General features: G+C 74.6%; 368 protein-coding genes, 4 pseudogenes and 4 riboswitches (1 of these 376 running past the window's edge). Of the genes and pseudogenes, 174 read left to right on the forward strand and 198 right to left on the reverse strand.

The window, feature by feature from the left end:
- The 9 genes from ACGBYP_RS12460 to ACGBYP_RS12500 form a co-directional block, all read left to right on the forward strand.
- A protein-coding gene (locus ACGBYP_RS12460) for an NAD-dependent succinate-semialdehyde dehydrogenase (protein WP_411584479.1) crosses the window boundary here: on the forward strand, positions 1-438 show its end. 1,041 nt of this gene lie to the left of the window's left edge; the window shows 438 of its 1,479 coding nt (coding positions 1,042-1,479); the start codon falls outside the window, past its left edge; its stop codon occupies positions 436-438.
- 25 nt (positions 439-463) lie between these two features.
- Positions 464-1,177 (forward strand): CoA transferase subunit A, encoded by a 714-nt coding sequence (locus tag ACGBYP_RS12465; protein ID WP_411584481.1) that lies wholly within the window; start codon positions 464-466, stop codon positions 1,175-1,177.
- Positions 1,177-1,821, forward strand: a complete 645-nt coding sequence (locus ACGBYP_RS12470; protein ID WP_411584483.1) for a 3-oxoacid CoA-transferase subunit B — start codon at positions 1,177-1,179, stop codon at positions 1,819-1,821. Before ACGBYP_RS12465 ends, ACGBYP_RS12470 begins: the two co-directional genes overlap by 1 nt.
- A 76-nt stretch (positions 1,822-1,897) precedes the next feature.
- A complete protein-coding gene (locus tag ACGBYP_RS12475; protein ID WP_411584485.1) occupies positions 1,898-2,485 on the forward strand; it encodes a TetR/AcrR family transcriptional regulator in 588 nt (195 codons plus the stop codon).
- Positions 2,486-2,488: 3 nt separating this feature from the next.
- A complete protein-coding gene (locus tag ACGBYP_RS12480; protein ID WP_411584487.1) occupies positions 2,489-4,669 on the forward strand; it encodes an MMPL family transporter in 2,181 nt (726 codons plus the stop codon).
- Between the two features lie 145 nt (positions 4,670-4,814).
- Entirely contained in the window at positions 4,815-5,324 is a 510-nt protein-coding gene (locus tag ACGBYP_RS12485) for a sigma-70 family RNA polymerase sigma factor (protein ID WP_411584489.1), read from the forward strand.
- The gene (locus ACGBYP_RS12490) at positions 5,308-6,381 is read left to right on the forward strand and encodes a hypothetical protein (RefSeq protein WP_411584491.1); all 1,074 of its coding nucleotides are present in this window, start codon (positions 5,308-5,310) and stop codon (positions 6,379-6,381) included. The genes ACGBYP_RS12485 and ACGBYP_RS12490 overlap by 17 nt, the downstream gene beginning before the upstream one ends.
- Complete coding sequence (locus ACGBYP_RS12495; protein ID WP_411584493.1) at positions 6,378-7,346, forward strand: ABC transporter ATP-binding protein; 969 nt, start codon at positions 6,378-6,380, stop codon at positions 7,344-7,346. The genes ACGBYP_RS12490 and ACGBYP_RS12495 overlap by 4 nt, the downstream gene beginning before the upstream one ends.
- Positions 7,343-8,194, forward strand: a complete 852-nt coding sequence (locus ACGBYP_RS12500; RefSeq protein ID WP_411584495.1) for an ABC transporter permease — start codon at positions 7,343-7,345, stop codon at positions 8,192-8,194. Before ACGBYP_RS12495 ends, ACGBYP_RS12500 begins: the two co-directional genes overlap by 4 nt.
- Before the next feature lie 46 nt (positions 8,195-8,240).
- Here ACGBYP_RS12500 and ACGBYP_RS12505 read toward each other — a convergent pair whose 3' ends face one another.
- Positions 8,241-9,512 carry an aldose epimerase family protein gene (locus ACGBYP_RS12505; RefSeq protein ID WP_411584497.1) on the reverse strand — a complete coding sequence of 424 codons (1,272 nt, stop codon included), beginning with the start codon at positions 9,510-9,512 and terminating at the stop codon, positions 8,241-8,243.
- 190 nt (positions 9,513-9,702) lie between these two features.
- Here ACGBYP_RS12505 and ACGBYP_RS12510 point away from each other — a divergent pair, with 190 nt between their 5' ends.
- Together ACGBYP_RS12510 and ACGBYP_RS12515 are read left to right on the forward strand one after the other, a co-directional pair.
- The gene (locus ACGBYP_RS12510) at positions 9,703-11,166 is read left to right on the forward strand and encodes a protein adenylyltransferase SelO (protein ID WP_411584499.1); all 1,464 of its coding nucleotides are present in this window, start codon (positions 9,703-9,705) and stop codon (positions 11,164-11,166) included.
- Between the two features lie 40 nt (positions 11,167-11,206).
- Complete coding sequence (locus tag ACGBYP_RS12515) at positions 11,207-11,776, forward strand: hypothetical protein (RefSeq protein ID WP_411584501.1); 570 nt, start codon at positions 11,207-11,209, stop codon at positions 11,774-11,776.
- A 37-nt stretch (positions 11,777-11,813) separates the two neighbouring features.
- Here the strand turns inward: ACGBYP_RS12515 and ACGBYP_RS12520 are convergent, their stop codons facing one another.
- The gene (locus tag ACGBYP_RS12520) at positions 11,814-12,083 is read right to left on the reverse strand and encodes a hypothetical protein (protein ID WP_411584503.1); all 270 of its coding nucleotides are present in this window, start codon (positions 12,081-12,083) and stop codon (positions 11,814-11,816) included.
- 130 nt (positions 12,084-12,213) lie between these two features.
- Between ACGBYP_RS12520 and ACGBYP_RS12525 the strand changes: the two genes are divergently transcribed.
- Together ACGBYP_RS12525 and ACGBYP_RS12530 are read left to right on the forward strand one after the other, a co-directional pair.
- Positions 12,214-12,627, forward strand: a complete 414-nt coding sequence (locus tag ACGBYP_RS12525) for a TIGR03618 family F420-dependent PPOX class oxidoreductase (protein WP_411584505.1) — start codon at positions 12,214-12,216, stop codon at positions 12,625-12,627.
- A 303-nt stretch (positions 12,628-12,930) separates the two neighbouring features.
- Positions 12,931-14,517 carry a DUF222 domain-containing protein gene (locus ACGBYP_RS12530; RefSeq protein WP_411584507.1) on the forward strand — a complete coding sequence of 529 codons (1,587 nt, stop codon included), beginning with the start codon at positions 12,931-12,933 and terminating at the stop codon, positions 14,515-14,517.
- A 315-nt stretch (positions 14,518-14,832) separates the two neighbouring features.
- On the opposite strand, the gene ACGBYP_RS12535 is transcribed toward ACGBYP_RS12530, so the two are convergent.
- From ACGBYP_RS12535 to ACGBYP_RS12560, 6 genes are all read right to left on the reverse strand, one after another.
- Positions 14,833-15,201 carry a hypothetical protein gene (locus tag ACGBYP_RS12535; RefSeq protein ID WP_411584509.1) on the reverse strand — a complete coding sequence of 123 codons (369 nt, stop codon included), beginning with the start codon at positions 15,199-15,201 and terminating at the stop codon, positions 14,833-14,835.
- Between the two features lie 143 nt (positions 15,202-15,344).
- The gene (locus tag ACGBYP_RS12540) at positions 15,345-16,844 is read right to left on the reverse strand and encodes an MFS transporter (RefSeq protein WP_411584511.1); all 1,500 of its coding nucleotides are present in this window, start codon (positions 16,842-16,844) and stop codon (positions 15,345-15,347) included.
- An 81-nt stretch (positions 16,845-16,925) separates the two neighbouring features.
- Complete coding sequence (locus ACGBYP_RS12545; protein ID WP_411584513.1) at positions 16,926-18,494, reverse strand: alpha/beta hydrolase fold domain-containing protein; 1,569 nt, start codon at positions 18,492-18,494, stop codon at positions 16,926-16,928.
- Positions 18,495-18,592: 98 nt separating this feature from the next.
- Positions 18,593-20,677 (reverse strand): xanthine dehydrogenase family protein molybdopterin-binding subunit, encoded by a 2,085-nt coding sequence (locus tag ACGBYP_RS12550; RefSeq protein WP_411584515.1) that lies wholly within the window; start codon positions 20,675-20,677, stop codon positions 18,593-18,595.
- Positions 20,674-21,690 (reverse strand): FAD binding domain-containing protein, encoded by a 1,017-nt coding sequence (locus tag ACGBYP_RS12555; protein WP_411584517.1) that lies wholly within the window; start codon positions 21,688-21,690, stop codon positions 20,674-20,676. The genes ACGBYP_RS12550 and ACGBYP_RS12555 overlap by 4 nt, the downstream gene beginning before the upstream one ends.
- Positions 21,687-22,199 (reverse strand): 2Fe-2S iron-sulfur cluster-binding protein, encoded by a 513-nt coding sequence (locus ACGBYP_RS12560; RefSeq protein ID WP_411584519.1) that lies wholly within the window; start codon positions 22,197-22,199, stop codon positions 21,687-21,689. Before ACGBYP_RS12560 ends, ACGBYP_RS12555 begins: the two co-directional genes overlap by 4 nt.
- Before the next feature lie 78 nt (positions 22,200-22,277).
- On the opposite strand from ACGBYP_RS12560, the gene ACGBYP_RS12565 reads away from it, so the two are divergent.
- Both ACGBYP_RS12565 and ACGBYP_RS12570 read left to right on the forward strand, forming a co-directional pair.
- Positions 22,278-22,853, forward strand: coding sequence for a DUF664 domain-containing protein (locus tag ACGBYP_RS12565; RefSeq protein ID WP_411584521.1), 576 nt, complete (start codon positions 22,278-22,280; stop codon positions 22,851-22,853).
- A gap of 128 nt (positions 22,854-22,981) precedes the next feature.
- A complete protein-coding gene (locus tag ACGBYP_RS12570; protein WP_411584523.1) occupies positions 22,982-23,389 on the forward strand; it encodes a four-helix bundle copper-binding protein in 408 nt (135 codons plus the stop codon).
- Positions 23,390-23,398: 9 nt separating this feature from the next.
- Here ACGBYP_RS12570 and ACGBYP_RS12575 read toward each other — a convergent pair whose 3' ends face one another.
- A complete protein-coding gene (locus ACGBYP_RS12575; protein WP_411584524.1) occupies positions 23,399-23,671 on the reverse strand; it encodes a hypothetical protein in 273 nt (90 codons plus the stop codon).
- Positions 23,672-23,879: 208 nt separating this feature from the next.
- Here ACGBYP_RS12575 and ACGBYP_RS12580 point away from each other — a divergent pair, with 208 nt between their 5' ends.
- Positions 23,880-24,158 (forward strand): STAS domain-containing protein, encoded by a 279-nt coding sequence (locus ACGBYP_RS12580; protein WP_411584526.1) that lies wholly within the window; start codon positions 23,880-23,882, stop codon positions 24,156-24,158.
- A gap of 4 nt (positions 24,159-24,162) precedes the next feature.
- Here ACGBYP_RS12580 and ACGBYP_RS12585 read toward each other — a convergent pair whose 3' ends face one another.
- Positions 24,163-24,504 (reverse strand): STAS domain-containing protein, encoded by a 342-nt coding sequence (locus ACGBYP_RS12585; protein WP_411584528.1) that lies wholly within the window; start codon positions 24,502-24,504, stop codon positions 24,163-24,165.
- Positions 24,505-24,644: 140 nt separating this feature from the next.
- Between ACGBYP_RS12585 and ACGBYP_RS12590 the strand changes: the two genes are divergently transcribed.
- The 3 genes from ACGBYP_RS12590 to ACGBYP_RS12600 are packed head-to-tail and all read left to right on the forward strand — an operon-like array spanning position 24,645 to position 27,327.
- Positions 24,645-25,349: a response regulator gene (locus ACGBYP_RS12590; protein WP_411584530.1), complete on the forward strand. Its 705-nt coding sequence runs from the start codon at positions 24,645-24,647 to the stop codon at positions 25,347-25,349.
- Entirely contained in the window at positions 25,346-26,719 is a 1,374-nt protein-coding gene (locus ACGBYP_RS12595; protein WP_411584532.1) for an ATP-binding protein, read from the forward strand. The genes ACGBYP_RS12590 and ACGBYP_RS12595 overlap by 4 nt, the downstream gene beginning before the upstream one ends.
- Positions 26,716-27,327, forward strand: coding sequence for a GerMN domain-containing protein (locus tag ACGBYP_RS12600; RefSeq protein ID WP_411584533.1), 612 nt, complete (start codon positions 26,716-26,718; stop codon positions 27,325-27,327). Before ACGBYP_RS12595 ends, ACGBYP_RS12600 begins: the two co-directional genes overlap by 4 nt.
- 27 nt (positions 27,328-27,354) lie before the next feature.
- Here ACGBYP_RS12600 and ACGBYP_RS12605 read toward each other — a convergent pair whose 3' ends face one another.
- From ACGBYP_RS12605 to ACGBYP_RS12620, 4 genes are read right to left on the reverse strand one after another with little or no spacing between them, the layout of a single operon-like run.
- Positions 27,355-27,498: a hypothetical protein gene (locus ACGBYP_RS12605; protein WP_411584535.1), complete on the reverse strand. Its 144-nt coding sequence runs from the start codon at positions 27,496-27,498 to the stop codon at positions 27,355-27,357.
- A 38-nt stretch (positions 27,499-27,536) separates the two neighbouring features.
- The gene (locus ACGBYP_RS12610; RefSeq protein WP_411584537.1) at positions 27,537-27,914 is read right to left on the reverse strand and encodes a DUF4267 domain-containing protein; all 378 of its coding nucleotides are present in this window, start codon (positions 27,912-27,914) and stop codon (positions 27,537-27,539) included.
- A 6-nt stretch (positions 27,915-27,920) separates the two neighbouring features.
- Entirely contained in the window at positions 27,921-28,469 is a 549-nt protein-coding gene (locus ACGBYP_RS12615; RefSeq protein ID WP_411584539.1) for a hypothetical protein, read from the reverse strand.
- Positions 28,466-29,104: a class I SAM-dependent methyltransferase gene (locus ACGBYP_RS12620; protein WP_411584541.1), complete on the reverse strand. Its 639-nt coding sequence runs from the start codon at positions 29,102-29,104 to the stop codon at positions 28,466-28,468. Before ACGBYP_RS12620 ends, ACGBYP_RS12615 begins: the two co-directional genes overlap by 4 nt.
- Positions 29,105-29,159: 55 nt before the next feature.
- Here ACGBYP_RS12620 and pabB (ACGBYP_RS12625) point away from each other — a divergent pair, with 55 nt between their 5' ends.
- Positions 29,160-30,920, forward strand: coding sequence for an aminodeoxychorismate synthase component I (gene pabB, locus ACGBYP_RS12625; RefSeq protein ID WP_411584543.1), 1,761 nt, complete (start codon positions 29,160-29,162; stop codon positions 30,918-30,920).
- Here pabB (ACGBYP_RS12625) and ACGBYP_RS12630 read toward each other — a convergent pair.
- The 3 genes from ACGBYP_RS12630 to ACGBYP_RS12640 form a co-directional block, all read right to left on the reverse strand.
- Positions 30,917-32,008 (reverse strand): RNA polymerase sigma factor, encoded by a 1,092-nt coding sequence (locus ACGBYP_RS12630; RefSeq protein ID WP_411584545.1) that lies wholly within the window; start codon positions 32,006-32,008, stop codon positions 30,917-30,919. The two genes, pabB (ACGBYP_RS12625) and ACGBYP_RS12630, sit on opposite strands and share 4 nt — an antisense overlap.
- Positions 32,009-32,218: 210 nt before the next feature.
- Positions 32,219-34,333 (reverse strand): SpoIIE family protein phosphatase, encoded by a 2,115-nt coding sequence (locus tag ACGBYP_RS12635; protein WP_411584547.1) that lies wholly within the window; start codon positions 34,331-34,333, stop codon positions 32,219-32,221.
- Between the two features lie 145 nt (positions 34,334-34,478).
- Positions 34,479-35,357, reverse strand: coding sequence for an LLM class flavin-dependent oxidoreductase (locus tag ACGBYP_RS12640; protein ID WP_411584548.1), 879 nt, complete (start codon positions 35,355-35,357; stop codon positions 34,479-34,481).
- Positions 35,358-35,486: 129 nt separating this feature from the next.
- Here ACGBYP_RS12640 and ACGBYP_RS12645 point away from each other — a divergent pair, with 129 nt between their 5' ends.
- From ACGBYP_RS12645 to ACGBYP_RS12655, 3 genes are all read left to right on the forward strand, one after another.
- Positions 35,487-35,639: a hypothetical protein gene (locus ACGBYP_RS12645; protein ID WP_411584549.1), complete on the forward strand. Its 153-nt coding sequence runs from the start codon at positions 35,487-35,489 to the stop codon at positions 35,637-35,639.
- 138 nt (positions 35,640-35,777) lie between these two features.
- Positions 35,778-35,999 (forward strand): hypothetical protein, encoded by a 222-nt coding sequence (locus tag ACGBYP_RS12650; protein ID WP_411584551.1) that lies wholly within the window; start codon positions 35,778-35,780, stop codon positions 35,997-35,999.
- 45 nt (positions 36,000-36,044) lie between these two features.
- A complete protein-coding gene (locus tag ACGBYP_RS12655) occupies positions 36,045-37,577 on the forward strand; it encodes an ATP-dependent DNA ligase (protein ID WP_411584553.1) in 1,533 nt (510 codons plus the stop codon).
- A gap of 147 nt (positions 37,578-37,724) precedes the next feature.
- Here ACGBYP_RS12655 and ACGBYP_RS12660 read toward each other — a convergent pair whose 3' ends face one another.
- Positions 37,725-39,335, reverse strand: a complete 1,611-nt coding sequence (locus tag ACGBYP_RS12660; protein ID WP_411584555.1) for an HNH endonuclease signature motif containing protein — start codon at positions 39,333-39,335, stop codon at positions 37,725-37,727.
- An 82-nt stretch (positions 39,336-39,417) separates the two neighbouring features.
- On the opposite strand from ACGBYP_RS12660, the gene ACGBYP_RS12665 reads away from it, so the two are divergent.
- Positions 39,418-39,918 carry a hypothetical protein gene (locus ACGBYP_RS12665; RefSeq protein ID WP_411584556.1) on the forward strand — a complete coding sequence of 167 codons (501 nt, stop codon included), beginning with the start codon at positions 39,418-39,420 and terminating at the stop codon, positions 39,916-39,918.
- Between the two features lie 4 nt (positions 39,919-39,922).
- Here ACGBYP_RS12665 and ACGBYP_RS12670 read toward each other — a convergent pair whose 3' ends face one another.
- Both ACGBYP_RS12670 and ACGBYP_RS12675 read right to left on the reverse strand, forming a co-directional pair.
- Positions 39,923-41,701 carry an FAD-dependent oxidoreductase gene (locus ACGBYP_RS12670; RefSeq protein WP_411584558.1) on the reverse strand — a complete coding sequence of 593 codons (1,779 nt, stop codon included), beginning with the start codon at positions 41,699-41,701 and terminating at the stop codon, positions 39,923-39,925.
- Between the two features lie 89 nt (positions 41,702-41,790).
- Positions 41,791-42,819, reverse strand: a complete 1,029-nt coding sequence (locus tag ACGBYP_RS12675; RefSeq protein WP_411584560.1) for an Atu2307/SP_0267 family LLM class monooxygenase — start codon at positions 42,817-42,819, stop codon at positions 41,791-41,793.
- A gap of 108 nt (positions 42,820-42,927) precedes the next feature.
- On the opposite strand from ACGBYP_RS12675, the gene ACGBYP_RS12680 reads away from it, so the two are divergent.
- Together ACGBYP_RS12680 and ACGBYP_RS12685 are read left to right on the forward strand one after the other, a co-directional pair.
- Positions 42,928-44,193: an FAD-binding protein gene (locus ACGBYP_RS12680; RefSeq protein ID WP_411584562.1), complete on the forward strand. Its 1,266-nt coding sequence runs from the start codon at positions 42,928-42,930 to the stop codon at positions 44,191-44,193.
- Positions 44,194-44,273: 80 nt separating this feature from the next.
- The gene (locus tag ACGBYP_RS12685) at positions 44,274-45,653 is read left to right on the forward strand and encodes an FAD-binding oxidoreductase (protein ID WP_411584564.1); all 1,380 of its coding nucleotides are present in this window, start codon (positions 44,274-44,276) and stop codon (positions 45,651-45,653) included.
- A 121-nt stretch (positions 45,654-45,774) separates the two neighbouring features.
- Here the strand turns inward: ACGBYP_RS12685 and ACGBYP_RS12690 are convergent, their stop codons facing one another.
- On the reverse strand, positions 45,775-46,557 hold the full coding sequence (locus ACGBYP_RS12690) for a creatininase family protein (RefSeq protein ID WP_411584566.1): 783 nt from the start codon (positions 46,555-46,557) through the stop codon (positions 45,775-45,777).
- A gap of 93 nt (positions 46,558-46,650) precedes the next feature.
- Here ACGBYP_RS12690 and ACGBYP_RS12695 point away from each other — a divergent pair, with 93 nt between their 5' ends.
- From ACGBYP_RS12695 to ACGBYP_RS12705, 3 genes are read left to right on the forward strand one after another with little or no spacing between them, the layout of a single operon-like run.
- Positions 46,651-47,949: an amidohydrolase family protein gene (locus ACGBYP_RS12695; protein WP_411584568.1), complete on the forward strand. Its 1,299-nt coding sequence runs from the start codon at positions 46,651-46,653 to the stop codon at positions 47,947-47,949.
- Positions 47,946-48,353, forward strand: coding sequence for a VOC family protein (locus tag ACGBYP_RS12700; RefSeq protein ID WP_411584570.1), 408 nt, complete (start codon positions 47,946-47,948; stop codon positions 48,351-48,353). Before ACGBYP_RS12695 ends, ACGBYP_RS12700 begins: the two co-directional genes overlap by 4 nt.
- A 40-nt stretch (positions 48,354-48,393) precedes the next feature.
- Entirely contained in the window at positions 48,394-49,761 is a 1,368-nt protein-coding gene (locus ACGBYP_RS12705; protein ID WP_411584572.1) for an amidohydrolase family protein, read from the forward strand.
- Positions 49,762-49,814: 53 nt separating this feature from the next.
- Here ACGBYP_RS12705 and ACGBYP_RS12710 read toward each other — a convergent pair whose 3' ends face one another.
- The 5 genes from ACGBYP_RS12710 to ACGBYP_RS12730 all read right to left on the reverse strand — a co-directional run bounded on the left by ACGBYP_RS12710 (position 49,815) and on the right by ACGBYP_RS12730 (position 55,112).
- Positions 49,815-50,984 carry an ABC transporter substrate-binding protein gene (locus ACGBYP_RS12710; RefSeq protein WP_411584574.1) on the reverse strand — a complete coding sequence of 390 codons (1,170 nt, stop codon included), beginning with the start codon at positions 50,982-50,984 and terminating at the stop codon, positions 49,815-49,817.
- 148 nt (positions 50,985-51,132) lie between these two features.
- Positions 51,133-52,005 (reverse strand): ABC transporter permease, encoded by an 873-nt coding sequence (locus ACGBYP_RS12715; RefSeq protein ID WP_411584576.1) that lies wholly within the window; start codon positions 52,003-52,005, stop codon positions 51,133-51,135.
- 38 nt (positions 52,006-52,043) lie between these two features.
- Complete coding sequence (locus tag ACGBYP_RS12720) at positions 52,044-52,817, reverse strand: ABC transporter ATP-binding protein (protein ID WP_411584578.1); 774 nt, start codon at positions 52,815-52,817, stop codon at positions 52,044-52,046.
- Positions 52,818-52,926: 109 nt separating this feature from the next.
- Positions 52,927-54,150 carry an amidohydrolase family protein gene (locus ACGBYP_RS12725; protein WP_411584580.1) on the reverse strand — a complete coding sequence of 408 codons (1,224 nt, stop codon included), beginning with the start codon at positions 54,148-54,150 and terminating at the stop codon, positions 52,927-52,929.
- Positions 54,147-55,112 (reverse strand): PDR/VanB family oxidoreductase, encoded by a 966-nt coding sequence (locus ACGBYP_RS12730; RefSeq protein WP_411584582.1) that lies wholly within the window; start codon positions 55,110-55,112, stop codon positions 54,147-54,149. The genes ACGBYP_RS12725 and ACGBYP_RS12730 overlap by 4 nt, the downstream gene beginning before the upstream one ends.
- Before the next feature lie 89 nt (positions 55,113-55,201).
- Between ACGBYP_RS12730 and ACGBYP_RS12735 the strand changes: the two genes are divergently transcribed.
- Both ACGBYP_RS12735 and ACGBYP_RS12740 read left to right on the forward strand, forming a co-directional pair.
- Positions 55,202-56,545, forward strand: coding sequence for an FAD-binding oxidoreductase (locus ACGBYP_RS12735; RefSeq protein ID WP_411584584.1), 1,344 nt, complete (start codon positions 55,202-55,204; stop codon positions 56,543-56,545).
- Positions 56,542-57,132 carry a pyridoxamine 5'-phosphate oxidase family protein gene (locus ACGBYP_RS12740; protein ID WP_411584586.1) on the forward strand — a complete coding sequence of 197 codons (591 nt, stop codon included), beginning with the start codon at positions 56,542-56,544 and terminating at the stop codon, positions 57,130-57,132. The genes ACGBYP_RS12735 and ACGBYP_RS12740 overlap by 4 nt, the downstream gene beginning before the upstream one ends.
- 83 nt (positions 57,133-57,215) lie before the next feature.
- On the opposite strand, the gene ACGBYP_RS12745 is transcribed toward ACGBYP_RS12740, so the two are convergent.
- Entirely contained in the window at positions 57,216-58,181 is a 966-nt protein-coding gene (locus ACGBYP_RS12745; RefSeq protein ID WP_411584588.1) for a threonine/serine dehydratase, read from the reverse strand.
- 56 nt (positions 58,182-58,237) lie between these two features.
- On the opposite strand from ACGBYP_RS12745, the gene ACGBYP_RS12750 reads away from it, so the two are divergent.
- The gene (locus ACGBYP_RS12750) at positions 58,238-58,396 is read left to right on the forward strand and encodes a hypothetical protein (RefSeq protein ID WP_411584590.1); all 159 of its coding nucleotides are present in this window, start codon (positions 58,238-58,240) and stop codon (positions 58,394-58,396) included.
- Positions 58,397-58,496: 100 nt separating this feature from the next.
- Positions 58,497-59,195: a nicotinamide riboside transporter PnuC gene (gene pnuC, locus ACGBYP_RS12755; RefSeq protein WP_411584592.1), complete on the forward strand. Its 699-nt coding sequence runs from the start codon at positions 58,497-58,499 to the stop codon at positions 59,193-59,195.
- A gap of 40 nt (positions 59,196-59,235) precedes the next feature.
- Here pnuC and ACGBYP_RS12760 read toward each other — a convergent pair whose 3' ends face one another.
- From ACGBYP_RS12760 to ACGBYP_RS12785, 6 genes are all read right to left on the reverse strand, one after another.
- Entirely contained in the window at positions 59,236-60,243 is a 1,008-nt protein-coding gene (locus tag ACGBYP_RS12760; protein ID WP_411584594.1) for a sugar phosphate isomerase/epimerase family protein, read from the reverse strand.
- A complete protein-coding gene (locus ACGBYP_RS12765) occupies positions 60,243-61,430 on the reverse strand; it encodes a Gfo/Idh/MocA family protein (protein ID WP_411584596.1) in 1,188 nt (395 codons plus the stop codon). The genes ACGBYP_RS12760 and ACGBYP_RS12765 overlap by 1 nt, the downstream gene beginning before the upstream one ends.
- Positions 61,431-61,494: 64 nt before the next feature.
- Positions 61,495-62,553, reverse strand: coding sequence for a substrate-binding domain-containing protein (locus ACGBYP_RS12770; RefSeq protein WP_411584597.1), 1,059 nt, complete (start codon positions 62,551-62,553; stop codon positions 61,495-61,497).
- A 67-nt stretch (positions 62,554-62,620) separates the two neighbouring features.
- On the reverse strand, positions 62,621-63,775 hold the full coding sequence (locus tag ACGBYP_RS12775) for an ABC transporter permease (protein WP_411584598.1): 1,155 nt from the start codon (positions 63,773-63,775) through the stop codon (positions 62,621-62,623).
- Entirely contained in the window at positions 63,772-65,319 is a 1,548-nt protein-coding gene (locus ACGBYP_RS12780) for a sugar ABC transporter ATP-binding protein (protein ID WP_411584600.1), read from the reverse strand. Before ACGBYP_RS12780 ends, ACGBYP_RS12775 begins: the two co-directional genes overlap by 4 nt.
- Before the next feature lie 182 nt (positions 65,320-65,501).
- Positions 65,502-66,692: an ROK family protein gene (locus ACGBYP_RS12785; protein ID WP_411584602.1), complete on the reverse strand. Its 1,191-nt coding sequence runs from the start codon at positions 66,690-66,692 to the stop codon at positions 65,502-65,504.
- A 135-nt stretch (positions 66,693-66,827) separates the two neighbouring features.
- Here ACGBYP_RS12785 and ACGBYP_RS12790 point away from each other — a divergent pair, with 135 nt between their 5' ends.
- Complete coding sequence (locus ACGBYP_RS12790) at positions 66,828-67,220, forward strand: GntR family transcriptional regulator (protein ID WP_411584604.1); 393 nt, start codon at positions 66,828-66,830, stop codon at positions 67,218-67,220.
- A gap of 32 nt (positions 67,221-67,252) precedes the next feature.
- Here the strand turns inward: ACGBYP_RS12790 and ACGBYP_RS12795 are convergent, their stop codons facing one another.
- Entirely contained in the window at positions 67,253-68,323 is a 1,071-nt protein-coding gene (locus ACGBYP_RS12795; protein ID WP_411584606.1) for a lysylphosphatidylglycerol synthase transmembrane domain-containing protein, read from the reverse strand.
- Positions 68,324-68,390: 67 nt separating this feature from the next.
- Positions 68,391-68,903 carry a G/U mismatch-specific DNA glycosylase gene (mug, locus tag ACGBYP_RS12800; protein ID WP_411584608.1) on the reverse strand — a complete coding sequence of 171 codons (513 nt, stop codon included), beginning with the start codon at positions 68,901-68,903 and terminating at the stop codon, positions 68,391-68,393.
- Between the two features lie 48 nt (positions 68,904-68,951).
- On the opposite strand from mug, the gene ACGBYP_RS12805 reads away from it, so the two are divergent.
- Positions 68,952-70,283 carry an amidohydrolase gene (locus tag ACGBYP_RS12805; RefSeq protein ID WP_411584610.1) on the forward strand — a complete coding sequence of 444 codons (1,332 nt, stop codon included), beginning with the start codon at positions 68,952-68,954 and terminating at the stop codon, positions 70,281-70,283.
- Positions 70,284-70,287: 4 nt separating this feature from the next.
- On the opposite strand, the gene ACGBYP_RS12810 is transcribed toward ACGBYP_RS12805, so the two are convergent.
- Positions 70,288-71,754 carry a helix-turn-helix domain-containing protein gene (locus tag ACGBYP_RS12810; RefSeq protein WP_411584612.1) on the reverse strand — a complete coding sequence of 489 codons (1,467 nt, stop codon included), beginning with the start codon at positions 71,752-71,754 and terminating at the stop codon, positions 70,288-70,290.
- Between the two features lie 206 nt (positions 71,755-71,960).
- Here ACGBYP_RS12810 and ACGBYP_RS12815 point away from each other — a divergent pair, with 206 nt between their 5' ends.
- From ACGBYP_RS12815 to ACGBYP_RS12850, 8 genes are all read left to right on the forward strand, one after another.
- Complete coding sequence (locus tag ACGBYP_RS12815; RefSeq protein WP_411584614.1) at positions 71,961-73,004, forward strand: amidohydrolase family protein; 1,044 nt, start codon at positions 71,961-71,963, stop codon at positions 73,002-73,004.
- Positions 73,004-73,759 carry an iron-sulfur cluster assembly protein gene (locus tag ACGBYP_RS12820; RefSeq protein ID WP_411584616.1) on the forward strand — a complete coding sequence of 252 codons (756 nt, stop codon included), beginning with the start codon at positions 73,004-73,006 and terminating at the stop codon, positions 73,757-73,759. Before ACGBYP_RS12815 ends, ACGBYP_RS12820 begins: the two co-directional genes overlap by 1 nt.
- The gene (locus ACGBYP_RS12825; protein WP_411584618.1) at positions 73,756-74,781 is read left to right on the forward strand and encodes an NAD(P)-dependent alcohol dehydrogenase; all 1,026 of its coding nucleotides are present in this window, start codon (positions 73,756-73,758) and stop codon (positions 74,779-74,781) included. The genes ACGBYP_RS12820 and ACGBYP_RS12825 overlap by 4 nt, the downstream gene beginning before the upstream one ends.
- 108 nt (positions 74,782-74,889) lie before the next feature.
- Positions 74,890-76,461, forward strand: a complete 1,572-nt coding sequence (locus ACGBYP_RS12830; RefSeq protein WP_411584619.1) for an AbgT family transporter — start codon at positions 74,890-74,892, stop codon at positions 76,459-76,461.
- Positions 76,462-76,530: 69 nt separating this feature from the next.
- Positions 76,531-77,385 carry an NAD-dependent epimerase/dehydratase family protein gene (locus tag ACGBYP_RS12835; protein ID WP_411584621.1) on the forward strand — a complete coding sequence of 285 codons (855 nt, stop codon included), beginning with the start codon at positions 76,531-76,533 and terminating at the stop codon, positions 77,383-77,385.
- Entirely contained in the window at positions 77,382-78,698 is a 1,317-nt protein-coding gene (locus tag ACGBYP_RS12840) for a glucose-6-phosphate dehydrogenase (protein WP_411584623.1), read from the forward strand. The genes ACGBYP_RS12835 and ACGBYP_RS12840 overlap by 4 nt, the downstream gene beginning before the upstream one ends.
- Positions 78,699-78,700: 2 nt before the next feature.
- Positions 78,701-79,081 carry a DUF6394 family protein gene (locus tag ACGBYP_RS12845; protein ID WP_411585228.1) on the forward strand — a complete coding sequence of 127 codons (381 nt, stop codon included), beginning with the start codon at positions 78,701-78,703 and terminating at the stop codon, positions 79,079-79,081.
- A gap of 7 nt (positions 79,082-79,088) precedes the next feature.
- Positions 79,089-80,894: a potassium channel family protein gene (locus tag ACGBYP_RS12850; RefSeq protein WP_411584625.1), complete on the forward strand. Its 1,806-nt coding sequence runs from the start codon at positions 79,089-79,091 to the stop codon at positions 80,892-80,894.
- Position 80,895: 1 nt separating this feature from the next.
- On the opposite strand, the gene ACGBYP_RS12855 is transcribed toward ACGBYP_RS12850, so the two are convergent.
- The 4 genes from ACGBYP_RS12855 to ACGBYP_RS12870 form a co-directional block, all read right to left on the reverse strand.
- Entirely contained in the window at positions 80,896-81,165 is a 270-nt protein-coding gene (locus tag ACGBYP_RS12855; RefSeq protein WP_411584627.1) for a hypothetical protein, read from the reverse strand.
- A 19-nt stretch (positions 81,166-81,184) separates the two neighbouring features.
- Complete coding sequence (locus tag ACGBYP_RS12860; RefSeq protein WP_411584629.1) at positions 81,185-81,340, reverse strand: hypothetical protein; 156 nt, start codon at positions 81,338-81,340, stop codon at positions 81,185-81,187.
- A gap of 244 nt (positions 81,341-81,584) precedes the next feature.
- Entirely contained in the window at positions 81,585-82,172 is a 588-nt protein-coding gene (locus ACGBYP_RS12865) for a hypothetical protein (RefSeq protein WP_411584631.1), read from the reverse strand.
- 11 nt (positions 82,173-82,183) lie between these two features.
- Entirely contained in the window at positions 82,184-83,332 is a 1,149-nt protein-coding gene (locus tag ACGBYP_RS12870) for a zinc-dependent alcohol dehydrogenase (RefSeq protein WP_411584632.1), read from the reverse strand.
- A gap of 171 nt (positions 83,333-83,503) precedes the next feature.
- Here ACGBYP_RS12870 and ACGBYP_RS12875 point away from each other — a divergent pair, with 171 nt between their 5' ends.
- Positions 83,504-84,742, forward strand: coding sequence for an esterase-like activity of phytase family protein (locus ACGBYP_RS12875; RefSeq protein ID WP_411584634.1), 1,239 nt, complete (start codon positions 83,504-83,506; stop codon positions 84,740-84,742).
- A gap of 71 nt (positions 84,743-84,813) precedes the next feature.
- Here the strand turns inward: ACGBYP_RS12875 and ACGBYP_RS12880 are convergent, their stop codons facing one another.
- The 3 genes from ACGBYP_RS12880 to ACGBYP_RS12890 are packed head-to-tail and all read right to left on the reverse strand — an operon-like array spanning position 84,814 to position 87,898.
- Positions 84,814-85,419 (reverse strand): hypothetical protein, encoded by a 606-nt coding sequence (locus ACGBYP_RS12880; RefSeq protein ID WP_411584636.1) that lies wholly within the window; start codon positions 85,417-85,419, stop codon positions 84,814-84,816.
- Positions 85,420-85,478: 59 nt separating this feature from the next.
- Positions 85,479-86,498: a hemolysin family protein gene (locus ACGBYP_RS12885; protein WP_411584638.1), complete on the reverse strand. Its 1,020-nt coding sequence runs from the start codon at positions 86,496-86,498 to the stop codon at positions 85,479-85,481.
- Complete coding sequence (locus ACGBYP_RS12890; protein WP_411584640.1) at positions 86,495-87,898, reverse strand: hemolysin family protein; 1,404 nt, start codon at positions 87,896-87,898, stop codon at positions 86,495-86,497. The genes ACGBYP_RS12885 and ACGBYP_RS12890 overlap by 4 nt, the downstream gene beginning before the upstream one ends.
- Before the next feature lie 277 nt (positions 87,899-88,175).
- Between ACGBYP_RS12890 and ACGBYP_RS12895 the strand changes: the two genes are divergently transcribed.
- Both ACGBYP_RS12895 and ACGBYP_RS12900 read left to right on the forward strand, forming a co-directional pair.
- Entirely contained in the window at positions 88,176-90,446 is a 2,271-nt protein-coding gene (locus ACGBYP_RS12895; RefSeq protein WP_411584642.1) for a beta-glucosidase, read from the forward strand.
- Positions 90,447-90,600: 154 nt separating this feature from the next.
- Positions 90,601-91,176, forward strand: a complete 576-nt coding sequence (locus ACGBYP_RS12900) for a hypothetical protein (RefSeq protein ID WP_411584643.1) — start codon at positions 90,601-90,603, stop codon at positions 91,174-91,176.
- 115 nt (positions 91,177-91,291) lie between these two features.
- Here the strand turns inward: ACGBYP_RS12900 and ACGBYP_RS12905 are convergent, their stop codons facing one another.
- Positions 91,292-92,524: a PucR family transcriptional regulator gene (locus ACGBYP_RS12905; RefSeq protein WP_411584645.1), complete on the reverse strand. Its 1,233-nt coding sequence runs from the start codon at positions 92,522-92,524 to the stop codon at positions 91,292-91,294.
- A gap of 84 nt (positions 92,525-92,608) precedes the next feature.
- Between ACGBYP_RS12905 and ACGBYP_RS12910 the strand changes: the two genes are divergently transcribed.
- The 3 genes from ACGBYP_RS12910 to ACGBYP_RS12920 are packed head-to-tail and all read left to right on the forward strand — an operon-like array spanning position 92,609 to position 95,873.
- Complete coding sequence (locus tag ACGBYP_RS12910; protein WP_411584647.1) at positions 92,609-94,093, forward strand: flavin-containing monooxygenase; 1,485 nt, start codon at positions 92,609-92,611, stop codon at positions 94,091-94,093.
- A complete protein-coding gene (locus ACGBYP_RS12915) occupies positions 94,090-95,019 on the forward strand; it encodes an alpha/beta fold hydrolase (protein WP_411584649.1) in 930 nt (309 codons plus the stop codon). The genes ACGBYP_RS12910 and ACGBYP_RS12915 overlap by 4 nt, the downstream gene beginning before the upstream one ends.
- A complete protein-coding gene (locus ACGBYP_RS12920; protein ID WP_411584650.1) occupies positions 95,016-95,873 on the forward strand; it encodes an SDR family NAD(P)-dependent oxidoreductase in 858 nt (285 codons plus the stop codon). The genes ACGBYP_RS12915 and ACGBYP_RS12920 overlap by 4 nt, the downstream gene beginning before the upstream one ends.
- Positions 95,874-95,875: 2 nt before the next feature.
- Here the strand turns inward: ACGBYP_RS12920 and ACGBYP_RS12925 are convergent, their stop codons facing one another.
- The gene (locus tag ACGBYP_RS12925; RefSeq protein WP_411584652.1) at positions 95,876-97,105 is read right to left on the reverse strand and encodes a 3-deoxy-7-phosphoheptulonate synthase; all 1,230 of its coding nucleotides are present in this window, start codon (positions 97,103-97,105) and stop codon (positions 95,876-95,878) included.
- Positions 97,106-97,530: 425 nt separating this feature from the next.
- Here ACGBYP_RS12925 and ACGBYP_RS12930 point away from each other — a divergent pair, with 425 nt between their 5' ends.
- The 3 genes from ACGBYP_RS12930 (at position 97,531) to ACGBYP_RS12940 (ending at position 99,479) form a co-directional block, all read left to right on the forward strand.
- Entirely contained in the window at positions 97,531-97,734 is a 204-nt protein-coding gene (locus tag ACGBYP_RS12930) for a helix-turn-helix domain-containing protein (protein WP_411585229.1), read from the forward strand.
- A 31-nt stretch (positions 97,735-97,765) separates the two neighbouring features.
- Positions 97,766-98,815 (forward strand): DUF2332 domain-containing protein, encoded by a 1,050-nt coding sequence (locus ACGBYP_RS12935; protein WP_411584654.1) that lies wholly within the window; start codon positions 97,766-97,768, stop codon positions 98,813-98,815.
- Positions 98,816-98,885: 70 nt separating this feature from the next.
- Positions 98,886-99,479, forward strand: a complete 594-nt coding sequence (locus ACGBYP_RS12940; RefSeq protein ID WP_411584655.1) for a nitroreductase family protein — start codon at positions 98,886-98,888, stop codon at positions 99,477-99,479.
- Positions 99,480-99,483: 4 nt separating this feature from the next.
- On the opposite strand, the gene ACGBYP_RS12945 is transcribed toward ACGBYP_RS12940, so the two are convergent.
- From ACGBYP_RS12945 to ACGBYP_RS12955, 3 genes are read right to left on the reverse strand one after another with little or no spacing between them, the layout of a single operon-like run.
- The gene (locus ACGBYP_RS12945; RefSeq protein WP_411584657.1) at positions 99,484-100,644 is read right to left on the reverse strand and encodes an MFS transporter; all 1,161 of its coding nucleotides are present in this window, start codon (positions 100,642-100,644) and stop codon (positions 99,484-99,486) included.
- Positions 100,645-100,691: 47 nt separating this feature from the next.
- Entirely contained in the window at positions 100,692-101,732 is a 1,041-nt protein-coding gene (locus tag ACGBYP_RS12950; RefSeq protein WP_411584658.1) for an NAD(P)-dependent alcohol dehydrogenase, read from the reverse strand.
- A 24-nt stretch (positions 101,733-101,756) separates the two neighbouring features.
- Positions 101,757-102,167 (reverse strand): cupin domain-containing protein, encoded by a 411-nt coding sequence (locus ACGBYP_RS12955; protein ID WP_411584660.1) that lies wholly within the window; start codon positions 102,165-102,167, stop codon positions 101,757-101,759.
- Positions 102,168-102,300: 133 nt separating this feature from the next.
- Between ACGBYP_RS12955 and ACGBYP_RS12960 the strand changes: the two genes are divergently transcribed.
- Positions 102,301-103,194, forward strand: coding sequence for a helix-turn-helix transcriptional regulator (locus ACGBYP_RS12960; protein ID WP_411584662.1), 894 nt, complete (start codon positions 102,301-102,303; stop codon positions 103,192-103,194).
- A gap of 12 nt (positions 103,195-103,206) precedes the next feature.
- Here ACGBYP_RS12960 and ACGBYP_RS12965 read toward each other — a convergent pair whose 3' ends face one another.
- From ACGBYP_RS12965 to ACGBYP_RS12975, 3 genes are all read right to left on the reverse strand, one after another.
- Positions 103,207-104,439: an EAL domain-containing protein gene (locus tag ACGBYP_RS12965; protein WP_411584664.1), complete on the reverse strand. Its 1,233-nt coding sequence runs from the start codon at positions 104,437-104,439 to the stop codon at positions 103,207-103,209.
- 75 nt (positions 104,440-104,514) lie between these two features.
- Positions 104,515-105,159, reverse strand: coding sequence for a dihydrofolate reductase family protein (locus tag ACGBYP_RS12970; protein ID WP_411584666.1), 645 nt, complete (start codon positions 105,157-105,159; stop codon positions 104,515-104,517).
- A 106-nt stretch (positions 105,160-105,265) separates the two neighbouring features.
- Positions 105,266-105,949, reverse strand: a complete 684-nt coding sequence (locus ACGBYP_RS12975; RefSeq protein ID WP_411584668.1) for an SDR family NAD(P)-dependent oxidoreductase — start codon at positions 105,947-105,949, stop codon at positions 105,266-105,268.
- A gap of 137 nt (positions 105,950-106,086) precedes the next feature.
- On the opposite strand from ACGBYP_RS12975, the gene ACGBYP_RS12980 reads away from it, so the two are divergent.
- Positions 106,087-106,938: a helix-turn-helix transcriptional regulator gene (locus tag ACGBYP_RS12980; protein ID WP_411584670.1), complete on the forward strand. Its 852-nt coding sequence runs from the start codon at positions 106,087-106,089 to the stop codon at positions 106,936-106,938.
- Here ACGBYP_RS12980 and ACGBYP_RS12985 read toward each other — a convergent pair.
- From ACGBYP_RS12985 to ACGBYP_RS13005, 5 genes are all read right to left on the reverse strand, one after another.
- Positions 106,935-107,690, reverse strand: a complete 756-nt coding sequence (locus ACGBYP_RS12985) for an amino acid ABC transporter ATP-binding protein (protein ID WP_411584672.1) — start codon at positions 107,688-107,690, stop codon at positions 106,935-106,937. The two genes, ACGBYP_RS12980 and ACGBYP_RS12985, sit on opposite strands and share 4 nt — an antisense overlap.
- The gene (locus ACGBYP_RS12990; protein ID WP_411584674.1) at positions 107,687-108,355 is read right to left on the reverse strand and encodes an amino acid ABC transporter permease; all 669 of its coding nucleotides are present in this window, start codon (positions 108,353-108,355) and stop codon (positions 107,687-107,689) included. Before ACGBYP_RS12990 ends, ACGBYP_RS12985 begins: the two co-directional genes overlap by 4 nt.
- Positions 108,352-109,167 carry an amino acid ABC transporter substrate-binding protein gene (locus tag ACGBYP_RS12995; RefSeq protein ID WP_411584676.1) on the reverse strand — a complete coding sequence of 272 codons (816 nt, stop codon included), beginning with the start codon at positions 109,165-109,167 and terminating at the stop codon, positions 108,352-108,354. Before ACGBYP_RS12995 ends, ACGBYP_RS12990 begins: the two co-directional genes overlap by 4 nt.
- A 217-nt stretch (positions 109,168-109,384) precedes the next feature.
- The gene (locus ACGBYP_RS13000; protein ID WP_411584677.1) at positions 109,385-110,407 is read right to left on the reverse strand and encodes a competence protein CoiA family protein; all 1,023 of its coding nucleotides are present in this window, start codon (positions 110,405-110,407) and stop codon (positions 109,385-109,387) included.
- A gap of 244 nt (positions 110,408-110,651) precedes the next feature.
- Complete coding sequence (locus tag ACGBYP_RS13005) at positions 110,652-112,070, reverse strand: aminotransferase class V-fold PLP-dependent enzyme (RefSeq protein ID WP_411584679.1); 1,419 nt, start codon at positions 112,068-112,070, stop codon at positions 110,652-110,654.
- A gap of 166 nt (positions 112,071-112,236) precedes the next feature.
- Here ACGBYP_RS13005 and ACGBYP_RS13010 point away from each other — a divergent pair, with 166 nt between their 5' ends.
- The gene (locus tag ACGBYP_RS13010) at positions 112,237-112,440 is read left to right on the forward strand and encodes a zinc-ribbon domain-containing protein (protein ID WP_411584681.1); all 204 of its coding nucleotides are present in this window, start codon (positions 112,237-112,239) and stop codon (positions 112,438-112,440) included.
- Between the two features lie 24 nt (positions 112,441-112,464).
- Here the strand turns inward: ACGBYP_RS13010 and ACGBYP_RS13015 are convergent, their stop codons facing one another.
- The gene (locus ACGBYP_RS13015; protein ID WP_411584683.1) at positions 112,465-113,229 is read right to left on the reverse strand and encodes an SDR family oxidoreductase; all 765 of its coding nucleotides are present in this window, start codon (positions 113,227-113,229) and stop codon (positions 112,465-112,467) included.
- 101 nt (positions 113,230-113,330) lie between these two features.
- On the opposite strand from ACGBYP_RS13015, the gene ACGBYP_RS13020 reads away from it, so the two are divergent.
- The 4 genes from ACGBYP_RS13020 to ACGBYP_RS13035 all read left to right on the forward strand — a co-directional run bounded on the left by ACGBYP_RS13020 (position 113,331) and on the right by ACGBYP_RS13035 (position 116,478).
- The gene (locus tag ACGBYP_RS13020; RefSeq protein ID WP_411584685.1) at positions 113,331-114,179 is read left to right on the forward strand and encodes a helix-turn-helix transcriptional regulator; all 849 of its coding nucleotides are present in this window, start codon (positions 113,331-113,333) and stop codon (positions 114,177-114,179) included.
- A gap of 75 nt (positions 114,180-114,254) precedes the next feature.
- On the forward strand, positions 114,255-114,770 hold the full coding sequence (msrA, locus tag ACGBYP_RS13025; protein WP_411584687.1) for a peptide-methionine (S)-S-oxide reductase MsrA: 516 nt from the start codon (positions 114,255-114,257) through the stop codon (positions 114,768-114,770).
- Positions 114,771-114,936: 166 nt separating this feature from the next.
- Complete coding sequence (locus tag ACGBYP_RS13030) at positions 114,937-115,851, forward strand: hypothetical protein (RefSeq protein WP_411584689.1); 915 nt, start codon at positions 114,937-114,939, stop codon at positions 115,849-115,851.
- Between the two features lie 84 nt (positions 115,852-115,935).
- Entirely contained in the window at positions 115,936-116,478 is a 543-nt protein-coding gene (locus ACGBYP_RS13035; RefSeq protein WP_411584691.1) for a dihydrofolate reductase family protein, read from the forward strand.
- A gap of 42 nt (positions 116,479-116,520) precedes the next feature.
- On the opposite strand, the gene ACGBYP_RS13040 is transcribed toward ACGBYP_RS13035, so the two are convergent.
- Both ACGBYP_RS13040 and ACGBYP_RS13045 read right to left on the reverse strand, forming a co-directional pair.
- Positions 116,521-116,898 (reverse strand): SHOCT domain-containing protein, encoded by a 378-nt coding sequence (locus ACGBYP_RS13040; protein ID WP_411584693.1) that lies wholly within the window; start codon positions 116,896-116,898, stop codon positions 116,521-116,523.
- Positions 116,899-116,967: 69 nt separating this feature from the next.
- Positions 116,968-118,794 (reverse strand): LuxR C-terminal-related transcriptional regulator, encoded by a 1,827-nt coding sequence (locus tag ACGBYP_RS13045; protein ID WP_411584695.1) that lies wholly within the window; start codon positions 118,792-118,794, stop codon positions 116,968-116,970.
- A 282-nt stretch (positions 118,795-119,076) separates the two neighbouring features.
- On the opposite strand from ACGBYP_RS13045, the gene ACGBYP_RS13050 reads away from it, so the two are divergent.
- Together ACGBYP_RS13050 and ACGBYP_RS13055 are read left to right on the forward strand one after the other, a co-directional pair.
- A complete protein-coding gene (locus tag ACGBYP_RS13050) occupies positions 119,077-119,628 on the forward strand; it encodes a DUF308 domain-containing protein (protein ID WP_411584697.1) in 552 nt (183 codons plus the stop codon).
- An 11-nt stretch (positions 119,629-119,639) separates the two neighbouring features.
- The gene (locus tag ACGBYP_RS13055; protein ID WP_411584698.1) at positions 119,640-119,888 is read left to right on the forward strand and encodes a lipopolysaccharide assembly protein LapA domain-containing protein; all 249 of its coding nucleotides are present in this window, start codon (positions 119,640-119,642) and stop codon (positions 119,886-119,888) included.
- A 45-nt stretch (positions 119,889-119,933) separates the two neighbouring features.
- Here ACGBYP_RS13055 and ACGBYP_RS13060 read toward each other — a convergent pair whose 3' ends face one another.
- Positions 119,934-120,461: a potassium channel family protein gene (locus ACGBYP_RS13060; protein ID WP_411584699.1), complete on the reverse strand. Its 528-nt coding sequence runs from the start codon at positions 120,459-120,461 to the stop codon at positions 119,934-119,936.
- A 395-nt stretch (positions 120,462-120,856) separates the two neighbouring features.
- Between ACGBYP_RS13060 and ACGBYP_RS13065 the strand changes: the two genes are divergently transcribed.
- Positions 120,857-121,390, forward strand: a complete 534-nt coding sequence (locus tag ACGBYP_RS13065; RefSeq protein ID WP_411584701.1) for a flavodoxin family protein — start codon at positions 120,857-120,859, stop codon at positions 121,388-121,390.
- Between the two features lie 100 nt (positions 121,391-121,490).
- On the opposite strand, the gene ACGBYP_RS13070 is transcribed toward ACGBYP_RS13065, so the two are convergent.
- Positions 121,491-122,681: a fatty acid desaturase family protein gene (locus tag ACGBYP_RS13070; protein ID WP_411584703.1), complete on the reverse strand. Its 1,191-nt coding sequence runs from the start codon at positions 122,679-122,681 to the stop codon at positions 121,491-121,493.
- A 41-nt stretch (positions 122,682-122,722) separates the two neighbouring features.
- On the reverse strand, positions 122,723-123,823 hold the full coding sequence (locus ACGBYP_RS13075; protein ID WP_411584705.1) for a ferredoxin reductase: 1,101 nt from the start codon (positions 123,821-123,823) through the stop codon (positions 122,723-122,725).
- Between the two features lie 108 nt (positions 123,824-123,931).
- Between ACGBYP_RS13075 and ACGBYP_RS13080 the strand changes: the two genes are divergently transcribed.
- The 3 genes from ACGBYP_RS13080 to ACGBYP_RS13090 all read left to right on the forward strand — a co-directional run bounded on the left by ACGBYP_RS13080 (position 123,932) and on the right by ACGBYP_RS13090 (position 127,403).
- Entirely contained in the window at positions 123,932-125,128 is a 1,197-nt protein-coding gene (locus ACGBYP_RS13080; protein WP_411584707.1) for a PucR family transcriptional regulator, read from the forward strand.
- Entirely contained in the window at positions 125,125-125,877 is a 753-nt protein-coding gene (locus tag ACGBYP_RS13085; RefSeq protein ID WP_411584709.1) for an SDR family oxidoreductase, read from the forward strand. Before ACGBYP_RS13080 ends, ACGBYP_RS13085 begins: the two co-directional genes overlap by 4 nt.
- Positions 125,878-125,957: 80 nt before the next feature.
- Positions 125,958-127,403: a cytochrome P450 gene (locus ACGBYP_RS13090; protein WP_411584711.1), complete on the forward strand. Its 1,446-nt coding sequence runs from the start codon at positions 125,958-125,960 to the stop codon at positions 127,401-127,403.
- A 10-nt stretch (positions 127,404-127,413) separates the two neighbouring features.
- Here the strand turns inward: ACGBYP_RS13090 and ACGBYP_RS13095 are convergent, their stop codons facing one another.
- Positions 127,414-128,529 (reverse strand): NAD(+)/NADH kinase, encoded by a 1,116-nt coding sequence (locus ACGBYP_RS13095; RefSeq protein ID WP_411584713.1) that lies wholly within the window; start codon positions 128,527-128,529, stop codon positions 127,414-127,416.
- 193 nt (positions 128,530-128,722) lie between these two features.
- Here ACGBYP_RS13095 and ACGBYP_RS13100 point away from each other — a divergent pair, with 193 nt between their 5' ends.
- From ACGBYP_RS13100 to ACGBYP_RS13115, 4 genes are read left to right on the forward strand one after another with little or no spacing between them, the layout of a single operon-like run.
- The gene (locus ACGBYP_RS13100) at positions 128,723-129,748 is read left to right on the forward strand and encodes a 3-oxoacyl-ACP synthase III (RefSeq protein ID WP_411584715.1); all 1,026 of its coding nucleotides are present in this window, start codon (positions 128,723-128,725) and stop codon (positions 129,746-129,748) included.
- Complete coding sequence (locus tag ACGBYP_RS13105) at positions 129,745-132,336, forward strand: alpha/beta fold hydrolase (RefSeq protein WP_411584717.1); 2,592 nt, start codon at positions 129,745-129,747, stop codon at positions 132,334-132,336. Before ACGBYP_RS13100 ends, ACGBYP_RS13105 begins: the two co-directional genes overlap by 4 nt.
- Positions 132,333-133,295, forward strand: coding sequence for an NAD-dependent epimerase/dehydratase family protein (locus ACGBYP_RS13110; protein WP_411584719.1), 963 nt, complete (start codon positions 132,333-132,335; stop codon positions 133,293-133,295). The genes ACGBYP_RS13105 and ACGBYP_RS13110 overlap by 4 nt, the downstream gene beginning before the upstream one ends.
- 50 nt (positions 133,296-133,345) lie before the next feature.
- Positions 133,346-135,238, forward strand: coding sequence for a hypothetical protein (locus ACGBYP_RS13115; RefSeq protein ID WP_411584721.1), 1,893 nt, complete (start codon positions 133,346-133,348; stop codon positions 135,236-135,238).
- A gap of 37 nt (positions 135,239-135,275) precedes the next feature.
- Here ACGBYP_RS13115 and ACGBYP_RS13120 read toward each other — a convergent pair whose 3' ends face one another.
- The 8 genes and pseudogenes from ACGBYP_RS13120 to ACGBYP_RS13155 all read right to left on the reverse strand — a co-directional run bounded on the left by ACGBYP_RS13120 (position 135,276) and on the right by ACGBYP_RS13155 (position 139,392).
- A complete protein-coding gene (locus tag ACGBYP_RS13120; RefSeq protein ID WP_110554421.1) occupies positions 135,276-135,467 on the reverse strand; it encodes a cold-shock protein in 192 nt (63 codons plus the stop codon).
- 138 nt (positions 135,468-135,605) lie between these two features.
- Positions 135,606-135,791: pseudogene (locus ACGBYP_RS13125) on the reverse strand (cold-shock protein); the annotation flags it as partial.
- Positions 135,792-135,884: 93 nt separating this feature from the next.
- Positions 135,885-136,073, reverse strand: a pseudogene (locus tag ACGBYP_RS13130) (cold-shock protein); the annotation flags it as partial.
- Between the two features lie 99 nt (positions 136,074-136,172).
- Positions 136,173-136,376, reverse strand: a pseudogene (locus ACGBYP_RS13135) (cold-shock protein); the annotation flags it as partial.
- 95 nt (positions 136,377-136,471) lie between these two features.
- A complete protein-coding gene (locus ACGBYP_RS13140; protein ID WP_411584722.1) occupies positions 136,472-137,227 on the reverse strand; it encodes a nitrilase-related carbon-nitrogen hydrolase in 756 nt (251 codons plus the stop codon).
- Positions 137,224-138,426 (reverse strand): pyridoxal phosphate-dependent aminotransferase, encoded by a 1,203-nt coding sequence (locus tag ACGBYP_RS13145; RefSeq protein WP_411584724.1) that lies wholly within the window; start codon positions 138,424-138,426, stop codon positions 137,224-137,226. The genes ACGBYP_RS13140 and ACGBYP_RS13145 overlap by 4 nt, the downstream gene beginning before the upstream one ends.
- A 90-nt stretch (positions 138,427-138,516) precedes the next feature.
- Complete coding sequence (locus ACGBYP_RS13150) at positions 138,517-138,720, reverse strand: DUF4287 domain-containing protein (RefSeq protein ID WP_411584726.1); 204 nt, start codon at positions 138,718-138,720, stop codon at positions 138,517-138,519.
- A 66-nt stretch (positions 138,721-138,786) separates the two neighbouring features.
- Complete coding sequence (locus tag ACGBYP_RS13155; protein WP_411584727.1) at positions 138,787-139,392, reverse strand: DUF1349 domain-containing protein; 606 nt, start codon at positions 139,390-139,392, stop codon at positions 138,787-138,789.
- A 43-nt stretch (positions 139,393-139,435) separates the two neighbouring features.
- On the opposite strand from ACGBYP_RS13155, the gene ACGBYP_RS13160 reads away from it, so the two are divergent.
- From ACGBYP_RS13160 to ACGBYP_RS13175, 4 genes are all read left to right on the forward strand, one after another.
- Complete coding sequence (locus ACGBYP_RS13160; RefSeq protein ID WP_411584729.1) at positions 139,436-140,500, forward strand: Gfo/Idh/MocA family protein; 1,065 nt, start codon at positions 139,436-139,438, stop codon at positions 140,498-140,500.
- A 69-nt stretch (positions 140,501-140,569) separates the two neighbouring features.
- Positions 140,570-141,526 carry a PfkB family carbohydrate kinase gene (locus tag ACGBYP_RS13165; RefSeq protein WP_411584731.1) on the forward strand — a complete coding sequence of 319 codons (957 nt, stop codon included), beginning with the start codon at positions 140,570-140,572 and terminating at the stop codon, positions 141,524-141,526.
- Between the two features lie 106 nt (positions 141,527-141,632).
- Positions 141,633-143,267: a Na+/H+ antiporter gene (locus ACGBYP_RS13170; protein ID WP_411584733.1), complete on the forward strand. Its 1,635-nt coding sequence runs from the start codon at positions 141,633-141,635 to the stop codon at positions 143,265-143,267.
- 41 nt (positions 143,268-143,308) lie between these two features.
- Positions 143,309-144,052, forward strand: a complete 744-nt coding sequence (locus ACGBYP_RS13175) for a GAF and ANTAR domain-containing protein (protein WP_411584734.1) — start codon at positions 143,309-143,311, stop codon at positions 144,050-144,052.
- A gap of 9 nt (positions 144,053-144,061) precedes the next feature.
- On the opposite strand, the gene chrA is transcribed toward ACGBYP_RS13175, so the two are convergent.
- The 6 genes from chrA to ACGBYP_RS13205 are packed head-to-tail and all read right to left on the reverse strand — an operon-like array spanning position 144,062 to position 150,537.
- Entirely contained in the window at positions 144,062-145,447 is a 1,386-nt protein-coding gene (gene chrA, locus ACGBYP_RS13180; protein ID WP_411584736.1) for a chromate efflux transporter, read from the reverse strand.
- Positions 145,448-145,459: 12 nt separating this feature from the next.
- On the reverse strand, positions 145,460-145,939 hold the full coding sequence (locus ACGBYP_RS13185) for a flavin reductase family protein (protein WP_411584738.1): 480 nt from the start codon (positions 145,937-145,939) through the stop codon (positions 145,460-145,462).
- Positions 145,936-147,282, reverse strand: coding sequence for an NtaA/DmoA family FMN-dependent monooxygenase (locus ACGBYP_RS13190; protein ID WP_411584740.1), 1,347 nt, complete (start codon positions 147,280-147,282; stop codon positions 145,936-145,938). Before ACGBYP_RS13190 ends, ACGBYP_RS13185 begins: the two co-directional genes overlap by 4 nt.
- Before the next feature lie 10 nt (positions 147,283-147,292).
- A complete protein-coding gene (locus tag ACGBYP_RS13195; protein WP_411584741.1) occupies positions 147,293-148,489 on the reverse strand; it encodes an LLM class flavin-dependent oxidoreductase in 1,197 nt (398 codons plus the stop codon).
- Between the two features lie 16 nt (positions 148,490-148,505).
- Positions 148,506-150,419 carry an FAD/NAD(P)-binding protein gene (locus tag ACGBYP_RS13200; RefSeq protein WP_411584742.1) on the reverse strand — a complete coding sequence of 638 codons (1,914 nt, stop codon included), beginning with the start codon at positions 150,417-150,419 and terminating at the stop codon, positions 148,506-148,508.
- Between the two features lie 22 nt (positions 150,420-150,441).
- Positions 150,442-150,537, reverse strand: a complete 96-nt coding sequence (locus ACGBYP_RS13205) for a putative leader peptide (protein ID WP_411584744.1) — start codon at positions 150,535-150,537, stop codon at positions 150,442-150,444.
- A gap of 145 nt (positions 150,538-150,682) precedes the next feature.
- A riboswitch (SAM riboswitch) is annotated at positions 150,683-150,796 on the forward strand.
- 36 nt (positions 150,797-150,832) lie between these two features.
- Between ACGBYP_RS13205 and ACGBYP_RS13210 the strand changes: the two genes are divergently transcribed.
- From ACGBYP_RS13210 to ACGBYP_RS13240, 7 genes are all read left to right on the forward strand, one after another.
- Positions 150,833-150,955 (forward strand): hypothetical protein, encoded by a 123-nt coding sequence (locus tag ACGBYP_RS13210; RefSeq protein ID WP_411584746.1) that lies wholly within the window; start codon positions 150,833-150,835, stop codon positions 150,953-150,955.
- Between the two features lie 95 nt (positions 150,956-151,050).
- A complete protein-coding gene (locus ACGBYP_RS13215) occupies positions 151,051-151,593 on the forward strand; it encodes a GNAT family N-acetyltransferase (RefSeq protein WP_411584748.1) in 543 nt (180 codons plus the stop codon).
- On the forward strand, positions 151,590-152,558 hold the full coding sequence (locus ACGBYP_RS13220; RefSeq protein ID WP_411584751.1) for an amino acid ABC transporter permease: 969 nt from the start codon (positions 151,590-151,592) through the stop codon (positions 152,556-152,558). The genes ACGBYP_RS13215 and ACGBYP_RS13220 overlap by 4 nt, the downstream gene beginning before the upstream one ends.
- On the forward strand, positions 152,555-153,346 hold the full coding sequence (locus ACGBYP_RS13225; protein ID WP_411584752.1) for an amino acid ABC transporter ATP-binding protein: 792 nt from the start codon (positions 152,555-152,557) through the stop codon (positions 153,344-153,346). The genes ACGBYP_RS13220 and ACGBYP_RS13225 overlap by 4 nt, the downstream gene beginning before the upstream one ends.
- A 115-nt stretch (positions 153,347-153,461) precedes the next feature.
- Complete coding sequence (locus ACGBYP_RS13230) at positions 153,462-154,439, forward strand: ABC transporter substrate-binding protein (protein WP_411584754.1); 978 nt, start codon at positions 153,462-153,464, stop codon at positions 154,437-154,439.
- A gap of 47 nt (positions 154,440-154,486) precedes the next feature.
- Positions 154,487-155,482, forward strand: coding sequence for a transporter substrate-binding domain-containing protein (locus ACGBYP_RS13235; protein WP_411584757.1), 996 nt, complete (start codon positions 154,487-154,489; stop codon positions 155,480-155,482).
- Between the two features lie 85 nt (positions 155,483-155,567).
- On the forward strand, positions 155,568-155,897 hold the full coding sequence (locus ACGBYP_RS13240; protein WP_411584759.1) for a putative quinol monooxygenase: 330 nt from the start codon (positions 155,568-155,570) through the stop codon (positions 155,895-155,897).
- 71 nt (positions 155,898-155,968) lie between these two features.
- Here ACGBYP_RS13240 and ACGBYP_RS13245 read toward each other — a convergent pair whose 3' ends face one another.
- A complete protein-coding gene (locus ACGBYP_RS13245; RefSeq protein WP_411584762.1) occupies positions 155,969-156,769 on the reverse strand; it encodes a DUF1684 domain-containing protein in 801 nt (266 codons plus the stop codon).
- Positions 156,770-156,806: 37 nt separating this feature from the next.
- A complete protein-coding gene (locus ACGBYP_RS13250) occupies positions 156,807-158,183 on the reverse strand; it encodes an aminotransferase class V-fold PLP-dependent enzyme (protein WP_411584764.1) in 1,377 nt (458 codons plus the stop codon).
- Between the two features lie 33 nt (positions 158,184-158,216).
- Positions 158,217-158,329: riboswitch (SAM riboswitch) on the reverse strand.
- 65 nt (positions 158,330-158,394) lie between these two features.
- On the opposite strand from ACGBYP_RS13250, the gene ACGBYP_RS13255 reads away from it, so the two are divergent.
- Entirely contained in the window at positions 158,395-158,895 is a 501-nt protein-coding gene (locus ACGBYP_RS13255) for an NADPH-dependent FMN reductase (protein WP_411584767.1), read from the forward strand.
- Positions 158,896-158,985: 90 nt separating this feature from the next.
- Here ACGBYP_RS13255 and ACGBYP_RS13260 read toward each other — a convergent pair whose 3' ends face one another.
- The gene (locus ACGBYP_RS13260) at positions 158,986-161,727 is read right to left on the reverse strand and encodes an endo-1,4-beta-xylanase (RefSeq protein WP_411584770.1); all 2,742 of its coding nucleotides are present in this window, start codon (positions 161,725-161,727) and stop codon (positions 158,986-158,988) included.
- A 343-nt stretch (positions 161,728-162,070) separates the two neighbouring features.
- On the opposite strand from ACGBYP_RS13260, the gene pdxY reads away from it, so the two are divergent.
- From pdxY to ACGBYP_RS13275, 3 genes are all read left to right on the forward strand, one after another.
- Positions 162,071-162,928, forward strand: coding sequence for a pyridoxal kinase PdxY (gene pdxY, locus ACGBYP_RS13265; protein ID WP_411584773.1), 858 nt, complete (start codon positions 162,071-162,073; stop codon positions 162,926-162,928).
- Positions 162,925-163,398 (forward strand): heme-degrading domain-containing protein, encoded by a 474-nt coding sequence (locus ACGBYP_RS13270; RefSeq protein WP_411584775.1) that lies wholly within the window; start codon positions 162,925-162,927, stop codon positions 163,396-163,398. The genes pdxY and ACGBYP_RS13270 overlap by 4 nt, the downstream gene beginning before the upstream one ends.
- A gap of 110 nt (positions 163,399-163,508) precedes the next feature.
- Positions 163,509-163,706 carry an RGCVC family protein gene (locus ACGBYP_RS13275; RefSeq protein WP_411584778.1) on the forward strand — a complete coding sequence of 66 codons (198 nt, stop codon included), beginning with the start codon at positions 163,509-163,511 and terminating at the stop codon, positions 163,704-163,706.
- Positions 163,707-163,727: 21 nt separating this feature from the next.
- Here the strand turns inward: ACGBYP_RS13275 and ACGBYP_RS13280 are convergent, their stop codons facing one another.
- Positions 163,728-164,840 carry a ScyD/ScyE family protein gene (locus ACGBYP_RS13280; protein WP_411584779.1) on the reverse strand — a complete coding sequence of 371 codons (1,113 nt, stop codon included), beginning with the start codon at positions 164,838-164,840 and terminating at the stop codon, positions 163,728-163,730.
- A gap of 188 nt (positions 164,841-165,028) precedes the next feature.
- On the opposite strand from ACGBYP_RS13280, the gene ACGBYP_RS13285 reads away from it, so the two are divergent.
- Together ACGBYP_RS13285 and ACGBYP_RS13290 are read left to right on the forward strand one after the other, a co-directional pair.
- Complete coding sequence (locus ACGBYP_RS13285; RefSeq protein ID WP_411584781.1) at positions 165,029-165,907, forward strand: pentapeptide repeat-containing protein; 879 nt, start codon at positions 165,029-165,031, stop codon at positions 165,905-165,907.
- Positions 165,904-166,494, forward strand: a complete 591-nt coding sequence (locus ACGBYP_RS13290; RefSeq protein WP_411584783.1) for an HXXEE domain-containing protein — start codon at positions 165,904-165,906, stop codon at positions 166,492-166,494. The genes ACGBYP_RS13285 and ACGBYP_RS13290 overlap by 4 nt, the downstream gene beginning before the upstream one ends.
- Before the next feature lie 13 nt (positions 166,495-166,507).
- On the opposite strand, the gene ACGBYP_RS13295 is transcribed toward ACGBYP_RS13290, so the two are convergent.
- Genes ACGBYP_RS13295 through ACGBYP_RS13315 form a run of 5 tightly spaced genes read right to left on the reverse strand, consistent with a single transcriptional unit; the run spans position 166,508 to position 170,035 of the window.
- Positions 166,508-166,924: a Fur family transcriptional regulator gene (locus tag ACGBYP_RS13295; protein ID WP_411584786.1), complete on the reverse strand. Its 417-nt coding sequence runs from the start codon at positions 166,922-166,924 to the stop codon at positions 166,508-166,510.
- Positions 166,921-167,331 carry an ArsR/SmtB family transcription factor gene (locus tag ACGBYP_RS13300; RefSeq protein WP_411584789.1) on the reverse strand — a complete coding sequence of 137 codons (411 nt, stop codon included), beginning with the start codon at positions 167,329-167,331 and terminating at the stop codon, positions 166,921-166,923. Before ACGBYP_RS13300 ends, ACGBYP_RS13295 begins: the two co-directional genes overlap by 4 nt.
- 4 nt (positions 167,332-167,335) lie before the next feature.
- A complete protein-coding gene (locus tag ACGBYP_RS13305) occupies positions 167,336-168,235 on the reverse strand; it encodes a metal ABC transporter permease (RefSeq protein WP_411584791.1) in 900 nt (299 codons plus the stop codon).
- Entirely contained in the window at positions 168,232-169,092 is an 861-nt protein-coding gene (locus tag ACGBYP_RS13310; protein WP_411584793.1) for a metal ABC transporter ATP-binding protein, read from the reverse strand. Before ACGBYP_RS13310 ends, ACGBYP_RS13305 begins: the two co-directional genes overlap by 4 nt.
- 7 nt (positions 169,093-169,099) lie before the next feature.
- Positions 169,100-170,035 (reverse strand): metal ABC transporter solute-binding protein, Zn/Mn family, encoded by a 936-nt coding sequence (locus ACGBYP_RS13315; protein ID WP_411584796.1) that lies wholly within the window; start codon positions 170,033-170,035, stop codon positions 169,100-169,102.
- 201 nt (positions 170,036-170,236) lie between these two features.
- Between ACGBYP_RS13315 and ACGBYP_RS13320 the strand changes: the two genes are divergently transcribed.
- From ACGBYP_RS13320 to ACGBYP_RS13350, 7 genes are all read left to right on the forward strand, one after another.
- Positions 170,237-170,551, forward strand: a complete 315-nt coding sequence (locus tag ACGBYP_RS13320; RefSeq protein ID WP_411584798.1) for a DUF1490 family protein — start codon at positions 170,237-170,239, stop codon at positions 170,549-170,551.
- Positions 170,551-172,767: a heavy metal translocating P-type ATPase gene (locus tag ACGBYP_RS13325; RefSeq protein WP_411584800.1), complete on the forward strand. Its 2,217-nt coding sequence runs from the start codon at positions 170,551-170,553 to the stop codon at positions 172,765-172,767. Before ACGBYP_RS13320 ends, ACGBYP_RS13325 begins: the two co-directional genes overlap by 1 nt.
- 60 nt (positions 172,768-172,827) lie before the next feature.
- Positions 172,828-173,028 carry a hypothetical protein gene (locus ACGBYP_RS13330; protein ID WP_411584802.1) on the forward strand — a complete coding sequence of 67 codons (201 nt, stop codon included), beginning with the start codon at positions 172,828-172,830 and terminating at the stop codon, positions 173,026-173,028.
- A gap of 31 nt (positions 173,029-173,059) precedes the next feature.
- Positions 173,060-174,028 carry a metal ABC transporter substrate-binding protein gene (locus ACGBYP_RS13335; RefSeq protein WP_411584804.1) on the forward strand — a complete coding sequence of 323 codons (969 nt, stop codon included), beginning with the start codon at positions 173,060-173,062 and terminating at the stop codon, positions 174,026-174,028.
- Positions 174,028-174,735 (forward strand): metal ABC transporter ATP-binding protein, encoded by a 708-nt coding sequence (locus tag ACGBYP_RS13340; RefSeq protein ID WP_411584806.1) that lies wholly within the window; start codon positions 174,028-174,030, stop codon positions 174,733-174,735. Before ACGBYP_RS13335 ends, ACGBYP_RS13340 begins: the two co-directional genes overlap by 1 nt.
- Positions 174,729-175,601: a metal ABC transporter permease gene (locus ACGBYP_RS13345; protein ID WP_411584809.1), complete on the forward strand. Its 873-nt coding sequence runs from the start codon at positions 174,729-174,731 to the stop codon at positions 175,599-175,601. The genes ACGBYP_RS13340 and ACGBYP_RS13345 overlap by 7 nt, the downstream gene beginning before the upstream one ends.
- Positions 175,602-175,694: 93 nt before the next feature.
- Positions 175,695-176,414 (forward strand): YcnI family protein, encoded by a 720-nt coding sequence (locus ACGBYP_RS13350; protein WP_411584811.1) that lies wholly within the window; start codon positions 175,695-175,697, stop codon positions 176,412-176,414.
- A gap of 43 nt (positions 176,415-176,457) precedes the next feature.
- On the opposite strand, the gene ACGBYP_RS13355 is transcribed toward ACGBYP_RS13350, so the two are convergent.
- The 7 genes from ACGBYP_RS13355 to ACGBYP_RS13385 all read right to left on the reverse strand — a co-directional run bounded on the left by ACGBYP_RS13355 (position 176,458) and on the right by ACGBYP_RS13385 (position 184,970).
- Positions 176,458-178,179 (reverse strand): ABC transporter permease subunit, encoded by a 1,722-nt coding sequence (locus ACGBYP_RS13355; protein WP_411584813.1) that lies wholly within the window; start codon positions 178,177-178,179, stop codon positions 176,458-176,460.
- On the reverse strand, positions 178,176-179,666 hold the full coding sequence (locus tag ACGBYP_RS13360) for an ABC transporter substrate-binding protein (RefSeq protein ID WP_411584815.1): 1,491 nt from the start codon (positions 179,664-179,666) through the stop codon (positions 178,176-178,178). Before ACGBYP_RS13360 ends, ACGBYP_RS13355 begins: the two co-directional genes overlap by 4 nt.
- A 25-nt stretch (positions 179,667-179,691) precedes the next feature.
- The gene (locus ACGBYP_RS13365) at positions 179,692-180,969 is read right to left on the reverse strand and encodes an MFS transporter (RefSeq protein ID WP_411584816.1); all 1,278 of its coding nucleotides are present in this window, start codon (positions 180,967-180,969) and stop codon (positions 179,692-179,694) included.
- The gene (locus tag ACGBYP_RS13370; protein WP_411584818.1) at positions 180,966-181,727 is read right to left on the reverse strand and encodes an ABC transporter ATP-binding protein; all 762 of its coding nucleotides are present in this window, start codon (positions 181,725-181,727) and stop codon (positions 180,966-180,968) included. Before ACGBYP_RS13370 ends, ACGBYP_RS13365 begins: the two co-directional genes overlap by 4 nt.
- On the reverse strand, positions 181,724-182,506 hold the full coding sequence (locus ACGBYP_RS13375) for an ATP-binding cassette domain-containing protein (RefSeq protein WP_411584821.1): 783 nt from the start codon (positions 182,504-182,506) through the stop codon (positions 181,724-181,726). Before ACGBYP_RS13375 ends, ACGBYP_RS13370 begins: the two co-directional genes overlap by 4 nt.
- Positions 182,503-183,312: a TauD/TfdA family dioxygenase gene (locus ACGBYP_RS13380; RefSeq protein WP_411584823.1), complete on the reverse strand. Its 810-nt coding sequence runs from the start codon at positions 183,310-183,312 to the stop codon at positions 182,503-182,505. The genes ACGBYP_RS13375 and ACGBYP_RS13380 overlap by 4 nt, the downstream gene beginning before the upstream one ends.
- Before the next feature lie 233 nt (positions 183,313-183,545).
- Positions 183,546-184,970: an NADP-dependent succinic semialdehyde dehydrogenase gene (locus ACGBYP_RS13385; RefSeq protein WP_411584826.1), complete on the reverse strand. Its 1,425-nt coding sequence runs from the start codon at positions 184,968-184,970 to the stop codon at positions 183,546-183,548.
- Between the two features lie 184 nt (positions 184,971-185,154).
- Between ACGBYP_RS13385 and ACGBYP_RS13390 the strand changes: the two genes are divergently transcribed.
- On the forward strand, positions 185,155-186,957 hold the full coding sequence (locus ACGBYP_RS13390; RefSeq protein WP_411584829.1) for an alkaline phosphatase D family protein: 1,803 nt from the start codon (positions 185,155-185,157) through the stop codon (positions 186,955-186,957).
- A 110-nt stretch (positions 186,958-187,067) separates the two neighbouring features.
- Positions 187,068-188,588: an acetyl-CoA hydrolase/transferase family protein gene (locus ACGBYP_RS13395; RefSeq protein WP_411584832.1), complete on the forward strand. Its 1,521-nt coding sequence runs from the start codon at positions 187,068-187,070 to the stop codon at positions 188,586-188,588.
- A gap of 8 nt (positions 188,589-188,596) precedes the next feature.
- Here the strand turns inward: ACGBYP_RS13395 and ACGBYP_RS13400 are convergent, their stop codons facing one another.
- The 3 genes from ACGBYP_RS13400 to ACGBYP_RS13410 form a co-directional block, all read right to left on the reverse strand.
- Positions 188,597-189,202 (reverse strand): hypothetical protein, encoded by a 606-nt coding sequence (locus tag ACGBYP_RS13400; protein ID WP_411584833.1) that lies wholly within the window; start codon positions 189,200-189,202, stop codon positions 188,597-188,599.
- 29 nt (positions 189,203-189,231) lie between these two features.
- On the reverse strand, positions 189,232-190,338 hold the full coding sequence (locus ACGBYP_RS13405) for an NAD(P)-dependent alcohol dehydrogenase (protein ID WP_411584835.1): 1,107 nt from the start codon (positions 190,336-190,338) through the stop codon (positions 189,232-189,234).
- 144 nt (positions 190,339-190,482) lie between these two features.
- Positions 190,483-191,541, reverse strand: coding sequence for an SDR family oxidoreductase (locus ACGBYP_RS13410; RefSeq protein ID WP_411584837.1), 1,059 nt, complete (start codon positions 191,539-191,541; stop codon positions 190,483-190,485).
- Between the two features lie 86 nt (positions 191,542-191,627).
- Here ACGBYP_RS13410 and ACGBYP_RS13415 point away from each other — a divergent pair, with 86 nt between their 5' ends.
- On the forward strand, positions 191,628-192,686 hold the full coding sequence (locus ACGBYP_RS13415; protein ID WP_411584840.1) for a DUF3616 domain-containing protein: 1,059 nt from the start codon (positions 191,628-191,630) through the stop codon (positions 192,684-192,686).
- Positions 192,687-192,694: 8 nt separating this feature from the next.
- On the opposite strand, the gene ACGBYP_RS13420 is transcribed toward ACGBYP_RS13415, so the two are convergent.
- Entirely contained in the window at positions 192,695-193,537 is an 843-nt protein-coding gene (locus ACGBYP_RS13420) for a hypothetical protein (protein WP_411584843.1), read from the reverse strand.
- Positions 193,538-193,661: 124 nt separating this feature from the next.
- Between ACGBYP_RS13420 and ACGBYP_RS13425 the strand changes: the two genes are divergently transcribed.
- On the forward strand, positions 193,662-195,392 hold the full coding sequence (locus tag ACGBYP_RS13425; RefSeq protein ID WP_411584846.1) for an amidase: 1,731 nt from the start codon (positions 193,662-193,664) through the stop codon (positions 195,390-195,392).
- 34 nt (positions 195,393-195,426) lie between these two features.
- Here the strand turns inward: ACGBYP_RS13425 and ACGBYP_RS13430 are convergent, their stop codons facing one another.
- The 4 genes from ACGBYP_RS13430 to ACGBYP_RS13445 form a co-directional block, all read right to left on the reverse strand.
- Positions 195,427-196,902, reverse strand: a complete 1,476-nt coding sequence (locus tag ACGBYP_RS13430) for a mannitol dehydrogenase family protein (protein WP_411584849.1) — start codon at positions 196,900-196,902, stop codon at positions 195,427-195,429.
- A gap of 83 nt (positions 196,903-196,985) precedes the next feature.
- The gene (locus tag ACGBYP_RS13435; RefSeq protein WP_411584851.1) at positions 196,986-197,831 is read right to left on the reverse strand and encodes an HDOD domain-containing protein; all 846 of its coding nucleotides are present in this window, start codon (positions 197,829-197,831) and stop codon (positions 196,986-196,988) included.
- Positions 197,832-197,889: 58 nt separating this feature from the next.
- Positions 197,890-199,962 carry a putative bifunctional diguanylate cyclase/phosphodiesterase gene (locus tag ACGBYP_RS13440; RefSeq protein WP_411584854.1) on the reverse strand — a complete coding sequence of 691 codons (2,073 nt, stop codon included), beginning with the start codon at positions 199,960-199,962 and terminating at the stop codon, positions 197,890-197,892.
- Between the two features lie 156 nt (positions 199,963-200,118).
- On the reverse strand, positions 200,119-200,769 hold the full coding sequence (locus tag ACGBYP_RS13445; protein ID WP_411584856.1) for a TIGR04222 domain-containing membrane protein: 651 nt from the start codon (positions 200,767-200,769) through the stop codon (positions 200,119-200,121).
- A gap of 118 nt (positions 200,770-200,887) precedes the next feature.
- On the opposite strand from ACGBYP_RS13445, the gene ACGBYP_RS13450 reads away from it, so the two are divergent.
- From ACGBYP_RS13450 to ACGBYP_RS13460, 3 genes are all read left to right on the forward strand, one after another.
- Positions 200,888-201,775, forward strand: coding sequence for a helix-turn-helix domain-containing protein (locus tag ACGBYP_RS13450; RefSeq protein WP_411584859.1), 888 nt, complete (start codon positions 200,888-200,890; stop codon positions 201,773-201,775).
- A gap of 77 nt (positions 201,776-201,852) precedes the next feature.
- A complete protein-coding gene (locus ACGBYP_RS13455) occupies positions 201,853-202,995 on the forward strand; it encodes an LLM class flavin-dependent oxidoreductase (protein ID WP_411584862.1) in 1,143 nt (380 codons plus the stop codon).
- Positions 202,995-203,615, forward strand: coding sequence for an FMN reductase (locus ACGBYP_RS13460; protein ID WP_411584865.1), 621 nt, complete (start codon positions 202,995-202,997; stop codon positions 203,613-203,615). Before ACGBYP_RS13455 ends, ACGBYP_RS13460 begins: the two co-directional genes overlap by 1 nt.
- Here the strand turns inward: ACGBYP_RS13460 and ACGBYP_RS13465 are convergent.
- The 5 genes from ACGBYP_RS13465 to ACGBYP_RS13485 all read right to left on the reverse strand — a co-directional run bounded on the left by ACGBYP_RS13465 (position 203,602) and on the right by ACGBYP_RS13485 (position 207,371).
- Positions 203,602-204,087, reverse strand: coding sequence for a VOC family protein (locus tag ACGBYP_RS13465; RefSeq protein WP_411584868.1), 486 nt, complete (start codon positions 204,085-204,087; stop codon positions 203,602-203,604). The genes ACGBYP_RS13460 and ACGBYP_RS13465 overlap by 14 nt on opposite strands.
- A gap of 76 nt (positions 204,088-204,163) precedes the next feature.
- Positions 204,164-204,763: a YceI family protein gene (locus ACGBYP_RS13470; protein WP_411584871.1), complete on the reverse strand. Its 600-nt coding sequence runs from the start codon at positions 204,761-204,763 to the stop codon at positions 204,164-204,166.
- A gap of 89 nt (positions 204,764-204,852) precedes the next feature.
- The gene (locus tag ACGBYP_RS13475) at positions 204,853-205,839 is read right to left on the reverse strand and encodes a transglycosylase SLT domain-containing protein (RefSeq protein WP_411584874.1); all 987 of its coding nucleotides are present in this window, start codon (positions 205,837-205,839) and stop codon (positions 204,853-204,855) included.
- A 16-nt stretch (positions 205,840-205,855) separates the two neighbouring features.
- A riboswitch (cyclic di-AMP (ydaO/yuaA leader) is annotated at positions 205,856-206,007 on the reverse strand.
- 153 nt (positions 206,008-206,160) lie between these two features.
- Positions 206,161-206,808, reverse strand: a complete 648-nt coding sequence (locus ACGBYP_RS13480; RefSeq protein ID WP_411584877.1) for a class I SAM-dependent methyltransferase — start codon at positions 206,806-206,808, stop codon at positions 206,161-206,163.
- A 5-nt stretch (positions 206,809-206,813) separates the two neighbouring features.
- Complete coding sequence (locus tag ACGBYP_RS13485) at positions 206,814-207,371, reverse strand: universal stress protein (RefSeq protein WP_411584880.1); 558 nt, start codon at positions 207,369-207,371, stop codon at positions 206,814-206,816.
- A gap of 216 nt (positions 207,372-207,587) precedes the next feature.
- Between ACGBYP_RS13485 and ACGBYP_RS13490 the strand changes: the two genes are divergently transcribed.
- The 3 genes from ACGBYP_RS13490 to ACGBYP_RS13500 all read left to right on the forward strand — a co-directional run bounded on the left by ACGBYP_RS13490 (position 207,588) and on the right by ACGBYP_RS13500 (position 210,890).
- Positions 207,588-207,980 (forward strand): cupin domain-containing protein, encoded by a 393-nt coding sequence (locus tag ACGBYP_RS13490; protein WP_411584882.1) that lies wholly within the window; start codon positions 207,588-207,590, stop codon positions 207,978-207,980.
- 36 nt (positions 207,981-208,016) lie between these two features.
- Positions 208,017-208,928 carry a Dyp-type peroxidase gene (locus tag ACGBYP_RS13495; RefSeq protein WP_411584885.1) on the forward strand — a complete coding sequence of 304 codons (912 nt, stop codon included), beginning with the start codon at positions 208,017-208,019 and terminating at the stop codon, positions 208,926-208,928.
- A gap of 225 nt (positions 208,929-209,153) precedes the next feature.
- A complete protein-coding gene (locus ACGBYP_RS13500) occupies positions 209,154-210,890 on the forward strand; it encodes a pyruvate dehydrogenase (RefSeq protein WP_411584888.1) in 1,737 nt (578 codons plus the stop codon).
- Between the two features lie 93 nt (positions 210,891-210,983).
- Here ACGBYP_RS13500 and ACGBYP_RS13505 read toward each other — a convergent pair whose 3' ends face one another.
- From ACGBYP_RS13505 to ACGBYP_RS13515, 3 genes are all read right to left on the reverse strand, one after another.
- Complete coding sequence (locus ACGBYP_RS13505) at positions 210,984-211,274, reverse strand: hypothetical protein (RefSeq protein WP_411584891.1); 291 nt, start codon at positions 211,272-211,274, stop codon at positions 210,984-210,986.
- A gap of 167 nt (positions 211,275-211,441) precedes the next feature.
- Positions 211,442-212,995, reverse strand: coding sequence for an HNH endonuclease signature motif containing protein (locus tag ACGBYP_RS13510; protein ID WP_411585230.1), 1,554 nt, complete (start codon positions 212,993-212,995; stop codon positions 211,442-211,444).
- Between the two features lie 456 nt (positions 212,996-213,451).
- Positions 213,452-214,207 carry an SDR family oxidoreductase gene (locus ACGBYP_RS13515; RefSeq protein ID WP_411584894.1) on the reverse strand — a complete coding sequence of 252 codons (756 nt, stop codon included), beginning with the start codon at positions 214,205-214,207 and terminating at the stop codon, positions 213,452-213,454.
- Between the two features lie 50 nt (positions 214,208-214,257).
- Between ACGBYP_RS13515 and ACGBYP_RS13520 the strand changes: the two genes are divergently transcribed.
- The gene (locus ACGBYP_RS13520; protein ID WP_411584896.1) at positions 214,258-214,857 is read left to right on the forward strand and encodes a hypothetical protein; all 600 of its coding nucleotides are present in this window, start codon (positions 214,258-214,260) and stop codon (positions 214,855-214,857) included.
- A 53-nt stretch (positions 214,858-214,910) separates the two neighbouring features.
- Complete coding sequence (locus ACGBYP_RS13525) at positions 214,911-215,747, forward strand: HpcH/HpaI aldolase/citrate lyase family protein (RefSeq protein WP_411584897.1); 837 nt, start codon at positions 214,911-214,913, stop codon at positions 215,745-215,747.
- A gap of 66 nt (positions 215,748-215,813) precedes the next feature.
- Here ACGBYP_RS13525 and ACGBYP_RS13530 read toward each other — a convergent pair whose 3' ends face one another.
- Positions 215,814-216,587 (reverse strand): putative protein N(5)-glutamine methyltransferase, encoded by a 774-nt coding sequence (locus ACGBYP_RS13530; protein ID WP_411584900.1) that lies wholly within the window; start codon positions 216,585-216,587, stop codon positions 215,814-215,816.
- Between the two features lie 75 nt (positions 216,588-216,662).
- Here ACGBYP_RS13530 and ACGBYP_RS13535 point away from each other — a divergent pair, with 75 nt between their 5' ends.
- The 4 genes from ACGBYP_RS13535 (at position 216,663) to ACGBYP_RS13550 (ending at position 220,691) form a co-directional block, all read left to right on the forward strand.
- Positions 216,663-217,496 carry a hypothetical protein gene (locus tag ACGBYP_RS13535; protein ID WP_411584902.1) on the forward strand — a complete coding sequence of 278 codons (834 nt, stop codon included), beginning with the start codon at positions 216,663-216,665 and terminating at the stop codon, positions 217,494-217,496.
- Complete coding sequence (locus tag ACGBYP_RS13540; protein ID WP_411584904.1) at positions 217,493-218,536, forward strand: hypothetical protein; 1,044 nt, start codon at positions 217,493-217,495, stop codon at positions 218,534-218,536. Before ACGBYP_RS13535 ends, ACGBYP_RS13540 begins: the two co-directional genes overlap by 4 nt.
- Positions 218,537-218,559: 23 nt before the next feature.
- The gene (locus tag ACGBYP_RS13545) at positions 218,560-219,582 is read left to right on the forward strand and encodes a hypothetical protein (RefSeq protein ID WP_411584906.1); all 1,023 of its coding nucleotides are present in this window, start codon (positions 218,560-218,562) and stop codon (positions 219,580-219,582) included.
- Positions 219,583-219,647: 65 nt separating this feature from the next.
- Positions 219,648-220,691 (forward strand): hypothetical protein, encoded by a 1,044-nt coding sequence (locus tag ACGBYP_RS13550; protein WP_411584909.1) that lies wholly within the window; start codon positions 219,648-219,650, stop codon positions 220,689-220,691.
- A 6-nt stretch (positions 220,692-220,697) separates the two neighbouring features.
- On the opposite strand, the gene ACGBYP_RS13555 is transcribed toward ACGBYP_RS13550, so the two are convergent.
- Together ACGBYP_RS13555 and ACGBYP_RS13560 are read right to left on the reverse strand one after the other, a co-directional pair.
- Positions 220,698-221,486, reverse strand: a complete 789-nt coding sequence (locus tag ACGBYP_RS13555; RefSeq protein ID WP_411584911.1) for a putative hydro-lyase — start codon at positions 221,484-221,486, stop codon at positions 220,698-220,700.
- On the reverse strand, positions 221,483-222,199 hold the full coding sequence (locus ACGBYP_RS13560) for a GntR family transcriptional regulator (protein WP_411584914.1): 717 nt from the start codon (positions 222,197-222,199) through the stop codon (positions 221,483-221,485). Before ACGBYP_RS13560 ends, ACGBYP_RS13555 begins: the two co-directional genes overlap by 4 nt.
- Before the next feature lie 158 nt (positions 222,200-222,357).
- On the opposite strand from ACGBYP_RS13560, the gene ACGBYP_RS13565 reads away from it, so the two are divergent.
- Genes ACGBYP_RS13565 through ACGBYP_RS13585 form a run of 5 tightly spaced genes read left to right on the forward strand, consistent with a single transcriptional unit; the run spans position 222,358 to position 226,538 of the window.
- Positions 222,358-223,596, forward strand: coding sequence for an NRAMP family divalent metal transporter (locus tag ACGBYP_RS13565; protein ID WP_411584915.1), 1,239 nt, complete (start codon positions 222,358-222,360; stop codon positions 223,594-223,596).
- 26 nt (positions 223,597-223,622) lie between these two features.
- A complete protein-coding gene (locus ACGBYP_RS13570) occupies positions 223,623-224,378 on the forward strand; it encodes a LamB/YcsF family protein (RefSeq protein ID WP_411584916.1) in 756 nt (251 codons plus the stop codon).
- Positions 224,378-224,989 carry a 5-oxoprolinase subunit B family protein gene (locus tag ACGBYP_RS13575; RefSeq protein WP_411584917.1) on the forward strand — a complete coding sequence of 204 codons (612 nt, stop codon included), beginning with the start codon at positions 224,378-224,380 and terminating at the stop codon, positions 224,987-224,989. The genes ACGBYP_RS13570 and ACGBYP_RS13575 overlap by 1 nt, the downstream gene beginning before the upstream one ends.
- On the forward strand, positions 224,986-225,822 hold the full coding sequence (locus tag ACGBYP_RS13580) for a biotin-dependent carboxyltransferase family protein (protein ID WP_411584920.1): 837 nt from the start codon (positions 224,986-224,988) through the stop codon (positions 225,820-225,822). The genes ACGBYP_RS13575 and ACGBYP_RS13580 overlap by 4 nt, the downstream gene beginning before the upstream one ends.
- A gap of 20 nt (positions 225,823-225,842) precedes the next feature.
- Positions 225,843-226,538: a hypothetical protein gene (locus ACGBYP_RS13585; protein WP_411584922.1), complete on the forward strand. Its 696-nt coding sequence runs from the start codon at positions 225,843-225,845 to the stop codon at positions 226,536-226,538.
- Here ACGBYP_RS13585 and ACGBYP_RS13590 read toward each other — a convergent pair.
- The 9 genes from ACGBYP_RS13590 to ACGBYP_RS13630 all read right to left on the reverse strand — a co-directional run bounded on the left by ACGBYP_RS13590 (position 226,514) and on the right by ACGBYP_RS13630 (position 235,665).
- Positions 226,514-227,866, reverse strand: a complete 1,353-nt coding sequence (locus tag ACGBYP_RS13590; RefSeq protein ID WP_411584923.1) for an MFS transporter — start codon at positions 227,864-227,866, stop codon at positions 226,514-226,516. The two genes, ACGBYP_RS13585 and ACGBYP_RS13590, sit on opposite strands and share 25 nt — an antisense overlap.
- Positions 227,867-227,944: 78 nt before the next feature.
- Positions 227,945-228,817, reverse strand: coding sequence for a formyltetrahydrofolate deformylase (gene purU / locus ACGBYP_RS13595; RefSeq protein WP_411584925.1), 873 nt, complete (start codon positions 228,815-228,817; stop codon positions 227,945-227,947).
- Between the two features lie 162 nt (positions 228,818-228,979).
- On the reverse strand, positions 228,980-229,999 hold the full coding sequence (locus ACGBYP_RS13600) for an amidohydrolase family protein (protein ID WP_411584927.1): 1,020 nt from the start codon (positions 229,997-229,999) through the stop codon (positions 228,980-228,982).
- On the reverse strand, positions 229,996-230,784 hold the full coding sequence (locus tag ACGBYP_RS13605) for a DUF1932 domain-containing protein (RefSeq protein WP_411584929.1): 789 nt from the start codon (positions 230,782-230,784) through the stop codon (positions 229,996-229,998). The genes ACGBYP_RS13600 and ACGBYP_RS13605 overlap by 4 nt, the downstream gene beginning before the upstream one ends.
- Positions 230,781-231,737, reverse strand: a complete 957-nt coding sequence (locus tag ACGBYP_RS13610) for a VOC family protein (RefSeq protein WP_411584932.1) — start codon at positions 231,735-231,737, stop codon at positions 230,781-230,783. The genes ACGBYP_RS13605 and ACGBYP_RS13610 overlap by 4 nt, the downstream gene beginning before the upstream one ends.
- Before the next feature lie 40 nt (positions 231,738-231,777).
- Entirely contained in the window at positions 231,778-232,857 is a 1,080-nt protein-coding gene (locus tag ACGBYP_RS13615; RefSeq protein WP_411584934.1) for a 4-oxalomesaconate tautomerase, read from the reverse strand.
- Positions 232,854-233,555, reverse strand: a complete 702-nt coding sequence (locus tag ACGBYP_RS13620; protein WP_411584936.1) for a 4-carboxy-4-hydroxy-2-oxoadipate aldolase/oxaloacetate decarboxylase — start codon at positions 233,553-233,555, stop codon at positions 232,854-232,856. Before ACGBYP_RS13620 ends, ACGBYP_RS13615 begins: the two co-directional genes overlap by 4 nt.
- The gene (locus ACGBYP_RS13625; protein WP_411584938.1) at positions 233,552-234,205 is read right to left on the reverse strand and encodes a GntR family transcriptional regulator; all 654 of its coding nucleotides are present in this window, start codon (positions 234,203-234,205) and stop codon (positions 233,552-233,554) included. The genes ACGBYP_RS13620 and ACGBYP_RS13625 overlap by 4 nt, the downstream gene beginning before the upstream one ends.
- 92 nt (positions 234,206-234,297) lie before the next feature.
- Positions 234,298-235,665, reverse strand: a complete 1,368-nt coding sequence (locus ACGBYP_RS13630; protein ID WP_411584939.1) for an FAD-binding oxidoreductase — start codon at positions 235,663-235,665, stop codon at positions 234,298-234,300.
- An 89-nt stretch (positions 235,666-235,754) separates the two neighbouring features.
- On the opposite strand from ACGBYP_RS13630, the gene ACGBYP_RS13635 reads away from it, so the two are divergent.
- Positions 235,755-236,984 carry an alpha-hydroxy acid oxidase gene (locus tag ACGBYP_RS13635; RefSeq protein WP_411584942.1) on the forward strand — a complete coding sequence of 410 codons (1,230 nt, stop codon included), beginning with the start codon at positions 235,755-235,757 and terminating at the stop codon, positions 236,982-236,984.
- On the opposite strand, the gene ACGBYP_RS13640 is transcribed toward ACGBYP_RS13635, so the two are convergent.
- A complete protein-coding gene (locus ACGBYP_RS13640) occupies positions 236,923-238,191 on the reverse strand; it encodes an MFS transporter (RefSeq protein ID WP_411584944.1) in 1,269 nt (422 codons plus the stop codon). The two genes, ACGBYP_RS13635 and ACGBYP_RS13640, sit on opposite strands and share 62 nt — an antisense overlap.
- A gap of 265 nt (positions 238,192-238,456) precedes the next feature.
- On the opposite strand from ACGBYP_RS13640, the gene ACGBYP_RS13645 reads away from it, so the two are divergent.
- The 6 genes from ACGBYP_RS13645 (at position 238,457) to ligM (ending at position 245,273) form a co-directional block, all read left to right on the forward strand.
- On the forward strand, positions 238,457-239,362 hold the full coding sequence (locus ACGBYP_RS13645; protein ID WP_411584947.1) for an ABC transporter permease: 906 nt from the start codon (positions 238,457-238,459) through the stop codon (positions 239,360-239,362).
- Positions 239,359-240,141: an ABC transporter permease gene (locus ACGBYP_RS13650; protein ID WP_411584950.1), complete on the forward strand. Its 783-nt coding sequence runs from the start codon at positions 239,359-239,361 to the stop codon at positions 240,139-240,141. The genes ACGBYP_RS13645 and ACGBYP_RS13650 overlap by 4 nt, the downstream gene beginning before the upstream one ends.
- A 17-nt stretch (positions 240,142-240,158) precedes the next feature.
- Entirely contained in the window at positions 240,159-240,941 is a 783-nt protein-coding gene (locus ACGBYP_RS13655) for an ABC transporter ATP-binding protein (RefSeq protein WP_411584953.1), read from the forward strand.
- A 51-nt stretch (positions 240,942-240,992) separates the two neighbouring features.
- On the forward strand, positions 240,993-241,988 hold the full coding sequence (locus tag ACGBYP_RS13660; protein WP_411584956.1) for an ABC transporter substrate-binding protein: 996 nt from the start codon (positions 240,993-240,995) through the stop codon (positions 241,986-241,988).
- 82 nt (positions 241,989-242,070) lie between these two features.
- A complete protein-coding gene (locus ACGBYP_RS13665) occupies positions 242,071-243,759 on the forward strand; it encodes a thiamine pyrophosphate-binding protein (RefSeq protein ID WP_411584959.1) in 1,689 nt (562 codons plus the stop codon).
- A gap of 113 nt (positions 243,760-243,872) precedes the next feature.
- Positions 243,873-245,273, forward strand: a complete 1,401-nt coding sequence (ligM, locus tag ACGBYP_RS13670) for a vanillate/3-O-methylgallate O-demethylase (protein ID WP_411584960.1) — start codon at positions 243,873-243,875, stop codon at positions 245,271-245,273.
- 78 nt (positions 245,274-245,351) lie between these two features.
- Here the strand turns inward: ligM and ACGBYP_RS13675 are convergent, their stop codons facing one another.
- The 7 genes from ACGBYP_RS13675 to ACGBYP_RS13705 all read right to left on the reverse strand — a co-directional run bounded on the left by ACGBYP_RS13675 (position 245,352) and on the right by ACGBYP_RS13705 (position 250,467).
- A complete protein-coding gene (locus ACGBYP_RS13675; RefSeq protein ID WP_411584962.1) occupies positions 245,352-246,206 on the reverse strand; it encodes a class III extradiol dioxygenase subunit beta in 855 nt (284 codons plus the stop codon).
- Positions 246,199-246,561, reverse strand: coding sequence for a protocatechuate 4,5-dioxygenase subunit alpha (ligA, locus tag ACGBYP_RS13680; protein ID WP_411584964.1), 363 nt, complete (start codon positions 246,559-246,561; stop codon positions 246,199-246,201). The genes ACGBYP_RS13675 and ligA overlap by 8 nt, the downstream gene beginning before the upstream one ends.
- A gap of 34 nt (positions 246,562-246,595) precedes the next feature.
- A complete protein-coding gene (locus ACGBYP_RS13685; protein WP_411584966.1) occupies positions 246,596-246,874 on the reverse strand; it encodes a muconolactone Delta-isomerase family protein in 279 nt (92 codons plus the stop codon).
- The gene (locus tag ACGBYP_RS13690; RefSeq protein ID WP_411584968.1) at positions 246,875-247,600 is read right to left on the reverse strand and encodes an alpha/beta fold hydrolase; all 726 of its coding nucleotides are present in this window, start codon (positions 247,598-247,600) and stop codon (positions 246,875-246,877) included.
- A 166-nt stretch (positions 247,601-247,766) separates the two neighbouring features.
- Positions 247,767-248,066 (reverse strand): 2Fe-2S iron-sulfur cluster-binding protein, encoded by a 300-nt coding sequence (locus ACGBYP_RS13695; protein ID WP_411584970.1) that lies wholly within the window; start codon positions 248,064-248,066, stop codon positions 247,767-247,769.
- Between the two features lie 137 nt (positions 248,067-248,203).
- Entirely contained in the window at positions 248,204-248,866 is a 663-nt protein-coding gene (locus tag ACGBYP_RS13700; RefSeq protein WP_411584973.1) for a response regulator, read from the reverse strand.
- Entirely contained in the window at positions 248,863-250,467 is a 1,605-nt protein-coding gene (locus ACGBYP_RS13705; protein WP_411584975.1) for a histidine kinase, read from the reverse strand. The genes ACGBYP_RS13700 and ACGBYP_RS13705 overlap by 4 nt, the downstream gene beginning before the upstream one ends.
- Positions 250,468-250,766: 299 nt before the next feature.
- Here ACGBYP_RS13705 and ACGBYP_RS13710 point away from each other — a divergent pair, with 299 nt between their 5' ends.
- The 5 genes from ACGBYP_RS13710 to ACGBYP_RS13730 are packed head-to-tail and all read left to right on the forward strand — an operon-like array spanning position 250,767 to position 256,122.
- Positions 250,767-251,630 (forward strand): methylenetetrahydrofolate reductase, encoded by an 864-nt coding sequence (locus ACGBYP_RS13710; RefSeq protein WP_411584977.1) that lies wholly within the window; start codon positions 250,767-250,769, stop codon positions 251,628-251,630.
- Complete coding sequence (gene folD / locus ACGBYP_RS13715) at positions 251,623-252,516, forward strand: bifunctional methylenetetrahydrofolate dehydrogenase/methenyltetrahydrofolate cyclohydrolase FolD (RefSeq protein ID WP_411584980.1); 894 nt, start codon at positions 251,623-251,625, stop codon at positions 252,514-252,516. Before ACGBYP_RS13710 ends, folD begins: the two co-directional genes overlap by 8 nt.
- On the forward strand, positions 252,513-253,679 hold the full coding sequence (gene pabB, locus ACGBYP_RS13720; protein ID WP_411584982.1) for an aminodeoxychorismate synthase component I: 1,167 nt from the start codon (positions 252,513-252,515) through the stop codon (positions 253,677-253,679). The genes folD and pabB (ACGBYP_RS13720) overlap by 4 nt, the downstream gene beginning before the upstream one ends.
- Positions 253,676-254,641 (forward strand): dihydropteroate synthase, encoded by a 966-nt coding sequence (gene folP, locus ACGBYP_RS13725; protein ID WP_411584984.1) that lies wholly within the window; start codon positions 253,676-253,678, stop codon positions 254,639-254,641. The genes pabB (ACGBYP_RS13720) and folP overlap by 4 nt, the downstream gene beginning before the upstream one ends.
- Positions 254,638-256,122, forward strand: coding sequence for an aldehyde dehydrogenase family protein (locus ACGBYP_RS13730; protein ID WP_411584985.1), 1,485 nt, complete (start codon positions 254,638-254,640; stop codon positions 256,120-256,122). The genes folP and ACGBYP_RS13730 overlap by 4 nt, the downstream gene beginning before the upstream one ends.
- Before the next feature lie 39 nt (positions 256,123-256,161).
- Here ACGBYP_RS13730 and ACGBYP_RS13735 read toward each other — a convergent pair whose 3' ends face one another.
- Positions 256,162-257,487 (reverse strand): alpha-amylase family glycosyl hydrolase, encoded by a 1,326-nt coding sequence (locus tag ACGBYP_RS13735; RefSeq protein WP_411584988.1) that lies wholly within the window; start codon positions 257,485-257,487, stop codon positions 256,162-256,164.
- A gap of 64 nt (positions 257,488-257,551) precedes the next feature.
- On the opposite strand from ACGBYP_RS13735, the gene ACGBYP_RS13740 reads away from it, so the two are divergent.
- Together ACGBYP_RS13740 and ACGBYP_RS13745 are read left to right on the forward strand one after the other, a co-directional pair.
- On the forward strand, positions 257,552-258,178 hold the full coding sequence (locus ACGBYP_RS13740; protein WP_411584990.1) for a TetR/AcrR family transcriptional regulator: 627 nt from the start codon (positions 257,552-257,554) through the stop codon (positions 258,176-258,178).
- Between the two features lie 161 nt (positions 258,179-258,339).
- Positions 258,340-259,812 carry an MFS transporter gene (locus ACGBYP_RS13745; RefSeq protein ID WP_411584993.1) on the forward strand — a complete coding sequence of 491 codons (1,473 nt, stop codon included), beginning with the start codon at positions 258,340-258,342 and terminating at the stop codon, positions 259,810-259,812.
- Positions 259,813-259,818: 6 nt separating this feature from the next.
- On the opposite strand, the gene ACGBYP_RS13750 is transcribed toward ACGBYP_RS13745, so the two are convergent.
- From ACGBYP_RS13750 to ACGBYP_RS13765, 4 genes are all read right to left on the reverse strand, one after another.
- Entirely contained in the window at positions 259,819-260,232 is a 414-nt protein-coding gene (locus ACGBYP_RS13750) for an ankyrin repeat domain-containing protein (RefSeq protein WP_411584996.1), read from the reverse strand.
- A gap of 66 nt (positions 260,233-260,298) precedes the next feature.
- Positions 260,299-261,051, reverse strand: a complete 753-nt coding sequence (locus tag ACGBYP_RS13755) for a dienelactone hydrolase family protein (protein ID WP_411584998.1) — start codon at positions 261,049-261,051, stop codon at positions 260,299-260,301.
- A gap of 149 nt (positions 261,052-261,200) precedes the next feature.
- A complete protein-coding gene (locus ACGBYP_RS13760; protein ID WP_411585001.1) occupies positions 261,201-261,749 on the reverse strand; it encodes a hypothetical protein in 549 nt (182 codons plus the stop codon).
- Positions 261,750-261,825: 76 nt separating this feature from the next.
- Positions 261,826-262,041, reverse strand: coding sequence for a hypothetical protein (locus tag ACGBYP_RS13765; protein WP_411585003.1), 216 nt, complete (start codon positions 262,039-262,041; stop codon positions 261,826-261,828).
- A gap of 74 nt (positions 262,042-262,115) precedes the next feature.
- Here ACGBYP_RS13765 and ACGBYP_RS13770 point away from each other — a divergent pair, with 74 nt between their 5' ends.
- Positions 262,116-263,660 carry a helix-turn-helix domain-containing protein gene (locus tag ACGBYP_RS13770; protein ID WP_411585005.1) on the forward strand — a complete coding sequence of 515 codons (1,545 nt, stop codon included), beginning with the start codon at positions 262,116-262,118 and terminating at the stop codon, positions 263,658-263,660.
- Positions 263,661-263,707: 47 nt separating this feature from the next.
- Here the strand turns inward: ACGBYP_RS13770 and ACGBYP_RS13775 are convergent, their stop codons facing one another.
- Genes ACGBYP_RS13775 through ACGBYP_RS13785 form a run of 3 tightly spaced genes read right to left on the reverse strand, consistent with a single transcriptional unit; the run spans position 263,708 to position 265,344 of the window.
- The gene (locus ACGBYP_RS13775; RefSeq protein WP_411585008.1) at positions 263,708-264,229 is read right to left on the reverse strand and encodes a hypothetical protein; all 522 of its coding nucleotides are present in this window, start codon (positions 264,227-264,229) and stop codon (positions 263,708-263,710) included.
- A 7-nt stretch (positions 264,230-264,236) separates the two neighbouring features.
- A complete protein-coding gene (locus ACGBYP_RS13780; RefSeq protein ID WP_411585011.1) occupies positions 264,237-264,821 on the reverse strand; it encodes a hypothetical protein in 585 nt (194 codons plus the stop codon).
- A 58-nt stretch (positions 264,822-264,879) separates the two neighbouring features.
- The gene (locus ACGBYP_RS13785; protein WP_411585014.1) at positions 264,880-265,344 is read right to left on the reverse strand and encodes a PPOX class F420-dependent oxidoreductase; all 465 of its coding nucleotides are present in this window, start codon (positions 265,342-265,344) and stop codon (positions 264,880-264,882) included.
- 98 nt (positions 265,345-265,442) lie between these two features.
- On the opposite strand from ACGBYP_RS13785, the gene ACGBYP_RS13790 reads away from it, so the two are divergent.
- Positions 265,443-266,828 carry an AI-2E family transporter gene (locus ACGBYP_RS13790; protein ID WP_411585017.1) on the forward strand — a complete coding sequence of 462 codons (1,386 nt, stop codon included), beginning with the start codon at positions 265,443-265,445 and terminating at the stop codon, positions 266,826-266,828.
- A 46-nt stretch (positions 266,829-266,874) separates the two neighbouring features.
- Positions 266,875-267,825, forward strand: a complete 951-nt coding sequence (locus ACGBYP_RS13795; RefSeq protein ID WP_411585020.1) for a proteasome assembly chaperone family protein — start codon at positions 266,875-266,877, stop codon at positions 267,823-267,825.
- A gap of 8 nt (positions 267,826-267,833) precedes the next feature.
- Here ACGBYP_RS13795 and ACGBYP_RS13800 read toward each other — a convergent pair whose 3' ends face one another.
- From ACGBYP_RS13800 to ACGBYP_RS13835, 8 genes are all read right to left on the reverse strand, one after another.
- Entirely contained in the window at positions 267,834-268,736 is a 903-nt protein-coding gene (locus ACGBYP_RS13800; RefSeq protein WP_411585023.1) for a nuclear transport factor 2 family protein, read from the reverse strand.
- 145 nt (positions 268,737-268,881) lie between these two features.
- The gene (locus tag ACGBYP_RS13805; protein WP_411585025.1) at positions 268,882-270,546 is read right to left on the reverse strand and encodes a catalase; all 1,665 of its coding nucleotides are present in this window, start codon (positions 270,544-270,546) and stop codon (positions 268,882-268,884) included.
- The gene (locus tag ACGBYP_RS13810; RefSeq protein WP_411585027.1) at positions 270,543-271,013 is read right to left on the reverse strand and encodes a Fur family transcriptional regulator; all 471 of its coding nucleotides are present in this window, start codon (positions 271,011-271,013) and stop codon (positions 270,543-270,545) included. The genes ACGBYP_RS13805 and ACGBYP_RS13810 overlap by 4 nt, the downstream gene beginning before the upstream one ends.
- Before the next feature lie 61 nt (positions 271,014-271,074).
- Positions 271,075-271,950 (reverse strand): formyltetrahydrofolate deformylase, encoded by an 876-nt coding sequence (purU, locus tag ACGBYP_RS13815; protein WP_411585029.1) that lies wholly within the window; start codon positions 271,948-271,950, stop codon positions 271,075-271,077.
- Between the two features lie 55 nt (positions 271,951-272,005).
- Positions 272,006-272,926, reverse strand: coding sequence for a non-homologous end-joining DNA ligase (ligD, locus tag ACGBYP_RS13820; protein ID WP_411585032.1), 921 nt, complete (start codon positions 272,924-272,926; stop codon positions 272,006-272,008).
- Positions 272,923-274,389: a non-homologous end-joining DNA ligase gene (gene ligD / locus ACGBYP_RS13825; RefSeq protein ID WP_411585035.1), complete on the reverse strand. Its 1,467-nt coding sequence runs from the start codon at positions 274,387-274,389 to the stop codon at positions 272,923-272,925. Before ligD (ACGBYP_RS13825) ends, ligD (ACGBYP_RS13820) begins: the two co-directional genes overlap by 4 nt.
- Positions 274,390-274,393: 4 nt before the next feature.
- Positions 274,394-275,368 carry a Ku protein gene (locus ACGBYP_RS13830; RefSeq protein ID WP_411585037.1) on the reverse strand — a complete coding sequence of 325 codons (975 nt, stop codon included), beginning with the start codon at positions 275,366-275,368 and terminating at the stop codon, positions 274,394-274,396.
- A gap of 184 nt (positions 275,369-275,552) precedes the next feature.
- Positions 275,553-276,056: a DUF1360 domain-containing protein gene (locus ACGBYP_RS13835; protein ID WP_411585040.1), complete on the reverse strand. Its 504-nt coding sequence runs from the start codon at positions 276,054-276,056 to the stop codon at positions 275,553-275,555.
- A 237-nt stretch (positions 276,057-276,293) separates the two neighbouring features.
- Here ACGBYP_RS13835 and ACGBYP_RS13840 point away from each other — a divergent pair, with 237 nt between their 5' ends.
- Together ACGBYP_RS13840 and ACGBYP_RS13845 are read left to right on the forward strand one after the other, a co-directional pair.
- Positions 276,294-276,842, forward strand: coding sequence for a hypothetical protein (locus ACGBYP_RS13840; protein ID WP_411585042.1), 549 nt, complete (start codon positions 276,294-276,296; stop codon positions 276,840-276,842).
- Between the two features lie 242 nt (positions 276,843-277,084).
- A complete protein-coding gene (locus ACGBYP_RS13845) occupies positions 277,085-277,483 on the forward strand; it encodes an STAS domain-containing protein (protein ID WP_014740101.1) in 399 nt (132 codons plus the stop codon).
- Between the two features lie 94 nt (positions 277,484-277,577).
- On the opposite strand, the gene ACGBYP_RS13850 is transcribed toward ACGBYP_RS13845, so the two are convergent.
- Positions 277,578-278,585 (reverse strand): DNA topoisomerase IB, encoded by a 1,008-nt coding sequence (locus tag ACGBYP_RS13850; protein ID WP_411585044.1) that lies wholly within the window; start codon positions 278,583-278,585, stop codon positions 277,578-277,580.
- A 279-nt stretch (positions 278,586-278,864) separates the two neighbouring features.
- Here ACGBYP_RS13850 and ACGBYP_RS13855 point away from each other — a divergent pair, with 279 nt between their 5' ends.
- Positions 278,865-279,323, forward strand: coding sequence for an ATP-binding protein (locus tag ACGBYP_RS13855; protein WP_411585046.1), 459 nt, complete (start codon positions 278,865-278,867; stop codon positions 279,321-279,323).
- A 143-nt stretch (positions 279,324-279,466) separates the two neighbouring features.
- Positions 279,467-280,366 (forward strand): RNA polymerase sigma factor SigF, encoded by a 900-nt coding sequence (locus ACGBYP_RS13860; protein ID WP_411585048.1) that lies wholly within the window; start codon positions 279,467-279,469, stop codon positions 280,364-280,366.
- Between the two features lie 17 nt (positions 280,367-280,383).
- Here the strand turns inward: ACGBYP_RS13860 and ACGBYP_RS13865 are convergent, their stop codons facing one another.
- Together ACGBYP_RS13865 and ACGBYP_RS13870 are read right to left on the reverse strand one after the other, a co-directional pair.
- On the reverse strand, positions 280,384-281,604 hold the full coding sequence (locus ACGBYP_RS13865) for an SPFH domain-containing protein (RefSeq protein WP_411585051.1): 1,221 nt from the start codon (positions 281,602-281,604) through the stop codon (positions 280,384-280,386).
- A 98-nt stretch (positions 281,605-281,702) separates the two neighbouring features.
- Positions 281,703-282,134: an NfeD family protein gene (locus ACGBYP_RS13870; RefSeq protein ID WP_411585053.1), complete on the reverse strand. Its 432-nt coding sequence runs from the start codon at positions 282,132-282,134 to the stop codon at positions 281,703-281,705.
- A 111-nt stretch (positions 282,135-282,245) separates the two neighbouring features.
- Between ACGBYP_RS13870 and ACGBYP_RS13875 the strand changes: the two genes are divergently transcribed.
- Positions 282,246-282,986 (forward strand): hypothetical protein, encoded by a 741-nt coding sequence (locus ACGBYP_RS13875; protein ID WP_411585055.1) that lies wholly within the window; start codon positions 282,246-282,248, stop codon positions 282,984-282,986.
- A 66-nt stretch (positions 282,987-283,052) separates the two neighbouring features.
- Here ACGBYP_RS13875 and ACGBYP_RS13880 read toward each other — a convergent pair whose 3' ends face one another.
- The 3 genes from ACGBYP_RS13880 to fabG are packed head-to-tail and all read right to left on the reverse strand — an operon-like array spanning position 283,053 to position 285,719.
- Positions 283,053-284,240: a ferrochelatase gene (locus ACGBYP_RS13880; RefSeq protein WP_411585057.1), complete on the reverse strand. Its 1,188-nt coding sequence runs from the start codon at positions 284,238-284,240 to the stop codon at positions 283,053-283,055.
- Positions 284,237-285,013, reverse strand: a complete 777-nt coding sequence (gene fabI, locus ACGBYP_RS13885) for an enoyl-ACP reductase FabI (RefSeq protein WP_411585059.1) — start codon at positions 285,011-285,013, stop codon at positions 284,237-284,239. Before fabI ends, ACGBYP_RS13880 begins: the two co-directional genes overlap by 4 nt.
- Before the next feature lies 1 nt (position 285,014).
- A complete protein-coding gene (fabG, locus tag ACGBYP_RS13890; protein WP_411585061.1) occupies positions 285,015-285,719 on the reverse strand; it encodes a 3-oxoacyl-ACP reductase FabG in 705 nt (234 codons plus the stop codon).
- Positions 285,720-285,825: 106 nt separating this feature from the next.
- On the opposite strand from fabG, the gene ACGBYP_RS13895 reads away from it, so the two are divergent.
- From ACGBYP_RS13895 to ACGBYP_RS13905, 3 genes are all read left to right on the forward strand, one after another.
- The gene (locus ACGBYP_RS13895) at positions 285,826-286,116 is read left to right on the forward strand and encodes a hypothetical protein (RefSeq protein WP_411585064.1); all 291 of its coding nucleotides are present in this window, start codon (positions 285,826-285,828) and stop codon (positions 286,114-286,116) included.
- Between the two features lie 240 nt (positions 286,117-286,356).
- Positions 286,357-286,995 carry a hypothetical protein gene (locus ACGBYP_RS13900; protein WP_411585066.1) on the forward strand — a complete coding sequence of 213 codons (639 nt, stop codon included), beginning with the start codon at positions 286,357-286,359 and terminating at the stop codon, positions 286,993-286,995.
- Complete coding sequence (locus ACGBYP_RS13905; RefSeq protein WP_411585069.1) at positions 286,992-288,473, forward strand: glycosyltransferase family 2 protein; 1,482 nt, start codon at positions 286,992-286,994, stop codon at positions 288,471-288,473. Before ACGBYP_RS13900 ends, ACGBYP_RS13905 begins: the two co-directional genes overlap by 4 nt.
- Before the next feature lie 57 nt (positions 288,474-288,530).
- Here the strand turns inward: ACGBYP_RS13905 and ACGBYP_RS13910 are convergent, their stop codons facing one another.
- The 4 genes and pseudogenes from ACGBYP_RS13910 to ACGBYP_RS13925 all read right to left on the reverse strand — a co-directional run bounded on the left by ACGBYP_RS13910 (position 288,531) and on the right by ACGBYP_RS13925 (position 293,323).
- Positions 288,531-289,487, reverse strand: a complete 957-nt coding sequence (locus tag ACGBYP_RS13910; protein ID WP_411585071.1) for a VWA domain-containing protein — start codon at positions 289,485-289,487, stop codon at positions 288,531-288,533.
- Positions 289,484-290,446: a DUF58 domain-containing protein gene (locus ACGBYP_RS13915; protein WP_411585074.1), complete on the reverse strand. Its 963-nt coding sequence runs from the start codon at positions 290,444-290,446 to the stop codon at positions 289,484-289,486. The genes ACGBYP_RS13910 and ACGBYP_RS13915 overlap by 4 nt, the downstream gene beginning before the upstream one ends.
- Before the next feature lie 254 nt (positions 290,447-290,700).
- A pseudogene (locus tag ACGBYP_RS13920) lies at positions 290,701-291,645 on the reverse strand (AAA family ATPase); the annotation flags it as partial.
- Positions 291,646-291,859: 214 nt separating this feature from the next.
- Positions 291,860-293,323, reverse strand: a complete 1,464-nt coding sequence (locus ACGBYP_RS13925; protein ID WP_411585077.1) for an NlpC/P60 family protein — start codon at positions 293,321-293,323, stop codon at positions 291,860-291,862.
- Between the two features lie 304 nt (positions 293,324-293,627).
- Between ACGBYP_RS13925 and ACGBYP_RS13930 the strand changes: the two genes are divergently transcribed.
- The 4 genes from ACGBYP_RS13930 to ACGBYP_RS13945 all read left to right on the forward strand — a co-directional run bounded on the left by ACGBYP_RS13930 (position 293,628) and on the right by ACGBYP_RS13945 (position 298,732).
- Positions 293,628-296,456: an aconitate hydratase gene (locus ACGBYP_RS13930; protein ID WP_411585080.1), complete on the forward strand. Its 2,829-nt coding sequence runs from the start codon at positions 293,628-293,630 to the stop codon at positions 296,454-296,456.
- Positions 296,456-297,211, forward strand: coding sequence for an SDR family oxidoreductase (locus tag ACGBYP_RS13935; protein ID WP_411585083.1), 756 nt, complete (start codon positions 296,456-296,458; stop codon positions 297,209-297,211). The genes ACGBYP_RS13930 and ACGBYP_RS13935 overlap by 1 nt, the downstream gene beginning before the upstream one ends.
- A gap of 38 nt (positions 297,212-297,249) precedes the next feature.
- Positions 297,250-297,936, forward strand: coding sequence for a sirohydrochlorin chelatase (locus tag ACGBYP_RS13940; protein WP_411585086.1), 687 nt, complete (start codon positions 297,250-297,252; stop codon positions 297,934-297,936).
- Positions 297,937-298,225: 289 nt separating this feature from the next.
- Positions 298,226-298,732 carry an FBP domain-containing protein gene (locus ACGBYP_RS13945; protein WP_411585089.1) on the forward strand — a complete coding sequence of 169 codons (507 nt, stop codon included), beginning with the start codon at positions 298,226-298,228 and terminating at the stop codon, positions 298,730-298,732.
- Between the two features lie 64 nt (positions 298,733-298,796).
- Here the strand turns inward: ACGBYP_RS13945 and ACGBYP_RS13950 are convergent, their stop codons facing one another.
- The 7 genes from ACGBYP_RS13950 to ACGBYP_RS13980 form a co-directional block, all read right to left on the reverse strand.
- The gene (locus ACGBYP_RS13950) at positions 298,797-299,621 is read right to left on the reverse strand and encodes a sulfurtransferase (protein WP_411585091.1); all 825 of its coding nucleotides are present in this window, start codon (positions 299,619-299,621) and stop codon (positions 298,797-298,799) included.
- Positions 299,618-300,070 carry an SgcJ/EcaC family oxidoreductase gene (locus ACGBYP_RS13955; protein ID WP_411585093.1) on the reverse strand — a complete coding sequence of 151 codons (453 nt, stop codon included), beginning with the start codon at positions 300,068-300,070 and terminating at the stop codon, positions 299,618-299,620. The genes ACGBYP_RS13950 and ACGBYP_RS13955 overlap by 4 nt, the downstream gene beginning before the upstream one ends.
- Positions 300,071-300,209: 139 nt before the next feature.
- Positions 300,210-300,488 carry a hypothetical protein gene (locus ACGBYP_RS13960; protein WP_411585095.1) on the reverse strand — a complete coding sequence of 93 codons (279 nt, stop codon included), beginning with the start codon at positions 300,486-300,488 and terminating at the stop codon, positions 300,210-300,212.
- A 118-nt stretch (positions 300,489-300,606) separates the two neighbouring features.
- On the reverse strand, positions 300,607-302,493 hold the full coding sequence (locus ACGBYP_RS13965) for an ABC transporter ATP-binding protein (RefSeq protein WP_411585097.1): 1,887 nt from the start codon (positions 302,491-302,493) through the stop codon (positions 300,607-300,609).
- Between the two features lie 67 nt (positions 302,494-302,560).
- Complete coding sequence (locus tag ACGBYP_RS13970; RefSeq protein ID WP_411585100.1) at positions 302,561-303,313, reverse strand: enoyl-CoA hydratase/isomerase family protein; 753 nt, start codon at positions 303,311-303,313, stop codon at positions 302,561-302,563.
- Positions 303,310-303,540, reverse strand: coding sequence for a helix-turn-helix domain-containing protein (locus ACGBYP_RS13975; protein WP_411585103.1), 231 nt, complete (start codon positions 303,538-303,540; stop codon positions 303,310-303,312). Before ACGBYP_RS13975 ends, ACGBYP_RS13970 begins: the two co-directional genes overlap by 4 nt.
- A gap of 219 nt (positions 303,541-303,759) precedes the next feature.
- A complete protein-coding gene (locus ACGBYP_RS13980) occupies positions 303,760-305,361 on the reverse strand; it encodes an ABC-F family ATP-binding cassette domain-containing protein (protein WP_411585106.1) in 1,602 nt (533 codons plus the stop codon).
- Positions 305,362-305,488: 127 nt separating this feature from the next.
- Between ACGBYP_RS13980 and ACGBYP_RS13985 the strand changes: the two genes are divergently transcribed.
- Positions 305,489-307,666: a DUF2157 domain-containing protein gene (locus ACGBYP_RS13985; protein ID WP_411585107.1), complete on the forward strand. Its 2,178-nt coding sequence runs from the start codon at positions 305,489-305,491 to the stop codon at positions 307,664-307,666.
- Between the two features lie 66 nt (positions 307,667-307,732).
- Positions 307,733-309,538: an SCO7613 C-terminal domain-containing membrane protein gene (locus ACGBYP_RS13990; RefSeq protein ID WP_411585110.1), complete on the forward strand. Its 1,806-nt coding sequence runs from the start codon at positions 307,733-307,735 to the stop codon at positions 309,536-309,538.
- 25 nt (positions 309,539-309,563) lie between these two features.
- On the opposite strand, the gene ACGBYP_RS13995 is transcribed toward ACGBYP_RS13990, so the two are convergent.
- The 10 genes from ACGBYP_RS13995 to ACGBYP_RS14040 all read right to left on the reverse strand — a co-directional run bounded on the left by ACGBYP_RS13995 (position 309,564) and on the right by ACGBYP_RS14040 (position 319,887).
- Positions 309,564-310,136 carry a GNAT family N-acetyltransferase gene (locus tag ACGBYP_RS13995; protein WP_411585113.1) on the reverse strand — a complete coding sequence of 191 codons (573 nt, stop codon included), beginning with the start codon at positions 310,134-310,136 and terminating at the stop codon, positions 309,564-309,566.
- A gap of 130 nt (positions 310,137-310,266) precedes the next feature.
- Positions 310,267-310,629: a metal-sulfur cluster assembly factor gene (locus ACGBYP_RS14000; RefSeq protein WP_411585116.1), complete on the reverse strand. Its 363-nt coding sequence runs from the start codon at positions 310,627-310,629 to the stop codon at positions 310,267-310,269.
- A gap of 1 nt (position 310,630) precedes the next feature.
- Positions 310,631-311,092, reverse strand: a complete 462-nt coding sequence (gene sufU / locus ACGBYP_RS14005; RefSeq protein ID WP_411585118.1) for a Fe-S cluster assembly sulfur transfer protein SufU — start codon at positions 311,090-311,092, stop codon at positions 310,631-310,633.
- Positions 311,092-312,429: a cysteine desulfurase gene (locus ACGBYP_RS14010; RefSeq protein ID WP_411585120.1), complete on the reverse strand. Its 1,338-nt coding sequence runs from the start codon at positions 312,427-312,429 to the stop codon at positions 311,092-311,094. The genes sufU and ACGBYP_RS14010 overlap by 1 nt, the downstream gene beginning before the upstream one ends.
- The gene (gene sufC, locus ACGBYP_RS14015; RefSeq protein WP_411585123.1) at positions 312,426-313,274 is read right to left on the reverse strand and encodes a Fe-S cluster assembly ATPase SufC; all 849 of its coding nucleotides are present in this window, start codon (positions 313,272-313,274) and stop codon (positions 312,426-312,428) included. The genes ACGBYP_RS14010 and sufC overlap by 4 nt, the downstream gene beginning before the upstream one ends.
- A gap of 12 nt (positions 313,275-313,286) precedes the next feature.
- On the reverse strand, positions 313,287-313,631 hold the full coding sequence (locus ACGBYP_RS14020; RefSeq protein ID WP_411585125.1) for a non-heme iron oxygenase ferredoxin subunit: 345 nt from the start codon (positions 313,629-313,631) through the stop codon (positions 313,287-313,289).
- Complete coding sequence (sufD, locus tag ACGBYP_RS14025; protein ID WP_411585126.1) at positions 313,631-314,986, reverse strand: Fe-S cluster assembly protein SufD; 1,356 nt, start codon at positions 314,984-314,986, stop codon at positions 313,631-313,633. The genes ACGBYP_RS14020 and sufD overlap by 1 nt, the downstream gene beginning before the upstream one ends.
- Positions 314,986-316,425 carry a Fe-S cluster assembly protein SufB gene (sufB, locus tag ACGBYP_RS14030; RefSeq protein ID WP_411585129.1) on the reverse strand — a complete coding sequence of 480 codons (1,440 nt, stop codon included), beginning with the start codon at positions 316,423-316,425 and terminating at the stop codon, positions 314,986-314,988. The genes sufD and sufB overlap by 1 nt, the downstream gene beginning before the upstream one ends.
- A complete protein-coding gene (locus ACGBYP_RS14035) occupies positions 316,422-317,243 on the reverse strand; it encodes a helix-turn-helix transcriptional regulator (RefSeq protein WP_411585131.1) in 822 nt (273 codons plus the stop codon). Before ACGBYP_RS14035 ends, sufB begins: the two co-directional genes overlap by 4 nt.
- A gap of 73 nt (positions 317,244-317,316) precedes the next feature.
- Entirely contained in the window at positions 317,317-319,887 is a 2,571-nt protein-coding gene (locus tag ACGBYP_RS14040) for an ATP-dependent Clp protease ATP-binding subunit (RefSeq protein ID WP_411585133.1), read from the reverse strand.
- A gap of 231 nt (positions 319,888-320,118) precedes the next feature.
- Here ACGBYP_RS14040 and ACGBYP_RS14045 point away from each other — a divergent pair, with 231 nt between their 5' ends.
- A complete protein-coding gene (locus ACGBYP_RS14045; protein ID WP_411585136.1) occupies positions 320,119-321,012 on the forward strand; it encodes a COX15/CtaA family protein in 894 nt (297 codons plus the stop codon).
- 91 nt (positions 321,013-321,103) lie between these two features.
- Entirely contained in the window at positions 321,104-321,604 is a 501-nt protein-coding gene (locus ACGBYP_RS14050; RefSeq protein WP_411585139.1) for a VanZ family protein, read from the forward strand.
- 2 nt (positions 321,605-321,606) lie between these two features.
- Here the strand turns inward: ACGBYP_RS14050 and ACGBYP_RS14055 are convergent, their stop codons facing one another.
- The gene (locus tag ACGBYP_RS14055; RefSeq protein WP_411585141.1) at positions 321,607-322,530 is read right to left on the reverse strand and encodes a heme o synthase; all 924 of its coding nucleotides are present in this window, start codon (positions 322,528-322,530) and stop codon (positions 321,607-321,609) included.
- A gap of 319 nt (positions 322,531-322,849) precedes the next feature.
- Between ACGBYP_RS14055 and tkt the strand changes: the two genes are divergently transcribed.
- The 5 genes from tkt to pgl all read left to right on the forward strand — a co-directional run bounded on the left by tkt (position 322,850) and on the right by pgl (position 330,041).
- Positions 322,850-325,087 carry a transketolase gene (gene tkt / locus ACGBYP_RS14060; RefSeq protein ID WP_411585143.1) on the forward strand — a complete coding sequence of 746 codons (2,238 nt, stop codon included), beginning with the start codon at positions 322,850-322,852 and terminating at the stop codon, positions 325,085-325,087.
- A gap of 92 nt (positions 325,088-325,179) precedes the next feature.
- Positions 325,180-326,286: a transaldolase gene (gene tal, locus ACGBYP_RS14065; RefSeq protein WP_411585146.1), complete on the forward strand. Its 1,107-nt coding sequence runs from the start codon at positions 325,180-325,182 to the stop codon at positions 326,284-326,286.
- Between the two features lie 125 nt (positions 326,287-326,411).
- Complete coding sequence (gene zwf, locus ACGBYP_RS14070) at positions 326,412-327,935, forward strand: glucose-6-phosphate dehydrogenase (RefSeq protein WP_411585148.1); 1,524 nt, start codon at positions 326,412-326,414, stop codon at positions 327,933-327,935.
- Positions 327,936-328,005: 70 nt separating this feature from the next.
- Positions 328,006-329,223, forward strand: a complete 1,218-nt coding sequence (locus tag ACGBYP_RS14075) for a glucose-6-phosphate dehydrogenase assembly protein OpcA (protein ID WP_411585150.1) — start codon at positions 328,006-328,008, stop codon at positions 329,221-329,223.
- Positions 329,220-330,041, forward strand: coding sequence for a 6-phosphogluconolactonase (gene pgl / locus ACGBYP_RS14080; protein WP_411585151.1), 822 nt, complete (start codon positions 329,220-329,222; stop codon positions 330,039-330,041). Before ACGBYP_RS14075 ends, pgl begins: the two co-directional genes overlap by 4 nt.
- Before the next feature lie 101 nt (positions 330,042-330,142).
- Here pgl and ACGBYP_RS14085 read toward each other — a convergent pair whose 3' ends face one another.
- The 13 genes from ACGBYP_RS14085 to ACGBYP_RS14145 form a co-directional block, all read right to left on the reverse strand.
- Positions 330,143-330,484, reverse strand: coding sequence for an RNA polymerase-binding protein RbpA (locus ACGBYP_RS14085; protein ID WP_411585152.1), 342 nt, complete (start codon positions 330,482-330,484; stop codon positions 330,143-330,145).
- Between the two features lie 172 nt (positions 330,485-330,656).
- Entirely contained in the window at positions 330,657-330,887 is a 231-nt protein-coding gene (gene secG, locus ACGBYP_RS14090) for a preprotein translocase subunit SecG (RefSeq protein WP_411585154.1), read from the reverse strand.
- Positions 330,888-331,012: 125 nt separating this feature from the next.
- A complete protein-coding gene (locus tag ACGBYP_RS14095; protein WP_411585156.1) occupies positions 331,013-332,713 on the reverse strand; it encodes an ABC transporter substrate-binding protein in 1,701 nt (566 codons plus the stop codon).
- A 106-nt stretch (positions 332,714-332,819) separates the two neighbouring features.
- On the reverse strand, positions 332,820-333,650 hold the full coding sequence (tpiA, locus tag ACGBYP_RS14100) for a triose-phosphate isomerase (protein ID WP_411585158.1): 831 nt from the start codon (positions 333,648-333,650) through the stop codon (positions 332,820-332,822).
- Positions 333,651-333,661: 11 nt separating this feature from the next.
- Positions 333,662-334,855 carry a phosphoglycerate kinase gene (locus ACGBYP_RS14105; RefSeq protein ID WP_411585159.1) on the reverse strand — a complete coding sequence of 398 codons (1,194 nt, stop codon included), beginning with the start codon at positions 334,853-334,855 and terminating at the stop codon, positions 333,662-333,664.
- On the reverse strand, positions 334,855-335,862 hold the full coding sequence (gene gap, locus ACGBYP_RS14110; RefSeq protein ID WP_411585161.1) for a type I glyceraldehyde-3-phosphate dehydrogenase: 1,008 nt from the start codon (positions 335,860-335,862) through the stop codon (positions 334,855-334,857). The genes ACGBYP_RS14105 and gap overlap by 1 nt, the downstream gene beginning before the upstream one ends.
- 179 nt (positions 335,863-336,041) lie before the next feature.
- The gene (locus ACGBYP_RS14115) at positions 336,042-337,700 is read right to left on the reverse strand and encodes a diguanylate cyclase domain-containing protein (protein WP_411585163.1); all 1,659 of its coding nucleotides are present in this window, start codon (positions 337,698-337,700) and stop codon (positions 336,042-336,044) included.
- A gap of 125 nt (positions 337,701-337,825) precedes the next feature.
- Complete coding sequence (gene whiA / locus ACGBYP_RS14120) at positions 337,826-338,806, reverse strand: DNA-binding protein WhiA (protein ID WP_237494784.1); 981 nt, start codon at positions 338,804-338,806, stop codon at positions 337,826-337,828.
- Between the two features lie 73 nt (positions 338,807-338,879).
- Positions 338,880-339,836 carry a gluconeogenesis factor YvcK family protein gene (locus ACGBYP_RS14125; RefSeq protein WP_411585164.1) on the reverse strand — a complete coding sequence of 319 codons (957 nt, stop codon included), beginning with the start codon at positions 339,834-339,836 and terminating at the stop codon, positions 338,880-338,882.
- Positions 339,833-340,771: an RNase adapter RapZ gene (rapZ, locus tag ACGBYP_RS14130; RefSeq protein ID WP_411585166.1), complete on the reverse strand. Its 939-nt coding sequence runs from the start codon at positions 340,769-340,771 to the stop codon at positions 339,833-339,835. The genes ACGBYP_RS14125 and rapZ overlap by 4 nt, the downstream gene beginning before the upstream one ends.
- Positions 340,768-342,849, reverse strand: coding sequence for an excinuclease ABC subunit UvrC (gene uvrC / locus ACGBYP_RS14135; protein ID WP_411585168.1), 2,082 nt, complete (start codon positions 342,847-342,849; stop codon positions 340,768-340,770). Before uvrC ends, rapZ begins: the two co-directional genes overlap by 4 nt.
- Before the next feature lie 163 nt (positions 342,850-343,012).
- Positions 343,013-345,940: an excinuclease ABC subunit UvrA gene (gene uvrA / locus ACGBYP_RS14140; RefSeq protein WP_411585169.1), complete on the reverse strand. Its 2,928-nt coding sequence runs from the start codon at positions 345,938-345,940 to the stop codon at positions 343,013-343,015.
- A 268-nt stretch (positions 345,941-346,208) separates the two neighbouring features.
- Entirely contained in the window at positions 346,209-347,627 is a 1,419-nt protein-coding gene (locus ACGBYP_RS14145; protein WP_411585170.1) for an amidase, read from the reverse strand.
- Positions 347,628-347,675: 48 nt separating this feature from the next.
- Here ACGBYP_RS14145 and ACGBYP_RS14150 point away from each other — a divergent pair, with 48 nt between their 5' ends.
- From ACGBYP_RS14150 to ACGBYP_RS14170, 5 genes are all read left to right on the forward strand, one after another.
- Positions 347,676-348,338: an MBL fold metallo-hydrolase gene (locus ACGBYP_RS14150; RefSeq protein ID WP_411585171.1), complete on the forward strand. Its 663-nt coding sequence runs from the start codon at positions 347,676-347,678 to the stop codon at positions 348,336-348,338.
- A 126-nt stretch (positions 348,339-348,464) separates the two neighbouring features.
- Positions 348,465-348,713: a hypothetical protein gene (locus tag ACGBYP_RS14155; RefSeq protein ID WP_411585172.1), complete on the forward strand. Its 249-nt coding sequence runs from the start codon at positions 348,465-348,467 to the stop codon at positions 348,711-348,713.
- Entirely contained in the window at positions 348,710-349,156 is a 447-nt protein-coding gene (locus ACGBYP_RS14160; protein WP_411585173.1) for a hypothetical protein, read from the forward strand. The genes ACGBYP_RS14155 and ACGBYP_RS14160 overlap by 4 nt, the downstream gene beginning before the upstream one ends.
- Positions 349,157-349,323: 167 nt before the next feature.
- The gene (locus ACGBYP_RS14165; RefSeq protein ID WP_411585174.1) at positions 349,324-349,929 is read left to right on the forward strand and encodes a hypothetical protein; all 606 of its coding nucleotides are present in this window, start codon (positions 349,324-349,326) and stop codon (positions 349,927-349,929) included.
- A 38-nt stretch (positions 349,930-349,967) separates the two neighbouring features.
- Positions 349,968-351,440 carry a LamG-like jellyroll fold domain-containing protein gene (locus tag ACGBYP_RS14170; protein ID WP_411585176.1) on the forward strand — a complete coding sequence of 491 codons (1,473 nt, stop codon included), beginning with the start codon at positions 349,968-349,970 and terminating at the stop codon, positions 351,438-351,440.
- Between the two features lie 21 nt (positions 351,441-351,461).
- On the opposite strand, the gene ACGBYP_RS14175 is transcribed toward ACGBYP_RS14170, so the two are convergent.
- Together ACGBYP_RS14175 and ACGBYP_RS14180 are read right to left on the reverse strand one after the other, a co-directional pair.
- Complete coding sequence (locus tag ACGBYP_RS14175; RefSeq protein WP_411585177.1) at positions 351,462-351,755, reverse strand: hypothetical protein; 294 nt, start codon at positions 351,753-351,755, stop codon at positions 351,462-351,464.
- A 53-nt stretch (positions 351,756-351,808) separates the two neighbouring features.
- Positions 351,809-353,863: a S9 family peptidase gene (locus tag ACGBYP_RS14180; protein WP_411585178.1), complete on the reverse strand. Its 2,055-nt coding sequence runs from the start codon at positions 353,861-353,863 to the stop codon at positions 351,809-351,811.
- A gap of 74 nt (positions 353,864-353,937) precedes the next feature.
- Here ACGBYP_RS14180 and ACGBYP_RS14185 point away from each other — a divergent pair, with 74 nt between their 5' ends.
- On the forward strand, positions 353,938-355,182 hold the full coding sequence (locus ACGBYP_RS14185; protein ID WP_411585179.1) for an amidohydrolase family protein: 1,245 nt from the start codon (positions 353,938-353,940) through the stop codon (positions 355,180-355,182).
- Positions 355,183-355,200: 18 nt separating this feature from the next.
- Here the strand turns inward: ACGBYP_RS14185 and ACGBYP_RS14190 are convergent, their stop codons facing one another.
- The 4 genes from ACGBYP_RS14190 to uvrB form a co-directional block, all read right to left on the reverse strand.
- Positions 355,201-355,959 carry an MIP/aquaporin family protein gene (locus tag ACGBYP_RS14190; protein WP_411585180.1) on the reverse strand — a complete coding sequence of 253 codons (759 nt, stop codon included), beginning with the start codon at positions 355,957-355,959 and terminating at the stop codon, positions 355,201-355,203.
- A 57-nt stretch (positions 355,960-356,016) separates the two neighbouring features.
- Complete coding sequence (locus ACGBYP_RS14195; protein ID WP_411585181.1) at positions 356,017-357,105, reverse strand: TerC family protein; 1,089 nt, start codon at positions 357,103-357,105, stop codon at positions 356,017-356,019.
- A 141-nt stretch (positions 357,106-357,246) separates the two neighbouring features.
- Positions 357,247-358,374 carry a TerC family protein gene (locus ACGBYP_RS14200; RefSeq protein WP_411585182.1) on the reverse strand — a complete coding sequence of 376 codons (1,128 nt, stop codon included), beginning with the start codon at positions 358,372-358,374 and terminating at the stop codon, positions 357,247-357,249.
- Positions 358,375-358,712: 338 nt separating this feature from the next.
- A complete protein-coding gene (uvrB, locus tag ACGBYP_RS14205) occupies positions 358,713-360,830 on the reverse strand; it encodes an excinuclease ABC subunit UvrB (protein WP_411585183.1) in 2,118 nt (705 codons plus the stop codon).
- A gap of 421 nt (positions 360,831-361,251) precedes the next feature.
- Here uvrB and glgX point away from each other — a divergent pair, with 421 nt between their 5' ends.
- The 6 genes from glgX (at position 361,252) to ACGBYP_RS14235 (ending at position 371,588) form a co-directional block, all read left to right on the forward strand.
- Positions 361,252-363,360: a glycogen debranching protein GlgX gene (gene glgX, locus ACGBYP_RS14210; protein WP_411585184.1), complete on the forward strand. Its 2,109-nt coding sequence runs from the start codon at positions 361,252-361,254 to the stop codon at positions 363,358-363,360.
- Positions 363,357-365,684, forward strand: a complete 2,328-nt coding sequence (gene treY, locus ACGBYP_RS14215; RefSeq protein WP_411585185.1) for a malto-oligosyltrehalose synthase — start codon at positions 363,357-363,359, stop codon at positions 365,682-365,684. The genes glgX and treY overlap by 4 nt, the downstream gene beginning before the upstream one ends.
- Positions 365,685-366,066: 382 nt before the next feature.
- Positions 366,067-366,228: riboswitch (cyclic di-AMP (ydaO/yuaA leader) on the forward strand.
- Positions 366,229-366,231: 3 nt separating this feature from the next.
- Positions 366,232-366,948: a transglycosylase family protein gene (locus ACGBYP_RS14220; RefSeq protein WP_411585186.1), complete on the forward strand. Its 717-nt coding sequence runs from the start codon at positions 366,232-366,234 to the stop codon at positions 366,946-366,948.
- A 181-nt stretch (positions 366,949-367,129) separates the two neighbouring features.
- Positions 367,130-368,884 carry a malto-oligosyltrehalose trehalohydrolase gene (gene treZ / locus ACGBYP_RS14225; RefSeq protein WP_411585187.1) on the forward strand — a complete coding sequence of 585 codons (1,755 nt, stop codon included), beginning with the start codon at positions 367,130-367,132 and terminating at the stop codon, positions 368,882-368,884.
- A gap of 3 nt (positions 368,885-368,887) precedes the next feature.
- Positions 368,888-369,616, forward strand: coding sequence for a dihydrofolate reductase family protein (locus ACGBYP_RS14230; RefSeq protein ID WP_411585188.1), 729 nt, complete (start codon positions 368,888-368,890; stop codon positions 369,614-369,616).
- A 232-nt stretch (positions 369,617-369,848) separates the two neighbouring features.
- Positions 369,849-371,588, forward strand: coding sequence for a DUF222 domain-containing protein (locus ACGBYP_RS14235; RefSeq protein ID WP_411585189.1), 1,740 nt, complete (start codon positions 369,849-369,851; stop codon positions 371,586-371,588).
- A gap of 332 nt (positions 371,589-371,920) precedes the next feature.
- On the opposite strand, the gene ACGBYP_RS14240 is transcribed toward ACGBYP_RS14235, so the two are convergent.
- A complete protein-coding gene (locus ACGBYP_RS14240) occupies positions 371,921-372,286 on the reverse strand; it encodes a DsrE family protein (protein WP_411585190.1) in 366 nt (121 codons plus the stop codon).
- A 111-nt stretch (positions 372,287-372,397) separates the two neighbouring features.
- Between ACGBYP_RS14240 and ACGBYP_RS14245 the strand changes: the two genes are divergently transcribed.
- The 5 genes from ACGBYP_RS14245 to ACGBYP_RS14265 are packed head-to-tail and all read left to right on the forward strand — an operon-like array spanning position 372,398 to position 377,888.
- Positions 372,398-373,087, forward strand: a complete 690-nt coding sequence (locus ACGBYP_RS14245) for a winged helix-turn-helix transcriptional regulator (RefSeq protein ID WP_411585191.1) — start codon at positions 372,398-372,400, stop codon at positions 373,085-373,087.
- A gap of 51 nt (positions 373,088-373,138) precedes the next feature.
- Entirely contained in the window at positions 373,139-374,212 is a 1,074-nt protein-coding gene (locus ACGBYP_RS14250) for an ATP-dependent DNA ligase (protein ID WP_411585192.1), read from the forward strand.
- 54 nt (positions 374,213-374,266) lie between these two features.
- Positions 374,267-375,814 carry an alpha/beta hydrolase gene (locus tag ACGBYP_RS14255; RefSeq protein ID WP_411585194.1) on the forward strand — a complete coding sequence of 516 codons (1,548 nt, stop codon included), beginning with the start codon at positions 374,267-374,269 and terminating at the stop codon, positions 375,812-375,814.
- A gap of 27 nt (positions 375,815-375,841) precedes the next feature.
- Entirely contained in the window at positions 375,842-376,909 is a 1,068-nt protein-coding gene (locus tag ACGBYP_RS14260; RefSeq protein WP_411585195.1) for a DNA polymerase domain-containing protein, read from the forward strand.
- A 55-nt stretch (positions 376,910-376,964) separates the two neighbouring features.
- Positions 376,965-377,888 carry a tyrosine-type recombinase/integrase gene (locus tag ACGBYP_RS14265; protein WP_411585196.1) on the forward strand — a complete coding sequence of 308 codons (924 nt, stop codon included), beginning with the start codon at positions 376,965-376,967 and terminating at the stop codon, positions 377,886-377,888.
- Positions 377,889-378,350: 462 nt separating this feature from the next.
- Here the strand turns inward: ACGBYP_RS14265 and ACGBYP_RS14270 are convergent, their stop codons facing one another.
- Positions 378,351-379,439 (reverse strand): M48 family metalloprotease, encoded by a 1,089-nt coding sequence (locus tag ACGBYP_RS14270; RefSeq protein WP_411585198.1) that lies wholly within the window; start codon positions 379,437-379,439, stop codon positions 378,351-378,353.
- Between the two features lie 96 nt (positions 379,440-379,535).
- On the opposite strand from ACGBYP_RS14270, the gene ACGBYP_RS14275 reads away from it, so the two are divergent.
- Positions 379,536-380,030 (forward strand): hypothetical protein, encoded by a 495-nt coding sequence (locus tag ACGBYP_RS14275; RefSeq protein WP_411585200.1) that lies wholly within the window; start codon positions 379,536-379,538, stop codon positions 380,028-380,030.
- The gene (locus ACGBYP_RS14280; RefSeq protein WP_411585201.1) at positions 380,027-381,091 is read left to right on the forward strand and encodes a helix-turn-helix domain containing protein; all 1,065 of its coding nucleotides are present in this window, start codon (positions 380,027-380,029) and stop codon (positions 381,089-381,091) included. The genes ACGBYP_RS14275 and ACGBYP_RS14280 overlap by 4 nt, the downstream gene beginning before the upstream one ends.
- A 428-nt stretch (positions 381,092-381,519) precedes the next feature.
- Here the strand turns inward: ACGBYP_RS14280 and ACGBYP_RS14285 are convergent, their stop codons facing one another.
- The 4 genes from ACGBYP_RS14285 to ACGBYP_RS14300 all read right to left on the reverse strand — a co-directional run bounded on the left by ACGBYP_RS14285 (position 381,520) and on the right by ACGBYP_RS14300 (position 389,299).
- A complete protein-coding gene (locus tag ACGBYP_RS14285; RefSeq protein ID WP_411585203.1) occupies positions 381,520-386,301 on the reverse strand; it encodes a DEAD/DEAH box helicase in 4,782 nt (1,593 codons plus the stop codon).
- A 194-nt stretch (positions 386,302-386,495) separates the two neighbouring features.
- Positions 386,496-387,017, reverse strand: coding sequence for a Mov34/MPN/PAD-1 family protein (locus ACGBYP_RS14290; protein WP_176523077.1), 522 nt, complete (start codon positions 387,015-387,017; stop codon positions 386,496-386,498).
- Positions 386,999-388,831, reverse strand: coding sequence for a ThiF family adenylyltransferase (locus tag ACGBYP_RS14295; RefSeq protein ID WP_411585204.1), 1,833 nt, complete (start codon positions 388,829-388,831; stop codon positions 386,999-387,001). Before ACGBYP_RS14295 ends, ACGBYP_RS14290 begins: the two co-directional genes overlap by 19 nt.
- 303 nt (positions 388,832-389,134) lie before the next feature.
- Positions 389,135-389,299 (reverse strand): hypothetical protein, encoded by a 165-nt coding sequence (locus tag ACGBYP_RS14300; protein ID WP_411585205.1) that lies wholly within the window; start codon positions 389,297-389,299, stop codon positions 389,135-389,137.
- 110 nt (positions 389,300-389,409) lie between these two features.
- On the opposite strand from ACGBYP_RS14300, the gene ACGBYP_RS14305 reads away from it, so the two are divergent.
- The 3 genes from ACGBYP_RS14305 to ACGBYP_RS14315 all read left to right on the forward strand — a co-directional run.
- Entirely contained in the window at positions 389,410-389,760 is a 351-nt protein-coding gene (locus tag ACGBYP_RS14305) for a helix-turn-helix domain-containing protein (protein ID WP_411585206.1), read from the forward strand.
- Positions 389,761-389,779: 19 nt separating this feature from the next.
- Positions 389,780-390,736 carry an ImmA/IrrE family metallo-endopeptidase gene (locus ACGBYP_RS14310; RefSeq protein WP_411585207.1) on the forward strand — a complete coding sequence of 319 codons (957 nt, stop codon included), beginning with the start codon at positions 389,780-389,782 and terminating at the stop codon, positions 390,734-390,736.
- A gap of 864 nt (positions 390,737-391,600) precedes the next feature.
- Positions 391,601-391,946 (forward strand): hypothetical protein (locus ACGBYP_RS14315; protein WP_411585208.1); only part of this gene is annotated, 346 nt, incomplete at its 3' end.

Consider the following 391,946-nt stretch of genomic DNA (forward strand, 5'->3'; position numbering starts at 1 on the left):
GAGCGGGACAAGGTGGCCGACCTGGTCGCCGGCGCGGTGGCCGAGGGGGCGACCGTCGTCCGCGGCGGGCGGTCGTCGGCCGAGGGCGCGTTCTACGACGCCACCCTGGTCACCGGCGTCCGGCACGGGTCGGCGATCAACGCCACCGAGATCTTCGGCCCGGTCACCGCGGTGGTCCGCTACGACGACGTGGACGACGCCGTCCGCATGGCCAACGACACGATCTACGGCCTGATGGCCTACGTGTTCGGCGAGGAGCGGGAGGCCATGGCGGTCGCCTCTCGCCTCGAGGCCGGGATGGTCGCGGTCAACCGCGGCGTCGTCAGCGACCCGGCCGCGCCCTTCGGCGGCGTCAAGCAGAGCGGCCTGGGTCGCGAGGGGAGCTCCGAGGGGATCCTGGAGTTCCTCGAGGAGAAGTACATCGCGCTCACCGCCTGACCGGCCCGACCTCGAGGAGCACATCGTGAGCAAGCTGCGCAGCAGCACCGCGGCGGTGGTCGCGGACACCGTGCGCGACGGCATGACCGTCGCGGTCGGCGGCTTCGGCCTGTCCGGCAACCCGTTCGACCTGATCGAGGCCCTGCGCGACAGCGGCGCCGGTGACCTCACCGTGGTCTCCAACAACATGGGGATCGACGGCACGGGCCTGGGCCTGCTGCTGGAGACCGGGCAGGTGCGCCGGGTGATCGCCTCCTACGTCGGGGAGAACAAGCTGTTCGCCGCCCGCTACCTGGCCGGTGAGCTGGACGTCGAGTTCGTCCCGCAGGGCACGCTGGCCGAGCGGCTGCGGGCCGGCGGCGCGGGCATCCCGGCGTTCTACACCCCCACCGGGGTGGGCACGCCGGTCGCCGAGGGCAAGCCGCACGCGGACTTCGACGGCCGCACCTGCGTGCTCGAGCGCGCCATCGTCGCCGACGTCGCGCTCGTGCACGCCGCGGCCGCCGACCTCGAGGGGAACCTGGTGTTCCGGAAGACGGCGCGGAACTTCAACCCGGTGGTCGCCACCGCCGGTCGGGTGACGATCGCCGAGGCCGAGGCGGTGTCGGCGGTCCACCTCGACCCCGACCAGGTGCACACCCCCGGCGTCTTCGTGCACCACCTGGTGCAGGCCGCGCCGCGGGTCAAGCCCATCGAGCAGCGCACGGTCCGCCCGGCGCCGGAGGAGGTGGCGGTCTGATGTGGACCCGGCACGAGATGGCGGCCCGGGCGGCCGCCGAGCTGGCCGACGGCGCCTACGTCAACCTGGGCATCGGCATCCCGACGCTGGTGGTCGACCACGTCCCGCCCGGCGTCCGGGTGACGCTGCACAGCGAGAACGGTCTGCTGGGCATCGGCCCGTTCCCCTTCGCCGGCGAGGAGGACGCCGACCTGGTCAACGCCGGCAAGCAGACGGTGACCGCGGCGCCCGGGGCCAGCTACTTCGACTCGGCGACGTCCTTCGCGATGATCCGCGGCGGGCACATCGACGTCGCGGTGCTCGGCGCGATGCAGGTCTCCGCCCGCGGCGACCTGGCCAACTGGGCCATCCCCGGCGCCCTGGTCAAGGGCATGGGCGGGGCGATGGACCTGGTGGCCGGGGCCCGGCGGGTCGTGGTGCTCACCGACCACGTCGCCAAGGACGGCTCGCCGAAGGTGGTCGCCACCTGCACCCTGCCGCTGACCGGCGCCGGGGTCGTCGACCGGATCGTCACCGACCGGGCCGACTTCGACGTCACCCCCGGCGGCCTGGTGCTCACCGCCACCGCGCCCGGCGTGGACGTCGAGGAGCTGCGCCGGCTGACCGGCGCGGAGTTCACCGTGGAGCGCGCGCCCGCGGCCTGACCCGTGTGAGCGAACCCACCGACCGATCTGGTCGGTCAGCCGACCAGATCGGTCGGGAGGCGGTTACGGTCGTCCCGTGACCCGAGCGTTCCGGCAGCAGGCCGACGACCAGATCCTCGACCGGGCCGCCGCGCTGTTCGCCCAGCACGGGTACGCGCACACCTCGGTGCAGGCCGTCGCCGACGCCGTCGGGCTGTCCAAGGCCGGGCTGCTGCACCACTTCCCCACCAAGGACGCGCTGCACGCCGCGGTGCTGGCCCAGGCCGACGCCCTGGGGCGGCAGGTCCTCGACCTGGTCGAGGACCTGCCGCCGGGGCCCGAGCGCGACCGCCGGGCGGTGGAGGCGCTGACCGACGTCGCCCTGGCCCACCCCGGCCTCATCGCGCTCATGCTCAGCCCCGTCACCCAGGGGGTCGACGCGGCGCCGACCAGCGCCGGGGAGGCCGCCCTGCGCGCCTTCGGCGTCGAGCCCGGGGCCGCCGTCACCGAGCGGGTGGTCCGTGTGGTGGGCGCGCTCGCCGCCCTCGCCGTGCTGTCCCTCGCGGCCAACCAGCACTCCCAGACCACCCAGTGGCGGCCGTTCGTGGTCGCCACCTGCACCGACGCGCTCGGCCACCGCCGTCCCAGCGCCACCACGCCCAGCTCCGACCAGGTGGAGGCCTGACCCATGGCTCTGTTGTTGTCCCGACTCGGGGCGTTCTCGCACCGGCACCGGCTGGCCGTCGTGCTGGTCTGGCTGCTGGTGCTCGTCGGGGGCGGCGTGGGTGCGGCCACCCTCGCCGGCACCACCTCCAGCACCTTCTCCATCCCCGGCCAGGAGTCCACGACCGCGCTGGACCTGATCGAGGAGGACTTCGGCGCCGGCGGCAACGGCGCCACCGCCCGCGTGGTGGTGCAGTCCCCCGACGGCACCCCGCTCACCGCCGGCGCCCAGGCCGCGGCCGTGACCGACCTGGTCGCCGACCTCGGTCAGCTGCCGGGCGTGCTCTCGGCGAGCAACCCCCTGGACCCCGCCGCGCCGGCGGTCAACGCCGATCAGACCGTCGCCTACAGCACCGTCGCCTACAGCGAGCCCGTCGGCGGGGTCACCGTCGAGGAGCAGGACGCCCTCGTGGCCGCCGTCGACCAGGCGCGCGCCGCCGGGCTGACCGTCGAGATCGGCGGCGAGGCGCTGACCGAGACCCCGCACATCGGTGGGGTGGGCGAGGTCGTCGGCGTCGTGCTCGCGCTGGTCGTGCTGGCCATCACCTACGGCACCCTGGTCACCGCCGGGATGAACCTGGTGACCGCGGTGGTCGGGGTCGGCGTCGGCGTCATGGGCATCACCATCGCCACCGGGTTCCTGGACCTGACCTCGACCACCTCGGCGCTGGCCGGCATGCTGGGCCTGGCCGTCGGCATCGACTACGCCCTGTTCATCATCAGCCGCTACCGGCAGGAGCTGCGCCGCGGCGCGAGCGTCGGCACGGCCGTCGCCACCGCCGTGGGCACCGCCGGGTCCGCCGTCGTCACTGCGGGGCTGACCGTGGTCATCGCGCTGGTCGGGCTGGCCGTCGTCGGCATCCCCTTCCTGACCCAGATGGGCATCGCCGCGGCCGGCACGATCGTCGTCGCCGTGCTGGTCGCGCTCACCCTGGTGCCCGCCGGGCTGGCGCTGCTCGGCCGCCGCGCGCTGCCCCGCGCACTGCGCGACGCACCCCCCGAGACCAGCGAGGTCCCGGCCCGCGGGCGCGGCTTCCTCGCCGGCTGGGTCGCCGCGGTCACCCGGCACCGCCTGGTCGCGCTGCTGACCGCGGTGGTCGCCCTGGGGGTCGTCGCGATCCCGTTCTTCTCGATGCAGACCACGCTGGTGCAGGCCATGCCCGAGGACAGCACCCAGGCCCGCGCCGAGCAGCTGCTGGCCGCCGGGTTCGGCGAGGGCTTCAACGGCCCGCTCACCGTGCTCATCGAGGGCACCGGGGCCGCCGGGGCCGCCGCCGCGGCGAGCCCGGGCATCGCCGCCCTGCCCGACGTGGTCACCCTGACCCCGCCGGTCCCGAACGCCGACGACAGCGCGGCGCTGCTCACCGTCGTCCCGGCGTCCGGCCCGGCCACCCAGGCCACCGAGCAGCTGGTCTCCGACCTGCGCGGCCAGCTGGCCGACCTCGACGGCGTGCAGGCCTACGTCACCGGCTCCACCGCGGTCAGCGTCGACGTCTCGGAGTCCCTGGACGCCGCCCTGCCGGTCTACCTGGTGCTGGTGGTCGGCCTGGCGCTCGTCCTGCTGGTCCTGGTCTTCCGGTCGCTGCTCGTGCCGCTGGTCGGGGTGCTGGGCTTCCTGCTCACCATCGGCGCCTCGCTCGGTGCCACCGTGGCGGTGTTCCAGTGGGGCTGGCTGGCCGACGCCATCGGCGTGCCGAGCACCGGGCCGCTGCTGAGCCTGGCCCCGATCCTGGTGATCGGCATCCTGTTCGGGCTGGCCATGGACTACCAGATCTTCCTGGTCTCCCGGATGCACGAGGCGCACAGCCACGGCGTCGCCCCGCTGGACGCCGTGCGCACGGGCTTCCGGCAGGCCGCCCCGGTCGTGGTCGCCGCCGCGCTGATCATGTTCGCGGTGTTCGCCGGGTTCTTCACCGGCGACGAGGCCACGATCAAGACGATCGCCTTCGCGCTGGCGACCGGCATCCTCGTCGACGCGTTCGTCGTCCGGATGGTGGTCGTGCCCGCCGCGCTGGCGCTGCTCGGCGAGCGGGCCTGGTGGTTGCCCCGCTGGCTGGGCTGGCTCCCCCGGCTCGACGTCGAGGGCGCCGCGCTGGAGCGCCGGACCGACCCCACCCCCGAGCCGGTGGGCGCCGGCGCCCGCTGAGCCCGACCGACCGCCGCGGCCGGGGATGTCACATCCCCGGCCGCGGCGGTGCTCTCTGGGCATGGACCTCGTCGGGCACGGGCGACCGGGCGTCGTGGTGGACCTCGCGGTCCGCGCACGGGGCCCGGCGCGAGAGGGTGGCGCGGTGACGGACGGCGCGGTGCGGGGTGACCTGGCCGAGGTGTTCCGCCGCGACTACCAGCGGGTCGTCGGCGTCGCCGCCCGGGTGCTCGGCTCGCGCGACGAGGCCGAGGACGTCGCCCAGGAGACGTTCCTGGCCTTCGGCCGGTCCACCGTGCCCGCCGGTGAGGCGACCGGCTGGCTGGCCGTGGCCGCCGCGCACACCGCGCTGAACCTGATCCGCTCGGGCCGCCGCCGCGCGTCCCGGGAGGAAGCGGTGGCCGCGGCCACCGAGACCGTGGCCCCCGACGTCGCCGAGGCGGTGCTCACCCGTGAGGACCGCAGCCGCGTGCGCGCCGGTCTCGCCCGGCTGCCGCAGAAGCAGGCCGTGGCCCTGGTGCTGCGGCACAGCGGCCTGTCCTACGCCGAGGTGGCCGCGGCCCTCGACATGTCCCCCGGCAGCGTCGGCACCACCGTCCGCCGCGCCGAGTCCGCCCTGCGCAAGGAGCTGATCCGTCATGCGTCATCCGAATGAGGGCGTGCTGCGCCGGCTCGTCGACGAGCCCGCCGGCGTCTCCGACGCCGACCGCACCCACGTCGCCGGCTGCGCCACCTGCCTCACCGCGCTGGCCACCGTCCGCGACGACGCCGCCGTCGTGGGCTCGGCCCTGCACGCCGGGGGTCCCGACGCCGACCGGTCCGCCGCCTGGCAGCGGCTGACCACCGGCCTCGCCGGCACCCCCCGCCCGGCCCGGGCCCGCAGCCGCCGCTCCCGCGCGCTGCTGCGCCGCCCGGTCGTGGCCGGCGTCGCCGTCGGCGTCGTCCTGGCCGGTGCCGGCACCGCGGCCGCCAACGACTGGCTGCCGGTCTTCCGCACCGAGGCCGTCCAGCCGGTGGCCTTCGACACCGCCGACCTCGTGTCGCTGCCCGACCTCTCCGGGTTCGGCGACCTCGCCGTCGCCGGCGAGCCGGACGTGCACGCCGTCGCCGACGCCGCCGCCGCGGCCGCGGAGAGCGGGCTCATGGTGCCGGAGGTGACCGAGCTGCCCGACGGCATCTCCGGCGCCCCGACGTACCAGGTGGGCGACCAGGTCACCGCCACGTTCACCTACTCCGCCGCCCGGGCCGCCGCGACGGCCGCGGCCGCCGGTGAGCAGCTGCCCCCGACCTCCGACGAGCTCGACGGCAGCGCGGTGCAGCTGGTCGCCGGGCCCGGCGTCGCGCAGGTCTTCTCCTCCGGCACCGGCGTTCCCGGGCTGGTCGTCGGCCGCGCCGTGGCACCCACGGCGTCGTCCACCGGCGTCCCGTTCGAGACGCTGCGCGACCACCTGCTGTCGCTGCCCGGCCTGCCCGACGACGTCGCGGCGCAGCTGGCCACCTTCACCGCCGACGGCGGCACGCTGCCGCTGCCGGTGCCCAGCGACCGGGTGACCACCTCCGCGACCGACGTCGACGGCGTGCCGGCCACGGTGCTCGAGACCCGCGACGGGCTGCTGTCGGCCGTGGTCTGGGTGTCCGAGGGCACGGTGACCGTCGTGGCCGGTTCGCTCGACTCCGACGAGGTGCTCGAGGTCGCCCGGGAGCTGCGGTGACGGCAGCAGGACCGGCCGGCGCCGCTGCGGCGCTGGCCGACCTGCCGCCGGGCCCGGCCGTCTGGTGCTCCGGGCTGCGCAAGCGGTACGGGAGGCAGCAGGCGGTGAGCGACGTGTCGCTGGAGGTCGGCCGCGGCGAGGTCGTCGGGCTGCTCGGTCCCAACGGCGCCGGCAAGACGTCGGTGATCAAGATGCTGCTGGGCCTGGTGCGGCCCGACGCCGGTGAGGTGCTGCTGCTCGGGCAGGACGCCCGGCAGCCGTCGTCCCGGGCGCGGGTGGGCTACCTGCCCGAGCTGTTCCGCTACCAGCCCTGGCTGACCCCCACCGAGGTGCTCGCCCTGCACGTGCGGCTCTCCGGCCTCGACGTCGGCGCGGCGCAGCAGCGCGAGTGCCTGGCGCTGGTGGGCCTGGCCGACCGGGCGCACGACCGGCTGGGCGGTTTCTCCAAGGGCATGCAGCAGCGGCTGGGGCTGGCGGTCGCGCTGGTCGCCGACCCCGAGCTGGTGGTGCTCGACGAGCCGACCAGCGCCCTGGACCCCCTCGGCCGGGTCGACGTCCGCGACATCGTGCTGGCGCTGCGCGAGCGCGGCGTCGCGGTGCTGCTCAACTCGCACCTGATCGGCGAGGTCGAGCGGGTCTGCGACCGGGTGGTCATCCTCGACCGCGGCCGGGTCGCCGCCGCCGGCACCCTCGCCGAGCTGCTCGGCCAGCGCGAGGTGCGGCTGCACCTGACCGACCTGCCGCCCGGCGCGACCGGGCGGCTGGCCGCGGCCGGCCCGGTCGAGCGCGAGGGCGAGTGGTTCACCGTGGCGCTGCCCGCCGACGACGCCGGGACGGCGGTGCCCGACCTGGTCGGCGACCTGGTCGCGCTCGGCGTGCGGGTGCACGCGGTCGAGCCGGTGCGGATCAGCCTCGAGGAGCGCCTGCTGGGCATCCTGCGGTCGGCCCACGAGGAGACGGCGTGAGCGCGGCCCGCACCGTCGTCACCATCGCCGCGCTCACCCTGCGCGAGGCGACCCGCCGCCGGGTGCTGCTGGCCCTGGCGGTGCTCACCGTGCTGCTGCTGGCGCTGTCCGCCTGGGGCTTCTCCCGACTGGCCGCCGAGGGGCTCACCAGCGGCGAGGCCGAGCTCACCGCCTCGGTGGTGCTCAACCTGGTGATGTTCGGCTTCAGCCTCATCGCCGCGCTGGGCACCGCGTTCCTGGCCGGGCCGACGCTGGCCGGTGAGACCGAGTCCGGGGTCGCGCTCGCGGTGCTGGCCCGGCCGGTGCAGCGCTGGGCGTTCCTGCTGGGCAAGCTCGCCGGGCTGGTGGCCTTCGGCGCCGGGTTCGTCGTGGTCGCCGGGTTCGCCGAGCTGCTCGTCGTGCAGGCGACCGTGGGCTACTGGCCGCCCGACCCGGCGGTCGCGCTCGGCCTGCTCGCCGCCCAGACGGTCGTGCTGCTCACCCTCACCGTGCTGCTGTCGACCGCCATCTCGCCGATGGCCTCGGGCGTGGTCGCCGTCGGGCTGTTCTGCACGACCTGGGTGGCCGGGGTGGTCGGCGGCATCGGCGCCGGGCTGGGCAACGACGCCGTCGAGCGGGTGGGCACCGTGTCGCGGGTGCTGCTGCCCACCGACGGGCTGTGGCGCGGCGCGATGCACGCCTTCCAGGACCCCTCGGCGCTGGTGCAGTTCGGCGGCGGCGCGGAGGCCGGGGCCTTCCCGTTCCTCAGCCAGACGGCGCTGAGCCCGGCGTACCTGGCCTGGGCCGCGCTGTGGGTGCTGATGGTCGGTGGCCTGGCCGCGCTGGCGTTCTCCCGCCGCGACCTCTGACCGCCCCCGCGTGCCCGGCCGGTCGGGCCGGGCACGCGGGTGCGCGTCAGTCGTCGAACTCGAAGACGGTGGTGCTGTCGTACACCTCGCCCGGACGCAGCTCCGTGGACGGGAAGTCCGGCTGGTTGGGCGAGTCCGGGAAGTGCTGGGTCTCCAGGGCCAGGCCGTCGCCCTGCCGGTAGGTGCCCCCGCCGGTGCCCACGAGGGTGCCGTCGAGGAAGTTGCCCGAGTAGAACTGCAGCCCCGGCTCGGTGGTCGAGATGGTCAGCGTGCGGCCGCTGTCGGGGTCGTGGAGCACCGCCGCCCTCTCCAGCCCGTCCGCGGCGTCCGAGCCCTCGCGGTCGCCGTCGTCCGCCCGGTCGAGGACCCAGTTGTGGTCGTACCCCTGGCCGTACAGCAGCTGCTGGTCGGCCTGCCGGATGCGCTCGCCGATCGCCACCGGCGTCCGGAAGTCGAACGGCGTGCCCTCGACCGGCGCCACCTCGCCGGTGGGGATCAGCGTCTCGTCGACCGGGGTGTAGCCGCTGGCGGCGATCTGCAGCTCGTGGTCGTTGATGGTGCCCGAGCCCTCGCCGGCGAGGTTCCAGTACGAGTGCTGGGTCAGGTTGACCACGGTCGGTGCGTCGGTGGTCGCCCGGTACTGCACGGTCAGCGCGCCCTCGGCGTCGAGCCGGTAGGTCACGGTGGTGGCCAGGGTGCCGGGGAACCCCTGGTCGCCGGCGGGGCTCACCAGGTCCAGCTGGAGGGCCGCGGTGTGCTCGTCGCCGACCGACCGTGCCGCCCACACCCGGTCGTCGAACCCGTCGGGCCCGCCGTGCAGGGTGTTCGGGCCGTCGTTGAGCGGCAGCTGGTACCGGGCGCCGTCAAGCTCGAACGTGCCGGCGGCGATGCGGTTGCCGTACCGGCCGATGATCGAGCCGAAGTAGGGGTCGGTGTCCGCCGCGTAGCCGGCCACGTCCGGGAAGCCGAGGACGACGTTCTCCGCCTCGCCCCACCGGTCGGGCACCTCCAGGGTCTGGATGACGCCGCCGTAGGTGAGCACCTGCATGGTCACGCCGCCGTTGCTGAGCGTCCAGCGCTCCACGGGCGTGCCGTCGGGGGCGGCGCCGAACGGCTCGACGGTGGCCTCGGCTCCGACTCCCCCGCCACCGCCGTCGCCGTCGCCGTCGCCGTTGCCGGTGGCGCCGGCGGGAGAGGCGGCGGCGCTGAGCAGCACGCCGGCGCTGACCACGGCCACCGCGGGCGCGGCGACGGCGGGCCAGCGGCGCCGGCGGGGGCGGCCGGCCGGGAGGTCAGGGGTGATCGTGCGTTCGGGCATGGGGGACTCCGTTGTCCGTTGCGTGGTTCCACCGGCGTTCTCGCGCGGTGGCCGGGCACGACGGACCCCGTACCAGGAGCTGTGCCGGGGATCGTGCCCACGTGCAGTCCTCGAACGGCACCGACCGTAGGGAGGCCGCCGGAGAGCTGTCAACCGGCCCGGTGGCAGCCGGGCTCGTAGCCTGGGGAGGGTGACCGTCGCACCGCACTCACCGCTCGTCCTGGACAGCTCCTTCGCCCGGGAGCTGCCGGAGATGGCCGTCCCGTGGCAGGCCGAGGCCGCCCCCGACCCGCGGCTGCTCGTGCTCGACGAGCCGCTGGCCGCCGAACTGGGGCTGGACGCCGCGTGGCTGCGCAGCCCGGACGGCGTCGCGCTGCTCACGGGCTCGGGCGTCCCGGCCGGGGCCACCCCGGTGGCGATGGCCTACGCCGGCCACCAGTTCGGCGGGTACAGCCCGCGGCTGGGCGACGGTCGCGCCCTGCTGCTGGGCGAGCTCACCGACCCAGCGGGCCGGGTGCACGACCTGCACCTCAAGGGCTCCGGGCGCACGCCGTTCGCCCGCGGCGGCGACGGCCTGGCCGCGGTCGGCCCGATGCTGCGCGAGTACGTCGTCAGTGCCGCGATGGCCGCCCTGGGCATCCCCACCACCCGCTCGCTGGCGGTGGTGGCCACCGGGCGCACGGTGCGGCGGGAGACCCCGCTGCCCGGCGCCGTCCTGGCCCGGCTCGCCGGCAGCCACCTGCGGGTGGGCAGCTTCCAGTACGCCGCGGCCTCCGGTGACGTCGCGCTGCTGCGCCGGCTCGCCGACGTCGCGATCGCCCGGCACCACCCGGCGGCCGCGGACGCCGAGCAGCCGTACCTCGCGCTGTACGAGGCGGTGGTGACCGCGCAGGCGCAGCTGGTGGCGCGGTGGATGCAGGTGGGCTTCGTGCACGGGGTGCTCAACACCGACAACGTGACGATCTCCGGGGAGACCATCGACTACGGCCCGTGCGCCTTCCTCGACGCGTACGACCCGGCGACGGTCTACAGCTCGATCGACACCGGCGGTCGCTACGCCTTCGGCAACCAGCCCGTGGTCACCGAGTGGAACCTGGCCCGGCTGGCCGAGGCGCTGCTGCCGCTGTTCGCCGACGACCAGGAGGCGGCGGTCGCCTTGGCCGTGCCCGCGCTCGAGCGTTTCCGGCCGCAGTACGGCGCCGCGATGATCGCCGGCTGGGCAGCCAAGCTGGGCCTGCCCGACGGGCTGGACGACGCCGTGGCCGCCCAGCTGGTCGAGGACCTGCTCGCCCTGCTGCAGGCCGACCACGTCGACCTCACCTCGTTCTGCCGGGCCCTGGCCGGCGCCGGCCGCGGCGACGTCGAGGGAGTGCGGAACCTGTTCCTGGACCTGGCCGGGTTCGACGCGTGGCTGGCCTCCTGGCGCGCGTCGGGTCCGGACGCCGACGCGATGGACCGGGTCAACCCGGTCTACATCCCGCGCAACCACCTGGTCGAGGAGGCGCTGACCGCCGCGACCGACGGCGACCTGGACCCGCTGCACCGGCTGCTGGCCGTGCTGGCCGACCCGTTCACCCCGCGCCCGGGCCTGGAGCGGTACGCCGCACCGGCGCCGGTCGACTTCGGTGCGTACCGCACGTTCTGCGGCACCTGATCCGGCGTGACCGGCCGCGGCCCGGGGTACCGCGGCGTCCATGAGCGGGAAGAGCGCGGAGGACTACGCGGCCGACTACACCGAGCCCGAGCTGCGAGCGCGGCTCAAGGAGGAGATCAAGGCCGGTGACCGGGGCGGCCGGCCGGGCCAGTGGAGCGCCCGCAAGAGCCAGCTGCTGGCCACCGAGTACGAGGAGCAGGGCGGCGGTTACGTGCACGACGGCGAGCGCACCCCCGCCCAGCAGCACCTGTCGGAGTGGACGGCGCAGGACTGGCACACCGCCGACACGGGCACCGCCGAGCGCGGCGAGCACGAGACGGCCCGCTACCTGCCCGACGCCGCCTGGGCGCTGCTCAGCGACGAGGAGAAGAAGGCCACCGACTCGGCGAAGCGGCACGGCGAGCACCAGCACGTGCCCAACACCGACGCCGCCAAGGAGGCCCGCAAGGCCGCCGAGCTGATCGACGCCTCGGCGCCCGAGGCGCGGGAGAAGGTGCGGGAGATGCACGGGGACGCCCAGCTCGACCGCGCCGAGAGGGCCGAGGAGGAGCTCGGGAAGCACCGGAAGACGGTGCTCGCCGAGATCGAGCGCCAGCGCTCGGCGGAGTAGACCGGCACCCGGGGCGCCCGCCCCGGGTGCCGCCGATTCAGCTCTCGTCCTGCTCGTTCTCGTCGGGCTCGTTCTCGTCCTGCTCGTTCTCGTCGGGCTCGTTCTCGTTGCCGCCCTGCTCGTTCTCGTCCTGCTCGTTCTCGTCCCCGCCGGTGCCGTCGTCACCTCCCTGGCCGCCGTCCGCGGGCTGGCTCGAGGCCGGGGCGTCGTCGGTGGGCTGCTGGGCATCGCCGTCACCGCCGCAGGCGGTGAGCAGAGGACTGGCGACGAGGGCGAGGCCCACGACGGCGTGGCGCCAACGACGCACAGGACGGGACGAGGACACGGGCACTCCTGGCATTCACGGAACGGGACCACGAGGAGGTGCCCGGCTCCCCCGCCGTCCACGCACCGGACCGTCCAGGGTGACGGGCCGCACACGTGGGTGAGCCGGGGCCATGGCCGACACCCAGGACGGACCCGACCTGCACCCGGTGACCCGCGAGCTCGCGAGTGGCCCCGACCACGCGGCCATCAGCAGCCTGCTCCCCGACGGGAGGATCCAGACGCACCACATCTGGGGCGGGGTCGAGGGCGACCGGCTCTACGTCAACACCGAGCCGCACCGGCAGGAGTCCAAGGACCTCGAGCGCGACCCCCGGGTCACCCTCGCCCTCCGCGATGCGGGCAACCCCTACCGGTACGCCGAAGTGCGCGGCCGGGTGGTGGGCACCGAGCGCGGACAGTCCGCGCGGGACCAGATCGACCAACTGTCGCAGGAGCACGACGGCAAGCCGTACCCGCCCGAGCAGATCAAGACCGAGCGGGTCACCGTGTGGATCGAGCCGGAGCGCCAGACGATCGCCGGCTGAGCCGCGCGACCGGGCGTGCACCGCCCGCCGGACTTGCCGCGTCGGTGGCCGCGCTGTGCAACGCCGGGAGCCGGACTCGCCGCTGATCGAGGGGCCCGGCCCTCGAGGTCGTCGTGAGCACCTGACGCGCCGGCTCGCATGGCCCGTCGCGGTCGTCGACTGCTGCCTCACGAGGCCCCTGCTGAGCAGTGCCGGTCGTCGGTCGGCGTCGGGTCCCGGCTCGGCTGTTGGACGTCGGACCGCGGACGCCGGACGCCTGCAGGACGTCCCGGAACTGTCGTACCCCGAACGTACGTTCGACCCATGACGTCGACCGCCTACCCGCCCCGCCCCCGCGGGCCGGTGGTCGAGGACTGGTCGGAGCTGCCCGATCGGTCGGTGTGGCCACACGAGTGGCTGGCTGATGAGTTGCAGGCCTTGCAGCGGCGGCGGGCCGTGGACGCCGCGGAGGAGGCCGAGCTGATCCTGGGCCTGGCCGCCCAACGACCCGCGTCGGCCGATCCCGACGGGCCGGGGGCGCGGCGGCCGGGCTGGACGGCCGATGGCGAGCCGGGGGTCAGTGAGTTCTTCCTGGCCGAGCTGTCGGTGATCCTCAACCTCGGGCGCGGCACCGCCGCGCACCGGCTGAAGCGGGCGCTGACCTGGCGGCACAAGCTCCCGCGCACCCTCGCCGCGCTCAAGGCCGGGTTGATCGACGAACGGCGGGCCGACGCACTGGCCGACGTGCTCGCCCACACCTGCGCCGACGTCGCCGGGCAGGTGGAGGCTGCGCTGCTGTCCGAGGCCCGGGACCTGTCGGTGTACCGGCTGCGTGACCGGGCCGGTGCGCTGATGCTGCAGCTGGACTCCGCCGCCGCCGAAGAGCGCCGCCAGGAGGCCGAGCGCACCGCCGACGTGCACCTCCACCCCTCGGGTGTGGCGGGCCGGGCGACGCTGGCGGTGGACCTGCCCACCGACGAGGCCGCCGAGTGCCTGGACCTGATCGACCAGCTGGCCCGCATGCTCAAAGCCGACGGCGACCCCCGCCCCATCGGGCAGCTGCGCGCCTGTGTGCACTCCGCGCTGATCCGCCGCCCCGCCGACAACGGCCTGCCGCTGGTCGCCGCGAACCTGCGGATCACCGCCAGCCTGGACTCCCTCACCGGCGCCAGCAGCGCCCCCGGTGAGGTCAACGGGCTACCCATCACCGCCGCCCACCTACGCGAACTGCTCGCCCGCGTCGCCGCCCTCGGGCTCACCACCCCCGACGGCGGCACCCTCACCTACGCCATCACCGGCCCCGACGGCCGCCTGCTGGCCACGATGACCCCCGTCGATCTGGCCCGCCGCGGCTGCCCCGACCACCCCGACGACGCCACCGCTGCGGGCGATGGCGACCGCAGCGGTGCTCACAAGCGCGACGATGCCGGCACCGAGGTCGAGGCGGTCGAGGGCGAGGCGGTCGACGACGAGGTGGCAGAAGCGTGCAGCTGCCCGGTCCTCGGACCACCGCCGCCGACCCACGCCTACGCCCCCACCGACCGGCAACGCGCCTTCGTCACCACCCGCGACCAGCGCTGCCGCTTCCCCAACTGCGGCCAACGCACCGGCCAGGCAGACCTCGACCACGTCACCGCCCACGCCGACGGCGGAGCCACCGACTGCACCAACCTGTGCTGCCTGTGCCGCTCCCACCACCGACTCAAGACCCTCGCCCGCGGCTGGCACTTCCGCCTCACCGACGACGGCACCCTCCACGTCAACACACCGACCGGCGTCACCCGCACCACCCGACCACCCGAACTCCGACCACCCGGACTCCGACCACCCGAACCGGCCCCCGGCAGTCCACCGACCGACACGCACCCGCCCGAGCAGCCACCTCCGACCGACGACCCGCCGCCCTTCTGAGCACCGGTCATGCCCTCCATCGGGCACGTCCACGAACCGCCGACGCCCGTGCGAACGTGGCCGACGGGGCGCTGGAGCCGGCACAGCGCACCGTCGGTGACGGGCAGCTCCTACCTCGGGGCTCACCTGCTGATGCGCTGTGCCGGTTCCCGCTGCGCACCGCGTGGCCGTCCTGCTCCGAGGCACCGGTGATCGTCCCTCGGCGCCGGCGACTCACAGCGCTCCCGCACCTCGCGGACAGCGCGAGCGCTGTGGGTCTGCATCGTCGTCCGCGGCGGAATCCCCCGGGCGCCGGCCCGCGCCTTGCGCGCCGGTTCAGCGCCCGGCGGTCAGCGCCCCCACCACGGCCGAACCGAGCGAGGTCGTGCCGCTCACCCAGATGGGCCGGGCGTGGTCGGGCCAGCGCACCCGGGCCACCACCATGCTGGCGGCGTGCAGGAGGTCGGTGCCGGCGCCGGCCAGCACCACCGCCCGGGTCGGGCGCACCAGCGTGAGCACGTGCTGGGCCACCAACCGGGCGCCGAGCACCCGGACGATCCAGGCGTCCGGTTCCGGCCCACCGCCGCAGACCAGCCGCGTCACGTCGCCCGGCCGCAGCAGCATCGCCGCCCCCCACAGCCCCCACGGAACGGCGACCAGCCGGGTGACCCGGCGGCTCGTGGTGCTGGTGCGACGTGCGCTCATGCCCTGTCCCTGCTCTCGAGTGACCCCGGTACGACCCACCGGGTCGAGGTCGGCGGACGGCGGTCCCCTGCGGATACCCGGGCCGCCCCCGCCGAACCGAACGGGCGGGTCACTCGCCGGTCATCGCCCACCGGGCAGCCGGGTCACGGGTGCGCCGTCTCGTGCTGGCGGTGCTCCTCCGACCGCCGGCGGCGCTCGGCCGCCTCCTCGTCCCGGCGGTCGTGTCGCCAGTCCAGCAGGCCGATGACCAGCGCGGCCAGCGCGCCGACGACGGCGACCGCGAGCGCGGCCGCGGCGGCCAGCGGGTAGCGCTGGTCGGTCGAGCTCAGCACCAGGTAGAACAACCCCGGCAGCGCGGCCGTGCCGATCGCCCCGCCGAACCGCTGGAAGGTCTGCAGCGCGCCACCGGCCGAGCCCGCCATCTCCACCGGGACGTCGCGCAGGGTCAGCGTCACGTTGGGCGAGATGACGAAGCCGCCGCCGATGCCGGCCAGCAGCAGCGTGGGCGCGATCGCCCAGCCGGTGACCCCGGCCGGCACGGTGGCGATGACGATCGCCGTCGCGGTCAGGCCGACGGCCACGCCGGTCAGGCCCATGACGGTCAGCGCGCGCCCGTACCGCTCGACCAGCCGGCCGGCGATCACCGCCGCCGACGCCGAGCCCACCGCGAACGGCGTGACCGCAAGCCCGGACTGCAGCGGCGTCCAGCCCAACCCGGTCTGGAAGAACAGCGCGAAGGTCAGCCAGATGCCGCTGAACCCGACGAAGTAGACGGTGCCCAGCGCCACCCCGGGCGCGTAACCGCGGGTGCGGGTCACCAGCCGCGGATCGAAGACCGGGTCCTTGCCGCGCGCGACCACCCGCTGCTCCCAGCGGACGAAGGCCACGAGCAGGACGACGCCGACCGGGAAGCACCACCAGTAGCGGGTCAGCCCGCCGGACTCGGCCTGTACCAGCGGGAAGAGCAGGGCCAGCGCGCCGGTGCCCAGCAGCAGCACCCCGGGGACGTCGATCCGCCCGTGGCCGCGGGAGTCGCGCGCGGGGATGAGCCGGAGGGCGAGCACGAGAGCGATGACGCCGATCGGCACGTTGACGTAGAAGATCCACCGCCAGCCGTCCGGCCCCGACGCCAGCGCGAGCAGCGTGCCACCGACCACCGGGCCGACGGCGGTGGAGATGCCGACCGTGGCACCGAAGAAGCCGAAGGCCCGGCCGCGCTCGGGGCCACGGAACAGCTGCTGGATCAGCGCGGAGTTCTGCGGGGCCAGGCAGCCGGCCGCCACGCCCTGGGCGAGCCGGGCGGCGATCAGCCACCCCGCCGACGGTGCAGCCCCGGCAGCAGCGCTGCACGCGACGAAGGCGACCAGGCCGATGAGGAACATGCGGCGGCGGCCGAAGGCGTCGCCGAGCCGGCCGGCCGGGACCAGCGCGATGCCGAAGGTCAGCGCGTACCCCGACACCACCCACTGCACGGTCGCCGGCGAGGCGCCCAGGCTCTCCTGCAGGGAGGGCAGGGCGACGGAGACGATGCTGACGTCGAGCAGGGTCATGAACCCGACGACGAGGGTCACCCACAGCGCCTTCCAGCGCTTGGGATCGGCGCCGGCGGGCGCGTCCTGCCGGTCCTGCGTCGTCTCGCTCATCGGTGCCCTCTCGGGGTCGTGCCCGGGAGGGCCTGTCTGTCGGGGCGCCGGCCCCCGCACGCAGCGGGGGCCGGCGCGGGGTCACACCGCTGCGGGCGCGGGGCGGTCGAAGGCCGCGAGGAAGTGCGCGGCCGCGTCCTGCTGGGCCCGCTCGGCGTCGTCGAGCACCGCGGAGGCGCCGAAGAACTCGTGCATCACGCCCGGGAAGTAGCGGTGGGTGGTCTCCACCCCGGCCGCCTCGAGGTCGGTGGCGAACTGCTGGCCCTGGCTGCGCAGCACGTCGCGCTCGTCGGTGATGACGAGCGTGGGCGGCATGACCGCCCGCTGCTCCGGCGTCCAGTCCAGCAGCGCGATGCGCGGGTCGCTGGCGGCCTCCGGCTTGCCCTGGAAGGCGTGCAGCGCCATCCAGGACAGCAGCGGCCGGTTGAGCGGACGCCCGTCGGCGGCGTCCTCCATCGACTCGCCGAACTGCTCGCCGGTGGTGAGCGGGTAGACCAGCACCTGCGCGCGCGGCATCGGCTCGTGCGCCTGGGCCAGCTGCAGGCTGGTGGCTGCGGCCATGTTCCCGCCGACCGACTCCCCGCCGATCGCCATCCGCGCGGGGTCGCCGCCCATCTCGGCGGCGTTGAGGACCAGCCAGCGCCACGCGGTGATCACGTCGTCGTGCGAGGCCGGGAACACCGCCTCGGGGGCGCGCCGGTAGTCGGGCGAGACGATGATCGCGCCGGTCTTGTTCGACAGCGCCCGGCACGAGGCGTCGTAGGTGTCGATGTCGAACAGCACCCACCCGCCGCCGTGGATCCACATGATGACCGGCAGCCGGCCGACTGCCGGGTTGGCCGGGGTGTAGACGCGCAGCGTCTGGGTGCCGCCCGCACCGTCGGGGATCGACAGGTCCTGCACGGAGCCGACGGGCTCGGGGCCCTCCAGGCCGCGGTCGGCCATGACCTTCTTGACCGCGTCGTCGGGGCCGGGCTGCTTGCGGGCCTCCTTCGGCGTCAGCGTCTCGAAGGGCAGCGGCCGCAGCGAGGCGTGCGCGTCGACGATGGCCTGCGCCTGCGGGTTGAGCAGCCCGCTGGCGTCGGTGGCCGCCTCGGCGTCCGCGCCGGAAACCCGGTCGCGGATCAGGTCGACCGGCGCGGCCAGGGCGCCGGCGATCTTCTCCTTGATGCCGCCGTTCGGGGCGGCGGGGTGCGGGTTCGTGGGGCCGCGGCGCTTCGCGGTGAGGAAGTCCTCGCCCAGGGCGGCCATCCGCTCGGCCCCGACCTTGGACCGGAACTCGGGGAGCTCTTGGCCCTCCTCGTCGGCCACGTGGTGCCGGACGACGCCCATCAGCCGGGTCAGCGCCTCCTCGAACGCCGGCTCGCCGGGCTGGGTGTCGCCCAGGACGACCAGCAGGTCCTTGATCTCCTGGTGCTCGCCGGTGGCGTCGTGGTTCTCCTCCTCCATCCCGATCTCCTTCCAGATCGGGTAGAGGACGGTCTCCTCGGCGAAGGCGTGCATCGACAGCTCGGTGGAGACCTGGTCGACCAGTACGCGGCGGTTGCCGCGGCCGGCCTCCAGGTGCTGGAACTGCCGCTCGACGACGGCGTGGTCGTCGGCGATGAGATGGTCGATGTCGCCGGGCAGGGTGGGGTAGCTCAGGGCCACGGGTTCTCCTCGGTGGTGGTCGTCCGGCGGGCGGCGGGAGCGCCCGGCAGGTCTGGTCGTGGCCTACCCGGTGGTCCGCGACCACACACCGGCCGCGCTCAGTCCAGCCCGGCCAGCACCTTGTCCAGCGTCACCGGCAGGTCACGCACCCGGACGCCGGTGGCGTGGTGGACGGCGTTGACCACCGCGGCCGCCGTCCCGGTGATGCCGATCTCGCCGATGCCCTTGGCACCCATGACGTTGACGTACGGGTCTTGCTCGTCGAGCCAGTGGGCCTCGATCTGCTGCACGTCGGCGTTGACCGTGATGTGGTACTCGGCCAGGTCGTGGTTGGCGACCTGGCCGACCCGGGTGTCGAAGACGCTGTCCTCGTGCAGGGCCATCGACAGCCCCATGGTCATCCCGCCGATCAGCTGCGAGCGGGCGGTGCGCGGGTTGATGATCCGGCCCGCGGCGAAGACGCCGATCAGCCGCGGCACCCGGATCTCGCCGGTGTCGGCGTTCACCCGCGCCTCGACGAACTGGGCGCCGAAGGCGTAGGCGGCGTGCGCGTCGTCCATCGACGCCTGGTCGACGTCGCCGGAGGCCTCGTCGCCGTCGTCAGGATCCGTGCCGAACGTGCCGCGGAACTCCCGGGCCGCCTGCACGATCGCCGAGCCCCAGGTGTTGGTGCCCGAGGAGCCGCCGGCGACCGAGGCGATCGGGTACCGGGTGTCGCCGATCGCGACGTCCACGTCGGCGACGTCGACCCCGAGCCCGTCGGCGGCGATCTGCGGCAGCACGGTCCAGGCGCCGGTACCGAGGTCCGCGGCACCGATCTCGGCGACGTAGCGGCCGCCGGCGAACCGGATGGTCGCCGTGGACGTCGCCTGCCGCATGGTCGGGTAGACCGAGGAGGCGACGCCGTAGCCGACCAGCCAGTCGCCCTCGCGGCGGCGGCCCGGTCCGCGGGAGTCCCAGCCGAAGCGCTGCGCGCCCTCGCGCAGGCACTCGACCAGGTGCCGGCTCGACCACGGCTTCTTGGTGTCGGGGTCGAACGCGGGCTCGTTGACGATGCGCAGCTGCACCGGGTCCATGTCCAGCGCCTCGGCCAGCTCGTCCATCGCCACCTCGGGGCCGAACATGCCCGGGCACTCCCCCGGCGCCCGCATCCACGACGGGATCGGCACGTCCAGCGGCGCGACCCGGTGGGTGGAGCGGCGGTTGGGCGCGGCGTACATCATCCGGGCCGGGACGCCGGTCTGCTCCGCGAACTCCTTGATGCGCGAGGTCTGCTCGACCACGTCGATGGCGATCGCCGACAGCCTGCCGCGGGCGTCGGCGGCCAGCTGCATCCGCTGGATCGTCGGGGTGCGGTAGCCGGTGAGGAAGAACATCTGCTGCCGGGTCAGCGCCAGCTTGACCGGCCGGCCGGGCACCGCGCGGGCGGCCATGGCGGCGAGCATGACGTTGGCGTGCGGGTTGCCCTTGGAGCCGAAGCCACCGCCGACGTAGGGGCAGACGACGCGCACCCGCTCCTGGTCCAGGCCGAACACCTTGCTGACCGCGGCCCGGTCGGGGTGGACGCCCTGGGTGGAGTCCCACAGCGTCAGCGACCCGTCGTCCCAGAGTGCGGTGGTGGCGTGCGGCTCGATCGGGTTGTTGTGCAGCATCTGCGTCGCGTAGGTGTGCTCGATGCGCACCGCGGCCGCGGCCATCGCGGCGGCGACCTCGCCCTCGCCGGTGTCGGTCGGGTGCCCGGCGTTCACCTGCTCCGGCGCGTACAGCTCCGGGTGGTCGGTGCGCAGCTCGCTGTCGTGCGGCTGCTCGGCGTAGGTGACGGTGATGCCGTCGGCCACCTCGCGGGCCAGCTCGGAGGTCTCAGCGACCACCACCCCGATCAGCTGCCCGCGGAAGGCGACCTCGGGCGACTGCAGGACGGCGTACTCGGCGTCCTCGGTCGAGGCCAGCCGCTCGGCGTTGAACGGGGTGAGCACCGCGAGCACCCCGTCGAGCGCCTCGGCCGCGGCGGTGTCCATCGCGGTGACCCGGCCGCGGGCGATGGTGGCCTGCACCGGATGGCAGAAAGCCGGGTGCTCGACGTCGGTCTCGTAGGCGTAGGTGGCGGTGCCGCGCACCTTGTCCACCCCGTCCCGGCGGACCAGCGACTGCCCGATGGCGCGGGGCTCGAGGAGCTCGGTCATGACTGCCCTTCCGAGGTGAGCGCGCGCAGGGTGGCCACCACCGTGCGGTTGACCAGGGGGATTTTGAAACCGTTGCCGCCGCCCTCGCCGGGCTGCGGCTGGGCGGCGGCGAGCTCGGCCTCCATCGCGGTGCGGACGGCGGCGTCGGTGAGCTCGGCCCCGCGCAGCAGCTCCTCGGCCCGGGTCGCCCGCCACGGCTTGTGCGCGACGCCGCCCAGGGCGATGCGGACGTCCTCGCCGCTGATCACCGCGGCCACGCTCACCAGCGCGAACGCGTACGAGGCCCGGTCGCGGACCTTGCGGTAGGCCGACCGGGTGCCCGCGGGCAGCGGCGGGAGGTCGATCGCGGTGATCAGCTCGCCGTGCTCGAGGGTGGTGTCGCGCGACGGGTCGTCGCCGGGCAGCCGGTGCAGCTCGGTGAACGGGACGGTGCGCTCACCGCGCGGCCCGAGCACCTGCACCTGCGCGTCGAGCGCGGCCAGCGCCACGGCCATGTCCGAGGGGTGCGTGGCGATGCAGGTCTCCGCGGCCGTGGGGTCCGGCAGCGCGGACGTCGTCCCGAGGACGGCGTGGTAGCGGGTGTAGCCGCCGACGGCGGTGCAGCCGCTGCCCGGCTCGCGCTTGTTGCACGGGGTGGTGACGTCCTGGAAGTACACGCAGCGGGTGCGCTGCAGCGGGTTGCCGCCGGTGGTGGCGGTGTTGCGCAGCTGCCCGGTCGCCCCGGCCAGCAGCGCCTGGGCGAGCACCGGGTACCGCTCGAGCACCCGGCGGTCGGCGGCGACCTCGCTGTTGGTCGACGCGGCACCCAGCCGCAGGCCGCCGTCCGGGAGGTCGGTGACCTCCCGAGAGGTCAGCGTGCGGACGTCGACGACCAGGTCGGGCCGGGCCACGCCCAGCTTGAGGTGGTCGACGAGGTTGGTGCCACCGGCCAGGAAGACGGCGTTGGGCTCGGCGGCGACGTCCCGCACGGCCTCGGCGACGTCGGCCGGGCGGGCGTAGGCGAACGGCTTCATGCCTGCACCCCGCCGGCCTGCTGGACGGCGGGCACGATGTTGACGTAGGCGGCGCACCGGCAGAGGTTGCCGCTCATCCGCTCGGCGACCTCGTCGTGGGACAGCTCGACCTCGCCGGTGAGGTCGGTGGTGGCGTGGCTGGGCCAGCCGCGGGACACCTCGTCGATCACCCCGACCGCGGAGCAGATCTGCCCCGGCGTGCAGTACCCGCACTGGAAGGCGTCGTTGTCCAGGAACGCCTGCTGGACCGGGTGCAGCTCGCCGGCCGGGGCGAGCCCGTCGGCGGTGGTGATCTCCGCGCCGTCGTGGGCGACGGCCAGGGCCAGGCAGGACAGCTGCCGCTGGCCGTCCAGCAGCACCGTGCAGGCGCCGCACTGGCCGTGGTCGCAGCCCTTCTTCGGGCTCGTGACCCCCAGCCGCTCGCGCATCAGGTCCAGCAGCGTGGTGCGGGTGTCGACGGTGCGCTGATGCCGCGTCCCGTCGACGGTCAGGGTCACCTCGGCGTCCATGGTCGGCGCGGTGCCCGCGCCGAGGGGGACGGCAAACCAACCGCCCCGGATGTCGGTGCCGGGCCCTACGGTGCCGGCATGACCGAGCTGCCTCCCTGGGAACCCCCGTTCGCCGGCTCCGACGCCGAGCACCTGCTCGGGATGCTGGGCCGGCTGCGCACCACCTTCCGCTGGAAGACCGCCGACCTCGACGCCGCCGGGCTGCAGACCCGGGTCGGCGCCTCCGCGCTCACCCTCGGCGGCCTGCTCAAGCACCTGGCCAGCGTCGAGGACGACGTGTCCACCCGCCGGCTGAGCGGGGCCCGGATCGGTGAGCCGTGGGAGTCGGTGTGGGCCGGCGGTGACGACTGGGCGTTCACCTCCGCCGCCGACGACTCCCCCGAGCAGCTCTACGCGTACTGGGACGACGCGGTCGCCCGCTCCCGCGCCCGGCTGGACGCCGCGCTCGCCGCCGGTGGGCTGGACCAGCCGATCGACCTGACCGGCCCGGACGGCGGGCACGCCAGCCTGCGCCGGCTGGTGTGCGACCTGGTCGAGGAGTACGGCCGGCACACCGGTCACGCCGACCTGCTGCGCGAGGCGGTCGACGGGCTGGTCGGCGAGGACCCACCATCCGGGTGGCGTCCCCGGGTCGGCCGGCTGCCGGTCGGCTGACGGGCGGGGCGATCGTGACGAGTCGATGACGCAGCCGTGACCGGCGGCCCTCCGGGGTAGGGGCAGGTCGCCGGCGGACGACGAGGACGGCAGCAGGCCTCCCCGCGCCGGAGGAGGACGGAGCCCCCATGACCGTGGCAGCCGACATGCTCAGGACCTACCCGAAGGACCTCGGTGGCATCGACCGCGAGGCGCTGGTCGCCTGCATCGACGCCTGCCTGGAGTGCGCGCAGACCTGCACCGCCTGCGCCGACGCCTGCCTGGCCGAGGACATGGTGGCCGAGCTGACCACCTGCATCCGCACCGACCTCGACTGCGCCGACGTGTGCGCCACGACCGGCCGGGTGCTGTCCCGGCACACCGGCTACGACGCGGGCGTCACCCGCGCGGTGCTCGAAGCGTGCGCCGCGGCGTGCAAGGCGTGCGGCGACGAGTGCGAGGGCCATGCCGGCATGCACGAGCACTGCCGCATCTGCGCCGAGGCCTGCCGCCGCTGCGAGCAGGCCTGCCGGACGCTGCTGGCCTCGCTCGGCTGAGCCCGGCGCTCAGCAGCGGGCCGCGCCGGCCGGGGCGGCGTCCGGTGGCGCGACCTCCCACACCGCGGCGGTCCGCGGCCGGCCCTGCTCGTCGCGGTGGGCGTAGAGCTCCTCGCGGCTGGGCAGCGGGTGCCCGGCGCGGCAGCGCAGGGTGCCGACCTCGCCGACGTGCACCGGCCGGGGCCGGCCCGGGACGGCGAACCGGCCCGCCCGCTCGATGAGCCGGGTCTCGCAGCCGGGGCAGTACAGGTTGTGCGGGGACAGGATCCAGACGGAGGCCATGTGCCGACCCTGTGCCATGGCTGAGCCGATCGGGCCGGTCGCGCGCCCGTGTCCGGCAACCGTCACTACATCGCAAAGCGGCCCGGCGTCCGCATGACGAGGCCGTGACGATCGGGCCGGGGACCTGCCGGGAACGCGCGGGAGCTGTCAGGCTCGGGACCGAGGACGGCGCTCCCGTGCCGCTGCGACCCGCTCCCCGGAGGACGAGATGACCACCCCACGCGTGCTGACCGAGGTCGTCGACGGCCGCGCCGGTCGGGTCCGCGCCGGCGGTCACCTCACACCCCAGGGCGCCGACCTGCTCCGGGGCACCGTGGAGGGCCTGCTGCGGCAGGGGCACTCGACGGTCGTCCTCGACCTGGCCGACGTGCAGGCCGCCGACGACGTCGGTCTGCACGTCCTCTCCGAGCTGCGGCGCGCGATGGCCGCCGACGGCGACCTGCTGCTGGTCCGCAACGCGCCCCGGGAGCTCGCCCGCCTCGGCTGACCGCTCAGCGACCCTCCACCTGCAGCACCCGCCACAGGCCGGTCCGCCGCAGCAGGTCCTCGGTGCGGCGGTTGACCCCGCGCAGCACCACGGCGCCGCCCCGGGCCCGGCAGGTGCGGTGCGCCCACAGGAAGCTGGCCACCGCGGTGCTCGACAGCTGCCGGACCCCGGTCAGGTCCACCACCAGGCGGCGGGCGCCGGCCAGCAGCGCGCCGTGCAGGAGCCAGCGCAGGTCCGCCACGCCGTCGGCCAGCAGCTCGTCGGTGAGCCGCACCAGCACCTCGCCGTCCGGCCCGGGCGACGGTGCGCCGCCCACCTCGGGACGCCGGGCAGCGGCAGCGGTCATCGACGTCGCTCCCTGCGGCCGGTGGTCGGGTGGGCCCCGCCCACGGTGCCCGTCGCGTCTTGCGATCACCCCGCCCGACGCTTTGCGATCCTGTGACGGCTGCGCCGCGGACCGGGGACCACGACCCGGGCGGTGGCAGCATGGGGCGGGTGCCGCCCCGCCTGCTCCTGGTCGAGGACGACGACCACATCCGTCTCCCGCTGCGCTGGGCGCTGGAGGACGAGGGCTACGACGTCGCCGAGGCCGCCAGCGGCGAGGACGCCTGCGCGCAGGTGGCCGCCGGGCCGCCCGACCTCATGCTGGTCGACCTGATGCTCGGGGCGATGGACGGCTTCCAGGTCATCCGAGAGGTGCGGCGGTCGCACGACCTGCCCATCGTCGTGGTCAGCGCCCGCGCCGACACCCACGACATCGTCGCGGCGCTGGAGGCCGGCGCCGACGACTACGTGACCAAGCCGTTCCAGGTCAAGGAGGTCACCGCCCGGCTGCGCGCGCTGCGCCGCCGGGCCGGCGCCGGTGACCGGCCCACCGAGCTGGTGCTCGACCCCGACCCCGCCGCCCCGCTGGTGCTGCGCCCGGAGCGCGGCACGGTGCACCGCGGCGAGGAGCTGCTGCCGCTGACCCTCACCGAGTTCCGGCTGCTGTGCGAGCTGGCCGCCTCCGCCGGCCGGGTGCTGAGCCGGCAGGTGCTGCTGGAGCGCGTCTGGGAGCACGGCTTCTTCGGCGACGAGCGGCTGGTCGACGTGCACGTGCGCCGGCTGCGCACCAAGGTCGAGCGCGACCCCGGCGCCCCCACCCTCGTGGTCACCGTCCGCGGGCTGGGCTACCGGCTGGACCCGCAGTGAGGCTCGCGCTCGGGCCCCGGGGGCTGCGGGCGCGGATCGTGCTGGCGTTCTCCGTCGGCGCCCTGCTGGTCTCCGCCGTCCTGGTCGCGACCACCTTCGGCCTGGCCCGCAGCTACCTGCTCGACCAGCGCGAGGACGCCGCGACCCGGCAGGCCTTCACCGACGCCGAGGTGCTGGCCAGCCGGCTGTCCACCGCCGGCACCGAGGTCGGCGACGAGCTGGCCGACCTGGTGCCCTCCGGAGGCGCGGACGTGGTCGTCTCCCGCGACGGCGCCTGGTACTCCTCCCAGCTGGACCTGGGCCCGCGCGACGTCCCGGCCGCCCTCCAGGAGCTCGTCGCCGCGGGCTCCGCCGGCACCGTCCGGGTCCGGCTGCCGTCGGGTCCGCACCTGGTGGTCGGCGTCCCGGTGGTCGCGGCCGGGGTCCAGTTCTACGAGGTGGCGCCGCTGGTGGAGCTGCAGGGGGCGCTGCGCACGCTGGCCGCCGTCCTCGGGGCGGGGGCGCTGACCGCCACCGCCGCCGGTGCCGGCTTCGGGGTCTGGGCCAGCCGGCGCGTGGTGCAGCCGCTGGAGCAGGTCGCCGGCGCGGCGACCCGGATCGCCGGCGGGGAGCTGGGCATCCGGCTGCCGCCCAGCGAGGACCCGGACCTGCTGGCCATCGTCGCCAGCTTCAACAGCATGGTCGACGCCCTGGAGTCGCGGATCGCGCGCGACGCCCGGTTCGTCGGCGACGTCAGCCACGAGCTGCGCAGCCCGCTCACCAGCCTGACCACCAGCGTCGAGGTGCTCGGCGCCCGCCGCGAGGAGCTGAGCGGGCGCGGCCGGCAGGCCCTCACCCTCGTCGAGGAGGAGCTCGGCCGCTTCCGGCGCACGCTCGACGACCTGCTCGAGCTCGCCCGGGTCGACGGCGCCCCGGTCCAGGAGTCCGCCGAGCCGGTGTCGCTGGCCGCGCTCGTGCGGGAGGTGCTCGCCCGCCGCGGGTGCCCGGCGGACCTGGTGCAGGCCGACGCCGACGGGACGACCACGGTGCGCGGCGACAAGACCCGGCTGGAGCGGGCCGTGACCAACCTGCTCGACAACGCCGACCGGCACGGCGGCGGCGTCGTCGGCGTCCGGGTGCGCCGGACCGACGGCGCCGTCCAGGTGGTCGTGGACGACGCCGGACCGGGCGTGCCGCCGGCCGAGCGGGAGCGGGTGTTCGAACGCTTCGCCCGGGGGCCGCGGGCGGCCCGCGGGTCGCTGCCCGGCGCCGGGCTCGGCCTGGCGATCGTCGGGGAGACCGCCGGCGGCCACGGCGGCGCCGCCTGGATCTCCGACAGCCCCGCCGGCGGCGCCCGGCTGACCCTGTCGCTGCCCGGGGCCGACGCGTGACCGCCCGCCGCACCGCGGCCCGGGCCGGGGCCCTGCTGGTGCTGCTGGCGACCGCGGCGTGCGGGGTGCCCACCGGCGGGGACCCCGAGGCGATCCCGGCCACGGAGGTCCCCTACGGCCTCGCCCTCCCCTCGCCGGGCGCGACCGCGGCGCCGACCTCGCCCGCGGGGCTCGGCGAGCCCCGCGTCTACCTGGTCGCCGGGGACGGCGCGCTGGTGCCGCAGGGCCGGGCGGCGTCGGCGGGGACGCTGGCCGAGCGGCTGGCCACGCTTCTGGCCGACCTCGCGACCGGGCCGACGCCGGCCGAGCTGACCGAGCGGCTGTCCACGGCGCTGCGGCCGGAGACCTCGCTGTCGGTGGCCGGCGTCTCGGGCAGCACAGCCACCATCGACCTCGGCGGGTCCGCGGAGGCCCCTTCGGGCCGGGAGAGCAAGACCGCGGTCGCCCAGATCGTGCTGACCGCGACCAGCCTGCCCGGCGTGGACCAGGTCCTGGTCACCCGGGACGGCGAGCAGGTCGAGGCACCGCTGCCCTCCGGCGAGCTCACCGCGCGTCCGCTGACCGCCGCGGACTACGCCCCGCTCACGGTCGCCGCACCGCCGTCCTGACCGCAGCGCCGGTGCGGCGGCCGCGGGTCACATGTTCGTGCCGACCAGGATCATGAACAGGAAGATGACGGCGATGATCAGCACGAACGTGCCGATGATCAGCACGCGCGCCCGGTTCTTCGGGATGCGGCCGGGACCGTCGTCGTTGCCGCCGGTGCTCGGGCTTGCCATGGGGTGCCTCCTGCTGGGGTGGGTTGCGTGCGGGGCCGTCAGCGGCGGTGCCAGCGCAGCGCGCCGGCGGCCGACGTCGACAGGACGGTCAGCGACAGCCCGGCGCTGCGGCGGGCCACGTCGCCGCCGCCCCGGGCCACGAGCACCGCGGCCGCGTCGAGCGCGGTGAGCAGCAGCGTCACCTCGGTGGTGCGCCGCGCCTGCGGCGCAGGGGTGACCAGCAGCGCGGCCCCCATCGCGATGTTGCGGGCGGCGATCAGCCGCACCAGCAGCGGCAGGGCCACGTCGGTGCGCGTCGCGCCCGGGTCCAGACCGAGCAACCTGGGGAGCGCGCGCGGTACGAACAGCGCCGCCGTCCCCAGCCAGATCGACACGGTCCCGACTGTCTTGCGGGTGATGTCCCATTCCTCGGCCATGGGTGATCACTGCCCGGCCGCTGGAGTGGTCAACCGGCTGTGACCGGCGACGAGGACCACCACGAGGGCCAGGAACGGGAGGGTGACGGCGGTGGCCACCACGTCGCTGACCGTGGCCACCGTGAACGCCCCGGCGCCCGGGGACTGCAGCGGGCCGAGCACCCGGTCGAACCCGAGCGCGGCCACCGACGCCGGGACGGTCAGCAGCGCCGACACGGCACCACCGGCCACGACCCCGGCGAGCACCGTGCCCGGCGCCCGGCGGACGGCGCGCACGGCCAGCTGCGCGCCCCGGCCCAGGGCACCGGACCGGTCCGGCCGCTCACCCGCCGGCAGGCCGGCCAGCGCACCGGTGACCCACAGCTGGGCCAGCAGCCCGGTGCCGAAGCCGACGACGTCGACGGCGAGCGCGGTGGCGACCCGCGGGTCGTCCCACACCAGCACCTGCCGGAGCACGTCGGGCACGAGGTTGACCAGCGCCGCGGTCAGCGCGACCAGGTAGGCCGCGCGCCAGTGCCGGCGCAGCAGGGAGAACGCCTCCCCGAGCGTGCTCACGGCTTGCGGGCGACGACGCCGGTCCAGCAGCCCAGCAGCCGGGTCTCCTGCCCCACCACGGTGAGTCCCGCGGCCCGGCAGGCGGAGGCGACGGAGGCGGGGGTGGGCCGGTCGCCGTCGGCGGGGTGGAAGGCGACCGCCCGCAGCGGCCGGCTGTCGACGAACCGGGCGGTCATCTCGCAGTTGTAGAGGCGGCCGCCGGGGCGCAGCACGCGCGCGGCCTCGGCGACGACGTCGCGCCAGGCGACCGCGTGGTGCAGCACGTGGTAGGCGAAGACCGCGTCGTAGGTGCCGTCGGCGGCCGCCAGCGCGGTCGCGTCGCCGGCCTGCACGTCCACGGCGTCCCCGAGGTCGCGCACCGCCTCGCGGGTGGCCCGGACGCTGGGCCCGTAGAGCTCTACCCCGTCGGCGTGCGCGGCCCCGAACAGCCCGACCGCCAGCCGCAGCCCGGTGCCGCGGCGTCCGGTGCCCACCTCCAGCACCCGCCCGCCGGCCACGTCCCCGCCCAGGCGCAGCAGGATCGGCGCCTCCGCGTTCCGCTGGACACGGGCACGCAGGCGGGAGTCGACCCACACGCGGGTGCCGTCGACGTAGGTGGGCGGGACGCCGGAGCCGGACGCAGGTCGGTTGGACACGACGCATGCCTTCCCCGCGCAGGCCGCGCGGAACCGTCGGGCAGGCTGGTGACCGATGAACGACGCGACAGCGGGCGGTCCGCCGGTGGCGGCGCGCTTCGACGACCTCACCCGCGGCAGCGCCCTGCGCTGCCCCCCGCCGCGCGCGGTGCTGGCCGCGTACCGGCCCGAGGACGTCGTGCCGGTGCTGGCCGAGGTCGAGCGCGCCACCGCGGCCGGCGAGTGGGCGTTCGGCTTCCTCGCCTACGAGGCCGCTCCCGGCCTGGACCCCGGCCTGGTCACCGCCGAGCCCGACGGCAGCCCGCTGGTCTGGTTCGGCGTCGGCGGCCCACCCGAGCCGACCGCACCGCTCACGCCGTCCGGGCGCGCCCCGGGCGCTGCGTGGACGCCGGACTGGTCCGACGCCGGGCACGCCGCCGCGGTGGACGTCGTCCGCGCGCACATCGCCGCTGGCGAGACCTACCAGTGCAACCTCACCGACCGGCTGCGCACCACCGGCGTGACCGACCCCGCCGCGCTGTACGCCGACCTGGCGCTCGCCCAGCGCGGCGCGTTCAACGCGTACGTGGACCTGGGCGGCACGGTGGTCGCCAGTGCCAGCCCCGAGCTGTTCCTCGAGTGGTCCGGCGATGTCGTCCGCACCCGGCCGATGAAGGGCACCGCCCCGCGCGGGGCGACCACGACCGCCGACGCCGAGCAGGCCGCCGCCCTGCGGGCCTCGGTCAAGGAGCGCGCCGAGAACCTGATGATCGTCGACCTGCTGCGCAACGACCTGGGCCGCGTCGCCGTCCCGGGCACCGTCGCGGTGCCCGAGCTGTTCACCCTCGAGCGCTACCCGACGGTGTGGCAGCTGACCAGCGAGGTCACCGCCCGGCTGCGCGAGGACGTCGGCCTGGTCGACCTGCTGCGGGCGCTGTTCCCCTGCGGCTCGGTCACCGGCGCCCCCAAGGCCCGCACGATGCGGCTGATCCGCGACCTCGAGCCGACCCCGCGCGGGGTGTACTGCGGGGCGATCGGGCTGGTCGCGCCGCCCGGCGAGGAGTTCCGGGCGCGGTTCAGCGTGGCCATCCGCACCGCCGTCGTCGAGCGGGCGACCGGCGACGCCGTCTACGGCGCCGGCGGCGGCATCACCTGGGACTCCCGGGCGGCGGCCGAGCGGGCCGAGCTGCTGGCCAAGGCCGCCGTCCTGCGCGCGGGGGCGGGTGACCACGAGCTGCTCGAGACGCTGTACTGGTCCCCGGAGGAGGGCTCGCGCGACCTGGACCGGCACCTGGCCCGGCTCACCGACTCCGCGGCGTACTTCGGCTCGGCCCTGGACGCCAGGGTGGTGCGGGCGGCGGTCGGCTCCGCGGTGGCGGGGCGGACGACGCCGACGCGGGTGCGGGTCACCGTCGACCGGGCCGGGGCCGTGCGGGTCACCGTGACCGACGCGCCCGCCGCCCCGGCCGGCCCGGTACGGCTGGCGGTCGACGACGACCCGGTCGACCCCGGTGACGTGTGGCTGCACCACAAGACCACCCGGCGCGAGGTCTACGACCGGCGCGCGGCCCGGCACCCGCACGCCGACGACGTGGTGCTGGTCAACGACCGCGGCGAGGTCACCGAGACGACGATCGCCACCCTCGCCGTCCGGCTGGCGGGCCGCTGGTGGACCCCGCCGACGTCGTCGGGCTGCCTGCCCGGCGTCGCGCGCGCCCGGCTGCTCGACGAGGGCGTGCTCGCCGAGCGCGCGCTGACCGTCGCCGACCTGCACGCCGCCGAGGCGATCGCCCTCGTCAGCTCACTGCGTGGCTGGCGCCCCGCGGAACTCTGCTAGTCGAGGTAGTCGCGGAGGACCTGCGAGCGGCTGGGGTGGCGCAGCTTGGACATGGTCTTGGACTCGATCTGGCGGATCCGCTCACGGGTCACGCCGTAGACCTGGCCGATCTCGTCGAGGGTGCGCGGCTGGCCGTCGGTGAGCCCGAAGCGCAGCCGGACGACGCCGGCCTCCCGCTCGGAGAGGGTCTCGAGGACGCTCTTGAGCTGGTCCTGCAGGAAGGCGAAGCTGACCGCGTCGACGGCGACGACCGCCTCGGAGTCCTCGATGAAGTCACCGAGCTGGCTGTCGCCCTCGTCGCCGATGGTCTGGTCGAGGCTGATCGGCTCCCGGGCGTAGCGCTGGATCTCCAGCACCTTCTCCGGGGTCAGGTCCATCTCCTTGGCGAGCTCCTCGGGGGTGGGCTCGCGGCCCAGCTCCTGGAGCATCTCGCGCTGGATGCGGCCGAGCTTGTTGATGACCTCGACCATGTGCACCGGGATGCGGATGGTGCGCGCCTGGTCGGCCATCGCGCGGGTGATGGCCTGGCGGATCCACCACGTCGCGTAGGTCGAGAACTTGAAGCCCTTGGTGTAGTCGAACTTCTCCACCGACCGGATCAGGCCCAGGTTGCCCTCCTGGATCAGGTCCAGGAACGACATGCCGCGGCCGGTGTAGCGCTTGGCCAGCGACACCACCAGACGCAGGTTGGCCTCCAGCAGGTGGTTCTTGGCCCGCTCGCCGTCCCGCAGGATCCAGGTGAGGTCGCGGCGCAGCTGCACCGGCATCTTCTCGCCGTTCTCGGCGGCGGCCTCGAGCTTGCTCCCGGCGTAGAGGCCGGCCTCGATCCGCTTGGCGAGGTCGACCTCCTCCTCGGCGGTGAGCAGCTTCACGCGGCCGATGAGCTTGAGGTAGGCACGGACGGAGTCGGTGGAGGCGGTGAGCTCGGCCTCCTTGCGCGCCTGGCGCAGCGCGACCGCGTCGGCGGCGTCGTCCCACTCGTGGTCGACCTCGTCGGCGGCCGGGGCGCCCTCGGCGGGGGTGGTGGAGCTGGGCTCGGGGAGCTCGTCACCGGTGCTGGTGGGGACCTCGAGGTCGGTGGCGCTCATGGGGGTCGCTCCTCCGATGCCGTGCGGCGTCGCCGCACCGTCAGGTGCTGGCGGAGAGGCCGGGTGGAACGTGCGCGGCGGGCGCCGGCACGGCGAGCGGCAGCGGGGCTTCAGCTGCCGCGGTCGACCTGCAACCTTAGGCCGCCTCAGCGCAAGATCAAGCCAGCCGGTGGTTGACCTTCCCTCGAAGGTGTGTTCGCGGCCGCCGGCTCAGTCGCCGGGCTCGTCCGGGACGGAGCCCGGGAGCCGCCGCGGACCGGCCTCGGCGGGACGCGGCCGGTCCTGCCGGTGCAGCCGCACGGCGACCAGCGCGACGTCGTCGTCGGGCCGCCCGTCGACCAGCCGCTCGATGACCAGGTCGCACACCTCCTGCAGCGGTCGGTCGCCGATGTCGGCCAGCGCCGCCTGCAGCCGGGCCACGCCCTGGTCGAGGTCGGAGTCGCGGCGCTCGACGAGCCCGTCGGTGAACAGCAGCACGGTGACCCCGCGGTCGAGGGTGACCACCGTCTCGGTGCGCGCGGCCCGCGGGTCGACCCCCAGCAGCAGGTCGGCGTGGTCCCACCGCCCCAGCACGGTCACCGTGCCGTCGGGGTCGACGATGACCGGCGGCAGGTGGCCGGCGCTCGACCAGCGCATCCGGGTGACGGCGCGCTCGCGCTCGTCGGCGTCCTGCTCGAACCGGGCCAGCGCCGCGGTGGCCAGGGTGTCGAGCTGGAGCAGCTCCATCGAGACGTCGAGCATGCGCAGGACGTCGGCGGGGCCGGCGTCGTCGTGGGAGGTGGCGATGCCGCGCAGCAGGCTGCGGAGCTGGCCCATGGTGGCCGCGGCCGCGATGTCGTGGCCGACGACGTCACCGATGACCAGGGTGGTGGCGCCGTCGGACTGGAGGAAGGCGTCGTACCAGTCGCCGCCGATGGCCGCGGCCTCGGTGGCCGGCAGGTAGCGCACCACGATCTCGGCGTGGTCGGGCTCGGGCGGCGCGGTGAGGAAGCTGCGCTGCAGCTGCTCGGCCAGCGCCACCTGCTGCCCGTAGAGCCGGGCGTTGTCCAGCGCGAGCCCGGCGCGGGAGGCCACCTCCCCGGCCGTGGCGAGGTCCGCGGCGCTGATCGCACCGCGCTCGGACCCGTTGAAGAGGGTGAGCAGGCCGACCGTGCGGCCGCGGCCCCGCAGCGGCAGCACCACGATCGACTCCGGGGCGAGCCGGCCGATCAGCTCGTGCGCCTTCCCGGGCGTCAGCACGCCCTGGACGGCGGTGGCCGCGCCGTGCCCGATCACGACGGGCCGCCCGGTGGCCAGCGCGCGGTGCACGAACGCGGAGTCGCGCAGCGCCGGGATGCGCAGCCGCGCGTAGTCGGCGACCAGCGGCCGCTGCCCCTCGTCGCGGTGCCACCAGCCGACGTCCCGGATGCCGCGCCGGCCGTCGGGGTCGACGAGGGTCACGATGCACCAGTCGGCGAGGGTGGGCACGACCAGCTGGGCCAGCAGCGCGACCGCCTGCTCGGCCTCCATGGTGCCGGTCAGCTGCTCGGTGACCGCGCCGAGCAGCTGCAGCCGGGCCGCGGCCTGCTCGGCCAGCTCCTGCTCCCGTCGCCGGGCGGTGACGTCGAGGAAGTAGACCGACAGCCCGTCGGGGCTGGGCGCGGCGCGGATCTCGTACCAGCCGTCCAGCGGCGGCGGGTAGTAGGCCTCGAACATCACCGGCTCCCCGGTGTCCACGGCGCGCCGGTAGCCCTCCTCGAACACCGAGTCCGCGGCGGCCGGGAACTCGTCCCAGATGACCCGGCCGAGCAGCTCGTCGCGCCCGCGCTGCAGGACCTGCTCGCCGGCCGCGTTGACGTGGGTGAAGCGCCACTCCCGGTCCAGGGAGTAGAAGCCGGCGGGCATCGCCTCCAGGACCCGGGTCACCGCCTGCTCGGCGTCCCGCTGCTCGGTGACGTCGTAGGCGACGCCGAGCAGCCGCACCGCCGTCCCGTCGGCGTCGCACAGCGGGCGCCCGCGGGCGGACACCCAGCGGGTCTCCCCGCCGGGCAGGACGACGCGGTAGAGGGCGGCGAAGTCACCGCAGGTGTCGACCGCCGTCCGCAGGGCCGCGGTGACCCGCTCGAGGTCGTCGGGGTGCAACCGGTCGTTGAAGCCGGTGATGGCGTGGTCGAAGGTGTCGACCGAGTACCCGAACAGCTCGATCAGCCGGTCGTCCCAGTCGAGCCGGCCGGTGACCAGGTCCCAGTCGAAGGTGCCGATGCCGGCCGCGGCGACGGCCAGCTCGCCGCGGAGGCGCTCGGCCTCGCGGTCGTCGAGGGGCCGCGGTTCTCCGGGGTCGATCACGTCCGCCTCTCCCACCGGCGCACCCGGCCACTCGGTCCAGCCGTGCACCGGTGCACGGTCCGGCAGCCGCAACATCCTGCCCGCTCGGACCGGCCGCGCACAACGACGCCCGGGCGTGACGGGTGCTACGTGGCGCCGGTCACCCTCACAGCCCGTGCGCCGCGGCGACCACCGGCAGCGCCGCGGGCGGCAGACCGCGGCCGTCGGGCCGGGGCCAGTGCACGCTGACCTCGGTGACCCCGGCCTCGGCCAGCCGGCCGAGGGTGTCGGCGTAGCGCCCGGCGCTCTCGAACGGCCAGTACATCTCCAGGCCGAACTGCACGGTGCGCCGGACGTCGCCGGCCGCGCGCCCCTCCTCGGCCAGCGCCTCGGTCAGCCGCGCGGACTGGTCGGCCACCGCGGTGAACCACTCCTCGGGCTCGACGGCGGCGCCGAACGGGCCGTAGGTGACCCACCCCTGACCGTGCCGGGCGGCCAGCCGCAGCGCCTTGGGCCCGGTGGCGGCGACGGTGAACGGCAGCCGCGGCCGCTGCACGCAGCCGGGCAGCTGGTGGGCGTCGACGGCGTCGTAGAACTGCCCGTGCGCGGTGGTCACCGGCTCGCGCAGCAGCCGGTCGAGCAGCCCGAGCCACTCGCCGAAGCGGTCGGCCCGCTCACGGCGGCTGCGCGGGGGCTCGCCGAGCACGAGAGCGTCCGGGCCCTCGGTGCCCACGCCGACGCCGACCTCGATCCGGCCGCCGCTGAGCTGGTCGAGGGTCATCAGCTCCTTGGCGAAGGGCACCGGGTGGCGGAAGTTCGGCGAGGCGACCTGGGTGCCCAGCCGGACCCGCTCGGTGACCACCGCGGCCGCGGCCAGCAGCGGCACCGCGCCGTACCAGGGGTTGTCGGCCAGCAGCGGCCAGGTGAGGTGGTCGTAGGTCCACACCGCGCGGACCCCGGCCCGCTCGGCCTCCTGCACGTCGGCGAGGAAGGTCGACACCGGGTGGCGGTCGGGCAGCACCACCGCCGACAGCGCGGGGGTCATCGGCCGGCCTGCGCAGCGGCGCGGTCGCGGGCGGGGCGGCGGGCGTCGGAGCGGTCCACGGGCACAGTGTCGCCCACCGGCCCGGCGGCGTCCGGGGTTCCCCGGCACGCGCCCGGGTAGGCCAGGCGGATGCCCGAGATGGACCCGAAGGACCCCAGCACCCTGTACGCCGCCGGTCCGGTCGCGGCCGAGCCGCCGCCGGACGACGTCCCCGAGGAGTCCCCGCTGGTCGACAAGGGCGGCACGGGCCCCGGCCCCGACGACCTCGACCGGCTGCTCTGAGGCGTCACGAGGAGGACGCCGGCCGTCGGGAGAAACGCGAGTAGAACGCCGCCCGGCCGGGAACCCCCCGGACCACCCGCGTGAGCACAGCCGGGTGCTCGACCACCCCGACCGGGGCTCGACCTCCTGGAGCACGACATGGCCACCGTGCACGACCACCTCCCCGGCGTCCGGGGCGACGACGACCGCTCCCCCGCCGTCCGCGACCGGGGCGACGGCAAGCAGCACGAACTGGGCTTCCGGCAGCAGATCGCCGACGGCCGCTGGCAGCTGTACGCGCTGGAGGTGCTCGTCCTGCTGGTGGTCTTCGGCTGGATGGCGGTCACCAACGTCGTCGCCGGCGGTCACGGTCCGCTCTGACGCCGGCCGGCGGCGCCGCCGGCCGGCGGCTGGGAACATGGCCGCGTGCTGCTCGCCGAGGTCGTCGCCGCGTCGGCCGCCGTCGCCGCCACCCGCTCCCGGACGGCGAAGGCAGGGCTGATCGGCGACCTGCTGCGCCGCGCGGAGCCCGGGGAGGTCGAGCCGGTCACCGGCTGGCTGGTCGGTGAGCTCCGGCAGGGCCGCCTCGGCGTCGGCTGGCGCAGCCTCACCGCGACCTCGCACCCGGCGGCCGAGGCGCCCGGGCTCACCGCCGCCGCGGTCGACGCGGCGCTGACCGAGCTGGCCGGCACCTCCGGGCCCGGCTCCGCCGCACGGCGGGAGGCCGCGGTCGCGGCGCTGATGTCGGCGGCCACGGCCGACGAGCAGCGCTTCCTGGGGCGGCTGCTCACCGGCGAGCTGCGGCAGGGCGCGCTCGAGGGCGTGGTGCTCGACGCGGTGGCGCTGGCGGCCGACGTGCCGGCGGCGGTGGTGCGCCGGGCGTTCATGCTCTCCGGCCGGTTGCCGGTGACCGCGGCGACCGCGCTGACCGGCGGGGTGGCCGCGTTGGAGGCGGTGCGTCTCGAGGTCGGCCGCCCGGTGCGGCCGATGCTCGCCAGCCCGGGCTCGTCGCTGGACGCCGCACTGGCCGACCTGGGCGACGACGTCACGGTGGAGGCCAAGCTCGACGGTGCGCGGATCCAGGTGCACAAGGACGGCGACGTCGTCCGGGTGTGGACGCGCACGCTGCGCGAGGTCACCGACGGCGTCCCGGAGCTGGCCGAGCGGGTGCGGGCGCTGCCGTGCGCCACGGCCGTGCTCGACGGGGAGACCCTCGCCCTGGACGACGACGGCCGCCCGCGGGCCTTCCAGGACACGATGAGCCGCTTCGGCAGCGATGCCGCGGACGCCGGCGTGCTGCTGAGCCCGTTCTTCTTCGACCTGCTGCACCTCGACGGCCGCGACCTGCTCGACGAGCCGCTGGCGACCCGGCTGGACGCGCTCGCCGGGCTGCTGGCCGGCGACGAGCAGGCGCCGCTGCGGATGCCCGGCGTCCGCTCCCCCACCCCCGAGCAGGCCGCGCAGCTGCTGGACGACGCCCTGTCGGCCGGGCACGAGGGCGTGGTGGTCAAGGCGCTGGATGCGCCGTACGCCGCCGGCCGGCGCGGGAAGTCCTGGCAGAAGGTCAAGCCGGTGCACACCCTGGACCTCGTCGTGCTGGGTGCGGAGTGGGGCTACGGGCGCCGGTCGGGGCGGCTGTCGAACATCCACCTGGGCGCCCGCGACCCCGACGGCGGCGCGCCGGTGATGGTCGGCAAGACGTTCAAGGGCATGACCGACGAGCTGCTGGAGTGGCAGACCGCGACCTTCCCCGGGTTGGCGCGGGAGAGCCACGAGTGGGGCGTGCTGCTGCGCCCGGAGCTGGTCGTGGAGATCGCGCTGGACGGCGCCCAGCGGAGCAGCCGCTACCCGGGCGGGGTGGCGCTGCGGTTCGCGCGGGTGCTGCGCTACCGCCCGGACAAGGACGCCGCCTCGGCGGACGACCTCACCGCGGTCAGGGCCCTGCTCGTCGGCAGCTGAGCCGGGTGGGTCCGACGGGGTCGGGGCCCGACTGACGACTTGTGGACGTGTCGACTCGTCACCTCAGCGACGGGTCGACTCCTCGCCGCACCGACATCCGTCGAGTGACGTCGGGACATGGCGACATGTCGACGTGTCGGGGGGTCCTCAGAAGGGCGGGAGGTCGTCCACGTCAGGTGGGGCCCCGCTCAAGACCAGGTGCGAGCTCGTCCGCCGCTCCCGACCGAGCACCTGCAGACCCGGGGGCCGGGTGGTGCGGGTGACCCCGCTCGGGGTGGTCACCGACAGGACTCCGTCGGCGGTCATGGTGAACCGCCAGCCGGGGGCGTGGGTCTTGAGCCGGTGGTGCCGACGGCACAGGCAGCAGAGATTGGCGCAGTCGGTGGCTCCGCCGTCGGCGTGGGATTGGACGTGGTCGAGGTCGGTGCGCGCGGCGGGGCGGCGGCAGCCGGGATGGCGGCAGGTGCGGTCCCGGGCGTGCAGGAACCGGCGCTGCGCGGGTGTCGGGGTGTACCGGTCGACCGGTGGTGGCCGGTCCGCCAGCGGGCAGCTGCACGCGCCGTCCGGGTGGTCGGGGCAGCCGCGGCGGACCAGGCGCTCCAGCTCCGGTCGGGTGACGGTCGCCCGCAGGGCGCCGGTGACCGGGTCGACCAGCGAGATGTCCAGCGACCCGCCCGTGGGTGCCTGCAGACCGCCGGGGCAGAGGGAGTCGAGCTGTGCGAGCAGGTCGCGGAGCTGCTGGTGGGTGATCGGCGCCCCGTCGACCGACGCGGCGTCCTCGTCGGTCGGCACCCGCGCCGACTCCGCCTCATCAGGCTCGGCCGGGCGCCCACCCAGGACCGGGAGGGGCGCGATGACCTGCAGGTGCGCGGTCACCGTCGGGCGGGTGGCGTCCCATGGCCGCAGGACCAGGTCGGCAGTGACGCAGGTGCGCAGCTGCCCGATCGGCCGCTCGTCACCGTCGTCCTTGGCCATCCGCGCGTACGTGTCGACGGTCTCCCGGCACGCGGCCGCGACCGGGGTGGGCAGCTCGACGATCAACTCCGACATGCCGTTGCCGACCGAGCGCACCCGCACGTCCGCCACCCGCTCGGCCCTCTTCCGCCGCCGGTCCGCCGCCGCGGCATCCAGCGCGATCAGCGCCGCCGCCGTCCGCTCGCGCAGGCGGACCGGGGTCTCCCCCGCCCGCGCCCACGCCAGCGCCTGCGCCTCCACCTCGGCCACCACCGCCGGCTCCACCGGGCCACCGGCGGACTGCGACTGACCGGCCAGCGCCCGCACGATCGCGTTCGCCCGCGGCTGGTCGACCAGCCCGTCGGCCAGCGCCGCCCACGTCGCAGGCAGCTCCCGCACCAGCGCCAGCGACCGCTCCGCCAACCCCGTCGCCGCGCCCAGTGAGATGCCCTTCAGCAACGCCAGCTCGTCGACGAGGAACTCGCTCACTCCTACTGCCACGCGGGCCGGGCCCCAACCCTCGACGCTGTGCCCGGGCTGGTCGTCGGTCAGGTCGGTCTGCGCCGGGCGGCGGGCAGCGAGCTCGGCCACCAGCACCGCCTCGTACGCGGCCAGCTGCGCCCGGCCGTCGGCGACCGCACGCATCTCCCGCACCAGCTCCTCCTCGGAACACGACTCCGGCGCCAGCACCTCCGACAAGCGCGTACGGCGCCGCGTCACCCCCGGCGGAGGTGGCGCCCAGGCGGGCAGGGACTCGGCGCGGTCGACGACCGTCAGCCCCACCCCGTACCCGCCTCCGAACATGCCCCCACGCTAGCCAGGGGGTACGACAGTTCTGGCGACGGGAAAGGCTCCCTGAGCAGCGACTTCGGAGCAGGATGCGGTCATGCCCCGGCTCCGCTGGCCACCGGCGATGATCCCCCGCGACGAGCTCGGGGTCGTCGTCCACGGACCCGTCGTCCTGGCCCGTTCGCCCGGCATCATCGCGGCGCTGCGGCACGTCGTCGCCCACCCCGACGCCCTGTACCTGTCGATGGTGGTGCACGCCGACGGTGTGCAGGCCGAGGCGGCCGCCCGCGACCGGCAGCGCTGGCGCTCCGCCGACCGGCCGGCAGCGGGGACTGCGGGCAGCGACCCCTGGTCGGGGCCGCTGGTGACCGTCGCCGTCGACGGCGAGGAGCGCACGGTCGACCCGGGGACCTCGCGTTCGTCGGGCGGGCCGGACTCCTACGACTCCGACACCCTCTACCGGGTCGGGCGGCTGCCGCCCGACGGCCGTCTCCAGCTCACCGTCGCCTGGCCGCAGGCGGGACTGGCCGAGGCCACGACCGTGCTGCAGCTCGACGACCTGCGCGACCTCGCCGCCCGCGTCGTCCGGCTCGGCTGAGACCTCAGCGGCCGAGCACCGCGCCCAGGCTCGCCCGCACCCACTCGCGCGCCTGCTCGGCCGAGGCCGGAGGACCGGCGTGCCGGGCGGCGACGTAGCAGTCGGGCCGCACGAGCAGCACCCCGGCGTCGCCGATCTCGCGCAGCTCCGCCCAGGTGCCGTACGGGTCGTCGTAGGGCAGCCCGGGCCCGATCGGCACCTCGGTGAGGGTGAGCCCCAGCTCCTCCCCCACCGACCGCGCCGCGGCCGACCAGTCCTCACCGCCCACGCCGGTGACCACGCTGAACGCGCCGTGCCCGACCAGGTCCAGCGTCGACACCCGGTGCCCGGCCCGCGTGACCCAGGTGTGCGGCAGCTTCGCCCCGGGCCAGGTGGTGGGCTGGGCGTAGAGCTCGGGGTCGCGGCGGTACTCGGGCATCGGCGTCCCGTCCGGGACGACGGCGCCCGAGGCGTACCGCTGGTTGTGCTCCACGCCGTGCGCGTCGAACTCGTGCGCCTTGTAGGCGATCGCCTCGCGCAGCGCGGCGCGCACCTCCTCCCCCGCCGGTCCGGGCGCCTTGCGCAGCGCGAGCTGCCGGTCGAGGGCAGCGACGTCGGTGGTGTCGGTGAGGTCGAGCGCGCTGAGGATGCGGCCGGTGTCGGCGATGCTCTGGTTGGCCCGCTCGACCACCTGCCGGGCGATCGGTGCGCGCTCGGCGTCGTAGCTGTCCAGCAGCGACGGGGCGGCGGTGCCGGCGACGACGGCGGCGATCTTCCAGGCCAGGTTGTAGGCGTCCTGGATCGAGGTGTTCGAGCCCAGGCCGTTGGTCGGCGGGTGCCGGTGCACGGCGTCGCCGGCGCAGAACACCCGGCCGCGGGCGATCGTCGTCGCGAAGTGGTGGTTGACCGTCCACGGGGACGCGGACCTCACCGTCATCTCGAAGTCCTCGGTGCCGACCAGCGCGACGGCCAGCTCGCGCACCGCGGCGTCGGTGAACTCCGGCGGGCCGGCGGCGACCTCGTAGCCCCACATGAGCATCCACTCGGTCCAGGGCTTGATCATCCGCAGGACGCCGAGCCCGACACCCTCCTTCTCCGCACCGGGCTGGAGCATCCAGTAGAGGACCGAGGGCCGGTGCGCGACCAGGTGGGTGAGGTCGGCCTCGAAGACGATGCTCATCGCCCCGGCCACCGCGCCGGGCCCCTCGAAGGGCAGGTCGAGGTCGGCGGCCACCCGGCTGCGGGCACCGTCGGCGCCGACCAGGTACCGCGACCGGACGAGGTACTCGACGCCGGTCAGCCGGTCGCGCAGCGTGGTGGTGACGCCCTGGTCGTCCTGGGTGTGCCGCAGGTACTCGGTGTCGAAGCGGACCTTGGCGCCGCGGTCCTGGGCGGCCTTCACCAGGACCGGCTCGGTGATCGTCTGCGGGGCGTCGAGCATCGTGCAGGGGCTGGCCAGCTCGTAGTCGGCGTGCCGCACCGTGTCGGTGCCCCAGGAGGGGATCCGCCCGAGCTCCTCACCCACCAGGCTCGTGCAGAACGTGGTGTTGCCCATCAGCTCCCACGGCGTGGCCAGCGCCAGCAGCGTCTCCTCGACGCCCATGTCCCGCAGCGCCTCCATCGTGCGCTGGTTGGTGATGTGCGCCCGCGGGGTGTCCGACAGCCGGCCGTACCGGGTGACCACGAGGACGCCGGTGCCGTAGCTGGCCAGGAACAGCGCGGCCGCCGCCCCGGCCGGTCCGGAGCCGACGACGAGGACGTCGACCTCCACGGTGGACGGCTGCTGGCTGCCTGCTGCGGTCATCTGCTCCCCGATCCCGTGGCGGTGTCGGGGCGAGGCTCGCGGCCGGCCGGTGCTGTGTCAAGGGTCACAGCACCGGCCGGCCGAGCGGGTCAGGCGCCGGCGACGCGGGGGGCGACCTCGGTGCCGAGCAGCTCGATGCCGCGCAGCAGGTCGGCGTGCGCCAGCCGCGGGTTGGTCATCTGCAGCGAGATCCGGTCGACCCCGCCCAGCTGACCGGAGATGCGCACCAGCTTCTCGGCCACCGAGTCCGGGTCGCCCATGAAGAAGGCGCCGTTCGGCCCGCTGGTGGCGTCGAACTGCGCCCGCGACGGGGCGGCGAACCCGCGCTCCCGGCTGACCTTGGTGAACATCTCGTGCCAGCCCGGGTAGATGGTGTCGGCCGCGGCCTGGCTGCTGTCGGCGACGAAGCCGAACACGTGCAGCCCGACCTGCAGCTCCTCCGGCGCGTGCCCGGCCTGGGCACCGGCCCGGCGGTAGAGGTCGATCAGCGGGGCGAACTGGCGGGGCTCGCCGCCGATGATCGCCACCATCAGCGGCAGGCCGAGCAGCCCGGCGCGGGCGAAGGACTCGGGGCTGCCTCCGACACCGACCCAGATGGGCAGCGGGTCCTGCAGCGGGCGCGGGTAGACGCCCTGGCCGGTCAGCGTCGGGCGGTGCCGGCCGGACCAGGTGACCCGCTCGGAGTCACGGATCTTCAGCAGCAGGTCCAGCTTCTCGGTGAAGAGGGTGTCGTAGTCGCCGAGCGACAGCCCGAAGAGCGGGAAGGCCTCGGTGAACGACCCGCGCCCGACCACCAGGTCGATGCGGCCCTTGCTGATCAGGTCCAGGGTGGCGAACTCCTGGAACACCCGCACCGGGTCCGCGGCGGACAGCACGGTGACCGCGCTGCCCAGCCGGATCCGCGACGTCCGGGCCGCCGCGGCAGCGAGGATGACCGCGGGCGCGGAGTCGTAGTACTCGGGACGGTGGTGCTCACCGATGCCGAAGGAGTAGAGCCCGGACTCGTCGGCCAGGGCGATCTCCTCGAGCAGGTGCTCCATCCGCTCCTCGGGCCCGATGAGCCGCTCGGTGGCCGGGTCGGTCACGGCCGAGACGAAGCTGTCGACGCCGATGTGCACGGGTTCCTCCAGGTGGGCGCGCGGTCGATTCCGTCAAACGTTCAACCAGTCAACCAGGTCGACACGCCATCCATGCCCCGCGTCCCGGAGACGGAGGACACTGGCGTGGTGACCGAACTGGCAGTGCACTGGGCAGGCATCAACTGGGCGGGCAACTACCGCTACGGCGCGACGGAGCTGCACCGGCCGGAGTCGCTGGCCCAGCTCCAGGAGCTGGTGGCGCGCACCCCGCGGGTGCACGTGCTCGGTTCCCGGCACTCCTTCAACGGCGTCTCCGACTCGGCCGAGCTCATCTCGCTCGAGGACATGACCGACCCGGCCACCGTCGTCGTCTCCCCCGACCGCCGCACGGTCACCCTCGACGCCGGCATGCGCTACGGCGAGCTCACCGAGGTGCTGCACCGGGAGGGCCTGGCCCTGCACAACCTCGCGTCGCTGCCGCACATCTCCGTCGCCGGCGCCGTGGCCACCGCCACGCACGGCTCGGGGGTGGGCAACCGCAACCTCGCCGGCGCCGTCAGCGGGCTGGAGCTGGTGACCTCCGACGGCGAGGTCGTGCGCGCCACCCGCGGGGACGCCGACTTCGCCGGCATGGTCGTCGGCATGGGCGCCCTCGGCGTGCTCACCCGGGTCGCCCTCGACGTCGAGCCCGAGTTCTCCGTCGCCCAGCGGGTGTTCGACCACCTGCCCTGGGACGCGCTGTTCGACAACTTCGAGGAGATCGTCTCGGCCGGGTACAGCGTCAGCCTGTTCACCCTCTTCGGCGGCGACGTCGACATGGTCTGGGTCAAGTCGCGCACCGACGGCCCCGCCGCTCCGGAGGAGATGTTCGGCGCCCGTCCCGCCGACGGCGAGCGGCATCCCATCCCGGGCATCGACCCGACGCCGGCCACCCCGCAGCTGGGCGCCGAGGGCCTGTGGTCGGACCGGCTGCCGCACTTCCGGATGGGCTTCACCCCCAGCAACGGCGACGAGATCCAGACCGAGTACCTGCTCCCCCGCAGCCAGGCCGTCGCCGGGCTGCAGGCGCTGCTGCGGCTCGGCCCGGCCATCCGGCCGCTGCTGCAGACCTGCGAGATCCGCACCATCGCCGCCGACGACCTCTGGATGAGCACCGCGCAGGGCGTGGACTCGGTGGCCTTCCACTTCACCTGGGTGCAGGACCAGCCCGCCGTCGAGCACCTGCTGGTCGACCTGGAGGGTGCGCTGCTGCCGCTGGGCGCCCGTCCGCACTGGGGCAAGGTCTTCCTGGCCGACGCCGCCACCCTCGCCCCGCGCTACGCCCACCACGGCGACTTCGTCTCCCTGGTCCAGCGGATGGACCCCCGCGGCGCCTTCCGCAACACCTGGCTGGAGCGCAACGTCCTGGGCTGAGGCACGGGAGGGGACGGCGGTAACACGACCAGAACGCCGCCGTCCCCTCGCTGAGACGTCCCGCGGGCAGGCTGCCGGCCATGAGCGTCACGGACCTGACCCCACCCGCCGTCTTCTCCGGGATCCTGGGCGCCGAGCGGGTGATCCCCGGCGGCCCGGCGGCCAGCGCCTGGCTGCGCGACTTCTCCTGGTACTCCCCGGTCCTGGAGAACGCGCTGGCCGACACCACCGTCGACGCGGTGCTGCGCCCGGGGTCCGTCGACCAGCTGCGCGCGTGCGTGGCCGCCGCGGCCGGGCTGCGCGTCCCGGTGACCCTGCGCGGAGCCGGCACCGGCAACTACGGGCAGTCGCTGCCGCTGCAGTCCGGCGTCGTCATCGACGTCCGGGACGTCGCCGGGGTGCTGGCCGTCACCGAGGGGCGGATCGCCGTCCTGCCCGGCACGGTCATGAAGGACGCCGAGGCCGCGGCGCGGGCGACCGGCCAGGAGCTGGCCGTCATGCCGAGCACCTACCGCATCTCCACCGCCTCGGGGTTCGTCTCCGGCGGCTCGGGCGGGATCGGGGGGGCTGCGCACGGCGACCTGTGGGACGACAACGTGCTGGCCGTCGAGCTGCTCACCGTCGAGGAGACCCCGCGCACCGTCCGGCTCGAGGGCGACGACGTCCGACCCGTGCTGCACACCTACGGCACCATCGGCGTCCTGACCCGGATCGAGTTCCGCCTCGTGCCGGCGCGCGACTACACGCCGGTGGTGGTGGCCTTCCCCGACCTCGCCGCCCTGGCCGGTTTCGCCCACGACCTGGTGTCGGGGGACCTGCACGTGCGGCTGTGCTCGGTGCACGAGGCGGCCGGCGCGGCGATGCTCACCCCGATCACCTCGCTCTACGGGCCGGGCGAGGACGTCGCCCTGCTGTGGGCCGACACCGCCCAGCTGCCCGCGCTGACCGCCGCGGCGACCGCCGCCGGTGGCCGGGTGATCGAGTGGACGGTGAAGCCGCACATCAGCCAGTTCCCGTTCAGCCACTCCATCCTGTGGTCGCGCAAGGCCGAGCCCGCGTCGTCCTGGCTGCAGTGCGAGTACGCCAGCGACCGGACGGCGTTCCTGGACCAGGTCGCCGCGCTGCGGGACCGCTACCCGGGTGTGTTCCTGCAGCACATCGAGGTGATCACCTCCGCCGGCCGCACCCGCCCGATGGGCATCACGCCGTTGGTGGGGCTGCCCGACCACGAGCAGGCGCTGGAGGAGCTCATCGCGTTCTGCCGCGCGCTGGGCATGACGGTGCTCAACCCGCACAGCTACGTCGTCGAGGAGGGCGGCTTCGTCGGCGACACCGCGCAGGTCGTGGCGCTCAAGACCAGCAGCGACCCGTACGGACTGCTCAACCCCGGCAAGCTCGGCGACAGCTTCTTCACCTCCCGCGGTCTCACCCCGCCCAGCGCCCGCGCCGCCACCCGCTGACCGCGGCCGTCGTCCGCGCCGGGTCAACCCCGTCCGACCCGGGTCAACCCGCCTGAGCCGACGTCGAGCCGTGCCATGGCGCGGCTCGACGTCAGCCGGCGCGGGTCGACCCGCGCCAGCGTCAGGCCGTCGGCGGGCGCGGGTCGAAGCGGGCGACCTCGGCCAGCGCCTCGCCGAGGTAGGTGACCATGCCGGCGGCCCGCTGCTCGCCGTACTCGGCGGTCGCCCCCGACGCGTCGCCGATCACGCCGGCCGGGCCGAAGTCGTCGGACGACCAGCCGAAGCTCACCGAGCCGCCGAAGCGCACGTGCCGGTAGGCGTCCAGGTGCTCGGGAACCCAGCGGTCGGCCTGGCTCATGTCGACCAGCTCGGGGCGCAGGTGCAGCATCAGCGACGTCTCGTCCATGCCGCCGTGCACGCCCATGCCCAGCTCCCCCGCCGGGCTCTGCCCGCCCTGGTCGGCCGGCGGGCGCGGGTGCACGGTGAAGGTCCGCAGCCCGGTCTCCAGCCGGATGTCGCGGGCGGCGACCTGCAGCAGCGCGGAGTTGCCGCCGTGGCCGTTGAGGAACACCAGCCGCCGGGCCGGGGTGCGCGCGAGGCTGCGGCCCAGGTCGTGCAGCACCGCGGTGAGCGTGGCCGCCGACAGCCAGAAGGTGCCCGCCGACCAGGCGTGCTCGTTGGACTTCGTGTAGGCCAGCGGAGGCAGCAGCCACAGGTCCAGCTCGTCGCCGAACTGCGCGACCGCCCGCTCGGCGATCGAGGCCGCGGTGATCAGGTCGGTGGCCACCGGCAGGTGCGGGCCGTGCTGCTCGATGGCGCCGACCGGCAACACGACCACGCTGTCCGGGCCGAGGGCCTCGACCAGGGCCGGTGCGGACAGGTCGGTGAGGAGTCGGGTGGTCACGGTCGCCGACGCTAGGCAGCCGGCGTTGCGCCCACGTGACGGCCGCGTGCCGGGCGACACCTGCCCGGAACACAGCACTGCCAGGCTCGCGGCGTGCTGATCGTGCGCAGTGCCCGGGTGGTCGTGACCGGCGAGGCGGAGCTGCCCGACGCGGACGTCGTCTGCGGCGACGACGGCCTGGTCACGACGACCGCCGGCCCGGACGTCGAGGTGCTGGACGCCACCGGTTGCGTGGTCACCCCGGGCCTGGTCAACGCGCACCACCACCTGCTGCAGACCGCCTTCCGCACGCTGCCGGGCACCCGCGGCGTCCCGATGGCGCAGTGGCTGCCGACCATGGCCGCCGCCTACGCCGCCGTCGGGGTGGACGCCGAGCTGGCGCACGCCGCGGCGTCGGCGGGGCTCGCCGAGGCGCTGCTGTGCGGGGTCACCACGGTGGCCGACCACCACCTCACCTGGCCCACCGACCTCCCGGACGACGGCGTCGGCATCGCCACCGCCACCGCCACCGCGGCCCGCGAGCTGGGCGCCCGGCTGGTGTTCGTGCGCGGCTCTGCCCGCGACGACCCGCAGTCCGCGGCTGCCTCCGCCGACGCGATCGCCGCCGCGCTGGTCCCGCACGGCGGGGTCACCGGCGACGGCGCGCTGCAGGTCGCCGTCGGCCCGGCCGGGGTGCACAGCGACGCCCCGGAGACCTTCGCGCTGCTGGGCGAGGTGGCCACCCGCCGCGGGCTGCGGCGGCGCACCCAGGCCAACGAGCAGGTCGACGTGGTCATCGCCGCCGAGCGGTACGGCCGCCGGCCGCTGGAGCTGCTCGACGAGTGGGGCTGGCTCGCCCCCGACGTCACGCTGGCCCACCTGTGCGCGGTCACCCCCGCCGAGGTCGCCCGGCTGGCCGCCGCCGGGGTCACCGCCACCCACGCGCCGGGCTGCGACCTGCCGATGGGCTGGGGCGTGGCGCCGATGGCCGCGCTGGCCGACGCCGGCGTCCCGGTCGGGCTCGGCACGTCCGGCGGCGGCTCCAACGACGCCGGGCACCTGCTCGCCGACGCCCGGCTCGCGCTGCAGGTCGCCCCGCTGGCCGGGCGCCCGGTCGCCGCCCGCGAGGTGCTCGGCTGGGCGACCCGCGGCTCGGCCGACGGGCTGGGCCGCGCCGACCTGGGCCGGCTGACCATGGGCGCGCGGGCCGACCTGGTCTGCTGGGACGTCACCGGCGTCGCCGACACGGGCGTGGCCGACCCGGTGGCCGGGCTGCTGTGGGCATCGCCGGGCCGGCGTCCCCGGCACGTCGTCGTCGGCGGCCGCGTCGTCGTCCGCGACGGGGTGCTGCAGACCGTGCCCGAGGGCGACGTCGTCGCCCGGCTCACCGGCCTGCTGGGGCGGCGGCGGTGAACGGGCCGCTGGCCGGCGCCGTGCTCGACCACGTCGGCACCGAGGAGGCCGACGTCGACGCCCGGGTGACCTTCCTCGTCGACGTGCTCGGCTTCCGGGTCCTGCGCTGGGGCACCCACGTGGTGACCGGCCGGCGCATCGTGATGCTCGCCGACCCGGCCGGCACCAAGCTCGAGCTGATGGAGGTCGCCGAGCGCACCGGCGCGCTGGACCACGTCGGCTACCGGGTGACCGACGTCGACGCCGCGCACGCCGCGCTGCTGGCCGCCGGCTGCACCGAGGTGCGCCCGCCCTTCGAGATCCCGGCGGCGCGGGCCCGGTCGTCGCTGGTGCGCGAGGCGGCCGGGCACCAGCTGCAGCTGATCAGCTACGCCCCCGGCTCCCCGGACATGCCGGGAACCTGACCGCAACCGAGCGGCAACGTCGTCCCGGCACCGTCGGGCCGTGACCCGCCTCCTCGTGCGCAACGCCGTCCTGCTGACCTGCGACCCTGCCCGCCCCGAGCCGTTCAGCGGCTGGTTCACCGTGGACCACACCGGCCGGATCGCCGCGGTCGAGGCCGGCGACCCGCCGGCCGGGACGGACGCCGACGAGGTGCTCGACGTGGACGGCGCGCTGGTGGGGCCCGGCTTCGTGTCGGCGCACAGCCACCTGTTCACCTCCGGGTTCCGCGGCATCGCCAAGGACGAGTCGCTGTACGGGTGGCTGGAGGTGATGCTCGGCTACACCGCCGCCGCGAGGGCCGAGGACGTCTACTGGATGACCCGGCACGGGGCGCAGGACTTCCTCCGCAACGGCGTCACCACCGCCTACGACTTCACCGACACCGGGCTGACGTTCGAGAAGGAGTCCGCCGGGGTCTCCCGCTACGGCGCGACGCTGCCCGAGACCGCCTACCAGCACGCCCAGCTGCGGGCCAAGGTCGACGCCGGGCTGCGGCACGTGCACAGCGTGATGCTCGCCCAGGGCAACGTCCCCCAGGCCGACACCCTGGCCCAGCTGGACGAGGTGGTCGCCGCGGCGGCGACCGCCGACCCGGACCTGCACCTGGGGCTGGCGCTCAGCGGCACCGTGCAGTGGGCCGACAGCCGGGACGCCGCGGCGCTGGAGGTGACCGCGATGCGCCGGCACGGGCTGCTCAACCAGCCGCACTTCCTGGAGACGCCGCACGAGGTGGAGCTGCAGCGGTCGAAGTTCGACTGGTACGCCGACGCCGGTGCGCTCGGCCCGGACCTGGTGTTCGGGCACTTCATCCAGACCACCGACGAGATCATCGGCCGGGCCGCCGCGGCCGGCTGCGGCATGAGCTGGCAGCCGATGAGCAACGGCCGGCTGGCGTCCGGGGTGGCCGCCGTCCCCCGGATGCGCGAGCTGGGCATGCGGGTGGGGATGGGGCTGGACGACCAGTCCTGCACCGACGTGAGCGACCCGTTCAGCAACATGCGGACCGGCCTGGCGCTGCAGCGGGCCACCCACCGCGACCCCGCCGCGCTGCCGGTGCGCGACGTGCTGGAGCTGCACACCCGCGGGTCGGCGGAGGTGCTCGGCATCGACGACCGGGTGGGCAGCCTGCGGGTCGGGCGCTACGCCGACTTCCTGGTGGTCGACCCGCGCGAGCCCGACACCGGACCGGTCTGGGACGCGGTCGGCACCTACGTGCTGGCCTGCTCGCTGCGCAACCTGGCGCAGGTGCGGGTCGGTGGCCGGCTGGTCGCGGCCGGCTCCCGCCTGACCGACCCGGCCGCCGGCGAGGTCTCCGGCCAGCTGCACGAGCGGATGGCCCGCCTCCGCCGGGACGTCGACGGCCGCTGACAGCACTGCGCCGGCGACCCGTGCGGGTCGCCGGCGCAGCGGACGGTCGAGCGTCAGTTGAGGGCGATGGAGGTGTCGAGGAACTCGTTGGTGGCGATGTCCTCGGGGGTCAGGCCCGCCTTGGGTGCGGTGCCCTGCTCGGTGAAGATCGGCGTCGTCTGCTCGATGAGCGTCTGCAGCCGGGCGGTGTCGAAGGACCCGTGCGTGCCGTCGGTGCCGTTGCCGACGATCTCCAGCTCCGACATGGTCTGCGCCGAGTAGTCGGCGACGGCCTCGGAGTACTGCCAGCCGGTGTCGTACTCGGTCACCAGCTCGACGATCAGCGCGTTGGCGGCGGCGGGGTCGGCCACGTAGTCGAGGTCGGCCTGCTGCATGACCGGGACGAGCGCCTCGAGGCAGCCCGACAGCTCCTCGACCTTGTCCCCGCGCACCGACAGCGACGAGGCGTAGACCTGGAAGCCGGCGTCGTGGATGAGCTGGTACTCCACCGGCTTGCCCCAGGCGTCGACCTCGTTCTCGTAGATGAACGGCTCGGCGCTGGCATAGCCCTGCTGGGCGTCGGCGCCACCGGAGGCGACGAAGGCCGCCGGGGTGCCGTCGTAGCCGCCGTCGAGCTGGCTCTCCTTGAGCACCCCCGCACCGACCAGGTAGTCCATGTACGCCGAGCCCTCGAAGTACCGGACGATCGTGTCGGTCTTGCCGAGGTCGGCGATCGTCTTCACGTCGGGGTGCGTGGCCGGGTCCCACATGATCATCTGCGGCGACTTGTCGAGCTGGGCCAGCACGCCGACGGTCGGCTGGGTGGCTGAGAGCTGGATCGCCTCGTCGGTGTCGACGTACCCCAGGGTGATCGCGTCGTCGGTGTACATCTGCGCGGTCACGGCCTGGAAGCCGATGGCCGGCCCGCCCGAGCGGATCTCGACCTGGACGCCGGTGCTCGCACCTTCGCTGTCGACCAGGTTGCCGCGCACCGACTTCGAGCCGGCGTCGATCTCCGGGTCGGGGCCGAGCAGCTGGTAGATGCCGCCGTGCTCGGCCTCGGGGTTCCAGTCGGTCTGGATGACCACGGTCGAGGGGCAGCCGGCCGCCGCCAGGTCGGTGCCGCCGGCCTCGGCTGCCGGGGCCGCGACGGCGGCGGGAGCCTCCTCGCCGCCGCAGGCGGCCAGGCTGAGGACGGACATGCTCACGGCCGCGAGGCCGATCGTGGTGCGGATCCTGCGCACTCGGTCTCCTTGGGTGGGGCGGTGGGTGGTGCGGGGGTGTGCGGCACCGGCCGCGCTGCCGGGCGGCAGTCGGCTGGTGCAGATCGGGGACGGCCGCCCTGCAGGGGCCCGCCGCGAGCGTGCGAGTGGTGGGGGGCAGGGAGGTCCTTCAGGCGGCGTCGCGGCTCTGGTCGTACCAGCGGCCGACGGCGAGCCTGCCCAGCCAGCCGAAGAGCGCGAAGACGGCGAACCCGAGGGCGGCGGCGACGAGGATGGTGGCGAAGAGCTCCGCGCCCTGGATGCGGTTGCGGAAGTTGTCCAGCACGATCCCGAGCCCGGCCTGGCCCTGCTTGAAGAAGACGTCGCCGACGATCGCGCCGACCACCGACAGCCCGGCGGAGATGCGGAAGCCGGCGAAGACGGCCGGCATGGCGGCGGGCAGCTGCAGCTTCACCAGCCGGGTCAGCCGGCTCGCGCCGTGCAGGTCGAACAGCTCGTGCATGCCCCGGTCGACCGACTGCAGCCCGAACAGCGTGTTCGACACGATCGGGAACAGCGAGATGAGCACGCAGACGATGACCCGGGCGCCGAAGCCGTAGCCGAACCAGAAGGCGATCAGCGGCACCAGCGCGAGGATCGGGATGCACTGCAGCGCCACCGCGTAGGGGAACAGCGAGCGCTCGGCGACCTTGGCCTGGCTCATCAGGACCGCCCAGGCCAGCCCGATGACGATGGCGATCGCCAGGCCGGTGAAGGTGACCTTGACGGTCTGGGCCAGCGCCTCGCCGATCCGCTCCACGGTGGGGCCGTCGGTGAAGGCGGCGAGGACGTCCTGCGGCGGCGGCATGAGGAACCGGCGCGCGGGGTCCAGGACCAGGTAGGTGATCGCGTACCAGGCGCCGATCAGCGCGGCGAACACCGCGAGCGGAGCGGCCCACCGGGTGACGCCGGCGCCGCGGCGGCGACGCACCAGCGGCGCCGTCCCGCCGGTGCCGGCGGCCGGTGCGGCGGCGGGCGGGGCGTCGGGCAGGGTGGTGGTCACGGGCGGCTCCTCGGTGGCGCGGGTGCGGGCCGGGGCGCTCACGAGTGGCCTGCCCGCAGCGCGTGGGAGACCTGGCCGGACAGTGCCGCGAACTCCGGGGTGAACCGCAGCTCCGGCGTCCGGTCGGCGCCGAAGGGGACCTCGAAGGTGTCGACGACGTGACCGGGGCGGCCGCTCATCACCAGCACCTTCGTGGACAGGTAGACGGCCTCGCTGACCGAGTGGGTGATGAACAGCGCGCCGAAGCCCTTGGCGTGGAAGAGCCGGATGAGCTCGTCGTTGAGGCGCTCGCGGGTGATCTCGTCGAGCGCGCCGAACGGCTCGTCGAAGAGGAAGAGGTCGGGATCGAGGGTGAGCGAGCGGGCCAGGGAGGCGCGCATCCGCATGCCGCCGGACAGCGCCCGGGGCAGCTTCTTCTCCTGCCCCTTCAGGCCGACCAGCTCCAGGGCGTCGCGGGCGGCCTGGTTGGTGGCGGTCTTGCTCATCCCGTGCAGCTCGGCGAGCAGCTGCACGTTCTTGAGCACCGTGCGCCAGGGCAGCAGGGTGGCGTCCTGGAACACGTAGCCGATGCGCTGCGCGTCCATCTCGGCGGTGCCGAAGGTGGCCGGCGACAGCCCCGAGGCGATCCGCAGCAGGGTGCTCTTGCCGCAGCCCGAGGGGCCGACCACGGTGACGAACTCACCGCGGTGGACGTCGAGGTCGACGCCCTCGAGGGCGACGGTGCCGTCGGGGAAGGCCTTGGCGACGTCCCGGAAGTGCAGGACGCGGGTGCCGGTGCCGGCCGCGGGGACGCTGGGCGCTGGTGCGCTCACGGGCAGCTCCGAGGGTGGGATCGGTTGCGGTCAGGTGCCACCCTGGGTGGCCGTTGTTTCGGTTGCGTGTGCCGACGGTGAACGCCGCGCACCGGCCATCACGAGTTCGTCACGCCCGTGCCACGAGCGTCCGCGAGACCGCACTGCGTGCCACCACCCGCCCCCGGGACACGACCACCCGCGAGGTGCCGGCGCCGGCCACGGCGGCGTCCAGGCTCTCCGCTCCGATCGCCAGGAACTCCGCCACCGAGCCCACGGCGACGGCCGGCACCGGCAGGCCGAGGCACGCCCGAGCGCCGGCGCTCACCGCGTGCCAGGCCTCCCGGGTGGACAGGTGCCCGGCAGTGACCAGCAGCGAGGCGGCCTCGCAGGCGTCGGCCCGGCCCATCGGGTTGAACGGGTCGCGCAGGTTGTCGCCACCGGCGCCGACGGTGGCCCCCGCGTCGAGCAGGGTGCGCACCGCGGTCAGCCCGCGCGGCGGGGCGACGGCGGCGTCGCGGCCCTGCAGGTAGAGGTTGGTCTGGGGCAGCGCGATCACCCCGACCCCGGCCCGGGCGACCTCCGCGGCGGTCGCCCGCGCCACCTCCAGCGGGTGCACGCCCAGGCTGACGCAGTGCCCGGCGGTCACGCCGAGGTCGAAGCCGGTGGCGGTGACCCGGCGGGCCAGGTCGCGCAGCCCCTGGGCGGTGGGGTCGAGCGTCTCGTCGGTGTGCAGGTCCAGCGGCAGCCCGGCGGCGGCCGCGGCGTCGAAGGAGGTGGTCAGCCCCGCGGCCCGGTCGCCCCACAGGTGCGGCACACCGCCCACGACGTCGGCGCCGGCGGCGATCGCCTCGGCCAGCAGCCGCGGGGTGGCGGCCGCCTCCAGCTCCGTCCACGGCGCGCTCAGCAGCGCCACCACCTGGATCTCCACCAGCCCGGCGAGCGCGTCGCGGACCTGGACCAGCGCGCGCAGGTGCCGGGTGCCGGCGTGCGCCCCGACGTCGGCGTGGGTGCGGATCGCGGTGGTGCCGTTGGCCAGGTACTCGTACGCCGCCCGGGTGGCCCGCTCGACCAGGTCCTCGTGGGTGAAGTCGGCGGCGATGGCGCGGATCGCGGTGATCGCCCCGGCCAGGTCACCGGTGGGGTTGGGCACCCGGTGGCTGGTCAGCGCCTTGTCCAGGTGGGCATGCGGCTCGGCCGGCGCGGGCAGCAGCCAGTGCCCGGCGAGGTCGACCACCTCGTCGTCCGGCTGCGGCGGCAGCAGCGGGGCGACGGCGACCACGAGTCCTCCGGCGATGCGCACGTCGGACCGGACGCCGTCGAGGTCGGTCGCCCCCTGCAGCAGGAGGCTCACAGGTCGAGCACCAGGCGCGGGCCGGCGGCGCGGGAGACGCAGACCATCATCACCACGTCCTCGGCCTGCTCGGCGGGGGTGAGCACCGAGTCGCGGTGCTCGACCGCGCCCTCCAGCACCGGCGTCTCGCAGGTGCCGCAGGTGCCGACCCGGCAGGAGGACAGGACGACGACGCCCTCGGCGGCCACGGCGTCGAGCACCGACTGCCCCGGCTCGACCGTCACCGTCGCACCCGAGAGCGCGAGTTCCACCTCGAACGGGTCGGGCCACACCGGCTCGCCGAACTCCCGGGCCTCGAACCGCTCGGCGTGCAGCGCCGTGGGCGGCCAGCCGGCCAGGGTCTCCTCGACGGCGTCGATGAGCCGGGTCGGCCCGCAGACGTAGACGGCGGTGTCGGTGCGCGGCTGCGCCAGCAGCGCACGGACGTCGAGCCGGGCACCCTCGTCGGCGGCGTGCACGGTGACCCGGCCGGGGTGCGCGGCGGTCAGCTCGGCGACGAAGGCCATGGTGGCTCGGGAGCGGCCGGCGTAGTCCAGCGTCCACTCCGCGCCGGCGGCCTCGGCGGTGGCGACCATCGCCCGCAGCGCGGTGATGCCGATGCCGCCGGCGACGAAGCGGTACCGGGTGCCGGGGGTGACCTCGAAGGCGAAGTGGTTGCGCGGCCCGCGCACCCGTAGCCGCTGGCCGGGCTCGACGGTGTCGTGCAGCCGCACCGAACCACCGCGGCCGGCGTCCTCGCGCAGCACCGCGACCCGCCAGCGGGAGCGGTCGTCGAGGTCGCCGCACAGCGAGTACTGCCGCTCGACGCCGGGGGCCAGCAGCACGTCGACGTGCGAGCCGGGGGTCCAGGCGGGCAGGTCGCGGCCGTTGTGGGAGACCAGGTCCAGGGCGACCACGCCGTCGGCCAGCGGGGTCCGGGCGGCGACGACGAGGTCGCGTTCGACGTCGGAGAAGAAGCTCACGGCAGCGATCCTGACCTGCCGATCGGCGCTGCGAACGAGCGACGCAGAGAGGTCACACGGACGTAACCGGCCGCGGTTACCAACGCATCGTGACCCTCTCCGTCTCCCCGCCCAGTGCCGCCACCGTCGCCGAGCTCGCCGCCGAGCTCGCCGTCCTGCTGGGCGAGCGCAACGTCTCGACCGAGCTGCGCGCGCGGGAACGGGCCTCGGTCGACGGGGCGTGGATGAGCCCGATCATCAGCGAGCAGCTGCCGCTGGGGCTGGCCGACCTGGTCGCGTACCCGACCACCGCGGAGCAGATCGGCGCGGTCGTCGCGGCCGCTGTCCGGCACGGCGTGCCGGTCACCCCGCGCGGCAAGGGCACCGGCAACTACGGCCAGGCCATCCCGATGTCCGGCGGGCTGGTGCTCGACACGTCGCGTGCGCGCGCGGTGGTCGAGGTCGGCGAGGGCTTCGTGACCGCCGAGGCCGGGACGCCGATGGTCGCCCTGGAGCGCGCGGCCGCCGCGACCGGCCAGCAGCTGTGGATGTACCCCTCGACCGCGCAGTCCTCGATCGGCGGGTTCCTGGCCGGCGGGTCCGGGGGCACCGGCACGATCGCGCACGGCAGCAACGACGCCGGCTTCGTGCTGGCCCTGGACGTCGTCCACGCCACCGGGTCACCCGACCTGGTGCACGTCGAGGGCGAGGAGGCGGCCCGCTTCGTGCACAACTACGGCACCGCCGGGGTCATCGCCCGGGCCACCGTGCGGCTGGAGCCGCTGCAGGACTGGCGCGGGGTCTGGGCCAGCTTCCCCGACTTCACCGGCGCGCTGTCGGTGCTGCGCGAGATCGGCAGGCTGCAGCCGCTCCCCCGGCTGGTGTCGGCCGACACCCCGGAGATCACCGCGACCCTGCCCGAGGACCCGGCGCTGCCGGCGGGCCGGGCCAGCCTGCGGGTGATCGCCGACGCCTCGACCGTCGAGGCCGTCCGGGGGCTGGTCGAGGGCGCCGGCGGCCGGGTCGAGGACGTGCGCGAGGGCCCGCAGGTGCCGCTGGCGCTGAGCGTGCTGAGCTACAACCACCCGATCGAGTGGCTGCAGAAGAGCGCCCCCGGCGTGTACTTCCACGTGGAGGTGTCCGGCGACGCACTGGTCGAGCGGATCGACGAGGTGCACGCGGTCTACGAGGGCGGGCTGCTGCACATCGAGGCCGGCCACACCGTGCCGATCGGGATGCTGGCCGGGGTCTACCGCAGCCCCGAGCAGGTCTACGCCGGCATCGCGGCGTTGAACGCGATCGGGGTGGGGGTGCACGACCCGCACCAGTGGAACGTCGACTTCCAGCTCGGCCGCACCCTGGAGACCGCCGCGACCACCGACCCGCACGGCCTGCTCAACCCCGGCAAGCTCAACGCCGACTACGACGGCCCCACCAAGGGCGCCATCCGGTGACCGCTCCCGGCTGGGGCGTGCACGACGACGCCGGCCCGCCCGCCGACCCGCTCGAGCTGGCCCGCGCCTGGCTGCCCGACGACGCCGACCCCGACCGGCCGCGGGTCACCCTGTCGACGGTCGGCACCGACGGCTACCCCGACGCCCGCACCGTGCTGCTGTCGGCGTTCGACCAGACCGGGTTCGCCTTCCACACTTCGGCGACCAGCCGCAAGGTCGCCGAGCTGGCCGCCGTGCCCCGGGCGACGCTGACGGTGCTGTGGCCGGACTGGACCCGGCAGCTGGTGGTGCGCGGGGACGTCGTCCCCGACGGCCCCGAGCAGTCGTCGGCGGCGTGGGCGGCCCGGTCGGCGTACCTGCGGCAGCTGGCCTGGCACAACACCGACGAGCTGGCCGGGCTCGACCTGGCCGGGCGGCTGCGCCGCTGGGGAGCCGGCACCCCGGAGGGCCAGGCCGACTCGTGGGTCGGCTACCGGGTGCAGCCGCGGGAGCTCACGTTCTGGGCGGCGCACCCCGAGGCGGCCAGCCGGCGGGTGCAGTACACCCGCACCCCCGACGGCTGGACCTGGCGGTACCGCGCCGGCTGACCCGGGTCCCCCACCGGGGCGGAGGTCCCGGTCAGGCTCCTCCTCCCCGCCACCCACATGGCCGTTCCGGTGGCGGGGACGGGTCAGACGCCGGTGCCCAGGTCGGCCGGGTCGGCGTTGGCGCCGCAGACCACGACCCCGACCCGCTCCCCCGCCGCCGGCACGTAGGCCCCCGACAGCAGCGCCGCCAGCGCCGTCGCCCCACCGGGCTCCGCGGCGACGTGCAGGTCCTGCCACAGCAGGTGCCGGGCGGCCCGGACGGCGTCGGTGTCCACGAGCACCGCCTCGACGCCGGTGGCCCGCGCGGTGGCGAGACCGTGGCCGCCGATCCGCCGGGCACCGAGCGCGTCGGACGCCAGCCCCGCGACCTCGACGTCCACCGGGTGGCCGGCGACCAGCGCGGCCGACAGGGTCGCCGTCCCGTGCGTCTCGACCGAGACCACCCGCACCGTGCCGGCGTAGTGCGCGGCGATGCCGCCGATCAGCCCGCCGCCGCCGGTGGCCACCAGCACGGTGTCGAGCTCCGGCGCCTGCGCGGCCAGCTCGCGGCCGACGGTGCCCTGGCCGGCGACGACGTCCCGGTCGTCGTAGGCGTGCACGTACAGCGCGCCCGGGGACGCGGCGCGGGCGCCGCTGGCCGCGGCCGCCTCGGCGTAGGAGGAGCCGGCCAGGACGACGGTGGCGCCGCGCTGGCGGATGCCGGCGATCTTCACCGGCGGAGCGGTCTCGGGCACGTAGACCTCGGCCGGGACGCCGAGCTCACGGGCGGCGTGGGCCACCGCCAGGCCGTGGTTGCCGCCCGAGGCGGTGACCACCAGGTCGGGCAGCTCCGGGGCGGCGAGCAGCCGGTTGAGCGCGCCACGGGCCTTGAACGACCCGGTGTGCTGCAGCTGCTCGAGCTTGAGCACCACCGGGAACCGGCCCCCGGCCAGCGGCACCTCCCAGCCGACCGTGGGGGTGCGCCGCACCCGCCCGCCGAGCCGGACGGCGGCCGCCTCGACCTCGTCCCGGGTGACCGGTGCGGGCAGGGTCGTGTCCTCGGTTGTCACGCCGGCGAGGCTAGCCAGGTGCGTGGACGCACCACCTCCTGGGCACAGCGGCCACCATGTACGACGCCAAGAACCCCGCAGACGGCCCCTACGAGGACGACCCCGAGCTCGGCGGCTCCCCGTTCAGCGACCGCTCCCCCGACGCCGTCGACGACCCCGAGGCAGACGCCGAGGCCGACCTCGAGGCCGACATGGAGGACGGTCACGCCACCTGAGCACCACGCCACCCGAGCCCACCCCGGGAAGATCCTGACCGCCCCGTGCGCTCACCGGGCCGGACGGGCCACGCGACCGGCGTGCCCGTCCGGTCCGGCCGTGCCGGGGACAGCGGAGGAACTGACGATGGGCTGGCTGCTCGACGCACACGTGCACGTCCTGGGTGCCGACATCCTGTGGCGGGAGATCATCGGCAACGGGATCGGGCTGGCCAGCGCGGTGCTGGGGATGAACCGGCGGACGGCGGCCTGGCCGGTCGGCATGGCCGCCAACGTGCTGCTGTTCACCGTCTTCCTCGGCGGGGTGTTCGCCACCCCGCAGGACACCGACCTCTACGGCCAGGCCGGCCGGCAGGTGCTGTTCTTCGCCGTCAGCGCCTACGGCTGGTGGCGCTGGCACGCCAACCGCGCCGCCGGTTCCGGCGCCCCCGCGGTCGAGCCGCGCTGGGCGACCGGCCGGGAGCGGCTGACCCTGCTGGCCGCCACCGCCGCCGGGGTCGCGGTGGCCTGGTGGGCGCTGACCCTGCTGGGCAGCTTCGGCCCGCTCGCCGACGCCTGGATCTTCGTGGGCAGCATGCTCGCCACCTACGGCATGGCCCGCGGGTACGTGGAGTTCTGGCTGGTCTGGGTGGCCGTCGACGTCGTCGGCGTGCCGCTGCTGCTGCGCGCCGGCTACTACCCCTCGGCGCTGCTCTACGTCGTCTACGGCGCCTTCTGCGTGGTGGGCTTCCGCGCCTGGCTGCAGCTGCGGCGCGCCCCGCAGCCGGCCACCGACCCCCAGCTGGAGGCGATCGGCTGACCGGTGGCCGGGCGGGGGGCACCCGCCCGGCCACCGGCCGTCAGTTGCCGCTGGCGAAGGCCGAGTCGAAGGACGCCGCCGGCGGGTCGAACGCCAGCCGGCGCACGAACTCCAGCGCCTCGGGCGCCCCCACGAGCCGGTCCATCCCGGCGTCCTCCCACTCCACCGAGATCGGCCCGGCGTAGCCGATGGTGTTGAGCATCCGGAAGCAGGCCTCCCACGGGACGTCGCCGTGCCCGGTGGAGACGAAGTCCCAGCCGCGCCGCGGGTCGGCCCAGGGCAGGTGCGAGCCCATCCGGCCGTTGCGCCCGTTGCCGACCTGCTTCTTCGCGTCCTTGCAGTCGACGTGGTAGATCCGGTCCTTGAAGTCCCAGAGGAACCCGACCGGGTCGAGGTCCTGCCACACGAAGTGACTGGGGTCCCAGTTGAGCCCGAAGGCCTCCCGGTGGCCGATGGCCTCCAGCGTGCGCACCGTCGTCCAGTAGTCGTAGGCGATCTCCGACGGGTGCACCTCGTGGGCGAACTTGACCCCGACCTCGTCGAAGACGTCCAGGACCGGGTTCCAGCGGGCCGCGAAGTCCGCGTAGCCGTCCTCGACCATCGACTCGGGCACCGGCGGGAACATCGCCACGGTCTTCCAGATCTTGGACCCGGTGAAGCCGACGACGACGTCGACGCCCAGCGCGCGGGCGGCGCGGGCCGTCGCCTTCATCTCCTCCGCGGCCCGCTGCCGGACGCCCTCGGGGTCGCCGTCGCCCCACACCCGCGGGTGCACCATGCCGCGGTGCCGCTCGTCGATCGGGTCGTCGCAGACGGCCTGGCCGTTGAGGTGGTTGGAGATGGCGAACACCTGCAGGCCGTGCCGCTCCAGCAGGTCGAGGCGCTCCTTGACGTACCCCTCGTCCTCGGCGGCCCGGACGACGTCGAGGTGGTCGCCCCAGCAGGCGATCTCCAGGCCGTCGTAGCCCCAGCCCGACGCGAGCCGGCACACCTCCTCGAACGGCAGGTCGGCCCACTGGCCGGTGAACAGGGTGACGGGGCGGGGCATCAGTTCTCCCTCGTGATGTCGGTCCAGGTGGAGCGGTCGGCGGCGCTGCGCTCGACGGCGTCCAGCACGCGCTGCACGGCCAGCCCGTCGGCGAAGGACGGCGTCGGCTGCTCGCCGGCGGCCAGCGCGGTCACCAGGTCCACGACCTGGTGGGTGAAGCCGTGCTCGTAGCCCAGCCCGTGCCCGGCCGGCCACCACGCGCCGACGTAGGGGTGCTCGGGCTCGGTGACCACGATCCGCCGGAAACCCGCGGTCTCGGCGGGCTCGCTGCCGTCGAAGAGGTGCAGGACGTTCATGTCCTCGAAGTCGAAGGCCAGGCTGCCGGCCGAGCCGTTGACCTCGATCCGGATCGCGTTCTTGCGGCCGAGCGCGAACCGGGTGGCCTCGAAGGTGGCCAGTGCCCCGCCGGAGAGCCGGCCGAGGAACACCGCGGCGTCGTCGACGGTGACCTCGCCCATGCCCTCCCCGCCGACGCCGCCGAGGGCACCGGTGCTGGCCGGCAGCGGGCGCTTGCGGACGAAGGTCTCCAGGACGGCGCTGACCCCGGTGACCGACTCACCGGTGATGAACTGGGTCAGGTCGACGATGTGCGCGCCGATGTCGCCCAGCGCGCCGGAACCGGCCCGCTCCTTCTCCAGCCGCCAGGACATCGGGGCGGCCGGGTCGGCGATCCAGTCCTGCAGGTACTGCGCGCGGACGTGCCGCACCTGCCCGATCCGGCCCTCGGCGACGAGCCGCGCGGCCAGCGCGATCGCCGGCACCCGCCGGTAGGTGAACCCGACCATGGCGAGCACCCCGGACGCCGCGGCCTCCGCGGCCGCGGCGGTCATCGCCTCGGCCTCGGCGACCGAGTTGGCCAGTGGCTTCTCGCAGAGCACGTGCTTGCCGGCCCGCAGCGCGGCGATCGCGATCTCGGCGTGGGTGTCGCCGGGGGTGCAGATGTCGACCAGGTCGACGTCGTCGCGCTCGACGAGCCGGCGCCAGTCGGTCTCGGTGTCGGCCCAGCCCAGCCGCTCGGCGGCGGCGGAGACGGAGTCGGCGTTCCGGCCGCCCAGCACGGTGAGCTCGGGGCGGAGCGGGAGGTCGAAGAAGCGGGGCGCGGTGCGCCACGCGTGGGAGTGCGCCACGCCCATGAAGGCGTGGCCGATCATGCCGACGCGGAGCGGCGGCCGGGAAGCTGAGGTCATCGAGGAGCTCCAGGGAGAGGGGCCGAGTACCGCGGGATGCCCCCCGCGGTACCCGGCCGGCCGGTCAGGACTCGAACGCGCTGTCGATGTACTGGTCGACGTTGTCCTTGGTGACGACCGGGGCGTTGAGCACGATCTGCCGCGGGATCTCCACCTCGACCAGGTCCGACAGTCGCTTGTCCTGGGCGATCAGCCGGGCCAGGCGCACGCCGTCGGCGGCCTGGGTGGAGGGGTAGATGACCGTGGCCTTGAGCACCGAGTCGTCGGCCTGGATGCTGCGCATGGCGTTCGCCGAGCCGGCGCCGCCGACCATGAAGAACTCGCTGCGGCCGGCGTTGTTGATCGCGGCCAGGACGCCGACGCCCTGGTCGTCGTCGTGGTTCCAGATGGCGTCGATCTGCGGGGCGGCCTGCAGCAGGTTGGCCGCGACCTCCTCGCCGGACTCCACGGTGAACTCCGCGGCGACCCGGTTGTCGACGTCCAGGCCACAGTCGGCCAGCGCGTCGGCGAAGCCCTGGCTGCGGTCCTGGGTCAGCGGCAGGGAGTCGATGCCGGCGATCTCGGCGACCACGGCGTCGGGCTTGTCGGCCAGCTGCGAGCAGACGTAGGTGCCGGCCGAGACGCCCATGCCGTAGTTGTCGCCCAGCACGGTGGCGCGGGCCGCGAAGGGGCTGCTGAACTCGCGGTCGACGTTGATGACCGGGATGCCGGCCTCCATGGCCTTGAGCGCGACCGGGGTCAGCGCGGCGCCGTCGAAGGGCAGCAGCACGATCGCGTCCACGCCGTCGTTGATGAAGGTCTCGACCTGGCTGATCTGGGCGCTCACGTCGTTGGTGCCCTCGGCGACGACCAGCTCGACGTCGTCGTACCGCTCGTCCTCGGCGCGGGCGGCCTCGGTGATGCCGGCCATCCAGCCGTGGTCGGCGGCCGGCGCGGAGAACCCGATCCGGACGGTCTCGCCCGGGTCGTCGTTGGCGCTGGCGGCCTGGCCGCCGCCGGACTCGGCCGCGGCCTGCGGCTCGGGGGTGTTGCCGGTGCACCCGCTGACCAGGGCCACGGCCCCGACCGCGCAGACGGCGGTGGTCATGGAACGGCGGAACCGGCGCTGCTTCGTTGCAGACATCGTCTCTCCTCGGGAGTTCGCCTGGCGCCGAACGGCCAGGTGGTCGGTGGGGGTGGTGGTGGGACGGTCAGGTGGTGGGACCGGCGGCCGCACCGGGCGTGGGGCTGCCCGACGGGCTGCCCGGGATGGAGGTGCCGGTGGACGCCGGGGTGCCCCCGCCTCGCAGGCCGCGCTGGCGGGAGGTGCCCGCGGCCACCCGCTGCTGCAGCAGGACGGCGGCGACGATGATCACGCCCTTGGCCACCGCCTGCGCCGAGCTGGACAGGTCGTTGAGGGTGAAGACGTTGCTCAGCGTGGTGAAGATCAGCACGCCGATGACGGTGCCGACGATCGTGCCGCGGCCACCGATGAGCAGCGTCCCGCCGATGACCACCGCGGCGATGGCGTCCAGCTCGAGCAGCGTGCCGTGCGTCGAGCTGCCGGTCGTCGTCCGGGCCATGAGCATGACCGCGGCGATCCCGCAGGTGACACCGGAGAGCACGTAGAGCAGCACGGTGTGCCGCTGCACCCGGATGCCGGCCAGCCGGGCGGCCTCGGCGTTGCCGCCGACGGCGAAGGTGCGCCGGCCGAAGGTGGTCCGGTTGAGCAGCACCCAGCCGGCGACGGCGACCAGCGCGAACACGATGACCAGCGTCGGGATGCCGAGCACGTCGCCGCCGAAGAACCCGATGAAGTCGGTGTCCTGGACGATCTGGGTGCGCCGGTTGGCGATGATCTCGGCGAGCCCGCGGGCGGCGGCCAGCATGGCGAGGGTGGCGATGAAGGCGACGAGCTTGCCGTAGGCGATGACGACGCCGTTGACCAGCCCGCACACCGCCCCGACCAGCAGCGCGGTGCCGACCATGACGATCCAGTGCACGTCGGCGGCGATCGCCTGGGTGGCCAGGGTGGTCGCCCAGACCGAGCTGAGCGCGACGATGGCCCCGACCGACAGGTCGATGCCGCCGCCGATGATCACGAACGTCATGCCCACGCTGACGACGCCGGTGACCGCGGCCGCCCGCAGGATGGTCACCACGTTGTCCACGTCGGCGAACCGGTCGCCGGCGCTGACCAGCCCGGCGACGCAGAGCAGGACGAGGCCGACGACCAGGCCCAGGTTGCGGCCGAGCGGGCCGGCGAGCAGGCCCGGCCCCCCGCCGCGGTCGGGGCGCACGGTGGTCGCGCCGCCGGTCGCGCCGCCCGCGGCCTTGCTGCTGCTGGTGGTGGTGGTCTGGCTCATGCCGCGTCCCCTTCTCGTACCGCGCCCGCCGTGGGCGCGGCTCCCTGCATGACGAGGTCGAGCACCCGGTGCTCGTCGAGCTCCTCGGCCGGGCTGCTGGCCACGACCGCGCCGTCGGCGACGACCAGCACGTGGTCGGCCAGCCCCAGGACCTCCGGGATCTCGCTGGAGACGACGACCACGGCCACGCCGCGGTCGGCCAGCGCCCGGATCAGCGCGTAGATCTCCGAGCGGGCGCCGACGTCGACACCGCGGGTCGGCTCGTCCAGGAGCAGGACCTTGCAGTCGCGCAGCAGCCACCGGGCCAGCACGACCTTCTGCTGGTTGCCGCCCGAGAGCGTGCGCACCTCGCGGCTGACGTCGACCGGGCGCAGGTCCAGGGACTCGGCCTGGTCGCGGGCCGCCTGCTTCTCCGCGCTCCCGGACAGGAACCCACCGCGGGCGAAGCGGCCCAGCGAGGACATCGTGATGTTGCGGTAGATCGGCTCGCCGAGCAGCAGCCCCTGGCTCTTGCGCTCCTCGGGGGCCAGCCCGACCCCGGCGCCGACGGCCCCGGACACGTCCCCGGCCCGCAGCCGGCGCCCGGCCACCCGGACCGTGCCGGCGGTGGCCCGCCGGGCCCCGTAGACGGTCTCCAGGATCTCCGAGCGGCCCGACCCGACCAGCCCGGCCAGGCCGAGCACCTCACCGGGGCGGACGGTGAAGGAGACGTCGTCGAAGCTGCCGGCCAGCGCCAGGCCCTCGACCTCCAGCAGCGGTGCCACCGACGGGTCGGGCAGCGCGCGGCGGGGCGGGAAGACGTACTCGATGGTGCGGCCGGTCATCAGCGTGATGACCTCGCGGGTGGAGGTGCTGCGCGCCGGCAGCCCGGTGGCGACGGTGCGGCCGTCCTTGAGGACGGTGATCCGGTCGCCGACCTCGCGGATCTCCTCGAGCCGGTGGGAGATGTAGACGACGGCGACGCCGCCGGCGGTGAGGTCGCGGATGACCTGGAAGAGGTGGTCGACCTCCTCGCTGTCGAGCACCGCGGAGGGCTCGTCCATGACGATCAGCCGGGCGTCCTGGGACAGCGCCCGCGCCATGCTGACCATCTGCTGCGAGGCCGCCGACAGCGACCCGACCTCGGCGGTGGGCCGGATCTCGGGGTGCCCGAGCCGGGCGAGCAGCTCCCCGGCCGCGCGGTTGGCCGCGGCCGGTCGGGTCAGACCCAGCCGCGAGCGCTCCCGGCCGAGGAAGACGTTGTCGGCGACGGTGAGCCCGGCGACCAGGTCCAGCTCCTGGTAGATGGTCGCGATGCCCAGCGACATCGCCGCCTGAGGATCGCCCAGGGTGACCGGGGCGCCGTCCCAGGTGATCTGGCCCTCGTCGGGCTGGTGGGCCCCGGCCAGCACCTTGATCAGCGTCGACTTGCCGGCGCCGTTCTGGCCGAGCAGGCAGTGCACCTCGCCGGGCCGGACGTCGAGGTCCACGCCGTCGAGCGCGCGGACGCCCGGGAACTGCTTGACGATGCCGCGCATCTCCAACAGCGGTACAGCGGTCTCCACAGGACCAGCTCCTGACTTTTGCTCAGCGTTGAACAGAAGTGCGTCAGGCGGGACCATATGTCCCAGCTCACAGCCGGGTCAAGGAGGTTCGGCGGCGTTGCCGGATCGTGATGCGAGCGCGCGGTACCGCCGCACCGGCCGAGCGGGCGCGACGCGGGGTGGGCGGTGCGGGGAGCGGGCGGTCAGTGCCCGGCGGCGGCGGGGCCGTCGGCGCGGCCGGCCGGCACGACGGCGTCCTCGTCGAGGTAGCCCTCGATGGCCATCAGCGCGGCCCCCAGCCGCCCGGACAGCGCCGGGGCGTCGCTCACCGTGATCTCCAGCGCGCGGGCCGCCAGCGGCAGCGACCGGCCGTAGACCGCCTCGCGGATGCCGGCCAGCAGCGGCGCACCGGCCTGGGCCACGCCACCGGTCATCACGATCCGGTGCGGGTTGAAGAAGTTGACCAGCGCCGCCAGCACGGTGCCGATGGTGCGCCCGGCGTCGCGCACCAGCTCCAGCGTCGGGCCGTCGCCGTGCCGGGCCAGCTCCAGCAGCTCGCGGGTGCTGGTGACCGGCAGCCCGGCCGCGGTCGCCGCGCGCAGCAGCGCCCCACCGCCGGCGATGGCCTCCAGGCAGTTCTCGTTGCCGCAGCGGCAGACGACCGGCTGCCCGTGCGGCGGCGGCACCGAGATGTGCCCGATGTCGCCGGCGCTGCCCTGCGCACCCCGGTAGACCTGGCCGTCGACGATGATCCCGCAGCCGATGCCGGTGCCGACCTTGACCACGAGCACGTCCTCGTCGGACCCGGCGATCCCCATCTCGCCCAGCGCCATGACGTTGACGTCGTTGTCGGCGTAGACCGGGCAGTCGTAGCGGGCGAAGGCGCTGGGGATCGGGAAGTCGTGCCAGCCCGGCATGATCGGTGGGTGCACCGGCCGGCCGGTCGAGAACTCCACCGGCCCGGGCACGCCGATGCCCACCGCGCACACGTCCGCGGGGGTCAGGCCGGCCTCGGCGAGCACCTGCTGGGCCAGCCGGTCGACCTCGGCCAGCACCGCGACCGGCCCGTCGGCGATGTCGATCGGGTGGCCCACGGTGGCCAGCACCTGCGCCGACAGGTCGGTGACGGCGACGTCGACGCTGGTGACGCCCAGGTCGACGGCGAGCACGCACCCGGCCCGGCCGTTGAACTCCAGCAGCGTCGGCGGGCGGCCGCCGGTGCTCCCGCCGCGCCCGCCCTCGGCGAGCAGGTTCGCCGCGATCAGCTGGTCGACCCGGGCGGTGACGGTGTTGCGCGAGGCGCCGGTGAGGGCCACCAGCTCGGCCCGGCTGCGCGCGCGGCCGGTGCGCACGTGCCGCAGCAGCGCGCTCGCGGAGGCAGAGGGGTGCGCCACACCGCCATGGTCGCACGCACCGGCAGCCCGGCGGCGGTCCGTGGAGCGGACGGTCGGCGCCGGGGACGTCGTGCGGTCGATCACCCCGGGCACCACCGCCGACGGCGAGGAACCGGATCGGGCAGGCTGCCCGGCATGACGCAGCCGCAGGCGCTGGACGTCGGGATCGACCCGGCGAGCACCACCCCGCCGTACGAGCAGATCCGGGCCCAGGTGGCCGCACTGGTGCACCGCGGGGCCCTGGCCCACGGTGACCGGTTGCCCAGCGTGCGGGCGCTGGCCACCGAGCTGGGGGTGGCCGCGGGCACCGTCGCCCGCGCCTACACCGAGCTGGAGACCGACGGGCTGGTGGCCGGCCGGGGCCGGCTCGGCACCCTCGTCACCGGCGTCCCCGGTGACGCCGCGACGCTGCAGTTGCAGGCAGCGGCGAACCGGCTGGTCGCCGGGGCCCGCGCCGACGGCCTCGACGACCGGGCGGTGCGCGCCGCCGTCGAGACGGCGCTCGGGGGACCTCCCGCGACCGGGTGACCGGCCGGCCCCCCGCGTGCCGATCACCCGGCTCAGCCGGGCTGCTGCTCGGCGACCGCCGGCCGCGGGCTGATGACCAGGCACAGCGCGCCCATCGCGGCCGGCAGCCACAGGCTGACCAGCCGGTAGACCACCACCGCCGGCACCGCCTGGCTGGCCGGCATCCCGGCGGCCACGAGCGCCGACGCGAGCGTCGCCTCGACCACGCCGATGCCACCGGGCGTGAGCCGCACCGAGGTGGCCAGCGCGCCCGCGGCCCAGGCCAGCAGCAGGCCCTGCCACGGGACCGGCGCCCCGACGGCGACCACGGCCAGCGCCAGGCTGCCGGCGTCGAGGACCCAGTTGCCCAGGGAGAACAGGCCCGCACCGATGCTGCGGCCGGTGCTGAGCCGGTAGGAGCCCAGCGAGGCGAGCAGGTCGATGATCCGGGCGGCCACGTTCGTGCCGCGCAGCGCCGGCACCCAGCGGCCCAGCACCCGCGCGCCGCGGCCGAGCACGCGGCCGACCAGCTCCCGGGTGGGCTCGTGCCGGATCGCGAGCACCGCGGCCAGGACCGGGACGGCGCCGGCGGCGGTGGCCGCGAACGCCCCCAGCGCGCCCAGTGTCGAGCCGGTCACCGCCAGGCCCACGGCGATCACGAGCGCCAGCGTCACCGTCGAGGAGATGCCGGTCATCGCCAGCGCCCAGCCGACCAGCGCGGTGCTGTTGCCCAGGTCGTGCCAGCGGCGGTAGGTGTAGGCGGCGCTGGCCGCGGCCCCGGCGACCGGCAGCCCGAGGGAGATCGCGTTGGCCGCGTAGTTGGTGCCGCTCACCGCCCGCAGGTCGCCGTTCCCCCCACCGGCGCGCAGCAGCAGCCGCTGCAGGTGGGCCACGCACTGGAAGGACACCAGCTGCACCACGGCGCTGGCCAGCACCCAGTCCCAGCGGACACCGACCAGCTCGGACACCCAGCCGGCGACCCGCTCGTGGTTGACCACGCCCGCGGTGACCAGCGCGGCCAGGACCAGCACGGTGAGGACCGGCCGCAGCCACCGGCGGCGGCCGTGGGACCGCCCGGCGGGGTCGACCGCGCCGGTGGTCTCCGCCGGCACGGGTGACTCCACCCGCTCATCCTCCCCGACGGGAACGCGATCGACCGTCGCGCGGACGGGTGAACCGGTGTCGCACCGGTCACGCACCGTCGGGCCGCAGCTCCGCGTACAGCCGGGCCAGGTCGGGCAGCTGGTGGTGCGCGTTGAGCCCGCTGGGGTTGGGCGCCACCCAGGTGTCGACGCCGCCGATCCGCTCCGGCTGCCGTCCCAGCACCGCCCTGGGCCGCTCGAACGCCCAGCGCCAGGCGGTCACCCCGAGGACGGCGAGCACCCGCGGGCGGTACCGCTGCACGAGCGCGGCCAGCTCCTCGCCGCCGTCCCGGAGCTCCTCGCGGGACAGCTCGGCCGCCGTCCGGGTGGGGCGGGAGACGAGGTTGGTCACGCCCAGGCCGAAGGTGACCAGCTCGGCGTCCTCGTCCGGGGTGAGCCGGCGCGGGGTGAGCCCGGCCAGGTGCAGCGCGGGCCAGAAGCGGTTGCCCGGCCGGGCGAAGTGGTGGCCGGTCTCCGCCGAGCGCAGGGAGGGGTTGATGCCGCAGAACAGCACGTCGAGGTCCGGGCCGACCACGTCGGGCACGGGCTTGGCACCGGTCACGCCTCCCAGTGTGCTGCGCGGCCCGGGCGGCACCGGTAGACACGTCCCATGACGGACACCCGCACCCCGGCCCCGGCGGACGCGCACTTCCTCGACCAGCTGCGCGCTGCCACCGACCGGGCCGCCGCGACCGCCGCGCCGCTGTCCTCGCCGCACGCCGGGGCGCCCGAGGCGCTGCTGGCCCGCGCCGAGCAGGCGATCGAGGCCGCCCGCGACGAGCTGCTGGCACTCAGCCACGACCTGCACGCCCACCCCGAGGAGGGCTACGCCGAGCACCGGTCGGTCCGCGCGGTCGCCGACCTGCTGGCCCGGCACGGCATCGAGGCGCAGGTCGGCGTGCACGGGCTGGACACCGCGCTGCGGGCCACGGTCGGCTCCGGCGCGGGCCCGACGGTCGCCGTCCTGGCCGAGTACGACGCGCTGCCGGGCATCGGGCACGGCTGCGGGCACAACATCATCTGCTCCTCCGCCGTCGGCGCGTTCCTCGGCCTGGCCGCGGCGCTGGCCTCCGGCGAGGTCGGAGGGACGGCGGTGCTGCTGGGCACCCCGGCCGAGGAGGGCGGCGGCGGCAAGGAGCTGATGGCCCGCGACGGCGCCTTCGACGGCGTCGACGCGGTGGTGATGCTGCACCCGTTCTCCTACGACTCGGCCGTGCAGCCCTTCCTCGGCCGCCGCCAGCTGCGGGCGACCTACACCGGCATCGCCGCGCACGCCTCGGCCCAGCCGTTCATGGGCCGCAACGCCCTGGACGCCGTAGTCGCCGGCTACAACGGCATCGCGATGCTCCGCCAGCACATCCCGGACACCGACCGGGTGCACGGGGTGATCACCGACGGCGGGCAGCGGCCCAACGTCGTCCCGGCCACGGCGGAGGCGCTGTACTACGTGCGCTCGGCGACCCCGGAGACGCTGGCCGACCTCTGCCGCCGGGTCGAGGCGATCGCGGTGGCCGCCGCGGCGATGACCGGCTGCGGGTACGAGCTGCAGTGGGACCAGCTGCCGGCCTACCTGCCGATCCGCGCCAACCTCGAGCTCGCCGCCCGCTGGACCACGCACCAGGCCCGCCGCGGGCGCACCGCGCTGCCCCCGGGGGTCACGCCGGCGTCGCTGGCCGGGTCGACCGACCTGGGCAACGTCAGCGTCCGGGTGCCCTCGATCCACCCGATGATCGCCATCGCCGGGCCGGAGACGTCGATGCACACGACCGACTTCGCCGCCGCGGCCGCCTCGCCCGCCGGGGACGCCGCGGTGCTCGACGGCGCGGTCGGCCTGGCGCTCACCGCGCTGGACGCCCTGGCCGACCCGGCGGTGCTGGCCGCGGCGCGGGCGGAGTTCGATGACGCCGGCGGGGTGCTGGACGTGGCCGCCTTCCTGGGCTGACCGATCACTCCCGGCCGGGCACCCGCAGCCCGTACTGGGCGATCTTCCGGTACAGCGTCGCCCGGGAGAGCCCCAGCTCGGTGGCCGCCTGCACGGCGGTGGTGCCCGGGCGGGTCAGGCAGCGCAGGATCTCGTCGCGCTCCAGCCGCTCGAGCCGCCCCAGTGGCCGGGAGCCGGCGCTGAGCACCGAGGGCGGCAGGTGCTGCACGTCGACGACGTCGGTGCGGGCCGCCGCCTCACGGACGGCGGCCCGCAGCTCCCGCACGTTCTCCGGCCACGGGTGGGCGGCCAGCGCGCGCAGCGCCCGCGGGGTGAAGTCGACGTCGCGGTGGCGGCGCTCCCGGGCGAAGGACCGGGCCAGCGGCTCGACGTCCTCCCCGCGGTGGCGCAGCGGGGGCACCTCGACCACCGCACCGACGAGGGCGGCGAGCGAGGCGGGGACGGCGTCCACCGACGGTGCGGTGAGCACCATCGGCCGCAGCGGCGCCGACGCCGTGGCGCCCAGGAGCGCGGCCAGCTCGTCGGCCGCCCAGGCCGGCAGGCTGTCGGCGCCGGAGACCACCACGCAGGTGTCGCGGGCGGTGAGCTCCGGCGCCCACAGCGCCAGCCACGCCTCGACGTCGGCGGCCTGGGGCGGGCGGGCGACCAGCACCCGCTCGCGCCGCCGTCCGCCGTGCCGGGCGAGCGTGGCCACCGCGGACTTGCCCGCGCCGGGCTCGCCCACCACGGCCAGGAGGTGACCGGCGGCCACCGCCGCGCGGGCCGCCGCCACGGTGTCGCGCCAGGCGCGGGACGGGCAGGCGTCCGGGCCGGCGGCGGCGAGCCGGTCGGCGAAGACGTGGAAGACCTCGCCCCGTGGCGCGGGCCGCGCCGGGTGCCCGCCGGCCCGCACGTGCATCAGCGCGCTGGTGTTGCCGGCCGCGGACTGGGCCAGGGCGAGCAGCAGGTCGGAGGAGGCGTCGGACCAGGTGGTCATGTTGATGCTGCCGACCAGGTCGCCCGAGCGTGGGTCGAGCACCGGCACCGCCGCGCAGGTGTAACGGCGCAGCGGGGCGACGAAGTGCTCGTCGGCGCGCACCAGGGCCGGCACCCGGTCGGCCAGCGCGAGCCCCAGCCCGTTGGTACCGGCGGTGCGCTCGCCGAAGTAGAAGCCCGGCGCCAGGTGCACCCGGTCCAGCGAGCGGTTGATGTCGGCGTCGTCGGACCAGCGGGCCAGCACGAGCCCCTCGGCGTCGGTGATCATCAGCCCCAGGGGCTCGTTCGCCAGCGTGCCGTGCAGCCGGCCGAGCACCTCGGCGCCGCACTCGTAGAACAGTGAGTCGGTCTCCAGCGCACCGGCGAAGACCGGCTCGACCTCCTCCGGGGAGACCCCGTAGCGCTGGCTGCGCGCCCACGAGGCGCGGACCCGGGGCCGCGCGCCGGAGGGCACCGGCTCCCCCGTCGCCCCCCGGACCAGCGGCAGCTCGGTCACCTGCGACCACCTCCTGACGCGCCGTTGCGTCGCGGCGGACCCGGCCCGCCGTCGGGCTCCATCATCGCCGCGCGGCGGGCCCCGGCGGGCGGTGGCGGTGTCTCAAAGTGAGACACCGCCACCCCTGGCATGCCGCGGTCGCCGCCCTAGCGTCCGGTGTGACCCAGCTCGCACTCGACGAGCCCGGCACTGGTCAAGGAGGACCCGTGTACACCAAGGACGGCGAGAAGTACTTCATCGTGGACGCGCACATCGCGCTGTGGGACGCCCGCCCGGACAACCAGCTCAACGTGCACGGCAAGCAGTTCATCGACTGCTTCTACGACTACCACCGCAACCTCAGCCCCGAGTCCGAGGTCTGGCCCTACGAGGAGTACCTCTACCAGGGCGGCGAGCGGCTGATGCGCGACCTGTTCACCGACGGCTACGTCGACCACGCGATCTTCCAGCCGGCCCGGCTCGCCGAGTTCTACGCGCACGACTTCGGGCAGACCGAGGAGGCGTTCGCGCTCAGCCAGGCCCACCCCGACCAGCTCACGTACAACCACTGGTTCGACCCGCGGGACGGCGAGCGCGGCCTGGACCAGCTGCGCGCCGACGCCGAGCGGATGCACCTCAAGGGCGTGAAGCTCTACACCGCCGACTGGCACGGGGACTCCCGCGGCTGGAAGCTCACCGACCCGATGGCCTTCCGCTACTTCGAGCTGTGCCAGGAGCTCGGCATCACCAACATCCACGTGCACAAGGGCCCCACGATCCGGCCGCTGGACCGGGACGCCTTCGACGTCGCTGACGTCGACCACGTGGCGACCGACTTCACCGACCTGAACTTCGTCGTCGAGCACTGCGGGCTCCCGCGGCTGGAGGACTTCTGCTGGATCGCCACCCAGGAGCCCAACGTCCACGCCGGCCTGGCCGTGGCCATGCCGTTCATCCACACCCGCCCGCGCTACTTCGCCCAGATCATGGGCGAGCTCATGTACTGGGTCGGCGAGGACCGGGTCCAGTTCTCCAGCGACTACGCGCTGTGGACGCCCAAGTGGCTGGTCGAGGCGTTCGTGGACTTCCAGATCCCTGCGGACATGACCGAGTACGGGCCGCTGACGACCGTCCAGAAGAAGAAGGTGCTCGGCCTCAACGCGGCCAAGATGTACGACATCCCGGTGCCGGCGGAGCTGCGGCTGCCCGACGCCGACGAGACCGCCACCGGGCCGCGCCAGCCCGACAGCGCCGACCTGGCGATGGCCTGATGACGGCGACCCTGACGTTGACCGAGGACGACGTCCGGGCCGCCCTCGGCTCCGTCGTCGACCCCGAGCTCGACGAGCCGATCACCGACCTGGGCTTCGTCCGCTCGGTGGCCGTCGCCGCGGACGCCGTCGAGGTGCACCTGCGGCTGCCGACGTCGTTCTGCGCGCCGAACTTCGCCTGGCTCATGGTCTCCGACGCCCGGGACGCGGTGGCCGCGCTGCCCGGCGCCGGCCGGGTCGTGGTCGAGCTCGACGACCACTCCGACTCCGACCTGATCAACGCCGGGCTGGCCGCCGACGCCGGCTACCGCGGCACGTTCGGGCACGAGGCGGAGGACTCCCTCGACGAGCTGCGGGCCACCTTCCAGCGCAAGGCGCACACCGCGGCGATGGAGCGGGCGCTCACCGCGTGGCTGCGGGCCGACCCGGCCCGTCCCGAGGACGCGGTCGGCGACCTGCTGCTCGGCGACCTGCCCGCAGGGCCGAGCACCGACGCGCTGCTGAGCCGGCGGGCCGCCCTCGGGCTGCCGGTCGACCCGGGCTCGCCGGTGCTGCTGGCCCCCGACGGCTCCCGGCCACCGGCGGACGCGGTGACCGCGACGCTGCGCCGGGCCCGCTCGGTGCGCATCTCCGTCGACGGCAACGCGCACTTCTGCCGCGGCCTGCTCACCACCCGCTACCCCGGCGCGGAGGCCGACCAGACCCCGCGCCCCTCGGTCGACCGCCCCCTTCTCCCCCTGGAGGTCCTGTCATGAGAGCCGTCCGCGTCACCGGCTACCACCAGCCCCTGCGCATGGACGACGTCCCGAAGCCCGAGCCCACCGGCCCGCACGACGTCGTCGTCCGGATCGGCGGGGCCGGGGTGTGCCGCACCGACCTGCACGTGCTCGAGGGGCAGTGGGCAGAGAAGTCGCAGGTCGCGCTGCCGTACACGATCGGCCACGAGAACGCCGGCTGGGTCGACGCGGTGGGCTCGGCGGTCACCAACGTCGCGCCCGGGGACAAGGTGATCCTGCACCCGCTGCTCACCTGCGGGCTGTGCCGCGCCTGCCGGGCCGGGGACGACGTGCACTGCGAGAACTCGCAGTTCCCCGGGATCGACACCGACGGCGGGTACGCCGAGTACCTGCTCACCTCCGCGCGCAGCTGCGTCAAGATCGACGAGTCACTGGAGCCGGCGGACGTCGCCGCGCTGGCCGACGCCGGGCTGACGGCCTACCACGCAGCCGCCAAGGCGGCCCGCCGGCTGCGGGCCGGTGACCGGTGCGTGGTGATCGGCGCCGGGGGGCTCGGGCACATCGGCATCCAGGTCATGCACGCCCTCTCCCCGGCCGAGCTGATCGTCATCGACCGCAACCCCGACGCGGTGAAGCTGGCCCTGGAGATCGGCGCCGACCACGCGGTCGTCGCCGACGGCACCCACGCCGAGCAGGTGCGGGAGCTGACCGGCGGGCACGGCGCGGAGGTGGTCATCGACTTCGTCGGCGAGGGCGGGTCGACCAAGGAGGGGCTGGCGATGACGCGCCGGGCCGGGGACTACCTGGTGGTCGGCTACGGCGAGAACGTCGACGTGCCGACCATCGACCTGATCTCCGCGGAGATCAACATCATCGGCAACCTGGTCGGCAGCTACAACGACCTGGTCGAGCTGATGGCGCTGGCCGCGCAGCAGAAGGTGCGGCTGCACACCGCCCGCTACGCCCTGGACGACTTCCAGTCCGCGATCGACGACCTGGACGGCGGCCGGGTGCGCGGCCGGGCGATCCTCGTGCCGTGAGCTGACCGGGGCCCCGTCCGGCAGGCGGGGCCCCGGCCGGCGCGCCGCCGGGGCCGATCCGTTGCAGGATGCTCCCCACCGCGCCTGCCACGTCGAGGAGCTGCTGCGATGAGCACACCGGCTGCACCGACCACCCGCACCGACCGGCTGCTCGGCGGCATCGAGCGGGCCGGCAACAAGATCCCCGAGCCCTTCGTGCTCTTCGTGGGGCTGTTCACGGTCCTGGCCGTGGTCTCCACCGGGCTGGCGTTGGGCGGGGTCCAGGCCCAGGTCGAGGGCGCCGACTCCCCCACCGTCGTCCGCGGCTTCTTCACCGGCGAGGGCATCCGCTGGTTCACCACGACGCTGGTCGACAACTTCGTCGGCTTTCCGCCGCTGGGCACCGTGGTGGTGATCCTGCTGGCCGTCGGCATCGCCCAGCGCAGCGGTCTGCTGTCCTCGGTGATCAAGCGCAGCTTCTCCGGGTGGCCGTCGTGGGCGCTGCCCTACGCCGTCGCGCTGGTCGGCACCGTGGGCAGCGTCATGGCCGACTCGGTGATGATCGTGCTGCCGCCGCTGGCCGCGATGGTGTTCGCCACCGCCGGCCGGCACCCGGTGGCCGGGCTGCTCGGCGCGTTCGCCGCGGCCGGCGCCGGCTACTCGACGTCCCTGGTGGTCACCAGCCTCGACGCGCTGTTCGCCGGGATCACCTCCGCGGTCACCGGCTCGCTGCCCGACCCCGGCACCCCGGTCACCCCGGTGTCCAACTGGTTCTTCAACATCGCCAGCTCGCTGGTGCTCACCGTGGTCTGCGGCCTGCTGATCACCAAGGTCCTCGAGCCGCGACTCGAGCGGCTGCGCGTGCCGCGCACGCAGGTCGAGAGCGAGGACGGCGACTCGCTCGGCGCGGTCGAGGACGTCGCGGACCTGACCCTCGACGACCGGGCCCGCCGGGGCATGCGGCTGGCCGGCCTGGCCTTCCTGGTCACCGCCGCGGCGATCGTGCTGCTGACGGTGCTGCCCGGCGCCCCGCTGCGCAACGAGACCGGCGGCTACCTGCCCGAGTCACCGCTGCTGGACTCCGTGGTCTTCATCGTCTCCGCGCTGCTGGCCGTCCCCGGGATCGTCTACGGCTACGCCACCGGCGCGTTCCGGAAGGCCGCCGACGTGCCGGTCGCGATGGCGGAGGCGGTCAAGGACATGGCCTCCTTCATCGTGCTGGCCTTCGTCCTCGGCCAGTTCATCGCGCTGTTCAACTGGTCCGGCGTCGGCACCGTGCTCGCGGTGACCGGGGCCGACGCGCTGGCCTCACTGGGCTTCACCGGGTTCGGCGCGGTGCTCGCGTTCGTGCTGCTGTGCAGCCTGCTCAACCTGTTCATCGTGTCGGGGTCGTCGATGTGGACGATCATGGGCGCGGTCTTCGTGCCGCTGTTCGCGCTGCTGGGCTACGAGCCCGGGTTCACCCAGGCGGCGTTCCGGATCGGTGACTCGGCCACCCAGATCCTCACCCCGCTCAACCCCTACCTGGTGATCATCCTGGCCATGCTGCGGCGGTACGAGCCGCAGGCCGGTTTCGGCACGCTCATCTCCCGGTTCCTGCCGTTCACGGTCTTCTTCTGGCTCGCCTGGGCGGCCGTGCTGGCGGTGTTCTTCTTCCTCGGCCTGCCCTTCGGCCCGGGGCAGTACGCCCAGCTCCGCTGAGCCGGTGTGTGCCCGGGACGTGCGTCGGGAAGAGTGGCCCGGGCACCACCGACACGAGGAGAGCACCAGATGGCACGGGTAGCAGTCACCGGCAGCAGCGGGAAGCTGGGCAGGGCGGTGGTCACCCACCTGCTCGAGACCGGCTGGGACGTGCTCGCCTTGGACCGGGTGCCGAGCGCGCGCACCGACGTGGAGTCCTCGGTCGTCGACCTCACCGACGCCGGCCAGGCGTTCGAGGCGCTCGCCGGCTTCGACGAGCACGCCCCCGTCGACGCGCTGGTGCACCTGGCCGCCGTCCCCGCGCCCGGCCTGATGCCGAACTCGGCGGTCTTCGCCAACAACGCGACCACCTCGTACAACGTCTACGGCGCGGCGCTGCGGGCCGGCATCCGCAACATCGTCTGGGCCTCCAGCGAGACGGTGCTCGGCCTGCCCTTCGACGAGGCCCCGCCCTACGTGCCGGTCGACGAGGAGTACACCCCGCGCCCGACCACCACCTACTCCCTGGTCAAGACGCTGGAGGAGGAGATGGCCCGGCAGCTGTGCCGCTGGCACCCCGACCTGTCGATGACCGGGCTGCGGTTCAGCAACGTCATGTACCCCGAGGACTACGCGGCCTTCCCCGGCTACGACGAGTCGACCGCGGCCCGCCGCTGGAACCTGTGGGGCTACATCGACGCCCGGGACGGCGCCCAGGCGGTGCGCCTCGGGCTGGAGCACACCGAGCCCGGCGCCGACGTGTTCATCGTCGCCAACGCCGACACCGTGAGCACCCGGCCGAACACCGAGCTGCTGGCCGCGGAGTTCCCCGGCGTGCCCGTGAACCGCGAGCTGGGCGCGCACGAGTCGCTGCTGTCGATCGAGAAGGCCCGCCGCGTGCTGGGCTTCGAGCCCGCGCACTCGTGGCGGGACCAGCGCGCGTGATCACCCGCCTGCTGCTGCTGGGCGCCACCGGCGACATGGCCGGCCGGCACCTGCTGCCGGCGCTGGCCGAGTCCGCCGCGGCCGGCACGCTGCCCGCCGGCCTGCAGGTGGTCGGCGCCGCGCCCCAGGACTGGGACGACGCCGCCTTCCGCGCGCACGTGAGCGCCCGGCTCGCCGCGCACGCCGCCGACGTCCCGGCCGGGGTGCGCGCGGCGCTGGTCGCCGGGCTGCGCTACCGGCAGGTCGACCTCGCGGACCCGGCCACGGTGGCCGCTGCCGTCGCGGCGTTCGACGAGGGGCCGGTGGCCGCCTACCTGGCGCTGCCGCCCACCGCGTTCCCCGCCGCCCTGACCGCGCTCGGCGAGGCCGGCCTGCCCGACGGCAGCCGGATCGCGGTGGAGAAGCCCTTCGGCGCCGACCTGGCCGGCGCCGCGGAGCTCGACGCGCTGCTCACGAAGGTCACCGGCGGGGTCGAGGAGGCGGCCTACCGGGTCGACCACTTCCTCGGCATGCCCGGCGTGCAGGCGCTGCTCGCGCTGCACGCCCCCGGCAGCCCCCTGGTGCCCGGCTGGGGCAGCGACAGCATCGCGTCGGTCGAGGTGCTGTGGGAGGAGAGCCTGGGCCTGGCCGGTCGCTCGGGCTTCTACGACCGCAACGGCGCGATCCGCGACGTGCTGCAGAACCACCTGCTCCAGTCGCTGACGCTGCTGGTGATGGAGCAGCCGGCCACCGACTCCGAGGCCGACCTGCACGCGGCCAAGCTCGCGGCGCTGCGCGCGGTCCGGGTGACCGACCCCGCGGCCACCCGCCGGGCCCGGTACGCGGCCGGCACGCTGGCCTCCGGCGACCCGGTGCCCGACTACGCCGACGACCCCGAGGTCGACCCGGCCCGCGGCACCGAGACCTTCGTCGAGCTGCAGCTGGCCGTCGACACCCCGCGCTGGGCCGGTACCCGCTTCCTGGTGCGCACCGGCAAGGCGCTGGCCCGCGACCACAAGGGCGTGGCGCTGCACTTCCGGGGCAGCGCCCCGCAGGTCGACCCGGCGCTGGCCGAGCGGGTCGCCGACGACCAGCTGTGGGTCACCCTCGACGGCGCCGTGCAGGCCGACGGGGACGTCGACGTGCACGCCCCGGGCGAGCGCACCGCCTACCGGCAGGTGCTCGCCGACGTGCTGTCCGGTGGGTCGCGCACCTCGGTCAGCAGCGCGGAGACCGAGCAGGCCTGGCGCGTGGTCGACCCGGTGCTGCGCGCCTGGTCCGCCGGCGCGGTGCCGCTGGCGGAGTACCCGGCCGGATCGGGGGGCCCGTCGTGAACATGGAGAAGGTGGTCTTCGGCTTCTTCGTGGTGCTCGCCGCGACGCTGAACTTCGGGTTCTTCATCGGCGACATCAGCCGGCCGGAGCTGCACAACCAGTACGAGCTCTACGCCGCGGTGGTGGTCAACCTGATCGCCACCGTGCTCAAGTTCGGTGACCGCACCCAGATCGGCGCCGTGCACCTGGCCACCAGCCTGGTCGCCGACCTGCAGCTGATCGGCGCGTCGTTCATGTGGGTCTACGCCGAGCACATCTCCTCCGCCGGGCTGACCGCGGGCTGGACGGCGAGCATCGTGTCGCTGGCCGGCGGCGCGCTCGTGGCCAACATGATCTCGGTGGTGCTGCTCGTCGTGGAGACGACGTCCTCCCACCGCGGCTGAGCCGGCCGTGACCACCCACCTGCGCGCGCTCTGGCACGATCTGGTCCCCCGCGAGGAGCGGCGGGGGCGCCGGGCCGTGGTCCGGCTCTCCCGGTCGTCCACCGCGCGGTCGGCGGAGGCGATCTTCCTGGTGCTGCGCCGGATGCGCACGCCGCTGATCGCACTGATCGTCGTCTTCGCCGTCAGCACGCTGGGGCTGACGCTGATCCCCGGCCAGGACGCCGACGGCGCCCCGGTCCGGATGTCGTTCTTCGACGCCTTCTACGTCGTCAGCTACACCGCGACGACCATCGGCTTCGGCGAGATCCCCAACGCCTTCACCTACGGCCAGCGCCTGTGGGTGACCTTCACGATCTACCTGAGCGTGATCGGGTGGGCCTACGCGATCGGCTCGCTGCTGGCGTTGCTGCGCGACCGGGCGTTCCGGGCGGCGCTGGCCCGGCAGCACTTCACCCGCAAGGTGGCCCGGCTGCGCGAGCCGTTCCTGCTGATCGCCGGCTACGGTCGCACCGGCGAGCTGCTGGGCCGCTCGATCGACCGGCTGGGCCGCCGCTTCGTCGTCCTGGACCTGTCGGCCGAGCGGATCGACGACCTGGAGCTCGACTCCTACACCGCCGACGTCCCGGGGCTGATCGGTGACGCCCGGGACCCGGGCAACCTGGCCGTCGCCGGACTGGACCACCCCGCGTGCGCGGCGGTGGTGGCGCTGACCGACGACGAGGAGGCGAACCTGGCGGTGGTGATGGCGGCGGCCCTGCTGCGCCCGGACCTGCCGGTGATCGCCCGGGTCACCTCCCCGGTGATCACCGAGCGGATGCGGGCCTTCGGCGACCCCACCACCGTCAACCCGCTGGACCGGTTCGGGGACCACCTGCGGCTGGCGCTGCGGGCCCCGGCGGCCTACCAGCTGCTCACCTGGCTGGAGGCCGGACCGGGCGCCGCGCTCCCCGACCGCGGGTCGCCCCCGCGCGACGGGCACTGGGTGGTGGTCGGCTACGGGCGGCTGGGCCGCGAGCTGACCCGCGACCTGCGCGCCGAGGGGCTGGCGGTGACCGTCATCGACCCGGGCCCCGACGACCCGGAGGCGGCCGGCGACAGCGACCTGGTGGTCGGCGACGGGTCCGACCCCGCGGTGCTCGCCGACGTCGACCTCGAGCACGCCGTCGGGCTGCTGGCCGGGACCGACAACGACACCACCAACCTCTCGCTGGTCGCCGCGGCCCGGCGGATCAACCCCACGCTGTTCGTGGGGGCGCGGCAGAACTCCGCCGCCAACGCCCCGCTGTTCGCCGCGATGGAGCTCGACGCGCTGCTCGTGCCGGCCGAGGTGATCGCGCACGAGGTGTACGCGCAGCTGTCGACCCCGCTGCTGTGGCGGTTCCTGCGCGACCTGCCCTCCCGGGACGACGCCTGGGCCGCCGAGGTGCTGGACCGGCTCGTCGCGCTGTGCGGCACCCGGCTGCAGACGCTGTGGAAGGTGCGGCTGACCCCGGCCGAGGCCCCAGCGGTACAGGGCTGGCTGTCCACGGGGCAGGCCCGGCTGGGCGACCTGCTGCGCAACCCCGAGGACCGCGAGGTCGCGCTGCACGCCGTCCCGCTGCTGGTGCTGCGCGGCGACGAGGCGACCGCCGCCCCGGACGGCGACTTCGTGCTGGCCCCCGGTGACGAGCTGCTGCTGGCCGGCTGGACGGCCGCCGAGCGCGCGCTGACCACCATGCTGGAGGTCGACGCGGTGCACGAGTACGTGCTCACCGGGCGGCGGGTGCCGGCCGGCTGGATCTGGCGGAAGCTGAGCCCGACGGTCCGGAGCTGACTCAGGCCCGCTCGGCCCGGCGCTGCTCGATCACCCGGCCCACCAGGACCCGGCGGCGGGCACGCACGGCCTCGGCCGGCCGGCGGGCGGAGTGCGGGAACGACCCGGCCTCAGCGGACAGCTGCTGCGCGGCGAGCAGCGTGGCCGAGGGCCGCGCGGGGACCGCGGGCTGGGTCACGACGACCAGCCGGTCGCCCCCGCTCCCGTCGGGGACGGGATCGGGGGCGGCCGGCAGCAGGCCCTCGGCCTCGGGGTGCAGCTCGGTCAGCACGAGGGCCGACCGCGGTGGGTCACGACTCGGGCACCGGGCTCTCGGCCGGGGCGGCGTCGGCGTCGGGCCGGTCGGCGCCGACGGGACGGGCGACGAGGACCGACTTCCGCGGCATGAGGCGGGGGTCGGGCCGGCGGGGGCTGTCGGGGACCTGGGACGTTCCTTCGGTGCTCACGAGCGACCTCCCTGCATCTGGACTCCCGGCCGGGGCCGGGTCGCCGGCTGGCGGCCCTCGGACGGCGAGCCGGCCCCGGCGGGAGCCGAGGAGGTGCCGGTGTGCCGTCGTGCGGAGGTGGACCCCATCGGGACCGCCGATGTCCCCTCCGCCGTGGGAGGGGCCTGAACGCCGGACGACGTCGAGCTGAACGCTACCCGCCCGGCGCGGCGGCCCCCACCGCCTCGCCGGTCGCGCGGGCGGATCAGCCCCGCAGCGCCCGCACCAGCCGCCGCCCGCCGAGCACGGCCGCGCCCGCCCCCGCCACCCACGGACCGGCCACCAGCAGCGGGTCGAGCAGCTGGTGCCGGGCGTCGCTGCGGCCCTTCCGGGACGCGGCGCCGCCGTGGGTGAGCTCGGCGCGCACGCCGGTCTCGGTCACCGGGTTGTCGGGGTGCCTCGAGGCGAAGGAGCGCAGGTGGGCACCCCACGCGTCGACCCGGTCGCCGGCGATGAGCAGCAGCCAGTGCGCGTTGCGCCCCTCGCTGAACCGGTCGTAGGCGTACCGGCGGATGCGCCCCGAGAGCCCGTGCAGCGGCTGGGCGGTGCCGAACACCGGGGTGACGAAGGCGTGCTCGATCGAACGCTCCCGCCCCTCGGCGCCGGGCTGCCGCTCGGGGAACTCCCAGTGCGCACCGGTCTGCGCCGGGTACTGCTCCTTGGGGTACGAGGGCCGGTCGGCCGGGTCGAGGTCGGCGCCCCACCCGGGGATGCGGGCGCGCAGCTCCTCCCGGCTCGGCGGCGGGGTGCGCTTGTCCCGGACGTAGGCGCTGGGGATCTGCGGGTCGGTCATGACTGTCTCCCTCAGGACGCGCTGGGCAGGATCAGCGGCTTGATGCAGCCGTCGAGCTTGGCCGAGAACACGTGGTAGGCCTCGGCGATGTCCTCGAGCGGGAAGCGGTGGGTGACCATCTCCCGCGGGGTGAGGTGGCCGTTGCGCACGTGCTCGAACATCCGCGGCCACTGCCGCTTGACCGGCGTCTGGTTCATCCGCAGCGTGAGCCCCTTGTTCAGCGCGTCGCCGAACTTCACCGCGTTGGGGACCGGCCCGTAGGCGCCCACGACGCCGATGTTGCCGCCCTTGCGCACCGCGTCGATCGCCCAGTTGAGCGCCACCGGCGAGCCGCCCTGCAGCTTGAGCTTGGTGCCGGCGATGTGCTGCAGCGCGTTGCCGTCGGCCTCCGCGCCCACCGCCTCGATGACGACGTCGGCGCCGATGTGGTCGGTCTGCTTCTTCAGCTCCACCACGATGTCGTCGTGCTCGTCGTAGTTGAGCGTCTCGGCGTGCGCCATGCTCGCGGCCTTCTCCAGCCGCTCGGTGAGGTGGTCGACGACGATCACCCGGCCGGCGCCCATCAGCCACGCACTCTGCGCGGCGATCAGCCCGACCGGGCCCGCGCCCAGGACGACGACCGTGTCGCCCTCGGCGATCTCGCCGAGCTGGGCGCCGAAGTAGCCGGTCGCCGAGGCGTCGGTGAGCAGGACGGCGTCCTCGTCGTGCATCCAGTCGGGGATCTTCACCGGGCCGACGTCGGCGAAGGGCACCCGCACGTACTCCGCCTGGCCGCCGTCGTAGCCGCCGGTGGTGTGCGAGTAGCCGTAGATGCCGCCCACCGCCGTGGCGTTGGGGTTCACGTTGTGGCAGTTGGAGAACAGGCCGCGGGCGCAGAAGAAGCAGGACCCGCAGTAGATGTTGAACGGCACCATCACCCGGTCACCGACGGCCAGGTGCTCGACCGAGGGCCCGACCTCGTCGACGACGCCGATGAACTCGTGGCCGAAGGTGTGCCCGACCCGGGTGTCCGGCATCAGCCCGTGGTAGAGGTGCAGGTCGGAGCCGCAGATCGCCGCCAGCGTGACGCGGATGATCGCGTCGTTGGGGTGCTCGATCCGGGGCCTGTCCTTCTCCTCGACGCGCAGCTTGTACGGGCCGCGGTAGGTCATCGCGCGCATGGTGCCTCCTGGGGACGTTGTCCGCCCGCCAGTGCCCCGTCCCCGCTCGGCGCACACACCCGCCCCGTTCACGGGGTGCTCACAGCGACGACACGGGGCCGCTGGGTGACGTCTGCCTCGCCGCGACACGGTCAGCCGTCCGCACTCCCCGACCGTCCCTGGAGGACCTCCGTGCGCCGTCCGTCCCGCCGTGCCGCCCTCACCCTCACCACCGCCGGGCTGCTGGCCGCCGTCGCCGTCCCCGCCGTGGCCGCGGGCCTGTCCCCCGTGCCCCAGGGCAACGGAACCCAGCAGGCCGAGGTCGTCGGCCGCTCGGTCCTGCCCTCGGCCACCTTCGGCGAGGAGATCCCCTCCGGCGCGCTGGCCAGCCCGGCCAACGGCGTCGCGACCCCCTTCGACGCCCAGCCCGTCCAGGGCTTCTCCGGCCTGCTGAAGGACGGCGACGACTGGCTGGTGCTCGAGGACAACGGCTACGGCACCAAGGCCAACAGCGCCGACTTCCTGCTGCGCGCGATCCGCCTGCACATCGACCCCGTCACGCAGCAGAGCACCGTCGTCGAGGGCGGCTTCAGCCTGTCCGACCCCGACCGCAAGCTGCCCTTCACGCCGGTGCGCGCCGACCGCCGGCTCACCGGCGCCGACCTGGACCCCGAGTCCTTCCAGCGGATGCCCGACGGCACCTTCTGGATCGGCGAGGAGTTCGGCCCCAGCGTCGTGCACGTCGACGCGACCGGGAAGGTGCTGTCGGCACCGGTGCAGCCCGAGGGCGTCCGCTCCCCCGACGCGTGGGACCTGAAGGGCGCCACCCCGACGCTGGGCAGCAGCAAGGGCTTCGAGGGCATGGCGCTCGGCGTCGATGGCCACACCATCTACCCGATGCTCGAGGGCGCGGTCGCCGGCGACGACGCGGCCACCCGCCGCATCTACCGCTTCGACACCAACACCGGCAGGTACACCGGCCTCAAGGGCAAGGTGAGGTTCGAGGTCGCCTCCGACGCCCTCGGCGACATGGTCGCCCTGGACGAGAACCGCTTCCTGATCCTGGAGCGCGACAACGCCCAGGGCCCGGCCTCGCAGCTCAAGGCCGTGTACCTGATCGACACCCGGGACAAGGACCGGGACGGCTACGCCGACAAGCGGCTGCTGGTGAACCTGATGGCGATGCCCGACCCGCAGGGCGTGGCCGGCACGAAGGGCGCCTTCTCCACCTTCCCCTTCGTCACCATCGAGCAGATCGCCGTCCTCGACGACCACCACATCATCGTCGGCAACGACAACAACTACCCCGGCTCCAACGGGCGCACCGCCGGCGTGCCGGACGACAACGAGCACGTCGTCATCCAGCTCGACGAGGACCTGCAGCTCGACCCGGCGCTGGCCTCGATCAACGCCCGCGGCGCCCGCCGCTGACACCCCGCCGTCCGGCCCCGCCCCGCGGGGCCGGACGGCCCCCCGCACCACCCCTCGGTGCAGGTGCCCGCTCAGGGCACCTGCACCGTCGTCGTCACGCGCACGACCGAGGGGTCCGGCGGCACCGACCCGAAGCCGAACGTCACCGGCGGCCGCACCGGCGCGAGCGCGCCCAGCGGGTCGCCGTCCCAGCTCGCGGTGACCGACGCCAGCGCGTGCAGGTCCTGCACGCCGTACCACTCGGTGCGGCCACCTCCTGCCGAGCCCTTCGTGCGCAGGCCCGTCAGCAGCCGGGCGGGCGCGTCGAGCAGCCCGACCCACGCCGGACGGCGGGCCAGCGGCGCCGGCACCGCGCGCAGCAGCAGCCCCAGCACAGGACGGCGGCCGACCGTGACCTGCAGGTGCAGCGGCCCGGCGGTGAGCGTCCAGCTCCGCGGGTCGGACCGGTCGACCACGACGTCGACCAGGCGCACCTCGTCGAAGGAGTAGGTGGCGCCGACGAACTCCGCGACCTCGGCGCTGGGCGCGAGCAGCAGCCGGTGCCCGTCGGGGCGCTGCACCATCACGTCGGAGAACGCCCCCAGCGGCGAGCGCTGCCAGTGCCCGAGCACCACCCGGGTGCCCGACGTCGTCCCGGTGCCGAGGATCCAGCCGTCGAAGCGCATCCGTGTGCTCACCGCGTCCCGGTGTCCAGGACGGCGCCCGGTCAACCGCCCCGGACGCCGCCCTGGCCCGCTCAGGCGTCGGCCGGCTGGGGGAAGAGCCGGTGCAGCACGTCGGACAGGGTGACCACGCCCAGGACGGCGCCGCCCTCGGTCACCAGCGCCAGGTGGTTGCGGGTCTCCCGCATCGCCCGCAGCGCCGCGTGCACCGTCGTCCCGGCGTCGAGGGTGAAGACCGAGCGGGCGAAGGGGGCCGCGGGCCCGTCGTCGGGCTCGGTGAGGGTGTCCCGCACGTGCACGACGCCGGTCACCCGCTCGCCGTCGACCGCGCCGAGCAGGATCCGCAGGTGACCGGAGCGCCGGGTGGCGTCTCGCACCTCGCCCACCGTGGCGGCCGCGCGGACGCCGGTGGGCGGCGAGCCGGTGCCCAGCAGCTCGCGGACGGTGAGCCGCTCGAGCTCCAGCGCCCCGGAGATCTGCTCGGAGAACCCGGCGTCCAGGGCGCCGACGTTGGCCGAGTGCTCGACCAGGTGGCGCAGCGCGGCGGGGCTGTGCCCGACGGCGACCTCGTCGACCGGCTCCACGCCGACCCGGCGCAGCAGCGCGTTGGCGGTCCGGTTGAGCAGCCGCAGCAACGGCCGGAACAGCGCCATGAACGCCCGCATGGGGGCGGCCAGCAGCGTGGCCGACCGTTCCGGGTGGGCGATCGCCCAGGACTTGGGCGCCATCTCGCCGACCACGAGGTGGATGAAGGTGACGACGAGCAGCGCGAGGGCGAACCCGGTCACGTCCGCGGCCACCAGCGGCAGGCCCCAGCTCTCGAACAGCGGGGTCAGCCAGTGGTGCACCGCCGGCTTGCTGATCGCACCCAGCGCCAGGGTGGCGGCGGTGATGCCCAGCTGCGAGCCGGCCAGCAGCACGGTGAGCTCGGCCGAGTTGCGCAGCGCGGCGCGCGCCGCGCGGCTGCTGGGCGCGGCCTCCTCGAGCCGGTGCCGCTTGGCGGCCAGCGCGGCGAACTCCACGGCCACGAAGAAGGCGCTCAGCGCGACGATCACGACGGTCAGCGCGACGACCACCCGCGGGTCCTCGGTCATCGGGTCCGCACCTCGGTGGTCTCGGCGGCGCCGGCGCCGGCGGCGTCGCGGTCGGGGAGCTCGAGCCGGACGCGGGAGGGCACGTGCCGCTCGACGGCCAGCACCTCGACCCGCAGCGCACGCGCCACCGGGACGTCGGTGTCCACCAGGTCGCCGGGGTCCAGCGGCAGGGCGATCTCCAGCACGGTGCCGGGCCCGGGCAGCCCGCCGGCCGCGGCGATGACCAGCCCGGCGATCGTCTCGTAGGGGCCGCGCGGCAGGTCCAGGGCCAGCGCCCGCTCCACCTCGTCGACGTGCACGTCCCCGGCCATCTCCCAGACGCCGTCGCCCTCGACCGGCACGTACTCGCGGTCGTCGGCGTCGTCGTGCTCGTCGGTGATCTCCCCGACCAGCTCCTCGGCGAGGTCCTCGAGGGTGATGACCCCGGCGAAGCCGCCGTACTCGTCGACCGCGCAGGCGAGCTGGTCGCCGGACTCGGTGAGCTGGCGCAGGACGTCGGGCAGCGACGCCAGCGTCGAGACCAGCAGGCAGGGGCGGGCGATCGCGGTCACCGGCGCGGTGTCGGGCGCCGTGGTGGTGAGCACGTCGACCAGGTGCACCACGCCGACGACGTCGCCGGAGCCGGTGTCCAGCACCGGGTAGCGGGAGTGCCCGGTGGCCATGAGCTCCCGGAGGTGACCCAGGGTGTCGGCCGCGGTCACCGTGCCGACCCGGGGCCGCGGGATCATCGCGTGCTCCACGTCGCGGGCCGGGAAGTCGAGGATGCGGTCGAGCATCATCGACAGCTCCGCGGGCAGGTCACCGGTCTCGCGGGACTCCTCGACGATGTGCTCGAGGTCGCGGGCGGTCGCGGCGTGGTCGACGTCGTGCACCGGCTCGATGCGCAGCGCCCGCAGCAGCAGGTTCGACGCCTGGTCGAAGACCCAGATCAGCCAGCCGAACACCTTCAGGTAGATCACGGTGGAGGCGGCCAGCCAGCGGGCCACCGGCTCCGGGCGGGCGATGGCCAGGTTCTTGGGGAACAGCTCACCGAAGAGCATCTGCACCAGGGTGGAGAACAGCAGGGCCAGCACGGCCCCGATGCCGACGCCGACCCCGGTCGGGACGCCGACGCCACCGAGCATCGCACCCAGCGACTCGCCGATCAGCGGCTCGGCCACGTAGCCGACCAGCAGGCCGGTGACGGTGATGCCGAGCTGGGCGCCGGAGAGCATGAACGAGGTGCGGCGGGTGACGCCCAGGGCGCGCGCGGCGGCGGGGTCACCGCCTTGCGCCCGGGCGGCGAGGCCGGCCCGGTCGACCGCCATGTAGGCGAACTCCTGGGCCACGAAGTACCCGGTGACCAGCGTGATCGCCAGGACGACGACCACGCCCAGCAGCAGGGAGAGCAGGTCCGTCATCGGCCGCACACCTCCTCAGCGGGACGGAGGGGTACGGCCGGGGGTTGGTGCTCGGGGCTGCTCATGTCTCTCTTCGTGAGGGGCGGTCGGGGTCCGGCGCCCGCGCGGGCGCGGGCGCCGCCGTCCCAGTGTCACCCGGGCGGGGCCCGGTCCCCCCGTCCGGGCACTTTGCGATCCCGTGACGATCTGCGGCCACCCCCCTGCCTGGCCGGGGCGGGGCGGCTCCGCGAGGATCGACCCGGCGCGCCGCCGCGCCGTCCCGACCCCGAGGAGCACCGTGCCCGACCAGACCGCGCAGGGGCTCGACGTCCCGGCGCTGCTCGCCCAGCTGACGCTCGAGGAGAAGGCAGAGCTGCTCGACGGCTCGGACTTCTGGCACACCACGCCGGTCCCCCGGCTGGGCGTCCCGGGGCTGCTGCTGGCCGACGGGCCGCACGGGCTGCGCCGGCAGGCCGAGGGCGGGGACCACCTGGGGCTCACCGGCAGCGTGCCGGCGACCTGCTTCCCGCCCGCCGCGGGCCTGGCCTCCAGCTGGGACGTCGACCTGCTGGCCCGGGTCGGCGAGGCGCTGGGCCGGGAGTGCCGCGACCAGGGCGTCTCGGTGCTGCTCGGTCCCGGGGTGAACATGAAGCGGTCGCCGCTGTGCGGGCGCAACTTCGAGTACCTCTCCGAGGACCCGCTGCTGGCCGGGCAGCTGGCCGCCGCGCTGGTCGACGGGGTGCAGCGGCAGGGCGTGGGCACCTCGCTCAAGCACTTCGCGGCCAACAACCAGGAGACCGACCGGATGACGGTCTCCGCCGACGTCGACGAGCGCACGCTGCGCGAGGTCTACCTGCCGGCGTTCGAGACCGTGGTGACCCGGGCCCAGCCCTGGACGGTCATGTGCAGCTACAACCGCATCAACGGCGTCTACGCCTCCGAGGACCCCTGGCTGCTCACCGACGTGCTGCGCGGCGACTGGGGCTCCACCGGGCTGGTCGTGTCCGACTGGGGCGCGGTCGACCGCCGCGACGTCGGGCTGGCCGCGGGGCTGGACCTGGAGATGCCCTCCTCGGACGGCGGCGGCACCGCCACCGTCCTCGAGGGCCTGCGCGCCGGCCGGATCACCGAGGCCGACCTCGACCGCGGCGCCGCCCGCGTGCTCACCCTGGTCGACCGGGCGCTGCGCGGGCAGGCCGTCGCCGTCCCGCCGGTGGACGCCGACGACCACCACGCGCTGGCCCGCGAGGCCGCCGCCGCCAGCGCGGTGCTGCTGACCAACGACGGCGTCCTGCCGCTGGCCGCCGAGGGCGGGCCGGTGGCGGTGATCGGCGAGTTCGCCCGCACGCCGCGGTTCCAGGGCGCGGGCTCCTCGCAGGTGAACCCGACCCGGCTGGACACCGCCCTGGACGCGCTGCGCGAGGCGCTGGCCGGACGGCGCGAGGTGGTCTTCGCCCCCGGCTACGAGGTCGAGGCCGACGCCGGCGACCCCGCGCTGGTCGCCGAGGCCGTCGAGGCGGCGGCCGCCGCGGAGGTCGCCGTGCTGTTCCTGGGGCTGCCGCCGTCGTGGGAGTCCGAGGGCTACGACCGCGACACCATCGACCTGCCCGCGGCCCAGGTCGACCTGCTGCACGCCGTCGCCGACGCCAACCCGCGGGTGGTCGTCGTGCTGAGCAACGGGTCGGTGGTGGACGTCGCCCCGTGGCAGGACCGCGCGGCCGCCGTGCTGGAGGGCTGGCTGCTGGGCCAGGCCGGGGGCGCGGCGACCGCCGACCTGCTGCTGGGCGTGGTGAGCCCCTCCGGCCGGCTGGCCGAGACCGTCCCCGCCCGGTTCGCCGACAACCCGACCGTCGGGGCGTTCCCCGGCGAGCACGGGCACGTGCGCTACGGCGAGGGCCTGCTGATCGGCTACCGGTGGTACGACGCGCACGAACTCCCCGTCGCCCACCCGTTCGGGCACGGGCTGAGCTACACGACGTTCGCGTGGTCGGACCTCTCGGTCGACGTCCGGTCCGGGGACGAACTGTCCGTCGACGTGCGACTCACCGTGACCAACACCGGCGACCTGGCCGCCACGGAGACCGTGCAGCTCTACGTCACCGACCCGCAGGCGTCGGTGTACCGGCCCCAGCAGGAGCTGCGGGCCTTCGCCCGGGTGCACCTGCAGCCGGGCAAGAGCGCGCAGGTCGAGCTGACCCTCGACCGTCGCGCGTTCGCCTACTGGCACGTGGGGCTGGGCGACTGGGTGGTCGAGGGCGGTGCGTTCGGCCTCCGGCTGGGCGCCTCCTCGCGTGACCTGCGCCTGTCGGCCGAGGTCGAGCTGCCCGGCGACGACCTCACCTCGCCGCTGGCCGCCGACTCCACCGCCGAGGCGTGGCTGGCCCACCCCGAGGCCGGCCCGTGGCTGCGCGAGCAGCTCGCCGACGCCGAGTTCGGCCGGTTGCTGGCCGACCCGCGCAACGGGCAGATGCTGCGCGCCGTCCCGCTGGTGCGGCTGTCCCGGATGCCGGGGTTCCCGCTGCGCGAGCCGGAGGTGACCGCCGCCGTCGGCCGGTTCGCGGCGACCTGAGGCCCCGCTGCCACCGCCCCGCCGGGGCGGGGTGGGCACTCGTCACAGGACCGTCATGCGGCTCCCCGGCGTCACCGGGTACCGACCCGGAGGACACCCGGCAGGGGCGGTGCGGCCACCGGACCCACCCGTCCCCCGACGAGAGGAGCTGCTCGTGGACACCCCCCATCGCCCCGTCACCCACCGCCGACGGTGGCTGGTCACCGGTGCCGTCCTCGCCGCGCTCGGTACGAGCGCGTGCGGTGAGGAAGGTCCCCTGGCCACCCCTCAGGCGGAGGTGCCCGGCGGCGCCGTCGGCCCCGACGCCCCGGTCGGTGCGGACCTGGACCTGCTGCAGGTCCAGCTCGAGTACCCCCTCGACGGGCTCTACGAAGTCGGAGAGGACGCGCGCCTGTTCCTCGGCATCGCCAACGTCGGCACCACAGCGGCCACGCTCGTGGACGTCAGCGGCCCCGACTTCGCCGACGCCCGAGCCGGCAGCGGCGAGGACGTCACCCTGACCGTGGAGCCGGACGACAACGTCTACGTGGGCGCGGAGGGCATGCCGTCGATCGTGCTCGAGGACCTGCGGACCGAGCTCCGGTCCTCGCAGTCCATCCCGGTCACCTTCACCTTCGCCGACGCCGGCGAGGTGACGGTCCAGGCGATGGTGGCCGCCGAGGGGCAGGACCCCGTGCCCACCTACGACTTCCCCGATCCGGCGGAGGACCCGACGCCCGAGGAGGGCTGACCCGGGGTGCTGGTCCGCAGCGCGGGTGCTGCGCCGGTGCGTGCCCCGGGTGGGCGGTGGTCCGCCGCACCGGCGCCCGGGCGCGACAGGGACCACGCCCGCCCCGGCGGCTGGCTCAGCTGCCGCCACCCCGCCAGCGGAGGACGTCGAGCGCCGCGGCGACGGCGACGGCGTCCTCGGCCAGCGGGCGCGGCAGCAGCTCCTCGGCGCGGGCCAGCCGGCGCAGCACGGTGTTGCGGTGGGTGTAGAGCCGCTCGGCCGTCCGGGCGGCGCTGCCCAGCTCGCGCACGTAGGTGAGCACGGTGTCGCGGGTGGCGGCGTCGGCGCCGAGCAGGCCGCCCAGGGTGGCGGTGAGGAACTCCTCGACCCGGGTCGGGTCGGTGGTCAGCAGCGCGACCAGCTGGACGTCGGCGTAACGGGCGACCTGCTGGGGCGAGGTGAGCCGGGCGAGCATCTGCTGGGTGGTCGCGGCGTCCAGGTGGCTGCGCCGGAAGCCGTCGACGTCGCTGCCCGGCCGGCCGATCGCCACCCGCACGCCGGGGGCGCCGGCCAGACCGGCGGTCACCGCGGCCGGCTCGGGCGCCCGGTCCACCGGCAGCCACACCCACAGCGCCGCGGCCCCGGCGACGACGGTCAGCCGCCGGCCGGCCCCGGCGGCCCGCATGGTCGCCTCGGCCGCCGCCTCCAGCTGGTCGGACCCCACCTCCCCCGACCCGCTCCACACGATGACGGCGGTGTGCGGTCCGGTGAGCCCGTAGCCCAGCTGCGCCTCGGCGCGGGCGCGGGCCAGCGGCGCGCCCTCCAGCAGCAGCGAGACGGTGGCCCGGCGCTCGGCGTGCGCGCCGCGGGTGAGCTCGCTGCGCTCGGCGGCCATCCGCTGGGAGACCGTGGCGACGGTGTCGTCGACGAAGGTGCTGATCGACCGGGCCGAGACGTCGAGCAGCTCGCGCAGCTGGGCGGTGTCGGCGGTGAGCGCGAAGCAGATCTGCATCCAGTGGCGCCAGGCCACCGCCTGGGCGGTGCGGTAGGCGTCCAGGCCCAGGTGGTCGAGCCCGCGGCGGACGAGGTCGCGGGCGCCGTCGAGCACCTCGGGCCCGACGTACACCGGCACCCGCTCGCCGGGGCGCTGCACGTTGGCCGCGGCCCAGTGCAGCAGGTTGGCCAGGTTCGCCCGTCGGACGCTCTCGGCGAGCACCGGGTCCTCGGCGACCGGGCGCATGCCCGCCCCGCTCAGCGCCGCGGTGTGCACCTCGGCGACCCAGTCGGCGCTCGGGTCGAGCGCGACCTCCGCGCCGCGCCGGAACAGCTCGCGGACCGCCGGTGAGGGCAGGGGCCAGTCGGCGGTCATGCCGGGCATGGTGCACCACCGGACGAAGAGCGTGGTGCACGGTGAACTGGCAGACCGTGGCCCGGGTCACGCAGAGTCGGGAGCATGACCACCGACACCGCCGTCGAGCACCTCGACGTCCTGATCGTCGGCGCCGGCCTGTCCGGCATCGGCGCGGCGTACCACCTGCGCCGCGACCACCCGCAGCGCAGCATCGCGCTGCTGGAGGCCCGCGACGCGACCGGCGGCACCTGGGACCTGTTCCGCTACCCCGGCGTCCGGTCGGACTCCGACCTGCACACCTTCGGCTACGACTTCAAGCCGTGGCGCGAGGAGCAGTCGATCGCCGGCGCCGACCGGATCCTGGCCTACCTGCGCGAGACCGCCGCCGAGAACGGCATCGACGCCCTGGTGCGCTTCTCCACGAAGGTCGTGGCCGCCTCCTGGTCGTCGGAGCAGGCGCGCTGGACGGTCGACGTCGAGCGCACCGACACCGGTGAGCGGACGACGCTGACCTGCGGCTGGCTGTTCTGCGCCGGCGGCTACTACCGCTACGACGAGGGCTTCACCCCGGTCTTCCCCGGCCGCGAGCGGTTCGCCGGCCCGGTCGTGCACCCGCAGCACTGGCCCGAGGACCTCGACACCACCGGCCGGCGGGTCGTGGTCATCGGCAGCGGCGCCACCGCGGTGACCCTCGTGCCGGCGCTGGCGCGGACCGCCGCGCACGTGACCATGCTGCAGCGCACGCCCACCTACGTGCTGCCGGTGCCCGCCGAGGACGCGCTGGCCAACCGGCTGCGCCGGCTGCTCGGCGAGGAGCGCGCCCACCCGCTGATCCGCCGCAAGAACATCGCCAAGAGCCAGCTCGTCTGGCGGTTCTGCCAGCGGCACCCCGAGCGGGCCCGGGCGCTCATCCGCTGGGTCAACACCAAGCAGCTGCCCGCGGGCTATCCGGTCGACGAGCACTTCAACCCGCCCTACGGCCCGTGGGACCAGCGGCTGTGCGCCGTCCCGAACGGCGACCTGTTCCGGTCGATCCGCGAGGGGACGGCGGAGGTGGTCACCGACCGCATCGCCACGTTCACCGAGACCGGCGTGCTGCTGGAGTCCGGCCGCGAGCTGCCCGCCGACGTGATCGTGACCGCCACCGGGCTGAACGTGCAGGCCTTCGGCGGCATCCGGCTGACCGTCGACGGGGCCGAGGTGCGGCTGCCGGAGACGGTCGCGTTCAAGGGGATGATGCTGTCCGGCGTGCCCAACTTCGCCTACGCCATCGGCTACACCAACAGCTCCTGGACGCTGAAGATCGGGCTGCTGTGCGAGCACTTCACCCGGCTGCTCACGCACATGGACGCACACGGGTTCGACAGCGTCCGCCCGGTGCCGCGCGACCCGGACATGCCCACCCGGCCCTTCCTGGACTTCGGCGCCGGCTACCTCAAGCGGTCGATGGACCAGTTGCCGCGGCAGGGTGAGCGGGTGCCCTGGTCGACCTCCACCGACTACCGCGCGGACGTGAAGCTGCTGCGGGACGGCAGCGTCGCCGACCCCGAGCTGCAGTTCGCAGCCCGGGTCCCGGTGCCGGCATGACCGGCCCGGACGCCGACCGGTTCGTCGACCTGCCCGCCGGCCCGCGGATCTGCTTCCGGGTCGACGGGCCGGACGACGGCGTCCCGCTGCTGCTGATCGCGGGGCTGGGCATCGACCTGACCTCGTGGCCGCAGCGGATGGTCGACGGGTTCACCGCCCGCGGGTTCCGGGTCGTCCGGCTCGACAACCGCGACATCGGCCGCTCCAGCACGATCGGCACGCCCGCGCCCGGCCGGCTGCGCCAGCTGCTGGCCCGGCCGCGCCGCGACGCCTACGACCTCGGCGACATGGCCGCCGACGCCTTCGGGCTGCTGGAGCACCTGGAGATCGACCGGGTGCACCTGGTGGGCATGTCGATGGGCGGGATGATCGCCCAGACGCTGACCGCGCGGCACCCCGACCGGGTCGCCAGCCTGACCTCGATCTTCTCGACCACCGGCGACCGCCGGGTGGGCCAGCCCGCCCGGTCGACCCTGCTGCGGCTGGCGAAGGGCCCCGCGCGCACGGTCGGGGCCTCGGTCGAGCGGCACCTGGGCATGCTGGCGCACATCGGCTCGCCGACCCTGCTGCCCGACGCCGACCTCGAGCGTGCCTGGGCCACCGGGTTCTGGGAACGCGGCGGCGGCGTGCGCGCCCGGGCGGGCGTCCCCCGGCAGATCGGCGCCATCCAGGCCTCCGGCGACCGGACGGCGGAGCTGCGGGCGATCACCGCACCCACGCTGGTCGTGCACGGGTCGGCCGACCGGATGGTCCACCCCACCGGCGGCCGGGCCACCGCCGCCGCCGTCCCCGGGGCCCGCCACGTCGAGATCGCCGGCATGGGCCACCACCTGGCCCCCGGGGTCGTCGACCGGCTGGTCGACCTCACCACCGAGCTGGTGCGCGGCACCGGCGTCCCGCTCGAGACCGCAGGAGACCACCGATGAGCAGGTCCGCGAAGCACAGCGTCCGGAGCAAGGTCGCCGTCGTCACCGGCGCCGGGTCCGGCATCGGGCGGGAGCTGGCCTTCCAGCTCGCCCGCCGGGGCGCCCGGCTGGCGCTGTCCGACGTCGCCGAGGTCGGGCTGGCCGAGACGGCGGCCCGGGCGCGGGCGCTGGGCGCGCAGGTGCACACAGCCCGGCTCGACGTCACCGACCGGGCGGCGGTGCTGGCGTACGCCGACACCGTGGCCGGTCACTTCGGCGTCGTCCACCAGGTCTACAACAACGCCGGGGTGGCCGGGGGGACGTCGGTCGAGGACAGCGACTGGGCCGACTACGACCGCATCCTGGGCGTCAACCTCTTCGGCGTCCTGCACGGCACCAAGGCGTTCCTGCCGCACCTGATCGCCTCCGGTGACGGGCACGTGGTCAACGTGTCCAGCCTCAACGGGCTGATGGCCCAGGCCGGGATCAACGCCTACAGCGCGAGCAAGTTCGCCGTCCGCGGGTTCACCGAGGCGCTGCGGCAGGAGATGCTGCTGGCCGGGCACCCGGTGCAGGTGACCGTCGTCCACCCCGGAGGCGTGCGCACCAACATCGCCACCGCGGCGCTGGAGGTGTCCCGGCAGCGCGGGGACGCGATCACCGCCGAGGACGAGGCGCGCACCCGCTTCTACAACGAGAAGCTGCTGCGGATGCCGGCCGAGCAGGCTGCGCGGATCGTGGTCGACGGCGTGGAGGCCGGGCGGGCGCGGGTGCTGGTCGGCAACGACGCGAAGGTGGTCGACCTGCTGGTGCGGCTGGCGCCGGCCACCTACCCGCGGATCGCCGCCCGGCTGCAGCGGGGCCGCCGCCCCTGACCTCAGACCTCCCGGCGGGCGCGCACGGCCGCGGCCAGCTCGGCCAGCAGGCGCTCGGTGGTGGGGAGGTCGACGCAGGCGTCGGTGACGCTCTTGCCGTACTCCAGCGTCGGGTCCCGGCGGTCGAGGTCCTGCCGGCCCTCGACGAGGTTGCTCTCCAGCATCACGCCGCGGATCGCCCGCTCCCCGCCGGCGACCTGCCCGGCCAGGTCGGCGACGACGCCGGCCTGGCGGCGGTGGTCCTTCTGGCTGTTGCCGTGCGAGGCGTCGACGACGATGACCTGCGGCAGATCCCGGGCGGCCAGCGCCGCCTTCGTCGCGGCGATGTGCGCGGCGGAGTGGTTGGGGCCGTCCTTGTCACCGCGCAGGATCACGTGGGCGGTGTCGTTGCCGGTGGTCGACAGCTGCGCGGTCACCCCGGAGCCGTCGACGCCGAGGAACTCGTGCGGCGCCCGGGCGGTGAGCACTGCGGAGACGGCGGCGCCGATGCTGCCCTCGGGCGAGTTCTTGAACCCGATGACCGAGGAGAAGCCCGACGCCCGCTCCCGCGCGGTCTGGTCGGTGACGTTGCGCGCGCCCACGCCGTTGTAGGTGACCAGCCCGTTGACGTACTGCGGGGTGAGCGCGTTCAGCGGCTCGGCCGCGACCGGGACGCCCAGCGCGGTGATGGCGCGCATCAGCATGCGGGTGGCGACGAGGCCGACGCTGATCCGGCTGGAGCCGTCGAGGAAGGGGTCGTAGGCGAAGCCCTTCCAGTCGACCTCGGTGCGCGGCTTCTCGGTGTAGGTGCGCATGAGCACCTCGAGGTCGGCGCCGTGGCGCTCGCGCATTGCGGCGATGAACCCGGCGTACTCGACGGCTGCGGCCGGGTCGTGGATCGAGCACGGGCCGGCGATCACGGTCAGCCGGTCGTCCTCGCCCCGGACGATGCCGGTCACCGCGCGGCGCGCGGCCCGGGTCGTCGCCGTCGACGCCGCCGGCAGCGGGACGACGGTCGCGACCGCGGCCGGGGTCACGACGACGCTCAGGCCGGTGATCCGGGCGTTGACCAGGTCGGCGACGTCGGCGTCACCGACCGGCGCGGTGCCCAGGCGCTCGACGACGCCGGGCAGCAGCTCGGCCAGCGTGGCGTCGATGCGCCGGTTCACCTCGGTCTGCAGCTCGAGGAGCTGGTCGGCGACCCGGGTGGCCGCGGTCAGGATCTGGTCGGCGGGGATCGGGGCCTGGTCCATGCCGCGAGTGTTCCTGCCGCCGCCGCGGACCCGCGACCGGGGTGCTGTGAGCCGGCCGTCCCGCCCCATCGATCACGCCTGTCACCTCACGACTCGCACGCACCCCGGTCGGCGCACGGGCAACAAGTGACGAAGCGGACCGGTTCGTCTCGTCTTGGTCAAACCTGTTCCTGGTCACGATTTCGCATACGGTCAGTTGCAGCACAGCAGCGCAGGGTCGCCGACTCCCCTCAGACCCCGCGTCCCGCGAACCGTTCCCGAGAGGCACGACGATGACCCTGGCCCAGCGCTCCCCCGCTACCGCCCTCCCCCGTCAGGCCACCTACGGCCGCGTCCCGGCCCCCCGGCCCGCCGTCCCCGGTGCCCGCGTCCAGCCCGGCTTCGCCCCCGTCGGCCAGCGCAACGTGACCGCCCCCGTGCAGCCGATGACCGAGCGGCCCGCCCCGCGCCCGGCGGTCCGGTTCATGACCGTCGCCGAGGTCGCCGCGATGATGCGCGTGTCGAAGATGACCGTCTACCGCCTCGTGCACAACGGCGAGATGGCCGCCGTCCGCGTCGGCCGCTCCTTCCGCGTCCCGGCCCCGGCCGTCCGCGCGTACCTCGACGGCGCCCGCACCGACGCCGCCTGACCCGCTCGCGCCCCGGGTGCAGACTGCCGGGGTGACCGACCCGGCCGCGCCCTACCGCGCGTTCGCGCAGGCCGCCGGCACGTCCCCGCTGGACGCCCACGTCGCCACGGCCCTGGGCCGGTCGGCCGCGGCGCTGCGGGTCCTGCAGGTGGTGCCGGCCCGCAGGCGAGGACCGGTACCGGTCCTCGCGGCGCTGCACGACCTCACCCTCGCCGGACGGGCGCCCGGCCTGGCCGCCGCCCACGCCGCCGCCGACGGTGAGGCGACCGCCGCCGCGGCGGTCGACACGCTCCTGCGGTCGGCTCCCGAGGTCGCCGCGCTCCTGGCGCGCCGCAGACCGGCCTCCCTCGTGACGGGACACTGCGCGGTGCTGCAGCCGGCCGTCGCCGAGGCGGCCTCCCGGGCCGGAGCCGGTGCCGTGGGCCTGATCGGCCTCGATCTCTCCCCCGGGCTCGACCTGCACGTCGACCGCGTCGGCACCCACCTCGACACCGGGCAGCACCTCGGCGACCCGGCCTCTCCCGTCCAGCTGCGCGCCTCCGTCGTGGGGCCCGGGCGGGTCCCGGAGCGGGCGGTGCCCGCGGTGGTCGCCCGGATCGGCGTCGGCCGCGACCCGCTGGACCTCACCGACCCGGACGACGCCCGCTGGCTGCACGCCTGCCTGGCCCCGGACCGCCCGGCGGAGTCCGCACGGCTGGCGGAGGCGCTGGCCGTCGCGGCCGCTGCTCCCCCACACCTGCTGCGCGGCGACCCGCTCGACCTGCTGCCCGCGGCCGTCGCCCGGGTGCCCGCGGGCGCGCTGCCCGTCGTCCTCACCACCTGGGCGGTCGCGCGGCTGACCCCCGACCGGCGGCTGCGCCTCCGCCGCACGCTCGAGGAGGTCGCGGCCGGACGCGCCGTCGCGTGGGTGTCGGTGGAGGGCGTCGGCGTCGCTCCGGGCGTCCCGACCCTCGGCGACCGCCCGGCGTCGGGCCACAGCACCATCGGGCTGACCCTGCCGGACGGCCCGGTGCTGCGCGGCGAGGCGCTCGGCCGCTGCTGGTCGCGCGGCCGGTTGCTGTCCTGGCTCGCGGCCGGCTGAGCGCGTCGCAGCCTCGCTTCGTGAGCAGCGCCACGAAATGCTTGACGGTTCAACCGGCGCTGACGGTGTCATGACCGTCCGCAAGACCGCCGTCACCGCCGTCCCCCTGCACCCGCTGCTCGCCGAGCGGTGGAGCCCCCGTGGCCTGGACGCCGCGCACGAGCTCACCGAGGAGCAGCTGACCGCGCTGCTCGAGGCCGCCCGCTGGTCGCCGAGCGCGAGCAACACCCAGCCGTGGCGCTTCGCCGTGGCCCGCCGCGGCACGCGCACCTTCGACGACGTGCGCGACGCGCTGGCGCGCGGCAACCGGCTGTGGGCGCACGCGGCGTCCGCGCTGGTCGTGGTGGCCGCCGAGACCACCGGCCCGGACGGTGCCCCGCGGCCGTGGGCGGTGTACGACACCGGCCAGGCGGTCGCCCACCTGTCGGTCCAGGCCCAGCACGAGGGGCTGGTGCTGCACCAGCTCGGCGGGTTCGACCGCGACCGGGTCGCCGCGCTGCTGGCGCTGCCCGAGCAGGTGCAGCCGCTCGTCGTCCTGGCCCTGGGCAGCCACTCCGCGGGCGCCGAGCTGCCCGAGGCGCTGGCCGCCCGCGAGGTGGCACCGCGCGAGCGGCTGCCGCTGGACGCCCTGCTCCTGCCGCTGCCCGAGGACCCCGCCGCCTGACCGGTCAGGCCGACGCGGCCCCGCGGCGGGAACGGAGGGCGAGAACGGTGGTGGGCACCAGGGTGAGCACGGCGATGCCGGTGCCCACCACCGCCGGGCCGGCGGCCGCGAGCCCGGACTCCAGCGCGGAGCCGGCGGCCAGCGAGCCGACCGCCGTCCCGAGGTTGTAGGCCGAGACCGACAGCGCCACGCCCAACGTCGGCGCGGCCGCGGAGAAGCGGACCGCCAGCGCCGAGAGCACCGGGTTCGCGCTGAGCCCGAGCAGCCCGAGCAGGACCAGCAGCACCACCGTGGGCACGGCCGAACCCGACAGCAGGCAGATCGCCAGCAGGACGACGGTGGTCGAGGCGGCCACCCCGATCGTCGTCGCGTGCGGGTGGTCGTCGCCGAGCCGCCCGCCCACGATCGTGCCGACGAGGGAGCCGACACCGAACCCGACGAGCACCAGCGGCACCCAGCTCGCCGCGACGCCCGCCCGGTCGGTGAGCAGCGGGGACACGTAGGAGTAGACCGACAGCACGCCGCCGGTGGTGGTCGCGCACGCCGCCAGCACCAGCCACAGCCGGCCCGACCGCAGCACGCCCAGCTCCGAGCGCAGCGACGTCGGCGCCCGGTCGGCGTCCTCGGGCGGCACGCTGCGGGCGATGAGCGGGACGGCGGCCAGGGCCAGCAGCGCGAGCGCCCAGAACGGCCCGCGCCAGCCCGACAGCTGCCCGGCGAACGCGCCCAGCGGGACGCCGGCGACGTTGGCCAGCATGCCGCCGGCCCCGACCAGGCCCAGCGCCCGCGCACCGGCGCCCGGGCCGGCCGCGCGGGTGGCGACCACCGAGGCGACGGCCCAGAACGCGCCGGTGGCCCAGGCGGTGACGAACCGGGCGGCCAGCAGCAGCGGGAAGCTGTCGCCCACGGCGACCACCACGTGCCCGACGGCGAACACCGCCAGGGCCAGCACCAGCGTCACCCGGGCCGACATGCGTCGGGTGAGCAGCGCCATCGTCGGCGAGCCGACGATCATGCCGACCGCGAACACGGTGATCAGCAGCCCGGCCTGGGCGACGCTCACCTGCAGGTCGCCGGCGATCTCCGGCAGCAGGCCGGCGACGACGAACTCGGTGGTGAGCATCAGGAACGTGCCGACGGCGAGCACGTAGACGACGAACGGCATGCGCCCTGGCCGGGTGGCCGGAGCCGAGCGCGTGGTGGAGCTCGCGGTCACCGCAGGGTGGCCGCGTCGATGACGAACCGGTAGCGGACGTCGGAGGCCAGCACCCGCTCGTAGGCCTCGTTGACCTGGGCCGCGTCGATGACCTCGACCTCGGCGCCGATGCGCTGCTCGGCGCAGAAGTCGAGCATCTCCTGGGTCTCGGCCAGACCGCCGATCATCGACCCGGCGAAGGACCGGCGGCCGCCGATCAGCGACATCACGCCGACGTCCAGCGGCTCGGCGGGGGCGCCGACGTTGACCAGCGCACCGCCCACGGCCAGCAGCGACAGGTACGCGTCGACGTCGATCGGCGCGCTCACGGTGTTGAGCACCAGGTCGAAGGACCCGGCCAGCGCGGTGAAGGTGTCCGGGTCGCTGGTGGCGGCGTAGGCGTCCGCGCCCAGCCGCAGCCCGTCCTCCTGCTTCTTCAGCGACTGCGACAGCACCGTCACGTGCGCGCCCATCGCGTGCGCCAGCTGCACGCCCATGTGCCCGAGCCCGCCGAGGCCGACGACGGCGACCCGCTTGCCGGGGCCGGCGCCCCAGTGGCGCAGCGGGGAGTAGGTGGTGATGCCCGCACACAGCAGCGGCGCGGCGGCCGCCGAGTCGATGCCCGCGGGCACCCGGAGGGCGAAGTCGGCATCGACCACGACGTGGGTGGAGTAGCCGCCCTGGGTCGTCGTGCCGTCGCGGTCGGTGGCGGCGTAGGTGCCGATCATGCCCTTGAGGCAGTACTGCTCGTCGCCGGCCAGGCAGTTGGCGCACTCCCGGCAGGAGTTCACCATGCAGCCGACGCCGACCCGGTCGCCGACCCGGTGGGTGGTGACGTCGGCGCCGACCTCGGTGACCAGGCCGACGATCTCGTGGCCGGGCACGACCGGGAACGGCTGGGGGCCCCAGTCGCCGTTGACGGTGTGGATGTCGGAGTGGCAGATGCCGGCGTGCGTGATCTCGATCAGCACGTCGCGCGGGCCGACGTCCCGGCGCTCGATCGTGGCGGGGGCCAGGGGCTGGCCGGCGGCGGGGGCGGCGTAGGCATTGACGCGCACGGGGGTCTCCTCGGTTCGGGTGGATCAGTGGGTGGCGGGGGCGGCGGTGTACTCGGCGTCGGTCACCGGCGTCAGCCAGTGCACGACCGCGTGGTCGTCGTCGCCCTCGTTGATCGCCAGGTGGACCATCAGCCGGTTCGGGGCGGCACCGTGCCAGTGCTCCTCGTCGGCCTCGAACAGCACGCGGTCACCGGGGCGGATGACCTCGACCTGCCCACCGCGGCGCTGGCACAACCCCACGCCCTCGGTGACGAAGACGGTCTGGCCCAGCGGGTGGCGGTGCCAGTGGGTGCGCGCACCGGGCATGAAGTGCACCAGGTTGGCGGTGACCCGGGACGGCGCAGGGGCCGCGGCGACGACGTCGATGAACACGTCGCCGGTGAACCAGTCGGCCGGGCCCTGCACGGTGTCGGCGGAGCTGCGGGTGATCTGCACGGTGGGTCCTCCGGCGTCGGGACGGTCTGTCGGGGTCCACGGAACGCCTCCTCGCGCCTGCGTGGGAGGGCGGGCCTGTGGGGGGTGGGAGCTCGACCTCCCTCGTGGCGCCGGCCGACGTAGCGTCGAGGGGGTGGACAACCGCGCCGACATCCGCGACTTCCTGACCAGCCGCCGCGCCCGGATCACCCCGCAGCAGGCCGGGCTCCTGGCCGGGGGCGGACGGCGTCGCGTGCCGGGGCTGCGGCGGGAGGAGGTCGCCGTCCTCGCCGGGGTGAGCACCGACTGGTACACCCGGCTGGAGAAGGGCCACATCACCGGCGTCTCCGAGGACGTGCTGGAGGCCGTCGCCCGGGCCCTGCAGCTCGACGAGGCCGAGCGCACCTACCTGTTCGACCTGGCCCGCGCGGCCCGGCCCGGCCGCGCACCGCAGCGCCGGGCCAGGGGCGGCATCGCACCGCGGGTGCAGTGGATGCTGGACACGATGACCGGCTCGGCCGCGTTCGTCGCCAACGGCCGGCTCGACGTCCTGGCCACCAACACGCTGGGCTGGGCGCTGCACGCGCCGATGTTCGCCGGCCCCCGGCGACCGGCGAACTTCGCCCGGTTCCAGTTCCTCGACCCGGCCGCGCAGGGCTACTATTTCGACTGGGGCGCCGCGGCCGACGTCACCGTGGCGCTGCTGCGCGCCGAGGCCGGCCGCCGTCCGCACGACACCGCACTGCGCGAGCTCGTCGGGGAGCTGTCCACGGTCAGCGAGGAGTTCCGCACCCGGTGGGCCGCGCACGACGTCCGCATCCACCACAACGGCAGCAAGCAGTTCCACCACCCGGTGGTCGGTGACCTCGAGCTGGGCTACTGCACCCTCGACCTGCCCGCCGAGGAGCCCCCCGGCCTGCGGCTGACCATCTACACCGCCCAGCCGGGCACCCCGTCCGAGGACGCGCTCAAGCTGCTGTCGAGCTGGGCGGCGACCCAGGCGCCCACCGGCGCCGCACCGCCCACCCCGGCCGCCGACCGGCCCTGACGGGGCCGGCGCTCAGCCCGCCGAGGCGAGCGGCCGGACGTCGTCCAGCGGGGTGCGGGCCACCGGGACCGCGGCTCCGGTCGCCGAGGTGCCCGGGTGCGCCGGGCGCCCGAAGAGCCAGCCCTGCCCGAAGTCGACCTGCAGCTCCTGCAGCGCCGCCGCCTCGGCCGCCGTCTCCACGCCCTCGGCGACCACGGTCGCGCCGCAGCCGTGGCCGAACTCGACCAGGGAGGCGACGAGCTTGGCCAGCACCGGGTCGCCGTCGACCCCGGAGACGACGCTGCGGTCCATCTTCAGCACGTCCGGGGCGGTGAGGACGATGTGCCGCAGCGAGGAGTACCCGGCGCCCACGTCGTCGATGGCCAGCCGCATCCCGCCGGCCCGCAGCGGAGCCAGGACGGCGGCGAGGTCGGCGTAGTCGGCGACCTGGTCGTGCTCGGAGAGCTCCAGCAGCACCCGGTCCAGCGGCAGCTGCCGCAGGAGCGCGGTGAACTCCGGCAGCAGCAGGGTGGCCGGGGAGATGTTCATCGCGACGTACCCCTCGACCACGGTGAGGTGGTCGGCGGCCCGGCGCAGCGCCAGCAGCTCCAGCTGGTGACCGAGGCCGACGCTGTGCGCCTCCTCGAAGACGACGTCCGGCGCCTTGGCCCACGCCGCCGGGAACCGGCTGAGCGCCTCGGACCCGACCTGGCGCCCGGTGGCGAGGTCCACGATCGGCTGCAGGACGACGACGGGTCCGCCGTCGGCGACCACCGGCTCGAGCCGGGACAGCACCTCCCGCCGGCGCGCCTCCTCCCGCACGCCCGGCTCGATGACGACGGCCGCGGCCGAGGCGAGCACGGTCATCAGCGACCGGTCCCGCTGGGTGAGGCCCTTGTCGGTGGTGAGGCCGGCGGCGCAGAAGGTGCCGTACAGCTCGCCGTCGCTGAGCACGACCGGGACCGAGACGTAGCTGCGGATCCGCGGCAGCCGCGCGGCCGGCAGCTCCATCGCCGCGGGGTGCCGGCGCACGTCGGGGATGACCGCGGGCAGCTTCCCGTCCAGGATCGCCTGGCAGAAGGTGGTCTCCTGCTGCTGCCGGTTGCCCTCCTGGAACAGGAAGGGCACCGAGGACTCGACGACCTCCAGGTGCTGGGTGGTGCCGTCCATCCGGGTCAGGAAGGCCACCGACAGCTGCAGCGACTCCTTGGCCGTGCGCAGCAGCTCCGCGACCTGCTGCTCGGCGTCCGAACGCCTCTTCCTCACATCACCCTCCCGGTGGCCGTCCCCGGGTACATCGACCACCGGGCCGTCCGACCGGAGGACCCGAACGGGTGGTCTTCAGCCCTCGCGCGGGACCCCGCGGTCGGGCGCGCTCATGTCGCCGGTGGCCGGCGTGCCGCCGGTGACCGCGTAGCGGAGGTGGACGGTGCCCCGGGGCGAGGCCACCGGCGGGCCGAGCAGCTCCAGCCCCGCCGGGACGACGCCGCGGTCGAACACCTTCTTGCCCACCCCCAGCAGGACCGGGTGCACCCAGAGGTCGAGCCGGTCGACGAGCCGCTCGCGCAGCAGCGACTGCAGCAGGTCCAGGCTGCCGACCACCGCGACGTGCTCGTGCCGGTCCCGGACGCCCCGCACCGCGTCGGCGAGGTCCGGGCCCAGCTGGGTGGACCCGGCCCAGGACAGGTCGGGCCGGCCGCGGGAGGCCACGTACTTGGGCACGCCGTTGAACAGCCGGGCGATCTCGCCGTCCTCACCGCCCTGCTGGTGCGGCCAGTACGCAGCGAAGACGTCGTAGGTGCGCCGGCCGAGCAGCAGCGCGTCGACGCCCTGGTAGGCCGCGCCCACCTGCGCGCCGGAGACCTCGTCGAGCAGCGGCGCCTGCCAGCCGCCGAACGGGAAGCCCTCCGGGTCCTCGTCCGGGCCGCCGGGTGCCTGCCCCACCAGGTCGAGGGTGGCGAACAGCTCCGCCTGCACCAGTCCCATGTCGCGCTCCGCTCGGTCGGTCGTCCCCGTCAGGGGGTGGGACCGCCGCACGCCGGCGAACTCATCGCCCGCGCGGCACCTCGGCCCCAGCCCTGGTCGCGGCTGCTCACCAGGCCAGCACCCCGGCCTCGTCCTGCAACGTGCCGGAGGGGCCGTCGGGTCCCTGGGTCGCCAGTCGGACGACGACCCGCGCGCTGTCCGCGACCGGCCGGCCGATGCCGAAGGCGGCGGTCATGTCAGTCGCGGTGGCGCCCGGCTCGACGGCGACGAACCGGATGCCGGGGTGGGCCTTGGCGTACTGCAGCGTGAGCATGGTGGCCGCGGCCTTGGACGCCGCGTACAGCGCCAGCGGCAGCTGCGACTCCGGCCGCTCGGGGTTGGTCACCGCCCAGAACGACCCCATGCTGCTGGACACGGTGACCACGGCGGCCTCCGGCGACCGGCGCAGCAGCGGCAGCGCGGCCTCCGTGACGCGGACGATCCCGATCGCGTTGACGTCGAAGGACCGCACCGCGGCGGCGCTGTCGAGCGTGGTCTCCAGGACGCCGGCGTTGTGCACCAGCAGGTCCAGGCGGCCCTCCGCGGCGTCGACCTCGGCCAGGGCCCGGGTCACCGACGCGGCGTCGGTGACGTCGAGCTGGACGAACCGCGCGCCGAGCTCGGCGGCCGCCTTCGCCCCGCGCTCGGCGTCCCGGGCGCCCACGTGGACGACGTGCCCCAGCTCCAGCAGCTGGCGGGCGGTCTCGTACCCGATGCCCTTGTTGGCGCCGGTGATGAGCGTGACGGTCATGTCTCCCCCTCGATGTGCTCGGCCCGGTCGGGCCGTCCGCCATCGTGGGCAGCGCGGACGCCGGCACCCAGAGCCCTGCTCAGCCTAGGGAGTGACAGGACCCCCGCTGAGCGCCCGCGCCGCCCTACGCTCGCTGCGTGGGTGAGTCGACGAACCCGCTGGGCACGTTCCTGCGGGCCCGGCGCGAGCTGGTGACCCCGCAGCAGGCCGGCATCCCCGACGTCGGCGTGCGGCGCGTGCCCGGGCTGCGGCGCGAGGAGGTCGCGATGCTCGCCGGCATCAGCGCCGACTACTACCTGCGCCTGGAGCGCGGCCGCGACCGCCACCCCTCGCTGCAGGTGCTGGAGTCCATCGCCCGCGTGCTGCAGTTCGACGACGACCACTTCGCCCACCTGATGACCCTCGTCGCCGAGGTGCCCCGGCACCGCCGGCGCCCGACGCGGCGGCAGACCCCGCCGCCCGGCGTCCTCAAGCTGCTGGACTCCCTCGCCCAGCCCGCGGTCGTCGAGGACCGCTACTTCGACGTCCTGGCCGTCAACCAGATGGCCACCGTGCTCTCCCCCGCCTTCGCGGTGGGCAGGAACCAGCTGCGCGACCCCTTCCTCGACCCGGCGGTGCAGGGCATGCACCTGGACTGGGAGCAGGTCACCGAGTGCTTCGTGGCCAACCTGCGCCAGGCGGTGGGCACCGACGTCGACGACCCGCGGTTCATCGAGCTCACCGGCGAGCTGAGCCTGGCCAGCGAGCGGTTCCGCCGGCTGTGGGCGCGGCACGAGGTACGCGGCCAGCGCGGGACGCCGATCCTGCTGGACCACCCGCAGGTCGGGCAGCTGACGCTCAACCGCGAGCGGCTGGCCGTCGACGGCGCCGACGACCTGCACCTGGTCGTCTACCACCCCGACGCCGGCTCCAGCGACGCCGACAAGCTGGCCCTGCTGGCCTCGGCCGCCGTCCCGGTGTCCGGGACGACGGCGGTGCGACCGGCCTAGAGCGGGTCGAGCAGGCGCTGCAGGAACTGGCGGGTGCGGGCCTCGCGCGGCTCGACGAGCACCTCCGACGGCGGGCCCGACTCGACGACGACGCCGCCGTCGAGGAAGAGGACCTGGTCGGCCACCTGCCGGGCGAAGCGCATCTCGTGGGTGACCACGACCATCGTCCAGCCCTCGGCGGCCAGCGACTGCATCACCTGCAGCACCTCACCGACCAGCTCGGGGTCCAGGGCGCTGGTGGGCTCGTCGAAGAGCACCACCTCCGGCCGGGTGGCCAGCGCGCGTGCGATGCCGACCCGCTGCTGCTGCCCGCCCGACAGCTGCACCGGGTAGGCGTCGGCCTTGTCGGCCAGCCCCACCCGGGCCAGCAGCTCGCGCGCCTCCTCCTGCGCCTGCGCCTTCGGGCGCCCCTGGGCGAATACCGGCCCGGAGGTGACGTTGTCGAGCACGCTGAGGTGCGGGAAGAGGTTGTGGGCCTGGAACACCATCCCGCTCTGGCCACGCAGCCGGGACACCGCGCGGGCGTCGGGGCGCGTCGACCAGTCGAGCTCGACCTCGCCGACCCGCACGGTGCCGGACTCCGGCCGCTCCAGCCCGTTGAGGCTGCGCAGCACCGTGGTCTTGCCCGAGCCCGACGGCCCGATGAGGCAGGTGACCGAGCCGGCCGGGACGTGGACGTCGACGCCGCGCAGCACCCGGTTGTCGCCGAAGGACTTGACCAGCCCGCGGGCCTCCAGCAGCGGGGCGGTCATGCGGCCACGTGCCGGGAGAGCCTGGTCTCCAGCCGGGTCTGGCCGAAGGAGAGCACGAGGCACACCACCCAGTAGTAGACGGCGGCGACGCCGTAGAGCGTGAAGAACGCGAAGGTCGGCGCCGCGATCTCCTGGGCCCGGCGCAGCAGCTCGGTCACCAGGATCGTCGAGACGAGCGAGGTGTCCTTGACCAGCGAGATGAGCGTGTTGCTCAGCGGCGGCACCGCGATGCGGGCGGCCTGGGGCAGCACCACCCGCCGCAGCGTCGTGACCCGCCCCATCCCGACGGTCATCGCCGCCTCCCACTGCCCGCGCGGGACGGCGAGGATCGCTCCGCGCACCGCCTCGGAGGCGTAGGCCCCGACGTTGAGCGACAGCGCGATGACCGCGCTGGGCCACGGGTCGATCGTGAGCCCGAGCGAGGGCAGCCCGAAGAAGACGATGAACAGCTGCAGCAGCAGCGGGGTGCCGCGGATGACCGAGACGTAGAACCGCGCCGGCGCCGCGATCAGCCACGTGCCCGACAGCCGCATCAGCGCGACCAGCAGGGCGATGGCCAGACCCAGCGCGAAGGTCACCACGGTGAGCGGCAGCGTGCCGCGCACCAGCCCCTCGAAGAGCGGGCCCAGGCTGCTGCGGACCAGGTCCCAGTCGATCGCGTTCACTCCGCGCTGACGTCCTCGCCGAAGTACTTCTCCGAGATCTGGGCCAGCGTGCCGTCGGTGCGCAGCTGCTCGAGGGCACCGTCGACCTGGGTCTGCAGCTCGGCGCTGTCCTGGCGGAAGGCGAACGCCGACTCGCTCGGGTCGTCGATCTCGGCGGCGACCTTCACGTCCTGGTCACCGGTGGTCTTCTGGTACTCCAGGAAGGCCAGGCTGTCGTTGATCGTGACGTCGACGCGGGACTGCTTGAGCAGCGTGATGGCCTGGGTGAAGCCCTCGACCGCCTCGATCTGCGCGCCGGCGCCGGTGGCGACCTCGGCGAAGTTGCTGGTGGTCGACTGCGCGCTGCGCTTGCCGGCGACGTCGGCCAGCGAGCTGACGCTGGTGTCGTCGGCGCGGGTGATCACGACGCCGTTCGAGTAGGTGTACGGGGTGGAGAACAGGTACTTGGCCTGCCGCTCGGGGTTGACGCCGATCTGGTTGGCGATGAGGTCGAACCGGCCGGCGTCGAGGCCGGCGAAGATCGAGTCGAACGGCGTCTCGGCGAACTCGACCTCACGGCCGAGCTTCTCGCCGACCGCGCGGGCCACCTCGACGTCGTAGCCGGTGAGCTCGTTGCCGTTGGCCGGGTCGTGGAAGGAGAAGGGCGCGTAGGTGCCCTCGGTGGCGACGGTGATCGCGTCGCCCGAGCCGCCGCCGCTGGCGCTGCCGGCGTCGTCGGAGTCGCCGCCGCCGCAGGAGGTCAGCAGCAGGGCGGTGGCGAGGGCGGCGGTCAGGGTCAGGCGGGTGCGCACGGTGGTGGTCTCCGGGTTCATGGGGGGCGTCCGACGTGGGGGCAGGGTCGGTGCCCCTGCCGCCAGGGGGAACCGCTGCCGGGCACGAGCATTCCGCCGCGTGGCCGGTCCCACAACCCGATCGATCTGGTGGGGTGGTCGACGAGACCGTTCCGGAACGGGAGGGCTGTACGACGTCGCTGCCGATCATGAGCGCGTCCTGTGTCGACGGCGCGTGACGGATGGGCGGAGCCCCGTCTCACGACCAGCCAATGCGCTTGAGCAGGCGACGTCCCCAGAAGGTCTCCTGCAGCAACTCCCGGCATCGGGCCGACTCCCGCGCCCGCTGCTCCGTGGCGGCGCGCTCCGCGTCCAGTCGGCTGGTGCTGTCGCTCAGCTGGCGTCGAACGTCCTCCGCCGCGGCCTTCTCGACCGCCAGCGCGTCCCGGGTCCGGTCCAGTTCGCGGACCCTCGACTCGACCAGGGCATCGAGTCGCTGACGGTCGGACTCGGCCGCACGAAGGCGGCTCTCGAGGTCGTGCAGGCGCCGCGCCTGCCATGCGGTGTGCTGCCGCCAGCTGTCCATGGTCGCCCATCCCGAGTGCTCGCCGTGACGATCGGCGCCCGCCACCGCCCACTGCACCCGCCCGGCGACGAAGTGCCGCAGGAAGGTCTCCAGGGCTGGGCGCTTGCCTGGTGCGATGCGGCCGTGGGAGTCCGCGGTGAGGAAGCCCTCCCGGACGGAGTAGAAGCGACCGTGCACCTCGGTGGTCGCATACCGCGGTTGCTCCTCCTCGACGTGCAGACCCACTGCCGGCAACTGGTCCACCCAGTCCCGGTTCCGGGTCAGCCAGAGGACCTCGTGTCCGCCGGCTGCCAGCAGTCCGGTCCGCCGCACGGCCTCGTCCAGCGAGAGCGGTGAGAGCTGCACCTCCAGCGCGATGCGGCGACCGGACACCAGGGCTCGGACGTCCGGTCTCGACGTCCCCACCTGACGCTCGTAGTCGGCTTGATGCCCCTGCGACTGCAGCCAGCCACACAGCCAGTGCTTCAGCGACAGGTGTTCGTAGCTCTCCCCCCGCGAGCCCAGGGCCAGCGCGTGACGGTCCGCCTCGGAGCCTGGGTTGTGGCGCAGCCACGTGTTGCCGTTGCCCAGTCGGTAGGGGTGGACCTTGTCCCCACAGACGACACACAGCAGCCCGCCCCCGCCGTGCCAGTGCTCGTACTGCCCCGGCTCGTGGATGTCCACGATCTCTCGGTTGGGACCGAGCGCGATGGCCATGGGGCCCACGCCACTCCCGTCCCTGGCCGGAGACCGTCTGGAGCTCACCGTCTCAGCGTGCACCCCGGGTACGACAGGACGTGCGTGAGCAGCCCGCCCTCCTCGGACCCTGCCGCCGAGGGAAGACCTCCGTCCCCGAACGGCGAACTCGACTCGCGGGTCGCTCCGGAGGCCGGGACCAGGGCCACCGGCGTGCGTCGTGACCGCCGGACGGTCCTCTTCGGCTCACCCCCCCCCCGTCGACTCAGCTGGTCGTGAGCACCTGCGGGGTCGCCTGCCCGTGGCGGGGTGAGGCGACGACCTGCCCGCCATGTGCCACCGGCGCGCGGTGACCGGCCGTCGTCGCGGGGACGGTGAGGTCGAGGTCCCCGACCTCCGGGGTGGCGGTGAGCGCGCGCAGGGCCCGGCCCAGCGTGGCGACGTCGGCGAGCGGGGTGGCCGAGCTGCAGCTCACGCGCACCGCGCCGGGCAGCCGGTCGGAGCGGCCGACGCGGGCGTCGTCGTGGAACTGCTGCACCTCGTCGGGGGTGAGCCCGAACAGCCGGCCGAGGTACGGGTGGGCGCAGAAGCACCCGTTGCGGACCCCGATGCCGTGCTCCCGGGACAGCCGCTCGGCGACCTCCCCGTGCGGCATCCCGTCGACGACGAAGGTGGCCACGGGGAGCCGGTCGCCGGACGTCGGCCCGAGCCGGCGCAGCCCGGGGACGGTGGCGAGCTCGTCGTCCAAGGCCCGGACGAGCAGGTCCTCGTGCCGGCGGTTCCGCGCTGCGGCGGCGAGCAGCTCCTCCGCCGCGGCGGCGAGCGCGACGGCGCCGAGGACGTTGGGCGTGCCGGCGTCGTCCCGGTCGGGGGCGTCGGCCCAGACGACCTCGTCGTGGGAGACCGCCTTCACCGCGCCGCCGCCGACGAGGAACGGCTCGCCGTCGGCGAGCAGCCGCCGGTCGACGACCAGGCCGCTCGCGCCGAAGGGCGCGAACATCTTGTGCCCGGACCAGGCCAGCGCGTCGATGCCGAGGGCGGTCATGTCGACCGGGCGGTGCGGGACCAGCTGCGCCCCGTCGACCACCACGAGCACCCCCCGGTCGCGGGCCGCCGCGGCGATCCGGGCCAGGTCGGGCAGCCAGCCGGTCACGTTGGACGCCCCGGACACCGCGAGCACCCGCGGTGTGGGCCGCTCGTCGAGCGCGGCGACCACGGCGTCGACGTCGTAGGTCCCCGAGCCGTCGACGTCGACGACCCGCAGCTGCGCGTGGCGCTGCCAGGGCAGCAGGTTGGCGTGGTGCTCGACCGCGGTGGTGACGACGACGTCGTCCCGGGTCAGCCGCAGCCGGAAGGCGATCTGGTTGAGCGCCTCGGTGGTGTTGCGCGGGAACAGGCCCACGTGCGTCGCCGGGTCGCCGCCCACGAACCGGACGATCGTCTCGCGGGCCTGCTCGTAGCGGGCGCTGGTGACCTGGGACTTCGCCCCGGCTCCCCGGTGGACGCTGGAGTACCAGGGCAGGAACTCCTGCACGGCCCGGACGACGCCCGCCGAGGCCGAGGTGGTGGCCGCGGCGTCGAGGTCGACGTAGCGGCGCAGCTCGCCGCCGACCGGGACGTGCAGGTCGGCACCGACGAGGGGGTCCCGCGGGGAGAGCTCCCCCGTCCCGAACAAGGACGTCATCGCCACCGAGCTCCTGTCGTCACCGGCCACCACCCCGGTGACCGGTCGGCAGCTTCTCACCGCGCAGGCCCGGGGACGGGCGACGACACCGCGCCGTCGGCGCATCCGTCCGGTCGCACCCCGATCACGGGGGGCGGTGACCGGGGCCGCTGCCTACGCTGGCGGCGTGTTCTTCCTCTTCGGCTTCGGCACCAAGCAGACCGACCTCGGTCCCGGAGAGGTCCGCACCTGCCCCGACTGCGGCAACACGACGCAGTGGGCGCGGGTCCGGCAGTCCCGGCAGCTCACGGTCTTCTTCGTCCCGGTGGCCCGGTGGCGGCGCGAGGAGCTCGAGGTCTGCCCCGTCTGTGGCGTCGTCGTCCCGGTCTGACCACCGCCCACCGGGCCCGGGACGTCAGTCGCCGTGCGGGTCCAGCTGGTTGATGGTGGCGACGACCCGGTCGTAGTCGCCGCGCGCCTCCCCGTACCGGAGGAACTTCACGTTCTCGACCTGGATCTCGGTGGCGTCCGGCTGGGTGCGGATCAGCTCGACCACCTCGTCGACGAAGTCGGCCAGCGGCATGGCGTGCTCGTTCTCCTCGTGGCCCGGCAGCAGCGCGGTGCGCACCGACGGCGGCTCCAGCTCGACCACCGCGACGCTCGTGCCCGCCAGCTGCAGCCGCAGCGACTCGCTGAGCATGTGGACGGCGGCCTTGGTGGCGTTGTAGCTGGGCGTGACCTTCAGCGGGGCGAACGCCAGCCCCGAGGAGACGGTCATGATCGTCGCGGCGGGCCGGGAGCGCAGGTGCTCGACGAAGGCGGCGATCAGCCGGATCGGGCCGAGCAGGTTGGTGGTGACGGTCTCCTCGGCCGAGGCCAGGAAGCCGTCCGGGGTGGTCCAGTCCTCCACGCGCATGATCCCGGCCATGGTGACCAGGACGTCCAGCTCCGGGTGCTCGGCGACGACCTGGGCGGCGGCGCGCTGGATGCTCGCCGGGTCGGCGGTGTCGATCTCGACGGCGTGCAGGCCGGGGTGCTCGGCGGTGAGCTGGTCCAGCAGCGCGGTGCGCCGCCCGCCGACGACGACGGTGTTGCCCTCCTGGTGCAGCCGCAGCGCCAGGGCCAGGCCGATGCCGCTCGTCGCGCCGGGGATGAAGACGGTGTTCCCTGCGATGTCCATGGACCCAGCGTCAGCCGGGTCGGCAGCCCGTGGCAGAGCGCGGTGATCGGGGGACCGCGGGTCCCTGGCTGCGGAGGGCGCGGCGTGGGGACACTGGCCGGGTGAACCGGGACGACCTGGCCGACTTCCTCGTCCGCCGCCGCAGCGGCCTCCAGCCCGCGGACGTCGGTCTCGGCGCGGGTCAGCGCCGGCGCACCCCGGGGCTGCGGCGGGAGGAGGTCGCGCAGCTGGCGGCGATGTCCACCGACTACTACACGCGGCTGGAGCAGCGGCGCGGGCCGCAGCCGAGCACGCAGATGCTGGCCTCGCTGTCCCGGGCGCTGCGGCTGACCGCCGACGAGCAGGCCTACCTCTACCGGCTCGCCGGTCACGACGCCCCCGACCGCGTGGGCGGCAGCGACCACGTGGCGCCGGCGCTCCTGCGGGTGCTGGACCGGCTGACCGACACCCCGGCGCTCATCCTGTCCGCGCTGGGCGAGACGCTGGTGCAGAACGACCCGGCCCGCGCCCTGTTCGGCGACGTGGCCCACCTGACCGGGCTGGAGCGCAGCGGCATCTACCGCTGGTTCGCCCACCCCGGCACCGAGCGGGCGCACTACCCCGACAGCGACCACGACCGGCAGAGCCGCGCGCAGGTGGCCTCGCTGCGCGCCGCGTACGGGTCGCTGGGGCCCAGCTCCCGGGCCGGCGAGCTGGTCCGGGAGCTCACCCGGACCAGCCCGGAGTTCGCGCGGCTGTGGGCCGCGCACGAGGTGGGCCGGCGGTTCGAGGACCACAAGGTCCTCCTGCACCCGGAGATCGGCCCGATCGAGGTCGACTGCCAGGCGCTGTTCACCGAGGACGAGTCCCAGGTGCTGCTCGTGCTCACCGCTCCCCCGGGCACCGACGCCGCGAGCCGGCTCGCGCTCCTCGCCGTCCTCGGCACCCAGGCCCTCACCCCGGAGCGGTAGGACGCCGTCGGCAGTGGGAACTCCTGCGGGGGTCGCGGTGTTCACCGGTCGTGCTGGACACAGAGGGAGGCACACATGACCACTGAGACCGCGATCCTCGCCGGGGGCTGCTTCTGGGGCGCCCAGGAGCTGCTGCGCAAGCGCCCGGGGGTGCTCACCACCCGGGTCGGCTACTCCGGCGGCGACACCCCGAACGCGACCTACCGCAACCACGGCGACCACGCCGAGGCGGTCGAGATCGTCTTCGACCCCGAGGTGATCTCCTACCGGGAGCTGCTGGAGTTCTTCTTCCAGATCCACGACCCGTCCACCAAGGACCGGCAGGGCAACGACCTGGGTCGCAGCTACCGCTCGGCGATCTACTTCACGGACGAGGAGCAGCAGCGGGTCGCGCTCGACACCATCGCCGACGTCGACGCCTCGGGCATCTGGCCCGGCCCGGTCGTCACCGAGGTTGAGCCGGCCGGCGCGTTCTGGGAGGCCGAGGAGGAGCACCAGGACTACCTGCAGAAGATCCCGTTCGGCTACACGTGCCACTACGTACGGCCCGACTGGGTGCTGCCGCGCCGCGAGGCGCAGACCACCCGCTGACCCGGGGCCCGGACCGGGCCGCGAGCAGCAACGCGAGGGGGACGTCCCGTCCGGGGCGTCCCCCTCCGCCGTCCCCGCCACCGGACCGTGCCGTGACGGGTGGGACACCCGGGGGCCGTGGGGCGTGGCGCCACCACCGGCGCCCGGAACGTGCGCACAGTGGGGCGTGCCCACCCGCCCGGACGCCGTCGCCGCGCTGCCGGCCGCCCCGGGCGTCTACCGCTTCCGGGACGCCGGCGGGCGCGTGCTCTACGTCGGGCGGGCCGGTGAGCTGCGCCGCCGGGTCAGCTCCTACTGGGGCGACCTGCGCGACCGCCGCCACCTGCGGCGGATGATGACCCGGGTCGCCCGGATCGAGGCGCTGGTCTGCGACTCCGTGCACGAGGCGGCCTGGGCCGAGCGCAACCTGCTCGAGCGGTCGATGCCCCCGTGGAACCGCGTCGTCGGCGGCCTCGAGGTGCCGGTCAGCATCCGCCTGGACGTCTCGCCGACGGCGCCCCGCCTCGGCCTGACCTCGGCGCACCGGCCGGGGCCGGACGTCCGCTGCTTCGGGCCCTACCTGGGCGCGGGGAAGGCGAAGCTGGCGCTGTCGGGCCTGGAGCGGCTGTACCCGATCGGCCACGCCGGCCCGGCGCGCAGCACCGGTGAGCGGGAGCTCGCGCGGCTGCGCGGCGGGCAGGACGTCCCCGTCGCGGAGCTGGCCCGCGCCGTGGAGGCGGTGCTCGACCGCGAGCCGGCCGCGGTCGCCGCCGCGCTGGCGGCGCTGACCGCCCGACGGGACGCCGCAGCCGCCGCGCAGGCCTACGAGGCCGCCGCCCGGCTCCAGCAGGAGATCGAGGCGCTCGCGTGGGTGGTCGCGCCCCAGCGGGTCACCGCGGCCAACGAGGAGGGTGCCCAGGACGTCACCGCGTGGGGCGGCGACGTCCTGCTGCGGCTGCGGATCCAGGACGGCAAGCTGCGCTCCTGGGAACAGGAGACCTGCACCCGCCCGACGCCCGGCGCGCGGGCGCCGGAGGGGTGGCTGCCCTTCCTGCGCCGCAACGCCGACCTGGCCGCCCGGCTGGCGGCCCTGCCGGTCTGACCGATGAGTCGTCCGCGCCGGGCCGGTCCGTACGTCGAGCACCCCCCGACGAGAGGCTCGGCCATGCGGAGACTGACCTACGGCATGAACGTGAGCCTGGACGGCTACACCGCCGCACCCGGCGACGACCTCGGCTGGAGCGCGCCGAGCGACGAGCTGTTCCAGTTCTGGTCCGACCGGGTGGCCGCCACGGGCCTGGCGCTGTACGGGCGCCGGCTGTGGGAAGGGATGAACGCCCACTGGCCGACCGCCGACCAGCAGCCCGGCGTCAGCCCCGCACACGCCGAGTACGCCCGCCGCTGGCGGGCCGTGCCGAAGGTCGTGTTCTCGTCCACGGAGCGGCCGGTCGACGGGAACACCCGCCTGGTCACCGGCGACGCGGTCGCCGAGATCACCCGGCTCAAGGCCGAGGACGGCGGTGACATGGACGTCGCCGGCGCGACCCTGGCCGCAGCGGCCGTGCGGGCCGGGCTGGTCGACGAGTTCGTGCTCGTCACCCACCCGGTCCTGGTGGGCGGCGGCACGCCCTTCTTCACCGCCCTCGACGACTGGGTCGACCTCGCCCTGGTGGAGACCCGGGCCTTCCCCGACGGGGTGCTGCTGACCAGGTACGAGACCAGGCGGTGACGAGCCGGCCCTCGACCGGGGCCTCCTCGGACCAGGGGCTCCTCAGACCAGCGCCTTGCCCTTCAGCGCCTCGTACTCGGCCCGGGAGATCACCCCGTCGTCGAGCAGTGCCCGGGCCCGGGTGATCTGGTCGGTCGGGGTGGCGTGGCCGTTCGACGCGGTGGCGACGGTCCCGGCGGAGGGCCGCGACACGTGGTCCGCGCGGGCGGCGCGCTCGGCCATGCCGTTGCCGCGGGTGACCAGGTACACCAGCGACGTGAGCACCGGCAGCAGGATCAGGGCCAGGACCCACAGCGCCTTGGCGAACCCCGAGGTGCTCCGGTCCCGGACCAGGTCCGCGACGATGGTGAACATGACCATCAGGTACGCCACGAAGGCGAAGCTGATGACGATGAACCAGACGACGTCCCAGAACGACATGACGGACTCCTCGGCGGGCAGACGCAACGGTCGGTGACCGAGCTTCGGCCTCCCGGCGGCCGCCCGGGATCATCCGGAGCGGGTGAGCTCTCCGGCGGCCGGCCGTGCCCGCTCGTCACCGTGGCCGGCGCCGGCGACCGTGGCCGCGTAGGTCCGGCAGGCTGCGGCGAGCGCCAGCCGCGCCTCCGCCTCGGCCGCCGGCCCGCCGCCGGCGGCGAGCGCCAGCCGCTGCTCGAGCCGGCGCAGCTGCTCGGCGAGCAGCTGCGCCGAGCAGGCCGGCGCCCCGAGGACCTCGGGCTCCAGCGGTCGGACGAGGCCCAGCCCGCGCGCTGCGCGGACCGCGTCGTTGCGCCGGCACACCGACAGCTTGCGGTAGATGCCCCGCTGGTGGGTCTTCACGGTGTTGACCGACAGGTGCAGGTCGGCCGCGATGTCCGCGACCGACATGGCGCCGGCCATCCTGGCGAGCACCATGCGCTCGCGCTCGGTGAGCGGCTCGACGAGGCGGTCCGGGCGGGGGCCCCCGTCCCGCGGCGCGACCGGCAGCACCGCCGGCACGCCGAGCCACGGGTGCGCCGCGAGCAGACCGGGGAAGGCGGCCAGCAGGTCCGCTCCCGCCGGACCGGTGGGCCGGAAGGGACGGCGCCGCCGCTCGGCGCGCGCCAGCACCAGGGCCCGCCCCAGGGCCGCACGCGCCGCCGCCGGTTCGCCCAGCGCGAGGCGCGCCCGCGCCATCAGCACCCACGCCTCGACGCGCAGGCCGTCGTCCGGCCGCTCGTCGAGGGCCGTCCCCAGCACGCTGACGGCCTGCACCGGGTCGGACCCGGCCAGGGCCAGCCGGGCCCGGCCGACGGCCCACGGGGCGCCGCGCGTGGTCAGCCCGGCGAGTGCCTGCGCCGCCCCGTCGGGGTCCCCGACACCGAGCTGGACGTCGACGACGCCGAGGCCGACCGCAGCGGCCAGCCACTCCGGAAGGGGGTGGCCGCCCAGGGCGGCCGGCACGCGCGCGAGCGCGGCCTCCGCGCCCGCGCGGTCGCCGGCGTCGGCCAGCGCCCGCGCGAGCGTCAGCGGGACCAGGGTCGCGACGAGGGGGTCGTGCCGGGCGCCCGCCGTGCGCGCGGCGTCGTCCAGGTGCCGCCGGGCACAGGCGTCGTCACCCTGCTCCAGCGCCACCTGGGCGAGGACCAGGTGCCCGGTCCCGGTACGCCGTGCCACGGGGAAGCCGGCGGCCTCCGCGAAGGCGACCTCCTCCGCAGCTTGCCGCGCCGCCTGCTCCAGGCGGCCGCGCAGCAGTTCGACCTCGGCCAGCCGGCCCATCACGTTGAGCCGCGGGTACGCGCACCCCGGGGCCGTCGAGGCGGCCAGCGCGCGCACCAGGGTCTCCTCCGCCGCCGCGTGGTCACCCGCCCACAGCGCAGCGGTGCCCGCGCTGGACAGCAGCAGGGCGCCCACCTCGGGGCGGCGCGCCGCCAGCTCCGGGATCCGGGCCAGGTGGCGCTCGCCGTCGGCCAGGGCGGCCGCTGCCGCCGCCGCATCACCGGCGGCGCGCGCCAGCACCGTGCGCAGCAGCGCCGTCGACGCGCGCATCGACGCCTCGTCCGCCGATGACACCGCCGGCGCCAGCCGCTCGGCGACGGCGAGGTGCTCCCGGGCGTGGGCGAGCTCGAACGTGCGCAGGGCCAGGGCGGCCCGGACGACGGCAGCCATCCCACCGGGCTCGGCCTGCGGGATCGCGGCCGCGGCGGCAGCCAGCGGCGTCCACCCCTGGTCCACGAGGAGCAGGCCGATGCCCAGGCTGCCGACCACGCGGGCAGCCGCTCCTGCGCCGTCCCCTGCCGCCAGCGCGGCGCGCACGTCCGCGGCCAGGCACTCGGCAGGACCAGCAGGCTCCTCCATCACCAGGCCCCCGGCTCGTCCCGAGACGTACGACGGTGCCCCCCGTGCCCGTGCGCGGCTGCGGCCGGCACCTCCCCAGGATCGCCGCCGGCGCGGTCGAGCACACGGTCTCCTCGGTCCCTGCCGGCCGGGACCATCGCCCCGGCCCCACCGGCTGGGACCAGGCGGCCCACCCGGTGAGGACACCCGCGGTCGGGCTCACCCGGTGCGGGTGAGGCTCCGGCCGGCCGGCCGACGATCGGCGCCGCAGGCCGGGACCGCCCCGGCCGGGAGGGACCGACCATGAGCGAGCTGACCCTGGAGAGACGGCGGACCGTGGGTGACCTGCTCGCCGGCGCCGTGCTCGTGCTGCTCGGACTCGGGGTGCTCGGGCACGCTGCCCTGGCGACCACCGTCTCCGTGGTGTTCGTGGGCTGGGTGCTGGTCGTCGCCGGCGTGTGCGCCCTGGGCGCGGCCCTGGTCCGGCTGCGCGACGACGGCTCGTGGTCGGCCGTGCTCACCGGTGGACTGCTCACCGTGCTGGGCGTCGTCGTGCTGCGGAACACCGGCGCGACGGCGGTGACGCTCACCCTCGTCGCGGGCGCGCTCTTCCTCGCCGACGGCGTGATCAGGCTGGTCGCCGCGGCCCAGGCGCCGGACCACCGGGCTGCGATGCTGCTCGCCGGCGTCGTCTCCGCGGGCCTGGGTCTGCTGGTGCTCCTCGACCTCGTCGACGCGTCCGAGACCCTGCTCGGGGTGATCATCGGCGTGCAGACCCTGGTCGACGGCGTGGCGATCCTGCTGTCGGGTCGGCTCCAGCTGGGCCGCATGCGCGAGCCGGTGGGCGCACCGTGAGCCGGCCGGCGGTGGACACCGGCAGGGGCCGGCCCGCCACCCGCGTCCGCGGGCGCACGGTCCTGGCCACCGTGGTCGCCGTCCTCCTGGTGCTCTGGATCGCGGTCAACCGTGACCGGGTCGAGGTCGCGTTCCTGGTCGGCTCGGTCACCCTGCCCCTCTGGGTGGCGCTCGCCCTCGCCGGGGCGCTGGGTGCGCTCATCGGCTCCCTGCTGACCCGGCGGCACGCCGCGGGCTCCCGGGGGTCCCGCCGGCCGTGAACCCGCCGGGGCCGCCGCCGACCCCGGCGGCACCCGGCGGGCCGGCTACCGCGACCCGCCGTCCCCGCGCAGACCGCGACCGATGACCTGGATGGCCGAGGCGAGCACCGCGACGTCGAACACCATCTGCAGGCTGACCAGCGCACGGGCTAACTGCCCCGCGGCGTGGACGTCGCCGAACCCGACGGTGCACAGGGTGGCCAGCGAGAAGTAGAGCGCGTCGGTGCGGGTCTGCAGGCCGACGAACTGCCCGTCGCCGCTGGTGGCCACCACGAAGTCGGCCAGGGCGAACACCAGCACCCCGAGCACCAGCGCCAGCACCAGGCGGTCGACCTGGACCCGCTCGGCGGGCGCGCCGCCGCCCGCCACGCGCGCCTCCCGCACCACCTCGCGGGCGATGAACCACACCCCCGCCCCGAGCAGGACGGCCGTGCCCCCGGCCCGCAGCAGGGTCCCCGGCTCGGCGACCGGTTCGGCGACCGGCACCACGTAGAAGGCGGCGACGAGCAGGACGACCGCGCCGGACATCCGGCGCCGGCGCGCCCTGCGGTGGGGCGGCGGGTCCTCACCCATCAGGTCGCCCGGCCCCGCGGTCCGGCAGCACGCGCCGGCTCGGCCGACCGGTGGCGGCCGGTGTGCGCCCGGCGGCCTGCCGGGCGCCGGCGACGGTCGAGGGCAGCGGTGGTCGGTCGTCCACGACGTCCCTCCTGCGACAGCGGTCCGGCCCGCCCAGCCTGGTGGCGGTGCGGCGATCCGGGACGGGGTCGGGCGGCACGCCGGGCAGGGACCTCCGCCCCGAGTCGGCCCGCCCGTCGGATCCGCCGGCCAGTACCGGCGTCCGACCGGGAGCGGTCGGGCCGGGCAAGCAGCAGGACCCTGCGACGCGGGTCGTTGGGCCATGGTGGGCGGACGGGCGCGTTCCTACGGTCGAGAGGACGTTGCTCCGAGTGCAGAGGTGGTGAGCGCACGTGACCCGCGCCCTGGTGGTCTACGAGTCCATGTTCGGCAACGCCCGGGCGGTCGCCCAGGCGATCGCCGACGGCCTGTCGGCGACGGTGCCGACCGACGTCGTCGCGGCCGCCGAGGCCCCGGCGGAGATCCCGGCCGACGTCGGGCTGCTGGTCGTCGGCGGCCCGAACCACGCCTTCAGCATGCCGCGCCCGGCCACCCGGCAGAGCGCGGTGACCCAGCACGGGGCCGACGTGGCCGACACCTCGCGTGGCCTCCGCGAGTGGCTCGCGGCCGTCCACGCCCCGACGCGCGGGCTGCCGGCCGCTGCCTTCGACACCCGCGTCGCCGGCCATCCGGCGCTGACCCGGATGGACCACGCCGCGCGGGCCACGGAGAAGCTCCTCGGCAAGCTGGGCACGCGGGTCGCTGCACCGGCCGAGCACTTCGCCGTCGCCGACACCCGGGGTCCGCTGGTCGCGGGCGAGCAGGACCGCGCCCGTCGGTGGGGACGTGAACTCGCCGAACGGGTGCACACGACCGCGGCCTCCTGAGCCGCCACCCGTTGCGCCCGTCCCCCGCCGTCGGGGCCGGACGCACCGCGACCCCGCCGGGCGGGTGCCCGGCGGGGTCGCGGTCGTGCAGGAGGAGAGGTCAGGCGGCCTGGAGCGCGCGGCGCACCTTCGCCCCGCCCGTCGTCATCTTGTAGAGCTTGACGACCTGGGCCGGCGCGTTGGACCGGTTGGTCTGGGCCAGCCAGCCGTTGGGCAGCGAGAGCCGGATGACCTTGTGCCAGGCCGAGCCGACCTGACGCGGCAGCGACGCGGAGTGGTACCGCAGGCCGTACCGGCGGAACAGGTCCTCGATCTTCGGGGCGATCTCGGCGTACCGGTTGCTGGGCAGGTCGGGGAACAGGTGGTGCTCGACCTGGTGCGACAGGTTGCCGGTCATGACGTGCATGGCCTTGCTGCCGGAGATGTTGGCCGAGCCGAGCATCTGGCGCAGGTACCACTCACCGCGGGTCTCCCCGTCGATCGACTTCTTCTCGAACGTCTCGACGCCCTCGGGGAAGTGCCCGCACATGATCACCGAGTGCGACCACAGGTTGCGCACCACGTTGGCGGTGAAGTTCGCGGCCAGGGTCGGCAGGAACGACGGGCCCGACATCAGCGGGTGGACGACGTAGTCCTTGGTCATCTGCTTGCGGATCTTCTTCAGCACCTGCTTGCCCGCCGCCCGGAAGGCCGGGTTGGCGCGCCGCTCCTTGGTGGCCAGGTTCTTGCCCAGCTCCAGGTCGTAGGCGGCGATGCCGTACTCGAAGAAGCAGGCGTTGACGAAGTTCCACACCGGCTGCAGCAGGTACAGCGGCACCCACCGCTGGTCCTCGTCCACGCGCATGATGCCGTAGCCGAGGTCGTTGTCCTTGCCGATCACGTTCGTGTACGTGTGGTGCAGCTCGTTGTGCGAGTGCTTCCACTGCTCGGCCGGGCTGGCCATGTCCCACTCCCAGGTCGTGGAGTGGATCTTCGGGTCCCGCATCCAGTCCCACTGGCCGTGCAGGATGTTGTGCCCGATCTCCATGTTCTCCAGGATCTTGGCGACCGACAGGCCCACGGTGCCCAGCACCCAGGCCGGCGGGAACTTGGAGAACAGCAGGACGGCGCGGCTGCCCAGCTCGAGCTTGCGCTGCACGTCGATGACCTTGCGGATGTAGGCCGCGTCGGACTCGCCACGGCTGTCCATCACGCCCTGCCGGATGGCGTCGAGCTCGAAGCCGATGGCCTCGATGTCCTCGGGGCTCAGGTGGGCGATCGGGTTGTCGGACTTCTTCTGCAGGACGGTCATGTGCAGCTCCTCCAGTGGGGCGGCGGGTGGTGCGGGACGGGTCAGTGGTCGATGTCGCAGGCGCCGGCGGCGGCGCTGATGCAGGTCTGGACGAGGACGCCGTCGCCCGGTGCCGCGGTGGTGACCTCGCCGTTGCGCAGGTCACGGACGGCGCCCTCGCGCAGCGGGAGCACGCAGCCGTAGCAGATGCCCATCCGGCAGCCGCTGGGCATGAGCAGCCCGGCGTCCTCGGCGGCGTCCAGGATCGGGGTGGCGCCGTCGACCTCGAGGGTGCGGTCGCTCCTGGTGAAGGTCACCGTGCCGCCGGCGTCGCCGGTGACGAGCACCCGCGGGCGGAACCGCTCGGTGTAGAGCTGGTCGGCGATGCCGGCGTCGGCCCAGTACTGCTCGAGCGACTCCAGCAGGCCGATCGGCCCGCACGCCCAGGTCGACCGCTCGGCCAGGTCGGGCACCATGCCGGCGAGCACGGCGGTGTCGAGCAGCCCGTCGGTCGCGGTGTGCCGCTCGATGAGCCGGATCGCGCCCGTGCGGGCCAGCTCGCGCAGCTCCCGGCCGAAGATCACGTCGGCAGGAGTCGGCGCGGAGTGCACCAGGACGACGTCCTCGTGCTCGTGCACGTGGTTGCGCAGGATCCCCATGACGGGCGTGATGCCGGACCCCGCGGTGACGAACAGCGCCTTGGCCGGGCGCTGCTCGGGGAGCACGAAGTCACCGGTGGCCTGGTCCAGCTGCACGACGGTGCCCGGCTGCACGCGGTGCACCAGGTGGTTGCTCACCTTGCCGCCGGGGATCGCCTTGACCGTGATGGTGAAGCGGCCGTCGGGCCGGCCCAGCACCGAGGTGATCGAGTAGGCGCGCCACAGGCGCACGCCCTCGACGTCGATGCCGATGCGCACGTACTGGCCGGGGGTGTGCGGCAGCCAGTCGCGGCCGGGCTGGACCACGACGGTCGCGGCGTCACGGGTCTCGTGCCGGACCTCCTCGATCCGCCCGCGCAGCGCGGCGCCGGAACGCAGCGGGTCGATCAGGTCCAGGTAGTCGACCGGGAGCAGCGGCGTGGTGACCAGCTCGGCGGCCTTGAGCACCCGGTCGCGCAGCGCCCGGAGGGCAGGGCGGCCCGGACGAGGGACGGTGGCGGTCATGACCTGAGTCTTCCCGGTTCCGGAAGTGAACACTCCCCCTCCAGGCGTGAATCGACCGGTAGGTTCTGTTCCCCAGGAACAAAGGAGGTGGGGACGACGAGCGAGCCCGTGACCTTCCCGGGGCCGGTGGTCGCCGCGATGCGCGCCGAGCTGCCTGCCGTCGCCGAGCGGACCGTGGCCAGCATCGTGGTCGAGGTGCCCAGCTACACCGACGCCTTCGCCGGGGAGATGGGCCGGGCGATCACCCGCGCCGTCCAGCTCGCGCTCGGCGGGTTCCTGGAGCTGGCCACCGCCACCGGCGGCGCCGACCCCAGCCGCCCGATCGGCCCCGCGCTCGAGGGCGCCTACGCCCTGGGCCGCGGCGAGGCCCGCAGCGGCCGGGCGGTCGACGCGCTGCTGGCCGCCTACCGGGTGGGGGCCCGGGTGGCCTGGCGGCACATGAGCGACACGGCCGTCGCCGCGGGCATGAGCGTCGGGTCGCTGGCGCGCTTCGCCGAGCTGGTCTTCGCCTACATCGACCAGCTCTCGGCCTCCAGCGTCGCCGGGCACACCGACGAGCTGGAGACCACCGGCCGGGTCCGCCGGCACCACCTCGAGCGGCTCGGCGCGCTGCTGCTGGCCGGGCGGCCGCCGCACGACCTCGTCCCGGCCGCCGAGCGGGCCGGCTGGCCACCGCCGCGCACGCTCACCGCCGTACTGCTGCCCGAGGCCCGGGCCCGGGGCGCGCTGGCCCTGCTCGACGACCGCACGCTGCAGGTCACCGACGACCCGCCCGGCCTCGACCCCGCCGCCGAGCTGGCCGTGCTGCTGGTCCCCGACGCCGGCTGCGGCGCCCGCGCCACGCTGCTGCGCGCGCTGGAGGGGTCCTCCGCCGTCGTCGGCCCGGCCCGGGAGTGGACGGCGGTGTCGGCGTCCTACGCGCGCGCCCTCACCGCGCTGCGGCTGGGCCTGGCCGCCGAGGGCAGGGCGGCCCTGGACACCGAGAGCCGGCTCACCGACCTGGTGCTGCGCGCCGACGACAGCGCGCTGGCCGACCTGCGGGCCGCCGTCCTCGCCCCGCTCGACGGGCTGAGCCCCGCCGTCCGGGAAAAGCTCACCGTCACGCTGCGCTCCTGGCTGCTGCACCACGGCCGCCGCGAGCAGGTGGCCGCCGACCTGTTCGTGCACCCGCAGACCGTGCGGTACCGGCTCGGCCAGCTGCGCGAGCTCTACGGCGACCGGCTCGAGGACCCGCAGACGGTGCTGGAGCTGACCCTCGCCCTGGGCGCCCCGGTGCCCGCGCCCACCGAGGGGAGCACGTCGTGAGGGTCGCGGTGGCCGGCGGCACCGGCCTGCTGGGGCGGCTCGTGGTGGCCGAGCTGGAACGCCGCGGCGACGCCCCGGTCGTGCTGGCCCGCTCCCGCGGCGTCCACCTGACCAGCGGGGCCGGGCTCGACGACGCGCTCGCCGGAGCCGACGCGGTCATCGACGTCAGCAACGTGGCGACGACCAGCCGCCGCCGGTCGGTGGCCTTCTTCGCCGCCGCCACGCAGCACCTGCTCGCCGCGGCCGACCGGGCCGGGGTCGGTCACCTGGTGGCCCTGTCGATCGTCGGCGCGGACACCGTCGACTTCGGCTACTACCTGGGCAAGCGCCGCCAGGAGGAGCTGCTGGCCGCCGGTCCGGTGCCCTGGACGCTGCTGCGCGCCACCCAGTTCCACGAGTTCGCCGACCAGCTCGTCGACCGCTCCCCCGCGCCGTTCGTCGTCGTCCCCCGGATGCGCAGCCGCCCGGTGGCCGCCCGGGAGGTGGCCGCACACCTGGTCGAGCTGGTGCACGGCGCGCCCCGCGGGGTCGCCGAGCCGATGACCGGTCCCGAGGAGCTGGACATGGCCGGCCTGGTGCGGCGCCTGCTGCGCGCGACCGGACGGCGCCGGCTGGTCGTGTCGCTGCGGCTGCCCGGGCCGGTCGGCGCCGCGTTCACCTCCGGCGCGCTGGTGCCCGCCCCGCCGTTCGTCAGCGGCACCGGGACCGTCGACGAGCACCTGGCCCGGCTGGCGGCGGCCCGGCGCTGACCGGCGGCCCGCCGAGGTCCGGCGTCCCCCGGACACGCTGGGGGCCGGGCGACCGCAGGGGCGGGTGGGGCGCCGGGCGCGTGCCATCCTTGATCACCGACGCCGTCCTGGAGTACGAAGACGACATCGTCCCGCTCACCCCAGGAGAGGTCACGGACACCGAACCCCGCACCGGCGCCCCGTCCCGCTGCGCCCTCCCCACCGGTCGCACCCGGGTGGCCGGACGGCGGGCCGCCCGCGCGGTGCGTGCCCGGGCCCAGGCCTGGGGCGGTCGGCTGCTGGCGCGCCGGATCTCCCGCAAGGGCATCGACCTGGCCAGCCTGACCTTCATCCCGGAGCCGGCGAAGGTGCCGCTGCAGCGCACCGGCCTGGACCCGGTCCCGGCGCTGGCGCAGCTGCGCGCGACCGACCCGGTGCACCGGGTCGAGCTGCCGTTCGACTTCGCCGTGTACCTGGTCACCGACACCGAGCTGGTGCGCTCGGTGCTGGCCAACCGGGACGACTACAGCAACGACATCCGCCACCTGCTGCCCGGCACCGGCGGGACCACGTCCGGCGCCGACATCGGCGGCCTGGGCTTCACCGACGCCCCGCTGCACACCCGGCTGCGCAAGATCGTGACGCCGGAGTTCACGATGCGCCGGCTGGCCCGGCTCGAGCCGATGATCGAGGCGATCGTGGAGAGCCGGCTCGACGAGCTGGCTGCCGCCGGCGCCGACGGCTCTCCGGTCGACCTCGCGAAGGTGCTGTCGTTCCCGGTGCCCTTCCAGACGATCTGCGCGCTGCTGGGCCTGGAGCTGTCCGACCGGGACGCCTTCGCCCGGCTCGGCGTGCAGCGCTTCGACATCACCTCCGGCGCCGCCGCGGCGTTCGGCGCGGTGTCGGCGCAGCGGGAGTTCCTCTTCGACGCCGTGGCCCGCCAGCGCAAGGAGCCCGGCCCGGGGCTGATCGGCCAGATCATCCGCGACGAGGGCGAGCTAATCTCCGACGTCGACCTCGCGGGCCTGGCCGACGGCGTCTTCACCGGCGGCTACGAGACCACCGCCGGGATGATCTCGCTGAGCACCCTGGTGCTGCTGCGCGACCCCGCGCACGCCGAGCTGGTGCGCACCGGCACCCGCAGGGACGTCGACCGGGTCGTGGAGGAGCTGCTGCGGTACCTCTCGGTCGTGCAGATGGCCTTCCCCCGCTTCGCCCGGCACGACCTGGACCTGGCGGGCACCCCGCTGAAGGCCGGCGACGTGGTGCTCGCCTCGCTCAGCGGCGCCAACCGCGACCCCCGGTCGGCCGGCGCCGCCCCCGAGGCGTTCGACCCCACGCGGGTGCCCACCAGCGGGCACCTGGCCTTCGGGCACGGCGCGCACCGCTGCATCGGCGCCGAGCTCGCCCGGATGGAGCTGCGCATCCTGCTGCCCGCGCTGCTGCGCCGCTTCCCCGACCTCGCGGTGGCCGTGCCGCAGTCGGAGCTGCGGTTCCGCGAGCTGTCCTTCGTCTACGGCCTCGACCACCTGCCGGTCACCGTCTGACCGGCTGCGCTCAGCCCGCCGTCGGGCCGGGGTGCGCCAGGTCCGGCGGCAGCGGCTCCAGCGGGTCGTAGACCATCGGCGCCTCCCCGTCGGCGACCGCGGCGCGGGCGTCGGACAGGCCGAAGCGGCTGCGCACCCGGTCGAGGAAGTGCGGCTGGTCCAGCCGCACCAGCTCCGAGCGCTGGGTCGCGCCGTAGACGCTGACCCAGTCGCCAGGGTCGAGCACGCCGCGCAGCTGCCCGTCGACGCTGACCGCCACCTGCCCGGACCGGCCCAGCACCAGCACCCCGATCCGGTGCTGCGCGGAGAGCACGAGGCTGCGGTTGAAGACCATGTGCGGGGCGACCGGCGTGAAGACCAGCGCCTCCAGGTCCGGCGAGAGCACCGGGCCGCCGGCGGCGAAGCTGTAGGCCGTCGACCCGGTCGCGGTGGAGACCACCAGCGCGTCGGCGGAGTAGGAGGCGAACAGCCGCCCGTCGACGTAGAGGGCGAGGCTGGCCTGGCGGTCGCGGGCGAGCTTCTCGAACACCACGTCGTTGAGCGCCAGCACGTCCAGCGGCACGCCCCAGCCGACCTCCTCGGCGGTGCCCGGCCGCACCGACGGCGAGGGCAGCGCCGGGCCGCGGCCGAACTTCAGCAGCGCGTCCATGCCGCGCGGCAGCACCAGCGGCCGGGAGGCGCGCAGGGTGAGCATCATCCGGGCGTCGAGGACCACCTCGCCGTCCAGGACGGCCTGCAGCGCCTCCTCCAGCCGGTCGACCTCGACCTCGGTGAGGAAGCCCACCCGGCCGACGTCGACGCCGAGCACCAGCGCCCCCGCCGCGGCCGCCACCCGCGCGCCGCGCAGGAAGGTGCCGTCCCCGCCCACGGTGACCACCAGGTCGGGGTTGCCGGCGAGCGCCGCCTCCTCGTGCGCGGGACGGCGGGCGTCGGACTCGCTCCACACGTCGATGTCGGCGCAGGGCACGCCCCGGGCCGCCGACCAGTCGCGGACCCGCTGCGCGGCCGCGCGGGCCGCGGGCTTGCCCTCGTGCACCACCAGCCCGATCCGCGCGATCTCCCGGGGCGCGGCTGCGCCGGTGCGGTCACGTGCCGGGCCCTGCGCGCCGTCCTCGGGGGCTGTCACCCGGGCATCCTCCCCCCACCCCCACGCTCCGCCCACCCCCGGTGGCGGCCGCCACCCGATGTGATGCCCGCCGCGGGTGAACGGCTCACGGCATACCGGTGACCGCCCCGGGTAGTGCCGAGTGCGAACAGGGGGCCGCACGTGGACGAACGCACGTGGCAGAGTCGGAACCCCTCGACGACTGGACCCGCCCATGAGTGGCAATGCCACGCACCGTTTCCGCAACACCAGCATCCTGGCCGTCCAGACGGCGGATGCCTCCCAGGTGATCACCTCCGACGCCCTCGACGAGCAGCTGGCCGAGACCTACCGACGGGTGGGCCTGCGGCCGGGGATGCTCGAGCGGCTGGCCGGCATCCGCGAGCGCCGCTGGTGGGCCGACGGAGAGACCTTCGTCGACGGCGCGGCCATGGCCGGCGCCAAGGCGATCAGCGAGAGCGGTGTCGACCCGGCCTCGATCGGGCTCATGATCAACACCTCGGTGAGCCGCAAGTACCTCGAGCCCTCGACCGCGGTGGCCGTGCACTCGGCCCTCGGCCTGCCCCGCTCGGCGCAGAACTTCGACGTCACCAACGCCTGCCTGGGCTTCGTCAACGGCATGGAGCTCGCCGCGGCGATGATCGACTCCGGCATGGTCGACCACGCCCTGATCGTCAACGGCGAGGACTCCCGGATCGTCCAGGAGCGCACCATCGAGCGGCTGAAGGCCGACGGCGTCACCTCCCGCGACGTCATCGCCCAGTTCGCCACCCTCACCCTGGGCTCGGGCGCGGCCGCGATGGTCCTGGGCCGCAGCGACCAGCACCCCGAGGGCCACCGCCTGGTCGGTTCGGTCAGCCGGGCCGGCACCGAGCACCACGAGCTGTGCATCGGCGACAACGACGAGATGCGCACCGACCTCAAGGGCCTCCTGGACGCCGGCATCGCCCTCTCGCTGGACATGTGGGACGAGGCGGCCGCCGAGTTCGACTGGCAGCGCGGCATGGACCGCTACGTCATCCATCAGGTCTCCAAGGTGCACACCGCCACGATGGTCGCGAAGTTCGGCATCGACGAGACCAAGGTGCCGCTGACCTTCCCCACCCGCGGCAACCTCGGCCCGGCGGCGGTGCCCTTCACGCTGGCCGGCCAGCAGGACTCCCTGGTCGACGGCGACCGGGTGCTGCTGATGGGCATCGGCTCGGGCCTGAACGCCTCCTGCCTCGAGATCGCCTGGTGACCGCCGCGACCTCCGTGCCCGACCTCCCCGCGGGTCTGCCCGGGCTCGACCCGGCGTGGTCCCGGCACGTCACGGTGGCCGACGCCACCGGCGCCGAGCACGACTGGCACGTGCTCGACAACGGCGTGACCGACCCGGTCGGCACGCTGCTGTGCGTCCACGGCAACCCCACCTGGTCCTACCTCTGGCGCCGGCTGGTCGCCGCGGCTCCCCCCGGCTGGCGGGTGATCGCCCCCGACCAGCTCGGCATGGGCTTCTCCGAGCGGCTGGCCGAGCTGCGCCCGCTGGCCCAGCGGGTCGACGACCTCGGCGACCTCACCGCCGCCCTCGGCGTCACCGGCCCGGTCATCACCGTGGGCCACGACTGGGGCGGCGTCATCTCGCTGGGCTGGGCGCTGGCGCACCGCGACCAGCTGCGCGGCGTCGTCCTGACCAACACCGCCGTGGCGATGCCGCCCGGCGACCTGGGCCCGGCGCTGATCCGGCTGGCCCACGCCCCGGGTGTGCGCCCCGCCGCCACCGTGGGCACCCCGCTGTTCGTGCGCGCGACCACCGCGCTGTCCCGGCCGCCGCTGCCCGCCGCCGTGCGCGACGCCTTCGCCGCCCCCTACGGCTCCGCCGAGCGCCGCCGCTCGGTCGGTGACTTCGTCGCCGACATCCCCTTCGCCCCCGGCCACCCCTCCCGTGCCGCCCAGGAGGCGATCGCCGAGGGCATCCGCGGCCTCGACGTCCCGGCGTTGCTGCTGTGGGGTCCGCGCGACCCGGTGTTCGGCGAGCGCTACCTGGCCGACCTGCGGGGGCGGCTGCCGCACGCGCAGCTGCACCGCTACGAGGGCGCCTCGCACCTGGTCCAGGAGGACGCCCCGCAGTACGCCCGGGCGGTCGCCCAGTGGGTCGCCGACCTGGCCGACGGCCGGCCGGCCGCGCCGCCGCGCCCGGTCGCGGAGACCCCCGACCGGCGCCCCTGGTCGGCGCTGACCGACCGGGCCGGCGACGACTCCCCCGCCGTCGTCGAGGTCGGCGGGGGCACCGTCACCTGGGCGCAGCTGTCCCGCCGGGTCGAGGACCTCGCCGCCGGCCTGGTCGCCGCCGGGGTGGGTCCGGGCACCCGGTTCGGCATGCTGGTCGAGCCCTCGGCCGACCTCACCGCCGCCGTGTACGCCGTCTGGCGGGCCGGTGCGGTGATCGTGGTGGCCGACAAGGGGCTGGGCCTGCGCGGCATGCGCCGGGCGCTGCGCGGCGCCGGCGTCGGCGCGGTGATCGGCAGCTCCCAGGGGCTGGCCGCCGCCCGGGTCATGGGGCTTCCCGGCACGCGGATCGCCGCCGGCGACCTGTCCCCGGCCGCCGCCCGCGCCCTGGGCGCCACCACCTCGCTGGCCGAGCTGGAGCAGCGCGGCGCCACCGCGGCCGCGCCCGCCGTCGCCGCACCCGACGCCGACTGTGCCGTGCTGTTCACCTCCGGGGCGACCGGCCCGGCCAAGGGCGTGGTCTACACGCAGCGCCAGGCCGTGGCCCAGCTCGACCTGGTCCGGTCGACCTACGGCCTCACCCCCACCGACCGGCTGGTCGCCGCGTTCGCACCGTTCGCGATCCTCGGCCCGGCGCTGGGCATCGGCTCCGCGGTGCCCGACATCGACGTCACCGCGCCCGGCTCGCTCACCGCGGCCGAGCTCGCCGACGCCACCGCCGCCGTCGGCGGCACCGTGGTGTTCGCCTCTCCGGCCGCCCTGCGCCGGGTCGTGGCCACCGCCGGCGAGCTCACCGACGCCCAGCGGACGGCGCTGGGCGGGGTGCGGCTGCTGATGTCGGCCGGGGCGCCGGTCCCGCTGTCGCTGCTGCAGCAGCTGCGCACCGTGCTGCCGGCCGCCGAGGCGCGCACGCCCTACGGGATGACCGAGGCGCTGCCGGTCACCGACGTCTCGGCCGCCGAGATCGAGGCCGCCGGGTCCGGCGACGGCGTCTGCGTGGGCCGCCCGCTGGCCGGGGTCGAGGTGCGGGTCAGCGCGCTCACGCCCACCGGCCGGGCCGAGGGCGACCTCACCGACACCCCCGGGCTGACCGGCGAGGTGTGCGTCCGCGCCGCGCACGTCAAGGACCGCTACGACGCCCTGTGGGCCACCGAGCGGGTCTCCTCCCGCAACCCGGGCTGGCACCGCACCGGCGACGTCGGGCACCTCGACGCGCAGGGCCGGCTGTGGATCGAGGGCCGGCTGCCGCACGTGGTCACCACCGCCGCCGGTGTGGTCACCCCGGTCGGCGTCGAGCAGCGGGTCGAGCAGCTGCCCGGCGTCGCGGCGGCCGCGGTCGCCGGGGTCGGGCCGGCCGGCGCGCAGGTCGTCGTCGTGGTCGTCGTCCCGGACGGTGCCGGGTCCTCCCGGCTGCCCGGCGCCGCCTCCCGGCTCGTGCCGGCCGACGCCGAGCTGGCCGGGGCCGTGCGGGCCGCGGCCGGCACCGAGGTCGCGGCGGTGCTGACCACCGGCCGGCTGCCGGTCGACATCCGGCACCAGTCCAAGGTCGACCGCACCGCGGTCGCCCGCGCGGCCGGCGCCGTGCTCGCCGGCGCGGGCGGATCCCGGCGCCGGTCGTGAGGGTGCTCGTCACCGGCGCCAGCGGCATGCTGGGCCGGGCCACGGCGCAGCGGCTGCTGGACCGCGGCGACGACGTCACCGTGCTCCAGCGCCGGCCGGCCGACCTGGCCTGCGCGCAGGTGCTCGGCGACGTCGCCGACCCGGCGGTCGTCGCGCGGGCCGTGGCCGGGCAGGACGCCGTCGTGCACCTGGCCGCGAAGGTGGACGTCACCGGGCCGTGGGCCGAGTACGAGCGGGCCAACGTCACCGGCACCCGCACGGTGCTGGCCGCCTGCGCCGGCGCGGGGGTGGCCCGGCTGGTGCACGTCTCCTCACCCTCGGTGGCGCACGGCGGCTCCGCGCTGGTCGGGGTGGGCGCCGAGCCCGCCGACCCGGCGCGGGCCCGCGGGCACTACGCGCGGTCCAAGGCGGTCGCCGAGCTCGCGGCGCTGGCCGCCGACTCCCGCGCGCTGGCCGTGCTGGTGGTGCGCCCGCACCTGGTCTGGGGGCCCGGCGACACACAGCTCGTCGGCCGCATCGTCGAGCGGGCCCGCACCGGGCGGCTGCCGCTGATCGGCTCCGGGGCCGCGTTGATCGACACCACCTACGTCGACAACGCCGCCGGCGCCCTGGTGGCCGCGGTCGACGCGTGCGGCCCGGTGCACGGCGAGGCGCTGGTCGTCTCCAACGGCGAGCCGCGGCCGGTCGGGGAGGTCATCGCCCGGCTGTGCCGCGCCGCCGGCGTCCCCGGGCCGCGCGCCCGGGTGCCGTTCGGGGTGGCCTGGGCCGTCGGCGCCGTGGTCGAGGGCGTCTGGTCGCTGACGGGTGCGCGTGCGACCCCGCCGCTGACCCGGTTCCTCGCCGAACAGCTGGCGACCGCGCACTGGTTCGACCAGCGCCGCACCCGCGAGGCCCTGCGCTGGACCCCCGAGGTCCCGCTGGACGAGGGGTTCGCCCGGCTCGCCGCCGCGTACCACTGAACCGTCCGGGGCACCGGGGGCGAACGCGGCAGGGGCGGGAGGAGGCCACGGTGGACACGTCGTTCGAGGAGTTCGTCGCCGCCCGGCGTCCGGAGCTGCTGCGCACCGCCCTGCTGCTGACCGGCGACCGGGCGGGCGCCGAGGCGCTCGTGCAGCGCGCGCTGGTCCGCACCCGCGCGCGCTGGGCGCGCAGCACCGACCCGCTGGCCACCGCCCGCGCGGCCCTCGTCGCCGGCGGCACCCGCCGGCGGGTCCGCGGCGAGCAGGTCATCGAGTCGCTGCCCGACCCGTCCTCCCCCGCCGCCGCGGGCCCGGGACCGCTGGCCCGGGCGCTGCACGACCTGCCCCCGCGCACCCGGGCGGCGACCGTGCTCACCGCCCTCGACGGCCTGACCCCCGCCGAGCTCGCCCCGCTGCTTGGCTGCCCGCCGGACGTCGCGGCGCAGGAGGCCGCCCGTGGCGCCGGGCAGCTGCGGCCGGCCCTGGCGCCCGACCTCTATGCCCGCCCACGGCCCGGCGCCGACGACCCCGCGCGGCGGTTGCACGACGAACTCAGTCGGCTGGCCGGCGCCCCCGGCGCCTGGCGGCTGGACGCCGGGCAGGCCGTCGCGGACGTGCGGCACCGGCGGCAGCGCACCCGGTGGCAGCTCGCCGGCGCCGCGGCGCTGACCGCCTTGTGCGTGGTCGGGGCCGGGACCACCGTCATCCGGCCCGAGCCCACCCCGACCCCGGCCACCCCGGCGTCGACCACCCCGGCACCGACCCTGCCCGGCCGCCCGGCCCCGGCCGCGCCGCTGGGCGGCAACCCGGCGATCCCGGTCCTGCTCGGCCCGGCCCGCGGCTCGCTCGCCGGCGACGCGGGGTTCCTCGACGCCGTCCGGCAGGTGGGCTGGGGCGGTCAGGAGCCCCCGCCGGTGGCCGACCGGGAGGTCGTGTTCGCCGACGACACCCCGCAGGGCCGGGTGGTGCTGGTGGTCGGCGAGACCGAGGGCGACTTCCGCGGCACCTGGCTCACCGGCCCGGTCGGCGCGGCGGCCACGGAGCTGGTGCCCCGGTTCGCGCGCTCGCTGGGCCGCACCCGGCCGGCGACGCTGCTGCTGGGCGAGCCGGGCGCCACCACGCTCGTCGTGGTCGCCGGTCGCGGTGACACGGTCGAGGTGTCCGACCGGCTGATGGTCGGGCCGCGCGGCACCGTCGGCCGCGACTACCTGCCGGTCGGGGCGCCCGACGGCACCGCCGTCCTGCCGGCCCGGACGACCCAGGCCGGGTCGGGGCTCAGCGTCCGGGTGCAGCGCGAGGGCCGGGTCGTACATCGTGCCGGGGTCGAGTGGCCGGGGTGGCGGGCGCCGCGCCCGGCGGACGCACCGCAGCCGGCGCCGCTGCGGCCGACCGACCAGGCGCCCGACGCGGCGGTGGTGGGTACGGCGCTCAGCCAGCTGGCCGCCCCGCTGGGGGTCGAGCCCGCCGAGCTGGAGCCGGAGCTGCTGTGGACCGGTCGGCTGCCGCTGGACCGGCGTGGCGGCAGCGTGGCCGTCGTGGTCGCGCACAGCCCCGGCGGGGCGCTCGTGGTCGGCACGGTGGCCGGCCGGCCCGGGACGGTGCTGCCCTGCGGGACGTCGACCCCGCCGGGCGCCACCGACGTCAGCACGCTCACGGTGGTGCGCACCTGCGACGTCGCGCTGCCCGGGCTGAGCTCCGGTGAGGACGGCCGGTGGCTGGTCGTCACCGCGCCGGCCGGGGCCGCGGCGGCCGAGCTGCTGGACGCGCAGGGGCAGGCGCTGGGCCCGCTCGCGCTGACCGGCGGCGGCGCGGTCGTGCCGATGCCGGACGGGGTCGCGGCCGTGCGCACGCTCGACGGCACGGGGCGGCCGCTGCGGGAGACCCCCGTCGCGCCGGTGCCCAGCGAGCCGTTCGGCGACTACGGCAGCGGCGTGCAGGGCTGACCGGCCGGCCCACGCGGGGCCGGCCGGTCAGGTGGGGTCAGAGCGGGTCGACCGAGTCCGCCTGCATGCCGCGGTCGCCCTGACTGGCGGAGTACTCGACCCGCTGGCCCTCGTCGAGGCTGCGGTAGCCGCCCCGGTCGGCGATCGCGGAGAAGTGCACGAACACGTCGTCGCCGCCGTCGTCGGGCTCGATGAACCCGAAGCCCTTCTCGGCGTTGAAGAACCGCACGGTGCCCTGCCCACCGGTACCGCCACCGCCGGAGCGGGGAGCGCGGGGTGCCCGGTCGTCGCGGCGGGGCCGCTCGTCCCGGCGCGGCCGCTCGTCGCGGCGGTCGTTGCGGGCCGGGGCCCGGCCGCCGCCGTCGAGGGGCTGGACGTGGTCGGCCTGCATGCCGCGCTGGCCGGGGCTGGCGGAGTACTCGACCCGCTGGCCCTCGTCGAGGCTGCGGTAGCCGCCGTCGTCGGCGATCGCGGAGAAGTGCACGAAGACGTCGTCGCCGCCCTCGTCGGGCTCGATGAACCCGAAGCCCTTCTCGGCGTTGAAGAACCGCACGGTGCCCTGCGAGCCACCGCCCCCGCGGGGCGCACGGGGGGCCCGGTCGTCGCGGCGGTCGTTGCGGGCCGGGGCCCGGCCGCCACCGAGGGGCTGGACCGAGTCGGCCTGCAGGCCCTTCTGGCCGGGGCTGGCGGTGTAGGCGACCCGCTGGCCCTCGTCGAGGCTGCGGTAGCCGCCGTCGTCGACGATCGCGGAGAAGTGCACGAAGACGTCGTCGCCGCCCTCGTCGGGCTCGATGAACCCGAAGCCCTTCTCGGCGTTGAAGAACCGGACGGTGCCCTCGGACTCGCCGCCGCCGCCGCGGGGGGCGCGGACCTGGCGGTAGTCGTCACGGGAACCGCGCTCGGCCCGGGCGGGCGCGCGGCCGGCGCCGCCGCCCAGCGGCCGGATGGAGTCCGCCTGCATGCCGCGGTCGCCCGGGCTCGCCTCGAACTCGACCCGCTGTCCCTCGTCCAGACTGCGGAACCCGCCGTCGTCGGCGATCGCGGAGAAGTGCGCGAACACGTCCTGCCCGCCGTCGTCGGGCTCGATGAACCCGAACCCCTTCTCGGCGTTGAACCACTTGACCGTGCCCTGCGGCATCCTGCGACTCCTGCACATCTCGACAACTGCTCGGTACCTGCGGGTACCAGGGTCCCCCAGGGTGCCCCGCCGGGGCCAGCCGCCCCGGCGATTCCTCAGCCGCGGCGGTCGGCGAGGAAGCGGAAACGCTCCCGCGTGGCGGTCACCTCGGCGGCGTCGACGTCGGCGAGCACGATCGTCTCGATCCCCGAGGCGGTGGCCAGCAGCTCGCCCGTGGGGCTCACGATGCGGCTGTCCCCGGCGTGGTGGGTGCCGTCGGCAGCGTCCCCGACCCGGTTGCAGCCGACGACGTAGGCCTGGTTCTCGATCGCCCGGGCCGACAGCAGCGTCGTCCAGTGCTGCCGCCGGGCGCGCGGCCAGTTCGCCGGCACCAGGAAGACGTCGGTCGTGGGGCCCGCGTCCCAGAAGACGTTGGCGAAGCGCAGGTCGTAGCAGATGAACGGGGTGACCCGCAGGCCGCCGACCTCAACGGTGACCGGCCCGGTGCCGGCCTGGAACCGGGTGCGCTCCTCGGCGAAGGGGTGCAGCTTGCGGTAGCGGTGCGTGCTGCCGTCGGGGCCGGCGAGCACGAACACGTTGTGCGGCAGCTCCTCGCCGGCACCGACCTCCGGGCAGGTGCCCGCGACCCACACACCGTGCTCGGCGGCCTGGCCGGCGAGGAACTGCGCCGAGGGACCGCCCTCGGGCTCCCCGATGCCCGGGGTCATCGAGAAGCCGGTGGAGAAGGTCTCGGTGAGCAGCACCAGCTCCGCACCGGCGCCCACCGCACGGGTGACCTGCGGGGCCAGCCGGGCGAAGTTCGCGTCCCGGTCCTCCCAGACGATGTCGTGCTGGACCGCGGCGATCCTCACTGCATCCCCCCCAACCGCCTCGCGGCGTCCTCGAGCACCTCGTCGCGCTTGCAGAAGGCGAACCGCACCAGGTGCCGGCCCAGGTGCGCGTCCGCCGCCGCGTAGAAGACCACGGACGGGACGGCGACCACCCCGGCGCGGGCCGGCAGCGCGCGGCAGAACGCGATGCCGTCGCCGTCGGGCTGCAGCGGCCGGACGTCGACGGTGGCGAAGTACGTCGCCTGCGGGCTGACCACCGGCAGGCCCGCGGCGGCCAGCCCCGCGGCCAGCAGGTCGCGGCGGCGCTGCAGCTGGGCGGCGACCCCGGTGAAGTACGCGTCGGGCAGCCGCAGCCCGGCGGCGACCGCCGGCTGGAACGGCCCGCCGTTGACGAAGGTGAGGAACTGCTTGGCGGTGCGGACGGCGGCCACCAGCGGCGCCGGCCCGCACACCCAGCCGATCTTCCAGCCGGTCGTGTGGAAGGTCTTGCCGCCGCTGCCGACCACCAGCGTGCGCCCGGCCATCCCCGGCAGCGTGGCGATCGAGGTGTGCGCGGCGCCGGTGAAGACCAGGTGCTCGTAGACCTCGTCGGTGAGCACCAGCAGGTCGGCGGCGGTGGCGACCTCGGCCAGCAGCGCCAGCTCCCCGGCGGTGAAGACCTTGCCGGTGGGGTTGTGCGGGGTGTTGAGCAGCAGCATGCGGGTGCGCGGGGTCACCGCGGCCCGCAGCTCGGCCTCGTCGAAGGTCCAGGCGTCGGTGCTGACGCTGCCCGGCTCGACCACGGGCGGGCGCAGCGGCACCGGGCGCAGCACACCCCCGGCCATGGCGACCGCGGCGGCGTAGCTGTCGTACATCGGCTCGAACAGCACGACCTCGTCGCCGGGTTCGAGCAGCGCCAGCAGCGCGGCGGTCAGCGCCTCGGTGGCGCCGGCGGTCACCAGCACCTCGCCGTCCGGGTCGTAGCTGAGCCCGCGGAAGCGGAGGTGGTGCTCGGCGATCGCCGTCCGCAACACGGGCAGGCCGGGCCCGGGCGGGTACTGGTCGTGCGCGGTGCCGATGGCGGCGCGGGCCACGTCGAGCACCTCGGGCGGGCCCGGCTCGTCGGGGAACCCCTGGCCGAGGTTGATCGAGCCGGTGGCCACGGCGAGCGCGCTCATCTCGGCGAAGACCGTCGTCCCGAAGCCCTGCAACCGGGAGGACAGGTGCGGCGTGCGGGTCACGCGCCCATCCTGCCGTCCGCGGAGGTCACTGTCGCGGAGCTCGTGCTCTGCTCACCGTGGTGAGCAGAGCACGAGCTCCGGGGCAGCCGGTCACCCCTCGGCGAGGGTGGCCGCCACCAGGGCGTTGGCGTGCCCGTGCCCCAGGCCGTGCTCGGTCTTGAGCCAGGTCACCAGCTCCCGGTGCTTCGTCAGCGGCGAGGCCCGGATCAGCTCCTGCCACGCGGCGACCGGGCGGCCGTACCTCTTCTCGATCGACGGGAAGTAGCTGGCCGGGCCCGTGGGTGCGTCGGTCATGCGCCGGGATGCTGCCAGGCGCGGGCCGCCGCGGGAACGGGTCGCCTGCCGCTGCGGGGCGGAGGGTCAGTGCAGGGCGGCGTCGGCGGGGCCGGTGGCCCAGCGCCGGAAGCGGACGACGAGCCCGGCGCGGGTGGGCGCGCAGCAGTACGGGCCGGCGGCCACCGGTGTCCCGGCCGGGAAGGCGGCCACGCGCACCAGCTGGAACGGCTCGTCGTCGGCGCGGGCGCGGACGGTGACGGCGTCCCCGGAGCGGCTGGCCCGCACCGTGACCCGGCGGCCGGCCCACTGCGGCACCGGGGCCACCGACCAGTCCGAGCGGCCGAGCGTCACCACCGCACCGACCGAGGGCGCGCCGTCGGCGAACTCGACGCCGGCCTTGACCCAGGTCTCGGCGTCGGCGCGCAGCACCAGCCCGGCCTGGTCGAACTGCTGGCCGTAGTCGAGGTCGAAGGTCACCTCGACCGCGCCGGGGTCGGCGAGCGGGGCGAGCAGGGCGTGGGCGGAGTCGTGCACGAAGCCGTAGCTGGTGTGCCGCCAGGCGTCGCTGCCCTCGACGGCGGTGACCAGCAGGTCGCCGTCCTCCTCGCGGACGTCGGCCGGGGTCGCCGTCCACGTCCCGGCGCTCCACGGCTGGACGGCGTCGTCGCTGGTGCCCGCACGGTCGCTCATGCCCGCACGCTAGAGGACGCCGGGGTGGCCCTAGCGTGAGCCCATGACCTCCCCGTACATCGCCCGTCCGGAGCTGCTCGACGCCGACCCGCTGGCCGCGACCGGCCGTCCCGTCGGCTGGGGCGTGGTGTCCACCGGCTCGATCGCCGCGAAGGTCACCGCGGACATCGCGCTGCTGGCCGACGCGACGCTGGCCGCGGTGAGCTCGCGGCACGCCGACAAGGCCGCCGCGTTCGCCGAGCAGTTCGGGTTCGCGGCCTCCTACGGTGACGACGACACCCGCTCGGGCCTGGACGCGCTGCTCGCCGACCCCGCCGTCGAGGTGGTCTACGTCGCCACCCCGCACGCCCAGCACGCCGCCGTGGTGCGCGCGGCGCTCACCGCCGGCAAGTCGGTGCTGGTCGAGAAGCCGATCACGGTCAACGCGCGCGAGGCCGCCGAGCTGGTCGAGCTGGCCCGCGAGCGCGGCGTCTTCCTGATGGAGGCCGTGTGGACCCGGTTCCTGCCGGCCTACCAGCGGGCGCTGCAGATCGCTGCGTCCGGCGAGCTGGGGCAGGTGCACTGGGTGAACGCCGAGGTGTCCTTCCCTGCCCCGGCCGACCCGACCGCGCGCATCTGGGCGCCGGCCGACGGCGGCGGTGCGCTGCTCGACCTCGCCGTCTACCCGCTGCTGTGGGCGTGGGGCACGATCGGCCTGCCGGCCTCGGTCACCGCCGTCGGGACGCTGAACGGCGAGGGCGTGGACGCGCAGAACGCGCTGTCGCTCTCGTACGACTCCGGCGCGCAGGCGCAGCTGACCACCTCGCTGCTGGCCCGCTCGCCGCACACCGCGCTGGTCTGCGGCAGTGCGGGCTGGCTGCGCGCCGAGGGCGCGGACTCGGTCTACCGGCCCGGCCGCCTGGAGGTGCAGGTCGGCGACGCCCCGGTGCGGGTGGAGGAGTTCGAGCTCATCGGGTCCGGCTACGTGCACGAGCTGCGCGAGGTCACCCGCTGCGTGCAGCAGGGGCTGACCGAGAGCCCGGTCATGCCGCTGGAGGACTCGCTGGCCCTCATGCGCTTCCTGGACGGCGTCCGCGCCCAGCTCGGCGTCGTCTACCCGAACGACTGAGCTCGTGGAGTCCCAGCGCTCCGGGAACCGTCGCGCTGGGACTCCCTGCGGCACCGCTACGGTGTGTCGGTGATCACCGTCTGCGGCGAGCTCGTGATCGACCTGATCCCCTCCGGGGCACCCGAGCCCGGGCAGGCGCCGCAGTACACGGCCTTCCCCGGCGGCAACGCGCTCAACGTCGCGGTCGCCGCGGCCCGGTTGGGCGCGGTCAGCCACCTGATGGCCCGGGTGGGTCCAGGCCCGTTCGGCGCGCTGCTGCGCGGGCACGCGAGCCGCAACGGCGTCGGCACCGACGCGATGCTGCCCGCGCCCGAGCCGGTGAGCCTGGCCGTGGTCGAGCTGACCGAGAACGGCTCGGCCGAGTACTCCTTCCACACCGTCGGCGCCGCCGACTGGCAGTGGACCGCCGACGAGCTGACGCGAGCCTGGCCCGCCGACACCCGCATCGTGCACATCGGCTCGATCTCCAGCTGGACGCCGCCGGGCTCGGACGCCATCGCCGAGCTGGTGCGCCGGGTCCGGGACGACGGGACGGCGCTGGTGAGCTTCGACCCGAACATCCGCCCCGGCCTGATCGCCGACGCCGACGCCGTCCGGGCGCAGGTCGAACTGCTGCGGCGCACCGCGGACGTCGTGAAGGTCAGCGCCGAGGACCTGCAGTGGCTGGAGCCGGACGCCGACCTCGACGCCACCGCGCTCCGCTGGGCCGCCGAGGGGCCGTCGCTGGTGGTGGTCACCGACGGCGGCGACACCCTGCGCGCGGCCCGCCCCGACGGCACCCTGCTGCACCGGCAGCCGCCGTCGGTCACCGTGGTCGACACCGTGGGCGCCGGCGACAGCCTGGCCGCCGGGCTGTTCGCCGGGCTGGCCCGCACCGGGGTGCTCACCTCCGCCGCGCTGCGCGCGCTGCCCGAGGGCGAGCTCGCCGCCCTGCTGGACGACGCCGCGCTGGTCGCCGCTCTGGCCTGCACGAAGGCCGGCGCGAACCCGCCCACGCTGGCCGAGCTCGAGGCCGCCCGCAGCTGAGGGAGGGCCCCGTCGCCACCCGGCCTCCGCTGCGCACGAGCCGGGACCCGGCAACCGGGCCGGACCGCTCCCCGGCCGGGCACCCGCCGTCCGGGAGACTGGGCCGGTGAGCGCCGAGACCATGTTGTTGCTGGTGCTGGGCGCCGTGGCGGTGATCGTCGCGGTCCGGGCGGTCGCCGACCGCACCGGGCTGCCGGCCGCCGCCCTGCTGACCGTCGTCGGGATCGTGTACGCCCTGCTGCCCGGGCCGAACGTCGCGCTCGACCCGCACCTGGTGCTGACCCTCGTGTTGCCGCCGCTGCTGTACAGCGCGGCGCTGGACTCCTCGCTGACCGCGATCCGCAGGAACCTGCGCACCGTGGTCAGCCTGTCGGTGCTGCTGGTGCTGGTGACCGCGCTGGTCATCGGCGCCGGGTTCGCGCTGTTCGTCACCGGGGCGACGCTGGCCGCGGGCATCGCGCTGGGCGCCGCGGTCGCCCCGCCGGACCCGGTCGCCGCGCTGTCGGTGGGCCGGAAGGTGGGGCTGCCGCCGCGGCTGATCACGCTCATCCAGGGCGAAGGGCTGCTCAACGACGCCACCGCGCTGACCATCCTGACCGTCGCGGTCACCGCCGCGCAGGGCGAGGGCTTCTCCACCCCGGCGGCGGTCGGTGAGTTCACGATCGCCGCGGTCGGTGGCGTGGCCGCCGGGCTGGTGGTGGCCTACGGCGTCCGGCCGCTGCGCCGGCTGCGGCGCGACCCGCTGACGTCCAACGCGATCTCGCTGGCCACGCCGTTCGTCGCCTACCTGCTGGGCGAGGCGGTGCACGTCTCCGGTGTGCTGGCGGTGGTCGTCGCCGGGCTGGTGATCGGGCACAACGCGCCGTACTGGACGTCGGGGGCCAGCCGGCTGCAGACCGACGCGGTCTGGCGGCTGGTCGACTTCCTGCTCGAGGGCATCGTCTTCCTGCTGATCGGGCAGCAGCTGCCGGAGGTCATCCGCGGGCTGGGCCAGTACGACACCTCCACCGTGGTGATCGCCGCCGCCATCACCGTCGGGTCCGTGCTCCTCATCCGGCCGCTGTGGTTGCTGCTCACCGAGTCGCTGCCGGCGTCGATGCACAGCCGGCTGGGCGGGGACACCGAGGGCAGCGGCAAGTTCGTCGGGCGCCTGTCGGGGCGGGAGATCGTCGTGCTGAGCTGGGCGGGCACCCGCGGCGTCATCAGCCTGGCGGCGATCTTCACGCTGCCGCTGGTCACCGACACCGGGGCGCCGTTCCCCGACCGCGACCTGCTGCTGTTCTGCGCGTTCCTCGCGGTGCTGGTGACCCTGGTCGGCCAGGGCGTCACCTTCGCCCCGCTGGTGCGGGCGCTGGGCTGCCGCGCCGACCAGGCCGACGAGGCCCGGCTGCGCAACGAGGCCCGGATCGCCGCGGTCGAGGCCGGGCTGGCCCGGCTGGACACCCTGCAGTCCGAGGAGCACGACGCCGTCGACGACCGCGCGATCGAGGCGATGCGGACGCAGCTGACCACCCGGCTGGACCGCTACCGCAAGCGGCTGGACCTGCTGAGCACCGCCGAGGGCGGGGAGATCCCGCTGTCGCCGGGCTACGAGGCCGCGCTGCGGCTGCGCCGCGCGGTGATCGAGGCCGAACGCCAGGAGCTGCTGCGCTGGCGGGACGGCGCCCGGCTGCCCGACGAGGGGCTGCGCATCCTCGAGCGCGAGCTCGACCACGAGGAGGGCCTGCTCCCCAAGCGCTGACCGTCCGGTCCCCGACCGCCGGGATGTGGCAGGGTCCGCGTATGAGCGGCCCCCAGCAGGACACGCACGGCGAGCCCTCCGCGCAGGACTCCGGCACGACGGCCGGGACGAACGACCTCGCCGTCCAGCTCGCGGAGGCAGCCCGCGACCTGCAGGGTCGCCGCGACCCCGAGCAGGTCATGGCGCGCATCGTGGCGACCGCGGTGGCCCTGGTGCCCGGCGCGGAGGACGCGACGATCACCATCGCCCGCGGGCGGCGGCACGTCCGCTCCGCCGCCGCGACCGGGGACCGACCGCGGGCCTTCGACGCGTTGCAGGACGAGCTGGGTCAAGGACCGTGCCTGGACGCCCTGTACGAGTCGCGCACCGTCCGGGTCGACGACCTGCCCACCGACGACCGCTGGCCCGCGCTGGGCGCTCGCGCACCGGAGATCGCCGTCCGCAGCCTGCTGTGCCTCCAGCTGTTCGTCGAGGGCGACGCGCTGGGTGCGCTCGACTGCGTCTCCGGTCAGCCGAGCGCCTTCACCGACGAGTCCGAGCAGGTCGGGCTGCTGCTGGCCAGCCACGCCTCGGTCGCGGTGGCCGACGCCCAGCAGTTGGGTCACCTCTCGGCCGCACTGGCCAGCCGGGACGTCATCGGCCAGGCCAAGGGCATCCTGATGGAGCGCTTCAGGATCACCGCCGACCAGGCGTTCAACGTGCTGGCCAAGGTCAGCCAGGACAGCAATCGCAAGCTCCACCAGGTCGCCGAGGAGCTGGCCGCCACCGGCACCCTCACGCGCTGACCGGCCCGGTCAGACGGGCAGGCCGGCCAGCCCGGCGGCCAGGCCGAGTGCGGCGCACACGCCCAGCGTGCGCAGCACCGACCAGCGCAGCCGGAACAGCAGCACGGCGGCGACCGCGGTGATCGCCAGCGCCACCCAGCGCGGGCTGCCCAGGTCGGGCAGTTCCAGGCTCAGCCCCCACCGGTCGACGGCCACGACCTCGCTGAACAGCGTGTGCACCGCGAAGTACAGCCCCAGGTTGGCGATCACCCCGACGACGGCGGCGGTGATGCCGGTCAGCGCCGCCGACAGCGAGCGGTTGCCGCGCAGCCGCTCCATGTACGGGGCCCCGAGCAGCACGAACAGGAAGCTGGGCACGAACGTCACCCAGGTGACCAGCAGCGAGGCGAGCACCGCGGCGACCCACGGGTCGAGGCTGCCGGGGTCGCGGTAGGCGCCCAGGAACGCCACGAACTGCACCACCATGATCAGCGGCCCGGGCGTGGTCTCGGCCAGCGCCAGGCCGCGCACCATCTCCCCCGGCGCCAGCCAGCCGTACACCCCGACCGCCTGCTGGGCGACGTAGGCCAGCACCGCGTAGGCGCCGCCGAAGGTGACCACCGCCGCGCCGGAGAAGAACAGCCCCTGCTCGGTGAGGACGCTGCCCGCGCCGGTCAGCAGCGCCACCGCCGCGATCGGCACGCCCCAGGCGACCAGACCGACGACCAGCACCCGCAGCGTGCGGCGGCCGGAAGGCTGCTCGGTGTGCAGCTCGTCGTCGCCGATCAGCGGCGCCGGGCCGTCGTCGGCGTCCTTCGCCGGCCTGTCGGGCACCGCCGCGGGACGCCACCGGTGGAGCGCCCAGCCGGCGACGCCGGCCAGCGCGACGACCACCGGGAACGGGACGCCGAACAGCGCGAGCGCGGCGAACGCGGCGACCGCGATGCCCAGCAGCACCCGGCTGGTGAGCGCCCGCCTGCCGACCCGGACGACCGCCTGCACCACGATCGCGACCACCGCGGGCGCGAGCCCGGCGAACAGGGCGGTGACCGCGGTGGTGTCGCCCCAGGCCACATAGACCGCCGACAGCGCCAGCAGCGCCACCACGCCGGGCAGGACGAACAGCCCGCCGGCCACCAGCCCGCCGCGGGTGCCGTGCATGAGCCAGCCGACGTAGGTGGCCAGCTGCTGGGCCTCGGGGCCGGGCAGCAGCATCGAGTAGTTCATCGCGTGCAGGAACCGGCGCTGGCCGATCCAGCGCTTCTCCTCCACCAGCGTCCGCTGCATGACCGCGATCTGGCCGGCCGGGCCGCCGAAGGTCTGCAGCGAGATCAGGAACCAGGCGCGCACGGCGGTGCCGAAGGGCACCCCGGTGCGGTCGGCGGCGTCTCCCGGCGACCGGGGCGGCGTCGTCACCGCCGCAGCCTCTCAGACCGCCGCGGCGTGGGTGCCGAACGTGCGCGCGTGGTAGGTCAGCGGCGCCAGGTCCTCCCGCGCCGCGGCCCGCACCTCGCCGAGCACGATCACGTGGTCGCCTCCGGCGACGAGCTGGCTCACCGTGCAGGCCAGCCAGCCCGGGCTGCCGGTCAGCCGCGGGGCGCCGTCCTCGGCCACCCAGTCGACGCCGGCGAAGTCGTCGTCGCCCTTCCGGGCGAACCGCAGCGCCAGCGACGCCTGGTCGCTGCCGAGCACGTTGACCCCGAAGACGCCGTCCACGGCGAGGCGGGCCAGCAGCTCCGAGCCCCGGTCCAGCGACACCAGCACCATCGGCGGGGCCAGCGACAGCGAGGCGAACGCGCTCACCGTCGTCCCGTGCGGGCGCCCGTCGGTGAGCGTGGTGACCACCGAGACCGGGGTCGCCACCCCGGCCATGACCGCGCGGAACTCCTCGGCCAGCGGCGCGGTCACGCCGTGCCGCCGAGCGGTGCGAGGCCGAGGTGGTCGCGCAGCGTCGTCCCGGTGTACTCGGTGCGGTGCACGCCGCGCTCCTGCAGCAGCGGGACCACGGTGTCGACGAAGACGTCGAGGCCGCCGGGGGTGATGTGCGGGACGAGGATGAACCCGTCGCTGGCGTCGGACTGCACGAGGTCGTCGATCTGGTCGGCGACGCTGGTGGGGCTGCCGATGAAGTTCTGCCGGCTGCTCACCTCGATCATCAGCTCGCGGATCGACAGGCCCTTGGCCTCGGCGCGCTCCCGCCAGTCGCGGGCGACGGCGAGCGGGTCCTTGTTCATCCGCACGCTGGCCCGGCCCTTCGCGACGGTGTTCTCCCCGACCAGCGGGTCGACCTCGGGCAGCGGGCCGTCGGGGTCGTAGCCGGACAGGTCCCGGTTCCAGACCTCCTCGAGCTTGCGCAGCGCGGTCTGGCCGGACACCTGCTGGCGGCGGACCTCGGCGGCGAGCTCGGCGGCCTCGGCGTCGGTGTCGGCGATGACGAAGGTCGCCGCGGGGAGGATCAGCAGCTCCTCCCGGGCCCGGCCGTACTTCTCCAGCCGGCCCTTGACGTCGGCGTAGAAGGCCTGGCCGGCCTCCTTGGTGCCGTGCCGGCTGAAGATGGCGTCCGCGGCGGAGGCGGCGAACTCGCGGCCCTCGTCGGAGTCACCGGCCTGGAAGACCACCGGGCGGCCCTGCGGGCTGCGCGGGACGTCGAACTGCCCGGCGATGTCGAAGTGCGCGTCGGCGTGGGCGAACCGGCCGGGGGTGGGCGTGCTCAGGAACGCGCCGGTCTCCTTGTCGGCCACGATCTCGTCGCCGCGCCAGGAGTCGAGCAGCTCCATCGCGGTGGCCAGGAAGGTGCGGGCCCGCTCGTAGCGCTGGTCCTGCGGGAGGAAGCCGCCGCGGCGGAAGTTCTCGCCGGTGAAGGCGTCCCACGAGGTGACGACGTTCCACGCCGCCCGCCCGCCGGAGAGGTGGTCGAGGGTGGCGAACTCCCGGGCCACCTCGTAGGGCTCGTTGAACGTGGAGTTGATCGTCCCGGCCAGCCCCAGGTGCTCGGTGACCGCGGCGAGGGCGGCGAGCACGGTGAAGGTGTCGGGCCGGCCGACGACGTCCAGGTCGTAGATCGCGCCGTTCTGCTCGCGCAGCCGCAGCCCCTCGGCCAGGAACAGGAAGTCGAACCTCCCGCGCTCGGCGGCGGCGGCGAACCGGCGGAACGAGTCGAACTCGATGTGGCTGCCGGCCGCGGGGTCGCTCCACACGGTGGTGTTGTTGACGCCGGGGAAGTGCGCGGCGAGGTGCACCTGCTTGGTCATGGTCGCCTCCTCAGACGCTGGCGTAGCGGTTGGCGGGGCGCGGCAGCCCGAGCAGGCCGCGCAGGGTGGACGCCTCGTAGGCGGTGCGGAACAGCCCGCGGCGCTGCAGCTCGGGCACCAGCCCGGTCGTCACCTGGCGCAGGTCGTGCGGGAGGGTCGCCGGGCGCAGCCGCAGCCCGGACAGCCCGGCCTGGGTCCAGTCGGCGACCAGGTCGGCCAGCTGCGACGGCGTCCCGACGAAGACGGCGGCGTCGCTGGTGAACGTCTCGCCGGCCCGCTCGTCGAGGCGGTCCTTGCGCGCGCGGGCGGTGGCCTCGTCCTCGTCGAGGAAGACGACGAGGTCGCCGAGCACGTGCACGGTCTCCTCCGCCCGGCCGGCCGCGGTCTGGGCGGCACGGACCTCACCGAGGATGCGGCCCGCGTCGGCGGCGTCGGTCGGGGTCACGAAGCCCAGGTCGGCGCTGCGGCCGACCAGCTCGAACGGCACGGCCTGGTGCGCGAGCGCGGCCACGACCGGCTGCCCCTGCGGCGGGCGCGGGGTGATCGAGGGGCCGCGGACGGAGAAGTGCCGGCCCGTGAAGTCGACGTAGTGCAGCTTGCCCACGTCGACGAACCGGCCGGTGGCGACGTCGCGGACCTCGGCGCCGTCCTCCCAGCTGTCCCAGAGCCGGCGGACGACCTCGACCCAGTCGGCGGCCTCGTCGAACAGCTCGCGCAGGCCGGCCTGGGCGACCGGGTCCGCGGGGTCGAGGTCGCGGAGGTCGGGCAGCTGCCGGCGGCCGATGTGCGCGGCCTCGGCCGGGAGCGCCCCGACCCGGACCCGCACGCCGGCGCGGCCGCTGCTGACGAAGTCCAGGGTCGCGATCGCCTTGGACAGGTGGAAGGGCTCGGTGTGGGTGACGACGGCGGTCGGCACCAGCCCGATCGAGCGGGTCAGCGGCGCGACCCGGGCGGCGACCTGGACGGCGTCGAGCCGGCCGCGCACCTGGTCGGTGCGCTGGTCGGGCGCCCAGCGGTCGGCTGACTGCAGCGCGAACGCGTCCTCGAAGGTGACCAGGTCCAGCAGGCCGCGTTCGGCCTCGGTGACCAGGTCGACCCAGTAGCCGGGGGTGAGCAGTTCGGTGGGGCGGGCGTCGGGCTCACGCCAGGCGGCGGGGTGCCAGCCGGCGCCGTCGAGGGCGACGGCCAGGTGCAGGGGTGTGGTCATCGGGTGCTCCAGGACCTCAGGCGGCGGCGGGGACGGCGGCGGGGACGAGCGCGCGCCACAGCCGGCGGGCCAGCGCGTCGTTCTGCCGGAAGAAGGGGGCGTTGGTGCGGGGGCGGGCGAAGGCGGCGACCTGCGCGCCCGAGGTCCAGAAACCGAGGGCGAACAGCCGGTCGGAGGCCTGTCCGGTGGCGTCGACGACCCGCTGGGCGGCGTCGACGTGCAGCCGGCCGGTGCTGCGGGCACCGCCGGGTGCGCTCGGGTCGGCGAGCACCTTCTCCGCGGCCACGCCCCGGGTCAGCAGGGTGGTGACCAGCGCGTCGGGGGTGGCGGCGACCGAGGGTGCGGGGACCCGGGCCTCGACCATCGCCCGGGCCTCGACGGCGTCCTCGACGCTGGCCGACCGGGCGCGGAACACCCCGGCGGCGGCGTCGAGCTCGAACTGCGCGTCCGCGCCGAGGAAGCGCAGGACACCGGCCTCCGACAGCGCGAGCAGCTCGGCCAGCCGGGGCGCGGGCGGGCCGCTGGCCAGGTAGCTGAACAGGTTCATCCACCAGCCGGCGACGTCCTCGGCCTCCGAGCGGGGCGTGAGCCGCCCGGCCCCGACCAGCCCGGCGATGGTGCCGTGGCAGTACAGCAGCGCGGTGAAGACGGCGGCGTCGGAGCTGTACGCGGGGTCGGCCGAGCGCGCCAGGTCCGCGCGCACCAGGTCGCGGACCGCCTCCTGCAGCTCCTCGGCGTCGGCGAACCGGGCGCCGGCCAGCGGGCGGTCGCGGGCCGCGAGGTCGAAACGGTCGACGGGGTCGGGGACGGCGGCCTGCACCAGCGCCGCGACGGCGACCGGGTCGTCGGTGGCGGCGTAGCGCTCGGCGAACTCCGGCCACGGCAACGTCGTGCGCTCGGGGTGGGCGTCGAACAGCTCGGTGTAGTGCGCCCAGCCCAGCTCGCGGGCGATGACCGGCGCGAGGTCGGCCCGCAGGTCGAGCGGGCGGTCGCCGAACCGCGCGTCCAGGGCCTCCGGCGTGAAGAAGCGCAGCGGCACCGGCGGGCCGGGCCAGACGTAGCCCAGCTTCGCCCGGTAGGGCACTCCGCGGCGGGAGCCCACGTGCAGCACCGGCTCCTGCCCGCTGGGCAGGTAGCGCAGCCGGTCGCCGTCGGAGGTGAACCGCCCGCCGCGGCCGCTGGTCAGCAGCACCATCAGGTCGGTGAAGGCCAGCCCGGCGCCGCGGACGAGCACCGGCTCGCCGGGCGCCAGCACCGACAGGTCCAGGTCGGCGGTGTAGCCGGTGGGGAGGTAGGTCGCGCCGGCGGCCGCGGCACGGCGGGCGGTCGCGGCCTCCTCGTCGGTGGCGTGCGCGTCCAGGTGGCCCTGGGCCAGGACCGCGAGGTCGGCGCCCACCTCGCGGCCGTCGGCCAGCACGACGGTCACGCCGTCGCCGGTCACCCGGACGTCGACGGCGGTGCCGGTGTGCAGGTGCACGTCGGCCCACGGGCGGGCGGACTCGACGACGTGGGCGAGCACCCAGCCCAGGTAGGCGTTGACCAGCGGCCGCGACGGGAAGTCGGTGGGCGCGAGCCGCCGGGCCTCGTCACCGATCGGGTCACCGACGGGCAGGCCGCGGCCGACGGACCCGACCCACCACTCCAGCGTCGCCCCCTCGCCCACCGGGCCCTCGACCGTGACCGAGGGGTCGGGCACGACGGTGACGTCGGCGACCAGGGAGTTGGCCCACAGCAGCGAGGGCTGGGCGGCCCGCCAGACCCGGCCGCCGCCCGGCGGGTGCGGGTCGACCAGGTGCACCTGCAGGCGGTCGGACCCCGACAGCTCGGGGGCGCTGGCGATCAGCCGCTCGAGCAGGCCGATCGCGGTGGGTCCGGCGCCGACGACGGCGACGGAGGGGCTGGACGTGCGGGAGTTCGGGGCGGAGGACATGCGGGCTCCGGGGAACGGAGGGTCAGGGACGCGTGGTCGGGACCGTCCGCAGACACTGCGCGCTCGCCGTGCGGAGGAGGTCGACGTGCCGGCGGCGGACCAGGGCGGTGCTGGGCACGTGCGTCTCCTCTCCTCGTCGTCTCGCCGGGTGAACGGCGCCCGCGCGGCGGGCTGTTCCCCGCGACGGTGTGTCGCTCGCCGCAATGTCTATCAAACCGATCGTGTTTGACGACTGGCGGGTCGTGCCCCTATGGTCCGCCCCAGGTCCTGAGCGCCAGCGACAAGCCCCGGCTCGCTGGCCGGCAACCCTCCCTGCGACGGGGTGCCCCGGGTGACGACCTGGCCGAGCGCGACCCGCGCCCCGGCAAGCAGTGGCCTCCCCTCTCCAGGGGACGAACGAGGAGCAGCACACCGTGGGACAGACCGGCCGCCGCGCCGCCTCCGCCGACAGCACCGCTGTCGAGCGGGTCTCCACCGACCTGGTCGGCCGCCTGGCCGTCGACCTGCTGCGCACCGACAGCGCGCTCTGTCGCTGACGCAGCCGCGTCCCCTCCCCACCGACCTCCCCGCCCCGCCCGCCGGCCCCCGGCGGTCGCTGAGCGCGCCCTCCCCGCCCAGGAGTCCCTGACGCATGTCCACGCCCCTGTCCTCCCCCGGCCTGCAGGTGGTCCGGGTCCACCCCGACTCCCCGCTGGCCGTGCCGCTGTTCGCCGACCTGGCCGCCGAGTACGACGCCCGCTACGGCGACCTGTTCGGCGGCGCGGCCGAGGAGCTGGCCCGCTACCCGAACGCTGCGTTCCAGCCGCCGTCCGGTGACTTCGTGCTGCTGCTCGACGACGGCGCCGCGGTCGCCGGCGGGGCGTTCATGCGGCACGCCGACCCCGGCACCGCCGAGGTCAAGCGGATGTGGACCGCGGCCACCCACCGCCGCCGGGGCCTGGCCCGCCAGGTGCTGGCCCTGCTGGAGCACCGGGCCGCCCGGGCGGGCTACCGCCGCATGTACCTGACCACCGGTCCGCGCCAGCCCGAGGCGCGCGACCTCTACCTCGCCACCGGGTGGACGCCGCTGTTCGACCCCGCCGTCCCCCGCCCCACCGACCTCGAGACGCTGCGCGGCCTGCCGGTCGCCGAGCGCCTGTACGCCTTCGACAAGCAGCTGGGAGACCTCGCATGACCACCCTCGACACCCGGCCGGCGTCCGCCGCACCACCGGCCGGCACGCCCTTCGACGAGCTCAGGGTGGTGCCGGCCCGGCACCCCGGCCGCTGGGTGGCCACCGCCGTCGTGGCCGTGCTGCTGGCGATGGTGGTCAACAGCCTGGTCACCAACCCCCGGTGGGAGTGGGGCGTCGTCGGCGCCTACCTAACCGAGGAGTCGATCGTCCGCGGCGTGCTGACCACCGTGCAGCTCACCGCGATCACCGCGGTGGTGGGCTTCGCGCTGGGCACGGTGCTGGCGCTCATGCGGCTGAGCCGCTCGCCCCTGCTGCAGGCGGTGAGCTGGGGCTACACCTGGGTGTTCCGCTCGGTGCCGCTGATCCTGCAGCTGCTGCTCTGGTACAACCTCGCCTACCTGTACCAGCACCTGGACCTCGGCATCCCGTTCGGCCCGTCGTTCGCCAGCGTCGAGACGCTCTCGCTGATCGACAAGTTCGGCGCCGCGGTGCTCGGACTGGGGCTGCACCAGGCCGCCTACTCGGCCGAGATCGTGCGGGCGGGCATCCTCTCGGTCGACCAGGGACAGCACGAGGCCGCCGCCAGCCTGGGCATCCCCCGGCGCCGGCAGACGACCCGGATCGTGCTGCCGCAGGCGATGCGCACCATCGTCCCGACCGCGGTCAACGAGGTCATCGGCCTGTTCAAGGGCACCTCGATCGTCTACGTGCTGGCCCTCGGCGAGCTCTTCTACACCGTCAGCGTCATCTACGGCCGCACGCAGCGGGTGCTGCCGATGCTGGTGGTCGCCGCGATCTGGTACGTCGTGCTCACCACCGTGGTCACCGTCGTCCAGTACCACGTGGAGCGGTACTACTCCCGCGGCGCGGTCCGCACGTTGCCACCCACCCCGCTGCAGCGGGTGCGCAGCGAGCTCGGCTCCGTGCTGTCCCGCTTCGGCGCCCCCCGCGGGGCCACCCGATGACCGCCGTCGAGGCCCGCCCGGGCCGGGTCGAGGTGCACGGGGTGCACAAGTCCTACGCCGGGGTGGAGGTGCTGCACGGCGTCGACCTGGTGGTCGAGCCGGGCACGGTGACCGTCGTCCTGGGCCCGTCGGGCTCGGGCAAGTCGACGCTGCTGCGCAGCATCAACCACCTGGAGAAGGTCGACCGCGGCTTCATCGCCCTGGACGGCGAACTGGTCGGTTACCGCCGGAAGGCCCACCGGGACGGCGACCGGCTGCACGAGCTGCCGGAGAAGGAGCTGCTGCGCCAGCGCACCCGGTTCGGCTTCGTGTTCCAGTCCTTCAACCTCTTCCCGCACCTGACGGCGCTGGAGAACGTGGTCGAGGCCCCGGTCGCAGCACAGGGCCGGCCGCGCGCCGAGGTCGAGGCGGAGGCCCGCGAGCTGCTGGCCCGGGTGGGGCTCGGCGACCGGGGCGGGGCCTACCCGCGGCAGCTGTCCGGTGGCCAGCAGCAGCGGGTGGCCATCGCCCGGGCGCTGGCCATGCGGCCCGCCGTCCTGCTGTTCGACGAGCCGACGTCGGCGCTGGACCCCGAGCTGGTCGGCGAGGTGCTCGAGGTGATCACCGACCTGGCCCGCACCGGCACCACGATGATCGTGGTCACCCACGAGATCGGCTTCGCCCGCGAGGTCGCCGACCAGGTCGTCTTCATGGACGGCGGCCGGGTGGTCGAGCAGGGCCCGCCCGAGCAGGTGCTCGACGCCCCGCAGCACGACCGCACGCGCGCCTTCCTCGCCCGCGTCCTCTGAACGACGGGCCCGGCGCCACCCGCGCCGGGGCCCTCCCCCACCCCCCCTCGGACGGCGCAGCGCGCGCCGCCCGGCGATGGTCCGCGCCCGCGGACCGACCTGAGGAGAGAAGAACGTGACCGCACGTAGCCGGCGAGCCCCGCTCGTCACCGTCCTGGCCGCTGTGTCCGCGCTGGCCCTGGGCGCGTGCACCAGCTCCAGCGCCATCGAGCAGGCCGCCGCCGTCCAGGAGGGCGTGACCACCGGCGCCCTTGTGGTGAACACGACCCGGGACCAGGACCGGGTGCACACCCAGCGCAACCAGGCCGCGATCGACCTCCTGCCCGACGGCGCCTTCCCCGACGGGAAGCTGCAGGTCTCGGTCACCCAGGGCGCCGTCCCGCTGGCCTTCTTCGCCGACGACAACGCCACCGTCATCGGCAACGAGACCGACATCGCCACCCTGGTCGCGGACGCACTGGGCCTGGAGCTGGAGCTCGTGGTCAACGACTGGTCGAACTGGCCGCTGGCCACCCAGTCCGGCGAGGTCGACGCCACCATCTCCAACGTCACGGTGACCGAGGAGCGCAAGGAGCTCTTCGACTTCTCCTCCTACCGCGTCGACCAGCTCGGCTGGCTGGTCCGGGCCGACAGCGGCCGCACCATCGCCGAGGCCGAGGACGTCGCCGGGCTGACGGTCGGGGTGTCCTCGGGCACCAACCAGGAGCAGATCCTGCTGGCCTGGGACGCCGCCAACACCGAGGCCGGCCTCGCGCCGGTGACGATCGACTACTACGAGTCCTACAACGACGCGGTGCTGGCCCTGCAGTCCGGCCGCCTCGACACCTATGTCGGGCCGAACGCCACCGCCGCCTACAGCGCGGCCACCAGCCCCCAGGACGTCGCCATCGCCGGCACGACCAACGGCGGCTGGCCGGACACCGCCGAGATCGCCGTCGCCACGAAGAAGGGCAACGGGCTGGCCGAGGCGTTCACCGCCGCGCTCAACGGCGCCATCGCCGACGGCAGCTACGCGCAGGTCCTCGACCGCTGGGGCCTGGGCGCCGAGGCCGTCACCGAGTCCCGCACCAACCCGCCGGGCCTGGGCTCGTGAAGACCCCGCCCGCCGTCCGACCCTCCACCACCACGAGAGGCACCGCCATGACCCGCACCCGTACCCGCCGCCGTCGTCGTCCCGCCCTGCCGGTGACCAGCGCCCTGCTGCTGTCCACCGTGACCCTGCTGTCGGCGTGCAGCAGCTCGGCCGACATCGAGGCCGCGCAGGCCGGCACCAGCGAGGCCGGCGCCGCGCAGGCGCTCGTCGTCGACACCAGCGCCCAGCAGTCCGGCCGCGTCGCCACCACCGCCGACCCCGACGCCCAGGCGCTGGTGCCCGATGCGATCGCCGCCGACGGCAAGCTCACCGTGGGCATCGTCGGCGCCGGCGACCCGCCGCTGGCCTTCCTCGCCGACGACAACAGCACCGTCGTGGGCAGCGAGGTCGACATCGCCTCACTCGTCGCCCAGTCGCTGGGCCTGGAGCTCGACGTCCGCAACGTCTCCTGGGAGCAGTGGCCGCTGTCGGTGCAGAGCGGGGACGTCGAGGCGGTGTTCAGCAACGTCGGGGTCAACGCCGCGCGGCTGGAGCTGTTCGACTTCGCCACCTACCGGCAGGGGATCATGGCGTTCACCGCGAAGCCGGACAGCACGCTGGCGATCGGCGAGGCGAAGGACGTCGCCGGCCTCACGCTGGCCGTGGGCTCCGGCACCAACCAGGAGCGGATCCTGCTGGACTGGAACAAGGCCAACGAGGCGGCGGGCCTGGAGCCGGCGACGCTGGACTACTACGCCAACGCCGCCGACGCGCTGCTGGCGATCTCCTCGGGACGGGTCGACGCCTACCTCGGGCCGAACCCCAACGCCGTCTACCAGGAGAGCAAGGGCACGGTGTCCGTCGTCGGCACGGTGAACGCCGGCTGGCCCAACACCACCTACGTCGCCGCCACCTCGCTGAAGGGCAACGGCTTGGTGGAGGCGTTCGAGGCCGGCCTGCAGCACGTGTTCGACGACGGCAGCTACGCCGCCACCCTGCAGCGGTGGGGCCTGTCCGACGAGGCCGTCGAGGCGCCGGAGGTCAACCCCTCGGTCGCCTCCTGACCCGCACCCCCGCACGACGACGGCCGGTCACCTCCGCACGGGGGTGACCGGCCGTCGCGCGCTGCCGGGCTCCTACGCTGCCCGGATGATCCTCATCGTCGTGAAGTGGCCCGTCCGCCCCGAGTTCGACGACCAGTGGCCCGAGCTGGTCCGCGAGTTCACCGACGCCGTGCGCGCCGAGCCCGGCAACGTCTTCTTCGAGTGGTCCCGCAGCGTCGACGAGCCGCACACCTGGGTGCTCGTGGAGGGCTTCCGGGACGCCGAGGCCGGCGCGGCGCACACCTCGTCGGAGCCGTTCAAGAAGGCCGTCGGCCAGATGCCGGACTGGGTGTCCGCGACGCCGTCGATCATGTACGTCGACTCCCCCGACCTGGCCGGCTGGGGCCCGATGGGCGAGGTCCAGCCCCGCGGCTGACCGCTGGCGCCACGCACCGCGGCCGGTCACCGCCGCAGGGAGGTGACCGGCCGCTGTGCCGTGCCGGGGGGTCAGGCCGCCGGCTTCTTCTCCCCCGCCTCGACCGCGATGGGCAGGCGGTTCTCCGCCGGCGGCAGCGGGCAGGTCGCGAAGACCGTGTAGGCGCACGGCAGGTTGGTGGCCCGGTTGAAGTCCACGACCACGGTGCCGTCGGCGTCCGGGGCGCCGACCTTGAGCGACCGGTTCGCCGCGTAGGTGGTGACCCCCGACGTCTCGTCGGTGAACAGCACCATGAAGGTGCCCGGCGTCGCGCCGTCGAACGCGGTCAGCGCCAGCTGCCGGCCCTCGAGGGTGAACTCGATCCGGCCGGGGGCGTCGTAGACGTGCTCGAGGCCCTCGACGACCGAACCGACGGTGGTCGGCCGGGGCTGGTCGAAGGGCACGTAGGTGCCCGTCACCCGCCAGCGCGGGTCCGCCTCGTACGCCGGGGTGCCGGTGTAGGCGGCGAGCACCGGGTTGGCCGGGTCCCGCGGCCGGACGACGTCGGCCCCGCCCCGGCGGGCGACCTCGATGACGACGTCACCGGCGACCGCGTCGACCCCGCCGCGCTCCGGGACCTCGCCGAACGCGTGCTCACCGTGTACGGCCGTGCCGTCGACGACGAGCTCCTCGCCGTCGGCGAGCCGCACGACCGGGCCGCCCGGGCCGGCCCACCACTGCCCCGGGATCCCGGCCACCCGCTGCGGGGAGTCGGTGAGCCAGGTCAGGCCGGTGATGGCCAGGAAGCCGTGGCCGTCGGCGCGCACGGCCTCGTGCTGGGCGTGCCAGGCCGCCCACTCCTCGGCGAAGGTCGGGCTCTCGGTGACGGTCATCGGCGCTCCTGGGGTCGGGGGTGTCGGGGCCGGGCGTTCAGGCCGTCGCCGGCCCGCAGCCGGCGCCGCGGGCGACGGCGGCCGGGTCGGCGCCGGCCAGGCCGGCCGGCGGCCGGGGGTCGTTCACCGGCTGCCAACGCCCGGCGACCTGCGCGTAGTCCGCCTGTGGTCCCTCGCTCAGCCAGGCGTCCAGCGCGGTGACCAGCCGGTCGACGTCGGCGAGGGTGCTGCCGACCCCGACGCTGGCCCGCAGCGCCCCGTCCGGGACCCCGAGCCGGGTGACCAGCGGGTGCGCGCAGAACCGGCCGTCGCGCACGCCGATGCCGTGCTCGGCGGACAGGTAGGCGGCCACCAGCCCGGGGTCGGCCCCGGCGACGGTGAACGAGACGACGCCGGTCGGCTCGTCGGAGTCGGCCCAGATCCGCAGCACCCGGACGCCGGGCAGCGTGGCCAGGCCCTCGGTCAGCCGGGTGCGCAGCGCCCGCTCGTGCTCCTCCAGGGCACCGGCGGGCAGGGCGGCCAGCGCGTCGCACGCGGCGGCCAGGGCGACCGCGCCCAGCACGTTGGGCGAGCCGCCCTCGTGCCGGTGCGGCGCCGCGGCCCAGCTGGTCTCCGCCACCGTCACCTCGGTGACCGCGCCGCCGCCGGCCAGGTACGCGGGTGCGGCGTCCAGCCAGTCGCGGCGGCCCACCAGGGCGCCGGAGCCGAACGGTGCGTAGGTCTTGTGCCCGGAGAGCACGACGTAGTCCGCGCCGGAACCGGCCAGGGAGAACCGGCGGTGCGGGACCAGCTGCGCCCCGTCGACGACCACCCGGGCGCCGGCGGCGTGCGCCAGCTGCACCACCTCGTGCAGCGGCAGCGACTCCCCGGTCACGTTGGAGGCGCCGGTGACCGCGACCAGCGCGTACGGCGCGGCGGCCAGCTCGGCGCCGAGGGCGCGCAGCGTCGCCACCACCGTGTCGCCGGTCGGCAGCACGGTCACCGGGCCGCGGCGCTGCCAGGGCAGCAGGTCGGCGTGGTGCTCGCAGTCGAGCACCAGCACCGCGGCCCCGTCCGGGACGGCGCCGGCGAGCAGGTTGAGCGAGTCGGTGCTGTTGCGGGTGAGCACGCAGACGTCGTCCGCCCGCGCGCCGACGAAGCCGGCGACGGTGGCCCGCGCCGACTCGTAGAGCGCGGTGGACACCTGGGAGAGGTACCCGGCGCCGCGGTGGACGCTGGCGTAGAGCGGCAGCGCCTCGGCGACCCGGTCGGCGACCGACTGGAGCGCGCGGGCACTGGCGGCGGCGTCGAGGTCGACGTAGCGGGTGGTGCCGCCGGGCACGAGCGGGACCCGGGTCTGCGCGCCCACCACGGGCAGCAGCGGCGCGGCGCCGGCGACGGGGGCGGCGGGCGCACAGAGGACGGCGTGGGACATGAGGGTGCTCCTGGGTCCGGGGACCCGGGCACGGGTCCGCGCTTTGCGGCTGCGGGGTGCAGTCGCCAGGTCGTCACCCGGGGCACCCGCTCGCGGAGGAGGGTTGCCGGCCAGCAAGCCGGGGCTGAACGCTGGCACTCGTGACCTGGGCCGAGAGTGGCACAGCGGCCCTCATGTCGTCAATCCTCATCGACATGGTGAGGTATGAGTCGTGACCACCATCGCCGTCGTGGGCAACCCCAAGCCGAACTCCCGCACCCGCGCCGCCGCCGAACGGGTCGTGCACGAGCTGACCGGCGCGCCGCCGGACCGGGTCGTGGACGTCGTCGACCTCGGTGCCGGACTGCTGTCCTGGGGCGACCCGGCGGTCACCGAGGCGGTCGACGCCCTGCGCCGGGCCGAGGTCGCCGTCGTCGCGAGCCCCACCTACAAGGCGACCTACACCGGGCTGCTCAAGCTCTTCCTGGACCAGGTGGGCACCGGCGACCTGGCCGGGGTGGTCGCCGTCCCGCTCATGCTCGGCGGCGGACCGACGCACGCCCTGGCCCCGGAGCTGCTGCTCAAGCCGGTGCTGGTGGAGCTGGGCGCGACCACCCCCACCCGGGGGCTGTACCTGGTCGACCGGGTCTGGGACGCCCCCGGCCCGCTCGAGGACTGGGCTGCCGTGGCCCGCCGGCAGGTGGCCGCGGCCCGCACCGCCGGCCGCGACTGAACGGCACGAGGCCCCCGCTCACCGGTGTGAGCGAGGGCCTCGGCCTGTCGGGGTGCCGTCCGGGGCGCGGTCAGCGCCCCGGACGAGCGGTCACTTCCGGACGTCGATGGTGACCGTGTTCGTGCTGGTCACCTTCGCCCCGAAGGCGTCGGTCATGGTCAGCGTGCAGTCGAACGTCGCCGTCCCGACCTGCGTGGGCGTGCCGCGCAGCTGGAAGTCGGCGTTCTGCCCGGCCGGGTAGTCGCGGTTGGTGACCTGCTGGGCGGACCCGGGGGCCAGCTCCAGCTTCATGGCCGGACCGGACTTCTGGGTGCAGCTGTAGGCGAAGGTGCTGCCCACGAGCTTCCCCGTGCCCTTGTTGCCGAACTGCACGACCACCTGGACGTTCTGCTTCACGTTGGCCCGGACGACCGACCCGTTGTTGACCTGCGAGTACAGGTCGGTCGTCGTGGGCGGCGCGGTGACCACCACGTCGAAGCTCACCGGGTTGGCCTTGTTGCCGGCCTTGTCGGTGGCGGTGCAGGTGACCTTCGTGGTGCCGATCGGGAACAGCGAACCCGACGGCGGGGTGCAGACCGGCGTGACGGCGCCGTCCCGGGTGTCCCCGGCCTCGACCGTGTAGGTCACCTTCGCGCCCTGGGTGCTCGTGGACGTGGCGTACACGGTGTCGTGCCCGGCGATGCGCGGTGCGAGCTGGTCGCTCGGGCGCGCGGCGAGCTTCGTCGGGTCGACGATGCCCCAGTAGGCGGGCTTGGCCTCCAGCTCGTCACCGAAGGGCAGCGGCGCCTCCCACGGGCGGGCCGCCGGCCAGGTGCGCAACCAGCTGCGGGCGTTGCTGATCCCCCAGAAGGTGACCGACTCCAGCGACTCCTCGTGCGTCCGCAGCATGGCGAACAGGTCGCGGTAGTAGTAGCCGTTCTCGAGCTCCGCCTGTGCCTGGTCGGCCATGCCCGGGCGGTGCTGGGGCGTGGTGCCGGAGCTGACGTCGGCGCCGAAGTTCTCGGCCGAGGTGCTCACGTCGAGCTCGGTGACCGCCTGCAGCAGGGTCGGGTCGAGCGCCTCGACGGCGTCCATGGAGGCGTCCAGCCACTCGATCGGGCGGCTGAAGTCGACGTGCGCCTGATGGCCCACCCCGTCGATCGGCACCCCGCGCTGCTTGAGCGCGGCGATCAGCGAGAGGTAGTCGGCCCGCTTGGTCGGCATCTCGGTGTTGTAGTCGTTGATGAACAACTTCTGGGCCGGGAAGTACTTGTCCGCGATCCGGAAGGCGTCGTCGACGAAGGTCTCACCCAGCACCTGGAACCAGCGGCTGTTGCGCATGTCGTGCGGGTTGGGGGTGTCGCGGTCCTCGATGACCTCGTTCACCACGTCCCAGGCCCAGATCGGGCTGTCGCCGTCGGGGTAGCGGGCGTTCACGTGGTCGGCGATGGCCTTGACGTGGGTGTCCAGCCGCTGGCGCAGCAGCGCCTGGTCGGCCGGGCTGTTGGTCAGCCACTGGCCGTTGCGCTGGAAGAACCAGTCCGGGGTCTGGGAGTGCCAGGCCAGCACGTGACCGTAGACCTGGACGCCGTTGGCGTCGGCGAAGTCGAGCAGGCGGTCCAGGTCGCCGAAGGTGAAGGTGCCCTCGGTCGGCTGGATCTCGGCCGGCTTGCCGTCGTTCTCGGGGGTGAACGCGTTGAAGTGCCTGGTCAGGAGCTGCGACGGGCGGCCGACGGTCTCCCGCGGGTCGATCGCGGTGCTCACGTGCTCGAAGCCCTGGGCACCGAGGACGTCCTTGAGCGCCGGCACGTCCTCGATCGGCGCGTCCACCCGCGGCTTCATCGTGAGGTCGTCGACGGTGAAGGGGACGTTGGCGGTGCCCTCGACGTAGAGCTGCGCGCGGTCCGCCGGCGCGCCCAGGGTGTAGGTGCCCTTGAGCTCGGTCCACGCATCGGCCGTGACGACGGCACTGGCGCCCGCGACGCCCTCGTAGGCGGTGGAGGTGCCGGCCTTGTCCCGCTGGACGGAGACCTGCAGCGACGCCGGCGCCTGGCCCGGGGCCAGCTTCGCCCACACCGAGACGTCGACGGTGACGCCGACGGCCACGTTCTCGGTGACGTCGATCGTCGGGCCCTGCCAGTTCTGCAGGCGGTTGGTGACCGCCAGACCCGCCCCGGTGCGCCCGCCGGTGGGGGCCAGGGCGACCTGGGCGTCCCCGCGCGGGCCCCAGCCCTGCAGGCCGGACTCGAAGTCGGTGGACAGCGGGGCGGCGGTGCCGGGGGCGACCGGTGCGGCGGCCTCGCCGACGATGCGCACGTCGTCGACGTAGAACTGCTGCGTCGGGTCGGGGCTCTCCAGGTACAGCTCGAGCCCGCTGTTGGCGGTGCCGAACGTGTACTGGCCGCCGACCTTGGTCCAGGTGCTGTCGGAGACGGCGATCTGGTAGCCGCCGACGGTGTCGTACGTCGTCACCCCGCCGGTGGTGGTGCGGACCGAGCTGACGGTGATCTGGTCGGTCGTGGCGGCCGGGTCGGACCCGGTGCCGGCCTTGAGCTTGACCCAGGCCTCGACCTCGTAGGTGCCGGCGGGCATGAACGCGTTGGCGTTCAGCGCGGGGCCGTGCCAGTTGGCGGTGCGGCCGGTGGCCAGCAGGCTCTGCGCGCCGGTGCGCGCCTGCTCGGTGGTGACGGCGACCGTGGCGTCACCGCGGCCTGCCCAGCTCGCGGTGCCGGACTCGAAGCCGGTCTCGTAGACGGTGGCGGGGGCGGCGGAGGCGGCGGGCGCGGCCAGCAGGCCGACTCCTCCGGCCAGGGCGAGGCAGAGGGCTCCTGCGCTCAGGCGACGTCGTGTCATGTGTGGCGTTCTCCTCGGGCGGCGGTGCTCGGGTGGGAAGTCACGGAAAGTGTCGAAAGTCTCTCGACGACCGGGGGAAGTGAAACACCGCGGCAACGCGGGGTCAACGGTCCGTTCACCGGGTCGTGTGCGGACGATGACGTCGTTCCCAGGGTGACCGGTGACCGGACGTGACCGATCCGTGATCGAAAGGTTCCGAGAATTGCACCGATCGGCGCGTCGACGACGTGTCGCTCACGCTGGGTCCGCACTGAGCGCCGACCGTGAACTGCCTCACAGCCGGCGGGCGACGGTGGACCGGCAGGCGGCGGACGTCCGGCACCGGTGTGCCATCGTCGGCGGCATGGTGAACGTCCTGTCCGTCCAGTCGCACGTGGCCTACGGGCACGCCGGCAACGCCTCGGCGGTCTTCCCGCTGCAGCGGCTGGGCGTCGAGGTCTGGCCCGTGCACACCGTGCAGTTCTCCAACCACACCGGCTACGGCGCCTGGACCGGGCGCGTGTTCGACGGCCAGGCCGTCGAGGAGGTCGTGCAGGGCATCGAGGACCGGGGCGTCCTGGGCAGCTGCGACGCCGTCCTGTCCGGCTACCTGGGCTCGGCCGACATCGGCCATGCGGTGCTCGGTGCGGTCGCGAAGGTGCGCGCGGCCAACCCGGACGCGATCTGGTGCTGCGACCCGGTCATCGGCGACGTCGGGCGCGGGGTGTTCGTCCGCCCCGGCATCCCCGAGTTCCTGCGCGAGGTCGCCGTCCCCGCCGCCGACGTCGTCACCCCGAACCACTTCGAGCTCGACCTGCTGGCCCAGCGGGAGACCCGCACGCTGACCGAGGTCACCGACGCCGTCGCCGCCGTCCAGGCGCTGGGGCCGCGGGTCGTGCTCACCACGTCCCTGGTCACCGAGGACACCCCCGACGACGCCGTCGACCTGCTGGCCTCCGAGGGCGGTCGGCACTTCCGGGTGCGCACACCGCGGCTGGACGTGTCGGTCAACGGCGCCGGCGACGCGATCGCGGCGCTGTTCCTGGCGCACTGGCTGCGCACCCGGTCGGCCGAGCAGGCCCTCGGCCGGGCCGCGGCCTCGGTGTTCGGGCTGCTGCGGATGACCGCCGAGGCCGGCTCCCGCGAGATCCTGCTGGTCGCCGCGCAGGACGAGTACGTCTCCCCCACCCGCACCTTCGACGTGACCGAGGTCCGACCATGACCGACTTCCCCGCCCTCACCGAGCTCGCCGCCCAGGAGGCCGAGCTCCAGCTGCCGGGCTTCACCAACGACGACGCCTGGGCGCTGGGCTCGGCGCTCGTCGCCCGCGCGCAGGCCGAGCAGCTGCCGGTCGCGATCGAGATCTCGCGGCACTCGCACCAGCTCTTCCACGCCGCCCTGCCCGGGGCGACCCCGGACAACGACACCTGGATCGCCCGCAAGGCCGCCACGGTGCACCGGTTCGGGCACAGCTCGCTGTTCGTCGGGCAGCGCTCCCGGGAGAACGGGACGACGTTCGAGGCGGAGTTCGGCCTGGACCCCGAGCGCTACGTCGCCCACGGCGGCGGCTTCCCGGTGCTCGTGCGCGACGTCGGCCCGGTCGGCGTCGTCGTGGTCTCCGGCCTGCCGCAGGTCGAGGACCACGCGATGGTGGTCGCCGCCCTGCGGGCCCACCTGGCGACCCGCGGCTGACCCCGCGGACGGCGTAGCGTCGGCGGCACGGTCCTCCCGCGCCAGCTCCCGACGACCGTCGGGCGCCGCGCACTCTCCCGCCGTGCCGTCGGCGGAGTCAGGCCGCTGCCATGACCGTCTCCCCGTTCGCCACCGACGCGCCCTCCCCCGAGGACACCGCACCGGCTCCCCACGCCGGCGTGCCGGAGGCCCCCGGCTGCCCGGCCTGCGCCCACCCGATGAGCGCCCACGACCGGATCGGCGTCCGGTTCTGCCTGGCCACCACCGCCGGCGGGACCGACCGCGGCTGCGTCTGCAGCGCGGCCTGACCCCGCCGGCGGCGGCGCGGCTCAGCCGCCGGCCGGGGTGAAGGCGCGGCGGTCGACCCGGACCAGCTCGCCGGAGTCGGCCGGGAGCCCGAGGAAGGCGGCCACGCTCCACGCCGAGGCGTAGAGGTCGCCGTCGCGGGCCAGCAGCCCGGTCGGCATGGTCACCTGGGCCGTGCTGCGCTCCCCGCGCCAGCTGATCCGGGTGACCTCACCGACGTCCGCCGGGTCGAAGCCCTCGCCCGGCTCACCCTCCGGTGCGCCCTCGCCGACGTTGGACACGTACACCGTGCCGTGCCCGTCGACGGCCAGCCCGGTCGGCGAGGTGAGCCCGTCGATCACGTGCACCACCTGCCCCTCCGGGGACAGGACGTACACCCGGCCGGCGCCGGGCACCTCGGCGCCCAGGGTGCTGACGTAGACCAGGCCGTGCGGCCCGGCGGCGATGCCGGTCGGCACCGGGTCGCAGCCGACGGTGCCCGGGTTGTTCTCCGCGGTCTCGCACCCGGCGACGTCGGTGACCAGCGGCGGGACGAAGAACGTCGACACCTCCCCCGTGCGCCGGTCGACCGACAGGACGGCGTTGGCGCCCGCGTCGGCCACCAGCACCCGGCGCTTCTGGGCCAGCACGGCATAGGGGTTGGACAGCGCGTCGACGGGCGCCCCGTCCGGGCCGAACTGGAGCTGACCGTCGGGGTTGGCCGCGAGCTCGTAGGCCAGCAGGTCGATGGTCTCCAGCACACGGCCGCCGGGCTCGGCGACCACCAGCGAGCTGGCCCCGGGTGCCGGCTCGGCGGGCGGTGCGCCCTCCTCCGGCGGCGGCGCCTCGCCGGTGGCGACGAACAGCCGCCCCCGGTCGAAGTCGACGCCCTGCGGCGTGGCGAGCCCGCTGAGCAGGGTCTCCACCCGGCCCGAGCGCAGGGACACCGAGGACACCTCCCCGCTGCCGGACTCGGCGACCACGACCCGCTTGCCCCGGTAGTCGCTCACCTGCCGGGGCCCGTCCAACCCGCCGGCCACGGTGGTGACGGGCTCACCGTGGTCGTGGTCCCCGGTGGCACCGGCCGGGCCCGCCGGCAGCACCACCACCGCAGCCCCGGCCGCGACCACCACGGCGGTCTTCCTCCAACGCCTCATCGAGCTCCCCCTCGATCTCCCCCGCGTCTGTGGACCTGCTGTGACGGCGGACACCTTCCTCGCCGGGCCAGGCGCGGCTCAACGGTGATCCGCCCACCCGGCGCGCGCCGTCGCGCGCCGTCGCGCGCCGTAGCCGCGCGGGTGGCCGCCGTACCGGGCCGGGCGCCGCCCGCCCCTACAGTCGGCGCGTGACCGTGCCGCACTCTCCCGCCGCCCCTGCGGCACCCGACCTCGCGACGCTGCGCGCGGACCTCCGCGCCGACTGCAGCCGCTGTGTGGGGTCGTGCTGCGTGGCCCCGGCGTTCGCCGCGTCCGCCGACTTCGCCATCGACAAGCCGGCCGGCACCCCGTGCCCGAACCTGCGGGCGGACTCCCGCTGCGGCATCCACGACCGGCTGCGCGACCGGGGCTTCGCGGGCTGCACCGTCTTCGACTGCCTGGGCGCCGGCCAGCGGGTCACCCAGCACACCCTGGGCGGCCGCGACTGGCGGGGCGACCCGGAGGTCGCGGCCACCCTGTCCGCCGTCTTCCCGGTGATGCGGCAGCTGACCGAGCTGCTCTGGCACCTCACCGAGGCCGGCACCCTGCTGCCCGACGGCCCGCTGCGCACCGCGGTCGAGGCGGCGCGCGCCCGCACCGAGCAGCACACCCTCGCCCCGGCCCCCGACCTGGTCGCGCTCGAGGTCGGCGGCTGGCGCCGCGAGGTCGGCGAGCTGCTCGGCGAGGTCAGCGAGGCCGTCCGCGCGCAGGTGCCCGGCCGGGCCCGGGACCGCCGCGGCGCCGACCTCATGGGCGCCGGGCTCCGCGGGGCGGACCTGCACGGGGCGAGCCTGCGGGGCGCCTACCTGATCGGCGCCGACCTGCGGGGCGCCGACCTCCGCCGGGCCGACCTGCTCGGCGCCGACCTGCGCGCCGCGGACCTGCGGGGAGCCGACCTCACCGGCGCGTTGTTCGTCGCGCAGCCCCAGCTCACCGCGGCCACCGGCGATGCCGCCACCCGGCTGCCCGCCGGGCTCGACCGCCCCGCCCACTGGGCGGACGCGCGCTCCCCCCGGTCGCGGCGGTGAGCCCCGGGCCGTCCCGGCGGACGACGACCGCGGACGACGAGCGACGACGACGGCTGCGGGCGGCCGTCGTCCTGACCTTCCCGCTGGCCTTCGTGCTGCACGACCTGGAGGAGGTGCTGGCCGCCGGCACCTGGGGCCGGCGCGCGCCGGACCTCGTCCGGGAGCGCGTCCCCCGCGCTCCCGACCGGGTCGCCCGGGCTGCCGCGGTCTCCACCGGGCAGATGGCGGTCGCCATCACGGTGGTCGGTGCCGGGGTGGCGGTCGTGACCCGGTCGGGCTGGCGCCACCGGGACGACGACCTCGGGCTGCTGCCGCCCGCACTGGGGGCCTTCGCCGCGCACGGGGTGACCCACCTGCTCGGCTCCGCGGTGCTGCGCGCCTACACGCCGGGCGTGCTGACGGTGCCGCTGGTGGTCGCACCCTGGTCGGCGTGGGCCGGGTGGGCGCTGCACCGCGCCGGCGGCGGCCGGCTCCCGACCGCCGGGGAGCTGCTGGGCGCCGCGGCGGCGACCGCGGTGCTGGTCGGCGGCGGGCAGCTGGCCGGGGCCGCCGTCGTCCGGGGCAGGGCAGCGCCCCCGGACGCCTGACGGGCCGGTCGGCTCAGCTGTCGGCGGCCGCCGGCTCGGCCTCGCTGGCCACCCGGTGGCAGGCGGCGCAGGTGCCGAAGATCTCCAGGGTGTGCTTGACGTCGACGAACCCGTGCTCGCCGGCGACCCGGTCGGCCCAGCGCTCGACCGTGGGCCCCTCGACCTCCACCGTGCGGCCGCAGCTGCGGCAGACCAGGTGGTGGTGGTGCGTGGTGCTGCAGCGGCGGTAGATCGCCTCGCCGTTGTCGGTGCGGATCGAGTCGAGCTCGCCGTCGTCGACCAGCGCCTGCACGGCCCGGTACACGGTGGACAACCCGATGCTGTCGCCGGAGGCACGCATCCGGGCGTGCACCTCCTGGGCACTGTGGAACCCGTCGAGGGAGTCGAAGACGGCGACCACGGCGGCGCGCTGGCGGGTGTTGCGGATCATCGCGGCATCGTCCCACTCCCGCTCTCGCAGGTCTCGGCGACCGGTGTGGCGGCGGCGCCGTGGGAGACGTGGGCGAGGGCGTCCCGGACGATGTGGGCGACGTGCGGGTCGACCAGCTCGTAGTGCACCTCCCGGTGCCGCCGCTCCCCGACCACCAGGTCCGCCCCGCGCAGCACCCGCAGGTGCTGGGAGACCAGCGGCTGGGGCGCGCCGAGGGCGTCGACCAGCTGGTGCACGCACCGGCTGCCGTGCTGGTCCAGCAGCGCGATGATCGCCAGCCGCATCGGCGCGGCCAGCGCGGCGAGCAGGGCGCTGGCGGCCTGGACGGCGTCCGGGTCGACGGACGGGTCGACGGCCGGGTCGGCGGCCGGGGTGGCGGCCCGCTCCTGGCTCGGTGCAGCGGTCATGACATCACGGTAACGCCATGTGAGAACTGTTGTCGACTGTGGACCGCTCGGCAGGCTCCTCCTCCCGGCTCCCCCACCCGCGGCGCATGCGCCGGCGCGAACTCAGCCGGCACACCACGTAGATCAGGAAGCTGATCGTGGTGACGAAGGGGCTGATCGGCACGCTGGTGCCCAGCGCCACGAGGATGCCGCCCACCGCGGAGGTCACCGCGAACACGACGCTCAGCAGCGGTGCGAGCACCGGCGAGGCGGTCACCCGGAAGGCCGCCGCCGCCGGGGTGACCAGCAGCGACAGCACCAGCAGCGCCCCCACCACCTGCACGGCGAGGGAGACCGCGAGCGCCAGCAGCACGGTGAACACCACCGACAGGAGCCCGGCGGGCAGCCCGCGGGCGACCGCCACCTCGGGGTCGGCGCTGAGGAAGGTCAGCGGGCGCCAGATCAGCGCCAGCCCGACGACGACCACGACCGAGAGGCTGATCAGCCAGCCCAGCTGCTCACCGGCCACGGAGACGACCTGCCCGGTGAGCAGGCCGAACTTGTTGGCCGCCCGCCCTTCGTACAGCGCCAGGAAGAGCACGCCCAGCCCGAGCCCGAAGGGCATCAGGACGCCGATGACGGAGTTGCGGTCCCGGGCCCGGACGCCGAGCGCGCCGATCAGGGCACCGGCGACCAGTGAGCCCAGCACCGACCCGAGCGCGACGTTGATGCCCAGCAGCAGCGCGGCGGCCGCGCCGGCGAAGGACAGCTCGGCGATGCCGTGCACCGCGAACTGCATGTCGCGCATCTGTACGAAGACCCCGACCAGCCCGCCGATCACCCCGAGCAGCGCCGCGGCGATGAGCGAGTTGTGCACCAGCTCGAGCAGCCGCCCGTAGTCGCTGAAGTCGAACAGGTCGTTCATCGGTGCTCCGCGTCGGGGTGGTGGGAGTGGTCGTGCCCGCGGCCGGCCTCGACCGGGTGGTCGGGCGTGCCGACGACGACGATCCGGCCGCGCACGGTGAACACGTCGACCGGCGTGCGGTAGAGGTCGGTGAGCGACTCGGAGGTGAGCACCTCGGCCGGTGTCCCCAGCCGGTGCCGTCCGCCGGCGACGTAGAGGACCCGGTCGACCATGTCGAGCACCGGGTTGATCTCGTGGGTGACGAAGACGACGGCGGTGTCGTGCTCCCGGCGCCGCCGGTCGATCATCGAGCTGACCGCCCGCTGGTGCCGCAGGTCCAGGGACAGCAGCGGCTCGTCGCACAGCAGCAGCGACGGGTCACCCACCAGCGCCTGGGCGATCCGGACCCGCTGCTGCTCACCGCCGGACAGCAGCCCGATCGGGGCGTCGGCGTAGGCGGTCGCCCCGACCGCCGAGAGCGCCTCGTCGACCCGCGCCCGGTCGGCCTTGCGGCGCGGCCGCAGCCCGAACCGGTCGCCGTCGATGCCCAGCGCGACCAGGTCGCGGGCCCGCAGCGGGGTGGCGGCGTTGAGCGTCTTCTGCTGGGGGACGTACCCGATCGCCCGGTTGCCCCGGCCCGGGGGCCGGCCGGCGACCGCCATCGAGCCGGCCGACAGCGGCTGCTCGCCCAGCACGGCGCGCAGAAAGGTGGACTTGCCCGCCCCGTTCGGGCCGAGGACCGCCAGGAACTCCCCCGGCGCGAGGTCGAGGTCCAGGTCGCGCCACAGCGTCCGCGACCCGAACGCCACCGCCGCTCCCCGGACGGAGAGCGGCGGGGCGGCGACGGCGTCCGGGCGTGCGCCGGCGCTGGTGCTCACGCGGTGGTCAGGCCGACAGCGCGTCGGCGACGGCGTCGATGTTGCTCTGCATCCAGGAAACGTAGTCCTCGCCCTCGGGCAGGGTCTCGGTGACCGGGACGACGGCGACGCCGGCGGCCTCGGCGGCGGACAGGACCTGCTCGGTCTCCGCGCCGGTGGTCTGCTCGTTGTAGACCAGCGCCTCCACCTGGCCGCCGGTGAACAGGTCGATGGTCTCCTGGAGCACGGCCGGGGCGACGTCGTCGCCCTCCTCGATCGCCTCGGAGAACTCCTCGGGCGTGCGGTTCTCCGCGCCCAGGGCGTCCAGCAGGTAGCCGGGGACGGGCTCGGTGATCGCCACACCGGCGCCGGCGGTGCCGGCCTGCTGCTCGGCCTCGCTGTCGATGAGGCCCTGCACGGCGTCGCTGAACGCGGCGCCGTTGGACGCGTAGGTGTCGGCGTTGTCCGGGTCGATCTCGCTGAGCCGGGAGACGATCTCGTCCGACAGCTCCAGCACGGTCTCGAAGTCGTACCACATGTGCTCGTTGAGCTCCTCCCCCGCGGCCTCGGCCTCGGCCTCGCGGCCGGACAGCTCGACGACGTCGATCACCGGGGCGTCGGAGCCGCTGGCCTCGATCAGCGTGCCGACGAAGTCGTCGTAGCCACCGCCGTTCTCGATGACCAGGTCGGCGTCGGCGACGGCCAGCTGGGTGCGGGTGTCGGCCTCGTAGGAGTGCGGGTCCGCCGACGGGTCGGAGATGATCGAGGTGACCTCGACGCCGTCGCCGGCGATGGCCGAGACGATGTCGCCGTAGACGTTGGTCGAGGCGACGACGGAGACGCCGCCCTCCGCCGACGACGACCCGGCGGCGTCCGCGGCCGACGCGTCGTCCGAGCCGCAGGCCGTCAGCAGCAGCAGCGAGGACGCGGCAACGGCTGCCGACAGCGACTGGACCTTGCGCATGAGAGCTCCCAAGAATGACAACGGTTACCGCTAGCGTAAACGACGTCCCGGGGCAGCGTGTCCCCCGGGTCCGCGCCGGGCCGGGCCAGGTCGCTCGGGTCGACGTCCGCTCGGGCCCCGATCGCCGCTGAGGACGATTCCCGTTAGCGTCTCTCCGCAGATCGTCCCCCCGTCACCCCCTGCAGCACCGAGGAGCCGTCCATGACCGAGACCGACCGCACCCGCACCGCCACGGCAGGGCGGCTGCTGCGCAAGGCCGCCGGCACCGTGGCCACCGGCGTGGTCGGCGTCGCCGTCGTCCGGGCCGCCGAGCGCGGCGAGGCCGGCAGCCTGCCCCGCCGGGTCGCCGTCACCGCCACCCGCCTGGGCATCCTGGGCACCCGCCGGGCCGAGACCGCCGTCGAGCGCGCCCGGCTGGCCGCCGGCGACGTCCGGGCGCAGGCCTACGCCGACCTCGGCGAGCAGGCTCCCCCGCCGGCCGACCGGTCCACCGGCGGTCACGAGCACAGCCACTGATGACCGCCGCGACCAGCACCCCGCCCACGGTCGTCGCCGACGCCGGCGGCCGGGTGCGGATCGCCGTCCCGGCGCTGACCGGCTCCCCGTCGCGCGCCGTCCAGGTCGAGGACGTCCTCGACGGCGTCCCGGGCGTGCTGGCCGCGCAGGCGTTCCCGGGCACCGGGCACGTCGTGGTCTGGCTGACCCCGGACGCCGACCGGGCCGAGGTGCTGGCCGTGGTGGCCGGCGCCGGAGAGCTCTCGCCGGACGCCGTCGTCGCCCGCCACCCCCGCTCGGCCGACGTCGCCAACACCGAGCTGCTGCGGATCGGCATCGGCGGGGCCGCCCTGGCCCTGCTCGGCGTCCGGCGGTACGGCTTCGGCCGGCCACCGGTGCTGTCGGGCCGCAGCCGGCTGGTGGCCAGCGCGCTGACCCTGTTCACCGGCTACCCGTTCGTCAAGGGCGCGTTCGGCGCGCTCGCCGGCAAGCGCACCGCCGGCACCGACGCACTGGTCACCGCCGCGACCTTCGCCTCGCTGCTGCTGCGGGAGAACGTGGTCGCGCTGACCGTGCTGTGGCTGCTCAACATCGGCGAGTGGATGCAGACCCTCACCCTGCGCCGCACCCGCCGGGCGATCTCCGCACTGCTGGCCGGCACCGAGACCACCGCCTGGGTGCTCGTGCCCGGCGAGGGCGGGGCGCCCGACGTCGAACGCCAGGTCGACCTCGCCCAGCTGCGGGTCGGCGACCTGGTGGTCGTGCACGACCAGGCCACCATCGCCGTCGACGGCGAGGTCGTCGACGGCACCGGCGTGGTCGACCAGGCCGCCATCACCGGTGAGCCGCTGCCGGCGTCGGCCGCTGCGGGCGACACCGTGCACGCCGGGTCGGTGAACCTGCGCGGCCGGCTCGTGGTGCGCGCCTCGGCCACCGGCTCGGACACCGCGATCGGCCGGATCATCGCCCGGGTCGAGCAGGCCCAGGACGACCGGGCGCCCATCCAGACCGTGGGTGAGGACTTCTCCCGCCGCTTCGTACCGGCGTCCTTCGCGCTGGCCACGGTGACCTGGCTGGTCACCCGGGACGTCCGCCGGGCGATGACGATGCTGCTGGTCGCCTGCCCGTGCGCGGTCGGGCTGTCCACGCCCACCGCGGTGAGCGCGGCGATCGGCAACGGCGCCTCCCGCGGCGTGCTGATCAAGGGCGGTGCGCACCTGGAGGCGGCCGGCCGGGTCGACGCCGTGGTGTTCGACAAGACCGGCACGCTCACCATCGGCCGGCCCGTGGTCACCAACGTCGTCTCCTTCTCCGACGCCTGGACGCCGGAGGAGGTGCTCGGCTACGCGGCGAGCTCGGAGGTGCACTCCCGGCACCCGCTGGCCCAGGCGGTGATCCGCTCGACCGAGGAGCGGCACGTCTTCATCCCGCCGCACGAGGAGTGCGAGGTGCTGCTCGGGCTGGGCATGCGCACCCAGGCCGACGGCCGGGTGCTGCTGCTGGGCAGCGAGGCGCTGATGGCCGGCGAGGGCGTCGCGGTCGGCGCGGACGCGGCGCACTGGCTGACCACGCTCCGGGCGGCCACCGAGACCCCGCTGCTGCTGGCGGTCGACGGCGAGCTGGTCGGTCTGGTGAGCCTGCGCGACGAGATCCGCCCGGAGTCCCGCGCGGTGCTCGACGCGCTGCGCGCCACCGGGGTGCGCCGGATCGTGATGCTCACCGGCGACCACGCCGCGACCGCGGCTGCGGTGGCCGGTGAGCTCGGCATCACCGAGTGGCGGGCCGAGGTGCTGCCCGAGCACAAGCAGGACGTGGTGGCCGCGCTGCAGGCCGAGGGGCACACGGTGGCGATGGTCGGCGACGGGACGAACGACGCCCCGGCGCTGGCCGCGGCCGACATCGGCATCGCGATGGGTGTCTCGGGCACCGACGTGGCGGTGGAGACCGCCGACGTCGCGCTGGTCGGCGACGACCTGCGGCACCTGCTCGACCTGCGCGAGCTGGGCGGCCGGACGCTGCAGATCGTGCGGCAGAACTACGGCATGTCGATCGCGGTCAACGGCATCGGCCTGCTGGTCGCCGGCGGTGGCGCGCTGTCGCCGGTGCTCGCCGCGGTGCTGCACAACGCCAGCTCGGTGGCGGTGGCCGGCAACTCCGCGCGGCTGGTCCGCCACCGCGGCGTGCACCGCGACGACCACGCGATCGAGCCGGACGGGACCACCGCCGGGCGGCCCTGACCGCCGGTGGCCGGCTGCTGCAGGTGCCCGGCGACCTGCTCCCCGGCGCCGGACTCGCCGATGGCCGTGCCCAGCGCGGCCCGCAGCGGCAGCCAGTGCGGGCCGCTGCCCGAGGGCATCGGGGTCGCCTGGAAGGTGCCCGTCCAGGGCCCCGGCGACCTCGACCGCCCGGCGGGTGCCGAGCAGCTCGGCGGAGCCGGCCAGCTCCAGGCAGGTGGGGCACGCGCCGGCCTCGCGGATCGGGGCGGTGCGGTGTGTTGACAATGATTGTCATAAAGCTCAGGGTGGGCGCATGTCTCTGCCCCGGCGCCTCCGCACCGCCGCCCCCGGCCTGCTCGCACTGATCTGCGCCGGGACGCTGACCCTCGCCGGCTGCTCGGCCGCCGACGGCGCGGAGCCGGCTGCGGCCGGTCGGGACGGCCTCGCCGTCGTCGCGTCCTTCTACCCGCTCGAGTGGCTCAGCCGGCAGGTCGCCGGCGACCTCGCCGACGTCGCCACGCTCACCCCGCCGGGCGCCGAGCCGCACGAGTACGAGCTCACACCCCAGGACGTCGCTGCGGTCTCCGAGGCCGACGTGGTGGTGTACCTCGACGCGCTGCAGCCCGCCGTCGACGCAGCGGTGGAGCAGCAGGCCGGCGACCGGGCCTTCGACGTCGGCAGCGCCGCCGACCTGGACCTGGTGTACGTGGCCGGCGAGCACGGTGACGAGCACGCCGAGGACGAGGAGCACGCCGGGGAGGACGCGGCCGTCACCGACCCGCACTTCTGGCACGACCCGATGCGGATGGCCGCCGTCGCTGACGCGCTGGCCGAACGGCTGGGCCGCGCCGACGCGGCCGATGCCGCGACCTACACCGCCAACGCCGCCGCCCTCCGCACCCAGCTGGAGGAGCTCGACGGCGAGTTCCGCAGCGGCCTGGCCACCTGCGCCAGCCGCGACGTCGTCACCCGCCACAGCGCCTTCGGCTACCTCGCCGAGGCGTTCGGCCTGCACCAGGTGGGCATCAGCGGGCTGGCCCCCGACGAGGAGCCCGCGCCCAGCGCGCTCACCGACGCCACCGCCTTCGTGCGCGAGCACGGCGTCTCGACCATCTACTTCGAGACGCTGGTCAGCCCGGCCGTCGCCGAGACCGTGGCCCGGGAGACCGGCGCGCGGACCCGGCAGCTCGACCCGGTCGAGGGGCTCACCGACGCCTCGCAGGGCGACGACTACCTGGAGCTGATGCGCGCCAACCTGGCGAGCCTGCGCGCAGGTCAGTAGTGCTCCTGAGCCCACGCCCCGCACGGGCGATCACTGCCCCGGCCGGCCGGGCGGGCGACGTCCTCGAACTGCGCGGCGCCACCTTCGGGTACGGCCGGCGCCCGGTGCTGCGCGGGGTCGACCTGACGGTCCGGCGCGGCGAGGTGGTGGCCGTCCGCGGCCCCAACGGCGCCGGCAAGTCCACGCTGGTCCGGGGCGTGCTGGGCCTGTCGGAGGTGCTGGCCGGCGAGGTGCGGCTGTTCGGCCGGCCGCGCGGGCAGTTCCGGGACTGGCCGCGGGTGGGCTACGTGCCGCAGCGTTCGACGGTGGTGGGCAGCGTCCCGGTCACCGTCCGCGAGCTGGTCTCCTCCGGCCGGCTGGGCCGGGTCGGCCTGTGGCGGCGGTTCGGCGAGGCCGACCGGTGCGCCGTCGACTGCGCGCTGGAGGGCGTCGGGCTGGCCGGGTCCGACCGGCGCCCGGTCACCGAGCTGTCCGGCGGCCAGCAGCGGCGGGCCCTCGTCGCCCGCGCCCTCGCCGGCGACCCCGAGCTGCTGGTGCTCGACGAGCCGACCGCCGGCGTGGACGCCGACCACCAGCGGGTGCTCGCCGCGACCCTGGCCGGGCTGGCCGCGACCGGCACCACGGTCGTGCTCGTCGTCCACGAGATCGGCCCGCTGGCGCCGGTGGTCACCCGCACGGTCACGCTGGCCGGGGCCGCGGGGTGCTGAGCTACGACTTCATGCAGCTGGCGCTGGTCGCGGCCGTCCTGGTCGGGCTCACCGCACCGACGGTCGGCGTCCACCTGGTGCAGCGCCGGCTGTCGCTGATCGGCGACGGCCTGGGGCACGTCGCCCTGCTCGGCGTCGCCATCGGGCTCGCCACCCGCACGGCACCGGTGCTCACCGCACTGCTCGCCACGGTGGGCGGCGCGCTGGTGGTGGAGCTGCTGCGCAGCCGCCGCTCGGCCGGCACCGACGTCGCGCTGGCGATCCTGTCCTACGGCGGCATCGCCGGTGGCGTCGTCGTGGTCACCCGTGCACCGGCCGGGACGCCGACCAACCTGGACAGCTACCTGTTCGGGGCGCTGACCACCACCACCCGGGCCGACCTCGTCGTCTTCGCCGTCATGGCCGTCGTCGTCCTGGCGGTCACGCTCGGGCTGAGCCGCCACCTGTTCACCGTCGCGCTCGACGAGGACCACGCGGCGGCCAGCGGGCTGCCCGTGCTGCGGCTGAACCTGCTCCTGGCCGTGGTCACCGCCGGCACCGTCACGCTGTCGATGCGGGTGCTCGGCCTGCTGCTGATCAGCGGCCTGATGGTGCTGCCCGCCGGCTGTGCCCAGCTGGTCGCCCGCAGCTTCCGGGCGAGCCTGGCCGTCGCCGTGCTGGTCGGCGTCACCGCCGCGGTGGGCGGCACGGTGCTGTCCTTCCACGCCGACACCCCGTCGGGCGCGACGATCGTGCTGGTGACCGTCGCCGGCTACGCGGTGCTGGCCGGCGGGCGGGCCGTGCTCCGCGGCTCACGGCGCCTGCACGACCCCGCCGCTGCCCCACCGGTCGAGCAGCTGCCGCGACGGGCCGGCGTCCTGCGCTGACCTCACCGCCGGGGCCGGGAACTGGCGGGCCGCCGGGAACGACTCCTCCGGTGAGCCGGCAGCCGCCGGCGCACCGCGCTGCGAGGAGCACCCGTGCACATCCTGACCCGTTCGTCCGCCGTCGCCGCCGCGGCCGCGCTGTCCGTCGTCGCCCTGGGCGTCGGACCCGCCGCCGCGCACGTGCGCGTCAGCTCGGCGGACGCCGCGCCCGGCGGGTACGGCGAGCTGACCTTCCGGGTGCCCACCGAGAGCGACACCGCCTCGACGGTCCGGGTCGCCGTGCAGCTGCCCACCGACACCCCGCTGGCGTCGGTGTCGACCAAGCCGGTCCCGGGCTGGACCGCCACCACCGAGCGGACGACGCTGGACGCCCCGGTGACCGTGCACGGCAGCGAGGTCACCGAGGTCGTCTCGCAGGTCGTCTGGACCGCCGACCCCGGCGCCGGCATCGCCCCGGGCGAGTACCAGACGTTCAGCATCAGCGCCGGCCCGATGCCCGACACCGGGACCCTGGCGCTGCCGGCGGTGCAGACCTACGACGACGGCACCGAGGCCGCCTGGATCGAGCCCACCGTCGACGGCCAGGAGGAGCCCGAGCACCCCGCTCCCGTCCTGGAGCTCACTGCGGCCGCCGGTGACACGCAGGGCGTGTCGGCCGGGTCGCCGACCGACACCACCGCGACCAGCACCGCCGCTGCTCCCGACGACGGCCCGTCCGGGTTGGCCGTGACCGGCCTGGTCGTCGCCGTCGTGGCGCTGCTCGCCGCGCTGGCCGGCCTGGTCACCGGTCGCCGGCGCACCCCCGGCGCCTGACCGACCGCGCCGGGGCCAGCGGACGACGTCCGGTGGCCCCGGCTCAGCGGCCGGTGCGCACCAGCCCGGCCGCGACCCCGAGCAGGACCAGCCCGGCCGCCGGGACCCCCACCAGCCACGGCGCCCGCTCCAGGTAGCCCACCCCGTCGGCCAGGCTCCGGCCCCACTCCGGCGACTCCGGTCCGGCACCGAGCCCCAGGAACGACAACCCGGCCAGGGCCAGGGCGCTGTGCGGCACCCGCAGCAGCGCGTGCCGGGCCACCGGGGGCAGCACCGCGGGCAGCACGTGCGCGCGCACCAGCCGCCAGCCGTCGGCGCCGTAGGTGCGGGCGGCGAGGTGGAAGCCCGAGGCGCGCACCTCGGCGGCCAGGGTGCGGGTGTGCACGGCCAGCGGGACCCAGGCCACCGCGCTCACCGCCAGCACCGCCGCCGGCAGGCCGGGTCCGGCCACCGCGGCCACCGCTATGCCCACGAGCACGGCCGGCAGCGCGTTGAGCACGTCGGCCAGCCCGGCCCGGCCCCGGCCGAGCAGCCCCGCCGCCACGCCCGCGACCAGCGCGACGGCGCTGACCAGCAGCGCCAGGCCCACGGTGAGCAGCGCGCCGGCGCCGAAGCGGGCGAGCACGTCGCGGCCGAGCGCGTCGGCGCCCAGCGGGTGGTCCCAGCCCGGTGCGGCCAGCCGGCCGCCCACCTGCTGGGCGGCCGGGTCGCGCAGCAGGCCGGCCAGGACGACGAGCAGCAGCACCCCCGCCAGCCCCGCGGCCCACCGTCCGGTGCGCCGCGCCGGCGGGGGCAGCTCCGGGCTCAGCCCGCCCGACGCCGCCGGGCCCAGCAGCAGCCGGGAGGCGAGCACCCCGGCGCCGCCGACGGCCAGGCCGAGGACCACCAGCAGCGCCACCCCGGCCTGCACCACCGGCACGTCCTGCGCCAGCGCCGCGTCCAGGGCGGTGCCGCCGAGGCCGGGCACGTCGAACACGGCCTCGACGACGGCGCTGGCCCCGAGCGTGCCGACCAGCAGCAGGAGCACCTGGGGCACCACCGCGGTCAGCGCCCGGCGGCCGAGCGCGGCCATCACCGCCGTCCGGGGCACCCCTGCCGCCCGCCAGGTGCGCACCCAGGCCTCGCCCGCCGCGTCACCCACCGCCCCGCCGAGCACCCGGGCGAGCAGCCCGCCGGCCGGCAGCGCCAGGGCCAGCACCGGCAGCACGAGGGAGGCCGGGCCGGCGAAGCCCGACGTGGGCAGCAGCCCCCAGCCGACCGCGACCACGGCCACCAGGACGACGGCGACCACGAACTCCGGCAGCGCGGCCAGCGCGGCGGCTCCCACGGACGCAGCGCCACCGCCCGGGTGTCCCCCGGCGGCCGCCCGGGCCAGCGCCGGCAGGCACAGCAGCACGGCGAGGACCAGCGCCACCAGGGCGGCGGTCGTGGCCAGGGTGAGCGACACCCCCAGCGCGGGCGGGACGACGTCGGCCACCGGCTGCCCGCTGACCCACGAGGTGCCCAGGTCGCCGCGGACGACGCGGCCGAGCCAGCCGAGGGTGCCCTGCACCGGGTCGGCGGGCAGGTCGAGCCGCTCCCGGACCGCGGCCAGCGCCGCCGGGTCGATCTCCCGCTCGGTCTCGCGGGCCCGCAGCACCGTGCGCGCCGGGTCGTCGCCGGACAGCCAGGGCAGCGACCCGGCCAGCAGCGCGGTGCCGGTGACGGCGACGACCGCGGTGAGCAGCGGGCGCACGGCCGGCCGGAGCACGGCCGCGCGGGTCACCCGCCGACCGCGGTGTCGGCGGTGACCAGCCGGCGCTCGAAGCGGTCGGTGGCCAGGCCGGTCACCCCCGGCGCGTGGCCGGTGCGGCTGCGCTCGTGCAGCACCGGCACGAACGCCGCCGTCCCCAGCACGGTCGCCTCGATGCGCGCGGCCTGCTCGCGGCGCTGCACCGGGTCGGTCAGCGCGCCGGCGGCGGCGACCGCGGCGTCGACGCCCGGGTCGCAGAGCCGGGCGATGTTGTAGGTGCCCGCGCAGGTGAGGTCGGTGGCCAGGTAGCCGACCGGGTCGCCGGTGTCGCCCAGGTACAGCCGGCTGCCCAGCACGGCGTCGTACGTGCCGTCCAGCAGCGCGGGCTCCAGGGTGGCGTACTCGGCGACCACCACCTCGACGGTGAAACCGGCGGTGCGCAGCTGCTCGGCCAGCACCGCGGCGGCCTCGGGCAGCTCCGGCCGGTCGGAGTAGGTGGCCAGCCGGACCGCCGCACCGGCCGGGTCGGCAGGGGCCGGCAGCTGCGGGGTGGGCCGGGTGGCCCCGGCCAGGGTGCCGTCGTCGAAGAAGCCGACCGCGCGGCCCGCCTCGCCCTCGTACACGCCGTCGACGACCGGCCCCGGGTCGACCGCCCGGGCAGCCGCGGCCCGCAGGCCGGGGTCGGCGAAGGGGCCGTCGGCGGTGTCCAGGAAGAGCCCGACCAGCCGCGGCAGCGGGGTCGACAGCACCGCGAGGTCGGTGAGCGAGGGCAGCTGGGCGATCGGCAGGTTGACCGCGACGTCGAGCTCGCCGGCGCGCAGCCCCGCGGTGCGGGCGCCGGGGTCGGCGGTGAACCGCACGTCGACGCCGTCCAGCGCCGGCTCCCCGCCCCAGTAGGCGCGGTTCGCCCGCAGGGTGGCGGTGCTGTCGCCGGTCAGCTCGGTGATCGCGAACGGGCCGGTCGCGGTGCCCACCGGGTCCGGCGCGGCCGGGTCGGCGTAGGCCGCCGGGGAGAGCACGACCAGGCCCGGTGACGCCAGCCGCTGCACCAGCAGCGGGTCGGCCGCGGCGGCCTGCACCTCGACGGTGTCGGCGTCCACGGCCCGGGCGGTCAGGCCCACGCCGCTGATCGCCCGGGGCGCCGGGCCGGCCGCGGCGGCCGCCTCCAGCGCGCCGACCACCGTGTCGGCGTCCAGCGCGGTGCCGTCCTGGAAGACGACGCCGTCGCGCAGCTCGAGCAGCGCGGTGCGGTCGTCGGGGCGGGTCCAGGACTCCGCCAGCTGCGGCACCGGGGCGCCGGCGTCGTCCAGTCCGACGAGGGTCTCGGTGACCCCCATCCGGGAGGCCAGCACGGCGTCGTCGGAGAACGGCGACAGGGCCGCGACGGGCGGGAAGTTGAGCGCCAGCCGGAGCCGGTCGGCGCCGTCGTCGGCGGCCGGGGGCGACCCGGCGAAGCAGCCGGTGAGCAGGGCGGGCAGCACGAGCACCGCGCCGAGGGCGCGGGCAGGACGGCGGGACATCGTTCCTCTTCTCGGGACGGGACGGTCAGCGGGGAACGGGGACGGGCGCGGCGGTGATCCGGCGGGTCAGCACCGCCATGCCGACGGCGGAGAGCGCGGGCAGGGCGGCGAGCACCAGCCAGGGCAGCGCGGCGCCCGGCTGCGGCACCGCGGCGCGGTCGAGCAGCACGCCGACGCCGGTGCTGCCGACCAGCACGGCCGCCCCACCGGCCGAGGCGAGGAAGCCGAAGTGCGCGCCCAGCCGCCGCTCCCCCGCCAGCCGCGGCACCAGGTCCTGGGCGACGGGGACGGCGACCATCTGGCCGGCGTAGAGCAGCAGCACCATGCCGACCGCCGGGGCCAGCGCCCACGCACCCGGCGGCGGGTCCAGCGGGGCGCAGAGCGCGACGAGGGCGAACGCCGCGGCCATCAGCGCGAAGCCCAGCGGCAGCGCGCGGCGCGGGCCCAGCCGCCGGGCCGCGCCGGTCACCGGCAGCTGGAACAGCAGCACGGAGACGGCGGCCAGCACGAACAGCCAGCCCAGCGCCCCCTGCCCGCCGGTGGCCCGGGTCAGCTCGACGGGCAGGGCGAGGTAGAGCTGGTTGTAGCTGAGCAGGTAGGTGCAGTAGCAGGCGGTGAAGGCGAGGAAGGTGCGGTTCCGCAGCACGTGCCCCCACCCGGCGACCACGCTCTCCCCGACGGCCCCCGCGACGGCGTCCTCGGTGCGCAGGTCCGGCGGCAGCCAGCGCAGGTGCGCCAGCAGGACCGCGCCGAAGACGGCGGCCGACACCCAGCAGGTGACCGCGAACGGCACGCCGAGCAGCACCGCGCCGAGCACCGGCCCGGTCACCGACCCCAGCTTGCCGGCGATCGCGTCGAGCCCGAACACCTCCGCCCGGGTCACCACCCCGGCGGCCTCCAGTCGGCGGCCCTCACCGGCCAGCGCGGACTCCACGGCCGGGGAGAACAGCGCCGCGGCGAAGCCGACCAGCACCGTGCCGGCGAGCACGCCGGGCAGCGACGTGGCCACCGCCAGCACGGCGAACCCGGCGATCCGCACGGTCACCCCGACGAGCACGACCGGCTTCACGCCGAACCGGTCGGCCAGCCCGCCGCCGAGGAAGAACAGCCCCTGCTGGCTGAAGGTGCGCACGCCGAGCACGAGACCGACGAGGCCGCCGGCCAGCGCGAGGTCCTCGGTCAGGTGCACGGCCAGGAAGGGCACCACGAGGTAGAAGCCGATGTTGAAGGCCAGCTGCGAGGCCAGCAGCAGCCGCGGCACCGGCGGCAGCCGCCGGAAGAGCACGGCCGGCTGCCAGCTCACGAGGCTCCCAGCCGGGGCGCGGCGTCGACCAGCGCCCGCGCCGGTGCGCTGCGCGGGGCGCCGAGCACCTGCGCCACCGGTCCGGCCTCGGCCACCCCGCCGGCGTCGAGCACCAGCACGTCGGTGCACAGCGCCGCCACGACGCCGAGGTCGTGCGAGACGACCAGCAGCGCGACGCCCTCGGCCTCGCTGACCTGCCGCAGCAGCTCGACCACCTGCAGCCGGACGACGGCGTCCAGGGCGCTGACCGGCTCGTCGGCCACCAGCACCTGCGGGCGCGGGGCCAGCGCCCGGGCCAGCGCGATCCGCTGCCGCTGCCCACCGGAGAACTCGTGCGGCAGCCGGCCGGCGGCGTCGGCGTCCAGGCCGACGGCGGCCAGCAGCTCGGCGACCCGGCCCGGCGGGTCCCCGGCCACCCGCAGGCAGTGCAGCGGCTCGGCGATCGCGCGGCCGATCCGCATCCGCGGGTCCAGCGAGCGGCCCGGGTCCTGGGGCACCAGTTGCACCGCCCGGCGGAACCAGTGCAGCGACCGGGCGCGGCCCGGCAGGACCGGCCGCCCCCGGTAGGTGACCGCACCGCCGTCCGGGCGCTCGAGGCCGAGCAGCAGCCGGACCAGTGTCGACTTCCCGGCGCCGGACTCCCCCACCACGCCCAGCCGCTGACCGGCGTGCACCGCGACGTCGACCCCGTCCAGCGCGAGAGCCGGCGTCCGCGGGTACCGCCGGGTGAGCCCGGAACCGGCCAGCAGCTCGGTCACCGCGCGCGGGCCGGGGAGAGCGCGACGGTCGCGTCGACCATCGCCCGCAACACCGGGTGCGGGTCGTGCAGCACGTCCGGCAGCGGGCCGTCGGCCACCAGGCGGCCGCCGTCCAGCGCCAGCAGCCGGTCGCAGGTGCCGGCCGCGGCGGCGAGGTCGTGCGTGACCAGCAGCAGCGCGGTGCCGCGTTCCCGCGTGGCCGCGCCCAGCGTCGCGAGCACGCCGGCCTGCACGGTGCCGTCGAGCGCGGAGGTCGGCTCGTCGGCGACCAGCAGCTGCGGGTCGCAGGCCAGCGCCGTGGCCAGGGCGGCGCGCTGCCGCTGCCCACCGGAGAGCTGGACCGGCGACCGCCGGGCAGCGCCGGCCGGCAGCCGCAGCTCGGCCAGCAGCTCCTCGGCCCGGGTCGCCGCCGCCCGCCGGCCGAGCCCGGCCCGGCGCAGCGGTGCGGCCACCTGCCGGCCGACCCGGACCTGCGGGTTGAGCGAGGTGCCCGGGTCCTGCGGCACCAGCGCGGTGACCCGGCCGCGCAGCGTGCGCAGCACCCGCTCGGGCGCGCCCACCAGCTCGGTGCCGCCCACCCGCACGCTGCCGGTGACGACGGCGCCGGGGGGCAGCAACCCGAGCAGGGCGAGGCCGAGGGTGGTCTTGCCCGACCCGGAGGCGCCGACCAGGGCGACCCGCTCCCTGCCGCCCAGGTCGAACCCGACCCCGGCCAGGACGGGCCGCCCGCCGAGGACGACGGTGAGGTCGCGGACCTGCAGCAGGTGCGCGGAGCTCACCGGGCGTCGGCGGTGAGCACGGTGAGCACGTCCATGTCGCGCCGACCGGTGAAGGCCTCGCGCCCGTGCAGCAGCCGGTGGTTGTCGACGACGAGCACCTCGCCGGCGTCCAGCCGGAAGCGGGGGGCCACCTCGGTGACGGTGGCCAGCACGTCGGCCCACAGGTCCAGGCAGGCGTCGTGCCCGGCCGCACCGGGGACGCGGGGCGCGGGGACCGCGGTCTCGCTGTGCCGCACCACGCGGCGGCCGGCCCGGGTGTGCTCGACCAGCCGGCGGATCAGCGGGGTGCGGGGCACCTCGCGCGGCGGGTCGACCCAGCCGCCGAAGTAGTCGACCTCGACGCCGGTGAGGAAGGCGTGCAGGTCGGGCAGGCCCTCGGCCAGCGCGTCGACCAGGGCGTAGCCGTCGACGAGGAAGGAGTCGCCGCCCTGGGCGGAGGGGTGGACGCACCGCTGCAGCAGGCCGTCCTCGTCCAGCGAGCGGAGCTCGGCCGCGGCGCCGTGGTCGTCGACGACCACGTACGCGCCGTCGCTGTGCAGCCCGAGCAGCTCGCCGGAGGTCTGCCGCAGCGGGCGGACGGTGAACAGCCGGCGGAGCCGGTCTCCCCACACCTGGGCGGCCACCACCGGCAGCGCCTCCGGCCCCGGACCGGGCTCGGCGACCACCACCGCGCCGTCCCGGGCCAGCAGCGCCCCGGCGTCGGCGACCGGTGCCCGCTCCGGGACGACGCCGGTGCCACGGACGAGGTCGGTCAGCTCGGGGCGCACGGCGCCGATGCGCCGGCCGGACGGGGTGCGATGGGCCACGGGGACCTCCCGGGTCGGGGGACCGCACCGGTCGGCGCGGCGGCGGGACAGAACCGCGCCGCAACGCACGTTATTGCAACTGACTTGCAGGAAGGCGACCGGGGTGTGGCCGGGGGTGACCGGGCGGCCGCCGGCGGCCCGCTGCCGAGGTGCCTCCGGACGGCGGTCACCGCGGCGCTCCCCCGCGCGGCTGACCCGGAGGGGCGGAAGTGGCCACTTCCGCCCCTCCGGGGTCACTCCCCGGCCTGGCCCGCGGTGCTGCCGTCGCCCTGCTCGCTGCTGGGCGCGCCCACCCACACCGTCTTGGCGTTCATGAACGCGCGCATGCCCAGCTCGGTGAGCTCCCGGCCGTAGCCGCTCTGCTTCACCCCGCCGAAGGGCAGGTCGGGGTAGCTGGAGGTCATCCCGTTGACGAACGCCATGCCCGACTGGATGTCGCGCACGAACTGCGCTCGCTCGCCCTCGTCCTCGCTCCACAGGTTGGAGCCCAGGCCGTAGGGGTGGCTGTTGGCGATCTCGATCGCCTCGTCGAGGCTGTCGACGGTCCACAGCGCCGCGACCGGCCCGAAGACCTCCTCGGCGTACAGCTTCATCTCCGGCGTGATCCCGGTGAGCAGCGTCGGCTCGTAGAACCAGCCCGGCCCGTCCACCCGCTTGCCGCCCACCACGACGGTCGCGCCCTTGCTCACGGCGTCCTGCACGTAGTCGTCCACGTCGTCGACCCCGGACTCGGTGGCCAGCGGACCGATCTCGGTGCCCTCGTCCATCGGGTCGCCGACGGTCAGCGCGCCGACCTTCTCGGCGAACAGCCGGGTGAACTCCTCGGCGACGTCGCGGTGCACGAAGAACCGCTTGGCGGCGATGCAGCTCTGCCCGTTGTTCTGGTTGCGCGCGGTGGTGGCCACCTCGGCGGCGGTGTCCAGGTGCGCCGAGGGCATGACGATGAACGGGTCGGACCCACCCAGCTCGAGCACGGTGGGCTTGAGCGCGTCCCCGGCGATCGACGCGACCGACTGCCCGGCCGGCGCGCTGCCGGTCAGCGTGGCCGCCACCACCCGGTCGTCACGGAGCACCCGCTCGATCGTCCCCGACCCGATGAGCAGGGTCTGGAACACGTCGTCGGGGAAGCCCGCCTTGCGGAACAGCTCCTCCATGTAGAGGGCGGTCTGCGGCACGTTGCTGGCGTGCTTGAGCAGCCCGACGTTGCCGGCCATCAGCGCGGGTGCGGCGAACCGCATCGCCTGCCACAGCGGGAAGTTCCACGGCATGATCGCCAGGACGACGCCCAGGGGCTGGTAGCTGACGTAGGCCTGCTGGGCGTCCACCGCGCCGGCGTCCAGCTGCTGCGGCTCGAGCATCGCCGGGCCGTGGTCGGCGTAGTACCGCAGCGCCTTGGCGCACTTGGCCACCTCGGCCTTCGCCGACGCCAGCGTCTTGCCCATCTCGGTGGTCATCAGCGCGGCGACGGAGTCGGTGTCGGCGTCCAGCACGTCGGCCGCGGCGCGCAGCCAGCCGACCCGGTCCTCGACGCTGGTCAGCCGGTAGCGCGCGAAGGCGGCCGAGGCGCGGGCGATCTTGTCCTCGAGCACCTCGTCGGTCAGCGGCTCGAAGGTCTTCAGCGTCTCGCCGGTGGCGGGGTTGACGGTGGCGATGGCCATGGGTTCCTCCTGTTCGGTGGACACGGCCGGCGTCCGGTGTGCTCGGGCGGCCGTGTCCTCTGCACCTGCCCTGGGCCCGGGACGTGAAACAGCGGCGCCGGCCACGCCGACCGGCCAGCCGCACGCCGCCGTCCGTTCACCCGGGCACCGCACACCGGTCGTCCGGCCCCGCAACAGTCCGCCCATGGCCTTCGATGCCCCCCTGTCCCGCCGCACACTGCTGAAGGGCGGGGCCGTCACGGCCGCCGCCCTGACCTTCGGCGGCCTGTCCGCCGAGGCCGCCCGCGCCGCCGTCGCCGAGACCGCCCGCTCCGGCGCCTTCGGCTTCGGCGTCGCCAGCGGCGACCCGACCGCCACCGAGCTGCTGCTCTGGACGCGCGTCACCCCCACCCCCGACGCGCTGCCCGGCAGCGGCAGGGGCCCGGCGGTCGAGGTCCGCTGGGAGCTGGCTGCCGACGAGGCGTTCACCCGGATCGTGCGCACCGGCCGGGTCACCGCCGACGTCAGCCGTGACCACACCGTCAAGGTCGTCGTCAGCAGGCTGACCCCGTACACCCGCTACTGGTACCGGTTCACCTCCGGCGGCCAGACCTCCCCGGTCGGCCGCACCCAGACCGCGCCCGACGAGGCCGGTCAGCTGCACGCGCTGCGGATGGCGTTCGTGTCCTGCAGCAACTGGACCGGCGGCTTCTTCACCGCCTACCGCGGCATCGCCGCCCGCGACGACCTGGACTTCGTGCTGCACCTGGGCGACTACCTCTACGAGTACGGCAACGACCCCCGCATCGCCGGGGTCGCCGGCAGCGGCGACCGCTACGGCCCCAACGCGCTCATCGGCATCCGCGACCACGAGCCGGCCACCGAGATGGTGTCGCTGGCCGACTACCGGGTCCGGCACGCGCTCTACAAGACCGACCCCGACCTGCAGGCCAGCCACCGGCAGCACCCGTGGATCGTGGTCTTCGACGACCACGAGATCACCAACGACGCCTACGCCACCGGCGCGGAGAACCACGAGCGGGACGACGACCCCGACACCGCCTACACCGAGCCGGGCAAGCCCGCGGGCATCCGGCCTGAGGGCGACTTCCTGGCCCGCCGGGAGCGGGCGTTCCGCGCCTACCTGGAGTGGATGCCGATCCGCGAGCCCGCGCAGTGGCAGCCGCAGCCCAGCCAGGGCCGGCAGTTCTTCCGCCGGTTCGGCTTCGGCGACCTGGCCGAGCTGTCGGTGGTCGAGACCCGGCAGAACCGCGCCGAGCAGGTCCCGGCCACCGTCGGCGGTGCGCTCAACCCGGCGCTCACCGACGCCCGCCGGCACCTGCCGGAGACCCAGCAGATGACGTGGCTCACCCGGGGCATCACCGCGGAGAAGACCGCGTGGCACCTGGTGGGCAACCAGACGGTGTTCGCCCGCGTCTTCGCCGTGCCGCGCGCCGGGGTGCTCGGCGGCCAGGTGTTCAACACCGACCAGTGGGACGGCTACCAGGCCGACCAGCGCACCCTGCTCGACGCGATGGCTGCCTCCGGCGGCACCGACCCGGTCGTGCTCACCGGCGACATCCACTCCTCCTGGGCCAACGACCTGCCCACCGACTGGGCGCGCTACCCGGCCGACGGCAACTCGGTCGGCGTGGAGTTCGTCTGCCCCTCGATCACCAGCAACGGGTTCAAGGAGTCCCTGGGCAACTCCGCGGCCGCGGCCACCGCGACCACCGCGGCGTTCCAGGCCACCAACCCCTGGGTCCGCTACCTCGAGGGCATCGGCCACGGCTTCACCGTCCTGGACGTGACGCCGGAGCGGGTGCAGGCCGACTTCTGGTTCATCCGCAGCAACGGCGACAAGGGCCTGGCCGTCGACCCGCGGCTGGACCCGCAGGCCACCGTCGGCTACGAGACCTCCTACGTCTCGGTGAAGGGCAGCCGGAAGGTCAGCGGCCCGGTCGGCCGGCTCGGCGCCCGCAGCGACCAGCCGCGCACCGCCCGGTGACCCCCGGTCCCGCCCGCCCGCGCCCCGGGCGGGCGGGACCCCCGGCGGCCACCTAGCGTCGGCCGGAGACCTCCGGTTCCGTCCCGGGTGGCCGACGACGAGGAGGACCGATGCCTGGCTCCAGCCGCATCCAGCACCCCGACTTCGCCCGCAAGGTGGTGCCGGCCGAGGAGGCCGCCGCCCTGGTCCGGCCGGGCGAGACGGTCGGGATGAGCGGCTTCACCGGCGCCGGCCACCCCAAGGCGCTGCCGCCGGCGCTGGCGCACCGGATCACCGAGGCGCACGCCTCCGGGCAGCCGTTCCAGGTCGACGTCTGGACCGGGGCGTCCACCGCGCCGGAGGTCGACGGCGTGCTGGCCGCCGCCGACGGGATCGGCCTGCGGCTGCCCTACCAGTCCGACCCGGTCACCCGGGAGAAGATCAACACCGGGCAGATCGACTACCTGGACGTGCACCTGTCGCACGTGGCCCAGCTCGCCTGGGAGGGCTTCCTCGGCCCGCTGGACGTCGCCGTCGTCGAGGTCAGCGGCATCACCGCCGACGGCGAGCTGGTGCCCTCGTCCTCGGTCGGCAACAACAAGACGTGGCTGGACCTGGCCGAGCGGGTGGTGCTGGAGGTCAACTCCTGGCAGCCGGCCGGCCTGGACGGCATGCACGACGTGTACTACGGGACGGCGCTGCCGCCGCACCGCCGTCCGGTCCAGCTGACCCACCCCAGCGACCGGATCGGGGTGCCGCACCTGCGGGTCGACCCGGCGAAGGTGGTGGCCGTGGTCGAGACCCACGCCCCCGACCGCAACAGCCCGTTCAGCCCGCCCGACGACACCGCCCGCGCCATCGCCGGGCACCTCATCGAGTACCTGGAGCACCAGGTCGCCCGGGGCCGGCTGCCGGCCGGGCTGCTGCCGCTGCAGTCCGGCGTCGGCAACGTGGCCAACGCCGTCCTGTCCGGGCTGCAGGAGTCACGGTTCGAGCAGCTCACCGCCTACACCGAGGTGATCCAGGACGGCATGCTCGACCTGCTCCGGTCGGGCACCCTCGCCTTCGCCTCGGCGACCGCGTTCTCGCTGAGCCCGACGGCGATCGCGGCCTTCACCAGCCACGTCGAGGAGTTCCGCGACCGGATCGTGCTGCGCCCGCAGGAGATCAGCAACCACCCCGAGCTCGTGCGGCGCCTGGGCGTCATCGCCATGAACGGGATGATCGAGGCCGACGTCTACGGCAACGTCAACTCCACGCACCTGATGGGCAGCCGGATGCAGAACGGCATCGGCGGCTCGGGCGACTTCGCCCGCAACGCCTTCCTGTCGGCGTTCGTCAGCCCGTCGACGGCCAAGGGCGGCGCCATCTCCGCGATCGTCCCGATGGTGTCCCACGTCGACCACACCGAGCACGACGTGGCGGTCGTGGTCACCGAGCAGGGGCTGGCCGACCTGCGCGGGCTGTCCCCGCGCAAGCGCGCCCGGCAGGTCATCGAGCGCTGCGCGCACCCGGACTACCGGCCGATGCTCACCGACTACACCGAGCGCGCCCTGCACGGGGCGCACGGCCGGCACACCCCGCACCTGCTGGACGAGGCGCTGAGCTGGCACTCCCGGTACCTGCGGACCGGCAGCATGCGCCCGGCCTGAGCCGCCGGTCAGTCGGGGAACACGTCCTGGTGGGAGTACAGCAGCTCGCCGTCCTCGTCGTCGGCGGCCTCGCCGGCGTCCCGCTGCGAGCCGACCACCAGCACCGACCGCGCCGTCGACCGCAGGCCGGGCTCGCCGCCCAGGGCGCTCCAGCCGCCGGCACGGGCCAGCCGCGCGAGCGCCTGGCCGAGGTCGGGCTCCCCCGCCGCGGTCAGCACGGCGGCCTCGTCGGTGACCTGCAGGTCGTGGCGCTGCAGCACCGACACTGCGGTGACGCCGGAGAGCTCGGGCTCGGCGGCGGGGACAGCGGGGCCGTCGGGGGCGTCGGGGGCGTCGAGGTCGATGCCCAGGTCGATGACCTCGTCCTCGGCGTAGGTGTGCAGGACGCCGAACGGGAAGTCGTTGCCGGTCAGGTCGAACTGGGCATCCGCGTAGGCCAGCACCGCCGGGAGCAGCCGGTCGTGGGCGGCGAGCACCTCGGGGACGCCGTCCTCGCCGGTCACCGCGGACACCGCGGCGGCGTGCGCGGTCACCGCCGCGGCCAGCTCGGCCGCGGCGGCGCGCAGCCGCTCGGCGTCGGCGGGGGTCCACTGGGTGAGGTCGTCGTCAGCCACGACGCGACCGTACGGCCCGCGCCGCGGCGTCAGCCCTGCGGCATCGTGATCACCGGCTTGACGACCTCGCCGCTGTAGGAGGCCTCCATCGCCTCGGTGATCCGGTCCAGCGGGAACCGTTGCACCAGCCGGTCGATCGGGAACCGGCCGGTGGCGTAGAGGTCCATCAAGGCGCCGATCAACGGCCCGCTGCGGCCGCTGCCGCCCAGGGTCCCCACGATCGACTTGCCCCAGAGCGTGCTCATGTGGTCGGCGGTGAACTCCGCGCCGGCCGGCGCCCCGCCAATCAGGATGACCTTGCCGCGCATCCCGACCGAGTCGATGGCCTGGCGGACCACCGGCAGGATGCCGGTGCACTCCAGCGCGAAGTCGGCCGGCCCGCCGCAGATGTCGGCGACCGCCTGCACCGGGTCGGTGTCGCCGGCGTCGACCACCTCGGTGGCGCCCAGCTCGCGGGCCAGCTGCAGCCGGGACGCGTGCCGGTCGACGGCGATGATGGTGGTGGCCGCGGAGTTGCGGGCGGCCATGACCGCGGCCAGCCCCACGGTGCCGACCCCGTAGACCACCAGCGAGGCCCCGGGCAGCGGACGGGCGGTGTTCAGGACCGCCCCGGCGCCGGTGGCCAGGCCGCAGGCCAGCGGGCCCATGAGGTCGACCGGCAGCCCCTCGGGGACCGGCACCAGCGACGTCGCCGTGGCCAGCGCGTGGGTGGCGAACGAGGACTGCCCGAAGAACGCCCCGGCCAGCGGGTCACCGCCGGTGGTGCGCACGCCGGAGGTGCCGATCGGGCGGTGGCCGCTGAAGGCCAGTGCCCCCAGCTCCAGGCAGTACCGCGGCTCGCCGTCCAGGCAGTTGCGGCAATGCCCGCACCAGGGCCAGCCCATGACGACGGCCTGCCCCTCGCGGACGTCGGTGACCCCGTCGCCGACGGCGACGACCACCCCGGCGCCCTCGTGGCCGAGCACGCCGGGCAGCGGGAAGGGCATGTTCCCCTCCCGGGCCAGCCCGTCGGTGTGGCAGAACCCGGTGGCGGTGACCTGCACCAGCACCTCGCCCGGGGCGGGGTCGTCCAGCTCGACGTCCCGGAGGACGAACGGTGCGTCCGGCTCCTCGACGACGGCGGCGGATGCTCTCATCGTGCGCTCCCCGCGCCGGACCGGCCGACGACGGCCGCGCCGGCGCACCCGCGGACCGTCGCGCCGCGGGCGACCCTGCCCGCGGCGTGCCCGCAGTCTGCCCGCGACCGCGACGCGCACGACGGGCGCGACATGTGTCGCGGCTCAGCGCAGCGGCGGGATCACCTTCCGGTCGGCCAGCTGACCGAACAGCTCCACGAACCGGTCCTCGGTGTCCAGGCAGTCGGCGAACCCGGCCTGGCGCAGCTTGATCGTGGAGCTGACGTTGTCGAAGCCGGAGGTGAAGATGAACTCTCCGAACTCCCAGCCGACCAGGTCCTCGAACGGCGTGGGCACCAGGTCGTGCCGGGCCGCCAGCCGCTCCCAGACGTCGCGGCGGCCGGCCATCGCCTCGGGCAGCGGCACCGGCTGCGGCTCGGCGTGCTCCATGCCGAAGGCGCGGGCGAAGGCCGGGAACAGGTGCCGCCAGCGCACCTGGTCGCCGTTGGTCACGTTGTAGACCTCGCCGTCGGCGGCCGGCTCGGCGCCGGCCCACACGGTCGCGCGGGCCAGCAGCTCGGCGTCGGTGACCTGGTACAGGGCGTCGTAGGCAGCCAGGCTGCCCGGGAAGCGCAGCGGCTGGCCCAGCTCCTTGCTGATCGCGGCGTAGGCGGCGATGACCATGAGCAGGTTCATCGGGTTGCCGACGGCGTAGCCGATGACGCCCTCGGGCCGCAGCACCGTGAGCCGGAAGCCGCGCTCGGCGGCGACCTCGCGGAGCAGGTCCTCCTGGTCGTAGTAGAAGTTCGGCTGGACGATCCGCGGGTCGCGCTCCTTGGCCGGGGTGTTGAAGAAGCCCATGTGCGCCCCGTAGGCCTTGCCGCCCTGGTACAGGGTCACGTGCTCCAGCGGGGCCCCGGCCGCGGCCAGCCCGTCCAGGGTGTGGCGCAGCATCCCGACGTTGACCTCCGACAGCTCGGCGGCGGTGGGCCGCTCGGCGTAGGCACCGAACACCAGGTGCGTGGTGTCGCCCGCCCCGGCCAGCCCGTCGCGCGCGGCGTCGGCGTCCCGCAGGTCGACGGCCAGGTGTTCCCAGCCGGCCTCCCGGGGAGCGCGCCGGCTCAGCCCGCGCACCCGCCGTCCGGCCCGCTCGTACTCCGCGGCCGCGGCCGACCCGATCACCCCGCCCGCGCCGGTGACCAGCACGCTGCCCTGCTCGCTCATCCGCTGCACTCCCTCGTCTCGACCACGTCCTCCCGCTCATGCCCGGGACACCGGTGCCCAACCGGTCGGTCTGCCAGGCTGGCGGGGTGGGCATCGAACGCACGGTCCGGCTCTCCTTCTCCGCCGGCGCCCGCGCCGCGGGCACGCACACCAACCTCTCCGCCGTCCGCAGCGACGGGCCGGTGCTGTGGGTGGCCGGCGACGAGACGGCGACGGTGGAGCGGCTGGTCGCCGACGACGCCGGCGACCATGCGGGACAGGCCACCTTCCGGCTCGCCGACCTGGTCGACCTGCCGGGCGAGGACGACGACGAGGAGGCCGACGTCGAGGGCCTGGCCCGGCACGGGGACTTCCTGTGGGCGGTCGGCTCGCACAGCCTGCGGCGGAAGCGGATCAAGGGCCACCACGAGGGCGACAAGGCGCTGCGCCGGCTGGCGAAGGTCAGCGGCCAGGCCAACCGCCAGGTGCTGGTGCGCCTGCCGGTGGCCACCGTCGACGGCCTGCCGACGCCGGTGCGCGCGCTGACCGTCGACGGCCTCGAGCACCGGGCCGCGGTGTTCGGCGCGCACGGGGAGGACCTGCGCGACCTGCTCGCCGACGACGAGCACCTGGCGCCGTTCCTGCCCATCCCGGGCAAGGACAACGGCCTGGACGTCGAGGGCATCGCGGTGGCCGGCGACCGGGTGCTGCTCGGGCTGCGCGGCCCGGTGCTGCGTGGCTGGGCGGTGGTGCTGGAGCTGCGTCCGGAGACCGACCCGGACCACCCGTCACGGCTGCGGTTGCGGCCGTTCCCCGACGGTCGCCGGTACCGCAAGCACGTGCTGCGGATGGCCGGGCTGGGCGTGCGCGACCTGTGCCCGCACGGCGACGACCTGCTCGTGCTCGCCGGTCCGACGATGGACCTCGACGGCCCGGTACGGGTGTACCGCTGGCACGACGCGCTCACCGTGGAGGCGCCGCAGGTGGTGCGCGGGGAGGCGCTGACCCGGGAGCTGGAGCTCCCGTTCGGCGACGGCGACGACCACGCGGAGGGCATCGGCCTGCTCGGCGGGGACCGGCTGCTGGTGGTCTACGACAGCCCCGCGCCGGCCCGCCTGCACGAGCACGGGGTGGACGCCGACGTGGTGCGGCTGCCCGCGCGCTGACCGGGGGCTCAGCCGCCCAGCGCGGCGAGGGTCGCCCGCACCTCCGCGGCGGTGACCGGCTCGACCGGCAGCTGCGACAGCAGCGGGGGCACCTCCTCGGGCAGCAGCCCCTCCGCCAGCAGCACGTCGAGCAGCCGGTCGGCCTGCGCCGGCGGCACCGGCAGGGTGAGGCCGGAGCCCCGGAGCGCGGCCTCGGCCAGGAAGAGCGCACCGGCCAGCTCGTCGGCCGCCGGCCCGGTCGGCGGCGGGACCGGCGCCGCGGCGCGGGTGACCGCCTCGGCCGCGCGCACCAGCGACAGCGGCAGCCCCTCGGCCTCCACCTCGACCAGCGGCACCGCGCCGATCGCGGCCAGCACCAGGTGCTCGGCGTCGATGCGCAGCGGGGCCTCCCACTCCCCCACCCGCACGACCTCGACCAGGTCGCCGCCGTCCTCGCCGAGCTCGTCGAGCAGCTCGGCCCACGTGAGGGCACGCGTCGCCCGGGCCCGCTCGGCGGCCTGCACGCAGGTGTCGAGCACGAAGGGCTCGACCAGCTCGCGGTCGAACCGCTCGGCCTGCACCACGCCGTCGGCGCCGATGGCGTTGAGCGCGTCCTGGAAGCTGCCGGGGCGGGCGTCGCCGAGCTCGAGCCGACCGTCCTCCTCGCCGCCGAGCGGCTGGCCGTTGGCGGCGCGGGCGCCGAGGGTCGAGCCGCTGGGCACCACCTTGCCGCGCACCCGCTGGAAGTGCGGGCGGTCCGACAGCCCCACCGCCCAGGCGCACGCCTCGGCGATCAGGGCGGGGGTGCGCTCGCGGAGCACCTCGCGGCACAGCAGCGCCATGGGGTCGGGGCCGAAGTCGCTGTCGATCACCCCTCCACCATGCCCCGCCGGGACGGAGTCCGACCACCGTTGCGCACCGACCCGGCGGGCGGGCCGCCGCGGGCCTAACGTGAGCCGGGACACCCCGGACCCGTAGCGAGCCCTGGAGCAGTCCATGCGCGCCGACCAGCACCGTCGTCCCCGTCCGCTGCGCCGCCCCGTGGGGGTCGCCGCCGCGGCGGCCGCCGCGGCGCTGCTGCTCCCGGCGAGCGCGGTCTCCGCCACGCCGCCCGACCGCGCCCCGGTCGCCGTCCCCGCCGTCGTCGGCGCCGGGTCGGTGCCGGTGCGCGGCCTGGACCTGGACGCGCTGACCATCCCGGAGCTGCAGCAGCGGATGGACGCCGGGCAGCTGAGCGCCGTCGATCTCACCCGCGCCTACCTGGCCCGCATCGACACCCTCAACCCCGACCTGGGCGCGGTCCTCAGCGTCAACCCGCACGCCCTGGACGATGCCGCGGCCAGCGACGCCGCGCGCCAGCGGCAGCAGGCGCGGGGCCCGCTGGAGGGCATCCCGGTGCTGCTCAAGGACAACGTCGACACCGAGGCGATGCCCACCACGGCCGGCTCGCGGGCGCTGCTGGGCAGCGAGCCCGACGACGCGACGATCACCCGCCGGCTCCGCGAGGCCGGGGCGGTCGTGCTGGGCAAGGCCAATCTGTCGGAGTGGGCCAACTTCCGCGGCGCGGCCTCCACCAGCGGCTGGAGCGGCGTGGGCGGGCAGACGGCGAACCCCTACGTGCTCGACCGCAACCCCTGCGGCTCCTCCTCGGGCTCGGCGGCCGGGGTGGCGGCCTCGCTGGCCCAGGTGGCGATCGGCACCGAGACCGACGGCTCGATCGTCTGCCCGGCCGGCGCCAACGGCGTGGTCGGGCTCAAGCCCACCCTGGGCCTGGTCAGCCGCACCGGCATCGTGCCGATCTCCGCCGAGCAGGACACCGCCGGCCCCATGGCCCGGCACGCCGTGGACGCCGCACTGGTGCTCGAGGTGCTGGCCGGGACCGACGGTTCCGACGCCGCGACCGCCGAGATCCCCGCCGGCCTGGGCACCGACTTCGCCGACCTGGACCTCGACGCGCTGCAGGGCGCGCGGATCGGCGTCTGGACGCTCACGCCGGAGCAGTCCGCCGCCGTCGACGACCAGACCGAGGCCGTGTTCGCCGCGGCGGTGAAGGCGGTGGAGGCGGCCGGGGCGACCGCGGTGCCGGTGCAGCTGGCGTACCAGGACGAGATCGGCGCCGGGGAGACCCCCGCGCTCCTGGCGGAGTTCAAGCGCGACCTGAACGCCTACCTCGCCGCCACACCCGGCGACCACCCCGCCGACCTGGCCGGGCTGATCGCGTTCGACGCCCAGGACCCGGTGGAGCTGGCCTACTTCGGCCAGGAGCTGCTCGAGCAGGCGCAGGCGGCCACCGTGCCCGCCGACGACCCGGCGGTGCGCGAGACCCGCGACCGGATCCGGCAGCTGGCGCGCGCCTCGATCGACGAGGTGCTCGCCCAGGGCGCCGGCCCCGAGGACGACCTGGCCGCGATCGTCGGGCTGACCAACACCCCGGCCTGGCAGACCCGCTACCAGTACCTGGACGGCCAGGCCGACGCCTTCGTCTACAGCACCTCGGGCCCGGCCGCGGTGGCCGGCTACCCGAACGTGTCGGTGCCCGCCGGGTTCTCCGGACCGCGGGAGACGCTGCCGGTCGGCGTCTCGTTCTTCGGCGCCCGCTGGGACGACGCGGCCCTGCTGGACATCGCCGCCGACTTCGAGGAGCAGGCGGCGGCCCGTGAGGCGCCCGGCTACCTGCCCACCGTGGGCGCCGACCCGCAGCCGACGAACCCCGAGCCGGGCACCTGACCGGGCCGCGCCCCCGGCAGCTGGCGGGGGCGCGTCAGAGCGTGCCGCGGACGACGGCCTGCACGGTGGCCCGGGCGCCGTGCTCGGTCAGCGACCGCAGCGCCCGGAGGTAGGGGCGGGTGAACCGCTCGTCGTCGGCCAGGTCACCGAACACCTCGCGCAGCCGTAGGAACGCCAGCGGGTCGTCGTCCTGCCGGCGGGCCGCGGACCGCAGCGCCTCGGCCCGCGGGTCGACCATCTCCAGCTCCCGCCCGGCGTCGTCGGTGCCGGCCGCCCAGCGCGCCCAGCCCGCGATCGCGAGGGCCGCGGAGGTGACGTCGCGGCCGGCGGCGAGGTCCTCGCGGACGACGGGCAGCAGGAACTTCGGCATCCGCTCCGAGCTGTCGACGCACAGCCGGGCGAGGGTGTCCCGGACGTGCGGGTTGGAGAAGCGGCCGAGCAGGTCGGCGCGGTACTGCGCCAGGTCGATCCCGGGCACCGGCGGCAGCGTGGGCGCGGCCTCGTCGGTCATGTAGCGCAGCAGGAGGGCGCGCAGGAACGGGTCCTGGCACGCGTCGTGGATGAACGTGTACCCGGCCAGGCTGCCCAGGTAGCCCAGGCACTGGTGGCTGGCGTTGAGCAGCCGCAGCTTCATCAGCTCGTAGGGCCCGACGTCGTCGACGACCTGGACGCCGGCGTCCTCCAGCGGCGGGCGGCCGAGGGCGAAGTCGTCCTCCAGCACCCACTGCGCGTAGGGCTCCGCTATCACCGGCCAGCCGTCGTCCACCGCGAACCGGCGGCTCACCTCGGCACGCTGGGCGTCGGTGGTGCCGGGGGTGATCCGGTCCACCATGGAGTTCGGGAAGCGGACGTGCCCGGCCACCCACGCGCCCAGCTCGGGGTCGCGCGCCCGCGCGAAGGTCGTGAAGCTGTCGGCCGCGACGTCGCCGTTGCCGGGCATGTTGTCGCAGGACACGACGGTGAACGGCGGCACGCCGCGGGCGCGGCGCCGGGCCAGCGCCTCGACCACCAGGCCGAAGACCGTGCGCGGGACGGCGCCGGGCTGCAGGTCGGCGGCCACCCCGGGCTCCGTGGTGTCGAAGGAGCCGATGCCGGTGGTGTTGTAGCCGCCCTCGGTGACCGTGAGGGACACGATCCGCACCTGCGGGTCGGCCATCCTCTCCAGCACGGCCTCCGGGTCGTCGGGGGCGAGCAGGTACTCGACCACGGAGCCGATCACCCGGGCCTCGAGGAAGCCGTCGGGATGGGCGAGCACCAGGGTGTACAGCCCGTCCTGGGCGGTGAGGACGTCGCGCATCCGGGCGTCGGACGGCAGCACCCCGACCCCGCAGATCCCCCACTCCAGCGCCTGCCCCTGGTCCATCAGCCGGTCCAGGTACATCGCCTGGTGCGAGCGGTGGAAGCCACCGACGCCCAGGTGCACGATCCCGGTGCGCACCGCGCTCCGGTCGTAGCCCGGGACGGAGACCTCCGGGCCGAGATGGTGCAGGGTGCTCGCGTCCAGCCGCATCGTGACCACCTCCCCGCGGTGGTGACCGGGCAAACCCGCCCGCTGGACCGGCGGACCGGCCCGGCGGTGCGGCGGACCCGCGGCTAGGCGAGCAGGGCCTGCCGCAGCTCCGCGGCGTCCGTGCGGACCTGCTCCAGCACCGGGGCGACGTCGCGCTCGCGCAGCTGGCCGCAGCTGACCCGCTCGATGGGCACCTCGGCGTGGTCCCGGTCGACCAGCCGGCCGGCGACCTCGAACGCCGAACGCAGCAGCGCCCCGGAGAAGGAGGCGAGGTCCCCGACCTGCTTGAGCGGCTCCAGCATCCCGGCCGGGAAGCCCCACTGCTCCAGGGCCACCGAGGTCAGCCGCAGCGCGGAGATGCCGTAGCGCTGCACCTCCGCGGTGCGCCGCGCGTCGGAGGACCGCTCGGTCGCCCACAGCTCCGCGTAGCCGTCGGGGTCGTTGTGGTGCAGCAGCGCCACGCCCATCTGGGCGAGCAGCCCCAGGCATAGCGCGTCCTGGGGTCGCTCGGCGAAGCGCGGCGCCAGGGTCGAGGCGGCCAGCGCGAGGCTGGTCGAGGTCTCCCAGAAGTCGTCGGGCAGCCGGGACTCGTCGTCGAGGTCGGTCAGCGCCACGGTGGCCATCGTGCGCACGGTCGCGAAGCCGATCACGGTGACGGCGAACTGCAGGGAGGTCACCCGCCCGCGCATGCCGTAGAACGCCGAGTTGGCCAGCTTCATCACCCGGCCGGCGAGCGCGACGTCGCCGGCCAGGATGCGGGAGAGCTCCGCGGCGCTGGCGTCGTCGCTGTTGGCGATCGAGACGATGTGGGCGGCCACCGGGCGCTGCGCGGCCATGGTGTCGATGCTGGCCAGCACGCGCTCCAGGTCGAACAGCGGCGCGACCGCCAGCGAGGCGGTGGCCGGGGACGGGACGGCGAGGGAGGTCACGACGGCTCCAGTTCGGGAGTGCGGGGCGAGGCGGCGGGTCCGGCCGGACGGCGACCGGTCAGCCGGGCTCATGGGCCTCGGCGAACCAGGTGGCGGCATCGGCGGCGGAGAGCGGGGCGGCGAGGCTGAAGCCCTGCAGGTAGGTGGCGCCCAGGCGGGTGAGCTCCTCGGCCTGCTCGAGGGTCTCGACGCCCTCGGCGACCGTGCACAGCCCGAGGCTGCCGGCCAGCGCGATGATCGCGGAGGTGATCTCGGCGTGCCCGTCGGCCAGCTCGGCGACGAAGGAGCGGTCGACCTTCAGGCAGTCCAGCGGCAGGTGGCGCAGGTAGGCCAGCGAGGAGTAGCCGGTGCCGAAGTCGTCGATGGAGACCTGGACGCCGAGCTCGCGCAGCTGCTGCAGCACCGCGCGCGCCGAGGCCGGGTCCTTCATCAGGGCCGACTCGGTGAGCTCGATCGACAACCGGTGCGGCTGCAGGGCGTGCCGGTCCAGCGCCGACTGCACGTGGCCGGGGAGGTTGCCGTCCAGCTGCAGCGCGGAGACGTTGACGTTGGCCCGGCCGGGGGCGGCCTCGCCCAGCTGGGCGTCCCACGCGGCCAGCTGCCGGCAGGTCTCGTCCAGCACGAGCAGGCCCAGCCCGGAGACCAGGCCGCTCTCCTCGGCGAGCGGCACGAACGTGGCCGGGCTGATCGCGCCCCGCTCGGGGTGCTGCCAGCGGGCCAGCGTCTCCACGGCGACGGCCTGGCCGTCGGCGGTGCTGAAGATCGGCTGGTAGACGCAGCGGATGTCGCGGCGCTCGATGGCGTCGCGCAGGTCGGCGACCAGCCGCAGCTTGTCCCGGGCCGCGGCGCGCGCCTGCTGGTCCAGCACCGTGACCCGGCCCTTGCCGCCGGCCTTGGCCTGGTACATGGCGATGTCGCAGTCGCGGATCAGCTCCTCGGCCTCGACGTGCTCCCCGGTCTGCACGGTGACGCCGACGCTGGCCGTGGGCCGCACGTCGACCCCGCCCAGGGTCATCGGCACGCGCAGCGCCTCGCCGACCCGCTCGGCCAGGGCGACCGCGTCGTCCTGGCCGACGTCCTGGCAGACGACGACGAACTCGTCGCCGCCGAAGCGGGCCACCAGGTCACCGGGGCGCACGGTGGCCGTCAGCCGGTGGGCGACCTCGACCAGCAGCTGGTCGCCGGCGGCGTGGCCGAGGGAGTCGTTGACGACCTTGAAGTCGTCCAGGTCGAGGAAGATGCAGGCCAGCCGCCCGCCGCCGGGGGCGAACCGGTCGGTGACGTGCTCGGCGAGCAGGGTGCGGTTGGGCAGCCCGGTCAGCGGGTCGTGGTGGGCCTGGTGGGCCAGCCGCGCCTCGAAGGCCAGCCGCTCGGTGACGTCCTCGATCGTGCCGACGAACCCGGCGCCCACGCCCGGGGTGAACAGGTGGGAGAAGCGGATGACCGTCGTCCGCTCGGTGCCGTCGTCGCGGACCAGCCGCGCCCGGGCCTCGGCCTCCTCGCCGTCGAGCACGCGCACGACCTGCCCGACGACCCCGTCGAGGTCGTCGGGGTGCACGGTGGTCATCCAGCCGGTGCCCAGGAGCTGTTCGGCCTGCACGCCCACGAGGGCGCAGAAGGCGTCGTTGACGTGCGCCAGCCGCATGCCCTGCTCGGAGAGCAGCGTCGGCACCGGCGAGCGCTCGGTGAGGGTGGAGAAGCGGCGTTCGTGGGCGTCGGCGGTGGCGCGCAGCGCGCGCTCGGTCTCGTTCGCCGTCGACACCAGCCGTACGCTCCAGCGCCGGCCGGCCGCGGCGGGGACGGTGGAGACCACGCACTCGACCACCGCGCCGCTGGCGCAGCGGACCGGCAGCGACATCCGGACGGCGCGCTCCCGGCGCAGCAGCAGCTTCAGCTCGGCGGTGGTCAGCGAGGGCAGGAGCACGTCGAAGGACAGCGCCCGCAGGTCCGGCAGGCCGTAGCCCAGCAGCGCGAGCGCCTTCTCGTTGCCCCAGCTGACCCGCAGCACGCCGTCCACGGGCTCGACGACCAGGACCGCCATGACGTCGCTGACCCGCACGCCGTGGAACACCGTGGAGACGACCTCGGCGGACACCTCGTGCTCGTCCGCCACCCGCGTCCGCGCTGCCACGTGGTGTTCCCTCCCGTTGCCCGACCGGACGCATCGGTGCGTCCTGACCTGAGCCTCGGCGCCCCGGGCACCGCTCTCCAGCGCATCCGGCCGAACTCCCCCCAAGGTGGCGGTCCGCCGGCGGCGCCGGTCACAGCTCGTGACCGGCGCCGTGGGTCAGCAGCCGCCCCCACCGCCGTCCCCGCCGCCGCACCCGCCGCCGTCGCCGCCCCAGCCGCCGCTCCCGCCGTCCCCGCCGCCCCAGGTGAGGAAGGAGCCCGACGTGCTCGACGACCACGGCCCGTCGGACCGCCGGGCGCGCCCTCCCGGCTGCGCCCGGCCGGGCGCGGCACCGAAGACGAGCCGGCGGCGGGTCTGGTCGGCCATCGCGGCCACGCCGTCGAGCGCCACCCGGACGTCCTCCCCGATCCCGGGCTGCTGCCGCGCCTCGGCCAGCACCCGGCGTCCCTCGGGCGTGCGCACCCGGGCCGGCCAGGAGCGGGACAGGACGGCCCACGGGTTGCGCCGCAGCAGCCCTTCGGCCTCCAGCCGGACGGCGACGGCACCGACCCGCGGGTCGTCCTGCACCAGGGCGCGCACGGTCAGCGCCGAGCGCCGCGGGCGCGGGCGCGGGCCGACCGCGTCGAGCACGGCGGCCTCGACCGGGTGCGCCGGTGCGCTGCCGGCGACCCGGAGGAGTCCGCCGCCGTCGACCAGCAGGCGACCGCGCGCCAGCAGCGCGACCACCGCGGTGTCGGCCACGCGCTCCACCCCGCCGGCCAGCTGCGCGAGGTCGTAGGTGTGGGTGCGGGCCTGGGTCCTGGTCATCGCTGCCGTCCTCCCGGTCGGTGGGCCGCGGGTGCGGCCTGTGTCGGAAAGGTCGCAGCCCAGGCGTCAGGCCGGAAGGTCCCTTGCAAGATTGCATGCACGCAATCAAGCTGGCGCCGTGTCGGTCCACGAGACGCCCTCCGTCCGCGAGCGCCGGCTCGCCGCCGAGCTGCGGGTCCTGCGCACCGCCGCCCAGCTGCACGGCAAGGACGCCGCCGCTGCACTCGGCTGGTCACCGTCGAAGGTGTCCCGGATCGAGACCGGGCGCAGCGGCGTCTCCGGCGACGACCTCGAGCGCCTGGTCGAGCTGTACGCGGTGCCCGAGCAGCAGGCCGACCTCCTGCGCCGGCTGGCACCCTCGGCCCGGCCGCGCGGCTGGTGGGACGCCTACGCCGAGACCCTCTCCCCCGGCTACGCCAACCTGATCCGGATGGAGTCCGGCTCGCGGGCGCTGCGCTGCTACGGCGCCCTGGTCCCGCACGCACTGCTGCAGACCCCGGACTTCGCCCGCGAGGTGATCCTGTCCACCTGGACGCGGCCCGCCCCGGCCGAGGTCGAGCGCCGGGTGCAGGTGTGCCGCCGCCGGCAGGAGGTGCTCGACGGCGACCGGGCCGGCGGCGCGCTGCAGCTGTCCGCCGTCCTGGACGAGTCCGTGCTGCGGCGGTGCGTCGTCCCCGGCGACCCGGCCCGGGACGCCGCGGTCCGGCGCGGCCAGCTCCAGCGGCTGGCCACCGTCGCCGTCCGGCCGGGCGTGCGCCTGCAGGTGCTGCCGTTCGCCGCGGGGCTGCCCCCGGTCACCGCCGGGTCGTTCTCGGTGCTCGACTCGCTCGCCACCGCCACCGCCGACGTCGTCTACCTGGAGAACAAGACCCGGATCTCCTTCCTCGACGCCGAGGCCGAGGTGCACCGCTACACGCAGGCCTTCGACCTGATCAGCCGGATGGCGCTGGGCCCGGCGGAGTCGCTGACGATGATCGAGGCCGAGCTGGCTGCGCTGCCCGGCTGACCGGGAATGCCCCGCGGTGTGGGACGGTTCCACCGGCCAGTAGTTGCACTCTCAACCACCAGCGCGAGGAGCACGCCATGCAGTTCGGGGTCTTCACCGTCGGCGACGTCACGCCCGACCCGACCACCGGCCGGGCACCCACCGAGGCCGAGCGCATCAAGGCGATGATCGCCATCGCGCTCAAGGCCGAGGAGGTCGGGCTCGACGTCTTCGCCATGGGCGAGCACCACAACCCGCCGTTCGTGCCCTCCTCCCCCACCACCGCGCTGGGCTACATCGCCGCGCGCACCTCGACCCTGCAGCTGTCGACGGCCACGACGCTGATCACCACCAACGACCCGGTGAAGATCGCCGAGGACTACGCGATGCTGCAGCACGTCTCCGACGGCCGCGTCGACCTGACCCTGGGCCGGGGCAACACCGGCCCGGTCTACCCCTGGTTCGGCAAGGACATCCGCGACGGCATCCCGCTGGCGGTGGAGAACTACCAGCTGCTGCGCCGGCTGTGGCGCGAGGACGTCGTCGACTGGTCGGGGCAGTTCCGCACCCCGCTGCAGGGCTTCACCTCCACCCCGCGCCCGCTGGACGGCGTCCCGCCGTTCGTCTGGCACGGCTCGATCCGCAGCCCGCAGATCGCCGAGCAGGCCGCCTTCTACGGCGACGGCTTCTTCCACAACCACATCTTCTGGCCCAAGGAGCACACCCAGCGGATGGTCGAGTACTACCGCCGCCGGTACGCCCACTACGGCCACGGCGACCCCGACCAGGCGATCGTCGGCCTGGGCGGGCAGGTGTTCATCCGGAAGAACAGCCAGGACGCCGTCCGGGAGTTCCGCCCCTACTTCGACAACGCCCCGGTCTACGGCCACGGCCCGTCGCTGGAGGACTTCAGCTTCCAGACGCCGCTGACCGTCGGCTCGCCCGAGCAGGTGATCGAGCGGACGCTCGGCTTCCGCGACTACGTCGGTGACTACCAGCGCCAGCTGTTCCTCATCGACCACGCCGGCCTGCCGCTGAAGACCGTGCTCGAGCAGCTGGACATCCTCGGCGAGGAGGTCGTGCCGGTGCTGCGGCGGGAGTTCGCCGCCCTCAAGCCCACCCACGTGCCCGACGCCCCGACCCACGCCTCGCTGGTGGCCGCCGCCGGCGGCGCGCACGACACCACCGTGCACGCCCTGGACGACGTCACCGGCCGGACCGTGGAAGGGGCGCAGGCCTGATGGGCACCCGCACCCTGGCCGTGCTGAGCGCCGGCCTGAGCGTCCCGTCGTCCACCCGGCTGCTGGCCGACCGGCTGACGACGGCGACCGTGGCGGCGCTGCGGGCGCGCGGCGAGGGCGCGACGGTCGAGGTCGTGGAGCTGCGTGCACACGCCCACGACCTCGCCGACGCCCTCGTCACCGGCTTCCCCAACGCCGAGCTCCGGACGGCGGTCGACACGGTGGTGGGCGCCGACGGGCTCATCGCGGTCACCCCGGTCTTCTCCGCCAGCTACAGCGGCCTGTTCAAGACGTTCTTCGACGTCCTGGACAACGAGGCGCTGACCGGCAAGCCGGTGCTGATGGGGGCGACCGCCGGCAGCCCGCGGCACTCGCTGGTGCTCGAGCACGCCGTCCGCCCGCTGTTCTCTTACCTGCGGGCGGTCACCGTGCCGACCGCGGTGTTCGCCGCCGCTGACGACTGGGCCGGCGGCGGGGTCGACCAGACGCTGGCGGCCCGCATCGAGCGGGCCGCCGGCGAGCTGGCCGGGCTGGTCGCCGGGCAGCCGGTGACCAGCCGACCGGCCGACCCGTTCGCCGACCCGACGACGTCGTTCGAGGACCTGCTCAGGGGGCAGTGACCCCCACGGGGGCGGTGGCCGGACCGTCGGCCGCCGCCTCCAGCTCGGCGACGACGATGCGGCGCATGCCCAGCATCGCCTGCATCGCCCGGTGGGCCCGCTCGGGGTCGCGGTCGCCCAGCAGCTCGGGCAGCCGCACCGGCACGACCTGCCACCAGAACCCGTAACGGTCCCGGAGCCAGCCGCACATGCTCTCCTCGCCGCCCTCGGACAGCGCGTCCCAGTAGTGGTCGACCTCCTCCTGGTCGGCGCAGGAGATCGAGAGGCTGACCGCCCACGAGGCGACCTGCCCCGGACCGCCGTTGAGCCCCTGGTAGGGCTGACCGTCGAGCGTCCACTCCACGACGAGCGCCGAGCCGTCGGGGTTGCGGCGCACCGAGCTGACGGCCGAGTTCGGGAAGACCGACGTGTAGAACGCGGCGGCCTGCTCGGCCTGGCCGTCGAACCACAGGCAGGGTGTCTGGACGGGCATGGGAGGTCCTCTCCTCGTGGGTGTGCAGAGGAGACCACCCGCGGACGCCGAACTCATCGGCGTCCGCGCCCGGCGCTCAGCCGACCTTGATCGCCGAGACGTCGAACTCGATCTGCACGCGGTCGCTGACCAGCACGCCGCCGGTCTCGAGGACCGCGTTCCAGGTCAACTGCCAGTCGCTGCGCTTGATCGCCAGCGCACCCTCGAAGCCCACCCGGGTGTTGCCGAACGGGTCCTGCGCCGAGCCGGTGAGGGTGAAGTCGACGGACACCGACCGGGTGACGTCCTTGATGGTCAGGTCGCCGGTCACGCGGTAGACCTCGTCGTCGACCTGCTCGACGTCGGTGGAGGCGAAGCGCATCTCGGGGTAGCGCTCGACGTCGAGGAAGTCCGGCGAGCGCAGGTGCGCGTCCCGGTCGGGCGTGCCGGTGTCGATGCTGGCGGTGGCGATGCGCAGGTCGACGCTGCTGGCCATCGGGTGCGCCGTGTCGAGGTGGGCGGTGCCGGAGAACTCGGTGAACGCACCGCGGACGGTGGTCACCATCGCGTGCCGGGCCCGGACGCCGATCCGGGTGTGCGCGACGTCGACCGTGTAGTCGCCGGTGACGTCGGCGAGGGCACTGGTGGCGGCGTCGAAGTCCGTCACCGATCCCTCGGGTGCACGGTGCTTGCCCACGTTGCGCGCTCCTGGAGTCGGTGGGTGGAACGCGTCGATCGTGCACGACGGGTCCGACACCGGGAAGAGGGGGCCCGCTCCCGGTCCGGTCAGTACCAGCCGGTGGACTTCGAGTGGGACCAGGCGCCGCACGGCGAGCCGTAGCGCGAGTCGATGTAGATCAGCCCGGCGTCGATCTGGCGGTACCCGTCGGAGGTCTTGGCGATCCCGGTGCCCTTCCAGGTCGAGTCGAGGAACTGCGGGATCCCGTAGGCGGTGCTGCTCGGGTTCTGGGCGTTCGGGTTCCAGCCGCTCTCCTTGCCCCAGAGGTTCTCGAGGCAGGAGAACTCGCTGCTGCTGCCGCCGAGCTGGGCCCGGGCGTAGTCCTGGAAGGAGCCGGCCCGGCCCGAGGAGCTGCCGGCCGGGGCCTCGGCGGCAGCGGGCTCCGGGGCGGGCGCGGCAGTCGGCGCGCTCTTCTTCGTCGTCGCCGTCTTCGCGGCCGCCGCGGCCTGGGCGGCGGCGGCCTCCTCGGCGGCCTCCGCCTCCGCCGCGGCCTCCGCCTCCGCGGCGGCCTGGGCCTCGGCGGCCAGACGCGCCTCCTCGGCGATCCGGGCCTCCTCCGCGGCCTTGGCCTCGGCGGCGAGCCGGGCCTCCTCGGCGGCCTTGGCGTCGAGCACGGCCTGGTCGGCGGCGGCCTGCGCCTGGGCGGCGGCGGCCTGCTCGGCCTCGCGCTGGCTGCGGTTGCCGGCCAGCTCCCCGAGGCGCTCGCCGATCCGGCCCTGGGACAGCGTCACGTCGGCCTGGGAGGAGCTGAGGCCGAGCTGCGCGGCGACGCTCACCGGCTGGGCGGCAGCGTCCGCGAGGGCGTCCTCCTGGCCGACGGTCAGCACGTTGACCATGATCGCGCCGGCTGCGGCGACGGCGAGGTACAGCGCGGGACGGCGGAGCCCACCGGGGGGCAGCCGACGGCCGGTGCGCGGCGTGGCCACAGGGCTCGCCAGGACGGCGGTGGCCGGGGCGTCGGCGGCCGCGACGTCGAGGACGTCGGTGGCCGGGGACTGCTGGTGCGAGGCGCGCGCGATGGAGCGACGGGACATCGAGGGGGTGGACTCCGTGGTCTTCCGCGGCCGCCTACCGGGTTAGCTGACGGATTCGGGCGGGAAGGCGCCCTACGCGCACCGGGCGGGAGGCCCGGAGCGAGATTCACCCCAGTGCTGCGGTGGGTCCCCGGATCGCTGCTGGCAGCGACTCGGCGGCATCCGGTGCGGGCTCCCCGGGTGGGGACCTGACGTCCGACCGGACTCGGCCACGGTAGAGCCCGTGACGTGGTCGTGACAATCCCCGGATCGCGATTTGTGAGGATCTGCCACGTTTGACCAGGTGGGGAACGGGTCAGTCGGCGGTCTGTGACGGACGGCTCAGGGCAGCCGCCACACCGTCGTCCGGCGGACCTCACCACCGTCGGCGTCCGGGACGTCGTAGGCGGCCTGCTCCAGCAGCCCCTCCTTCGGCACGTAGGCACGGCCCGGGTCGCCGATGAACACGGCGGCGCCGCGCAGCCAGGCGGTGCCCAGGAAGGGCAGCACCCGGGCGGTCATGTCCCGGTCGTAGCAGACGTCACCGGCCAGGACGACGTCGACGTCCGGCGGGTCCTCGCCCAGCACGTCGCCGACGACCTCGACCCCGGTGACCCCGTTGAGCTCGGAGTTCAGCGCGATCGCCGCGTGCGAGTACGGGTCGATGTCACTGGCCACGACGCTGCCCGCCCCGGCCAGCAGCGCCGCCACGGCGACCAGCCCGCTGCCGGCGCCCAGGTCGAGCACCCGGCGGCCGGCCACCAGCTCCGGGTGGTCGAGCACGTGCCGGGCCAGCGCCTGCCCGCCGGGCCAGGCGGCGGCCCAGAACGGCGGGTCCTGACCGGCGCCCCCGCCCTCGGTCTCCATCGCCTCCCACAGCGCGACGACGTCGTCGGCGACGTGCAGCTGCACCTCGGGCACCAGGGTGGGCCGGGCGGGCGTCGTGTGCGCCCGCAGGAAGGACGGCGGGACCGCCCGCTGCTCCGGCACCGGGTTCAGCCCTCGCCGCCGTCGCGGACGACGGTGACCGCGCACGGGGCGTGCCGGGTGACCTGGTCGCTGACCGAGCCCAGCAGCAGCCCGGCGAAGCCCCCGCGCCCGCGCGCGCCGACGACCAGCAGGTCCGCGCCCCGGGCGGCCTCGATCAGGGCCTGCGCCGGGGCGGCGTGCACCACGTGGCAGGTGACGCCGGCGGCCCGCTCGGCGCCGAGCACGGCGACGACGTCGGCCTCCAGGTCGGCCTGGACGGCGGCCTCGTAGTCGGCCAGCGGCGGGACGTAGCCGGGCTCCCAGCTGGCCGGCTGTGGCGCGGTGACGATCCGCCAGGCCCGCACGACGTGCAGCGGCCAGGACGCGCGCTCGGCGAGAGCGGCGGCCCAGACCAGCGCGTCGCGCGCGTGGTCGGAGTCGTCGTGCCCGACCACGACCCCGCCGGTGACGGCCGCCTCGGTGGCCACGGTGTCGGTCTCGGTGCCGGTCAGCTCGGCGGCCGCCTCGTCCCGCTCGGCCTCGAGTGCTGCGTCCGCCCGGGTGTTGCCTGCCTGGTCGCTCACGACGTCCTCCTGTGCCGGTCCACCTGCCCGGCCGCGGCCGGGCGCCAGGACGCCCTGGCCTGCACAGCCTGTCCTACCGCACCGGCGGCCGTGCTCCCAGGTGCCGGTGGACGGTTCGAAGATCACCTCGGATCGCGCACGGGGCCGCGGTGCTCTTGACTGGACGACGACCGGCGGCAGCCCCTGCCGCCCGCACCGAGGAGGAGGACGAGGTCCGTGGAGCACTTCACCATCGCCACCGTCGCCGAGCAGAGCGCCGACTTCCGCCGGGTCCTCTGGACCGGCGAGCACACCCAGCTCGTGATCATGACCATCCCCGTCGGTGGTGAGATCGGCGAGGAGGTCCACGAGGTGGACCAGATCCTCACGTTCGTCAGCGGCACCGGGACGGCGAAGGTCGGCGGCCAGGAGAAGAAGGTGGCCCAGGGCGACCTGGTCGTCGTCCCGGCCGGCAAGAAGCACAACTTCCTCAACACCGGGGTCAACCCGCTGGTGCTCTACACGGTCTACGGCCCGCCGGAGCACGCCGACAAGGCCGTGCACAAGACGAAGGAGGAGGCCGACGCGCTCGAGGAGGCCGGCAAGGACGAACCGCCGACCGAGGGCTGACGCCGGCGCCTGGGGCAGAGGGGGCAGGCTGGTCGGGTGACCGCACAGCCCGGCGTCTTCGCTCTCGGCACCCCCGAGCACTGCTACCTCGAGCTCGACCTCGAGCCCGGCCGCACCGCGGAGGACCTGGTCCGCGGGGTGGCCGGGCTCACCGGCCCGCTGTCGACGACCGGCGGCGTCAACGTCGTCGTCGGGTTCCGGCCCGAGCTGTGGGCCGAGGTCGCCCCCGACGACGCCCCGGCCGATGCCGCCGGCTTCACCGAGGACCTGGTCGGCCCCGGGCGGTTCCGGATGCCGGCCACCCAGCACGACGCCTGGGTGTGGGTCGCCGGGGGCAACCGGACCGCGGTGTTCGACAACGCCCGCGCCGTGCTGGCCGAGCTGGCCGGCGTCGCGCACGTGGCCGCGGAGGTGACCGGCTGGCTGTACCAGCACGACCGCGACCTCACCGGGTTCATCGACGGCACCGAGAACCCGTCGCTACTGACCGCCGCCGACGTCGCGACCGTCCCGGCGGGCGAGCCCGGCGCCGGGGCCAGCGTCGTGCTGTACCAGCTCTGGCGGCACGACACCGCGACCTGGGAGTCGATCGGGGTCTACGGCCAGGAGATGAACCTGGGCCGCACCAAGGCCGACAGCGTGGAGCTGCCCGCGGACGTGATGCTGCCCAGCGCGCACGTCGCCCGCACCACCGTCGAGGTGGACGGCGAGGAGCGGCAGATCTTCCGGCGCAACGTCGCCTACGGCGGCGTCACCGACCACGGGACGGCGTTCGTCGGCTTTGCCCGGGACCGCTGGCGGCTGCACGAGATGCTCCGCCGGATGGCCGGGGTGACCGACGGCATCCGGGACGGGCTCACCCACTACCTCACCCCGCTCACCGGGGCGTACTACACCTGCCCGTCGATCGACGCGCTCGCCCGCCTCGCCCCACCCGACGAGGACTGAGCCCGCCGGTGACCGAGGCCCGGCCCGAGCCGGAGGGCGGCGACCCGGCGTGCTGGCTGGACCGGGTGTGCCCCGCGTGCGGCCGGCTCACCGAACGGACGGCCGACGGGCGCTGCGCGTCCTGCGGGGAGCCCTGGGACTGACCGGCCATGTTCGGGACGGCGTCGTCGGGTAGGAGTGCGGCAGCCGAGCACCGGCGTCCGCACCTCCCGAGGAGTGCAGCCCATGGCCAACCCCACCGTCGCCCGCCAGCTCGTCGAGATGCTCCGGGACGCCGGCGTCGAGCGCATCTACGGCGTCGTCGGCGACAGCCTCAACCCGGTCGTCGACGCCGTCCGCCACACCGAGGGCATCGAGTGGGTGCACGTCAGCAACGAGGAGGGCGGCGCCTTCGCGGCCGCCGCCGAGGCGCAGGTGACCGGCCGGCTCGCCGTCTGCGCCGGGTCCTGCGGGCCGGGCAACACCCACCTGCTGCAGGGGTTGTTCGACGCCCACCGCAGCGGCGCCCCGGTGCTGGCGATCGCCTCGCACATCCAGTCGCAGGAGATCGGGATGGCCTTCTTCCAGGAGACGCACCCCGAGCGGATGTTCCAGGAGTGCTCGCACTGGTGCGAGGTGGTGACCCCGAAGCAGATGCCGCACAACCTGCGGGTCGCGATCCAGACCGCGGTCGGCAAGCGCGGGGTGTCGGTCGTCGTCCTGCCCGGCGACCTGGCGGCGGAGGAGTCCGGTGGGCCGACCGTGCCCAGCGCGATGGTGACCGAGCCCTCGCCGGTGCGGCCGCTGCCCGCGCAGGTGCAGGCGCTGGCCGACGCGATCAACGCCGCCGGCACGGTGACCCTGTTCGCCGGCGCCGGCTGCCGGGGTGCCCACGACGACGTCATGGCGCTGGCCGGGCACGTGCTGGCGCCGGTCGGTCACGCGCTGGGCGGCAAGGAGTGGATCCAGTACGACAACCCCTACGACGTCGGGATGAACGGGCTGCTCGGCTACGGAGCCGCGCACAAGGCCACGCACGAGGCCGACCTGCTGGTGCTGCTGGGCACCGACTTCCCCTACGTCGACTTCCTGCCGCAGAGGAAGACGGCGCAGGTCGACGCCGACGCCTCGCACCTGGGCCGGCGCACGCCGCTGGAGGTCGCCGTCCACGGGGACGTCGGGGAGACGATCCGGGCGCTGCTGCCGCTGCTGGAGCGCCGGACCGACCGGACGTTCCTGGACGCGATGCTGCGCGACCACGCGCACGCGCTGGAGACGGTGGTCGACGCCTACACGCGCAAGGTCGAGGAGATGCGGCCGATCCACCCGGAGTACGTGGCCGCGCAGCTGGACGAGCTGGCCGCCGACGACGCCGTCTTCACCGTCGACACGGGCATGTGCAACGTCTGGGCGGCGCGCTACCTGACCCCGAACGGCCGGCGGCGGGTGATCGGGTCGTTCCGGCACGGGTCGATGGCCAACGCGCTGCCGCACGCGGTGGGCGCGCAGTTCACCGACCGGAGCCGGCAGGTGGTCTCGATGAGCGGCGACGGCGGCCTGGCGATGCTGCTCGGGGAGCTGATCACCGTGCGGCTGCACCGGCTGCCGGTGAAGATCGTGGTCTTCAACAACGCCTCGCTCGGCATGGTGAAGCTGGAGATGATGGTCGACGGCATCCCGGACTTCGAGACCGACCACGAGCCGACGGACTTCTCGGCGATCGCGGCGGGCGTGGGCATCCCGTCCTACCGGGTGGAGGACCCGGCGCAGGTGCGGGAGACGCTGCAGCGCGGGCTGGCGCAGCCGGGGCCGGTGCTCATGGAGTTCGTGACCGACGCCAACGCGCTGTCGATCCCGCCGGCCATCACCGGCGAGCAGGTCCGCGGTTTCGCGACGTCGGCGACCAAGATGGTGCTCGGTGGCGGCGTCGGCACGATGATCGACCTCGCGCGGGCGAACCTGCGCAACGTCCCGCGTCCCTGAGTCGTCGCCCGGGCACCGAGCCGCGACCGTCCGTCCCGCTGGGGGCGGACGGCGCGGTGACCGGGCGCGGCGGGGCGCGCGGCCCCGCAGGCGTCAGGCGGCAGAGGTGCTGCGCTGGGAGCCGTACCAGCCGATCAGCAGCTCACTGCGGACCGCGGCGGGCAGGGCACCCCAGCGCAGCAGCGCGGCCCGGGCGGGCAGCGTGCTGGAGGCGGCGAGCTGGCCCAGCTCACGCACCCGCTCGGGGCGGGGCGTGAACGGGCTGCGGTCGTGCAGCCCACTGGCCAGGTGTGTGTCGAAGGCGGCGAGGATGTCGGCCTGGTGGGCCGAGTCGAACCACTGGGGGCTCCGCGGCGAGCTCTCCACGGCGTGGGAACGGATCACGCGCTGCTCATCGGCAGACACAGGCCCCGATGTGACGTCCTGGCCGCGGGCAGCTGCAGCTCTCCCGCACCCACCGGTCGCTGCCTGGTCCGGCCACCGGGTCGCGGTCGCCGTCCAGGCGGCGACCGCGACGCGGACGGGTCGGTGCAGCCGGACGGCGTGCCCGGTCAGAACGGCGGTGGGTCGTCCCGGCCGGCCCGTCGCCCGAGCGACCACGGGTCGCCGGTGCGGACGAGCGCACCACCGCCGCCGGGGACCGGACTCCTCGCTCCGGTGGTCCGCAGGCCCGGTGGCCGGGTGGTGCGGGTGGCGCCGCTGGGTGTGGTGACCGCGAGCGTGCCGTCGGCGGTCATGGTGAACCGCCAGCCCTGCGCATGGGTCTTGAGCCGGTGGTGCCGGCGGCACAGGCAGCAGAGGTTGGCGCAGTCGGTGGCTCCGCCGTCGGCGTGGGCCTGGACGTGGTCGAGGTCGGTGCGCGCGGCGGGGCGGCGGCAGCCGGGATGGCGGCAGGTGCGGTCGCGGGCGTGCAGGAAGCGGCGCTGGGCCGGGGTGGGGGTGTAGCGGTCGACGGGTGGGGGCCGGTCGAGCACCGGGCAACTGCACCCACGAGGTGGTGACTCGTCAGGGACGCGACCGGTGTCGGCGCGGTGCGAGGAGGCCACTCGGGAGTGCTGACCGGCCGGGTGCCGCGCGCATCCGCGGCGGACCAGCCGCTGCAACTCCGGGGGGCTGACCGTCGCCTGCAGGGCGCCGGTGACCGGGTCGACCAAGGAGATGTCCAGCGAGCCACCGGTCGGGGCCTGCAGACCACCGGGGCACAGCGCGTCGAGTTGCTCGAGCAGGTCGCGCAGCTGCTGGTGCGTGATCGGCGCCCCGTCGACCGACGCGGCGTCCTCGTCGGTCGGCACCGCGGCTGCTCGGGGTGGGGTGTCGTCGTGAGCAGTCGGGCGACCGCCCATCGCCGGCAGCGGCGCGATGAGCTGCAGGTGCGCGGTCACCGGCGCCCGGCTGGTGTCCCACGGCCGCAGGACCAGGTCGCTGAGCACCATTGCCCGCAACTGGCCGATGGACCGTTCGTCGCCGTCCTCCTTGGCCATCCGCGCGTAGGTGTCCACGGTCTCCCGGCACGCCGCGGCGACCGGGGTGGGCAGGTCGGCGATCAGCTCGGACATCCCGTCACCAACGGGCCGCACCCGCACGTCCGCAGCCCGCTCGGCCTTCCTGCGTCGCCGGTCCGCCGCCGCCGAGTCCAGCGCGATCAACGCGGCGGCGGTGCGCTCCCGCAGGCGCACCGGCGTCTCCCCCGCCTGCGCCCACCCCAGCGCCTGGGCCTCGACCTCCGCGACGATCGCCGGCTCGACCGGGCCACCGGCGGCCTGCGACTGACCGGCCAGCGCCCGCACGATCGCATTCACCCGCAGCTCGTCCACCTCACCGTCAGCCAGCGCCGCCCACGTCCTAGACAGCTCGCGCACCAGCGCCAGCGACCGCTCCGCCAACCCCGTCGCCGCGCCCAGTGAGATGCCCTTGAGGAACGCGAGCTCGTCGACCAGGAACTCCGAGACACCGACCGGCACCCGCGCCGGACCCCAACCCTCCACCCCCTGCCCGGACTGGTCGTCGACCAGGTCGGTCTGCGCCGGACGGCGAGCGGCCAGCTCCGCCACCAGCACCGCCTCGTACGCGGCCAACTGTGCGCGCCCGTCGGCGACCGCACGCATCTCACGCACCAACTCGTCCTCCGAGCACGACTCCGGCGCGAGCACCTCCGACAACCGGGTCCGGCGGCGCGTCACACCTGGCGGGGGCGGCGCCCAGGCCGGCAGGGTCTCGCCGCGGTCGACAACCGTCAGCCCCACCCCGTAGCCGCCTCCGAACACGCCTCGAACCTAGGCGAGGGGTACGACAGTTCCCGCAGGTCGGAGGCTGGATCGCGAGGAAGCAGACGTCCCCGTGGGCAACCCGGCTGCCGGTACCGGCGAGCCATCACGACGGCACGGACACGCGGCCGACGGCACCCACGTCCGACGCGGCACCAGCCCGGCCGGGCACCCGGTGGAGCACCGCCACCATCCGCCCCGACGGTCGGGCCCGGCCGCCCACGAGCCGGACCGGACGCCCTGCCGCGCCCACCGGCGGGAGCCCAGCAGGCCATCGACGTCCCGACGCGGGGCGACCTACAGCCCGCCGGCCACCCGCAGCACGGCGCCGGTGCAGTAGCCGGCCTCGGGGCCGAGCAGCCAGGCGATCGCCGGCGCGATCTCCGCGGGCTCCCCCGCCCGGCCCATCGGCACCCGCGCGACCACCCGGTCCGGACGGCCGGGGTCCCCGGCGCCGGCGTGGATGCCGGTGTGCACCAGCCCCGGCGCGACCGCGTTGACCCGCACGCCGTCGTCCGCCAGCTCCTTGGCCAGGCCCATGGTGAGCGCGTCGACACCGGCCTTGGCGGCGGCGTAGTGCACGTACTCGTGCGGCGAGCCCAGGGTGGCCGCCCCCGAGGACACCGTGACGATCGCGCCCCCGGCCCCGCCGCGCCGACGTGACATCACCTGCGCCGCGCGCCGGGCGCACAGCACGACGCCGAGCAGGTTGACGTCGAGCACCTGGCGGATCACCTCGACCGGGGTGTCGGCCAGGTCGCCCAGGTGCGCGGTGACCCCCGCGTTGGCCACCAGCCCGGTGACCGGCCCGAGCTCGGCAGCCGCGTCGAACAGCGCGTCGACCTCCGCGGCGTCGGAGACGTCGGCCCGGACGGCGACCGCGCGCACCCCGAGCGCCACCGCCGCGGCCACCACCTCCTCGGCACCGGCCCGGCTGCTGCGGTAGCCGACGACGACGTCGTGTCCGAGCCGCGCCAGGTGGACGACGGTGGCGGCACCGATCCCCTGGCTGCCGCCGGTGACGAGGGTGAGCAGGGGCGACGTGGTGGACACGACCGGTGAGTCTGCCGGGAACGTCGGACCCGCGCGGCAGACTCAGCCGCGTGGACCACCCCTCCGACGCCGTCGTCCGGCGGCTGCACCCGCTGCTGGTCGAGGTGCGCGACGCCCTCGTCCGCGGCCTCGCCGTCAGCCGGGCCATCCACGCCCAGCACGGCTGGCTGGCCTCCGCCGACCGCCACCTCGACCACCAGCTGGTCCGCCGGGAGGCCATGGAGCAGCTGCGCCCCTATGCCGAGCACGCCGACGACCCGTTCGGCACCCAGCTGGAGCTGCTCGAGCCGGGCAACGACAACCTCGGTCTGCCGATGAGCGGGTTGATCCTGCGCACGCCCACCGAGGTGCTGCGGGTCTGGCACTCCGAGGACGGCGAGCTGCCCGCCGCCGACACGCAGGGCCTGCGCGACTACTACGCCCAGCAACCCACCGCCCAGCTGCACCTCCAGCTGGCGCTGGACGACGTCCCCGGCGGCCCCGCCCGCCGCGACCACCTGGCGCTGCTCTGGGCCGACTCCCGGCGCCCGGGCCGCGACCCGGAGCTGGTCCGCTTCGACCTCGTGCGCCCCCGCGGGTACATCGGCCGCCGGGTCGACGTCGACTGGCACCTGGGCCTGCTCGACCGGCTCGGGCGCACCGCCGCGTGACCGCCACGGACCCCAGCGCAGACAACGGGGGTGGTGGCCGCCACAATGGCGGCGTGCACAGAGGCAGAAGCGTCGACCCCGGTATCGCCCGCTCGTGGCTGCTCGTCAACGGCGCCCGCACGGAGCTGTTCGACGACGCGCACGCGTCCCGCGCCGACCAGGTGGTCCTCGACATCGAGGACGCCGTCGACCCCGCGCGCAAGCCGCAGGCCCGCGCCGACGTCGTCGACTACCTGACGTCGGGCGAGAAGCGCGCGTGGGTGCGGATCAACGACCGCTCCACCGAGTTCTGGTCCGACGACGTCGACGCGCTCAAGGGCCTCCCCGGCCTGGCCGGCGTGATGCTGGCCAAGACCGAGGCCGCCGAGCACGTCACCGAGACCTACGACCGCCTCGGCGGGGACACCCCGGTGCTCGCCCTCGTCGAGTCCGCGCTGGGCATCGAGGAGGCGGTGAACATCGCCCGTGCCCGCGGCGCCTTCCGGCTGGCCTTCGGCAGCGGCGACTACCGCCGCGACACCGGCACCAGCGCCGACGACCTGGCCATGGCCTACCCGCGCTCCCGCCTGGTCGTCGCCAGCCGGGTCGGTGGCCTGCCCGGCCCGATCGACGGGCCCACGGTGGGCACCAGCCACCCGATCCTGCGCGAGCAGTCGGCGCTGACGGTGTCCCTCGGCCTCACCGGCAAGCTCTGCCTCCAGCTCGACCAGCTGCCGGTCATCAACGAGGTCATCAGCCCGGCGCCCTCCGACGTCGCCTGGGCCCGCGACTTCCTCGCCGACTTCGAGGCTCGCGGCCAGGTCATCCGCGACGGCAGCGACCTGCCCCGCCTCGGCCGCGCCCGCAAGATCGAGCGGCTCGCCACGGCGTTCGGCGTCCAGCCCTCCTGAGCGAGGCCGCTCCCGCAGGGCCGGACGACGGCCCGCTCCCCGCCCGGGAGCGGGCCGTCGTCGTGTTCAGGCGTCGAGCCGGCCGACCACCGCGGTGCCGTCGAGGTCGTCGTCGGTGACCACCCGGGCGGTCAGCCCGGCGGCGGCGACCAGCGCCTGCGTGCCGGCTGCCTGCCGCCGGCTGGTCTCGATCAGCAGCGACCCACCGGGCGCCAGCCAGCGCCGCGCGCCCGCGGCGACCCGGCGGTGCACGGCGAGCCCGTCGCTGCCGCCGTCGAGCGCGGCCCGGGCCTCGTGGTCGCGCGCCTCCGGCGGCATCAGCGCGATCGCGTCGGTGGGCACGTAGGGCGCGTTCACCACCAGCAGCTCGACCCGGCCCGCCAGCCCGGCGGGCAGTGGCGCGAACAGGTCGCCCTCGTACACGGCGCCGAGCCCGACCAGGTTGCGCCGCGCGCAGCGGACGGCGGCCGGGTCGACGTCCGCCGCGTGCAGCTCCACCCGGCCCAGCGCAGCCGCGACCGCCGCGCCGACCGCGCCCACGCCGCAGCACAGGTCCAGCACGACCGCGCCCGGACCCCCGGCCCGCACCGCCGAGCGCACCAGCAGCTCGGTGCGGCGGCGCGGCACGAACACCCCGGGCTCCACGGCGAACCGCCGGCCGCAGAACTCCGCCCAGCCGAGCACCTGCTCCAGCGGCTCACCGGCCACCCGCCGCGCGACCAGTCCGTCGAGGGCGGCGGCCGTCGGCGCGGCGGCGAGCAGCAGCTCGGCCTCGTCCTCGGCGAACACGCAGCCGGCGGCGCGCAGCCGGGCGACGACGACCGGATCGGGTGCACCCATGACGCGGAGTGTGCCTTGCTGACGGATCGGTTCCGGCCCCCTACAGTGCGGCGACGGCACCGGGAGGGGGCGGGGATGGACCGGCGGACCGACGACTTCGCGGCCTTCGTCGCCGACTGCGACCAGCAGCTGCGCGGCACCGCCCTGCTGCTGACCGGCGACCCGGCCCAGGCCGACGACCTGGTGGTCGCCGCGCTGGCCCGCACCCACCGCCGCTGGCGCCGGCTGGCCTCCCCGGCCGACGCCCTGGCCGACACCCGCGCGTCGCTGGTCACCGCCGCGCTGGACGGGACCGGGCCGGCGGCGTCCCACGGCTCGATCGGCACCCTGCCCGGCACCGGCGACGACCGGGCCGACGGCGAGCGCCTCGACCCCGACGACCGGCGCTGGCTCGCGGCGCTCGCCGGGCTCGACCCGACGGCCCGGGCGGTCGTGGTCCTCCGGCTGGTGGAGGGCCAGGACGAGGAGACGGTGGCCCGCCTGCTGGGCCGCTCGCCCGAGGAGGTCGCCGACGCGCTGGACACCGCGGTCGCGATCCTGGCCGACCTCCTCGCCGCCGAGCCCGAGCCGGCCACCCCGCAGCCCGCCTGGCCGGTCGCAGCGCCGCTCGCCGACCCCGGCGCCGCCGCGTTCCGGCGGCCGGGCGCACCCGCCGGCGACCCGGACGCCGCGTTCCGGCGGCCGGACACGTCCGACACCGGACCCCGGCGTCCGGCCGTGCCCGGGCCGTCCGGCGACCCGACGCCCGTCCGGGACGCACCCGCCGGCGACCCGGACGCCGTCTTCCGGCGGCCGGGCGCTCCCCCACCTCCCGTCCGCCCGGCCCCGGCCCCGGCCGCGCCGTCCGCCGGTGCGCTCCCGCCGGACGACGGCGACGACCCCTGGGCGATCTACCGGCGGCCGACGTGACCGCCCCCGGACCGGACGTCGCCGCGCGCCTGCAGCAGCTCGCGACACGGGGAGCGCCCGACGCGACGGCGGACACCGCCCTGCGCGCCGTCGCCGTCAACCGGCACCGCCGGCGGCGCGCGGCCAGCTGGGTCGCCGCGGCCGTGGCCGTCGTCGTGCTGGGCACCGCCGCCACGCTCGCCCGGCCGGAGGTCGCCCCGGCCGCGGCGCCCCCGCCGGCCGCCCGGACCACCGCCGCCCCGCCCCCGGTGTACGAGCAGCCACCGCGCGGGTCGCTGCGCGACGACACCACGTTCGTCTCCCAGGTCGCGGCGTTGCCCTGGTCGACGCTCCTGGACCCCGGCAACGGCGACCCCGTGGACATCGAGCCGGACACCCGCCGCGTCGTCTACGCCGCCGACGTGCCCGGCGGGCACCGCTGGGCGCTGGTGATGGCGCGCTGGCGCACGCAGTGGGCGATCGCCTGGTTCGCCGGGCCGCGGGGCGCCACCGCGGCGGAGCTGACCGAGGCGTACCCGCCCACCCCCTGGTCGGGCCGGGGCCCGCTGGCGCTGATGGACGCCTCCGCCGAGCGCGGCCCGCTGCTGGTGCTCGCCGAGCCGGGCGTCGAGGGCGAGTACTCCCCCAGCCTGGACCGGACGCCCGACGGGCGCCTGGTGCGCGACTTCGACCCGCTCCCCGAGGTCGACGGCGCACTGCTGGGCATGGTGACGACGCCGGTCACCTGGAACGCCGGCGAGCTGTACCAGGTGCAGCGCGGTAGCCGGTCGCAGGTGTTCGAGGTCCTCTACACCGGGTCCCCGCCGTGGGAGAGCTGGTACGCGGGCATGACCGGCCCACCCGACGAGACCCTGCTGGCCGCGTGCCTGACCGGGCTCGGCTTCGACGTGGACGACGGCCCCGCCGAGGGCGACCTGAGCTGGAGCCACACCACCGGGGACGAGAGCAGCGCCGAGAGCGCGGCCCGGGAGAGGTCGGCGGCGGACTGCCACACGCAGGCCAGCCGCGACCGGACCGAGCCGGCGCGGCCGGGCAGTTGACGCAGCACGGGGAGGAGGGCCGGATGACCGCCGAGGACCGGGACCTGCGCGCGCGGCTGGTCCGGCTCGCCCGGCACGCCCCGACCTCGGGCGGCGGGGACACCCTCCAGCGCGCCCTCGCGGTGAACCGCTCCCGCCGGCTCCGCGCCGCCCGCTGGGTCGCGGCCGCGGTCGCCGTCGTCGTCCTGGGCACGGCCGGCACGCTCGCCCGGCCCGAGGCCGCCCCCGCCGTCCAGGCCGCGCAGCCCACCCCGGCCGGGCCTCCGCCACCCGAGGTCTACGAGCAGCCGCCGCGCGGTTCGCTCGCCGACGACCCCGGCTTCCTGGCCGGGGTGGCCGCGCTGCGCTGGTCGCCCCCGGCCAGCGGCAGCGGCTTCTCCCGCTCGTTCGACGGCGACTCGCGCCGGGTCGTCTACGCCGCCGACGTCCCGGGCGGGCACCGCTGGGCGGTGGTCATGGCCAGGAACGGCTCCTCGTGGGTGGTCAACTGGTTCGCCGGGCCACGGGGCGCCAGGCCCGCGGAGATGACCGAGGCCTACGGCCCCACCGGCTGGTCCCGCTCGCTGCCGCTGGCGCTGATGGACGTCTCCGCCGCGACCGGCCCGCTGGTGGTGCTCGCCGACCCCGGGGTGGGGGTCGAGTACTCCGCCACCCTCGACCGCGCCCCCGACGGCAGCCTGGTCCGCGACTTCGTCGAGCTGCCCGAGGTCGACGGCGTGCGGTCGGGCCTGGTGCGCACCCCGGTCTCCTACGGCCCCGACACCGCGCCCGAGCTCGTCCAGGTCCGCAACGGCGTCCGCACACCGTTGGGCATCACGCTCACCACCGGCACCCCGCTGTGGGCCCCGACGGCCTACCCGGACGACCCGCCCGACCCCTCGGACATCGCGGAGTGCCTGACCGCGAACGGGTTCACCGTCCAGGCGGCACCGCCCAGCGCGGGCGTCTACTACGAGGACCCGCGGACCGGTGACCTCTCCAGCGAGGAGCAGGCCGAGCGCGACCGGGCCGGCCAGGACTGCTTCCTGGGCACCGGCCAGGACTGACCAGCGCCGCGCGGCGCGCCGGCACGCCCGGGAGGATCGTGAGGGCGCCGAGCGAGGGAGACCGGGTGTCCGAGGGACAGCAGCAGCTGCGCGACCGGCTGACCCGGCTCGCCCGGCAGGCGCCGCTGCCGGCGGACACCGCCGCCCGCGCCGCGGCCCGCAGCACCCGGCGCCGCCGGTGGGGCGCGGCACGGGTCGCCGCCGTCACCGTCACCGCCACCGCCGTCGTCCTCGCGCTGGTCCCGGGGCGGGCCGCCGACCCGCTGCCGGTGGCCGCCCCGACCGCACCCGCGCCCGCCGAGCTGGTCGCCGAGGCGGCCGGCCCCACGCTCTACGACGTCCCGACCCGGGGGTCGCTGGCCGGGGACGCGGCGTTCGTGGAGGGGGTGCGGGCCATCGAGTGGTCCAGCCCCCCGAACGCCGCGATGGGCGTGCTGTCGCCGCCGGCCGACACCCGCCGGGTGCTGTTCGCCGGCGACGTCCCCGGCGGGCACCGCTGGGCGCTGGTCATGGGCCGGATGGGTGAGGCGTACCGCACCGCCTGGTTCGCCGGCCGGACCGGCGCCCGGCCCGGGCAGCTGGCGCTGAAGCTCACGCCTGGTGACGCGACGCCCGGCGAGCCGATCACGCTGCAGGACGCCGGCGCGCCCACCGGGCCGCTGGTGGTCGTCGGGCTGCCCGGCGACCGGGTCGAGTACTCCCCCGGCCAGGACCGCGACGCCGCCGGCCGGCTGGTGCGCACCTACACCGAGCTGCCGGTGGTCGACGGCGTGGCCCTCGGCGAGGTGACCACCCCGCTGGTCGAGCACGCCGCGATCGCGATCGCCTACCGCGCCGGCGAGATCGTCGCCGCCGGGACGCCGCGGGCGCTCAACACCCCGCTGCGCGGCGTCCCGCGCGACGCCGACCCCGGCCGCGAGTACTGGCTGCGGCTGCGGGCCTGCCTCACCCCGCTGGGGTTCCGGGTGACCATGGCGCCCAGCGGCACCGACCTGAGCTGGACCGGCGGCCCGGTCCGCGCCCCGGACGGCGGCGAGCTGAGCAGCGCGGAGCGGGCGGAGAACACCGCGGTGTTCGACCGCTGCGCCGAGCAGGTCCGGCAGGGCTGAGCCGGCTCAGAGCTGGCGGTACACGGCGTCCGGGACGTCGGTGACGAACATGTGCCCCGGCGCGTGGGTGATCGCGAACGGCGGCCGGGAGGCCATCAGCGCCGCCTGCGGGGTCACCCCGCACGCCCAGAAGACCGGGACGTCGCCGTCGGCGGGCTCGACCGGGTCGCCGAAGTCCGGCCGGGCGAGGTCGGCGATGCCCAGACCCCCCGGCGACCCGACGTGCACCGGCGCACCGTGCACCTGCGGCATCCGGCCGGTCACCTGCACCGCGGTGGCGACCAGGTGCCCGGGCACCGGGCGCATCGAGACCACCAGCGGACCGGACAGCCGCCCGGCGGGCCGGCACTGCCGGTCGGTGCGGTACATCGACACGTTGCGGCCCTGCTCGATGTTGCGGACCGGCACCCCGGCGTCCAGCAGGGCGGTCTCGAAGCTGAAGCTGCAGCCGATCAGGAAGGCGACCAGGTCCGGGCCCCACAGGTCGGTGACGTCGGTGGGCTCGGCGACCAGCTCCCCGTCGCGCCAGACGCGGTAGCGCGGGAGGTCGGTGCGCAGGTCGGCGTCCGGGGCCAGGACGGTGCGGTACGACCCGGCGTCGGTGACGTCCAGCAGCGGCACCGGCTGCGGGTTGCGCTGGCCGAACAGCAGCATGTCGTACGCCCACTCCCGCGGCAGGACCACAAGGTTGGCCTGGGTGTGCCCGGGCGCCCAGCCCGAGGACGGCACCGCCAGCCCGGACCGGAAGTGCGCGCGGGCGGCGGCGGGGTCGGCGGCCGGCAGGGTGGCGGTCACGGGTTCCTCCGGGGTGAGTCGCGGTAGGCGGTGAGCAGCTGGGCCTCGGAGTCGTGCAGGTAGGCGTCGAGGTCCTCGGCCGCCTGCCCGGTCTCCCCGGCGGCCAGCAGGTCCAGCAGCGCCCGGTTGCGGCGGACGTAGGGCTCGTGCAGCGACCGCGGTTCGTCCATGGTGTGGAAGAGCAGCCGCAGCTCGGCGAACAGCCGCGCCGCCGTCTCGTCCAGCCGGCGGCTGCGGCCCAGCGCCACCAGGGCCAGGTGGAAGCGCATGTTCGCCGTCCCGACGGCCGGCCAGTCCCCACGCCGGGCGGCGTCCTCGGCCGCGGCGACCGCGTCGTGCAACGGACGCAGCCGCACGGCGTCGAGCCCCTCCAGCCGCCGGACGACGTCGCACTCGATCGCCCGGCGCGCACGGTAGAGGTCGACCAGGTCGTCCTCGTCGAGCTCGGGGACGAAGACGCCGCGGTGCAGCCGGTGCACCAGCAGGCCCTCGTGGGTGAGCAGCCGGAACGACTCGCGCAGCGTGTTGCGGCTGACGTGCAGCACCTCGACCAGCTGCTCCTCGCTGAGCCGGGTCCCCGGGGGCAGGTCGCCCTCGATGACCCGGGCGCGCAGCAGCTCGGCGACCCGCTCGGCCGTGCTGGACCGGTCGAAGCTGCGCACCTCGGAGGCGACGGTGCGCAGCCAGCCCGTGTCCTGCGCGGCGTCGGTCATGCGGCCATCCTGCCCGGTCGGCGTGTGTCGGCGCCGTTAATTGTCCACCCATCCCCTTGTCGGATTGTTCAACAACTCCCTAGGTTCACCCGGCAAGGGGTGCTGCCCCGACGGACGCCGCCACCGCGCGGCCCGACCGACCCGACCGGGGAGACCCCATGGCACACGAAGCGCACGGCCCCACCACGCCGGCCACCGGCGGACGGCTGGCCACGAGCACCCGGTCGACGCTGCTGGGCGCGATGTTCCTGATGGCGACCTCCGCGATCGGGCCGGGCTTCATCACCCAGACGACCACCTTCACCGTGCAGCTGGGCGCGGCGTTCGCCTTCGCGATCGTCATCTCGATCCTGGTCGACATCGCGCTGCAGCTGAACGTGTGGCGGGTCATCGGCGTGAGCGGCCGCCGCGCGCAGGAACTGGGCAATCTCGTCCTCCCCGGCCTCGGCTGGGTGATGGCCGCGTTCCTGCTCGTCGGCGGGCTGGTGTTCAACATCGGCAACGTCGCCGGCTCCGGGCTGGGCCTGGACGCGATGCTCGGCCTGGACCCCAAGCTCGGCGGCGCCCTGTCGGCGCTGATCGCCATCGGCATCTTCCTCAGCAAGAAGGCCGGGCTGGCGGTCGACCGGATCGTGGTCGTCCTCGGGCTGGTGATGATCGCGCTGACCACCTACGTGGCGATCACCTCCGGCCCGCCCGTGGGGCAGGCGCTGAGGAACGTGGTGCTGCCCGAGCAGGTCGACGTCCTGGCGATCACCACGCTGGTCGGCGGCACCATCGGCGGCTACATCGTCTACGCCGGCGCGCACCGGCTGCTCGACTCCGGGGTCACCGGCCCCGCCCACGTCCGCGACATCACCCGCGGCTCGGTCACCGGCATCCTGATCACCGCCGTCATGCGGGTCGTGCTCTTCCTGGCCATCCTCGGCGTCGTCAGCGGCGGCGCCGCCCTCGACCCGGCCCGGCAGGCGGCCTCCGCGTTCGAGGCCGCGGCCGGCGAGGTGGGGCTGCGGGTGTTCGGCGTCGTGCTGTGGGCCGCGGCGATCACCAGCGTGATCGGCGCCAGCTACACCTCGGTGTCCTTCGTGACCTCCCGCACGACGACCTCCGACCGCACCCGCACGCTGCTCGTCGTCGGCTTCATCGCCGTGACCACGGCGGCCTACCTGCTCATCGGCACCGCGCCGGCCACCCTGCTGGTGTTCGCCGGCGCGTTCAACGGGCTGCTGCTGCCCATCGGCATCGCCGTCCTGCTGTGGGTCGCCACCCGGCGGGCCGACCTGCTCGACGGCTACCGCTACCCGCGCTGGCTGCTGGTGGTCGGCTGGGTGGCCTGGCTGCTGACGCTGTACCTGGCCGTCCGGTCGGTGCAGCCGGTCATCGACCTGTTCCGCTGAGCGCCGGACCGGGCAAGGAGAACGACATGGACCTCAACAGCGACCTCGGCGAGGGCTTCGGCCAGTGGACCCTCGGCGACGACGACGCCCTCCTCGGCGTGGTCACCAGCGCCAACGTCGCCTGCGGCTTCCACGCCAGCGACGCCGCGATCATGCGGCGGGTGTGCGAGAAGGCGGTCTCCTCCGGCGTCGCGATCGGCGCGCAGGTCGGCTACCGCGACCTGCCCGGCTTCGGCCGCCGGTTCATCGACATCGAGCCCGAGGCCCTCACCGCCGACGTCGTCTACCAGGTGGGCGCGCTGCAGGCCTTCGCGCGGATCGCCGGCGACCGGGTGCGCTACGTCAAGCCGCACGGCGCGCTCTACAACGCGATCGTCCACCACGAGGAGCAGGCCGCCGCGGTGGTGGCCGCCGTCGTGGCGCTGGACCCGACGCTGCCGGTGCTCGGCCTGCCCGGGTCGGCCTGGCTGCGGCTGGCCGCCGAGGCCGGGCTGACCGTCGTGCACGAGGCGTTCGCCGACCGCGCCTACACGCCCGAGGGCACGCTGGTCTCCCGCCGGCTGCCCGGCGCGGTGCTGCACGACCCGGCCGAGATCGCCGCCCGGTGCGTGGCGATGGCCGCGGGCGAGCCGGTCCGGGACGTCGAGGGCGGCGAGCTGACGCTGACGCCCGGCTCGATCTGCGTGCACGGCGACACCCCCGGCGCGGTCGAGATCGCCCGGCAGGTGCGCACGGCGCTGACCGCGGCCGGGGTCACCCTGACCCCGTTCGCCGCCGCCTGATGCGGCTGCTCCCCAGCGGCAGCACCGCGCTGCTGGTCGAGCTCGACGGGCTGGACGACGTCCTGGCGCTGTACGCCGCGTTGGCCGACGCGCCACCCGCGGGCGTGGTCGACGTCGTCCCGGCGGCCCGCACGGTGCTGCTGGTCACCGACCCCGCGCGCACCACGCTGGCCGCGGTGGCCGACGCGGTGCGGACGACGACGCCGCGACCCGGGGCGCAACGGTCCGGCGACACCGTCGAGCTGCCGGTGCACTACGACGGCGCCGACCTCGCCGACGCCGCCGGGCTGCTCGGCATCGGCCCCGGCGAGCTGGTCGAGCGGCACACCGGCGCCCCGTGGACGGTCGCCTTCTGCGGCTTCGCGCCCGGCTTCGGCTACCTCGTCCAGCCCGGGGGTGCGTGGGACGTGCCGCGCCGGGCCACCCCGCGCACGAAGGTCCCGCCGGGCTCGGTGGCGCTGGCCGGGGAGTTCAGCGGCGTCTACCCGCGCGAGTCCCCCGGTGGCTGGCAGCTCATCGGCCGCACCGACGTCGCCGTCTTCGACCTCGACCGCGACCCGGCCGCGCTGCTCCGGCCCGGCACCCGGGTGCGCTTCGTGGCGGTGCCATGAGCCTCACCGTGCTCTCCCCCGGCCCGCTGACCACCGTGCAGGACGAGGGCCGCCCCGGCCAGGCCGCGCTGGGGATCGGCCGCTCCGGCGTCGCCGACCGCGCCTCGGCCCGGCTGGCCAACCGGCTGGTGGGCAACCCGCTCGGGGCCGCGGTGCTGGAGGTGACCCTGGGCGGGCTGGCCGTGCGCGCGGAGGCCGACCTGCTCGTGGTCACCACCGGCGCCCGCTGCCCGGGCTCGCCGCACGACGCCCCCACCCCGCTGCGCACCGGGCAGGAGCTCCGGCTGGGCACCCCGGCCGCCGGGCTGCGCACCTACCTCGCGGTGCGCGGCGGCATCGCCGTCCCGCCGGTGCTGGGCTCGCGCGCCACCGACGTCCTCGCCGGGCTGGGGCCGGCCCTCGTCGCGGCCGGCGACGTGCTGCCGGTCGGGGCCCCGGCCGCGCCGCTGCCCGGGGTGGACCTCGCCGCGGTGCCCGGCCCGGCCGCCGGCGACCTGACCGTGACCGTGCTGCCCGGCCCGCGCGCCGACTGGTTCGGCGACGCCGGCTGGGCCGCGCTCACCGGGCAGCGGTGGGCGGTCACCAGCGAGAGCAACCGGGTCGGGCTCCGGCTGGACGGCGTCCCGCTCGAGCGGCTGCGCACCGGTGAGCTGCCCAGCGAGGGCATGGTCCGCGGCGCGCTGCAGGTGCCGCCGTCGGGCACGCCGGTGCTCTTCCTCGCCGACCACCCGGTCACCGGCGGCTACCCGGTGATCGGCTACGTCGCCGACGCCGACGTCGACCGGTGCGCCCAGCTGCGCCCGGGGCAGGGCCTGCTGCTGCGCGCCGGCTGAGCGGCGGTGAGGATCGGGGCGTGTTCGAGGAGCAGGTGCAGGAGCTCGGCCGGGCGTCCGGCGCGCACGGCGAGGTCGTGCTGCGCCGGCGCGGCGGGGTGACCGAGCTGATCGTCGACGGCGTCTTCGCGATGGACGACGTCGACACCACCACCGAGCGCGCGCTGGCCACCGAGACGCTGGGCCGCTGCACCGGCGCTGGCCTGCGGGTGCTGGTCGGCGGGCTGGGCCTGGGCTGGACCGCGGCGACCGTGCTGGCCGACCCTCGGGTGGCCGCGGTGGAGGTCGCCGAGCTGCAGCCCGCGCTGGCCGGCTGGGCCGCCGACGGGCTGCTGCCCGGGCTCCCCGGTGGGCTGCCGGAGCGGCTGCGGGTGCGCACCGCCGACGTGGCCGACGTCCTCGCCGCGACGCCGGACAGCTGGGACGCCGTGCTGCTCGACGTCGACAACGGCCCGGCGTTCCTCGTCCACCAGGCCAACGCCGGGCTGTACGAGCCGGCCGGGCTGGCCACCGCGCTCACCGCATTGCGGCCCGGCGGGATGCTGGCCGTCTGGTCCAGCGACCCGACGCCGGAGCTCGCCGACCAGCTCACCGCGCTGCCGGGCACCACCGACGTCGAGCACCGGCTGCTGCCGGTCGAGCGGGAGGGCCGCCGCTTCGACTACGCGATCGTGCTGGCCCGCCGGGCCGGTCAGTCCCCGCGCGGGGGCAGGTAGGCCGAGCCACCGCGCAGGCGGGCGCGGGCCGCGGTCACCAGCGGGGCCAGGACGACGCCGTCGCGGGCGAGCCTCGCGCGCAGCTGGCGGCGGTGGGTGAGCACGCCGACCAGCCCGATGCCCCAGAACACGTACTGCACCGCGAAGGCGGCCCGGAAGGCGTCCAGCGAGTAGTCGGTCGAGCTGCCGGGGGTCAGCACGTCGAGCACGAACCCGATCGCCAGCACCGTGAGCAGCGAGGCGACGAAGCCGCCCACGTTGACCACGCCGCTGGCGCTGCCGGAGCGCTCGACCGGGTTCTCGGTGCGGGCGAAGTCGAAGCCGATCATCGACCCCGGCCCGTTGGTTCCGAGCACCAGCACGAGCACGACCAGCAGCCACAGCGGTGCCGGGCCCGGCCACAGCAGCACGACGGTCCAGGTGACCGCGGTGATCCCGAGGATGCCGAACACCAGGTTCGACCGGCGCAGCGGCCAGCGGGCGACCAGCTGGCCCAGCAGCGGGCCGAACCCCATCCCGACGACCACCAGCAGGCTCAGCAGCGTGGCGGCCGCCCCGGCGGACAGGCCCTGGCCGGTGGTCAGGAACGGGTACCCCCACAACAGCGCGAACACGGTGCCGGAGAACTGGGTGACCAGGTGGGTGAACAGACCGATCCGGGTGCCCGGCTCGCGCCAGGTGTCGACCAGGTTGCGGCGCACCTGGGCCAGGCCGGCGGGCGGGGCGAGCACCGTGCCCGGCGGGGCGTCGCGCAGCGCGACGAGCACCAGCACCGCGGCCAGCACGCCCATCGCCGCAGCGCCCAGGAACGTCGGCTCCCAGCCGGCGGAGTGCAGCAGGCGCACGAGCGGGTAGGCCGCGGCGATCTGCCCGATCTGACCGAGGATGCCGGTCAGCTGGGTGATCACCGGCACGACCCGGCCGGGGAACCACAGCGGCACCAGGCGCAGCACGCTGATGAAGGTCATCGCGTCGCCCGCGCCGACCAGCACCCGGGCGACCACCGCGGTCGGGACGTCGGTGGCCAGCGCCAGCACCAGCTGGCCCACGGCCATGGTGAGCGCCCCGGTGAGGATCATCCGGCGCGAGCCGAACCGGTCCAGCGCGACGCCCACGGGCACCTGCAGCCCGGCGTAGACGGCCAGCTGCAGCACCAGGAACAGCGAGATCGCCGACGCCCCGGCGGAGAAGCGCTCCTGGGCCTCGACCCCGGCGACGCCGAGGGAGGCCCGGTGGAAGATCGCGATCGCGTAGGCGACGAGCGCGACGGCCCAGATCGCGTAGGCCCGCCGGGTGGTGGCGGTCGACGGCGCGCTCGGGGTGGACACGTACACAGAGGACACCACGGTCCCGCCGCTGCTTCCCCGGGGGTCCGGTGAGATCGCTCACCGGCGGTGCCGGTGGGGTCACTCGAAGACGACGGTCCGGCTCCCGTGGACGACGACGCGGTTCTCGGTGTGCCAGCGGACGGCGTGCGCGAGAGCGCGGGTCTCGGCCTCCCGGCCGCGGGCGGCGAGCTGCTCGGGGGTCAGCGCGTGGTCGACCCGGAGCATCTCCTGCTCGATGATCGGGCCCTCGTCGAGGTCGGCGGTGACGTAGTGCGCGGTCGCGCCGATGAACTTCACCCCGCGGGCGTGCGCCTGGTGGTAGGGCCGGGCGCCCTTGAAGCTGGGCAGCATCGAGTGGTGGATGTTGATCGCCCGTCCCTCGAGCTGCCGGCACAGGTCGTCGGAGAGGATCTGCATGTAGCGGGCCAGCACCACCAGCTCCACCCGCTCGGCCCGCACGATCTCCAGCAGCGCCGCCTCGGCCTCCGGCTTGGTCTCGCGGGTGACCGGGACGTGGTGGAAGGGCACGCCGTAGAACTCCGCGGTGCCCGCCAGGGTCGCGTGGTTGGACACGACCGCGACCACGTCGAGGGCCAACTCTCCGATGGAGTTGCGGAACAGCAGGTCGTTGAGGCAGTGCGCGTACTGGCTGACCATGATCAGCACCCGCTGCCGGGCCGCGCCGTCGGTCATCCGCCACCTCATCCCGAAGGTGTCGGCGATCCCGGTGAAGGTCCGGCGCAGGGCGTCGAGGTCCAGCGGTGCGCCGTCGACGCGGGCGAACTCGACCCGCATGAAGAACATGCCGCTCACCGGGCTGTCGAACTGGTGGCTCTCGACGATCGTGCAGCGCTCCTGCACGAGCAGGCCGGACACCGCGTGGACGATGCCCGGGGCGTCCGTGCAGCTGAGCACCAGGACCCCGTGCTGCGCACCGGCCGGCCGTGTCATCGCGCCTCCTCGTCCAGGTCGGTCCCCGCTCGGCCGTGGTCGGGAGCGGGCGCCCTCGTCGTGAACCTATGCAGCGCAGCCGGGCCCCGGATGCCGCAGATGACGCCTCCCCGGCGACGGCAGGAGTCGGCGGGGGCGAGACATTCGACGTAGCCGCCCGGGTCAGCGGCCGGCGGCCGCCAGGGCCGCGGCCAGCCGGGGGTAGACGCGGCGGACGTTGCCCTCGAACACCGCCGCCCGCGCGTCCTCGTCCAGGGCCGATGCCTCGACGTAGCGGCGGGTGTCGTCGTAGTACTGCCCGGTCCGCGGGTCCCGGCCGCGCACCGCGCCGACCATCTCGGACCCGAACAGGACGTTCGCGGTGTCGATGACGTCGAGCAGCAGGTCGATGCCGGGCTGGTGGTAGACGCAGGTGTCGAAGAAGACGTTGCCCATGACGTTGGACTCCACCGGCGGCTGCCCGAGCATGTCGGCCAGCCCGCGGTACCGGCCCCAGTGGTAGGGCACCGCCCCGCCGCCGTGCGGGACCACCAGCCGCAGGTCGGGCAGGTCGGTGAACAGCGAGCCCTGCACCAGCTGCATGAAGGCCGTCGTGTCGGCGTTGATGTAGTACGCGCCGGTCCCGTGGAAGACCGGGGTCGCCGACGCCGAGACGTGCACCATCGCCGGGACGTCGAGGTCGGTCATCGCCTCGTAGAACGGGTACCAGCTGCGGTCGGTCAGCGGCGGGGAGGTCCAGTACCCGCCGCTGGGGTCGGGGTTGAGGTTGCAGCCCACGAAGCCGAGGTCCTGCACGCACCGGCGCAGCTCGGCGATCGAGTCCTCGATCGGGGCGCCCGGCGACTGCGGCAGCTGGCACACGCCGACGAACCGGTCCGGGTACAGGGCGGTGACCCGGGCGACGAGGTCGTTGCACCGGCGGGACCACTCCTGGCTGACCGCCGAGTCGCCGACGTGGTGGGCCATCGCCGAGGCGCGCGGGGAGAACAGCGTGACGTCGATGCCGCGCTCGTCCATCAGCCGCAGCTGGCTGCCCTCGATCGTCTCCCGGATCTCGTCGTCGCTGATCCGCGGGTAGGCCGGGGTGTCGTCGCCGGCCTCCCAGGCCGCGACCTGCGCCTCCCGCCAGGCGGTGTGCGCGGCGGGAGCGGTCGTGTAGTGGCCGTGGCAGTCGATGATCACGGGGTCGCCTCCCGGGCGTCGGTGGAGTCGCGGAGCTGGGCGAGCAGGTCGCGGGCGGCCGCGGCGACCCGCGGCTCGACGCCCAGGTCGCGCAGCTGCTCGGTGGCCGCGGTCATCTCGTCGGCCCGCCGGCGCGCGTGCCGGTGCGTGCCGTCGACCAGCCGGTCGATCGCGTGCTCGTCGAACCCGGCGAGCTCGGCGGCGATGTCGCCGCGCAGCCAGTCGGCGCAGCCGGCGCGCTCGGCACCGGCCAGCGCCTCGACGACCGCCGCGGCCAGCCCCTTGTAGAACACGCTGCGCAGCAGCTTGCGGGAGATCGCCTCGCCCACTCCCCCGGGCTGGACGGTGACCTGCGCGCCGAGCGCCGACAGCTCCCGGGCGTAGGTCTCCGCCGCCGGGCCCGACACCAGCATCGGCGTCCGCAGGCCCTTGCCCGGCACCGGCGCCATCAGGGCGACGTCGACGACGGGCACCGACTCCCCCGCCGCCTGCGCCAGGGCCACCTTGAGCGCGGGGGCGGCCGTGTTCAGGTCGGCCCAGATCGTGCCCGGCCGCAGCGCGGGCAGCGCGGCGGTCAGCGCGGGCAGCGCGTCGTGCGAGCTGTTGACGCTGAGCACCAGGTCGGCGTCGGCGACCGCGGCGGCCTCGCCGTCCCGGGGCGCCACACCGTCCACCCGGATGGCCAGCGGGTCGTACCCGCGGACGTCGGCGCCCGCGGCGACCAGGTCCCGGGCGATCTCGGACCCGGCCTCGCCCAGGCCGAGCATCGCGATCCGGGTGCTCACGCCGGCTCCTGGGGCACCGGCGGCGTGCCGTGGGTGTGGAAGGTGGCGATGGTCTGCAGCCCCCACGCCTGGCCCTTGGCGCGCTCGGCCGCCGACCAGTCGACCGACTGCCAGTCCGGGGCGAGCACCAGCCGGGCGCCGGGGTTGTCCAGCTCGATCCGGTTGCCGGCCGGGTCCCAGACGTAGAGGAAGAAGCTCTGCTGGATGGTGTGCTTGTGCGGCCCGGTCTCGATGTGGACGCCGTGCTCGAGCGCCAGGTCGGCGGCGCGCAGGACGTCGTCCCGGCTGTCGACGGCGAACGACAGGTGGTGCAGCCGGCCGGACGTGCCGGTGTTGTCCCGGGTCCAGACCGCGTCATAGCCCTTGTTGGTGAACGTCGTCCAGCTGCCGGCGACGCCGTCGTCGAGCACGATCTGCTCGGTGACCATCCCGCCGAGGACGTCGCGGGCGAAGTCGCGGTTGGCGACGACGTCGACGCCGAGGTAGTTGACGTGGTCGATCCGGCGGACGCTGACGCCGCGGCCGGGGTAGGCCTGCGCCTGGTTCTTCAGCGCCGGCACGAGGTCGCCCTCCGGCCGGTACCACTCGGTCTCGAAGTAGACGCCCATCTCGTGCCCGTCGGGGTCGGTGAACACGTAGACCGGGCCGTAGCCGGGGTCGCCGTCCTGCCAGCCCCGGCCCAGCCCGGTCGCCTCGATGGCCGCGACCCGGCGGGCCAGCGCCTCGGGGCTGCTGGCCCGGAAGTTGGTCCGCCCCACCCCCGGCTGCGCGGCCGCGGTGAGCTTGACCGTGGTGTTCTCGTAGTCGTCCCAGGCGCGCAGGAAGACCGAGTCCCCGCTGCGCCCGTGCTCGGTCATCCCGAGGTAGCGGACGTAGAAGTCCAGGCACTCCTCCGGCTTGTCGGTGAGCAGCTCGACGTGGGCGAGGTGGGCGATGTCGTGCAACGGGGGCACAGCACTCTCCTTCGAGCACGGGGTCCTGGCAGGGGGTCCTTCAGGCGCGGGGGTAGGCCGTGCCGTCGAACAGCTTGCGGGCGGTGCGCACGACGCCGGAGCGGACCGCCCGCGGCGGGGTGACGCCGGTGTCGACGACGACGTCGACGAGCAGGTGGCCGGTCGGGTGCTCGACGTCGACCTGCGAGGTGCCGGCCGGCCAGCCGGCGGTGAGCTCGTGCCCGACCGCGCCGGGCAGCAGCATCCCGGTGACCACGCTGACCGCACCGAGGACGCCGATCGAGCTGTGCGGCTGCACCGGGATGAACGACCGCGTGCACACTCCTCCGCCGTCGCGGGCGGCGGCGAGCAGCACCGTCTTGGGCACCGAGGACGTGGCCACGTCGCCCATGCCCATCAGCTCCGCGGCTTCGCGGCGGAAGGCGTCGACCCGCGCGAGCAGGTCCGCGTCGGCGGCCAGCTCCTCGTGCGGCTCGTACCCGGTGAGCCCGAACGCCTCGGCCCTCGCGAGCACGACGGGCATGCCGTTGTCGACGCAGGTGACCTCGATGCCCGCGACGGTGTCCCGGACGCGCCCGGTGGGCAGCAGCGCGCCGGTGGCCGAGCCCTCCGTGTCGGTGAACGCGAGCACCACCGGCGCCGCCGTCCCGGGGACGCCGGCGATCCCGGCGTCGCCGCGGTACTCGACCCGCCCGCCCGGCGTCGGGAAGGTGGCGACGGCGACGCTGCCGGAGTTGACCATCCGGATCCGCACGCTGGTCTCGCCGTCGCCGGCCGGGACCAGCCCGCGCTCGACGGCGAACGGCCCGACCCCGGCCAGCACGTTGCCGCAGTTCTGCCGGTCGCTGACCGTGGCGTCGTCGACGCCCAGCTGCAGGAACAGGTAGTCGACGTCGGCGTCCGGGTGCTCCGAGGGCGACACGAGCGCGACCTTGCTGGTGAGCGTGGTGGCACCGCCCAGGCCGTCGATCTGCCGGGGGTCCGGGGTGCCCATCAGGCGCAGCAGCAGGTCGTCGCGCGCGGCGGGGTCGGCCGGCAGGTCGCCGGCCTCGAAGAACAGCCCGCGCGAGGTGCCGCCGCGCAGCATGGTGCAGCGGACGCCGGTGTCGTCGTAGCTCACGGCTGCTGCGCCCACTCCGCGTGCGGCACGTACTCGATGCCGAAGTCGGGCAGCTTCGCGCGCAGGCCGTAGCGGTCCAGCCCGAGCTCGCCCTGCCGGAAGGCCGCACGGGTGGCCGCCTCCTTGTCCAGCCGCGCCTGCCCGGCCGACAGCGCCCGCGGCACGTCGCCGCGCGGCACCACAAGCACGCCGTCGTCGTCGGCCAGGACGACGTCGCCCGGTGAGACCAGCTGCCCACCGAGGACGACCGGCACGTTGACCGACCCCGCGGTCGCCTTGACCGAGCCCTGCGCGCTCACCGCGGTCGACCAGGCCGGGAAGCCCATCGCACGCAGCTCGGCGACGTCGCGCACGCCGCTGCCCAGTACGACGCCGCGGACCCCGCGCTGGGCCAGCGCGGTGGCGAACAGCTCGCCGAACAGCCCGTCGGTCGACGGCGAGTTCGTGGCGACCACCAGGACGTCGCCGGGCCGGCACTGCTCCACGGCGACGTGGATCATCAGGTTGTCGCCGGGCCAGCACAGCGCGGTCACCGCGGTGCCGCCGATCCGGGCGCCGGACCAGGCCGGCCGGAACGCCGGGCCCAGGTAGCCGACCCGGCCCAGGGCCTCGTGCACGGTGGCGACCCCGAAGCCGCCCAGGGTCTCGGCGTCCGCCGGGTCGGCGCGGGGCGGATCGGTAACGACGACGTTCCTCATGCGGGGCCTCCGGGCTCGGGGGTCGGCTGGGACAGCGCCGCGATGACGCTGCGGAAGTGCGCGACCGCGGCCGCCTCGGCCCGGTCGGGGTCGCGCCCGGTGACCGCCGCGACCAGCTCGGTCAGCTCCGCGAGGCTGACCCGGGGGCGCCCGGGCCGCAGCGAGAGCCGGAACTGGTGGCGCACCAGCTGCGCCTGCAGCTTCCCGACGAGGTCGGCGGCGACCGCGTGCCGGGCGGCCTCGGCCACCAGGCCGTGCAGCTGCTGGATGAGCTCGCCGTACTTGAGCACGTCACCGGAGTCGACGGCCGCGGTCATGGAGTCCAGGTGCGCGCGCAGCCGGTCGGCCTCGGCGTCGGTGACCCGCTCGGCGGCCTTGCGGGCGAGCAGCGCCTCCAGCGGCAGCCGGCACTCGGTGATCTCGACGGCCTCGGCGGTCGACACCACCCGGACCCGCGCGCCGCGGTGGGGCATCCGCTCCACCAGCCGCTCGGCGACCAGCGCGTCCAGGGCCAACCGGACGGTCCCGCGGCTGACGCCGAGCACCTCGACCAGGTCGGCCTCGACCAGCCGGACGCCCGGCGGCAGGTCGCCCCGCGAGATCGCCGCCCGCAGGCTGCCCGCCGCGTCCTCGTGCCCGGCTGTGCCCATCCCGACCTCCCCGGTCCGCAGGGCGGCGACGCTAGCGGGCTGTCGACAGGATCGTCAACAATCCTGCTGACATCGCGCGGGACGGTCCGGGCTCACCAGAGGACGCCGGGGTTGAGGATGCCCAGCGGGTCCAGCGCGTCCCGCACCCGCCGGCCGACGTCCATCACGTCCGGCCCGAGCTGGCGGGGCAGCACCCCGACCTTGGTCCGCCCCACCCCGTGCTCGCCGCTGATGGTGCCGCCGCAGTCGAGCGCGACCTGCAGCACCGCCTCGAACGCCTCCTGTGCCCGGCGGGCGGAGTCCTCGTCCCCGGGGGTGCGGACGATCGCGGCGTGCAGGTTGCCGTCGCCGGCGTGGGCGAAGACCGGGATCGGTGTGCCGGTCGCCGCCGCGACGGCCTCGATGCGCGCCATGGCCACCGGCAGCCGGTCCACCGGCACGCAGACGTCCTCGGCCAGGACGTCGCCCAGCGCGTCGATCGCCGGGCCCGCGGCGCGGCGCGCCTCCAGGAACAGGTCGCCCTCGACCGGGTCGTCGAGGGCGTACGCGCGCAACGCCCCGGCCTCCTCGCAGCACGCCACCATGACGGCCACCTCCGCCTCCCGCGCCGTCCCGGGGGCGTCGGACTGGCCGACCAGCAGGCAGCCGGCGTCGCGGTCCAGGCCCATCGGGCGGAAGTCCTCGACCGCGTTGACCGCCCCGGTGTCCATCAGCTCGAGCATCGACGGGCGCACCCGCAGCGACATCGCCACGACCGCCTCCGCCGCGGCCCGGGTGCTGTCGAACCAGGCCACCAGCGTCGCCGACGGGGCCGGGAGCGGGACCAGTCGGAGCACCACCCGGGTGACCACCCCGAGCGTGCCCTCGCTGCCCACGAAGAGCTTGAGCAGCGACAGCCCGGCGACGTCCTTGACCGTGCGTCCGCCGAGGGTGACCAGCCGGCCGTCGGCCAGGACCACGTCCAGGCCCATCACGTAGTCGGTGGTGACGCCGTACTTGACGCAGCAGATGCCGCCGGCGTTGGTGGCGACGTTCCCGCCGATCGTCGAGATGCGGAACGAGCCGGGGTCCGGCGGGTACCAGAGCCCGTGCAGCGCGGCGGCGTCCTTGACCGCGGAGGTGAGCGCACCGGCCCCGGCCACGACCGTGCGGGTGGCCGGGTCGACCTCGATCGCCGTCATCCGCTCGGTGCTCACCACCAGGCAGCCCTCGACCGCCGTGGCACCACCGGCCAGGCCGGTGCCGGTGCCGCGTGGGACCACCGGCACGCGGTGCCGGGCGGCCCAGCCGAGGGCGGCCTGCACGTCCGCGGCGTTCTCGGCGAGCACCACGGCCAGCGGCCGGCCGGCGGGCATCCGCGTCCAGTCGTGGCGGTACGGCTCGGTCTCCGCCGGGTCGGTGACGACCCGCCCCGCGGGCAGCAGCCCCCGCAGCTCGTCGACGGGTGTGGTCTGCGTCACCGTGCGGTCCATGGCGCACAAGCAACCAGACGCCGTTCCCGCAGCGCAAGACCACCCCGGCGTCCGGGGGTGGCGGGAGGACGGCCGGCGTGGCAGGTTCCGGGCCCTCCGGCGCCCGCCGGGTGGACGACCCCCCGGAGGTCCGCGATGCGCTCCCGACCCACCCCGAGCCGGTCGTGCGGCTGAACCGCGCGGTCAACCTCGCCGACGTCCGCGAGGCCGCCCGGCGGCGGCTGCCGCGCCCGGTCTTCGACACCATCGACGGCGGCGCCGACGACGAGCTCACGCTGACCCGCAACGAGACCGCCTTCCGCGACCTGCTGGTCACCCCGCGCCCGCTCGTCGACGTGACCACCCGGTCGATGCGCACCGAGGTGCTCGGGCAGCCGGTGGCGCTGCCGGTGCTGCTCGCGCCGACCGGGGGCGCGCGCGTGGCGCACCGGCACGCCGAACTGGCGGTCGCGGCGGCCGCGGCGTCCCGGCACACCGTGTACGTGCAGGGCACCGTCACCAGCTGGTCGCTGGAGGACGTGGCCGCGGCCGGCGGCGGCAGCTCCTGGTACCAGCTCTACCTGCCCGCCGACCGGTCGCGGACCGCGGCGATGGTCGACAGGGTGGTCGCCGCCGGCTACCGGGCGCTGGTGCTCACCGTCGACACCGCGGTGTTCGGCGGGCGGGAGCGCGACCGGCGCAACGGCACCGCGCTGCCGGTCCGCATCCGGCCCCGGCTGGCGCTGCAGGGGGCCGGCCGGCCCGCCTGGGCGGTCGACTTCGTGCGCGGCGCGGTGCAGCTGCCCGGGCCCCTGTCGGGCAGCCGCGGGCTGTCGGTGCGGGCCACCCAGGAGCAGATCCTGGCCTCCCCGTCGCCGGTCACCTGGGCCGACCTGGCCTCGGTCCGGGCGCTGTGGCCCGGTCCCCTGGTGGTCAAGGGGGTGCTCGGCCCGGAGCAGGTGCAGCGGCTGCTCGACGAGGGCGTCGACGGGGTGGTCGTCTCCAACCACGGGGGGCGGCAGCTCGACGGGGTGCCGGCCACGATCGAGGCGCTGCCGGCCGTGGTCGACGCGGTCGCCGGGCGCGCCGAGGTGTTCCTCGACGGCGGGGTGCGCCGGGGCACCGACGTCCTCAAGGCGCTCGCCCTGGGCGCGCGGGCGGTGATGATCGGGCGCCCGTACCTGTTCGGGCTGGCCGCCGGCGGGCAGGCCGGCGTCGAGAAGGTGCTCGACGTGCTGGGCACCGAGCTGGACCGGGCGATGGCGCTCAGCGGGTGCGCGACCGTGGCCGACGTCGACGCCGGTCTGGTCCGGCGGGTGGGCCGGTGACCGCCGCCGGGCCGGTGGCGACCGGGCGCTCCAGCCGGCCGTAGGCCAGGCCCGCGACCGCGAGCCCGGCGGCGAGGGCGCCCAGGACGAGCGGCCGGGCCGTCCACCCGCCGGCTGCCCCGGCCGCCACGACCAGTGGCGGGCCGAGGAGCTGCCCGATGCCCGAGCCCTGCATCAGCAGCCCGACCGACGCCCCCGCCGACGGGGACCTGGCCGACATCGCGACGACCCCGCTGAACGCGGCGGCCGGCACCACCCCGGAGCACGCGGAGAACGTCAGGGCCGCGGCGATGCGCACCCCCAACGGCCGGCCCGGGTCGAACAGCGGCCACACGGTGGCGGCCATGCAGGCCGCCCCACCGAGGAAGAGCGCGCGACGGGACCACCCCCGGTGCAGCAGCAGCGCGCCCAGCAGGTTGCTCGGCGCGTTGACCAGGAAGACCGCGGCGGTGACCGTGCCCGCCGCCGGCAGCGAGAGCTGGCCGGCGCCCACCAGCAGCGTGGGCAGCAGACCGACGACGGCCAGGTACTGCGCGGCGTAGAGGGCGAAGAGGCCCGACACGCACAGCACGCCCGGGGCGCGCAACGCGCGGGTCAGCCCATCGACGCGCGGCAGCCGGCGGACCGGTCCGGGCGGCACCCAGCGGGCCACCGCCACCAGCACCGCCGCGGTGCAGGCGGCGTCGGCCAGGCAGACCACCGGCCAGCCCCAGCCGGTGAGCGCCGGCGGGACGAACAGCACGGCGAGCCCCGAGCCCACCGGCATGTACACCCCCCAGCCGCCCACGACCAGCCGGCGGTGGCCGGGCGCGGCCAGCGACGGCAGCAGCGCGGGCGCGGCCAGGACCACCAGCACGAAGCCCAGCCCCTCGGCGACCCGGGCACCCAGCAGCCACGGCGTGGAGGCGGCGACCGCACCCGCCAGGTTGGCCAGCACCACGGCGAGCAGCCCCAGCTGCACCTGCCGGCGGAAGCCCAGGCCCTGGCCCAGCCAGCCGAGCAGCGCACCGGCGGCCGCACCCATCGCGCTGACGACGGAGAGGAACCAGGCCGCGGCCGCGGAGCTGAGCCCGAACTGCTCGGTCAGCACCGGCAGGGCGGCGGCGCCCTTGCCGATCTGGACGGCGGCCACCACCCCGGCGGCGGCCAGGCTGACGACCGCCGCCCAGGACGTGCAGGTACGGGCCGGCCCGGGCTCCAGCGCCATGCACCGCTCCCCTCGCCGACCGACCGCTCGCGCCCTGCCTACCCGCGGCGCGGTCGCGGCGTCGCCGTCCGGGCCCCGATCCCCGAGAGACGCGACAAATGACCTGGCGGGCAGGCCGGTCCGACGTGGTCGACCGGGCCACATCGCGCGCTCCAGGTCGCCGAAGAGCCGTGTCCCCGGGCCCGTCGGCCGCCCTACGCTCGCCCCGAACGGTGACGCCGCTCACTTCCTGCGCGGTGCGTCCGAGGTCCTCGACGGGAGGCACGTGACCAGGTCCAGCCAGGGCGCCCAGCCGGTCGTCGCCGAGGCGCCGGGGAGCCCGGCCCCGGCCGCCTCGGCCGACGCCGCCGCGCCCGGCCCCGCCGGCAGCCGGTCCGACGACGCGGCGCGCGCCGGCCGCCGGCGGACGTCGGACTGGGCGCTGCCGCTGCTGGGCGTGGCCCTCGCCGTGGCCGTCTTCGAGCTCGCCCCGCGGCTGGGCCTGGTCGACCGGCGCTTCCTGCCGCCGGCGTCGGAGATGTTCCGCGCGCTGGGGTCCCGGGTCGCCGACGGGACGCTGTGGCAGCCGATCGGGCAGACGCTGCAGGGCTGGTCGCTGGGGCTGGGCACCGCCCTGGTCATCGCGCTGCCGCTGGGCATCCTGATCGGCTCGGTGTTCCTGCTGTTCATGTCGACCCGGACGATCGTCGAGTTCCTCCGGCCGATCCCGTCGGTGGCGCTCATCCCGCTCACCGCGCTGGTCTTCGGCGCCGGGCTCGAGGGCAAGTGGTTCCTCGCCTCCTTCGCCGCGACCTGGCCGATCCTGCTGCAGACGCTCTACGGCGTCCGGGACGTCGACCCGACGGCGATGGAGACCGCCCGCTCCTTCGGCATCCCGCCGCTGCAGCGGCTGCGCCGGGTGGTGCTGCCCAGTGCCCTGCCCTACGTGGTCACCGGCGTCCGCATCTCCTCGGCGGTGGCGCTGATCCTGTCGGTCACCGTCGAGCTGGTGCTCGGGGCGCCGGGGCTCGGCCAGGAGATCAACGTCGCGCGGCAGAGCGGCGCCGTCGACACCATGTACGCGCTGATCATCGTGACCGGGCTGATCGGCTGGGTCCTCAACATCGCGCTGTCGGCCGTCGAGCGCCGGCTGCTGCACTGGCACGCCTCGCAGCGGGAGCGGAACCGATGAGGGAGAAGCGGTCGATCCGCGTGCTGGGGGTCGGCCTGGAGGTCGCCGTCCCGATCGCCGTGCTGGCGGTGTGGGCGCTGCTGTCGGCCGACAGCGAGTCGTTCTACTTCCCGCCGCTGCTCGACGTCTTCCGGGCGTTCGGCGACACCTGGCTGTTCGAGCGGGTCGGCACCGACGTGCTGCCCAGCCTGGGCCGGCTCTTCGCCGGCTACGCGCTGGCCGTGGTCGCGGCCGTCGTGCTCGGGGTGGCGCTGGGCTCCTCCCGGACGCTGGGCCGGATGGTCGACCCCGTCGTGCAGTTCCTGCGGGCGATCCCCGCCCCGGTGCTCATCCCCGCCGGCATCCTGCTGCTGGGCGTCGGCTCGGGGATGAAGGTGGCCCTGATCGCCTTCGTCTGCCTGTTCCCGGTGCTGCTCAACACCATCGACGGCGTGGCCGGCGTCGACCCGGCGCTGCGGGAGACCGCACGCAGCTTCCAGATCCCGTGGCACGAGCGGCTGTTCCGGGTGGTGCTGCCCTCGGCAGCACCGCAGATGTTCGCCGGCGCCCGGGTCAGCCTGTCCCTCGCCGTGATCATGATGGTCGTCTCCGAGATGGTCGGCAGCACCAACGGGATCGGCTACTTCGTCCTGCAGTCCCAGCGCACCTACGCCATCACCGAGATGTGGGCCGGGATCTTCCTGCTGGCGCTCCTCGGCTACGTGCTGAACGTCGTCTTCCTGTCCATCGAGCGCCGCGCGCTCCGCTGGCACCGCGGTGCCCGCGCCGGCGCCGGCTGACCTGCGGAGGTACGCCCGTGTTGCGAGTCGAGAACCTGCGGAAGGTCTACCAGGAGGGCACCAAGCGTGCCTTCGAGGCGGTGGCCGACCTGAGCTTCACCGTGGAGCAGCGGGAACTGGTCTGCATCGTCGGCCCGTCCGGGGCCGGCAAGACCACGCTGCTGAAGATGATCGCCGGGCTGCTCACGCCCAGCTCCGGCACCGTCCACCTCGACGGCGAGGTGGTGACCGGGCCGCCGGAGAAGATGGCGCTGGTCTTCCAGGACTACTCGCGGTCGCTCTACCCGTGGATGACCGTCGAGCAGAACGTCGCCTTCCCGCTCAAGCACCGCAAGCTGGGCAAGGGCGAGGCGACCGGGCTGATCCGGGACACGCTGCAGTCGGTCGGCCTGGCCGGGGCCGGCGCCAAGTACCCGTGGCAGCTGTCCGGGGGCATGCAGCAGCGCGTGGCGATCGCCCGGGCGCTGGCCTACCAGCCCGAGATCCTGCTGATGGACGAGCCCTTCGCCTCCGTCGACGCCCAGACCCGGGCCGACCTCGAGGACCTCGTGCTGCAGTTGCGCGCCCGGTACGGGGTCACGGTCGTGTTCGTCACCCACGACATCGACGAGTCGGTCTACCTCAGCGACCGGGTCATCGTCCTGACGCCCTCACCGACCCGGGTGCAGGAGATCGTCGACATCCCGCTGCCCCGGCCGCGCGACCAGGTCGACACCAAGGAGCTGCCGGAGTTCGCGCAGCTGCGCGGCTACGTGTGGCGCTCGATCAAGCGCCCGGAGCTCACCGACGCACCCGTCTGACCGGCCGCGACCGGCCCCGTTCCTCCCGTACGACGACTCAAAGGAGAGTTGATGAGCCCCCGCCCGATCACCCGTCGCACGACATCAGCGGTCGCCGGCCTCGCCGTCGTCGCGCTCGCGGCCACCGGCTGCGGTGGCAGCGAGTCCGACTCCGGAGGAGGTGGGGACGCCGCCGCCGGAGGGACCACCACGATCCAGATCGGCACCCTCCCCATCGGCAACTCCGCCCCGATGTACCTGGGCATGGAGCAGGGCTTCTTCGAGGAGCAGGGGCTGGTGGTCGAGCCGACCGTGCTGCAGAGCGGCAACGAGATCATCACCGGGATGGTCGCCGGCGACTACGACATCGGCTTCGTCGGCTACATCTCCGCAGGCATCGCCGCGGCCAAGAACGTGCCGATCTGCGTGCTCACCGCCAGCGACGCCACCGGCACCACGCCCGAGGACGACTGGCAGGTGATGGTCGCCGGCGGCGACAGCCCGATCGCCTCCCCGGCCGACCTCGCGGGCAAGACCGTCAGCGTCAACGGCCTGGGCGGCGTCGCCGAGGTGATGATCAAGGCGGCGCTGGACCAGGAGGGCGTCGACTGGCGCAGCGTCAAGCTCATCGAGGTGCCCTTCCCGGAGGTGCCCGCCGCGGTCGCCGCCGGCCGCATCGACGCCGGCTACACCTCCGAGCCCTTCGTCACCACGGTCATCGACCAGGGCGGCAAGGTCGTCTTCGCCCCGCAGTCGGCGATCGCCCCCGAGTACCCGAACGGCTCCTACGCCACCAGCCAGCAGATCTTCAGCTCCGAGCCCGAGCTCATGCAGAAGTTCGAGGCGGCGATGACCAAGTCGCTCGAGTACGCCCGGGACAACCCCGACGCCGTGCGCCAGATCATCCCGACCTACACCAAGATCCCGGCCGAGGTGGCGAGCCGGATGCGGCTGCCGGTCTTCCAGCCCGAGCTCGACGCCGAGGCCATCGACCAGCAGATGGGCTTCCTGGAGACCTACGACATCGTCGAGGAGGCCCCCACCGCCGACGACCTGTTCTGCGGCTGACCGCTCCCGCCGCGCCCGGGCCACCCCGGGCGCGGCGGCCGGACCGCACCACCTGAGCAGACACCCGAGAGGACGGACGACCGTGCGCGTGGCAGAGGCGATCGGGCAGGAACTGGCCCGGCAGGGGCTGGACCAGGTGTTCGGCGTGGTCGGCAGCGGCAACTTCCACGTGACCAACGCGCTGGTCGCCGCCGGGGCGCGGTTCGTGGCCACCCGGCACGAGGCGGGCGCGGCGATCATGGCCGACGCCTACGCCCGCACCACCCAGCGGGTGGCCGCCGCGACGTTCCACCAGGGCTGTGGCCTGACCAACGCGCTGACCGGCCTCACCGAGGCGGCCAAGAGCCGCACCCCGCTGCTGGTGCTCGCCGCGGACACGGCCGGCTGGAACACGCTGTCGAACTTCAACATCGACCAGCCCGCCGTCCTGCGCGGGCTCGGCATCCACTCCGAGACGATCACCTCCCCGCGCACCGCCGTGCACGACGCCGTCCGCGCCTTCCGCCGCGCCGCCGTCGACCGCCGCACCGTCGTGCTCAACCTGCCGCTGGACGTGCAGGAGGCCGAGGTGCCCGCCGACGCGCTGCCCCCGTTCGCTCCCCCGGTGCTCGAGCCGGCCGTCGCCGGCCCGCGCTCGGTCGAGCAGCTCGCCGACCTGCTGCGGACGGCGCAGCGGCCGGTCCTGATCGCCGGCCGGGGTGCGCGGCTGTCCGGCGCCCGCGATGTCCTCGCCGAGCTCGCCGACCTCAGCGGCGCGCTGCTGGCCACCTCGGCGGTGGCCCGCGGGCTGTTCGAGGGGCTGGAGTGGTCCGTCGACGTCTCCGGCGGGTTCGCCACCCCGATGGCCGCCGAGCTGATCGGCTCCGCCGACCTCGTCGTCGGCTGGGGCGCCTCGCTCAACGTGTGGACGCTGCGGGGCGGTGAGCTGCTGGCCGCCGACGCCACCGTCGTCCAGGTCGACGAGGACCCCGCCGCGCTGGGCGTGCACGTCCGGATCGACCACGGGGTCGTCGGCGACGTGGCGGCGACCGCCGCGGCCACCGTCGAGCAGCTGCGCGCCCGCCCCCGCACGGCGCCGTCGTGGCGGACGCCGGAGCTGTCGGCCCGGATCCGCGCCGGCCGGCGCTGGCGCGACGAGCCGTACGAGGACACCAGCACCGGCGAGCTGATCGACCCGCGCACGCTGAGCACCGCGCTGAACGAGGTGCTGCCGATCGAGCGGGTGGTCGCCCCCGACGGCGGCAACTTCAACGGCTACCCGGCGATGTTCCTCGACGTGCCCGACGAGCGCGGCTACTGCCTCACCCTGGCGTTCCAGTCGATCGGCCTGGGCCTGTCCACCGCCATCGGCGCGGGCCTGGCCTCCCCGGGGCGGGTGGCCGTCGCCGGGGTCGGTGACGGCGGCTTCATGATGAGCCACGTCGAGCTGGACACCGCCGTGCGCCTGGCGCTGCCGCTGGTGGTCGTCGTCTACAACGACCACGCCTACGGCGCCGAGGTGCACCACTTCGGCCCCGAGGGCCACCCGCTGGGCATCGTCGAGTTCCCGGAGACCGACATCGCCGCGATCGCCCGCGGCTACGGCTGCGAGGCGGTCACCGTGCGCACCGTCTCCGACCTCAAGGGCGTCGCGGACTGGGTGGCCGGGTCGCGCGAGCGGCCACTGGTCGTCGACGCCCGCATCACCCGGTTCGCCAGCTGGATGATCGCCCACTCCTTCGCCACCGAGCGGATCGACGAGCTCGAGGAGCACGACGGTCCGGCGGGCTGACCGCAGCCGGCCGCGCGGCGTGCGGCCGACCTCCCCAGACCGGCCGGCTCCCCGGCCACCAGCCCGCCCCACCGGGGCGGGTGTCCACCAGAAGCACACGAGGACGGGTGCACATGACCGCGAACAACCTGCAGGAGCTCCTCGACCAGACCGGCGACACCGTGGGGATGCTGCGCGACTCCCAGATCGGCACCTACATCTACCCGGTGGTGCCCTCGGAGTTCACCAACTGGCGGCGGGAGCAGAAGGCCTGGCGGGACACCGCCGTGCTCTTCGACCAGTCGCACCACATGTACAACACCTGGATCTCGGGCAAGGACGCGCTGAAGCTGATCTCCGACACGGGCATCAACAGCGTCGCCAACTTCCCGGTGAACATGGCCAAGCAGTTCGTCCCGGTCTCGCCCGAGGGCGGGGTCATCGGCGACGGGATCCTCTTCCACCTCGCCGAGGACGAGTACGTCTTCGTCGGGCGGGCCCCGGTCGCCAACTGGCTGGAGTTCCGGGCGTCCACCGGCTACGACGTCGAGGTCCGCAACGACCCGCGCTCGTCCTCGCGGCCCTACGGCAAGGCCGTGACCCGGGACGTGTGGCGGTTCCAGATCCAGGGCCCCAACGCCTGGCCGCTGATCGAGAAGCTGCACGGCGGCGACCTGGAGCAGCTGAAGTTCTTCCGCATGTCGGAGATGAACATCGGCGGCGAGACGGTCCGCACCCTGCGGCACGGCATGGCCGGCGCCCCGGGGCTGGAGATCTGGGGCCCCTACGACTCCTACGAGAAGGTGCGCGAGACCATCCTCGAGGCGGGTGCGGAGTTCGGGCTGGAGCCGTGCGGCTCGCGCGCCTACTCCTCCAACACCCTGGAGTCGGGCTGGATCCCCTCCCCGCTGCCGGCCATCTACACCGCGGAGGAGCTGCGCCCCTACCGCGAGTGGCTCCCGGCCACCGGCTACGAGGCGACCAACGCGCTGGCCGGCAGCTTCGTGTCCGAGGACATCCGGGACTACTACCTCAACCCCTGGGAGCTCGGTTACGGCTCCTTCGTGAAGTTCGACCACGACTTCATCGGCCGCGACGCCCTGCAGGCCATCGACCCGGCCACCCAGCGGCGCAAGGTCACCCTCGCCTGGAACGACGAGGACCTGACGACGCTGCTGGGCGGGATCGTGGCGCCGGCCCCGGGGTACCAGGTGTTCGACCTGCCCAACGCCAACTACGGCTCGTCGAACTTCGACTCGGTCGTCGACGCCGACGGCACGGTGGTGGGCGCGTCCCTGTTCACCGGCTACAGCGCCAACGAGCGCAAGGGCCTGTCGCTGGCCACGGTCGACCCGAACGTGCCGATCGGCGCGGAGGTCCGGGTCGTCTGGGGCGAGCCGGACGGCGGCAGCAGGAAGTCCAACGTCGAGCCGCACGAGCAGTTCTCCGTGCGCGCCGTCGTCAGCCCGGCCCCGTACGCGGAGACGGCGCGGACCGAGTACCACGGCGGCTGGCGGAGCGCCGCAGCCTCCTGACCACGCACGACGAGGCCCCCGGGGAGATCTCCCCGGGGGCCTCGTCGTGACCCGGTCGTGCGGGCCGGCCGTGCCGGCTCAGGCCTGCGGGGCCCGGTTGTCGAACAGCGCGATGCCCGCGGCGGTGTTGGACGCCGGTACGAAGTAGTCCGAGTGCACCCTCGTCACCTGCTCGTCCATCGCCCCGCGCATGACCAGCCACATGATCAGCTCGATGCCCTCGGAGCCGGCCTGGCGGATCAGCTCCTCGCGGGACAGCGCCGCGAGACGGGCCGGGTCGGTCTCGATCGCCTGCATCCAGAGGGCGTCGAAGTCGGGGTTGATGAACCCCGCGCGGGCACCGGCCAGCTGGTGCGACATGCCGCCGGTGCCCAGCAGGCCGACCGTGAGGTCCTCGGGGAAGCTGCGCAGCGCCCGGCCCAGGGCCCGGCCCAGGGCGTGGCAGCGCGCCGCCGTCGGCTGCGGGTACTGGATGACGTTGACCAGCAGCGGGATCACCGGGCACGGCCACGCCTCGCCCGGGTCCGGCGTCCAGACCGACAGCGGCACGGTGAACCCGTGGTCGACGGCGAGCTCCTGGAAGACGGTGAGGTCGAAGCCCTCGTCCACGAGGCTCTCCACGAGGTGGAACGACAGCTCCGGGTGGCCGACCACGTCGGGCACCGGCCGGCGGCCGAACCCCTCGTCGGCGACCTCGTACCGCTCGGCCGTGCCCAGCCCGAAGGTCGGGACGACGTCGAGGTCGATGCCGTTGGCGTGGTCGTTGTAGACCACGATCGCGACGTCGGGCCGGTGCTCGGCCAGCCACGCCCGGGCGGGGGCGTAGCCGTCGAAGAGCGCCTTCCAGTGCGGGTCGTCGGTCTTCCCGCGGTCCATCGCCGCACCGATCGAGGGCACGTGCGAGGTCGCCAGGCCCCAGATGACCTCAGCCATCGCGGCGGCCCCCCGCGCGCATCGCGGCGACGAACGCGTCCTCGCCCATGCCGGTGAACACCCCGCCGAGGTACTGCATCGACCGGCCGTCCATCATCGCCAGCTTGTAGACGTAGAAGATGCTGCCGCCCAGCTCGATCATCGCCTGCCAGTCCCGGGCCAGCACGGCCTGCTGCTGCGCGGGCGAGAGCCCGAACTCCTGGCAGTACGCGGCCTGGTCGACCAGGAACCGCTCCCGGGCCGCCGGGTCGCGCAGGCTCATGAAGAGCTTGTTCATCCGCAGCCCGCGCCGGCTGGTGTCGCCGTCGAAGACCGGCGTGCCGGGCAGGTCGCGCCGTCCCGCTGCTGGGCTCATGGCCGCCGGGGTCCTCTCGCGCGGTGGGGTCGGGTCATGTCCGCTCCTGGGGGTGGGTGGCGAGCGCCTCGACGTGGACGTCGAGCCACGGGGACATCGGGAGCGACATCAGCGCCTCGTGCAGGGCGGCGGGGTCCGCGGCCTCGTACAGGCCGATGGTCGCGTTGCGGCCGGGCACCCGCCACAGCCGCACGAGCACGCCGTCGGCGCGCAGCTCCATCGCGCGGGCGCGCTCGCCGGCCCGCAGCTCCGCGCGCCGCTCGGGCGGGGTGTCGGGCGGCAGCCGGTTCTCCGACCGCACCAGGAACTCCACTCAGACCACCTCCGGGACGGGACGGGCGGCGACGTCGGCCAGCACGCGGGCCAGCTCCGCCGGTGCGGTGACCATGGCCTCGTGGCCGGTGGCCAGCTCGTGCACCGGCCAGCCGCGGGCGCGGGCGCGGTCGGCCTGGCCGGCGAAGACGCGCATCCAGCTGACGCACTCGACGAAGGTGGCGGGCACGGCGTCCGCGGCGCCGGTCAGCCGCAGCGGGTCGGTGTAGGTGCGCCACGGGTGCGGGGTGAGCCGGGGCTCCAGCCAGTCCAGGTCGGCCTGCTCGGTGACGCCGAGGACCGACAGCCGGCGCACCGGCACCAGCCAGCCGAAGCCCTGCGCAGCCGCGGACTCCGCCCAGTGGTGCTCGACCGTCGCGGGCAGCAGGTCCCGCGCCGACTCGCCGTCCGCGCCGACGAAGGCGTCGAGGTAGACCCGGTGGGCGACCGCCTGCGGGCGGCGGTCGGCGACGGCGCTCACCACCTGCCCGGCGTAGCTGTGCCCGACCAGGACGACGTCGGTGAGCCCCAGCACGTCGACCAGCCCGAGCACGTCCTGCACGTGGGTCTCCAGGCCGACCAGCGGCGAGACCAGGTGCGCCCGCTCGGACAACCCGGTGAGCGTGGGCGCGTGCACCTCATGGCCGGCCGCGCGCAGCAGCGGGGCGACCCGGTCCCAGCACCACCCGCCGTGCCAGGCCCCGTGCACGAGCACGAACGTGGTCATGCGCCGCCCTCCTCCGGGGGCCCGCGGGCCCGGTCGGGCGCACCCACGCCCGTGACGCCCACGCTAGGGACGGGACCGGCCGGCGGGATCGGCCCGATGTCATGGCCGGCGCACCGGCGCGGCAGGCCCGCCCTACGTCATCCGTCGTGGTGCCGCCGGCGGGCGGTCACAGGTCGAGCACCAGCCGGGACGTCGCGGCCCGGGAGACGCAGATCATCATCGTCTCCCCCACGGTGCGCTCCTCGGCCGTGAGGACGCCGTCCCGGTGCTCGGGGACGCCCTCCAGGACCCGGGTCTCGCACAGGCCGCAGCAGCCGTCGGCGCACGCCGCCGGCACCTCCAGCCCGGCCGCGCGCACCGCCTCCAGGACCGAGGACCCGGGCGGGACGGCGAGGGAGATGCCGGCCGCGGCGCAGACGACGTCCAGCGGGGCCAGGTCCCCGGCGGTACCGGCAGCGACGGTCACGCGCCCTCCTCCGACGGGCGGCCGGGCCACGGGACGAGGGCTTCGGCTGCCCGGCCTGCGGCCACCGTAGGGCGGCGGCGCCGGTCGCCGGATCGCCCGCTTGACGGCCCCCGCGCGCGACATCTGACGCACCCGGGTCAGCGGGGCTGCACCAGCCCCTCCTTCACCGCGAGCAGCGCCGCCTGGGTGCGGGAGGTGAGCCCGATCTTGGCCAGCAGGTGGCTGACGTGCGTGCGCGCCGTGCGCTCGCTGATGACCAGGTGCTCGGCGATGTCCTTGTTCGACCGGCCCTCGGCCACCAGGATCAGCACCTCCTTCTCCCGGGCGGTGAGCACCCCCAGGCCGGTGCGCGGCGCCCGCAGCTCCTGGGTCAGCCGGCGGGTGACCGCCGCGTCGAGGAACACCTCGTCGCGCACCGCCGCCCGCAGCGCGGCGTCGACCTCGGCGGGACCGGCGTCCTTGAGCAGGTAGCCCGACGCCCCGCCCTCCAGCGCCGCGTGCACCCGTTCGGTCTCGCCGAAGCTGGTCAGGATGACCACCTTCAGCTGCGGCCACCGGCGCAGCACCTCCGCGGTGGCGGTCACCCCGTCCATCCCGGGCATCTGCAGGTCCATCAGGACGACGTCGGGCAGCTCACCGTGCGCGGACGCCCGGGCCAGCCGGTCCAGCGCCTCCTGCCCGTCGGCGGCCTCGTCGGCCACCTCGACGTCGGCCAGCGCCTCCAGGTAGGCGACCACCCCGCGGCGGACGACCGAGTGGTCGTCGACGACCAGGACCCGGATCGGGTGCGGGCCGGTCACGGCGCGACCTCCGGCTCGCACGGGGTCACCGGGAGGGTGGTCGGGAAGGGCAGGCTCAGCAGCACGCTGGTCCCGCCCGCCGCCGGCCGCCGGACCCGGACGGCGCCACCCCACCGCGCGGCGCGCTCGCGCATCACGGTCATCCCGAAGCCGCTGGACGTGCAGTTCCCGGCCACCGCGGGGCCGGCCGGGCCGGCGGGGTCGCCCATCCCCCGGCCGTCGTCGGTGACCTCGGCGATCAGCCGGCGGCGGCCACCGTGCGGCGCCACCGCCAGCCGGACGTGCACCTGCGAGGCGTCGGCGTGCTTGACGGTGTTGTGCAGGGCCTCGGCGACGACGCGGTACACGTCCTCGAGCAGCGCGGCGTCGAGCGCGGCCAGCTCGTCGCCGCGGTCCTCGACCTCGAGGGCGACCGGCACGCCGGTGCGGGCCGCGGTCGTGTCGACCAGGGACCGGACCGCCGGGACCAGCCCGCCGGCCGTGGCCGCGGCGGGCCGCAGCTCCACCACCATGCCGCGCAGGTCGGCCAGCACGTCCTGGGCGGCGCTGCTCAGGTCGTCGGCCACCTGGGCGACCTCCTCCGGGCTGGGCGGCAGCCCGCGCGCGACCAGCACCTCCAGCGAGCGCGCCTGCATCATCATCGAGAACACCTGCTGGACCACCGAGTCGTGCAGGTCGCGGGCCAGCTTCTGGCGCTCCTCGCGGCGGGCGACGTCGCGCTCCCACTCCAGCAGCGCTGCGTGGTCGACGGCCATCGCGGCCTGCTCGGCCATCGCCAGCAGGAACTCCAGCTCGGTGTCGCCGACCACCTGGCCGGGGGCGAAGAAGGCGTTGAGGATGCCCACCGGCTCACCGCGCGCCAGGAGCGGGACGCTGACGAACCAGTCCCAGCGGGGGTGGCGCATGAGCTGCTGCAGCGGCGCCCACGCCGGGTCGGCCATGACCGCGTCGTAGCGGTTCGCGGCGACCACCGGCTGCCGGGTCTCCAGCGCCTCCAGCATCATCAGCCGGGCACCCAGGGCGCGGCACTCCATGAGCTTGTCGAAGAAGTCGGTGGAGCGCCGGAAGCCCCAGGCGCCGACGACGTGCAGCCGGTCCCCGGTCGAGTTCACCGTCAGGACCTGGACGCTGGCGATCGCGTCGGACCGCGCCACCTCCCGGGCGAGCACCTCCAGCGTGCCGACCAGGGAGCGCTTCGACGCCACGCTGGAGGCGGCCTTGGCGATCGCGGCCAGCCGCCGCTCGCGCAGCCGGCTCAGCGTCACGTCGCGGAACGACACGATCCACCGGTCCTCGCCCGGGACGCGGGACAGCACGTAGCTGAACTCGCGCCGCTGACCGGTCACCGGCTCCCAGGCGACGGTCAGCTCACCGGACCGGCCGGTGCCCGCCGCGTCCTGCGGCGGGGCGAACGGCGACGGGGTGCCCGCCACCTGCTCCGGGTCCAGGCCGCACAGGGCCACCGCGGCGGTGTTCGCGTCGACGAAGCGGGCGTCGGCGTCGATGACCGCCAGCCCGTCGGGGGCGTGCCGCACCACGTCCGCGGCCGCGACGCCCGCAGCGGTCCTCGTGCCGACCGCGACCGACCCTGCTGTCTCCATCTGCCCCACCTCCCCGCACGGCTCCGTTGCCGCGCGCACGCCGAGTGGCGCAGGCCACTCCACCGTGATCCTGACAGCACCGCCGTCCGGTGCCCAGGGGGCCCGTCGCCGCCCCCGGGCCGACCGCGACGATTGACCTACGGCCGGCGACCGATCCGGTGGAGCAGGTGCCGTCAGACCACCGTGTCGGCCCGGCGTGGCCCAGGTCACGCTGAGCGCCAGGACGGACGACGTCCGGGCGGTGCCGCCGGCGACGTCCCGCGGGGCGCCCGCCCGGCCAGTGCAGAGGGAGGGACCACGTGAGGCGTGTGCTGACCGTCCGCGACGGAGCCACGCGGGAGGCGCTGAGGCGGGCGGTCACCGACGTCGGCTTCGAGGTGATCCCGTTCAAGAGGACCGAGCAGGCCGTGCTCGACCACGTGCCCCGGGACGTCGCCCTGACGGTGACCGCGTCGCCGGCCAAAGGGCAGGACGCCACCGTCGACCTCGCGGTGGCGCTGGCCGGCCACGGCTACGCGGTGTCCCCGCACCTGTCGGCCCGCCAGGTGCGCGACCGGGCCCACCTGGCCGACGTCCTGGCCCGCTGCCGGGAGGCGGGCATCACCGGCGTCTTCGTCGTCGGCGGGGACCCGAGCGAGGAGGACACCGGCTTCGCCGACGCGCACGCGCTGCTGGTCGCCATGCACGAGCTCGGCCACCCGTTCACCGACGTCGGCATCGGCGGTCACCCCGAGGGGCACCCGAACGCCCCGGACGAGCTGCTGTTCCGGGCACTGGTGGACAAGGCGCCGCTGGCCACCCACATCACCACCCAGATCGTGTTCGACCCCCAGGTGATCCTGGCGTGGGCGCGCGAGCTGGTCGCCCGCGGGATCGACCTGCCGGTGCACGTCGGCGTCCCCGGCGCGGTCCACCGGCAGAAGCTGGTGCGCGTCTCCGGCGGGCTGGGCATCGGGGAGTCGGCGAAGTTCCTCAAGAAGCAGCAGGGTCTGCTGTGGCGGTTCTTCGTCCCCGGCGGGTACAGCCCGGACAAGATCATCCGCGGGCTGGCGCCGCACATCGGCAAGCCGGACAACCACCTCCACGGCTTCCACGTCTTCACGTTCAACGACCTGGAGCCCACCGAGGCGTGGCGTCAGCAGATGCTGCGGGACCTTGCCTGACGCCGGCGGCGCCGGGCACCCGGCGACCGCGCAGCTGATCAACGGCACCGCGGTCGCGCGGCGGGTCCGCGCCGACGTCGCCCGCGGGGTGGCCGAGCTGGTCGCCGGCGGCGGCACCGCACCGGGCCTGGCCACGGTGCTCGTGGGCGAGGACCCCGCCTCGGAGGTCTACGTCCGCAACAAGCGCCGGCTGTGCGTCGAGGCCGGCATGGCCGACCTGCACCGCCACCTGCCCGGCGACGCCGACCAGGCGACCGTGGCCGCGCTGCTCGACGAGCTCGCCGCCGACCCGGCGGTGTCGGGGATCCTGCTGCAGCTGCCGGTGCCGGCGCACCTGGACACCGAGGCGCTGCTGGCCCGCATCCCCGCGACCAAGGACGTCGACGGGCTGAGCACGGCCAACGCCGGGCTGCTCGCCCAGGGCCGGCCGGGGCTGCGCCCGTGCACGCCGGCCGGCGTCATGGAGCTGCTGGCCGAGCAGGGGGTGGAGCTCTCCGGCGCCGAGGCGGTGGTGGTCGGCCGCTCGGTGCTGGTCGGCCGGCCGATGGCGCAGCTGCTGCTCGCCGCGGACGCCACGGTGACCACCGCCCACTCCCGCACCCGCGACCTGGCCGCCGTCTGCCGGCGCGCCGACGTGCTGGTCGTCGCCGCCGGCATCCCCGGGCTGGTCGGGGCCGACGCGGTCAAGCCCGGCGCGACGGTCATCGACGTCGGGATCCACCGCGGGGAGCACGGCCTGCGCGGGGACGTCGCGTTCGCCGCGGTGGCCGCGGTGGCCGGGGCGGTCACCCCGGTGCCCGGCGGGGTCGGCCCGATGACCATCGCCATGCTGCTGGCCAACACGCTCACCGCCGCCACGGTCCAGCAGGGCCGCCCGCGGCCATGACCGGCCCGTGGGCGCGCTTCGACGACCTGGCCGCCGGCCGTTCGGTGCGGTGCCCGCCGCCGTCGCGGGTGCTGACCGCGCGCGAGCCGGCCGAGGTCGCCGGGGTGCTGCAGGAGGTGGACGCTTCGACCGCCGCCGGCAGCTGGGCCTTCGGGTACGTGGCCTACGAGGCGGCGTCCGGGCTCGACGCGCAGCTGCCGGGCGGGCCGTCGTCCCCCGGCGGGCCGCCCCTGGTCTGGTTCGGGCTCTGCGGCGAGCCCGTCGGGGTGGCGCCGCCGACCGCGCCGGCGCCCGGCGGGCCCCCGGCCGCGTGGCGCCCGGACTGGACCGACGCCGAGCACGCCGCGGCCGTCGCGACGGTGCGCGACCACATCGCCGCCGGCGAGACCTACCAGTGCAACCTCACCGACCGGCTGCGCTCGACCGTCCCCGGGGACCCCGGGCAGCTCTACGCCCGGCTCGCCCTCGCCCAGCAGGGCGCCTTCAACGCCCACCTGGACCTGGGCCGGCACGTGGTGGCCAGCGCCAGCCCCGAGCTGTTCTTCGAGTGGGCGGGCGATCGGGTGCGGACCCGGCCGATGAAGGGCACCGCACCGCGCGGCCGCACCCCGGCCGAGGACCGGGAGCAGCGCCGCCGGCTGCTGGCCAGCAGCAAGGAGCGCGCCGAGAACCTGATGATCGTCGACCTGCTGCGCAACGACCTGGGCCGGGTGGCCGAGACCGGCAGCGTCGTGGTCGACGAGCTGTTCACCCTGGAGCGTTACCCCACCGTCTGGCAGCTGACCTCGCAGGTGAGCGCCCGCGCGCGGCCGGGCACCGGGCTGCTGGACCTGTTCCGCGCGCTCTTCCCCTGCGGCTCGGTCACCGGCGCCCCCAAGCGCCGCACGATGCAGCTGATCGGCGCGCTCGAGCCGACCCCGCGGGGCGTCTACTGCGGCGCGGTGGGCCTGGTGGCTCCCCCGTCGGCCCGCGTGCGCGCCCGGTTCGGCGTCGCCATCCGCACCGCCGTCGTCGACCGCGCGACCGGTGCGGCCGTGTACGGCGCCGGCGGCGGGATCACCTGGGGGTCGGAGGCCGCCGCCGAGCGGGCCGAGCTGCTGGCCAAGGCCGCCGTCCTCACCCACGAGGTGACGGCGCACCCGACCCCGGTGGGGGCCCGGTGAGCGAGCTCGCCCGGCCCGGGCGGTGCGTGGTGGTGGGCGTCCTGAACGTCACGCCGGACTCGTTCTCCGACGGCGGGCGGCACGAGACCGTCGACGCCGCGGTCGCGCACGGGCTGGCCCTGGCGGCCGCCGGCGCCGACTACGTCGACGTCGGCGGCGAGTCGACCCGGCCGGGCGCCGAGCGGGTGCCGGCCGACCACGAGCTGCGCCGGGTGCTGCCGGTGGTGGCCGAGCTGGCCCGGGCCGGGGTCGCGGTCAGCGTCGACACCACCCGCTCGCGCGTGGCGGCGGCGGCCCTGGACGCCGGCGCGGTGCTGGTCAACGACGTCAGCGGCGGCCTGGCCGACCCGGCGATGGCCGCGGTCGTCGCCGACGCCGGGGTGCCCTGGGTGCTCATGCACCGCCGGGGCGACAGCCGCGACATGGACGCCCGGGCCGGCTACGACGACGTGGTCGCCGAGGTGCGGCGCGCGCTGTGCCGGCGGGCCGACGCGGCGCTCGCGGCCGGCGTCGACGCCGGCCGGCTGGTCGTCGACCCGGGCCTGGGCTTCGCCAAGCGGCCCGAGCACGACCTGGCCCTGCTCGCCGGCCTGCCCGGGATCACCGCCCTGGGCCTGCCGGTGCTGGTGGGTGCGTCCCGCAAGCGCTTCCTCGGCGCGGTGCTCGCCGCCTCCGGCGGACACCCCCGCACCCCGGCCGAGCGGGACGACGCCACCCTGGCCACGACCGTGCTCGCCGCCGGCGCCGGCGCCTGGGGTGTGCGGGTGCACGACGTGGCGGGCAGCGCCGACGCGGTGCGCGTGGTGGCCGCCGTGGGCGCTGCCGCGCCGCGCGGTGCCCGCTGCGGGGCACGGGTGCGCGACGCTGCGCACCGCGAGGACCTGGCGCACGAGCGCCGCCCCGGGGAGCCTCGGCGTCCCCGGACAGGTACGGACGACACAGAGAGGTGGCGATCCGCGTGACGGACACGCTCAGCACCACGGCCCCGGTGACGACGGGGCTCTACATCGGAGGGCAGTCGCGGTCCACGGCCGACGTCCTGGAGGTCGTCGACCCGGCCCGCCCGGGCGTCGTCGTCGGCACCGCGGCCGCGGCGACGCAGCAGGACGTCGCCGACGCCGTGGCCGCGGCGACCGAGGCCTTCCCCGCCTGGTCGGCGCTGCCCGCTCCCGAGCGGGCGGCCGCGATGGCGGCGGCCATCGCCGGCATCGCCGACGACCGCGACGAGGACGCGCGGGTGCTGTCGCTGGAGAACGGCAAGGTCCGGATGGAGGCCTGGGTCGACGCGCTGGTGTTCGAGATCCGGTGGCAGCTGGCCCTGTCCCTCGCCGAGGAGGTGGACCGGCCCACCGTGCTGCCCCCCGCGCCCGGCATCCCGGTCGAGACCACCGTGTCCCACCAGCCGCTGGGCGTCGTCACGGTCATCGTGCCGTTCAACTGGCCGATCGCGATCCTCGGCGCCGCGCTCCCGCACGCGCTGCTGGCCGGCAACACCGCCATCGTCAAGCCGCCGCCCTCGACGCCGCTGGCGACCACGCGGCTGGTGCAGCGGGTCGCCGAGAAGCTGCCCCCGGGCGTGCTCAACGTCGTCACCGGGCGCGACGGCGAGATGGCCGGCCTGATCGACAACCCGCTGGTGGCCAAGGTCTGCTTCACCGGCAGCGTCAACGGCGGCAAGAAGATGATGGAGATGGCCTCGCGCAACCTCACCCGGGTCACCCTGGAGCTGGGCGGCAACGACGCGGCGATCCTGCGCGCGGACGCCGTCCTCGACGACGAGCACCTCGACCGCCTCTACGCCGGGGTCTTCGACACCACCGGCCAGATCTGCATGGCCGCCAAGCGGCTGTACGTGCACCGCTCCCGGATGGACGAGCTCGTGGCCGGGCTGTCCGCGCGGCTCGAGCGGGTCGTGCTCGGCCACGGCCTGGCCGAGGACACGACGATGGGCCCGCTGCACCAGCCGGCGCAGAAGGCGTTCGTCGCGGAGATCGTCGAGGAGGCGCGGGCCTCCGGCGCGACGGTGCTGGAGTTCGGCGAGCTGCCCGGCGGCGAGTTCGCCGAGGGCAACTTCCTGCGCCCGGCCGTCGTGGTCGACCCCGACCCCTCGCTGCGGGTGGTCACCCAGGAGCAGTTCGGCCCGGTCATCCCGGTGATCCCCTACGACGACGACGCCGAGGCGGTGCGGCTGGCCAACGACACCTGGGGCGGCCTGTGCGGCTCGGTGTGGAGCGCCGACACCGAGGCCGCCACCCGGCTGGGCGCCCAGCTGCAGTGCGGGTACGTCTGGATCAACGACCACGGGGCCACCCGGCTGGACCTGCGGGCCCCCTTCGGCGGCATGAAGCAGTCGGGCATGGGCCGGGAGCAGGGCATCCAGGGGGTGCGGTCCTTCCAGGACACCCGGTCGATCGCCCACCTCGTGCCGGGCGACCCGGCCTGAGCCCGGCCCCGGGGGCGGGCGTGTGCCCGCCCCCGGAGCTCAGCCGGCGAGCACCGCCCAGCCGTGCGGCTCGAGCCGGACGGCGCCGCCGGCCACCGTCCCGGCGCCGGCCAGCACTGCGCCGGCGCCGCGGGCGGGCAGCGAGGCCGGGGTGTCGGCCAGGTTGAGCGCGACCACCAGCCGCCCGCCGTCGCCGGTCACCTCGTAGCTCAGCTGCCGGTTGTCCCGGTGCAGCGGCGTGGTGCGGGCGGTGTGCAGCCAGCGGTGCCGGCGGCGCAGCCCGATCAGCTCCTGGTGCAGCCGGAACGTCGGCTCACCGAACGGCGCGAGCTCGTCCGGGCTGTCCGGGAACGGCGGCCGGACGGCGTCGTCGCCGCCGGCCCGGTCCTCCTTGACCCCGGTGAACGCCTGCTCGTCGCCGGCGTAGACCGACGGCGTGCCGCCCACGGTGAACAGCACCGCCAGGGCGTGCGGCAGGTGCCGGGGGTCGGTGAGCCGGCTGGCGATCCGGGTGACGTCGTGGTTGCCGACGAAGGTCAGCGGCACGAACCCTCGCCCGCCCGGCCCACCCTGCAGGAACCCGTCGTGCCGGCCGAGGGCGTGGGCCAGCTCGTGCAGGTTGCCGTCGTTGAGCGAGCTCCAGATCGCCTTCCACAGCTCGTACTGGGTGACCGCGTCCATCCCGGACTCGCTGACGATGCGCGTGTAGTCGCCGTGGATGACCTCGCCGACGACGTAGGCGTCGGGGTGGGCCTCCCGCACCCGCGGCAGCACGGTCGCCCAGAACGCCGGCGGGACGGCGTAGGCGGCGTCCAGCCGCCAGCCGTCGGCGCCGCGGTCGAGCCAGTGGGTCATGACCTCGGCCACCCAGTCGGCCACCGCGGGAGCGGAGTGGTCGAGGGCGACCAGCTGGTCGTGGCCCTCGAAGGTGTCGTACCCGGGCACGACACCGGGTCGCCAGTCGTCGGGCCAGCGCAGCCGGAACCAGGACGCCGAGGGGGCGCCGGGCCCGCGCTCCACGACCGCGGTGAACGCCGGGTGCTCGCGGCCGACGTGGTTGAACACGCCGTCGAGCAGCACCCGCAGCCCGCGGGCGTGCGCCTGCTCCACCAGCTCGTCGAAGTCCTCGTCGTCGCCGAGCCGCGGGTCGATCCGGCCGTGGTCGACGGTGTCGTAGCCGTGCGTGCTGGAGGCGAACACCGGACCGAGCGCCAGGCCGTTGGCGCCGAGCTCGACCGCGTAGTCCAGCCAGGCGGCGAGGTGGCCCAGCCGGGAGGTGACCACCTCGGTGGCCTCCTTCTCGGCTCCCATGAAGCCCAGCGGGTAGACGTGCCACCACACTGCGTCCTGCACCCAGTCGGGCATCTCACGTCTCCAAGTGATCGAGGCTCACTAGCGCAACTGACCGTACCTCACTAGCGTGGCCGCCGTGCCCCGGACAGATCGGCTCCCCCGCCGGCGCCTCGACCCCGAGCAGCGCCGGGCCGCCATCCTGGACGCCGCCCGGGAGGCGTTCGCCGCCGCGCCCTACGCCGCGGTCAGCGTCGCCGGGATCGCCACGGCCGCGGCGTCGTCCGAGGCGCTGGTGCACCGGTACTTCACCAGCAAGAGCGGGCTCTACCAGGCCGTGGTGGCCGAGAGCATCGACGAGCTGCTCACCCGCCAGGTCGCCGCCGACACCGCGCTCGGCTCCCGGGCCGCCGTGCGGCTGCGGCTGGCCACCTCCATCGAGGTCTACCTGGAGGTGATCAGCAACTCCCCCGTCGGCTGGGCGGCGCCGCTGCGCGACCCGCACCACGACGTCCCCGCCGCCGCCGAGCTGCGCGCCCGGGCCCGTGACCGGTACGTCGAGCTGCTGCGCGGCATCCTCGGCCTGGCGCCCGCGCCGGCCCGTGACCACGCGCTGTACGGCTACCTGGGCTTCCTCGACGCGGCCTGCCTGTCCTGGGTCGCACTCGGCTGCCCGCCGGAGCAGCGCGGCGCGCTCGTCGCCATGGCGGTGGCGGCGCTGGCCGGGGCGCTGGACGCCACCGGCACCCCGCACGCGCTGGCCTGACCTCCCGGCCGGGCCGCGGCGTGCTCCCGCACCCAGGTCGGCAGCGCCTCCCACGCCGGTCGGCGGGTCGATGCACCCGGACGATCGGCGCGCGGTCACCGCCCCAGCGTGGCCCAGCGCACGTCCCGCGGCACCCCGGATGCGGGCTAGCGTTGGTGCACGTGACAACGGTCCACGCACAGCCCGCCACCCGCCCGACGCCGGCCGCCCTGGTCCCGACGCTGGTCTACCTGGCGATGCTGGTGGCGGTCATCAGCAGTCTCGGCGCGCCCCTGGTGCCGGCGATCGCCGAGGCCAACGGCGTCTCGGTGGCCGACGCGCAGTGGTCGCTGACCGTCACCCTGCTGGTCGGCGCGGTGGCCACACCGGTGATCGGGCGGCTGGGCGACGGGCGGCACCGCCGCACCGTGGTGCTCGCCGTCCTGGGCGTGGTGCTGGCCGGCAGCGTGCTCGCCGCGCTGCCGCTCGGGCTGGGCTGGCTGATCGCCGGGCGCGCGCTGCAGGGCGTCGGGATGGGGCTCACCCCGCTGGCGATCGCCACCGCCCGGACGACGCTGAGCGGGGAGCGCTCCCGGTCCACCGTCGCCGCGCTGTCGGTCACCGTGGCCGCCGGGGTGGGGCTGGGCTACCCGCTGACCGGGGCGATCGCCGAGTTCGGCGGCGTGCACGCGGCCTTCTGGGCCGGCGCCGCCGCCAGCGCGGTGGCCCTGGTCGCGGCCGCGGTGGTCTACCCGCCCTCCGCCGACGTCCCGCCGCGCCGCCTGGACCTGCTCGGCGCCGCGCTGCTGGGCACCGGGCTGGCCACCGCCCTGCTGGCGCTGGCCGAGGCCGAGACCTGGGGCTGGACGTCGCCGGCGGTGCTGGGCCTGACCGCCGTGGCGGTGGCCGCGCTGGCCTGGTGGGTGGTCTGGCAGCTGCGCGCGCCGGCACCGCTGGTCGACCTCCGGCTGGCCCGCGGCCGCGACGCCGCCGCCGCGCACGGCACGGCGCTGCTGGTCGGCCTGGCCAACTACCTGCTGCTGTCCTCGGTGCCGCGGCTGGCCCAGGAGCCGGTGGCCGCCGGGGGCTTCGACACCTCGATCGTGGTGGCCGGGCTGATCCTGCTGCCGTTCTCCCTGGCCAGCTTCTCCGCCAGCCGGATCGCGGCGCGGCTGGACCGGTCGCACGGGCCGCGCGTGGTGCTGCCCCTGGCCGCCCTGGTGCTCGGCGCCGGGCAACTGCTCTTCGCCCTGCTGCGTGACGAGCTCTGGCAGCTGTTCGTGGCGATGACCGTCGTCGGCCTGGGCGTGGGCACCATGTTCGCCGCGCTCCCCGGCCTCATCGTGGGCGCCGTGCCCAAGCACGAGACCGGCAGCGCCATGAGCCTCAACCAGGTCATGCGCTACGTCGGCTTCTCCGTCGGCAGCGCGCTCAGCGCCACCGTGCTGGAGGCCGCCACCCCGGCGGGTGCGGCGTTCCCGGACGCCGGTGGCTACACCGCGATCGCCTGGACCGGGGTGGGCACCTGCGTCGCGGTCGGCCTGCTCACCGGGCTGCTGCCCACCCGCGCCGCGCGAGCGCCGGAGCCGCCCCGCGAGGAGGCGGCGGTCGAGGCGGCGGACGCCGCCGTCGCCCCGCACGACCCGGCCCGCTGAGCCCGGTCAGGCCGGGCGGCCCTCCAGCAGGGCGGTCATCGCCGGGAGGTCGAAGAAGGCGGCCGTGGCGCGGGCGCTGGGCTGCCCCGCGTCGGGGTCGGCGCCGGCGTCCAGCAGGACGCGGACCGTCTCGGCGGACTGCTTGAACACCGCGGCCGCCAGCGGTGTCTGGCCGCGGTCGTTGTACCGGCCGTGCTCCGCACCGCGCTCGAGCAGCGCGGCCACCGTCTCCGGGTGCCCGTGGTACGCGGCCAGGATGAGCAGGGTGTCGCCCTTCTCGTTGGTCAGGTTCGGCGGCACCCCGGCGTCGAGGTAGGCGGCCAGCTCCTCGGCCTCCCCGGCGCGGGCCAGCCCGAACACCCGGACGGCGAGGTCCAGCACGCCCTGCTCGATCGGTCCCGACTGCTCGTGCTCGCTCACACCGGCCAGCCTAGGCGGGCCCGCGGCACCCGCCCTCGCCCGTGCGGGTGAGGGCGGGTGGCCCGGTCAGCGGACGGCGACCCGGTCGGTGAGCGCGAGCACGTGCCGCCAGGCGTCGGCGCAGGCCTCGGCCCACTCGCCGAAGGCGCGGTCGAAGAACGAGTGCGGCGCGCCCTCGTAGACGACGTCGTCGACCTCGGCGCCGGCAGCGCGCATGGTGGCCGCCAGCTCCAGCTGGTCGGCGACCGGGGTGGCGGTGTCGGCCCCGGCGATGAGCATCACGACCGGCCGGCGCGCCGCGCCGGCGGCCTCGCCGACCAGGCTGGGCCGGCCGTAGAACCCGGCGCTGCCGGCCAGGTCCAGGTCGCTGGCCGACTGCCGCCAGGCGTGGCTGCCCCCGAAGCAGAAGCCCACCGTGATCACGGGCAGGTCGGGGCGGGTGCGGCTGCGCAGGTACTCGATGCCGGCGGCGGTGTCGGCGTCGATGCCCTCGGGCGTGGTCTGCGGGATGTGCGCCTGCCAGTCGAAGTCGTCCTCGCGGGTGCCGGTCTCGGCGAGCCCGGCGGTGCGGCCGAAGTAGTCCAGCGCCACAGCGGGGACGCCGGCCTCGGCGAACCGCTCGGCCAGCGCGACGTAGTAGGGGTGCAGCCCGCGGATGTCGGGCAGGATCACGACCCCGGCGGTGGCCGGGGCGGCCGGTGCGGCGTAGGCGGCGGACAGCTGGTTGCCGTCGGCGGCGGTCAGCTCGAGGGTGCCGCGCTCGGCGACGTCCCCGGAGCGGGGCGGTGCGGGCGGGCGGCTGTCGTGGTCGTGGCACATGGCCCTGTGTCTACCTGCGGACCGCGCCGTCCGCGCGCCCACGCCGGGGTCAGGCCCCGGTGGTGCCGGCGACCACGCCGGGGTCAGCCCCGGTGGTGCCGGCGACCACGCCGGGGTCAGCCCCGGTGGTGCCGGCGACCACGCCGGGGTCAGGCCTCGGTGGTGTCGGCGACCACGCCGGGGTCGCCGCCGAACAGCCCGGCGGCGACCTCACGGCGCGCCTCGGTCAGCCACAGGTACTGCCGGTGGGCCTGGTCGATCAGCGACTCGACGAGCACCGGGTCGATCCGGTGGTCGACCGTCGCGGCGATGCGCAGCGTCTCGAAGCCGCTGCGCTTGCCACGCACCGCCGACGCCAGGAACTCGAACTCGACCAGCCCGGACAACGGGGACCGGGTGAGCACGTGGCCGTTGAGCTTGAGCCGGCTGGCCTTCTCCGCGATCCAGACCGCGACCTGCTTGTACTGGCGCACCGGCAGGTCGAGCGCGCCGGCGATCGCGGTCAGGTCGGTCTTCTCCTGGCGCAGCTCGTCGAGCAGCTGGCGCAGGCCCGCCTCGTGCACGCTCCCCCGGTTGGCCCCGATCATCCGGGTGACCAGCTCGATCCCACCGGCCGCGGAGGCGATGTGGTCGTTGAGGTAGACGGCGAGCAGCTCGGGGTGGGCGACCGCACCGGTCGGTGCCGGGCTCTGGGACACGGGGACTCCTCGCAGGTGGTGCCGGGACGGCCGGGTCATCATCCCCCGGTACCCGCGGCCGGGCACCGGGAGATCATCAGCGCTGGTTGCGCCGGCTCCAGCTGGTCCACGAGTAGTCGCGCGCCAGCGGGTCCACCAGGTCGGCGTCCCGGCGACCCTCCCGCACCTCGTACCAGAGGTCGGAGTGGTGCGACACCCGCGAGCCGCGCCGCTGCACCGCGCGGTCCATCCGCCAGGCCGCGATCAGCACCAGCAGGACCACCAGACCGATGACTCCCCAGACGATGCCCATGCCGCATGGTGCCGGAACGCGATCGTCCGCGCCTGCTCCGACGGCATCTCATGTGTGAGATATCGTCGCCTGCGATGACGATCACCGAAGAAGCGACCGGTCAGTCCCTGCGCCAGATCGGCACGCTGGTCCGGGACGCCCGGCGCCACCACGGCCTCACCCAGTCCCAGCTCGCGGAGCGGCTGGGCACCAGTCAGAGCGCGATCGCCCGGATCGAGCAGGGCAACCAGAACCTCACCCTGGAGCTGCTCGGCCGGCTGTCGGCGGCGCTGGACAGCGAGCTGATCACCGTCGGCCGCTCGGGCCCCACCCACCTGCGGGTCAGCGGCGGCACCCCGCTGTCGGGCAGCGTGACGGTGAAGTCGTCGAAGAACGCCGCGGTCGCCCTGCTGTGCGCCTCGCTGCTCAACCGCGGCCGCACCACGCTGCGCAACGTCTCCCGGATCGTCGAGGTCGACCGCATCCTCGACGTCCTCACCTCGATCGGGGTGTCGGCCACCTGGGACGCCGCCGGCCGCGACCTGACCCTGGTCGTGCCCGAGCAGCTGGACCTGTCCGCGATCGACGCCGACGCCGCCCGCCGCACCCGCAGCATCATCATGTTCCTGGGGCCGCTGCTGCACCGCGCCGAGCAGTTCGAGCTGCCCTACGCCGGCGGCTGCGACCTGGGCACCCGCACCATCGAGCCGCACATGATCGCGCTGCGGCACTTCGGGCTGCAGATCGAGGCACACGCCGGCGAGTACCACGCGACCGTGCGCCGTCCGGAGGCCCGCGACCGCACCATCGTGCTGACCGAACGCGGCGACACCGTCACCGAGAACGCACTGCTGGCCGCCGCCCGGCACGACGGCACCACGACGATCCGCAACGCCAGCCCGAACTACATGGTCCAGGACCTCTGCCTCTACCTGGAGAAGCTCGGCGTCGGCATCTCCGGCTTCGGGACGACGACGCTGGTGGTCACCGGTGCACCGGTGCTCGACGCCGACGTCGACTACACGATCTCCGAGGACCCGGTGGAGGCGATGAGCCTGCTCACCGCCGGGATCGTCACCGGCTCCGAGCTCACCGTGCGCCGCGCGCCGATCGAGTTCCTGGAGATCGAGCTGGCCACGCTGACGGAGATGGGGCTGCGGTACGACCTCTCCGCCGAGTACGCCGCCGACAACGGCCGGACCCGGCTGGTCGACGTCACGATCCACCCGTCGCAGCTGCGGGCACCGATCGACAAGATCCACCCGATGCCGTTCCCCGGCCTCAACATCGACAACCTGCCGTTCTTCGCCGTCATCGCGGCCACCGCGACCGGCGAGACCGTCATCCACGACTGGGTCTACGACAACCGGGCGATCCACCTGTCCGACCTGACCCGGCTGGGCGCCGACGTGCGGCTGCTCGACCCGCACCGCGTGCTGGTCAACGGGCCCACCCGCTGGTCGGGCGCGGAGATCGTCTGCCCGCCGGCGCTGCGGCCCGCCGTGGTCATCCTGCTGGCGATGCTGGCCGCCAAGGGCGACTCGGTGCTGCGCAACGTCGACATCATCGCCCGCGGCTACGAGCAACTCTACGAGCGCCTCGTCGAGATGGGCGCCCGCATCGAGGTCTTCACCGACTGACCCCTCCCCCGGGGGGCGAAGGTGGCCACTCTCGCCCTCGGTGCGGATCAGGAGTGGAGCAGGACGCTGACGCCGACGCAGGCGAGGGCCCACAGGCCGCTGGCCAGGGTGCCGATGATGAAGCGCTCGGCGGCGACCGGGGCCTTGAGCTCGTTGAACCGGCCCAGGCCCTTCACCGCGACCAGCACCGGCAGGCCCTCCTTGTACTGGGCGAGCACCACCGCGGCGACGGCCGTGCGCTCGAGGACGCCGATCCAGGTGCCCCCGCGCAGCACCTCCGGGTCGGAGGCCCGGCGCCGGTCGGGGCCGCGGTCGGGGTCGGCCGCGCGGAGCACCGCGGTGGTGACCGGCCCACCGCCCAGGGCGGCCGCGGCGACCGCCAGCACGACGCCGGCGGTCTCGACCACGTCGCCGAGCCGGCCGGTGCGCCAGGCCAGCGCAGCGGCCACGGCCAGGACGGCGACCAGGAACAGCGCCCCCCGCGGACTGCGGCGGCGGTCGCTGTGCGGGGTCAGCACGGCTCCGGCGACGGCGACCACGCCGAGCAGCACCAGCACGGCGATGCTCACCGGGCGCTCACCCCGCCGCCCGGGCGAGCAGCCGCGCGGCGACCGGGTGCAGGTCGCGCTCGACCTCCCAGCTGCCGGCGGCCAGGCGCTGGCCGACCGCCTGCCGGGTGACGCCGAGCTCGGCGGCGGCCTCGACCTGGGTACGGCCGGCCTCGACCCGCTCGATGGCCTCCCAGGCCTGGGCGCTGCGCCGCTCGACCAGCGCCGCGAGCGCGGTCAGCACCGCCTGGGCGTCACCGGCGGGCTCTCCCACCACGCCCCGGACGGCGATCCGCACCGGACGCCGCTTGGCCGCCTCCACCGCCGCGCGGGCAGCGAGGAAGGCCGGGCCCGCGCCGGCACGGGTGGAGCTGGGCAGCGGCGTGTGCACCGGCCCGGCACCGATGCCGATGCTCCAGTCGCCGTCACGGACCAGCCGGCGGACGGCGTCGACCACCGCCGCGGGGTCGTCGAGGACGCCCTGGAACTCGTCGCCCGCAGTGCGCTCGAAGCGCAGCACGGTGGGCACCCCGGACAGCACGCTGAGCGCGCCGGGCACCCGGTCGGGGGCGCGGCGACTGCCCTTCTGGTCGATGGTCAACACGAACGGCACCCGGCAAGTCCAGCAGCTTGCACTGGCGAAAGCAAGGACCTGGCCTTGGCGGGTCGCGTCAGGCGCCGGTCAGCTCGGGTGGGAAGCCGCCGGTGGCCACCGGGCCCCAGCGCTCGATCGTCACCCGCAGCAGCGACTTGCCCTGGCGGGTCATCGCCGCGCGGTACTCGTCCCAGTCGGGGTGCTTACCGCTGATGGCGCGGAAGTAGTCGACCAGGGGCTCCACGGACTCGGGCAGGTCGAGCACCTCGGCCGTTCCGTCGACCTGCACCCAGGGGCCGTCGAAGTCGTCGGACAGCACGCACATCGACACCCGCGGGTCGCGCCGGGCGTTGACCACCTTGGCCCGCTGCGGATAGGTGGAGACGACCACCCGGCCCGCCTCGTCGACGCCGCAGGTGACCGGGGACAGCTGCGGACTGCCGTCGGCGCGGCGGGTCATCAGCAGCGCCTTGTGCCGGGGGCGGAGGAAGGCGAGCAGCTCGTCGCGCTCGACGCGGTCTGCGGTGGCGGTCTTCGGCATGGGGGCAACCTACGACGCGGGTGCGACAGTCCGCCGGACGCCGTGTGACGTCGCACGGTCGAGACGCCCGACGGGCCGGGATGTGCTGGGATCACCTCATGCCCGACGACCGTTCCGCCGAGCCCACCGACCAGACCAGCACCGCGGGCAGCGGAGCGACCAGCACCGGCCCCGCCGGCGAGGCCCCGGCCACCGTCGCCACCCGCGCCCCCGCTCCCGGCCCCGACCGCACCCGGCGGATGCAGGCCGCGACGCGGAGCGTGGCCATCGCCTCCGCCCAACTGATCCTCATCACCGTCGCCGTGGTGATCCTCGGCTACGTCTTCGGTGTCCTGTGGGTCGTCCTGCTCCCCGTCGTGCTGGGCCTGCTGTTCACCACGGTCATGTGGCCGGCCGCCCGCCTCCTGCGCAACCACTCCTGGCCCCCGGCGCTGGCGGCGGCCACCGTGCTGCTGTTCTTCCTGGCCGTGATCGGCGGCATCGTCGCGGTGATCGTCCCGCAGGTCGTCGGGCAGGTGGAGGACGTCGCCGACCGCTTCACCGAGGGCCTGGAGCAGGTGCAGACGTGGATCGCCGGCCCGCCGCTCAACCTCGACGACCAGCAGCTGGGCAACGCCGTGGACTCGGTGGTCAACAGCGTGCAGGCCAACGCCCAGAACATCGCCGGCTACGCGGTCACCACGGCCACCACCATCGGCAACATCCTGGTCAACCTGGTGCTCGCGCTGGTGCTGACCTTCTTCTTCCTCAAGGACGGCCCCAAGTGGGTGCCGTGGCTGGCCGCCCAGACCGGGCCGCGGGCCGCACCGCACGTCGCGGCGCTGTCCCTGAAGACCTGGTCGACGCTGTCGGAGTTCATCCGCCAGCAGGCGCTCGTCGGCTTCGTCGACGCGTTCTTCATCGGGATGGGCCTGTTCTTCCTCGGCGTCCCGCTGGTGCTGCCGCTGGCGGTGCTGACCTTCTTCGGCGCCTTCATCCCGATCATCGGCGCCGTCGTGGCCGGCGTGTTCGCGGTGCTGATCGCCCTGGTCACCAACGGCGTGAGCACGGCCATCTGGGTCCTGGTCATCGTGCTGCTGGTGCAGCAGCTCGAGGGCAACGTGCTGCAGCCGATCATCCAGGGGCGCGGGCTCAACCTGCACGCCGCCGTGGTGATCCTGGCCGTCACGGCCGGCAGCAGCCTGGCCGGCATCATCGGCGCCTTCCTGTCGGTGCCGGTCGCCGCGCTGATCGCGGTCTTCTACCGCTACGGCCGCGACCAGCTCGACGGGCTCTCCCCCGAGGTCGCGGCCGACGGCACCAGCCAGCAGCTGGCCGGCGACTCCTCCGGCGCCCAGCTGGTGCGCCGCAAGGCGGAGAAGGTGGAGACCGAGCCGATGGTCAACCCCGACTCCGAGGGCGCCGAGGACGCCGGCACCACCCCTGAGGGCCACCGGGTCGGGGTCATCGGGAATGCCGCGCGCAGGCTGCGCCTTCACCGCTGACAGGCCCCCGTCCCCCGCGGAGGCAGTCGATCCAGGAGGAGAACCCGTGCCGCAGCGACCGGAGGACCTCGTCGAGGTCCTCCCCCCGGCCGAGCCGTTCCTCGTCCGTGAGGCCTCGGTCCGCTCACCCGACCAGCGCCGCGGGCTGGTGCTCGTGCACGACCTGGCCGGTGAGTTCGACGCCGCCCACGCCGGCGCCCTCGCCGGCGCGCACCTGCTCGACGCCCTGCCCCACGAGGTCATCGCCCGCTTCGACGCCGACGCCCTGGTCGACTACCGCGGCCACCGGCCGCGGATCGTCTTCTCCGGCGACCGCTACGAGTCGATCGTCTCCCCCGAGATCGCGCTCTACGCGCTCGAGGACGACGCCGGGACGCCGTTCCTGCTGCTGCACGGCGCCGAGCCCGACTTCGCCTGGGAACGCTTCGTCGCCGCGGTCATCGGCCTCGTCGACCGGCTCGGGGTGACCTCGGTGGTCGCGCTGCACGCCTTCCCGATGCCGGTGCCGCACACCCGCCCGGTGACGGTGACCGCGCACGCCACGCGCCGGCAGCTGATCGAGTCCTACCCGGTGTACTGGGGCGAGATGCGGGTGCCCGGCAGCGTCGGCGCCCTGCTGGAGCTGCGGCTCGGCGAGGCCGGCGTCGACGCCCTGGGGGTGGGTGCACACGTCCCGCACTACCTCGCCCAGGCCACCTACCCCGCGGCGTCGCTCACGCTGCTCGAGCACCTGGAGTCCCTCACCGGGCTGCACGTGCCGACCGAGACGCTGCGCGAGGCCGCCGAGGCCAACCGGACCGAGGTCGACGAGCAGATCGCCCGGTCCAGCGAGAACACCGCGGTGGTGGCGGCCCTCGAGCAGCAGTTCGACGACTTCACCGCCTCGCGCGAGGACACCGGCCTGCTCGGCTTCGGCGGGCAGATGCCCAGTGGTGAGGAGCTGGGCGCGCAGATCGAGCAGTTCCTGGCCGAGCAGGACGACCGCCCGACCGACTGACAGGCCGGTCAGAGGTCGTCGAGCGGGTCGCCGACGTCCATCCGGGTGATCAGCCCACCGCGCAGCGTGTACGTGTGCAGCACCGTCGCGCCGCCGAGCAGGTCGCCGTCGAGGTCCCGCACGGTCTGCTGCACGAGCACCTCCACCCGGCCGTCGGGCAGCTCCCGCACCCGGCGCGGCACCGTCTCCGCCACGGTCACCGCCCACTGCTCCAGCCAGTGGGACCGGACGGCGGCGGCGCCGCGCACCCGGCCGCCCTGCAGCACGTCGGGCCAGTCGACGTCCGGCGCGAACCCGGCCATCAGCCGGTCGACGTCGCGCGCGGCCAGGGCCTCGTAGAGCGCGGCGACCCGGTCCGTGTCCCGGGCCGTGGCAGCGTCCTCGCCCTCGATCGGCCGGCCGACGGTCAGCGCGTCGCGCAGCGCGGTGGGCAGGGCCGCGTACCCGGCGTCGGGCAGGGTGCCGGTGGCATCGAGGACGCTGCTGAAGAACATCCGCGCCGAGGCGGCCAGGACCACGTCGAGGACGTCGTCGTCGCTCAGCCCGGCCGCCCGCGCCCGCGCCACGTCGGGCCGCTGCATCGTCGCCGCGCCCGCGGCCACCCGGTCGGCCAGCTCCACCACCGCCACCTCGGCGTCGGTCAGCCCGGCGGCCCGCGGGTCGCGCACCAGGGCCACCACCGCGGCGTCGTCCAGGTGCTGCTCGGCGAGCACCTGCCCGTGGGCCAGTGCGCAGTAGCTGCACCGCAGCCGCAGCGCGGCGGCGACGGTGGCGAGCTCGTAGCGCCGCGGGTCCATCTGCGCCTTGATCGCTCCGTTGAGCTGCTGCCAGGCGGCGAGCACCTCGGGACGCCGGGCGAACACCCGGGCGTGGTTGGGGTCGGTGCCCGGCGGTGTGTCGATCCAGCTCATCTGCAGCTCCCCTCGCCTGCCGGCGTCCTGCCCACCGGCGTTGCCCCGTCCCGGTGCGACCGTAGCCATCCGGACAGCACTGCGGGCCACGACCGGGAACGGTCGTGGCCCGCAGGTGGTGCGGTGGGGGGTCAGCCCCGGTGGGTCACTGGGCGAGGACGACGCGCTCGTTGGGCACGGTGTGCGTCATCGTCAGGCCGGTGACGTCCCGGGGGCCGTTCTTCCCCAGGTTCGCCGCACGCTGCAGCTCGTCCTCCGACAGCGTCTGCGTCTGCAGCGGCTCCAGGCCACGGACGTCGTCCGCGCTGATGCCCAGGCCCTCACCGACGCGGGCACCCAGCTCGTCGTCGCACATGAAGAAGTGCCACACCATCCGCTGCTGGACCTCGGGGATCGCCTGGCCGATGAGCGTGACGAAGTTGGCGACCAGGTCGTCCTTCTCCCACTGCTCCATCAGCTGGTAGCGCTGACCGGCCTGGGTGTAGTCGTTGGTGCGCTCGATCCGCTTGCGGGTGAGCCGGCCGGTGATGACCGGGCCCTGCTCGTCGTGCGTGGGGTAGGTGTCCTCACGCAGGCCGCCGGTGATCGACGGCTCGTAGTTGACGTGCGGGTTCTGGCCCGGGCCGAGGTCGACGCCGAAGGACATCTGGCCGCCGCGCTGGTTGGTCTGCACGACCGCGTTCTTCGCCGAGTTGACCGGCAGCTGCAGGTAGTTCGGGCCCACCCGGTAGCGCTGCGCGTCGGAGTAGGAGAACGTGCGGCCGACGAGCATCTTGTCGTCGGAGAAGTCCATCCCGTCGACGAGGACGCCGGTGCCGAACGCGCTCTGCTCGTTCTCGTTGTGGTGGTCGTCGACGTTGCGGTTCAGCGTCATCGTGCCGACCAGCTTGGGCTCGAACTCGTTCTCCGGCCACACCTTGGTGTCGTCCAGCGGGTCGAAGTCGAGCTCGGGGTGGTCGTGGTCGTCCATCAGCTGGACGTAGAGGTCCCACTGCGGGAAGTCGCCGCGCTCGATGGCCTCGAAGAGGTCCTTCGAGGCGTGGCCGAGGTCGCCACCCTGGATGACCGCGGCGTCGGCGTCGGTGAGGCTCTTGACGCCCTGCTTGGGCTGCCAGTGGTACTTGACCAGCTTGGTCTCACCGGCGGCGTTGACCCACTTGTAGGTGTTCACGCCGAAGCCCTGCATGTGCCGGTAGTCGGCCGGGATGCCCCGCGGGGAGAACAGGTTCACCAGCATGTGCATCGACTCCGGCGTCTGCGACATGAAGTCGAAGATGCGGGCCGGCTCCTGGCGGAAGCTGATCGGGTCCGGCTTCAGGGAGTGGATGACGTCGGGGAACTTGATGGCGTCGCGGATGAAGAACACCGCGAGGTTGTTGCCGACGATGTCCCAGTTGCCGTCCTCGGTGTAGAACTTCACCGCGAAGCCGCGCGGGTCGCGCGCCGCCTCGGAGGAGTCCCGGCCGCCGATGACGGTGGAGAAGCGGATCGCCAGCGGCGTCTTCTTGCCCGGGGCGTTGAACAGCTTGGCGCGGGTGTAGCGCTCGATGGGCTCGTCGCCCCACTGCCCGGTGGCCTCGAACTCGCCGTAGGCCACGAAGCCGCGGGCGTGCACGACGCGCTCGGGGATGCGCTCACGGTCGAAGTGGCTGATCTTCTCGAGGAACTGGTAGTTCTCGAGGGTCGCCGGGCCACGCGAGCCCACCGTCCGCGAGTTCTGGTTGTCGTAGACCGGATGGCCCTGACGGTTGGTCAGGATCGGCCGGCTCGCCTCACTGGCGGCCGGGCCCTGCGATGCGACGTCGGTCATGCTCCCACTCCCTCTCCGCTGGTTGTACCTGTTGCGTACCCGGGCCGACTGCGCTGTACCTGACAGTCGGCACAGAGACCCCAGAAGACGACCTCGGCCTCGTCGACCGCGAATCCCGCCGCGTCGGAGGGGGCCAGGCACGGGGCCGCCCCCACGACACAGTCGACGTCGGCGACCGCGCCGCACCCCCGGCAGACCAGGTGGTGGTGGTTGTCGCCCACCCGCAGCTCGTAGAGCGCGGGCCCACCGGCCGGCTCGATCCGCCGGGCCAGGCCACTGCCGACCAGCGCCTTGAGCACCCCGTAGACCGCCTGCGGCGAGATCGAGGGGTGCACGGCGCGGGCCGCGGTGGCGATGGTGTCGGCGTCGACGTGCGGGTGCTCGGCGAGCACGCCCAGCACGGACAGCCGGGGGCGCGTCACACGCAGCCCCGCCGCCCTCAGCTGGTCGTCCCAGGCCGTCTCCATGCGTCCACCCAACCGCGTTGTCTTGACTCAGTCAAATCAAGACCGGATGAACGTCACCCGGCTAGGCGAAGACGATGGTGCGGTCGCCCTCGACGATGACGCGGTCCTCCACGTGCCAGGTCACGGCCTGGGCCAGCACCTGGCGCTCGACGTAGCGGCCGATCCGGCGCATGTCCTCGACCGTGGCGCGGTGGTCGACCCGGGCGACCTCCTGCTCGATGATCGGGCCGGCGTCGAGCTCCGCGGTCACGTAGTGCGCGGTCGCCCCGATCAGCTTCACGCCCCGGTCGTGCGCGGCCCGGTAGGGGTTGGCGCCGACGAAGGCCGGCAGGAAGCTGTGGTGGATGTTGATCAGCCGCTCGGGGAACCGGCTGCAGAAGTCCGCCGACACGATCTGCATGTAGCGGGCCAGCACCACCAGGTCCACGTCGCCGACCAGTTCCAGGGCGCGGGCCTCGGCGGCCTCCTTCGTCCCGGGGGTGACCGGCACGTGGTGGAACGGGACGCCGTGCGCCCGGGCCACCGGCTCGAGGTCGGGGTGGTTGGAGACCACGGCGGCCACCTCGGCGCGCAGGTCGCCGGAGCCCACCCGGTAGAGCAGCTCCTGCAGCACGTGGTCGGTCTTCGACACGAACACCGCCACCCGCGGCCTGCGGGCCGCCGCGGTGAGCCGCCAGGTGAACTGCCACTCCCCCGCCAGCCCGGTCAGCGCCGCCTCCAGCTGCACCCGGCGGGTGGCCAGGTCGGCCAGCACGAACTCCAGCCGCAGGGTGAACGTGCCGCCGACCGGGTCGGACGAGTGCTGCTGGGACTCGGTGATGTTCGCGCCGGCGTCGGCCATCAGCCGGGACAGGACGGCGACGATGCCGGGCCGGTCGGGGCAGCGGACGACGAGCCGTCCGACGTCGGCGAGGCTGACATCCGAGGGCGCTGACATGCGCGAGATCGTGGCAGAGCCGCCGCGCGCGACCGGCAGGGGCCCGGTCGGGACCTCAGGCAGCGGGCAGCGACGCCCGGCGGCGGGCACCCACGTCGAACAGGTCGCCGTGGGCCTCGACGCGGGCCAGCACGTCGTCGGTGCGGAAGCGCACCGCCTCCGGGTCGCCCCCTTCGCGCAGGGCGTCCACCTCGGCCCAGTGCAGCGGCGTGGAGACGGTTGCCAGCGGCCGGGCACGCAGCGAGTACGGCGCGACCGTCGTCTTCGCGGTGTTGTTCTGACTCCAGTCCAGCAGCACCTTGCCCGGCCGCAGCGCCTTCTCCATCCGCCAGACCACGCGGTCGGGGGTCTGCGCGCTCAGCTCCTGGGCCAGCGCCTTGGCGTAGCGGCTGGGGTGGTCGGCGTCCCGCACCCGGATCGGCGCGTACACCTGCAGCCCCTTGGAGCCCGAGGTCTTCACCACCGGGTCCAGGCCGTCGTCGACCAGCCGCTCGCGCAGCCGGTGCGCCAGCTGCGCGCACTCGACGACGGTCGTGCCCGGCCCCGGGTCGAGGTCGAGCACGAGCAGGTCCGGCAGCTCCGCCCGGCCGCGGGCGCCGACCTGCCACTGCGGCACGTGCACCTCCAGCGCGGCCAGGTTGGCCGACCAGACCAGGTCCGGGACGGCGGTGAGCAGCACCATCTCCAGCGTCTCGCGGCCCCGGGTCGAGCCGGGCGAGGGCACGGTGACGGTGCGCACCCACGGTGGGGAGTGCCGGGCGTTGTTCTTCTCGAAGAACGCCTGCCCCTCCACCCCGTTCGGCCAGCGGGTGAAGGTGACCGGCCGCTGCGCGACGTGCGGCAGCAGCACCGGCGCGATGCGGACGTAGTAGTCGATGACCTGCGCCTTGGTGAACCCGACCTCGGGGAACAGCACCTTGTCCAGGTTGGACACCTCGAGCTCGCGCCCGTCGATGTGCACCCGCTGCCGGGTCACGGCTCCACCACCACGTCGTCCGGGTCGAGGTCCTCGCGCAGGCCGCGCCACGCGGGGTGCCGCAGCCGCCCCTCGCGGGTCCACTCGCCGAACGCGACCTCGCCGACCAGCGCCGGCTCCACCCAGTGCGCGTCGCGGGTGACCTCGCGCGGCAGGGTGTCGGCGAACGGGGACGTCGCCCGTGCGGTGAGCAGCGGCGCCAGGTCGGCCAGCGCCCGCGCGGTGAACCCGGTGCCCACGTGCCCGGCGAACACCAGCCGCCCGTCGTCGTCGTGCACGCCCAGCAGCAGCGAGCCGATGCCGCCGGCCCGCCGCCCCGCGCCCGGTCGCCAGCCGCCGACGACGACCGACTGGGTGCGCAGGTTCTTCACCTTCCGCCAGTCCGGCCCCCGCCCGCCGGGCCGGTAGGTCGAGTCCAGCCGCTTGGCGACCACGCCCTCCAGCCCGTTCTCGCGGCTGGCCGCCTGCACCTGGTCGCCGTTGCCGACGAACCACGGGGTGGTCACCCACCGGTCCCCGCTCACGCCGAGGGCGTCCAGCCGCGCGCGGCGCTCGGTGTACGGCAGGTCGAGCAGGCTCTCCCCGTCGAGGGCGAGCAGGTCGAAGACCAGGTAGCTGACCGGCGCCGCGGCGGCCATCCGGGCGACCTCGGGCCCGGTGCGGTGTATGCGGCCCTGCAGCAGCCCGAAGTCCGGCCGGCCGGCGGCGTCCAGCGCCACGACCTCGCCGTCGAGGACTGCGTCGTGCCCGGCCAGCGCGGCGGGCAGCGGGCCGAGCTCGGGGTAGGTGGCGGTGACGTCGTTGCCGCTGCGCGCCCGCAGCCGCAGCCGGCCCGCCCGCACGTGGGCCAGGGCGCGGACGCCGTCCCACTTGAACTCGTACCCCCAGCGCGGGTCGTCGGCGGGCGGCAGCTCCCCGATCGCGGCGAGCATCGGCGCCAGGTCCTCGGGCACGCCGGCCACCGGCTCCGCGGTGACCGGGTCGGGGTCGAGCTTGCGCAGGTCCCAGGTGCCGTCGGGCAGCCGGAACAGGACGTAGCGCCCGCTCAGCCGCTGCCCGTCGAAGGCGACGGTGACGTGGTCGGCGGCCCACTTCTCGGTGGCGTACCGGCCGGCGTCCCAGATCGTCGACACGCCGCCGCCGTACTCACCGGCGGCGATGGTGCCGGAGAAGGACGCGTACTCCAGCGGGTGGTCCTCGGTGGGCACGGCGAGCCGGTTGACCCCGGGCTCCAGCGGCGGGCCCTTGGGCACCGCCCAGCATCTGAGGACGCCGTCACGCTCGAGCCGCAGGTCCCAGTGCACCCGCTCGCCGGTGCGGCCGCGCGGCGTGTGGTGCTCGTGGACGACGAAGGTGTCGTCGTCGCCCACCGGCAACGGCTGCCCGGCCGGCGGGACCGGCTCGGCGGTGCGGGTCGGGTCGCGCCTGGCCCGGTAGGTGGCCAGCGGATCGGCGGCGGCCACCGCGTCAGGCGGTCTTGCGGGCCCGGGACGCGCGCTTGGCCGGCTTCGCGGGCTCCTCGTCGGCCTTCGCGGCGGCCTTCTTCGCCGGTGCCCGCTTCGCCGGGGCCTTGGCGGGCGCGGCCTTCTTCGCGGCGGCCTTCTTCGCCGGGGTCTTCGCGGGCGGGGCGTCGTCCGTCGCGTCGTCCGGTGCGGCCTCCGGGGCGGTACCGCCGGCGCGCTCGACGCTGCGGCGCAGCGCGCTCATCAGGTCGACGACCGCGCCGCCGCCGGTGTCGGCGGTCTCCGGGGCGGCCTGCACCTCGCCGCCGGTCTGCTTGGCCTCCAGCAGCGCCTGCATCGCCTCGCGGTAGTCGTCGGTGAAGGCGCTGGGGTCGAAGTCGCCGGCCATCGTCGAGATCAGCGACTCGGCCATCGCGAGCTCCTGCGGCCGGACGGCGACCTCGTCGTCGAGGAAGGCGAACCCGGGACGGCGGATCTCGTCGGGCCAGCGCATCGTGTGCAGCACCAGCACCCCCTCGCGCACCCGCAGCGCGGCCAGCGACTCGCGCTGCCGGATCGCGATCTTGGTGATCGCCACCTGGCCGGCGTTCTCCAGCGCGGTGCGCAGCAGCACGTAGGGCCGGGTCGCGACGCCGTCGGGCTCCAGGTAGTACGTCTTCTCGAAGTGGATCGGGTCGATCTGCTCCTGGTCGACGAACTGGAGCACCTCGATCTCGCGGGTGGTGACCAGCGGGAGCTCGTCGAAGTCCTCGTCGGTGAGCACCACCAGCTGCCCGTCGGGGAGCTCGTAGCCCTTGGCGATGTCGTTGTACTCGACCGTCTCGCCGTCGACGGAGCACACCCGCTGGTACTTCACCCGCCCGCCGTCGGTCTTGTGGACCTGGTGGAAGCGGATGTCGTGGTCCTCGGTGGCCGAGTACAGCTTCACCGCGATGGAGACCAGACCGAAGGAGACCGCACCGCGCCAGATCGACCGCATGCTCGGACCCTCCGTCCCCCGGGGCCCCGCGGCACCCGACAAGATCACAGGATAGGTGCGCGGGCGCCCCTCCGGCAGCCCGAACGGTCACGCTGCGCAGTGGACCACCCGGAGGGGTGACCGGCCCGTCGCGTCCTGCACGTCCGCGATGCCCACAGACCGGCCACGCAGGGTGACCGCCGGGTCAGTCCTCGTCGCCGCCGGACATCGCCTGCTGCTGCAGCGCGTCGTAGGCGAACTGACCGACGTCGGCCACCGCGACCATCGTCATGGTCAGCGCCGCCAGCCGGGTGGCCTGCGGCACCGTCGCGTAGCCGAACACCAGCGCGGTCGCCGTCCACTGGGCCAGGCAGAACGGGCAGGTCACGAGCTCGCCGACGGCGTGCTTGACGCCGCCGTGCTCGCGGATCCCCTCGGCGATCTCGGCCTCGCCGGACTGCCCCTGGAACGAGGTGAACGGCGCACGCAGCGGGCTGGTGACCGGGTCCTTGGCGATCGTGCGGGCGATCCGGAAGGTGGCGACCGTGAGCAGCACCGCGTCGCCCAGCGGGATGCGCCGGGGCAGCTCGCGGCCCGAGGCGCGCACCGCGGCGGCGCCGGCGGCCGTCAGCGTCAGGTACGTGCCCATCGCCCCGAGCAGGCCACCGAGCGGGCGGTCCTCCTCCGGGGAGTACGCGTGCTTCTGCACCCTCGCCCACCGTCGCACCGGTGACGTCAGCTTCTGGACCTCGTCCGTGATCGCCATGCCGGGGCTGTTACCCGGTGGGCCGTCGGCCATGCCGTCGCCGGCGCGAGACGTGCGACGCATGGCGGCAGGGCGCCCGGGTAGGTGGTGATCACGACGCCGGTCACCCGACCGGCTCCCCCGTCCCCGACGGACGGACGAGCGCGCCCAGCCGCGGGCGCGCAGAACGGAGGCACCGCCATGACCGCACCCGACGCCCCCCTCGACCAGGCGGCCCTCGACCAGGCCGCCCGCGACGGCGACCTCAACGACGCGGAGTTCCCCGACGACGAGCGCGGTGTCACCGGCGCGCGCGACGGCGTCACCGGCGACGTGGGTCCCGAGGGCCAGACCGCCCGCGACGTCTTCCCCGAGGACGACGGCGTGCCCGAGGTGTCCCAGGACGACAGCCCGACCATGGCCCGCGCCGAGGACCCGGAGTTCGCCCCCGAGCCCGGTGACCGGGAGACCCACCAGACGGTCGACTTCGGGACGACGGCCGCCGAGCAGTCCGAGGGCGAGTCACTGTCGGGCCGGCTCGAGCGCGAGGTCCCCGACGACGCCGAGGACGTGCGCCCCGCTGAGGACCCCGACCGCGCCTTCGCGCAGCTCGACGAGGACCAGGACACCGACGACCTCAGCGACTCCGGCACCAACCGGACCGGCGATGACGTCGAGGCCTTCGCCGACGCACCGGTGGGCGGGGAGAGCGCCGAGGAGGGCGCCGTCCACGTCATCCCCGGCACCTGACCGACCGGGGCTCAGGGACCCGGGCGGACCCCGCCCGGGTCCCTGAGTGGTGCCGCGATCATGCCGCGACTAGGTTGGGCGCCACGGTTGAGCAGCCAGCCGCTGCCTGCCCGTCGCCCGGGCAGGCACCTGCCCGGGACCTCGATGGCCCCAGGCCGCGCCCGCTCGGGGTGCGTCCAGCAGTACATTGACCCGGCGAAGGCGTGCCCGTGGGGCATCGCCGCTGAGAGGAGCTGCAGTCCGTGACCTCATCCGACTCACCCGCCGAGGGCTCGCGCGACGTGTCGGCCCCTGCTGACTCGAACGAAGCGCCCTTCGACGACGTGATCACGCTGTCGACGTCCACCGACGACGACGGCACGGTCACCGTGACCGTCGTCGGCGAGGTCGACACGTTCACCGCCCCGGTCCTCCGGGCGTCCCTGGACACCCAGCTGGAGCAGCAGCCCACTGCGCTCGTGATCGACCTGTGCGGCGTCCAGTTCCTGGGGTCGGCCGGCCTGGCCGTGCTCGTGGAGACCCAGAAGTCGGCGCGCTCCCGCGACGTCGGGCTGCGGCTGGTGGCCAACACCCGCGCCGTGACCCGTCCGCTGGAGGTCACCGGCCTGATCGACCTGTTCACCATCGCCGAGAAGGCCTGACCTCCTCAGCACAGCACCACCGGGGCCCCGGCCCCACCGACGACGAAGGCGCCCCGCAGCCGCGGGGCGCCTTCGTCGTCCGCCGGGTCCTCCGTCAGGGCGTGAGCATCGCGCAGACCGCGGACTCGATCGTGCGCTGGGCGGTGCGGTCGTCGGGCGCTCCCGCCGCCTCGGCGAGCGCGTCGGCGACCGTCTCGCCGTGCTCCCAGCGGTCGACCACCCGCGGGTCGACGTAGCTGTTCTTGGCCACCGTCGGGGTGTTGCCCAGCTGCTCGCTGACCCGCACGTAGGCCTGCTTGACCACCTTGTTGCGGGCGGTCTTGCTGCTCGGCTTGGGCGCTTCGGCCAAGGTGGCGGCCATCAGCACGGTGGCGCTCCAGGTGCGGAAGTCCTTGGCGGTGATCTCCGCGCCGCTGATCTCCTTCAGGTAGGCGTTGATCTCGTCGCTGGTGACGTCGTGCCAGCTGCCGTCCTCGCCGGGGTAGCCGAGCAGCTCCTCGCCCTGGTCGGCGGGCCGCTCCAGCAGCGCCCGGACGACGGTGGCCGTGGGCCGGTCCAGCAGCTCCACCTCGCGCTCGATGCCGTGCTTGGCCCGGTAGTGGAAGAACACCCGCTCCCCGCGCACCGAGACGTGCTCGCGGCGCAGCGTGGCCAGGCCGTAGGTGTGGTTGTCCTCGGCGTACTGCTCGCTGCCGATCCGGAAGGCGCCCAGGTCGAGCAGGCGGACCGCGCACGCCAGCACGCGGTCGCGGTTGAGCCCGCGGGTGCGCAGCGCGGCGACCACCTCGTCGCGGACGTCGGGCAGCTGGTGGGAGATCTCCAGCACCCGCTCGTGCTTGGCGGCGTCGCGCTTGGCCCGCCACTCGTCGTGGTAGCGGTACTGCCGGCGGCCCGCGGCGTCGGTGCCCACCGCCTGGATGTGGCCGTTGGGCCAGGGGCAGATCCAGACGTCCTTCCAGGCCGGCGGGATGGCCAGCGACTTGAGCCGGTCGAGCCGCTCGTCGCGGATCAGCACGCCGTCGGCGTCGTAGTAGGCGAAGCTGCGCCCGGCCCGCCGCCTGGTCCAGCCCTGGGCGTGCACGTCACTGCGGCGGAGTCTCACCCCGGTGGGGTGGGCACCACCGGGTCGCCTCAAACCCGGACGCGACACCTGTCACCCGCCGGTGCACCCCGCCCGTCGTCCCTCGTTTCGCGCCCGTCCCCCGGGGCATGACAGTCTGTCGGTGCAGCCACCGTCGGCGGATCCGGGCCCGGCCCGGGACCCACCTGCGGGGCGGCCGCCCCCCGAACGCGCTCCCGCCGGAGCCGCGGCCGGGTGCGCGAGGATGGACCGCCGCGTTCCCGGCCGGGAGCGCGGGGACGACGAAGGAGCGAACGACGCATGGTCGACACGACGGCTGCCGCCACCGGCGAGCGGCGTCCCGAGCGGCTGGAGCTGCGGGTCCCGACCTCGCCGACCCAGCTGCCCGCGGTGCGCGCGATGGCCGGTGACCTGGCGATGCGCATGGACTTCGACCTGGACGCGGTCGAGGACCTCCGCCTGGCGGTCGACGAGGCCTGCGCCACGCTGTCCTCCGTCGCCCTCGGCGACGCCCCGCTGACGGTGGTCTTCGAGGCCTTCCGCGAGGGCCTGCGCATCGATGCCTGGGTGCCCACCGAGCCCGGCGTCGACGTGCCCCGCGACGGCTTCGGCTGGGCGGTGCTGCACACCCTGGTCGACACCGTAGAGGCCGGCCCGAACACCCAGGCGACCGTCGTCGCCGGTGACGGCTCGGCCTCCCCGGTCGCGTGCATCGCGCTGGTGAAGAAGCTGCGCCAGTACGCGTCGGTCGCACAGTGACCCGGTCGGCTGCCACGGACGTTCCGGCCGCCGACGACGCCGTCCTCGACCAGGGCGGGCCCGCGCGCCCCCGGGTCCCCGCTGACGATGCGCCGGAGGCGGTCCCCACGGCCGTCGCGGGCGCTGCCCCGGAGGCGAGCGAGATGACCACCGAGTCCACCGACACCGCACCGGAGCTGCCGGCGGTGACCGACACGTCCCCCGACCTGCCGGCCGTCACCGACACCTCACCCGAGCTGCCCGCGGTCACGGCCGACGCACCGGCCGCCGTCCCGCTCTCGGAGAACCGCAGCCGGGCCGAGCGCACCGCGCCGCTGTTCGTCGAGCTGGCCGCCCTGGAGAAGGGCGACCCGCGGCGCGAGCGGCTGCGGGAGATCCTGGTCGAGGAGCACCTGCCCCTCGTCCGGCACTTCGCCCGCCGGTTCAGCAACCGCGGGGAGCCCTTCGACGACCTGCTGCAGGTCGGCACCCTCGGCCTGATCGCCGCGATCGACCGGTTCGACCCGACCCGCGGCGTCGAGTTCCTGTCCTTCGCCGTCCCGACCATCACCGGCGAGATCAAGCGGCACTTCCGTGACCAGGGCTGGTCGGTGCGCGTGCCGCGCCGGCTGCAGGAGCTGCACCTGTCGCTGAACGCCGCGGTCAGCGAGCTGTCCCAGAAGAACGGGCACGCCCCGACCCCGTCGGAGCTGGCCGAGCACCTGGGCATCCCGCGCGCCGAGGTCCTCGAGGGGCTCGCGGTGGCCAACGCCTACCGCAGCAGCTCGCTGGACGAGCGGCTCTCCGGCGAGGAGGACTCCCCCACCCTGGCGGCCACGCTGGGCGAGGAGGACGCCGCGCTCGAGGGCGTCGAGTACCGCGAGTCGCTGCAGCCGCTGCTGGCCACCATCCCGGCCCGCGAGCGCCGCATCCTCATCCTGCGGTTCTTCGGGAACATGACCCAGTCGCAGATCGCGGCCGACATCGGCATCTCGCAGATGCACGTCTCCCGGCTGCTCAGCCAGACCCTGGCCAAGCTCCGCGAGGGCCTGCTCAAGGACTAGCCCGACCCACTGACGTTCTACGGCTGCTGCTCCGGGGTCTCGCCGCTGCCCAGCTGCGGGGTGCTGCGGGCCTCCTCGGTCGCCTGGGCCAGCGAGGGCCGCGGCGAGGCGGTGCTGGGCAGCGAGGGCTCCACGCCGATGCTGGACAGCGAGATCTTCGCCTCGGGCTGCTCGGCGGCCGGCGGCAGGTTCGAGTCGAACCAGCCACTGGTGTCCAGCGACTGCGCCGGGGCGGCGGGTGGGGTCCCGTCCGCGGCGGCGCGCGGGGCGCCGTCGACGTCCATCCAGTTGCGGGCGCCCTCGCCGTCCGAGCCACCGAGGCGGCTGAGCCCCTCGAGCGCCTTGCTGAACTCGCTGGGCACGATCCACATCTTGTTCGCATCACCCTGGGCGATCTTGGGCAGGGTCTGCAGGTACTGGTAGGCCAGCAGCCCGGAGTCGGGCTTGCCGTCGTGGATGGCCTGGAAGACCGTCTCGATCGACTTGGCCTGGCCCTGTGCCTGCAGGAACAGCGCGGCCCGCTCACCCTCGGCGCGCAGGATCCGGCTCTGCCGCTCGGCCTCGGCGTCGAGGATCGCCGCCTGCTTCTTGCCCTCGGCCGACAGGATGGCAGCGGCCTTCTGACCCTCGGCGGTGGTGATCGCCGACTGCCGCTGCCCCTCGGCGGTGAGGATGACCGCGCGCTTGTCGCGGTCGGCGCGCATCTGCTTCTCCATCGAGTCCTGGATGGACGGCGGCGGGTCGATCGCCTTGATCTCCACTCGGGCCACCCGCAGGCCCCACGGCCCGGTGGTGCCGTCGAGCACGCTGCGCAGCTGGGAGTTGATGCCGTCCCGGCCGGTCAGCGCACCTTCGAGGTTCAGCCCGCCGACGACGTTGCGCAGCGTCGTCGTCGTCAGCTGCTCCATGCCGGTGATGTAGTTCGCGATGCCGTAGACGGCCAGCCGCGGGTCGGTGACCTGGAAGTAGACGACGGTGTCGATGCCCACCTGCAGGTTGTCGGCGGTGATGACCGGCTGCGGCGGGAAGGAGATGACCTGCTCGCGCAGGTCGATGGTCGCGCGGACGCGGTCGACGAACGGCACGAGCAGCGCCAGCCCGGGCGAGAGGGTGCGGCTGTAGCGGCCCAGCCGCTCGACGACCTTCGCCTGGGCCTGCGGGACGATCGTCACGCTCTTGGCCAGCACGACGACCGCCAGCAGGACGACCACGATCAGTGCGATGAGTGCGGGTTCCACGGTGCTCCGTTCCTCGGAGGTGGTGCGTTCCCCTGATGGTGCACCGTCCGTGGCCCGATGATCACGCCCGGCGGGGCGGCTTCACCCGTTCGCAATGCTCAGGGGTGGCCGACGTAGGCGATCGGGCCCTCGATCTGCACGATCCGCACCTCGTCGCCCACCTCGTAGACCTCACCGTCGAGCTGGGTGCGCGCCGACCACTCGTCGTGGCCCATCCGCACCTGGCCGGCGGTGCCGTCGACGCGCTCGCTGACCACGGCCGTGCGCCCGACGAGCGTCTGCACGCCGTCCAGCTGCTCGGGGGTGCGGTCGACCAGGTGCCGCTTGGCGACCGGCCGGACGACGGCCAGCAGCCCCACCGAGACGATGACGAAGACCGCCAGCTGCACCGGCACGCTGTCGGTCAGCAGCGCCGCGCTCATCCCGCCGAGGGCGCCGCCGGCGAACATGAGCAGGACCAGGTCCAGGCTGGCGACCTCGCCGGCGGTGAAGAGCCCCGCGGCGATCAACCAGAGCAACCAGGCAGCCACGCTCCGCAGTCTGGCACGCCGAGCTGTGCAGCACCGGTCCGCGCGGTCGCCGGCAGGATCACCCGGCCGGGCGCCCCACCCGGCCGCCGGGGCGTCGTAACCTCGGCAACCGTGCACGACATCGCCGCCGGCCGCTTCGCCGTCTGGGCCACCGCCTGGCTCACTGGACGCACCTCCTACGACGAGGCGCTCGACGCCCTCGTCGGCGACACCGCGCACCGGGTGGTCGGGCTGCCCGGCACCGAGGAGGTCGTGCCGCTGGGCTGGGCGCTGAGCGCGCTGCGCGGCCTCGGCGAGCAGCGGCTGCGGCTGGTGCTGCCCGTCCCCGGTGACACCCGCGGCCTCCCGGCGCTGCCCTCGCTGGTGGCGCTGGTGCTGGAGTCCGGGCAGGCCGTGGTCGGCTCCCGGATCGCGCTGGTGCCCGAGGAGCTCGGCCCGGAGGTCGTCTCCTGGACGGCGGTGCCGCTGGACGGCGCCCCGCCCTCGGCACCGCCGGTCGAGGGCACCCTGCGCTCGGTCTCCGGCGCCCTGGACCTCGCGGTCGGTGACTCCGCGCGCACCCTGGCCGCCCTGGACCTCGCCCGGTGGAACCCCGAGGTGCCCGCGCTGCTGGCCGGGCTGGCGCGCCGTGTGCACGCCCCGGGCCTGCCCGCCGACCACGACCAGCTCGCGGCGTCGGTGCTGGGCCGGGCGCAGCGGCTGTCACAGGTGCTGGACCTGGCGATGGCCGACGCGCCGGGGGCCGCGGTCACCCACGCCCAGGCCGCCCGCCGCGACGAGGCGCTGCGCCCGCTGGCACAGGCCGTCCGCGAGGCCACGGTCGCCGCCTACAACTGGGTCCCGCGCCCCTAGTCCGTCCGGCCCCGCTGCGGGGCCCGCCGCGAGCCTGCGCGCGGCGGGGGGCAGCGGGGCCCTCCGTCAGGTGGCTGCGGCCGCCGGTCGTGCCGCGGGGCGCTGGACGAAGCAGCAGTGGGCCGGGCAGTTGGTGCCCAGGCGCGGTTCGCCGCCGGCGCGGCGCTCCTCGAGCAGCTCGCGCAGCGAGGTGACGAACGCCGGGTGGGTGCCGGCGGTCGCGGCGCGGGCGAAGGCCAGCCCGAGCTCGCCGGCGGTCTCCAGCGCCTCGTTGTCCAGGTCCCAGATGACCTCGAGGTGGTCGCTGATGAAACCGACCGGGAAGACCACGACGGCCTGCTCGCCGTTCTCGGCCAGCGCCCGCAGGTGGTCGTTGACGTCGGGCTCCAGCCACGGCACCGACGGCGGGCCGCTGCGGCTCTGCCAGACCAGGTCGAAGGACCGGCCCGGCGCGGCGGCCTCGACGACCGCCTGCGCGGCGGCCATCAGCTCGGCCTCGTAGGCACCGCCCTGCGGTCCGGCGACGGCGGCCATCGCGTTGGGGATGCTGTGCGCGGTGGCGACCAGCCGGGCACCGTCGCGCAGCTCCGCGGGCAGCGAGGCGATCGCGGCCGCCAGCGCGTCGGCGTTGGCCTGCACGAAGCCCGGTGCGTCGAAGTAGTGCGGCAGCTTCTCCGCCGTCGGCCCGGCCGGGGCGGCCGGGTCGGACTCCAGCGCGACCCGGGCCCGGGCGACGTCCTCGTGGTACTGCCGGCAGCCGGAGAACGAGGCGTAGGCCGACGTGGCCAGCACGTAGGCGTGCCCGATGCCGTCGTCGGCCATCTGACGCCAGACGTCCTCGACGTAGGGCGCCCAGTTGCGGTTGCCCCAGTAGACGGGCATGTCGACGCCGACGGAGCGGAGCTCGGCCTCGAGCGCGCTGATCAGGGCCTTGTTCTGCTCGTTGATCGGGCTCACGCCACCGAAGTGGTGGTAGTGCTCCGCGACCTCCTCCAGGCGCTCGGGCGGGATGCCGCGGCCGCGGGTGACGTTGAGCAGGAACGGCATGACGTCGTCGTGGCCCTCGGGCCCGCCGAAGCCGAGCACGAGCAGCGCCTCACGCCGTCCGGCGGGGGCCGGGTCGGACGAGGGGGCGACACCGCCGTTGTTGCGCACGGCGAGCGAGGGGTCCTCGTTCGGCTGCTGAGCGGCCGGGGTGATCGAGACGCCGTCGGGCAGCGGGTGCCGCGGACGGGCGTCCGCGGGGGCGGTCACACCCCCACCGCGTGGAAGCCGCCGTCGACGTGCACGATCTCGCCGGTGGTCGCGGGGAACCAGTCGCTCAGCAGCGCGGCGACGGCCTTGCCGGCCGGTTCGGTGTCGGTGACCGACCACCCCAGCGGCGCGCGGCCCTCCCAGGCCTCCTCGAACTGGTTGCTGCCCGGGATCGACTTCATGGCCATGGTGCGCAGCGGGCCGGCGGCGACGAGGTTGACCCGCACGCCCTCGGGGCCCAGCTCGCGGGCCAGGTAGCGGGAGGTGGACTCCAGGGCGGCCTTGGCCGCGCCCATCCAGCCGTAGACCGGCCAGGCGACGGTGGCGTCGAAGGTCAGCCCGACCACCGCGGCGGTGTCGCCGAACAGCGGCCGGCAGGCCTGGGTGAGGCTGGCCAGGGACCAGGTGGAGACCTGGAAGGCGGTGGCGGCGTGCTCCCAGGCGACCTCGGTGAACCCCTCGCCCATCGCCTCCTGCGGTGCGAAGCCGATGGAGTGGACGACGCCGTCGAGGCGGGCGTCGGCGCCCAGGTGCTCGCGCAGCCGGTCGGCCAGCGTGGCCAGGTGCTCGGTGTCCGTGACGTCCAGCTCGACCACGGCCGCCTCCTGCGGCAGCCGCTTGGCGATCCGCTGGCACAGCGACAGCGCCCGGCCGAAGTTCGACAGGACGACGGTGGCGCCCTGCTCCTGGGCGATCTTCGCCGCCGAGAAGGCGATCGAGGCCTCGGTCAGCACGCCCGCGACCAGGATCGTCTTGCCTTCCAGAATGCCCATGTCAGTGCCCCATCCCCAGTCCGCCGTCGACCGGGACGACGGCCCCGGTGATGTAACCCGCCTGCTCGCCCGCCAGGAAGCGGACGACGCCGGCGATCTCGTCTGCCCCGGCGAGCCGCCCCAGCGGCACCTGCCCGAGGATCTCCTGCTGCCGCTTCTCGGACAGCTCGGCGGTCATGTCGGTGGACACGAACCCCGGAGCCACCACGTTCGCGGTGATGTTGCGGCTGCCCAGCTCGCGGGCGATCGACCGCGCCAGCCCGACCAGGCCGGACTTGCTGGCCGCGTAGTTGACCTGCCCCGCCGAGCCCAGCAGCCCGACCACCGAGCTGATGAAGATCATCCGACCGCCCCGGGCGCGCACCATCTTCGGCGCCGCGCGCTTGGCGACCCGGTAGGCGGCGGTCAGGTTGGCGTCGATGACGTCGGTGAAGGCCTCCTCGCCCATCCGCAGCAGCAGCCCGTCGCGGGTGATGCCGGCGTTGCTGACCAGCACCTCGACCGGGCCCTGGTGCTCCTCGACCTCGGTGAACGCGCGGTCGACGGCCGCGCCGTCGGTGACGTCGCACTCGACCCCGAACAGCCCGTCCGGGGCACCGCTGCCGCGGTGGGTCACCGCCACGGAGTCACCCGCCTCGGCGAACGAGCGGGCGATGGCCAGCCCGATCCCCCGGTTCCCACCGGTCACCAGCACCGACCTGCCCACTCAGTCCACCTCGCCGCTCGCCTGGGTACAACCGCCCATGAACCTAGTCGGTCCCCCGCGGACGCACGCCCGCGCGGTCGGCACCGGGCCGACGCACACTGGTCCCGTGCCGACCGTCGCTGCCCCCGCTCGCGGGCTGGTGCGGCTGCTGGACACCGCCGACGGTCGCGCGCTCTGCCTGGCCGGCGACGTGGACGCCGCCGCCGTCGCGGCCTTCCGGCGCCGCTACGGGTGCGAGCCGGCGCGGATCGACGTGCTCGACGCCCGCTCGGTCACCTCGCTGAGCGCCGCCGCGCTGGAGCTGGTGCGCGACCACCTGGACGTCGCGGCGCTGGGCGGGCGGACCGTGGACGTGCGCCGCTCCCCTGCGGTCGACCGGCTGTTCCCCGCGGCCTGAGCCCGGGCCGGGGACCGGTCGCGGACGCCCCGCGCGGCGCCGTCCCTCCGTGTGAGTGACGGCCGCTCACCCGTCCGGTGCCCCCGTGTACCCCGGACGCGTGACGGTCAGTGACGACGTTCCCGCCGATCTCTACGGTCGGTGACGATCGCTCGAGGACGCGGCCGGCGTCGTCCCCCTCCCGCGCGGTCGTCCGATGACCGTGTGCGGCTGGTGCCGCAGGAGGAAGAGGTGCGCTCGATGCGAGCACGTGGAGCACGGCGGGGTGCGGTCGGGCTGGGAGCCGCGCTGACCCTCGGGGCGCTGCTGTCGGGCTGCCAGCTGCCCGACGTCGGCATGAGCCCGGGACTGTCCGCCGCGGCGGCGGAGACCTCCGCCGCACCGGCGACCACCGCGAGGCCCAGCGTCGCGCCGGTCACCGAGGAGGCACCCGTCACCCCGGCCCGGGTCGCCGGCGACCTGGACACCGGCTCGGTCACCCACACCGTGGCCGCCGGCGACCGCTCGGTGGTCATCGACTGGTGGACCGACCAGGAGTCCGTCGCGTGGACCGCGGCGGACGCCAAGACGATCCAGCTGTCCGCGCACGTCGAGGGCGGCAGCGCTAAGCAGGAGATCACGGTGACCCGCTTCGCGGCCACCGCCGACGACGGCACCGCCCGCACCACGGTCACCGAGGACCGCGGCGAGTTCGTCCTCACCCCGCCCTTCAGCTACACCAGCGCCCTCAACGTGGCGCCGTCCGCCGCCACGGCCACCGCACTCACCGTCTACGTCCAGTTCGACCTGCTCGTCGAGACCGCCAGCGGTTCCGGTGAGTACTTCCGACAGACCGTCCAGGACAGCATCGAGCTGCCCCTCGTGCAGGAGATCCCATGACCGAGCTCGTCGTCCCGGGCATGCGCCGGGCCACCGACCGCATCCAGCTGCTGGCCCGGGGCACCGTCGTGCCGCCGGACGTCTCCTCCCTGCTGCCCGACGACTGGGCCGACCAGCGGGCCGGCAGCGAGCGCCGCACGGCGACCATCAGCTGCATCATCCCGGCCTACAACGAGGAGGGGACCATCGCCGCCGTCCTCACCTCGCTGCTGGCGCAGACCCGGCTGCCCGACGTGATCCACGTGATCATCAACAACACCGACGACGACACCCCCGAGATCGCCCGCAGCTTCGAGGGCGCCCACGAGCGGGTCGTCAAGGGCGAGCTGTTCCGCACGATGGTGCACGTCCACGACATCGGCGAGAACCCGGACAAGAAGGTCGGCGCCCTCAACATCGGCTACCACCTCAGCCGCGGGTACGACTACATCCTCGGCGTCGACGGCGACACGACCCTGGACCGCCGCTGCGTCGAGTGGCTGGAGAAGGAGATGGTGACCGACCCCCGCATCGGTGGGCTGTCGGCCGTCTACAGCTTCGACAAGACCAAGGTGCACGGCGCGATGGCCAAGTTCCTGGTCGCCGGCCAGCGCGCCCAGTTCGCCGGCTTCAACATGGACAACCTCGTCCGCGGCCGGAACATGGCCGTCCTCGGCGGGCAGTGCAGCCTCTTCAGCGTCCGGGCGCTGGAGACCGTGATGTACCGGCACCACCAGTCCGCCCCCTGGGTGCGCGACTCGGAGGTCGAGGACTCCAAGCTCTCGCTGCAGATCAAGGACGCCGGCTTCAACACCAAGATCAGCGCCCGGGCCCGCGCCTTCGTGGGCCCGATGACCGACCTGCGCTCCCTGCACGGCCAGCAGGTCAAGTGGAACTTCGGCGGCATCGACCTGCTGTGGCCCGGCCAGCGCGGCGACAACAAGGGCCAGCCGCTGCACCCGAACCTGCGGCTGCGCTGGTACGAGAACATCTCGATGCTGTTCAACATCACCAGCCGGATGGCGTTCCTGCTGCTGCTGGCCGCGGCGCTGTCGATCGACGCGTTCGTCTTCAACCCGGTCTGGCTGATCCCGCCGGCCGTGGCGACGCTGCTCAACCTGCGGATCGCCGCGTCGATGCACGACAAGAGCGCCTCGGACATCTTCTACGCACTGCTGGTGGCCCCGGCGGAGTTCTACATGTGGATCCGGATGGGCCACTTCGTCTCCGCCTGGGTGCAGTTCCTGGCCCGGGTGGAGAAGGACAACTGGGCGGCGCAGGCCGCGGCCGAGCGTGGACGCGGGTCGGCCTACGTCATGCCGGCGCTGTGCGCGGCGGCCACCTTCGCGGTGCTGATCTTCGCCTGGAGCCAGCAGAGCGTGGGCGTGCAGTCGGCGATCCTGTCGATCGGCTGGCCGGTGCTCTACCTGGTGACGGTCCTGCAGACCATCTTCATGCTCAAGAAGCTGGTCCGCCGCCAGCGCGGCTTCACCGTCTGAGGGAGGACCTCGCTGCCCCGGACCCCGCTGCCCCCTCGGGGCGGCGGGGTCCTCGCGTCACAGCAGCCGGTTGGTCCACAGCAGGGAGGCGACGATGCCGAGGAAGGCGAACAGCAGCCCGCCGCGGACGAACCAGGGGCTGATGTCCTGGGCCTCGGTGGTGTAGCCGATCTGGCTGCCGAGGTCCTCGTAGACCTGCTCCAGCTCGGCCGCGCTGGCCGCCTCGCTGTAGCTGCCGCCGGTCTCGTCGGCGATGTCCTCCAGCGTCGAGCGGTCGACCGGCACCGGGAACCGCTCGCCGTTGAGGTCCAGGACGCCGTAGTCGGTGCCGAACGCGATCGTCGACACCGGCACCTGCGCCGCCACGGCCGCCTCGACCGCCTGCGTCGTCTCCCGGCCGACCGTGTTGTAGCCGTCGGACAGCAGGACGACGCGGGCCGGTGGCACCTCCTCGCCGCCGGTCTCCAGCGTCGACTGGAAGTTGGTCACCGCCGTGAGCGAGGTGAACACCGCCTCGCCGATCGCGGTCGCCTCGGCCAGCTGCAGGTTGTCGATCGCGGTGCGCACCTGGTCGCGGTCGGTGGTCGGGGTGACCAGGGTGGTCGCCGTCCCGGCGAAGGAGACCAGGCCCAGGTTGATCCGGGCGGGCAGGACGTCGACGAACTGCTTGGCCGCCACCTGCATGGCCTGGAAGCGGTCGGGCTGGATGTCGGTGGCCCGCATCGACAGCGAGACGTCGACGGTCATGATCACCGTGGCCCGCTCCCGCGGCACCCGCACCTCGGTGCTGGGCACCGCGAGGGAGGTGACCAGCACCGCGAGGCCGGCGGCCACCAGGCCGAAGGCCACGTGCCGGCGCCAGCCTGCCCTCCTGGGCACCAGCGACCCCAGGAGGGCGACGTTGGTGAACCGGGCGGCGTACTTCGCGCGGCGCAGCTGCAGCACGACGTAGAGCGCCACGAGCGCCACCACGGCGAGCAGCGCCGCCAGCCACCACGGGGACTGGAAGGTCATCGGGAGGCTCCTCCGGTGCCGGCACGCCGGCGGTGGGCGACGTAGGCGACGACGTCGGCCATCCAGTCGCGGTCGGTCTGCAGCCGCAGGTGGCCCGCACCGGCCCGGCGCAGGGCTGCGGCGATCTCCGCCCGCTGGGCGGCGGCGCCCTCGGCGAACCGGCGGCGGACGTCGGCGTCGCCGGTGGGCACCTCGAGGGTCTGCCCGCTCTCCGGGTCGACGACGGTGAGCAGGCCGACGTCGGCCAGCTCCAGCTCGCGGGGGTCGACGACCTCGATCGCCAGCAGCTCGTGCCGGGCCGAGAGCCCGCGCAGCGGGCGCTCCCAGTCCAGGTCGCCGAGGAAGTCCGAGATCACCACGACCAGCCCGCGGCGGCGGGGCGGACGGCGCAGCGAGTCCAGCGCGGCGGCCAGGTCACCGCGCCGTCCGCTCGCCGCCCGGGGGGTGGCGACGACGGCGCGCAGCAGCCGGTCGGCGGCCAGCCGCCCGGGCACGGCCGGGTACCGGTCGACCCGCTCGCCGGTGGTGACGACGGCGCCCAGCCGGTTGCCGCCGCGCACGGTGAGGTGGCCGACGGCGGCCAGGCCGGCGATCGCCAGGTCCCGCTTCTCGGAGTCCGCGGTGCCGAAGTCCAGGCTGGCGGAGAGGTCCAGGACCACCCAGGTCTCCAGCTCGCGGTCGGCGACGGTCTCGCGCACGTGCGGGGTCTGCGTGCGGGCGGTGACCGGCCAGTCCATCCGGCGCACGTCGTCGCCGGGGTGGTAGGCGCGGGCGTCACCGGCCTCGCTGCCCGAGCCGGGCACCAGGCCGAGGTGGTCGCCCTGCAGCAGCCCGTCGAGGCGGCGCCGGATGGTGAGCTCCAGCCGGCGCAGCAGCACCGCCGAGGAGGACCCCGGCCCGAAGTGCGGCGGGGCGCCGGCGCCCCCGGCCGACGGCCCGCCCGGGCTGGCCCCGGTCATCCCGGCTGCGGGCCCGAGCCGCCGTCGGGACGGCCGCCCTGCTGCGGGCCCTGCTGCTGGCCGGGCGCGAGGCCCTGACCGTTCGACCAGCCCTGCGGCGGCGCCGCCTGGCCGTACGGGTTGCCCGGCGCGCCGGCGGGCACCGGCTGCGGCGCCCCGTTCGGCGGGCCGTACTGCCCGCCGGGGGCCGGCACCATCGGGCCGCCCGGCGCGGCGGGGCCGAAGCCACCGGCGCGCTGGCGCGGGGTGACCTGCGGCAGCGGCACGCTCTGCAGCACCCGCTTGACGACGTGGTCGGCCGGCACGCCGTCGGCGAGCGCGTCGTAGGAGAGCACCAGGCGGTGCCGCAGCACGTCGGCGGTCACGTCCAGCACGTCCTGCGGCAGGACGTAGTCGCGGCCACGGATCAGCGCCAGCGCCCGGCTGGCCGCGATCAGGCCCAGCGAGGCGCGCGGGCTGGCGCCGTAGGAGACCCAGGTGGCCACGTCGGGCATGCCGTGCTCCTGGGGCGACCGGGTCGCCACGACCAGCCGGACGACGTAGTCGACCAGCGCGTGGTGGACGAAGACCTGCGAGGCGGTGCGCTGCAGCCGCCGGACGTCGTCGGGGCCCAGGACGGTCTCCGCGCGCGGCGGGGTCGAGCCCATCCGGTAGATGATCTCCCGCTCCTCCTCGGGGCTCGGGTAGTCGACGAGCACCTTGAGCAGGAAGCGGTCGCGCTGGGCCTCGGGCAGCGGGTAGACGCCCTCGTTCTCGATCGGGTTCTGGGTGGCCAGCACCAGGAACGGGTCGGGCAACGCGTGCGTCACCCCGCCGATGGACACCTGCCGCTCGGCCATGACCTCCAGCAGCGCCGACTGCACCTTCGCCGGCGCGCGGTTGATCTCGTCGGCGAGCACGAAGTTGGCGAACACCGGGCCGAGCTCGGTGTCGAAGGCGTCCTGGCCGGCCTTGTAGATCCGGGTGCCGATGATGTCGGCCGGCACCAGGTCGGGGGTGAACTGCAGGCGGGAGAAGTGCCCGCCCACGACGGTGGCCAGGGTCTCGACCGCCAGGGTCTTGGCGACGCCGGGCACCCCCTCCAGCAGCACGTGGCCGCGGGCCAGCAGGCCGACGAGCATCCGCTCCACCAGCCGGTCCTGACCGACGATGACCCGCTTGACCTCGAACAGCGCACGCTCCAGCCGGGCGGCGTCCACCGACGGCGGGGTGGGCTGGTCGGGGACGGAGTGGCTTCCGGCAGCGGTCACCGGCCCAGTCTCCTACACCTGGCTGTGCCGGCCACCGGCGCGGCGCGGGAAGAGGACGGCGTCGCCGCGCGCGGGAACGTCCCCACGGGCAGCCGGTGCTGCTAGCCTCGGCAGTGCGTCGGGCAGCTCCCCCCGTGGCTGCCCGACGCCCTTCCCGGTGACGTCACCCGGTGGGGCGGACGGCCCCGAAGTAGTCGCTGCCGAACCACATGCCGCTGACCTTCACGACGTCGTTGCTCTGCGGCGCCTGGATCACCTGGTTCCCGCCGATGTAGAGCGCCACGTGGTAGATCGACGTGTAGTCGTTCCCGGTGCCCCAGAAGACCAGGTCTCCCGGCTTCAGGTCGGCGCGGGCCACGGTGCGGTCGCGGAAGCGCCACCACTGGTCGCGGCTGGTGCCGCCGATGGCGACGCCGGCCTGGGCGTAGGCGTACTGGGTGAGCCCCGAGCAGTCGAAGCCCCAGATGCTGGTGTCGGGTGAGATGCCGTAGCTCGGCCCGTTGCTGCCGCCGCCGCCCCACGAGTAGGGCAGCCCGAGCTGGGTGCGGGCCGCGGCGATGGCGGTCTGCACGGCCGAGCCGGACGGCGCGGCGGCGGTGGTGCCCCCGGGCTTGGGGGCCACGGGTGCCTGGACCGGCGCCTTCGCCGGTGCCGGTGCGGCGCCGCCCGCGGAGGGCGCGCTCGCGACCGGCGCCCGGGGCGGCGTGCTGCTGGGCGCGGCGGCGGCCGGCGTGCTGGTGCCGGCCGCCGGGCCGGCCGCGGCGCCGGGCGTGCTGCTGGGGGCGTCGGCGGTGGTCGTCGCGCGCCGCGGGGCGGCCGGCGGCGGGGCGGCGGCCTGCGCTGCCGCGTACTCCTCGGCCGCCTTGCGGGCACCGGCCAGTCCGAGGGCCACCTGCTGGGCCTCGACCAGCCGGCCCTCCAGCTGCTCCTGCTGCACGCTCAGGGCGGCGGCCTGCTCGCGGGCGGCGACCTTCTGCTCCTGCGCGCTGGCCAGCAGCGTCGCCGCCTCGGCCTTGAGCGTCTCGGCCTGGCCGACGGCCGTCTGCGCGGTCTGCTCCGCGGCGGTGGCCTGCTGCTCCAGCACGGTGAGCTCGGCGACCACGTCGGTGCGGTGCTCGCCGGCGGCGTCGAGCAGGGCGGCCCGCTCGATCAGCTCGGCCGGACCACCGGAGGTCATCAGCGCCATCGCCCCGGAGGCGGTGCTGCCCTGCATGTAGCTGTCCCGGGCGAAGGCCGCGACCGCGTCGCGCCCGCCCTGCAGCTGGACGTCGGCCTGCGCGGCGGCGGCGGCTGCGGCGTCGGCCGCGGCCCGCGCCTCGTCGTAGGCGCCCTGCTTGTCCTCGTAGTCCTGCAACGCGATGTCGGCCTGCGCGGCGGCACCGGCGGCGGCCGACTGGGCCTCCGCGAGGGCCGCGGTGATCTGCCCGACCTGGGCGGCGGCGTCGACCTCCGCCTGCTCGGCGGCGCTGATCTGCTCGTCGCTGGGGTTCACCGGCGCGGCTCCCGCCGTCCCCGGCGCGACGACCAGGCAGGCTGCCGTGACCGTCGCCGCGGCCAGCGCCCGCTGCAGCCAGCGGCCACCCGTGCGTCGTCCCGCCCCTGCCTGCGTCCCCACTCGTGCCCGCACAGCTGCTCCTCCGTTGCCCGGCGCCAGGTGCTCGGCGGCGCCGGTCTCGACCAGTCCCGGCACACCCGCGAGGGGTGTGCTCTCCCGGACCCATCGACCGGATCACCGGGACGCCGGAGTGCCGGGGCGGGGGCGTCCCTCGTCGGGGTGAGGCCCGATCACCTGCGGAGCGTGGCGACTCCGCCCACTGTGGGTGAGGGAAGGGCAGCCTTGCTCCGCGCCCGGGCGATCGGGCTGGGATGATCGGGGGTGGCACATCGAGGCGCAGGACGCGCGCAGGACCAGCGAGGGTGAGGCGCAGACAGTGGCAGCCAGCAAGGACAGCTTCGGAGCCCGGTCGACGCTCGACGTCGACGGCACCGAGTACGACATCTTCCGGCTCGACGCGGTGGAGGGCGCTGAGAAGCTGCCCTTCAGCCTCAAGGTCCTGCTGGAGAACCTCCTCCGCACCGAGGACGGCGCGAACATCACCGCCGACCACATCCGTGCGCTGGCGAACTGGGACCCCTCGGCCGAGCCCGACCAGGAGATCCAGTTCACCCCCGCCCGCGTGGTGATGCAGGACTTCACCGGCGTGCCGTGCATCGTCGACCTCGCCACCATGCGCGAGGCGATGGCCGACCTCGGCGGCGACCCGCAGAAGATCAACCCGCTCGCCCCGGCCGAGCTGGTCATCGACCACTCGGTCATCGCCGACGTCTTCGGCACGCCGGACGCCTTCGAGCGCAACGTCGAGATCGAGTACGAGCGCAACGGCGAGCGCTACCAGTTCCTCCGCTGGGGCCAGGGCGCCTTCGACGACTTCAAGGTCGTCCCCCCGGGCACCGGCATCGTCCACCAGGTCAACATCGAGCACCTGGCCCGCGTGGTCTTCCCGCGCCAGGAGGGCGACCGCACCCTCGCCTACCCCGACACCTGCGTGGGCACCGACTCCCACACCACCATGGTCAACGGCCTGGGCGTGCTCGGCTGGGGCGTCGGCGGCATCGAGGCCGAGGCCGCGATGCTCGGCCAGCCGGTGTCGATGCTCATCCCCCGCGTGGTCGGCTTCAAGCTCTCCGGCGAGCTGCCCGACGGCGCCACCGCCACCGACCTGGTGCTCACGATCACCGAGATGCTGCGCCAGCACGGCGTGGTCGGGAAGTTCGTCGAGTTCTACGGCGCCGGCGTCTCCGCCGTCCCGCTGGCCAACCGGGCCACGATCGGCAACATGAGCCCGGAGTTCGGCTCGACCGCCGCGATGTTCCCGATCGACGGCGAGACGACCCGCTACCTGCAGCTCACCGGCCGCTCGCCGGAGCAGATCGCCCTGGTCGAGGCCTACGCCAAGGCGCAGGGCATGTGGCACGACGACGACCGCGAGCCGGCGTTCTCCGAGTACCTGGAGCTCGACCTGGCCACGGTGGTGCCGAGCATCGCCGGGCCCAAGCGCCCGCAGGACCGGGTCGCGATGACCGAGGCCAAGGAGGCCTTCCGCGAGGTGCTGCCCACCTACGCGCCCGACGGTGACAGCGACCCCGACGACGCCGCCGCGGAGTCCTCCACCGTCGACGAGGCCGTCGAGGAGACCTTCCCGGCCTCCGACCCGGCCAGCCCGTTCGCCACCGGCAACGGCGACGCCGGCAAGCCGCACGACGCCGTCACCGGCTCGGACTCCGGCCGCACCCGCAAGCCCACCAAGGTCGTCATGGAGGACGGCACCGAGACCGAGGTCGACCACGGGCACGTGGTGATCGCCGCGATCACCTCCTGCACCAACACCTCGAACCCCTCGGTGATGATCGGGGCCGCGCTGCTGGCCAAGAAGGCCGTCGAGGCGGGTCTGTCCACCAAGCCGTGGGTCAAGACGACGCTGGCCCCCGGGTCGAAGGTCGTCACCGACTACTACGAGAAGTCCGGCCTCACCCCCTACCTGGAGAAGCTCGGCTTCCACCTCGTCGGCTACGGCTGCACCACCTGCATCGGCAACTCCGGCCCGCTGCCCGAGCCGGTCAGCCAGGCGGTCAACCACGCCGACCTCGCCGTGGTCTCCGTGCTCTCGGGCAACCGCAACTTCGAGGGCCGGATCAACCCCGACGTCAAGATGAACTACCTGGCGTCCCCGCCGCTGGTGATCGCCTACGCGCTCGCCGGCACGATGGACCTGGACCTGACGACCGAGCCGCTGGGCACGGGCACCGACGGCCAGCCGGTGTACCTGCGCGACATCTGGCCCTCCCCGCACGAGGTGCAGCGCACCATCGACGAGTCGGTGACGGCGGAGATGTTCGCCAACGACTACGCCGACGTGTTCGCCGGCACGCAGCAGTGGCAGGAGCTCCCGACCCCCACCGGCGACACGTTCGAGTGGGACGCCGAGAGCACCTACGTCCGCAAGCCCCCGTACTTCGAGGGCATGCCGGCCGAGCCGGCCCCGGTCACCGACATCACCGGTGCCCGCACGCTGGCGGTGCTGGGCGACTCGGTCACCACCGACCACATCTCCCCGGCCGGCTCCATCAAGGCCGACAGCCCGGCCGGCAAGTACCTGACCGAGCACGGCATCGAGCGCCGCGACTTCAACTCCTACGGGTCCCGCCGCGGCAACCACGAGGTGATGATCCGCGGCACCTTCGCCAACATCCGGCTGCGCAACCAGCTGGTGCCCGGCACCGAGGGTGGCGTCACCAAGAACCACCTGACCGGCGAGACGACCTCGATCTACGACGCCTCGCGCGCCTACATCGACGCTGGCATCCCGCTGGTCGTGCTGGCCGGCAAGGAGTACGGCTCCGGGTCCTCCCGCGACTGGGCGGCCAAGGGGACGGCGCTGCTGGGGGTCAAGGCGGTCATCGCCGAGAGCTACGAGCGCATCCACCGCTCCAACCTCATCGGCATGGGCGTACTGCCGCTGCAGTTCCCCGAGGGCCAGACCCGCGAGACGCTGGGCCTGACCGGCGACGAGGAGTTCGAGATCACCGGGGTGACCGCGCTGAACGACGGCACGATCCCCCGCACGGTGCACGTGAAGGCCGGGGACGTCGAGTTCGACGCCCGCGTCCGGATCGACACCCCCGGTGAGGCGAGCTACTACCGCAACGGCGGGATCATGCAGTACGTGCTGCGCTCGCTGCGCGGCACCGTCTCCGCCTGATGGACCTGGGTCTGGGCGGTCGCAGGTTCCTGCTCACCGGCGCGAGCCGGGGGCTGGGGCTGGCGACCGCCCAGGCCCTCGTCGCGGACGGCGCCCGGGTGCTGATCAGCTCCCGGGACGCGTACTCGGTGTCCGCAGCGGTCGAGGCGCTCGGTGCGCACGCCACCGGGGTCGCCGCCGACCTGGCCGACCCGCTGGCGGCCGGCACCCTGGTCGCCGAGGCGCTGGGCCAGCTGGGCGGGGTCGACGGCGCGCTGGTCTCGGTCGGCGGCCCTCCCCCCGGTTCGGTGCTGGACGTCGGCGAGGACGCCTGGCGGGTGGGGGTCGAGAGCGTCCTGTTCGGCCCGCTGCGGCTGGTCCGGGCCCTGGTGCCGCACCTGTCCGAGGGCGCGGCGATCGGCTTCGTGCTGTCGACCTCGGTGCGCCAGCCGATCGGCGGCCTGGCCGTCTCCAACGGGCTGCGGCCCGGGCTGGCGATGACGGCGAAGGCGCTCGCCGACGAGCTGGGCCCCCGCGGCATCCGGGTGTTCGGGCTGCTGCCCGGCACGATCGCCACCGACCGGATCACCGAGATCGAGGTCGCCTCCGGCGACCCGGCCGCCGCCCGGGCCCGCACCGAGGCGGCCGTCCCGCTGGGCCGGGTGGGCCGGCCAGAGGAGTTCGGCCGGGTGGCCGCCTTCGCCCTCTCCCCCGCGGCGTCCTACCTGACCGGCACGATGCTCACCGTCGACGGCGGCGCGACGAGGGCGCTCTGACGCCGCACCGCTCCACGCCACCGACCCGAGGAGTCCCGATGGACACCGACCCCGTGCTCGTCGCGTGCGCGCACGGCACCCGCAACCCCACCGGACGGCGGCTGATCGGCGAGCTGGCGCTGGCCGCCCGGGCACTGCGGCCGGGCCTGCGCACCACCGCCGCCTTCGTCGACGTCCAGCCGCCCACGGTGGTCGACGTCGTCGCCGGGCTGGCCGGGTCGCAGACGCCGACCGTCGTCGTCCCGCTGCTGCTCTCCGGCGGGTACCACGTGCACGTCGACATCGCGGGTGCCGTCGGCGCCCACCCGGGTGCGGTGGCCGCGCGGCCGCTGGGGCCCGACCCCCGGCTGGCCGCGGTGCTCGCCGACCGGCTGCGCGAGGCCGGCGCCGGTCCCGACGACGCCGTCGTCCTCGCTGCCGCGGGGTCCAGCGACGCCCGCTCGGTCGCCGACGTCGAGGCGACCGCCGCGATGCTGCAGGAGCACCGGTCCGGCCCGGTGACCACCGGTTACGGGTCGGCCGCGAAGCCCAGCGTCCCCGACGCGGTCGCCGCGGCCCGGGCGGCCGGCGCCCAGCGGGTGGTCGTCGCGGCCTATCTGCTGGCGCCGGGCCACTTCCACGACAAGCTGCAGGGCGCGGGAGCCGACCTCGTCACGGCGCCCCTGCTGCCCGATGAGCGGGTCGCCGCCGTCCTGCTCGACCGGTACGACGCCGCGCTGAGCTGAGCGCCGTCGTAGGATCGCAGCGACCGGTCACGGGACCGGAGCGACACGAGGAGCGAACAGGTGCGCAGTCCGGGCGCGGATCGTGAGGTGGCCGTCGTGGCCTGCACGGACCCGAGCCGGACCAGCGTCCGGCGCCCGCACTCCTCCTGATCCCACGCCCCGCGTCCGCGGGAGCGTGCGCGCAGCACGGAGCCGGTCGCGGACGGACGCCCCTGCCCGTCCTCCCTCCCGTCCGCCGGTGCACGCAGCCCGGCGGCGGTCCCCGCCCGACCGGAAGCAGAGACCTCCCGTGAACGTCCTGACCGAGAAGCAGATCCGCGCGTCCTTCCTCAACGCCAGCCGCCGCGAGGCGAGCCAGGCTGTCCTCCCCGACCTGGACACCGTCCCGTGGGACCGGCTCGACCACCTGGGCTGGCGTGACCGCCGGTCGCCCCTGTCGGCCTACGTCGTCGTCGAGCTGGACGGCGTACCCGCCGGCGTCCTGCTGCGGGCGAGCCCCGCGCCGGCCAGCGGACGGCGGCGCTCGGCGATGTGCAGCTGGTGCCGCGACCTCGCCTCGGTGGGGGCCACCCTGTACGTCGCCCGCCGGGGCGGCAGCGCAGGGCGGGCCGGCAACACGATCGGCACGCTGATCTGCGAGGACTTCTCCTGCTCGCGCAACGTCCGCCGCCCACCGACCAGCGCTGAGTCCGGGAACGGCATCGAGGCGATCGCCGACCAGGTGGTGGCCGAGCGGATCGCCGGGCTGCGCGAGCGGTCGGTGCAGTTCGTGCGGGACGTCGCCGCCACCTGCTGACGCCCCTGGGCGCCTGGCCCGCCCGGGGGGCCGAAGTCGCGACTTCGGCCCCCCGGGGGTCGGGTCACGTGCCGGTGGCCACCGGGCGGTCGGGGTCGTGGGACCACTGCGACCAGGAACCCGGCCACAGCGCCGCCTCGACTCCGGCGACGGCCAGCGCGGCGACCTCATGGGCGGCGAACACCCCGGAGCCGCAGTAGACGCCGACCGGCGTCCCCGGCCGGACACCGAGCCGGATGAAGTGCTCGGTGAGTACAGCGGCTGTAGCGAACGTGCCGTCGCTGGTCAGGACCTCGGCGGTCGGTGCGCTGACCGCCCCGGGCACATGGCCGGCGCGGGGGTCGACCGGCTCGACCTCCCCACGGAAGCGCTCGCCCGCGCGGGCGTCGAACAGGACGCCCCCGGTGGTCGGCAGGGCGGCGGCCTGGTCGATGTCGAGCACGGGCATCCCACCGCCGGACAGCACGACGTCGCCCGGCACCGGCACGACCTCGCCCTGCTCCAGCTCACCACCGGCGGCGGTCCAGGCGGCCAGGCCGCCGTTGAGGATCGTCACGTCGGTCAGGCCGGCCCAGCGCAGCAGCCACCAGGCGCGCGCCGCGGCGGCTCCGGGGCCGGCGTCGTAGGCGACGACCCGCGACCCGGCCGACAGCCCCCAGCGCCGCGCCGCTGACTGCAGTGACGGCACCGAGGGCAGCGGATGACGGCCCGCCGCCGGTGAGGGCGGTGCGGACAGCTCGGCGTCGAGGTCGACGAACACCGCGCCGGGCAGGTGGCCGGTCAGGTACCGCGCGTGGCCGTGCGGGTCGCCCAGCGCCCACCGGACGTCGAGCAGGACGACGTCCGGAGCGTCGGCGCGCAGCTCGGCGACCGAGGTCAGCACCCTCACCGGGCGGCTTCCAGCTCCGCGGTGAGTGCGGCCAGGGTGTCGGCGCGGCCGCCGTAGCGGGCGGGAGTGGCCTGCAGCAGCGCGATCTTCCAGCGTCCGGCGTCCTCGACGGCGGTCAGCGCGTGCACCGTGTGCAGCGACGGGTCCACGCCGTCGGCGCCGGGCGGGACCATGCCGGCCACCGCGTGCAGCACGACCACGCCGTCGGCCAGCCGGCGCACCGAGCGGACGACGCCGACGAAGGTGGGGGTGGCGTGCTCGGCGAACATCCGGCGCATGTCGGCGGCGATACTCAGCCGGCCGCTGCGCAGCGTGCCGTCGAGGTCGATGAGCTCGCCGTCGTCGGCGAAGACCGAGGAGACGGTGACGCCGCTGCGCTGGTTCCAGCCCGCCAGGTACCGCGCGTACAGGGCGCGGATCTGGGTGTCCTGCGGATGGCCTGCGCTCAAGGGACTGCTCCTGCGGTGGTGCGAGTGGGTCGGGAGTGACGGTAGTGCGCCGACCTCGGACCCCGCCGACCCCGCGCCGCAGCGGATGTGACCGAGCGGTCCGCGGCGCCGCCCGGGGGCGGGCCGCGGACCGGCGTCGTCAGAACGCGGCGACGGACTCCGCGACGAAGCCGCGGTCCTCGGCGCACACGTGCCAGACGCGGACGTCCTTGCCGCCCACCTCGCTCTTCTCGTGGAACCGGACCACCCCGTCGGCGGGACCCTCGAGCGGGACGCCGTGCCCGCGCACCACCACCGGACCGCCCTCTCCGTCGATCGTGAACTCGGCGTCCCCGAGGAACTGGTCGAGGGAGGTGACCGCCCCCGTCACCAGGTAGGGCTTGCCGGAGGCGATCGAGTGCCAGCTCTGGGTGGTCATGTGGGGCCCCTGTCCTCGGGAGACGACTGCCGTCGGGCAGAAGCTCCCACGCGCGATCGGACAGCAGGTGTCGCGTGGGTGTACAGGTGCCGCGCCGTCACGGTCAGCGATCGGTCGACTACAGCGCTGCGGCCGCCGGGTCGGGGGCGAACTGGGTGCGGTACAGATCGGCGTAGTGGCCCCCGGCGGCGAGCAGCTCCTCGTGGGTGCCGCGCTCGATGATCCGGCCGTCGTCGACCACCAGGATCTGGTCCGCACCCCGGATCGTCGACAGCCGGTGGGCGATCACCAGCGAGGTGCGGCCGGCGAGCGCGGCGTCCAGCGCGTGCTGCACCGCCACCTCGGACTCGCTGTCGAGGTGCGCGGTCGCCTCGTCCAGGATCACGATGCCCGGCGCCTTGAGCAGCACCCGGGCGATGGCCAGCCGCTGCTTCTCCCCGCCCGACATCCGGTGCCCGCGGTCGCCGACCACGGTGTCCAGGCCGTCGGGCAGCGCGCGCACCAGCGCGGCGATCCGGGCGCCGGTCAGCGCCGTCCAGAGCTCGTCGTCGGTGGCGTCGGGCCGGGCGTAGCGCAGGTTGGCGCCGATCGTGTCGTGGAAGAGGTGGGAGTCCTGGCTGACCACGCCGATCGCGTCCCGCAGCGAGTCGCTGGTGGCCTGCCGGACGTCGACCCCGCCGACCCGCACCGCTCCCCCGGTCACGTCGTAGAGCCGGGACACCAGGCCGGCGATCGTCGACTTGCCCGCGCCCGAGGTGCCCACGAGGGCGACCAGCTGCCCGGGCTCCGCCCGGAACGAGATCTCGTGCAGCACCTCGGCCGACTCGTGCTGCGCCGGGACGGCGACGTCCTCGAGCGAGGCCAGCGAGACCTCGCTGGGCGCCGGGTAGCGGAAGGAGACCGCGTCGAACTCCACCGACCGGTCGTCGGCCGGCACCGGGACGGCGTCGGCCGCCTGGCGGATCATCGGCTCCAGGTCGAGCACCTCGAAGACCCGGTCGAAGCTGACCAGCGCGCTCATCACGTCGACCCGGACGTTGGCCAGCGCGGTCAGCGGCCCGTACAGCCGGGCCAGCAGCAGGGCCAGCGCGACGACGTCCCCGGCCGACAGCGAGCCGTCGAACGCCAGCGTCCCGCCCAGCCCGTAGACCAGGGCGGTGGCCAGGGCCGCGACCAGCGTCAGTGCGGTGAAGAAGGCGCGGCCGTACATCGCCGACAGCACGCCGATGTCGCGGACCCGGGCGGCCCGGCCGCGGAAGGAGGCGGCCTCCGCCTCGGGGTGGCCGAACAGCTTCACCAGGAGCGCACCGGCGACGTTGAACCGCTCGGTCATCGTGGCGTTCATCGAGGCGTTGAGCCCGTAGGACTCCCGGGTGATCGACTGCAGCTTCCTGCCCACCCGCTGGGCGGGGACGACGAACAGCGGCACCATCACGATCGACAGCAGGGTGATCTGCCAGGACAGCGTCAGCATCACCCCGGCGGTGAGCACCAGCGCGATCACGTTGGACACCACGCCCGACAGCGTCGAGGTGAACGCCCGCTGGGCACCGATGACGTCGTTGTTCAGCCGGCTGACCAGCGCACCGGTCTGCGTGCGGGTGAAGAAGGCCACCGGCATCTGCTGCACGTGCGTGAACACCCGGGCACGCAGGTCGTAGATGACGCCCTCACCGATCCGGGCGGAGTACCAGCGCTGCGCCAGCGAGCTGGCGGCGTCGAGCACGGCCAGGCCGGCGATGAACAACGCGATCCGGACGACGTCGCCCGCCGTCCCCTCGAGCCCGGCGATCCGGTTGACGATGTTCCCGGCCAGCAGCGGGGTCACCACGCCGATCACCGAGGAGAAGACCACCAGCGACAGGAACCCGATCAGCTCGCGGCGGTAGGGCCCGGCGATGCCCAGGATCCGGCGGGTGGTCCCCTTGGGGATCTCCTTCTTCGTCACCGACGGGTCGCTGCTGAAGGACCGCATCGCGGCCATGGAGGTCATCGGCGAGCTCATGGCGGTCCTCTCCTGCTGCAACGGCGTGATCAACGGGTCGAACCGCGGGAGGGGGGCCGGGTGTTCCTCAGGCCGAGAGTGCGCGCAGCCGGCGCAGCTGAGCCGCCCGCTCGGCCGCGTCCTGGGCCGCGGGGCCGGTACGGGTGGCCGACCGGAGCAGCGCGACGGTCTCCCGGGCCGCCCCGGGGTCGACCGCCAGCAATGCGGTGACCAGACCCGCGACCGCGGCGTCGAGCCGGCCGACCGGGACGGCCGTGGCGGCCAGCCCGAGTGCGACCGCCTCCGCAGCGCCCACGGCCCGGCCGGTGAGGCACAGCTCGACCGCCCGGGCGTAGCCGACGAGCTCGACCAGCGTGCTGGTGCCGGTGAGGTCCGGGACGAGACCGAGGGTGGCCTCCGGCAGCCTCAGCTGCAGGTCCTCGGCCACCACACGCAGGTCGCAGGCCAGCGCCAGCTGCGCGCCGGCGCCGACGGCGTGCCCCTGGACGGCGGCGACCGAGACGATGCCCGGTGCGCGCAGCCAGCGGAAGGCGGCCTGCCACCCGCGCAGCCGCTCGTCGGCCAGGTCGGGCGGCAGGGGCGCGAGCTCGGCGGCCAGCCCCGGCAGCAGCGCGCGGTCGAGACCGGCGGAGAAGGCGCGGCCCTCGCCGCGGACGACGACCACCCGGACGCCGTCGTCCAACTGCTCCCCGAGGGTGCGCAGCGCCGCCCAGGTGGCCGGCGTCTGCGCGTTGAGCTGGTCGGGCCGGACGAGGCTCACGGTGAGGACGGCGCCGTCGCGCTCGGCCCGCACCCACCCCTCGTCCGGCTGACCGGTCACGCCGACTTCTTGGCGTTCCTGTTCGCACCACCTCGGCCGCGCAGCGCGGCACCGGACTCCGACAGCAGCCGGTGCACGAACCCGTAGGAGCGGTTGGTCGAGGTCGCCAGCGAACGGATGCTCTCGCCCCCGGCGTACCGCTCCCGCAGCTCGTCGGCCAGCGAGTTCCTGTCGTCGCCGGTGATGCGCTTGCCCTTGCCCAGGTCTGCAGTGTTCGAGTCGGCCATGACTCCCCTCCGTGTCAGGGGCAGTACGGCTCGCACCGACGACTGCCCGCTGTTCCCCCGGCGCCACGGTCCTTCTGACCCCGGCGTCCTGTTCGCCATGATCACCCAGCATCGGGAGTGGGGCCACCGCAACAAGACGGTGCACAGCGGGTCGGCCCCGCTGCAGGGTCACGCGCCGCGCGGCGCGTGGTGTGGGGGCAGCGGGGCCCTCCGACTCGTTCAGGCCAGCGAGACCAGGTCGGCGAAGTCGGGGCTCCAGGTGTCCTCGGTGCCGTCGGGCAGGATGATCACCTTGTCGGGGTTCAGCGCGACCACGGCACCCTCGTCGTGGGTGACGAGTACGATCGCGCCCTGGTAGGTGCGCAGCGCCTCGAGCACCTGCTCCCGGCTGGCCGGGTCGAGGTTGTTGGTCGGCTCGTCCAGCAGCAGCACGTTCGCGCCGGAGATCACCAGCGTGGCCATCGCCAGCCGGGTGCGCTCACCGCCGGAGAGCGTACCGGTGCGCTGGTCGACGTTCTCCCCGGAGAAGAGGAACGCGCCGAGGATCTTGCGCAGCTCGGTGTCGGTGGACCCCGGGGCCGCCGAGCGCATGTTCTCCAGCAGCGTGCGGTCCATGTCCAGGGTCTCGTGCTCCTGGGCGTAGTAGCCCACCCGCAGCCCGTGCCCGGCCTTGACCTCGCCGGTGTCGGGCTGCTCGGTGCCGGCCAGCATCCGCAGCAGCGTCGTCTTGCCCGCGCCGTTGAAGCCCAGGACGACGACCCGCGCGCCCTTGTCGATGGCCAGGTCGACGCCGGCGAAGATCTCCGTCGAGCCGTAGGTCTTGCTCAGGTGCTCGGCGGTCAGCGGCGTACGGCCGCAGGGCGCCGGGGTCGGGAAGCGCAGCTTGGCGACCTTGTCCTGCACCCGGACGTCGGCCAGGCCCGCGGCGAGGCGCTGGGCGCGCTTGTCCATGCTCTGCGCGGCCTTGGCCTTGGTGGCCTTCGCGCGCATCTTGTCGGCCTGGGCGGTGAGCGCGTCGATCTTCTTCTCGGCGTTGGCCCGCTCGGAGCGGCGGCGGCGCTCGTCGGTCTCCCGGGCGTCGAGGTACCGCTTCCAGCCCAGGTTGTAGACGTCGACGGTGGCCCGGTTGGCGTCCAGGTGCCAGACCTTGTTCACCACGGCGGCCAGCAGGTCGACGTCGTGGCTGATGACGATGAGGCCGGCGCGGTGGCTGGCCAGGTAGCCCTTGAGCCAGACGATGGAGTCGGCGTCCAGGTGGTTGGTCGGCTCGTCGAGCAGCAGCGTGTCGGCGTCGGAGAACAGGATCCGGGCCAGCTCCACGCGGCGGCGCTGACCACCGGACAGCGTGCGCAGCGGCTGGGACAGGATCCGGTCCGGCAGGCCGAGGTTGGTGCAGATCCGGGCGGCGTCGCTCTCCGCGGCGTACCCGCCCATGGCGGCGAACTGGTCCTCGAGCCGGCCGTACCGGCGCACCGCGCGGTCCATCTCGGCGTCGTCGGCGGGCTCGGCCATGGCGACCTGCGCCTTGGTCAGCTCGGCCTTGAGGACGTCGAGCCCGCGGCCGGACAGCACGCGGTCGCTGGCGGTGATGTCCAGGTCGCCGCTGCGCGGGTCCTGCGGGAGGTAGCCGAGCTCACCGGTGATCTCGACCTTGCCGGCGTGCGGCACGCGCTCGCCGGCCAGGGTGGTGAGGGTGGTGGTCTTGCCGGCGCCGTTGCGGCCGACGAGGCCGATGCGGTCACCGGACTGCACCCGGAGGTCGGCCTCGCTGATGAGGATGCGGGACCCGGCGCGCAGCTCGAGACCGGTCGTCGTGATCACTGACCCCAGGATAGGCGCCTCCGGGCGTGACCTCGACCCCTTTCCCGGGTGACCTCCACGTCACCTCCGGCGGGCGAGCCCTGGGGAAACCGGCCCGCGGACGCCTCGGACCGGCCAGGATGCCGCCATGGTCTCGCCTCCCAGCTCCCCGCCGCTGCCGTGCCCGGTCTGCGGCACACCGGTGGCGGACTCGGGCGCGGCGGCCTGCCCGGCCTGCGGGCTGCCCGCCGCCGGCCGGGCTGCGCACGTCGTCGGCCGCATCACCGCCACGTTCGGCGAACTCGCCCGCGACCGGGAGTCGCTGCTGGCGACCCTGCGCGCCGCCGCCCCCGGGCCGCCCGCCGCCGCACCTGCGCCGGTCGCCCACCCGACGCCCGCCCCGGCTCCGTCCCCGGCCGCGCTGCCCGCACCGGTGCCGGCCGGGCCGCCCGCGCCCGCCGTCCGGCCCTGGCACCCCCTCCCGGCGCCCGACCGGGTGCCGACCCCGCCGCCCCGCCGCCGGCTCAGCCCGCAGCAGGTCCTCCTGGGCCTGGGCGCGCTGCTGCTGGTCGCCGGCGCCCTGGCCTTCGTCGCCCTGGGCTGGACCCGCCTCGGGCTGGTCTTCCAGGCCACCGTGATGCTCACCGGCACGGCGGCGGCCTGTGCCGGGTCGGCGTTCGCCGCGCGCCGCGGGCTGCGCGCCACCGAGGAGGCGCTGGCCGCGGCGGGCACCGCGCTGCTCGCCGTCGACCTGGGCGCGGCCCGCGCGCGGGGGCTGGCCGGCCTGGACGAGGTGGGCGTGCGGCCCTGGACGGCGGTGTCCTGCCTGGTGGTCGTCGCGGTGGCGCTGGGCCTGGGGCGGCTGACCCGCAGCACGGTCACCTGGCCGCTGGCCGCGCTGCTGGCCGCCCAGCCGGTGGGGGGCCTCCTGCTGCCCGGTGAGGCGCTGACCGGCCCGGCCGGGGTCGCGCTCGCCCTGGGCGCGGCTGCGGTCGACCTGGCCCTGGTGCGCGTGCTGCGACCCGCCCTCGGCCCGGTCGCCCGCGTGCTCGCGGTGCTGTGGGCCGCCCTCGGCGTCGGTGGCGGCGTGCTGCTGGGCCAGGTGGGGACGGCGGCCGAGTCCTGGGCGGCGACCGCCCTGCTGGCCGCGGCCGGCGCGGTGGCCGTGCCCGGGCTGCGCGACAGCCGGCTGAGCGGCCGGGCGCTGCCCGCGCCGACCGTCGCGCTGGTGGCCGGAGCCGTCGTCGGCCTCTCGCTGGGCCAGTCGCTGGGGCTCAGCGGTGCGGCCGGGCCGGTGCTGGCCGGTGCGCTGGCGCTCGTCCTCGCCACGGCCGGCGTCCTGCTGGCCGGGCCGCGGCCGGCGGGTGGCCGGCGCACCCCGGTGCTGCGGGCCCTGGGCGGAGCTGCCGTGGCGCTCACCGTCGTCGGCGGCCAGCAGTTGCTCGACGCCGAGCGGTTCGGCCCGCTCGCCGCGCTGTCGCTCGCCGGGACGCTGCCGGCCGCCCTGGCCGCCGTCCGGGTGCCCGTGCTGCGCAGCGGCGCCACCGGCCTCGCGCTGCTGGCGCCGTGCGCCGCGGCCCTGCTGGCCCGGGAGGGCGGGCTGCTGTCCTCGGCGACGGCCGGCCTGCTGATCGCGCTGGTGGGCGCTGCCGCCTTCGCGGTGGCCACCCGGCGGGCCACGACCGCGGAGGAGCAGGTCGCCGCGGCGGCCGGCACGCTGGCCGGGTTCGCCGCCGGTGTCACCACCGCCTCGGCCGGCGCCTGGGGCCAGGTCGGGCTCCAGCTGGCGGTCGTCGGGGTCGCCGCCGGGTGCTACGCGGTGGTGGCCGGCCGCCGTCCGGTGGGGCTGCTCGCCCTCGCCGACCTGGTGCTCGCCTCGTGGACAGCGGTCGGCGGCGCCGGGGTGGAGACGCCGGAGGCCTACACGCTGCCGGCCGCCGCCGGGCTCCTGGTCGCCGCCCTCCCCCGGCTGCGGGCCCGCGACCCCTCCTGGGCCGCGGAAGGCGCCGCGGTGGCCGTGGCGCTCGTGCCGTCGACCTCCACCGTCGTCGCCGACCCGACGGCGCTGCGCCTGGCGCTGGTGGTCGCCGCGGCCGTGGCCCTGGTCACGCTCGGCACGCTGGCGCACCGGCAGGCGCCGTTCGTGGTCGGCGCCGGGGTCCTCGCCGTCGTGGTCGTCACCCGGCTCGGCCCGTACGCGCCGCTGCTCCCCCGCTGGCTCACCCTGGTCGTGGCCGGGCTGGTCCTGTTCGCTCTCGGCGCCACGTACGAGCGACGCCGCCAGCAGGCCCGCGAGGCCGTCGCGTGGGTCGCGCAGATGGGCTGAGCCGGTGGGCCGGGCGCGCCCCGCGCCCGTAGCGTGGTCGGTCGGACCGGCGGGAGGAGGTGCGCGGTGACCGGGGACCCCGAGGTGGTCTACCCGCCCCCGGTGGGCGCCCCGTACGTGCCACCGCCGGCCGCCCCGGAGTCCGACGGCCTGGGCCCGGTCAGCCCCCAGCAGGTGCTGCTGACCACCGGCGCGGTCGCGCTGACCGCGGCCGGCGCCGCCTCTCTCGCCGCGGTCGGACGGCCGCTCGGGCAACTGCTGCTGGCCGCGCTGGCCCTCGGCACCGCGGCCGCGTCGTGGGCGGCCGGCCGGCGCGGGCTGCGGTCCAGCGAGGAGACCCTGGCCGCCGCCGCCGTCGTCCTGGCCGTGGTCGGCGCCTGGTCCGCCGGGAGCTCCCCCGGCAGCCGCGCGGTGCTGCTCGGCGGGCTTGCGGGTGTGCTGCTGCTGGCCGGGCTGCTCGCCCGCACGGCGTCCGCCTGGCCGATCGGGTCGTGGCTGGCCGCGCAACTGGCCGTGCTCGCCGTGCTGACCGGGCAGGGATGGCGGACCGACCTCGTGCTCGGCACCGCGCTGGCCGGACTGCTGGTGGCCCGGGTCGCCCGGCGGCCGGTGGCGGAGGTGTCGCTGGCGACGACCGCCCCGTGGTGGCTGGCCGGGGTCGCCGTCGGCGCGGTGCAGGTGTGGACGACGTCGGCCCCCGGCACCGCGGCACTGCTGGTGGCGGTCGCCGCCGCCCTGGCCCTGGTGCGCTCCCGGCGGGCGCTGCGGGCGGTGCTCGGCCCGCGCCCGCTCGTACCGGTGGTCGCCGGGGTGGTCGCGGGGGTCGGCATCGCCGGGGCCCTGCAGGGCAGCGGTGCGGCCGGCACCCCCGCGGCCGGGTACCTCGGCCTGGCCGTCGCGGTACTGGTGGCCGCCGGCGCCGACCCCCGGCCGGAGGGGCTGGCCCGCCCGGTCGGGCTGGCGCTGGCCAGCACCTGCACCGGGCTGTCGGCCGGTCAGCTGCTGCTGGAGGGACGCTGGACCGCGCTGGGACTGCTGCTGATGGCCGCCGCCGTCCCGGCCGTGCTGGTCGCCGCCCGGCAGCCGGCCGACCGGCCCGGCGCGCTGCCGATCGCGGTCGGCTGCCTGGCCGCAGCAGCGCTGTTCCTGGAGGCTGACGGCGCCGCTGCGCCCGGTCGTACCGGGGTCGAGCTGCTGGTCCTGGCGGTGGTCGCGCTCGGCGCGGCGACGCTGGAGCGGCACTCGCGGTCGGAGCGGCCGCTGGCGGTCTCCGCGGTCGTGGTGGGGGTGCTGGCCGTCGTGCACCTGGGGTGGTCGGGCGACCTGCTGGCCGCCGCGGCCGGGCTGGCCGTGCTGGGCGCGGCCCTGACCGCGTACGCCGTCCGGACCGACCGCACGCCGGCCCGGGCCGGGGGGTGTGCGGCGCTCGCCGGTGCGGCGTGGCTGGCAGCCGGTGACGCCGGCGCGCACCTGGCCGAGGCCTACACGCTGCCGGCCGCGGCGGCGCTGCTGCTGTACGCCGGCCGGGCGCTGGCGACCGAGCGGTCGTGGCCGGCGTGGGGTCCGGCGCTGGTCACCGCGTTCGGTCCGTCGGTGACCCTGGCGGTGTTCGACGAGGGGCTGCTCCGGCTGGTGCTGGTCGTGGCCGCCGCCGGGCTGGTGATGACCCTGGCCAGCGGCCCCGGGGTGCGCGCCCCGTTCGTGGTGGGCGCGGTGTCGGTGGTGACCGTGGCGCTCGGACGGCTCGCGGTGGCCCTGCCGCTGCCCGGGTTGCTCGCCGTCCTGGTCGTCGGCGTGGTGCTGCTCGTGGTCGGCGCCCGGTACGAGACCCGGCGGCGGAAGACCGCACCGCGCGTCGCTGACATGCGCTGATGCCGGCTCGCTACAGCCACTGCACTCAGGAGCCGAACAGGACCTCGGCGCCGACCGGACGCCACCCGGCGGCGAGGAACGCGCGCAGCGAGGCGACGTTGGCCGGGGCGACCTGGGCCCACAGCGGCGCCGGCTCGGGCAGCAGCGCCGGGGCGGCTGCGGCCAGCGCGGTGCCCAGCCCACGGCCCCGGGCGGCCGGGTCGACCTCGACGCCCGCCTCCCACCGGCCGGCGACCCCGCGGCCCAGCACCAGCAGGGCGGAGCCGTCGGGCGTCGACCAGGTGCGCACGTCGGTGCGGTGGCGGAGCGCCCGCTGCACGCGCGGGTGGTCGCCCACCTCGGCCGGCACCAGCGGCACCCCGGGGCGCACGGGCGCGGGCGGGGCGACCAGGACGGCGTCCAGCACGCCCGGCTCGGCCCCCACCCGCTCGGCCAGCGCGGTCAGGAACCGGGCGCCCAGCGGTGCGGCGATCGGGTCGTGCGCCACCTGCGCCGCCACCCAGTCGGGGTCGACGTCCGCGGCGACCACGTGCCAGGCGGTGCCCCCGACGACGAGTGCCGGCGCCCGCCGCTCGTCGAGGAGCAGGGGCGCCGGCACGGTCGTCACGCTGGCGTCGGCCGGTGGGGTCTCCCCCGCGGCCAACCGTTCGAAGAGCTCAGAGATTGCAAGGACCTCGCTGCCCCCCACGCTTCGCGAGCTCAGCGCGGGACCCTGCAGCGAGGCCGCCTCAGACCCGGAAGCCGAGGGCGCGCAGCTGCTCGCGGCCGTCGTCGGTGATCTTGTCCGGGCCCCACGGCGGCATCCAGACCCAGTTGATCCGGATGTCCTCGACCAGGCCGGGGCCGGTGAGGGCCTGCCGGGCCTGGTCCTCGATGACGTCGGTCAGCGGGCAGGCCGCGGACGTCAGCGTCATGTCCAGGATGGCCACGTTGGCCTCGGTGTCCACGTCGATGCCGTAGACCAGGCCGAGGTCGACGACGTTGACGCCGAGCTCGGGGTCGACGACGTCGCGCATGGCCTCCTCGACGTCCTCGAGCAGTGCGGACTTGCCGCCGTAGAGGCCGGCGTCGGGGGTGGTGGACTCGGTCATGTCAGTTCGCCTCACTGGTAGTCGAGAGTGCGCGGGCGCTCGCGTCCTTGAGCGCCATCCAGCTCATCAGCGCGCACTTCACGCGGGCCGGGTACTTGCTGACCCCCGCGAACGCGATGGCGTCCTCGAGCTCGTCCTCGAGCGTCTCCGCCACGGCGGCGTCGCCCTTGCTCTGCATCAGCGTCATGAAGTGCTCGCCGGTGCCCAGCGCCTCGGTCACGCTCTTGCCGATGACCAGGTCGTACATCGCCGACACCGAGGCCTGGCTGATCGAGCAGCCCTGCCCCTCGTAGGAGACGTCGGCGATCGTGTCGCCGTCCAGGTGCACCCGCATGGTGACCTCGTCACCGCACGTGGGGTTGACGTGGTGCACCTCGGCCTCGAACGGGTCGCGCAGACCGCGCCCGTGGGGGTTCCGGTAGTGGTCCAGGATGATGTCCTGGTACATCGACTGCAGCTGCATCAGTTCGTCCCGCCCTCGGTCACACCAGGTGCAACACCGAAGAACCGCTGAGCTTCCCGGACACCCTCGACCAGCGCGTCGACGTCGTCGTAGCCGGTGTGCACGTAGAACGTTGCCCGGGTGGTCGCCGGGACGCCGTAGCGGCGGACGACCGGCCAGGCGCAGTGGTGCCCGACCCGGACGGCGATGCCCAGGTCGTCGAGGACCTGACCGACGTCGTGCGGGTGGATGCCCTCGACGGTGAAGCTGATCGCCCCGCCGCGGGCCACGGTGTCCGGCGGGCCGATCACGGTGACGCCGGGGATGGCCTGGAGCTGCTCCAGCGCGTAGGCGGTGAGCACCTCCTCGTGCTGCTGCACGCGGTCCATGCCCAGGGCGGTGAGGTAGTCGGCGGCGGCGGCCAGACCGACCACCTGCGCCGACATCGGGACGCCGGCCTCGAAGCGCTGCGGCGGGGGCATGAAGGTGCTGCCCTCCATCCGCACCACCTCGATCATCGAGCCGCCGGTGAGGAAGGGCGGCAGCGCGTCGAGGACGTCGTAGCGACCCCACAGGACGCCGACCCCCGAGGGGCCGAGCATCTTGTGCCCGGAGAAGACTAGGAAGTCCGCACCCAGCTCGGTGACGTCGACCTTCTGGTGCGGCACCGACTGCGCGCCGTCGACCAGCACCAAGGCCCCGACCTCCCGGGCCCGGGCGATGATGTCGCCCAGCGGGTTGATGGTGCCCAGGATGTTCGACTGCTGGGTGACCGCCACGAGCCTGGTGCGCTCGTTGACGACGGTCGACAGGTCCGAGAGGTCCAGCCGTCCGTCGTCGGTGAGCCCCAGCCAGCGCAGGGTCGCGCCCGTCCGCTCGCACAGCTGCTGCCAGGGCAGCAGGTTGGCGTGGTGCTCCATCTCGGTCACGACGATCTCGTCGCCCTGGCCGACGGCGTACCGGCGGAACTCCGGCTCCTTGGCCGTGGCCGCGTTGGACAGCGCGTAGGCGACCAGGTTGATCGACTCGGTGCTGTTCCGGGTGAAGACGATCTCGTTCTCCGGCGCCCCGATGAAGGCACCGATCGTCGTCCGGGCGGCCTCGTACGCAGCCGTCGCCTCCTCGGCGAGCTGGTGTGCCCCCCGGTGCGGCGCGGCGTTGACGTTCTCATAGAACCAGCGCTCGGCGTCCAGGACGCTGCGCGGCTTCTGCGCGGTGGCGCCGGAGTCGAGGTAGACCAGCCGCTTCCCGTCCCGGACGGTGCGGGACAGGATCGGGAAGTCCGCCCTGATCGCCTCGACGTCCAGCGGGAGCGGCACCTGGTGCGCCCCAACGGGACGCGAGGCGGTCTGGGTCACGGCTGGGTCGCCTCCAGGGCGGTCTTCTCGGTGGCGGCCTGCTCGGCCGAGTCCTTGACGTAGGCGGCGTAGCCCTCGTCCTCGAGCTTCTGGGCCAGCTCCGGGCCGCCCTCCTCGACGACGCGGCCGGCCACGAAGACGTGCACGAAGTCGGGCTTGATGTAGCGCAGGATCCGCGTGTAGTGCGTGATCAGCAGGACGCCGACGGGGCTGTCGGCCTTGGCCCGGTTGACGCCCTCGGAGACGATGCGCAGCGCGTCGACGTCCAGGCCGGAGTCGGTCTCGTCGAGGATCGCCATCTTCGGCTTGAGCAGGCGCATCTGGAGGATCTCGTGGCGCTTCTTCTCACCACCGGAGAAGCCCTCGTTGACGTTGCGCTCGGCGAAGGCGGAGTCCATCTCCAGGGCCGCCATCTCGGTGCGCACGTCCTTGACCCAGGTGCGCAGCTTCGGCGCCTCGCCGGTGACCGCGGTCGCCGCGGTGCGCAGGAAGTTGGACACCGAGACGCCGGGGACCTCGACCGGGTACTGCATGGCCAGGAACAGGCCGGCCCGGGCGCGCTCGTCGACGGTCATCGCGAGGACGTCCTCGCCGTCGAGGGTGACGGTGCCACCGGTGATCGTGTACTTGGGGTGCCCGGCGATCGAGTAGGCCAGGGTCGACTTGCCCGACCCGTTGGGGCCCATGATCGCGTGGGTCTCGCCGCCGCGGACGGTCAGGTCGACGCCGCGGAGGATCTCCTTGGCGTCGTCACCGTCGCCGACGGTGACGTGCAGGTCGCGGATCTCCAGGACGCTGCCGGTCGGGAGGCCGGTGGCGGTCGGGGTCGCGGTGGGGCTGGTCACGGGTGTCGCTCCTCAGTTGCTGGCCGCGGCGAGGGGGGCGTCGACGTCGACCAGGACGTCGTCGCCCTCCACCCGGACCGGGTAGACGGGGACCGGCTTGTTGGCCGGGAGGTTGGTGGGGGCTCCGGTGCGCAGGTCGAAGCAGGACCCGTGCAGCGCGCACTCGATCGTGGGGGCGCCGTCGACCTCGTCGACGTCGCCGTCGGTCAGCGGGAAGTCGGCGTGCGAGCAGACGTCCTGGATGGCGTACAGCTCGCCGTCGAACTCCACGACGGCGACGTCGACGTCGGCCAGCTCGACCCGCAGCGCGCCGTCCTCGGGGACCTCCGAGCGGGCGCAGACGCGCTCGAAGGCCATCAGGCGACCTCGACCGGCTGCTCGTCCAGCTCCGGCAGCGCACCGAGGCGGACCTCGATGGAGCGCATCAGCCGGTCCTGCAGCTCGGGGACGCCGATGTGCTGGACGACGTCGGCGAAGAAGCCACGGACCACCAGGCGGCGGGCGGTCTCGGCGTCGATGCCGCGCGAGCAGAGGTAGAACAGCTGCTCGTCGTCGAACCGGCCGGTGGCGCTGGCGTGGCCGGCGCTGACGATCTCGCCGGTCTCGATCTCCAGGTTGGGGACCGAGTCGGCGCGGGCGCCGTCGGTGAGCACCAGGTTGCGGTTGAGCTCGTAGGTCTCGGTGCCGGTCGCGGCCGGACGGATCCGGACGTCACCGATCCAGACGCTGCGCGCCTCCTCGCCCTGCAGCGCGCCCTTGTAGACGACGTTGCTGCGGCAGTTCGGCGTGCTGTGGTCGACCCACAGCCGGTGCTCCTGGTGCTGGGTCTCGTCGGCGAAGTAGAGGCCGTACAGGTCGGCCTGGCCCCCGGTGCCGGTGTAGGACACGTTGCTGACCAGCCGGACGAGGTCGCCGCCCAGGGTGACCACGACCTGCTTGAGGCTGGCGTCCCGGCCGACGACGGCGTCGTACTGCCCGCCGTGCACGGTGCCGGGCGCCCACTCCTGCACCGAGACGACGGTCAGCTGCGCACCGTCGCCGAGCAGGAAGGCCGCACCGCCGGAGTACTTGGCCAGGCCCGCGTGGTCCAGGACGACGGTGGCCTGCGCGAACGCACCCACCTCGACGACCAGCTGGCCCCACACGACGTCCTCGGCGCCCGTGCCGGACAGCCGCAGGGTGACCGGGCGGTCGAGCACGGCCTCCTTGGCGATCCGGAGCACCGTGGCACCGTTGCTGCGCTGGCGGGTCAGCGCCGCGAGCCGGTCGACCGGCTCGGGCAGGCCCTTGAGCAGCGGGTCGCCGGCCTCGACGGAGGTCAGCACCGCACCCTCGGGGAGGTCGCTCTTCACCTGCAGGTGGGCGTCGGACGGCGCGCCGTCCAGCAGCTGGCGGGCCCGGCGCAGCGGGGTGAACCGCCACTCCTCCTCGCGGCCCGTGGGCTTGGCGAAGGCGTCGGGGTCGGTGGAGGTGAAGCGCTCCGCCGGGGACCCCGTGGGCGCCGGCCCCCCGGTCACCGCCGGGCCGCCGTGCGAGTGCGCCCCGGGGGGTGTGTCGCCGGCGCTGCCGGTGGCCGTGGCCGGGGTGGTCGGCGGGCCGGCCTGGGCGCCCACGCCGGGAGCGAACAGCTCCGCGGCGAGGGCGGCCTTCTCCTCGTGCGCCAACTCGGCGGCGTCGAGGTCCACGGTGTTGCTCGTGTCGTTGGTCGACATCAGCCGACGGCACCTTCCATCTGCAGCTCGATCAGGCGGTTCAGCTCGAGGGCGTACTCCATCGGCAGCTCCCGGGCGATCGGCTCGACGAAGCCGCGCACGACCATCGCCATCGCCTCGTCCTCGGACAGCCCGCGGCTCATCAGGTAGAAGAGCTGGTCGTCGCTGACCCGGGAGACGGTCGCCTCGTGGCCCATGGACACGTCGTCCTCGCGGACGTCGACGTAGGGGTAGGTGTCCGACCGGCTGATCGTGTCGACCAGCAGGGCGTCGCACTTGACCGTGGACTTGGAGCCGTAGGCGCCCTCGTCGATCTGCACGAGGCCGCGGTAGGAGGTGCGGCCACCGCCACGGGCCACGGACTTCGACACGATCGTCGAGGAGGTGTGCGGGGCGGCGTGCACCATCTTGGCGCCGGCGTCCTGGTGCTGGCCCTCGCCGGCGAAGGCGATGCTCATGACCTCGCCCTTGGCGTGCTCACCGGTCATCCACACGGCCGGGTACTTCATCGTCACCTTGGAGCCGATGTTGCCGTCGACCCACTCCATGGTCGCGCCCTCGTGGGCCACGGCCCGCTTGGTGACCAGGTTGTAGACGTTGTTCGACCAGTTCTGGATGGTCGTGTACCGGCAGCGCGCGTTCTTCTTGACGATGATCTCGACGACCGCGGAGTGCAGCGAGTCGGTCTTGTAGATCGGCGCGGTGCAGCCCTCGACGTAGTGCACGTAGGCGCCCTCGTCGATGATCATGAGCGTCCGCTCGAACTGGCCCATGTTCTCGGTGTTGATCCGGAAGTATGCCTGCAGCGGGATCTCGACGTGCACGCCCTTCGGCACGTAGATGAACGAGCCACCGGACCACACGGCGGTGTTCAGCGCGGCGAACTTGTTGTCACCGGCCGGGATGACCGAGCCGAAGTACTCGCGGAACAGCTCGGGCTGCTCGCGGAGCGCGGTGTCGGTGTCCAGGAACAGGACGCCCTGCTCCTCGAGGTCCTCACGGATCTTGTGGTAGACGACCTCGGACTCGTACTGGGCCGCGACACCGGAGACCAGCCGCTGCTTCTCGGCCTCCGGGATGCCCAGCTTGTCGTAGGTGTTCTTGATGTCGTCGGGCAGGTCGTCCCACGAGGCGGCCTGCGCCTCGGTCGACCGCACGAAGTACTTGATGTTCTGGAAGTCGATCCCGGACAGGTCCGAGCCCCAGTCGGGCATCGGCTTCCTGCCGAAGATCTGCAGCGCCTTCAGGCGCCGCTCCAGCATCCACTCCGGCTCGTTCTTGCGGCGGGAGATGTCGCGGACGACGTCCTCGTTGATGCCGCGGGTGGCCGAGGCCCCCGCGACGTCGGTGTCCGCCCAGCCGTACTGGTAGTTGCCGAGCGAGTCGATCGTCTCGTCCTGCGTCATCGGCGTGCTGGGCACCGGCTGCGTGGTGGTCATGCGGGGGTCCTCTCCCGGTCGATCGAGGGGGTGCTCAGAGTGCTGGCGCCGGCTCCGGGAGCTCCGGGGGCCGTGGCGCGACCAGCAGGTACAGGGCTCACAGGGGCGCCTTTGTTCCCAGGGCGCGGCGCGCGCTGGGTGGGGATGTGCGTGGTGCAGACGCCGTCGCCGTGGGCGATGGTGGCCAGCCGCTGGACGTGCGTGCCGACCAGCCGGCTGATCACCGCGGTCTCGGCCTCGCACAGCTGGGGGAACTCGGCGGCGACGTGCGCCACCGGGCAGTGGTGCTGGCACAGCTGGCCGCCGCTGGAGATCGCCGATGCGGTCGCGGCGTAGCCCTCGGCGGTGAGCGCGGCGGCGAGCACCTGCGCCCGGTCGACGGGCTGGGCGCCGGCCTCCTCCACCGCGCTGTCGACGGCGGTGGAGCACCGCTGGGCCAGCCCGGTCAGCTGCTGCTCGGCGACCGCCCGCACGGCGTCCGGGCCGCCGTGCTCGGCGACGAACCGCAGCGCGGTCAGCGCCAGGTCGTCGTAGGCGTGCGGGAAGGCCGAGCGGCCGGCGTCGGTGAGGGTGAACCGGCGGGCCGGACGCCCCCGCCCGCGCTGCCCGCCCGGGGCCTCGCGCTCGGCGACCCGGCCGGCGGCGACCAGGCCGTCGAGGTGCCGCCGGACGGCGGCCGGGCTGACGCCCAGCCGGGCGGCGAGCTCGGTGGCCGACTGCGCCCCGTGCTCGAGCAGCAGACCCGCCACCCGGTCACGGGTGCGGCCGTCCTCGGCCGGCGCACCGGCGGGGACGGCCACGGCCGCAACGGTTTCCACAACACGATTGTGTGCTTATTCGGGGAGCCCGCAAGCAAGGGTCACCTTGCTTGCGGGCTCCCCGAGAGCGAGGTCACACCGCGGCGGGGCTCTCCGCCTCCGTGACGGTGTCCGGCTCCCGGTCGCCGTCGGCCACCTGGACGTCCAGCCGGCCGTCGGCGACACCGACCGTGACCCGCTGGCCGGCGCTCAGCTGCCCGCCGAGGACCAGCCGGGACAGCCGGTTGTCGACCTCCCGCTGGATCGCCCGGCGCAGCGGCCGGGCGCCGAAGGCCCGCTCGAAGCCCCGCTCGGACAGCCAGGACACCGCCTCGGGCGTGAACTCCACCGTGATGTCCTGCGCGGCCAGCCGGCGCCGGGTCTCGTCCAGCAGCAGGTCGGTGATCTTCTCCAGCTGCGCGGGCTCCAGCTGCCGGAAGACCACGATCTCGTCGATCCGGTTGAGGAACTCGGGCCGGAAGGCCTCCCGCAGCCGCCGCATGACCTGGTCCCGGACGTCGCTGTTGCCGCCGTCGTTGCTGGTGAAGCCCAGCGGTCCGGCGCTGTTGACGATCGCCTCGGAGCCGAGGTTGCTGGTCATGATCACCACGGTGTTGCTGAAGTTCACCGTGCGGCCCTGCGAGTCGGTGAGCCGGCCGTCGTCCAGCAGCTGCAGCAGCGTGTTGAACACGTCCGGGTGCGCCTTCTCGATCTCGTCGAGCAGCACCACCGAGTAGGGGTGCCGCCGCACGGCCTCGGTCAGCTGACCGGCGTCCTCGTAGCCCACGTAGCCGGGGGGCGAGCCGACCAGCCGGCTGACCGTGTGCCGCTCCTGGAACTCGCTCATGTCCAGCCGGATCATCCGGTCGGAGTCGCCGAACAGCGCCTCCGCCAGCGCCCGGGCCAGCTCGGTCTTGCCCACGCCGGTCGGGCCGAGGAACAGGAAGCTGCCGATCGGCCGGTCCGGGTCGCCCAGGCCCGCGCGCGACCGCCGGATGGCCTCGGCGACCACCTCGACCGCCTCGTCCTGGCCGACGACCCGCTGGTGCAGGTGCTCCTCCAGGCCCAGCAGCCGCTCGCGCTCCTCCTGGGTCAGCTGGGCCACCGGCACGCCGGTCGCCCGGGAGACGACCTCGGCGATCTCGGTCGCACCCACCTCGGGGATGCCGGCCTCGCCGCCGTCGCGCGCCCGCTCGAGGCCGGCCTGGGCCGTGGCCAGCTCGTCGCGCAGGGCCGAGGCCCGCTCGTACTGCTCGGCCGCGACCGCCTGGTCCTTCTCCCGCTGCAGCCGCTGCACCTCCTGCTCCAGCTCGCGCAGGTCGGTGGTGGGCCGCTTGACCCGCAGCCGGGTGCGCGCGCCGGCCTGGTCGATCAGGTCGATCGCCTTGTCCGGCAGGTGCCGGTCGGTGATGTAGCGCGCCGACAGCTCGGCCGCGGCGACGAGGGCCTCGTCGGTGAAGCGCACCTGGTGGTGGGCCTCGTAGCGGTCCCGCAGCCCGCGCAGGATTTCGATGGTGTCCAGCGTGCTGGGCTCGGGCACCAGGACCGGCTGGAAGCGCCGCTCCAGGGCCGGGTCCTTCTCGATGTTGCGGCGGTACTCGTCCAGCGTCGTGGCACCGACGATGTGCAGCTCACCGCGGGCCAGCGCCGGCTTGAGCATGTTGCCCGCCCCGGCCGAGCCCTCCGAGCCGCCGGCCGCGACCACGGTGTGCAGCTCGTCGATGAAGACGATCACCTCGTCGCTGTGCTCACGGATCTCGTCCATCACCTTCTTGAGCCGCTCCTCGAAGTCGCCGCGGTAGCGCGTGCCGGCGACCAGGCCGGTGAGGTCGAGCTCGACCAGCCGCCGTCCGCGCAGCGAGTCGGGGACGTCGCCGTCCACGATCTGCAGGGCGATGCCCTCGACGATCGCGGTCTTGCCGACGCCGGCCTCGCCGATCAGCACCGGGTTGTTCTTGTTGCGGCGCGACAGCACCTCGATGGTCTGCTCGATCTCCTGCGCGCGGCCGATGACCGGGTCGATCTTCCCGTCGCGGGCCATCGCGGTGAGGTCGCGGCCGTACTCGTCCAGCGTGGGGGTGCTGGACGGCGCCTGCGCGCCACCACCGGGGCCGCCGCTGCCGCCGCGGGCGGGCACCGGGCCACCGGCGGCCGCCTGCTGCAGCGCCTCGGGGGTCACCCGCGCACCGCCCAGGACCCGCCCGGCGCCGGAGTCGGGGTTCACCGACAGCGCGAAGAGCAGGTGCTCGGGGCCGATGTAGGTCGAGCCGCTGGCCCGGGACACCTGGTGGGCGTCCAGCAGCGCCCGCTTGGCCGCCGGGGTCAGCGACACCGGCTGACCGGTCGGCTCGCCCTGGCGCAGCTGGGCCTCCAGTGCGGCCTGCAGCTGGTCGGGGTCGGCGCCGGCCCGCTGGACCAGGGTGCGGGTCGGCTCGTGGCCGGCCAGCGCCCAGAGCAGGTGCTCGGTGTCCAGGTCGGCACTCCCCCACTGGCTGGCCGCCCGGGCCGCCGCGGAGACCACCTCGCGGGAGTGCTCGCTGAGCAGCTGGGTGATGTCGACCCGCTGCATGCCCCGGCGGGCACCGGCGCCGGAGTTGAGGAACGCGGAGAAGAAGTCGTCGAACGGGCTGCCACCGAAGGGGCCGCCCGGGAATCCACTCGTCATGTCTGATGGGACCTCTCGTCGGAAGGGACCGGCGCTCGCCTACCCGCTCCGCGACGCTGCGCACCGGTTCAGCGGGGTGTCGGGGGCCGCCGGGTCTGCGCGCGTCGGGCCGGGTCGCTCTCCGGGTGACCGGGCTCTCGGCTCGGACCGGGGGGCGGGGGCACCGAGGTAAGTAGCATCGGCCGCGTGCCGGTTCTTCCCGCGTCGTTCCGCTCTCGGATGAACCCGTCCGTGGTCTCCCGCATCCTGCTGGCCAACGTGATCGCCAACGGCGTGATCGTCGTGACCGGCGGCGCCGTGCGGCTCACCGGCTCCGGACTGGGCTGCCCGACCTGGCCCGAGTGCACCGACGGCAGCATCCGGCCCACGCCCGAGCTCGCCGGCCACGGGCTCATCGAGTTCGGCAACCGGCTGCTCACCTTCGTGGTGCTCGTGGCGGCCGTGGCCACCGTGGTCGCGGTGTTCGCCTCCGCGCGCCGCGACCTCCGCCGGCTGGCGGTGCTGAGCTTCCTGGGCATCCCGGCCCAGGCCGCGCTCGGCGGGGTCACCGTGCTGACCGGGCTGAACCCGTGGACGGTGGCCGCGCACTTCCTCGTCTCCACCGTGCTGATCGCCATCGCCACGGTCCTGTGGCTGCGCTCGCGCGAGCCCGGGGTGGGCCAGCTGGTGGTCCGCCGGCCCTTCGCGCTGCTGGTCACCGGCATCGCCGCCACCGTCGCCGCCGTCCAGGTGGTCGGCACCGTGGTCACCGGCAGCGGCCCGCACAGCGGCGACCCGGAGGCCGGGCGCACCGGCTTCGACCCCGAGCTGGTCAGCCAACTGCACGCCGACTTCGTGTTCCTGCTCATCGGCCTGACCATCGCGCTGCTGGTCGCCCTGGCGGCCACCGACTCCCCCGGCCGGGTCCGCCGGGCCGCCCGCGACCTGCTGGTGGTCGAGCTGCTGCAGGGCGTCGTCGGCTACGTGCAGTACTTCACCGGCCTCCCGGTGGTCGCCGTGCTGCTGCACATGGCCGGGGCCGTGCTGATCACCGTCTACACCGCACGGCTGGTGTGGTCGGTGCGCGGTCCGGCCTCCGAGCTGCCCGTCGGCGCCGTCCACCCGGTCTCCGCCGCCGTCCACTGACCCGCGGCGCGCCGGTGGCGGGGTGTCCCCCGGGTCGACGGTGCGGTGAGAGGGTCACCGGCGTGCTGACGCCGACGACCCGTGCGCCCCGGTGATCACGAACGCCCTGCTCGACCACGCCGCACTGGTGCCGCTCGGGCTGCTGGCCGTCGCCGCCGGCTGCGTGCTGCTCGGGTGGGTGGCCCTGCGCAGCCGGCGCCTGACCGGGGCGCTGCTGGGTGCGTCACTGCTGCCGGTGGTGGCGCTGACGCTCGTGCCCGCCGCCGCCTCGCGGGTGGACGACGTCCGCTGCACCGTGCAGTTCGCCCTGCCGACCCTGGGCAGCGTGGAGCTGCTGGCCAACGTGGCGCTCTTCCTGCCCCTGGCGTTCTCCGGCACGCTGCTCACCCGCCGTCCCCTGCGGGTGCTCGCCGCGGCCGCCGGGGCGTCGGCGACCATCGAGGCACTGCAGGCGCTCGTGCCGCTCCTGGGGCGCGCCTGCGACACCAACGACTGGCTGATGAACACCACCGGCGCGGCGGTGGGCGCGGCGCTCGCTGCCGGCGTCCTGACGCTGGCGTCCCGCCGACCGCGCGACCGGGCGCCCGCCTGACGTCACACGAGGACGTCGGCCACCAGGGCGATCGACAGCAGCGTCATGTAGGTGATCGACACCGAGAACAGCTTCATCGGCCGGTCGGGGCCGCCGGAACGGATCCGCCGCAGCCAGGCGTGCGACTCGGCGACGTACCAGGCGCCCAGGCCCAGCGTGGCCAGGCCGGTGATCCAGCCCAGCTGCGGGGTGGCGGGGACCATCAGCAGCGAGGTGCCCAGGGTGCCCCAGGCCCAGGCGACGGACTGCTGCCCGACGGTGACCGGCCCGGCCACCACCGAGAGCATGGGCACCCCGGCGCGGAAGTAGTCGAAGCGGAACCGGCTGGCCAGGGCCCAGAAGTGCGGCATCTGCCAGCAGAAGACGATGCCGAAGAAGACCAGGGCCGGCCAGTCCAGCGACCCGGTGACCGCGGCCCAGCCGATCAGCACCGGGGCGGCGCCCGGGAGCCCGCCGAAGACGGTGTTGTGCCGGGTGCGGCGCTTGAGCACCATCGTGTAGAGCACCGAGTAGGCCAGCACCGCGGCGGCGGCCAGGGCGGTGGCCAGCGGCGTGGTGAACAGGCCCAGCAGCACCAGCGAGACCCAGGCCAGCATCACGCCGAAGACCAGCGCGTTGCGGGGGGAGATCACCCCGCTGGGGATCGGCCGGTCGCGGGTGCGCGACATGAGCCGGTCGATGTCGCGGTCGTACCAGCAGTTGATGGTGTTGGCGGCCCCGGCGGCGAGCATGCCGCCGACCAGGGTGGCCACGACCAGGCCCGTGCCGGGCCAGCCGCCGTCGGCCAGCATCATCGCCGGCAGGGTGGTGACCAGCAGCAGCTCGACCAGCTTGGGCTTGGTCAGCGAGACGTAGGCGGCCACCGTGGCCCGGGCCGAGCGCAACGGCCGGGCGGAGCTGACGGAGCGGTCGGCGACCGTGGTCACCGGGTGCCCAGGGACGCGGCGTCGCGCGGGCAGCAGGGCACGGATGAGTCCTTCTCCGCCGGGGGGTGAGCGTGCCCGGCCACTGTACCGCCCTCCCTGTGTGCGGCGCCCCGCACGACTAGGGTTTGATCACGTTGACTCTGCGCGTGATGCGGGTAGGGCGGACGTCGAGGACGACGGCGCGCTTCCGGTCACGACCTCCGACCGCGCCGACCGGGGCGGCCGTGGTGTGCACCGTCGTCCGCCCGGGGCAGGGCCGCCCCCGAGCCACCGGGTGGGTCCGACATCGACCGATCCCCGAGGGAGCACCGAGCGCCACATGACCACCGACAACAGCTCCTCCACGCAGTCCACGAACGCCGAGGCACCGGCCGAGGCCGCCAGCGACACCCCCACCGGCTCGCCGCGCCAGCCGCAGCCGACCCTCCCCGAGGGCTTCGGTGACCTCGACCGCAAGGCCATCGACACCGCCCGCGTGCTGGCGATGGACGCCGTCCAGAAGGTCGGCAACGGCCACCCGGGCACCGCGATGAGCATGGCCCCGGTCGCCTACCTGCTCTTCCAGAAGTGGCTCAAGCACGACCCGTCCGACCCGAACTGGGCCGCCCGCGACCGCTTCGTGCTGTCGATGGGGCACTCCAGCCTCACCCTCTACGTCCAGCTTTACCTGGCCGGCTACGGCCTGGAGCTCGAGGACCTGCAGGCGCTGCGCACCTGGGGCTCGAAGACCCCCGGCCACCCCGAGGTCGGCCACACCGCCGGCGTCGAGACCACCACCGGCCCGCTGGGCCAGGGCGTGGGCAACGCGGTGGGCATGGCCATGGCCGCCCGCCGCGAGCGCGGCCTGCTCGACCCGGACGCCGGCGAGGGCGAGAGCCTGTTCGACCACACCGTCTGGGCCTTCGCCTCCGACGGCGACCTGGAGGAGGGCGTCTCCGGCGAGGCCTCCTCGCTCGCGGGCACCCAGCAGCTGGGCAACCTGGTCCTGGTCTACGACGACAACAAGATCTCGATCGAGGACGACACCACGATCGCCTTCACCGAGGACGTCGGCGCCCGCTACGCCGCCTACGGCTGGCACGTCCAGCACGTCGACGACGGTGAGGACCTGGCCTCCCTGGACGCCGCCTTCGCCGCCGCCAAGGCCGAGACGACCCGCCCCTCGATCATCGTGCTGCGCACGGTCATCGGCTGGCCGTCGCCGAACAAGCAGAACACCGGCGGTGTGCACGGCTCGGCCCTCGGCGACGACGAGGTCAAGGCCACCAAGCAGGTGCTGGGCTTCGACCCGGAGAAGACCTTCGACGTCGCCGCCGAGGTCATCGAGCACACCCGCAAGGCCGTCACCCGCGGCCAGGAGGCGCACGCCGCCTGGCAGGAGCAGTTCTCCGCCTGGCAGCAGGCCAACCCCGAGGGCGCCGCGCTGCTGGAGCGGATGAGCACCCGCACGCTGCCCGAGGGCTGGGCCGGGAAGCTCCCCACCTGGGACGCCGACCCCAAGGGCGTGGCCACCCGCAAGGCCTCCGGTGAGGTGCTGGCCGCCATCTACCCCGAGCTCCCCGAGCTGTGGGGCGGCTCGGCCGACCTGGCCGAGAGCAACAACACCGCGGTCAAGGGCGAGCCGTCGTTCCTGCCGGCCAGCCGCCAGACCAAGGCGTGGTCCGGTGGCCCCTACGGCCGCACGCTGCACTTCGGCGTCCGCGAGCACGCCATGGGCGCGGTCATGAACGGGATCGCCCTGCACGGCGGCACCCGCGTCTACGGCGGCACGTTCCTCACCTTCTCCGACTACATGCGTGGCGCGGTGCGGCTGGCTGCCCTCATGCAGCTGCCGGTGACCTACGTGTGGACCCACGACTCCATCGGCCTGGGCGAGGACGGCCCCACCCACCAGCCGATCGAGCACTACGCCGCGCTGCGCGCCATCCCGGGTCTGGACTTCGTCCGCCCGGCCGACGCCAACGAGACCGCGGTCGCGTGGCGGACGATCCTGGAGAACAACGACCGGCCGGCCGGCCTGGCGCTGTCCCGGCAGAACCTGCCGGTCTTCGACCGCAGCGAGTTCGGCTCCGCCGAGGGCGTGGCCAAGGGCGGCTACGTGCTGGCCGAGGCGTCGACCGGCACCCCCGAGGTGGTCCTGATGGGCACCGGCTCCGAGGTGCAGATCGCCGTCGCCGCCCGCGAGCAGCTGGAGGCCGCCGGCGTCCCGACCCGCGTCGTCTCCCTGCCTTGCTGGGAGTGGTTCGCCGAGCAGGACGAGGCCTACCGCCTCGAGGTCCTGCCGCCGTCGGTGAAGGCGCGCGTCAGCGTCGAGGCCGGGGTGCCGATGGGCTGGCGTGAGTTCGTCGGTGACGCCGGCCGGATCGTCGGCCTGAACCACTACGGCGCCAGCGCCAGCTTCTCGAAGCTGTACGAGGAGTTCGGCCTCACCGCGGAAGCCGTCGTGGCCGCCGCGCGGGAGAGCATCGAGGCCGCGAAGAACGGCGCGACGCCGCCCTCCGGTGCCGCCGTCGCCCGTGGCGGGGTCTACACCTCCACCGCCACCGGCGACCACTGAAAGGACCCCGCTGCGCAGGCAGCGGGGCCGACGACAACTCCAGCGGCGGGGCCCCCAGGACGGGGGCCCCGCCCACCACGGAAGGCAGTGACATGGCACAGAACGAGAATCTGGCGAAGTTGTCCGAGACGGGGGTCGCCGTCTGGCTCGACGACCTCTCCCGCGACCTGATCCACAGCGGCGACCTGCAGAAGCTGGTCGACGAGTCCAGCGTCGTCGGCGTCACGACGAACCCGAGCATCTTCGCCGCGGCGATCAGCGGCTCGAAGTCCTACGACGACCAGCTGCACGCCCTGGCCGTGCGCAAGGTCAGCGTCGAGGAGGCCCTGCGCACCATCACCGCCGCCGACGTCCGCGACGCCTGCGACCTGCTCGCGCCGGTCGCCGCCCGCACCGGGCGCGACGGCCGGGTCTCCCTCGAGGTGGCCCCCGGGCTCGCCCACGACGAGGACGGCACCGCCGCCGAGGCCGCCCACCTGTGGTGGCTCGTCGACCGGCCGAACCTGTTCATCAAGATCCCGGCCACGCTGGCGAGCCTGCCGGCGATCACCTCCACGATCGCCAAGGGCATCAGCGTCAACGTGACGCTGATCTTCAGCATCGACCGCTACAAGGCCGTCATGGACGCCTACCTCACCGGCCTCGAGCAGCGGCTGGCCGAGGACCCGGAGGCCTCCTTCGAGGGCATCGAGTCCGTCGCGTCGTTCTTCGTCTCCCGCGTGGACACCGAGATCGACAAGCGCCTGGACGCCGCCGGCGCCGACGCCTCGCTCAAGGGCAAGGCCGGCGTCGCCAACGCCCAGCTGGCCTACCAGGCCTACGAGGAGGTCTTCTCCTCCGACCGCTGGAAGGCGCTGGAGGCCAAGGGCGCCAGCAAGCAGCGGGCGCTGTGGGCCTCCACCGGGGTCAAGAACCCCGATTACTCCGACACGCTGTACCTCTCGGAGCTGACCGCCCCCGACACCGTCAACACGATGCCGGGCAAGACCATGCAGGCCTTCGCCGACCACGGGCAGGTCGGCACCCCGGTGCAGTCCTCCTACGCCGAGGCCGAGAAGGTCATGGCCGCCGTCGTCGAGGCCGGCATCGACCTCGACGACGTCTTCCGCGTCCTCGAGGACGAGGCCGTGCAGAAGTTCGTCGACGCCTGGGACGAGCTCACCGCCTCCGTCAAGGGCCAGCTCGAAGACAAGAAGTGACCCCGCGGGGCGGTGCGGCCGGGACCCGGCCGCACCCCCCCCCGCCCCCGCACCTCCCTGCCGTCCGGGTCGCTCGCCGGCCCGGCGGTCCGGCGCCCACCGCGAGCCCCCCGAGGACGGAAACGATGTCCACCAACCCGTTGCGCGACCCGCGGGACCGGCGGCTGCCCCGAGTGCCGGAGCCGTGTGCTCTGGTCGTGTTCGGCATCACCGGCGACCTGTCGCGCAAGAAGCTTCTCCCGGCCGTCTACGACCTGGCCAACCGGGGTCTGCTGCCCACCAACTTCGCGCTGCTGGGCTTCGCCCGCCGCGACTGGGGCGACTCCGAGTTCTCCGAGCTGGCCCGCTCGGCCGCCCGCGAGCACGCGCGCACCCCGTGGCGCGAGGAGGTCTGGGAGCGGCTGGCCAACAGCGTGCGCTTCATCCAGGGCTCCTTCGACGACGACGCCGCGTTCGACGAGCTCGCCGCGAACCTGAGCGAGCTCGAGGGCAGCCACGGCATCGGCGGCAACGCCGCCTTCTACCTGTCCATCCCCCCGGCCATGTTCCCCACCGTGCTCAAGCAGATGGAGCGCACCGGGATGGCCGAGAGCACGCCCGACCGCTGGCGCCGCGTGGTCGTGGAGAAGCCCTTCGGCAACGACCTGGCCTCCAGCCGCGAGCTCAACACGCTGGTCGACTCGGTGTTCACCGCCGACGACGTCTTCCGGATCGACCACTACCTGGGCAAGGAGACGGTCCAGAACCTGCTGGCGCTGCGCTTCGCCAACGAGCTGTTCGAGCCGGTCTGGAACGGCCACCACGTCGACTCGGTCCAGATCACCATGGCCGAGGACGTCGGCATCGGCGGCCGGGCCGGCTTCTACGAGAAGACCGGCGCGGCCCGTGACGTGCTGCAGAACCACCTGCTCCAACTGCTGGCGCTCACCGCCATGGAGGAGCCGGTCGAGTTCTCGGCCGAGGAGATCCGCACCGAGAAGCTGAAGGTGCTGCGCGCGGTCTCCGTCCCCGAGCCCGAGGACATGGAGCGCTTCGCCGTCCGCGGCCAGTACGAGCAGGGCTGGCTCGCCGGCCAGCGGGCCACCGGGTACCGGCAGGAGACCGGCGTCGCCGACGACTCCACCACCGAGACCTACGCCGCCGTCCGGCTGGGCGTGGAGACCCGGCGCTGGGCCGGCGTCCCGTTCTACCTGCGCACCGGCAAGCGGCTCCCCCGCCGGGTCACCGAGATCGCCCTGGTGTTCAAGCGGGCGCCGCACCTGCCCTTCGCGCCCACCGACACCGAGGAGCTGGGCCACAACCAGCTGGTGATCCGGGTGCAGCCCGACGAGGGCATGACGCTGAAGTTCGGCTCGAAGGTGCCGGGCAGCGTCATGGAGGTCCGCGACGTCGCGATGGACTTCCTCTACGGCGAGCAGTTCACCGAGGCCAGCCCCGAGGCCTACGAGCGGCTGCTGCTCGACGTGCTGCTCGGTGACGCCACCCTCTTCCCGCGCAACGCGGAGGTCGAGGCGTCCTGGGCGGTCATCGACCCGCTCGAGGAGTTCTGGGCCGGCACCACCCCGCAGCCCTACCGGGCCGGCGAGTGGGGCCCGCGCGCCGCCGAGGACATGCTCGCCGCCGAGGGCCGCTCATGGCGCCGGCCGTGACCGCGCCGACCGCGCCCCCGGCCGCCGTGCACCCGACCGCGACGCACCCGACCTACGAGAGAGGCCTGTCGTGACGACGCTGTGGGACACCACCGGATCCGCGGTGGTCAAGGAGCTGGCCGCCCAGCGCCGCACCGGCGGTGCGGTGATGAGCGGCGTCGCGCTGACCCTCGTGGTCGTCGCGGACGAGAGCCGGGTGGCCGAGGCCGAGGAGGCCGCCAGCGCCGCCGCCGCGACCAACCCGTGCCGGCTGCTCATCGTGGTCCGCCGCCAGGTCGAGGCGCCCGTGCCCCGGCTCGACGCCGAGGTGGTCGTCGGCGGCCGCCTGGGCCCCGGCGAGGCCGTGGTCATGCGCATGTACGGCCGGCTCGGGCTGCACGCCGAGTCCGTCGTCCTGCCGCTGCTGGCCGCCGACGCCCCCGTGGTGACCTGGTGGCACGCCCCGCCGCCGGAGCGGGTCTCCACCGACGCGCTCGGCGTCATCGCCGACCGCCGGATCAGCGACTCGTCCATGTCCGACGACCCGGTGAGCGCCCTGGCCGTCCGGGCGAAGGACTACGCGCCCGGCGACACCGACCTGACCTGGACCCGCAGCACCCCGTGGCGGGCGACGCTGGCCTCGACGCTGGACTCGGTGTCCGGGCGCCGCGCCGAGGCCGTGCGCGTGCTGGGCGGTGAGGTGTCCGGCGACGTGCACAACGCCACCGCTCAGCTCGTCGCCGGCTGGCTGTCCTCCCGGTGCGGTTGCTCGATCCAGGTCGTCCCCAGCACCCGCGTCCCCGGGTCGGCCGGCATCGACTCGGTCACCCTGCGGCTGGACCAGGACGAGGAGGTCCGCCTGACCGACGACCGCAAGGGCGGTGCGGTGATCCAGCAGCCCAACCGGCCCGAGGCCACCGTCGCGCTGCCGGACCGCTCGCTCGGCGAGCTGATCGGTGAGGAACTGCGCCGGCTGGACCAGGACGAGCCCTTCAGCGAGGCCCTGGAGGTGGTGACCGGCGAGACCGGCCTGTCCGACCGGCCCGCGCTGCGCGAGCACGTCTGGTTCGACCCGATGCGGGCCAAGCCGCCCATGGGCCAGACCCCGGGCAAGTCCGCCGGTGACGAGCCGACCGGTGTGGCCGCGCCCCTGCCGACCGTCCCGCCGTCGTCCGAGGACACCGACGAGGTGGCCGAGAGCGGCGAGCACGACGACCCGGCCGACGACTCCGACGAGCAGTCGGTCGTCCAGGACGCCGACGCTCCCTCCGCCGACGTCACGCCGCGGGGCAAGGGGGGCAAGCGGTGAGCCAGAGCCAGGAGTCCCCGGGCGACCGCGTCGACGAGGCGCTGGCCGACGCCGGCCTGCCCACCCCCGACGTCGTGGTCGAACCCGACGCCGACACCCTCGCCCGGTCGGTGGCCTCGGCGCTGGTCGCCCGGCTGGCAGCCGCCCAGGCGGTGCACGGGACGGCGTCGGTGGTGCTCACCGGCGGCGGCATCGGCACCGCCGTGCTGCAGCGGGTGGCCGCGCTGGCCGCCGAGCCCGAGCACGCGGTCGTCGACTGGACCGCTGTGCACGTCTGGTGGGGCGACGAGCGCTGGGTGCCCGTCGACCACCCGGACCGCAACGAGCTCGGCGCGCAGCAGGCGCTGCTCGACCACGTGACGGTCGACCCGGAGAAGGTGCACCCCATGCCCTCCTCCGACGCCGGCTTCGACACCCCGGAGGAGGCGGCGTCCTGGTACGCCGAGCAGCTCGCGGCGGTCGCGGACGACGGCGCCGCCGTGCCGCGGATCGACGTCCTGCTGCTGGGCATGGGGCCGGAGGGTCACGTGGCCTCGATCTTCCCGGACTCCCCGGCCGCCACCGACCACCGCCCGGTCGTCGCGGTCCGCGACTGCCCGAAGCCACCGCCGACCCGGGTCAGCCTGGGGTTCTCTGCGATCACGGCGGCCGAGGAGGTCTGGCTGCTGGTCAGCGGCGAGGGCAAGGCCGCTGCGGTGGCCCAGGCGCTGGGTGGCGCCCGGCCCGTCGACCTCCCCGCCGCCGGCGCCCGCGGCCGGCAGGCCACCCGTTGGCTGCTCGACACCGCCGCCGCCAGCGAGCTGCCGCGCAGCGCGTAGGGACACCCGGCGAGACGACCACGGCCCGGTCACCCCAGCTGCTCATGGGGTGACCGGGCCGCGGTCGTCCGTCCTCCCGCCTCGGGGCGGGAGGACGGGGGCTAGGCGCCGCGGCGGGCGCGCAGCCGGGTCAGCGCCTCCTGCAGGAGGGCGTCACCGTCCTCGTCGGAGCGGCGCTCCCGCACGTAGGCCAGGTGCGTCTTGTAGGGCTCCGTCCGCGGTGCGGGCGGAGGATTGTGCTGATCGGTGCCGGCCGGCAGCCCGCAGCGCGGGCAGTCCCAGCAGTCCGGCACCTCGATGTCGGCCGCGAAGGCGATCCGCGACTCGTGCCCGTTCGCACACCAGAAGCCGACCCGGTTGCGCGGCGCTGCCTCGCCCCGTTCGACCTCACCCATCGGCCCTGCACCGACCCGGCTCCCCCGAATCGCGTTCCCTCCAGCCACGAGCGGCCCCCCTGATCGTCGCCACGTCGCGGTGACTGAGTGATCACCGCCCGGGCAGTGTAGGGCCTGGGAGGGAGTCGCAGGTCACGATGCGGACTCCACCTTGCCGGAACCGGATCGTCCGGACGCCCCCTGCGGCCGCGCCCCCAGGGCGCGGCGCGGGAGCCGGTCCTCAGGCCTTGATCAGGATGCCGAGGGCGACGATGCAGACCGCCCACAGCAGGCCGGCGAAGACGGTCAGCCGGTTGAGGTTCTTCTCGACCACGGAGCTGCCGGACAGCTGCGAGGAGACCGCGCCGCCGAACATCGACGACAGTCCGCCGCCCTTGCCGCGGTGCAGCAGGATGAGCACGATCAGCAGGACGCTGGTCAGCGCCAGCAGCACGTTGAGGAACAGTTCCATGGTCGTCCGTCTCCTGTCCTCTGCCCACGCCGGCGGGTGAGGTTCCACCCACGTGGTCCGGGGCTCTCAGCGGACCAGCCTAACGGACCGCGGGCGCGGCCCGGCCGACCCGCCGCCGAGCCCGGTCAGCCGACGCCGGCGGTGGCGACGTCGTAGCTGCCGTAGGGCTGCATGACCACGCCGTTGCGCAGCCGCTGCCCGGCCAGCAGCTGCACCCGGGTCTCGGCCAGCGGCACGTAGGCCACCGTCTGCCCGGCCGCGGTGGCCACCTGCCGCCAGGCGTCGGTGGCGACCGTCGGGTCGGTCGCCGCCCGCGCGGCGTCCACCAGGCCGTTGACCCCCGGGTCGTCGATCCGGGCGTAGTTGGTGTTGCCCAGCCCGCGGATCGAGCGACCGTCGACCAGCGGCACCAGGAACGACGCCGCGGTCGGGAAGTCCGCGGTCCAGGTGGCCAGCACCAGGCCGTAGCCGGCGGCGGTGACCGTGTCGGGGTTGGTGATGTCGGAGTAGTAGGTGCTCGGGTCCAGCTTGCGCACCTCGGCGGTGATGCCCACCTCGGCCAGGTCGGCGGCGAGCGACTCGGCCACCAGGACGGTGCCCGGCACGTCCGGCACCGCCAGGACCGTCTGGAAGCCCTCGGGCCGGCCGCAGGCGGCCAGCGACGCCCGCGCCGCGGCGGCGTCCGGCTGCGGGTCGAGGTCCTCGGGGCCGCCGGCCACCGCGCGCGGCCACAGCACGGAGGTGCGCTCGGCGTTGCCCGGCCCCTGCAGCGCCTCCTGGACACCGACCCGGTCGACCACCGCGGCGACCGCCGCGCGGCAGTCCCGGTTCTCCATCGGCGCCACCGTCGTGGGCATCGCGAGGAGCCGGACGGCGCCGGTGGTCACGTCGTCGATGCGGCCGGCCAGGGCGTCGTCGACGACCCGGCTGGTCGTGGCCTGCTGCACGCCGGTGCCGGACAGGTCGAGGTCGGCCGAGCCCGCGAGCAGCGCCTGGTCGCGGGCCACGCCGGACAGCCCGGTGCGCACCAGCACCGCGTCGGGCAGCGCCGTCCGGACGTCGTCGGTGGCCGGGTCCCACTGCGGGTTGCGGGCCAGGGCGATGCCGGTCTGGGCGTCGACCGAGGTGATCATGTAGGGCCCGGAGCTCACCGGGTCGTCGCCGTAGGCGCCGCCGGTGTCGTTCTCCGCGGGCACCGGGCTGCTGGAGGGCAGCGCCAGCACGAACGGGAAGTCCGGCGTGGGCGTGGTCAGGGTGAACACGATCGTGCGGTCGTCGGGGGTGGCGACCGACCGCAGCCCCAGCCGGTCCTGCGACTCGTCCTGGTAGGGCCCGGGATAGGGGTCGGCCTTGTCGTCGAGCAGGTCGACGACGTAGGTGGGTCCCCCGACGACGACCTCGGAGGCGAAGGACCGCTCGATGCCGTACTTGACGTCCCGCGAGGTGATCGGCCGGCCGGTCTCGAACCGCACGTCCTCGCGCAGCGTGAACGTCCAGGTGCGGCCGCCGTCGGTCGTGGTGCCCAGGTCGGTGGCCAGGTCGGGCACCAGCTCGTCGGTGCTGCCCGGCGCCGAGGAGTAGGTGACCAGGGTGCGGGCGTACAGCCGCATGAGGTTCCAGGCGCCGCGCGCGTAGGACCGCTGGGGGTCCAGGCTGTCGATCTGCCCGGCGACCACGCGCAGCGTGCCCCCGGCGGTGTCGGAGGGCGCCCGGACGCCGGTCACTCCGCTGTCGGGCTCACCGGGCTGGGTCGGCACGGCGGCGGCGCCGGTATTGCTGCCGCTGCACCCGGTCAGCACCGCCAGCGCGACCAGCACGGACAGCACGACGGCCGACCGACGCACCCCCGCGGCGGAGGTGCGACCGGTCGGCCGTCGTGCGGTGCTGTTCGTCAACGTGGCTGGTGCTCCACCCGGTCGGTGCCGGCGGCGGTCAGCTGCCGTCGGCGGCGGTACGACAGATCTGCGCGAACTGGTCGGCGTCCAGGCTGGCCCCGCCGACGAGCGCGCCGTCGACGTCCGGGCCGGCGAGGATGCCGGCCGTGTTGTCGGCCTTGACCGAACCCCCGTAGAGGATACGGACGGCAGCGGCCAGCTCCGGGCCGTGCAGCTCGGCGAGCCGCGCCCGCAGCGCCCCACAGACCTCCTGCGCATCGGCGGGCGTCGCCACCTCGCCGGTGCCGATCGCCCAGACCGGCTCGTAGGCGATCACGATGCCCGACCCCGGCCCGTCGGGGCCCCGCAGCTGCTCGGCGGTGAGGCCGTCGAGCGCCCGGTCGAGCTGGGCGGTGCAGTGGGACACCTGCGCGCCGTCCCGGCGCACCTCGAGCCCCTCGCCCACGCAGAGCAGGGGCACCAGCCCGTGCTCCAGCGCCTTCCGCACCTTGGCGGAGACGAGTGCGTCGTCCTCACCGTGCAGGGTGCGCCGCTCGGAGTGGCCGACGACGACGTACTGGCAGGCCAGCGCGGCGAGCATGGCCCCGCTGACCTCACCGGTGTACGCGCCCTCGTCGGCGGTCGAGAGGTCCTGCGCCCCGTAGCCGATCGCCAGCTTGTCGCCGGCCACCAGCGTCTGCACGCTGCGCAGTGCGGTGAACGGCGGCAGGACGACGACCTCCGCCGCCTCGAGCTGCACGTCGGTCAGCGAGAAGGCCAGCTTCTGCACCAGCCCGATGGCCTCGAGGTGGGTGAGGTTCATCTTCCAGTTGCCCGCGATCAGCGGGCGCCGGCCCTCCCGGACCGGCTGTGCCTTCGTGCGCGCCATCGTCCCGCGCCTCAGTCGGCCAGGACCGCGAGACCGGGGAGCTCCCGGCCCTCGAGGAACTCCAGCGACGCCCCGCCACCGGTGCTGATGTGGCCGTAGGCGGCCTCGTCCAGCCCGAGGGTGCGGACCGACGCGGCGGAGTCACCGCCACCGACGACCGACAGGCCCTCGACGGAGGCCACGGCCTGCGCCACGCCCCGGGTGCCGGCCTGGAACGGAGCCAGCTCGAAGACGCCGACCGGGCCGTTCCAGAAGACGGTGCGGGCGCCGGCGAGCTGCTGGGTGAACAGCTCGATGCTCGCCGGGCCGATGTCGAGGCACTCCTCGTCGGCGGGGATGCCGTCGAAGGGGACGACGCGCGTCGTGGCCTCGGCGCTGAACTCGGTGGCGCTGACGAGGTCGACCGGCAGCACGATCCGGTCACCGGCCTCGGCCAGCAGCCGCCGGCAGGTGTCGACCTGGTCGGCCTCGAGCAGCGACTTCCCGACCTCCAGGCCCTGGGCGGCCAGGAAGGTGTAGGTCATCCCGCCGCCGATGAGCAGCTTGTCGACCCGGGGCAGCAGCGCCTCGATGACGCCGAGCTTGTCGCTGACCTTCGAGCCGCCGAGGACGACCACGTAGGGCCGCTCGGGGTCCTCGGTGAGCCGGGTGAGCACGTCCAGCTCACGGGCGACCAGCCGGCCGGCCGCGTGCGGGAGGCGCAGCGCGACGTCGTACACCGAGGCGTGCTTGCGGTGCACGGCACCGAACGCGTCGTCGACGTAGAGGTCGGCCAGGGCGGCCAGCCGGTCGGCCAGCTCCCCGCGCTCGGCGTCGTCCTTGGAGGTCTCGGCCGCCTCGAAGCGGACGTTCTCCAGCAGCAGCACCTCGCCGTCGGCCAGCCCGGCCACCTTCGCCGTGGCGTCGGTGCCGGCGACGTCGCCGGCCAGGGTCACCGGGCTGCCGAGCATCTCGCCCAGCCGTGCGGCGACCGGGGCCAGCGAGAACTGCGGGTCCGGCGTCCCCTTGGGACGACCCAGGTGCGCGGCCACCACGACGCGGGCACCGGCGGCCTGCAGCGCCTGCAGCGTGGGCAGGCTGGCCCGGATCCGGCCGTCGTCGGTGATCGCGCCGGTCTTCTTGTCCAGGGGGACGTTCAGGTCGGCGCGCAGCAGCACGCGCCGACCCGAGACCCCGTCGGCGATGAGCTCGTCGACGGACCGCATCAGGAGAGCTTCGAGCCGACCAGGACGACGGAGTCGACCAGGCGGTTGGAGTAGCCCCACTCGTTGTCGTACCAGCCCACGACCTTGACCTGGTTGCCGAAGACCTTGGTCAGGCCGGAGTCGAAGATGCACGACGCCGGGTCGGTGACGATGTCGGAGGAGACGATCGGCGCGTCGGTGTAGGTGAGGTAGGGGGCCAGCGGGCCGGCGGCAGCCGCCTTGTAGGCGTCGTTGACCTCCTCGACGGTGACGTCGCGGCCCACGGTGACGGTGAGGTCGGTGGCCGAGCCGGTGGGCACGGGCACGCGCAGCGCGTAGCCGTCGAGCTTGCCCTTGAGCTCGGGCAGCACCAGGCCGATGGCCTTGGCCGCACCCGTGCTGGTGGGGACGATGTTCAGCGCGGCGGCGCGGGCGCGGCGGAGGTCCTTGTGCGGGCCGTCCTGCAGGTTCTGGTCGGCGGTGTAGGCGTGGATCGTGGTCATGAGGCCACGCTCGATGCCGAACGCGTCGTTGAGGACCTTGGCCAGCGGCGCCAGGCAGTTGGTGGTGCAGGACGCGTTGCTGATGATCGTCTGCGAGCCGTCGTACTGCTCGTGGTTGACGCCCATGACGATCGTCAGGTCGTCGCCGGTGGCCGGCGCGGAGATGATGACCTTCTTGGCGCCACCGGCGTCGACGTGCTTGCGGGCGTCGTCGGCCTTGGTGAAGAAGCCCGTGGACTCCACGACGATGTCGACGCCCAGCTCACCCCAGGGCAGGTTCGCCGGGTCGCGCTCGGCGAGCACCTTGACCGTCTTCTCGCCGACCTTGATGCCGTCACCGGTGACCGAGACGTCCTCGGCGAGCTTGCCGAGGATGCTGTCGTACTTGAGCAGGTGCGCCAGCGTCTCGGGCGTGGTCAGGTCGTTGACCGCCACGACCTCGACGTCAGCACCGCTCGCCGCGACCGCGCGGTAGAAGTTGCGGCCGATCCTGCCGAACCCGTTGATCCCGACCCGTACCGTCACTGAAGACCTCCCAGACCGTGTCGCCCAGCCGGGCCGGTCGGCCCAGCGGAACCGTCGGCCGCGCGTGTGCACGGCCACATTTCGCACGCAGCCTAACGGGCTGCGGTGGGCACCCCGACCGGGCGGTCCGACGGCCGCCCGGACCGCCTGCAGACGTCGCGGACGTCTGCCGCGGTGGGTCAGGGGACGGCGGGGACGGTGAGGCGGGCCGGACCGCCGGCGCCGACCGCACCCGCGGTCGGCGCCACGACGACCCGGTCCCGCCCGGCCGCCTTGGCGGCGTACAGGGCCTCGTCCGCCGCCGCGAGCAGGGCAGCCGGGTCGGTGGCCCCGGCCCGGACGGCCACCCCCGCGCTCACCGTCACCCGCACCGGGTGGCTCCCCAGCTGGTGGACGGCGCGGGCGCAGGCGCGCCGCACGGCCTCGGCGCGAGCCGCTGCCTGGGTGCGGTCCGCCCACGGCAGGAGCAGGACGAACTCCTCCCCGCCGAGACGGGCCAGGGTGTCCCCCGGCCGGGTCGAGCTGCGCAGCGCGTCGGCCACCCCCTGCAGGACCTGGTCGCCGGCCGCGTGGCCGAAGCGGTCGTTGACGCTCTTGAAGTGGTCGACGTCGAACACGACCACCGCGAGCGAGCCGTCCGCCTCGTCGGCCATCAGCGCCCTGGCGAGCGCCCGGTCGAGGTGCCGCCGGTTGTGCAGCCCGGTCAGGTGGTCGCGCACCGCCTCCTCGGAGAGCTCGGCCTGCAGCCGCTCGACCACCGCGAGCTGGGCGGCCAGCCGGACGTTGAGTGCCTCGGTGGCCAGGTGCCGGGCCCGCTCCTCGCTCACGTCGCGCACCACCGACACCCTGCCGAGCAGCCGGCCGCGACCGTCGGTCACCGGCGCGGTGCGCACGTCGCACCAGAAGCCGGGGCGCAGCTCGACCGGGCGGCGCTCGTCGCGCTGGAGGACCGATTGGACGGCAGTGGCGACGTCCTGGCCGGCGACCTCGGCCAGGGTGGCGCCGAGCGGGTCGGCGACGACGTCGGGACGGACACGGCGCAGCAGGGCGCGGGCGGCGGGGTTGAGGTCGAGCAGCCGCCCGGCCGGGTCCCAGACGACGACGGCGTCGGTCATGGTCTCGACCGCCTGGTTGCGTGCCACCGGCAGCAGCTGCAGCAGCCCCATCCGCAGCACCGCGAAGCCGGCGATCACGCCCGTGGCCACGAAGAACAGCGGGGTCAGGTCGACCGCACCCCGGTCGGACATGAGGCCGGTCAAGGTGACGTTGCCGATCACCGGGGGCAGCGCGGACAGCAGCAGGACGCCGCTCTGCCGGCGGGCCAGCGTGGTGCTCCCCCGCATCCGCCAGGCGAGCAGGCCCAGTGCGCTGGCGATCATCAGGTAGCTGTAGGCGGCATGGGCGAGGAACGCCGGCCCGACGACGAGCGCGACCTGCCCGGCCGGCGCCCCGAGGTCGGTGCCGCCGTACACCCACGGCCAGGTGGCCGGCAGCGCGGTCAGCACGAGGATCGTGACCGGCTCCACGAGCAGCCCGGCGACGAGTCGCCGGCTGGGGCGCCAGGCCGGGTCGGTGAGCGCCCGCGGCAGGCACCACAGACCGATGACCGCGGCGCCGACGCCGATGAACAGGACCGGCTGGGACGCCCGGCGGACAGCGGCGCCCACGTCGGCCAGCAGCACGCCGTCGGCCACCGACCAGACCGCGATGCCGGCCATCACCAGCGCGAGGCAACTGGCGGCCGAGTTGCCTCGCCGTCGCTGCCAGCAGACCCGGGCCACGGCCAGCGCCACAGCCGTGGCGACGACGAAGGCGACGGTCAGCGGCACCGGACCCACGACGCACCTCCGACCGTCACCGCGCCCCCGTCGGCCGCCGCTCAGCAGGAGGGATCGGCACGCGGGCGCGCCGGCTGTGCCGGCCGGCCCGGCCTGCACCCCGACGGGGTGAGGTCGCGCCCCTCCTACTGGGCGAGCATGTCGTCGGTGACGACGGACTCCGTGTCCGGGATGCCGAGGTCCTTGGCCCGCTTGTCGGCCATCGCCAGCAGCCGGCGGATCCGGCCGGCGACGGCGTCCTTGGTCATCGGCGGGTCGGCGCGCTGGCCCAGCTCCTCGAGCGAGGCCTGCCCGAACTCCAGCCGCAGCCGCCCGGCCACGAGCAGGTGCTCGGGCGCCTCGTCGGCGAGGATCTCCAGGGCGCGCTCCACCCGGGCGCTGGCCGCGACCGCGGCGCGGGCCGAGCGGCGCAGGTTGGCGTCGTCGAAGTTGGCCAGCCGGTTGGCCGTCGCCCGGACCTCGCGGCGCATGCGCCGTTCCTCCCAGGCCAGCACCGCGTCGTGGGCGCCCATCCGGGTCAGCAGCGCGCTGATGGCGTCGCCGTCACGGACGACGACCCGGTCGGTGCCCCGGACCTCACGGGCCTTGGCCGCGATGCCGAGCCGGCGGGCCGCGCCCACCAGGGCCATCGCCGCCTCCGGCCCGGGGCAGGTGACCTCCAGGGACGACGAGCGCCCCGGCTCGGTCAGCGACCCGTGGGCCAGGAAGGCGCCCCGCCAGGCCGCCTCGGCGTCGCCGATGCCACCGGAGACCACCGACGGCGGGAGCCCGCGCACCGGCCGGCCGCGCTGGTCGACCAGCCCGGTCTGGCGGGCCAGGCCCTCGCCGTGCTTGGCGATCCGCACCAGGTAGCGCACCCCGCGGCGGATGTTGCCCCCGGCGAGCACGCTGACGCCGCTGGTGTAGCCGTAGACCTCGCTGATGTCGCGGCGCAGCCGCCGGGCCACCGAGCCGGTGTCGAGCTCGGCCTCGATGACCACGCGGCCCCCCACGATGTGCAGGCCGCCGGAGAAGCGCAGCAGCGCCGTCACCTCGGCCTTGCGCTCGGAGGTCTTCGTGCACTCCACGCGGGAGAGCTCGTCCTTCACCATCGCAGTCATCGCCATGAGCGGTGTTCCCTTCCCCCTGTGTGCCGGCCGGTGCACCGGTCGTCCCGGTGCGCAGCCACTCCCCCACCGGTCACCGGGCACCGACCACGGAGGCCAGTGCGGCGGCGAGCCGAGAAGGATCGTGCCTCGCTGCGTCGTCGGGCGCAGCCACCGGAGCCAGGACCAGCTCCGCACCGCACCCCTGCACAGCAGACAGCAGACCACGCCGGTCAACAACCGCAGCGGCATCGGCGATGACAGTGTGCAACGACACGCCTCCCAGGTGCGCCAGCAGGACCCTCAGGTGCTCCTCCGGGGAGAAGCCGTCGGTCTCCCCCGGCTGGGGCTCGAGGTTGAGCACGACGACCACCCGGGCGGGCGTCGCGGCCAGCGCGGCACGCAGCCGGGGCACCAGCAGGTGCGGCAGCACGGAGGTGTACCAGGAGCCCGGGCCGAGGGTGACGACGTCGGCCTCGGCGATGGCGGACAGCACGTCGGGGTGCACCGACGGGTCGGCCGGGGACACCCGGATGTCGCGCACCCGGCCCGGGGTCGAGGCGATCGCCACCTGCCCGCGGATGCGCCGGGTCTCGCGTGGGTCGTCGGGGTCGACGCTGGCCACGGTCGCCACCAGGTCCAGCGGGACGTCGGCCATCGGCAGCACCCGGCCGACCGAGCCCAGCAGCTCCTCCAGCGCGCGCAGGGCCCGCACGGTGTCACCCTGGTAGAGCTCGGTCCAGCCGGTGAGCATCAGGTTGCCGACGGGGTGGCCGGCGAGCACGCCCTCGCCGCCGATCCGGTGCTGCAGCAGGCTGGCCATCTCCCGGGTGCGCGGCTCGTCGCCGGCCAGGGCGGCCAGCGCCATGCGCAGGTCGCCCGGTGGGAGCACGGGCAGCTCCCGCCGGATGCGCCCGGAGCTGCCGCCGTCGTCGGCGACGGTCACCACGGCGGTCAGCGTGCTGGTCAGCAGCCGCCAGGCCGCCAGCGAGGCGGCCAGCCCGTGCCCGCCGCCCAGCGCGACGACGCGCGGGCCGGTCCCGCTGCTCACTCGCGCCCCAGGTCGCGGTGCCGGGCGGTGGCGGCCACGCCCTCGGTGGACAGCCGGCGGGCGAACTCCTCGGCGATGGCCACGCTGCGGTGCTTGCCGCCGGTGCAGCCCACGGCCAGGGTCAGGTACCGCTTGCCCTCGCGCCGGTAGCCGGGCAGCAGCAGGGCGAGGACCTTCATGTACTCGTCGAGGAACTCCCCGGCGTGCTCCTGGCCGAGCACGTAGTCACGCACCTCGGCGTCCCGGCCGGTCATCGGGCGCAGCTCGGGGATCCAGTGCGGGTTCGGCAGGAACCGGGCGTCGACGACGAGGTCGGCGTCCAGCGGCAGGCCGTACTTGAAGCCGAAGCTGAGCACGGTCGCCGTCACCTCGGGGGCGGCCCCGTGCGCGACGAACGCCGACTCCAGGGTGGCCCGCAGCTGGTGGACGTTGAGGTCGCTGGTGTCGACCCACAGGTCGGCCTCGCCGGCGATGCCGGTGAGCAGCTCGCGCTCGGCGTCGATGCCGTCGACCAGCCGGCCGTTGCCCTGCAGGGGGTGCTCGCGCCGGTTCGACTCGTAGCGGCGGATCAGCACCTCGTTGCGGGCGTGCACGTAGACCACGCGCGGCCGGTGCCCGGCCTCGGCCAGCAGCCGGATCGACTCCTGCAGGTCGCTGGAGAACGCCCGGCTGCGGACGTCGACGACGGCGGCGAAGCGGCGGAGGTCACCGCGGGCGCCCAGCTCGACCATCGGCTGCAGCAGCGCCGGTGGCAGGTTGTCGACGACGAAGAACCCGAGGTCCTCGAGCACCCGGCCGGCGGTGTTCTTGCCGGCACCGGACAGGCCGGTGACGACCACGACGTCCAGCGGCGCCAGCTCGGTGCTCGCCGGGTCGGCCGACGGCGGGACGTCGCCGGCCAGGTCGGGGGCCACGTGCTCGTCCCGCGCGCTCACGCCCCGCTCCTCGCGGCCGGGAGGACCCGGCCGATCTCGGCAGTGTCGCCGGCGGCGGCACCGTGCACCGGCCGGGCCGGCTCGGCGGCGCCGACGGGCGCCTCCTCCAGCTCCACGGCGTCCTCGGCGACCACGTCGGGTGCCCGGTCGGCCGCGGACCCCGGTGCCGGGGGCTCGGCCACGGCCGCGAGCACCGCCTCCGCGGTGCGCCGGCCGATGCCGGGCACCGCGGTGAGCTCCTCGACGGTCGCGGCGCGCAGCCGCTTGAGCGATCCGAACTGCTTCATCAGGGCCTTCCGACGGGTCTCGCCGAGCCCCGGGACGTCGTCCAGGAGCGAGACCAACATGGTGCTGGATCGCTTCTGCCGGTGGTAGGTGATCGCGAACCGGTGGGCCTCGTCGCGGACCCGCTGCAGCAGGTACAGCGCCTCGGAGGTGCGCGGCAGGATGACCGGGTCGGGGTCGTCGGGCAGCCACACCTCCTCCATGCGCTTGGCCAGGCCGCAGACGGCGATGTCGACGACGCCCAGCTCGGCCAGCGACCGGCTGGCCGCGGCGACCTGCGGCGCACCGCCGTCGACCACCAGCAGGTTGGGCGGGTAGGCGAACCGGCGCGGCCGGCCCTCCTCGGCGGCGACCCCCTGCTCGTCGCGGCGGTCGGCCTCGTCCTTGAGGTGGCGGGCGAAGCGGCGGCGGACGACCTCGGCCATGGCCGCGGTGTCGTCGGTGCCGGCGGCGACGGCGAACCGGCGGTAGTCGGACTTCTTGGCCATGCCGTCCTCGAACACGACCATGCTGGCCACCACGTTGGTGCCCTGGACGTGCGAGATGTCGATGCACTCGATGCGCAGCGGTGCGTCGGGGAGGTCGAGCGCCTCCTGGATCTCCGACAGCGCCAGCGAGCGCGCCGTGAGGTCGCTGGCGCGCTTGACCCGGTGCCGGGCGAAGGACTCCTTGGCGTTGCGCTCGACGGTCTCCATGAGGCTGCGCTTGTCGCCGCGCTGGGGCACCCGCAGCGACACCCGGGAGCCGCGCAGCTCGCTGAGCAGGTCGGCGTAGACGTCGGCGTCGTCGGGCAGCTCGGGGACCAGCACCTCGCGCGGCACGGCCTCGCCGACCTCGCCGGTGCCGGTCTGCTCGTCCACCCCGCCGTAGACCTGCAGCAGGAACTGCTCGACGAGCTGGCCGGTGGTGACGTCCTCGACCTTGTCGATGATCCAGCCGCGCTGGCCGCGGACCCGGCCGCCGCGGACGTGGAAGACCTGCACGGCGGCCTCCAGCTCGTCCTGGGCGAAGGCGACGACGTCGGCGTCGGTGCCGTCACCGAGCACGACGGCCTGCTTCTCCAGCGCCCGGCGCAGGGCGCCCAGGTCGTCGCGCAGCCGGGCGGCCTTCTCGTACTCCATCGCCTCGGCGGCCTCGGCCATCTGCCGCTCGAGCTTCCGCGTCATCTGCTCGGTGCGACCGCCCATGAAGTCGCAGAAGTCGTCGACGATGTCGCGGTGCTCCTCGGCGCTGACCCGGCCGACGCACGGCGCGGCGCACTTGCCGATGTAGCCCAGCAGGCACGGCCGGCCGATCTGGCTCGCGCGCTTGAAGACGCCGTTGGAGCAGGTGCGGGCGGGGAAGACCCGGGTCAGGGTGTCGAGGGTCTCGCGGATGGCCCAGGCGTGCGCGTAGGGGCCGAAGTAGCGCACGCCCTTGCGCTTGGGCCCGCGCATGACCTGCAGCCGCGGGTACTCCTCGTTCAGCGTCACGGCGAGGCTGGGGTAGCTCTTGTCGTCGCGGTAGCGGACGTTGAACCGCGGGTCGAACTCCTTGATCCAGTTGTACTCGAGCTGCAGCGCCTCGACCTCGGTGCCGACGACGGTCCACTCGACGCTGGCGGCGGTGGTGACCATCTGCCGGGTGCGCGGGTGCAGGCCGGCGATGTCGGCGAAGTAGCTGTTGAGCCGCTGCCGGAGGCTCTTGGCCTTGCCGACGTAGACGACCCGGCCGCCCGGGTCGCGGAACTTGTAGACCCCCGGGCTCTCGGGGATGCTGCCGACCGCCGGTCGGTACGTGGACGGGTCGGGCATGGGTCCAGATTAGGTCGGCCCACCGACAGTGCGCCGCGCCGCCCGGTCCCGCCCGCCCCTGCCCCACCGGGCGGCCCGCTGACGTGCGCACCGACGCCGACGGCCCGCCGTCCGCGCCCCTCGGGGACGCGGCCGGCGGGCCGTGGGACGGTGCGGGCGGCGGTCAGCTGGCCTTGTCGCCGGCCGAGACCGCGGCCAGCTGCGGCTTCCGGCGGGCCCGCTTCTTCGGCCCCTCGGCCGCCGCGGCGATCGCCTCGGGGTCGAGGATCTCGGCCAGGAAGCGACCGGTGTGGCTCTCCGGCACCGAGGACACGAACTCCGGCGTTCCCTCGGCGACGACCTGGCCACCGCGGAAGCCGCCCTCGGGCCCCATGTCGATGAGCCAGTCGGCGCTCTTGATCACGTCGAGGTTGTGCTCGATGACGACGACCGAGTTGCCCTTGTCGACCAGGCCCTGGATCACCTGCAGCAGCTTGTTGATGTCCTCGAAGTGCAGGCCGGTGGTCGGCTCGTCGAGGACGTAGATCGTGCGGCCGTTGGAGCGCTTCTGCAGCTCGCTGGCCAGCTTGACCCGCTGCGCTTCACCACCGGAGAGCGTGGTGGCCGGCTGGCCGAGCCGGACGTAACCCAGCCCGACGTCGGTGAGGGTGCGCATGTACCGGGCGATCGCCGGGATCGCCGCGAAGAACTCGGCGGCCTCCTCGATCGGCATGTTGAGCACCTCGGCGACCGTCTTGCCCTTGTAGTGCACCTCGAGGGTCTCCCGGTTGAACCGGGCCCCCTTGCACACCTCGCAGGGCACGTAGACGTCGGGCAGGAAGTTCATCTCGATCTTCAGCGTGCCGTCGCCGGAGCACGCCTCGCACCGGCCGCCCTTGACGTTGAAGGAGAAGCGCCCGGGCTGGTAGCCGCGGACCTTCGCCTCCGACGTGCCGGCGAACAGCTTGCGGACGTGGTCCCAGACCCCGGTGTAGGTGGCCGGGTTGGACCGCGGGGTGCGGCCGATGGGCGACTGGTCGACGCCGACGACCTTGTCCAGCTGGTCGAGGCCGGTGATCGTGCGGTGCCGGCCGGGCACCATCCGCGCGCGGTTCAGCTCGTTGGCCAGAGTCGTGTAGAGGATGTCGTTGACCAGGCTGGACTTGCCCGAGCCGGAGACGCCGGTGACGGCCACCAGCATGCCCAGCGGGAACGCCACGTCGATGCCGCGCAGGGTGTTCTCCCGCGCGCCCTTGACGACCAGCTCCCGGCCCGGGGTCCGCTCGCGGCGGATCTTCGGGATCGTGATCTCGCGGCGCCCGGACAGGTACTGCCCGGTGATGGACCGCTCGCTGGCCAGCAGCTCGTCGAGGGTGCCGCTGACGACGACCTCGCCACCGTGCTCACCGGCGCCGGGGCCGATGTCGACGATCCAGTCGGCCTGCTTGATCGTGTCCTCGTCGTGCTCGACGACGATCAGCGTGTTGCCCATGTCGCGCAGCCGCACGAGCGTCTCGATCAGCCGCACGTTGTCGCGCTGGTGCAGCCCGATCGAGGGCTCGTCGAGCACGTAAAGGACGCCGACCAGCCCCGAGCCGATCTGGGTGGCCAGCCGGATGCGCTGCGCCTCGCCACCGGCCAGGGTGGCGGCCGGGCGGTCGAGGGAGAGGTAGTCGAGCCCGACGTCGACGAGGAAGGACAGCCGGGCCTGGATCTCCCGGAGCACCCGGTCGGCGATGGCCCGCTCGCGCTCGCCGAGCTCCAGGCCGTTGAGCCACTCGGAGGCCTCGCCGATGGACAGCCCGGTGACCTCGGCGATCGACCGGCCCATCATCTTGACGGCGAGGATCTCCGGCTTGAGCCGGGTGCCGTGGCAGACCGGGCAGGGCACGTCGCGCATGTAGCCCTCGTACTTGTCCTTCATGAACTCGCTGTCGGTGTCCTCGTGGCGACGCTCGAGGAAGGGCAGCACGCCCTCGAAGGCGGCGTAGTAGCTGCGCTCACGGCCGTAGCGGTTCTTGTACTTCACGTGCACCTGGTCCGGGGACCCGTGCAGCACCGACTTCTGCACCTTCGCGGGGAGCTCCTCCCACGGGGTGTTCATCGAGAAGCCGTTCATGTCGGCGAGCCCGCCGAGCAGCCGCTGGAAGTACTCGTTGCTCATCGAGCCGGCCCACGGAGCGATCGCGCCCTCGGCCAGGCTCTTGCCCGGGTCGGGGACGACGAGGTCGGGGTCGACCTCCTTGCGGGTGCCGATGCCGGTGCACTCCGGGCACGCGCCGAAGGGCGAGTTGAAGGAGAACGAGCGGGGCTCGAGCGCCTCGAACGACAGCCCGTCGTCGATGCAGGCCAGGTGCTCGGAGAAGGTGCGCTCGCGCTCCGGGTCGTCCTCGGCGAGGTCGACGAAGTCGAGCACGACGAGGCCGCCGGCCAGGCCGAGGGCGGTCTCGACCGAGTCGGTGAGCCGCCGCTTGGCGCTCTCCTTGACCGTCAGCCGGTCGACGATCACCTCGATCGTGTGCTTCTCCTGCTTCTTGAGCTTCGGCGGCTCGGTCAGCGGGTGGATGGTGCCGTCGACCCGGACCCGGGAGAAGCCCTGGGTCTGCAGCGAGCTGAACAGGTCGACGTACTCGCCCTTGCGGGCCCGGACGACGGGGGCGAGCACCTGGAAGCGGGTGCCCTCGGCCATCGCCAGGACCTGGTCGACGATCTGCTGCGGGGTCTGCCGGGAGATGGGCTTGCCGCAGTTGGGGCAGTGCGGCTGGCCGGCGCGGGCGTAGAGCAGGCGCAGGTAGTCGTAGACCTCGGTGATGGTGCCGACGGTGGACCGCGGGTTGCGGTTGGTCGACTTCTGGTCGATCGAGACCGCCGGCGAGAGCCCCTCGATGAAGTCGACGTCGGGCTTGTCCATCTGGCCGAGGAACTGGCGGGCGTAGGCCGACAGCGACTCGACGTAGCGGCGCTGCCCCTCGGCGAAGATCGTGTCGAACGCGAGGCTCGACTTGCCCGATCCGGAGAGCCCCGTGAACACGATCATCGCGTCGCGGGGCAGATCGAGGTGGACGTCCTTGAGGTTGTGCTCACGGGCGCCGCGGACGACGAGCCTGTCCATGTGATCCCTGTCGGTCGCAGTGGTTCGGTGCTGGCCGGCCCGCTCGCGAGCGGTGACCAGTGGTGCGGGGCCGGAGCCCGGTGCTGCGGGGCCCGGTGGTGCGGGGCCCGGTGGTGGGCGGCCCGGTGGTGGGCGGCCCGGTGGTGCGGTGCTGGGCAGGGCGCCCGGGGAGTCCGTCACGGAGCAGAACGGCGCCCCGGGAGGCGGGCTTCCCCGCGGTCGGTGTCGGCTGGGTCTCCCCCGCCGGCCCGGACCGCGTGCGGCCCGGTCAGCCGGGACCCGCGCGTGGGTCGAGGACCGGGGCGTACCGCCGCCAGGGCAGCCGGCGCTCGAGCTCCCCGGCCAGCCAGAGTAGACGCGTCTCGGCACCCGGCGGGCCGACCAGCTGGACCGCCGTGGGCAGCCCGGCCCGGCCCGGACCGGCGGGCAGCACGAGCGCCGGGAGCCCGGCCCCGTTCCACGCCGCCGTCCACGGCGCCCAGCGGGCGTTGGCGCCCACGTTGGCCAGCCAGCCGCGCTCGTGCCACGGCCGGGCGGGCAGCGGCGGCCCGGCGGTGACCGGGGTGACGAGCACGTCGACGTCGTCGAAGAAGGCGGTCGCGCGGGCCCGGAGGGCCGGCTGCGGCCGGTCGAACCCGCCCCGGCGCACCCAGCGGCCGAGCGCGGCGTGCCGGCGGTTGCGCGGCTCCAGCGACCGCCGGTCCAGGCCCAGGGCCTCGGCGTCCGCGTCCGCCCCGGCCAGCCACCGGGCCACGGTGCCCAGCGCGGCCGCCGGGGTGACCACCGGGTCGCGGTGCACGACGGAGTGGCCCGCGGCGCGCAGCTCGGCGACGACGGCGTCGACGGCGGCCCGCCCGGCCGGGTCGAGCCGGACCCCGGGGACGGGCGAGCGGGTGGAGACCGCGATGCGGAGCGGCCCCACGGGCGGGGCCGGGGGCTCCGGGGACACCCCGGCCAGGACGGCGGACCCGAGGGCGAGGTCGGCGACGGTGGTGGCGAGGACGCCGTTCTCGGCCATGCCCGACCAGCTGTCGGCACCGATCCCGGCCGGGACGACACCGGTGCCGGGCTTGAGCGTCACCAGCCCGCAGGCCGCCGCCGGCAACCGGAGCGAGCCCATGCCGTCGTTGCCCTGGGCCAGCGGCACGACGCCGGCCGCCACCGCCGCGGCGCTGCCGCCGGAGGACCCGGCCGGCGAGCGCGCGGTGTCCCAGGGGTTGCGGGTGACCGTGCCGGGGGCGTCGGTGGCGGCGAAGACGCACAGCTCGGGCACCCGGGTGATGCCGACGACCACGGCGCCGGCCGCCCGCAGCCGGGCCACCACCGGGTGGTCGGCGGTGGCGGGCAGCGGCGCGTGGGCCGACGACCCGTCGGTGGCGACCTCGCCGGCGACCGCGACGTTGTCCTTGACCGCGATCGGGACGCCGGCCAGCGGCAGCCCGGACCGCCGGGGCGAGGCGTCGACCGCGGCGGCCTCGGCGAGCGCCGCGTCCGTGCGCACCACCCGGAAGGCGCCGACCCGTGACTCGACCGCGGCCAGGTGGCGCAGGTGCGCGCGGACGACCTCGACCGCCGACACGCCACCGGAGCGCACGCGGGCCGCCAGCTCGGTGGCGGTCAGCCCGACCACGCCGGCGTCGCCACGGGCGACCGGCGGCGGGGTGGCGGGACCTGCGCCGGCGTCCATGATGGTGAACCTAGCCGGGGCCACCGACAGTTCTCGATCGGAGCAGAGATGAGCGAGCAGTACACCGGCGACGTCGAGGTGGGCGGGCCGGCGCAGACGCTGGTGCTGCCGGGCCTGACCGTCACCAAGCTGGCCGTGAGCGAGATGGCGAACAACGCCTACCTGCTGACCAGCACCGCCACCGGGGAGTCGCTGCTCGTCGACGCCGCCGCGGACCCCGCCGCGCTGCTCGCGCTCGTCGGCGACGCCGACCTCCGCACCGTCGTCACCACGCACGGGCACTGGGACCACCACCGCGCGCTGCCCGAGGTCGTCGCGGCCACCGGCGCGCAGACCGTCGCCCACCCCGCGGACGCCGCCGACCTGCCCGTCCCGGTGACCCGGCCGGTCGAGCACGGCGACACGGTCGCGGTCGGCGACCAGGTGCTGGAGGTCGTCCACCTGCGCGGGCACACCCCGGGCAGCATCGCGCTGGTGTGGCGGGGCGGCGGCGCAGGCACCCACGTGTTCACCGGTGACAGCCTCTTCCCCGGCGGCGTCGGCAACACCCAGGGCGACGCCGCCCGGTTCACCAGCCTGCTCGACGACGTCCGGGCGCGGCTGTTCGACGTGCTGCCCGCCGAGACCCGGGTGCACCCCGGGCACGGCGCCGACACGACGATCGGGACCGAGCGCCCGCACCTGGACGCATGGCGCGAGCGCGGCTGGTAGCCGCAGCTCCTCCGCCGGTTCGCGCGAGATCAACCGGGTAGGGGGCAACCGAGTCCGCGGCGCGAGCCGCGGGACCCGGGACCCGGCCCCCCGGCCGAGCCCTCCGTCCGAGTCGAGGAGACCACCATGAGCATGACCAACGCCGACGCCGCCACCGGCCAGCGGGACATCAAGTCGCACGAGACCACCAGCTTCGCCGACCTCGGCAAGGAGATGTGGTCCTACCTGACCGGCAAGGGCGCGGCCATCAACTACGAGTTCGTCGAGATGGTCGTCGAGGTCCCCCGCGAGACCGGCCCCGACGCCCCGCGCGCCACCTGGCGGCTCAACGGCACCCTGCGGATCACCACCGCCGAGAACGCCTCCCGGGGATGAGCCCGGAGCTGGGCCGTCTCGACCTGACCGGCGACCTGTCGATCGAGGTGGACGGCGCACCGGTGCGGGTCACGGCCCAGGGCGGTGACGTCGACGTGGTCGCCGACGACGTGCGGCACTTCGTGCTCGCCCTGCGCGCGGCGGCCACCGCCCGGGCCGGTGTCCGCCCCGGGCGGGCCGACGTCGGCGGGCTGGCGGGCGCACTGGCCGACGCCGGGGTCACCGCACGGCTGCGGTCGCCGTCGCAGGACGTCGTGACCATCGGCGCGGGGGTGGACTCGGCGCTGGGCGGTCTGCTGCTGGGCACGCGACTGGCCCGGCCCGACGCTCTCGGCGTCCTCCGGGCCAGCGCCCGGGCGCGGGAGGTCGAGGCGGCCCTCGCCGGGGCCGTCGTGCTGCTGGGCGTCGCGGTCCTGCGCCGTCGCGGCGCACGCCGGGGCTGACCACCCCGGGGCGGGCCGGACCGGTCCCCGACCGGTCCGGCCGCCCACCGGCGCCTCCCCCCGAGGGGTGAGGGCGTCCGGCGACGGCTCCTGAGGACCACGCATCGGCCCGATCGAGATCGCACGGCCGCGGACGTCGCGGCTGACCTGCGACCTCGGGAAGCCCTGTGACGACCCACCGCGCACCGCGCGCCACGCGCCGGACCGTCCGGACCGGCAGCACCGCTGCCGTCGTCGCCGGGCTGGTGCTGTCCGGGTGCCTGGTCTGGACGACGTCCTACGCCGCCTTCACCGCCGAGACCCGCAACCCCGGCAACAGCTGGACGACCGGGCACGTGCAGCTGAGCAACGACCGCGGCACCGCCCTCTTCCAGGTGGACCGGCTGTGGCCGGGTGCGACCGGCAGCCGCTGCGTCACCGTCACCTCCGGCAGCTCGGTGCCCGGCGAGGTGCGGCTCTACGGCGCCGGCCTGACCGGCCAGACGCTGCTCACCCAGGTCGTGTCCCTCGACGTCGTCCAGGGCACCGCCGGCGCAGCCGCGGACTGCAGCGACTTCGTGGCCGCCGCCACGCCGCCGGTGTCCAGCCGCACGCTGGCCGCCTACCCGACCGACTACGGCACCGGCCAGTCCCCGTGGGTGCTGACCGGGACGACCGGCGAGGCCCGCGCCTACAAGGTCACCTACCGGGTCGACCCGAACGCCGGGAACGCGACCCAGGACCAGACGGCGGCCATGACGCTCGTCTGGGAAGTCCAGTCCACGACGCCCTGAGCACCCCGGCCCACCGCCCCCACCTCCGGAGACCCCTCGTGTACGCAGCACCGGACGACCCCCTCCCGGGAGGGGATGCGCCCCCGCTGGACCGGCCGGGCCGGACCGCCGTCGCGGTCAGCGCCGCCGCCCGCGGGTTCGTCGCCGTCCTGCTCGGGCTGCTGGTGTGGTCACAGGTCCCCGCCCTGCTCGGCTGGGAGACGACCGTGGTGATGAGCGGGTCGATGGCCCCCGCCATCGACCCCGGTGACCTGGTCGTCGTCCGGCCGCTCGAGGACGCCGCCCCCCGGGTCGGCCAGGTGCTGCTCGTGGACGACCCCGACCGCCCCGGCAGCGCGCGGCTGCACCGGCTGGTCGGCGTCGAGGACGGCGGCCTGCGGCTGCAGGGCGACGCCAACCGCAGCCCGGACACCTCGCTCGTCCCGACCTCGGCCGTCCACGGCGCCGGGGTCCTCCGCATCCCGGTCGTCGGGCTGCCCGTCGTGTGGGTGGCGGAGCACCGCTGGACAGCGCTGGCCGTCACCGGCGGCGGCCTGGCCGTCCTGCTGGCCGCCGCCGGTGGGCAACGGGCTCCGGGCGGCACGGGTGCCCCCGCGCGGGCCCGACGTCCCGGCCTCGGCGTCCGCGGCCGGCACGCCGCCCCGCTCGCCCGGCGCACCACCCGGCTGCGGCCCGCAGCCGGTCTCGCCGTGCTGGTCCTCGCCTCACCGCTGCTGCTGCAGCACGCCACCCCCGCCGCTGCGGCCTTCTCCGCCGGCACGGACGTCCCCGCCAACAGCGTGACGATGGACTCGGTTCTCGCCTGGGGGTGCGTCCACGAGACCGCCACGGTCGCCGCCACCCGCTTCTACTCGCTGCGGGAGACCGGGACGACGGCCTACAACACCGGGACCCTGTCCACCCCGACCGCCCCGTTCAAGGGCAACGGCCGGTTCCGGGGCGGTGTCACACAGGGCGCCACCGGCCCCGACTGCGGACGCGGCCCCACCGGGGCGGTCACCCTCGACGGCGCCACGGGTTGGATCAGCACCAACCTCGCGGCTCCCGCCTCCGACGACGTCACGACGCAGGTGTGGTTCCGGACGACGGTCCCGGGCGGCGTGCTGTTCGGGCTGAACGGCCAGGAGGTCGACACCGGCCAGCACGACCGGCACGTGTACATGACCGACACCGGCGAACTCGTGTTCGGCGTCTACCGGGGTGGGACCCACACCGTGGCCAGCCCGGCGGGCACGAGCTACGCCGACGGGCGCTGGCACCTGGCCACCGCCACGCTGGGCACCACCGGCATGCGGCTCTACGTCGACGGCGTCCAGGTCGCCGCGGACCCGGCCCAGACCGGCGGCGAGCCGATGGACTTCTCCACGTGGCGGTTCGGCTGGACGGCCCTGGGCAACTGGGCCAGGAAGCCGGCCAACCTCTACTTCACCGGTGACCTGGCCTCGGCGGCGGTGTTCGGCCGCGCGCTCACCGCCACCGAGGTCGCCGCGCAGCACCTCCTGGCCGGCTGACCGGCCCGGGAGCCAGGCGGGTCAGTCCACCTCGTCGTCGTCGTCGAAGAGCGCGATCAGCTCGTCGGCCGTCCCGGGGACGTACAGCGGCAGGACCGAGATCGCCCAGTCCGGACGCCGGTCGTCCAGCTCCAACGCCAGCTCGAACGCGGCCGCGGCCGACATCGGGCCGAAGGAGACGCCGTCGTCGTCCTCGTCGGCCTCGACCTGGAGGAGCCAGGTGTCGGACAGGTCGGCGGCGAGCTCCTCGAACACCGGCTCCGAGTCCTCGTCGGGCTCGGGGACGTCGGACCGGATCGGGTAGATGAGCGCCATGCCTGCACGCTAGGCCCTCGGCCGACCCGGCGGCGACCGGTGGGCCGGCGTGCTCACGACAGCCGGGTGGCCTGGACGGTCAGCGGCTGCCCACCCCGCGGCTGGGCGGCGGCCGACGGGCCGGCCGGCAGCTCGGCGACCGCCGAGGTGTTCTGCGCCGTCGGCAGCCACCGGCCCCACCAGCGCAGCACGTGCTCCAGCCGGGCCCGCCGGTGCGCAGGCCGCCCGGAGCGGGACAGCTCGTGCCCCTCCCCCGGGAACAGCAGCAGCTCGGTCGGCACGCCGCGGCGCTTGAGCTCGACGTAGAGCCGGGTGCCCTGCTCCAGCGGGCAGCGCCAGTCCTCCTCGGAGTGGACGACCAGCGTCGGCGTCGTGATCCGGTGCGCGTGCGCCATCGGCGACTGGGCCGCGATCCGCTCGGGGTCGGTGCCCACGTACTCGTCGGGGAAGAAGAACCCGATGTCGGAGGAGCCGACGAAGCTCACCGGGTCGTTGAACGCGCGCTCGCTGATGCCGGCGACGAAGCGGTCGGTGCGGCCGAGCAGCAGGGTGGTCATGTAACCGCCGTACGAGCCGCCCATCAGGCCCACCCGCGAGGAGTCCAGCGCCGGGTCGGTGAGCGCGGCGTCGAGGAAGGCGAGCACGTCGTCGGCGTCCAGCTCGCCCATGTGCTCCTTGATGACCCGGCCGTGCGCCTGGCCGTAGCCCGAGGAGCCGCGGGGGTTGCACATCAGCACCGCGTAGCCGGCCTCGACGTAGGCCTGGGTCTCGTCGAACAGCGTCCAGCCGTACTGGGCGAACGGGCCGCCGTGCACGGTGAGCAGCACCGGGTGCGGGCCGGGGCCGGGCGGCGTGGTGACCCAGCCGTGCACCGGGTAGCCGTCGGGCGCGGTCGCCGTCGTCTCGCGCATGCGGTGCAGCCGGCCGGTGGCCTGCAGCGGCGCACCGAAGCCGGTGATCAGCCGGCGCCGTCCCGGGGTGATCGCGATGAGCTCACCGGCCGACCGGTCGTGCGCCACGGTCGCGACGACGACGCCGCCACCCACCCCGATGCCGCGCACCGTGTACGGCCCGTCGACCAGCGCCTCCGGCGCTCCCCCGTCCAGCGGCACGCGCAGCAGCTCGACCGCCCCGCGGCGCTGCACGCCGAAGAACACCGCGCCGTCGGCCACGACCGTCGCGGGCGTCTCGTCGCCGCGGTCGTGCTCCTCGGGGTCCAGCATCGGCACCACCGGCCCACCGGCGGTGCTGACCTCCACCAGGGTCGAGTTGCGGCCGACGAAGTCCCGGCCGAGCGGGCCGAGGTCGGGGATCGCGGTGGCGTAGATCGTGCCGCCGGCCGGGTCCTGCGGGTCGTACGCGGGGTGCGAGACCGCGGCCCTGGAGTCGGTGACCTTGCGCAGCCCGGTGCCGTCGGGCCGGACGACGTAGACGTCGCTGACCCGGTCGGTGTCGGCGTCCACGTGCCGGGCGGAGACGAAGGCCAGCTCGCTGCCGTCGGGGCTCCAGGTGACGTCGGAGTCGTCGAACTCGCCGTCGGTGACCTGGAACGGGTCGACGAGCGCGACGGCGTCCTCGGCGGTGTCGCCCGGCAGGTCGACGACGAACACGTGCGGACGGCGGTCGGTGGTGAAGCCGACGCCGTCGGCGCGGTACTTCAGCGTGGTGATCAGCCGGGGCGCCTCGGCGGCCGGTGCGACGTCCTCGTCGGTGCCGTACCGGCCGGCCTCGGGCACCCGTGCGACGTAGGCCAGCCGGCGCGAGTCGGGCGACCAGACCGGCGCGCCGGCGCCCAGGTGGTGGTCGGTGAGCGTGCGAGCCGCTCCCCCGCCGGTGGGCAGCACGTGCAGCTGCGGAGCGCCCTTCGGCCCGGCGGACAGGTACGCCAGCCAGCGCCCGTCCGGGGAGAAGGCCGGTGCGGAGTCGCGGTGGCCGTGGGTGAGCGGCCGGGCCGAGGTGGAGCCGTCGGTGGGCACGGTCCACAGCTGGCTGCGGTACTCGTCGGCGTCGAGGTCCAGCCGGCTGACGGCGACGACGGCCGTCGTCCCGTCCGGGGACACCGCCGGGACGCCGGGCGTGCGCAGCAGGGATAGGTCGGTGGGCCGCATGACGGCACGCTAACCCAGGCCCGCCCCCCGGAGATGATGAGCGCCGCTAACGGGTGAGGTCCTACTGTGCCCGCATGACGCGACGCGTGTTCTCCGGTGGCCAGGTCCTCGACGGCACGGGCGGCCGCGCCGCCCCCGCCGACGTCGCCGTGCAGGACGGCCGGATCGTCGAGGTGGGCACCGGCCTGGACGGCGACGAGGTCGTCGACTGCACCGGCGCGACCGTGCTGCCGGGCCTGTTCGACTGCCACGTGCACGTGATGATGAGCGGCGTCGACCTGATGCGGACGCTGCAGACCCCGTTCAGCTACGGCTTCTACGAGGCGCTGCACAACCTGCGGCGCACCCTGGCCCTGGGCATCACCACGGTCCGCGACGCCGGCGGCGCCGACCTGGGCGTGGCCGAGGCCGTGCGGCGCGGCCTGATCAGCGGGCCGCGGATGCAGATCGCGATCAGCATGCTGTCCCAGACCGGCGGCCACGGGGACGGCTGGCACGTCTGCGGCGCCGAGCTGCCGCTGATGGGCCCGCACCCGGGCCGGCCCCGCACGATCGTCGACGGGCCCGACGAGATGCGCCGCACCGTCCGCGAACTGCTGCGGGCCGGCGCCGACGTCATCAAGGTCGCCACCAGCGGCGGCGTCCTCTCGGCCCGGGACGATCCGCGGCACCCGCACTTCCGCCCGGCCGAGCTGGAGGTGCTGGTCGAGGAGGCGTCCGCCGCGCACGTCGCGGTCATGGCGCACGCGCAGGGCGCCGAGGGCATCAAGGCCGCCGTCCGGGCCGGGATCCGCTCCATCGAGCACGGCATCTACCTCGACGACGAGGCGATCGACCTGATGCTGGCGCACGGCACCTGGCTGGTGCCGACGCTGGCCGCGCCCCGCGCGGTGCTCACCGCGGTGGCCGGCGGGGCGCAGCTGCCCACCGCGGTGGTGGAGAAGGCCCGCGCGGTGCAGGCCGTGCACGACGAGTCGGTGGGCCGGGCGATCGCGGCCGGCGTGAAGGTGGCGATGGGCACCGACAGCGGGGTCGGGCCGCACGGCGACAACCTGGCCGAGCTGGGCCTGATGGCCGACTGCGGGTTCACCGCCGAGCAGGCCTGGCACGCCACCACGCTGTCGGCGGCCGAGCTGCTGGGGGTCGCCGACGAGCTGGGCAGCCTCGAGCCGGGCAAGCGCGCCGACGTCGTCGTCCTGGACGGCGACGCCGGCGACCTGACCGGGCTGGGCGGGCGGGTGCGCGAGGTGTGGCGGGACGGCGAGCTGGTCGCCACCGGCGGGGCGACCGTCGAGCGCGGGGTCGTCGCCGCACGCTGACGGCCGCACCGAGGACGCTCAGTCCCGCGCGCTGCTGGTCTCGGGGTCCGCCTGGCTGGGCTCCGCGGCCTCGGCGAGGAAGCCCGCATAGACGAAGGCCGCGGCGATCCCACCGACCAGCGGCCCGAGCACGTAGGCCCAGACCCCGTTGAACTGGCCGGAGACGATCATCGGCCCGAGCGCCCGGGCGGGGTTGACCGCACCACCGGAGAGCGGACCGGCGATCAGGACGCAGACCGCCAGGGTGAAGCCGACCGACAGCCCGGCCACCGACTGCGGCACGCGCGGGTCGGTGGCCACCGAGACGATGGTCAGGACCAGGAAGAAGGTCACCAGCGCCTCGATCACCAGGACGGTGACCGGGGCGACGTCGGGCGCCGGCAGGGTGGCGGCCAGGTTGGCACCCTCCCGTCCGGCGTCGCCGAAGGTCGCCCAGACGGTCAGGCTGGCCAGGACCGCCCCCGCCAGCTGCGCGCCGAGGTAGGCCGGGACGTAGCGCCAGGGGAACTTCCCGGTCAGCGCGAGTCCGAGCGTCACCGCGGGGTTGAGGTGCGCGCCGGAGACGTGCCCCAGGGCGTTGACCAGCGCGACGAGCGCGAGCCCGAAGGTCAGCGCCACCGCCAGCGAGTCCGCCGGCCCGCCGGCGATCGGCCGCCCCAGTGCGGCGGACACGGCGACCGACGTGCCGGCGAAGACGAGGAAGTAGGTGCCCACGAGTTCGGCGATGGCCACCCGGGGGACGTTCTGCGTGGTGCTGCTGCCGTAGAGACCGGCCATGGATCCGCTGTGCTCACTTCCGGTGACGTACGCACCGCCACTGCTCAGCGGGTCGGGTCAGTCTCGGCGATCACCCTGCGGCTCGCTCGACGAGCCGTGGACCTGACCTGCGGCCGGCGCGGTGCGCCCGGTCGCGTCGGTGGCGACCTCCGGGGCCCCCGCCGGCGTCTCGTCGTCGGGCGACTCGCCGCGGGTCTTGAGGAGGCTGGCCACCGTCGCGACGACCAGCACCGCGAGGATGACGGTCAGCGACAGCCAGGTCGGGATGGTCGGCACGCTGTCGAGCGCCTCGCGCTCACCCATGAACGGGTACTGGTTCTCGTGCAGCGCCTCGAGGATCAGCTTCACGCCGATGAAGGCGAGGATGACGGCCAGGCCCAGCGACAGGTAGACCAGCCGCTTGAGCAGGCCACCCAGCAGGAAGTACAACTGGCGCAGGCCCATCAGCGCGAAGATGTTCGCGGTGAAGACGATGAACGGCTCGCGGGTCAGGCCGAAGATCGCCGGGATGCTGTCCAGGGCGAAGAGCAGGTCGGTGGTGCCCAGCGCCAGGAACACCACGATCATCGGCGTCCAGAGCTTCTTGCCGTTCTCGGTGACGCGGATCTTGTTCTCGCGGAAGCCGGAGGTCATCGGCAGCACCTTGCGCATGCGCCGGATGAAGGCGTTCTCCTCGTAGTCCTCGTCCTCGTCGCGGTGCCGGACCAGGTTGATCGCGGTGTAGACCAGGAAGGCGCCGAAGAGGAAGAACACCCAGATGAACCGCTCGATCACCGCGGCACCGAGCAGGATGAAGATCCCGCGGAGCACCAGGGCGATGATGATCCCGACCATCAGGACCTCTTGCTGCAGCTTCCGGGGCACCTGGAAGCGGGCCATGATGATCACGAAGACGAAGAGGTTGTCGACCGAGAGCGAGTACTCGGTGAGCCAGCCCGCGTAGAACTCGGTGGCGAACGTGCCGTTCGTGACGGCCAGCACGACCAGGCCGAACAGCAGCGCCAGCGTGACGTAGAAGACGACCCAGGCGGTCGCCTCCTTCGCCGACGGCTCGTGCGGGCGACGGACGACGAGGGCGAGGTCTGCCAGCAGCAGGACGGTCAGCCCTACGAACGTCGCGATCTCGAACCAGACGGGGAGCTCCACGAGGGGCGACTGTACGTGCCCGGGCGTGGGTGCACGGGCCAACCAGTCGCGCCGCCGCGCGGCCGGTGGCCCGGAACGCGCCCCGGGCCGGGGACGACGTCGGTCGTCCCCGGCCCGGGTGCTGTGCCGTGGTGCGTGCGGTCAGTCCAGACCGGCGCGGGTGGTCGGGCGAGCCGGGTCCCCGGCGTGACCGGCCCCGTCCCCGTCCGTCGTCGTCGCGGGGACGGCGGCGTCGGTCACGGCGTGCCGCGGGGCGGCGTCGCGCTGGGCGGCGTCCCGCGCCGCCCGGGCGGCGCGGGTCTTCTTGTCGTGCCGCAGGCTGGTCACGGTCGTCACCAGGAGGGTGACCAGGATGACCGCCAGCGACAGCCAGGTCGGGATCTCGGGGATGACGGTGATGTGCTCGCCGCCGTTGATCCAGGACAGCTCGTTGGTGTGCAGCGCGTGGATGACCAGCTTGGCGCCGATGAAGCCCAGGATCACGGCCAGGCCGTAGGCCAGGTACACCAGGCGGTCGAGCAGGCCGTCGATGAGGAAGAACAGCTGCCGCAGGCCCAGCAGGGAGAAGGCGTTGGCGGCGAAGACCAGGTAGGTCTCCTGCGTCAGGCCGAAGATGGCCGGGATCGAGTCGACGGCGAAGATGACGTCGGCGGTGCCGATCGCGATCAGCGCGATGGCCAGCGGGGTGATGTAGCGCTTGCCCTGCAGCTTCACCGTCATGCGGTCGCCGTGGTGCTCCTCGGTGGTGGGCACCAGCTTGCGGACCAGCCGGATGACGGCGTTCTCCTTGAACTCCTCCTCTTCCTCCGAGTGGCCGCCGCTGCGGGCCTGCACCCAGGCGGTGTAGATGAGGATCGCGCCGAAGAGGTAAAAGACCCAGCTGAAGTTCTCGATGGCGGCGGCGCCGACCAGGATGAAGATCGTGCGCAGGACCAGCGCGAACGTGATCCCGAACAGCAGCACCTTCTGCTGGGCGATCCGCGGCACGCCGAAGCTGGCCATGATCAGCACGAAGACGAAGAGGTTGTCGACCGAGAGGCTCTTCTCGGTGATGTAGCCGGCGAAGTACTCACCGCCGTACTGCCCGCCCGCGAAGACCAGGACGCCGAGACCGAACAGCACCGCGATGCCGACGTAGACCGCCGACCAGGTGGCCGACTCGCGCAGGGTCGGGGCGTGCGGGGTGCGCACGTGGCCGACGAAGTCGAACAGCAGCATGCCGACGATGCCGGCGATCGTGACCGCCCAGACCCAGGTGGGGACGTCCATACGTTGTTACCTCCGGTAGACGAGCACGTGTCACTACCGGAGGTCTCTCCCGCCGACCACCGTTGGCCGACCGGCAGCGCCGGAGGTCATCGGACCTCGTGTTGACGACGTTGCCGCGCAGGGATACTCCCCTCCACGACCGGCCAGGGCGTGCGTCATCGACGCTGCACCAGGCCGGTTCATGGTCAGCAACGGACGAGCCACCCGGAGAGTTCCCGACCCGGCGGCCGCATTCTGAGCGGGCTGGATCGCCCCTGCCGGCGCCCGTGGTCACCGGCTGCGCCCGGGGGTCCCACCCGCGGGCGCGCGCGACGGGACCCCGGCACCCGGGCGGCGGCTCAGGCGTGCGCGGCGTCGAACTGGCGGAGCTCGCGCTTGAGCTCGTTCAGCTCGTCGCGCAGCCGGGCGGCCACCTCGAACTGCAGCTCCCGCGCAGCGGCGAGCATCTGCTCGTTCATGTTGGTGATCATGTCGGCCAGCTCGTTGCGCGGCAGGCCCTGGACGTCGATCGACCCGGCCTTGGCCCGGCTCTTCGACGACAGCCCCGGCACCGGCGACTTGCCCCGCGACTGCTGGCGGCCCGAGCCCCCGAGCAGCTCCGTGGTGCCCTCGACGTCCTCCGCGGCCTGGTAGATGCCGTCGAGGATGTCGACGATCTTCTTGCGCAGCGGCGTGGGGTCGATGCCGTGCTCGGTGTTGTAGGCGATCTGCCGCTCGCGGCGCCGGGTGGTCTCGTCGATCGCCTGCGCCATCGACGGGGTGATCTTGTCGGCGTACATGTGCACCTCGCCGGACACGTTGCGCGCCGCGCGCCCGATGGTCTGGATCAGCGAGGTGGCCGAGCGGAGGAAGCCCTCCTTGTCGGCGTCGAGGATCGCCACCAGCGAGACCTCGGGCAGGTCGAGGCCCTCGCGGAGCAGGTTGATGCCGACCAGGACGTCGTACTCGCCCTGCCGCAGCTCGCGCAGCAGCTCGACCCGGCGCAGGGTGTCGACCTCCGAGTGCAGGTAGCGCACCTTGATGCCGAGCTCGAGCAGGTAGTCGGTGAGGTCCTCGGACATCTTCTTGGTCAGGGTGGTGACCAGGACCCGCTCGTCCTTCTCGGTACGGACCCGGATCTCGTGCACCAGGTCGTCGATCTGGCCCTTGGTGGGCTTCACGACCACCTGCGGGTCGACCAAGCCGGTCGGGCGGATGACCTGCTCGACCACGTCACCCTGCACCTTGCCGAGCTCGTAGTGCCCGGGGGTGGCCGACAGGTAGACGCTCTGGTGGATCCGGTCGGTGAACTCCTCCCACTTCAGCGGGCGGTTGTCCATCGCCGAGGGCAGCCGGAAGCCGTGCTCGACCAGCGTGCGCTTGCGGCTCATGTCGCCCTCGTACATGCCGCCGATCTGCGGCACCGTCACGTGCGACTCGTCGATGACGAGCAGGAAGTCATCGGGGAAGTAGTCGATGAGGCAGGCGCCGGCGCTGCCGGGGGCGCGGCCGTCGATGTGCCGGGAGTAGTTCTCGATGCCCGAGCAGAACCCGACCTGGCGCATCATCTCGATGTCGTAGGTGGTGCGCATGCGCAGCCGCTGGGACTCCAGCAGCTTGCCCTGCTTGTCCAGCTCGGCCAGCCGCTGCTCCAGCTCCGCCTCGATGGAGCCGATGGCCCGCTCCATCCGCTCCGGGCCGGCGACGTAGTGGGTGGCCGGGAAGACGAAGAGCTCGTCGACCTCGCGGACGACCTCACCGGTCAGCGGGTGCAGGTAGTAGAGCCGCTCGATCTCGTCACCGAACATCTCGATCCGGCAGGCGAGCTCCTCGTAGACCGGGAAGATCTCGATCGTGTCGCCGCGCACCCGGAACGTGCCACGGGTGAAGGCGAGGTCGTTGCGGGTGTACTGCTCGGTGACCAGGGTGCGCAGCAGCTCCTCCTGCGACCGCTGCTCCCCCACCTTCACCTTGAGCGCGCGGTCGACGTACTCCGACGGCGTGCCCAGGCCGTAGATGCACGACACCGTCGACACCACGATCACGTCGCGCCGGGTGAGCAGGCTGTTGGTGGCCGAGTGGCGCAGCCGCTCCACCTCCTCGTTGATCGAGGAGTCCTTCTCGATGTAGGTGTCCGTCTGCGGGACGTAGGCCTCGGGCTGGTAGTAGTCGTAGTACGAGACGAAGTACTCGACCGCGTTGTCGGGCAGCAGTTCCCGGAACTCGTTGGCCAGCTGCGCGGCCAGCGTCTTGTTCGGTGCCATGACCAGCGTGGGGCGCTGGACCTGCTCGACCAACCACGCGGTGGTGGCCGACTTGCCGGTGCCGGTCGCGCCGAGCAGCACGGTGTCGGTCTCCCCGGCGTTCACCCGCTCGGCGAGGGCCTTGATCGCCGTGGGCTGGTCGCCGGAGGGCTCGAACTCGCTGACGACGCGGAACCGGCCCGTGGTGGGCCGGAGCTCGGTTGATGCGGTCACGGCGTCGACGGTACGACGCACCTCCGACAGAACGCCCGGCCTCGCGCACGACCACTCCTGCTGCTCGTGGGACGCGTGGTGTGCCGGCAGCGCGCGACACGGCCGGGCCGACTTGATCACGGAGCACGCGGCGGCCTACCGTGCTCACCGCAGCACGAACGCGACGGTGCCCACCAGCGCCACCCGGACCCCGGGCGAGGTCAGTGGGCCCGACGTCCTCAGCACCGCGTACGACGCCCTCCGTGACCCGGTCACGGAGGGCGTCGTCGTGTCCGGGCCGGGTCTGCGATGGCTTTGATCACCTCAGGTGTGCGGAGGCGTCCCCGCGGGCATGCGCTGGCCGACCCCCATGAGACCGCGTCCGAGCGGTCCCCGGCCCCGAGACCACGGGGCCACCCAGCGCAGGAGGAAGACACAGCCCATGACCACCCAGGTGTGGCCCGGTTCCGCATACCCCCTCGGAGCCACCTACGACGGCACCGGCACCAACTTCGCCATCTTCAGCGAGGTCGCCGAGAAGGTCGAGCTGTGCCTGTTCGACGAGCAGGGCAACGAGGAGCGCATCCGGCTCCCCGAGATGGACGCCTACGTCTGGCACGCCTTCCTCCCCGGCATCCAGCCCGGCCAGCGCTACGGGTTCCGCGTGCACGGCCCGCACGACCCCGCGCAGGGCCACCGCTGCAACCCGAACAAGCTGCTGCTGGACCCCTACGCCAAGGCCATCGACGGGCAGATCGACTGGGACGAGTCTGTCTTCGGCTACCACTTCGAGAGCGGCGAGAAGAACGACGACGACTCGGCGGCGCACATGCCCAAGTCCGTCGTCGTCAACCCGTTCTTCGACTGGGGCGTCGACCGCCCCCCGCGCACGCCCTACAACAAGACGGTCATCTACGAGGCCCACGTCAAGGGCCTGACCATGACGCACCCCCGCGTGCCCGAGGACCTCCGCGGCACCTACGCCGGCGTCGCGCACCCGGCCGTGATCGAGCACCTCACCAGCCTGGGCATCACCGCCATCGAGCTGATGCCGGTGCACCAGTTCGTGCAGGACGACACCCTGCTGCAGAAGGGCCTGCGCAACTACTGGGGCTACAACACGATCGGCTTCTTCGCGCCGCACAACGAGTACGCGCAGGACACCGACGGCCAGCAGGTCCAGGAGTTCAAGGGCATGGTCCGGGCCCTGCACGAGGCGGGCATCGAGGTCATCCTCGACGTGGTCTACAACCACACCGCCGAGGGCAACCACATGGGCCCGACGCTGTCCTTCCGCGGCATCGACAACGCGGCGTACTACCGCCTCGTCGAGGACGACAAGCAGTACTACATGGACACCACCGGCACCGGGAACTCGCTGAACGTCGCGACCCCGCAGTCGCTGCAGCTGATCATGGACTCGCTGCGCTACTGGGTCACCGAGATGCACGTCGACGGCTTCCGCTTCGACCTGGCCTCCTCCCTGGCCCGCCAGTTCCACGAGGTCGACCGGCTGTCGGCCTTTTTCGACCTTTGCCACCAGGACCCGATCGTCAGCCAGGTCAAGCTCATCGCCGAGCCCTGGGACATCGGCGACGGCGGCTACCAGGTCGGCAACTTCCCGGCGCTGTGGACCGAGTGGAACGGCAAGTACCGCGACACCGTCCGCGACTTCTGGCGCGGCGAGGACGCCACCATCGGCGAGTTCGCCAGCCGCATCTCCGGCTCGGCCGACCTCTACCAGCACTCCGGCCGGCGCCCGGTGGCGAGCATCAACTTCGTCACCGCCCACGACGGCTTCACCCTCAACGACCTCGTCTCCTACAACGAGAAGCACAACGAGGCCAACGGCGAGGGCAACAACGACGGCGAGAGCCACAACCGCAGCTGGAACTGCGGCGTCGAGGGTGAGACCGACGACGCCGAGATCCTGGCGCTGCGCGGGCAGCAGCGGCGCAACTTCATCGCCACGCTGATGCTCAGCCAGGGCGTCCCGATGCTGCTGCACGGCGACGAGCTGGGCCGCACGCAGGGCGGCAACAACAACGGCTACTGCCAGGACGACGAGATCACCTGGATCGACTGGGAGAACGTCGACGAGGGCCTGCTCGAGTTCACCAAGCTGGTCACCAAGCTGCGCACCGACCACCCGACGTTCCGCCGCCGGCGGTTCTTCCACGGCCGTCCGGTGCGCCGCGAGGAGGGCGACCCGGTCCAGGACATCGCCTGGCTGACGCCGGCCGGTGAGCTGATGAGCGACGAGGACTGGGACGCCGGCTACGCCAAGTCGATGGCCATGTACCTCAACGGCCACGGCATCCGCGAGACCGACGAGCGCGGCGAGGACCTGGTGGACGACTGCTTCTACCTGGCCTTCAACGCCCACCACGAGGCGATCGAGTTCACGCTGCCCAGCGACGACTACGCCGAGGGCTGGACGGTCGTCGTCGACACCGCCGAGCTGGGCGAGGTCGAGCCGGTGACCGTGAAGGCCGGCGAGACCCTGACCATCGCCCCGCGCGCCACCGTCGTCCTGCAGGCCGCGCCGTGACCGGGCCGGCCACCGACGCGAACCGACGGCGGGAGGTGCCCGCGGGCACCTACCGGCTCCAGGTGACCGCCGACTTCACCCTCGACGACGCCGCGGCGGTGGCCGGCTACCTGGCCGACCTGGGCGTCACCCACGCGTACTCCTCGCCGCTGCTGCGCTCGGCGGCGGGGAGCACGCACGGGTACGACACCACCGACCACGCGCACATCGACGAGCCGCGCGGCGGGCGGGCCGGCTTCGACCGGCTCGTGGCCCAGCTGCACGAGCACGGCCTCGGCCTGGTGCTGGACCTGGTGCCCAACCACATGGGCGTGGCCGACGCGCACGAGTCCGGCTGGTGGTGGGACGTGCTCCAGCACGGCCGCGACAGCGCGCACGCCGACGCCTTCGACATCGACTGGGACTTCGGCGGCGGCAGGATCCGCATCCCGACCCTGGGCAGCGCGGACGACGTCTCCGAGCTGCAGCTCGTCGACGGGGAGCTGCGCTACTACGACAACCGCTTCCCGATCGCCCCGGGGACCGGCGAGGGCACCCCGCAGGAGGTGCACGACCGCCAGCACTACGAGCTCGTCGACTGGCGGCGCGCCGACGACCAGCTGAACTACCGCCGGTTCTTCGCGATCAACACCCTCGCCGGCCTGCGTGTGGAGGACCCGGAGGTCTTCCGGGCCACCCACGCGCTGATCGTCGAGCTGGTCGAGAACGGCTCGGTCGACGCGCTGCGGATCGACCACCCCGACGGTCTGGCCGACCCGAAGGGCTACCTGGACCGGCTGGCCGAGGCCACCGGTGACCGGTGGACCGTCGTGGAGAAGATCCTCGAGCCGGGCGAGGAGATGCCCGGCTCCTGGAAGACCGCCGGGACGACGGGCTACGACGCCCTGTCCGAGGTCGACGAGGTGCTCGTCGACCCGGCCGGCGAGGCGGCGTTCACCGCGCTGGACACCGAGCTGGCCGGCGGGCCCGTCGACTACGCCCAGCTGGTGCACGACTGCAAGCGCGAGGTCACCGACGGCATGCTCGGCTCGGAGGTGGCCCGGCTGCAGCGCATCGTCGGCGACCTGCCGGGCGTGCCGGCCGACCAGGTGACCGAGGGCCTGGCCGAGCTGCTGGCGAGCTTCCCGGTCTACCGCAGCTACCTGCCCGACGGCCGCGCCCACCTCGACGAGACGGTGGCCGCGGTCAAGGAGCGGCGACCGGAGCTGGCCGCCGCCGTCGACGCCCTGCACCCCCTGCTGGGCAGCGCCGGCACCGAGCTGGCCACCCGGTTCGAGCAGACCTCGGGCCCGGTCATGGCCAAGGGCGTCGAGGACAGCGCCTACTACCGGTGGGCGCGGTTCGTCGCGCTCAACGAGGTCGGCGGCGACCCGGCGCAGTTCGGGACGACGGTCGCTGCGTTCCACGAGGCGCAGCAGCGCCGCGCGGAGCGCCGTCCGGCGTCCATGACGACGCTGTCGACGCACGACACGAAGCGCAGCGAGGACGTCCGCAGCCGGCTGGCGGTGCTGGCCGAGCTCCCGGACGAGTGGGCCGCGCTGGTCCGGGGCCTCATCGCCCGGCACCCGCTGGCCGACGCCTCCCTCGCGCACCTGGTGTGGCAGAACCTGGTGGGCGCGTGGCCGCTGTCCCGCGAGCGGGCGCACGCCTACGTGGAGAAGGCCGCCCGCGAGGCCGGCACCTCCACCACCTGGACCAACCCGGTGCAGGAGTTCGAGGACCAGCTGCACGCCCTGGTCGACGCCGCCTTCGACGACGCCACCACGAACGCCGAGATCACCGCGTTCGTGCAGCGGATCGCCCCGCTGGGGTACAGCAACTCGCTCGCGCAGAAGCTCCTGCAGCTGACCATCGCCGGGGTGCCCGACGTCTACCAGGGCACCGAGCTGTGGGACTTCTCGCTGGTCGACCCGGACAACCGCCGTCCGGTCGACTACGACCTGCGGCGCGACCTGCTCGCGCGGCTCGACGGCGGGTGGGTGCCGGAGGTCGACGAGACCGGTGCCGCGAAGCTGCTGGTGGTCTCCCGCGCGTTGCGGCACCGCCGCGACCACCCGGAGGCCTTCGCCGGGTACACCCCGCTGACGGCCACCGGCGCGGCCGCCGACCACGTGGTCGCGTTCGACCGCGGTGACGTCGTGACCGTGGCCACCCGGCTGCCGGCCCGGCTGGCGACCACCGGCTGGGGCGACACGACGCTCGCGCTGTCCACCGGGGCGTGGCGGGACCTGCTCACCGGCACCCGGGTCGTCTCCGACGCCTCGGGCATCCCGCTCGGCGAGCTGCTCTCCGCGCTGCCGGTGGCGCTGCTCGTCCGCGACTGACGCGAGGTCCCGCGGCCTCCCGGCCACAGGGCATCACCGGCCCCCTCGACGACACGTCGAGGGGGCCGGTGCGCGTCGGGGGCACCCACCCGTTCGCGGCACCACCGGTCGTGCGCGCTGACGCGGACACCCGCAACAGATGGTGCCCGGGCCCTTGGCGGAGCCCGGTCCCCGCCACATGTCGAGGAGTCGATTTGTCGACCGTCTGTAACGGAACGGTCTCGGAGCGCACGCGATACTGCGCATGTCGCCACATTCTCGGCGCGACGCGCCGTCGATCTGCGACACGCCGCTCGCCAGTTGGCAGTTGTCCACCTACCGTCGTCCTCGCGTTCGGGCCTTCCTGGCCGAGCGCGGCACCGGACCGCTCAGCCCCGTCCGCCGGTGACCTCAACCAGACCCTTCCGGACGGGGGCGGGGGACCCACATCCGACGCGCCGCCCACCCAGCGCCGCGCGTCTACGGGGTGAAGCCGCAGATCTGCGGCCGGGCACCGATCGCCCGAACCCGACAGCTCACCTCGCAGGCGGTGATCGGAGGAACACGCATGTCCAAGCACTCTCAGTCCCGTCCGGCCCTCGTCCGTCGTGCCCTGCGCGGCGGCGTGGTCACCGTCGGGGCCGCCGCTCTCGGTCTCGGTGCCTCGGTCGGCATCGGCACCGCGACGGCATCCGCCGCCGAGCACGACTGGAGCGGCGTCGCCCAGTGCGAGTCGGGCGGCAACTGGAGCATCAACAGCGGCAACGGCTACTACGGCGGCCTGCAGTTCTCCCAGAGCACCTGGGCCGGCTACGGCGGCACTGCCTACGCGCCGCGCGCCGACCAGGCCTCCGCCGCCGAGCAGATCGCCGTGGCCGAGAAGGTCCTCGTCGGCCAGGGCGTCGGCGCATGGCCGACCTGCGGCAAGCGCCTGACCGGCGGCACCACCGCCGTGGCCGAGCAGAAGGCCGCCCCCGCCCCCAAGGCCGAGGCGCCCAAGGCCGCCCCGAAGGCCCAGGCCGCCCCCAAGGCGCAGGCTGCCCCCAAGGCCCAGGCCGCGACCCCGAAGGCCGCCCCCAAGGCGTCCGCGGAGCGCAAGAACGCCGCCGCCACCCGTTCCACCCGCCAGGCGCCGGCCGCTGGCAACTACACGGTCAAGCCGGGCGACACCCTCGGCAAGATCGCGGCCGCCAACGGCACCTCCTGGCAGTCGCTGTACGCGAAGAACCGCGGCATCGTCAGCAACCCGAACATGATCCACGTCGGTCAGCTGCTCGCCGTCTGACCCACCTGCCGGGCCTGCCCCGGACCCGCACGGCACGAACGGCCGGGCACCCCAGCGTGGGGGTGCCCGGCCGTTCGCCGTCCCGGGCACCCGGTGACGAGGGCGACGGTTCGACCGCGTGTGGGCGGGCATGATCCAGCCGCTCTCCCACTCCCCCGCACCACCGCTCCGGAGGTCCTCCATGCCCCAGCCCGTCGAGTTCTCCGTCTGGGCCCCGCTGCCCCAGCGGGTGCGCCTCCAGCTCGACGGGCAGGTGCACGACATGGAGCGGGACGACGCCGGCTGGTGGCGGGTGACCGCGCCGGCCGAGCCCGAGTCCGACTACGGCTTCCTGCTCGACGACACCGAGCCGGCGCGCCCCGACCCCCGGTCCCGCCGCCAGCCCGACGGCGTCCACGGCCTGTCCCGCCGGTACGACCCGTCGTCCTACAGCTGGGGCGACCGCGCCTGGACCGGCCGCCCGCTCGCCGGCGGCGTCGTCTACGAGCTGCACGTGGGCACCTTCACCCGCGAGGGGACGTTCGACGCCGCCGTCCGCAACCTCGACCACCTGGTCGACCTGGGTGTCGACTTCGTCGAGCTGCTGCCGGTCAACGGCTTCAACGGCACCCACAACTGGGGCTACGACGGGGTCGCCTGGTACGCGGTGCAGGAGAGCTACGGCGGCCCGGCGGGCTACCAGCGACTGGTCGACGCCTGCCACCAGCGCGGCATCGGCGTCATCCAGGACGTCGTCTACAACCACCTCGGGCCCTCGGGCAACTACCTGCCGGAGTTCTTCCCCATCTTCGCCGCGGGTGCGAACAGCTGGGGCAACGCGATCAACCTGGACGGCCCCGACTCCGACGAGGTCCGCCGCTACATCATCGACAACGCGCTGATGTGGCTGCGCGACATGCACGTCGACGGGCTGCGGCTCGACGCCGTCCACGCGCTGGTCGACGAGCGGGCCACCCACGTGCTCGAGGAGATGGCCCAGGAGGTCGAGAAGCTCTCCGTCGCCGAGGGCCGCCCGCTGACGCTGATCGCCGAGAGCGACCTCAACGACCCCTCGCTCGTCACGCCCCGCGTGGCCGGCGGCAAGGGCCTGGACGCGCAGTGGAGCGACGACTTCCACCACTCGCTGCACACCCAGCTGACCGGCGAGGCGCAGGGCTACTACGCCGACTTCGCCGCCGGCGGCCTCGGCGGGCTGGCGAAGGTGCTCACCGGCGCCTTCTTCCACGCCGGCGACTGGTCCAGCTTCCGCCGGCGGCACCACGGCCGCCCGGTCGACACGAACGCGCTGCCGGGCTGGAAGTTCCTGGGCTACCTGCAGGACCACGACCAGATCGGCAACCGCGCGGTCGGTGACCGGATCTCGGCCTCCCTCTCCCCCGGCCTGCTCGGTGTCGGCGCGACGCTGGTGCTCACCAGCCCGTTCACCCCGATGCTGTTCATGGGCGAGGAGTGGGGCGCCTCGACGCCGTGGCAGTTCTTCACCAGCCACCCCGAGCCCGAGCTGGGCAAGGCCACCGCGGAGGGCCGGATCGGCGAGTTCGCCGAGCACGGCTGGGACGCCGACGTCGTGCCCGACCCGCAGGACCCGGAGACCTTCACCCGGTCCAAGCTGGACTGGTCCGAGCTCACCGAGGAGCCGCACGCGCACGTGCTCGCCGTGCACAAGGCGCTGATCGCGCTGCGCCGGGCGCACCCCGACCTGGTCGACCCCGACCTCACCGCCGTCGCGGTCAGCTGGGACGACGCCGACCGCTGGCTGGTCGTCCGCCGCGGCTCGCTGCGGGTGGTGGCCAACCTGTCCGACTCCCCGCGCGAGATCGACCTGGACGTCGACGCCGACGAGGTGCTGTTCGCCAGCGGCGAGATGCCCACCCTCGACGGCGGCGTGGTGACCCTCCCGGCGGAGAGCGCCGCGGTGCTGTCCACCCGCCGCTGACCCGTGCAGCGGCTGCTGCCCGACCCCGGCCCGCTCGGCACCGAGGCCGAGCTGGCCGGGGCGTACCGGCTCGTGGCGGGCCGGCACCTGCGGGTGAACTTCGTCGCCGCGCTCGACGGCGCCGTCCGCGTCGACGGGCGCAGCGGCGGGCTAGGCTCCCCCGGTGACCGCCGGGTGTTCCGGACGCTCCGCGCGCTGACCGACGCCGTGCTGGTCGGCGCGGGCACCGCGGCCGCCGAGGGCTACCGGCCGGTGCTGCCGGACTCCGCGGTCGGCCGGCTGCGCGCCGCGCTCGGGCGGCCCCCGGTGGCGCCGGTCGCGATCGTGTCCCGGCGCGCGTCCCTGGCACCGGACGACCAGCTCGTCACCGACGCGGTCACCCCGACCCTGCTGGTGACCTGCGCGGCCGCCGACCCCGACCGGCTCGCGGCCCTGGCCGCCGCCGGCGTCGTGGTCCTGGTCTGCGGCGACGACGACGTCGACCTGCCGTCCGCGCTCGACGCCCTGGCCGACCGCGGCCACGAGCAGCTGCTCTGCGAGGGCGGTCCGGCGTTGTTCGCCGCGGCGCTGGACGCCGGTGTGGTCGACGAGCTCGACCTGTCGATCGCCCCGCTGCTGGTCGGCGGCGGCGCCGGGCTGGTGCCCACGGCGCTGCCGGTCCCGGTGGGTGCCCGGCTGGTGCAGGTGCTGACCGAGGACGACGTCCTCTTCACCCGGTACGCGCTGCGCTGACCCCCTCGCGCCTGACCGTCGGGTCAGTCGCGCAGTCGACCACCGGTCCAGCAGTCCGGGGTCACGGGCGGAGTTGTCCGGGCCGTGGGTCGCGCGTCGGGGCGGGGGAGGACGTGACTGCCCGAGCGACCGCGGCGTCGGGTTCCGGCTCGACTGTTGGACGTCGGACCGCGGACGCCGGACGCCTGCAGGACGTCCCGGAACTGTCGTACCCCGAACGTACGTTCGACCCATGACGTCGACCGCCTACCCGCCCCGCCCCCGCGGGCCGGTGGTCGAGGACTGGTCGGAGCTGCCTGACCGGTCGGTGTGGCCACACGAGTGGCTGGCCGATGAGTTGCAGGCCTTGCAGCGGCGGCGGGCCGTGGACGCCGCGGAGGAGGCCGAGCTGATCCTGGGCCTGGCCGCGCAACGCCCGGCGACCGCCGATCCCGACGGCCCGGGGGCGCGGCGGCCGGGTTGGACGGCCGATGGTGAGCCGGGGATCAGTGAGTTCTTCCTGGCCGATCTGTCGGTGATCCTCAACCTCGGGCGCGGCACCGCCGCGCACCGGCTGAAGCGGGCGCTGACCTGGCGGCACAAGCTCCCGCGCACCCTCGCCGCGCTCAAGGCCGGGTTGATCGACGAACGGCGCGCCGACGCGCTGGCCGACGTGCTCGCCCACACCTGCGCCGACGTCGCCGGGCAGGTGGAGGCTGCGCTGCTGTCCGAGGCCCGGGACCTGTCGGTGTACCGGCTGCGTGACCGGGCCGGTGCGCTGATGCTGCAGCTGGACTCCGCCGCCGCCGAAGAGCGCCGCCAGGAGGCCGAGCGCACCGCCGACGTGCACCTCCACCCCTCCGGTGTGGAAGGTCGGGCGACGCTGGCGGTGGACCTGCCCACCGACGAGGCCGCCGAGTGCCTGGACCTGATCGACCAGCTGGCCCGCATGCTCAAAGCCGACGGCGACCCGCGGCCGATCGGGGTACTGCGCGCGCACGTGCACTCGATGCTCATCCGCCGCCCCGCCGACAACGGCCTGCCGCTGGTCGCCGCGGACCTGCGGATCACCGCCAGCCTGGACTCCCTCACCGGCGCCAGCAGCGCCCCCGGTGAGGTCAACGGCCTGCCGATCACCGCCGCCCACCTACGCGAACTGCTCGCCCGCGTCGGCGCCCTCGGGCTCACCACCCCCGACGGCGGCACCCTCACCTACGCCATCACCGGCCCCGACGGGCAGCTGCTGGCCACCCTGACCCCCGCCGAACTGGCCCGCCTCGCCCGCCGCGGCTGCCCCGACCACCCCGACGACGCCACCGCTGCGGGCGATGGCCACGGCGCTGACACCAACGACGGCGCCGACACCGGCACGAACCGCGGTCCCGACACCGACCTGGTCCCCGAGATCGACACGGACACGGACCCGGATACGGACCCCGACCCCGACCCCGACCCCGACCCCGACCCCGACCCCGACCCCGACCCGGTCCCCGGCACCAACATCGACACGGACCCGAACCCGGTCCCCGACGGGGAGGGCACGGGCGGAGACGAGGCGGTCGACGGCGAGGCGGCACAAGCGTGCAGCTGCCCGGTCCTGGGACCCCCGCCACCGACCGACGCCTACACCCCCACCGACCGGCAACGCGCCTTCGTCACCACCCGCGACCAGCGCTGCCGCTTCCCCAACTGCGGCCAACGCACCGGCCAGGCAGACCTCGACCACGTGCACGCCCACGCCCACGGCGGAGCCACCGACTGCACCAACCTGTGCTGCCTGTGCCGCTCCCACCACCGACTCAAGACCTTCGCCCGCGGCTGGCACTTCCGCCTCACCGACGACGGCACCCTGCACGTCACCACACCGACCGGCGTCACCCGCACCACCCGACCACCCGGACTCCGACCACCCGAACCGGCCCCCGGCAGTCCACCGACCGACACGCACCCGCCCGAGCAGCCACCTCCGACCGACGACCCGCCGCCCTTCTGACCCTGCCCACTGTCAGGGCTGAGCGGTCGTCGGGCCGAGCGGTCGGCGGGCCCAGCGTGGAGGCTGCACCAGATCGGCCGATCCCTCGATCGACAGCGCCGGCTCCTCCACCCCGCCGCCCGCGGCGGGGTGGAGGAGCCGGCGGGCACACTCGCGACCGTCCCGGACCCGGCCAGCCCGCCAGCTCCATCAGCCGGCCGGCCTCGTCACCGGGCCAACCCGGTCGGTGCCGGCCAACCCGGTCGACCCGGTTGACCCGGTCAACCCGGTCAACCCGGTCAACCCGGTCAACCCGGTCAACCCGGTCAACCCGGTCGACCCGGTCGACCCGGTCAGTAGCTGAACGTCGTGGCCGGTGCGTCGCCGATCCAGCGCCACATCGGCACCGTGCCGCCCAGCTCCGCGTTCTCGATCAGACCTGCCGCGTCGAGCCGGCGTGCGTCGAAGCAGATCGGGCAGACCAGCATGCGACCGCCCGCCGCGCGGTAGCGGTCGACGAGGGACGGGAGACTCGGGCAGCCGTCGCAGGCCTGGCCCACGGCGACCCCCCGGGTGGCCAGCCGCACCGCCTCCTTCGTCAGGAACACCAGCGTGGGCCGCCCCTCCTCGGCGGCGGCGGTGGCCACGAGGAAGGCCACCGTGACCTTCTCCGGGTCCTCGAGCCCGGTCGTGAGACTGATGACTGCCTTGCCGGCCATGGCGTGCCCCTCTCGGCCCTGTGACTGCGGACACCCCACGGTCTCGCCACGGACCACCGCCCGCCGCTACCGTTTCTGTATCGGTGCACGCGGACGTGTGGACGGTCGGCGATGAAGCGCTACGGGCAGTACTGCCCCGTCGCACGGGCGGCGGAGGTCCTGGCCGAGCGCTGGACGTTGCTCGTGGTCCGCGAGCTGCTCTGGGGCAACGAGCGGTTCACCGACATCGCCCGGGGCGTGCCGCGGATGTCGCCGTCCCTGCTGTCCGCCCGGCTGCGGGAGCTGCAGCGAGCCGGGCTGGTCGACCGCCGGCTGGAGCACGGCGAGCCGCGCTACCGGCTCACCCCCGCCGGCCGGGAGCTCCAGCCGCTGGTCGAGGGGCTCGGCGCCTGGGGGCAGCGCTGGATGCACCGGCTGCGTCCGGAGGAGTCCGACCCGGTCCTGCTGATGCTCGACATCGGCCGGACCGTCGACCCGGCGCGGCTGCCCGCCCGTCCGGTCACCGTCGAGGTGCGCTTCCCGGACGCGACCGGGCGGCACCGGCACTGGTGGCTGGTCCTCTCCCGCCAGGGCCTCGACGTCTGCGACGTCCCTCCCGGCTCCCCGGTCGCGGCCTGGCTGGACACCGACCCGGCGACCCTGACCCGGGTCTGGCTCGGCGAGCTGAGCTGGGCCGCGGCGGCGGGCACCGGCGGCGTCGTGCTGCACGGTGACTCCACCGTGGTCCGCGCCCTCCCCGGCTGGCTGGGCACCAGCCCGTTCGCCGCGGTGCCCCTCGGGACCCCGCCGCTGCCCCGCTGACCGGGCGTCCGATCCGGGCCGGTCGTCGGTGGCGCCTGCTTCACTGACGCCATGGACCTGCCCGTGATGCCCCCGGTCAAGCCGATGCTCGCCAAGCCCACGGCGGCGCTCCCCACGGGCGAGGACTGGTTCTACGAGCCGAAGTGGGACGGCTTCCGCTGCATCGTCTTCCGCGACGGCGACGAGGTGGAGCTGGGCAGCCGCAACGAGCGCCCGCTCACCCGCTACTTCCCCGACGTCGTCCAGGCCGCGCTCGCACAGCTGCCCGAGCGCTGCGTGGTCGACGGCGAGATCGTCGTCCCGCGCGGTGACCGGCTGGACTTCGAGTCGCTGCTGCAGCGCATCCACCCCGCGGCGTCCCGGGTGACCAAGCTGGCCGCGGAGACCCCGGCGTCCTTCGTCGCCTTCGACCTGCTGGCGCTGGGCGACGAGTCGCTGATGGACACCCCCTACGCCCAGCGGCAGCTGCGGCTGCGTGAGGCGCTGGCCGGCACGCAGGCGCCGGTGTACGTCAGCACCGTCACCGCCGACCCCGAGGTCGGGCAGCGCTGGTTCCGCGAGTTCGAGGGGGCCGGGCTGGACGGCGTGATCGCCAAGCGCGGCGACCAGCCCTACTCCCCCGACCAGCGGGTGCTGGCCAAGGTCAAGCACGTGCGTACGGCGGACGCCGTGGTCGCCGGGTTCCGCTGGCACAAGAGCGGGCCGGTCGTCGGCTCGCTGCTGCTGGGCCTCTACGACGACGCCGGCACGCTGCAGCACATCGGCGTCGCGGCGTCCTTCCCGATGAAGCGGCGCGCCGAGCTGGTCGAGGAGCTCGCCCCCTACCGGGCCGAGGCCCTCGACGGCCACCCGTGGCAGGACTGGGCCAACGCGGTCACCGGCGAGGACGGCGAGCACCGGATGCCGGGGGCGACCAGCCGCTGGAACGCCGGCAAGGACCTGTCCTGGGTGCCACTGCGCCCCGAGCTGGTGGTCGAGATCCGCTACGACCAGCTGGAGGGCAGCCGGCTGCGGCACACCGGGCAGTTCCAGCGCTGGCGGCCCGACCGCGACGCCCGCTCGTGCACCTACGAGCAGCTGGAGGTCCCGGTCCGGTACGACCTCGCCGAGGTGCTGGGCGGCTGACCGGGCGGGGGTTCGGCTGCCGGTCACAGCCGGGCCTCCTACCCTGGGGTGATCATGACCGGACACCGCCGCCTGGCCGCTGCCGCCGTCCTGCTCGCCGTGACCCTGAGCGGGTGCACCTCCGGCGAGCCCGACGAGACGGCGGCGCCCTCCTCACCGGCGGCGCCGGCCACGCCCGTCGCCCAGCCGATCGAGTGGACCGACTGCGACGCCGACATCGACCAGATCATCGCCGGGCGGCCCGGCGCGGAGCGGGACCTCGCCTTCTCCTGCGGGACGACGACCGTGCCGGCCAGCTACGACGACCCGGCCGGCGGCCCGCTGGACCTGTTCCTGGTGCGCGCCACGCTGGCCGGGCAGACCGAGCGGATCGGCTCGCTGCTGGTCAACCCCGGCGGACCCGGCCAGTCGGCCACCGACGCGGCGGTCCAGTCCGCGCTCACCCTGCCCGAGGACGTGCTGCGCCGCTTCGACGTCGTCGGGCTCGACCCCCGGGGTGCGGGCCTGTCGACGCCGGTGGAGTGCATCTCCGACGAGCAGAAGGACCAGCTCTTCGCCGTCGACCCGCGCACGGCCGACGCCGCCGCGCTGACCACCGCCTTCAGCCAGGTCGACGCCGTCGCCGCCGGCTGCGCGGAGAAGTACAAGGACGCCCTCGGCGCGTTCGCCACCGTCGACAGCGCCCGCGACATGGACCTGGTGCGTGAGTCGCTGGGCGACGAGCAGCTGACCTTCCTCGGCTACTCCTACGGCACGACGCTCGGCTCGACGTACGCCGAGCTGTTCCCCGAGCGGGTCCGCGCGCTGGTCCTCGACGGCGCGGTCGACCCCGACGCGACCGGCCAGGAGTTCGCCGAGCAGCAGGCGCAGGGCTTCGAGGCCGCCTTCGACGCGTTCGCCGCCAACTGCACCGGGCTGCTCGCCGGCTGCCCGATCGGCGCCGACCCGCGCACCTTCGTGACCGACCTGCTGACCCAGGCCGCCACCACACCGGTGCCGAGCAGCCGCGCCGGCGAGACCCGGCAGGCCACTCCCGGGCTGGTGCTCACCGGCATCCGGTCCGCCCTCTACCAGCCCAGCGCCTGGCCGCAGCTGGCCCAGTCGCTGGCCGCGGCCCGCAACGGCGACGCCGCCGGCATCCTCACCCTCGCCGACACCTACACCGGCCGCAACGACGACGGCACCTACACCAACGTCGTCGACGCCAACGTGGCTGTGACCTGCGCGGACACCGACGAGCGGTTCACCGCCGACCAGGTGCGCACCGTGCTGGCCGACTGGAAGACCAGGTACCCGCTCTTCGGCGCCGACGCCGCGCTGGGGCTCTACACCTGCTCGCCGTGGCAGGCACCGACCACCCCGCTCCCCGACCGGGACGCCACCGGCAGCGCCCCGATCCTGGTGATCGGCACGCAGGGCGACCCGGTGACCCCGCTGGCCGGGGCGCAGGACATGGCCGCGGACCTGGCGAGCGGCACCCTCCTCACCTGGGCCGGCACCGGGCACACTGCCTACCCCAAGACCGACTGCGTGACGGCGGCGGTGGGCGCGTACCTGATCGACCTCGCCGTCCCGGCCGAGGGGACCGTCTGCCCCGCCTGAGCACCCGCCCCTGACGAACGGAGCCCCATGGCCAGCAGCAAGGACGCCGTCGTCCTGGAGCTCGACGGGCACGAGGTGCGGGTCAGCAGCCCGGAGAAGCCGTACTTCGGCGACAAGGGCATCCGCAAGATCGACGTCGTCAACTACTTCGTGTCGGTCGGCGAGGGCATCCTGTTCGCGCTGCGCGACCGGCCGACGACGCTGGAGCGCTGGCCCGGTGGGGTGTTCGAGGGCGCTCGGCTGTCGACCCGGATGGACAACACCGGCGACGCGTTCTACCAGAAGCGGGTGCCCAAGAACGCGCCCGCGTGGGTGCCCACGGCGCACATCACCTTCCCCAGCGGGCGCACCGCCGACGAGATCGCGCCCGACTCGGTCGCGGTCGTCGCCTGGTGCGCCAACCTGGGCACGCTGACCTTCCACCCGTGGCCGGTGAGCAAGGGCGACGTCGAGTCCCCCGACCAGATCCGGATCGACCTGGACCCCCAACCCGGCACCGACTTCTCCGACGCCGTGTGGGTCGCCCCGCACGTGCGCGAGCTGCTGCACGAGTTCGGCATGGAGGGCTGGCCGAAGACCTCCGGCGGGCGCGGGGTGCACGTCTACGTCCCGATCCTGCCGCGCTGGACCTTCCCCGAGGTGCGCCGAGCGGTGATCGCCTTCGGCCGCGAGCTGGAGCGCCGCATCCCCGACCGCGTGACGATGAACTGGTGGAAGGAGGAGCGCGGCGAGAAGATCTTCATCGACTACAACCAGATGGCCCGGGACCGCACGATCGCCTCGGCGTACTCCATCCGGGCGAAGTCGCATGCGCCGGTCAGCGCGCCCGTCGACTGGGACGAGCTGCCCGACGTCAGCCCGTTCGACTTCGACGTCCTCACCATGCCGGCCCGCTTCGCCGCCGTCGGTGACAAGCACGCCGGTCTGGCCGACCACGCCTTCGACATCACCCCGCTGGTCGAGCTGGCCGACCGGCAGGAGCGCGACCTCGGGCTGGGCGAGCTGCCCTATCCGCCCGACTACCCGAAGATGCCCGGCGAGCCCATGCGGGTCCAACCGAGCCGCGCCAGGCGTTCTACCAGCACAGATAGCTGACCTGCATGCGCACCGAGGGGTAGCACATCGCTCGTTCACCGGATAACCTCCGCTCGTGGTGATCCGACTGGAAGACCTGCTGGCGTCCTTCCGACGCCACCTGCGGGCTGCCAGCAAGGCACCGCGCACGGTGGAGCTCTACAGCCAGAGCGTGCGGTACTTCAGCCGCTGGTTGGTCGAGCACGACCGGCCCGCCACCTTGGACGAGCTGACCCGACACGCGATCAGCGCCTGGCTGGCCGAGCTCGCCGAGACGTGCGAGCCCAGCACCGTGGCGACCCGGTTGCGTGGCATGCGCCGGTTCTGCCGGTGGCTGGTGGTTGAAGGAGAGCTGGACCGAGCACCCACCGAGGGCATCGAAATCGCGACACCGCCGGACAAGCCGGTGCCCGTACTCACCGACGAGGAGATCGCCGCCTTGCTGAAGGCGTGCGCGGTCGGTCGCGGCCGGCCCGGAGTCTTCGCTCGGGCGATCTTCCTGGGCCGCCGCGACGAGGTGATCCTGCGGCTGCTGCTGGACACCGGCATCCGGGTCTCCGAGCTGTGCGGGCTGCAGATCGCCGACCTGGACCTGGACCGCGAACTCGCCTACGTCACCGGCAAGGGCTCCCGGCCGCGCGTCGTCCCGTTCGGCGCCAAGACGGGCCAGGCGATCGACCGCTACCTACGGATCCGCGCTACGCACCCGTACGCCAGTTCACCTGGTCTACTGCTCGGACTGCGCGGTGCGATGACCACCGACGGGATCCGGGAGGTGATCAACGTCCGTAGCGCGCAGGCTGGGCTGACCGGGGTACACCCGCACCGGTTCCGGCACACGTTCGCGCACCGCTGGCTGGCCGGTGGTGGGCAGGAACGGGACCTGATGATGCTGGCCGGCTGGCGCAGCGACGACATGCTTTCCCGGTACGCCGCCTCCACCGCTGTCGAGCGGGCACACGAGGCGCACCGACGGCTGGGACTCGGCAACCGCTTGTAGGCCGCAGTTCAGCGCCTGCCGCGTCGCGCCATTGCCGAGGCCCGGGCCAACCGCAGCATGTGGGCAGAAAGCAACGCATCAGCACGCCGTGCGCGCTCGGCGGGGTGAAGACGACCGTCCGGATCAGCCTCGCGCTCGAACCTGGCCCGCAGCCCGCGCCGCGCCGGCTCAGTAGCTGCCGACCGGTCCGGCGTGCGCGCCCAACGCTCCGCCGCGGCAATCCGAGCGATCAAGGCACGGTCCCGGGCACGACTGCTGCCATCTGTCGGTGGGACTCGATCGGGCAGTGCCATTGGACACTCCAGCGCGCAAGTAGGCCCACCGAGCTGGCGAGCAAGGGGTCGTCGCTCTAGAAGGCGCCAAAAGACGCCTTCTACTGACACGGACGACCAGACGACTTGGGCGAAGAGTCAAGGCAACCTCTGACCGGGAGCAGCGAAAGGTGCAATCAGTCGGAAAGGATCAGTTTGGCAACGGCGGGCAGCTGAGCCTGGCGACAGGCGGATCATGGCTGTCCCACTCCCCCGTCGGCGCGGTCGGGCAACCCGCTCCGTCGCTTGGCGAAGTATGAGCTGCCGCAACGAGAGCGTGGATGCGCTGGTCAGAGGTCGGATGGGACGCCAGAAGCCGCCGCGACCATCTGCGGGTCGAACGGTGGCCGTCATCCAGTGCGCGAAGGGCGGCGGCAAGCTCCAGCGCGAGGCCGTGGTCGGCAGCGAAGCGGTCGGCGGCGAACTCGGCCCGCCGGCTGATCGCGGCGTCGACAAGGGGACAGAGAACCACCGCCAGCCCGAGGAAGACCAGCACTCCCCCGACCGTCCACTGCCCCTGGTGCAGTGTCCGAGTCACGGCGACGGCCAGTCCGACGACCACGGCGACCATGGCTCCGCGCTGGCTCTGACGCCCGGACAGAACGCTCGCCAGAGCGATCAGCAAGTTCGTCGCCACGCGCCAGGGCGCGGCCAGCCACGACACCAGCAGCATCGGACGAGTCGCTCTCGAGGCGTGATGACCGAGCTCGTGGACCAGCACAGCCACCAGCTGGTTCTCCGGCAGTCGTCCGGACTTGTAGTCCTCCACGGCCCGGCTGGTGACCGCGACGCTGCGTCCACCGGCGGCGTACGCGTTGGGCACCCGAGCGGTCTGGACGTACAACTCGACGTCACCGGCGGCGGTTCCGGTCACTCGTAGGGCAGTCGCCCATGCGGGCTGCAACGCCACCGCCTGCGCCGGGCTGGGTCGACGGAACCTGTAGGCGCCGCGGACGGCCATCCGTTCGCCGACCCGGGTCAGCAGCACCGCCGCACTGGCTGCCCAAAGCAACGGAAGCAGCGCCGCCCACGGGCCCAGGGGGACGAACGCCAGCATCAGCAGCGAGCTGCCGATGCTGGCGGGAGCTGCGGCGACTATCCGCCAGAGGCCATCCCCGATGGCGTGGCGACGCGCATCACCGCGCGGTCGACGCTTGCTCACCGTCATCTTCGGACCTCCTCCAAGCAGCAGATGCCGGTCAGCCTGCCGGCCGGTGCTGACATGCACGATCGCCGTCACGTCTATCCACGGCGTCCAGTCCCAATTCCAGCGCGCACCACGTCCTCGGCGCAGTCGCGAAGAACTTTCGCTGACCATGTCACCAAACGGGCCGAAATGGCGCCTTCTCCGGCTGAGAGCAACAGCCGCAGGAGTGGAACGCCGATGGAGAAGCAAGCCCGGAAAGCGCGCGGGGTCGACACGGTCCCCCGTCCCGTTGCGGGCGCCTCTGTCCCTCAGGTCACCGGCGGCCACGACGGCGTCGCGCTGATTCGGGAGTCCGTTCCCCCCTGGGCGCTGGAGGCCGTCGTCACCGCCTACGGCGGCGACACCTACCGGCTGCTGACCGATCTGGGCCATCTCCTCGAAGCGAGCGTCGCCTACGTCGACCGGCCCACCGTCGAGGCCCATCTGGAGCGGTCGCTCTCCGACGACGAGTGGTCGGCGATCGCCGCCCAATTCACCGCGATGGCCTTCGACGATCACGTCGGTGACGCCGGCACCGTCCGCACCGACTGGATCGAGGACAGACTTCACCGAGCCGGCGTCCTCGGCCGCGACCTCCGCGCCACCAGGAGGTCGGAGCCCTCGCGGCAGCCGAGGCGGCTATGAGGGTCAGCCGCACCTGCCCGTCCTGCGGCTACACCGCCGACTACGCCAGCGCCGCACTCGCCGACGCTCGTCATCGGCAGCACTCCTGCGCCAAGCATCGGCGCGGCCTCGAGCAAGCCGCTCGCCGAGCCGCACGACTCCAGGGACGAGTGCCACGCGACTGCACCCATCCGCAGGCCCGCCATCGGCACGGAACCCGTGCTGCCTACGTCAAGGACCGCTGCCGCTGCACCGACTGCACCGCCGCCAACACCGCCGCCAGCCGCGGAGTCACCCGAGAGCGGATCTACGGCCGCTGGCAGCCGTACGTCGACGCCGGCCCCGTCCGCGAGCACATCGCTGCTCTGCGGGCAGCAGGAATCGGCGTCGAGCGCATCGCGCAGCTTGCCGGCCTCTCCGTCAGCCACATCCGCGAACTCGCACAGCATGGCCGCGGCGACACCCCAGGGACACGGAGGGTTCGTCCGAGCACAGCTATGCGCCTGCTGGGCGTCCGTATTGACAACGCCAAGCGGGCGCCGAACAGCCGTGTCGACGCCACCGGCACCCGCCGTCGTCTGCAAGCGCTCATCGCCATCGGCTGGCCGGTCGAGCTACTGGCAGCCCAGCTCGGCCGCCGCCCGAGCAGCCTGTGCCGCAGCATGACCGGCGAGTCCGTCACCGCCCGCACCGCCCAAGACATCGCGCCGCTCTACGAGCGACTGTGGAACGACCGACCACCACGGACGACCAGCGAGCAGCGTGCGGCCGCCGACGCCGCCAGAGCCCACGCTGCTGCACAGGGCTGGCTTCCGCCGCTGGCCTGGGACGACATCGACACCGATCCCGTACCGCCGCCGGCGATCGTCGGCACCTCCCTTGGAAACGACATGGACGACATCGCCGTGGAACGTGCCCTGGCCGGCAATCACATCGCCTACGACGACCTCACCACGGTCGAACAACAGGAGGTCATCCACCGTCTCACCACCCGCGGTAGCTCTATCCGAGACATTGCTGCCCAGCTCGGTACCACGAAGCGCACCGTCTCCCGCCGTCGCGCATCCCGCGGCGCAGCATGACCTCGCGGATGCGGGCAGGGCCGACCTTCACCTTGACGACGACCACTTGTCCGAGTCCGAAGCAGGAAGCGGCGACGACGATCGCCAGCCGGCCAAGCTGGCCATGCCGGTTCGATCCCGGTCACCCGCTCCACGCACTGACCAGCGCGTAAGCCCGTTTATGCAGCTCAAGACGGCTTTGACGCTGCTCCCGTGCCTTGACGGTGCTGACCCCTGCTCACCGCTGACCACCGGCTTTGGCCGCTGCTTAAGGCACGGCTAAGGCACGCCCCGGCCGTGGATGACCTCTGCGTCGTGCAATGCAGGGCACGGGCCGCCAGCCCACGAGCGACGCCGGGTACGGACGGCCAGGTGTCATCTCGTGGCTGGCCTGTGCTCCGATGGGGGCGGCCGGCGCACCGTGATCGCGGCCTGGCCGTCCGCGGCGTTCACCCGTCGTGGCGGGTATCAAGCGGGGGCAGGGAGTCGACCATCTTGATCGTCTCCAAGGAGACTGTGACGACGCGTGCCAGGAGGTCGAGGATGTAGCGCGGATCGCCTACTTCGCGGGACCAGTCGTTGGGGTCGTTGACGATGCCCGACGCCTTGTCCGTCTTCACCCAGTAGCGGTCGATGATCCACTCGATCGCCGAGCGGCTGCCCAGCGTGTACCGGTACGCCTCTTCCGGGATGCCCCGCAGGGTGATCCGGTCGTTGTAGTGGATGACCGACTTGTCGCTCCGCAGACCTTCGGTCTTCTGCTCCGCAGTGGGCTTGCCGAAGCTCATCTTCTTGCTGCCGACGGCGAAGAACCCGTAGTTGGCCTCGCCGCCCGGGCCACTCACGTCAAGCCCTTCCAGCGGGTACGGCTTCACGGTCTCGTAGCCCAGGTGCACCTCGGCCAGCTGCCTGCCGGCATCGGCGAACGCCCGGAAGTTGGCCGCGAAGGGGATGCGGGGCAGCATCTTCTTCAGGTCCGCGGCATAGGTCTCCCGGTACTCCGGCGAGTGCAGCAGTCCGTAGACGTAGTCGAAGATGTCGTCCTTGCTCAGCGGCTCGCCTGGGTACGCCGCGCTGAACGCGGCCAACGCCTCGTCGGTGATGTTGTCAATTCGCCGGTGGCCCTCGATGACGTCGCCCTCATGGACGTCGAACATCCCCGACTCGTCGACCTTCTCATACCGCCACCGAGGGAAGAACTGCCCCGTGTCGAGCAGGTGGAGATCGGGCACGTCTTGCGCAGCAAGACTGCAGAACGCGTAATGCGAGGCCGGGCCGGTGAGCTCGATACCGCGGTTCTGTATTGCCTGATCGGGAAAGAATCCGAATTGCAACGAAACGCTGTCATTCAGTGCTCGATCGAAGTAGAACCGCTGCTTGGTAAAAGGGCGATAGCTGCCAACGCGAATCGCGCCGGCGTCCATGGTCACGGTTTTACCCTTCCCGTAACTCGCCCGAAGTGCTCGACTCCAACCGACTCGTGATGGGTCATCATCTGGGGCGCCACCGTCCAAGGATGCCGTGTAGTTGGCGACCAGTCGAGCGATGTTGCTGTGTAGATTCGAGGTTGAGAAGTTGTAAGCCCAAGCGTCGCGGTTTGTCTTTACGCCGTCGCCATAGCTACCGAAGACCCCAACCTGGGGTCCCCGCTTCGAGCCGATCGGAAGGAACGATTCAAAGTCGTCGGCGCGCTGGCTCAGCCAGTCGCCGTGGTCGTTCGGAGCAATGGCGAGGGGTGAAAGACCAACGAGGCTCCCAGCTTCCGCCACGCGGGACAACTTCTCCTCACGAGTGAGGTAGTCCCCGACATCGGTGTAATGCACGGCGGCTGTCTCTGCCGCGCCAGGCTTCTTGACCAAGATTGTGATGGCCACGGTCGCGCGACTGCCTGCGCCAAAAATCTTGCCACCTTCCCGACGGGACTGCTCACCGGCTGTCCGCTGGTTTCCGCGCAAGTTGAAGACGTGGATCGCGGAGAACTCCTCGGCCAGCGTCTTGCGCATGCCGTCGGCGGTGTTGGAGTCCAGGAAGCCACCGTTCGTCACGAAGGCGACGATGCCGCGATCCTGGATGCGCAGCGTGGCCCACTTGATCGCCCGGATGTAGGAGTCGTACAGAGAATTCTTGTTCGTCGCTGTCGAGCGGGCGGCGTAGGTGTCCCGGATGGCGGCGTCCAGCGTGGGGTACTTCTCGTTCGCGTTGTCGTCGTTCGCCGAGTCCTGGCCTGCCGAGTACGGCGGGTTGCCAACGATCACCTGGATAGGCAACTTCTTCTGCCGCTCCAGCCGCTCGTTGTTCTCCGGCATGACGTCGATGTCCTGCTGGTCGCCGTCCTCCCACGACTGGAAGCTGTCGGTGAGCACCAGCCCGGGGAACGGCTGCGGCGTCCCCTCCAGCTCCTCGAACGTCGTCTCGATGTTCGCGGCGGCGATGTAGTAGGCCAGCAGCAGGATCTCGTTGGCGTGCAGTTCGTTCGCGTACTTGCGGGTCAGGTCATGCGGCTCGATCAGCCCGCTCTGCAGCAGCCGCACCAGGAAGGTGCCGGTGCCAGTGAACGGGTCGAGCACGTGCACGCCCTCGTCGGTCAGCCCCTGCCCGAACTCCGCGCGCAGCACCTCGTCGGCCGAGCGGAGGATGAAGTCGACGATCTCCACCGGCGTGTAGACGATGCCGAGCTTCGACACCGTCTTCGGGAACGCGGTGGCGAAGAACTTGTCGTACAGCTCCACGAGCACCCGCTGCTTGCCCGCGGCGTTATCCACCCCGGCGACCCGCTTGCGCACAGTGTCGTAGAAGCCCTCAAGGGTCTCGTTCTCCGCACCCACCGCGTGCGCATCGAGCACCACCAGCATGTTCTCCATCGTCCGGGCCACCGGATTGCCGGCCAGGAAACTGGAGTGCGCGAACAGCGCCTCGAACACCGGCCGGGTGATGAGGTGCTGGGCCAGCATGTCGATCGCGGCGTCGTCGGTGATCGAGTCGTTCAGGTTTCCGCGCAGGCCGGCGACGAAGTGCTCGAACTCGGTGGCCGCCGGCCCCGGCGTCGCGAGCAGGCCCTTGATGCGGGTGACGTGTGCGGCGGCGATGTCGGCGATGTCGTTCGCCCAGGATTCCCAGTACCGGCGCTCGCCGACCTTGGCGACGATCCGCGCGTACATCGCATCGCGGAACTCGTCGGCCGGGAATTCCATGAGCAGCTGCTCGGTGGTCTTCTCCGCCGGCTGGTCCGGATCGGGCAGGGAGACGCCGTCGCCGTCCGTCGGACCGGTGATGGAGACGATCTCGATGGTGTCCGGCTTGCGCTTGTTCAACTCGATCTGGTTGACCATCGCGTGGAAGCGGTCATCGTGGCTGCGCAGCGCCTGCAGCACCTGCCAGACCACCTTGTACCGCTCGTTGTCCCGCAGCGCCTCCTCCGGCGCGACGCCGCTGGGCACCACCACCGGCAGCACGATGTAGCCCAGCTCCTTGCCCGGCGCCTTGCGCATCACCCGGCCGACGGACTGCACCACGTCGACCTGCGAGCCGCGGGGGGTGAGGAATAGGACGGCGTCCAGCGAGGGCACGTCCACCCCCTCGGACAGGCAGCGGGCATTGGTGAGCACGCGGCACACGCCGTCGGGGGCGGGCTCCTTGAGCCAGGCGAGATGGGTGTTGCGTTCGTGCACCCCCATGGTGCCGTCCACGTGCGCCGCCTGAACCCGCAGTCGCGGCCGGTCCTCCGGGGCGTCGATCTGCGCTCGGTCGGCCAGGTCGGGGAATGCCGCGGCCGCCGTCTTGGACGCCTTGATGTGTTGCGCGAAGGCCACCGCCGTCCGCAGCGGCGCCCTGCCGACGACCGACGGCTGGCCATCGGTCGCCGAGGGGCCGAAGTTCTTCGCCAGGCCGTTCCAGCAGCCGATCAGCTTCGCGGCCTGGTCGAGCTGGATCTCACCAGAGTTCGCCATGGCCTGCTGGAAGTTCTCCGCCACGTACTTCTCGTCGACGGCCAGCACCAGCACCTTGTAGTCGGTCAGCAGGTCGGCCTCGACCGCCTGCCCGAAGCCGAGCCGGTGCAGCTCCGGACCGAACGTGTCCTGGTCGCCCATGTCGGCCAGCACCGCATCGGCGTCCGTTGCTTTGCGACGGACCTCCTCGCCGAACACCTTGGGCGTTGCGGTCATGTACAGCCGCTTGGTCGCCTTCAGGGCGTCGGCGTCGTGCACCCGCACGAACGCGGACTCGTCTCCCTCGGCGAGGGTGACGCCGGTCGTCCGGTGCGCCTCGTCGCAGATGACCAGATCGAACCCGGGCAGGCCGAGCTCCTGGGCGCGGGTGACAACGTCGATCGACTGGTAGGTGGAGAACACCACCCGCATTTGGCCGTCGGCGTTCGTGTTCGCCTCGAACCGGCTCAGCAGCGTCTGCGGGTCGGTCGAGGCCGGTTCGGTCAGATCGATCGGGAGCTGGTCGGCGTCGTCGGAAGGCGTGCGCCGTCCTACTCGGACGTCCGAGCAGACCGCGTACGGCGCGATGTCCACCTCGGCGTTGGCCATCCACTCCCGCAGGCTCTGGCTCAGCAGCTGGATGCTCGGCACCAGGAACAGCACCGTGCCGCCGGCGCCGACCAGCTCCTCGGCGATCCGCAGGCTGGTGAAAGTCTTCCCGGTGCCGCAGGCCATCACCAGCTGGCCCCGGTCGTGCTCGGCGAGCCCGGCGCGGACGTCGTTCAGCGCCTTCTGCTGGTGCGGGCGCAGCGCCTTCTTGCCCGTCGGGACGACGACCTCCGGCGTCGTCCAGGAGAATTGGTCCCAGTCGATGGCGGCGTCGGCGAGGTAGCCGATGTCGACGCGCTGAGCCACTCCCCCGGCCAGCGTCTCCTCGGCGTTGGACGACCAGCCCGCTGCCGTGTCGAACACAATCCGCTTGGTGAACTGGGCGGAGGCGGAGGCGGAGACGAACGAGTCGATGTCGGCCTTGGCGACCGTGCGACCCGGTGCGTAGAACTTGCATTGGATGGCGGTGAGCCCGCCGTCGTCGGCGTTCGCCGCGACCAGGTCGATGCCGGTGTCCGGCCGGCCGGCGCGCTCGGGCCAGTCCGACCACAGCCAGACGTCGGAGAACCGCGACTTCCACTCCGGGTCGGAGGTCAGGTAGGCCCTGATCAGTCGCTCGAACTTGCTGCCCTTGTCCCGCTCGTCCAGCGCTTCGCTGCGAAGTCGGTCTAGGACAGTGTGGATGGTCCCCGTCACGCTTCGCATCTTGCCCGACTGGACCTCAGGGCAGGGTTGCCCCGCCCAGACAAGTCGGCCCATCGCAGGGCGAGAGATCGACTAACGGGACGTCCGGCGAGGGTGGCTCCCGTCGGACGGGCTCACACAATCGACGCCGATCTGACGCCTTGGCACTGTTCTCCAGCGCCAGGTCTGCCGAGCCCATCGCCCGCTCACTCGCTTCGATCGGTCGGTGACTCCCACACCTCAAGGGATAGGAGACGAGGGCCGCCGCGACGGCGGACTTGCTGGCGGACGGCGACCTGCCACAGCGGACCGCCAGCGAGCACAGCCATCACCGGATAGTCGGCGCGCGCGTCGGGATGCTCGGCGATATGACGCAGGGTGGCCCGGTCGGTGCCGCTGAGCCTGACGGTGCCACGCGGATGGGTGTGCCAGTCGCCCAGGTACTGCAGTCGTCGGCCTGCCAGCTCGTACGCCTGGGCGAGTTGCTCCTCCTGCCAGGCGCTATCTGGTGTGAATGTCCTCGCGTGATGGCCGGCGCGGGGCCCGGGGCCGATGACCTCACTGATAACCACCGCGGCCGGTTGAGGGGACCAGCCCAGAAGGAGTCCCCCGGTCTCTGAGGGGTAGGCGCGCTGGGCCTCGCGGAGCGCCTCCTCCAGGGCCGCCGCGGCCCACCACACGCGGCCCCGGCGGGTGGCGCGGAAGTCGATCAGTGGTCGCCGCGGCACAGCGGATGCACCGGTAGCTCGAGGCCGGTCCAGGTCGGGGGGATCGGCGTCCCGTCAGACGTCCTCAACGCGAGGACGTGCACGTCGTGGCCGCTGTCGGGGTACCCGCCTGGCCGGCCCTGCTGCAGCGTTGCCACGGCGACGCGGACGGCGTGCAAGGCGACCTCGGCGAGGTCGAAGCCGGACCCGGCGAAGGTGGGGTCGGCGCAGCCGACCGGTTGGACTCCACTTCCGTCTGGGGCCGCCGCTAGCGAGGGGGTGGACTCGCTGTGGAGGCCGTACTCGAGGCAGTACCAGCACGCCGTTCCCGACACGGGCGACAGGCGGGTCACACGACCACCCCACCCGCCGTTGGTCGCCGAGGCGGCGAGGTACGGCTTGCGGCGGCGGCGCGCCAGCCACGCCAGCGCCTGCTGCAGGCCCTTCTCCGCGGTGCAGTCCAAGACGAGGTCGACCTTGTCGATGAGCTCAATCCACGCGTCGATCTCGTTGCGGTGGTCGGGCTGGGGGTCGGTACGTGGTGCGCCGATCGCGTACGGAATGACGTTGACGGTGATGTCAGGCGCGACGCTGAGGGCGATCTGGCTGGCGGCGAAGGCCTTGTTCCATCCCGCCATGTCGAGGCGGGCGGCGTGCCGGACCAGGTTGCCCGGTTCCAGGTGGTCGCGGTCGACCACGGTGAGCTGTCCGATACCGGCCCGGGCGAGATGCTCGGTGACGGTGCTGCCGAGCGCTCCGACACCGAAGACGGCGATGTGCCGGTCGTGCAGGCCGGTGAGTTCGGGGACCCGGGCCGCCATGTCCGGCTGCCCGGCGTACCCGGCGCGGATGACATGCGTGGTGATCCTGCCGCCAGCCGACGGAAGGCCGCGCTGCCCGCGCCCGCGCTTGGCCTGCTGCCGGGGCCGGCCGCCGGCCGGACGGAGGCGGACGAGGAAGACCCAGCCGTTGCCGGTGCCGCGGTGCACTCGCTCCTCGGGGAAGGTCAGGCCGAACACCTGCAGTTCCCAGCCTTCGACGGGAGCGGGCTGCCACGCCCCGTCGAGGAGTTGCGGCGCAGCTCTCTTCAGTTCGGTCACGAACGCCTCGGGGGTGTTGCCCCGGACGGGGGCGTCCAGGCGAGCCCAGCGGCCGGTGACCGGTCGCGGGAAGCGGTCGGGATTCTGCCCGGAGAGCGAGCAGAGGACCTGGCCCCTGCCGTCGCTGACCGTGAAGACCGCGCCGTGCAGGAGGCCGGCGTCCTGCACCGCATCGACGCCGGCCAAGTCCAGCCGGGAGAGCCGCAGGCCGAGCGTCCCATGCGTGCTCGTGGTGGGCAGCGTCCAGCCGCTGTCGACGAGAAGCATCGATCCCTCGTCGAAGCAGCTGTAGTAGTCGGTCCAGGGCTCGGCCTGGGCCTCTTCCACGCCGGTGAGGGCCTCGACTTCGTCGGCGGACGTCGCCGTTGCCTGGCCGGCCTGCACCGTCTTGGGCAGCTGGTTGGTCAGCAGCCAGGCCAGCGTGTCGTCCGTGTGCCACAACGCAGTCGAGCGACCGATCAGGCAGAGGTCTCCGCTGAAGGGATGCGCGTGGTGGGCCATCGGCTCCAACTGGTCGGCAGTGAGGCGGACCGAGGGCCGGACGAAGGGGTACAGGTCGGGGAAGGTCACCGTCAGGTCGACGACCCGGTCACCGATCGCGGTCACGCGTAGCTGAAGGACGCCGAGCCGGCCGGCCGCGTCGTCGATGTCGTAGCGGATGCCGGCCGCCTCGAGACATATCAACTCGTGCTCGAGGCGGCCGGGGAACTCCGTCTCCCAGAGCGGAGTGCTCAACCGACCGGCCGGTCTTTCGGCGGACGCGGCGGGTTCGGCGGGCCCGGCGGGGGGCCCGGCGGCGGCTTCGGGGTGTGCGGGTGCTCCGGGTGCTCCGGGTGCTCCGGGTGCTCCGGGTGGTCGGGCTTGCGAGGCTGTCCAGGCATGGTTTTCCTCTCGTTCGGCGCCGATGTCGGCGACTCCGTTGACCATGGCACGTACCTCTGACAATTCCGCCCAGTCGCGGTTCTGCACGCCGCCGGACGGTTGACACCGCCTGAAAAGGAGCGAGTTGCACGACGCTCTTTTCAAGGGAGGTCGCAATCAGTTCTCTTTGCGGACGCCCTTGAACGGTTTGGCGTCGGCCTTGCCATCCATGAACTGGCCGCCTGGTCCACGCTTCGTCCACGAATGCGTCTTGGGGTTGTAGGTCTGCGTCCGCTGGCGCACTGTTCCAACGCGATGCCCGCGACCAGTGTTTTTGGCCATGACGGCCTCCTCTGTCTCATCGCCGCCACCATGGTGGGCGGACGTTCACTAGAGTGCATGGCGGTCGCGGGCTTGTCAACTATGGTGTCCGGGCGTGTACTATCGTAGCTATGCAGGACCAGCCCGCCGAGCTCGGCAAGATCCTTCAACGCCTTCGGGAGTTGTCCGGCTCATCGCTCAAGGCTGCGGGCGAGCAAGCGGGGATCAGCGCGGCGTACCTCTTGAAGCTTGAGCGCGGCGACGTTCAAAACCCCTCTCCCCACGTCTTGTACCGCCTCGCCGAAGCTCTAGACGGGGACTATCTGGACCTGATGCGGCGCGCTGGCTACGTCGTACCCGGCGCGCAGGGCGCCGGTGGAAGCCTCGCTCACGCACTCAGCGCCAAGGGCATAACTGACGACGAGGCCGCTGCGCTAGCCGCCTATCTAACGATCTACCGACAGCAGCGCGGGCATGCCTGACCTCCTAGCGTCGGCCGAGATGATCGACGCGCACGTCGACGACTTGCTTCGTGCAGCGGACGCGTACGGCCGCTTTCCCACACCGGTAAACGACATCATCGAGGCGGCCGGCCTGGTCGAAGTGCCGAACCACGAACTGGACCACGCTGTGCTGGCGCAGATGCCGCCCGAGCAGCGGGCGCTAGTGATGCAGGCGCTGCCCCAGCTCGAGGGCATGCTCGACCGACAGGCGAGGACGCTCTGTGTAACAGACCTCGTCACTAACGAGAACCGTCGACGGTTTGTCAAACTCCACGAAGTCGTTCACGGAGCTCTGCCACACCAACAAGCGCTCATATACGCAGACAACGCCGAGACGCTGAGCCCGTCTACGCGTCTAATGTTCGAGCGCGAGGCCAATTACGGCGCAGCGCACCTGCTTTTCCAGAGAGCCGCTTTCGAGGCTGAAGCCCGTAGCCTAAGCCTCTCCGTGGCATCGGTTCAGGTACTCGCCGCTCGCTATGGGTCATCGATCCACGCGGCGTTCCGACGTTATGCGGAGACTCACGACCGAGCGGTCCTCGTCTTACGTTTGGATCTCCCAAAGGTCAGGGGCGGACCACAGATTCGTCGCGAACAGCCATGCTCCCGCTCGTGGACGAGCCGGTTCGGTGCTCCAAAGTTCCCAACGCACATGAGCCCGTCAGATTTCCCCTTCCTTCACCTGGACAACGAGGTTGCCGGGGAAATTCAGCTCGTCGACCTGAACGGCCAACCAGCCAGAGCCAACGTCGAGATGTTCAGCAACTTCTATTCACGCTTCGCCCTGCTCTGGATGACGCCCGCACGCCCGAGAACGGACCCGCAACGACTCGCGAGCCTGCTCTCCTCGGACTGGACCGCAGCCCGAAGGCTGGCAGGCCGCACACATCGCACCGCCTTGGCCCAGTCAGCTGGTACGGGGACGAATGACCACACCACGGACGACGACCGGTAGTGGGTGCGGCGCCTCGCTCTGAGACAGGGTGCGTCATACGAAAGCCGCAGACGGTTGCCCCGCCGCGGTGAGAGCCAGGCACGGCCGCCCACGTCAGGTCCCGTCGGGTGGGGACTTGCGGCACGAACAACCCTCAGCCAACCCGCAACGAAGCAGCCTCGGGACGAGATGGGAGCTGCGTCCGCTCGGGGGCTTAGCGACGTGACCTGTAGCAGTGCATCAGAGCCAACTTGCTGCTCCGTCGTGCGGCCCAGCTGCCCAACAAGTCTCTCCGTCTACGCCATGTCTCACCGCGCGGCGCCGGTGCGTCCTCGTCCCTGAAGGACTCAAGATCATCGGCCGTCGCACCTCATTCACCGTCAAGACGGGGCCATCACGGAGCGCAACACCTACTCGCGTAGCCGCGACCCGGAGCAGAGCAAGGGCTGAAGCGTCAGAGCGACAACCTGGATGCACGACTCGGGCGGGCCGGAGCAGTTGCGCCGAATCGCCCGAGTCGTGCATCTGGCCATTCACGCAGGCCGTCCCGGACGAAGCGGGCGAGCCCGCCACGCAGACGACCGTGGCTGACTAAGCCCGCAGACAGCCACCGCGGCCGCCGGTTCGATTCGTACCCCAGCCTCCAGTCGCTCGACACAGCACCCAGCTGCGAACCGAACCGTCGCGCGACCGCACGCGCGTCAAACTGTGTCGCCGTTCGCGCCATGAGGAGCAGACGACGATCTATTGTTCACCAACGCATGCGTCAACCGGCTTGGGTTCCGACAGGTCGCGCTCGAACTACATCCGCCAATTCGACAACAGGGCACTCCGCGCGCCGCCGAGCCCTACCAACGGCGCCCCAGACGAGGTAGGTCACCCACATTGAAGGTCCTCGTCACGGTCAAGGCCGCTCCCCAGCCATCTGCCACATACGGCGACACCGTATGCGTGGCCGGCGTCGAACTGCGCGGAGACGACCCAGTTCGTTTGGTTCGACTCTACCCAGTGCCCTTCCGCTATCTCGAGGGTGATCAGCAGTTCGGCAAGTACCAAGTCATCGACGTGGCGGCGCGACCGAGCACTCGTGATCCGCGCCCCGAGAGCCTGATGGCGCTCGCCGAATGTCCCCAGGGGTGCTCATCGAAAGTCCCCACCCGGGTGCGGGGTCAGGTTAGCGGTCGGCGGGTGCCGGTGGCGGTGCGGCGGAGGGTGTCGGTGCGGGCGTGGT

The organism is Modestobacter sp. SSW1-42, from assembly GCF_046635825.1.
In the GTDB taxonomy this organism is placed as follows: Bacteria; Actinomycetota; Actinomycetes; order Mycobacteriales; family Geodermatophilaceae; genus Modestobacter.

Excerpts from the sequence above, each read along its gene's own strand:
- ACGBYP_RS12470 (WP_411584483.1), top strand. The coding sequence starts at position 1,177 with ATGTGGACCCGGCACGAGATGGCGGCCCGGGCGGCCGCCGAGCTGGCC.
- ACGBYP_RS12480 (WP_411584487.1), top strand. The coding sequence starts at position 2,489 with ATGGCTCTGTTGTTGTCCCGACTCGGGGCGTTCTCGCACCGGCACCGG.
- ACGBYP_RS12490 (WP_411584491.1), top strand. The coding sequence starts at position 5,308 with ATGCGTCATCCGAATGAGGGCGTGCTGCGCCGGCTCGTCGACGAGCCC.
- ACGBYP_RS12505 (WP_411584497.1), bottom strand. The coding sequence starts at position 9,512 with ATGCCCGAACGCACGATCACCCCTGACCTCCCGGCCGGCCGCCCCCGC.
- ACGBYP_RS12515 (WP_411584501.1), top strand. The coding sequence starts at position 11,207 with ATGAGCGGGAAGAGCGCGGAGGACTACGCGGCCGACTACACCGAGCCC.
- ACGBYP_RS12525 (WP_411584505.1), top strand. The coding sequence starts at position 12,214 with ATGGCCGACACCCAGGACGGACCCGACCTGCACCCGGTGACCCGCGAG.
- ACGBYP_RS12530 (WP_411584507.1), top strand. The coding sequence starts at position 12,931 with ATGACGTCGACCGCCTACCCGCCCCGCCCCCGCGGGCCGGTGGTCGAG.
- ACGBYP_RS12535 (WP_411584509.1), bottom strand. The coding sequence starts at position 15,201 with ATGAGCGCACGTCGCACCAGCACCACGAGCCGCCGGGTCACCCGGCTG.
- ACGBYP_RS12540 (WP_411584511.1), bottom strand. The coding sequence starts at position 16,844 with ATGAGCGAGACGACGCAGGACCGGCAGGACGCGCCCGCCGGCGCCGAT.
- ACGBYP_RS12550 (WP_411584515.1), bottom strand. The coding sequence starts at position 20,677 with ATGACCGAGCTCCTCGAGCCCCGCGCCATCGGGCAGTCGCTGGTCCGC.
- ACGBYP_RS12555 (WP_411584517.1), bottom strand. The coding sequence starts at position 21,690 with ATGAAGCCGTTCGCCTACGCCCGCCCGGCCGACGTCGCCGAGGCCGTG.
- ACGBYP_RS12560 (WP_411584519.1), bottom strand. The coding sequence starts at position 22,199 with ATGGACGCCGAGGTGACCCTGACCGTCGACGGGACGCGGCATCAGCGC.
- ACGBYP_RS12565 (WP_411584521.1), top strand. The coding sequence starts at position 22,278 with ATGACCGAGCTGCCTCCCTGGGAACCCCCGTTCGCCGGCTCCGACGCC.
- ACGBYP_RS12570 (WP_411584523.1), top strand. The coding sequence starts at position 22,982 with ATGACCGTGGCAGCCGACATGCTCAGGACCTACCCGAAGGACCTCGGT.
- ACGBYP_RS12575 (WP_411584524.1), bottom strand. The coding sequence starts at position 23,671 with ATGGCCTCCGTCTGGATCCTGTCCCCGCACAACCTGTACTGCCCCGGC.
- ACGBYP_RS12580 (WP_411584526.1), top strand. The coding sequence starts at position 23,880 with ATGACCACCCCACGCGTGCTGACCGAGGTCGTCGACGGCCGCGCCGGT.
- ACGBYP_RS12585 (WP_411584528.1), bottom strand. The coding sequence starts at position 24,504 with ATGACCGCTGCCGCTGCCCGGCGTCCCGAGGTGGGCGGCGCACCGTCG.
- ACGBYP_RS12590 (WP_411584530.1), top strand. The coding sequence starts at position 24,645 with ATGGGGCGGGTGCCGCCCCGCCTGCTCCTGGTCGAGGACGACGACCAC.
- ACGBYP_RS12605 (WP_411584535.1), bottom strand. The coding sequence starts at position 27,498 with ATGGCAAGCCCGAGCACCGGCGGCAACGACGACGGTCCCGGCCGCATC.
- ACGBYP_RS12610 (WP_411584537.1), bottom strand. The coding sequence starts at position 27,914 with ATGGCCGAGGAATGGGACATCACCCGCAAGACAGTCGGGACCGTGTCG.
- pabB (WP_411584543.1), top strand. The coding sequence starts at position 29,160 with ATGAACGACGCGACAGCGGGCGGTCCGCCGGTGGCGGCGCGCTTCGAC.
- ACGBYP_RS12630 (WP_411584545.1), bottom strand. The coding sequence starts at position 32,008 with ATGAGCGCCACCGACCTCGAGGTCCCCACCAGCACCGGTGACGAGCTC.
- ACGBYP_RS12640 (WP_411584548.1), bottom strand. The coding sequence starts at position 35,357 with ATGACCCCCGCGCTGTCGGCGGTGGTGCTGCCCGACCGCCACCCGGTG.
- ACGBYP_RS12645 (WP_411584549.1), top strand. The coding sequence starts at position 35,487 with ATGCCCGAGATGGACCCGAAGGACCCCAGCACCCTGTACGCCGCCGGT.
- ACGBYP_RS12650 (WP_411584551.1), top strand. The coding sequence starts at position 35,778 with ATGGCCACCGTGCACGACCACCTCCCCGGCGTCCGGGGCGACGACGAC.
- ACGBYP_RS12660 (WP_411584555.1), bottom strand. The coding sequence starts at position 39,335 with ATGTTCGGAGGCGGGTACGGGGTGGGGCTGACGGTCGTCGACCGCGCC.
- ACGBYP_RS12665 (WP_411584556.1), top strand. The coding sequence starts at position 39,418 with ATGCCCCGGCTCCGCTGGCCACCGGCGATGATCCCCCGCGACGAGCTC.
- ACGBYP_RS12670 (WP_411584558.1), bottom strand. The coding sequence starts at position 41,701 with ATGACCGCAGCAGGCAGCCAGCAGCCGTCCACCGTGGAGGTCGACGTC.
- ACGBYP_RS12685 (WP_411584564.1), top strand. The coding sequence starts at position 44,274 with ATGAGCGTCACGGACCTGACCCCACCCGCCGTCTTCTCCGGGATCCTG.
- ACGBYP_RS12750 (WP_411584590.1), top strand. The coding sequence starts at position 58,238 with ATGTACGACGCCAAGAACCCCGCAGACGGCCCCTACGAGGACGACCCC.
- ACGBYP_RS12760 (WP_411584594.1), bottom strand. The coding sequence starts at position 60,243 with ATGCCCCGCCCCGTCACCCTGTTCACCGGCCAGTGGGCCGACCTGCCG.
- ACGBYP_RS12765 (WP_411584596.1), bottom strand. The coding sequence starts at position 61,430 with ATGACCTCAGCTTCCCGGCCGCCGCTCCGCGTCGGCATGATCGGCCAC.
- ACGBYP_RS12770 (WP_411584597.1), bottom strand. The coding sequence starts at position 62,553 with ATGTCTGCAACGAAGCAGCGCCGGTTCCGCCGTTCCATGACCACCGCC.
- ACGBYP_RS12775 (WP_411584598.1), bottom strand. The coding sequence starts at position 63,775 with ATGAGCCAGACCACCACCACCAGCAGCAGCAAGGCCGCGGGCGGCGCG.
- ACGBYP_RS12790 (WP_411584604.1), top strand. The coding sequence starts at position 66,828 with ATGACGCAGCCGCAGGCGCTGGACGTCGGGATCGACCCGGCGAGCACC.
- ACGBYP_RS12805 (WP_411584610.1), top strand. The coding sequence starts at position 68,952 with ATGACGGACACCCGCACCCCGGCCCCGGCGGACGCGCACTTCCTCGAC.
- ACGBYP_RS12820 (WP_411584616.1), top strand. The coding sequence starts at position 73,004 with ATGACGGCGACCCTGACGTTGACCGAGGACGACGTCCGGGCCGCCCTC.
- ACGBYP_RS12825 (WP_411584618.1), top strand. The coding sequence starts at position 73,756 with ATGAGAGCCGTCCGCGTCACCGGCTACCACCAGCCCCTGCGCATGGAC.
- ACGBYP_RS12830 (WP_411584619.1), top strand. The coding sequence starts at position 74,890 with ATGAGCACACCGGCTGCACCGACCACCCGCACCGACCGGCTGCTCGGC.
- ACGBYP_RS12835 (WP_411584621.1), top strand. The coding sequence starts at position 76,531 with ATGGCACGGGTAGCAGTCACCGGCAGCAGCGGGAAGCTGGGCAGGGCG.
- ACGBYP_RS12845 (WP_411585228.1), top strand. The coding sequence starts at position 78,701 with ATGGAGAAGGTGGTCTTCGGCTTCTTCGTGGTGCTCGCCGCGACGCTG.
- ACGBYP_RS12865 (WP_411584631.1), bottom strand. The coding sequence starts at position 82,172 with ATGACCGACCCGCAGATCCCCAGCGCCTACGTCCGGGACAAGCGCACC.
- ACGBYP_RS12870 (WP_411584632.1), bottom strand. The coding sequence starts at position 83,332 with ATGCGCGCGATGACCTACCGCGGCCCGTACAAGCTGCGCGTCGAGGAG.
- ACGBYP_RS12885 (WP_411584638.1), bottom strand. The coding sequence starts at position 86,498 with ATGACCGAGGACCCGCGGGTGGTCGTCGCGCTGACCGTCGTGATCGTC.
- ACGBYP_RS12890 (WP_411584640.1), bottom strand. The coding sequence starts at position 87,898 with ATGACGGACCTGCTCTCCCTGCTGCTGGGCGTGGTCGTCGTCCTGGCG.
- ACGBYP_RS12905 (WP_411584645.1), bottom strand. The coding sequence starts at position 92,524 with ATGACCGCCGACTGGCCCCTGCCCTCACCGGCGGTCCGCGAGCTGTTC.
- ACGBYP_RS12910 (WP_411584647.1), top strand. The coding sequence starts at position 92,609 with ATGACCACCGACACCGCCGTCGAGCACCTCGACGTCCTGATCGTCGGC.
- ACGBYP_RS12915 (WP_411584649.1), top strand. The coding sequence starts at position 94,090 with ATGACCGGCCCGGACGCCGACCGGTTCGTCGACCTGCCCGCCGGCCCG.
- ACGBYP_RS12920 (WP_411584650.1), top strand. The coding sequence starts at position 95,016 with ATGAGCAGGTCCGCGAAGCACAGCGTCCGGAGCAAGGTCGCCGTCGTC.
- ACGBYP_RS12925 (WP_411584652.1), bottom strand. The coding sequence starts at position 97,105 with ATGGACCAGGCCCCGATCCCCGCCGACCAGATCCTGACCGCGGCCACC.
- ACGBYP_RS12930 (WP_411585229.1), top strand. The coding sequence starts at position 97,531 with ATGACCGAGCGGCCCGCCCCGCGCCCGGCGGTCCGGTTCATGACCGTC.
- ACGBYP_RS12940 (WP_411584655.1), top strand. The coding sequence starts at position 98,886 with ATGACCGTCCGCAAGACCGCCGTCACCGCCGTCCCCCTGCACCCGCTG.
- ACGBYP_RS12945 (WP_411584657.1), bottom strand. The coding sequence starts at position 100,644 with ATGCCGTTCGTCGTCTACGTGCTCGCCGTCGGCACGTTCCTGATGCTC.
- ACGBYP_RS12970 (WP_411584666.1), bottom strand. The coding sequence starts at position 105,159 with ATGGGACTGGTGCAGGCGGAGCTGTTCGCCACCCTCGACCTGGTGGGG.
- ACGBYP_RS12975 (WP_411584668.1), bottom strand. The coding sequence starts at position 105,949 with ATGACCGTCACGCTCATCACCGGCGCCAACAAGGGCATCGGGTACGAG.
- ACGBYP_RS12985 (WP_411584672.1), bottom strand. The coding sequence starts at position 107,690 with ATGACCGCCCCGCTGCTGGAGGCCCGCGGGCTGGTCAAGTCCTTCGGC.
- ACGBYP_RS12995 (WP_411584676.1), bottom strand. The coding sequence starts at position 109,167 with ATGAACCCGGAGACCACCACCGTGCGCACCCGCCTGACCCTGACCGCC.
- ACGBYP_RS13000 (WP_411584677.1), bottom strand. The coding sequence starts at position 110,407 with ATGGCCATCGCGCTCGGTCCCAACCGAGAGATCGTGGACATCCACGAG.
- ACGBYP_RS13005 (WP_411584679.1), bottom strand. The coding sequence starts at position 112,070 with ATGACGTCCTTGTTCGGGACGGGGGAGCTCTCCCCGCGGGACCCCCTC.
- ACGBYP_RS13015 (WP_411584683.1), bottom strand. The coding sequence starts at position 113,229 with ATGGACATCGCAGGGAACACCGTCTTCATCCCCGGCGCGACGAGCGGC.
- msrA (WP_411584687.1), top strand. The coding sequence starts at position 114,255 with ATGACCACTGAGACCGCGATCCTCGCCGGGGGCTGCTTCTGGGGCGCC.
- ACGBYP_RS13035 (WP_411584691.1), top strand. The coding sequence starts at position 115,936 with ATGAACGTGAGCCTGGACGGCTACACCGCCGCACCCGGCGACGACCTC.
- ACGBYP_RS13040 (WP_411584693.1), bottom strand. The coding sequence starts at position 116,898 with ATGTCGTTCTGGGACGTCGTCTGGTTCATCGTCATCAGCTTCGCCTTC.
- ACGBYP_RS13045 (WP_411584695.1), bottom strand. The coding sequence starts at position 118,794 with ATGGAGGAGCCTGCTGGTCCTGCCGAGTGCCTGGCCGCGGACGTGCGC.
- ACGBYP_RS13050 (WP_411584697.1), top strand. The coding sequence starts at position 119,077 with ATGAGCGAGCTGACCCTGGAGAGACGGCGGACCGTGGGTGACCTGCTC.
- ACGBYP_RS13060 (WP_411584699.1), bottom strand. The coding sequence starts at position 120,461 with ATGGGTGAGGACCCGCCGCCCCACCGCAGGGCGCGCCGGCGCCGGATG.
- ACGBYP_RS13070 (WP_411584703.1), bottom strand. The coding sequence starts at position 122,681 with ATGACCGTCCTGCAGAAGAAGTCCGACAACCCGATCGCCCACCTGAGC.
- ACGBYP_RS13075 (WP_411584705.1), bottom strand. The coding sequence starts at position 123,823 with ATGACCGCCACCGTCCCTCGTCCGGGCCGCCCTGCCCTCCGGGCGCTG.
- ACGBYP_RS13100 (WP_411584715.1), top strand. The coding sequence starts at position 128,723 with ATGAGTGGCAATGCCACGCACCGTTTCCGCAACACCAGCATCCTGGCC.
- ACGBYP_RS13150 (WP_411584726.1), bottom strand. The coding sequence starts at position 138,720 with ATGACCGACGCACCCACGGGCCCGGCCAGCTACTTCCCGTCGATCGAG.
- ACGBYP_RS13155 (WP_411584727.1), bottom strand. The coding sequence starts at position 139,392 with ATGAGCGACCGTGCGGGCACCAGCGACGACGCCGTCCAGCCGTGGAGC.
- ACGBYP_RS13160 (WP_411584729.1), top strand. The coding sequence starts at position 139,436 with ATGACCTCCCCGTACATCGCCCGTCCGGAGCTGCTCGACGCCGACCCG.
- ACGBYP_RS13175 (WP_411584734.1), top strand. The coding sequence starts at position 143,309 with ATGAGCGGCCCCCAGCAGGACACGCACGGCGAGCCCTCCGCGCAGGAC.
- ACGBYP_RS13190 (WP_411584740.1), bottom strand. The coding sequence starts at position 147,282 with ATGACCAAGCAGGTGCACCTCGCCGCGCACTTCCCCGGCGTCAACAAC.
- ACGBYP_RS13195 (WP_411584741.1), bottom strand. The coding sequence starts at position 148,489 with ATGACCACACCCCTGCACCTGGCCGTCGCCCTCGACGGCGCCGGCTGG.
- ACGBYP_RS13200 (WP_411584742.1), bottom strand. The coding sequence starts at position 150,419 with ATGTCCTCCGCCCCGAACTCCCGCACGTCCAGCCCCTCCGTCGCCGTC.
- ACGBYP_RS13215 (WP_411584748.1), top strand. The coding sequence starts at position 151,051 with ATGTCCACGCCCCTGTCCTCCCCCGGCCTGCAGGTGGTCCGGGTCCAC.
- ACGBYP_RS13220 (WP_411584751.1), top strand. The coding sequence starts at position 151,590 with ATGACCACCCTCGACACCCGGCCGGCGTCCGCCGCACCACCGGCCGGC.
- ACGBYP_RS13225 (WP_411584752.1), top strand. The coding sequence starts at position 152,555 with ATGACCGCCGTCGAGGCCCGCCCGGGCCGGGTCGAGGTGCACGGGGTG.
- ACGBYP_RS13235 (WP_411584757.1), top strand. The coding sequence starts at position 154,487 with ATGACCCGCACCCGTACCCGCCGCCGTCGTCGTCCCGCCCTGCCGGTG.
- ACGBYP_RS13240 (WP_411584759.1), top strand. The coding sequence starts at position 155,568 with ATGATCCTCATCGTCGTGAAGTGGCCCGTCCGCCCCGAGTTCGACGAC.
- ACGBYP_RS13245 (WP_411584762.1), bottom strand. The coding sequence starts at position 156,769 with ATGACCGTCACCGAGAGCCCGACCTTCGCCGAGGAGTGGGCGGCCTGG.
- ACGBYP_RS13250 (WP_411584764.1), bottom strand. The coding sequence starts at position 158,183 with ATGTCCCACGCCGTCCTCTGTGCGCCCGCCGCCCCCGTCGCCGGCGCC.
- ACGBYP_RS13260 (WP_411584770.1), bottom strand. The coding sequence starts at position 161,727 with ATGACACGACGTCGCCTGAGCGCAGGAGCCCTCTGCCTCGCCCTGGCC.
- pdxY (WP_411584773.1), top strand. The coding sequence starts at position 162,071 with ATGGTGAACGTCCTGTCCGTCCAGTCGCACGTGGCCTACGGGCACGCC.
- ACGBYP_RS13270 (WP_411584775.1), top strand. The coding sequence starts at position 162,925 with ATGACCGACTTCCCCGCCCTCACCGAGCTCGCCGCCCAGGAGGCCGAG.
- ACGBYP_RS13275 (WP_411584778.1), top strand. The coding sequence starts at position 163,509 with ATGACCGTCTCCCCGTTCGCCACCGACGCGCCCTCCCCCGAGGACACC.
- ACGBYP_RS13280 (WP_411584779.1), bottom strand. The coding sequence starts at position 164,840 with ATGAGGCGTTGGAGGAAGACCGCCGTGGTGGTCGCGGCCGGGGCTGCG.
- ACGBYP_RS13295 (WP_411584786.1), bottom strand. The coding sequence starts at position 166,924 with ATGATCCGCAACACCCGCCAGCGCGCCGCCGTGGTCGCCGTCTTCGAC.
- ACGBYP_RS13300 (WP_411584789.1), bottom strand. The coding sequence starts at position 167,331 with ATGACCGCTGCACCGAGCCAGGAGCGGGCCGCCACCCCGGCCGCCGAC.
- ACGBYP_RS13305 (WP_411584791.1), bottom strand. The coding sequence starts at position 168,235 with ATGAACGACCTGTTCGACTTCAGCGACTACGGGCGGCTGCTCGAGCTG.
- ACGBYP_RS13315 (WP_411584796.1), bottom strand. The coding sequence starts at position 170,035 with ATGCGCAAGGTCCAGTCGCTGTCGGCAGCCGTTGCCGCGTCCTCGCTG.
- ACGBYP_RS13320 (WP_411584798.1), top strand. The coding sequence starts at position 170,237 with ATGACCGAGACCGACCGCACCCGCACCGCCACGGCAGGGCGGCTGCTG.
- ACGBYP_RS13325 (WP_411584800.1), top strand. The coding sequence starts at position 170,551 with ATGACCGCCGCGACCAGCACCCCGCCCACGGTCGTCGCCGACGCCGGC.
- ACGBYP_RS13330 (WP_411584802.1), top strand. The coding sequence starts at position 172,828 with ATGGCCGTGCCCAGCGCGGCCCGCAGCGGCAGCCAGTGCGGGCCGCTG.
- ACGBYP_RS13335 (WP_411584804.1), top strand. The coding sequence starts at position 173,060 with ATGTCTCTGCCCCGGCGCCTCCGCACCGCCGCCCCCGGCCTGCTCGCA.
- ACGBYP_RS13360 (WP_411584815.1), bottom strand. The coding sequence starts at position 179,666 with ATGTCCCGCCGTCCTGCCCGCGCCCTCGGCGCGGTGCTCGTGCTGCCC.
- ACGBYP_RS13385 (WP_411584826.1), bottom strand. The coding sequence starts at position 184,970 with ATGGCCATCGCCACCGTCAACCCCGCCACCGGCGAGACGCTGAAGACC.
- ACGBYP_RS13390 (WP_411584829.1), top strand. The coding sequence starts at position 185,155 with ATGGCCTTCGATGCCCCCCTGTCCCGCCGCACACTGCTGAAGGGCGGG.
- ACGBYP_RS13395 (WP_411584832.1), top strand. The coding sequence starts at position 187,068 with ATGCCTGGCTCCAGCCGCATCCAGCACCCCGACTTCGCCCGCAAGGTG.
- ACGBYP_RS13405 (WP_411584835.1), bottom strand. The coding sequence starts at position 190,338 with ATGAGAGCATCCGCCGCCGTCGTCGAGGAGCCGGACGCACCGTTCGTC.
- ACGBYP_RS13410 (WP_411584837.1), bottom strand. The coding sequence starts at position 191,541 with ATGAGCGAGCAGGGCAGCGTGCTGGTCACCGGCGCGGGCGGGGTGATC.
- ACGBYP_RS13425 (WP_411584846.1), top strand. The coding sequence starts at position 193,662 with ATGCGCGCCGACCAGCACCGTCGTCCCCGTCCGCTGCGCCGCCCCGTG.
- ACGBYP_RS13430 (WP_411584849.1), bottom strand. The coding sequence starts at position 196,902 with ATGCGGCTGGACGCGAGCACCCTGCACCATCTCGGCCCGGAGGTCTCC.
- ACGBYP_RS13445 (WP_411584856.1), bottom strand. The coding sequence starts at position 200,769 with ATGACCAGGACCCAGGCCCGCACCCACACCTACGACCTCGCGCAGCTG.
- ACGBYP_RS13455 (WP_411584862.1), top strand. The coding sequence starts at position 201,853 with ATGCAGTTCGGGGTCTTCACCGTCGGCGACGTCACGCCCGACCCGACC.
- ACGBYP_RS13460 (WP_411584865.1), top strand. The coding sequence starts at position 202,995 with ATGGGCACCCGCACCCTGGCCGTGCTGAGCGCCGGCCTGAGCGTCCCG.
- ACGBYP_RS13465 (WP_411584868.1), bottom strand. The coding sequence starts at position 204,087 with ATGCCCGTCCAGACACCCTGCCTGTGGTTCGACGGCCAGGCCGAGCAG.
- ACGBYP_RS13475 (WP_411584874.1), bottom strand. The coding sequence starts at position 205,839 with ATGTCCCGTCGCTCCATCGCGCGCGCCTCGCACCAGCAGTCCCCGGCC.
- ACGBYP_RS13500 (WP_411584888.1), top strand. The coding sequence starts at position 209,154 with ATGGCCAACCCCACCGTCGCCCGCCAGCTCGTCGAGATGCTCCGGGAC.
- ACGBYP_RS13510 (WP_411585230.1), bottom strand. The coding sequence starts at position 212,995 with ATGCGTGCGGTCGCCGACGGGCGCGCACAGTTGGCCGCGTACGAGGCG.
- ACGBYP_RS13530 (WP_411584900.1), bottom strand. The coding sequence starts at position 216,587 with ATGGGTGCACCCGATCCGGTCGTCGTCGCCCGGCTGCGCGCCGCCGGC.
- ACGBYP_RS13535 (WP_411584902.1), top strand. The coding sequence starts at position 216,663 with ATGGACCGGCGGACCGACGACTTCGCGGCCTTCGTCGCCGACTGCGAC.
- ACGBYP_RS13545 (WP_411584906.1), top strand. The coding sequence starts at position 218,560 with ATGACCGCCGAGGACCGGGACCTGCGCGCGCGGCTGGTCCGGCTCGCC.
- ACGBYP_RS13560 (WP_411584914.1), bottom strand. The coding sequence starts at position 222,199 with ATGACCGACGCCGCGCAGGACACGGGCTGGCTGCGCACCGTCGCCTCC.
- ACGBYP_RS13565 (WP_411584915.1), top strand. The coding sequence starts at position 222,358 with ATGGCACACGAAGCGCACGGCCCCACCACGCCGGCCACCGGCGGACGG.
- ACGBYP_RS13570 (WP_411584916.1), top strand. The coding sequence starts at position 223,623 with ATGGACCTCAACAGCGACCTCGGCGAGGGCTTCGGCCAGTGGACCCTC.
- ACGBYP_RS13575 (WP_411584917.1), top strand. The coding sequence starts at position 224,378 with ATGCGGCTGCTCCCCAGCGGCAGCACCGCGCTGCTGGTCGAGCTCGAC.
- ACGBYP_RS13580 (WP_411584920.1), top strand. The coding sequence starts at position 224,986 with ATGAGCCTCACCGTGCTCTCCCCCGGCCCGCTGACCACCGTGCAGGAC.
- purU (WP_411584925.1), bottom strand. The coding sequence starts at position 228,817 with ATGACACGGCCGGCCGGTGCGCAGCACGGGGTCCTGGTGCTCAGCTGC.
- ACGBYP_RS13620 (WP_411584936.1), bottom strand. The coding sequence starts at position 233,555 with ATGAGGAACGTCGTCGTTACCGATCCGCCCCGCGCCGACCCGGCGGAC.
- ACGBYP_RS13625 (WP_411584938.1), bottom strand. The coding sequence starts at position 234,205 with ATGGGCACAGCCGGGCACGAGGACGCGGCGGGCAGCCTGCGGGCGGCG.
- ACGBYP_RS13640 (WP_411584944.1), bottom strand. The coding sequence starts at position 238,191 with ATGGCGCTGGAGCCCGGGCCGGCCCGTACCTGCACGTCCTGGGCGGCG.
- ACGBYP_RS13650 (WP_411584950.1), top strand. The coding sequence starts at position 239,359 with ATGAGGGAGAAGCGGTCGATCCGCGTGCTGGGGGTCGGCCTGGAGGTC.
- ACGBYP_RS13660 (WP_411584956.1), top strand. The coding sequence starts at position 240,993 with ATGAGCCCCCGCCCGATCACCCGTCGCACGACATCAGCGGTCGCCGGC.
- ligM (WP_411584960.1), top strand. The coding sequence starts at position 243,873 with ATGACCGCGAACAACCTGCAGGAGCTCCTCGACCAGACCGGCGACACC.
- ACGBYP_RS13675 (WP_411584962.1), bottom strand. The coding sequence starts at position 246,206 with ATGGCTGAGGTCATCTGGGGCCTGGCGACCTCGCACGTGCCCTCGATC.
- ligA (WP_411584964.1), bottom strand. The coding sequence starts at position 246,561 with ATGAGCCCAGCAGCGGGACGGCGCGACCTGCCCGGCACGCCGGTCTTC.
- ACGBYP_RS13690 (WP_411584968.1), bottom strand. The coding sequence starts at position 247,600 with ATGACCACGTTCGTGCTCGTGCACGGGGCCTGGCACGGCGGGTGGTGC.
- ACGBYP_RS13705 (WP_411584975.1), bottom strand. The coding sequence starts at position 250,467 with ATGGAGACAGCAGGGTCGGTCGCGGTCGGCACGAGGACCGCTGCGGGC.
- pabB (WP_411584982.1), top strand. The coding sequence starts at position 252,513 with ATGACCGGCCCGTGGGCGCGCTTCGACGACCTGGCCGCCGGCCGTTCG.
- ACGBYP_RS13735 (WP_411584988.1), bottom strand. The coding sequence starts at position 257,487 with ATGCCCGACTGGGTGCAGGACGCAGTGTGGTGGCACGTCTACCCGCTG.
- ACGBYP_RS13755 (WP_411584998.1), bottom strand. The coding sequence starts at position 261,051 with ATGTGCCACGACCACGACAGCCGCCCGCCCGCACCGCCCCGCTCCGGG.
- ACGBYP_RS13765 (WP_411585003.1), bottom strand. The coding sequence starts at position 262,041 with ATGGGCATCGTCTGGGGAGTCATCGGTCTGGTGGTCCTGCTGGTGCTG.
- ACGBYP_RS13770 (WP_411585005.1), top strand. The coding sequence starts at position 262,116 with ATGACGATCACCGAAGAAGCGACCGGTCAGTCCCTGCGCCAGATCGGC.
- ACGBYP_RS13785 (WP_411585014.1), bottom strand. The coding sequence starts at position 265,344 with ATGCCGAAGACCGCCACCGCAGACCGCGTCGAGCGCGACGAGCTGCTC.
- ACGBYP_RS13790 (WP_411585017.1), top strand. The coding sequence starts at position 265,443 with ATGCCCGACGACCGTTCCGCCGAGCCCACCGACCAGACCAGCACCGCG.
- ACGBYP_RS13800 (WP_411585023.1), bottom strand. The coding sequence starts at position 268,736 with ATGAGCTGGATCGACACACCGCCGGGCACCGACCCCAACCACGCCCGG.
- ACGBYP_RS13805 (WP_411585025.1), bottom strand. The coding sequence starts at position 270,546 with ATGACCGACGTCGCATCGCAGGGCCCGGCCGCCAGTGAGGCGAGCCGG.
- ACGBYP_RS13810 (WP_411585027.1), bottom strand. The coding sequence starts at position 271,013 with ATGGAGACGGCCTGGGACGACCAGCTGAGGGCGGCGGGGCTGCGTGTG.
- purU (WP_411585029.1), bottom strand. The coding sequence starts at position 271,950 with ATGTCAGCGCCCTCGGATGTCAGCCTCGCCGACGTCGGACGGCTCGTC.
- ACGBYP_RS13830 (WP_411585037.1), bottom strand. The coding sequence starts at position 275,368 with ATGCGGTCGATCTGGCGCGGTGCGGTCTCCTTCGGTCTGGTCTCCATC.
- ACGBYP_RS13840 (WP_411585042.1), top strand. The coding sequence starts at position 276,294 with ATGACCGCACCCGACGCCCCCCTCGACCAGGCGGCCCTCGACCAGGCC.
- ACGBYP_RS13855 (WP_411585046.1), top strand. The coding sequence starts at position 278,865 with ATGGTCGACACGACGGCTGCCGCCACCGGCGAGCGGCGTCCCGAGCGG.
- ACGBYP_RS13860 (WP_411585048.1), top strand. The coding sequence starts at position 279,467 with ATGACCACCGAGTCCACCGACACCGCACCGGAGCTGCCGGCGGTGACC.
- fabI (WP_411585059.1), bottom strand. The coding sequence starts at position 285,013 with ATGGGCATTCTGGAAGGCAAGACGATCCTGGTCGCGGGCGTGCTGACC.
- ACGBYP_RS13900 (WP_411585066.1), top strand. The coding sequence starts at position 286,357 with ATGCGAGCACGTGGAGCACGGCGGGGTGCGGTCGGGCTGGGAGCCGCG.
- ACGBYP_RS13905 (WP_411585069.1), top strand. The coding sequence starts at position 286,992 with ATGACCGAGCTCGTCGTCCCGGGCATGCGCCGGGCCACCGACCGCATC.
- ACGBYP_RS13910 (WP_411585071.1), bottom strand. The coding sequence starts at position 289,487 with ATGACCTTCCAGTCCCCGTGGTGGCTGGCGGCGCTGCTCGCCGTGGTG.
- ACGBYP_RS13915 (WP_411585074.1), bottom strand. The coding sequence starts at position 290,446 with ATGACCGGGGCCAGCCCGGGCGGGCCGTCGGCCGGGGGCGCCGGCGCC.
- ACGBYP_RS13935 (WP_411585083.1), top strand. The coding sequence starts at position 296,456 with ATGGACCTGGGTCTGGGCGGTCGCAGGTTCCTGCTCACCGGCGCGAGC.
- ACGBYP_RS13940 (WP_411585086.1), top strand. The coding sequence starts at position 297,250 with ATGGACACCGACCCCGTGCTCGTCGCGTGCGCGCACGGCACCCGCAAC.
- ACGBYP_RS13960 (WP_411585095.1), bottom strand. The coding sequence starts at position 300,488 with ATGACCACCCAGAGCTGGCACTCGATCGCCTCCGGCAAGCCCTACCTG.
- ACGBYP_RS13965 (WP_411585097.1), bottom strand. The coding sequence starts at position 302,493 with ATGAGCTCGCCGATGACCTCCATGGCCGCGATGCGGTCCTTCAGCAGC.
- ACGBYP_RS13975 (WP_411585103.1), bottom strand. The coding sequence starts at position 303,540 with ATGGCCGACTCGAACACTGCAGACCTGGGCAAGGGCAAGCGCATCACC.
- ACGBYP_RS13985 (WP_411585107.1), top strand. The coding sequence starts at position 305,489 with ATGGTCTCGCCTCCCAGCTCCCCGCCGCTGCCGTGCCCGGTCTGCGGC.
- ACGBYP_RS14000 (WP_411585116.1), bottom strand. The coding sequence starts at position 310,629 with ATGACCGAGTCCACCACCCCCGACGCCGGCCTCTACGGCGGCAAGTCC.
- sufU (WP_411585118.1), bottom strand. The coding sequence starts at position 311,092 with ATGCAGCTGCAGTCGATGTACCAGGACATCATCCTGGACCACTACCGG.
- ACGBYP_RS14020 (WP_411585125.1), bottom strand. The coding sequence starts at position 313,631 with ATGGCCTTCGAGCGCGTCTGCGCCCGCTCGGAGGTCCCCGAGGACGGC.
- sufD (WP_411585126.1), bottom strand. The coding sequence starts at position 314,986 with ATGTCGACCAACGACACGAGCAACACCGTGGACCTCGACGCCGCCGAG.
- sufB (WP_411585129.1), bottom strand. The coding sequence starts at position 316,425 with ATGACCACCACGCAGCCGGTGCCCAGCACGCCGATGACGCAGGACGAG.
- ACGBYP_RS14040 (WP_411585133.1), bottom strand. The coding sequence starts at position 319,887 with ATGACGAGTGGATTCCCGGGCGGCCCCTTCGGTGGCAGCCCGTTCGAC.
- tkt (WP_411585143.1), top strand. The coding sequence starts at position 322,850 with ATGACCACCGACAACAGCTCCTCCACGCAGTCCACGAACGCCGAGGCA.
- tal (WP_411585146.1), top strand. The coding sequence starts at position 325,180 with ATGGCACAGAACGAGAATCTGGCGAAGTTGTCCGAGACGGGGGTCGCC.
- zwf (WP_411585148.1), top strand. The coding sequence starts at position 326,412 with ATGTCCACCAACCCGTTGCGCGACCCGCGGGACCGGCGGCTGCCCCGA.
- secG (WP_411585154.1), bottom strand. The coding sequence starts at position 330,887 with ATGGAACTGTTCCTCAACGTGCTGCTGGCGCTGACCAGCGTCCTGCTG.
- tpiA (WP_411585158.1), bottom strand. The coding sequence starts at position 333,650 with ATGGCGCGCACGAAGGCACAGCCGGTCCGGGAGGGCCGGCGCCCGCTG.
- ACGBYP_RS14105 (WP_411585159.1), bottom strand. The coding sequence starts at position 334,855 with ATGCGGTCCGTCGACGAGCTCATCGCCGACGGGGTCTCGGGTCGGCGC.
- whiA (WP_237494784.1), bottom strand. The coding sequence starts at position 338,806 with ATGGCGATGACTGCGATGGTGAAGGACGAGCTCTCCCGCGTGGAGTGC.
- uvrC (WP_411585168.1), bottom strand. The coding sequence starts at position 342,849 with ATGCCCGACCCGTCCACGTACCGACCGGCGGTCGGCAGCATCCCCGAG.
- uvrA (WP_411585169.1), bottom strand. The coding sequence starts at position 345,940 with ATGGACAGGCTCGTCGTCCGCGGCGCCCGTGAGCACAACCTCAAGGAC.
- ACGBYP_RS14145 (WP_411585170.1), bottom strand. The coding sequence starts at position 347,627 with ATGGACGCCGGCGCAGGTCCCGCCACCCCGCCGCCGGTCGCCCGTGGC.
- ACGBYP_RS14150 (WP_411585171.1), top strand. The coding sequence starts at position 347,676 with ATGAGCGAGCAGTACACCGGCGACGTCGAGGTGGGCGGGCCGGCGCAG.
- ACGBYP_RS14155 (WP_411585172.1), top strand. The coding sequence starts at position 348,465 with ATGAGCATGACCAACGCCGACGCCGCCACCGGCCAGCGGGACATCAAG.
- ACGBYP_RS14160 (WP_411585173.1), top strand. The coding sequence starts at position 348,710 with ATGAGCCCGGAGCTGGGCCGTCTCGACCTGACCGGCGACCTGTCGATC.
- ACGBYP_RS14175 (WP_411585177.1), bottom strand. The coding sequence starts at position 351,755 with ATGGCGCTCATCTACCCGATCCGGTCCGACGTCCCCGAGCCCGACGAG.
- ACGBYP_RS14180 (WP_411585178.1), bottom strand. The coding sequence starts at position 353,863 with ATGCGGCCCACCGACCTATCCCTGCTGCGCACGCCCGGCGTCCCGGCG.
- ACGBYP_RS14185 (WP_411585179.1), top strand. The coding sequence starts at position 353,938 with ATGACGCGACGCGTGTTCTCCGGTGGCCAGGTCCTCGACGGCACGGGC.
- ACGBYP_RS14190 (WP_411585180.1), bottom strand. The coding sequence starts at position 355,959 with ATGGCCGGTCTCTACGGCAGCAGCACCACGCAGAACGTCCCCCGGGTG.
- ACGBYP_RS14200 (WP_411585182.1), bottom strand. The coding sequence starts at position 358,374 with ATGGACGTCCCCACCTGGGTCTGGGCGGTCACGATCGCCGGCATCGTC.
- glgX (WP_411585184.1), top strand. The coding sequence starts at position 361,252 with ATGACCACCCAGGTGTGGCCCGGTTCCGCATACCCCCTCGGAGCCACC.
- ACGBYP_RS14220 (WP_411585186.1), top strand. The coding sequence starts at position 366,232 with ATGTCCAAGCACTCTCAGTCCCGTCCGGCCCTCGTCCGTCGTGCCCTG.
- treZ (WP_411585187.1), top strand. The coding sequence starts at position 367,130 with ATGCCCCAGCCCGTCGAGTTCTCCGTCTGGGCCCCGCTGCCCCAGCGG.
- ACGBYP_RS14235 (WP_411585189.1), top strand. The coding sequence starts at position 369,849 with ATGACGTCGACCGCCTACCCGCCCCGCCCCCGCGGGCCGGTGGTCGAG.
- ACGBYP_RS14240 (WP_411585190.1), bottom strand. The coding sequence starts at position 372,286 with ATGGCCGGCAAGGCAGTCATCAGTCTCACGACCGGGCTCGAGGACCCG.
- ACGBYP_RS14245 (WP_411585191.1), top strand. The coding sequence starts at position 372,398 with ATGAAGCGCTACGGGCAGTACTGCCCCGTCGCACGGGCGGCGGAGGTC.
- ACGBYP_RS14250 (WP_411585192.1), top strand. The coding sequence starts at position 373,139 with ATGGACCTGCCCGTGATGCCCCCGGTCAAGCCGATGCTCGCCAAGCCC.
- ACGBYP_RS14255 (WP_411585194.1), top strand. The coding sequence starts at position 374,267 with ATGACCGGACACCGCCGCCTGGCCGCTGCCGCCGTCCTGCTCGCCGTG.
- ACGBYP_RS14260 (WP_411585195.1), top strand. The coding sequence starts at position 375,842 with ATGGCCAGCAGCAAGGACGCCGTCGTCCTGGAGCTCGACGGGCACGAG.
- ACGBYP_RS14275 (WP_411585200.1), top strand. The coding sequence starts at position 379,536 with ATGGCGCCTTCTCCGGCTGAGAGCAACAGCCGCAGGAGTGGAACGCCG.
- ACGBYP_RS14280 (WP_411585201.1), top strand. The coding sequence starts at position 380,027 with ATGAGGGTCAGCCGCACCTGCCCGTCCTGCGGCTACACCGCCGACTAC.
- ACGBYP_RS14300 (WP_411585205.1), bottom strand. The coding sequence starts at position 389,299 with ATGGCCAAAAACACTGGTCGCGGGCATCGCGTTGGAACAGTGCGCCAG.
- ACGBYP_RS14305 (WP_411585206.1), top strand. The coding sequence starts at position 389,410 with ATGCAGGACCAGCCCGCCGAGCTCGGCAAGATCCTTCAACGCCTTCGG.
- ACGBYP_RS14310 (WP_411585207.1), top strand. The coding sequence starts at position 389,780 with ATGATCGACGCGCACGTCGACGACTTGCTTCGTGCAGCGGACGCGTAC.